Origin of the sequence: Nonomuraea jiangxiensis, assembly GCF_900099965.1 — a bacterium.
Classification (GTDB): domain Bacteria; phylum Actinomycetota; class Actinomycetes; order Streptosporangiales; family Streptosporangiaceae; genus Nonomuraea; species Nonomuraea jiangxiensis.
The window spans coordinates 1-333,123 of the sequence record NZ_FNDJ01000014.1; the positions used below are offsets into that span (position 1 = coordinate 1).

Genomic DNA, 333,123 nt, shown 5'->3' on the forward strand with positions numbered 1-333,123 from the left:
GCTCGGCCGCCGCCGCCCGTTGGCCGCCCGCGCGGCCTTCGCCCGCTGACCGCCTGCTCGGCCGCCGCCCGTTGACCGTCCGCGCAGCCCCCGCCTGCTGACCGTCCGCGCAGCATTCGCCTGGTGACCGCCCCGCTCCGCCCTCGCCCGCTGACCGTCCGCGCAGCCTTCCTCTGGTGACCGTCCGCTCCGCCGCCGGGTGGGCCGCGTCGTGGGAGGGATCATGGATCTCGGCTCTGTTAGGTTCGAGCCATGGCTGAGTTTGTGAGCGTCGAGGTGGCCGACCAGATCGCCACGATCCGTCTTGACCGTCCGAAGATGAACGCCCTCAACGGCCAGGCCCAACGGGAGATCGACGAGGCGGCCCGCCTGGTGGACGCCGACAGCCAGGTGCAGGCCGTCATCCTCTACGGCGGGGAGAAGGTCTTCGCCGCGGGTGTGGACATCAAAGAGATGGCCGACATGTCCTATGCCGACATGTCCACCCATTCCCGTACGCTCCAGGCCTGCTTCACCTCGGTCTCCCAGATCGGCAAGCCCGTCATAGCCGCCATCACCGGATACGCCCTGGGCGGCGGCTGTGAGCTGGCCCTCTGCGCCGACTTCAGGGTGGCGGGGGAGTCGGCCAAGCTGGGCCAGCCGGAGATCCTGCTCGGCCTCATCCCCGGCGCGGGCGGCAGCCAGCGCCTGCCACGCCTGATCGGCCCGGCACGGGCCAAGGACCTGATCTTCACGGGCCGCCACGTCCCCGCCGCCGAGGCACTGGCGCTGGGCCTGGTCGATCGGGTGGTCCCCGACGAGCAGGTGTACACGGCCGCCCTGGAATGGGCCGCCACGTTCGTCGGCGGCCCCGCGGTCGCTCTGCGTGCCGCCAAGCAGGCCGTGGACCAGGGCCTGGAGGTGGACCTGGACACCGGGCTGGAGATCGAGCGCCTGCAGTTCTCCGGCCTTTTCGCCACGGAGGACGCCAGGATCGGCATGCGGGCGTTCATGGACAAGGCCAGGCCCAAGTTCACCGGCGAATAGCGGTGGAAGGGCGCGGCTTGCCGGCCGGGGCCGACGGGCTGCTATTCGAAGAGTTCGTCGACGGTCAGCGCGGTGGCCGCCCGGTGCGCCCAATCGTCCAGCCGCTCCTGGTCCGTACATGACGTGATGGCCGTGAGGGCGTCGTCGGAGACGGCCACGCCCCGGGCCTTCAGCACGGTCAGTACGGCCCTGGCCTTGCCTTCCGACAGCCCGGCGGCGCGGCCGTTCGTGAAGTGCTCGCGGGCGAACGGGCTGTAGACCGGCCACGTGGCGGACGACATGATCTCCTCCATGACCTGCCTGACGTCGGCGGAGGCCAGGCAGTAGGCGTATTCGTGGTACTGGGCGCCGTGGTCCTCGTCGACCTTGGACAGCGCCGACAGGAACGTTTCGACCACCTCTCGATCCTTGCCGTGCGCCACGACTGACAGGACGGCCAGTTCCAGACAGTCGGCGGCCTCGGACGGGTCCGAGAAGATCGTGATCTGGTCGGGGCCGACGACCAGCGGGTGCAGGACGTACCCCGGCAGGCTGGTGACGATCGGCTGCGAGGCCCAGGCGGCGACCTGCGGGTCGGGGGCGAGGACGAGCAGGAGCACGGGCCGGTTCAGCCGGAGCCAGACCCCGGCGGCCCGCCGCGCCCAGTCCTGCCGCTCCTCCTCGCGCAGGGCCTGCTGCATCTCGACGATGACCCCGTGGGAGGGCTCGCACCGCCGACCGACGGAGAAGAACAGGTCGAGGTCGCGATCGAGGACGGGAATGTCCTTCAGGTCGGTGGGGGCGACCTCGACCAGCGTGTCCGCCGGGAGGTCGATCTCGAAGGCGTCGTCCAGGAGCTCGATGGCGAGGGTCGGCCGGTTCCGAAACAAGGCGTTCAAGGCGTCATGCACGGAGGTGGGCATGTCGCTGAACGTTAGCAGCCATGCACGTTCTGTGCTCGATCTTTAGGTGAACCGATCACCGCCATGCTGTCCCTCGCCACCGCGCTTGCCCGATGTATCCGGCCTTTCTGGCGCATTCCGACAAACCGGACGGGCAATGCCAACCTATTCGGGGAGGCCGTCCTTTTGGATGATGGTTTGCCACTATGGTGGCGTTTCATGATGCGCGTCCTGGTCCCCGCGCGGCTCCGGAAGGCCGTGCGTACGTGGTTCGACTCCCGCTACATCTCGATCGCTGATCACCGTCAGGACATCAGGGACGCGCTCTGGGAAGTCCAGACCCTCCGGCGCGAGATGGCGACTCTCCAGAGTGAGGTGGAGCGGCTGCGGACCGCCCGCCCGCCCGTGGCCGACAAGGCGAAAATCGATGAGGCCCGCAGGCTCGCCCAGGAGACGGCCAAGGCCCTGGACGGCGTGCTGCAGAACGAGGTACTCGTCTGGCAGGCCATCGACGACCTCCGCGCCCGCCAGGACGCCGCCGAGACCGCGGCCGCACCTGCGTCCGGCGGGGCCACGGGCACCCCGGTGTTCAGCGGGCCCGCCGGACCCTCGGGTGCCGGCCGGGGCGCGGTCGCGAGGCTCTCCTCCGACGAGGGCCTGGTACGGCGGGAAGGTCAGTAGCCGTGCGTGTGCAGTGGCGCAGTACGTCCGGAGAGACCGGTGTGGAGCTGACCTTCCGGCTCGATCCGGAGGACGAGATCACCGGAAAGGCCAGCGACGACTATCCCGTCAAGCTGGCCACGAACTCCTGCTCCATCGGCGGCGTTCCGGACGACGCCCACCCGGACCTCTTCGCTCTCGCCGCCTGGACGATCGTGGCGCCGTGGACCAGGAAGCGGATCACGTTCGACCGCGCCATATCCCCCGAACTCGCCCAGGCCATCCACGACGGCTGGGGCATCGAGGCGGGACCGGTCGGGGTGGAGTCCCGCCCGGCGGGGAGCACGCTGGCGATCTCGTACAGCGGCGGCGCGGACTCCGTGGCGGCGGCCACCATGTACCCGGAAGCCCCGTTCCTGCACTTCCGCCGCGTGGATCACCCACGCATCCCCAACCGCTGGACGCACTACCGCTCCGACGTGCTGGCCGAGCTGGCCACCAAGACCGGGCGTGAGTTGACCACCGTCACGTCGGACCTTGAGTTCACGCTGGCCGAGCCCCGCCCGGGCTACCCCGAGCACCACGCGGTGGCGGCAGGCGCGTTACTCCTCGCCGACCGGCTGAACCTCGGCGCCCTGGGCTTCGGCTATGAACTCGGTTCACGCTGGCTCGGCGGTGACCGCTACGTGGGTCACTACACGCCCGACAACCCCATGTGGGCGCCGCACGGCGCGTGGGGCACGTTATTCGCCGTGGCGGGCGTGCACATCGTGCTCCCCGTGGGCGGTGTGAGCGAGGCGGTCACCATGCGCCTGGCGCTGCAGTCCGACCTCAAGGACAAGGTGCGCTGGTGCCTGCGAGGCACCGACGGCCCCTGCCGCACCTGCGGCAAGTGCCTCTACAAGGAGCTCATCCAGGCCGCCGTCGAACGCCGCCCGCTCAACACGCCCCTCACCGCCCAGAGCAAACCCGCCCAGAAGTGGCTGGAGCAGCCGCCCTACGGCGGCCAGGAGATGGTCGAGTACGGGCTGGCGCGCATCCCCGGCATCGAGCGCACGCTGTTCGCCAAGGCACTGGACTACTTCGAGGCCACGGAGGAGTCGACGAGCTGGCTCGACCACTGCTACCCACCGGCCATCGACGAGATCCCGGCCCAGTGGCGCGACCAGGCGGCCGCGTTCATCACGGCGAACGTGGGCTTCATGACGGAGGCCGAGATACACCGGGTGGAGACATGGGGCCTCTAACCCCCGGGCCCCTTCCCGGCCCCGGCCTGTACGACTTCCAGCCCAGCCCCCGCCGTCACCAGCCCCCGCCCTTCCCAACCCACGCCCTGGTATCCCGACCGCCGACCCCCGGATCCGCCCAGCGCCCGTCGTGTCCAGCGCCCGTCCTCCCCAACCCGCGCCCTGGTGTCCCGATCGCCGGCGCCCTGGACCCGATGTCCCCGCCTCGACCGCCGGTTGCCGTCGAGTCGATGGGCCGGGGTTGGGTGGTCCGTGGTCAGAGGGCTGGAGCGTTGGTCGGGATGGTGGGGCTGGGGGCGGGTGGGGTCGGCGAGCCGCCTATGGTTGCCGTCAGCGGTGCTGGTCGGATCCCGGTCGCACGGCTTGGAAGGTCACACGCACGGCTTGGAAGGTTGCCCGGACGACCTGGGTGGTCGAACGAGCGGCTTGGAAGGATGCACGGGCCGGGCTGGAAAGACGTACAGACCGGGCTGGAGCTGGAAAGTCGTACGGGCCGGGGTGGAAGTCGTACGGCTGGAAGGTGGCGTGCGTGAGGGGTGACCGGCGGGTTCGTGTAAGGCGAGGAGGGTGAAGGCGCGTGAAGGTTTATCTGTCGGTGGACATGGAGGGCGTGACGGGGTTGACCGACCCCGAGGAGATGCATGCCGGTAAGCGCGGCTACGAGCGTGGTTGCGAGTTGATGACCGCCGACGCCAACGCCGCCGTCGACGGCGCCTTCACTGCCGGGGCGTCCAGCGTGCTGGTCAACGATGCCCACGGGTCCACCAAGAACCTCCGGATCGACCTGCTGGATCCCCGGGCCAGCCTCATCCGGGGTCCGGGCAAGGCGCAGCGGATGGCCCAGGGGCTGGACGGATCATTCCAGGCCGCCTGTTTCGTGGGCTACCACGCGCGGGCGGGCGTGCCGCACGGCGTCCTGAACCACACCTGGATGGGCAAGGAGATCCAGAACGTCTACCTCAACGGCGACCTGTGCGGCGAGACCCGGCTCGTCGCTGCGTGCGCCGGGTTCCACGGGGTGCCGGTCGTGGTGGTGACCGGGGACGAGGCCGTCGGTGAAGAGGCACGCGAGCTGCTCGGCGACGTCGAGACGGTCGCGGTGAAGAAGGGGATCGACAAGTTCTCAGCCGAGTTGCTGCCGCCCAGCGTCGCCCAGGAACGGATCCGTGAGGCCATGGTGCGCGGGCTCGGCCGGTTGAGCGACTTCACACCGTACGAGGTGGCGGCGCCGTACACGCTGGGGGTGGAGTGGAACTCCACCGCCATCGCCGCGGCCGTGGCGCTCATCCCCGGGGTGAAGTCGGTCGGGGCGCGTCACACGGAGTTCACCACGGATGACTTCACCCAGATCATGGCCCTGTTCGGCATCTTCGCCACCATCGGAGGCCAGATCGCCTGCGGCAGCGGCCCCTACGGCTGACCGGCCCCTCCGCTGACCGGCCCCTCCGCTGACCGCCGCCAGCGAGGAGCGGACGAAACGCAGCAGGACAAGCGGGTTCGCCGCAGGGCCGGGCCGGGCGAATGGGAGCAGGCAGGTCGGGGCGCTGCGGGCGAGGGTGGCGTAGTGGGGCATGGTAAGGGGCTCGTCGCACGTGGGGGCGGGTTGAGGACTGGTTGTTGGGATCGGGTGTAGGGAGCGGTTGGACGTGGAAGGCGCGGCACTGACTCGGCGGGGGCTGCTCGTCGGGATCGGGGCGGTGGGTGGCGCGGGCGCCATGTACGCCGCCATGGGCGCCCTCGGCCTGGCACCGGCCGAGCAGGACAAGGAGTTCGTGGCCCCCAGGCCCGGCGACTTCGCCCTGCGCGGCAAGGGTGCGGCCAAGGTGGTGATCCTCGGCGCCGGCGTGGCCGGCCTGACGGCCGCGTACGAGCTCGGCAAGGCCGGCTACGACTGCACGCTCCTCGAAGCCAGGAGCAAGGCGGGCGGCCGGAACCTGACGTTGCGCGGCGGAGACCGGCTGACGGAGCTGAAGGGCCCCGCGCAGGACGTGAAGTTCGGCGAGGGCCTGTACTTCAACGCCGGCCCCGGCCGGATCGCGCCCTGGATGGTGACCCTCGACTACTGCCGCGAGCTGGGCATCCCCATCGAGACGTTCATCAACAACAACGCCGCCGCCTACGTGCACACCAACGGCCGGACCGTCCGCGCGCGCACCGCCCGAGCCGACATGTACGGATCTGTCGCCGAATTACTCGCCAAGGCCACCGACATCGGCGCCCTGGACAAGGTCATCACCAAGGCCGACCAGGAGCGCCTGCTGGACTTCCTCAGAAGGTTCGGCGACCTCGGCCCCAAGCTGGACTACGTCGACTCCGACCGGCGCGGTTTCGTGAAATTTCCGGCGCTCGACACCGGCACCCCGATCCCGCCCCCCGGCACCCTCCACCAGATCCTCGCGGCCGGCACCGGCCGCTCCATCACCAACGACTTCGGCTACGACCAGGCCTCGCCCATGTTCCAGCCGGTCGGCGGCATGGACGCGATCGTCGCCAAGCTCACCGAGGCGGTCGGCCAGGACCGCATCAGAACGGGCACCAAGGTCACCAAGATCACGTCGATGGCGGACGGCGTGGAGGTCGTCTGGAACGGCGGCAGCCTCAAGGCCGACTACTGCATCGCCGCCCTCCCGCCGCACGTCCTCGCCAGGATCCCGCACAACCTCGGCGCCCAGATCACCTCCGCGCTCGCGACCCCGGTCCCGGTGGCCGCCGGCAAGATCGGCCTGGAGTACTCCAGGCGCTGGTGGGAGCTGGAGGACCGCATCTACGGCGGAGTGACCGAGACGGACCTGGACATCACCCACATCTGGTATCCCTCCCACGGCTACCACAGCGAACGCGGCCTCGTCGTCGGCTACTACAACTCCGAACGCGAGGCCGAGCTCTACGGAGCCCTCACCCCGGAAGACCGCAGGAGCAGGGCGCTCACCCAGGGCAAGAAGATCCACGGCGAGAAGTACCGCCAGAACGTCCTCTCCAGCGTCTCCATCGCCTGGGAGCGCCAGGAGCACATCCAGGGAGGCTGGGTACGCTGGCCGGACTTTGATTCGTCCTTCACTCTTCTGCAACGCCCGGCCGGAAGGGTCTACTTCGCGGGCGACTGGCTCACCCACCTGATCGCCTGGCAGGCCGGGGCCATGGAGTCGGCCCGCGCCGCGGTCACGCAGTTGCACCAGCGAGTGTTGCAATCCCCGTGACAGCGCACCTCCGGGGCGGCGTTAGGGTCCTGGGAGGAGCGATCGAGGAGATGGGATGACGTTGCACTGGGTGCCCGCGACCGAGCGGACCGACCTGCTGGCCGATCCGGTGGCGCTCGCCGTGCCGGACGTCGGCGGCGTCGAGGTGGCGGAGATCGATCCCGAGCTGGCCGACACGGCGGCGTTCTGCGAGCGCTACGGCGTCAGGCTCGACGAGTCGGCCAACTGCGTGGTCGTGGCCGCCAAGCGGGGCGGCGAGACGCGTTACGCGGCGTGCATGGTGCTCGCGACGATGCGGGTGGACGTGAACGGCGTGGTCCGCAAGCACCTCGACGCCCGCAAGGCGAGCTTCGCGCCGATGTCGGACGCGGTGGAGCTGACCGGGATGGAATACGGCGGCATCACCCCGCTGGGCCTGCCGGGCGACTGGCCGGTGCTGGTGGACACGCACGTGGCCGAGCACGCCCGCGTGGTGATCGGCAGCGGCGTACGCAGATCGAAACTCGCCGTATCAGGGGCCGCGCTCGCCGGTCTGAAGAGTGCAGAGGTGCTTTCCCTGGCCGGTTGACGGCCTGCCGGGCGCCTCGACGGAAAACTGAAGCCGATTCGAGACCGTTGGATGGGAAACCGATGAGGCGTTTCTGGACGTTGTACGAGTGGGAATGTGGCCTCATGGTTCATCTCGTGGGCGGGGATTAAGCCGGTATGGTGCTTCATGCCATGAACGATGACCGACTAGGCCCTTACCGGCTGCTCAGGCGGCTCGGTGAAGGCGGGATGGGCGTTGTCCACCTGGCCGTCGACCCGCAGGGGCGGCAGGTGGCGGTCAAGGTCCTGCGTGGAGAGGTCGCCGGTGACGAGGTCGCCAGACGGCGGCTTGCGCGCGAGGTCGAGACGATGCGCCGGGTGCGGAGCAAGTTCATCGCCGAGGTGCTCGACGCCGACGTGACAGGTCATCGTCCGTACATCGTCACCCGTTACGTCCCCGGACGCGGGCTGGACGAGATCGTCAAGTCCGACGGGCCGCTCGACCTGCCGGCGCTGATCAGGGTCGCCCACGGGGTGGCCGAGGCGCTGGCCGTGGTGCACTCCGTGGGCGTGATCCACCGCGACCTCAAGCCGGGCAACGTGCTGATCCTCGACGGCGAGCCCGTTCTGATCGACTTCGGCATCGCGCAGGCGGTCGACGCGACCAGGCTGACGCAGACGGGCATGTTCATCGGCACGCCCGGCTACCTCGCGCCCGAGATCATCGAGGGGCAGGAGGCGGGCCCCGAGGTCGACATCCACGCCTGGGCGGGCACGCTGCTGTACGCGGCCACCGGCCAGCCGCCCTTCGGCAAGGGCACGCTGGAGATGATCTTCTACAACATCACCGCGGGCAAGGCCGACATCAGCGCCGCCCCGGCGACGTTGCAGCCTCTGCTCAAGTCGGCCTTCCACCGCAATCCGAACAAGCGCCCCAAGGCGCCCGAGCTGGCCGAGCAGGCCGCCAGGCTGCTGCCCGCGTCGCCACCGGGCGGCCGGCCGGACGAGATCTCGACCGTGCCGCGCCCCGATTCGCGGCCGGCGGCGGACCACGGGGCCCCGCCGCCCTTCCGGCAGCGCATCGACCTCCCCTCGCCGCCTCCCCACCAGGCGTCGGGTGACTTCGCCTCCCCGCCTCCTCACCAGGCGTCGGGCGATTTCGCGCCCCCGGCTGCCCACCAGCAGGCGGGTGACTTCGCGACCCCGCCCGGTCACCAGCAGTCCGGTGACATCGCGGCGCGGCTGCAGCCGTCCGGGACGGCCGACAGGCCGTCCTACGAGATGTCCACGCCTCCGGTGACGCCCAAGCGGCTGCTGGAGAGCCAGGAGCAGCAGCAGGCCACGCCGCCGCCGGACCAGCCCTACGTCTCGCTCCTGCCCAACCAGGCAGACCCGTGGCCGACCCGCCGGGTCTCGCCGGAGGAGCTGCGGCAGATCCAGCGCGAGGCCGCCGCGCAGTCGCAGTCGCAGCCGTGGCAGCAGCCGCCGCCGGCCAACGACCACGGTCGCCCAGCCCCCGACGGGGACGTGCCCACCAGGCGGGTGCGTCCAGACTCGTCCGAGTTCGTCAGGCCCAACCAGGGCCCGCCGCCCAACTCGGGCCCGATGGCCGGCGCCGTCAACCCCGAGCCGCCCGACTACAGGCGCGGCCCGAGTCCGGCCCATCCGCCGCCCTACATCCCGGCGCAGCCGCAATTCCCGCCGGACCCGATGACCAAGCGGGAGCCGTACATCCCGTCCGTGCCACCGGGCAGGATGTTGCAGCGTTCGAAGGCGTACGGCGTGGCGAGCGCCATGTTGCTGGTCCTCATGATCGTGGCGGCCGTGTTCGCGCCCGTCCTGGTGGCGATCGTGGCGCTCCCGGTCGCGATCCTGCTGCGCGCGGCCGACCTGGCCCAGCCACAGCTGACGGGGCGCAGGGCGGCGGGGGCCGCGGCGCTGGACGTGGTCAGGGTGTTCGCCCAGCCGCAGGCGCTGGCCAAGTCCGTCGGCATCACGATCGCCCTCATGCTCTACGCGCTCATCCTCGGGCTGCCGGTGACGTTGCTGCTCACGGTGGCCGCGAAGATGGCCTCCGCCAACGCCCTGGCATGGGGTGCGGCGATCGCGCTGTGGACCCTGTGCGCGGGTCCCGGAGTCGAGGGTCCTGGCAAACAGATGCGCAGAACGCTCTCATCGCTCGTACCCTCAAGAACAGCGGCGATGGTGACCGCGGGAGCGCTGGCGGTGGGCGCCGTGCTCTCGTTGATCCTCGCCGCGGGCACGTTCGGGGACACGCCAAGGGGGGCTGTATGGACTCCACTGGACGTCAGCGCAGTGACGAAGCTGCTCGACGACTTGAAGGGTGGCTGATGCTGGGAAGGCGGCGATGAGCATCCAAGCACCAGAGCGCCTTGGGCCCTACCGGCTGGTCAGGAAGATCGGCGAGGGCGGCATGGGAGTCGTCCATCTGGGCATCGACGGCGAGGGCCGCGAGGTCGCCATCAAGGTCCTGCATCCGCACGTGGCCGCCGACCTCAAGGCCCGTGACCGGCTGACCCGCGAGGTCGAGACCATGCGCCGGGTGCGCAGCGCATACGTCGCGGAGGTGATCGACGCCGAGCTCGTCGGTGGCCAGCCGTACGTGGTGACCCGCTTCGCCCCCGGCCGCACCCTGGAGGACACCGTCCTGTCCGAGGGGACCCTGGAGGCGCGCCGGCTCATCAAGCTCACCCAGGGGCTCTGCCAGGCGCTGGTGGCCATCCACGCGGCCGACGTCATCCACCGCGACTTCAAGCCGTCCAACGTCATGCTGGTCGACGGCGAGCCGCTGGTCATCGACTTCGGCATCGCCCACCTGGTGAACGCGACCAGGCTCACGCAGACGGGCATGTTCGTCGGCACGCCGGGCTATCTGGCGCCGGAGATCATCCGCGACTCCGAGATCACCCAGGCGGCCGACGTGCACTCGCTGGCCTCGACGGTGTTCTTCGCCGCGACCGGGGTGCCGCCGTTCGGCACGGGAACGTTCGAAGCGATCTGCTACAACATCATGGAAGGGCGGGCGCAGCTCGACAAGGCGCCCGTGTGGATGCGGAGCTGGTTCACCCGGGCACTCGACGTCGATCCGGCGGCCCGGCCCAGCGCCCAGGAGCTGCTGCGGCTGGCCAACGCGCTCGATCCGGCGGTGACCACGTTCAACGAGACGTCCTTCGACGGGCCCACGGGCACCAAGCGGTTGGGCGACCGGACGCGGACCATGGACTCCTACGCCGACCTGCTGCCGCCGGTCGACTACCGCAGGGCCGAGCCGCCGCCGCCCCCGCCACCCGCGCCGCCGCGGCGGCGTGAGGAGGAGCGTCCGCCGCCCTACCGGGAGGAGCGCCCGCCTCCCTACGTGCCCGCGCCGGTCACGGCCAGGCGGCCGGTGCCGCGGACGGACCAGCGCGTGGCGGGCTACCCGGCGCCCCGGCAGGAGCCCAAGCCCTACCAGCCGCCGCCCGCGCAGCCCGCCGAGCGCAAACGCTATCTGTTCGGCAGCCAGGTCGTGGGCCTGCTGCTGCTGGTCACGCTGGTGGCGCTGACGGTCATGATGCCGGTCGTGGTGGGCGCGGTGGCCGTCGCGCTGGCGCTGGTGCTGCGCATCGGCGAATACCTCTTCGGCGACCTGGTCAAACGCCGTCAGGTGCGCGGCAGTAGTTCGGCCGATCCCCTGCTGGTGCTGGTCGGCACCCCGTGGGCGCTGGTCAAGTCCGTGCTCGTGACGCTCGTGCACGTGCCGCTGGCGCTGCTGTTCGGCGTGTGCGCCTGGGGCGTGCTGCACTGGGCGGGCGGGATGGACACCGACCCGGCGGCCGCCTACGCGGCGGCCGCCTTCGCCGCGGGCCTGTTCCTGCTGCCCGGCGGTGGCGCGCCGCGCCAGGCCGTCACCCGTACGCTCACCGGCGTGCTCCGCAGCCCGGGCGCCGCGCTGGTGGCGGTCGTGCTGGTGGGCACGGCGGCGTTGTTCGCGGTGCTGTTCGCGATGGGCCAGGAGCCGGTGTGGCAGCCGTGGCGCGCGCCGTCGGTGGTGATCGACGACCTGGCCACCGACGCCAGGCAGAGCACGGTGGGTCTGATCACCGGCCTGATCGACAGCCTGCTGGACGGGCTGGGGCTGGGGTTCCTGACTCCCTGGAACTGAGTGTCCCGGTGAGCTCTCGGGGGGAGAGATGAGATATGAGCGAGCGCCTCGGCCCCTATGAGCTCCTTTCCCGGCTCGGGTCCGGCGGGTTCGGTGAGGTGCACCTCGCGCTGGACGCCGAGGGGCGCACGGTCGCGGTCAAGGTGCTGCACCCGCACGTCGCGGCCGACGGCGGCGCGCTGGCCAGGCTGGCGCGCGAGGTCGAGACCATGCGCAGGGTGGGCGGGCCGCACGTCGCGGAGGTGCTGGACGCCTCGCTGGAGGGCGCCAGGCCCTACCTCGTGACCCGTTACGTCCAGGGTCGCCCGCTCAGCGCCGTGCCCGTGCCGGTGGCCGACCTGCGGCTGCTGGCCGGCGGCCTGGCCGACGCGCTGCTGGCCATGCACGAGGCCGAGGTGATCCACCGCGATCTCAAACCGGCCAACGTGATGATGACCGAGGGCGAGCCGGTGGTGATCGACTTCGGCATCGCCAGCGCGCTCGACACGCTGTCCGTGACGGCCTCGGGCGCGGTGGTGGGCACGCCCGGCTACCTGGCGCCCGAGGTGCTCGAAGGGCGGAGCGCGGGCGCGGAGGCCGACGTGTTCTCGTTCGGGGCCACGCTGGCGTACGCGGCGACCGGGCGGCAGCCGTACGGGCAGGGGCCCGCCTCCGCGATCGCCTACCGCGTCGTGCACCACCCGCCCGACCTGGAGGGCGCGCCCGAGTGGCTGGCGCCGCTCTTACGCGAGTGCCTGGCCACCGACCCCGCCGCGCGGCCGACGGCCGCGCAGATCTGTGCCCGGCTGGGCGTCGAGCCGGTCTCGCACATCCGCCACGTCGCTCCCAGGGCGTCCGGCGCCCCTGTACGCTCTCCGTCCGCCACCGACGACCTGAGCACCCGGGAGTGGCGGCCGGGCCAGGAACGCCATCGCAGGTCGGTGGAGGAGTCCAGGGCCCGGCACCGGGAGAGGGTGCGCAGGCGGTGGCTGATCGGCTCGGGCCTGTTCGTGTCGCTGCTGGCGGCCGCCGCCCGGCAGCCGCTGCCGGAGGTGGCGCTGTTCCTGCTGGCCGCCTACACGCTGGGCGTGATGTCCGACGCGGGGGTGGCGCTGTTCTCGCGCAGCCCCTTCCGGCGCGGGCGGCTGGTCGCCGACCTGATCAGCGTGGCCGGCGCGGTCGGGCTCTGTTTCGGGCTTTCGACTTTCTTCAGCACGTTCACGCTGGCGTTGTTCGCGGGTACGGCACTGGTGGTGGGCATCGTCTTCCTGCTGTCGGCCTGAGGCCGGCCATAGCGAACAGAATGAAGTTCGGTATGGTGGAGGGCGATAGTGTTTTTTTCGTACCCGCCGAGTTTCACGTAGCCTACTCACGAGTAACATAATGGGGAACGCCACGGCACACCCTCTGTCAGCGGCCCGGCGGGCACCTGGCAGTCTGAAGAGCATTGCATTCCGCGCCCACCGCGACGACGCGGTGGCGCACGCGAAACGGGAGGTCGGCCACCGGCCATGAACATCGTCGTCTGCGTGAAGCAGGTCCCCGACACGGCGACCGAGCGCAAGCTGCGGTCCGATGACAAGACGCTCGACCGCGACGCCGCCGACGGCGTGGTCAACGAGCTTGACGAATATGCCGTCGAGGAGGCGCTGAAGCTCAAGGAGGCCCACGGGGGTGAGGTGACCGTGCTCACCATGGGCCCCGGCAAGGCCGCCGAAACCATCCGCAAGGCGCTGGCCATGGGCGCCGACAAGGCCGTCCACCTCAGCGATGACGCGCTGCACGGCTCCGACGCGCTGTCGACCTCGTACGCGATGGCTCAGGTGCTCAACAAGGTCGGGTTCGACCTGGTGATCCTGGGCTCGGAGTCCACCGACGCGCGGACGGGGATGCTGGCCGCCATGCTGGCCGAGCGGCTCGGCACGCCGCAGCTCACGCTGGCCAACAAGGTCGACGTCGAGGGCACCTCGATCACGATCCAGCGCATCACCGACTACGGCTACGACAAGGTCTCGGCCTCGCTGCCGGCCGTCGTGTCCGTGGTGGAGAAGATCAACGAGCCGCGTTACCCGTCGTTCAAGGGGATCATGGCGGCCAAGAAGAAGCCGGTCGAGACGCTGGCCATCGGCGACGCCTCGATCGACGCCTCCCTGGTGGGGCTGGGCGCCGCGTGGTCCTCGGTGGTCGACTTCGCGGCGGCTCCGCCGCGGGCGGCCGGCACGATCGTCAAGGACGAGGGCGACGGCGGTACGAAGGCCGCCGACTTCCTCGCCTCCAAGAAGTTCATCTGAGAACGGGGGTTTGTACTGATATGTCGGAGATTCTCGTTCTCGTCGAGCAGGTCGAAGGCGAGGTCAAGAAGGTCACGCTGGAGCTGCTGACCCTGGCCCGCTCGCTCGGCACTCCCGCGGCCGTCTGGGCCGGGCCCGGCATCACCGCCGAGGCCAAGTCCCGGCTCGCCGAATACGGCGCCGAGAAGATCTACGTCGCCGACTCCGGTGACATCGTGGACTACGTGGTCGCGCCCAAGGCCGAGCTGCTCGCCCAGCTCGTGGCCGACAAGTCCCCGGTCGCCGTGCTCGTGGCCGCCACGGCCGAGAGCAAGGAGATCGCCGGCCGGCTGGCCGTCAAGACGGACTCCGGGGTCATCACCGACGCCGTGGGCCTCGGCGAGGGCTTCGTGGCCGACCAGTCCATCTTCGGCGGCGGCGTCAACGTGCGGTCGAAGGTGAGCAAGGGCACGCCGATCGTCGCCGTACGCCCGAACTCGACCGCCCCCGTGGCCGCCTCCGGCGCGGGAGCCGAGGAGCAGGTGTCGGTCACCCTGTCCGACGCCGCCAAGGCCGCGCGCATCGTGGAACGGGTCAAGCAGGAGAAGGGCGCCCGGCCGGAGCTGACCGAGGCCGCGATCGTGGTCTCGGGAGGCCGCGGGGTGGGCTCGGCCGAGAACTTCTCGGTCATCGAGGGCCTGGCCGACGCCCTGGGCGCGGCCGTGGGCGCCTCCCGCGCCGCCACGGACGCGGGCTGGTATCCGCACCAGTTCCAGGTGGGGCAGACGGGCAAGACCGTCTCGCCGCAGCTCTACATCGCGGCCGGGATCTCGGGGGCCATCCAGCACCGGGCCGGCATGCAGACGGCCAAGACGATCGTGGCCATCAACAAGGACCCGGAGGCGCCGATCTTCGAGCTGGCGGACTACGGGGTCGTGGGCGACCTCCACCAGGTCGTCCCCCAGCTCACCGAAGAGGTCAACAAGCGCAAGTAACGGCCACAAGGTCTTCCGCTTGGGAGGCGCTACGCGCCCAGAGCGCTTTAGCCAGCGCCTCCCAAGAGGGCTCCGACCAGCTTGGCCAGGCGGCCCGACTCGTTCGATGCGGGCCGGCGCCGGCCCGGCTTCGGCACCGTCCATCCGGTAGAGCTCCGAGAAGCCCTTGATGCCGAACAGCGGTCCGCACCACAAAGATCGAATCCAGGGCGGATTCCAACACCTCGTCGACGGCTGCCTCTCGCGATCATTCGACGCATCCCTTGCCGGCAACGACTGGGGGACCGGGGCATGACGTGGGGAGTCGGGGAAGGGTGTCCATCCAGCCTGAGCCGTGGTGGACGAGCTCCTGGTAGACAGTGCCTGGCCGCAGGCCGGTGAGTCCGGTGATGCCGGGCGGGTCGTAGGTCCACGGCTTGACGATGACGTGCTGGATCGAAAGCAGGGCACCGTCGGACTCGTTCACGATCAGCCGCCGCTCAGCCTGTCCGTCCGCCAGCACGTCCGTCCATCCGACGGCGAGCCCCCAGCGGCCTTCCGCATCCCGGACGCGGCCCACGGCGCGGGTGCCAGGCAGGTCCGCGACCATCCGGTAGAGGGCGGCGCGGGTGCGCGCCGAGATGGGCGCGTACTGCAGCAGGTCCAGGGACAGGTCCAGAAGCCAGGAGGCCTTCCTGGGCAACGAGGCTTCCGCGGGCGGTGACGGCCAGTTCGCCATGCTCCTGCTGTACGCGGGCCAGAACGACAGCAGCCGTTCCCTCAGCGCGCCCGGCTCCTGAGGCAGTGCGAGCAGCTCGTTGACCGGGAGCGTGAGCCCTTCGTCGCGGAACGGCCAGTCGCTTGACATGAACATGTACCGCGTGCGCCCGAACGGTGCCGTGTCGTTCTCGCAGTCGGTGTCGTTCCCGCAGAGTTCGGGCGCACCGGCCCGCCGCCAAGCATCCTCGTCCACCGCCGAGGCCGGCACGCTCGGCATGCCGCGCTGCGCCAGCACCAGGACCTCCGCCGGGTCACGAGGGACCCACCGGCTCGTCTGGACTCCGGTCTTGATCTGGTACGGGTGCTCGGCCGAACCGATGATCTCCTCTCCCAGGACACGGCCTTCCACATGCCAGTAGCGGCCGGAGGCGTCCGGTTGCGCCGCCGCCCGCTCAGCCACCGTGTCCAGTGGGTTGGCAGCCGGGTCGCCGAGCAGATGGCCCGTGGACACATCGCCTCCGATCAGCCGGGGTAGCGCCATCACCCCGATGACCACCGCCGTGGCCAGCGACGCGGCCACGGCCCCGACCCACCGGCCCCGCCGCTTCTCCCGGTGCGGGAGCTCGGCGATCGCGGGCTCAGCCGGCCCGCCGAGATCGGCAGGGCGAGCAGCAGCCAGGACGTCCAGTACGTTCCTCCGCTTCACCACTCCTCCTCAGGGACGAGAGCCCGCTGCCGGGGAGTCGTCATCACATCGTTCATGGCGGCCTCCAGCCGCCGCCGGGCACGGTGCAGCCGGACGAAGAAGGCCGACCGCGTACTGCCCACCACCTTGGCCGCCTGCGCCGAGGTCAGCCCGTGCCAGGCGATCAGCGTCAGGACCTCCTTGTCCGCGTCGCTCAGCGTGGCCAGCGCGCGCAGCACAGTGGCTCGCTCGGCCACCTCGTCAGCCACGTCCGGACCGGCCTCCTCGGCCCAGACACGCAGCGCCTCGTCCAACGCGGCCCGGCGGAGCTCGCCCCTGTAGAGCTCGCGCGTCACGTTGCGCGCGACGCCCAGCAGCCATGGCAGCCCGGCCTTGGCCGGCATCTCGTCCCGCCGCCGCCAGGCAACCATGAAGGTCTCGCTGACCACTTCCTCGGCGAGTTGGAGACCGCATCTGCTCACCGCGTACGCGTACACCCGAGGACGGTACGTGTCGAACATCGCGCCAAACTGTTCGTCATTCAGCACACAGGCTCTCCTTCAACGGCTCCCTCATCAGGTAATGGCCGCAAGCGGCGCGGTCTTACATCGCAGCCACAAGTCCCATGACCCCGGACACGAGCCAGCCGGTTGCCGGGGAATCCGCAGGGGACTCCCAGGCCGGTCTGCCTACAGTGCTTGTCTGATGCGGGTGGCCAGGTCCTCGGCCTGCTCCCGTGTCCACGGGATCAGGCCGTTCTCGGACATGAGCGCGTGATACTGCTGCCTCTCGTACGGGGTGCCCGGCGGCAGCGGGGCGACGTGCCAGTGCAGATGGGAGTTGCCCTGCTGGCTGCCCAGCGACAGCACGTACGTGCGCTCCGACGGCACGACCGACTCCACGGCCAGGGCGACCTTCCTGACCACGCGCATCAGGTCGAGGTAGGACTCCTCGTCCAGGTCGCGTACGACGTGCTCGACGTGCCGCCGAGGGCTGACCAGGAGGTAGCCGGGCAGGGTGGGTAGCCGGAGAGGAAGGCGAGGTGCCGGTCGTCCTCGTAGACGATCTGTTCGAGAGCGTATTCGGGGTCGCGTGCGACGATGGCGCAGATGAAGCAGGGGCGTGACTTCACCCGCGCCTCGTACGCCCGGACGTCGAAGGGCACGTTCCGTTCAAGATCCATCCCCTGATGATGTCAGCCGGTCAGGCTGCGATCTCGGCTGGTTCCGGGATCGGGAGGGGGGTGATGGCGGCCGGTTCGCGGCGGGGGAGGAGGCGGGAGGCCAGTGCGATGAGTGCGCCCAGGAGGATTCCGATGCCGAGGGCCGTGCGCAGCGAGGTGGCGTCCGACAGGAAGCCGATCACCACCGGGCCCAGCAGCAGTCCGGCGTACCCCATGGCCCCCGCCTGGGCGATCGCCGGGCCCGGAGCGTCGGTCGCGGTCCCCGCCAGCGACAGCGTCAGCGGCGAGATCGTCGCCACGCCCAGCCCGACGAAGAACATCGCCGGCAACGCCATCCCCGCCGTCGGCGCGAGCAGCACGACCGCGAAGAACCCGGCCGTGGCCACCCCGGACACGGTCAGCATGCCCCGCACCCCGAACCTGATCCGCAGCCTGTCACCGGTGAGCCTGGCGATCAGCATGCCCGCCTCGAAGACCGGGTAGCCGAGCGCGGCCAGGGCCTCGGGGGCGCCGAGCTCGTCACGCATGTAGAGGCCGTTCCAGTCGGCGACCGTGCCCTCGACCATGAAGGCGAAGAACATGATCGCGCCCAGCAGGTAGATGATCGGCGGCATGCGCCGGCGCGCCGCCGTGGCCGTCCGGGCCGCCGGGGACTCGGCCAGGTACGTACGGCCGATCAACACCATGACCGGCAGCGACACCAGGCCGACGAGCGCCACGTGGGTGGTGAACGGCAGGCCCAGCGCGATGGACAGGCTGCCCAGCCCGCCCGCGGAGATGGCGCCCACGCACCAGCCCGCGTGCATGCCGTTCATCAGCGGTCGCCCGTACGCCTGCTCGACCGTCGAGCCCTGGGCGTTCATGGCCACGTCGACCGTGCCGAAGGCCATGCCGAAGAACGCCACGGCCGCCAGCAGTGTCGGGAGGTTCGGGGCGAAGGCCACGGCCGGCAGGCCCAGTGCGGTAAGCGGGCCGCCCACCCGCAGGATCGTACGGCTCCCGGTGCGGGCCATGACGGGCCGCATGGTCTGCATCGTCACCAGCGCGCCCAGGCCCCACACCAGCAGAATCGAGCCGATCTCGGCCTCGGACAGGCCCAGCTTGTCGGTCAACGCGGGAATGCGCACAGTCATGGTGCCGACCATCAACCCGCCAAGAACAAAGGTGAGGATTGCCCCGTAGCGTGCGTTCCTCAGCTCGTTCGTCATGAGTTCATACCTCGCAAAATCTATACGTTTTGGTGACATTTGCGGCACGTTGCGGTGCGCGGATCGACGGGCCGCACGGGGGTCAGGCAGGGCGGCATGGTTCGCGGGGGTCGGGGCATGGCGGAGCCGTGCGGACGTAAAAGTAGGCGTGGCTCGCCAGGGGCAGGCTTCAAGGGCACGCGGGCGCGAACAGGCCAGGGGACGTGCGATGCGGGCCGGGGTCAGGCGGTGGAGGCGAGCAGGGCTCTCAGCCGGGCTTCCAGGGCCTGGAGGTCGTCCTCGGAGTTGAGCCCCGGGTCGTGGCTGGCCACGTCCCAGAGCCCCTCACACGCGAGCCGTGCGATCTGCGACGCCAGCGGGTCGGGCTCCTCGCTGAGCCCCTCGCGATGCCAGCGGGTCATCGCCTCCCGGAGCGGTGCGAGCAGGAAGAGGTTTCCCGACGCGCTCGTGACGACCGCCCATCGTCGCAACCTGCCCGAACGGACCGCGGCCATGGTGGCGCCGACATATCGCTCGGTGTAGGTTTCACCGGGCTGGGCGGCCACGAGCTCGTCGAAGTCCTCGATCAACCGCTCCACCATGCCCTTGATCAGGGCCTCTTTGGAGCCGTAGTGATAGAGCAGGCCACCCTTGCTGACGCCGGCCCGGTCGGCCACGGCGGCCAGGGTGAGCGCGGCCGAGCCCTGGTCGCAGAGGAGACCCTCTGCCGCGTCCAAAAGCTCATCCCTGCGCATGCCTCTACTGTACCGTCCGGACGGTACAGTCGCAAACGAGATACCCTGAGCACGTGACCAGACCGTCGGCCTATCTTGATCATGCGGCTACCACCCCCATGCTGCCCGAGGCGATCGAGGCCATGACGGAGCAGCTCAAACGCGTCGGCAACGCGTCCTCGCTGCACGCCGCCGGCCGCCAGGTGCGCCGGGTGGTGGAGGAGTCGCGCGAGACGATCGCCGACGCGCTCGGCGCCCGGCCCAGCGAGGTCGTGTTCACCTCGGGCGGCACCGAGGCCGACAACCTCGCCATCAAGGGCCTCTACTGGGCGCGCCGACCGCGGCAGCGTGTCCTGATCAGCTCGGTGGAGCACCACGCCGCGCTCGATCCGGCCCAGTGGCTGGCCGACAGCCAGGGCGCCGAGGTCGAGCTGCTGCCGGTCGACGCGGACGGCCGGGTGCACCCCGACACGCTGCGGGCCGCCATCGACCGCGATCCCGACGGCGTCGCCATGATCAGCGTCATGTGGGCCAACAACGAGGTCGGCACGATCCAGCCCGTTCCCGAGCTGGCCGCCGTCGCGCACGAGCACGGCATCCCGTTCCACACCGACGCCGTGCAGGCGGTGGGGCAGGTGCCCGTGTCGTTCGCCGCCTCGGGGGCCGACGCGCTCACGCTGACCGGCCACAAGATCGGCGGTCCGCTGGGCGTCGGCGCGTTGCTGCTGGTCAGGGGGATGACGCCGGTGTCCGTGCAGCACGGCGGGGGTCAGGAGCGCGACGTGCGCTCGGGCACGCTCGACGCGCCCGCCATCGCCGGGTTCGCCGCCGCCGTCAGCACCGCGGTGAAGGACCAGGCGAGCCTGAGCGCCCGCCTGACGGCGCTGCGCGACGAGCTCATCCAGCGCGTACGCGAGGCGGTCCCGGACGTCGTGCTCAACGGCGACCCGGTCGACCGGCTGCCCGGCAACGCCCACTTCTCCTTCCCCGGCTGCGAGGGAGACGCGCTGCTGATGCTGCTCGACGCCAAGGGCGTGGAGTGCTCGACCGGATCGGCCTGCTCGGCGGGCGTGGCACAGCCGTCGCACGTGCTGCTCGCCATGGGGGCGGAGCCGGCGGCGGCGCGGGGCTCGCTCAGGTTCTCGCTGGGCCACACCTCGACCCGCGACGACATCGACCGGCTGATCGAGGTGCTCCCGGCCGCCGTCGAGCGGGCCCGCCGGGCGGGCCTCAGCTGAGGAAGGCCACCACGTTGGACCACGCCGGGTCGGCGGCCACGTCCACCCTGGGCTCGCCCTCCTCCCAGCTCACGATCAGCTCCTTGGCGTGGATCGCGGCGTCGCCGGTCGGGTCGGCGTACATGTGGATGATGCGATGCCCCTCCGCGCTCAGGTGCGCCGCCAGCACCGCGTCGCCGTGCAGCTTGAGCAGGCGGGCGGCCAGGCGCTCCTCGAAGTCGCGCAGCGCAGCCAGCGACTCGCCGACGGGCAGGCCGTTCTCGTCGCGGTGGGTGTACGGGAGGGTGATCACGATGTGCTGGTCGAACAGCGGATGGTCGACCGGGCGCAGCGGGTGGCGGGCGGTGGCGACGAGCGCCGCCCCGCTCGCGGTCTGGCCTTCGAGCAGCACCCACTCCTCGTCGGTGTAGCCCGAGGCCAGGTCGGCGACCACCGCGGGCAGGTGCACGGCCCCCACGGCGTCGATCGGCTCGAACGTGGCCGGCGTGATCTCCCCCACCCACCTGGCCACGTCGTCCTCGCCGAGCAGCCAGTCGAGGGCCAGCAGCGTGGCCTCCATCCGGGTGTCCTCGTCCAGCTCGCCGAAGATCGGATGGTAGGCGGACACGTCCACCCGCGGCTGGTTTCGTGGCACCCGCAGGCCCAGCATCAGCTTGTCCAGCGCGAACTCGTAGCCGCCCACGTCGAGCGTGAGCTCCAGCGCCTGCGGATTGGCCTGCCGTGACGGGTGGAACTCCCACAGCAGGTCGGACGGCGGCGCGGCCTTGGCCCAGCGGTGCGCGAGCGAGCGCAACTCGGCGTCGCCCGCCGCGGTCACGACCAGCGCGTGCGCGGCGTTCCTGCCGGGGGTCACCTCCCACACCAGACCTGGGTGGATCGCGGCCACGGCCGGGGCGAGCAGCTCCTCCAGCCCCTCCGCGGCGCCCGCCGCCTGGTCGCCCGCCAGGCCCGCCGCCACCAGTGAGTCGAGCCGTGGCCTGGTCTCCTGCCACCACGTCCAGAACTCGGCGATGCCGTCGCCCTTTTCTTCCGCGTCCTTGCGCCCGAACAGTCGCATGGGGTGAATACTCCCAGACCGAGGCCATGGTCGCGCACTCCCGCGCGGACAGTACGCTGGAACGGTCATGGGACTTCGTGTGCTTGCCGCCATGTCGGGCGGCGTCGACTCCGCCGTGGCCGCAGCCAGGATCGCCGAGGCCGGCCACGACGTCACTGGTGTGCACCTGGCCTTGTCGGCCAACCCGCAATCCCACCGCACGGGGGCCAGGGGCTGCTGCACGATCGAGGACTCCCGGGACGCGCGGCGCGCGGCCGACGTGATCGGGATCCCCTTCTACATCTGGGACATGGCCGAGCGCTTCCAGCGCGACGTGGTGGCGGACTTCGTGTCCGAATACGCCGCGGGCCGCACGCCCAACCCGTGCCTGCGCTGCAACGAGAAGATCAAGTTCTCGGCGGTGCTCGACCGGGCGCTGGCCCTGGGCTTCGACGCGGTCGCCACCGGGCACCACGCCCAGCTGGCCGACGGGGTGCTGTCCAGGAGCGTCGACCCGGGCAAGGACCAGTCCTACGTGCTCGGCGTGCTCACCCGCGAGCAGCTCAGCCACGCGATCTTCCCGCTGGGCCACTCGACCAAGGCCGAGGTGCGCGAGGAGGCCGCCAGGCGCGGGCTGACCGTGGCCGACAAGCCCGACAGCCACGACATCTGCTTCATCGCCGACGGTGACACGCGGGGCTTCCTGGCCCAGCGGCTCGGGGCGGCCGAGGGGCCGATCGTCGACCAGAGCGGCGAGGTCGTCGGCAGCCACCAGGGGGCGCACGGGTTCACGGTGGGGCAGCGCAAGGGGCTGCGCATCGACCGGCCCGCCGCCGACGGCAGGCCCCGTTACGTGCTGTCGATCGAGCCGGTGTCCAACACGGTGACGGTCGGGCCGCGTTCCGCGCTGGAGGTGACCTCGATCACCTGCGGCCGGCCGGTCTGGAACGGCCCGTCCCGCTTCGACGACCTCACTGTGCAGCTGCGGGCGCACGGCGAGGTCTACGGGTGCCGGTTCGAGGAGGTCGGCGGCGGTCTGCGCATCGACCTCGACCGGCCCGCCACCGGTGTCGCGGCCGGGCAGGCGGCGGTCCTCTACTCCGGCGCCACGGTCATCGGCTCGGCGACCATCGTCTCCGCCGCCCAGGCGTAACCGGCCCGCCGACTCCGGGAGGCACCGACCAGCTCGCCGGGGGTGTCAGCCGAGGGTGACCGACTCGCCGATCTTGAGGCGGCGCAAGTCGGCGTGCTGCTTGTCCGCCTCCTGCCGCAGCCAGTTGTCCACCAGGGCCAGGCCGATGTCGCTGAGCAGGATGTCGTGCGTGGAGAACGCCCTGGCCGGGCGCACGGCACGCAGGTATTCGATCATCTCAGGCAGCTTCAGCCAGGGCCCGCTGGTCGGGACCAGGAGGGTCGGCACCTCCACGGCCGGCACCGTGAGGGCGTCGCCGGGGTAGAACACCTCGTCGTCGAGCATGAAGCCGACGTTCTGGACGACGGGCACGTCCGGGTGGGTCTTGGCGTGCGACTCCCCGAACACCCGCACCCGGAATCCGGCCGTCTCGAACGCGTCGCCCTCGCGTACCACCCGGACCTCGGCCGGCACCTCGGTGAGCTGCGCGGCGACGGCCTCGCAGGTCCAGATCTCCAACTCCGGCGAGGCGGCCCTGAGCCGGTCGACGTCCACGTGGTCGGCGTGCTCGTGGGTGATGAGCACGGCGTCGGCGCCGTCGAGGACCGGGTCCTGGGTGAACGCGCCCGGGTCGACGACCAGGACCTTGCCGTTCTTCTCCACGCGTACGCAGGCGTGGCCGTACTTGGTGAGTTCCATCCGGCAGAGCCTACGCTGGTGCCCATGTCTACGTGGGAAGCCACCGGGGTGGGATCGCATCCGGGTGAGGATCATCTTGAGGCGATCAGAGTCGTGTTCGGCGAGGTGCCCGGGCTGCCGTACCTGCCCGAGTTGCCCGCGCGGGGGGTCGGCGCCGACCTGGTCGGGCGGACCGCGGGGTTGCTCGTCGACCTGTTCGTCGAGGTGCAGCCGTCCGGGTGGCGGCTGAGTGACCGGCCGGGGCGCGACCACCAGCGGGCCGTCGATCATCTGCGGCGGGACCTCGACGGGCTGGAGGAGGTCGGGGACGGCTACTCCGGGCCGTTGAAGCTGCAGGTGTGCGGGCCGTGGACGCTGGCCGGGGCGATCGAGCTCAAATACGGGGACAAGATGCTGGCCGACGCGGGGGCCGTACGCGATCTGACGGCCTCGCTGGCGCAGGGGGTCGCCGATCACTGCGCCGAGGTGCGGCGGCGGCTGCCCGGAGTGACGGAGATCGTGCTGCAGCTCGACGAGCCGGGGCTGCCGGGGGTGCTGGCGGGGACGGTGCCGACCGCGTCCGGGTTCGGGCGGCTGGCCGCTGTGGAGGGGTGGCGGGTGGAGGAGTCGCTGCGGCTGTTCGAGGCCCCCGTCGTGCATTGCTGCGCGCCCTCGGTGCCCTTCGGCCTGCTGCGTTCGGCCGGGGTGCGCGGGATCTCGGTGGACGCGGGCCTGCTGCGGCGGCGGGACGAGGACGCGCTGGGTGAGGTGATCGAGGCGGGGATCGTGCTCTTCCTGGGAGTCGTGCCGGGGACGGACGCGCGCCTCGCCGACGTGGGGGTGGTGGCCAAGCCCGTACGGGATCTGTGGCGGCGGCTGGGGTTCGCGGCCGATCGGCTGGCCGGGCAGGCCGTGTTGACACCCGCGTGCGGGCTGGCCGGGGCCTCGCCCCGCTACGCTCGTGCGGCGCTGGCGGCCTGCAAGAAGGCGGCCCAGGTGCTCAGGGACGATCCCGAGGGCGAGGGGCGTGTTCCTGTCGGTGGTCAGCGGTAGCGTTTGCTCAGGGTGTTGAAGGAAGGGGGCCCTTCGTGAGCGAGGTCGGTGGCGTTCCTGTTGACGCGCTCAAGCGGCATGCCGAGCTGAGCGAGCTGGTCGACGAGGCGCGCTGGCGCTACTACGTGCTGGACGCGCCGACGGTCAGCGACGCCCAGTTCGACGAGTGGTTCAGGGAGCTGCTCGCGCTGGAGGAGGCGCATCCGTCGCTCCAGACGCCCGAATCGCCCACGCAAAAGGTGGGCGCGCCGACCTCGGGCGACTTCGCGAAGGTTCAGCACCTCAACCGGCTGGAGAGCCTGGACAACGCCTTCAACGCCGCCGACATGGCCGCCTGGCAGGCGCGGATCGAGCGGCTGGCCGAGCGCGACCCCGGCCCCTACCTGTGCGAGCTCAAGATCGACGGGCTGGCCGTGGCGCTGGTCTACCGCGACGGCAAGCTGGAGCGGGCCGCCACCAGGGGCGACGGGCGCACGGGTGACGACGTGACGGCCAACGTGCGCACGATCAAGGGGGTGCCGCACCGGCTCACCGGCGAGGGCGTGCCGAGCCTGGTCGAGGTGCGCGGCGAGGTCTACATCCCGGTCGAGGGCTTCAAAAAGCTCAACGAGCAGCTCGTCGAGCAGGGCAAACCGCCCTTCGCCAACCCGCGCAACTCGGCGGCGGGCACGTTGCGGCAGAAGGACGCGCGCATCACGGCGCAGCGGCCGCTGCGCATGCTGGTGCACGGCATCGGCGTGTGGGAGGGCGCTCCCGAGCCGCGGGCGCAGTCCGACGTCTACGCGCGGCTGCGGGAGTTCGGGCTGCCGGTCAGCGATCTGTTCAAGGTGCTGCCGGGGCTGACCGAGATCAACGAGTTCATCGACCACTACCGCGTGCACCGGCACGATCCCGCCTACGAGATCGACGGCGTGGTCGTGAAGGTCGACGACTTCCGCATGCAGCGCGAGCTGGGCTCCACGTCCCGGGCCCCGCGGTGGGCGATCGCCTACAAATACCCGCCGGAGGAGGTCAACACCAAGCTGCTCGACATCCAGGTGGGCATCGGGCGCACCGGGCGTGTCACTCCGTACGCAGTAATGGAGCCCATCTCGGTGGCCGGCTCGACCGTCGAGCGGGCCACCCTGCACAACGCCGCGATCGTGGTGAAGAAGGGCGTGCTCATCGGCGACACCGTGGTGCTGCGCAAGGCGGGCGACGTCATTCCGGAGATCGTCGGGCCGGTGACGGCGTTGCGTGACGGGTCCGAGCGGGAGTTCGTCATGCCCACGCACTGCCCGGAGTGCGGGACCGCGCTCGCCTACGAGCGGGAGGGCGACGCCGACCTGCGCTGCCCCAACGCGCGGGGCTGCCCGGCGCAGATCCGCGAGCGCATCTACTTCGCGGCCGGGCGGACAGCGCTCGACATCGACGGCCTCGGCTACGTCGCGGCCACCGCGCTCACCCAGCCGCTGCCGCCGCAGCAGCCGGTGGTGCGCTCGGAGGCCGACCTGTTCGACCTGACGCTGGAGCAGCTCATCCCCATCAAGTCGGTGGTCCGCGACCAGGACAGCGGCCTGCCGAAGATCGACCCCAAGACCGGCGAGCAGAAGGTCGTCACGTTCTTCTCCAATCTCAACGGCGAGCCCAGCCAGAATGCGCTGAAGCTCATCGAGGAGTTGCAGCGGGCCAAGGAGACGCCGCTGGCCAGGGTGCTCGTCGCGCTGTCGATCCGGCACGTCGGCCCGCCCACGGCGCGCGATCTGGCCGACCAGCTGCGCTCGATCGACGCCATCATGAACGCCTCCGAGGAGGAGCTGGCGCAGGTCGAGGGCATCGGCCCGCGGGTGGCCGCCACCATCAAGGAGTGGTTCGAGGTCGACTGGCACCGGGAGATCATCGACCGGTGGAAGGCCGCCGGGGTGCGGATGGAGGACGAGCCCGCACCCGACAAGGGGCCGCAGACCCTTGAGGGGCTGACGTTCGTGGTGACGGGGACGTTGGAGGGTTATACGCGGGATTCCGCGTCCGCAGCCCTGACCGGCCTGGGCGGCAAGGTTTCTGGATCGGTGTCGAAGAAGACGTCGTTCCTGGTGGCGGGGGAGAACGCGGGGTCGAAATACGACAAGGCGGTCAGCCTGGGGGTGCCGATCCTCGACGGGGCCGGGTTCGAGGTGCTCCTGAAGGAGGGACCGGAGGCGGCCGCCGAGGCGGCGGTTACTCCTGAGGCTTGACGGGTTTTCTTGGCGGCGGCCGGACCGGACCAGGGTTTGACCGGGTGGGGGCGGCGCTCCTGACCTGATCCGAATCCGGCGGTGGCGGGTCCCCGGGACGGGGGCGGCGGTGGCGCGTTTCCGGGGCGGGACCGACCGGCGGCGGCGGGGGCGGTTCGGTTACCGAGGCGTGAGATAGGACACCGGCCGGCGGGGACGGCACCTTCGGGAAGCCGGATGGGAAATTCGCGCGGAGCGGTGTTGTCGTGCCGTTGTGTTCCGGGCTGGCGGCCTCTGGATCACCCGAGGTGCGTAGGTGTGCGAGCGTGAACGGTTTGCTACCTAGGGTGGTTTTTGGGTATATGTCGGAAAGGAGAAGTGACGGAACGTACGCGCTTGGTTTCGCGAAGTGGGGTGAAGGTCGTACCCTCCCATAGTGACCTAATGGGGGTTCTGTTACCGATGACTGACCCAACCGACACCCGCGACACCGGACCACGCGTCGGCACACCGCTGTGGGCGTTCCTTGCGGGGATAACCGTGATCGGCTTCACCGCGCTGGTGGTGGCCATGCTCCGGCTGGACGCCGCCGAGTTGGTGGAGCTCGCCCGCACGTCGTTGTTCTGGGTGCTGGCGGTGCTGGTGATCCTGGGCGAGCTCAGGCCCGTGATGGTGTCCTCCGCGGCGCCCGTGGGCGGCACCTATCCGTCCACCATGTTCACCTTCGCCGTGTTGCTGCACTTCGGGTTGTCGGTCGCGGTGTTGATGCAGGCCGTCGCCGTGACCATGAACGGGGTGGTGACGCGGAAGTCGTGGCATCGGATCATGTTCAACATCGCCCAGTCGACTCTGGCGCTGACCGCGGCGGCCGTGATGCTGGGGATGTTCGGCATCGTGCCGACCCCGGCGGTGCCGTGGGTTCCGGGTGGCGGTGACCTGCTGGCCATCGGGCTGGCCGGGATCGCGTACTTCGCCACCAGGGCCACCCTCGTGTGCGGCGCGGTCGCGCTGCACGAGCGGCGTTCGATCACGCGCGTGCTGAAGGCCACGGTCGGTCCGCAGAGCCTCGTGTACGCCGGGCTGCTCGGCCTGGCGCCCCTGGTCGTCGTTGTGATGGACCATTCGCCCGGACTCGTACCGCTGTTCGTCGCCCCCCTGCTCGCCGTCTACTTCACCGCCACCCTCTCCATGCGCCGTGACCACCAGGCCATGCACGACGAGCTGACCGGCCTGCCCAACCGCAAGCTGCTCATCGTCAGCACGGAGGAGGCGCTGGCCGAGGCCCGCCAGGACGAGCGGGTCGGCCTGTTCCTGCTCGACCTCGACCGGTTCAAGGAGGTCAACGACACGATGGGGCACCCGGTGGGTGACCGGTTGCTGCAGATGGTCGCGCACCGGCTCACCCATTCCGTACGCCCCGGGGACGTCGTGGCCCGGCTGGGCGGTGACGAGTTCGCCGTGCTGCTGCCCTCGATCCGGGACACGCACGCGGCCAGGGAGGTCGCGGCCAGGTTGCGGGCGGCGCTGACCGAACCGGTACGGCTGGAGGGCATGACCTTCGACGTGGACGCGTCCGTCGGGATCGCCCTTTATCCGGATCACGCCCCCGACTTCGAGCTGCTGCTCCAGCGTGCCGACGTGGCCATGTACCTCGCCAAGGAGGCCCGTACCGGCGTGGAGCTCTACCAGCCGGACAAGGACCGCAACTCGCCCGAACGCCTCAACCTGCTCGGCGACCTGCGCCGGGCCATCGACAACCACGAGTTGCGGCTGCACTACCAGCCCAAGGTCAGCCTCGGCACCGGTGCCGTCCAGGGAATGGAGGCCCTGCTGCGCTGGCATCATCCGACGCACGGGCCGATCGCGCCGTCGGAGTTCGTCCCGCTGGCCGAGCAGTCCTACCTGATGCGGCAGCTCACCGCGTACGTGATCGAGGCCGCCCTGGAGCAGGCCGCCCACTGGTGGCACACGGGGCTGCGGGCGCAGATCTCGGTCAACATCTCCGCCCGCGACCTGCTCGACTCGGCCCTGCCGGAGCAGCTGGAGGTGGGCCTGGCCAAGTACGGGCTGCCGCCGGCGGCCATCCAGCTGGAGGTCACCGAGCGCATCCTGACCGGCGACCAGGCCTACACCCAGGAGACGATCAAGGCCCTGTCCACGCTCGGCGTGCCCCTGGCCCTGGACGACTTCGGCACCGGCTACTCCTCGCTGATCAGGCTCCAGGGCCTGGCGGTGTCGGAGGTCAAGATCGACGCCTCGTTCGTACGCCGGATCGCCGAGTCGGAGGGCGACGACCGGATCGTACGCTCGATCGTGGACCTGGTGCGCTCGCTCGGGCTGCGGTCGGTCGCGGAGGGCGTGGAGTCGGACGAGGTGGCGATGCGCCTGGCGGAGATGGGCTGCGACATGGGCCAGGGCTGGCTCTTCGGCCAGCCCATGCCGGCCACCGAAGCCACGACCTGGCTCCGCGACCACTTCGGGACGGACGCGAAGATCGAATACGAGTACCCGGCGGAAGTGGGTCGCTCAGCGTGAACAAGGCGATACCGAAGTCGAGTTCGTCGAAGTAGACTTCGACGAAGTGCACTTCGACGTAACTGGAGTCGGCTTTTTCTGCAAAACCGGAGCGGATTTTCGCCCGAGACGCCGAGTGGCGGGCCCTGGCCCAGTTCATGAAACGCAGCGAACGCAGCGGTGACCGCCCCAGGCTGGGAGTCGTCAGCGGGCGGCGTCGTCAGGGAAAGACGTTTCTGGTGGAGTCGCTCGCCCACGAAACAGGCGGGTTCTACTTCGAGGCGACGGAGGCCACGGAGACCGAGTCACTGCGCCTGTTCGCCGCAGCGCTCACCGAGCACGTCGGCCAACCTGCGCCGTTCAGCTTCGCGAACTGGGACGACGCGATCAAGCAGCTCTTCGTGATCAGCGCCGAGCGGCGCGAACTCGTGGTGATCGATGAGTTCCCCTACCTCAGCAAGGTTTCGCCGGCGCTGCCCTCCATCATCCAGCGGGAGATCGACAGGGCGGTCTTCAGGGATGCTCCGGTGTCCTTGCTGTTGTGCGGTTCCGCGATGTCTGTGATGGGCCGTTTGCTGGCGGGCAGTGCTCCCTTGCGCGGTCGGGCATCGCTGGAGATGGTGGTCCGCCCATTCGACTATCGACTCGCCGCCCAGTACTGGGGCATCACCGATCCGCGGCTGGCCGTGGAGGTCCATGCCGTCGTAGGGGGAACCCCTGCGTATCTCCCACTCGCGAACGGCGACACACCGGATGGCCCGGACGACTTCGACGACTGGGTGCGCCGAACGGTGCTTCGGCCCACTGCCCCGGTGTTCAAGGAGGCTCGTTACCTCCTGAAGGAAGAGGCAGAGGTGCATGATTCCGCGATGTATCACTCGGTGCTGGCGGCGGTGGCCGCGGGAAACTGCACGCGGGGAGGGATCGCCGGCTACGTGGGACGCAAGGCGGCCGACATAGGTCACCACCTCAACGTCCTGGAGGATTCTTGCTTCCTGCGCAGGGAGCCTGACGTCTTCCGCTCATCGCGTTCGGTCTATCGTGTCTGCGAGCCGCTGATCAACTTCTACCACGTCGTCATGCGGTCACGATGGGGGTCGCTGGAGAGTGGCAGAGCGGCGAACGTGTGGAAGGATTCCCGCGCCAGATTCCGGGACCAGGTGCTGGGGCCGCACTTCGAGGAAATGTGCCGTCAGTTCGTCCTGCTGCACGATGACTCGTACGAAGATCCCGGTGAGATCGGCGCGGGGGTGGTCGTTGACCCCGTGCGGCATGAGCAGATCCAGATCGACGTGGCGGTTTTCGCGGCCGCCATGCCCGGTGAGCGCAAGCGCGTTCTCTCGCTCGGCGAGGTGGAGTGGGGTAGGACCATGGGCCCTGGACACGTGGACCGGCTCCGAAGGGCCAAGGATCTGCTCGACGCCAAGGGCTACGACGTGAGAGACACCGTACTGGTGTGTTACAGCGGCGTTGGATTCGACGGTGCGCTGGCCGGGGAGCGTGGCGTGCGGACCGTTGGGCTGGGTGAGCTTTACGGGTGAGTGGTCTGGGGCGGGGACTGTGTTGCCAGGGTGTTAATGGTTCGGGGCTGCTGCGTCAAGGCCCCTAGGATGGCAGTGTCCAAAGATTCCATCCACGAAACGGGTTCAACGACTCATGTCCGCCATAACCCGCGACGAGGTCGCACACCTGGCCCGGTTGTCCAGGCTGGCGCTCACCAACGACGAGCTTGACCACTACGCCACCCAACTTGATGCCATCATCGAGGCGGTCGCGAAGGTGTCCGAGGTCGCCGCGGTGGACGTGCCGCCTTCGTCGCACGCGCTTCCGCTGACCAATGTCTTCCGCGCCGACGAGGTGCGACAGTGTCTGACGCCTGAGCAGGCCCTCTCCGGTGCTCCCGCCGTCGAGGACGACCGCTTCCGGGTTCCGCGCATCCTCGGGGAGGAGGCATGAGTCTGATCCGCAAGACCGCCGCCGAGCTGGGGGCGATGATCGCCGGTGGTGAGGTCTCGGCCGTCGAGGTGGCCGAGGCGCATCTCGACCGCATGGCCGAGGTGGAGCCCAAGGTCCAGGCGTTCCTGCACGTCGATCGCGAGACGACGCTCGACCAGGCGCGGGCCGTGGACGCCCGGCTCCGGGCAGGCGAGAAGCTCGGGCCGCTGGCCGGCGTGCCGGTCGCGCACAAGGACATCTTCGTCACGCGCGACATGCCGACGACGGCCGGGTCCAAGATCCTTGAGGGCTGGCGGCCGCCTTACGACGCCACCGTCACCGCGCGGCTGCGCGCGGCCGGGCTGGTCATCCTGGGCAAGACCAACCTCGACGAGTTCGCCATGGGCTCCTCGACCGAAAACTCCGCCTTCGGCGCCACGCATAACCCGTGGGACCTGACCAGGGTGCCGGGCGGGTCGTCGGGTGGTTCGAGCGCGGCGGTGGCGGCTTATGAGGCGCCGCTGTCGACGGGCACCGACACCGGCGGGTCGATCCGGCAGCCGGCCTCGGTCACCGGAATCGTAGGCATGAAGCCGACATATGGTGGTTCGTCCCGTTACGGACTGATCGCGTTCGCCAGCTCGCTCGACACGCCGGGCCCGTTCGCCCGTAACGTGCTCGACGCGGCGCTGCTGCAGGAGGCGTTCTCCGGCTACGACCCGATGGACTCCACCTCGGTCGACCAGCCCGTGCCGGCCGTGGTCGAGGCCGCCCGCAACCCCGACGTGGCCGGCATGCGGATCGGCGTCGTCAAGGAGTTCGCCGGTGAGGGCTACCAGCCGGGCGTGCTGGCCCGCTACAACGAGGCCATCCAGCTCCTGGAGTCGCTCGGGGCCAAGGTCGTCGAGATCTCGTGCCCGGCGTTCAGGACGGCGCTGCCCGCGTACTACCTGATCGCGCCGTCGGAGTGCTCGTCCAACCTGGCGCGCTTCGACGCCATGCGGTACGGCCTGCGCGTCGGCGACGACGGCACCCGCAGCGCCGAGGAGGTCATGGCGCTGACCAGGGCCGCCGGTTTCGGTCCCGAGGTCAAGCGGCGCGTCATGCTGGGCACGTACGCGCTGTCGAGCGGCTACTACGACGCCTACTACGGCCAGGCACAGAAGGTGCGCACGGTCATCTCCCGCGAGTTCGAGGCCGCCTACGAGCAGGTGGACGTGCTGGTGTCGCCGACCACGCCGACCACGGCGTTCCCGATCGGCGAGCGCGCGGACGACCCGATGGCGATGTACCTCGCCGACCTGTGCACCATCCCGTCCAACCTGGCGGGCAACGCGGCCATCTCGGTGCCCTGCGGCCTGGCCGACGAGGACAACCTGCCGGTGGGCCTGCAGATCATGGCCCCGGTGCTGGCCGACGACCGCTGCTACCGCGTCGGCGCCGCCGTCGAGAAGGCCCTGGAGGGCCGCTGGGGCGGTCCGCTGCTGGCCAAGGCGCCCGAGCTGTAGGCGGGGAAGGGGACGGCGGCGTGCTCACGCGGATCGAGATCGACGGGTTCAAGTCCTTCCTGGACTTCGGACTCGACGTGCCGCCGTTCCTCGCCCTCGTCGGGCCCAATTCGAGCGGAAAATCCAATCTGCTCGACGCGCTGGCGTACGTACGCACGGCGGTGCCGGCGCAGGCGTCTCCGCGTGGGGTGCGCGACTACCTGAGTACGGGCAGGACTTGACGTTTTCCGGCCTGATCACCGAGGGAGACACGGATGAGCCTTCCTCACTGCCGAAGCGATAGCTTGAAACGTAACGATCTGAACTAAGGACCTCACCATGACTGCCGGTACGCTCATGCCGTACGACGAAGCGCTCGATCGGTTCGAGCCGGTGCTCGGGCTGGAGACGCACGTCGAGCTGGGCACCAGGTCGAAGATGTTCTGCGGCTGCAAGACGACCTTCGGCGCCCCGCCCAACACGCAGGTCTGCCCGACCTGTCTGGCGCTGCCCGGGGCGCTGCCGGTGGCCAACGCCGCGGCCATCGAGTCGACGATCCGGATCGGGCTGGCGCTCAACTGCTCGATCGCCGAGTGGTGCCGCTTCGCCCGGAAAAACTACTTCTATCCGGACATGCCGAAGAACTACCAGATCTCGCAGTACGACGAGCCGCTCTGCTTCGACGGCTACGTCGACGTCGAGATCGAGGGCCAGACCGTGCGGATCGAGATCGAGCGGGTGCACCTGGAGGAGGACACCGGCAAGTCCACGCACGTGGGTGGCGCGACCGGGCGCATCCACGGGGCCGACTACTCGATCGTCGACTACAACCGGGCCGGCATCCCGCTGGTCGAGATCGTGACCAAGCCGATCCCGGGCACCGACCGGATGGCGCCCGAGGTCGCCAGGGCCTACGTGACCGAGCTGCGGGAGATCATGCGTTCCCTGGGCGTCTCCGACGTGCGCATGGAGGAGGGCTCGCTGCGGTGCGACGTCAACGTCTCGCTCATGCCGCGCGGCTCCGCCGAGTGGGGCACCCGTACGGAGACCAAGAACGTCAACTCGCTGCGCAGCGTCGAGCGGGCCGTGCGGAGTGAGATCGAGCGGCAGGCGGGGATCCTCGCCGAGGGCGGCAGGATCGTTCAGGAGACCCGGCACTTCCACGAGGACACCGGCACCACCACGTCCGGCAGGTCCAAGGAGGAGGCGCAGGACTACCGCTACTTCCCCGAGCCCGACCTGGTGCCGATCGCGCCCGACCCGGCGTGGGTGGCCGAGCTGAAGGCGGCCCTGCCGGAGCTGCCGTCCGTGCGGCGTAAGCGGCTGCAGGCCGAGTGGGGGCTGTCCGACCTGGACATGCAGGCCATGCACAACGCCGACGCGATCGAGCTGGTCGAGGCCACGGTCGCGGCGGGCGCGCCGGCGGCCGACGCGCGCAAGTGGTGGATGGGCGAGCTGGCGCGGCGGGCCAACGAGACCGGCACCACGCTGGCCGACCTGCCTATCACGCCCGCGCAGATCGCCAGGGTGACCGAGCTGGTGGCCTCGGGGTCGCTCAACGACAAGCTCGCCCGCGAGGTGCTCGACGGTGTGCTGGCCGGCGAGGGCACCCCCGACGAGGTGGTCGAGCGGCGTGGGCTGCAGATCGTCAACGACGAGGGCGAGCTTTCGGCCATCATCGACCAGGTGCTGGCCGACAACGCCGACGCGGCGGAGAAGGTCAAGGCCGGGAAGATCGCGGCGGCGGGCGCACTGGTGGGTGGCGTGATGCGGGCCAGCAAGGGCAAGGCCGACGCGGCCCGGGCCCGGCAGCTGATCCTGGAGAAGCTGGGAGTGAGCGACTGAGCGAGTAGCGGCCCCCGGGCGCGGCGCTTTCCCTGAGGCGCGGCGCTTCCCTGAGGCGCGGTACTTCGCTGAGGCGCGGTGCTTCGCTGGGGGGTCGCACGTCCGGGGGTCGCAGGTCCGGGGCCACGTGCGGCGCGCCACGTGCGGCGCGCCAGGTGCGGCGCGCCAGGTGCGGCGCTCCATGCTTCGGGCGCCCGGGGTGCCACGCCCCGGGCGCACTACATCAGCGGGATTGCGTCAGCGGGACTGTGCCACGCGGCTCTGCGCCACACGGGACTGCGCCACGCGGGACTGTGCCACGCGGCTCTGTGCGAGCGGGACTGCGCCAAGCGGCCTGCGGCAGCGGTTGCTGGGGCAGCGGTCCCGCCGATCCGGACATATCGGCGGGGCCGCCCCAAGAAACCATCGACTGCGATTCCCGGGATGGGCCGTGGTTACTCGGCGCGTGACGAAGCTGTAACCCGGCGCCGGGCCGCCAGTCCTCGGAAGAGGGGCGTGAGCAGGGCCAGGAACGCCAGCGCCAGCAGCGCCACCGCCACCGGGCTGCGCACCAGGACGCTCACGTCGCCCGCGCCGATGGCCAGCGCCCTGCGGAGCTGGATCTCGGCCATCGGCCCGAGGATCATGCCGATCACCGCCGGGGCGACCGGCAGGCCGAAGCGCCGCATGGCGTACCCGAGCAGGCCGAGTACGTAGAGGACGAACAGGTCGACCACGGTGCCGTTCAGGGCGTAGACCCCGAGGGCGGCGAACAGGACGATCCCGGCATACAGGTACGGACGCGGGATCCGCAGCACACGTGCCCACAGGGGCGCCAGCGGCAGGTTGAGCACCAGCAGCATCGTGTTGCCGATGAACAGCGACGCGATCATGCCCCACACCAGCGCCGGGTTGTGGTCGAAGAGCTGGGGACCGGGCTGGAGGCCGTACTGCTGGAAGGCGGCCAGCAGGATCGCGGCCGTGGCCGAGGTGGGCAGGCCCAGGGTGAGCAGCGGGACCAGGGTGCCGGCCGCCGAGGCGTTGTTGGCCGCCTCCGGCCCGGCGACGCCCTCGATGGCACCCTTGCCGAACTCCTCGCGGGCCGCGCCGCGCGCCAGCCGCTTCTCGGCCGCGTACGACAGGAAGGTGGGGATCTCGGCCCCGCCGCCGGGCAGCGCGCCGAACGGGAAGCCCAGCGCGGTGCCGCGTATCCAGGGCCACCACGAGCGGCGCCAGTCCGCGCGGCCCATCCACGCCCGCCCCACCGGCACCACCTCGGGCATGGCGTGACGCAGCCGGGAGGCCACGTAAAGAGCCTCGCCGACCGCGAACAGGCCGACCGCGACGATCACCACGTCGATGCCGTCCAGCAGTTGCGGTATGCCCAGCGTGAGCCGCGCCTGCCCGGTCTGCTGGTCGATGCCGACGAGCCCGATCACCAGGCCGAGCCCCAGGGAGGCCAGGCCGCGCACGATCGAGCGGGACAGCACCGAGGACACGGCCGTGAAGGCAAGGATCGCCAGCGCGAAGTAGTCCTCGGGGCCGAACGCGATCGCGAAGCTCACCACGGCCGGCGCGGCCACCACGAGCAGCCCGGTGGCCAGCGTCCCGGCCACGAACGACCCGATGGCGGCCGTGGCCAGCGCCTGGGCCGCCCGCCCGCGCCGGGCCATCTTGTTGCCCTCCAGCGCGGTGATCATCGAGGACGACTCGCCGGGCGTGTTGAGCAGGATGGAGGTGGTCGAGCCGCCGTACATGCCGCCGTAGTAGATGCCCGCGAACATGATGAACGCGCTGGCCGGCGGCACCGTGAAGGTGATCGGCAGCAGCAGGGCCACGGTCATGGCGGGCCCGATGCCGGGCAGCACGCCGACCAGGGTGCCGAGCGTGACGCCGACGAGCGCGTACAGCAGGTTGACCGGGGTGAGCGCGGCGCCGAAGCCGTCGAGCAGGAGCTGGAGCGAGTCCACTCAGATCACCCCCGTCAGCGGCCCGCCGGGCAGGGAGACGCCCAGGCCCTTGACGAACAGCAGGTACGTCGCCACCCCCATGACCACCGAGATCCCGGCCGCGCGCAGCTTGTGCTCGGCCCCGAGGACCACCGACAGCCCGAAGAACAGCAGGGCGGCGCCGACGATCCAGCCGAGCACGTTCAGCAGCGCCGCGAACGCCAGGAAGATCCCGCTGACCAGCCCGACGCTCCGCCAGTCCGTGGGCGCGTCCACGTCCACGTCCTCGCTCTCCTCGGGATCGGCCCGCCCGCCGCGTACGACGTCGATCACGTAACACAGGCCGACGACCACCATGGCCCCGCCGACCAGCATGGGGAAGAACCGCGGCCCGAGGCCGAGCTGGGAGGCCGCCGCCGAGACGTCCAGCGTCCCGACCACGACGAGCACTCCCAGCACCAGCACCACGACCGCCAGCCCGAGCTCGGGCCGCCACCAGCGAGACATCAGGAAACGAGCCCCATCTCGGCGATGATGGCCTTGACCCGGGTCTGCTCGGCCGCCAGGTAGTCGGCGAACGGCTGCCCGGTCTGGAACGAGTCGATCCAGCCGTTCTTGGTCACCGCGTCCTTCCACGGCTGCGAGCCGTGCATCTTGGTGACCAGGTCGGTCAGTGCCGTCTTGTCGGCGTCGGAGAGCCCGGCGGGGGCGACGAAGCCGCGCCAGTTGGCCAGCTCCACGTCCAGGCCGCCTTCCTTGAGCGTGGGAACGTCCAGGTCGGCGATGCGCTCACCGGACGTCACGCCCAGCGCGCGCAGCTTGCCCGACTTCACGTGCTCCGCGAACTCGGACACGCCCGAGATGCCCGCGCTGACCTTGTTGCCGAGCAGCTCGTTCAGCGCCTCGCCGCCGCCGGAGTGGGCGATGTAGTTGACCTGCTTGGGGTCCACGCCCGCGGCCTTGGCCATCAGCCCGGCCACGATGTGGTCGGTGCCGCCCGCCGAACCGCCCGAGATGGACACCTTCGCCGGGTCGGCCTTCCAGGCCGCCACCATGTCCGCCAGCGTCTTGAAGGGCGAGGCGGCCGGTACGACGACGATCTCGTACTCCTCGGTCAGCTTGGCGATGGGCGTCGTCTCGGTCAGCGTGACCTTCGACTTGTTCTGCTCGATGGCGCCCACCATGACCAGGCCCATGGTCATCAGCAGGTTGCCGTTGCCCTGCTCGCCCGCGAGCTGTGCGAGGCCGATCGTGCCGCCCGCGCCGGGCACGTTGTAAACCTCGACCTTGCGGCTGGGATCGGCGGCCTTGAAGGCCTGCTCCGCCACCCGCGACGTCTGGTCCCAGCCGCCACCGGGCGCGGCCGGAGCCATGATTCGCAACGTGGAACTCGCGGAGGTCGTCGAGCCGCCGCCGCAGCCGGTCAGGGCGCCGAGAGAGAGCGCCGCGAGGGCGGCCAGCACGCGCATGCGCATGGTCACTCCAAGGGGGGATTTCACCGTCATAAAACTGGGATGGTGAACCTCAGGCCCCTGCCCGTCGAGCCTTTGCGCGGTTGCCGTCATAGTGGTCGTATTGGTCGCGACCTGGCTGTGACCTGGCTTTGTTTGCATGTGGACCGTGAGAAGGCTGCGTGAGGCCTCCCTCGGGACCCAGCTGTTCGCCCTCCAGATGGTGATCGTGATCCTTGCCGTCGGGGGGACCGCGGGCGTGTGGGCCGAACACACCCGCAATCAGCTCGACGCGCTGCACCAGCAGCGGGCGCTGGCCATCGCGCAGTCGGTGGCCGCGCTCCCGGAGGTGCGCGCGGCCTTCGAGCTGGAAAGGCCCGAGACGGTGCTGCAACCGCTGGCGATGAGCGTCCAGCACGAGACCGGCGCCGACTACGTCGTGATCGCCAACACCGAGCAGAAGAGGTACGCCCATCCGAACGCCGCGCTGATCGGCCGGCAGCTGTCCACCGACGGCACCGCTGTCCTGCGCACCGGCCGGAGCTGGGTCGGCACCGAGACCGGCACGATCGGCACCACGGTCAGGGGTAAGACCCCCATCCGCGACGAATACGGCAACGTCATCGGCCTGGTCTCGGTCGGCGTGCTGGAGACCACGGTCGTCGGGCAGCTCGGCGCCGCCCTGCCGCCGCTCGTCTGGACGGCGGCGGCGGTGCTGCTGGCCGGGCTCGGGCTGGCCGCGCTGATCACCGCGCGGGTGCGCAGGCAGACGTTCGGCCTGGAGCCGAGGGAGATCGCCGCCCTGCTGGAGCAGCGCGAGGGCGTGCTGCACGGCGTCAAGGAGGGCGTGCTCGCGCTCGACCTGGCCGGCCGTGTCACCCTGGTCAACGACGCCGCACGCGAGCTGCTCGGCGACGTGCCCATCGGCCCCGGCGAGGACCTGACCCGGCTGCCGGTCTCCGACCGCATGCGCGACGTGCTCGGCGGCGCCGACCCTGGCGCGGACCGCGTGGTGCTGCACGGCGAGCGCGTGCTGGTGCTCAACCGCACCCCGGTGTCGGTACGCGGCCAGCACCGCGGCTGGGTGGTCACCCTCCGGGACCGTACGGAGCTGGTCCGCCTCGCCCGCGAGCTCGACGACACCAGCAGCGCGACCGAGGCGCTGCGGGCCCAGGCACACGAGTTCGCCAATCGCATGCACACCGTCGTGGGCCTGCTGGAGCTGGGCGAGCACGAGGCGGCCGTCGGCTACATCACCCGGAGCACGGGCGGCTCCTACGCCGCCGACCTGCGCGAACGCGTCCAGGACCCGACCCTGGCCGCCCTGCTGCTGGCCAAGTCCGCCGAGGCGGCCGAGCGCGGGGCCAGGCTCGTGCTGTCCGACGACTCGGCCGTGCCCCCGGGCCTGCTCGGCGACCCGCAGGACGCGGTCCTGGTGGTCGGCAACCTGGTCGCGAACGCCATCGACGCCCTGGACGGGGCCGAGGGCACGATCGAGGTGTCGGTCCAGGCCGACGCGGGCGGGCTGCGGGTGCGGGTCGGGGACTCGGGTCCCGGCATCGCGCCGGACCTGGTGGAAGAGGTGTTCAGGGAGGGGTTCACCACCAAGGCCGCCCAGTCGGGGCCGCGCGGGCTCGGCCTGGCGCTCACCCGGCAGGCGTGCCTGCGCAGAGGCGGCTGGGTGCGGGTGAACAACTCCGGCGGCGCGGTCTTCACGGCCCTGCTCCCGGCCAGGACGCGGCCATGAGGACGGCGGGGGAGGGGTGGTCATGAGCGACACGCGGGTGCTGGTGGTGGACGACGACTTCATGGTCGCCCGCATCCACAGTGGCTACGTGTCCCGCGTGCCCGGCTTCCGCGTCGTCTCGGTCGCCCACAACGGCGCCGACGCGCTCGCCGCCGTGGCCGAGTCGCGGCCCGACCTCGTACTGCTGGACATCTACCTGCCCGACATGTCGGGCCTGGACGTGCTCAAGGCCCTCACCGGCGTGGACGTCCTCATGATCAGCGCCGCCCGCGACGTGCCCACGGTCCGCGAGGCCATGCGCGGCGGCGCGGTCAACTACCTCATCAAGCCGTTCACCGCCGCGGCGCTGAGCGAGCGGCTCCGCCAGTACGCCGACACCCGCAGGCGGCTGACCGCCATCGGCCCCGAAGCACGCCAGGACGATGTGGATCGGCTTTTCGGCACCAAAACGATCGCATCCATGCCGAAAGGGTTGTCCACCGCCACCTGCGCGCTGGTCGCCGATACGCTGCGGGAGGCGGGCCGGGACCTGTCGGCGGCCGAGACGGCCCAGCTCACGGGCCTGTCGCGGGTGAGCGCCCGCCGCTATCTCGAATATCTCTGTGGGGCCGGGCAAGCAGAGCTGCGCCCGCGCTACGGCACGGCCGGACGACCCGAACATCGCTACCGGTGGCTAGGTTGACACATTTCCGTAGCCATTTCCCGTGACATATGCGGATGCGCGTGCCTTACTGTTGCCTGAGACTTGGCTGCGGACCGGGAGGAGATTGAGGCGTGCGAAACGCCGGACCGATCGAATCACCGACCGACCCGTTCGCCTCGGTGCCCCTGCCCACGTCGGGTGTCTCCAGAAAGCCGCGGATCGAAGGTCTCCCCCCGGGCGTCTCCCGGGACATCTTCGGACCGCAGGACAGGCAGGAGCCCCGGCCGGCCCAAGGCCCGAGTGCCCCGGGCGGTCCTTCGAACGGCGCGCTGCCCCCGGCGGCGCAGCCGGCGCAGCCATGGCCGATGACCGACAAGGAGCCGCAGGCGCCGGTGTTCGGCGCGGCGGGCCCCGCTGAGCGGGCCTCCGCCTACGAGCCCGAGCCGCCGCGGCGGCGCCGGCTCATCACGACCGTGATCTCGCTCCTGGTGATCCTGGCGGCCCTGGCCTACGTCGTGCCCGCCGTACTCATGTCGGGCTCGGTGCTGCGCGGCACCTACGTGGCCGGCGTGGACATCGGCGGCCTGACCGTGACCCAGGCGGCCGAGAAGCTGCGTTCGGAGCTCGGCGCCAAGCTGAGCAAGCCGGTCGTGGTCGACGTCGGCGGCCGGAAGGAGTCCGTCCAGGCCGACGAGGCCGGGCTGGAGCTCGACGTGGTCGGCACGATCGGGCAGGCGCCCAGCGGGTTCCCCAGCCCGCAGGAGGTGTGGCGGGGGCTGACCGGCACGACCCAGCTGCAGCCCAAGGTCACCATCGACGCCTCCCAGCTCACCAGGACCATCGAGGGCCTGGCGGAGGCCGCCGACAAGCCCGCGCACGAGGGCCGGGTGACCTTCACCGGGCTGGTGCCCAAGGCCCGCATGCCCCAGGACGGCGTGCTGCTCGACCGCGACGACGCCGTGCGCCGGGTCGGCGACGCCTTCCTGCGCGGTGGCGGCACCGTGGTCCTCACGCTCCGGCCGGCCAAGCCCGTCACCAGCCCCGAGGCGGTCGAGGAGGCGCTGGCCAAGGCCAAGCAGGCCGTGGCCGCGCCCATCACGCTGGCCCTGGGCGACAAGCAGGCACAGGTCTCCCCGGCCCTGATCGCCCAGAACCTGACCTACAACTCCGACGGCGGCGGCGGGCTCGCGCCGCAGTTCGACGCCAAGGCCGTGCTGGGCGTCCTGGAGGGAAGCCTGGTCGACGCCGCGCAGCAGCCACGCGACGCCACCTACGAGATCGTGGCCGGCCGGCCGGTGCTGGTGCCCTCCCGCACCGGGCGGGGGGTCAACGACAAGCTGCTGGCCAGGGACGCCGAGAAGGTGTTCGACGAGGGCGGGAACCGTACGATCCCGGTGCGGCTGGGCGTCGTCGCCCCGACCGTCACCACCGAGCAGGTGAGCGACCTCGGCATCAAGGAGGAGGTGGCCTCCTTCACCACGATGTTCGAGTGCTGCCTGCCGCGCGCGAAGAACATCCAGCGCATGGCCGAGGAGCTCGACGGCCACCTGGTGAAGCCGGGCGAGACGTTCTCGATCAACGAGGTCATCGGCCCGCGCACGGTCGAGGACGGCTACGTCGAGGCCGGGCAGATCGTCGGCGGCCGGATGGTGAACATCGTCGGCGGCGGCACCTCCCAGTTCGCCACCACCATGTACAACGCGGCGTTCTTCGGCGGGTACGAGGACGTCGAGCACCAGCCCATGGACTTCTACGCCCCCCGCTACCCCGCCGGGCGCGACGCCGCGCTGCTCTACCCGTCCCTTGACCTGAAGTGGCGCAACGACTCCGAGACCGGCGTGCTGATCAAGACCGCCTTCACCGACACCTCGGTCACGGTCACGCTGTGGGGCACCAAGCTCTACAAGATCGAGGCGGTGGAGTCGCAGCGGCGCGACTTCACCCCGTTCCGCAGCGAGACCAGCGACGCGGCCGGCTGCGTGCCCACGAACGGCCAGCAGGGCTTCACCATCGACGTCACCCGGGTGTTCACCCAGGACGGCAAGGTCGTCAAGAAGGACCCCAAGCTGACCACGGAATATCGGCCGCAGCCCCAGGTGACCTGCACCGCCGCCGGCTGACCGAGCGGGAGAGGGCAGCCGCCCTGGGCTACGACGACGGGGTCACGGCGATGATCCGGTCGTCGCCAGGGCGCGGCGAGCCCCGGCCGTCCTTGTTGCTGGTGCCCACCCACAGCGTTCCGGCGGGGGTCGTGGTGACCGCGCGCAGGCGGCCGTACCGGTCGGTGAAGCGGGCGACCGGCCTGCCCACCGCGCCGTCCTGGGCCAGCGGGATCTGCCACAGGCGTTGGCCGCGCAGCGCGGCCATCCACAGGGAGCCGTCCGCGTACGCCAGGCCCGAGGGGGAGGCCTCGGCGGTGGACCAGGTCAGGACCGGGTTCACGAACCGCGGGTCGTCGCCGCGGCCCTCGACCTCGGGCCAGCCGTAGTTGGCGCCCGGCTTGATGAGGTTGAGCTCGTCGTAGGTGTCGGCGCCGAACTCCGAGGCGTACAGGCGGCCGGAGGGGTCCCAGGCCAGGCCCTGGACGTTGCGGTGACCGTAGCTGTAGACGAGGGTGCCGAACGGGTTGCCGGGGGCGGGCGCGCCGTCCACGGTCATGCGCAGGATCTTGCCGCCGAGGGAGTCGCGCTGCTGGGCGAGGGGGCGGTCGCCGGTCTCGCCGGTGGTCGCGTACAGGTTGCCGTCGGGGCCGAAGGCGAGCCGGCCGCCGTTGTGGATGCTGCCCTTGGGGATGCCCTGGACGAGGAGGCGCTGGTCGGTGAGGCGGTCGCCGGCGAGCCGGTAGCGCACGATCCGGTTGTCCTGATCCGCCGTGTAGTAAAGGAAGATCTGGTCGCCCTTGACAGCCACGCCCATCAGGCCGCCCTCGCCTTCCGGCCGCACCCCCTCGATCGTGGCCAACCGGCGCACCTGGCCCGCCGGGGTCACCCGCAGCAGCCTGGCCGTGTCCCGCTCCGTGACCAGGGCGTCGCCTCCGGGCAGGAAGGCGATGCCCCACGGCACGGCCAGATCCGTCGCCACGTCCCGCGGCTCGCCGGGGGCGCCCCCCGCCGGGACGGCGGCCGTCGGGGCGACCTCGCCCGCTCCGGAACAGGCTGCGAGCGTCATTGCCAGCATGATCGTCCAGATCTTCGTCATGTGTTCCATACTTCCCCGGCAGTCGTAAGGTTCTCCGCATGAAGACCTGGGTTCCCGCTGATTCGGTGGTTGACGTTCTTTCCGGCCTTCCCGGCGTCGAATGCGTCGTCTATGACGGCAGGTCCCCGATGCCGGAGGGGATCGAGGAGGTGGAGGTCTGGATCCCGCCGCTGGTCACGGTGCCCGACGTGGCGGGGACGCTGGCCCGGATGAGCTCGTTACGGCTGGTGCAGACCGTGAGCGCGGGGGTGGAGCAGTACCTGCCGCACATCCCCCGTGGGGTGACGCTGTGCAACGCCCGCGGCGTGCACGACGCCGGGACCGCCGAGTGGGCGGTCGGGGCGATGGTGGCGGTGCTGCGGGAGTTCCCCGGGTTCGTGGACGCGCAGCGCAGGGGCGAGTGGACCTACCACCACACCGACGTGCTGGCCGACTCGACCGTTCTCATCGTCGGCTACGGCTCCATCGGCGCGGCGCTGGAGAAGCGGCTCGCCGGGTTCGAGGTGGAGATCGTCCGCGTGGCCAGGAGCCCCCGCGACGGCGTACACGGCCTGGACGAGCTGCCCGCGTTGCTGCCTGCGGCGGACGTCGTCGTGCTGCTGGTGCCCGCCACCACCGACACCGCGGGGATGGTCGACGCCGCGTTCCTGGCGCGGATGAAGGACGGAGCCGTCCTGGTGAACGCCGCCAGGGGTGGAATCGTCGACACAGAAGCACTCATCGCGGAGCTCAAAACCGGTAGGCTACGCGCCGCGCTGGACGTGACCGCGCCCGAGCCGCTGCCCGAGGGCCACCCCCTCTGGAGCGCGCCGGGTCTCCTGATCACCCCGCACGTCGCGGGCAGCACACCCGCGTCGGACCGGCGCACGTTGCGTCTGCTCCGGGCCCAGCTTGAGCGCTACCGCGCTGACGAGCCCCTGGTCAACGTCATAACCGACGCATACTGAGAGGATCCCGGAACGTGGCTGGTCCGTGACCTTCGGTGCGTACCGTGGCGTTTGCAAGGGATTCCTGACTGACTGTCAAGGAATCCTTGGCGGCAATTGGTCTGTGTGGTTATCAGATCGGTGACGACATCGGCGTTGTCACCACCCGCGCCCTCAGGACCGCACACACTGGCGAAGTGCCCCGCCGGACTTCGGCGGAGCACGGGAGCAGAGCACGAGACGGGATGGGCAACGACTGTGATCCGCTGGCGTGATCCACGGGTGCCGCTGACCGCCGCCGCGGCGGCAGGCGCGGTGGCCTTCGCTGCCGCGCTCCTCACGGGTGGTCAGGGTTTGCTCACCGGCGCGGTCGCCGGCGGCCTCGCCGCGCTGGTCGCCGCCGCCTCCCTGCTGAGCGCCTCGGTGAGGTCGGCCGCGCACCGTCCCACGGCGCTGGGCGCCCGCTGGATGGGCGGCGGAGCCGTCATCTGGGCCGCCGGCGTCGCCCTGCGCGTGTTCGCCGAGAGCTTCGTGGTCAGCTTCGCCGACCTGTTCATGCTGCTCGGCACCGTCATCACGGCCGGTGGGGCGCTGATCGTCGCCGACCGCAGGTTCCCGGCCAGGGTCGTTTTACGGCACGTCACCGACTCCTACCTCTGCGCCGCCTCGCTGTTCCTGATCGGCTGGGTGGTGACGCTGCGCCACGTCTACGCCGACACGGCCGACCCGCCCGCGTTCACGTTCGTCATGCTGCCGCCGATGATCGCGCTTCTGATGACGTGCGCCGTGATCCCGTCCGTGCTCACCAGCAGGTCGCCCTCGTGGCTGCTCGGGCTGGCCGGGGTCGGCGTGCTGGCCACCATGACCGTGGCCGGCCTGGCCGCCGCGGTGGCCAGGCTCGACGGCGTTGACCCGCAGGTGTGGAGCGTCATGCTCACGCCGGTCGCATTGCTCCTGCTCGCCGCCGTCCCGTGGGGGCCGCGCGGCGGGGAGGCGGGCGGCCGGGCCGTCGGCGACGTCGTCGCGATCATGCCGCTGGCGCTGGTCGCCGTGGCGGCCTGCACGCTGCTGGCCCACCTGACCAGCGGTGCGCAGGAGCCGCCGGTCGTCGGCGTGGTGGCGGTCGCTGTGTCGGTGGTGCTGCTCCTGTTGGTGCGCCTGTTCGTGGTGTCGGCCACCAACGTGCAGCTGCGCGGCCAGGTCAAGCGCGGCGAGCGCCAGCTCAGGGAGCTGGCCGAGAGCAGCGGCGACGTGGTGCTGCTGGTCGACTACGAGGGCGTGGTGCGCGAGATCGGCTCCGGGGTGGAGGCCACCTACGGCTACCGCCCCGAGGAGCTGGTCGGCGGGTCGATCTTCGACTATATCCACCCGGAGGACGTGCCCGGCATCCAGCTCGCGCTGCGCGCCATGGGCCTCGACGAGGAGAACACCACGCCCGGCGCGTGCCTGATCGCCTGCCGGGTCCGCGCGGCCGACGGCACCTGGCGGCCCACCGAGTCGGTCGCCACCCGTCACGTCGGCGGCGACGAGCTGATGCTGGTGACGACCAGGGACATCAGCGACGAGGAGGCGCTGCGCAACCAGGTGGCCCACCTGACCTTCCACGACGGCATCACCGGGCTGCCCAACCGCGCCTACTTCGAGGAGCGCACCCGCGAGGTGCTGACCGGGCGCACGTCCGGCCACGTCGCGGTCATCTTCCTCGACCTCGACGGGTTCACCTCGGTCAACGACTCCGTCGGCCACGCCAGCGGCGACTACCTGCTCGGGCAGGCGGGCCGGCGGCTGCGCGGCGCCGTACGCGCCGACGACACCCTGGCCCGGTGGGGCGGCGACGAGTTCGCGGTGCTCGTGGAGACCGGCGGCGACGCGCAGGTGGCGGTCGACCTGGCCGAGCGGCTGGTGCGCGCGGTCTCGCAGGAGCCGTTCCGCGTCGCCGACCGCGACGTGGCGCTGACCGCGAGCGTGGGCGTGGCCTTCACCGAGGACGACCTGCCCGCGGCCGACCTCATCCGCAACGCCGACGTCGCCATGGCGCGCTCGAAGGAGCTCGGCGGGCGGCGGGTCGAGGTGTTCGCCGCGCAGATGCACGCCGACGTGCTGCGCCGCCTGGAGCTGGCCGCTGACCTGCAGCGGGCGCTGATCGAGCAGCAGTTCGCGATCGAATACCAGCCGGTGGTCGACCTGGCCACCTCGCGGGTGACCGCCGTGGAGGCGCTGGTGCGGTGGTGGCGCGGCTCGGTGTTCGTGCCGCCGGAGCAGTTCCTCGGCCCGGCGGAGGACACCGGGCTGATCGTGCCGCTGAGCGAGTGGATCCTGCGCGAGGCGTGCCGCGAGGTGGCCGCCTGGCGGGCCTCGTCCTGGGACATCGGGCTGTCGCTCAACCTGTCGGCCCGGCAGATCACCGCGCCGCGTTTCGTCGAGACGGTGCGCGAGGCGCTGGAGGAGAGCGGGCTGCCCGCCTCCTCGCTCACGCTCGAAGTCATCGAGGAGATGCTGGTCGAGGACGCCGAGGAGACCATCAAGCGGCTGTCCGAGCTGCGCGCCCTCGGCGTGCGTCTGGCGATTGATGATTTCGGGACAGGCTACGCATCCTTGGCGTTTCTCCGGCAACTCCCGGTAGACATGATCAAAATTGACCCTTCCTTCGTGTCGGGGCTGGGCAAGGACGACACGCTGACGCTGCTCACCCGGACGATCGTGCGGCTCGGCCACGACCTCGGGCTCGTCGTGGTGGCCGAGGGCATCGAGCGCCCCGAGCAACTGGAGTTGCTGAAGCGGATGGGCTGCACCCGAGGGCAGGGGTTCCTGGTGGCCCGCCCGATGGCGGCGCGCGGGGTGGACTCGCTGATGCGGACGAGTCTCACTGTTTGAGACTTGTGTCCACGAAGTTGACACTGGGGCGTTCCGAGCGGCTATCGTGTAGGCCATGCTTCGCAGTGGAATTCTCGTAGTACTTCGCCGGCGCGCAGGCCGATAGCGAAGCACGACGACCTGCGCGCCGCCCCAGACCCGCCGCACCGGTGGGAAGGGGCCTTTTTTATGTCCTCAAGCCCTTGAAGCAGCCACGCAAGGAACGAGCCGATGACCGAACGGATGACAGGTGCACAGGCCCTGGTGCGGGCCTTGGAGCACATGGGAGTCGACACCGTGTTCGGGATCCCCGGCGGTGCCATTCTGCCGGCCTATGACCCCCTCTATGACTCGACCAAGGTCCGGCACGTACTCGTCCGGCACGAGCAGGGTGCGGGGCACGCGGCCGAGGGCTATGCGCAGGCCACCGGCCGGGTCGGGGTGTGCATGGCGACCAGTGGCCCCGGGGCCACCAACCTGGTGACGCCGATCGCGGACGCGTACATGGACTCGGTGCCGATGGTGGCCATCACCGGGCAGGTGCCGAGCGGGGCCATTGGCACCGACGCTTTCCAGGAAGCCGATATTTCCGGCATCACCATGCCGATCACCAAGCACAACTTCCTGATCACCGACCCGAGCGAGATCGCCCGTACGATCATGGAGGCGTTCCACATCGCTTCCACCGGCCGCCCCGGCCCGGTGCTCGTGGACATCTCCAAGGACGCCCTGCAGTCCGAGACCACCTTCAGCTGGCCGCCCACCATGCAGCTGCCGGGCTACCGCCCGGTCACCAAGCCGCACTCCAAGCAGATCCGTGAGGCCGCCAAGCTGATCGCCGAGTCCAGGCGTCCGGTCCTGTACGTCGGCGGCGGCGTGCACAAGGCGGGCGCCTCGGCCGAGCTGCGGCAGCTCGCCGAGCTGACCAACATCCCGGTCGTCACCACGCTGATGGCGCGGGGGACGTTCCCCGACAGCCACCCCCAGCACATGGGGATGCCCGGGATGCACGGGAGCGTCTCCGCCGTCGGGGCGCTGCAGCAGTCCGATCTGATCATCGGGCTCGGCGTCCGCTTCGACGACCGGGTGACCGGCCACCTGGCGTCGTTCGCCCCCCACGCGAAGGTCGTGCACGCCGACATCGACCCGGCCGAGATCTCCAAGAACCGGCATGCCGACGTGCCGATCGTGGGCGACTGCAAGGAGGTCATCAGCGACCTCATCGGCGTGATCCAGTCCTCCGAGGCCCGGGGCGACTACGCCGACTGGTGGTCGATCCTCAACGGGTACAAGAAGACCTATCCGCTGGGCTACGAGACGTTCGCGGACGGCTCTCTGGCCCCTCAGTACGTCATGGAGCGGCTCAGCGCCATCGCCGGCCCCGAGACGTACTACGTGGCCGGGGTCGGGCAGCACCAGATGTGGGCCTCGCAGTTCATCGGCTACGAGAACCCCGGCACGTTCATCAACTCCGGCGGCCTGGGCACGATGGGCTTCGCCGTCCCGGCCGCGATGGGCGCCAAGATGGGCCGCCCCGAGTCCGTCGTGTGGGCCATCGACGGCGACGGCTGCTTCCAGATGACCAACCAGGAGCTGGCCACCTGCGCCCTGGAGGGCGTGCCGGTCAAGATCGCGGTGATCAACAACGGCAACCTCGGCATGGTCCGCCAGTGGCAGACGCTTTTTTACGACCAGCGTTACTCCAACACCGATCTGCAGACGACCCGCCGCATCCCGGACTTCGTCAAGCTGGCCGAGGCCTACGGCTGTGTGGGCCTGCGATGCGAGCGTCCCGAGGACGTGGACGCGGTGATCAAGAAGGCCATGGAGATCAACGACGTGCCCGTCGTGGTCGACTTCGTCGTCCACCAGGACGCCATGGTCTGGCCCATGGTGGCGGCGGGCACCAGTAATGACGACATCAAGATCGCCCGTGACATGGCGCCCAAGTGGGAGAACGAGGATGACTAGGCCCGAGGCAGCTGGAGGAGCGGTCGCGAAGGCGCGTCCGCGGATCGAAAGAGGAGCGGTGAGCGACCGATGAGCCGTCACACGCTGTCCGTGCTGGTCGAGAACAAGCCCGGTGTCCTCGCGCGCGTGTCCGCGCTGTTCAGCCGGCGGGGCTTCAACATCGACTCGCTCGCCGTCGGGCCCACCGAGCACGACGACATCTCGCGGATGACGATAGTCGTCAGCGTCGAGGAGCTCCCGCTGGAGCAGGTCACCAAGCAGCTCAACAAGCTGGTGAACGTGCTGAAGATCGTCGAGCTGGACCCCGCGCAGTCGGTGCAGCGCGAGCTGATGCTGATCAAGGTCAGAGCCGACTCCGAAAGCCGCTCCCACGTGCTGGAGCTGGTCAACCTCTTCCGGGCCCGCTGCATCGACGTGGCGGCCGACGCCGTGACCATCGAGGTCACCGGCACTCCCGACAAGCTCGACGCCTTCATCAAGGTGCTTGAGCCGTTCGGGATCAAAGAACTCGTCCAGTCGGGCATGGTGGCCATCGGCCGCGGCGCCCGTTCCATCACCGATCGGTCCCTCAGGGCTTTGGACCGTACCGCTTGAAAGGTAAGAGCAAGTGACCGAGATCTACTACGACGACCAGGCCGACCTGTCGATCATCCAGGGACGTCACGTGGCCGTGCTGGGGTACGGCAGCCAGGGCCACGCCCATGCGCTCTCCCTGCGTGACTCGGGCGTGGACGTGCGCGTGGGCCTGCCCGAAGGCTCCAAGAGCCGTGAGAAGGCGGAGAACGACGGCCTTCGGGTCGTCACTCCGGGCGAGGCGGTCGAGGAGGCGAACCTCACGATGATCCTGGCGCCGGACCACGTCCAGCGCCACCTGTACGCCGAGCACGTCGCGCCCAACCTGGTCGAGGGCGACGCGCTGTTCTTCGGCCACGGCCTGAACATCCGCTACGGCCTCATCGAGGCCCCGGAGGGTGTGGACGTGTGCATGGTCGCGCCCAAGGGCCCCGGCCACCTCGTCCGCCGCCAGTTCGAGGCCGGGCGGGGCGTACCCTGCCTGGTGGCCGTCGAGAAGGACGCCTCGGGCAAGGCGCTGGACCTGGCGCTGTCGTACGCCAAGGGCATCGGCGGCACCCGGGCCGGGGCGCTGCGGACGACCTTCACCGAGGAGACGGAGACCGACCTGTTCGGCGAGCAGGCCGTGCTGTGCGGCGGCGTGTCCGAGCTCATCAAGGCCGGCTTCGAGACGCTCATCGAGGCCGGATACCAGCCGGAGGTCGCCTACTTCGAGTGCCTGCACGAGATGAAGCTGATCGTCGACCTCATGTACGAGGGCGGCATTTCGAAGATGTACTGGTCGGTGTCCGACACGGCCGAGTACGGCGGCTACACCCGCGGCCCGCGCATCATCACGGATGAGACGCGGCAGGAGATGCGCCGCATCCTGGGCGAGATCCAGGACGGGACCTTCGCCCAGCAGCTCGTCGCGGAGTTCGACGGCGGGCAGCAGGAGTTCAAGCGGCACCGCGAGGAGCTGGCCGCCAACCCGATCGAGACGACGGGTGCCAAGCTCCGCCCGATGATGAGCTGGCTCAAGGCCTGACCGCCGGGTCGCGGGTGGGGCCCCGGCCGGAGGCCCCACCCGCGACCATGCCGGTTGACGCGGCTCAGCCGCGCAGCTCGGGCGTGTGCTCCGCCAGCAGCTCCAGGAAGGCCGTCGCCAACCGGCCCTGATAGCCACGCCTGCGGCGGACCACGACCACGGGCAGGTCCGCGTGCAGGTTCTCCACCTCGATAGCCCGCAGGCTGCCGATGCGCAGCTCCTCCCTGACGCTGCTGACGGGCATGAGGGCGATGCCGAGCCCGGCCTGGACCAGCCGTTTCTGCGCCGTGAGGCTGTCCACCCTGGTGATCGGCGGGCCCGTCCGGCCCGCGGGCAGCCGGCGTTCCAGCAGGTGGCCGAAGGAGTCGGGCTGGCCGCGTTCGGGCGGGAAGCCGATCCAGCGCTCGTTCTCCAGCGCCCGTAGGTCCGGCAGGCGCGGCTCGGTGACCTCGTGCGAGGCGGGCACGACGACCAGCAGCTTCTCGGTGCCGAGCGGGACGCACTCCAACTGCGGGTCGGCGTCGGGGAAGTAGCGCAGGCCCAGGGACGCCTCGCCGCTGCGGACGAGCCCGCTCACCTCACGGCTCGTCGCGGTGCGCAACTCCACCGAAGCCTGCGGGAACCGGGCCTCGAACGTGCGCAGGACGTCCACCAGATGCGAGTCGGCCAGGGTGCCGACGATGGCCAGGCTGAGAGTCAGAGGGCTTCCCGGCTGCCGCACCTGCTCCCGTACGGCCCGCTCGCCGTCACGGACGGTCGCGAGGGCGGCCTCCGCGAAGGGCAGCAGCGTCCGGCCCGCGTCGGTGAGCGCCACCCGGCGGCCCGTCCGCTCGAACAGCGCCGCGCCCAGCGACTGCTCCAGCTCGCGGATCCGGCGGCTGATCGCGGGCTGGGACCGGTTGAGCCGCCTGGACGCCTCGGTGAACCCGCCCAGCTCGGCGATGCATACGAAAGCCTCGATCTCCTCCAGCGTCATAGGCATCAGGATTCCTGATAATTCGGATCATATCTATGCATTTGACGAATCCTTAAAGGAACGGCGACAGTGAGCGGGTAACGCCAGTCCACCGGACGGAGAGCACCATGACCGATCAGCTGGCCGCCGCCACCCGCTTCCGCGCCCTCCACGAGCGACCCGAGCCGCTCCTCCTGCCCAACCCGTGGGACGCCGGGACGGCGCGGATCCTTGCTTCGCTCGGCTTCGAGGCCCTGGCCACCACCAGCTTCGGCGTGGCCAACCAGCTCGGCCGCACCCGGGCCGACCGGCAGGACATCCTCGACAACTGCCGCGTCCTCAGTGAGGCGACCCCGCTCCCGGTCAACGCCGACCTGGAGAACGGGTACGCCGACGACCCCGCGGAGGCGGCCAAGATGGTCGCGGACGCCTGCGCGTACGGCGCGGTCGGGGCCTCGATCGAGGACGCGACGGGCGACCCCAGGAACCCCGTCTACGACTTCGGGCTCGCCGTCGAGCGTGTGCGGGCGGCCGTCGAGGTCGCCCGCGGCCTGCCCGTCCCGCTCGTGCTGACCGCCAGGGCGGAGAACCTGCTGTACGGCGTGGCCGGCCTCGACGAGGCCATCAGGCGCCTGCGGGCGTTCGAGGAGGCGGGCGCCGACGTCCTCTACGCCCCGGGCCTGCGCACCCTCGACCAGATGCGCGCGGTCGTCTCCTCCGTCGGCAAGCCGGTCAACGTGGTGATGGGCTTCGCGGACCCGGCGATCACCCTGGAGCAGCTCGCCGAGATCGGCGTGCGGCGGGTGAGCATCGGGGGCGCGCTCTCCCGGTTCGCGCTGAGCGCGTTCCTGGACGGCGCCCGGCAGATGCGCGCGGGCAGGTTCGGCTTCGTCGCGGAGATGGCCTCGGTCTCCGAACTCCACGAGGCATTCCACCCGTGACCCGGCCCCGGCGGGCCGTGAGATTCCACGGCAAGGCCAATTTTTCCATTTACTTCGTTATATCGTTCGATATAGCATCCGACCCATGATGAACGCACGTCGTACCCCGGGCGGCCTGGGTCCCACCGGGCGTTTCTTCGCCCCGGGTGAGCTGCGGCTGGCCGTCCTGGCCCTGGTCGCGGAGCGCCCCGGTCACGGCTACGAGATCATGAGCCGCCTGGCCGACCGCTTCAACGGCACCTACGAGCCGAGCGCCGGCTCCATCTACCCCACCCTGCAACTGCTGGAGGACGAGGGCCTCGTACGCGTCGAGCCCGCCGACGGCCGCAAGGTCCACCACGTCACCGACGAGGGCCGGCGGGCGGCCGAGGAGCAGGCCGAGGAGATCGAGCGGTTGTGGGGCCGGGCGGCCAGCAGGGGGGAGTGGGGGATGTTCCGCGAGCCCGAGGCCGCCGAGATCGTCGGCCCGGCGCTCCGCATGGTCAAGGCGGCCGTGAAGACCCTCGCCCACGCGCACGGCGACCCCCGCGTGGTCGAGCGCATCCAGGAGATCTTCGTCGACGCCCGCCACAGGATCGAGCAACTGGATCCGAGGAGGGGCCGATGACCGTCGCCCGCCGGCTGCTCGACCGGATGTTCCTGACCGGGGAGGTCGTCGAGGTCGAGCGGGTGACCGCCCGGATGCGGCGGGTCAGGATCGGGGGAGAGGCGCTGGCGGGCCTGAAGTGGACCCCTGGCCAGCACGTACGGCTGCTCGTCGGGGAGGGCGGGCTGCTCGGCGGGGTGCTGCGCACGTACTCGATCTGGGACTACGACCCGACCTGGGAGGCCGTCGACCTGATCGGTTACGACCACGGCGGCGACTCGCCCGGCACCTCCTGGATCAGGAAGGCCGAGCCCGGCCGGGAGGTCTCCTTCACCCGGCCGGACGGCGGCTTCGTGGTGCAAGAGGATGCCCCCTACCACCTGTTCGCCGGGGAGGAGACGGCGTCGGTGGCCTTCGGCGCCATGCTGGGCGCCCTTCCCGGGGACGCGCGGGTGTTCGGCGCGATCGAGGCCGACAGCCCCGGCGACCACCTGGACCTGCACGGGGACCTGGTCAGGGTGAGCCGGAAGGGCGCGTCCGCGGCCGGATCCGCGGCCCTGGTGAACGCGGTCAGGGAGCTGGACCTGCCTGACGAGCCGGGCGTGGCCTACCTCGCGGGCGAGGCCCGCACGATCCAGGCGGTCCGCGCCCACCTGGTCGGCGAGCGCGGCTGGCGGCGCAGGGACGTGCGGACCAAGCCCTTCTGGACTCCGGGCAGGCGCGGCCTCGACTGAGCCCTTCCTTGTCGTGATAATAATACCGGTATAGTTATCGACAAGGAGGGGCCGTGATCGAGCTCAAGACAGCCGGCGAAATCGACGCGATGCGGGCGGCGGGGCGGGTGGTGGCCGCCGTCCAGGCGGCGGTGCGCGAGCGGGCCACCGTCGGGGTCTCGTTGCGGCAACTCGACGAGGTGGCCAGGGAGGTCATGGAGGAGGCCGGGGCGGGGGCGTCGTTTCTCGGTTACCACCCGTCGTTCGGCGCCATGCCGTATCCGGGGGTGATCTGCACCTCGGTCAACGGGGTGATGCTGCACGGGCTGCCGTCACCCTACCGGTTGCGCGACGGTGACCTGCTGAGCGTGGACTGCGGGGCGTACATCGAGGGGTGGCACGCCGACGGCACGGTCAGCTTCGCCGTCGGCCAGGCCCGCGCCGAGGACCTCAAGCTGATCAGGGTCGCCGAGGAGACGCTGGCCGCGGGCATCGAGGCAGCGCTGCCCGGCGGCCGGATGGGCGACATCGGCCACGCCATGTCCACGGTGGGGCGGGGCGCGGGCTACGGCATGCAGAACGACTTCGGCGGCCACGGCATCGGGCGGGCCATGCATGAGTCGCCGTTCGTGCCCAACGAGGCCCGCCCGGGCCGGGGGCTGCGGCTGCGACCGGGGCTGGTGATCGCGATCGAGCCCAGCCTGATGGCCGGAGGCGGTGACGACTACGTCATGGCGGAGGACGGCTGGTCGGTGTGCTCGGCGGACGGGAGCAGGAGCGTTCACGTCGAGCACACGGTAGCCATAACTACGGACGGTCCGGTCATTTTGACCTTGCCGTAGGGCGGAACGTCCGTCGCGCGGTGGCCAAGTGATGGTCATCGAGGGCGTTCTTGTTCCTCAACGGGAAGCACTGGTGCGTCAAGTACGCCGATCTTGGTCACGGCTTCCCCCATCCCCTGTATTTGTGCAGGTCAAGAGCGGAAATGCGGGCGTTTGTCAAACTTGGGCGGGGGGCAGATCTCCCTCCGATAGCTACGGAGAGTAGCCGAGCGGTTATCAGAGGAGAATCACATGTACAGATCAGGGCTCGTCCTGGCCGGCCTCGTCGGTGGGATGATCATGGTCGCCGGTCCCGCGCTCGCCGCGACCCCAGGTGTCGCCGCCGTCGCAACGAACGCCAACATCCTGCCCGGGCCCGGCCACGGCAAGGACGACGGCGTCAAGTGGGACTTCGGCGAGTGGAACAACTTCGGCGAGGACAACGACATCGTTGACGTCGACATCCTGAACCAGCTCCTCAAGTCGGTCCTGAGCGGCTGATGCCAAGACGTACGAAGGGGCTTGCCCACGGGGCGAGCCCCTTCGGGGCGTTCTGGCCCCTTTCCGGCTCCTCGCCGGGTGCTTCGTGGGCGGGTGCGGGCCCGGCCGCGGTCCTGTGTGCGGGGGGAGGCGCGGCCGGGCCCGCCGGGAGGGGAGCGCATGGGCGTGCGGTGGGAAACCGGCTTGGGTGTGGCCGGCGAAGGCCCCGGCGCTCCCTGGTCCGGGGGGCAGTGCTCCGGTGACGGAGACTGCGTCGATCCCGAATTCTGGCGTCCCTGGGCCGGTTATGTACGGAAAAAGCCACCCATAGCTGGAGTTCCAGGTGGCCGAATCGTAATGTGGCCCGAACGATCGGCGGTAAACCGGGGCGGCCCCCTGGGCGTCAGAGGGCCGCGGGCGTCGTCAGATCAGCACTGGACCGGCTTGAGCCACGAGCATTCGAGGTCGCCCGTCGCGCCCGTCTCCGTGGCGCGGAGCTGTACGGCGTCGGTGGTCGCCGTGGCCCGGGAGAACTGCGCCAGCCGGACGGCGATCTTGTCCTCGATGTCCTTCGGCGAGCTCGACAGGTACTGGTTCAGCATGATGGAGAAGATCAGCGGCTCACCGTCGGCGCTCGTGACGTAGCCGGACAGGGCCGTGACCCCGGTCAGCGAGCCCGTCTTGGCGTGCACGTTGTTCGCCGCGGCCGTGCCCCGCATGCGGCTGGTCAGGGTGCCGCCGACGAAGCGGTCGGTGTTGCCCGCGATCGGCAGGGCGTCGTACCAGGTCTGGAACCAGGGCTTGCTCCGTACGGCCGACAGGAGCTGCACGATCGAGGCCGGCGAGAAGCCGTCGCGGCGCGACAGCCCGGACCCGTCACGCATGTTGATCACCTGCACCCCGTTGGCCCTGGCGAAGTCGGTGCTGACCTTGAGCCCGGCCGACCAGGTGCCCTGGCCGGCGGCCTTGCGGCCCATGGCCTTGGTGAGGATCTCGGCGTGGATGTTGTTGCTCAGCTTCATGAACGGCACCAGCAGCTCGCCCAGCGGCATCGACTCGTGCCTGGCCAGCTCCGTCGCGCCCGACCCGGCCGCGCCCGTCACGGTAGGCCCGAGCACCTTGACGCCGTGCCTGGTCAGCGCGTCGCGGAAGAGTGAGGACGCGTACGCCGTGGGGTCGTCGACGGCCACCCACTCCCGGTACGAGGTCGCCACCGTACCGGTGATCACGACGGTGCGGCTGCTGTGCTGCCGCTCGATGAGCACGTCGGTCGCCGTGCCCACGGTGGCCCGGTTGACGATCTTCAGGTAGTCGGTGGGCGGCGTGGTGGTCACCTTGACCTTGCCGTTCTCGGCCGCCACCGCGACGACCACCGAGCCGGCGTCGTAGTCCGTGTCGGGGGAGGCGGTCAGCGCCGAGATCGGCGCCGCGTAGTACGCGGTCTCGTCGTCCCAGGCCCAGTCGTTGCCGAGCCGCTGCGTGTCGAACCAGGAGTCGTCGGCCACGAGCCTGCCCGTGACGCGCTTGACGCCCGCGGCCGCCACCTCCTTGGCCAGCGCGTCGTAGTCGGCGGCCAGCATGGTCGGGTCACCGGTGCCACGCAGCACCAGGTCGCCCGCCAGCACCGAGCCGGCCCTGCGGCCGCTGCTCAGCACGGTGGTGGGGAAGCGGTAGTCGAGCCCGAGCGTCTCCACCGCGGCGGCCGAGGTGAACAGCTTGGTGTTCGAGGCCGGGATCAGGAGCTTGCCCGCGTCGGTGGCGTACAACTCCTCGCCGGTCTGGGCGCTCTTGACCACGACGCCCGCCCTGGCGATCGTGAGGCGTGAGTCGGCGAGGATCTGGTTGATGTCCTGGGTCAGGTCGGCCACGCCCGCCGATGGATCGAGCGCGACGGCCGGTAAGGAGGGGCTGGACGCCCACGCGAGGGCCGCGACGAGCGCGCCCGCGACGAGGGAGGCTGAGGTGCGCCGCATGGGGTCTCCAATGAACTTGGGGATCGCATGAGATCATGAATCAGCACCCGCGGCCCCGCAATCCGCAAATCTCCGTATTGACAGGAGTCAGGTCGGCTGGCCGTGGGTCAGCAGGAATTCGCAGTCGCCGAACGAGATCTCGTCCCCCGACTTGACCCGGGCGGGCCCCACCAGCCGCCACCCGTTGAGCCTGGTGCCGTTGAGCGACCCCAGATCGATCAGCATCCAGTGGCCGTCGCCCTCGCGCCGCAACTCGGCGTGCACCCGGGAGACCGTCAGATCCGACAGCACGAGATCGCACGCCGATCCCCGGCCCACCACGTAACGCAGCCGGTCGTCGTCCGGCAGGGCCAGCCGGGGCAATCTGGGCCGCCGCCAGGCCGCCTGCACCTTGGTGGTGAACTCCGACACCGACGCCACCGCGTCGGTCAGCCGTTGCCGGAACGTCGGCCGCCGCGGCAGGTCGGCCACCAGCTCGTCCAGCTCCTGCTGGTTGCGCGCGCGCAGCGCCTGGTCCACGCGGCCCACGAACGTGTCGTGCGAGATCCGCCCCTCCACGGCACGATCCCTGAGCTCGTCGATCGCACGGTCGCGTTCCCCGTCGGATGCCCGAAAGGGCGGGTGCGTGGAACTCATGTAGCGAGTATCGGCCTGAACCGCGTTCCGTGTCCAGAATACGCGGATCGGGTTGCCAGAGGCATACTCGGTATGCATACTCAGTATCCATGTCGATCAGACATGGACTGCTCGCGCTCCTGGATCGCGGGCCCCGGTACGGCTACCAACTCCGGGTCGAATTCGAGGCCGCGACGGGCGGGACCTGGCCGCTCAACATCGGCCAGGTCTACACCACGCTCGCCCGCCTGGAACGTGACGGCCTGGTCGAGCCCGGCGGCGCCGACGAGCAGGGCCGTGCCGTCTACGCGATCACCGGGGCCGGTCGCGAGGAGCTGGAGCGCTGGTTCGGCACCCCCGTCGCACCGGGCGACCGGCCCAGGGACGAACTCGTCATCAAGATCGCGATGGCCGTGGCCGGCGGCGCCGTCGACGTGGCCGAGGTGATCCAGGCCCAGCGCGCGGCCACCATGCGCGCCCTGCAGGAGCTCACCAGGACCAAACGCGCCGCGACAGGGGGGCTCGCGGAGCGGCTGGTGATCGACTCGTCCATCTTCAAAGCCGAGGCGGAGCAGCGCTGGCTGGACCACTGCGAGGCCGTTTCCAAGGAGAAGAGCTCATGACCGTGGTGGTGAGGCTGGCGGAGGTGACCCGCGAGCATGGCGACGTGCGCGCGCTGAAGGGGGTGAACCTGGAGGTCGCGGCGGGTGAGCTGGTCGCGGTCATGGGCCCGTCGGGCTCGGGCAAGTCGACGCTGCTCAACCTGGCCGGCGGGCTCGACCGGCCGACCTCGGGCACCGTGACGGTCGAGGGCGCGGACCTGGCGACGGTGAAGGACCTGGCCGCCTTCCGGCGTACCAGCGTCGGGTACGTCTTCCAGGACCTCAACCTGATCCCGTCCCTGACGGCCGCCGAGAACGTGATGCTGCCCAGGGAGCTGGACGGCGTGCGCCAGGGCCGGGCCCGCGCCGAGGCACTGGCCGTGCTGGAGGAGGTGGGGGCGGCCGAGGTCGCCGGCCGCTTCCCCGAGGAGCTGTCCGGCGGCCAGCGCCAGCGGGTCGCCATCGCCAGGGCGCTGGCCGGTGAGCGGCGGCTGCTGCTGGCCGACGAGCCCACCGGCGCGCTCGACACGGCCACCGGCGACGCGATCCTGCAACTGCTGCGCGCCCGCTGCGACGCGGGCGTGGCGGTGCTGCTCGTCACCCACGAGCCCCGCTACGCCGCCTGGGCCGACCGGGTGGTCTACCTGCGCGACGGCCTGATCGTGGAGTCCACCTCCGTGCGGCTGGAGAGCGCCAGATGAGCGCCTTCCTGGCCGCGCTGCGGCTCTCCCGCAGGGACGCGCTGCGCTTCAGGGGCCGCAGCGCACTGATCATGGTCATGATCGGCCTGCCCGTGCTGGTCGTCACAGCGGTGCTCACCGGCGCCGCCACCACGGACCTCACCCCGCAGGAGAAGCTGGACTCCATGCTCGGCGCGGCGGACGCGCGCCTGACCGTCTCCCGCTTCCGCCCTACGGACCAGTATTACCACGGTGAGTTCGACGTTCCACCGCCCACGTCGCGAGAGCGCGGGCCGTGGACGGAGGCCGAGGTCCACACCCTGCTCGACGGCCGCCTGCTCCGCTACCAGACCGATGTCGTGGACGCCCGCCTGGCGGACGGCTACGACCAGGTGGACGTGCTGGAGGTGGACCTGCGGGACCCGATGACGCGCGGGATGCGCCCGCTGGTGCGGGGCAGGTTCGCCGCCGCGCCGGGCGAGGTCGCGGTGTCCCCCGCACTGCTCGACCGGGGCGTGCGGCTGGGCGGCACGATCACACTGGCCGGGCGGGATCGGCCGGCGCGGGTGGTCGGCGTCGTCGAACATCCCAACCGGCCGGGCATCAAGGAGGTCGTCGGCGTACCGGGGAGCCCCCTGCCTGACGGCGGCAGCAGCAGCGGCTGGCTCGCCGACACCCCCGGCCCCGTCAAGCGGGCGGACATCCGCCGCCTGAACCAGGCGGGAATGGCCGTCAGCTCCCGCAGCGTGATCGAGAGCCCGACGCCGGCTGAGCTCGGCGAGGATCGGCTGCGGTCACCGGGCCGCGAGGACGACCTGGTCTGGCTCGGCCTCGCGATCGTGATCGTCGTCATGGAGGTCGTGCTGCTGGCGGGTCCCGCGTTCGCGGTGGGGCTGCGGCGCAGGCGCAGGGAACTGGCGGTGATCGCGGCGCAGGGCGCCTCCGGCCGGCAGCTCAGGACCATCGTGCTCGCCGACGGCCTGGTGCTCGGCGGCGCGGCGGCGCTGCTCGGGGTGGCCCTGGGCATCGCCGCGGGCCTGCTGGTGGAACCCGTCGTGGCCGCCCGGGCGGACTGGACGCAGGGCCCCGCCGAGGTGCCATGGTGGCAGGTGCTCGGCGTGGCCGCATTGGGCGTGGTCAGCGGCCTGGTCGCCGCGCTGGTGCCGGCCGTGCAGGCGGCCCGGCAGAGCCCTGCCGAGCTGCTCGCGGGCCGAGCCGCTGTGGACACCCGGCGCCGCGCGGGCCGTCCCGTGCTCGGGCTCGTGCTGGTGGCGCTCGGCCTCGGCACGACCTTCTACAGCGTGCGCCACGGGCAGCTCTCCGTGGCGGTGGCCGCCGTGCTGCTCGTACTCGGCCTGGTCGCGCTGATGCAGTGGCTGGTCCAGGCCACAGGGCGGCTCTCCTCCCGGCTGCCGCTCCCGCTGCGCCTGACCGTCCGCGACGCCTCCCGCCACCGCGTCCGTACGGCCTCCGCCGCCGCGGCCGTCATGGCCGCCACCATGGGGACGATCACCTTGGGCATCGGCCTCAGCAGCGCCCTGGCCGAGCGGGAGGCGAATCGCGCCGCGCTGGCCCCGGTGGGCACCCTGGCGATCGGCGGCAGTGACCTGGACGACGCGGAATGGGGACGACTGCGGGCGGAGATCGGCCGGTGGCTTCCCGGCGTGAGCCTGATCCCCGGGCTGGGGGTACTGGACGCGCAGGGGAGATCCGTGGACATGAACATCTTCCGGGAGCCAGAGGGCTGCGAGGGCACCCATAAGTGCGACACGCTCGTGCACAGCTTCATGTTCATGCAGCCGATCGGCGATGAGAGGCTGCTGGCCTTCCTCCAGGGCCGCCATGACCCGCGAGCCGCCGCCGCGCTGGCGGCGGGCAAGGCCGTGGCGTTCGATCCGGGGCTGGTCCGCGACGGCATGATCGAGATCGAGGCCGTCCGGAGGTTCGGCGATCCGGTGCCGCCCCAGCGGTTCAAGGTGGCGGCCGTGGTGTCCAGTGGGGCCGAACCCGCGCAGACCGGCGTGTTCCTGCCCCCTTCCGCCGTGACGGCCGCCGGGTTCCGGGTGGCCGAGCGTGTCGTCTTCGCCCCTCACACGCCGCCCTACCTGGAGCGCCTGGAGCGTGACCTTCGGGCGGTGCAGGACAGCGTTTACGTGCGCGTGGAGCAGCGCTACGACGAGACCCGGTTCACGATGCTGCTGGCCCTGCTGGGCGCGTCGATGGTCGTGGTGCTCGGCGGCACGTTCGCGGCCACCGGCCTGGCCGCCGCCGACATGCGCCAGGACCTCGACACCATGTCCGCGGTCGGCGGCCCGCCGCGGGTGCGCAGGTTCGTGGTGGCGGGCCAGGCGGCCTACATCGCCGGCCTGGGCGCCGTGGTCGGGCTGGCCGGCGGCCTGGTGAGCGGTGTGGCCCTGACCTGGCCGATGACGCGGTCGGGCTATCGGGGGCCGGGGGAGGCCCTCTACGACCCCGGGCCCACGACGATCGACCTTCCCTGGCCGTTCCTGGTCGCGGCGGTGGTGGGGTTGCCGTTGCTGGCCGCGCTGGTGGCGGGGGCGTTCACCCGGACTCGGCTCGTGCCGGCGCGCCGGGTGGCGTGAGCCGATACCTCAGGGTGATCAGCACCGAGGCGAAGATGATCAGCGCGGGAACCGTGGTCTGCCCGACGAGGACCGCGGTCACCGCGCTGTCCGGCTGCTGGACCGGCCTGCTCGGCTCGGACTCGACGAAGCCGCCCAGCGAGAGGATCACCCCGAAGATCAGCGCGCCGAACGAGCTGACCCCGCTCTCGATGGCCGTCCACAACCCGGTCAGCACGCCCGCCCTGCGCTTGCCCGTCCGCGCCGCGTCCACCGCGATCACGTCCGCGAGCATCGAGAACTGCAGCAGTTGCACCCCGGCGATGCCCACCCCCACCAGCAGGATCACGATGTGCGCGTAGAGCGGGCCGAAGACCGGGGTGGCCATCGCCAGCGCGGTCCCGCCGCCGAACAGCAGCGCGGCCAGCACCATCGCCCCCCGCTTGTCGAAGCGCTTGGACAGCCACACCCACAGGGGCATGGTCAGCAGCATCGGGCCGACCAGCGCGGCGAACAGCGTCTGCGTGGCCTTGGGCGAGCCGATGGTGTAGGCGGCGAAGAACGGCGCCGCGGCCAGCATCATGCTCACCGCCAGCTGCTGCGTGCAGGCCAGCACCGTGATCCACAGGAAGGGCCGGTTGCCCCTGATCGCGGCCAACTGCTCCCGCCAGCCGCCCCGGTCACCCTCGGACGCCCCCGTCATCGGCGCCCGGGCGGTGCCGAAGAACGCGCCGAACATCGACAGCAATAGGATCACCGCGATCGTGGCCGCCATCAGCCGGTAGCTGCCGAGCGTGCCCTCCTCGCCCTGGCCGGTCACGAGGATCGGCGCCAGCACGCCGCTGATCGCGGTGCCCGCGCCGACGAAGACCATCCGCCACTGCAGCAGCGAGGTGCGCTCGTGGTAGTCGTGCGTCATCTCGCCGGGCATCGCCTTGTACGGCACCTCGAACAGCGCGTACGCCGTCGCCGTCGCGAGGAAGCACACCCCCACGTAGAGGGCGGCGGGCACCCCGGTCAGCGGCGGCCCGGCGAACACCAGGAAGAACGCGATCGGCAACGTGCAGGCCCCCGCCAGCAACCAGGGCCGCCGCGGGCCCATCCGTGACCTGGTCCGGTCCGACCAGCGGCCGACCAGCGGGTTGATGACCAGGTCCCAGACCTTGGGCGCGGTCACCACCACCCCGGCCAGCCACGCGGGCACGGCCAGGAAGTTGGTCATGTAGTACAGCAGGAGCAGGCCGGGCACGGCGTTGACCGTGGACGTGCAGAACGACCCCACACCGTAGCCGAGGCGCACGCTCCTGGGGACCGTGGGCGGGGTCACCGCCGATGCGATCATGAACCCATTGAAACCGAGCGAGCGCTTGACTGGTAGGCCCATTCGGCGGCGCGCACGGCAGGGGTCCGGTCACCTGGGCCCCGCCGTACCCGCCGCGTGGGTCAGTCCCTCACGTCGGCGCACACCACGTGCGCGCCGATCTCGATCATCCGGCGCTCGCTGCGCGTGTCCGCCACCCGGGCCATGAGGATCGGCGCCCCGGAGGCGGCGAACTGCGGCAGCCGGGCGCGTACCAGGCGATGCAGATCGCGGACGACGTCCTCGGCGGCCGTCATGTGCACCTTGACGTGCAGCATGATCCCGGGAGCCCCGGACGCCGTACGGGCCTCGGAGATCCACACGTGGTGCACCAGCGGGAAGTCCATCAGCAGGTACGCGATCGCCTGCCGCAGCGCGGGCAGGATCGGATGCGTGCACCGCCGGTACCCGGGGTCCACCTGCTGCATGGGGCCCGACAGGTGCGGCCGGGGCGCGGGCACCCACGGCAGCGCGGGCGCATCCGTGCTCGGGGGAGCCACCTGGGCCAGCGCGGAGCCGCGGGACACGGTCGCCATGGCGCCCGTCGCGTAGGCGGCCGGCACGGCCCCCGACAGGACGGGCGTCGGACCTGAGCGCGTCGAGGTGAGGAAGCGCTGGAGGTCATCGATGGGCACGGCGGCGGCGGCGGGGCCGGCCGCGTCGATCACGATCTCCCGCACGCCGGTGACGCGCTGGATGTCCAGGATGGTGTCGGCGTCGCAGGCCGACAGGGAATGGCTGCCGCGGTGTCTGGCGTATGTAGCAGGGCCGGTGTAACCGAGGAGCACTCGGTCACCGGCTTGGGTCGTCCCTAGGACGACCGAACGATCTGGTCGCACTGCCACCAGGACTCCACCGTCGGCGAGGGCGCCCAGGAGGCGGTGAGGCGTGCCATGCCGGGCGAGCACGTCGGCAAGCGCAGGATTCCCGATGCTCATATGACGAACCATAGGTAGTCGGCCACGGCTTATCAGGCTAATGGCCAATAAATCTCCCGATCAAGACAAGATTCATGCGCATCTGGATGAGTTTGGCGGACGCTGGGTACGGACAGCGCTCGTCTCACCATGTGGTATCTCGTGAAAGCGTTCACAAGCGGTGGATAGACTCTGTGGGACCGCCGGGGGATCCGTGGACGTGTCCCCCGCAAGCCCGCAGCATGTCCCAAAGGATCCACGCCAGTGAACAAGCCCGTCGTTCTGGTCGCAGAGGAACTGTCCGAAGCCGGCCTCGCCGTACTCGGCGCTGATTTCGAGGTCCGCCACACCGACGGCGCCGACCGTTCCCAGTTGCTGCCCGCGCTCGCGGAGGCGGACGCGCTGATCGTGCGCTCCGCCACGCAGGTCGACGCCGAGGCCATCGCCGCCGCGCCCAAGCTGCGCGTCGTGGCCCGGGCCGGTGTCGGCCTCGACAACGTCGACGTCGAGGCGGCCACCAAGGCCGGTGTCATGGTCGTCAACGCGCCGACCTCCAACATCACCAGCGCCGCCGAGCAGACCGTCGCGCTGATCCTGGCCAGCGCGCGCAACACGGCCCAGGCCCACACCGCGCTCAAGGCCGGGGAGTGGAAGCGTTCCAAGTACACCGGGGTCGAGCTCGACGAGAAGGTCATCGGCATCGTCGGCTTCGGGAAGATCGGCCAGCTGGTGGCCCAGCGGCTGCTGCCGTTCGGGGTCGAGATCATCGCCTACGACCCCTACCTGCCGCCCGCCCGGGCCGCCCAGGTCGGCGTCACGCTCGTCAGCTTCGAGGAGCTGCTGAAGAAGTCCGACTTCATCACGCTGCACCCGCCGAAGACCAAGGAGACCGTCGGGCTCCTCGGCGACAAGGAGCTGCACCAGGTCAAGCCGTCGGTCCGCATCATCAACGTGGCGCGCGGCGGGATCATCGACGAGGGCGCTCTCTACGCGGCGATCAAGGAGGGACGCGTCGCGGGAGCGGGCCTGGACGTGTTCGCCAAGGAGCCGTGCACCGACAGTCCGCTGTTCGAGCTGGACCAGGTCGTCGCCACGCCGCACCTGGGCGCCTCCACGCACGAGGCCCAGGAGAAGGCCGGCACCCAGGTCGCGCGCAGCGTGAAGCTGGCGCTCGCGGGCGAGTTCGTGCCCGACGCCGTCAACGTCCAGGGCGGCGTGGTCGCCGAGGACGTCAAGCCGGGCCTCCCGCTGGCGGAGAAGCTGGGCCGGGTGTTCACCGCGCTGGCCGGCGAGGTCGCCACCAAGCTCGACATCGAGGTGCGCGGCGAGATCGCCTCCCAGGACGTGCGGGTGCTGGAGCTCGCGGCGCTCAAGGGCGTGTTCGCCGACGTGGTCGAGGAGCAGGTCACCTACGTCAACGCGCCACTGCTGGCCAAGGACCGCGGCCTGACCGTTGAGCTGGTGACCAGCTCCGAGAGCCCCGACTGGCGCAACGTCGTGACCGTGCGCGGCCTGCTCGCCGACGGCCGCCAGGTCTCGGTCTCGGGCACGCTCTCCGGCCCGCGCCAGATCACGAAGATCGTCGAGGTCAACGGCTACGAGATGGAGATCGAGCCGACGGCCCACCTGTGCTTCTTCACCTACACCGACCGTCCCGGCATCGTCGGCGTGGTCGGCCGCCTGCTCGGCGAGCACAGCATCAACATCGCCTCCATGCAGGTGGCCCGGGACGTCAAGGGCGGCAAGGCGCTCATCGCGCTGACCGTCGACTCGGCGATCCCGGCCGACGTGGTCGACCAGATCGTGTCCGAGATCGGCGCCGAGAGCGGCCGCTCGGTGGACGTGGAGGACTGAGCAGTCCCGCTCCGAAAGGGGGCCGCCGCCCGGATCGTCCCGGGGGCGGCCCCCTTGCTTGTCTCACGATGCGAGATGCTAGGACATCCAACGAGACGCTCGGGGTACTGTGGTGGGGATATGCGCCAGGTTCTCGTACTCATTACCTGCCGCGGCGGGGCCTGTTAGGGCAGGTCGACGACCCGCCGCGGTGAGCGGGGATGCGTCGGCCGGTAAGCCCCTTTTGTCCGGGGTTCGTGATCCGGATCACAAGATCGGCCCGATCGGGATCCGAATCCCCCACTGGAACGCTCGCGAAATGAGATGAGTCACATGTACGAGACGCATGCCGCGAACCGCCCCGAGGAGCACGAGGACAAGGCCGCCGAGGCCGTGCAGACCGCGCTGGATCGCAGGGACAACGGCGGCGCGCCCCAGCATTCCGGCCGCTAGGACACGAACGCGCCGGTAGGACACGACGGGGCGCGGGTGACACGACGGGAAGCGAGGGGGCGGCCCCGCGATGGTCGTGCGGGGCCGCCGTTGCTCACAGGGTCGCCGTGAGCATGGAGGGTGGCGGGTCGTGGCGTTGCTGCGTCGAACGGCGTACGCCCTTGGGGTCGGGGCGGACCGCGCCCACGAACGAGTCCCTGCGCCAGTCGGAGAGCGGTTCTTCCTTGACCACGTCGCCGGTGTGCGGCGCGTTGACCATGTAACCGGGTCTGGAGACCATCCCCACGTGTCCCAGTCCTGAGAAGAAGACCAGGTCACCGGGCTTGAGATGGTCCCAGGAGATCTTCTTGGAGAACGCGTTGTACTGCTCCGCCGCGGTCCGCGGCAGCTCGATCCCGGCGTGTTTGTACGCCTTGAGCACGAGTCCGGAGCAGTCGTACCCGCTGTCGCTGGTTCCGCCCCAGACGTAGGGGATGCCGCGCTTGCGCATGGCGAAGTTCAGGGCGACCTTCCAGGCCGGCTTGGGCTGGCTCTTCTGCTGGACGTGCTTGACCTGGGGGCCGGTCAGTGTGGTGATGCCGGGGTCCTGGGGGGCGGCTTGGGGAGTGACTTCGGGGGTGGCGGCTTGGGCCGGAGAGGCGAGTGTGAGCCCGGCGGCCGCCGCCGCCAGGCAAATGGCGATGCGAGACAGTGGTCTGTCCTTCCACGTGGCCTACCGGGTTAGCTGACGGGCTCGGGCCTGGAAGTGGCCCTACGGCTTGCGCCGATTCGCCCCAGGGGGAGGTTGGGTCCCCGGCTCCACGCAGCGGTGCGTGGATTAGGCTGGACGAACTCTAACGAAACGGTCAAAGCGTTGTAAACCACCTAAAATCGGACGTCCGAGAGTTGAGATGATGTGTTCGTCAGTCGAGACGAGCCGGTAAGGTACCGCCATGGAGTCGCGTAACATCCGCTTGGCCGTCATCCCCGGGGATGGCATCGGCACCGAGGTCGTGGCCGAAGGGCTCAAGGTCCTGGAGGCCGTCGGCACGAAGTTCGAGTCCACGCACTACGACCTGGGCGCCGCGCGCTACCACCGCACCGGTGAGACGCTGCCCGACGCGGTGCTGGAAGAGCTGCGCGGTTACGACGCGATCCTGCTCGGCGCCGTGGGTGACCCCAGCGTGCCGCCGGGCGTCCTGGAGCGCGATCTGCTGCTCCGCATCCGGTTCGAGTTCGACCACTACGTCAACCTGCGGCCGGTCAAGCTGTTCCCCGGCGTGACGACCCCGCTGGCAGACACGACGCCCGCGGACATCGACATGGTCGTCGTCCGCGAGGGCACCGAGGGCCTCTACGCGGGCACCGGCGGCGTCATGCGGCGCGGCACGCCGCACGAGATCGCCACCCAGGAGTCGCTCAACACCGCCCACGGCGTCGAGCGCGTGGTGCGTTACGCGTTCGAGAAGGCCAGGTCGCGGCCCCGCAAAAAGCTGACCCTCGTCCACAAGACCAACGTGCTCACCTACGCCGGCGACCTGTGGCAGCGCACGGTCAACCGGGTGGCGGCGGACTACCCCGAGGTCACCACCGACTACAGCCACATCGACGCGGCCTCGATGTTCTTCGTGAGCCAGCCCGAGCGGTTCGACGTGGTCGTCACCGACAACCTGTTCGGTGACATCATCACCGACCTCGGCGCGGCCGTCGCCGGCGGCATCGGCCTGGCGGCCAGCGGCAACATCAACCCCGAGGGCACCGCGCCCAGCATGTTCGAGCCGGTGCACGGCAGCGCTCCCGACATCGCCGGGCAGGGCAAGGCCGACCCGACCGCGGCCATCCTGTCGGTCGCCATGCTCCTCGACCACCTCGGGCTGCGGGCCGAGGCGGCCAGGGTCGAGCAGGCGGTCGCCGACGACCTCGTGGACCGGCTGGCAGGCGGGGCGGGCCGCGCCACCCACGAGATCGGCGACGAGATCACCGCGCGAGTATCCGGCTAGGACCGCCTAGCCCCTCACCTGCGCCTGGCGGTCCCCACAAGGGCCTCCAGGCGCTTTTTCATGTGCGGACCCAGCGAAGCACCCCATCAACCGCTTGCCATCCCATATAGCGAGACAATAGGAAGGACGCACCGCCTCAGGGCAGTGTCCTCCAGCCCCGCAGACTTCGGTAGATTGCGCAGAATCGCAGAGAGAAGGACCTCCGTCATGACCGTCGCTCAGAAGCTCAGCTTCGACGTGCAGCTATCCGACCACGCTCGCACCGCTGCCGAGCGGGCGCAGGTACTGGCGAATCCCGGTTTCGGGAGCTTCTTCACCGATCACATGATCTCCATCGACTTCACCGAGGGCCGCGGCTGGCACGACGCCCGGCTCATGCCGTACGGGCCGCTCTCCCTCGACCCGGCCACCGCGGTCTTCCACTACGCGCAGGAGCTGTTCGAGGGGCTCAAGGCCTACCGGCAGGGCGGCGGCTCGATCGTGACCTTCCGCCCGTACGCGAACGCCGCCCGCTTCAACCGCTCGGCCGTCCGGATGGCCATGCCGGAGCTGCCGGAGGAGACGTTCGTGGAGTCGCTGGACCTGCTCGTCGAGACCGACAGGGAGTGGGTGCCGACGACCGAGGGGCACAGCCTCTACCTGCGCCCCTTCATGATCGCCACGCAGGCGGGGCTCGGGGTGAACTACCCGTCGAGGACCTACCGGTACATGGTCATCGCCTCGCCCGCGGCCTCGTACTTCACGGGGGGCGTCAAGCCCGTCTCCGTCTGGCTGTCCACCGAGTACACGCGGGCCGCCCCCGGCGGCACCGGTTTCGCGAAGTGTGGCGGCAACTACGCGGCGGCGTTCGTGGCGCAGCGGCAGGCGGTGGCCAACGGCTGCGACCAGGTGGTGTGGCTGGACGCCCACGAGCACAAATACGTCGAGGAGATGGGCGGGATGAACCTGTTCTTCGTCTTCGGCGACAAGCTCGTCACCCCCGCTCTGACCGGCACCCTGCTGCCCGGCATCACCCGGGACTCCATCCTGGAGCTGGCCGGCGAGCTGGGCCTGAGGACGGAGGAGCGGCTGATCTCGGTCGACGAGTGGCAGGCCGGGTGCGAGTCAGGGGAGCTCACGGAGGTGTTCGCGTGCGGGACGGCGGCCGTGGTGACGCCGGTCGGCTCGGTGAAGGGCGCCGACCGCTCCTGGACCGTCGCCGGCGGCGAGCAGGGCCCGGTGACGACGCGGGTGCGTGAGGAGCTCGTCGGCATCCAGTACGGCGCCCGCCCCGACTCCCACAACTGGGTCCACAAGATCGTCTAGTCGGGCCAGGTGGGATCGCCCGCGCGGGCGGGTGGTCCCACCCGGACGCCTCAGTTCTTCATGATCATGGTCATGCCGTCGGCCCACGGCAGCATGAGCACGCTCACCCGCGGATCCTCGATCACCAGGTCGTTGAACTCGCGGATCTCCACGGTCGTGGTCTCCGCGTGGGCGGGGTCGGCCACCCATCCCCTGCGCAGCGTGTTGTCGGCGATGATCAGCCCGCCCGGGCGCAGGCGGTCGAGCAGCAGCTCGTAGTAGCCGGGGTAGTTGCCCTTGTCGGCGTCCAGGAAGGCCAGGTCGATCGTCTCGTCGAAGGCGGCGAGCGTCTCCAGCGCGGGCCCGAGCGTGAGCGTGATCCGGTCCTCGACGCCGGCCCGGCGCCAGTAGCGGCGGGCGATCGAGGTCCACTCCTCGCTCACGTCGAAGCAGTACAGCCGGCCGCCGGTCAGCCCGCGGGCGATGCACACCGACGAGTACCCGGTGAACGTCCCCACCTCCACGACCACCCGGGGCGCCGTGAGCCGGGTGATCATCGTGAGGAAGCTGCCCTGGTCGGGGGAGACCTGCATGCCCGCGGAGTCTCCGGTGACGTCCGCGGTCTCCTTGGCCAGCTCCTCCAGCAGGGGATCGGGCGCGGTGCTGTGAGTCCGGACATATTGCGCTACGGCGGGGTCCAGAAGATATGCCTTCATGCGGCCATTGTTTCCATTTCCGGTAGGGTCTGCGCGATCGATGACGTGGGAAGTGGGCTGATGATGAAGCGGTTGGTGGCGGTCGCGATGGCGTGCGTGGCGATCGTCGTACTCGGGGTGCTGGCGTTCTCGGAGCCGGACGCGTCGCCGGACGGGGTACGGCTGACCCGCCAGGTCGACGGCACCATGGTCCTGGCCGACCGGTCCAGCAAGGCCCCCGTACTCGACCTGTACGAGGACTTCGACTGCCCCGTCTGCAAGGACCTGCACGCCAGGGTGGACGCCACGATCCGGAAGCTGGCCACGGAGGGCAAGGTCAAGGTCGTCTTCCACGCCGTGACGATCTTCCAGGACGAGCCCATGCGCTCCAACTCCATCCGCGCCGCCGCTGCCGCCCGCTGCGTGCCGGAGGAGAACTGGCTGGCCTTCCGGGACGAGCTCTACGCCATGCAGCCCGCGCCGCACGGGGTGGCCTCCGGCTTCACCGTCGAGGACCTGGCCCGGGCCGCCAGGCAGGCGGGGGCGGACGTGGACCAGTGCGTCACCTCGCAGTCGTACGCGGAGGACCACCTGGCGCAGACGGCCAAAGTACGGCTGGAGGGCACCCCGACGGTGCTGCTCAACGGGCAGCTGATGGGCCAGGAGGCGTTCGACCCCGCGGCCCTCGAACGTGCCATCACCGGCGGCGGCGGTGTCGTGGTGTAACGACCCTCATCCCACAAGGTGAGATCGATGTGCCAGATGGTGACCACGTGTGGCAGACTGATGAGCACTATGTTCAGCGGTCTGCTCATTATCGGCAGGCGCGCCGGCTGACCAAGGGACACCGCCGGCGCGCAGACCTCTCACGTCCGTGAGGGGTCTTTTTGTTTTCCACGATTCGCAGGATCCGCACGCAGACCCGCCAGAACTCCCAGAAACCTGAAACTTCCGGAGAGACCCATGGCCGACGACCGCTTCCACGTATACGACACGACGCTGCGTGACGGCGCCCAGCAGGAGGGGCTCAACCTGACTGTCGCCGACAAGCTCGCCATCGCGCGTCACCTGGACAGCCTGGGCGTCGGCTTCATCGAAGGGGGCTGGCCGGGCGCCAACCCCAAGGACACAGAGTTCTTCAGGCAAGCCCGAACAGAGCTCGACCTGAAGCACGCGCGACTAGCCGCGTTCGGCGCGACCCGCCGGGCCGGGGTAAAGGCCGCCGACGACCCATTGGTGGCCGCGTTGCGCGAATCCGGCGCGCCGGTCGTGACCCTTGTCGCCAAGAGTCACGACCGGCACGTGGAGCTGGCCCTCCGCACGACCCTTGAGGAGAACCTCGCGATGATCCGCGACACGGTCTCCCACCTTCGTGCGGAGGGCCAGCGAGTCTTCCTCGACGCCGAGCACTTCTTCGACGGCTACAAGTCCAACCCCGCCTACGCGCTGGAGGTCGTCAGGACCGCCGCCGAGGCCGGGGCCGACGTCATCGCCCTGTGCGACACCAACGGCGGCATGCTCCCCGACGAGCTCGGGGAGGTCGTCCAGGAGGCGGTACGGAGCAGCGCCCGGGTCGGCATCCACTGCCACGACGACACCGGCTGCGCGGTGGCCAACACCCTGGCGGCCGTCCAGGCCGGCGCCACGCACGTCCAGGGCTGCGCCAACGGCTACGGCGAGCGCTCGGGCAACGCCAACCTCTTCACGGTCGTGGCCAACCTCCAGCTCAAGCGCGGCTTCGACCTCGTGCCCGCCGGCGCGCTGGCCGACATGACCCGCATCGCCCACGCCATCACCGAAGTGACGAACGTCACCCCCAACTCCCACGCCCCGTACGTCGGCACCTCCGCCTTCGCCCACAAGGCCGGCCTGCACGCCAGCGCCATCAAGGTGGACCCGAACCTCTACCAGCACATCGACCCCGCCGAGGTGGGCAACGACATGCGCATGCTCGTCTCCGACATGGCGGGCCGGGCGTCGGTGGAGCTCAAGGGCCGCGAGCTGGGCTACGAGCTGACCCCCGACCACACCAAGGCCCTGGTGAAGGAGGTCAAGAACCTGGAGTCGCAGGGCTACACCTTCGAGGCCGCCGACGCGTCCTTCGAGCTGCTGCTGCGGGACACCGTGCGGGGCGAGCGCAGGCGCCACTTCGAGGTGGAGTCCTGGCGGGTGATCGTCGAGCGTACGAAGGGCGGCGAGCTGGTCAGCGAGGCCACCGTCAAGGTGCACGCCAAGGGCGAGCGCATCGTGGCCACCGGCGAGGGCAACGGCCCCGTCAACGCCCTGGACAAGGCCGTACGGCTGGCGCTGGAGCAGCTCTACCCCGAGCTGGCCAAACTGGAGCTGGTGGACTACAAGGTCCGCATACTGGAGGGCACCCACGGCACGGACGCCGTCACCAGGGTCCTCATCACCTCCAGCGACGACCGCGCCGAGTGGTCCACGGTCGGGGTGGCGGAGAACATCATCGACGCGTCGTGGCAGGCCCTTGAGCAGGCGGTCACGTACGGCCTCCTAAGAGCCGGCCGCGAAACCCTCTGACCCCCCGCCCACCCGTTGCCTGGTTACCGGGTGGGCTGCCGGGATCCCGCCCCGACAACCTCGGCTCGCTGCGCTCGCCCCGCGCCCACCCGTTGCCTGGTTACCGGGGTGGGCTGCCGGGAGCCCGCCCCGAGCGGTCCTCGCTACCGCTCGGGCTGTCCCACGAGTGGGCTTCGCCCAGGCGAAGGGCCTGCGGCCGATCGAGCCCTTCAAGCCTTGGCCAGAGCGAGCAGCCGCAATCGCTGTATCGGAGACGCGCCCAAGAGCAGGGCCGATCCGTCGATCCTGGAGAACCAGGCAGCCGTGTGGATGGCCCACGTTTTCTGGCTTCGACGAGCCGATGTGCTCTTTCCTCCGCGAGCATTTGACAGCCGCGACGCGCGACCTCGGCCTCGTCTTCTGCAGCGATCAATTCGCCGCGCAACTCGTTCCACTGAGGCTTTTCCAACCTGATCGGGCTGATCAAGCAGGAGAGAACCGGGACGGGTTGGCATAAGAGGCTCTCGGCAGCTCGTACGCACGGGTCTGACCCCATGAAGACCCATAGGCTCCTGATTGCCAGATATGCCGGTTGGGCGGTCTTTTGACGGCTCGGATCATGTGTGGAGGGAGCTCGGTGATGATGATCAGCCAGCTCGTGATCGCCGGGCTGTTGTTCCCGAACCTGTCCGTACAGGCACGGCCCCCTCTCCTCCACGTGATGACGTGGAACGTCTGTGCGGGCACCAACGCTGGGTGCGCGCTCTTTCGCCGCTCGAACGCCGAGCTGGCCTGGCACGTGGCAGTGCTGGCGACCGAGGCGGACGTGGTCTTCCTTCAGGAGTTCTGCACGGGCGCCGACGCCGACCTGGAACACGAGCTCGAACGCCGTACCGGCCGGAATTGGAGCGTCCGGTCGGCCGGGCTGAAGTACTCGGACGGTTCCCCATACCAGTGCCTGCCCGACAGAAACGGCAGGCCGCGTGGGGTGCTGAGCGTCACCCTGGCCGTGGCCGGAGCGGACACCGGCCTCGTCGTGCACCCGCTGACCTCGCCGCCGTGGGGAGCCCGCAGGTATGCCGTCTGCACGGCCGACCGGGCGTTCTGCACCGCGCACTTCTCGTCGGGATCGAGTTACGACGACAGGCAGAAGGGCAGGCCCTACCGGCACATCCAGTTGCGCGAGCTGTTCAAGCTCGGCCGGGGTGTGATCGGCGGCGATCTCAACCTGGTGCCGCGCGACGCCGCCGCGGCCTACAAGGGCCGCGACGAATGCGACCCGCGCCGGCGCTGGACCTACGTGACCCGCAGGCGGAAGATTGATTACGTGTTCGCCGGCGAGGGCCGCGTACGGAAATGCTTCGTCGATTACGCCCGGAGCACGTGGTCTGATCACGTCCCGCTGCACGCCTGGGTGAGAGCAGGTTCAACGCCGCCTGCACCACGTTGAGCCGGCCCAGCACCAGGTTGTTCGTCATGCCCTACCAGCGAAACCCGAATTTTGCGCATCCACGCTGCCGGCCAGGGACGAATTGGGATACACCCTCACTGAGGCTCTTTCATGGGTCCACCGAGGATGAAAACAGCTCACTCAATGCTCATTGGCCGACCTTGCCCCTCTCACCCCGGACACGGGGTGCTAACGTGGGCGACATAAGCCCCGGGATTGCCTCTGCGAGCACGCAGCCCGGGGCACGGCTTTGTCTCGGGCAAGCCGCAAATAGGAGGCGGAGGCCCAAGAACTCGGCAATGCTAGCGCGATCTTGAAAGGCTCGTACTCGCCTTCACCTGATCCATCCGTCCCGACAATTGCCACCCTCGCAGCGATCAGATTCATACTTCCTGGAACACGGACAGCCGCAACGCGGGGCCTTTGTCGCTGCCTATGCGGGAAGATCCCAGGTCGGCCCTCCGGGCTCGCTCAGCCAGACCCATTGCCGATCGGGTGTGACGGTCAACCCACAGCCCGATTGATGCGGCTGGCCCGCCCCCTGCCACGCCTCGATGGACTTTTCAAGCTCATCCCACAGCCTGACCGGCCCGTGCTGTCGCACCACCCACCCCCTCCAGGGTCGGACAGTGCCTCAGCCCGCGAACCGGTGCCGGCGTCGACCAGGAACGTGGCGCCGTCGCCCCAGGAGATCTGTGCTTGCGGGATGGCGAGCTGGGCTATCCACACGGCTGTCCGGTCCTCCAGGATCGACGGATCGACCCTGCTCTTACGCGCCTCTCCGATGCCTCTCACCATCGGAGGGCGCGGAGGCGGCCAGTGGGCGCGGGCCGTCATGAAGTAGAGGCTGTCTTCGAGGAAGCGGCCACTCGCGGTGCCACCGTCGGTCAGGGTGAGGTGAGCGAACGCGACGCCACCCATCCATCCCCCCATCGGAGCCGTAATGGTGCCGCCCGCGCGGAGTTGCCGTACCCAGGCGTAGGGGATCGTACGAACTGAACAGGTCGCTATTACCCGGTCGTACTCGGCGTTCTCCGCGTACCCATACAGCCCATCGCCCTGTGGCAAGGCCGGGGCAAACCCCGCCGCAGTGATCGCCGCACGGGCACGAGAGGCGATCACCGAGTCGTACTCGACCGAGGTGACCTCGGCATTTCCGAGCCGGTGGCACATCAGCGCCGTCGAATAGCCCGTGCCGGTGCCGATCTCCAGGACCCTGTCGCCTTCGCCGATCTGGGCGGCTTCCAACATCCGTACTACCAGGCTGGGCAGGGTTGATGATGAGGTCGGGCAGCCGGTCACGGCCCCTGTCGCGGCGTCTGCCGTGATGCCGGCGACCTGGGTCACCAGCGTCGCGTCCGCGTAGACGAGGGTCAGCCAGTCATCCGTACTCATGTCGGAGCGTCGCACCGGCGTCCACAGGTCGCCGCGGGTCTTGTCGGGCACATAGACGGCATCCCCTAGAAAAAGCTCGCGGGGCACCGTTTCAAGCGCTTTGCGCCAGCTGGCGGATCCTATTTTGTCCGCCAACTCCAGGCGGTGCTTCGCGGCCATGTCGCTCACGCCCACCATTCTTTCAGGAGTGCTTCTGCGAAGGCGCAAGCTATTGCATCGGAGTTCGGCAGCCATCCCCATCGCCTATTGGGATTGCACTCGACGAATGTCGGACTTGCAGTTGTTTGTGGCGCCCACAAACAAAGCAACAGCGGGGAACCGAGGGAAGGAAAAGCCCCTGCCGCGACATCAGGGGCTTTGTGCGAAACTAGAAGTCGAATTCGCCCTTTTTGGCGCCGTCGATGAAGGCTGCCCATACGGACCCACTGACGACGAACGGGGACTGTTCGGGCGCCTCTGTGTCGCGGATGCCCACCCGCCCGCCTGACAGCGGTGCGACCTCAAGGCAGTTGCCGTTGTCGCCCGAGAACGAGGACTTCCGCCATGCGGCGGTGGCAAGTTCCTCGTTCAACTGCAGTTCCATTCTTGATCCAACCTCTCTTCAATCTTTCGGAGCGAAAGGCTCTGGGGGAGTGCCTCGGAGCGGCATGCCTGGTATCGACGGATAAGAATCTCTACTTCGGACTCTCTATCCCACACCTTCCCATTAACCGGCGAATCAACGAAGGCGGCAGCAGGTCTGCCGGCCATATGTGCGATCAGACAACCGCCCAGAAGCCCAGCGGTCACGCGAGCGCTGAATGGGAGGATTTGAATCGTGATAGGACCGTGGGCCACTTCGATGAGATGCGCCAGCTGATTGCGGGTGACGGTTTCGCTCCCAATCGGACGATACAGGATCGACTCGTCCAGCACCGCGTACAGCTGGGGAGGATACGTCCGGTGGAAGATCTCCTTCCGCGCCATACGATCGCGGACGGCTTCCTCTATCTGCTCGGGAACGATGCCAGGTTTCTGTTCCACGATGGCCCTGGCGTATTCAGGAGTCTGAAGCAGGCCGGGAACGATCGTCGGCTCCCATGTCCAGAGCTCCCGTGCGCTGGCCTCGATCTCCAGCCAAGGAACGAGGGTCTTGAAGATGGTTTCGCGCCTGCTGATGGGCAAGTGTTTGACCAACTCGTCGGGCTCCAGCCCAAGAGCCTCTCCTGCCGCCCGAGCGAACTCGGCTTTAGCCACGCGTTCTCCGCGCTCGATCATGCCCACGGCGTTGGCGTGGTAGCCCATGCGGTCGCCGAGCTGTCCTTGCGTGAGGGCCGCGGCTTCTCGCGCTTTGCGTAGCTCGTAGCCGAAGCGAGCGGCGGCGCTGGCTTCGGGATCTAGCTCTTTGGGGGCCGGCATGAGAGCCCTTCCGATCAGGTGCCATGACTGTCACACGCATCCATCACACAGGATGACCGCCTAATCCGTGTGACACAAGTACTCGCGGGATGTGCTGTGCGCTGTTGATTCCTGTCACCCTGGCAAACAACTCGGGAGACGCCGTCAGCGGATGCTACAAGCGGACCCAAGGCCGCGTGTGATGCTGACGACAGCTGGATGAAGAGGTGATCTGTGCCAATCGGAACCCTGTCAGAACGCCCGACCGTCGACATATGGAGAGGTACGGTCCTACGCCGCAGCGAGCTGGCATCGTGGAGGGCCCGACAAGTCCTCAAGGTTTGGATTGCCACAGCTCACCCGTTGTTCGGCGATGTGACGCAGGTGGCGACCGAACTGGTCAACAACAGCTTTCTTCACGTGCCCACCAGCCCACAACGGGACTGGGTCAAGATGCGCCTGGGCTTCGCTCCCGAGTTCGTGCGTCTGGAGGTCATCGACCCTGGTGTCGATGTGCCAGAAAAGCGCTTCATTCCCCGCCAAGTGGGCGAGGCCGAGACCTCTGGTAGAGGGCTCGCCATCGTGGACGCTCTTTCAACCTGTTGGGGCACTGACCGGATTGCCCACGGGCACCGTCTCGTCTGGTGCGACTTCGACATGCCGGCCGAAGTGGCCCCCGGCCGAGGGACCTGTATCTCGGCCAGGGCAGAACTCCCACAGGAAGCGCCAGATGAAGTGTGCGATTAACTCCTATCCGGGGGTGCCCCCGATCGCAACCGTGGGCGGGGCAGCGTTTCCGGCCGTTGGAACAACACGCACGTGGCTGCGGCCGGAGTCCTTAGCATTCCAAGCCAAGGACCGAGGAACGATGCGCGGGCCGGTAGGCCCTTCGCCTGGGCGAAGCCCACAAAGGAGACAGCCCGAGCGGAGCGAGGACCGCTCGGGGTGGGATCCCGGCGGCCCACCGTGTAGCCAGGCAACGGGTGGGCGCTGGGTGGGGCTCGTACCGCGGTCTAGAACAGGTCGGCTGGGAAGGTGATGCCGTCTACCGTTACCTTGCTGGCCGAGCAAGAGACCTTGGGGGAGTCGGTGTTCGGGACGATCACTGTCAGGAGGGATTTTGCGGAGGGGGAGATCACCACGTTCGTCTGCTTCTTCGACAGGTACGTGGGGGATACCCAGCCCAGTTTGCCGCCGCGTTCCACCCGCTGACCGCCGACCGGGTCGCAGGACGACAGTTGGAGCAGGGTGACCTTGAACTTGTCGTCCCCGAGCACCACCTTGCCGCCGCTCTTGGAGATCAGCTTGAGTGACGGGTCGAAGCGCCACACGTTCTGGATCTTCTTGCCGCCGGAGGCCGTGTCGAGCACCGCCATCAGGTCGTCGCCGTGGTTCACCAGCACCGATCGGGTGCGGCTCACGCCGTAGGCCTGGTCGGTCAGCTTGAACGACTGCCGGTCGTCGCCGTACTTGGTGGCCGTGAGCTTCGAGGCGGTACGCGGCTTGAAGCGGGCCCCGACCACCGTCGGGACGTTGTGCGCCTCCGGCGAGAGCGTCCAGTAGCGGTAGGCGCTCTTCTCGTAGGAGTGGAAACCGCCGTCCACGAGGATGTCGCGGCCCTTGGCGTAGTACGTCACGCCGAGATGGTCCTCGTGCCCGTGGAACTTCATCCCCGGCCCGTAACGCAGCGAGTAGTACGCCGAGTTCCGGTCGTCCCAGGCCGTGCGGCCGAACACGTAACCGGCGCGGTAGGTACGGACCTTCTGCTTCGGGGTCTTGACGTCCATCTTCGGCTCGGTCTCGGCGCTGCCGTCGCCGAGGGGCACCATGTAGCCGTTCGGCATGGTGGCGTGGGCGACGAAGTCGTTCAGGGCGTCGGTCCGCTTGGCGATCTCGGCGGGCACCTTCCGGTCGCACGCCTTCAGGTTGGCCATCGCGACCCGCAGGCGGCTGTTCACGTACACGGCGTAGCGGGGAGCCTGCTCCATGAGCGCGCCCTGCGAGTCGACGTCGAGCTTGACCGTTTCGGTCAGCCGCTTGACGGCCAGGTCCGTCCAGTTCTTGCGGCCGTACCTGCAGCCGATGCCCATGAGCGCGATGTCCTGGTCGATTCCGTGGTTGTGGCCCTTCTTGTAGAGCCGCGGGTCCGACAGGAGCTTGGCGTGCTCGGCCAGGCTCTCCTTGAGCCAGCTCTCGTTGACGTGCTTGCTCAGGCACAGCAGCGGCTGCGTGCGCAGCGAGACGGGGTGGTCCTGCCACACGTACGGCTTGGTCGTGCGGGCGCCGTGCTTGTTGTTGGCCACCCAGTCCTTGGCGATCTCGGTGGCGCGGTCCAGGTAGCGCCGCTCGCCGCTGTTCTCGTACTCGACGACCAGCGCGCCCATCCAGCGCAGCGACTGGAACACGAACTCCCAGGAGCGGTTGTCGTACGGGCTCGCACCCCAGTTGATCTTCTTGCCCAGCTTGTACGGCGGCAGCCCCACCAGCGAGATCTCGCCGTCCATGACGTCGCTCGCCGTCGGTGTGGCCGGTAACCAGTCACCCTGGCACTCCTCTGTGCGGGCCACCTTGTCGGCCTGCGCGGGGCTCACCAGCCCGCCTAGTGCGAGCATGAGAGCAAGGGGTATCGCGAGCCGGCGCACGCCAGATTCCTTCCGGGACAGAAGTTGAGGGTGCGACATGCTTTCGGACTGACGATCAACTGGTCAAGTCGAATGCATGATTCGTTAACCGGGCACCCCGGCTGGCGAACGGCCGTACCGCCGGGACATGCTGGTGAGGTGAAACTCGACGATCTCGTGATCCCGGACACACCAGCCTGCCGCGGCGCGTTGGAGGTGGCCACCCGCTACCACACGCCGTCTCTGCTCAACCACTCCGTGCGCGCCTACCTGTGGGCGTCGGTCTACGCGCGCGACAACGGCATCTCCTTCGACGCCGAGCTGCTCTACGTGGCGGCCATGCTGCACGACATCGGGCTGGCCGCCGAGTTCGACAGCCACACGGTGCCGTTCGAGGAGGCCGGCGGGCATGTGGCCTGGGCCTTCTGCGCGGGGGCCGGCTGGTCGCCCGAGCGCCGGGTACGCGCCAGCGAGGTGATCATCCGCCACATGTGGGAGGAGGTCGCGGTGGAGGAGGACCCCGAGGGCCACCTGCTGGAGCTCTCCACCGGGATGGACATCTCGGGCCGCCGTACCGAGGAGATCCCCGCGGACCTGCGCCGCGAGGTGCTGGAGCACTATCCGCGGCTGCAGATCGCCAAGGAGTTCAGTGCGTGCATCTCCGAGCAGGGGGCGCGCAAGCCGTCCAGCTATGCCGGCCGGTTCGTCCGCGGCGGCATCGTGGACCGCATCACCCGCAACCCCCTGGACGGGTGATCGATCAGGACTTGGGCCCGGCGCTCTCGGTGACCTCGAAGGACCACACCTCCGAGTCCGTCGCGGCGGGTCCCTGGCCGTGCCCGTGACCATGCCCGTGCCCGCCGCCGTGGCCCTGGGCCCGCGCGGCCTGCGCGGCCTGGGCGTGCCCGCGCTGGAACGCCTCGCCCTGCTGCCACGCCTGGAAGTCCTCCTCGCTGCGCCAGCGCGTGTAGACGAGATAGCGGTCGGTGCCCTCCACCGGCCTGAGCAGCTCGAACCACTCGAACCCGGCGGCCGACTCCACCATCCCCGCCCGGCTGGAGAAGCGCCGTTCGAGCTCCTCCCGCATGTCGGCCGGCACGGTCAGCACGTTGATCTTCACGACGGACAACACGGCCCCTCTCGTCAGCGCACCATCCGGTGCTGCGAAGGTGAGGGCTCCAGGCTAACGCGGGCCACCACCGGTACATGATCCCGCTCCAGCGCGTCGCGCAGGTGAGCCAGCGTGACCGTGGACAGGTGCCCGGTCAGCTCGGCCATCGGGGCCTTCTCGTCGGCGGCCATCCGCAGCCGTACGTGGGGGGCCGGGCCTGACACGTCGGCGTCGGCGTTCAGCACGGACGGGCCGGCGGCGGCGTCGGTGGCCACCGCGTCGGCCATGCCGCCCGCGGCCACCTCCGTGACGCCCGCCGGGCTCCTCTCGACGCGCACCACGCCGTGCGCCTGCCTGCGCCCCTGGACGAACAGCCAGCGCAGCGCCAGCAGCGCGATCACGATCGCGACCAGCGCCACCGCCCACCAGATCCACGGGCTGGCACCCGCGAAGAACCCGGCCACGTCACCGCCCGCGATCGGCGTCCCGGCCGACCAGCTTCCCGGGAACGCGCCCAGGGCGCGGGCCAGCGCGAGCCCGCCCAGGATGGTCAGCACCAGGCCGACCACCGCCAGCCCCCACCGGTTGACCCGCGCGGTCTTCCTGTTCATCTGCGCTCTCACCTGCGCTCCTTCCCGCCGACGACCACCCGGTACGGCTCCACCAGGTCCAGCCCGGCCAGCCGGTCGAGCACGGCCTGGCGTACCGCCTGGCGCACCTCCGGCTCGTCCCATCCGGAGGTGACGGGCGTGACGGTGACCGTGTGGCGGCGCATCCTGACCCGGGCCGAGCGCACGCCCGGCACTTCCTCGGCGGCGTGCGCCAGGGTCCTGGTGACGCTCCTCGGGCGCAGGCCCACGGCCAGGTCGGGGTCGCGGCTGCGGACCGGCATCATGGTCGGCCGGCCCGGCACCAGCGCGGTGGCCAGCAGGGCCAGCCCGACCAGTGCCACGATCGCCGACACGAGCGCTACCAGCGGGTTCGCCCACGGCGTGGTGGACGCCCAGGCGAGCAGGCGGTCGTACGGCACCACGAACAGCGGCCGGCCGACCAGCGTGGAGATCGTCTCGGCGGCCACCAGCAGGCCCAGGAGCGTGAGCAGCACCGCCACCACGACGGCCGGAATCCTGCGGTACGGCCGGAACATCCGCCTGACCGCCCGATCAGCGCCCCTGTCGCGCCGAGGCAGTTCCGCCCGGTAGGCACCTTCGGCCTGCTCTGTGTCGGTGGCCTGGCGCGCGCCCTCGCTCTCGGGCGCGTTCTCGCGCTCGGGAGGAACGGCGCAGACCTCCTGCCGATCCCTGTCGGCGTCCGAGTCCCGTGTTGTCATGACAGTTCGCCGCCCACGTCGATCATGGTGATGTCGAGGCGGGAGACGTACACGCCGGTCTGGGCGGTGACGCGGCGGATCACGTGCTCCCTGAGCCGCCTGCCGATGGCGCGCAGCGGCGCCGGGTAGGCGACGCCGACGGCCAGGTGGACGGTGGCGCGGTCGCCACGCACCTCCGCGCTCGACGAGCGGCCCCAGGGCACGCCCCTGACCGGCCCGCGCTGGAACGGCCCGCTCCTGAGCCGCACGTCACGCACCTCGGGCACCTCCATGGCGGCGTGACAGGCGATCTTGGCGACCACCCGGTCCGTGACCTCGGTGCGCCCGCGCCGCTCCGGCGCAGCAGGCGGGACGGGGCGCTGCGCGGGGACCGTGACGGTGCCCGCCCGCTGCTCGCCGCCGGTGGTGGTCATCGGCGCTTCCCTGGCGCGTTGGGCAGCCTCACCTCGCCGTGCGCGGCGAACAACCCGACCAGGAAGCCGACCGCGCCGAGCACCAGCACGAGCAGGAACGCGCCCAGCCCGCCGAACGCCGCGGCCAGTCCGAGAACGATGCCGGCCGCCATGCCGATCACGGGCATCCAGTGGTTGGTGTTCATGATCTCTCCATGATGTCGTCGATGCGGACGTTCACCCGGCGCTCGCCGACCAGGTCCGCCACGGCCCGCCGTACCTCGTCGGCGATCTCCGGCAGCGGACGGTCGAGCGTGGCGACGATGGCGATCTCCACCGCCCGCTCGTCCACGGACACGCCCGTGAGCCGGTCGCCCGGCAGGTACGTGGCCACCGTCCCGAACGGCCCCCCGGACAACTTGGCCACCCCAGGACAACCGCGAACGCGCTCCGCGATCACCCCGGCGCCGAGGTCCGGACCGGTGTCGGTGCCGGCGGCTGTCTCCGGGTTCGAGCCGGCGGGTGTCATCGGACCCGGGGCTCCTGCCCGGATTCCGGCTCCGACTGCCCCGTGCCCCGGTCCATGTCGGGCAGGTGCACGTCGTCCACCCTGATGTTGACCTCGGTGACCTCGAGCCCGCACATCCGCTCGACCGCCCCGATCACGTTCCGGCGTACGGCTCCGGCCAGGTCCGGGATCACGGTGCCGTACTCGGCCACCAGGTCCAGATCGACGGCGGCCTGCCGCTCGCCGACCTCCACGGACACGCCCTGCGTGACGCTGCCGCTTCCGCTGACCATGCCCCTGACGCTGCCGAGTGCCCGGGCCGCGCCTCCGCCCATGGCGTACACCCCGGACACCTCACGGGCGGCCAGTCCGGAGATCTTGGCGACGACGCCGTCTTCGATGGTGGTGGTGCCCCGGTCGGTGACCAGCGCGCTGCCGGGGCCGCCTTCCTGCGTCCTGGCCCGTGGCACGGTACCCGCCTGACCGCCCCCCGCGGCGCGGTTGGACATTGTGTCCGACACGATCCGTCACCCCCCTATGTGACTCCTCAGTAAGGGACATAACCGCTGTTAGAGGGCTAATGCACAACGAAAAGTATTTTGGGGGCATTTTTCGACAGGCGCTGACTTTACTTCCGGTGGGCGAACGGGTGGGCGGACCCCTCCGACGGCGGCGATAGCCTTGTCGGGTGCGTATTGCGAGGTTCTCCACAGGCGAAGGCGTGTCGTTCGGCGTGGTCGAAGGCGGCCCGGGGGAGGAGTTCGTCTCCGCGGTGTCCGGCCATCCCTTCGGCGAGGTGCAGTTCACCGGTGAGCGGTTTCCGCTGTCCCAGGTCAAGCTGCTGGCCCCGATGCTGCCGAGCAAGGTGGTGGCCATCGGCAGAAACTACGCCGAGCACGCGGCCGAGCTGGGCAACGAGGTGCCCGAGGAGCCGCTGATCTTCATGAAGCCGTCCACCACGGTGATCGGCCACGGTGAGAGCATCGCTTACCCCACGTCGCTGTCCGACCGCGTCGACTACGAAGGCGAGCTGGCCGTGGTGATCGGCCGCCTGTGCCGGGAGGTGCCGGTCGAGCGGGTCAAGGACGTCATCTTCGGCTACACCTGCGCCAACGACGTCACCGCCCGCGACCTGCAGCGCAAGGACGTGCAGTTCACCCGGGCCAAGGGCTTCGACACCTTCTGCCCGCTCGGGCCGTGGATCCAGACCGATCTCGACGCGAGCGATCTGGCGCTGACGACCACGGTCAACGGCGAGATCCGGCAGAGTGGACGCACCAGCCAGCTCATCAACGACATCCCCGCGCTGGTCGCCTACGTCAGCGCCGTCATGACGCTGATCCCCGGCGACGTCATCCTGACCGGCACCCCGGCGGGCGTCGGCCCGCTGGAGATCGGCGACGAGGTCAGCGTCGGCATCGAAGGCATCGGCACACTCACGAACAAGGTGGTCTCCCGTGACTGAAGTACGGGTCCGGTTCGCACCGTCCCCAACCGGCATGTTCCACGTGGGCGGCGCCCGCACGGCGCTGTTCAACTGGGCGCTGGCCGAACAGTCCGGCGGCCGTTTCGTGCTGCGCATCGAAGACACCGACGCCTCCAGAAACCGTCCCGAGTGGATCGAAGGCATCATCTCCGCGCTCGACTGGGTCGGCATCAACGGCTCCAACGAGGTGTTCGAGGGCCCCTACTTCCAGTCGGCCTACGAGCCGCAGCACCGCGAGGCGGTGGCGAAGCTGCTGGCCGACGGCCGGGCCTACTACTGCGACTGCACGCGCGAGCTGCTGGTCGCCCGCACCGGGTCCGAGCACCGCGGCTACGACGGCTTCTGCCGCGACCGGGGCCTGACCGAGGGGGCGGTCCGCTTCCGCACCCCTGACGAGGGCGTCACCGTGGTGCACGACGTCGTGCGCGGCACCGTGGAGTTCCCCAACGACGCGCAGGAGGACTTCGTCATCGCCCGCACCGACGGCTCGCCGCTCTACGTGCTGGCCAACGCGGTCGACGACATCACGCAGAACATCACGCACGTCATCCGGGGCGAGGAGCACCTCGGCAACGCGGCCAAGCAGATGCTGCTCTGGCCCGCGCTCGGCGCCACGCCGCCGATCTGGGGACACCTGCCGGTGATCGTCAACGAGCAGCGCAAGAAGTTGTCCAAGCGTCGCGACAAGGTCGCGCTGGAGAGCTACCGCGAGGAGGGCTACCTCGCCGAGGCCATGGTCAACTACCTCATGCTGCTCGGCTGGGGTCCCGGCGACGACCGCGAGATCATGCCCTGGTCGGAGATGGTGCCGCTGTTCAAGGTGGAGGACGTCAACTCCGCCAGCGCGTTCTTCGACGAGAAGAAGCTGCGCGCGTTCAACGGCGAATACATCCGGGCGCTGCCGCTGGAGACGTTCGAGGAGCGCTGCCTGCCCTACCTCGACCCCTCCTGGGACCGCGAGCTGTTCAGCAAGGTCGCGGCGCTGGCCCAGACCCGCATCGGGGTGCTGTCGGAGATCCGGCAGAACGTCGACTTCCTCTTCCTCGAAGAGCCGGCCTTCGACCAGGCGTCCTGGGACAAGGCGATGAAGAACTCCCCGGTGGAGATCATCACCGGCTACCTGGCGCGCCTGGACACGGTGAGCTGGGACCCCGAGTCGCTCAAGCAGGCACTGGAGGAGGTCGGCACGGCGCAGGGGCTCAAGCTGGGCAAGGCCCAGGCGCCGGTGCGGGTGGCGATCACCGGCCGTACGGTGGGGCTGCCGCTGTTCGAGTCGATCGAGGTGCTCGGCCGCGTCCGGACCCAGGAGCGCCTGCGCGCCGCCCTGGCCCGCCTGGAGGGCTGACCTCCCTCACGCGCCGGACGGGGACGTCCTCGTCCGGCGCCGTCAAGAAACCGATTGAGGAATCGGGCTTGCCGCGATCGTTCCTACCGTGGCCCGCATGACCTATTTGGTGACAGGGGCCACCGGCTCCGTGGGCCGGCACGTCGTCGATCATCTCCTCCGGGCCGGCCACCCGGTACGCGCCCTCACCCGCGACCCGGCACGTGCCCGGCTGCCCGCCGCGGCGCAGGTCGTCCAGGGTGACCTCACCCGCGTCGAGACCCTCGTACCCGCCCTCCGAGGCGTCACGGGCGTGCACCTGATCGACGTCGCCGACACCGGCTACGCGCCCCTGCGGAACGGCCAGGAGATCGTCGAGGCGCTCCAGGCGGCGGGCGTGCGCCGGGTGACGCTGCTGGGCGGCTGGTCGCCGGGCACGCTGGAGCCCGCTTTGTCCGCCGCCGACCTGGCCTGGACGTCCGTGCAGCCGACCGAGTTCATGGCGAACGCCCTGGCCTGGGCGGAGCAGGTGCGTACGAGGGGAGTGGTCGAGGAGGCCTTCGGGGCCACGAAGACGGCGATGGTGCACGAGGCCGACATCGGCGCCGTGATCGCCACCGTGCTCACCGAGGACGGGCACGCGGGCCACGCCTACGGCCTCACCGGCCCCGAACTCCTCGACCTCCCGGCCAAGGTCAGGATCCTGGCCGAGGCGATCGGCCGCGAGATCACGTTCGTGGAGCTGACCGTGGACCAGATGCGCGAGCGCTACCGGGCCCAGGGCGTGCCGGAGGAGATGATCGAGTTCCGGATCGAGGTGTTCGGCAACGTGCCGGCGGACGCCTACCAGATCACGCCCACGGTCGAGCAGGTCACGGGACGGCCGCCGCGCACATTCGCGCAGTGGGCCGCGGCGAACGCCGAGGCGTTCCGGCCCACTGCGCGCAGGGACTAGTCGAGGCCGCGGCGGGCGAGCAGCGGCTGGATGCTCGGCTCGCGCCCGCGGAAGTTGCGGAAGGCCGTCAGCGGGTCCAGGCTGCCACCGCGCGAGAGCAGCTCGCGGCGGAAGTGGTCGCCGTTCGCCCTGGTCAGCCCGCCGTTCTCGGTGAACCACTCCACGCTCTCCGCGTCGAGCACCTCGCTCCAGATGTAGGAGTAGTAGCCGGCGCTGTAGCCGCCGGCGAAGATGTGCGCGAAGTAGTTGGTCCGATAACGCGGCCTGACCAGCGGGAACGCGATCCCGGCGGCCTCCAGGGCGGCAGCCTCGAACGCCTCGGCGTCGGCCACCGCCTCCCCGGGCGCCAGCTTGTGCCAGGCCCAGTCGAGCAGCGTCGCCGCCAGGTATTCGACGGTCTTGAAGCCCTGGTTGAACTTCTCCGCCGCCGTCAGCTTCTCCACCAGCGCGGCCGGCATGGGCTCGCCCGTCTCGTGGTGCTTGGCGTAGTTGGCCAGCACCTCGGGCCAGGTCGCCCACATCTCGTTGACCTGCGAGGGGTACTCGACGAAGTCGCGCGGCACGCTGGTCCCGGACACGCGCGGGTAACGCACCTGCGAGAACAGGCCGTGCAGCGCGTGCCCGAACTCGTGGAAGGCCGTGTTCACCTCGTCGTACGTCAGCAGCGTCGGCCCGGAGGCGGGCTTGGTGATGTTGAGGTTGTTGATCACCACGGGCAGCTTGCCGAACAGGAAGGACTGGTCGACCAGGCTGTTCATCCAGGCGCCGCCGCGCTTGGTGGAGCGGGCGTACGGGTCGAGCAGGAACAGGCCCAGCCGGCCGTGGTCCTCGTTGAACACCTCGAACACGGTCACGTCGGGGTGGTAGCCGCCGAGGTCGGGCCGCTCGGTGAGGGTGATCCCGTACAGCTTGGTGGCCGCGAAGAAGACGCCGTCCCGGTAGACCCGGTTGAGCTCGAAGTACGGGCGCATCTCGGCGCCGTCGAAGTCGTAGCGGGCCTGGCGCACCTTCTCCGAGTAGTACGACCAGTCCCACGGCTCGATCTCGAACCCGGCCTGCTCGGCCAGCGCCTCGGCCTCCTTGCGGGCGTTGCGCACGGCCGGGCCGACGAGCTGGCCCAGCATCTCCTCGACCGCCTCGACGGTCTTGGCCGTCTGGTCGGCCACGATGTAGGCGGCGTGCGTGGGGAAGCCGAGCAGGGCCGCCCGTTCCGCCCGCAGGGCCGCCATCCTGGCCGCCAGCTCGAAGTTGCCGGGGGCGCGTCCGACGCTCAGCTCGTACAGTCTGCGGCGCACGTCGCGGTCGGTGAGCTGGGCCAGGCCGGGCTGGTTGGTGAAGTTGAGCAGCGGCAGGACGTATTCGCCGTCCTTGAGCAGCGACTCGATCCTGGCCTGGTCGAAGCCGTCGAGCTCCTTGGGGTCGGTCACCACGAGCGCCGACTCGGTCGACGCCTTGAGCAGGCTCTGGGAGAACTCCGTCGAGAGCTTCGACAGCTCCTCGTTGAGCTCGCGCAGCCGGTCCTGCTCGGACTCCGACAGGTCGGCCCCTGCCCTGATGAAGTCGTCGCGGTATTTCTCCAGCAGCCAGGACTCCTCGGCGTCGTCCGTGGCCACCTGCTTGATCCGGGCCCACAGCGCCCTGTTGAGCCGGATCGCGTCGCCGTGCCTGGTCAGCTCGGGCGAGATCTGCTTCTCGATCTCCATGACGCCGTCGGTCGAGTTGGAGGCCGCGACGCTGAAGAAGACCCTGGCCGTGCGGTCGAGGACCCGCCCCGACCGCTCCAGCGCGGCGATCGTGTTGTCGAAGGTCGCTGGTTCGGTGCTGCCCGCGATCGCGTCGACCTCGGCGAGCTGCTCGGCCATGCCGCGCTCGAACGCGGGCAGGTAGTGCTCCTCGCGGATGTCCGCGAACGGCGGCAGCTCGTAGGGCAGGCTGCTGGGAGCGAAGAAGGGGTTCTCGGCCAACGCTTGGGCTCCTCCACGTGGTGTTTTGTCCCCTTCAGCTTGGCACGACCGGCCCGGCGGTGGAGGGTGGGGAGGGCCTGTCCGGCAATCGTTTTGGTCTTACACCCGGAGCTGGGCTATTCTTTCGGACGTCGCCAAGAGCGGTTCCCCTGGGGATCACCGGCGGTGGGGTATGGTGTAATTGGCAGCACGACTGATTCTGGTTCAGTTAGTCTAGGTTCGAGTCCTGGTACCCCAGCACATTCCATTGAGCGCATGTCCCTTCATGAGGGGACGTGCGTTTTTTCATTTCGCGGCCGGCGCGGAAATTTCTGATCAGACCCTGAAGCCCCGTGCGACGTGGCGCGGTGCCCCAGAGGGCGCCCTACGCCGACGAACTCCCCTCCCGGACCCCGGGTGACAGTGGAACCGGTTTCGCCCCGTACGCGCCCGCTGGCGGCCTCGGCGGGACGATATGCGCCGACCGGAGGCTCGGAGGTCCGATGAAGGGCCGGATTCGGCGGCACAACCCCGCTCTCGCGGGCCGACAAGTGGTTTGGTTGTGGTCTCCGGGGTGCGGTAGAGTTACCTGCGTTGCCGGGAAGCCCGGCAGATCAGCTTGTGGACAGGGTCCCGTCGTCTAGTGGCCCAGGACGCCGCCCTCTCAAGGCGGTAGCGCCGGTTCGAATCCGGTCGGGACTACCACTTGTCACAAGCTGTCGAAGGTCCCGTCGTCTAGTGGCCCAGGACGCCGCCCTCTCAAGGCGGTAGCGCCGGTTCGAATCCGGTCGGGACTACGTCTACCGCACCGCCCCGGGAAATGATTCAAAGCCCGGGGCGTTTCGCATTTCACGGCCCGGTGAACGCCATTATCGGCTTTCCGCCGGTCGATCTCGCCGGTGCCGGGTGGCTGACGACTGTCACGTCGGCGGCCGGCAGTGCGCACGTAACGGCGGCCGGCCCCGTGCACCTCAGGAGCGTTCCCCTGGACGGGGCTCGGCCCCGTGTGGCGGGTGGAGCCGCCCGTACGAAGCGTAAAAGCTTGAAGTGCCCACGGACGGCGCCGCACCGAGCGCGAACGGCCCGCCACCACTAGGCGGGGACGGACTGCTGTCCAGGGGCCTTGAGAGCGGCAAGCCCCCGCCGGAAGTGGCCGGCGGGGGCTTGTGGCGACAAATCGCTGCGAAGGGCTATAGCGAGCGGGCCTTGAAGAGGGCGCGCCGGGCGGCCTTGGCCACCTGCTTGTCCGGGTGGACCTGCGAGATCAGGTCGAGCAGCTCCTCCACATGCGCGTGCGGGATCTTCCAGATCACCTCGAGCAGGCTGTTGACCATGTCAGGCCCGATGTCCCGCAGGCTGCTGACGAACTCCGACCGCCCCAGCCCCGCCGAGATCGTCCACATGTCCAGGATCAGCCAGTGCGTGTCATCCTGCGTGGGCTCCGGCGCCCCCTCGACCTCCAGCTGGCTCAGGTGCGTGGCCGCGTAGGGCCGCAGCGACGGCTGCTTGAGCGCCGCCTGCCAGGCCGGGACGGCGGCCGCGCCCAACGTGCCCACGACGCTGGCCGCCTGCACCCTGATCAGCGCGTCGCTCTCGTCCTCGGCCGCCGCCTCCAGCAGCTCCTCGGCCGCCTTGTCCGGCTCGCGCAACCGCATCCAGGCCGCGAACTCCGCGTCCGCCTCCTCCTCGGGCAGCTCGGCGCTCAGCGCCAGCAGCTCGTGGGCGCTCATCGACTCGATGGCGGGCCGGGCGTCCACCTCGATGTCGGCGTCGTCGACCAGGTGGACGACGCCTTCGGTGCCGAGCGGCGTGAGGCTGAGCGTGCCGTCCCGCAGCTCGACCATGCCGTAACCGGTCAGCCAGTCGATCGCGGGCGTCAGCGGGTCGCCCACCGCCTCCCAGGCGTCGGAGCCCAGCTCGTCGAGGTCGGCGGCGGCCTCGGCCAGCTCCTGGGCCAGCTCGTCCAGGTCGCGCGAGCCGCCCGCCAGCAGCAGCCGGACCAGCACCCCCCTGGTCAGCCCGGCCAGGGCCATGGTGAGGTCGTCGTCATCGAGCTCCGGGTCGCCGTAGTCGACCGAGTGCAGCCCGAGCATCCACGCGTCGAGCACGTCCTCGTCGTCGTCGAAGGGCCACTCCGCCGTGTCGTCCTGCACGGCCACCGTGTTGCCCTCTCCCGGCTGGAGGAACTCCAGGTCCACGGCGAGGTTCCAGATGTTCCAGAGCTGGGGGACGGCCTCCGCGATCGGCCCGTCGGTCTCCGGCTTGGGCAGACCGACGGCCGCCAGCGCCTCCGTCACCTCGGCGTCGGTGAGCAGGGTGTCCTCGCCCACCTTGCGCCCGGACCCCACCCAGACAGCCAGATCGCGGGCCATCGCGACCAGCGGGGCCTGACGGGCGGCGGCGGCCAGCTCGGTGTCGGGCCGCAGCCTGATCGTGTCGAGCTCGGCGAGCTCGTCCGCGAACGGCTCGAAGTCGCCGAGGTCGCCGGCCGTGTCATCGTCTTCGTCATCGTCGCCGTCGGCGTCTTCGAGCAGGTCCTCCATGAGGTCGACGAACTCGTCCTCGACGTCGTCGAGCTCGGCCTGCAGATCGGCGAGGGAGTCCGAGCCCTCCGCCAGCCTGCCGGTCTGCGCGAGGAACGTCAGGTACGCGTCCACGGCCGGGAGCATCCCGTCGGCGGCTGCGTCGGGATCCTCCACGACCTTGGGCATGCGGTCGAGGAGCAGGTTACGCAGGTCGGCGCGCTTCCACGTGCCGGAGTCCTGCGAGAAGGCGAGACGGTGCCACAGTGCGGCGGGTCCCACGAGCTCGGGGTCGCTGTCGGGCGCGTTCGCACGCGCCCACATGATGAACTCTTCGAGCAGGGGTCGCAGCTCAGTGGCGGCTACCTCGATGCGATCTGTCACGCACTCAGGCTAGTGCGCCAGCGAGGTTGTCGGCTCCCGAAATACATCCTTTTGCTGATCATGACGTGCGGCGCATCGCCTCCGTGATGCGTTCGGCGGCCGCCATGACGGGCACGGCGTGCAGCCGGCCGGGGGCCCGCGTCAGCCGTTCAATGGGACCGGAGACGGAAACGGCCGCTATGACCTTGCCGCCACTGCCCCTTATGGGCGCCGAAACGCTGGCCACTCCCTGCTCCCTTTCGCCGACGCTGTGGGCCCAGCCCCTGCGCCGTACGGAGGCGAGCGTGGCGGCGGTGAACTTGGCGCCGCGCAGACCGCGGTGCAGCCGGTCAGGCTCCTCCCAGGCCAGCAGAATCTGGGCCGCCGAGCCGGCCGTCATGGGCAACGCGGACCCGACGGGCACGGTGTCGCGCAATCCGCTGGCCCGCTCCGCCGCCGCCACGCAGACGCGCTCGTCACCCTGGCGGCGGTAGAGCTGGGCGCTCTCCCCGGTGAGGTCCCTGAGGTGCAGCAGCACGGGCGCCGCCACCGCGAGCAGTCGGTCCTCGCCGGCCGCGGTGGACAACTCGGAAAGCCGCGGGCCGAGCACGAACCGGCCCTGTGTGTCACGACTCACAATGCGGTGATGCTCCAAGGCGACGGCCAGCCGGTGGGCTGTGGGCCGGGCCAGACCGGTGGCCTGTACGAGCTGAGCCAGGGAAGCGGGTCCCGCTTCGAGGGCATTGAGTACAAGAACTGCCTTGTCGAGTACTCCGACTCCGCTAGAGTTGTCCATACAACGATACTGCCGTCTCGACATATGAGAAGCAAGTCGGAGGACGCCCCCGCGAGGGGAGCGCCGGTCCCTGGACCGAGGGTCGCAGGGAGCGGGGTGACGAGGGAAGAGGCCGGCTTCCGGCGACCGAGCCGCGGTGCGGCAGCATCGCAATCAAGCAGGAGGAGATCATGGGCCGCACACTGGCCGAGAAGGTCTGGGAGCAACACGTAGTCCGGCGCGCCGAGGGCGAGCCCGACCTGCTCTACATTGACCTGCACCTCATTCACGAGGTGACCAGCCCCCAGGCGTTCGACGGGCTCCGGCTCGCCGGCCGTAAGGTGCGGCGGCCCGATCTCACCATCGCCACCGAGGACCACAACGTGCCGACCGTGCTCGGCCCGATCTCCGACCCGGTGTCCAAGACCCAGGTCGAGACGTTGCGCAAGAACGCCGCGGAGTTCGGGATCAGGCTCCATCCGATGGGTGACGCCGGGCAGGGCGTGGTGCACATCATCGGGCCGCAGTTCGGGCTGACGCAGCCGGGCATGACGATCGTCTGCGGCGACTCGCACACCTCGACGCACGGCGCGTTCGGCGGGATCGCGTTCGGCATCGGCACGTCCGAGGTCGAGCACGTGCTGGCCACGCAGACGCTGCCCGCCTACCGGCCGAAGACGATGGCCATCGAGGTCTCCGGCGAGCTGCCCGACGGCGTCACCGCCAAGGACCTGATCCTGGCGATCATCCACCAGATCGGCACCGGCGGCGGCCAGGGCTACATCGTCGAATACCGCGGCGAGGCCGTACGCAAGCTCTCCATGGAGGGCCGCATGACGGTCTGCAACATGTCGATCGAGGCGGGCGCCAGGGCCGGCATGATCGCGCCGGACGAGACCACGTTCGCCTACCTCAAGGGCCGCCCGCACGCGCCCCAGGGCGAGCAGTGGGACCGGGCCGTCGAATACTGGAAGTCGCTGCGCAGCGACGACGACGCCGTGTTCGACAAGGTCGTGGAGATCGACGCCTCGGCCCTGACCCCGTACGTCACGTGGGGCACCAACCCGGGACAGGGCCTGCCGCTGGGCGAGGCCGTGCCGAGCCCCGACTCCTTCGCCGACCCGGTCGAGCGCGCCGCCGCCGAGCGGGCGCTGACCTACATGGGCCTGACCGCGGGCACGCCGCTGCGCGAGATCGAGGTCGACACGGTGTTCGTCGGGTCGTGCACCAACGGCCGCATCGAGGACCTGCGCTCGGCCGCCGAGATCCTGCGCGGCCGCCAGGTGCGGACCCGCACGCTGATCGTGCCCGGCTCGATGCTGGTCAAGCTGCAGGCCGAGCAGGAGGGGCTGCACGAGGTCTTCAAGGCCGCGGGCGCCGAGTGGCGCGAGGCCGGCTGCTCGATGTGCCTGGGCATGAACCCCGACACGCTCCAGCCGGGCGAGCGCAGCGCCTCCACCTCCAACCGCAACTTCGAGGGCCGTCAGGGCAAGGGTGGCCGCACCCACCTGGTGTCGCCGCAGGTCGCCGCCGCGACCGCCGTCACCGGCCGCCTCACCGCCCCCGCCGACCTCTGACCGCAAGGAGCACTCCGATGGAAGCCTTCACCACCCACACCGGTACGGCGGTGCCGCTGCGCCGCAGCAACGTCGACACCGACCAGATCATCCCGGCCGTCTGGCTCAAGCAGGTCAGCCGGACCGGTTTCGACCGGGGCCTGTTCGCGGCCTGGCGCGAGGACCCCACGTTCGTGCTGAACGACCCGGCCTACGAGGGCGGCTCGATCCTCGTCTCCGGCCCCGACTTCGGCACCGGCTCCTCGCGCGAGCACGCCGTCTGGGCCCTGCAGCAGTACGGGTTCCGCGCCGTGATCGCCGCCCGGTTCGGCGACATCTTCCGCAACAACTCCACCAAGATGGGGCTGCTACCGGTCGTCCTGCCGGGCGAGAAGGTCGAGGCCCTGCAGTCGGCCGTCGAGGCCGACCCCAAGCTGGAGATCACCGTCGACCTGGCCGAACGCCAGGTCCGCTGGGCCGGCGAGGCCGTCGCGTTCGAGATCGACGACTACACCCGCTGGCGGCTCATGGAGGGCCTCGACGACATCGGGCTGACCCTGCGTCACGCCGAAGAAGTGGCCGCGTACGAGAATGGTCGGCAGCCATGGCTGCCGACGACCGTCTAGAAGACGACGAACTGGCGCGGCGGTTGCGTGAGGCGCACCGCCGCGTCCGCGTGCTGCCCGCCGCGGACAAGGAGCGGGTGGCCCGCCGCTACCTCGCGATCTGCGACCTGGCGAAGCGGGATCCGGAAAGGGCGGCGGCACGTCTCGACGCCTTTCTGGCCGCCCTTGACACCGCCCCCGACACGCCACGCAATGAGGAAAACACGCTAGGTGATTGAGTTCACCCGCAATCCGGCCTACTTTCGAGCGCGTAAGGGGTTTCTACGTCGAACTCGTGAGCTGGAACCCCGAGCCGTAACTGGGGGAGCAGGACTTTCATGAACAAGCGAGAACTCGTCGAGGCCATCGCGGATCGGGTGGGCGACAGGAAGACGGCCACCGAGGCCGTGAACGCGGTCATCGACGCCATCCAGAAGGCCGTGGCCAAGGGCGACAAGGTCTCGATCACGGGCTTCGGCGCGTTCGAGATGGTGAACAAGCCCGCGCGCACGGCGAGAAATCCGTCGACCGGCGCGGAAATCAATGTCGCCGAGAGCTGGGGACCCAAGTTCCGCCCCGGCTCGGATTTCAAAGAGCTGGTCAACGAGGGCGGGAAGAAGATCGGAAAGAAGAGGTAAACCCAGCCGGACCCTGCACGCCCGGGCCGCGGCCCGGGCGTCCGCATTTCTCCACCCCTGAACACCGGCCGCCGGCTCGGCTAACGGGCTCGGCTACGGCAGCGGGAATGTCGAAAGCGTGACGTAGGTGATTTCCCCGCCGGCCATCGCGAGGTTGACCCGCTGTCCCGAGCGCAGCAGCCGGAGCGGCCCCGCGTCGAAGGCGGGAGCGCCGAACTCCAGCACCGTCCCGTCGTCGAGGAAGACCGTGCCCGAGCGAGTGCCCTCATCGAAGCTGCGTACCGTCCCCTGCACGCGAATCAGCCTAGGACGGGCACGACCGGGAGGTCCAGCCGGGGCCACACGCGTCAGGCGGGCCACAGGTCGGCGACCACCGCCGCCGTGTGCGGGCCGAGCCCGAGCGCCATGGCCGCGCGCAGGTCGTCGGGGGTGTCCACGTCCCGCCGTACGGAGTCGATCCCGGGCACGCACAACTCCTTGGCCCCGCCCGCCAGGTGCTTGGCCCGCGACTCGCCCCCGAACCTCGGCGTGAACGGCATCCCCGGCCGTACCCCGTAGAAGGTCGTCCCCACGTCCAGCGCGTCCGGCACGAACGACTGGTCGAACTCGGCCGCCGCCGCCAGGGCCAGCGCCAGCTCGGCGGGCCGCAGGGCGGGCAGGTCGGCCTGGAGCGCGCCCACCGCGTCACCGGGCGCCAGGCGGGCCGCGTGGGCGGCGCCCGTGCGCAGGGCGGTGTTCAGCCCGCGGTCGGGGTCGTGCACCACGTCGGCGCCGAGCGCGCCCAGCGGCCCCGCGGCGGCGGGGTCGGACGTCACCACGACCACCCGGGCGACCGGCGGGCAGGCCAGCGCCGCCGCCACGGTGTCGCAGGCCACGGCCACGGCCAGCCTGGTGCGGTGGGGACCCGTCGCGGCGGCCAGCCGCGTCTTCGCCGCCACCAGCGTCTTCACCGGAATGACCAGCGTCCAGCGGGTGTTCACGGACGACCAGTGGGTGTTCACGGAGTCTCCTCGAACGCGGAATCCGGGGCCTTCAACTTCGGACTGCACAGACACATAGAACCCCATTCGCGGATCGAACACCTGAACGGTTGCCGATTGATCTTGCGATAGCGTTGTGGCATGACGCAGGTCGTCGTGAGCACGGCGGGACCTTGTGGGTGACTGCGGGACTCTCCCCTGGTTAGCGAGTTGGAGGATGCCAAAGGGTTAGCATCGCGCCTCGACATCCCGCGCGGCCAACCGGGAGACTTGGGCGCATACCGTAGGAGGAGATCATGAGCCGCCCCACGCGACCATCGCGTTTCTGGGAAACCCTGGCAGTAGTGATCGTGAAACCGCTGTCCCGGCTCCTGGTGAAGCGAGACTGGCGCCGGGGGGAGCAGATCCCCCGCACCGGCGGTGTGATCATCGCGGCCAACCATCTCTCCTGGACCGACCCGGTGCTGCTGTCGCACTTCCTGTACAACAACGGGCGCTGGCCGGTGATCCTGGCCAAGTCGGGCCTGTTCAAGGTGCCTCTCCTGGGGCGGGCCGTGACCTCGCTGCTGGCCATCCCGGTCGACCGGGGCAGCAGCGAGGCCGCCAGGTCGCTGCGCATCTCGGCCCAGCGGCTCGCCGACGGCGGCGCGATCCTGTTCTACCCCGAGGGCACCTGCACCCGCGATCCCGGCCTGTGGCCCATGGTGGGCAAGACCGGCGCGGCCCGGTTGGCGCTGGAGAGCGGCGCGCCGGTCATCCCGGTGGCCCACTGGGGGGCGCAGGAGCTGCTCCCGTACGGTGAGAAGAGGCCCAGGCTGTTCCCGCGCAAGACGTTCCACGTGATCGTGGGGCCACCGGTGGACCTGTCCAAATACGCGGGCAAGCCGCTGCACGCCAGCGTCCTGCGCGACGCGACGGCCGACATCATGGCGGCCATCACCGCGCAGCTCGCCGAGCTGCGCGACGAGAAGGCCCCCGAGACTCCCTACGACCCCACCGGACGGTGATCGCATGACTAAGGTGGCGGTTTTCGGCACGGGTTCGTGGGGGACCACGTTCGCGATGCTCCTGACGGAGGCGGGCAACGAGGTCACGCTGTGGGGGCGCAGGCGGGAGCTGGTCGAGAGGATCGACCGCGACCACGTCAACCCCGACTACCTGCCCGGCGTGCCCCTTCCCGAGGCGCTGCGCGCCACGACCGATCCCGCGCGGGCGCTCGACGGGGCGGAGTTCGTGGTGCTGGCCGTGCCCTCACAGAACCTGCGGCCCAACCTGGCCGCCTGGCGGGAGCACATCCCGCCCGGCGCGGTCCTGGTCAGCCTGATGAAGGGCGTCGAGCTGGGCACGACCAAGCGCATGAGCGAGGTGATCCGCGAGGTCGCCGAGGTGCCCGACGAGCGCGTCGCCGTGGTCTCGGGCCCCAACCTGGCCAAGGAGATCGCCCACCGCCAGCCCGCCGCCACGGTCGTGGCCTGCACCGACGAGTCGGTCGCCGAACGCCTCCAGGCGATCTGCCACCTGCCGCCGTGGTTCCGCCCGTACACCAATCCCGACGTGGTCGGGGTGGAGCTGGGCGGCGCGGTGAAAAACGTGATCGCGCTGGCCGTGGGCGTCTCCGCGGGCATGGGCATGGGCGACAACGTCAGCGCCATGCTCATCACCAGGGGGCTGGCCGAGATCTCCCGGCTGGGCGCCGCGCTCGGGGCCGACCCGCACACGTTCGCGGGGCTGGCCGGGATGGGCGACCTGGTCGCCACCTGCACCTCGCCGCTGTCGCGCAACCGCACCTTCGGCGAAAACCTCGGCCGCGGCATGACCCTGGCCGAGGTCGTGGCCGCCACCAAGCAGACCGCCGAGGGCGTGAAGTCCTGCGAGTCCGTGCTGGAGCTGGCCGTCAAGCACGGCGTCGAGATGCCGATCACCGAGGTCGTCGTCGGTGTCGTGCACGACGGCATGTCTCCGACCGAGGCGGGCATGCTGCTCATGTCCCGCTCGCCGAAGCCCGAACGCTACGGCGTGTGACCTGGGATCGCCGCTCCCGGCCGGAGGCGGCGTACTGTGAGAATGACCTGATAACGGCGTGCTTGGCTCGCTGTGAGTAGGACACCACCGGTAGATTCGGACACCATGAGCAAGCCACGCGTTGCCGTCGTTTTCGGAGGTCGCAATTCTGAGCACGCCGTGTCCCTTATGGGCGCGGGCAGTGTGCTGGAGGCGATCGACAGGACCAAATACGAGGTGATCCCCATCGGGATCGCCCAGGACGGCAGGTGGGTGCTGGCCGCGTCGGACCAGCGGTACTCCATCGAGGCGGGGGAGCTCCCCGTCGTGGACACCTCGGGTGCGGAGCTGGCGCTGCCCTCGGGCGGCGGCAACTCGCTCATGGCCTACGACGCCGGCAGCATCCCCGTGGAGCTCGGCACGGTCGATGTGGTCTTCCCCGTCATGCACGGCCCCTTCGCCGAGGACGGCACGATCCAGGGCCTGCTGGAGATGGCCGGGGTGCGTTACGTCGGCTCGGGCGTGCTGGCCAGCGCGGTGGGCATGGACAAGGCCCACATGAAGACCGTCATGGCCGCCGCCGGACTGCCGACGGGCCGTTACGTCGTCATCCGTGACCGGGACTGGCGGCTGGACCGCTACCGCGTGCTCAAGGAGGCCGAGGAGCTCGGCTACCCGGTGTTCGTCAAGCCGGCCAGGGCCGGATCCTCGCAGGGCATCTCCAAGGCGCACGACCGGGCCGAACTGGAGGCGGCGGTGGAGTTCGCCCGCCGGCACGACCCCAAGGTGCTCGTCGAGGCCGCGATCGAGGGCCGCGAGATCGAGTGCGCGGTGCTGGAGTCACCCGGCGACGAGCCCGCCGCCGCGTCGCTGCCGGGAGAGGTGAAGGTCGAGGGCGGGCAGGAGTTCTTCGACTTCGAGGCGAAGTACTACCCGGACCAGATGTCGCTCACCGTGCCCGCCGACCTCCCGCATGAGACGGCCGAGGAGCTGCGGGCGATGGCCGTGCGCGCGTTCGAGGCGCTCGACTGCGAGGGGCTCGCGCGGGTCGACTTCTTCTACACCCCGGACGGCAGGGTGATCTTCAACGAGATCAACACCATGCCGGGGTTCACGTCGCTGTCGGTGGCGCCGCAACTCTGGGCCGCCTCCGGACTGCCCTACCCGGCGCTGGTCGACCGGCTCGTCCAGCTCGCGCTGTCCCGTCCGGCGGGATTGCGCTGAGCCTGGTCAGGCGGGCGGCGAGGAGATCTGCGCGATGGGCTTGGACAGGTCGGCGAGCACCTCGCCGGGCGCGTGCTCACCGCCGATCGTGACCTCCACGTACACCGTGTCGGCCGGGGTGTCGGCCACGGCCGTGAACAGCGCGGGCTTGGCGGGATCGGCGAACCACCCCACGCCGCCGATCTCCTGCAACTGGTCGGTGGGCGCCATCCGGGCGGGCCGGGGCACACCGCAGCGCAACGCTATGGCCCCCTCACCCCAGACGGCCACGTACGGCGAGGCCGGCGTGGACGTGCCCCGCGCGGCGCCGTCGAGCGTCTTGGGCAGCAAGGGAGCGAGCTTGTCGCAGGCCGTCACCGCGCCTCCCTGCGGAGTGGGCGGATCGACCCGCAGAGTGCCGCCGCAACCGGCGAGTATCAGGAGAACGAGCAGGACGACGGCGGCACGCATGCGACGACTACTACCTTCAGATGTGCACGATCGGACACGTAAGGGTACGCGTGATCCCGGTCACCGCCTGAATCTGCGCGACGACGAGCTTGCCCAGCTCATCGACGTTGTTGGCCTCCGCGCGCACGATCACGTCGTAGGGCCCCGTCACGTCTTCCGCCTGCGTGACCCCGGGGATCCCGGAGATCTCGCGAGCCACGGCGGCGGCCTTGCCGACCTCGGTCTGGATAAGGATGTAGGCCTGCACCATTACGTCCTCCCGGGCGATTGGATCACGCCGAAGGGCCACCGTACCCTGTGTGCGTCAGGAGGTGCGTCATCACAGTCGGAGATCTCGGCGAATTCGGAGTGATTAATCGTATTACCGCACGTCTGCCCCAGGGAGCGGCGGTAATGCTCGGCCCGGGTGACGACGCCGCTGTCATCGGCGTGCCCGACGGGCGTGTCGTGGTCTCAACGGATCTTCTGCTTGAGGGTAGACACTTCCGCCGGGACTGGTCCAGTGGCCATGACGTGGGACGTAAGGCCGCGGCTCAGAACCTGGCCGACGTGGCGGCCATGGGCGCCGTTCCGACGGCCCTCGTGGTCGGCCTGGGGATCCCCGCCGACCTGCCGCTGACCTGGCTCGACGCGCTGGCCGACGGGTTCGCGGAGGAGTGCGCGATCGTCGGCGCGAGCGTGGCGGGGGGCGACATCACCCGGTGTGACCTGGTCGTCATCGGCGTCACCGCCCTGGGCGACCTGGGCGGGCGGGCTCCGGTGAAACGTTCCGGGGCCAGGCCGGGGCAGGTGGTGGCGGTGGCGGGCCGGCTGGGCTACTCCGCCGCCGGGTGGGCGCTGCTGGAGGCGGGCGTGCCGCTGGGCTCCTCCGCCCTCCAGGAGGCCGTGGCCGGGCACCGGCGGCCCTGCCCGCCGTACGCGATGGGTCCCGTGGCGGCCGAGCTGGGCGCGAGCGCCATGCTGGACGTCAGCGACGGGCTGCTGCAGGACCTGGGCCACATCGCCGCGGCCAGTGGCGTACGCGTGGAGCTGGACCCGCAGGCGTTCGCGGTGGCCGAGCCGGTGGCGGCGGCGGCCAAGGAGCTCGGGACCGATCCACTGGAGTGGGTGCTCACCGGGGGTGAGGACCACGCTCTCGCGGCGGTGTTCCCTGCGGACGTGCGGCTGCCGCCGTCGTGGCAGGTCGTGGGCCGGGTGGTCGAGGGCGAGGGCGTCCTGGTGTACGGGCGCGAGATCGGGCGGACCGGCTGGGATCACTTTGGGTGATTACATGTCCCGATTTTGGTGAAATTTTCCTGTTTTGGGCTGGCACTCGCGGGATTACTGTGACAACGGCGTAGCAAAGGTGTTATGAAAGACGGCGGCCACTGTAACCGGGAGAAAGGGCAGCCATGGGCCGCCACGGCACAGGTGGATCCGACGACGGGGACGAACGGGGGAACCACAGCGCATTCTGGGGTCCTGACGACGAGGCCGGGCAGCCCGGCTGGCCTTCGCTGCCGGACCGGGCCGAAGTGACGGGCTCGTGGGCTCCCATGCCGCAGCGGCAGGACGGTCCGCCGCCCCGCGCGCCGCAGTCGGAGCCGTTCGAGGTCACCGGGGCCTTCGCGCTGCCCACCAACCCCGCCGGTGGCTTCCCCCCGGCCAACGACCCTGCGAGCGCCTTCAGGCCGTCCTCTCCGCCGGCGGACGAGGTGGGTCCGTTCGAGACGACGGGTGCTTTCGCCCGGCCGCCGGAGTGGGACCAGCCCTCCTCCACCGGGCCCGCGGACCGGCCCGGCGCCTTCCGTGACCCCGACCGGTCGTCCTTCTTCGGTGGCCCGGGGGCCGACGCGCCCGCTGAGCGGACGGCGTTCTTCGACGGCCCGGCCACCGCCGGCCCCCGAGCCGCGGACCACGCGGCCTTCTTCGGTGGCCCGCCCGCGGACGCGCCCGCTGAGCGGACGGCGTTCTTCGGCGGTCCGCCCGCCGACGGGTCGCCTGAGCAGACGGCGTTCTTCGGCGCGCCGCCCGCCGACCAGACCGCCAGGTTCGACGGCCCCTCCGGACCCAACCCCGTGTTCGATGGCCCCTCCGGCCCCAACCCGGTGTTCGGTGGCCCGCCCGAGCCGGGTGATGTCAAGGTGGCCGGTGAGCTGACCCAGGTCGACACCCCGGCCTGGGCGAATGCCGAGACGGGTTTCCTCGGCTCCGGCTGGTCCTCCGACGAGGCGCCCCCTGACCAGGACGAGCCCCGCGGCCGGCGCGGCCGGCGCAAGGGCGGACGCTCCGACGACGAGGTGCTCGCCGCCCCGTCGGGCGGCGGCAAGGGCAAGGTGGCCCTGCTGTCGGTGGCCGCCGTGGCCGTCGTGCTGGGCGGCACCGTGGTGGGCGTCAAGTTCATGAGCGCCTCAGGCGGCCCCGACGACTGCGCGGACACCAAGTGCGCCGCCGTACAGTCCACCAACCAGCCGGGCCCGCAGGTCTCCGAACCAGCGGAGGAGGAGACCGAGCCCACGGAGGAGCCGCCGGCGGAGGAGCAGACTCCGGAGGAGAGCGCCTCCACCGAGGACCAGCCGACGCCCGCGGCCACCTATGCCCGGTCGCGCCCGACCCCGACTCCCACGCCCACCAAGGTCAAGGTCAAGGCGCCGGCGGAGCCGACCGAGGATCCGTTCGACATCCCGGTCGAGGAGAGCGCGCCGGAGGAGACCCCGGCGGACACGCCCTCAAGGCTGGACGACGCCGGCGCCCCGAACTCTCCCGCCGATCCCGCCACCAACCCACCGGACGGCGGCGGCGGCTTCGAGCCCGAGCGCGGCGGTAACGGGGGCGACGGTGGCCGTGGCGGCAACGCCGGCGGTGCTTCACTGCAGATCCAGCAGAGCATCAACCAGCGGCTGACCACCTACTCGGCCACGCTGCGGGTCTCGAACGCCTCGCAGGCGACGCTGGCGAACGCCACGATCTCCGTACCGGTCAAGGGCCGGGTCATGAACGTGAACGGCGCCCAGTGGACGCAGGACGCCGACCTGCTCATCCTGGATGTGCCGAAGTCGCTGAAGGCCGGTGCCGCGATCAACGTGACGTTCACCGCCACGGGACGAGGCGAGCGGGCCGAGAACTGCGGGCTCGTCACCGGGGAGTGCGTCATAAGCTGAGTGCTTATGACGGTTGCGACCCCTCCACGCGTGCTGACCGTCGCCGGCTCCGATTCCGGCGGCGGCGCGGGCATCCAGGCTGACCTGAAGACCATGCAGGCCATGGGCGTGCACGGCATGAGCGTGATCGCCGCGGTGACGGCACAGAACTCACTGGGCGTCCAGGGTTACTGGGAGCTGCCGCCCGAGGCCGTACGGGCGCAGCTCGACTCGGTGCTCGGCGACATCGGCGCGCAGGCCGTGAAGACCGGGATGCTGGCCTCGCCGGTGCTCGTCGAGATCGTGGCGGAGGCGCTCGGCTCGTACGCCGCGCCCCTGGTCGTGGACCCGGTGGGGGTGTCGAAGCACGGCGACTCGCTGCTCGCGCCCGAGGCGGTCGAGACCCTGCGCACCCGGCTGCTGCCGGTGGCCACCGTGGTGACGCCGAACCTGTGGGAGGTGGAGCAGCTCACCTCGGTCAAGGTCGAGGACGAGAGCGGGCTGCGCGCGGCGGCGGACGCCGTCCTGGAGCTCGGGCCCACCTGGGCGCTCATCAAGGGCGGCCACCTGCCCGGACGCCCGGTGGACCTGCTCACGGACGGCACGAACGAATACCGCTTCACCGCCGAACGCCTCGACAACCGCCACACCCACGGCACCGGCTGCACGCTGGCCTCGGCCATCGCCTCCCGCCTCGCGCAGGGCGACGACGTGCCGACGGCGGTGGGCGCGGCCAAGGACTATGTGACGGGCGCCATCGCCCGCGGCTTCCCCCTGGGCGCCGGCATCGGCCCGGTGGACCACGCCTGGCGCTGGCGCTGACCGCGGCCGGGTGAGGGCACGGGTGTCTGACGGGACGTCTGGCGCCGCCGCGGTCGTATGACGGCTCGGAGCACGGCGAAAGCCCGCCGCTCGGGAGGAGTGGCGGGCTTTCGCGGAAGCTTGGAGGACTAGCGGGTGACCTTGCCCGCCTTGATGCACGAGGTGCACACGTTCAGCTTCTTCGGCGTGCCGCCGATGACCGCGCGGACCGTCTGGATGTTGGGGTTCCAACGACGGCGGGTGCGGCGGTGGGAGTGGGACACGTTGTTGCCGAAGGTCGGGCCCTTGTGGCAGACATCGCAGACGGAAGCCACGGTATCGCTCCTTAAAACAGTCGATGTAGCCCTGTCCGCTGATGCATTACGGGCGGAGGGCATGCCGGGACAACCGGCTAGCCAGTCGAGAATATCCGATCCACCCCGATGGGTGCGAACCAGAGCGCTGGACACAGGTCCGGCGCGGGATATTCTCCTGCGACAACCGTAGCGCATGCGGGAGGTCGGAGCGCGCAGATGAAGATCCTCGACCCGCCCTCGGTGCGCCGCTGGGCCCGCCTGGCCGCCGACGCGCTCGGCCGGGTCAGGTCGGAGATCGACGCGCTCAACGTCTTCCCGGTGGCCGACGGCGACACCGGCACCAACCTGCACCTGACCATGCTGGCCGCGGCCGAGGCCGTCGAGTCGCTGCCCGACGACGTGGACGGGGCCGTGGTGTGGCAGACCCTCTCGTACGGGGCCCTGGTCGGGGCCCGCGGCAACTCCGGGGTGATCGTCAGCCAGGCGTTACGCGGGCTCGCCGAGGTGCTGAAGGAGGGCCATGACCTGCGGGCCGGGCTGCTCAGGGCCGCCGCGCTGGCCAGGGAGGCGGTGGCCAGGCCGGTCGACGGCACGGTGCTGAGCGTTCTTGAGTCGGCGGCGCGGGCCGTACAGGACGTGGACGGCGACCTGTCGGAGGTGGCCCGGCAGGCGGCGGGGGAGGCGCGGGCGGCGTTGCGGCGTACCACGGACCAGCTCGACGTGCTGGCCCGCAGCGGCGTCGTGGACGCCGGCGGCGCGGGCGCGGCGATCGTGCTGGAGACGCTGGCCGCCGTGATCACCGACTCCTACGCCGACCGCTACGAGGTGCCCGCGCCGACCTCGCGGGTCGCGCCGATGGCCGAGGTGGGGGCGGGCTATGAGGTGATGTACCTGCTGGACGCCGACGACCGCGCGGTGGCGGCGCTGCGCGAGGAGCTCGACGCCATGGGCGACTCGCTCGTCGTGGTCGGCGGCGAGGGCCTGTGGAACGTGCACGTCCACGTGGCCGAGGCAGGCCCCGCCGTGGAGGCCGGGCTGCGGGCGGGCCGGCCGCACCGGATCAAGATCACGTACCTGGCCGAACGCACCCACCGCGGCAGCGCGGGCCGGGGCGTCGTGGCGGTGGCGGCGGGGGACGGGATCGCGGCGCTGTTCGAGGAGTGCGGGGCGGTCGTGGTGCGGCGCGCCCCCGGGACCCGGCCCACGCTCCCCGCCCTGCTGGCCGCGATCAGGCAGGCGGGCGAGGAGGTCGCGGTCCTGCCGAACGACGACGGCGTCCGGTCCGTGGCCGCCGCCGCCGCGCAGATCGCCCGCGAGGACGGGGTCGCGGTCAGCGTGCTGCCCACGAGGGCGACCGTGCAGGGGCTGGCGGCGCTGGCCGTGCACGATCCGCTGCGCCGCTTCGACGACGACGTGGTGGCCATGACGGACGCGGCCGGTCACACCCGCCACGGGCACCTGACGGTGGCGGACAGGGAGGCGGTCACCAGCGCGGGGGTGTGCCGCCCCGGGGACGTGCTCGGCCTGATCGACGGGGACGTCGCGGTGATCGGCGGTTCGCTCGAAAACGTGGCCACGACGGTGGTGGACCGGATGGTGGCGGGCGGCGGCGAGCTCGTGACGCTGGTGACGGGCGCCGAAGCACCGGTACGCCTGGCCGCGCACATAGAGCGGCACCTGGCACGTACGAGGCCGGACGTGGACCTGGCCGTCTACGACGGCGAGCAGGGCGGCCACCCGCTGCTGATCGGTGTGGAGTGACGTGGCAGGAACGGGATTCCTGTCGGCCTCAGGCGGTAGAACTTAATGCCGTGAGCCGTTTCGACGAGCCTCTGACGAAGGCACTCGATCCCAAGACCGCCAAGCTGCTGCAGGGCGTGCTCGACCTGGAGACGGTCGGCGACCTGCTCCGCCACTACCCGCGCCGCTACGCCGAGCGCGGTGAGCTGACCGCGCTCGACGCGCTCGAGGTCGACGAGCACGTCACCGTGGTCGGCGAGGTGACCAGGCTGATGCGCAAACCCATGCGCAACCGGGGCGGCACCTGGCTGGAGGTCGAGATCGTCGACGGCAACGGCAACAAGCTCTACCTGGCGTTCTTCGGCAAGGGCTCCCACGCGGCCGAGTCGCGGCTCAAGCCGGGGCGGCGCGGGATGTTCGCCGGGAAGGTGGGGATGTTCGGCTCGCGTGGCCATCCTCGCTGGCAGCTGGCGCATCCGGAGTTCGAGCTGTTCGAGGAGAGCGAGGCGAGCGCGGAGGAGTTCGCGGCGGCGCCGGTGCCGATCTACCCGGCGGGCAAGGACCTCACGCCGTGGGCGATCAGGCGTGCGATCGGCGTCGTGCTCGACACGCTGGGGCCGCTGGACGATCCGCTCCCGGCCGTTCTGCGGGCCCGCCACGGCCTGCAGGATCTGGGTGCCGCCCTGGAGGCCATCCACCGGCCGAAGGACTTCGCCGAGGTGGGGCGGGCGCGTAAGCGGCTGAAGTTCGACGAGGCGTTCGTGCTGCAGGCCGTGCTGCTGCAGCGCCGTCAGGCCGCCACCGCCTGGCCCGCCGTGCCCCGGCCCAGGCGCGGCGACGGGATGCTGGCCGACTTCGACACGCGGTTGCCGTTCTCGCTGACGGAGGGGCAGGCGCAGGTCGGCGAGGAGATCGCCGACGACCTGGCGCGGGAGCATCCGATGCACCGGCTGCTGCAGGGCGAGGTCGGCGCCGGCAAGACGGTGGTGGCGCTGCGGGCGATGCTCCAGGTGGTCGACGCGGGCGGGCAGGCGGCGCTGCTGGCGCCCACGGAGGTGCTGGCCCAGCAGCACCACCGCTCGATCACCGGCATGCTGGGCGACCTGGCGCAGGGCGGCATGTTCGGCGGCACGGCGGTCACGCTGCTGACCGGCTCGATGGGCGCCGCCGCCCGCCGAGCGGCCCTGCTCGACGCCGCCTCCGGCACGGCCGGGATCGTCGTCGGCACGCACGCGCTGCTGCAGGAGCACGTGCAGTTCGCCGACCTGGGGCTGGTCGTGGTGGACGAGCAGCACCGCTTCGGGGTGGAGCAACGTGACGCGCTGCGCGAGAAGGCGGGCGGCGGGCGCCCGCACGTCCTGGTCATGACCGCCACCCCGATCCCGCGCACGGTCGCCATGACGGTCTTCGGCGACCTGGAGGTCTCGACGCTGTCCCAGCTCCCCTCGGGCCGCGCCCCCATCACCACCCACGTCGTACCGGCCGCCGAGAAGCCCCACTACCTGGAGCGCACCTGGCAGCGCGTGCGGGAGGAGGTGGCCCTCGGCCGGCAGGCCTACATCGTGTGCCCCCGCATCGGCGACCTGGAGGGCGACGAGGGGGACCTGGCGGTGGTGGCGGCCTCGCCCGACGACGAGCGCCGTCCGCCGCTGGCCGTCCTTGACGTGGCCGAGCTCCTGACCGAGGGCCCCTTCCACGACCTGTGCGTCGAGATCCTGCACGGCAAGCTGCCCCCGGAGGAGAAGGACGCCGTCATGCGGTCGTTCAGCCGGGGCGAGGTGGACGTCCTGGTGGCCACCACGGTCATCGAGGTGGGCGTCGACGTCCCCAACTCCTCCGTCATGATCATCATGGACGCCGACCGCTTCGGCGTCTCCCAGCTCCACCAGCTTCGCGGCCGCGTCGGCCGTGGCGGCCTGCCCGGCCTGTGCCTGCTGGTCTCCGACTTCCCCGAGGGCACCCCGGCCCGGGCCCGCCTGGACGCGGTGGCGGCGACGCTGGACGGCTTCGAGCTGTCCCGCGTGGACCTGGAGCAACGCCGGGAGGGCGACGTCCTGGGCGCGGCGCAGTCGGGCAAGCGCTCGTCGCTGAAGCTGCTCCAGCTGCTCCGCGACGAGGACGTCATCGCCACGGCCCGCGAGGAGGCCGCGACCCTGCTCACAACGGACCCGACCCTGACGTCCCACCCGGGCCTGCGCGCAGAGATCGACCGCCTCCTGTCAGACGAACGAGCGGACTACCTGGAAAAGACCTGACCTGGGGGCCGGGGGTGGCACGACCCCACTGTCGCGTGGACGGGCTGTTGCTCGCGGGTTGCGGCGGGGGTTGCTGCTCGGCTTGCGCCGGGGGTTTTCTGCTCGGCTTGCGCCAGAGGGTTTCTGCTCGGCTTGCGGCGAGCGGGGCGTGGGCGCTGGGCACGGCGTGCGGTGAGGCACCTGCGGTGACCCTGTGGGCGTGGGCGTGCCGTAAGGGGGCGATGAGGGTGTGGGGCGGTGGCATGTGGTGAGGGGTCTACGGCGGCCATGCGGGGCGTGGGCGTGCCGTGAGGGGAGGCGCAATGGGGGTGTGGGGCGGGGTCTTGTGGTGACGGGACTTGCGGTGACGTGTGGGGTGGGCTCTTGGTGAGGGACCCGCGGTGGCCATGTGGGGCGTGCCATGAGCGGACGTGCGATGAGGGTATAGGCGGGTGGCTGTGGTCGGGGAACCTGCGGTGGCCTGTGGGGCGTGGGCGTGCGTGAGGGCGTGGGTGCCGCCGTTGGTGAGGGGGCGTGCGGTGGGGTGTGGTGAGGGGTTTGCCGGCGCCGGGACGGCGGGGTGGGGTGCGGGGGTGTTCGGCGCGAAGGACGAGTCGGTGGGTGGGCGGGCCACGGAGGGCGGTTGACGAAGCGTCGTTACGGCGGCCGACCACGTGGCGGTCAGCGGGCGTCTTCCTGGAGGCGATCTGCCACGTGCAGCGGGTGGCGGCCGGCTTGGCTCCGCCGTAACGGATGGGTTTGATGCCGTAACGGATGAGATTGATGTGATGCCCAGCCGCGGGGACGGCCTCCCCCCGAATGCCGTCCCCGGCTGGGCCCACCCTCGGGTCAGGTGCCGAGGGAACCGGCGTGCGGAAGGGCTCACGATCACGCCGGTCGGCCTTCATGTGGGTCACCTCGAAGGCCGCAGAACTCATCATGCGGGTCGTGCGCACCGATGTGAATCACCCTTGCGTACTCAAGGCTGACACTTGTCCACTCTTGACCTGCGTGAACATGCGGAACAATGGGTCACATGACGCGGATCATCGCAGGCACGGCAGGTGGCAGGCGGTTGGCGGTGCCGCCGGGGCGGGGGACGAGACCGACCAGTGACAGGGCCAGGGAAGGGATCTTCTTGACGCTCGACTCCCTGTACGGCCTGCGCGGCGCCCGCCTGCTGGACCTGTACGCCGGATCGGGCGCGATCGGCCTGGAGGCGCTGTCCAGGGGCGCCGAGACGGCCGTGCTGGTGGAGTCGGACCCCAGGGCGGTCCGCACGATCAAGGACAACGTGCGGACGCTGGCCCTCGACGGTGCCGGGGTGATCGCCGACAAGGTGGAGCGGGTGCTCGGGAAGACGCCCGACGAGCCGTACGACATCGTTTTCGCCGATCCCCCCTATGCCGTCCCGGACACCGAGGTCGAGCGCGTCCTTGAGCTGCTACGCGACAATGGCTGGCTGGTTGACGATGCTTTGGTGGCATTCGAGAGGGAAACCAGGGGAAAAGCCCTGATGTGGCCAGAAGGATACGTTGAGGAGAGGGTCCGTCGTTATGGCGAAGCGTCCGTTTGGTACGGTCGCGCCGCCGGGAACCCGTAGACCTGGGAGGCGACTTGCGCCGCGTAGTCTGCCCGGGGTCGTTCGACCCCATCACCAACGGCCACCTCGACATCATCGGCCGGTCCGCCCGGCTGTATGACGAGGTGACCGTGGCCGTCCTCATCAACGTCGAGAAAAGCAGCATGTTCACGGTGGACGAACGGATCGAGATCCTGCAGACCGTGACCAAGGAATATCCCAACGTCAAGGTGCGGAAGTTCCACGGGCTGCTGGTCGACTTCTGCCGCGAGAACGACATCCCCGCCATCGTCAAGGGCATCAGGGTGGTCAGCGACTTCGACTACGAACTGCAGATGGCACAGCTCAACTACCGCCTGTCGGGAGTGGAGACGCTGTTCATGCCGACGAACCCGGAATACTCCTTCCTGTCCTCCAGCCGGGTCAAGGAGATCGCCCGTTACGGTGGTGACGTGTCGGGGCTCGTGCCGGATCTGGTGCACGCGCGGCTCATCGAGCGGCTGAGGGACTGATCGGGCGGCTCAACGGCCGAGCACGACCTGCTATCCTTTCATTTCGGCCTTGTACGACGGCGATCATTTTCGCCATGCCTAGCGAGAGCAGGATGACTCAGCACCTCGACCCCCGCTCCCCTTGGGTGATCTCCACTCATGACCTGGGAAAGCGGCCGGGCACGATGCGGCAGATGGTTCTTACTCTTCCGGCACCGGCGGACCTCGGCGTCGACATGATCGGTGTCCCCAAGGACGCCGAAGTCGAGCTGGATCTCAGGCTCGAAGCAGTGATGGAAGGCGTGCTCGTCTCGGGCACGGCGCAGGCCCCGCTGGCCGGGGAGTGCGCGCGGTGCCTCGACCCGGTCACCTCGGACATCGAGGTCGACCTGCAGGAGCTGTTCTTCTACTCCGACGAGGACGCCTCGGACGAGGACTCGCTGCTCGACGGTGAGCTGCTCGACCTCGAGCCGACGTTCCGCGACGCGGTGGTGCTCGCACTGCCGTTGAGCCCTGTGTGCGGGGAAGACTGCGAGGGGCTCTGCACGGAGTGCGGGATCAAGCTGGCCGAGGCCGGCGACGATCACCGGCACGAGAAGGTCGACGCCCGCTGGGCGTCGTTGCAAGGTCTGATTTCCGACAAAGATAACGATCAGGAGAAGTGACGTGGCCGTCCCGAAGCGAAAGATGTCGCGGAGCAACACCCGCGCCCGTCGCTCCCAGTGGAAGACGACTGCTGTCGCCCTGGTGAGCTGCCCGCAGTGCCGTTCGCCCAAGCAGCCGCACATCGCGTGCCCCACCTGCGGCACCTACAACCGTCGTCAGGTCATCGAGCCGTCTGCCTGATCCGCCGACGGAGACCTGCGCGGTGGACTGCCGCACCACTCTTGTGCTTGGTTGAGTAGGTGGCGCAGGTTTTCGTCAGCAGTTGACGTGATGCCGACCGGGTGCCATTGTGCCTCGGTCGGCGTTACCGTCTCAGGTGCGTGCGGTGGCGGTTCGCCCGCGGCCGTGGTGGACGCCGGGGCTTAACACGGCACCCCGACGCCCACCACGTTTTCGGACATCATCCGCAGCCGGCGCGCTTTGTGAAGATGTCCGAGGAGGAAGCACGTGGGCGCAGGTCCTAAGCCGGTGGCCGTGGAGGTCGCCAGAGACGAGTTGGAGCGGGTCCTGGCGGTCGGCCTCGACCCCGACATTCTCGAGCGGGCGCTGACGCACCGCTCCTACGCGTACGAGAACGGCGGCCTGCCCACCAACGAGCGCCTGGAGTTCCTGGGCGACTCGGTGCTGGGCCTGGTGGTCACCGACACCCTCTACCGCAACCACCCCGACCTGCCCGAGGGACAGCTCGCCAAACTGCGTGCCGCGGTGGTCAACATGCGCGCGCTGGCCGACGTGGCCCGCAACCTGGGCCTGGGCCGGTTCCTGCGGCTCGGCAGGGGCGAGGAGGGCACCGGCGGGCGCGACAAGTCGTCGATCCTGGCCGACACGCTTGAGGCGCTGATCGGCGCGATCTACGTCGACAAGGGGCTGGACGAGGCGTTCCGGGTGGTGCACCTGCTGTTCGACCCGCTGATCGTGCGCTCGGCCTCGCTCGGCGCCGGGCTCGACTGGAAGACCTCCCTACAGGAGCTCACCGCTTCCGAGGCGCTCGGCGTGCCGGAATACCACGTCGAGGAGAGCGGGCCCGACCACGCCAAGTCGTTCACGGCGATCGTGCGGGTCGGCGGCGAGTCCTACGGCTCGGGCACCGGACGCAGCAAGAAGGAGGCCGAGCAGCAGGCGGCCGAGGCGGCCTGGACCCGCATCAGGGCCCGCAGGGAGCAGCGCGAGAGCCAGCCCGCGGGCTGAGGGGTCCGCGGCCGGTGGCCACCGAAGGGCCCGAGCCGTGGGTTCCGGAGGCCGTGCGAACGAGGGCAGGGCCATGGGTCCGGAGGTTGCGCCGGCAAGGGCGAATCTGCGGGCCTGGAGGTTGCGCCGGCAAGGGCGAATCTGCGGGCCTGGAGGTTGCGCCGGCAAGGGCGAATCTGCGGGTCTGGAGGTTGCGCCGGCAGGGGCGACCCCGCAGGTCTGGAGGGTGGCCCGGCAAAGGGCAGGCCGCATGGGCGGGGCTGACGGGTCGTGGTGGGCGGTGCCGTCGAGGGTGCCGAGACTGACATAGAGGGCGAGGTTGGGGTGCCTGAGCTGCCAGAAGTCGAGGTCGTCAGACGGGGCCTCGCGCAGTGGGTCGTCGGGCGGCAACTAGCCGCGGCGGAGGTGCTGCACCCCCGCGCCATCAGGCGGCACCTCCCCGGGGCCGACGAGTTCGCCGAGCGGTTGAAGGGCCGCGCGCTGCTGTCCGCCGAGCGCCGCGGCAAATACCTGTGGCTGCCCCTGTCAGGTGACGAGGAGGCGCTCATGGCCCACCTGGGCATGAGCGGCCAGCTCCTGATCGTGGAGCCGGACTCGCCGCTGGAGAAGCACCTACGGGTACGCATGCGTTTCGAGGACGGCGGCCCCGACCTGCGCTTCGTCGACCAGCGTACGTTCGGGCACGTCATGCTCTCCTCCCTGGTGGGCGGTGTGCCGGAGCCGATCTCCCACATCGCGCCGGATCCGTTCGAGGAGGCGTTCGACGAGGCCGAGTTCGCCCGCCGGCTCAAGGCCAAGCGCACCGAGATCAAGCGGGCGCTGCTCGACCAGTCGCTGATCAGCGGCGTCGGCAACATCTACGCCGACGAGGCGCTGTGGATCGCGAAGCTGCACTGGGCCCGTCCCACGTGGACGCTCACCCGCCCCAAGATCACCGAGCTGCTGACCGCCGTCCGCACGGTCATGGCCGCCGCCCTCCAGCAGGGCGGCACGTCGTTCGACAGCCTGTACGTGAACGTCAACGGCGAGAGCGGCTACTTCGACCGCTCGCTGGAGGCCTACGGGCGGCGTGACCTGCCGTGCTCCCGCTGCGGCACCCCGATCAGGCGTGAAGTGTTCATGAACCGGTCGTCCTACTCCTGCCCCAGATGCCAGCGACCACCGCGCTGACCAGTGCGAGCCCCGCCCCGACCAGCATCACCGCGGAGATCGACACCCCGTCCACGATCCGGCCCCCGGCGAACGAGCCGAGCGCTATGGAGACGTTGAACGCCCCCACGAACAGCGCCGTGCCCAGCTCGCCGCCGCCCGACCGCATGATCCACAGCTGAAGGGTCACCCCCACGCCGCCGTAGCCCAGGCCCCACACGACGAGCAGCGGCAGCGGCAGCCCGAGCATCGGCAGTGCCGCCATGGACAGGGTCATGAGCAGGGCCAGCGTGATCAGGACCGGCCTCGGGCGGCGTGCCGCCCACGCGCCCGCGGCGAAGTTGCCCGCCACGCCCGCGGCCCCGTACAGCAGGAGTGCGGTGCCGACGAAGGCGGGACCGGCGTGCGAGACCTGCTCCAGGAACGGCCGGACGTAGGTGTAGGCGGCGAAGTGGCCGGCGATGGTCAGCACGGTCAGCACCAGGACGAGCCGGAGCGGCCCGGAGAGCCACGTACGGGGCGCGCCCGGGGTACGGGTGGCGGCCGAGCCGGGAAGGGGCGGCAGCGTCGCCGCCAGCGGCGCCAGCAGGACCAGCGCCAGCACCCCCACGGCGGCCAGCGAGACGCGCCAGCCCGCGAACGACGACACGAACGTCACAGCCGGCACGCCCAGCACCGACGCCACCGACACCCCGGCCAGGATGATCGAGGTGGCCCGCCCGACGGAGCGTTCCGGCACCAGCCGCACCCCGAGCCCGGCCGCGAAGGCCCAGAAACCGCCGATGCTCACCCCGGTCAGCACTCGGGCGGCCAGCATGACGGGATAGGTCGGGGCGGTCGCGGCCACCAGGTTGGCCACCGCCAGCAGCGCGGTCAGCCCCAGCAGGACGAACCGCCGGTCGAGCCCCCGGGCCGTGATCGCCAGCACGGGCGCGGACACGGCGGCGACCAGCCCCGGCGCCGACACCATCAGCCCGGCCGTGCCGTCGGACACACCCAGGGCGCGGGCGATCGAGGTCAGCAGGCCGACGGGCGACATCTCGCTGGTCACGATGGTGAAGGTGCCGACCGCGACCGACGACACGGCGAGCCAGTTCGCCCGGGTGGGGGAGATTTCCGTCAATGTCATAGCAGCCAGCCTCGGCCGGGCCGCCGCCGGGGAACAATGACGAAGCCCGAAGGCTTGATTTAGGCAGGTTAAACGTTCGGGAGGCCGTGACCATGGAGTTCAGGGAGCTGGAGTGCTTCGTCGTGCTCAGCGAGGAGCTGCACTTCGCGCGTACGGCCGAGCGCCTCTACCTGTCGCCAGGCCGGGTGAGCCAGCTCATGCGCGCTCTGGAGACCAGGATCGGCGGCCGGCTCTTCGAGCGCACCAGCAGGCGCGTGCGCCTCACCCCGCTCGGCGAGCGGTTCCTCGCCGACCTGCGCCCCTCCTACGACGGCCTCGCGGCGGCCGTGAGCCGGGCCAGGGCGGCCGCCCGCGAGGTGACGGGGGTGATCAGGGTCGGCTTCCTGGCCACGCCCACGGACGTCGTCACGGGCAGCGTTCGGGCCTTCGAGAGCGCCAACCCGGGGTGCGTGGTGGAGCTGGTGGAGATCCCGCTGTCCGATCCCTTCGGCAAGCTGCGGGCAGGACCGGGGAGGGGCGGCGTGGACATCGCCTTCACGCTGCTGCCGCTGGACGAGCCCGACCTGGTGACGGGTGCTGAGCTCAACCGGGTCCCGTACCGGCTGGGGGTGTCGGCGCGGCATCCGCTGGCCCGCCGGGCCAGTGTCGGCGTGGAGGAGCTGGCCTCCGTGGACCTGATCGGCCTGGACGGCCCGGCGCCGCACGCCTGGCGTGAGCGGGTGGCACCGTCCGTAACCCCCTTCGGTCGTCCGATATCCAGGGCCGGTACGGTGGCCACCACCCAGGAGGGCCTGACCCAGGTGGCGCTCAACCGGGGCGGCATGCTGTTCTGCACCCCCACGGCGGCCCAGCACGCGCGCCCGGACGTCGCCTTCGTACCGGTCACCGGACTGCCGCCGTCGGTGCTCGGGCTGGCATGGGTGAAGGCGGCGGAGACGGCGGCGATCCGGGCGTTCAACGACTCGGCCGTCCGGCACGCGGCCGGGTTCCCGGCTCTGGTGGCGTGAGACGTAACGGGAGAGAAAATGCCGGAAAAATCGGAAAACACCAGGATGACGGCCTGGGTACGGGGCAGGGTCCAGGGAGTGGGGTTCCGATGGTGGACCCGGGCCAGGGCTCTGGAGCTCGGGCTGGCGGGCTGGGCGCGGAACACCGAGGACGGCCGCGTCGAGGTGGTCGCCGAGGGCTCGCGGGAGTCGTGCGTCAAGCTGCTGGAGCTGCTCAAAGGTTGCGACACGCCGGGGAGGGTCGATGGAGTAGTGGAACGGTGGAGCGAACCACGAGGTAGTTTGGGCGGGTTTGTTGAGCGGTAGCGCCTTCCATTAAACCGCCCAAATAGGGTATAGTTGTATGTCGGGAGTGCCCATCAGTAGGGCTCAGCGGTTCGTTCGACTTGACCGCCCACACTGCCGGTGCGACTCTTGTTAGGTACCACGCGCACCCCTCCCGCGGAATAGAAGTGCGCGAACCAGTCTGGTCACTCAGCGTGGAGGACCCTTTACCATGGCGAAGGCTCTACTCGGCCACGTCGGCGGTCCTGACCCTCGAATGGTCTCGGAGATGCGCCGCCTGCAGCAGCGTATCCGGGATCTGGAGGCAGAACTCATCCGACTTCAGGCCACGAATGACGCTCTTGCGGCGCAAACCCGCGACGAGGCACTAAGCCGCATGCAGGAGCGCGAGCCGGCACTCACCTGAGAGTGATCGGAGCGCAAGACCCCAGGGACGTCTCGCAGAGGGGCGTCCCTCGTTATTTGCCCGCTATTCAAAAGCTTCCTTTGCCCTGCCCGGCGTGGTCCTGACTGTACGTGCCCGCGGCGGGCAGTGCGGACCAGTAGGCTTTTCCGAAGGTCGTCGGGCAGGAAGGGGTCGCGCTTGTATTTGAAGACCCTCACCCTGCGCGGATTCAAGTCCTTCGCCTCGGCCACCGCCCTGCGTTTCGAGCCCGGCATCACCTGCGTGGTCGGCCCCAACGGCTCCGGCAAGTCCAACGTCGTCGACGCCCTCGCCTGGGTCATGGGCGAGCACAGCGCCAAGTCGCTGCGCGGCGGCAAGATGGAGGACGTCATCTTCGCCGGCACCTCCTCCAGGCCACCGCTCGGGCGCGCCGAGGTGACGCTGACCATCGACAACTCCGACGGCGCGTTGCCGATCGACTACACCGAGGTCACGATCAGCCGGCTGATGTTCCGGTCGGGGCAGAGCGAATACGCGATCAACGGCGACACTTGCCGCCTGCTCGACATCCAGGAGCTGCTGTCCGACTCGGGCATCGGCCGCGAGATGCACGTGATCGTCGGGCAGGGCCAGCTCGACGCCGTGCTGCACGCGGGGCCCGAGGACCGGCGGGCGTTCATCGAAGAGGCCGCTGGTGTTCTCAAGCATCGCAAGCGCAAGGAGAAGGCGCTTCGCAAGCTCGACGCCATGCAGGCCAACCTGACCCGGGTCCAGGATCTCGCCACCGAGCTGCGCCGCCAGCTCAAGCCGCTGGGCCGGCAGGCCGAGATCGCCCGCAAGGCCGCCGTCATCCAGGCAGACCTGCGCGACGCCAGGCTCCGGCTGCTGGCCGACGACGTGGGCATCCTGCGTACGACGCTGGAGCGCGAGGCCGCCGACGAGGCCGCGATCATGGCCAGGCGCGCCCAGGTGGAGGCCGAGCTGGCCGAGGGCCAGCAGCGCGAGAGCGCGCTGGAGGCCGCCGAGGCCGAGGCGCAGCCGCGGCTCGGCGCGGCTCAGGAGACCTACTTCCGGCTGTCGTCCCTGCGCGAGCGCATCACCGGCCTGGAGCAGCTCGCCGCCGAGCGGCACCGGCACGCGCTCGACGCCGCCGCGATCGAACGCCGCGGCCGCGACCCGGAGGACCTCGAACGCGAGGCCGCCGAGGTGCGCGAGCGGGAGGAGATGCTCAAGGCCGAGCTCGAACAGGCGCACGAGCTGCTCGAAGCGGCGATGGAGCGGCGCACCGAGGCCGAGGCCGAGCTGGGCGCCGAGGAGCGAAGGCTCGCGCTGGCCGCCAGGGCCGCCGCCGACCGCCGCGAGGGCCTGGCCAAGCTGCGCGGCCAGGTGGACTCCGTACGCAGCCGCTCCCGCGCCGCCGAGGAGGAGATCGGCCGGCTCCGGCAGGCCGTGTCCGACGCGGCCGAGCGCGAGCGGCAGGCCAGGCAGGACCTGGAGGCGGAGCGGCTGTCGGAGCCCGCCGTCGATCCCGCGCTCGCCGAGGAGCTGGCCACCGCCCAGGCCCTGGTCGAGGAGGCCAGAGCGGCCGCCGACGAGGCGCGGGCGGCGGCGGAGGAGGCCAAGTCGGCGCTGGCCGGGCCCAGGGCCGCGCTGCAGGCCGCCAAGGCGGGGATGAGCACGGCCCGCGCCGCCGACCAGGAGGCCCAGCGCTCGGTGGCCGCCCTGGTCGCCCGCCGCGACGCGCTGGAGCTGGGCCTGGCCAAGGGCGACGGCGGCGCGGCACTGCTGGAGGCCGACCTGGCCGGGGTGCTCGGCCCGCTGGCGGCCTCGATGCAGGTCACCCCGGGGGCCGAGCCGGCGGTGGCGGCGGTGCTGGGCCCCATCGCCGAGGCCATCACGGTCAAGACCCTTGACGTGGCCGTCGAGGCACTCGACCTGCTGCGTGACCGCGCCGCGGGCCAGGCCACCCTCCTGGTGGCGGTCGCGGGCGGCGCGGACGACGACCACACCGGGGCCCTGGGGGCGGGCGGCGAAGGAAAGCAGGCGTTCCCCGACGGGGTCTCCCGCGTGCGGGCGGCGGCGCCCGAGGGGAGCCGGTGGGCGGCCGACCTGGTCACCGTGCCGGAGCACCTGCGGCCCGCTCTCGACCACGTGCTGGCGGACGTCGTCGTCGTGGCCGATCTCGACGGCGCGCGGGAGCTGGTCGACCGGCACCCCGGGCTGAGGGCCGTCACCACGGACGGCGATCTGGTGGGCGCGCACGTCGCCAGCGGCGGCGCGGCGGGCGGGACCTCCGTGCTGCAGGTCAGGGCGGCGCTGGACGAGGCCGTCAGCGACCTGGAGGCCGCCGAGGCGCGCTCCGAGGAGACCGCCGCCGCCCTGGAGGAGGCAGTGAGCCAGGAGCAGGACGCGCAGGCGGCCCTGGAGGCCGCGCAGGCCCACGTCAACGAGGCGCAGACCGCCGTCACCACCGCCCAGGCCGGGGTGAGCGCCGCCCAGGGCGCGCTCGACCAGGTCAGAGGCCGCCAGCGGGAGGCCGACCAGCGCACCGCCGCGGCCGCCAAGCGCCTGGCCCAGCTCGAAGCCGCCGCCAACGCCGCCCGCGACGAGGCCGAACGCCTGACCGGCAGCGTCACCAAGGCCGAGGAGGCCCGCGCGGAGGGCCAGGAGGAGCTGGCCGAGCTGGAGATCCGGCTGGCCGAGGCCGAATACGCCCAGGAGCTGGAGTCCGAGCCGACCACCGACCTCCGCGACGACCTGGCGAGCGCCTGCGAGGCCGCCAGGCAGCGCGAGATGGACTCCCGCCTCCAGGTGCGCACCGCCGAGGAGCGCGTGAAGGGCATCGAGGGCCGCGCCGACGGCCTGCTGCGGGCAGCGGCCCGCGAGCGCCAGGAACGCGCTCAGGCGGCCGCTCAGCGCGCCAGGCGCCGCCGGCAGGCGGCGGTCGCCGAGGCCGTCAGCAAGGGCGCCAAGCAGGTGCTCAGGGCGCTCGCGACGTCCGTCCAGCTCGCCGCCAGGGAGCGTGACGAGGCCGACCTGGCCAGGGTCGCGGTGGACGCCGAGCTCAAGCAGGTACGCCTGCGCGTCCGCGAGCTCGGCCAGGAGCTGGACAAGCTGGTCAACCGGGTGCACGGGAGCGAGGTCGCCCGTACTGAGCAGCGGCTGCGGCTGGAGCAGTTGGAGCAGCGGGCGCTGGAGGAGTTCGGGGTGGAGACCGAGACCCTGATCTCCGAATACGGCCCCGACGCCCCGGTGCCCGGCGATCCGCCCACCCCCTACGTGCGCGAGGAGCAGGAGAAGCGGGCGCGGGCGGCCGAGCGCCAGATGAACCAGCTCGGCAAGGTCAACCCGCTGGCGCTGGAGGAGTTCGCGGCGCTGGAGGAGCGGCACGCGTTCCTCAACTCGCAGCTCGAAGACCTCAAGAAGACCCGGCGCGACCTGCTGACCGTGGTCAAGGAGGTGGACGACCGGGTCGAGCAGATGTTCGCCTCGGCGTACGAGGACGTGGCCCGCGAGTTCGAGCAGATCTTCACCAGGGTCTTCCCCGGCGGGGACGGGCGGCTGGTGCTCACCGAGCCCGCCGACATGCTGACCACCGGCATCGAGGTCGAGGCCAGGCCGCCGGGCAAGAAGGTCAAGCGGCTGTCGCTGCTGTCGGGCGGCGAGCGCTCGCTGACCGCGGTGGCGTTCCTGATCTCCATCTTCAAGGCGCGGCCCTCGCCGTTCTACGTGATGGACGAGGTCGAGGCCGCGCTCGACGACACGAACACGCAGCGGCTGCTGACGTTGTTCGAGGAGTTGCGGCAGAGCTCGCAGCTCATCGTGATCACCCACAACAAGCGCACGATGGAGATCGCCGACGCGCTCTACGGCGTGTCGATGCGCGGTGACGGCGTGACACAGGTGGTCAGCCAGCGTCTGCGGGAGCGCGAGTCGGCCTGACCGGCAGGGGCGCCGGGGCTCGGGTGGCCTGTGCGGTGGGGGAGGGTCGCCTGATCAGGGCGTTCCGTGGGACGCGACTCGCCTGATCGGTGTGGGCTTGGGCATGACCATGCCGGTCGATCTGGAAAACTGGCATCTTGTGGATGGTTACCTCGGCGTCATCGTGATCGTGGCCGTCGTCGCCCTGCTGGCGGCCGGCGGTCTCTTCCTGCTCTTCAGGCCGGGTCGCAAGGCGGCCCCACCGGTCAAGCCGCCCGAGCCGCCCACGCTTCCCGAGGAGAAGCGGCCCGCCGGGGCGGGCGAGGAGGGCGAGGGCGCGACCACCACGCTGCCGCCGCCCGCGGTGCCCGTCACGCCCGCCGTCGTGGCGCCGCCCGAGGTCGAGGTGCCACCGCCGTCCGCGGGCCGGATGGTGCGGCTGCGCTCGCGATTGGCGCGCTCGCAGAGCGCCTTCGGGCGCGGGCTGCTGGAGCTGCTCTCCCGTGACCGGCTCGACGACGAGGTGTGGGACGAGATCGAGGAAAACCTGATCACCGCCGACGTGGGCGTCTCGCCGACCCGCGTCATGGTCGAGGAGCTGCGCACCAAGGTCAAGGTGCTGGGCACCCGCACCCCCGAGGAGGTGCGCAAGCTGCTGCGCGAGCAGCTGCTCGCCCAGGTCAACCCCGACCTCGACCGCACGCTGCGGGTGCAGAAGCACGGCGACCGGCCCGCGGTCGTGCTCGTCGTGGGCGTCAACGGCACCGGCAAGACCACCACCACCGGCAAGCTCGCCCGCGCGCTCGTCGGCGACGGCAAGAAGGTCGTGCTCGGGGCGGCCGACACGTTCCGCGCGGCGGCCGCCGACCAGCTCCAGACCTGGGGCGAGCGGGTGGGCGCCGACGTGGTGCGCGGCCCCGAGGGCAGCGACCCGGCCTCCGTGGCGTTCGACGCGACCGCCCGGGGCATCGAGGAGAAGGTCGACGCGGTCATCGTCGACACGGCGGGCCGCCTGCACACCAAGACCGGGCTCATGGACGAGCTGGGCAAGGTCAAGCGGGTCATCGAGAAGAAGGCCACGGTCGACGAGGTGCTGCTCGTCCTCGACGCCACCACCGGCCAGAACGGCATGCGCCAGGCCCAGGTGTTCGGCGAGGTGGTCAACATCACCGGCATCGCGCTGACCAAGCTCGACGGCACCGCCAAGGGCGGCATCGTGATCTCGGTGCAGCGGGAGCTGGGCGTCCCGGTCAAGCTCGTGGGGCTGGGCGAGGGACCCGACGACCTGGCGCCGTTCGATCCCGAGGTCTTCGTGGACGCGATCCTGGGCGACTGACAGCGGCGCGACTGACAGTGACGACTGACAGTAAGGCGATTTTCGGGACATTACGGACCGTGCCAAACGCCTGGGGAAAGATCCCTTACCGGTGCAAACTTGATCGACGACCTGCCCTGTGCTGCCATGTATCGGTCATCCGAGATCGCCTGATCCCCCTCTGAGAAGCGAAGGGATGCCGATGAAGAAGATCGTTGTACATCGCCCGGGAACGGTCCGCCCCACGGCGGCGGCCGCACCGCGACACACGGCCTGATTCCTCGTGTAGGCCGGCGTCTCGCACGAGGCGTCGGCCACGGAAGGAGGGTTCCAGGCGTGAAGTCCATCGTCCTTGACGCCCACCGCCGGATCGGCGGACCCTACACGCTAGCCGCCGCCCTGCTCGGCCACCTCGTCCCCGAGGCACTGGAACGCTGGCCCGAGCTGGCCGCCGCATACGACATCGAGCTCCGCACCGCCGCCCCCGGGCTGCGGGACGTCGTGCCCGTGCGCAGGAGGTCGCTGGCCGACGAGCTGCCCAGGGCGCAGCGCATCCTGATCCCCGGCGCCCGGCGCAGCCTGCGGATCGCCAACGGGCTGGCCGAGTTCGTCCGCGAGCACCTGAGCCGCACCGCGCCGCTGGCCGTGACCGTGGCGAACCTGGCCGAGGCCGACCACACCGACGCCGAGCTGGTCGAGGTGCTGCGCAGGAGGGTCGGGCCCGGCCTGCTGGAGATCGCCGAAGGGCCGTCGGCGACCGGTGGCGGGCCGCTCGTCGCGGACTTCGACCGGTTCCGCGACGAGGGGTTCCACCACGCCATGGCGGAGTCGGGGCTGGAGGCGCTGCGCGGGCTGGCGTACGAGGCCGATCCCGAGGGGTGGCGGCTGCTCGTGCAGCGGGTCGCGGCCGCGCTGGAGGCCGTCGAGCGCGAGGACGAGGCCCGCGAGCTCTACGACAGGGCGCGGCGGGTGAGCACCGACCCCAAGCACCGCGCGACCATCGCCTACGGCACGGCCATGCTCCTCGTACGCCACCACGACCCGGCCCGGCGCGACCCCGACCAGGCCCTGGCCTGGATCAACGAGGCGATCACCATCGCCGGCCTGCTGCCCGACCCCCGCGAACGCGCCTTCCACCTGGGCTTCGACCTCAACGGCAAGGCCCTGGTCGAGCTGCGCAGAGGCCGCCCCGAGGCCGCGCTGGAGCTCGTCCAGCAGTCCCTCGACCTGGCCGAGCGCCACCTGGCCGACGAGCACCCCGTGCACCGGCTGGTGCTCCATGCCAACCGGGCCCAGCTGCTGGCCGGCGCGGGGGACACGCGGCAGGCGCTGGCCGACTACACCACCGCGATCGAGCTGGACCCCGGCTACCCGGACTACTACCTGGAACGCGGCAACCTGCTCAACCAGCTCGGCCGCGGGGACGAGGCGCTGGCCGACTACGAGAGCGTGATGCGGCTCAGCCCGCCGTTCCCCGAGGCGTACTACAACCGGGCGGAGCTGCGCTTCGCCGAGGGGGACATCGCGGGCGCGCGGGCCGACCTGGACCACACGCTGGAGCTGGACCCGGAGTTCGTGCCCGCCTACGTCAACCGCTCCGGCATCCTCGTGGCCGTCGGCGAGCACGCCGCGGCCAGGCGGGACGTGGAGCGGGGGATGCGCATCGAGCCCCGCAGTCCCTACCTGCTGTGCGTGCTGGGGCAGGTCGAGCTGGCCGACGGGCACCATCCCGAGGCGCGGGCCGCCTTCGACGCGGCCCTGGAGCTCAACCCCGACCTGGCGGTGGCCTGGGCGGCCCGGGGCGAGCTGGCGTTCGAGCGCGGTGACGACGAGGGCGCGGTGGCCGACCTGACCCGGGCGATCAAGCTGGGGGAGACGGCCGAGCTGCTGTTCAACCGGGCGGTGGTGCACCGGGAGGCGGGCCGCGCGGAGCAGGCCAGGGACGACCTGGTCAGGGCCGCGGAGCTGGCGCCGGGGGACTACGAGATCTCGGAGGCGCTGGCCGCGCTGTGAGCGTGGTGCGGCCGGCCGATCGGCACGACCAGCGGCGTGCCGGCCACCGGGTCAGGGATGACCTTGGCGTCCAGCTCGAACACCTCGCGCAGCAGCTCCTCGGTCAGCACCTCGTGCGGGGTGCCGGAGGCGATCACCCGCCCGGCGCGCATGGCCACCAGCCGGTCGGCGTAGCGGGCGGCCAGGTTGAGGTCGTGCAGCACCATGACGACCGTGCGGCCCGCCTCCTGGTGCAGGTGCCGTACGAGCTCCAGTACCTCCACCTGGTGGGCCAGGTCCAGGAACGTCGTCGGCTCGTCGAGCAGCAGCAGGTCCGTGCCCTGCGCCAGGGCCATGGAGATCCACGCCCGCTGCCGCTGCCCGCCCGACAGCTCGTCCAGCGGCCGTTCGGCCAGGTCCGCCAGGCCCGTCATGGCCAGCGCCGCGGCGACCGCGCCCTCGTCGTCCGACGACCACTGCCGGTACCAGGTCTGGTGCGGATGCCTGCCCCGGCCCACGAGGTCGGCCACGGTCAGGCCCTCGGGGGCGACGGGCGCCTGGGGGAGCACGCCGAGGATCTTGGCCACCTCACGGGTGGGGATCCGGTCGATGCGCTTGCCGTCCAGCAGCACCTCACCGCCCTGGGGCTTGAGCAGCCGGCCCAGGGCGCGCAGGAGGGTGGACTTGCCGCAGCCGTTCGGCCCGATGATGGTGGTCACCGTGCCCGCCTCGATGCCCAGGTCGAGGCCGTCGACGATGACGTTGTCCCCGTACCCGAGCTTGACGGCGGCGGCCTGCAGTCTCATTTGCGTGACCTCCAGATCAGGTGGATCAGGTAGGGGGCGCCCAGGACGGCGGTGACGATGCCGACGGGCAGTTCGATGGGGGAGAACGCGGTCCTGGCGACCAGGTCGGCGGCGGTGGTGAGCACGGCGCCGATGATCGCCGAGCACAGCAGCGGCGGGTGGGCGGAGCGGGTCAGCCGGAGCGCGATCTGGGGCGAGGCCAGCGCGACGAACGCGATCGGGCCCGCCGCGGCGGTGGCCACGGCGGACAGCAGCACTGCGGAGAGGATCATCAGGGCGCGGGCCGGGTTCACCCGCACGCCGAGGGCGGTGACCGTGTCGTCGCCGAAGCGCAGGGCGTCCAGCGAGCGGGTGCCGAGCAGGGCCAGCGGCACCAGTACGGCCAGGGCCAGCGCCGTGGGCGTCACGTGCTCCCAGCCGCGGCTGTTGAGCGAGCCGGTGATCCAGACCATGGCGCGGCCGGTGTCGGTCACGTCGCCGATGGTCAGCAGCCAGAACTTGACGTTGGTGAACACGGCGGACACGCCGATGCCGACCAGCACCAGGCGGTAGCCGTCCAGGCCGCGCCGCCAGGCCAGGCCGTACACGACGGCCGCGCCGATCAGGCCGCCGACCAGGGCCAGGGCGGGGATGCCGAGGCTGGTCAGCAGGCCGCTCGTGCCGCCGGTCACGCTGCCGCTGGCGACCACGCCGGCCACGACCGTGACCGAGGCGCCGGTGGTGACGCCGAGGATCTCGGGGCTGGCCAGGGGGTTGCGGGCGATGGACTGGATGATCGCCCCGGACAGCGCGAGCGCGGCCCCGACCAGGGCGCCGGTGAGCGCGCGGGGCAGGCGCAGCTCCATGATGACGAAGTGGGCCGGGCTGTGGACGTCGAACGCGCCGGAGACCACCTCCGCCAGCGACATCTGGATGTCACCGAGGCGCATGTTCAGGGCCATGAGCAGGGCGAGCAGGAGGAGGCCGATGAGGGCGACGGCCACGCCGCGTACGCGTACGCGCCAGGAAAGACCGCGGGTGCGCAGGGGGAGGGTGGTGGTCACAGACGTACCGGCTTCCTGCGGCGGACCAGGGCGACGAAGAAGGGGGCGCCCATGAGCGCGAGCACCACGCCGACCTCCAGCTCTCCCGGCGGGGCCACCACGCGGCCGATCACGTCGGCGAGCAGCAGCAGCCCGGCGCCGATCAGCCCCGAGTACGGCAGCAGCCACCGGTGGTCGGGACCCGACAGCGGGCGGGCCAGGTGCGGCACGATCAGCCCGATGAACGCCAGCGAGCCGCAGGCGGCCACGGCCGCGCCCGAGAGCAGGGTGACCGCGGCGACGCCGATGGTGCGGGTCCACATGATGTTCTGGCCGAGGCTGCGGGCGACGTCCTCGCCGAGGGACAGGGCGTTGAGCCCGGGAGCGTTCACCATGGCCAGCACCAGCCCGGCCAGGATGAACGGCGCCACCTGCCACACCACGTCGGCGCCCCTGGCCGAGATCGAGCCCGCCTGCCAGAAGCGGAACACGTCCATCGCCTGCTCATCCAGCAGCACGACGGCCGAGGTGAGGGCGGCCAGCAGGGCGCTCACGGCGGTGCCCGCCAGCGCGAGCGTGACCGGGGTCGGCCCGCCCCTGCCGCCCGCCATGCCGAGCGCGAACACCGCCACGCTCGCCACCAGCGCCCCGGCCAGCCCGAACCAGATGTAGACGAGCAGGTTGGAGACGCCGAGCAGGATGATCGAGGACACCATCGCGAACGCGGCACCCTGCGTGACGCCGAGCAGCCCGGGGTCGGCGAGCGGGTTACGGGTGTGGCCCTGCATGAGAGCGCCCGCCACGCCGAGCGCGATCCCGGCGAGCACTCCCAGGACGGTCCTCGGCAGGCGGAGGGAGCGGATGACGAGGTCGTTCTCGGTGCCGGTGGGGGCGGTGAGCGCGTGCCAGGCGTCCCCGAGCGGCACGGGCTTGGAGCCGATCGTCACGCTCAGGACGACCGCCACCACGACGGCGGCGAGCAGCGCTAACAGGACGGTGATCCGGCGGTGACGGATGCCGTGGAGGCGCGGCGCCAGGGTGGTCGCACTCACCCGTTTCCTCCTCACGTTTGCCGGATCACGCTGCAGTATGCCAGCTTAGGCAGGGCTAACCTTATTTAGGGTTACCTAAGTTCCGTGAAAGGGATCACATGAGGGCGTTACTCGTACTGGCCGGTTCCCTCCTGGTGGCGGGGCTCACCGCCTGCGGCTCCGCGCAGCCCGCGGCCGGACCGGCGACCGGCGCCGCCGCCTTCAGGACCGTCAAGCACGCGATGGGCACGACGGTGATCTCGTCCCAGCCGAAGCGCGTGGTGGCGCTCGACCAGAGTTTCGTGGACGCCGTGCTCACGCTGGAGACACCGGTGGTGGGCTACACGACGTACCGGTCGATCGAGACCAAGTTGCCCGACTACCTCGGGCCGGCGGTCGAGCGGTACGGCAAGGAGGCCACCTCCGTCGGCACCTTGGAGGAGCCGAGCCTGGAACGCATCATGGCGCTCAAGCCGGACCTGATCGTCTCGGCCAAGGTCCGCCACGAGGCGCTGTACGACCGGCTCTCGAAGATCGCGCCCACCGTCTTCAGTGAGACCACCGGGGCCATCTGGAAGGAGAACCTCCGGCTCATGGGCCAGGCCCTGGGCAAGGAGCAGCTCGCGGACACCAGGATCAAGGAGTTCGAGGAGCGGGCAGCCGCGATCGGTACGGAGATCAAGGAGAAGGACGGCAAGCTGCCGACGATCTCGGTCGTGCGGTTCGCGGGCGAGCCGACCACGCGGCTGTACGTCGAGAACTCGTACTCGGGCGTCGTGCTCAAGGACGTCGGCTTCCCGCGCCCCGCGGACCAGCCGACCGACCCGGCGGCCATCGCGGTGGACGTGAGCCAGGAACGTATCGCGGAACTGGACGCGGACCAGATCTTTGTCGCGACCTATCCGGACCCGTCCACCGACGGTCCCAAGGAGAAGTTCGTGAACAACCCGCTGTGGGGCCGCCTCAAGGGGGAGAAGCACGAGGTGAGCGACCTGACGTGGATGAGCGCGGTGGGCATCCAGGGGGCGCACGCGATGCTGGACGACGTGGCCGGCTTCTTCTCCGTGGACCCGGCCAGACCCGCCTCCTGACGATCGGCCGAAACGATCGGCCCGAACGATCGGCCCGAAACGATCGGCGCGGACGCCCGTGCGGGAACAAACGAGCATCGGACCGATGTTGCAGTGAACCCGCCGGGTACGTCCGCGCGTCTACCAGGTAGAGGTTTACTCCCCAGTACGAGGGCAGCGGAAAAGACATGCGGATGCATGGCGCGGCGGCGGTTCCGGCGGCGTACCCGCGTCTGTGATGGTCAGGGAACCCCGATCCTTTACGCCAATGTGTGTGACTCTCGCCACTATTACAGCAAAATTGGGTGGTTAGTGTTATGATACTGAGACTTGTCCGGCCGTGGACGTGACCATAGCCATGCACGCCGCGAGCAGTAGGACGATGCCCTCCCTTCTGGCCAAGGCGAACCGTCTAACGCGTCCCTTAGCTGGGATTTGCCATGATGGAACCGCCGTCAGGCGGCTTTGTGCCGAAACGGGGGGAAAGCGCAAGGGGGAAATGAATTGATCACTATGACCGATGAGCAGCGTCAGGACTGGTTCGAGCGCGACGTCGTGCCCGTGACGTCGCAGCTTTTCGCTTCCGCCATGCGCCTCACCCGTAACGCCGCCGACGCGGAGGACCTGGTGCAGGAGACGGTGGCGAAGGCGTATACGTCTTACCATCAGTTCCGTGAGGGCACCAACCTCAAGGCGTGGCTGCACCGGATCCTCACCAACAACTTCATTAACGACTACCGCAAGAAGCAGCGCTCGCCCAAACTGTCCACGGCGGAGGACATCGAGGACTGGCAGTTGCACGCCGCGGAGTCGCACAGCTCCACGGGCCTGCGGTCGGCCGAGACCGAGGCACTCGACCGGCTCCCCGACAACGTCGTCATGAACGCCCTGCGCTCCCTCCCCGAGGACTTCCGCGTGGCCGTCTACCTCGCCGACGTCGAGGGCTTCGCCTACAAGGAGATCGCCGAGCGGATGGGCACCCCCATCGGCACGGTCATGTCCCGCCTGCACCGCGGCCGCCGCCAACTGCGCGGCATGCTGGAGGAGTACGCCCTGGAGGAAGGCGCCGTGCGCCTGCCCGCCCAGGCCCAGCACGCGGCCTGACCGCCTCAGGACCCCATGCTGAGGTGGAGCCGGACGCGTAACACCCCGCCCTCGGCCCGCAAAGTGCACGAGTCGCCCGGCGCGGGCCTCGGGGCGCGGTTCCTGCGCCCCGAGCGCTAGAGGGGCTGCGCGACGGCTATCAACGCCACCGCTCCGAGCGCGCAGCCCACGCCGGCCACCTGGATGGCCCGCAGCCGCTCTCCCAGCACGTGCCTGGCCAGCAACAGGGTGCTCGCGGGATAGAGCGAGACCAGCACGGCGACCAGGCTGAGCAGCCCGCCCTGCTGGGCGAGCAGGAAGAGCACGTTGGCCGCCATGTCGAGCAGGCCCGCGGCCACGATGATGTGCAGGGACTTCGGTCCGGGCTTCAGCGCGCGGCGGGTGACCACGGCCAGCAGCGCCACCGTGGACACCGAGGACAGCCGGGCGCCGACCAGCGGCCACAGTCCGGCCTCGTGCGGGGCTTGGGCGAGCAGGATGAAGAAGCCGCCGAACCCGGCCCCCGCGGCCAGCGCGGCGAGCACGGAAGCGAGCGAGCCGCGCCCGTCGGCGGACCGGTCCTGACTGACCAGCAGCACCGAGCCGAGCGCCAGGGCCACCCCGACCAGCGCCCAGAACGCGGGCCGCTCGCCGGTCGCCAGCCCGAACACCACGGGCAGTGCCGCCGAGGTCACCGCGGTCGTCGGCGCCACCACCGACATGACGCCGGTGGCCAGCGCCCGGTAGAACAGCACCAGCCCCGCCGCGCCCGACAGGCCCGCGGCCAGCCCCCAGGACAGGGCGGCACCGCTGAACGTGCCCGGCAGCAGCGGCAGCAGCCCCACGATCAGGGCCAGGCCCGCGGTCTGGGAGAGCAGCACCACGGAGAACACCTGGGACCGGCGGGTGGCCAGGCCACCGAAGAAGTCGGCCGTGCCGTACACGACCGCGCAGACGGTCGCCAGGATCACCGTCACGGTTCATCCCCTCTGTAGTTCAACGTGTTGTACGGCTAGTACAACACATTAGGTACAACAGAGTGCAACCGGGTTTCACTACACTGCACTCCATGGAAGACCCTGACCTGATCAACCAGGCCATCGCGACCAACGTGCGCGCCCACCGCGCCCACCGCGGGCTGACGCTGGACGCGCTGGCCGCCCGGTCGGGCGTGAGCAGGGGCATGCTCGTGCAGGTGGAGCAGGGCCGGACCAACCCGAGCGTCTCCACGCTCACCAGGATCGCCTCCGCCCTGGGCGTGACCGTGGCCAGGCTGGTGGAGGTCTCGGACGTGCCCGTGGTCAGGGTCGTGAGCAAGGCGGACGTGGTCACGTTCCACCAGGGCGACGTGCAGGCGCGGCTGCTCGTCGGCGCGGACATGCCGCTGATCCTGGAGCTGTGGGACTGGCGGCTGGCGCCCGGCGAGCACCACGACGGCGACGCCCACCCCGCCGGCACCCGCGAGATGGTGACCGTGCTGGCCGGCGAGCTGACGCTCACGGTCTACGGCAGGGCGTACACGGTGGGCCAGGACGACGCGGCGCTCTTCACCGCCGACCGCCCCCATCGCTACGCCAACCTGGGCAGTGAGGATCTCAGGTTCGTGATGGTGGTCGCCGAGCCGCGTGAGACCCACGACCAATAACGTCGAACACCCACCTGATCACGCTGTGAAGTTTCATGATTACTCCATGTCTTGGACGGCTCTTGCCCGTTGCTGGGTACATCCCCTGGTGTACGTGCGAACGGCGGCAGGGGGTGGCGCGTGACCGAGGCCCGAGCGGCGACGGAGAAGCTCCAGGCGGAGCTTCATGGTCTGGGCGTCACCACCGCTTACGACGTCTGCGACGATGCCACCGTCTCAGTGTGGATCGGACTGGTCGTCCGTTATAGAGATGGTTTTTACCGTTGGCAGGAAGGACCGGTGAAACGTCGGCATCTGGGTACGGATCCGGTCGGATGTGCCATGCGCGTGGCGCGCCGCTACAAGGAACTCCAGGCGGATATCCCACTGTGGTGGGATGACCTGGCCAGGGAGTTGCGGGGGAAACCGGTCCAGGACTATCCGTAGGGCCCCGCATGCGGCGCTTCGGGGGGAAGCATGCGCATCTGGGCTTTGCCACCGCTGGTTCTGCTCGTCCTTACAGGTTGCGTCACCCAGCCGGTGCCACCGGACAGGCCGGTTGCGCCGTTCAAGCCGTTCGTGCTCGACCCGCGGGCGCTGGCCAGGCGGCTGGCGTCGATACAGCCGGGGTGGCCGCGCAGCCGCAAGTTCGACTGCGCGCGGGTCAAGTGCGTGGCCCTGACCTTCGACGACGGTCCCGGCCGGTACACCGGCAAGCTGCTCGACCTGCTGCGCAAGCGTGACGTCCGGGCCACCTTCTTCGTCGTCGGGCAGATGGTGGCCGAGGACCGGGGCGGGCGCATCACGCGCAGGATCGCGGACGAGGGACACGAGCTCGGCAACCACTCGTGGAGCCATCCGTCGCTGCCGGGGCTCTCGCACGAACAGCTCGAACACCAGCTCAGGCGTACCGAGAGCATCGTGCTGCGGCTGACCGGGATCCGGATGCGGATGATGCGGCCGCCGTACGGGGCCACGGACGAGAAGGTCGCCGCCGAGGCGCGGCGCGAGGGGCTGGCCCAGATCATGTGGAACGTCGACACCCTCGACTGGCGCGACCGGGTGGCCTCCGTCGTCGCCAAACGGGCCGGCAGGGCCACCCCGGGATCGATCGTCCTGCTGCACGACATCCACGCCAGCACCGTGGACGCCGTGCCGGAGATCCTCGACACGCTCGGCAAGAAGGGGTTCACGTTCGTCACGGTCTCGGAGCTGTACGGCCGGCGGCCCGAACCGGGGCGGATGTACACCGAGCGGTGACCGGCCCGGCCGCCTGTCGGTGCGGCGTGGCACCCTTGTCGGCATGAGTTTCACCGGTTTCCCCGACGAGGCCTTCCTCTTTTACGAGGGCCTGGCGGCGGACAACTCGAAGACCTACTTCACCCGGCACAAGCAGCTCTACGAGGAGGCCGTGCGCGCGCCCATGGTCGCGCTCGCCGACGAGCTGGCCCCGGGGTTCGGGGCCGCCCACCTGTTCCGGCCCTACCGGGACGTGCGCTTCGCCAAGGACAAGTCACCGTACAAGACCCACCAGGGGGCCTTCGTGGAGGTCCTCCGCGGGATCGGGCTCTACGTGGAGGTCAGCGCAGAAGGGCTCTACGCCGCGGGCGGCTGCTACTCGCAGGCCTCCGACCAGGTGGCGCGCTTCCGGGCGGCGGTGGACGAGGACCTCACGGGCAAGCCACTGGTGTCGATCGCCGAGGAGCTGGCGGCGGCGGGATACACGCTGGAGGGGGAGCGGCTCAAGACCAGGCCGCGCGGGTTCGCCGAGGACCACCCGCGCATCGCCCTGCTGCGGCACAAGTCGATCTACGGCGGGATGAGCTTCGAGCCGGCGCCGTGGGTGCACACGGCGGAGGTCCGCGATCGGGTGGCCGCGGCCTGGCGCGCGTTCGGACCGCTGGTCGAGTGGCTGCGCACGCACGTGCGGGGCAGCGAGCTCCCGCCCCGCTGACGTCCCCGTCACTCACCGGCCGCGCTTCGTTCGCCCCACCGGGCGCAGCGAGGCGCGGCCGATCGAGGTCAGGCGCGCTTGGCGCGGGCCGCGGCCCGGCCGCGGGTGGCGGCGTCGAGCACGACCTTGCGGATGCGGACGGCCTCCGGGGTGATCTCCACGCACTCGTCCTCGCGGATGAACTCCAGCGCCTGCTCCAGCGACAGCACCCGCGGCGGGATCACCTTCTCCGTCTCCTCGCTGGTGGAGGAGCGCATGTTGGTGAGCTTCTTCTCCTTGGTGATGTTCACGTCCATGTCGTCGGACCTGGAGTTCTCGCCGATGATCATGCCTTCGTAGACCTCGGTCGTCGGCGAGACGAACAGAGTGCCGCGCTCCTGGAGGTTGAGCATCGCGAACGCGGTCACCGGGCCGGACCTGTCGGCCACCAGGGAGCCGTTGTTGCGGGTGCGCAGCTCGCCGAACCACGGCTCGTAGGAGTCGAACACGTGGTGCACGAGGCCGGTGCCGCGCGTCTCGGTGAGGAACTCCGTACGGAACCCGATCAGCCCCCGCGCGGGCACCACGAACTCCATCCGGATCCAGCCGGTGCCGTGGTTGGTCATGTGCTCCATGCGGCCCTTGCGCACGGCCAGCAGCTGGGTGACCGCCCCCAGGTATTCCTCAGGGCAGTCGACCGTCAGGCGCTCGACCGGCTCGTGCACCTTGCCGTCGATGGTCTTGGTGACCACCTGCGGCTTGCCCACGGTCAGCTCGTAGCCCTCACGGCGCATCTGCTCGACCAGGATGGCCAGCGCCAGCTCACCGCGGCCCTGCACCTCCCAGGCGTCGGGCCGGTCGGTGGGCAGCACGCGCAGCGACACGTTGCCGACCAGCTCCTTCTCCAGCCGGTCCTTGACCATGCGGGCGGTGACCTTCGACCCCTTGACCTTGCCGACCAGGGGAGAGGTGTTGGTGCCAATGGTCATGGAGATCGCCGGCTCGTCGACGGTGATCAGCGGCAGCGGCCGCGGGTCGTCGGGGTCGGCCAGCGTCTCGCCGATCATGATGTCGGGGATGCCGGCGATGGCGATGATGTCGCCGGGGCCCGCCTCCTCGGCCGGCTTGCGCTCCAGGGCCTCGGTCATGAGCAGCTCGGTCACCTTGACCCGCTGGATCGTGCCGTCCGTGCGGCACCAGGCCACCTGCTGGCCCTTGCGCATGACGCCCTGGTGGATGCGGCACAGCGCGATCCTGCCCAGGTAGGAGGAGGCGTCGAGGTTGGTGACGTGAGCCTGGAGCGGGGCGTTGGGGTCGTAGGTCGGCGCCGGGATGGTCGACTTGATGATGTCGAACAGCGGCTCCAGGTCCTCCGAGTCGGGCATGCCGCCGTCCTGCGGGCGCTCGAAGGAGGCCCGGCCGGCCTTGGCCGAGGCGTAGACGATCGGGAAGTCGATCTGCTCCTCGGTGGCGTCGAGGTCCATGAAGAGCTCGTAGACCTCGTCCACGACCTCCTTGATGCGGGCGTCGGGGCGGTCGACCTTGTTGATGCACAGGATGACCGGCATCTTCGCGGACAGCGCCTTGCGCAGCACGAACCGGGTCTGCGGCAGCGGGCCCTCGGAGGCGTCGACCAGCAGCACGACGCCGTCCACCATGGACAGGCCGCGCTCGACCTCACCGCCGAAGTCGGCGTGGCCGGGCGTGTCGATGATGTTGATGGTCATGCCGCCGTGCTTGACGGCGGTGTTCTTCGCGAGAATGGTGATGCCCTTCTCGCGCTCCAGGTCATTGGAGTCCATCACGCGGTCGTCGACGTCCTGGTTTGCGCGGAACGCCCCGGACTGCCAGAGCATGGCGTCGACGAGCGTGGTCTTGCCATGGTCGACGTGCGCGATGATCGCGATGTTCCGCAGGTCGTCGCGGCTGTTCAAAGGCATGATGACGTCTCGCTCTGTGTCGGTGGGGGCGGCCGCGTGAGTCGCGACCTTATAAGTCTAGTTGATCCCTTCTGATGGCAGGAGCGGGACAAGATGGCGGCGAGCGTACGCCCGGGCGTCCTCGTCGTTACGGAGCGGGATCGCACTCTCCGGGATGAGCACGAACGACAGCGCGACGCGTACGTACAGCTCGGCCACCTCGGCGTCCCCGACGTGGGCCGCCAGATAATCCCTGGCCGCCGCCAGGTACGGGCCCGCCTCCAGGGTGAGCTGCGGCAGGATCGTCTCGGGTTCGGTCGCGAGCAGCCTGCTGAGCAGCGGGTGCGCGCGCGCCAGCCGCAACGTGATCGCGAAGCCCTCCGCGACCTGGTCCGCGGGCGTCGGCAGCGCCGCCATCGCCTGCTCGAACGCCTTGAGAAATCGCTCCAGCTCGCGCAGGATCACGGCCTGGACCAGATCCGCCTTGCGGGAGAAACGCCGGTAGACGGTGACGCGCGCCAGCCCCGCGTGCCTGGCGACGTCGTCCATGGTCAACCGGCGCAGGCCCCGCTCCAGCATCCGTGCGTGGGCGGCGTCGAGGATGCGTTCGAGGGAGTGATCCCGCATGGATCAAGCGTAGGGGTGCCCGCCCCGGCGCGGGCGGCGTTCGCCGGGGTACGTCGGGCACGGATCATGCACGCATGCAGGGGACGGAGCCGCCTGTCATGGCCACGTCAGGTGCCCCTCACAAGCCGTGGACTATGCACCTACATAGGTGGTTGCACAATTGTGCGCATGGCAAGGGTCGCCGCGATCCTTACATTGGCGGCATGACCTGGACAGAGCTGGTGATGGCCGCGGCACCGATTCAGGGCGACCAGCCGGCGGTGAGCGATGTCAGAACCGGTGAGGTGCTGTCGTACGCGCAGTTCATGAGACGAGTCACCCGTGCCGCGGCGGGGCTGCGCCGTCAGGGCCTGCGTTATGGCGAACCCGTGCTCATCGACGTCCCGCTGGGCGCGTCGCTGCCGGTCGCTGTCCACTCGGTCGCCTGGGCGGGCGGGGTCGCGGTGCTCGGCCACGCCCGATCCGCCCGGATGATGATCACCCAGCGCCACGACGAGACCTCCGCGGTGGACGTGGAGCAGGTCTACTCCTTCCAGCCCGCGCCGGGGGCCAAGTCGTTCAGCGAGTTGATCAACGACCGCAGCCTCGAGTTCGGCCCGCTGGCGGGGCCGGCGCTCACCCTCGACGGAGAGCGCGTGTTCGACCACGACGAGCTGGCGACCGACCTGCGCAGGCTGGCCGCCCGGCTGGTGATCGGCAAGGACGACATCGTGATCGACGCGGTCAGCGAGCCGTTCAGGGGCCTGCGGGTGGTCGATCTGGCGATGATGTCCGGCGCCCACGTCGTGGTGGCCCACGAGCCCAGCCTGGTGGGCTGCCGCGTGCTGGCCGCCGAGCGCCGGGCGACCATCGTGGTGGCGCCGTACGAGGTGGCCAGAAGACTGCTCGGCGATCCGATCCTGCGTGTCGTCGATGAAAGAGCGGTCGTAAGCTCGCTTGGCCTGTGAAAAGTGCGACACTGTGGGAGAGTGTGATCCATCCGCGACGCAGGGTGACCACATGCCAGAGCCCCCACGGCACAACCTTCCAGCAGAGCCCAACCGGTTCGTGGGTCGGGAGCGCGATCTAGACGACCTGCGCGGCTTGTTCGGCGAGACCCGCGTGGTGACCCTGTGCGGAGTCGGCGGCATCGGCAAGACCCGCCTGGCGCTGCGGGTGGCCGCCGGGCTGGTGACCGCCTACCCCGACGGCGTCTGGCTGGTCGAGCTGGCCAGGATCGGCCGTCCCGAGCTCATCCCGCAGGAGGTCGCCCGCGTGCTCGGCGTGCGCGAGGAGGCCAACCGCCCGCTGCTCGACACCGTGACGGCCAGGTTGCGCGGGATGCGCTGCCTGCTGCTGCTCGACAACTGCGAGCACCTGGTCGACCGGTGCGCGGAGGTGGCGGCGGCGCTGATCGCGACCTGCCCGCGGCTGAGCATCCTGGCCACCAGCAGGGAGCCCTTGCGCATCGCCAGCGAGCTGATCTGGCGGGTGCCGCCGCTCGACCTGCCCGACGCCGGGCCGCAGGCCGAGGAGGCCGAGGCCGTGCAGTTGTTCATGGACCGGGCGACCGCGGCGGGCACCAGGCTGGGCCCGGGCAGCCTGGCCGACGTGATCCGCCTGTGCCGGGCGCTCGACGGGCTGCCGCTGGCGCTGGAGCTGGCCGCGGCCCGCACCCGCCTGCTCAGCCCCGGGCAGATCGCCGATCGCATCGACGACCGGTTCTCGCTGCTCACCACCGGCGGCCGTACGGCCCCCGCCAGGCAGCGCACGCTGCTGGCGGCCGTCGAGTGGAGCTACGACCTGCTGTCGGTCAAGGAGCAGGTGCTGCTGCGCCGGTTGTCGGTGTTCGCCGGGGGGTTCGACCTGGAGCTGGCCGAGCAGGTGTGCGCCGAGCGGCCCATCTCCGCGGCGGAGATCGTCGACCTGCTCGGCGGCCTGGTGGACAAGTCCCTCGTGTCGTGCGACGAGAGCCGCAGGCGCTACTCGCTGCTGGAGACCATCAAGCGCTACGCGATCGAGCGCCTCGAACAGGCCGGTGAGCGCGAGGTGCTGCGCGAGCGCCACCTCGACGTGCTCTGCGCGTTGCAGGAGCGCCACTTCTCGGCCGAGATGGTCGAGCCGGGCCTGCCGTGGCCGCGGCGGCTGGAGGCGCTGACCATGAGCAAGCGGCTGCTGGACGACCAGCGGGTCGCGCTCGACTGGGCGGCCGAGGCCGGCAACGTGGCGCAGGGCCTGCGCCTGTGCGCGACCAGCACCTCGCTGCTGCCCATCGGCGGCAACCTGACGGAGATCGTCGCCTGGATCGAGCGGCTGCTCTCGCTGGACCTGGCCCACGTGGCCCCCGAGCAGGTGGCGCACGCCAAGGCGTACCTGGCCTACGGCCTGGAGGCCAGAGACGAGCTGAGCCGCTCGCTGGAGCTGGCCGAGCAGAGCCTGGCGGGGCTGGCGCCGGACAACGTGTTCCCGCGCTGCGTCATGCACAGCCTCACCGTCGTGGTGCTGCTGCGCATGGGCCGGGCCGACGAGGCCGTGCCGCACGCGGAGGAGGGCCTGGCGCTGGCCACCCGCTCCGGCGACGCCTGGAACCAGGCGGCCGGGCTGCTGGGGCTGTCGGCGCTGGCCCTGACCCGGGGCCGGCTGCGCGAGGCGCAGCGGCACGGCGAGGAGGCGCTGGCGCGGGCCCGCGAGCACGGTCACCGCTGGATCATGGCCAGGACCGCGGCGCAGCTCGGCGCGGTGGCCGAGGCCAGGGGCGACCTGGTGACCGCCAAGTCGCAGTACGAGATGGCCGTCCCCTGGCTGCGGGAGCTGCGCAGCGAGCTGGACCTGGCGCGCTGCCTGGCCAGGATCGGCCGGGTGGCGGCGATGTTGCACGAGTTCGGCACCGCCAGGGAGTGCCTGGGGACGAGCCTGGCACTGGGCCGGGCGACCGGGCAGCGCCAGGGGGTGGCCAGGTGCCTGGTGGGGTTGTCGGTGCTGGCCGAGTACGAAGGCGACCTGGAGGGCGCCATACTGGCCGCCGGAGCGGCGGCCACCCTGCGCGAGTCGATCGGCCAGCACTCGGCCACCACCAGGATCGAGGAGCTGCTCGCCCGCGCCCGCACCAAGCTGGGCGACGGCCGCACCACCTCGCTGTGGTCACGGGGCCTGGCGATGAGCCCCGACGACGCCGCCCGCCACGTGCTGGAAGGCGAGCGGCTGGCGCCCAGGCCCCGGATGGAGACCACGGCGCCGGCCGAGACCGTCAGGCACTCGCTGCTGACCGCCCGCGAGCTGGAGATCGCCCACCTGCTGACCCGCGGGCTGTCCAACCGGGGCATCGCCGAGGAGTTGGTGATCAGCCCGGCGACGGTCGCGCGGCACATCGCCAACATCATGGAGAAGCTCGGCTACACCTCGCGGGCGCAGATCGCGGTGTGGGCGGCCGAGCATCCGAACGTCCCCGGATAGGTACGGGCGGGCGTCCTCTTCTGCATAGGGATCTGCATATTACGCCCCATGTATGCATGTGACACCCCTCCTTACCGTGGGCCCCATGGATGAGCGGATCGTCATGGTGGATTCGGACACCGGTCTGGAGCTCACCGAGGAGCAGCTGGACGAGCGGTCTGCCGTCGCGACCGTCCAGTTGCGGCGCAGAGGAGTGCGCGCGGGAGACACCGTGCTCATCTGCCTGCCCGTGGGCCCCGACCTGCTGGTGGCGACCGACGCGGTGATCGCGGCGGGTGGTGTGGCCTGTCCGGTGCCGGCCGATCTGGACGCTGCCGCGCTGAGCGCCCGGATCATCGCCAGTCGCGCCCGGGTGATGATCTCCGACCTGCCGCAGGCGCTGGAGGCGGCGGACGAATCACGCGTAAGGATCGTCATGAGCGTGGCCGACCTGAGCGTCCTGCATTCATGTCCAGGCAGTCGCTAACTGTGCACGGAAAGTGATCCCACGGGCGGCGGAAGCGGTGGAGACTAGGCAGCGATGTGATCCTCCCACGACCCCTTGGGCTCCACATGACCGCGCACCGCCTGCACAACCTCCCGGCTGAGCCGAACCGTTTCGTCGGTCGCACGAGAGACGTGGCCGAGTTGACCGCCCTGGTGCACGAGGAACGGGTGGTCACGCTCAGCGGGGTCGGCGGCATCGGCAAGACCCGCCTGTCGCTCCGGGTGGCGGCGACGGCCGCGCCCCGGTTCGCCGACGGCGTGTGGCTGGTCCGGCTGGCCCGCGTCGCCGACCCGGCGCTGATCGTCAACGAGCTGGCCGAGGTGCTCGGCGTGCGCGCGGAGGTCCCCGGCCGGCTGCCGGACGGTTTGCGCGTGCGCCTGCGCGAGGCCAGGACGCTGGTGCTGCTGGACGGCTGCGAGCACCTGGTGGATCGCTGCGCCGAGCTGGTGGCCGGGCTCACCGCCGAGTGCCCCGAGCTGCGCTTCCTGGTCACCAGCCGGGAGCCGCTGCACATCCCCGGCGAGCTGGTCTGGCGGGTGCCGCCGCTGGAGCTGCCCGACGACCATCACCCCGACGCCGAGTCCGTGCTGCTCTTCGTCGAGCGGGCGCTCGCGGCCGGGGCGCGCGGGGTCACCGACAGCATGGACGACGTCGTACGCCTGTGCCGCGCGCTCGACGGCCTGCCGCTCGCGCTGGAGCTGGCGGCGGCCCGGACGAGCCTGCTGAGCCCCGGGCGCATCGCCGACCGCATGGGTGGCCGGTTCGGCCTGCTCACCACCGGCGACCGCCTGGCCCTCCCCAGGCGGCGCACGCTGCTGGCCACCGTCGAGTGGAGCCATGAGCTGCTGCGGCCGAAGGAGCGGGTGCTGCTGCGCCGGTTGTCGGTGTTCGCCGGGCTGTTCGACCTCGCGCTGGCCGAGCAGGTGTGCGCCGACGGCGGCATCCTGCGCCGGGCCGACCTGCTCGACCTGCTCGACGGCCTGGTGGACAAGTCGCTGGTGCTGTACCAGGGCGAGGCGGGCCGTTACCGCCTGCTGGAGACCGTCCGCCACTATGCCGCCGAGCGGCTGGCGGAGGCCGGTGAGGACGCGCGCCTGCGCGACCGGCACCTGCGGGTGGTCTGCGAGGAGATGGAGAGCTGCTACGAGGGCGGCTGGCCGGGCGTCAGGACGCCGTGGCCGGCCAGGTTCGCGCAGTTCATCCGGGGGCGTGGCCTGCTGGAGGACTGCAGGATCGCGGTCGACTGGGCGGTGGAGTCGCGGGAGCCGGTGCTGGGGCTGCGCCTGGCCCGGGCGGCGCTGGCGATCACGGCGGTCCGGGGCGACCTGGGCGAGAGCATCGGCTGGCACGAGCGGCTGCTGGCGCTCGACCTGTCCGGGGTGCCCGCCGACCTGGTCGCGGTGGCCAAGAGCGGGCTGGCGTACGGGCTGGTGCTCGGCGACGAGCCGGCCCGCGCGGAGGAGCTGATCCAGGAGGGTGTCGAGGAGCAGAAGCGGCACCCCTACACGCACTGGCTCGGCCTCTCCTACGGCGTGGCGCTCACCGTGTTCTTCCGCACCGGGCGGCACGACCGGGCCCTGCGCTACCTCGAAGAGCTGGAGGCCGCGGCCGGGGCCCACGGCGACCTGCTCAACCTGGCTACGGTGCGGATCGCCCAGCTCGACCTGGCGCTCTTCCACGGCCGGCCGCAGGTGGCGCGCCGGCGCGGAGAGGAGGCGCTGGCCCTGGCCAGGGAGGCCGGCCACCACTGGACGCTGGCCAGGGCGCTGACCCGGCTGGGGGTGGTGGCCGAGGCGGCGGGCGACCTGGAGGCGGCCATGGCCCACCACGCCTCCGCGCTGCCGCTGCTGGTCGAGATGGACGACCGGATCGAGCTGGCCCGCTGCCACGCGCGGCTCGGCAGGGTGGCGGCCGGGCTGCACCACTACGCCACGGCGGCCGGCCACGTGGCCGCCGCGCTGGAGCTGAGCCGGCGGACCGGTCGGCGCCGGGGAATCGTCCGGGCGCTCACGGCGCTGTCCGCCGTGGCCCGGGCGCGCGACGACCTCGAAGGCGCGGTGCTGGCCGTCGCGTGCGCCACGGCGCTGCGCGAGGCGATCGGCCGGTTCGGCAGCCCGGACCGGGTCCAGGAGGTGCTCTCGTTCGCCCGGAGCAAGCTCGGCGAGGGCCGGGTGGCGCTGTTGTGGGCCAGGGGCGCGGCGCAGTCGCCGGAGGAGGTGGCCCGGAGGGTGCTCGACGGCGAGCCGGCGCCCGCGAGCCCGTCGCTGCCGCCCCCGCCACGGCGGCAGGTGCCGGGGGTGTCCCGGACAGGGCTCACCGCGCGCGAATGGGAGATCGCCGCGCTGCTCGCACGCGGGAGGAGCAACCGCGCCATCGCCCTGGAGCTGGTCATCAGCTCGGCGACGGTGGCCAGGCACATCGCCAACATCATGGAGAAGCTGGGCTTCGACTCGCGGACGCAGATCGCGGGGTGGGCGGCCGAACACGGGGCGGATTCCAGTCGGACATAAGCTGATATTCATGCCTTTTGCCCCCAACTTCCCCGTGATGCTCAGGACCGACGACGGGGTCCGCCTCGCCGCCGCGCACACCCCCTCCGCGAACGCCGACATCGGGATCGTGCTGGCCCACGGCTTCACCGGGTCGTGGCGGGAGCGCCCGACGCGCCGCATCGCGCACGTGCTGAGCGGGTACGGCGGGGTCATCGCGTTCGACTTCCGCGGCCACGGCCGCTCCGGGGGCGAGACCACGGTGGGCGACCTGGAGATCCTCGACGTGGCGGCCGCCGTGCGGCACGCCCGGGTGGTGGGCTACTCCAAGGTCGCGGTGGTGGGGTTCTCCATGGGGGCGGCGGTGGCCGTACGGCATGCCGGGCTGTGCGGCGGGGTGGACGCGGTGGTGGCGGTGAGCGGCCCGGCCCGGTGGTACTACCGGGGCACCAAGCCGATGCGCCAGGTGCACTGGGCGATCGAGCGGCCGTTCGGCCGGTGGGCGGCCAGGACGGTCAAGCGCACGCGGATCACCCGCGTCCCGTGGGACCCGATCCCGATGCCGCCGCACGAGGCGGCCGCGCTGATCTCGCCGACCCCGCTGCTGATCGTGCACGGGGACGCCGACACGTTCTTCCCGCTGGAGCACGCCCGTCAGCTCCATGCCGGCGCGCGGGAGCCGAAGGAGCTCTGGATCGAGCCCGGGTACGGTCACGCCGAGGCCGCCGCCACCCCCGGACTCATCCGCAGAATCGGCAAATGGATCTCCTCGAACCTTTCGTGAGTAAGAGTCGTCTACCTAGGACGTAAAGGAAGAAACCGCCGGGAGAAAGTCGCCGGGGCAGACCGCCGTCGAGGTGGTCGGCGTGCGACATACTTCAGAAGTCAAGGCGGTTCACTTCTGGTAGTGGGGTCTGCACCTAGCGTTGCGGGGGCGCGCTGGGTGCACATTCCGCTCTGTTGGGGCCCCCGCGCGGGGGCCCCAACACGGAAGGTCAGCCGAGCCGGGCGATGGTCTTGTACTCCAGATAGCCGTTCAGCCCCTCGGGGCCGAGCTCGCGGCCGATGCCGCTGGCCTTGTAACCGCCGAAGGGCGCGCCGGTCTCCAGCATGAAGCAGTTGACGCCGTACGTGCCGGTGCGGACCTGGCGGGCCACGTCCATGCCGTGCTCGGCGTCGGCCGTCCACACCGTGCCGGCCAGGCCGTAGTCGCTGTCGTTGGCGATGCGGATCGCGTCGGCCTCGTCGGTGTAGGGGATCACGACCAGCACCGGGCCGAAGATCTCCTCGCGGGCGACGCGCATGTCGTTGCTGACACCGGCGAACACGGTGGGCGAGACGTACCAGCCGCGGTCGTAGGGCCGGTCGAGGCCGCCGACCACGACCTTGGCGCCCTCCTCCATGCCGATCTTGATGTAGCCCTCGACCCGGTCCTGCTGCCGCTTGGCCACCAGCGGGCCGATGCCGGTCGCCGGGTCGGTGGGGTCGCCGACGGGATGGGAGGAGACCATGTTCGCGACGGCCTCGACGACCTCGTCGTAGCGGTTGTGGGAGGCGAGGATGCGGGTCTGCGCCACGCACGCCTGTCCGTTGTTCATGAGGGCGGCCAGGGACAGGAAGCCCATGCTGGCGGCCAGGTCGGCGTCGTCCAGGATGATCGCGGCGGACTTGCCGCCCAGCTCCAGGCTGACCCGCTTGAGCTGCTCGCCGCAGATGGCGCCGATGCGGCGGCCGGCCGCCGTCGAGCCGGTGAAGGCCACCTTGTCCACGCCGGTGTGCGAGACCAGGTGCTCGCCGGCCTCGCGGCCCGCGGCCACGATGTTGAGCACGCCCGGCGGCAGCCCCGCCTCCATCGCCATTTCGGCCAGCAGGTACGCGTCCAGCGGCGTCTCGGGCGCCGGCTTGAGCACGATCGTGCACCCGGCCAGCAGCGCGGGCGCGACCTTGGTCATCGTGACGAACTGCGGCACGTTCCACGGCACCACGGCCGCCACCACGCCCACCGGCTCCCTGCGGACGGTGAGGGGCCCGAACAGCCCTGGCCGCTCGTCCTCCTGGGCGAAGGACCTGCCGAGTTCGGCGTAGTACTGCAGCATGCCGAGCGGCTGCGGCGCCTGCGCCAGGTTGGAGAAGGTGATGGGCGAGCCCATCTCCTCCGTGATGAGCTGGGCCATCTCGCCCTGCCGGGCGTTGTAGATCTCGGCCAGCCTGCCGATCACCTCGGCCCGCTCGGCGAACGTCATCCGCGGCCACGGCCCGTGGTCGAACGCCTGGCGGGCGGCGGCGACGGCGCGGTCCATGTCCGCGGCCGTGCCGTCGGGCACCCGGCCGACGACCTCCTCGGTGTGCGGGGAGACGACGTCGATGGTCGCCGTGCCCGCCGGGGCCACCCATTCGCCCCCGATGAACAGCGTGTCGTGCTGGCGCATGTCGTGAGCCTCCTGCTTGAGCGAATGACCGTTGATGGGCGCGACGCCCCAAGGCGACCGAACCATGTTCTGTCCGGACACGCAAGGGGGGCGCGGCGCCGCGCGCCGCGCCCCCCTTGGACGCCTAGCGAGGGTCGATGAGCAGGTGCCTCAGCGACCTCTTGAGCAGGTCGGTCCTGTCGGCGGGATCGGCGATGCCCTCCACGCCGAAGCCCAGGTAGACGGTGTCCTTGGTGACGATGCCGCCGCCTTCCTCGAAGACCTGGTCGGTACGGAACCAATTGTTGACCGAGGGGGCGGAGCCCTGGGGCGGCGCGCCGACGGTCCAGCCGCCCAGGTCCGACTCGAACGAGGTCTGCTCGGCCGTGGCGCCGTCCCGGGTGACCGTGAAGTCGTCGAGGAAGACGCCCGCGCCCTGGGTCGCCCAGTCGCTGATGTAGGAGATGGACAGCTCGACCTGCTTGCCCGCGTACGGGGTCAGGTCGATCTTCCACTGCTGCCAGCCGGCCGAGTTGCCCGAGGCCGCGTGCCACGCGCCGGACGTGCCGGTCGGCTCGCAGTTCGGGCCCTGGTAGCGCTGCGTGAACGGATGGATCGTGCGCCAGCCGCCGCTGTTCGCCGCCGCGCAGCTGTCACCGGTGTCCTGGGTGGTGTGCCCGTTGGCGTCCGGCAGCGTGGTCCAGTCGTCGCCGCCCGCCGTCCTGGCCTCGACCGTCAGGAAGTCCCAGGCGGCCTCGGTGTCGAACGACGTCCAGAACGACAGGTCGCCGCTGCTCGCGCCGGTCAGGTCGATGGTCTTGGTCAACCGCTTGTACGAGACGTCGGCGATGCCGCTGTAGACGTCCCAGGCGCCGGTGTGCGGGTCGAAGGGGCCGCCGGGGCGTACCCACTTGACCTGGGCCGAGCTCTGGAACAGCGGGAACTGCTTGGCGGGCAGGATGGCCGAGGTGGCCACGAACGAGTTGGTGTGGCCCGGCTCCAGGGTGGCGTCGAAGCCCTGGAACTGGCCGCCGTTGCCCTGCAGCGCGAACGGCTGACCCGTGTCGTGGTCGGTGCCGGCGTCGTCGAAGAACACGTACGCGCCCAGCCAGTACTGCTGGAAGTCGTTGAACACCGGGATGCACGGCGGGTCGTTCGGCACCGTGCACTCCGACTGTGCCGGCTGGTTCGGCTGGTAGTAGTACGCGCCGTTGGCGTTGGCCGCGTACGACGGGTACTTGCCGGCGTGCACCAGCTTGCCGCCCTCGTTCAGGTAGTCGCGGACCGCCAGTTCGGTGTCCACGCCGGCCTTGGAGGTGGTGCCCGCCACCTGCCCGGTGGACCTGGGGATGATGTCGTCGCCGGTCTCCCAGACCACCGCCTTGTAGTGGCTGAGCACGCCGAGCGGGTGCGGGGCCTTGCGCCCCATCTTGTCCATGTCGTACACGTCCGTGGTGTAACCGGCGGCGTTGATCGCGGTGGCGTACTCGTCGGCGTACCGGGCCTCGGTCACGCCCTGCGCCGGGCTCAGGCCGGTGACGTCCTCGGCGGCCAGGACCAGCACCTTGCCGCCGATGTCGGTGGCCACGGTGTAGGTGAAGCTCTCGCTCTTCTTGCCGATCGAGCTGAACCAGACCTTGACCTTGTCACCGGGCTTCGTGCCGGTGATCTTGCCGCGGAGCCGGTGGTAGTAGCGGTCGTAGCCCTTGCCGTAGCGCTCGCCGCCCTTCCACTCGCTCGTCGAGGCGATCTTGCTACGGCCGCCGTTGACCTGGTAGTTCAGGAAGACGGGGCCGAGCTTGCGCTTGGCGTTGACCTGGACGGCCTGGTCCCGGCCGTGGCTGACCTCGAACGGGTCGATCTCGAAGTCCGGGGTCTTGTTGCCCAGGTGGCTCACCGGCTCGACCGGGTCGACCGCGGACTTGGCCACGTCCAGGGCGAACGGCAGGTTCTTCTCGAACTCCGCCTGCACCAGGGCCTCGTCGTCGGGGAAGACGAAGCCGCAGCCGTCACAACCCTCGTTCAGCTCCGGCGTCCACGACAGCGTGCCGTACTGGGAGTGCGCCGTGTCGTTGGTGTCGCCGTTCGTGGTGTAGAGCTCGGCGCCGAGGTCCGGGTCGAAGCCGGGGATGGCCGGGTTGGCGTCGTCGCCGCTGAGCGCCTCGTAGATCGGGTTGTCGGCGGTCTCCGTGGCGATCTGCACGCCCATCGGGTAGAGCAGCAGCGGGCCGAAGGAGTGGTAGTTGAGCTGCATCTCGAACTTCACCCGGCTGAGCAGGCCGACCATGGCCTTGGTCTCCGGCTCGCTGGCCGGGCCGCTGCCGCGGTAGGTCTCGCTGCTCGGGATGCTCGACGAGCCTTCCTCGTCGTAGTGGAAGTTCGTGGGGAAGTTCCGGTTCGGGTCGACGCCGTCGCCGTTGGTGATCTGGCCGTTGCCGTCGTTGTCACGCAGGTTCTTGCGCCACAGGCGGTTGCCCTCGGTGAAGGTGAAGTCGTAGCCGTCGGGGTTGGCCACCGGCACGAACCACAGCTCGGTCTTGTTGAGCAGGTCCCGCAGCGTGCGCTTGTTCGCGACCACGTACTTCAGCAGCCGCATGTCCACCTCGGTGGCGATCCACTCGCGGGCGTGCTGCGTGGCCGAGTAGAGGGTGGCGGGCTTGAGGCCGTCCGGCAGGAGCTTGGCGCCGGTGCTGACCTTGACGGCCAGGATGTCCTGGCCGCGCAGCGACTTGCCGATCGACTGGAGCTTGACGATGTCCTTGTTGGCGTTCGCGATGGCCCTGAGCTGGTCGGCGATGCCGCCGGGCTCCGAGTAGGACTTGTAGACGGTGTAGCCGCCCGCGGCCTGCGCCTTGGCGGCCTCCAGCTGGGTCTGCCCCTGCGGGTTGCGTACGGGCTCCGGCTTGAAGCCGAGCTTCTTCAGCGCGTCGAGGTCCGTTTGCGCGGCGGTCAGCTCGACGTGTTCCTGGCCGCCCTTGTTCTGCTGCTGGACGACGTCGAAGCCCTTCTCCCTGAGAGCCTGTCCGGTGCCCGGCGTGCTGTCGAGCTCGTACAGCTCGATGCGGTCGCGGGCTGGCAGCGGGTCGACGGACGCCCGGGCCGGTAAGGCCACCAGGGACGTGCCTAAGCCGAGGATGACGGCGGTGGCGAGGGTGAGTGATCGAGACACGGTCTGCCCCTTCGCAGAGACGAGTTCAGAGGCCATCTCAGACTGTTGGAGCGATCTAGACAAGGCCCAACTTTTTAGGCCCTCCTTATTTGGGACAAATGGCTAGCAATTTCGCTAAAGGGGTGGCAGTTCGGCCGTTCGGGTGACAGAGATCAAGATCATCTTCTATAGTTTCGGTCCGGCTATGAGGGGAGGGGACGGGTGTGAGAATCTGGCGGCTCGCCGTTCTCGTCGCCGTTCTCGCCGGGCTGCTCGGGCTCGTCCGCGCGCAACCCGCCGTCGCCGACCCCAGCCCCGCCGAGCTGCGCAAGCTCACCAGAGAGGCCGCCAAGCTCAACAATCTCTACCGCGGCCAGATCCAGAGCCTTGAGGAGATGCGGGTCCAGGCCAAGAAGGCCACCGACACCTCCAGCGGCCTGGAGAAGCAGCTGAAGGCCGCGCAGGCCGAGGTGGGGCAGATCGCGCGGACCACCTACATCGTCGGCCCCGTCGGCAACCTCCAGCTTCTCACGCCGCAGGTCGACCCCTACCTGCTGCTGGGCCAGGCCGCCAACATGACCTACATGGCCACCGAGCGCACCGAGCGTGTCAAGCGCATCCAGAAGCTGATCGACGAGCACAAAGAGGCGAAGGTCAACGCCAACAAGAAGATCGAGCAGATGGCCAAGGAGATCAAGGTCATGCAGGGCAAGCGGCGCGAGATGGAGCGCCTGCTCGCCAAGTACGGGTTCCAGCAGCCCGGCGGGGCGGAGGGGCTGACCCCGCGCATGATCTCCGTACGCGCCGAGATCATGCAGAACTTCCCCATGAAATACGGCGTGGGCTGCCTGCGCCCCGGCGACCCCGGCGAACACGGCAAGGGCCGGGCCTGCGACTTCATGATGTCCCGCGGCGGCACCATGGCCTCGGGGGATGACGGCGACCGCGGCGACGCCCTGGCCGAGTGGATCATCCGGAACGGGTCCCGGCTGGGGGTCATGTACATCATCTGGAAGCAGCGCTACTACGACATCCGCTCAGGGGGCGGCTGGGATCCCATGTCGGATCGCGGCGGGGTGACGGCCAACCACTACGACCACGTTCACGTGTCCGTCTTCTGACCCCCTCCGGCCGATGAATTCGGCTCATGTTAACTGATCGTCAAGTGCCCGGTTTTACCTGCTGGTAATGCGCGAGGATGGACGCCATGACGAGTACCTTGCGCCGCCGTCCCGCGCAGCGCCGCAGCGTGGAGCGGGTGGAGCGGATGCTGGACGAGTGCGCGCTCCTGCTCGACGAGGTCGGATACGAGGCGCTGACCACGAAGGAGGTCGCGCGCCGGGCCGAGGTGCCGATCGGCACGTTCTACCAGTTCTTCCACGACAAACAGGGGCTGGTGCGGGCACTGGCCAGGCGCAACCTGGAGGCGTTCCTGCGGCGCGTCACCGACCGCATCGCCATGGCCGACCTGGAGCACTGGACGGATCTGGTCGACCTGGCCATCGACGAGTTCGTCGGGATGAAGCGCACCACGCCCGGGTTCGCGGTGGTCGACTTCGGCGAGGTGCTTCCCACGCCCGGCGGGCGTCCCGTCGAAGGCAGCAAGCAGGCCCTCGACGGGACCAACGACAACAACGCCGTGGTGGCCGAGCGGTTGCGCGGGCTGACGATCGAGCTCCTGCACGCCCCCGCGGCACCGGAGCTCGACCGGGCGCTGCTGGTAGCGGTGGAGGCCACGGACGCGGTGCTCAAACTGGCCTTCCGGGCCGACCCCGAGGGCGACCCGGTGCTCATCGCCGAGTGCAAGCAGCTCGTCCGCTGCTATCTGGCAGGCCACCTCTCCTGATCCGGAGCCGTCGGACCGGCCTCCTGGTCGGGTGGTCAGGAGGCCGCGTCCAGCCGGGCGCGCAGCTCGGCGTCCAGCTTGAGGTCCGCGGCGCCGATGGCCTCGTCGAGCTGGGCCATGGTGGAGACGCCCACGATGGGGACGATCCCGTCGGCCAGCAGCCAGGCCAGTACGACCTGGTTCGGGGTCGCGCCCAGCTCCTTGGCGACCTCGTGCAGGACGGTCAGGCGGCGGGTCGTACCCGGGTGGTCGTAGGCGCCGGGGATCGGGCGGTCGGGACGCGTGTAGGCGCCGAACATCAGCGTGTTGTACGCCCACAACGTCACGTCCGGCTCGGCGGCGAGGTAGTCGAGCGTCTCGTCCGTGACCAGCCGGTGCCCCATCTCGGGGAGCTTGGCCAGCGGCCGCGGCCGCAGGTACGTGTGGCGTAGCTGCAGATATGTGTAGGGCTTCCAGCCGCGGGCGGTGGAGATGTTCCTGGCCCGGTCCAGGCGCCAGGTCGCGATGTTGCTCGCGCCGATGTTGCGGACCTTGCCCTGCCGGACGAGCTCGTTGAACGCCCCCAGAGTCTCCTCTAACGGGACAGAACGATCTTCGATGTGCGACCAATACACATCGATGTAGTCGGTCCCCAACCTCTGCATACTTCCTTGGGCCGCCTTGGCCACGGCGGCGGCGGACAGCCCCTCGGCCGAGTCCAGCGTGGTGTCGCCGGGCACGGTGGGCCGGGCGCCGACCTTCGTACTGATGAAGACCTGGTCCCGGTTGCGGCGGGCGGCCAGCCACGCGCCGATGGCCAGCTCGCTCTCGTCGCCCGACCGGCCCTCCACCCAGAAGGGGTAGTTGTCGGCCGTGTCGATCATCGTGCCGCCGGCCTCGTGGAACCGGTCCAGGAGGGCGAAGGTGTCCCGGAGGCCGACGGTGGTGCCGAAGGGAATGGTGCCGAGTGCGATGTTCATGTGCCCGACTGTGGGAGCTGGAGTGCACTCCATGTCAACCCGTTGACCTGGAGTGCACTCCAGGTGGGATGCTGGGGCGCGTGAGTGTCTACACACCCGCGGAGGTGGTCGAGGAGACCGGCTTCAGCCTCGACACCCTGCGTTACTACGAGAAGATCGGGTTGCTGGAGCGCGTCGGCAGGAACGCGGCCGGGCAGCGCAGGTTCAGCGAGGAGGACGTCGGCTGGCTCGGCATGGTGCGCTGCCTGCGGGACACGGGCATGCCCATCGCCCAGATGCTGCGCTTCGCCGAGCTCGTACGCGCGGGTGACCACACCATCCCCGACCGCGTCAAGCTGCTGGAGGAGCACGACCGGCAGGTCCAGAAGCAGATCGAGAACCTCGCCGAGCGGCAGCGCTACATCCACCACAAGATCGCCTACTACCGCAGCTTCTGCTAGCCCCGCTTCGCGGTCCGGCGGTGTAGCGGGGGCTCGCGGAGGAGATTTCGCCGAGCTTCAGCGGCTCGTCGGCCAGTGCCCGGCGGCGGTGTGCGGGTTGCGGATGGGAGGGAGGTTTCCAGGGGAATGAGTCTGGGCGCATGGCGTAGTTGATGACACACTCACAGTGATGCCGCGACCTCCCGAATTCAGCAACCTTCCGGCCGAGCCGAACACGTTCGTGGGCCGGGAGTCCGATGTGGACGAGCTCGTCCACCTGATGCGTGTCTCGCGCGCCGTGACCCTGTGCGGCGCGGGCGGCATCGGGAAGACGCGGCTGGCCCTGCGGCTGGCCGCCAGGGTCGCACGCGATCACCCTGACGGCGTGTGCCTGATCGAGCTGGCCGATCTGGAGAAGGGCGAGCTCAGGAGACATGTCGCCGGCGTGCTGCGCATCACGGGGAAAGTGGCCGAGAAGATCGGCGGGCGGCGGGTGCTGTTGCTGCTCGACAACTGCGAGGCGGTGGTGGGCGAGTGCGCGGAGTTGTGCCGCGACCTGCTGGGCGCCTGTCCCGGGTTGACCGTGCTGGCCACCAGCCGTGAGCCGCTGCGGGTGCCGGGTGAGACGGTGTGGCGGGTGCCGCCGCTGTCGGTGGACGGGGTGGAGAGCGAGGCCGTGCGGCTGTTCGTGGCCAGGGCCGGCGCCGCCAGGCCCGGCTTCGAGCTGACCGCCGAGACGAGACCGCTGGTCGTGGAGCTGTGCCAGGCGCTCGACGGGTTGCCGCTGGCGATCGAGCTGGCCGCCGCGATGGTCCGGGTCCTGTCCGTGGGGCAGCTCGTCGAGCGGCTGGACGACCGGTTCAGGTTGCTGGCGGGCGGCGCGCGGACGGCTCCGGCCCGGCACCGCACGCTCCGGGCCGCGGTCGACTGGAGCTACCGGCTGCTCAGCCGGCAGGAACGGCTGTTGCTGCGCCGTACGGCCGCCTTCCGCTCCTCCTGGACGCTGGACCTGGCCGAAGAGGTGTGCTCGGGCCCCGGTCTGCCGGAGGAGGAGGTGCTGCCCAGGCTCTGCGACCTGGTCGACAAGTCGCTGGTCGCGGTCGACGGCGAGATCGCGGGCCAGGCGCGCTACCGGCTGCTGGAGACCGTACGCGAATACGCCCTGGAACAGCTCGCCGACTCCGGTGAGGAGGCCGAGCTGCGGCGGCGGCACCTGAAGGCGCTGGCCAGGTGGGCGATCGAGTTCCGGCGGGCACTGGCGCCGGGCGCGCGCACGTCGTGGCCGGTGCTGGAGCGGTTCGTCAACCTGTTCGACGGGCTCAAGGTCGAGCTCGGCTCGGCCTGCGACTGGGCGATCGCCATCGGGCTGCCCGAGACCGCGCTCGGCCTGCTCACCGACACGCGCTTCCTGCTGATCGGCAGCGGCCGGAAGCTCGACATGGCCGAGCGGCTCGACCGGCTGCTGGCCCTCGACGCCCCGCAGGTGCGGTCGGGCCTGCGCGGGCAGGCCACCACCCTGCGCGGCGAACTGGCCGCGGTGGCGGGGGACATGGAGCCGGCGCTGCGGTGGGCCACGGCCGGGCTGGAGTTGTGCCGCGCCGCGGACGACCCGTACGGCGAGGCCATCGCGCTCATCCTGCTGGCCCGGCTCACCGGCGATCAGGACAACCTCACTCGGGCGCTGGAGATCGCCAGGCGGTCCGGCGACCTCATCCTGGAGTCGCAGGCCCAGGGCGCCAAGGCCGGTTTCGGCCTGTACCAGGGCCGGCTGCACGAGGCGCAGCGGGCGTTCGAGAAGATGTTGTCGATCAGCGAGGAGCTCGACAACCACTACGGACAGACCCTCGGGCACATCGGCCTCGCCCAGGTGGCCAGGCGCTCGGGCGACCCCGCGACGGCCCAGCGGCACTACGAGTCGGGGCTGCGCCTGCTGCGCGGCGTGGACGCCCGGCAGCAGATCGTGAGCTGCCTGGCCGGGCTGGGCTCGGTCGCGCTGGACCGGGGCGACCTGGTGGAGGCGAGGGCGAGGCTCACCGAGGCGCTGGTGCTCAGCCGCGACGCGGGGCTGCGGTCCGGCATCGTCCGGCGGCTGGAGGCATGGGCGAGCCTGGTCACGGCCGAGGGCGACCACCGGCGCGGGGTCCTGCTGGCCGCCGCCTCGGTCACGCTGCGCGGACGCCAGCCGGACGCCCGGACCGAGGACGTCCTGCGCCCGGCGCGGACCAGGCTGGGCGAGGCCGTGGTCGGGGTGCTGTGGGCGGAGGGAACATCCATGACCGCCGACCAGGCGGTGGCCTGCGCGCTCGACGGGGCGATGCCCGATCCGCCGGCCGAACCGGTCGTCCCGATCGGCCAGGAGAGCAGGCTCACGGCCCGGGAACGGGAGATCGCCGACCTGGTCGCCAGGGGGTTGAGCAACCGGGCCATCGCCGACGAACTGGTCATCAGCCCGGCGACCGCCGCCCGGCACGTGGCCAACATCCTGGCCAAGCTGGGGTTCTCCACGCGTACACAGATCGCCACATGGGTGATCGGCAGCCGTTGAATCCCACCTCGTCTCTACACATGTCGGTGCCCGGCCGCTTACACCATCGAATGGCCATGTCAACGCATGTGCGGTCACCCCTGCGGATCTACCGTTGCTTCGTGTGATCGACCACACCGCGTGTTCGTCGCCCCACGTGCCGGGGCCGTCGCGGCCGATCGATCGGGGACGTCACGCGTCCGTACGGGGTTGGGCCTCCTCGGAGGGGTGGAGGCCCGGCTCTGGGCGCGTGACAGCGGGCTCGAGTCGCGCAGGGCTCGGGCCCGCCCACACACGGGGACGTATGAACCCCGGGAAATGTGCCCAAGCGGACGCGCACGGCAGCGGCAAAGTGGTGGCCCGGAATGCATATTGGCCTACATAGATCGGTGGATGCTGCGTTCGCCCCGCCGGTCATACGTTGTCGGGCATGAAGCCCACCGCCTCGACCACCGGCACCGTGATCCACGAGGTGTTCCGCCGGGCCTACGAGCGCGGCGACCGGCCGGCGCTCGTCGATCTGCGCGGCGGTCACGTCTACGGCTACCGCAGGCTGGTGACCGAGGTGACCAGGGCGGCCTCCGGGCTGGTGCGCCGGGGCGCCCGGCGTGACCAGGTGGTGGGGGTCCACGTCTCCACGGCGGGCGCGCAGACGCTGGCGGTGCACACCGTGCTGGCGGCGGGCGGGGTGGCGGCGCCGATCGATCCCCGGCTCGGGGCGGGGGAGGTGGCCGCGTGGTTGCGGGCGTGCGACGCCCGTACGTTGATCACCACGCCCGACCTGGCCGAGACCGCGACGCTGGCGGCGGAGGAGTCACGGGTGCGCCAGGTCGTCTCGCTGGGCGCGGCGCTCGACACGATCGACTTCCGCAGCCTGCTCACGCTGGAGCCCACCGCGCTGCCCGCGCTCGACGCCAAGCGCCAGGACGCCCTCGTGCTGGCCGACGGCCGCATGTCGCACGCCGACCTGCTGGCCCGGATGGCCGAGCTCGACCTGCCCGTACGCCTGGCCGAGTCCGACGTGGTGCTGGCCACCTGGCTCCCCGACGGCGGTTGCGAGCTGCCTGCCCTGGTCGGGCTGGGCGTGTCGAAGGGGGCGCTGGTGGTCGCCGTGGGCGGCGGTGACCTGCCCGGCACCAGCCACGACTTCAGCGTCACCGTCGTCACGAGCCCGCGGGGGACGCTGGAACGCATCCGCTGAAAGCGCGGAGCGGCGGCGGCCCCCAGCGAGCGGCCCCCAGCGAGCGGCGGACGGGGTGCGGCGACCAAGATACGGCCCCAGGCGGCGGGGTTCAGGGGGTGGGTTCAGGCCGGGCGGCGTCAGGGGTGGGTCAGGGGGTGGCCACGTGTGCGAGGGGTTCGCCGCGGACATAGCGGGCCACGTCGGCGGCCACGATCGCCGCCGCCTTCATCGCCGTCTCCTTGCTGGCGCCCGCCAGGTGCGGGGTCATCACCAGGTTCGGGGTGGTGAGCAGGCGCGAGCCGGGCGGGATGGGCTCCTCGGGGAAGACGTCCATCGCGGCGCCGAACAGGTGGCCCGAGTCCAGCGCGTCGCACAGGGCGTCGTAGTCCAGCAGCGCGCCCCGGGCGCAGTTGACGAGGACCGAGCCCCGGGGCATGGCGGCGATCTCGGCCGCGCCGATCATGCCGGCGGTCTCGGCGGTGGCGCGGGCGTGCAGGGAGACGAAACGGGCGCGTTCCAGCAGCTCGGACAGGCCCACCCCGCCGCCGGGCACGTCCGCGTACGGGTCGTGGACGAGCACGTTCGCGCCGAAGCCTTCGAGCATGCGGGCCACGCGGCGGCCGATCGCGCCGTAGCCGATCAGGCCCACCGTGCTGCCCTCCAGCTCGGGGCCGACGTTGTCGTACATGTAGTAGTCGCCCCGCCACACGCCCCCGGCCAGGTCGGCGTGCGTCTGGGGGATCCGGCGGGTGGCCGCCAGCAGCATGGCCAGGGTGTGCTCGGCGGTGGCCACCGCGTTGCGGCCCGGCGCGTACGTCACCGCCACCCCGGCCCGCGCGGCCGCCTCCAGGTTGGCGTTCACCGGCCCGCCCCGGCTCACGCAGAACAGCCGCAGGTCGGGAGAGGCATCCAGAACGCGCTTGGTCAGCGGGGCCATCTGTGTCACGCAGACCTCGACGCCCCGCAGCGCCTCGATCAGCTCGTCCTCCACGTCAGAGGCCTCGTCCACCTCGCCCACCCGGCCGAACGGCTCCACCGGCCACGGCAACGTCAGCTCGCGTACGTCCACCTCGCCGGGAACCTCGCGTCTGAGCGCGTCGATGAGCAGGCGGTTCTGGACGAAGTGATCGCCCGCGGCGAGGACTCGGATGCTCAACGAACGGCTCCAATCGGGGAGTTGAACTGCAATATCGCGACCCGCCCGGTGCCGGACCCCGGCAGGCGCAGCTCTGTCAGGGCGCAGTTGTCCAGGCGCGGGAACAACCGGCGGTATTCGCCGAGCGGGACCCCGATGAGCCGGCACAGGGCGAGCCGGATGGCGGTCGTGTGGGCGACCACCAGCACGCGCCCGCCGGGATGCGCGGCGGCGATGTCGCGCAGCGCGGCGACGAACCGGTCGGCGGCCGCGTGCGGATCCTCGCCGCCGGGCAGCGGGTGCCGCGCCGGGTCGGCCTCGAACGCCGCGCGTGCCTGCGGGAACCGCTCCGCCATCTCCGCCGAGGTCAAGCCGTCGCCCTCGCCGAAGTCCAGCTCGCGCAGCCTGGCGTCCACCTGGAGCGGCAGGCCGGCCCGCTCCGCGCCGGCGGCGGCGGTGATCCTGGCCCGGCTGAGCGTGGAGGCCCACACGCCCGCCAGGCCGGCGCCCGCCGCCCAGCCGGCGAGCCGGGCGGCCTGGTCGAGGCCGCGCGGGGTGAGGTCGATGTCGCTGATCCCGGCATAGCGGTTCTCGGCGTGCCAGACGGTCTCGCCGTGGCGGACCAGGACGAGGTCGGTCATACGGCGGTCCTCTCGCGGGCGTGTTGCGCGGCGGTCGGGTCGAGCCAGCCGCGCCGTTCCAGTTCGGCGACGAAGCGCAGGTACGGCTCGCGCAGGTCGGCCCCGGACGGGTCGACGACGGCCCGGGTTCTGATCATGCCGCCGGGGTGCCCGGCCGCGAGCACGGCCATGCCCAGGGCGGGCTCGGCGTTCTCACGCAGCGTCACGGGACGGCCCAGGACGTCGGCGCGCAGCCGGGTCCAGTACGCGCTGCGGGTGGCGCCGCCGGTCAGGATGATCTCGCCGTCCACCGGGGCGCCGAGCAGGTCGAGGTAGTCGAAGCAGAGGCGCTCGACGAAGGCCGCGCCGAGCAGGATCGCGGCGTAGCGCTCGACGTCGTCGGCGGGCTCGCCCAGGGTGAACGTCTCGGCCTCCGGGGCGGCGAAGGGGAACCGCTCACCACGGGACACCAGCGGATACGTGACAGGCAGGTCCGGGCCGGCAGGGCGGCCCCCGGCGCCGAAGCGGCTGTCGGCCTGGGCGCTGAGGGCGTCGAGGTCGCGGCCCGGCAGGTCGCGGGTCAGCGCGCCCGCCCCCGTGCTGGACGCCCCGCCCGGCAGCCACGAGCCGTCGGGCGCGCGGTGCGAGTACACCACCCCCAGCGGGTCGTGGATCAGCTCCTTCGTCACGCCCTTCAGCACCAGCGTCGTGCCCAGGACCGAGTTCCAGCTCCCGGCCAGCAGGGCGCCCGCGCCGAGCTGGGCGGCGCAGCCGTCCGTGGTGCCCGCGATCACCGGGGTGCCGGCCGGGATGCCGGTCTCCTCGGCGGCCCGCGCGTCCACCACGCCCAGCCGGGTGCCGGGCCGCACGACCGCGGGCAGGATCTCCGCGGGCACGCCGAGCGCGTCGAACACCTCCGCGGGCCAGCGCTCCTCGATCAGGTCCACGCCGGTCTTGAGCGCGTTGCTCAGGTCGGTGGCCACCTCGTGCCCGACGAGCCGCCGGTTGACGAAGTCGCTCTGATGGGCCAGCCGGGCTCCGGCGGGCGCCTCCCCGAGCAGCCACAGCAGCTTCGGCAGCGCCCAGTTGGGCTGCATGCGCCGGTAGCCGAGCCGCTCCCAGACGGGCGCGCCCACCTCGTTGACCCGGTCGGCGGAGGCCCGGCGGTCGTCGTACATGAGCGCGGGTGTCAGTGCCCGGCCGTGGGCGTCGGTGAGCAGGAGCGTTCCAGAGGTCGCGGCCACCGCCACGCCCTCGATCCGCCCGGGTGGCCCGTCGCGCAGCGCCTCCCGGGTGGCGGCGGCGAGCTCGCGCCACCACTGCTCGGGGTCCTGCTCGTGCCGGGGCCCGTCGCGGTGGCTGGTCAGCGGGCGGCTCGCGGTGCCGAGCACCCGGCCGTCCCCGGTGACGGCCAGCGCGCGCACGCTCTGCGTGCCCAGGTCGATGCCGATCCACCCGCTCATGTACGGTCCCTCATCCCGGCCAGCAGCGGCCACGTGCCCGCGCTGGTCCCGCGCAAGGTCAGGAAGTCGTCGAACAGCCTGGCATAGAAGGCGTGGCGGGCGGGGTCGGGCTCGACCGCGTCGCGCAGCCGTACGTGCTGGGCGGCGGCGGCCGGGACGGACGTCGCGGCACCGGTGGCCGCCAGCCCCACCAGGTACGCCCCCCGCGCCCCCACCTCGGCGTCGGCGGGACGGCGGACGGGCAGACCGGTGACGTCGGCGATCAGCGAGAGCCAGGGGGCACTGGCCGCGCCGCCCCCGCACACCCGCAACTCGGTTGGCGCCGCCCCCGTGGCCGCCAGGCAGTCGCGGATGACCATGGTGAGCCCTTCGAGCGCGGCCCTGGCGACGTGCTCGCGGCCGTGCTCGAACGACATGCCCAGCAACGAGCCCCTGGCCAGCGGATCGGAGAAGGGGGCCCGCTCACCGGCGGGCGACAGGTACGGCAGCAACGTCAGCCCGCCCGCCCCCGGCGGGCTCAGGACGGCCAGCTCGCCCAGCTCGGCGGGGCCGGCCAGCCCCAGCAGGCGGCACGTCCACTGCACCACCTCCGTGCCCGCGAACGTGGGGAAGGCCCGCAGATAGCCGCCGGGCAGCGCGATCGTGATGCCGGTCGGCTCGCCGTCCAGGCCGGGCGTCTCGACGATGACCTCGGTGCAGAGCGTGGTGCCGAGGATGCCGCACGCCTGCCCGGCCGTGACCGCCCCCGCGCCCAGCGCCGTCGCGGCGATGTCGTAGGGAGCCATGACGACCGGGGTCCCGGCGGCCAGGCCGAGCGTGGTGGCAGCGGCCGGGGTCAGCTCGGCGACCGGGCAGGAGCGGATGGGCGGCAGCAGCCGCTCGGCCCACTCCAGGCCGAACATGGCCGCCAGCGCCGGCGAGTACGCCCGCGCCCGCAGGTCCATGAACGGCGCCGACGCGTCGGACTCCTCGGCCACCACCTCACCGGTCATCCGCGCGTAGATCCAGCCGCCGCAGGTCAGCAGGGCGCTCGACCGGTCGAGCCGGCCGGGGTCATGCGCGCGCAGCCAGGTCAGGATGGCGTGCGGCAGCCCGGAGGCCGCCGAGGAGCCGTTCAGCCGGAACGCCGCCGTGGCCAGCCCCGCCCGCGTCCAGGCGTCCACGGTGGCGGCGGCCCTGGCGTCGTTCCACAGGATCGCGGGGCCGGTCGGCTCGCCGTGCTCGTCGACCAGCCAGCAGCCGTCGCCCTGCGCCGTGACCGCCACGAACTCGACCTCGCCCACCCGGGCGGCGACCTCGCGCACGGTGTCCGCGACCGCGTCCCAGACCGCGTCCATGTCCTGCTCGGCATGGCCCGGGGCGGGCCTGGACACCGTGGTCTCCCGCCGCGCGACGGCCGACTCTGCGCCCGACGCGTCGTACCCGACCGCCTTGATGACCGTGGTGCCCGCGTCCACGCAGATGATCGCCATCAGGCCCTGCCGTGGGAGGTCCTCGACCGGCGCGACACGGAGTCGACGATCACGGCGAGCAGCAGCACCGCCCCGGTCACCACGAACCTGATCGAGGAGTCCAGGTTCAGCAGCGTCAGGCCGCTGGAGATCGACTGGATGACGATGACCCCGAGCAGCGCGCCGAACGCTGTGCCGCGCCCGCCGAACAGGCTCGTCCCGCCGATCACGGCCGCCGCGATGGCGTTGAGGTTGACGTCGCCCCCGCCGCTGCTCTGGTTGGCCGCCGCCAGCCGGGCCGCGGCCAGGATGCCGCCGACCGCGGCGAACGTCGAGCAGAGCACGAACACGGAGGTGTAGACCGCCCTGACGTTGATGCCCGCCCGGCGCGCGGCCTCCACGTTGCCGCCGACCGCGTAGACGGACCTGCCCCACTTCGTCCGCGACAGCAGGTAGTGCATGATCAGCACCAGCGCCACGAAGAAGACGAACATCCAGCCCACGCCGCGCGTCTGGCCCAGATACCAGACCACGAACGCCAGCACCGCCAGCAGCACCACGCTCCTGACGACCAGCGTGAGCGTGCCGCGGGCCGACAACCCGGCCCGGCGCCGCTCCTCCGCGTGCAGGTAGCCGCTGACGAACCACCAGCCCGCCGCGATCACCGCGAACGCGAACGACAACCAGGACGGTACGAAGTCGAGCTGCGCGAAGTTCACCAGCCCCGAGTCGAACGGCAGGTTGATCGACCCCTTGCTGCCCAGCACGTAGAGCTGGAGCCCGAGGAAGGCCAGCAGCCCGGCCAGCGTGATCACGAAGCTGGGCACCCCGAACCGGTTGAAGAGCTGCCCGTACAGCCATCCGACGACCGCGCCCATGAGCACCGAGGCCAGGATCGCCAGCCAGACCGGCAGTCCCTCGCCCACGAACAGCACCGCGAGCACGGCCCCCGACAACCCGCTGACCGAGCCGACGGACAGGTCGATCTGCCCCACCAGCAGCACGCACACGATGCCGAGCGCGATGACGCCGACGGCGGCGGACTCCAGCGTGAGGTTCACCAGGTTCGCGCTGGACAGGAAGATCGGGTTGAGGACCTGCAGCACGGTCCAGATGACCACGAGCCCGACCACGACGGGGATCACCCCGAGGTCGCCGCCCCTGGCCCGGGCGACCACGTCGGCGAGCGCGCCCCGCAGGCCGCCGCGGTGCTGGAGCCGCTCGTCCTGGCGGTCGGCCGGCTCGCTCGTCACTGCGCTCACGACTGGGCTCCCCTCTGGTTACGACGAGACACCACGTTGTCGGTGGCGCCGGTGATGGCCGCGATGATCTCCTCGGTGGAGACCTGTCCCACGTCGAACACCCCGTTGTTGCGGCCCAGCCGCAGCACCGCGACCTTGTCGGCGACGGCCTGCACGTCCGCCATGTTGTGGCTGATCATGATGACGCCCAGGCCGTTCTCGCGCAGCCGCTCGACCAGGTTGAGCACCTCGGCCGTCTGCGCGACGCCGAGCGCGGCGGTGGGCTCGTCGAGGATGATGACCTTGGGGTCACCGAGCAGAGACCTGGCGATGGCCACCGTCTGCCTCTGACCGCCCGACAGCGCCGCGACCGGCACCCGTACGCTCGGGATCTTGGCGGAGAGCTGGCGGAGCAGCTCCCAGGAGCGGGTCTCCATGGCCACGTCGTTCAGCCGCAGCGGGCGGATCTCGTGGCCGAGGAACAGGTTCTGGATCACGTTGAGGTTCTCGCACAGCGCGAGGTCCTGGAAGACCGTGGCGATGCCGAGTTTGTGGGCGGCGGCCGGGCTGTGGATCTCGACCGTGCTCCCCTCGAACGTGATCGTGCCCGCGTCCGCCGGGTGCACGCCCGAAAGGATCTTGACCAGCGTCGACTTGCCCGCGCCGTTGTCGCCCACGACGGCCACGACCTGGCCCGCGGCCACGTCGAGCTCGATGTCGGTGAGGGCGGCCACCGCGCCGAAGGTCTTGCTGATCCCGCGCAGGGACAGGACGGTCATCGCGGCTCTCCTACTTGATGCCGAGCTCGTCGCAGCCCTGGGCGTACTCGCCCGTGCACACGTCGGCGGCCTTCATGATGCCGCTGTCGAACAGCACTTCCTTGATGTTCTCCTTGGTCACGACCGTGGGGACGAACAACTGGGAGGGCGTGTTGTACAGGGTGGTCTGGCCCGCGGGCTTCTTGCCCTGCATGAAGTCGTAGGCCACGTTCGCGGCCGCCTCGGCCACGATCTTGATCGGCTTGGAGATCGTGTTGTACTGGTCGCCCGCGATGATGCGCTGCGCGGCGGCCACCTCGGCGTCGTTGCCGGTGACCGGCGGCACCTTCACGCCCGCGGCCTTGAACGCGGCGATCGAGCCGCCGCCGGTGCCGTCGTTGGCCGCGACCACGCCCACGATCTGGTCCTTGAACTGGGTGATCTGGCCGCTGACCCAGGTCTGCGCCTTCTCCGGCTGCCAGTCGGGGGTGTCGTACTCGGCCAGCAGCTTGAAGCCGCTGGGGTCGACCGCGCTGTGGATGCCCTTCTTGATCAGCCCGGCCGCCGCGTCCGTGGGGGAGCCGTTGACCTGGAGGATCCCGCCCTCCGCCTTCTCGGCCTTCAGGTGGTCGACCAGGGACTGGGCGATCATGGAGCCGATCTTCTCGTTGTCGAACGAGATGTAGTAGTCGGCGGGCGTGGCCGGGATCGGCCGGTCGTAGGCGATGACCGGGACCTGCTGCGACTGGGCCGTCTTGACCATGGTGGCCGCGGCGGCGGAGTCGACCGGGTCGATCACGATCGCCTTGACGCCCTGGGCGAGCGCCGAGTTGGCCTGTTGCTGCTGCTTGGCGGCGTCGGAGTCGGCGTTCTGGTAGATGACCTGGCAGCTCGGGCAGAGCTGCTTCATCCTGGCCTCGAACAGCGGCTTGTCCTGCAGTTCGTACCGGGTCGAGGCGAGGTCGGGCATGAGGAAGGCGACCTTCGCGTTCTCGGCGCCGCCGCCGCTCCCGCCGGTGCTCGCGCCGGTGGAGCCGGAGCCTGAGCCGCACGCGGCCAGTATCGAGCCGGCGAGCACCGCCACGGCGGCGAACGTGGTGGTCCGCATCTGAGCTCTGTTCACGGGTTCATTCCTCACTTGCTGATCTCTGACGCTCGCTGGCCCCCGGGAGAGGGACATGCCCCTACACCTGGGCACATCCGTTGGTGCGGCTCACGTTAGCGCGCGTTCAGAATAGTTGTCCAGCAAAAGTGTTCAGACTTGGTGAGCGGCTGCCACCAGGCCCTCCGCCGTGGGGGTGTCGGTGACGAGGTGGTTGAAGTAGCCGCCGCGGGCGCCCGCGATGATCGACAGCACCTTCTCTGCGCCCACCGCGACCGCGATCGTGGCCGGGATGCGGCGCAGCTCCTCCGGCCGGGTCGCCACCAGCCGCTCGCTGCCCGGGTAGGTGACCGGCCTGCCGTCACGGTCGTAGATCCGCATGCACACGTCGCCCACGGCCTGGCGCAGGCTCTCGGCGTCGCGCGGCATGAGGGCGGGCATCATCTGCCTCATCAGCGGCGCGGAGCCGACGCCGACGATGGCGCACTTGGCCCGCGCCCACAGGTCCATGACCCTGCGCACGGACGGCTCGTGCTGCAGCGAGTAGAACAGCTCGGGCCCCGGCAGCGCGGGCGCGTAGAGGTAGGCGGGCACGCCGCCGATGCGTTCGGCCAGGATGCGGGTGGTCTCGTTGGTCTGGAACCAGGGTTGCGGCTCCTCCTGGCCGCCCACCGCGGGCGCGATCGTGACCCCGGGATACTGGCCGAGGCCCTCGCGGGCGCACTCGTAGACCGTGGTGCCGGACGAGACCAGCACGACGTCACCCGACTCCAGGCCGACCTCGGCCAGCGCGCGGGACACGCCCGGGGCCAGCCACGGGCCCAGCGCCGGGCCGCTGACCTTGGGCACGATGTGGACGCGCCGCAGGCCCAGCGCGCGTGCCACCTCGGCCGCCAGCGGGCCGTCGGTCAGCCCGGCCGGCCGGTGCACCCTGATCTCGACGATGCCCTGCTTGCGGGCCTCGGTGAGCAGTCTGCTCACGGTCGCCCTGCTGACGCCCAGCCGCTTGGCGATGTCACCCTGGGTGGCGTCCTCCAGGTAGTACTGCTGCGCCGCCGCGTACATCAGCTCGTGCGGGAACCTGGCCTGCTGTCCCTCGGGTGCGACATCGGCGGCATTCATGCGCCCACTCCTGGGTCGTGAACATATTTGCTGAACTGATGCGCAACAACTATAACCTCGTGTTGTCCGAGGAAGAGGCTAGCCGTTCGCGAGTGCGTCGCCGAGGGGGGTGCGGGCGTACAGGACGCTGCGGCCCATGCGGGTGCCCGCGATCAGGCCCGTCCTGCGCAGTGCCGCCAGGTGGCCGCCGGTGGTGCCCAGGCCCTGCCCGAGCAGGGCCGCGAGCTGGGTGGTGGTGGCCGGTTCGGCCAGCTCGGCGAGGATGCGGGCGCGGCTGCGGCCGATCAGCGCCGCCAGGTCGGCATCCGGTACGGGCGGCGCGACCGCGATCCCCCGGGCCGGGTAGATCATCGCGTACGGCCAGGCGTCGTCCAGATAGGCGGCGATGGTGGTGATGAACACCGAGGGCAGGAACAGCAGCCCCTTGCCGTCGAGCCGGTGCGTCCTGTCGACCGTCATCAGCTCGATCTCGATGGTGCCGCCGTGCCGCCAGCGCACCCGGGGACTGAGGTTCTCCAGCGCCGCCTGCCAGCCGTAGGCCGCCAGCCGCCCGGCCCGCTGCGCGACGTCCCGCTGCAGGACCGCCCGAAACCGGGGCCAGTCGCGGGACAGAATCTCCGTCCACAGCGCCTGGTACGCCTGCGCGAACCGCTCGACCACCCGCGGCCCCAGCAGCAGCTCCCTGACCCAGCGGGCCACGGGCGGGCGCCCGGCCAGCGCCCGGTCGATCTCCGCGTGCGCCTGCGCCAGCGGCGTCGCGCGCATGGTGGCCAGCTCGGCCTCGAACGGCACGTCCACCGCCGTCGGTGGCGGGGCGACGAAGTTGACGTTCGCGTCCCCCTTGTTGCCGCTGATCGCGGCGGCGGCCCGCAGCACCGGATGCTCCCGCTCCAGCCCGAAGTACGTCTCCCGCCACCGCGCCACCCACGGGCCGTTCGCCCCGGCCTCGTGGCGGCCCGCCAGCGTCCATTGGGCGTGCATGGTCTCGATCAGCGGGGAGATCGCGAACCTGCTGGCCATCACGTCCTGCGGGATCACCTCGATCGTCACGCGCACCTTTCGGTTATATCCGAAAGCATCGCCATCCGGCCGGGACGTCGGCAGCATCGGGGCCGTGAAGGGGGCGACGTTCGGCGAGGTGTTCGCCGTCAGAGAGTTCCGCGTGCTGTTCGGCGGCTTCGCGCTGCTCGTGGTCGGGGACTCGATCAAGATGCTGGCCCTGTCCGTGCTGGTGTACACCAGGACCGGGTCTCCCGGGCTCTCGGCGGCGGCGTACATGGCCGGGTGGCTGCCGTACATCGTGGGCGGGCTCTTCCTGCTCTCCCTGGCCGACCGGTTGCCCGCGCGGCGCCTGATGGTGATCGGTGAGCTGGTCAGGGCGATGGTGTGCGCGCTGCTGGCGTTCGCGGGGCTGCCGGTGTGGGCGATGCTGGCGCTGGTGCTCGTCACGGGGTTGTTCTCGCCGGTGTTCGGGGCCGCGTGGTGGGCGTTGCTGCCGGACGTGCTGCCCGGGGACGCGTTCGTCCTGGGGCGGTCGCTGCTCGGCGTCACCTCCGCGAGCGCGCAGATCGTCGGGCTGGCGGCGGGGGGCGTGTTCCTGGCGGTCACCGGGCCGTCCGGGGCGCTGGCGGTGACCGGGGGGTTGTCGCTGGTGGCGGCCGTGGTGCTGCGGTTCGGGCTGCCCGACCGGCCGGCCAGGGGCGCTTCCGGGCGGGGGGCCGTGCGAGAGACGTTGCGGGTGAACCGGCGGCTGCTGTCCGACCGGCCGGTGCGCGGGCTGTTGCTGGCGGGGTGGCTGCCGTGCATGTGCCTGGCGGGGGCGGAGGCGATGGTGGTGCCCTATCTCGGCGCACAGGGGCAGTCGGGAGTGGTGCTGGCCATGGCCGCGGCCGGGATGGCGGTCGGGGAGTTCACGGTGGGCCGGTTCGCGGCCCCCGGCCTGCGCGAGCGCCTCTCGCTGCCGCTGGCGGTGCTGCTCGGGGTGCCCTGGCTGGGCTTCGCGGCCGGGCCGGGGGTCGGGTGGGCCGCCGGGCTGGCCGCGGTGGCGGCGGCGGGGCTGTCGTACCAGCTGGGGTTGCAGCGGCGGTTCGTGGACGCGGTGCCGGAGGAGGTGCGCGGACAGGCGTTCGGGCTGCAGTCGGCCGGGCTGATGACCGGGCAGGCGGTCGGCGCGGCGCTGATCGGGGTGCTGGGCGAGTTGATCACGCCCAGGTACGCGATCGCCGTCGCGGGCGGCGCGGCGGTGCTGGTCGCGCTGGCGCTGGCCCGCCACCTGCGGGCGCCACTTCCGAGCTCGGCGGCCGGCTGACCGCCGCCGCGGCGCTCACGAGATCCCGACCGGCAGGCGCGGACAACCTGGTCAAGGCGCTGTGCGAGAGTGGTCGTCTATGTCGTTGAGATCCGCTTTGCTGCTGGCCGGGGTGGTGCTGGCCGCCCTCAACCTGCGCCCGGCCATCGCGGGTGTGTCTCCCCTCCTCGACGAGATCATGCGCGACGTCGGCCTCTCGCCCGCGGCCGGCGGCGCGATCACCACCGTCATGGTGGTCTGCCTGGGCGTCTTCGGGCCCGTCACCCCGCTGCTGGCCCGGCGCCTGGGTCTCGACCGCACGCTGTTCGCGGGCCTGCTCGTCATCGCCGCGGGCGTGGTGCTGCGCGGCCTGGGCGGCGTGCCGATGCTCTACCTCGGTTCCGCGCTGGCCGCCACCGCCATCGCCGTCATGAACGTCTCCATGCCCGCCATCGTCAAGCAGCACTTCCCCACCCGCGTCAACCTCCTGACCGGCGTCTACGTCGCCGCGGTCGTGGGTGGCGCCGCCTCCGCCTCCGCCCTCGTGATCCCGCTCGAACACGGCACCGGCTTCGGCTGGCGCGGCGTCTCCGCGCTGCTGGCCGTGCCCGCGCTGCTGGCGGCGCTGATCTGGCTCCCGCAGGCGGCGCGCAAGCAGCAGGAGGTGCAGAGCGGGCCGCGGCCGTTCGGCCAGGTGCTGCGCAGCCGGGTCACCTGGTACGTGACGGCGCTCATGGGCCTGCAGTCCCTCACCTTCTACGTCATGCTGGCCTGGCTGCCGACGATCTTCATCGAGGCCGGCCTGCCCGCCGACCAGGCCGGCTACCTGCTCAGCCTGACGAACCTGGTCCAGGTGGTCACCTCCCTGGCGGTCCCGGTGCTGGCCGGGCGGCGGCCCTCGCAGGTGCCGTACGTGGTCGGGGCGGGCGTGCTGACCGTGTTCGGGTATCTGGGCATGCTGCTGGCGCCGACGACCGTGCCGTGGTTCTGGATGATCGTGCTGGGAATCGGCCAGGGGGCGTCGTTCGCGCTGGCGCTGCTGATCATCGCGCTGCGGCCGGCCGACCCCACCGCGGTGACGGCGCTGTCGGCCGTGGCCCAGTCCGTGGGCTATGTGGTGGCCGCGCTGGGACCGCTGGCCTTCGGGTTCCTCCGGCAGGTCTCCGGCGGCTGGTCGGTGCCGCTGCTGGCCGGACTGGCGGTGGTGGTGGTCCAGCTCGGGGCTGGTTGGCTGGCCGGGCGTCCTGCTACCTTAGGTTAGGTTAGGCTAACTTTAGATTTCGGGGGATACGAGCGTGCTGACCGAGGTGCTCCAGCGGGTGGCCGACGAGCGCGACGGGGTCCTCGGGGTGGAGCCCGCCCTCGTCATCGAGCCTGACGAGAGCTGGACGCCGGTCGCCGAGCTGGTGCGGGAGCCGTACACGCGGCTGGACGAGCTGATCAGGCAGACGGCCGAGCGCTGGAAGGCGCCGTACCACGTCGGGGCGGCGCTGTTCTGGAAGACCTACGGATACTGGCACACCATGCCGATGGCGCTCGGGTGGGCGCACGACGGGCGGGTGCCGATCATGCGGCTGGCGGAGACGTACTTCAAGGTGTCGGAGGCCGGGGTGACGATCGCGGCCTCGCGCGTGCACTGGGACTCCGGCCCCGGGGCCATCCGGGAGGCGCTGGCCGAGTCGCAGCAGCCGCTGGTCACCGCCATCAACTCCATGGCGCGGGTGGGCGAGCGCACGCTGTGGGGGTCCACCGCGGAGGCGTTCGCCCACCCGCTGACACAGTTCCTGCCCGGCGACTACATGCGGCTGCTGCGGGAGATCGGCCCGCCGGTGGACGGGCTGGTCGAGCCCGCCGGCGACACCTACTTCCGCAAGACCTGCTGCCTGTGGATCGGACTGCCGGACGTGGAACCGTGCGCGAGCTGCTGCGTGCTCAGGCCACCACGGCCTCGTCCATCGGCCTGAGCTCGTCGGCATAGCTCACCGAGACGCGGCGCATGACGCCGGTGCCGTCGATCGAGTACTGGCCGAGCCGCCACAGCGGCGGCGAGTAGGCGTGGATCGAGACGCTTTTGTCCACAGCGCCGCCGAGCCGGTGGATGTGGTCGGGCCCGAACGAGAACGACTGCCCCTCCGACACGACCGTCTCCAGGTGCTCGCCGCCGATGCGCGGGTTGCACTCCTGCAGCGCGCCCCGCACCACGTGCACGGCTCCGGAGGAGATGTCGTGGTCGTGCCAGCCCGTGTCGTCGTCGGGGCGCCAGCACAGGACCCAGACGTCCACGTACGCGTCGCGGTAGAGCGAGGCGTAGTGCCGGCCGCCGTCGTCCGGGAAGTCCACCAGGTCCACCCACTCTTCGGGGCTGGCGGCCAGCTTGTTCACCAGGTCGCGCAGTTCGCGCCGATCGAGAGTGCGCTCCGGTAGCCGGGCACAGGTGCCCCCGCCCTGGATCTGGTTCGTGCTCACGTACGGAACTCCCTTCTTTTCAAAAGGCGACGGGGGTTGGTGACCCTGATGGCGTGGCCGGCGGCCGCGCCGAGTCCTGGGTCGGGGGCGGTGGCGTAGGGGGCGTCCGAGCCGTTGACGACGACGTCGATGCCCAGCTCGCGGACGACGGCGTCGATCGCCCGCGGGCCGTAGGAGGAGGTCTCCACGAAGAAGTCCGGGTCGACCAGGCCGCGTCCGCCGCCGCCGCGGGCGAGCAGGCGCTCGGAGTGCAGCGGCGCCAGCCCCGCGAGCAGGGCGAAGCAGACCCGCAGCCGCGGGTGCCTGGGCCGGACGACCGCGTGGAAGTAGTGCCAGGCGGCGTGCATCTGCTGCACGTACGGCACGAGCGCGGGCCACCACGGCGGCGTGTCCTGGAAGGCTCCAGTGATGGGCAGGGCGGGTCCCGGATGCACGAACAGCGGCAGGTCCCTGGCCGTCAGCACTTCGAGCAGGTCGTCGCCGGGCACGGCCGTGGCGGGGATCTGCAGCCCGGCGAACCCGCGGTCGAGATCACCGGCCAGGCGGTCGGGGTCGGGCGCGCTGTGGCAGGTGGCCGCCCAGGCCCCGAAGGGCGCGCCGAGGCCCAGGACACCCTCGTGGTAGGCGTCGAGCACCGGCCAGCACTCCTCCGGCGGCAGGAACTCGATGCCCAGCGGGCTCGACAGCGACACCAGCACCAGCTCCAGGCCGGTGGTGTCGCGCCGCTCGTGGTCGGCGGGATCGACCTCGTAGGGCGGCTCGCCGTCGAGGATCAGCGTCCAGCCGTCGAGGCGGGGCGGGGAGGTGCGGGCACGCAGGGCGTCGACGAACGAACGGGTCCACAGATGCTGGTGCACATCGATGCTCACGGGCTCCTCCTCCCTCTATTTCCTACTCATATTACATGTAAATCGCCTACGCTGCGATACCGCGAGGGTGAAACGCTTCAGTGATACGCTTCAGTGAACCGCTTCACCTCTCGGGTTGTCAACGCCTTGTCCGGTGCCGGACCGGTCTTCTGTCAGTGCCACGCAATAGGCTGGCGTAATGCCTCGCAAGAGAGCCACGATCCGGGAGGTGGCGCAGGCGACGGGCCTGTCACCCGCGGCCGTCTCCTACGCGCTGCGCGGTCTCCAGGTGTCGGAGGAGACGAAGGAGCGCGTGCGCGCCGCGGCGGCCGAGCTCGGCTACGAAGCCGACCCCATCGCCAGGGCGCTGGCCAGCGGCCGCACCGGCATGATCGGCCTGCTCTGCGGCTCGCTGGAGGACCTGTGGCAGCAGTCGCTGGCGGTCGGCATCAGCAGGGGCCTGCGGGAGAAGGATCGCTACGCGCTCATCCTCGACGCGGTCGGTGACCCGGCCAGGGAGCGGGTCCTGGCCCAGCAGCTCCGCGACCAGCGGGTTGACGGGCTGATCGTGCAGCCGCTCGACCCGGCGGCGGCGTTCTGGCCGGAGCTGTGCGAGTCGGTGCCGGTGGTCGCGATCGGCGACGCGCCCGCGGGCACGGCCGGCGAGGTCGTCTTCGACAACCGGCGCGGGGTGACGCTGGCCCTGGAGCACCTGCGGGAGCTGGGCCACCGCAGGCTCGCGGTCCTCACCCCCACCCGGGCCAGCACGCCCGACCGGCCCGCCGACGTGCACGTCACCGCCGAGGCCGACCGGCTGGGCCTGGACATCGAGGTCGCCACCGCGCCGCACGGGCTGGCCGGGGCCACCTCGGCGGCGCGCGACATCCTGGCGGGGAGGCAGCCGAGCGCGGTGTTCTGCTTCGCCGACTCCATCGCCTACGGGGTCTACGCGGCGGCGCAGGAGCTGGGGCTGTCGATCCCCGGGGACGTCTCGGTCATGGGCTACGACGATCACCCGATGTCGGGGCTGCTCACGCCCGGGCTCACCACGGTCGACTGGGACATCGACGGGATCGTGCGGGCGGCGGTGCGGCTCATCTCGGCCGCGGCAGACGGCGGCACCCGCCGCCGCCGCGTCGTCCAGGCGCCCACGCTCCGCGAACGCGGGTCCGTCGCCCGGTTGCCCTGACCACAACGGACAGGCGCCGGTCAGGGCCGTAGGGCGTGGCGGGATTCGTCCAGGTCGGCGGTGAGCGGGCGGTCCGGGGGCGGCGGGCCGTGGAGTGCGCGGGCGGCGGCGGTGCGCTCGCAGGCCAGCACGATCTCCAGGGGCTCCAGGCAGCGCAGGGTGTGGCGGGCGGCCTGGGTGGCGAAGCTCGCGTGGTCCTCCGTGCCGCGGGAGATCACCGCCGTGCCCGTGGTCACCGGGGCCGCCAGGTGGCGCAGCTCGGCCAGGGCGTCCTGGGCGACATATTCGAGGATCAGCACGCCCGAGGCGCCGGGGTGGTGGGCGAGGAAGGGGTGGCGGCCGGTGTAGGCCGGGTCCATGAGCGTGGCCAGGCGGGCCGTGCTGAGCTGGGCCGTCTGCGCGAGCGCCGCCCGCAGCGTGTCCAGGGCCAGCGCCACGGGGGCCGCGTGGAAGTTGCCGTTGTGCCAGGCCAGGTTGCCGGAGAAGAGCGGGTTCTCGGTCGATGCGTTGAGGTCGGTCTCCACCGTCCGGCGCGCCCGGTCCAGCGCGTCCACCGCCGCGCCGTGGACCTGGGCGAAGGCCCGGTAGCCGTACGGGTCCTGGAGCCGGTTGGACAGCTCCTGGGTGAGCAGGCCGCGCAGCCGGGCGGCCACGGCGGCCTGGCCGGGATGGGGGCGGGCCTCCTGGACGGCGGTGGCCAGCGGCTCGGCCGAGGCGTCCACGGCGGTGAACGACAGCGCGGCGACCTCCACGGCGGCCCCGAGGAGGCGGTCGAGGCGATGGCAGGCGAGCGCGGCGTCGGCGAGGGTGGCCGCGCCCGAGCTGATGAACGGCAGCGCGTCGCTCGGCGCGAGGGGGAAACGGGGATCGTCGCCGGTCGGGGGGGTCTCGTGGTGCCAGGGGAGTTCGCCGAGGAGGCACAGGGCCGTGGTGGCCAGGGCCGTGAGGTCGCCGGTGCCGAGGGCGCCGTAGGTCTGGATCGGCGGGGTGCAGCCGCTGTTGATCGCCTCGGCCAGCACCGGGAGCACGGCCGGGTTGATGCCGGAGCCGCCGGCCAGCAGCTGGTTGAGCCGGATGACGAGCATGGCCCTGGCCCGGGCGGGCTCGATCCTCGGCCCGGCGCCGCAGGCGTGGCTGCGGACCAGGTCGAGGCCGGGGTCTTCGAGCCTGATGTCCCGGTTGGCACCGACACCGGTGGTCTGGCCGTACACGGGGCCGGTCAGCCCCTGGGCGGTGGCCCACGAGGCCCGGGCCCGATCGAGGGAGGAGATCGTGACCCGGGTCCGGGAGTAGGCGACCTGGTGAACCTGCGCGCAGGTCAGGCCGGTGCCGTCGAGCTCCACGGAGGTCAGTCTTTGTCGGGGATGAACAGGCCCAGCAGCCAGCTCACCAAGCTGACGATGATCGCGCCCCAGAAGGCCGCCGGGTAGAAGTTGTCGACGTGGAAGGGGATGTCCAGCTGGCCGGAGATCCAGCTGGTCAGCAGCAGCATGGCCGCGTTGATCACGAGGAGGAACAGGCCGAGCGTCAGCACGATGATCGCACAGCCGAGTTTCTTGACGATGGGCTTCACGATCGCGTTGACGAGGCCGAAGATCAGCGCGACGACGAGCAGGACGCCCCAGTATCTGGCGGAGTTCGTGGCGGCGTTGACCTCGATGCCGTCGACCAACTGGATGGCGACCCACAAGGCCACGGCCGCCGCGATGGTACTGATGATGAATCTCACGCTGCTTGATCCTCCCACTTGAGGTCGGCGCCGCGATAGGGGCGCGGTCACAACGATGCCGTTCGGTCACCGTCCGTCGTCATCGGTTATCGTCGCCCAACGCGGGGAAGGGGCGTGCAGGGGAAGGAGCGCGATGGACGTGAACGGGCTCGAGTCGCTGCCGGCCGACGAGTTGCACGATCGGGCGGTGCGCTATGCCGTACGCCACGGGGATCTGGGGTTCCTGTGGGATCTGCTGAAGGTCATCCCGGCCGCCGAGGCCGCCAGCGGTCATGAAACGGAGACCGCCAACGACCTCAGCCGGGTCTCGGCGCTGCTCAGCGATGCCATCGCCGCGGGCGAGGGCGAGCTGGGCGAGGCACTGCGCCCGATCTACATCGAATATCTCCGTAAGCATCCCGATGCCTAGCGCCGGGGTCAGCCCGCCAGGCGGGCCCCCGCGCCGGTGTAGGCGGTGAAGCCTCGCGTGCTCGTCTCCTGTCCGTCACGGCTGATGATCATGGTCTGATAGTCCCCCGACTCCGCGAGGCCGGCGGCGAAGCGCCTGGCCAGGGCGGGGCCCATGGCATAGATCGCGGTCGCGTAGGCGTCGGCCACGCCGAGGTCGGGGCCGATCACGGTGACCGAGGCGAGCCGCTCCTCCACCCGGCCCGTACGCGGGTTGACCACGGTCGAGCCGCCCGCGGTGGCGACGCCCAGGTCGTTGGCGAAGACGACCTTGCGTACGGCGTCCGTGTGCGGGTCGCGGATCCCGATACGCCAGCGCCTGCCGGGGGCAGCCGAGCCGCGCACCCTGAGGTCGCCGCCCGCGTCGAGGCGGTGGTCTCCGGCACCGGCGTTGCACAGCGCGCGGGACAGGCGTTCGAGCGCCCAGCCCTTGATGTAGCCGGACGGGTCGATCACGCCGTTGATGCGGGTCTCGAACCAGCCGTCGGTGGCCTGGCGGAGCTCGTCGCAGCGGTGCAGCACCTCGATGAGCTCGGGGATCTGCCTGATCGTCTGGCCCCGGTTGAGCCGGCCGATCTGGCTGTCCTCCTTGACGGGACTGAAGGTGTCGTCCACCCACCTCAGCCAGGCGAACGCGTCATCAAGCAGGGGGGTCAGCTCGCGTGCCGGTAGAGCGGTGCGGATGTCCACGCTGACCGGCATGCCCATGACCATCTCGACGCGAGAGGTCCCCGGGAAGGTCATCGCGAGCCCGGGCTCGACGATTTCGGAAGTCTTCACCTTGCCTCCTTGTCCGGGAACCACAGTGACAGACGGGGCGTAATGCTGGCCTAAACCTTTTGTTCTGATTTGAAATGAATCTGTGACCTGGGGATCGCGAGGCGTGACAGGGCGCCGCCGACGTACCGCTTGAACGGGCGCGGCCCGGCCACCACCACCTCGCGTTCGGCGATGTCGGGGACCTCGCGGCTCAGGCCGGACGCGCTCAGCCGCTCCTTGGCCCGCGGGTCGTGCTCCGCGCCCACGACGAGGATGAGGCCGTAGCGGCTCTCCAGCTCACGCAGCTCGTCGGTCACGCGGTCGGTCCGGTAGACGACGGTGTCACCGGCACCGGCCAGGCGGGCGCGCAACGTGCTCGGGTCGAGGCCGGTGGCGATGAGCAGCGACGGCCTGGTCTCGTGGCGTATGCGGTGGCTCCAGACCGCCATCACGGCCGCCATCGCGTAGAGGACCAGCGGACCCGTGCGGCTGAGGTCGGTCACGTAGGCCGTGGAGCTGAACTGGTAGGCCACCAGCAGCGCGCCCGCGAGATAGCTGCCCAGCCGCAGCCGTTGCCTGGCCTCCTCGGTGCGCAGGTAGTCGGCGGCCTTGACGCAGAGCAGGCCGACCGCCACGAGCAGCGCCGCGGCGGCGTAGGCAGCCGGGCGCCACGGATGGCCGAAGCCCGGCTGGACCGCGCCGAACTCGGCCACCGCGACACCGCACCAGAAGAGGACGGGACCCTGGTTCGCATTCGCCTGAGCCATGCCACTCACGATGCTGAACGAACATGAAAGCATTCTGAGTAAGGTCTGAAACATGGCTAACGTGCGTGTTGAGCGGACAGAAGAGGGCGGATTCCGGGCCACGAACGCCCGGGGCGCCGAGGTGCGGATCGGCAGCGGCGACGAGGAAGGGGTGTTCACCCCGGTGGAGCTGCTGCTGGCCGCGGTCGGCGGGTGCAACATCGTGACCGTCGAGCCGCTGACCGCCCAGCGGGGCCACCGGCTGGTCCGGCTGGCGATGACCGTGGGGGCGGAGAAGGCGGAGTCCAACAAGCTCGGCCCCGTGACCGTGACCTACGACGTGGAGTTGCCGTCGGAGGAAGCCGACGCGGTGTACAGGGCCGTGGCGGAGCGGGTGCACGCCAAGTACTGCACGGTGAGCAGATCGTTGCAGGACGGCACAGAGGTTCGGTTGGAGCTTCCGTAGGTGGATTAAACAGATATTCGACCCCGTTATGACGCGACCGTTGCATTCGTCTCGGTAACGTTGTAGCAGGTCAGGAGCACTGCGACTGGCCTCATAGACCTTCACCGAAGCGGACGCGGAGGGGGACCGCGGTTCGCCAGTGCGGGACCGCCGGCGTTTTTTGGGGGAAAAGCGCCGGCCTGGACCGCCGCCGATCGGGCCGGGCAGCTTTGGGGGAACTGCCCGGCCCGATCTATGCCCCCCGATTTACCTGTTGAGGTCGTGCGTATTCTCCGGTTACGTGACCAAGGTTCTCATCGACTGCGATCCCGGTATCGACGACGCGCTCGCCCTTGCCCTCGTCGCCGGGTCCCCGTCCCTGGAGCTGGTGGGTCTCACCACGGTGAGCGGGAACGTCGACCTGGAGCTGACCACCGCCAACGCGCTCGCCCTGCGGGAGTTCCTTGAGCTGGGGGAGGTGCCGGTGACGCCCGGCAGCGCCGGGGCCCTGCTGCGCGGGACCGCCAGGACCGGGCACGTGCACGGGGCGAGCGGGCTGGGTGACGCGGTCCTGCCCGCCCCGGAGCGGGGGCCGTCGCCGGGGTACGCGGTGGACTTCATCGTGGAGGCGCTGCGGGCCGCCCCCGGCGAGATCACGCTGGTGGCCGTCGGGCCGCTGACGAACCTCGCCCTGGCCGTACGCAAGGAGCCGCGCGTCGTGGAGTGGGCCCGCGAGCTGGTCATCATGGGCGGCACCTACACGCGCGGGAACCGCGATCCGGCGGCCGAGTTCAACATGCTGGCCGACCCCGAGGCGGCGGCGATCGTCTTCGACGCCGGCTGGACGGTGCGCATGCTCGGTCTCGACGTGACGCTGACCGCCGTGGTGACGTCGGACGTGCTGGATCGCATGCGCCCGCTGGGCCGGCTGGCCGACCGGCTGCTGGTGCCGGCCGTGCGGTCCTACGGGGAGGTGACGGCCGCGGGCGGGCCGGCCGTCCATGACGCGTGCGCGGTCGCGTACGTGCTCGATCCGTCGTTGTTCACCTGCGTCCCGGCCGTGGTCAAGGTGGAGACGGCCGGGCTCTACACCCGCGGGATGACGGTGACGGACTTCGACCTGCGGGATCGGCGGGCGAACGCGCTCGTGGCCACCGCGCTGGACGTGCGGGGGTTCTGGAGGCTGGTGCTGGGGGCGTACGAGGGGCTGGCGGCCAGGCTCGGATGATGTGCGGGCAGGGCGCGGCGGCTGATACAGTTACATCCGTTGCGCCGCTAGCTCAGTTGGTCAGAGCAGCTGACTCTTAATCAGCGGGTCCGGGGTTCGAGTCCCTGGCGGCGCACTTTTCTTTGTCTGGGCACTTTCACCGCGGTGAGGGTGCCCAGAGTCGTTTCCGGGGCTCAGACGTAGTAGCCCTCGACGGGGACCCTGGCCTCGTCGTAGAGGGCGGGACCCTCCGTCGGAGGGTCGGCGAAGGCGCTGCCCGGCGGCTTGAGGCCGTCGAGCTGCTCACCCGACAGGGCGTAGACGACGCGGCCGAGGCCCGAGCGGGCGATGGCGCCGGCGCACATCCCGCACGGCTGGCAGCTCGTGTACATCGTGGTGGTGGCCGCGGTGGCGGGGTCGAGCTCGCGGGCCGCCCAGCGGGCCAGTTTCAGCTCCGGGTGCGCGGTGATGTCGCGGTCGGTGAGCGAGGTGTTACGCTCCTCGACCAGGATCGTGCCGTCGGAGGCGGCCAGCAGCGAGCCGAACGGCGGGTTGCCGGCGGCGCGGGCGGAGGCGGCCAGCTCGATGGCGCGCCGCAGGAGTCTCTCGTCGTCGTGCGTCACTGTCGCTCCTGGAGTCTCGGGATGGGGCGTCAGTTGTCGGAGTCTAGGGGGCATCGGCTGTCAGAGGTTCCAGGGGCGCCGGCTTCCGAGGGCGGCACGACGTGCCGGATCTCAGGAGTCCTGGAGGCGGCGGATCATCGCCTGCTTGGCCACGGCGAACTCCTCGTCGGTCAGGACGCCCGAGCGATACAGCTCGCCGAGCTCGGCCAGGCGGCGCAGAATGGCGTCGTGCGCGTCATCGGCGCCGGGCGGCGGCGCGGGCGGCAGCTCGGCCACGTGCCGCGGCATGCGGGCCAGCACGGCCGCGGCGACCAGGGCGGTCGCGCCGCCGAAGCGCTGGATGCCCCAGCACACGCAGTGCGGGTCCTTCTGCGGGGTCGGCGCGGTTCTCTCGCCCTTGATCCGGAAGCGCAGCGTTCCGTAGCCCATGCCGGACTGCGGCCGCCACTCCACGCCCGCCAGCTCGGACAGCGCGAAGTCCTGCGGCCCGGACTTCTGCTTGTCGGAGCCGGCGAACCCGTTCCACTCCAGCCTGACCCGCTCGCCGTCGAACAACGCGGTGCCGTCGCCCGCCGTGGCGGTGATGGGCACGTTCGGGCCGGGCAGCAGGAAGTCCTCGCAGGGTCCGGCGGGGGTCTGGTAGACGAGCAGCATGTCGCGGATCTCGTCGGCGAAGTATTCGGCGGTGCCCGAACGGTTTTTCGGCACCGACAGCCGGTACGGGTCAGCGGGCGGCCCCAGCGCCCCGGCCACCACGTCGGACAGAGGGTCGGCGCCCTTGCGCAGGCGCAGGCGTACGTGCCCGCCCTTGCGCCCCGGCTCGAACGCCACCCCGGCGATGGCCTCCAGCGGGACCACGACCTCACCCAGCGTCCGCCGTAACTCGTGGATGTCGTTGTCGCTGCCGGGCACGATGCGCAGGACTTCCCCGTTGAACGTCCACGAGCCGTCGGGCACGGCGATCTCGGTCATATTGTCAGCCTAGGACAGGGAGGAGCGGGATGGAGATCTTCACGAGCTGGCCGTCCTGGAAACAGGCGGAGGGCCCGTTGGGCAAGGCGCTCCCACCGACGACCGTGGAGCTGCTGCGCGAGGCGGTGGCGTTCGCCGGGCGGTGCCACGGGGTGCAGCAGCGGCCCACCGGGCGGCCCTACGTGGAGCACCTGCTGGAGGCGCTGGAGGTGGCCGTGGTCGGCGCCGGGGTGGCCGACAGGGACGTCCTGGTGGCCACCGTGCTGCACGACGTCCTGGAGGACACGTTGTGCACCGAGGCGGAGGTCGCGCGGCGGTTCGGCCCGCGGGTGGCGGCGCTGGTGCGATGGGTGACCAAGCCGCCGGGCACGATGAAGGCCGACTATCTGGCCTCGCTCGTCAAGGCGCCCTCCCAGGCCGTGCTCGTGAAGCTGGCGGACCGGGTGAGCAACGTGCAGGAGTTGCAGCGGATGCCGTGGCGGTTCCAGCGGCGCTACTACCTGGAGACGGTCGCGTACATCATGCCGTTGGCCGGGGCGCATCCGTGGTTCGCCCGCTGGTACGCGGAGTGGCGGGAGCACTGGCGGCGGGTGGAGCGCTGGCCGGGTTAGCCGCGGATCCTGGCCACCCGGTTGCGTACGCCCTCGAAGTGCGCGTGCACCGCCGCCACGGCGGCCGCCCGGTCGCAGGCGAGTACGGCGGTGTAGATGTCGCGGTGCCGCCTGGCCACGTCGCCGGGCGGCTCGTCGGGGGAGCCGAGGGCGTCGCGCAACTTGTCGTACACGTCCCAGAAGGCCCCCAGCAGCTGGCTCACCAGGGGGTTGCCGAGCGGCCGGTAGAGCAGGTCGTGGAAGAGGCGGTCGGTTTCCGGCGAGACCAGCCCCGCCTCCGCCTCGGCCTCCATCCTGGCGATGACCTCGGCGACCGAGGTCAGGTCGGCCGCCGGCTCCAGGTCGATGAGGCGCCCCACCAGCCCGCTCTCCAGGATCTCGCGGATCTCGATGAGGTTGACCAGGTGGTTCTTGCCGTTCTGCAGGGTGATGCGGCTGTGGAAGGTCAGCTCGTCCACCAGGCCCGCCAGTGACATGCGGCCTACGAACATGCCGAATCCATGCCGGATGTCCACGATGCCGACGGCCTGCAGGGCCTTGAGCGCCTCCCGGATCGAGTTCCGGCTGACGTGGAGCTCCTCCATGAGCTCCGACTCGGTGGGGAGGGGATCTCCGGCCACGAGCCCGCGCGTGACAATGAGGTTCTTGACGCCCTCTTGGGCCTCGGTGGCACGGCTCTGCCGTGCAGGTCGCGGGACGGTGGCCATGAAGAATCCCCTCTCTAATACGTAACATTCCGGAAATCTTCGGTTGACCGAGGAGTGTTTCGGCATCTAGCGTCCACCTTACGCAAAAGGACATGGGATGTCCCATGTTCTACGTCGGGCCACGATCAGCGGCCTGATTTGAAGGAGGCATCCGTGAGCTCTGACTTCAGCCGCCGCGACTTCCTGCGTTACAGCGGCGCGACGGGTGCGGCGGCGTTCATCGCGGCCACCCTTTCCGCCTGCGCCGGGGGCCCTGCCTCGACCGGGTCGGTCGGCGCGGGAACGAACAAGGATCTGATCACCGCCGTCATCGGATATGGCAACGACCAGAGCTGGGACCCGACGCAGACCGCCTCGGCCTTCGCGGTGGCCGGGATCAACCACATCTACGAGGGTCTGCTCGACACCGACCCGATCACCCGGGAGCCGTACCCGGCGCTCGCGACCGCGCTGCCCGCCGACCTGAACGCGACCACCTGGTCCTTCACCCTCAGGGACGGCGCCAAGTGGCACGACGGGCAGCCGGTGACCGCCGACGACGTGGTCTTCACCTTCCAGCGCATTCTCGACCCCGAGGCGAACGTGCTGACCGGCAACTTCTTCCGGACCTGGCTGGAGGAGGTGAAGAAGGTCGACGACCGCACGGTGGAGCTGGTCTTCAAGCTCCCCTTCCCCGACGCCGCGCCCCGGCTGACCATCGCCAAGATCATGCCACGGCACGTGTTCAGCCAGCCGGGGGCCTGGGACCAGGCCAAGGGCGGCAAGGCGGTGGGCTCGGGGCCGTACCGGCTGAAAGCGCACAACCCCAAGTCCAACACCAGCTTCGAGGCGTTCGACGGCTACAACGGGCCGCGTCCGGCCACGGTCAAGCAGATGAACTGGCTGACGATCGTGGACCCCGCCGCCCGGGTGGCCAAGATCTCCGGCGGCTCGGCCGAGGCGCAGATCGCCGACAACATCCCGTACGCCAACGTCGAACAGCTCCAGAAGCAGGGGCTGACGGTCGAGGGCGGCAAGGGCATGAACCACATGTTCCTGATGTTCAACACCGGCGCCAAGCCCTTCGACGACGTACGGGTGCGCCAGGCCCTGCACTACGCGATCGACAAACAGAAGATGATCGACGTGGCGCTCAAGGGCCACGGCACGGCCTCCAGCTCCTTCCTCAACGAGGGCCACCCCGACCACCAGCGGGCCTCGGTCGTCTACGACTACGACCCGGACAAGGCCAGGGCGCTGCTGAAGGAGGCGGGCGTCAGCGACCTGACGATCAAGCTCATGGCCGTGAACGTGAGCTGGATCGTGGACTGCCTGCCCACCATCGCCTCCTCCTGGGAGGCGGTCGGGATCAAGACGACGCTGGAGCCGCAGGACACGGCCGCGCTGTTCACCAAGATGGACCAGTTCCAGGACTACCAGGTGGTGGCGGCGGCCTCGAACCCCAACCAGTTCGGCATCGACGCCGACCTCATCCTGCACTACAACTACGTGCCCGGCGGCCTGTGGATGAAGTACGCCCACTGGGACGGCACCGAGGACGCCAAGAAGCTGTTCGCGATGATGGACGAGGCGAGCAGGGCCACCGACAAGGCACAGAAGACCGACCTGATCCACAAATATCTGGACTTCGTGGCTGAGCAGGTCATCCTCTACCCGGTGGTCCACAACGAGCTGATGACCGCCTGGGACCCGAAGAAGCTGTCCGGCGTCCGCGCCCAGCCGTACCCGGGCGTCAACCTGCTGCAGGTCAAGCGGACATGACCAGGGTCGCCAGGATGCTGCTACGGCGGCTCCTCATCCTGATCCCGCTGGTGCTCGGCGTGGTCGCGTTCGTGTTCGTGGTGATGCGCTTCTCCGGCGTCAAACCGGAGTACGCCTACTTCCAGGGCGCGAACCCGACCGCCGAGCAGATCCGCCAGTTCCAGATCGAGAACGGCCTGCTGGACCCGCTACCCGTCCGCTACGTCCGATTCGTCGCCGAGCTGGCCCAGGGCGACCTGGGCACCAGCGTGCTCACCAAGAAACCGGTGATCGAGTCGGTGATGACCGCGCTGCCGCTGACGTTGCAGCTCACGTTCCTCGGCCTGGCGGTCGCGGTGGTGCTGGCACTGGCGTTCGGCGTGACGGCTGCCCTGTTCCGGGATCGCTGGCCCGACCAGGTCATCCGCATGGTGTCGCTGATCGGCGTGGCGGCACCGGCGTTCTGGCTGGCCCTGCTGATGATCCAGTGGCTGGCCGTCGGCGAGGGGCTCTTCCCGACCGGCGGTTACATCAACCCGGCCGACTCGATGACCGGGTGGCTGCAGTCGATGACGCTGCCCGCCCTGTCGCTGTCGCTGCCGATCGCCGCCCAGCTCAGCCGCATCATCCGCACGTCGATGGTGGAGGAGCTGGATCGGGACTACGTGCGTACCGCGATCGGCAGCGGGCTGCCGCCGATCGTGGTCGTCGGCCGGAACGTGCTGCGCAACGCCCTCATCAACCCGCTGACCGTGCTGGGCCTGCGGGTCGGCTACCTGATCGGCGGCACCGTGGTCATCGAGACGATCTACGGCCTGCCCGGCATGGGGCAGCTCATGATCAACGCCGTGCGCGACGGCGACCCGGCCGTCGTCCAGGGCGTGGTGCTGACGATCGCGCTCGGCTTCCTGGTGGTCAACCTGGTCGTCGACATCCTCTACCTGCTGGTCAACCCCCGGCTCAGGAGCGCGGCATGAGACCTGGACTGACAAAGCGGCTGTCCCGCCCGGGGGTGGGTTTCCGCCGGCTGAAGCCTCTGTCGTGGGTCGCGGTCGGCGTCGTCGCCGTGGTCGTGCTGGGCGCGCTGCTGGCGCCGCTGATCGCGCCGCACTCGCCGTACTTCCAGGAGGTCGCCGGCGGCGGCCCGTCGGCCGAGCACTGGATGGGGCTCGACAGCGCCAACCGCGACATCCTGTCCAGGCTCCTGTACGGGGCCCGCTGGTCGCTGATCATCGGCCTCGGCGCGACCGGGCTCGCCCTGGTGGCCGGGGCGCTCATCGGCGCGGTCGCGGCCACCTCGCGCCGGGCCGTGGACGAGACCCTGATGCGCCTGCTCGACGTGATCATGGCCTTCCCCGGCATCGCGCTGGCCGCGGTGCTCGTGGCGGTGTTCGGCGGCAGCATCCCGGTGCTGGTCATGGCCATGGCCTTCCTCTACATGCCGTCCGTGGCCCGGGTCGTGCGGGCCAACGTCCTGGCCCAGTACGGCGAGGACTACGTCGCGGCCGAGCGGGTCATCGGCGCCCGCACGCCGCACATCCTCCTCCGGCACGTCGCGATCAACTGCGCGGCGCCGGTGCTGGTGTTCTGCACGGTCATGGTGGCCGACGCGATCGTGCTGGAGGCGTCGCTGTCGTTCATCGGCGCCGGCGTACGCCCGCCGAACCCCTCCTGGGGCAGCGTCATCGCCGACGGCAAGAACATGGTCCTGCTCGGCGGCTGGTGGGCCACGGTCTTCCCCGGCCTGCTGATCCTGGTCACCGTACTGGCCCTCAACATCCTGGCCGAAGGCATCTCCGACGCGTGGGCGGCCCCCGCCGCCCGGGCCGCCGCGCCCCGCAAGGACGACGCCTTCGAGCAGGCCAGGCCCGGCTCCGGCGAGATCGTCGAGCTGCCGGGGCTGGCCGAGGCCGCACGCCGGCTGGCCGAGCGCGCCCGCCCGCTGCCGCAGGGCCCGCCGATCCTGGCGGTGGAGCGGCTGCGGATCGGGTTCGGCGACGGGGTCGACATCGTGGACGGCATCGGCTTCGAGGTACGGCCCGGCGAGGTGCTCGGCCTGGTGGGCGAGTCCGGCTGCGGCAAGTCGCTGACCGCGCTGACCATCATGGGCCTGCAACCCCGCGACGCCCGCGTCAGCGGCCACGTACGCTTCGACCAGCGGGAGCTGATCGCGCTGCCACGCCGGGCCCGCCGCCGCCTGCTCGGCCACGAGATGGCGATGATCTACCAGGACGCCCTGTCCTCCCTGAACCCGGCCATGACCATCAAGGCCCAGCTCAAGCAGCTCACCCGCCGCGGCGGCCGGCGCAGCCCCACCGAACTGCTCGAACTCGTCGGCCTCGACGCCCGCCGCACCCTGTCGTCCTATCCGCACGAGCTGTCGGGCGGGCAGCGGCAGCGGGTGCTGATCGCGATGGCGCTCTCCCGCGAACCGAAGCTGATCGTCGCCGACGAGCCCACCACCGCGCTCGACGTGACCGTCCAGGCACAGGTCATCGAGCTGCTGCTGCGGCTGCGCGAGGAGCTCGGGTTCGCGCTGATCCTCGTCTCGCACGACCTCGCGCTGGTCGCCGACGTCACCGACCGGGTGGTCGTCATGTACGGCGGCCAGATCGTCGAGACCGGCACCACGGCCACCCTGGTCGGCGCGCCTGCCCACCACTACGCCCGCGGTCTGCTCGGCTCGGTGTTGTCGCTGGAATCGGGGGCCGAGCGGCTCACCCAGATCCCCGGCGTGGTGCCCGCGCCCGCGGACTTCCCCGCCGGATGCCGGTTCGCCGACCGGTGCCCGATGGTCACCGACGTGTGCCGGAGCGAACGGCCGGTGCTGGCGGGACCCGCCACGCACACCGTGGCCTGCCACCATCCCGCACGGGACGTGGCTCATGAAGGGAGCGGGCAGCGTGCTTGAGTTGAAGGACGTGCACGTCGTCTACAAGGCCCGCTCCGGGGGCCTGTTCTCGCGCGACCGTGTCCACGCGCTGACCGCCGCGAACCTCACGGTCGACGCCGGCGAGACGGTCGGCGTCGTGGGGGAGTCGGGGTGCGGCAAGTCCACCCTGGCCAAGGTGCTGGTGGGGCTGGAGCGGCCGACCTCGGGCACCGTCGCCTACCACGGCCGGGACCTGTGGACGCTGGGCGAGTCCGAGCGGCGGACGCTGATCGGGACGGGCGTCGGGTTGGTCTTCCAGGACCCGTCCACGGCGCTCAACCGGCGGCTGCCGGTCAGGCAGGTGCTGCGCGACCCGCTCAACGTGCACCGCCGCGGCACCCCGGCCCAGCGCGACGCCCGCGTGCGCGAGCTGCTCGACCTGGTGGGCCTGCCGGCCGGGGTCGCCGAGGCGCTGCCGGGGCAGCTCTCCGGGGGGCAGCGCCAGCGCGTGGCCGTGGCCCGGGCGCTCGCGCTCGAACCCGCCCTGCTCATCGCCGACGAGCCCACCAGCGCGCTCGACGTGTCCGTGCGGGCCCAGATCCTCAACCTGCTGCTCGACCTGAAGGAGCGGCTCGGGCTGGCGCTGGTGTTCGTCTCGCACGACATCCAGACGGTACGCAGGATGAGCGATCGGGTGGTCACCATGTACCTCGGCCGGATCGTCGAGCAGACGCCGGCGCAGGCGGTGCCGCTGGGGGCCCGGCATCCGTACACGCGGGCGCTGTTCTCGGCGACGCCCGGGCTGATCTCGCCGATCAACCCGATCCCGCTGGTGGGCACGGTGCCCTCGGCGACCAGGCCGCCCAGCGGGTGCCCGTTCCGTACGCGGTGCTGGCGGGCAGATGACCTGTGTGCGGCGGAGATGCCTGAGGCGCGAAGCGATGAGGGCCACCTCTTCCACTGCCATCACCCGGTGGCGGCGGGAGCCACCGATGTCGAGCTGATCCAGGAGCGTCCATGAGCATGCCGAACGCGGCCGGGTCCGCCGCACTCAGTGGTGTCATTCCGCCTGTTTGCACCCCTTTGACTCCCGACTACCAGGTGGACGTCGCCTCCTTCGTGCGGCTGCTGGACCACCTGCTCGACGGTGGGGTGGACGGGCTGTTCGTGCTGGGGTCGTCGTCGGAGGCGGCGTACCTGACGGACGCGCAGCGGCGGGTGGTGCTGGAGACCGTGGTGGGGCACGTGGCGGGGCAGGTGCCGGTGCTGGCCGGGGTGATCGACATGACGACGCCTCGGGTGCTGGAACACGTACGGGCCGCCGTGGCGGCGGGGGTGTCCGGGGTGGTGGCGACGGCGCCGTTCTACACGCGTACCCATCCGGCGGAGATTCGCCTGCATTTCCGGACCATCGCCGCTCAGGGGGGTCTGCCGGTCTATGCCTACGACCTGCCGGTCTCCGTGCACACCAAGCTGGGCGCGGGGCTGCTGCTGGAACTGGCCGCCGAAGGGGTGCTGGCCGGGGTGAAGGACTCCAGCGGGGACGACGGCGGCATGCGGGCGGTCATCATGGGCCGGGAGGCGCCGTTCAGCGTGCTCACCGGGTCGGAGGTGACCGTGGACTCGGCCCTGTGGATGGGCGCCGACGGTGTCGTCCCCGGGCTGGGCAACGTGGACCCGCACGGGTACGTCGAGCTGTACCGCTGCGCCTCCCGTGGTGACTGGGAGGCGGCCCGGGCGGAGCAGGAGCGCCTGGTCAGGCTGTTCGAGATCGTCAAGGTCGGTGGCACGCGCATGGGCGGCAGTTCCTCCGGCCTCGGGGCGTTCAAGGCCGCACTGCACCTACGCGGCGTCATCGACTGCCCGATCACCGCGCTCCCACAGATCCCGCTCAACCACGACGAGATCGGCCGAATCGGCAAACTCCTGGCAACCGCCGGACTCCTCTGACCACTGCCCGGTTTCCCCGATCGGGTGACTTACGCGGGGCTGGCCATCTGGGCCACGTCCTGCGCGCCGTCCTCGATCAGCTTCGACGCGAGGTCGGACAACGCCCGCCCGGCGGCCAGCTCGTCCCCGATCCCGGGCACGGGCCGGTCGTCAGGGTTGCGGCGGGCGTGGGCCACGCTCTCGTGCCGCTTGCCGTCGGGAGTGAACAACACCACTGTGGCCGTGGTGACAGCGTCCTCGTCGTCCTCGCTGATCCAGATCTGTACGTTCCACTGTTTGTACTCCATGTCCGGCCACCTCCCTACCTTCGAGCCTGCCCCCATATGGCGCAGCGGTAAAGTCGCCGTCCCCCGGAACGACCCGCTGGCGGGACTCCTCAGGGGCGCATGCAACGGGTTGCAGTGGCGCACAATTGTTTGACAATCGCCGGGCAGCAGCATGGTTGTCGTGACAAACGACAACAAGCCTGCCGTCTGGGAGATGGTGGTCGTACATCGCGTGTTCCGGCGGGAGCTGAAGCTGATGCCGGAGCTCATCCGCCGGGCCACCCCCGGCGACACCGAGCGGGCCGCGAGACTGGCCTCGTTCGTCAACGAGATCCTCGACGGGCTGCACCATCACCACGAGGCCGAGGACAAGCTGCTCTGGCCGCTGCTACTGGATCGGGTCGTGTTCGAGGTGGACCTGGTCAACGCCATGGAACGGCAGCACGAGCGGGTCGCCTCGCACATCGAGGCGTTGCGGGGGCCGCTGGGCGCCTGGGGGCGGAGCGGCGAGGGCGGTGGCCGGGTCGCCGGGGTTCTCGATCGGCTGCACGACGATCTCGTGGTCCACCTGGATCAGGAGGAGGAGCGCATCCTGCCGCTGGTCGCCGAGCACATCACCAAGGAGGAGTGGGACCGGCTCAGCGAGTACGGCCGTTCCCACCTGTCCAAGGACCGGCTGCTCTTCCAGCTCGGCGCGCTGCTGGAGGACGCCTCGCACTGGGAGCGGCAGGCGTTCCTCGACCTGCTGCCGTTGCCCGCCCGGGTGCTGTGGGCCGTGGTGGGCAAGCGGCAGTACCGCAAGGAGATCGCCAGGATCAGGGCGGTGTGAACGGCGGCCGGCCGCCGCGGGATCAGCGGCTCACGCCGTCGCCGGGGCGCTGGAGGAGGCTCAGGTCGGCTCGGCGGGGCAGGCTTTCCCAGTCGCCCTGGGAGGTCACCGCGAACGCTCCCGCGGCGCACGCCGTGCCGAGTCGCTGCGCGGGCTCCGCCCCCGCCAGCCAGTCCGCCAGCCAGCCGGCCGCGAACGCGTCCCCGGCCCCCACGGAGTCCACCTCGGTCACCGCGTACGGCTCCGCGTGCCGTACGACGCCGTCGGACAGCTCCATCGCCCCCCTCGCCCCGAACTTGACCAGCACGTGCCGCGGCCCCAGCCCCGCCAGCGCCTTGGCCAGCTCGACGCCCCCCTCGACGTCGGCGATCAGCCGGCCCTCCGCCTCGGTCGCGAAGAGCACGTCCACCGAGCCGACCGTCTCCCGCAGCCACGCCCCGGCCTCGGCGGGCGTCCACAGTGCCCGGCGGTAGTTGACGTCGAGCGAGACGAGCACCCCGGCGGCGTGGGCCACGGTGACGGCGTGCCGTACGGCCTCCCTGGCGGAGGCCGAGAGCGCGGGCGTGATCGCGGAGATGTGCAGCACCCGGGCCGAGCTGATGAGCTCGGGGTCGAGGTCGGCGGGCGACAGCCGGGAACCGGCGCTGTCCTTGCGGTAGTAGCGCACGTCGATGAGATCGGCGGTGCGCCGGCCCTTGATCATCAATCCGGTGGGCGCGCCGGGATCGGGGATGGCCCGCACGTCCACGCCCTCGCCTGCCAGGGTGGAGCGGATCAGGTCGCCGAACTCGTCGGCCCCCACCCGGCCGATCCACGTCGCGCGGTGGCCGAGCCTGGCGACGCCGATGGCGACGTTCGACTCCGCGCCGCCCAGGCCCAGGTCGAAGTCGCGGGCGAAACGCAGCGGACCCGTACGGCGCGCGGCGAACAGCGCCATGGTCTCGCCGAAGGTCACCAGCTCGGTCATCGGTTGTGCCCACCCGGCTTTCTGGAGATCCGCGTCGTCATCGGCTAGGTGAGCGACCGGCCGGAGCATTCGCGGAGATGGCGCGCCGGCATAGAAGGAGGGGGGTTGTGTTCCGGCACGGGAGCCAACATACCTGGACCGGCCGGTCGTACGGGAGGTTCAGGGCCGGGAGGGGGCGTCGTGGACGGCGATCTCGTGCGCGTCGACCGGGGCCAGGAACTCCAGCAGCCTCCGCCCCTCCTCCTCGACCTCGCCCGTCACCGGGAACGGCGTCCACCGGTGGAGGTTGAGCGTCGAGGTGCCCCCGGCCCTGGTGACCGTCCAGTCGCCGGCGGTGAAACCGTCCACCAGGATCATGCGCGGCTGCACGTTGGCGGCCTTGAAGCCCGGGAGTGCGGCCAGGCCGGGCTCGGAGATGACGCGGGAGCGGTCGGCGTGCGACAGGAACAGGTTGTCGAAGTCGTACATGAAACGGACCGGTGCCGGAACGTCCGCCGGCGGCCGTACGGCGTCCGGCAGGTCGTACAGGGTCCGGCCGGCCTCGTCCCGCACACGGACCAGGTCCAGCCTCTCCACCACCTCGGCCAGCCGGGTCAGCCCCGACCACGTCTGCACGTCCGCCACCGACGCGGGCCCGAACGCCGCGAGATAGCGCAGCACCAGCTCCTCGGGCGTCATCGGCGGCGCCTCGAAGCCCAGCCAGGACTCGGCGCTCGTGTGCGCGATCGGCCCGCTCCTGCCCCACACCCCGCGCGGTGGCACCTGTACCAGGGGCACCAGCCAGCGCACACCCACGCCGAGGGCCCGCGGGTCGTGCGCCGGCCACCGCTCCGCCAGCGCCCGGCCGAGCTCGGCGAACGTCATCGGCCGCTCCTCCACCAACGCCCGCCCGGCCGCGGCCAGCTCCTCCAGGTCCACGCCCGCCAGTTGCCGGCCGAACACGCTCAGCGTCCCGCGCTCGATGACGATCTGCAGCAGCGGCCGCATGGCCAGGCAGTCGCGGGCGGTGACCAGGTGGATGGTGGAGCGCTGCAGCACGATGCGTACGAGGTCGTGCGAGAGCAGCAGGTCGGCGGCGTCGCCGGGCTTGAAGCCCTCGATACGGTTCCACAGACCGGTGTACCAGGTGTGCGGGGTCTGCGCCTGCAGGCCGCCGAGGTGCGCCACGACCTGCGGGACGGACGCGCCGGTGCGGCGCAGCAGGTGCTGACGGTCGAGGGTGGCCCGGTTGAGCGCCCTGCGGCTGATGAGGGGGTCCATAGGCTCAAGGTAGGGGCTATTGCGGTCGATCTCTGACCGCAATGACCCGGTGAAGCGAGCGACCGACTCGGGCCTGGGGCCGTCGCGCCTGCATTGGTTATGATCAATTTGACCGACTTTGGGGGCGATGTGAGCGAAGTGCGGCCGAAGACGCTGATCGCCATGGGACGCGACGTGGCGGACCGGCTCCTGACCGGCGAAGTGCGCGACCGCCTCGTGCGCATCGCCGACGTGGACCCCGACCTGGTGGCCTCGGACTTCGCCGATCCCGCCGTGGCCGGGGCGCTGGCCGCCGCCGAGGTGCTCTACACGGGCTGGGGGTGCCCGCCCGTCACCGCCGAGGTGCTGGCCGGGGCGCCGAAGCTGCGGGCGGTCGTGCACGCGGCCGGGTCCGTCAAGAACCACGTCACCGAGGCGTGCTGGGAGCGCGGGATCCTCGTCTCGTCCGCGGCGGCGGCCAACGCCGAGCCCGTGGCCGAGTACACCCTCGCCGCGATCCTGTTCGCCAACAAGCGGGTGCTGGACATCGCCAGGCTCTACCGCGAGCAGCGGGCCGGGCTCGACCTGGAGAGCCGCTTCCCCCGGCTGGGGAACTACCGGCGCACGGTCGGCGTGGTCGGCGCCTCCAGGATCGGCCGCCGGGTGATCGAATTGCTGCGGCCGTTCGAGCTGGACGTGCTCGTCGCGGACCCGTACCTGACGGAGGACCTCGGGGTGCCGCACGTCGAGCTGGACGAGCTGTTCGAGCGGTGCGACGTGGTCAGCCTGCACGCGCCCGCGCTGCCCGAGACCAGGCACCTCGTCGACGCCGCCCGCCTGGCGCGCATGCGCGATGGCGCGACGCTGATCAACACGGCCCGCGGCGCGCTCGTCGACGAGGACGCGCTCGTCGCCGAGCTGGCGAGCGGCCGGCTGTACGCGGTGATCGACGTGACCGAACCCGAGGTGCCGCCCGCCGACTCGCCCCTCTACGACCTGCCGAACCTCCTGCTCACCCCGCACATCGCCGGCTCGCTCGGCGGCGAACTGGACCGCATCGCCCTGCTGGCGCTCGACGAGCTCGCCAGGTACGCCCAGGGCCGGCCCTTCGCGCACGGCGTCACGGCCGAGGCCCTGGCCATCAGCGCCTGAGGCGCGGGCCGCTTGATCACGTTCGGGCTCTGGGGCGGGGAGCCGGATGACGCGGTCGGTCGCTCGGCCCTACGCTGCTCTGCATGCGACGACGGGTGATCGACGACCGCTTCGAGCTGGTGGAGCGGCTCGGCGGTGGGGGTATGGGCCTGGTGTGGCGGGCCTGGGACGTGGCCCTGCACCGCGAGGTCGCGGTCAAGGAGGTGCGTCCGCCCGACCCCTCCATGGACGAGGCGGACCCGGCGGCCGCCCGCGAGCTGCGGGCCAGGGTGCTGCGCGAGGCCCGCGCGCTGGCCCGGCTGAACCATCCGCACGTGGCCACCATCCACCACATCGTGGATCCGGGCGAGCACGGTTACCCGTGGATCGTCATGGAGCTGGTCTCCGGCGGCTCGCTCCAGGACCGCCTCCAGCGCGGGCCCCTGCCGCCGTGGGAGGCGGCCCGTCTCGGGCGGGAGCTCCTGTCCGCCTTACGCGCCGCGCACGCGGTCGGCATCCAGCACCGCGACGTCAAACCCGCCAACGTGCTGCTGCGCGAGGACGGCCGGGCGGTGCTCACCGACTTCGGCATCGCGGCGGTACGCGAGTCCACGAGCCTGACGGCCACCGGATCGTTCATCGGGTCGCCCGAGTACATGGCGCCGGAGCGGATCAACGGTGTCGAGGGCGACCCGGCCTCGGACCTGTGGTCGCTCGGGATGCTGCTGTACGTGGCGGTGGAGGGGCGGCACCCGTTGCGCCGGAGCACCACGCTGGCCACCCTGGCCGCGGTGCTCAACCAGGAGGTGCCACCGCCCGAGCGCGCCGGGCCGCTCGGCCCCGCCCTGAACGCGCTGCTCAGACGGGACCCCACCGCCCGCCCCGACGCCGAAACCGTGGACCGCCTGCTCACCGGCGCCACCACGGCGCCGGCCCAGGGACCAGGCCAAGCCCCCGGCCCCGGACCCGTCCCCATGCCCCTCCCCGTCCCCGGTCTCGCCCCTGGCCAGGCCCCCGGCCCCGCTGCCAGCCCTGGCCCCGGTTCTGGCCCCGGTCCTGGCCCCGGTCCTGGCCCCGGTCCTGGTCAGGGGCCTGTTCCCGGTCAGGGGCCTGTTCCCGGCCAGGGGCACGGTCCTGGCCAGGGTCCTGTTCCCGGTCACGGCCAGGGGCACGGTCATGGGCCGGGTGGCTTCGCGCAGGCGCCCGCGGTGGGGGTGGGCGGTGCGCACACGGTGCCGCCTGGATACGGCGGTCCGGGCGGGCCGCAGCCTCCGTGGGGTTCGGGGCCCGTGTCCGGGGCGGACACCATGCACCCGCGCCGCCGCCGCGCCTCCAACGGCCCCCGGAACGCGGCCATCGCCGGGTCCGTGGCGGTCGTCGTGGTGGTGGGCGTGCTCGTATGGCAACTGCTCCCGGTCCTGTCCGGGCCTCGGGAGGAGGAGCCGCGGCAGGGCGCGTTCACCGCCGCCGCGACCCTGCGCCCCGAGTCCTCGCGGTCCGGCACCACCGCCGGCGCGACAGCCGACGACACCGACACGGGCGACGACACCACTGACGACACCGACACCAGCGCGCCGGGCAACCTGCTGACCCCGGCCGGCATGCGCTATGCGATCGCCAAGCTGAAGCCGGTCATGGGCGGCAGCAAGGTCGTCAAGCTGGTGGTCTTCCCGACGTACGCCTCCGCCGAGGCCCCGCTCAAGCGGGACCCGGAGATCTACGACCGGTACGACTACCGTGACGGCGTGGCCACCCGCGCCGGTACGGGCAGCCAGGTGACCACACCCCTCGTGGACCTGGACAAGTACAACTGGAACGCCCTGCCGGCCCTGCTCAAGAAGGCGGGAAAGGACCTGGGCGTGCCGAGGCCGACGACGCGCTACGTGATCGCGGACCCGAACTACACGTTCGTCACCCCGCATCAGGTCCTGCTCGTCTACGTGAGCGACGGCTACCGCACGGGCTACCTGGTCGCCAACCTCCAGGGCAAGGTGGTCAAGACGGTCCCGGCCTGATCAGGCGGCGACGCACCCACGGACCAAGGGCAACCGCACCAGGCAACCCGGGGGAGCACGCCAGAGTGGATGCTTTCCTGCGACCAAAAGCGGATAAATCAGGAAATTGTCCGGCAGAGCGACACGGCCGCACAGCCGGCCCTTCACTGATGTTCCTGTCGAGTAGGAAAAGTAAAGGGACCCGGCCCTTCATGAGCCTGGGATAGTGTCATATCATCGTGGTGCTACTAAGCATGGAATATGGCGCCGACCGTTGTCCTGTGGGACTCAGGTCGGCGCCTGGGTGTTGCGTGCACCTCGGGGTTGCCTGCCGAGCTAGCCGAGGTGTCGCATTTTTGTCAGCACGTCGAGTAGCAGAAGCAGTTGCTGCGTGAGCAGCAGTTGTTCTTCGACGCTCAGGCTGAGGAACATGTGCTCTCCCCTCTCAAACCCTGACGGACGGGTCGTCGGCTCAAGGTTTGTCCGGCCGACCCAAGAGGACGTCAGCCGGGTGTGGAGTGTCGCGTTCACCAGCTTGAACAAATCGTAGTGCCATTTGGTGTGCCCCGACAGATCATCTGCACCAGATTTTGGCAATAGGCGCCCGCATTGCCCCGTATTAATTGGCTTTTATGGGGACATTCCGCTTTATCGGCTTAGTGCGATATGCGCCACCCGGCCGGCTGCGGGGCGAGCTGTCAGGGCCGGCCGGCGCTCGATACTGAGGTCAGTCCCAGCGCTGGGCGTTGTGGTCGTTCAGGGAGCCCGGGGGCTGGGGGATGACGCAGAAGGGCAGCCCGGCGGGGTCCTCCATGATCCACCAGTGGTCGTTCACCAGCTGCAGGCGCCGGGCGCCGAGGGCCTCCAGGCGCGCGGTCTCCGCCTCCAGGTCGTCGGTGTGGATGTCGAGATGGACGCGCGCGTGGCCCGTCCCCAGCCGCTGGATGAGCAGGCCGAAGGCCTCACCGGCTAAATGGGCGCCGTGGTATTCCGGGTATCGCTGGAACCGGGTCAGCGTCTGACCGGTCGCCTCCTGCCAGAAGGTGAGTTCTTTGTCGTGATCGCTCTCCGGCACGTCGAGGACGACCTTCTGAAGCCTGCTGTAGTGCGTCATGTCCGCCATCTTCCCGTGGCCAGCCCCCGGCCGGGGCGTCATCGTGGCGGCCCCCGGCCCCCGGCCCTCGGCCCCCGGCCCTCGGCCCCCGGCCCTCGGCCCCCGGTCCCGGTCCCGGCCCTCGGCCGCCGGCCCCCGGCCGCCAGCCACCGGCCCTCGGTCCCGGCCCCCGGCCGTCGGCCCTTGGTCCCGGCCCCCGGCCGTCGGCCACCGGCCACCGGCCACCGGCCCCCGGCCCCCGGCCGTCGGCCACCGGCCACCGGCCACCGGCCCCCGGCCCTCGGCCACCAGCCCTCGGTCCCGCCCCCGGTCCTCGGCCGCCGGCCCTCGGCCACCGGCCCTCGGTCCCGCCCCCGGTCCTCGGCCGCCGGCCCTCGGCCACCGGCCCTCGGTCCCGCCCTCGGTCCCGCCCCCGGTCCTCGGCCACCGGTCCTCGGTCCCCGGCCCCGGTCCCCGGCCCCGGTCCCCGGCCCCGGTCCCCGGCCCCGGTCCCCGGCCCCGGTCCCCAAGCCGCCCGGCCCCCGGGCTTGGGGGCCGGGCGGCTGGGGATCGGGTGGCTCGGGCGGGTTGGGCTTGGTTGGGCGGGTGAGGGTGTGTGGTGGGGCGTTGGCGGCGTGCTCCCGGGTCAGCAGACCTTTCGGTAGCCGCTCTCCGGGATCAGGCGGGTCCACTCGGCCCTGCTCAGCGGGCCGCCCGCCTTGGCGCACACCTCGCGTACGGTCAGCGCCGGGTCGATCGGGACCTCGCGTACGCTGCCGTCCAGCGCCACCCCGCGCAAACGCCGGCTGTCCTGGCTGAAGGTCAGCCCCGCCGCCCCCAGCCCCACCCGGCCGACCTCGCGGAGCGTGCTCGCGTCCCACAGTGAGGTACGCGTGGCGCCGACCGCCAGCAGGTCGCCGCGGGGGGAGAAGCGCAGGTCGTCCACCGGAGTCAGGCCGGTCTCGATGGTGCCGAGGCGGGTACGTCTGCGCACGTCCCACACCACCACGCGGCCGTCGTCCAGGCCGTACGCCAGCTTGCCGCCGTCAGGAGAGAAAGCCACCGCGACCGGCGCGGCCGTGCCCAGCGGGCTGATGCCGCTCGAGGCGAGGTCGAGCACCTTGGCGCCGGCGGCCAGCGTCGAGCCGTCCGGGCCGAAGGCCAGCGCCAGGTCGCCCGCGCCCTCGTACAGCTTGAGGCGCCGCCCCGCGCGCACGTCCCACGTCTCCAGGGTCCGGCCGCGGGTGGTGGCCAGGGTGTCGCCCCTGGGGGAGAGCGCCACGGCGGGCACGTCGCCGCCGGCCCGGATGGCGGCCACCCGCCTGCCGCTCGGCACCTCCCACACGGTCACCGGGTCGCCGGCCACGGCCAGCAGCCGGCCGGTCGCGTCGAGGGCCGGTGCGCCGGTGGCGCCGATCCGGCCGAGCGTCCTGCGTGCGACGGTGTCGATGAGCTCGATCGCGCTGCCCACGTCCCTGGCCGCCACCTGGCCGTCGCCGGAGAACGCCACGCTCGCGCCGCCCTCGTACGGGGCGGGCAGGCCCGAGACGTCGAGGGAGATCACCGAGCCCGTGCCGCTCAGGTAGCGCAGCGAGTGCCCGTCGGCGGAGAACACCAGGCCGCCGTGCACCGGCTCCTTGAGCGGGTAGGAGCCGGACAGCCGGCGCTCGGCCACGTTCCAGACCCGCACCTCGCCCGCGCCGGGGAGGGCGAGCAGGCGGCCGTCGGGGGAGAAGACGGGCGGTCCTCCCTGCTCACGTCCCGCCGCGCCGTTCTTCCCGGAAGCGACCTGCTCGCGGCCCGCGCCGCGCTGCCCGGGGTCGGCCTGTTCACGCCCGGGGCTCCGCTGTTCGGAGTCGGCCTGTTCGCGCCCCGCGCCGCGTTGCGCGGGGTCGGCCTGTTCGCGCCCTGAGCCGCGCTGTTCGTGCTCGGCGCCGCCCTGTCTCGGGTTCAGGGCCTCCGTGCCGGGAGCCGGGGTCGGCTCGGCGAAGGCGAAGGTCTGCGACAGCTCCGTGCCGGGCGCCACCAGGGTGGCGAGAGTCTCCGGCCGACCCGCCTCCTGCGCCGTCCCGCCGTCGGCGCTCCGGCTCTCCTCCTCTGCCGCGAACCGCTCCACAGCGGCACCGGTGGGGGTGGGGGACGGCGCACCCGCGGTCCTCGGGTCGGCGGGGGTCTGGGATGGCGGAGCCGTGGCGTTCGGGTTGGCGAGGGCCCGGCGTGGCGGGTCCGTGGCGTTCGGGTCGGCGGGGGCCTGGGATGGCCGGTTCGTGGCGCTCGGGTTGGCGAGGGCCCGGCGTGGCGGGTCCGTGGCTTTCGCGTCGGCGGGGGCCCGGGGTGATGGGTTCGGGTCGGTGGAGGGGCCGGATGACGAATGCGTGGCGTTCGGGGTGGCCGAGGCTGGGGTTTCGGTGCGGCGCGGGCGGGTGGGGCCTGGCGTGTTCGCGCGGATCAGCGTGATCCCGTCGCGTCCCGCGACCGCCAGCGTGGTTCCGTCCGGGCTGAACGCCAGGGCGGGAGGTGCCGCGTCCGGGCCGGTCGGCGGGCGTACTTCGACGACCCCGGTCCTGGTCCTGGTCGCCGTGTCCCACAGCTCCACCCGGCCGTCCAGCCGGGAGAAGGCCGCCCTGCTCCCGTCCGGGGAGAGCGCCACCGCGCGGTCGGCGACGTCGAACAGCACCGCTTCGCCCCGGTAGACCCGGGTCCTGTTCCCGTTGACGATCGCGTACGTGGCCCCGGCCGGAGCCCGCCCCGTGGCCACCTCGAACGGCCGCCCGTCGGCCCCCACCGCGAACCTGCCGTCGCCGCTCAACGCCATGATCCCGGCGGGCGATGGATAAGAGACGAGCCGCCGCCCGCCGGCCACGTCCCAGACGGTGACCCCACCGTCATCCCATTTGACCAGCTCGTCCCCGCGCAGCAGGTAGCGCGCCCGCAGGTCGGCCGCCGGATCGGTGAACACTCCCAGCTCCGGCTGCACCAGCGAGGCCTGCAGCGCCGCCCGCGCCTCGAACACCGGCGACAGCCGCCACGCGGCCACGCTCAGCCGCATCGCGGTCCGCGGATCGGACGCCCGCATCGCCTCCGCCCTGGCGGCCACGGCCCTCGCCTCGGCGCTGAGGAGGCGTTCGCGCAGGTCGTTCTGGCCGTGTACGGACACGACGGACATCGTCACCGCCACCGCCAGCACCGCGCCGAGCGTAGCCAGCGACGGGACCAGCAGCTTCCTGCGCTGCTTGGCCAGGGTCACGCTGTCGTTGAGGAAGTCGCGTTCGAGCTGGTTGAGCCGTAGATGGCGGCGCTTGGTCGCGGCCCAGCCGAGTGCCGTGTCGAGTACCTCGCCGCGGAAGAGGTGGCTGCGGTCACGCCGGTGCGCCGACCAGTGCCGGGCGGCCTCGCGGATCTGCCGGTGCACGGCCAGGCCGTCGCGTTCGTCCGCGACCCAGGCGCGCAGCCGGGGCCAGGCCCGGTAGAGGGCGGCGCTGGCCGGGGCCACCCGGTCGTCGCTGACGGCCACCAGCTTTCCGACGGCGGTCTCCACCGGCGGCACGCGTACGCTGCGCCGCACCAGCAGCCCGGCGGCCATGAGCGGGGCCAGCACGTCGCCCTCGTCGTCAGGGTTGTCCCCGTCGAGCAGGCGCAGCAGCAGCCCCGGCACCTCCTCCTGCTGGCGGGGCGTCAACGCCAGGTACGCCTCCTCGGCCACCTCGCCCAGCGGCCGCGTCCCCGCGTACTCCTCGGGCGGCCGCAGCTCGGCCGCGCTCTCGACCCGCAGCTCGGCGGCCGCGGGCCGGTCAGCGGGGTCCTTGGCCAGCGCCCGCCCCACCGGCTCGCGCAGCACGTCGGGCAGCACGCTCAGGTCGGGATCGACGGTCAGCAGCCGGTGCATGACCCCGCCCAGGCTCTCCCCCCGGAACGGATCGCACCCGGTGGCCGCGAACAGCACCACCGCCCCCCAGGCGAACACGTCCGCCGCCGCCCCCGGCTCCCCGCCCGTCACCACCTCGGGACTCTGGTACGTGTACGTCCCGCCCACCGCACTCCCGGCGGGCAGCCCCAGCTCGATCACCTTGGGCCCGTCGCCGGCCAGCAACACGCTCTCCGGATTGAGCCCGCGGTGCGTCAGCCCGGCCTCGTGCAGCACGCCCAGGGCACCGGCCAGCGCGTTCGCCAGCGCGACCAGCTCGTCACCCGCGTAGGGGCCGTGCAGGTCGACCGCGCTGCGCAGGTCAGGCCCGGACACGAACTCGCTCACCACGTAAGGCACGCCCTCGTCGATCCCGACGCTCACCACGTCGGCCAGATGGCGGCAGGAGACCCGCTCGAAGCGCCGTCCTACCTCGCCCCGCGGCACCGTGACGGCGTAGCGGCGGCCCTCGTCGTCGTAGGCGTCGTAGACCACGCCGCGCCCGCCCGCGCCGAGCCTGGCGGCCAACCAGTAGCCGCCAAGCCTCTCGGGGTCACCGGGCACCAGGCGCATCGTCACTGATGCTTAGATGCACGGCACCGCCCGTTGGTTGCAGGAAGCGACGCCACAGGTCCCCCGCGCGCCTCGGGGGACCCATGCGTCATGATCATTATGCCAGGCTTCCGGATCGGACCGGCCACTCGGACCGGAGCACGGACATGAGCACCGAGTCGTGCCACTCGCCGTCCCACAGCAGGGCGTCGCGCTGCACGCCCTCCTCGACGAAGCCGAGCTTCTTGTAGACGTGCCGCGCCCGCTCGTTGAAGGCGAGGACGTCCAGGCTGATGCGGTGCAGCGGGGTCGTCGTGAAGGCGTGGTCGAGCACCAGGGCGATCGCCTCGGTGCCGTACCCCTTGTCGAACGCCCGCGAGCCGGCCAGCGCGATCCGCAGGTTGCAGGACAGATTGTCGGTGTCGAGCTGGTTGAGCACGATCTCGCCCACGCAGCCGTCGCCGGCCATGATCGCCAGGTCGAGCCGGTCGGAGTGGTCGCCCCTGGTGGAGTACCACAGACGGGTGCGGTCGCGGTCGAACGCGCCGTGCGAGCCCGTCAGCCGGCGCACCATGGGATCGGTGACCAGCTCGATCAGGTCGTCGACGTGCTCGGGACCGATCGGGCACAACGTCACGAGCTCACCCGTCAGCGTGGGCTTCTCAGCGAACATCCCCTCTGGCTATCAGTGCCGGCCGCCGGCGGGCAATCCCATTCGCTCCAGTACGGCGTCGCGTACCTGCTCGGGCCCGAGCACCCCGACGTCGCAGACCAGATCGGCCACCTCCCGGAAGTACGGGGCGCGCCGGGCCCGCATGGCCGCCGGGTCGAAGTCGGGCCGGTGGTCGCTCGACCGCATGCGCGCGGCCAGCACCTCGTCGGCCGCGTCCACCCAGACCACGAACGCCTCGCGCAGCGCCGCGCGCACCCGGGGGTCCTCGACCGTGCTGGCCGCCGCCGCTATCACCTTCGGCTCGCCGGCCAGCTCACGCAGCACGTGGTCGGCCTCGTAGCCGTGCAGGGCCGCGGCGCCCTCCCGGGCGGCGAGCTGCGCGGCGGTGCCTCCGTGCTCCTTCTGCAGGAACGGATCGCTGTCGCTGAGCGGCAGGCCGAGCGCGTCGGCGATCAACCGGCCCGCCGTCGTCTTGCCGGAGCCCATGAGCCCGATTACGACGACTGGTTTGTTTTTCGACATGTGGATAGAGGTTCCTTCGTGTCAAGGAGGTAATCATGACCATCGCCGGAGGCATCATCCTCATCATGCTCGGCGCGATCCTCACCTGGGCCGTCGAGTTCGACCTCGCCGGTCTGGACATCAACGTAGTGGGCGTCGTCCTCATGCTCGGGGGTCTGGTGGGACTCCTGTTCGGCATCTACCGGATCGCCATGGCCCGCAGGGCGGTCGGCCCGATCGACGAGCCGGTACACCGCCACGAGGTCTACGAGGACCCCGCGACCCGCAGGACCACGGTGTACGAGGAACGTCGACGCTACGACGAACCACCGCTTTAGGAGGTGAACTGGCATGCCAGCCGCTGAAGAACTGCCGTCGACCATCAGGCGTTCGCCGAAGAAGGCACAGAACACCTGGGTCAAGGCGCACGACTCGGCCGTAGAGACGTACGGTGAGGGGCGGCGCGCCCACATGACGGCGTTCGCCGCGCTCAAGCACTCCTTCGAGAAGGTCGGCGACCACTGGGAGCCGAAGTCGAAGAAGGGTCCTTCGGACAAGGGCGCGACGGACAGGTCCGGTCGGACGGCCGAGGGCGTGGACGCCAACGCCAGCAAGGAGCATCTGCAGAAGCTGGCCGCCAGGCTCGGCGTGCGCGGGCGGACGCGGATGACGAAGCAGGAGTTGGTGGGCGCCATCAAGAAGGCCAACAGGAAGGCCACGGCGAAGGCGCGGTGACCGGATCGGGCCCGGCCCTTTGCCCCGGCCGGCCGTTCTCGACGAGGGGGCCGACGAATACCGTCGGCCCCCTTCGCATGTTCCTGATGAGGCGCCGGCGAGAGGCCCTTGTCCAAGAAGCGATGAGGGGCCGGCGGAAAACCGCCGGCCCCTCAGCCGTCCCCGGACCTCACAGTGAGCGCTTGACCGCCTCGGCGATGGCGTGGCGGTCGATGCCGGCGTCGGCGAGCTGCTCCCGCGGCGTCGCCGACCCGGGCAGGTCCGTCACGGCCAGCTTCACCACCCGGGGCCCGAGCTCGCTGACCGCGTCCATCACCGCGTCGCCGAGCCCGCCCTCCAGCCGGTGGTCCTCGACCGTGACCAGGTTGCCCGTGGTGGTGGCCGCCTCGATCAGCGCCGCCGAGTCGACGGGCTTGACCGAGTACAGGTCGATCACTCCGACGGGGATCCCGTCCGCCGCCAGGTCGTCGGCCGCGGCCAGCGCCTCGTGCACGGTCACGCCGGCCGCCAGGATCGTGGCCCGGTCGTCGGGCGAGTGCCGCAGCACCCGCGAACCGCCCACCGGGAACCGCTCGCCCGGCGGGTAGATCACCGGCGTGTCCCCGCGCGTGGTCCGCAGATAGGCCACCCCGTCGACGTCCGCCATCTCCACGGTCAGCGCGGCCGCCTGGTTGCCGTCACAGGGGTAGAGCACCGTGCTCCCGTGGACGGTCCGCAGCATGGCCAGGTCCTCCAGCCCCATCTGCGACGGCCCGTCCTCCCCGATCGACACCCCCGCGTGCGAGCCGACCAGCCGGATCGACGCCCGGCTCACCGCGGCCATCCTGATGAAGTCGTGCGCCCTGGTCAGGAACGCCGCGAACGTGGCCGCGTACGGCGTCCAGCCGCGTATCCGCAGGCCGACGGCGGCGGCGACGAGTTGCTGCTCGGCGATGTACATCTCGAAGAACCGCTCGGGGAGCGCCTTCCCGAACTCCTCGGTCTTGGTCGAGTCCGCCACCTCGCCGTCCAGCGCCACGACGTCCCCCCGGGCCTGGCCGAGCGCCGCCAGCGCCGCGCCGTACGCCGTGCGGGTCGCGACTTTCTCCCCGACCTGGTACGCGGGCAGGCTCATGGGCCCGTCCTCGAACCGGCGGGGAACGTCGGCCGGCGGCTCGTGCACGGTGATCCGCAGGTCCCTGGTGCCGCCCAGCTCGTCGATCGCCTTGTCGGGATCCCGCAACGCCTTGCCATGGGCGCCCTCACGATCCTCGACCTCCGGCGCCCCCTCACCCTTGCGGGTCCTGGCCAGGATCACGGTGGGCCGCCCCCGGGGGTTGGCGGCGTCCGTCAGGGCCTGGTCGATCTGTACGGGATCGTGCCCGTCGATCTCGATCGTGTGCCAGCCGAACGCCCCGAACCTGCGCGCGTAGGCCCCGGTGTCCCAGCCGTGCCTGGTCGGCCCGCGCTGGCCGAGCCGGTTCACGTCCACGATGGCGGTCAGCCGGTCCAGCCCCTCGCAGCCGGCGTGTTCGGCGGCCTCCCAGATGGACCCCTCGGCCAGCTCGCTGTCCCCGCACAGCACCCAGACCCGGTACGGCAGCCGCGCGAGCCGCCCCGCCATGGCCACCCCCACCCCCACCGGCAGTCCCTGGCCCAGCGATCCGGTGGCCACGTCCACCCAGGGCAGCCGCGGTGTCGGGTGCCCTTCGAGCCGGCTTCCCCGCCGGCGGAACGAGAGCAACTCCTCGTCGTCGATGACCCCGCACGCCTTGTAGAGCGAGTAGAGCAGCGGGGACGCGTGCCCCTTGGAGAAGATGAGCTGGTCGTTGGCCGGGCGGTCGGGCCGGTCGAAGTCATAGCGGAGGTGGCCGGCGAACAGCACGGCCATGAGGTCGGCGGCCGACATGGAGGAGGTCGGATGGCCGGACCCGGCCGCCGCGGCCGCTCGTACGGAGTCGACCCGCAATTGGGCTGCCAGTTCGGTCAGGTAGTGGAGATCGAGTTCAGCCATCATGACCCTCCTTGAGAAATTTCGGCGCCTTCCCACCCCGCCCGCTCGGCGCCGTCCCCTCCACCCCACCGGTGGATCAGTGCCTGAGGTAACGGCGGGCGGCGAGCGCTGCTGCGGTTCCCGCCAGGGTCGTCAGCAGGATCGGGGTGCGGTGCCGGGAGAACCAGAACTGGGGGTTGCGCGGGTGCGCGCGGTTGTCGAAGGTGCCGTGGGCGCCGTAGTCGCGGGCATCGTCGGCGGGCTCCCACAGGTTCGACACGCCGCTCGGCGGCTTCTCGTCCGTCTGCTGCGCCTGCTTGCCGGTTCTGGCCAGGTAGCGGTCGACCAGGGCGGGCGCCACCCGCTGGGCCAGCAGGGTCGCCACCGTGCTGGTGCCCACCCAGTACTCCTTGCGCTCCGGGTGCTCGGCCGCGTACACGATCGCCCTGGCCGCCACCTCCGGCTGGTAGATCGGGGGGACGGGCTGGGGGTGGCGGCGGAGCTTGGACAGGACCCATTCGAACTGGGGGGTGTTGAGGGCTGGAAGTTGTACCAGGGTGATGTGGACGTCGCGGTGGTCGGCCAAGAGTTCCGTGCGGACCGACTCGGTGAAGCCCTTGATGGCGTGTTTGGCGCCGCAGTACGCCGACTGCAGCGGGATGCCGCGCTGGGACAGGGCCGAGCCCGTCTGGACGATGGTGCCGGCGTTGCGGGGGAGCATCAGGTCCAGGGCGACCTTGGTGCCCCAGACGTAGCCCAGGTACGTCACCGCCGTCGTCCGGGCGTACTCCGCGGGGTTGATGTCCGTAAATTTTGCGAAAACAGATGAAAAAGCGGTGTTAATCCAGACAGAGATCGGTCCCATCTCCGCCTCGATCCGCTCCGCCGCCTGTCGCACCTGGTCGTAGTCGGCCATGTCGGCCTCGTAGACCTTGCCGCTGCCTCCCCCGGCCCCCACGTCCACCGCGGCCGCGCCCAGGCCGGTCACCCCCCGGGCCAGCAGGGCCACCTCGGCGCCGCGGGCCCCGAGCTCGCGGGCGACCGCACGCCCGACCCCGCCGCTCGCGCCCGTCACCACCACGACCCGCCCCTTCAGTGGTGCCATCTCGAAATCAGCCTGCCTCTCCATCTCGTCGCTGCTTCTGACGTCGTACGGCCAGCACCATGTCGACCACGGTGGCGATGCCCAGCAGGATCGCGATGCCCGTCATGACCGGAGCCCGTGCGATGATGCCCAGCACCGCGAAAGCGAACAGGAACACCAGCAGGAACGACCCCACCCTCACATGCACCACGTCACGCGGGGTGGCGGGCACCATCGCGTGCCCCCTGGAGGACTTCTCCTCGTACCACTCTCCGCGCTCTTGCTTATCTCCGTTATCGGACATGTCGCCCAACTGCCCATGCGGTTTGCGCATTAACACTTGGGGTAGTGCGCCCGGCGTGCCCGACTCGCGCCCCGGAACAGGAAAACGGAGGCCCACCCTGCGCCCCAGTGACCAGGGCGAGCCGGGGATCACGCGGCGCCGGCGCGGGCGCGGGTTCGGCTACCTCGGCCCGGACGGGACCCCCGTGCGCGACCCCGCCACGCTGGCCCGGATCAAGGCGCTGGCGATTCCCCCGGCCTGGGAGGACGTCTGGATCTGCACGTCACCGCGCGGTCACCTGCAGGCCGTGGGCACTGACGCGGCCGGCCGCAGGCAGTACCGCTACCACGACCTGTGGCGCGAGCAGCAGGACCAGGCCAAGTTCGACCGGGTGCTGGAGGTGGCCGAGCGGCTGCCGAAGTTCCGGGCGGCCGTGGACGAGCAGCTCAAGGGACGCGGGCTGACCAGGGAACGGGTCCTGGCCGCCGCCGCCCGCCTGCTGGACATCGGCTTCTTCCGGATCGGCGGCGAGAGCTACGACACCTACGGGCTGGCCACGCTCAGGATGGAGCACGTCACCTGCTCCAACGGCGTCGTCACCTGCGCCTACCAGGCCAAGGGCGACCTCGCGCGGGAGGTCGAAGTGGCCGATCCCGGCGCGTGCCGGGTGATCAGGGCGCTCAAGTCGCTCGGCGCGGAGGGCGAGCTGCTGCGCTACCGGTCCCGGCATGGCTGGGCCGACCTCAGGAGCGAGGACATCAACGACTTCCTCCGCGAGACCATCGGGTACGAGGTCACGGCCAAGGACTTCCGCACCTGGCACGCCACGGTGCTGGCGGCGGTGGGCCTGGCGGTGTCCAAGCCGGTGGTGACGGAGGGGCGTACCAGGAAGAAGCGGGCGGTGACCCGGGTGATGCGGGAGGTCGCCGAATATCTCGGCAACACGCCCACCGTGGCCCGGGCGTCGTACGTCGATCCGCGCGTCGTGGAGGCGTACGACCAGGACAGGACCATCGCGGCGGCCCTGACCGAGCTGGGGGCGGAGGCCGACTACGGGCAACTGGCCACGGTGGGCACGGTGGAGAAGGCGGTCATCGACCTTATCCGTGCCGTTTGAGCGGTTCTTGACCGGGCATGCGGCGACAAAGAAGGAGGCGAGCGATGGAAGCTCCGCAGTACGTCGCAGCTCGGGTCCAGCAGGCGCTGGCCGAGGACGGACGCACGCACGAGCTCGGCATTCGCGTCGACATACGAGGTGACCAGCTGTTCCTGCGCGGTCAGGTGAGCGGCGCCCAACAACGCCTGCGGCTGGGCGAGGTGGCCCACGAGACCGCGCCCGATCTCCACGTGCACAACGAGATCAAGGTCGTCGAGGCCCACGAGCCCGGGGAGGATGAGCACCTTGACTGACCTGCGCATAGCGGCCGTAGGTGACATTCATCTGGGCGAGGATGTCCGAGGGCAGTACAGGCAGCGGCTGGCCGGCATCGAGGACCGGGCGGACGTGTTCATGCTGGCGGGAGACCTGACCCGGCACGGCACGCTGGAGGAGGGCCGGCTGGTCGCCGACGAGCTGCGCGGCCTGCCGATCCCGGTGGTCGCCGTGCTCGGCAACCACGACTACCACTCCGACCTGCAGTACGAGATCGCCGCGGAGTTGCGGGACGCCGGGGTGGTCGTGCTGGACGACGAGGGCGTCGTGATCCAGTGCGGTGACCGGAAGCTGGGCGTGGTCGGCGGGAAGGGCTTCGGCGGCGGGTTCGCCGGGAAGTGCGCGAGCGAGTTCGGCGAGCGCGAGATCAAGAACTTCGTGTCCCACACCCGCTACATCGCCGAGGCGTGGAAGGTCGCACTCAAGGAGATCGTGGCCGACGAGCGTGTGGTGCTGTCGCACTATTCCCCGATCAAGGAGACGCTGGAGGGCGAGCCGCACGAGATCTACCCGTTCCTCGGCAGCTACCTGCTGGCCGAGGCGGTCGACACGGCGGGCGCCGACCTGATCCTGCACGGGCACGCGCACAAGGGCAGCGAGAAGGGCATGACACCCGGCGGCATCAGGGTGCGCAACGTGGCGATGCCGGTGCTGGGCAAGGCCTACGCCGTCTACTGCCTAACCTGCGACCCCGGCTGTGCCTGACCCTGAGCGAGCGGCCGCGACCCTGAGCGCCCTGTGCCTCAGAGCACCCGTGCGGCCATGACGCACACGTCGTCCTCGGCGCCCTCGCTGCCCAGCCGCTTGAGCACGCAGTCGATCATCGCCTCGGGATCCTCCCCGACGCAGTGGTGGGCGGCCTGGACCAGCGCGTGCAGGCCGGTGTCCACGTCCTGCCCGCGCCGTTCGATCACCCCGTCGGTGTAGAGCAGCAGGGTGTCGCCGGTTTCGAGCGGCGTGTGGGTGGTGGCGTACTCGGTGGCGTCGAACGCTCCGAGCATCATTCCGGGTGTCCCGTTGACCAGCTCGGCCTTGCCGTTCCTGACCAGGATGGGGGCCGGATGGCCGGCGTTCGTCCAGCGGAAGGAGCGGTCCTCCGGGTCGAAGTGGCCGATGATCGCGGTGCCCGTCACGGTGATGGCCTCGTTGGAGTGCACGATGAGGTCGTTCAGCCAGGTGGTGAGCCGGCCGGAGTCCGCCCCGGTGTAGGCCAGGCCGGTCAGGCCGGAGCGCGTCTGGAGCATGATGCTGGCCGCGGTCAGCCCGTGCCCCATCGCGTCGCCGATCGCGAGCAGCACCCGGCCGTCGGGGATGGGCCCGGCCTTGAACCAGTCGCCGCCGAGCCGGCCCAGCTCCTCGGCGGGCAGGTACCGTACGCCGACGATCAGCCCTGGCAGTTGGAGGAGGCCGCGGCGGATCGGCAGGATCGTGTTCTGGAGCTGGAGGGTGACCTGGCGTTCCTCCTCGGCCCGCTCCCGCTGCCGGTGGGCCTGCTCGTGCGCCACGGCGAGGGCCCGTTCCCGGCGCCGGTGCCTGGTCACGTCCTGGACCAGGGAGCGCACCTTGACCGGCAGGCCGTCGGCGTCGAGGATCGGCTCGCTGAACATGCTGAGATGCCGGATCCCGTGCCGGTGCTGGATCCGCAGCTCGGTCTCCACCGCCTCCCGATACTCCAGCAGCGAGCGCAGCTCGTCCTCGACGACCGGCAGGTCCTCCGGCACCACCGTGGCGGGCAGTTCCTCCAGGGGCAGCGGTCCCTCGGCGCGGTCGCGGCCGAACATCTCATACATCTGGGCAGTCCACAGGGCGCGCCGCGTGGCCAGGTTCCACTCGCCCCAGCCCAGCTCGGCCAGGCGCTGGGCGCGTTCCCAGCCGGAGACGAGCAACTCCTCGTCGTCGAGCGCCCGCCAGCTCACCAGCAGCCCGTCGTCCACCCGGGCCGCGCGCACGCTCAGTGTGGCCGGCCAGAGCAGGTAGTCGTGCACCTCCACGAACTCCAGCGGTTCCCGGTGCACGGATTCGCCCGTCTCGTACACGGTGAGGTAATCGTCGAGCAGCCCCGAGCTGGCCACGCCCGGGCTGGCGACCAGGAGCCGGCGCCCGGTCAGCTCGTCCGCCGTGCGGCCGGACACGGTCCTGGCATGCCGATTGGCCGCCGCGATGAGGAAGTCCACGACGCGGCCGGCGGGGTCCCTGATGGGGGTGAGGTAGAAGGCCGAGGCGTGCACGGCCTCCAGCATGCTGTGCACCCACTCGGGCACGTCGGGCGCCTTCGCCGGCTCCTCCGACGGGCGTTCGACGCCCTTGGCCACCGAGATCAGGTCGAGCCCGCTGTGCTGGGCCCGCCTGGTGAGCTGCTCGGCGGCCTCGGCGGGCCGGATGTTCAGCTCGGCGGCCAGGCGGGCGGTGGCCTCGTCCAGGATGGCCTCGCTCCGCATGCGATGCCGGAGGCGCGCGAGCTGATCACGGACTCTCGCCGAGGCAGCGCCGGTCTCGTAGCGGCTGAGCGGCGGATATTTGCTCACACGCTCCTCATGCCCGTGAAAACGGGAATGAGGAGCTCAATTTACGATATTTCAGCAAAACTAGGGGCCGCTGGGTCGTTCTCGAGGTTCGACCCAGCGGCCGGTGGGCGGGAACCGGACGGGTTCACGCCCTTAGACATTGAAGATGCTTACCCCGCCGGGCCCGACCAGGAATCCGAGGACGATGAGCACGATCCCCCAGAGCAGGTCGCGCCGAGCCAAGATCACATAGATCCCGGCGATGACGAGGATTACCGCGATGATCCAGAGCAATGTAGCCATGAAACTGCGTCTGCCCTGGGCATCGCTTCCTTAACATGTTTTTCCCGGAAATAATGAGGAGCGATGGGCGGGGAACACCGGAGGTGGTGTTCGGGTTTATTTCCCTTGTCCGACGAGCACGGCCGTTCGGCCATCCGAGCTCGAAGCGGTCATAGCTGCGAGCCCTACCCAACTCGCGCCATGGTTACTCGCCGGACGACGTCTAGCGCACGTTCGTAGGGGTAGCCCGATCACATGAGCAGCCACGGGCACGCCGTCACCGACGCCATCCTCGACACGCTCAAGCGTGCCAGCTCCGGGCTGAAGGATGCCGGGGTGAAGTTCGCGCTGGCCGGCGGGTGCGCGGCGTACGCGCGCGGGGCGGCGCCCTCGCTGCACGACGTGGACTTCGTGCTCACCGAGCACGACGTGCCGGCCGCTTTGGAGGCGCTGCGCGGGATCGGCTTCCAGACGGCCAAGCCGCCGGAGGACTGGCTGGTCAAGGCGTACGACGAGGGGCGGCTGGTGGACCTGATCTTCCGGGTGTCCGACCTGCCGATCACCGACGAACTGCTCGACAGGGCCGAGCCGCTGAAGGCGTCGGCGGTGATCGTGCCCGTGCTGGAGGCCACCGACCTGGTCATCACGTGGTTGCTGCCGCTGTCGGAGCACGCCTGCGACTACGGCGCGCTGCTGGCCCAGGTGCGCGCGATGCGCGAGCAGGTGGACTGGCCCCGGGTGGCCGCGGTGGTCGCGCCCTCCCCGTACGCCAGGACGTTCATCACCCTGCTGGAGCGGCTGGACGTGCTGGAGGGGCCGATCGAGCCGCTGGGCGACCCGAAGTGGCCGTAGGCCCGCGGCCCCTGACATGGTGAAGGGCCGCGCCCCGGCAGGCGCGGCCCTTCACGGATGGCACGGAGTTACCCGGGGAGTCGGCCGTAGTAGTCCCCCAGCCTCGTCCGGTACTCGGGCTCCTTGAACGTGCCCGCGTCGAACTCGGGCGCTTCCTTGATCTCGGCCTTGGTGCGCGCGACGAACACGTTGCGCTCCTGAGGATCGATGCTCGTGATGACCTGTGCCGGGAGCATGACCTTCTTGCCGAAGATCCAGGGACCGGTGTCGACGATGAGATAACTCTCGCCGACGTCGTAGGTCGCCTCGTCGACGGACCCGATCTTCCCATCGGTCGCCTGGACGTCATAGCCCACGAGGTCCAAGCTCGAACCGCGGTCATAGACGTCAGGACGATAGTTCCAGAGCTCCATGGGGTGCTCTTCCTCTCTTCTTGTCGTCTTGGTCGGGCCAACTTCCGCTACCCGCACCCAACGCGGTAAACGCCTTGCAAAGCGGTTGCAGGCAGGCGACCATCAATCACCCATCAAGGGGCCAAGCGCACCCTCTCCATGAACGGGAGGGGGCGGAACCATGCCATCCAGGTCAGACCGCCTGTACGAGCTCGACGGGCTCCGGTTGCTCGCGGCGCTCTGCGTCGTGCTCTTCCACTACACGTTCTCCGGCTGGGCCGGCGGCTCCAGCCCGGTCGTCTTCGGCGCGGAGAGCGCCTGGTCGAAGTACGGCTACCTGGGCGTGGACCTGTTCTTCCTGATCAGCGGGTTCGTGGTGCTGATGAGCGCGTGGGGCAGGAGCCCGCGGGAGTTCCTCGTGTCGCGGGCCGTGCGGCTCTACCCCGCGTACTGGGTGGGCATCGCCGTCACCACCGTGGTCACCGTGACGCTGGGGCAGGGGCTGTTCCGGGTGACGCCGCCGCAGGTGCTGGCGAACCTGACGATGTTCCAGGCGGTGCCCGACATCGCGAACGTGGACGTCGTCTACTGGACGCTCTGGGCCGAGATGCGGTTCTACCTGCTGATCCTGCTGTTCACCTGGATCGGGATGACCCGGGGCAGGATCATGGCGGGGTTGTGGACGTGGCTGGGGCTGACGTTCGCGGTGGAGGCGGGGCTGCTGCCGGGCGCCGCGGACCTGGTCGTGCAGTCGGAGTTCGCGCACTACTTCATCGCCGGGATGGCGCTGTTCATGCTCTACAAGTTCGGGCTGAACCTGCAGATCGCCCTGCTGGTGCCGATCTGCCTGGGCAACGCCGTCGTCCGGGCCGCCGGGTACGCCGACGCCGTCGGGGAGCGGTACGGGGTGGCGTACTCGCCTGCCGTCGTCACCGCCGTGGTCGTGCTCGCCTTCCTGGTCATGACGCTCGTCGCGCTCCGCGTCACCCGCCGGCTCGCCAGGCCGTGGCTGGTGACGGCGGGGGCGCTGACGTACCCGCTGTATCTCCTGCACGCCCATGTGGGGTTCGTGGTGTTCAGCCGGTTGGGGGCTGTCGTGCCCAGGTATGTACTGCTGGCTGCGGTGGTCCTGGTCATGCTGGGGGCCGCGTACCTGGTGCACCGGTTCGTGGAGCGGCCGCTGGCGCCCCGGCTCAAGCGGCTGCTGTCCGGCCGCCCGGCCGCCCCGGCGCTCGGCGCGCTCGTCACGGGGCGTCGGGACGGGCTGAGCCGATTCTCCTGACCGCCTGCCCGGCAGGTCTGAGCTCCGGATACCATCCCTCTCACAGGCCCCGTCACAGGTTTTCGGCGGGACCGCGAAGGGAGGCGGGTGACTGCCGACGGCGAGCACGAGTGGGCTCCTCCGGGCGTCGATCCGGCGCGGCCGAGCGTGGCCCGCGTGCACGACGCCCTGCTCGGCGGCGTGGAGAACTTCGCCGCCGACCGATCGGTGGCCCACCGGCTGAAGGACGCGGTGCCCGCGGTGGTGGACCTCCTGTGGTGCAACCGCGCCTTCATCGGCCGGGTCGTCGACTTCCTGGTCCGCGAGGCCGGCATCAGGCAGTTCGTCGACCTGGGCGCCGGGCTGCCGACCATCGAGAACACCCACGAGGTCGCCCAGTTCGCCGATCCCGGCTGCAGGGTGGTCTACGTCGACCTCGATCCCGTGGTGGAGCCGCACGCTCGCGCCCTGCTGGGCGGCAACCCGTACGCCGAGGCCATCACCGCCGACGCCTGTGACGTGGGCGCCGTGCTCGGCCACCCGGCGCTGACCCGGCTGATCGACCTGTCGCGGCCCACCGCGATCCTGGCCGTCGGGCTGCTGCACCTGCTGCCCGACCGCGCGGACCCGTACGGGCTGGTCAGGCGGTACATGGCGGCGCTGCCCCCGGGCAGCTACCTGGCCGCCTCCAACATGTCCACCTCGGCCAACCCCAAGGCGCAGGCACTGGAGGCGATGCTGCAGGCCACCATGGGCACCGGCTACTTCCGCGACCGGGCGGCCGTCACGCGCTTCTTCGACGGCCTGGAGCTGGTCGAGCCGGGGGTGGTGCACTTCCCCGAATGGCATCCGGACGAGCGCGTCCCGGGCCCGCTCGCGCCCTGGGAGGAGCTCCTGCTGGGCGGCGTCGGGCGCAAACCCTAGAGCGGCGTCCGCGGTCCAGGTGCTTCGGACCGGCCGCCCGGCGCGGCGATATCTGGATGAAGCGGGAGAGGCGCGGCATTAGGGTGTGGGCCATGCCGCGCATGCTGATCTGCTCCCCGCCGCCCGCCCACTAGCGGGCGGCATTTCCTGAAATTTCCGGGTCTGAGCGATCCGGGGGTGGCTGCTGCCCGCACACCGGGCCCTTTTCCACCACTCCCTCCGGAGAACTCCTGTCATGACCCATGTCTCCGCCCGGCGGGGCGCCTTCTACGTGTCCGTGGCCGCGACCGCCTGGGGCACCGGCGGCGCCGCCGGTTCGCTGCTCTTCGAGACGGCCGGGCTCGGCCCCGTCGGCGTGTCCCTGTGGCGCTACCTCATCGGCGCCGCCCTCCTCCTGGCCCTCACCCGTCCCCTGCACTCCGGGCTCAGCTGGCGGGTGCTGCCGGTCGGGGCCGGGATGGCGCTGTACCAGACCGCGTACTTCGCCGCGATCGCCCACTCGGGCGTGGCCGTCGCGACCGTGGTGACGATGGGCGCCACGCCCGTCTTCACCGCCCTGGGCAGCCGCTTCCTGCTCCGCGAGCGCCTCGGCGGGATCGCCAGTGCCGCCCTGGCCGCCGCCCTGGCCGGGCTAGTGCTGCTCACGGCCGAGACCGTGCTCCAGACCGACACCTCCACCCTTGCCGGGATCGGCTTCGCCCTGGCCTCGGCCGCCGGGTACGCCGGAGTCACGCTCTTCTCCCGGCACCACCGGGACGACCCGCGGGGCACGGCGGTCGGCGGGTTCGTCGTCGGCGCGGCGTGCCTGGCCCCGTTCGCGCTGGCCGACGGGGTGGTGCCGGAGGTCAGCCTGGCCTCCGTGGGGTTGCTGCTCTATCTGGGGGCGGTGCCGACCGCGCTGGCGTACGGGCTGTTCTTCCGGGCGCTGACCGCGTTGCGGGCCACCACGGTCTCGATCATCTCCCTCGGCGAGGCGGTGGGCGCGGCGGTGCTCGGCGTCGTGCTGTTCGGCGAGCGGCTCACACCTCTTGCCTGGTCGGGGTGCGCATTGTTGCTTCTGGCCGTCACGGTTCTGGCCGTACGCGCCCAAGAGGGCTGACTCCGGCGGGAGCGGTGTGACGGCTCGGGCCGTCAAATGAGTTAAGGTCCGGTACGGCGACGCTTGCCGTGTCGTCGCTCAGCCTCCTTGAAGTCCCACAATCCGGCTCGAGGGGAGGCGCGGAGGGAACGGTGTCGGCGAAGCGCGCGTTGGAGGAACTGTGGCCTCAATAAAAGGAATGATCAGGAACCTCCTGGATCGTCCGGGCGGCGTCCCTCTGACCCCCTATCTGAAGATCGTCAAGGCCGCCGAGGGGCGGGCCGAGCGGATCGCGGGGCTCGAGGAGCTGCCGGTGCCGGCGATGGACGATCTGGCGGAGTTCTGCGCCGTGGCGCGTGAGGCCGCCGACCGGACGCTGGGGCTGCGCCCGTACGACGTGCAGTTGCTCGGCACCCTCGCCCTCCTCGACGGCAAGGTCGCCGAGATGGCCACCGGCGAGGGCAAGACGCTGTCCGGCGCCATGGCGGCGGCGGGGCACGCGCTGCAGGGCAGGCGCGTGCACGTGATCTCGGTGAACGACTACCTGGCCCGGCGCGACGCCGAGTGGATGGGGCCGTTCTACGAGGCGCTCGGCGTGAGCGTGGGCTGGATCGGCCAGAACTCCACGCCCGACGAGCGGCGCGCCGCCTACGCCAAAGACGTGACGTACGGGCCGGTCAGCGAGATCGGGTTCGACGTGCTGCGCGACCGCCTCCGGACCGACGCGGGCGCGATCATCGTGCCCCCGCCCGAGGTGGCCCTGATCGACGAGGCCGACTCCGTGCTGGTGGACGAGGCCAGGGTGCCGCTGGTCATGGCCGGCTCCACCGACCCCGGCAACGCGGTGCCGGAGATGGCGGCGCTGGTCAGGCAGCTCGTACGCGGCTACCACTACGAGATCGACGAGCAGTCCCGCAACGTCTATCTCACCCCCAAGGGCGCCGACAGCGTGGAAAACCTGCTCGGCGTCGAGCTCTACGACGAGCACGAGCCCGGCGCCCTCATCGAGCTCAACCTGGCCCTGCACGCCCACGCGCTGCTCGCCCGCGACGTCGACTACATCGTGCGCGACGGCAAGGTGCAGCTGATCAACCCCTCGCGCGGCCGGGTGGCGCTGCTGCAGCGCTGGCCGGACGGCCTGCAGGCGGCCGTGGAGGCCAAGGAGGCGCTGCCGCCGAGCGAGAAGGGCGAGATCCTCGACTCCATCACCGTCCAGGGCCTGATCCGCCGTTATCCGCGCATCTGCGGCATGACCGGTACGGCCGTGGCCGTCAGCGAGCAGCTCGGCGAGTTCTACGGCCTCAAGGTCGCCGTCATCCCGCCCAACCGGCCGTGCGTCAGGCTGGACGAGCCGGACCGCATCTACCCGACCGTGCCCGACAAGGACGCGGCGCTCGTCGAGGAGATCCAGGCGGTCCACGTCACCGGCCGGCCCATCCTCATCGGCACCCTCGACGTGGCCGAGTCGGAAAACCTCGCCAAGCTGCTCCAGCGCCGCGGCCTGGAGCCGGTGGTGCTCAACGCCAAGAATGACGCCGAAGAGGCCGCGATCATCGCCAAGGCCGGGGAGCGCGACGCCATCACGGTCTCCACCCAGATGGCCGGCCGCGGCACCGACATCCGCCTGGGGGAGGGGGTGGCCGAGCTCGGCGGCCTGTACGTGATCGGCTCCGGCCGGCACGCCAGCAGCCGCCTGGACGACCAGCTCCGCGGGCGGGCCGGCCGCCAGGGCGACCCCGGCGGCTCGGTGTTCTTCGTCAGCACGCAGGACGACCTGATCACCCAGTTCGTGCCCGACGAGCGGCCGCCCGCCGCCGACGCGGACGGCCTCGTCCGGCACCGGCGCGGCGCCTACCTCGTCGGCCACGCCCAGCGCGTGGCCGAGGGCGTCAACCTGGAGATCCACCGCAACACGTGGCGCTACACCCGGCTGCTGGAGCACCAGCGCGAGCTGATCCTGGAGTGGCGGGACAAGGTTCTGCACGGGGACGCCGCCGCCAAGGCGCTGTCGTCGGCCGACCCCGAGCGCTGGGCGACCCTGCCCGAGGAGAGCAGGGACGAGCTCGCCCGCCAGATCGTCCTGCACGCCATCGACCGCTGCTGGACCGAGCACCTGGCGTTCCTGACGGACCTGCGCGAGGGCATCCACCTGCGGGCGCTGGGCCGGATGAGCCCGATCGACGAGTTCCACCGGGAGGCGGTGGCCGAGTACAAGTCGCTGCTGGCCGAGGTCGAGCGGCGCTCGCTGGAGTCGTTCGAGGCCCCGGAGCCCGACCTGCAGCGGCCCACGGCGACCTGGACGTATCTGGTGCAGGACAACCCGTTCGGCACGGAGTGGGACCGCATCCTCAAACGTGTCACGGCGGCCGCCCGGCGCGGCTGATTCCGTTACCTGACAGAAGGTGGCAGGTACGGCTGGAACGCTGGTCGCATGACAACCAAGGCAAGACTCCTGGCCGTGTCCATCGACTGCCCGGAGCCCAAGAAACTGGCCGAGTTCTACCACGCGATCCTCGGATGGGACATCACGTACGCGGAGGACGAGTACGCCGCGGTGAGCGACGGCACGTCGAGCATCTACTTCGGCCGCGTGGCCGACCGGAAGCCGGTGGTCTGGCCAAGCCCGGACAAGCAGTTCCACCTGGACTTCCGGGTGGCGGACGTGGAGCGGGCCGTGGCTGAATACGTGGCGCTGGGCGCGACGCGGCCCGAGTTCCAGCCCGGGGTGACGGAGGAGGGCACCGGCTGGATCGTGCTACAGGACCCGGCCGGCCACCTGTTCTGCGTCTGCCCCGAAGCATCGAGCTGAACAGGGATGATACCGATTTAGATATCGGCGGGTGCTCCATAGCGGTCTTGGACAGTACGTAGGGGACTGTGCTGTCCTGGGCGCCATGTCCAGATCGCAGCCTCGCAGACGCATGTCCGGCATCCTCCGCCTGGCCGGGGCCGCCACCACCGCCGGAGTGGTGGCGGCGGCGCTCGTACTGCCGGCCGTGGGCGGCTCGGGCGCCGCGGTCGTGGCGGGAACCGATGCGCTGAACCTCCGGCCGGCCGCGCTGGAGGAGCCGCCGCTGCCGGAGAAGACCACCGTGTACGACGCCGAGGGCCACCAGATCGCCCAGTTCTACGCGCAGGACCGCAAGGTCGTGCCCCTGGCGCGCATCGCGGAGGTGATGAGGACGGCCATCGTCGCGATCGAGGACGACCGCTTCTACGAGCACGGCGCCATCGACATCGAGGGCACCGCCCGCGCCCTGGTCACGAACCTCACCTCCGGAGGCATCAGCCAGGGCGGCTCGTCGATCACGCAGCAGTACGTCAAGCAGGTCCTGCTCAACTCGGCGGACTCCGAGGAGGAGAAGAACGCGACCCTGGAGGCCAGCTACTCGCGCAAGCTGAGGGAGCTGCGCCATGCCATGGCCGTCGAGCAGAAGTACACCAAGGACGAGATCCTGGAGAAATACCTGAACATCGCCTACTTCGGGGCGGGGGCCAACGGCGTGGAGGCGGCGGCCAGGCGCTTCTTCGGCGTGTCGGCGGCCGACCTGGACCTGGCGCAGGCCGCCACCCTCGCCGGCGCCGTTCAGGACCCCAACACGACCAGCCCGGACCGCGGGAAGGAGGCACGCGAGCTGCTGCTGCGGCGGCGGAACGTGGTGCTCGACCGGATGGCGGGCCTCGGCCGGATCACCCGGGCGCAGGCCGACGCGGCCAAGGACCGCAAACTCGGCTACAAGGGCGTCAAGCAGCCCAACGGCTGCCAGGAGAGTCGCTATCCGTACTTCTGCGAGTACGTACGGCACGAACTGCTGGCCAACCTCGACTTCGGCGGCACCCGGCGGCAGCGCGAGCAGACCTTCAGCCTGGGCGGGCTCAAGATCCGCACCACGCTGGACCCCGAGGCGCAGCAGGCGGCCGAGGCGGCGATCAAGAAGCACGTCCGCGCCTCGGACCGCGCGCTGGCCGCCGAGGCGCTGGTGGAGCCCGGCACGGGGAAGATCAAGGCGATGGCGGCCAGCCGCCCGTTCGGCGGTTCCGCCCGCGACGACGAGATCTCCTACAACGCGGTGGCCGACAAGGCGCACGGCGGGCTGATCGGCTTCCAGCCGGGCTCGACGTTCAAGACGTTCACCCTGATCACCGCGCTCAAGCAGGGCATGAAGATCGACGACGGCATCACCGCCGGCGCCGGCTACACCGCGCCCGGCTACTCCACCTTCAAGAACTGTGCCGGCCGTAACGTGGGCGATCCGTCGTGGACGGTCACGAACGACGAGGGCTCGCCCGGCTTCAAGACCCTGGAAACCGGCACCTGGGGCTCGGTCAACACCTTCTTCATGGCCCTGCAGGAGCGGGTGGGGCTGTGCCAGACCGTCGAGACCGCCAAGTCGCTGGGCATCAAGCGGGCCGACGGCGCCAAGCTGCGCGAGTTCGAGACGTTCACGCTCGGCATCAACGAGAGCGACCCGGTGACCGTGGCCACCGCCTATGCCGCCATCGCGGCGCGCGGCACGTACTGCCCGCCCATGGCCATCACCTCCGTCACCGGCCGGGACGGCCAGACGACCGACTACCGGCCGCGGTGCGAACGGGCGCTGGACCCGCAGGTCGCGGACGCGACCGCGTACATCCTGTCCGGGGTGTTCACCCACGGCACCATGAGCGGGGTCGGCGGCATCGGCCGCCCGGCGGCCGGCAAGACCGGCACCACCGACGGGTACGCCAGCGCCTGGTTCGCCGGGTTCACCCCCGATCTGGCGGGGGCGGTCAGCATCGGCGACCCGCGCGGCTCCCAGCGGTACAAGCTCACCGGCGTCACCATCGGCGGCCGGTACTACGGCTCGGTCCAGGGCGCCTCAGTGCCCGGCCCCATCTGGAAGGACACGATGACGGCCGCGCTGCGGGGGGTGGCGCCGACCCGGTTCACGCCGGTGGACATGGAGCGCTTCGGCGGCTGCGCCGAGGACTGCGCCCCGTCCCGGCGCGACCCCGACCAGCCGGACCCCGGCGACGCGACCACGGAGCCACGTGCGGACGATGCCACCCAGGAGTCGCCGGCCGACGATGCCACCGACGAGCAGCCGGCGGACGAGGCAGCCGACGTAGCCGAGGAGTAGCCGGCGAAGGAGGCCCGCCCCCGAGCAGCCGCTGGACGAGGCCCGTCTACCCACGGGCAGTCGGTGGACGAGGCCCGTCTACCCACGGGCAGTCGGTGGACGAGGCCGCCCCCGAGCAGTCAGGCCGCCCACTCAGGGCAACCGGTGGACGAGGCCCGCCGTCGAGCAGCCGGTGGCGAGGCCGCCCACCCAGGGACAGCCGATGGACAAGGCGGCCTGCCGAGTAGCCGTGGACGGGGCGGCCTGGCGAGTAGTCGTGGACAAGGCGGCCTGCCGAGCAGTCGGTGGATGAGGCGGCCCAGGGACGTCCAGCCCGTAGCAAGTACGATGGGGTCCGTGAGGCGGGGTTCGCTTCGTCAGCGCGCATCAGCGCTGGTCGACGGCCGTTTCTGGTCAATCATCGGTCTAAAGTAGGATTTCACAGACCGCCATCCCCCATAAGCTGGAGCACATGCTCTTGGACGGATCCATGCCCCTGCGTGGGCGACGATGACCTGGGTCGGCCTGATTATCGCCCTGGCAGGAGCGCTTGGATACGCGCTCGGCGCAGCCCTGCAGCAATACGAGGCCGTGGCCGAGGGTGCCTCGTTCAGGCTGATCAAGCGGCGTCGCTGGTGGATCGGCGGCATCATCGGCTTCACCGGCGCCTGCCTGCATGCCGTGGCCCTGAGCTTCGCCCCGCTGGTGGCCGTCCAGCCGATCAGCGTCGCCACGCTGGTGTTCGCCGTTCCGTTGGCCGCGTTCATGTATGGCCGTAAGCCGTACAAAGCGGAAATTTTTGGTTCCATCGCCGTGGCCGTCGGCCTGCTCTGGCTCATGCTCCTGGTGCCCCGGCACAACGTGATCCCCAGGCTGAGCGACGGCGCCGCCGTGGGCTTCCTGGCCGTGATCGCGGTGATCACCCTCGTCACCCACTTCATGGCCAAGCGGGTCCACGGCCCCAACAGGGCGCTGCTGATGGCGGTGGGCGCGGGAGCGGTGACGGCGAGCGTGTCCACGTTCGTGCGCGTGGTCGGCGGGGGCATGCAGGGTGACTGGGGGCGGCTGATGCACTGGTTCACCATCGCCATCCCGGTGCTGCTGGTGTGCGCGGTGGTGCTGTTGCAACGCTCGTACGCCGTGGGTTACTTCGGCATCGCCTACGCGGGCGTCCAGGTCGTGGACCCCATCACCTCCGTCCTGGCGGGCGCGATCCTGCTGGGCGAGCCGCTGCCCACCAGCCCGTCCACCGCGATCCCCGCCCTGCTGGCCAGCGCGCTGACCATCGCCGGCACCATCACCCTCGGCCGACTGGCCCCCGACCACTCCCACCCCACCACACTCCCGCCCACCCCGGCCCGCCACCCAGTCCCAGCGACCTCAGAAGCAAACTGACGCTCCCCGGAGCCCCCGGCCCACCACGTCACCAGCCGCCCAAGGAGCAAACTAACCCCTCGTGTGCCAGTCCTGGGGGCGCCAGCGATCGGGCGGTCAGGTCGTGTGCCTGCCCTTGGGGGTGCTACCGATCGGGCGGTCAGGCTGTGTGACTCCTGGCGGTCTTACCCGGCCGAGCGGTTAGGGTGGGCGGCCTTCTCCGGTGGGTGCCAGCGCAGCAGCCCGTCCATCGAGCGCAGCATGAGGTCTGGACTGAGCCGGGTGGCCACCCGCATCGCGAGGTCGCGCAGGCCCACCGCCACCGGGTTCCGTAGCTTGGTCACCTTGCAGATGGTCATGGACTGCTTCACGATCCTCGCCGTCCGCTCCAGCCGTGCCGCGCTGTAGGCGGCCAGGGCGTCCGGGAGCCGGTCGGGAGCGTCCGCCGTACCGGGTCCGACCAGGTGAGCCAGGACGATCGCGTCCTCGATCGCCTGGCAGGCTCCCTGGCCCAGGTTCGGCGTCATCGGGTGGGCGGCGTCCCCGAGCAGCGCCACCTTGCCCTGGTGGAAGGCGGGCAGTGGCGTGTCGAAGTAGTGCACGTCGTTCCGGATGATGTGGGCGGGATCGGCGGCGCGCAGCAACGTCGGGATGGGCTCATGCCAGTCGCCGAAGCGCCGGAGCAACTCCGCCCGTTCGTCCCCGTGGACGGCTCCGGCGGGTGACACGTCGGTCGCGTATATGTAGACGAGGCCACCCGCCAGCGGATGGACGCCGAACACCTGCCCCCGCCCCCAGCTCTCCGTGCTCCGGATCGTCAGGTCACCCCTCGCCGGTACGAGCCCGCGCCAGGCCGTCACCCCCGAGTACACCGGGCCTGGATGCTCAGGGAAGAGCGCCTGCCGGGTCGCCGAGTGGATGCCATCCGCCGCCACGATCAGGTCGGCCACAACGTCCTCCGCCTGAGTAGGGGCGGGGCCTGCGCCGCGCGCCTGGGCACGGTCCGCGCCCGCGTTGCTCACCTCGGTATGGTCCCGGCCCGCGTCCCCCACGTCGGCACGGGTCGCGCCCGGGTCCCCCGTTTCGGTGCGGGCCAGGTCCGTTTGGATATGCGCCACTCCCGCCTCGGTGTCCACTGCGGACACCGTGGTGCCCAGCCGGATCCGCTGGGTCCCCAGCGCGTCGATGAGCACGTCCAGCAGCGTCGCCCGCAACGCGACCACGAACGAGTCCCCGAAGCGGGCCTCCGCGTCGTCCCCCGAGGTCCGCACCAGCCACTGTCCGCCGGGTCGGCGGATCCCCGCCTGACCGTGTAACTGGGACAGCTTGCGGATCTCCGCGCCGAGGTCGAGCGTGTCGAGTGCTTGCAGGGCGTTGGCCGCGATGGCCAGCCCCGAGCCGACGGGGTCGATTTTCGGTGCCCGTTCCAGGACGGTCACGTCCCAGCCCGCGCGCAGGAGTGCCACCCCGGCGGTGAGCCCGCCGACGCCTGCGCCGATCACTACAGCTCTGGCCATTTCCGGAGCCTCCCTCACTACGCCTGTAGTGACATCTTACTACGCCTGTAGTTGGGTGGCCCCACCGAGGTAGCATTCGTGGCCTTGGCATCCTGTCCGGCCTGGAAGGGCGGGGTTGCCGACCACACTCGACCCATCAGGAGGAGGGCATGTTGAGGCTTGCGGTTCGCAGGCTTACCCCACGGCGGGCCTTCTCGTGCGTACGCGGCATGTCCGGCTGCGGTGGGTGCGATTTGGAGCGCCGCGTTCACGTCAGCGTTTCCTGCATAACCGAACGGCCAGCACTGGAAACGCGCCTGGCTCCTACGTGCCTGGCTCGTACGCGTCTGGCTCGTACGCGCTTGGCTCGTACGCGTCTGGCTCGTACGCGCTTGGCTCGTACGCGTCTGGCTCGTACGCGCTTGGCTCGTACGCGTCTGCTGCTCGTGGAGATTTCCGACAGAACTGGCCTGCGCGCGATGCTCTGCCAGTGCCCGCTCTCGTGCGGGTGCCGGGGTGAGCTGGTGACGCGAGCTCCGGAGCGCAGTACCGACCGTCGCCTACAAGAACCGGGAGGCTTCATGCCCTGTCGTTCCGCGTTTCCTCCCCGCCCTGAAGCTCACTCCGGAGCTGAGGGGCAGGGCCTCCATGCTGCGGGCACCCGGTGACACGGTCAGAGGCCGTCGCTGACGCGGCCATCTCCCTGTTGGCCGAGCGAGGCATGCGTGGCCTCACCCACCGGGCCGTGGACGAGGCGGCGGGGCTGCCGTCCGGGTCCACGTCCAACCTGGCCCGCACCCGTGCCGCCCTGCTGGAGCTGGCGTTGGCGCGGCTGACCGAGCTGGAGATGCGGGCGCTGGCCCCGGCGTTGAGCGCCGGTCCGGGGGACCTGGCCGACCTGTCGGACCTGCCCGGCAGGATGGCGGAGGCGATCCACATCCAGCTCAGCGACCGCAGGCGCACGCTGGCCCGCTATGAGCTGGCCCTGGAGGCCACCCGGCGGCCCGAGCTGCGCCGGATCTACGACCAGGCCGGGCGCCGCTTCCGCGACCCCGCCGTCGCCCTGCTGACGGCCCTGGGCTCGGCGGACCCGGTACGGCACGCGCGGCAGTTGGTGGCGTACGGGGAGGGGCTGATGTTCGATGCCATCGCCGGGGCCGGTGCCACGCCCACCCTGGCCGAGCTCGACGACGCCATGCGGGACCTGCTGGCCGGGATGCTGCGTTGACCGAGTTCGACCACGCCATGCGCGACCTGCTGGCCGGGATGCTGCGCTGACCGAGTTCGACGACGCCATGCGGGACCTGCTGGCCGGGATGCTGCGCTGACCGAGCCGCACGTCGACGCCGTCACACGGAAGAACCGCTGACCGGTCGACTGTCGCTGCGACGCCCTCGTTGCCGTTGGCGTACGCCGGGAAGGTCCCGGCCCCGAACCACGCCTCGACGAGGTGCCGGCCGCGAACGCCGCCGGCCATGTCCCTCAACCGCAGTGATCCCGCCGGGTCAAACCGCATCCGGCCCGAACAGGCGGTCCAGGTGGTAGTCGATGATCTTGGTGGCGGCCTCGTGGCTGCGCTGCCCGCTGAGGACACTTGAGGTCAGGCCGTTGGCGAGAGCCAGCAGGCCGGCGACTTCGGTACGCGGGTCACGATCGGGGGCGATGTCCCCGGCCTGCTGCGCGGCGGTCAGCCTTGCGGTGAGGAAGTTTTCCAGTGCGTTCGGCAGGGTGAGCCCGACTGCGGCGAGCGCCGGGTCGGTGAGCGCGGCGGTGTAGTAGGCGGTCCAGGCCATGGAGTCCAAGGTGCTCTGCTCGTCGAAGGGCAGGATCGTGCCGAGGACGGCGGCGAAAACGCCTCGCGGTGTCAGCTCGCCCGCCGCGGCGGCCCGCTGCTTGACCCGGTGGTCCATGCGGGCACCCAACTCGGTGAGGCCGGACTCGAGCAGGGCCTGCTTGTTCGTGAAGTAGTACTGGACGACGCGCAGTGAGACCCCGGCCTCGGCGGCGATCTCACGCATCGACACTGCCCGCAGGCCGCGGGTGCTGGCGATGCGCAGCAGCGCTTCGGTCAACTGGCGCCGCCGCGCATCATGATCAACCTGTCGGGGCATACCCGTTCCCTACCCGTCGTTCGTGTTGTGCTTCGGCGTTGCGGTCCCGGGGCTCGCCTGGCCGGGAAAGGTGAGAATCCGCTCGGCGACCAGCTCCGGAGCTTCGACGGGCAGCGAGTGTCCCGTGCCGGGAACGATCTCCACGCGCCAGGAAGGCGCGATGTCGGCCAGCCGCGCGGCCACCGCCCGCGCGTCCAGCAGCGCGCTGCGGGCGCCCAGCAGCACCTGTACGGGCACGGACAGCTCGCGAATCTGCTCGTCGGTGTAGGCGGGCGGGATGAGCACGCGCCGGCGGAAGGACCAGCCGGCCCTCATCAGCCTCACCAGCCCATCCTCGCGCAGCACCCCGTTGCCCACTACACCGGCCATGCGGTGTCGCAACGTATGAGGAAGCATGGAGGCGATGGCGCCGGCAGCGGCCCACCGGACGAACCGCCCGGTTATCGGCGCGAACCCGCCCGGATCCACCAGCGTCAGCGCCGCGACCCGGCCGCCCCCGCCGAGTTGCTGTTCCACCGCGGCCCATACCGCGGCAAAGCCCCCGGAGGAGAAACCCGCCAGGTGTGCGCGCTCGGCTTCGACCGCGGTCAGGACGTCGGTGACCCAGCCGCCGACCTCGGCGCTGGTCGCCAGCGTCCGTCTCTGGACCGAGCGGCCGGGCTCGCCGAGCGGGTCGACGGCAAAGACCGGGCGCGTGCGCGCCAGCGGTTCGATGTAGCGGTGCCAGCTCAGCGCGTTCCCACCGGCACCGGCCAGGAGGATCACGGGGTCTCCCTCGGCGGGCCCGGCCCGGTGGATGCGCACAGTGCCGGCGCGGGTCTCCACGTCGATGGCGTCCACCGGCACCGGCCACAGCTCGCCGAGCACTCGGTCGTAGACGGCGTAGTACTTGTCGCGGGCAGAGTCGCTGGTGAAGCCCGACGGCCGGTCAGGAATGCGCATGGTGACTCCCTCTCCGGGAATGGATACAGTCGTATCCTATCAAGTGCCGACGAGTCGCGGGAGTGTGGTGCTCGTCCGAGGCGGGGTTGAGGTGGGTTCGAGGGGTGGCGGGTTCTGGGAGCGATTGGTGGTCGGTCGAGGGGTCAGCAGGCGTCGTGGTAGGGCAACTCCGGCAGGTACCGGGCCCACTCCTGCGGTGAGAGCCCGCCGTACCGCGAGCAGATGTGCGCCGCCGGGTCCGCCGGGCTCGGTCCCGGCTCCAGTTCCACGGTGAGGACGACGCCCCGCCCCGCCAGCACCCGCACCCTCCGCCCGTCGGCGGTGAACGTGGCCTGCGCCGGGCGGTCGGCGCCGGAGGCGGGCACCTGGCGGTCGGCAAGCAGGGTTCCGTCGGACAGCCGCCACACCCGTACCCGATCATGGTCCGTGCTGGTCAGGAGCCGCCCGTCGGGGCTGAAGCGCGGATAGCCGGGGGAGGGCCGCAGCCGCCGGTACTGCGTCGGCACCCCGTCGAGCCAGTACACCTGGATGCCCGTCTCCTCCGCGATGGCCACCCGCTTCCCGTCCGGCGCGAACGTCGTGTACTCCCACGGCATCCGCCCCAGCCACGGCGCCGCCGTCACCCGTCCCCGGTCCCTGACCTCCGACCTCCTGCCGTCGAACACCAGCGCCGTCCGGTCCCCTGGCCCGACCACGACGTACTCGTTCACGTACACGGCCCGCCCCGCCCGCAGGTCCCAGGCCCACCGCTCGCCCGACTGCCGCGCCGCCGCGAACAGCAGCCCGCCACCCGGGCTGAACCACGCCGACTGCTCCCCGGGGGCGCCGAGCCCGCGGCCGAAGGGCGGGCCCACGATCGGGCCGGACACGTCCCACAGGTACGAGCGGTCGACCCCGACCAGCGCCAGCGTGCGGCCGTCCGGTGACCAGGCCATCGCCCGTACCGACTGCTCGGGCCCCGCCGTCCTGGCGAGCTCGCGGCCCGTGTTCACGTCGTACAGCCGGAGCGTGCCCTCCTCCAGCGCCGCGAGCCGGCCGCCGTCGGCGCTGAGGGCGTGCAGCGAGCGCGGCCCCGCGTGCGGGTCGGCGAACACCTCCACCGCCGCGTCCGTCGCCGTCAGCGCCCGGCGTGCCTCCGGGATGGGCGCCAGCCGCCAGGCGGCCAGGCTCAGCTTGCGGGCCGTCACCGGGTCGGCCAGCCGCAGCGCCTCCGCCCGCGACGCCGCCACCTTGGCCATCGTCTGGTCGAGCCGCCCGTCGGCGGCGCCCGCCTGCCAGAGCGCGAGCAGCACCACCACCGTCAGCAGCCCCGCCATGAGCGCCCACCGCCGGCGTGACCGCCTGCGCACCCGACCGAGGCCCGCGTCCAGGAACGTCTGCTCGCCCGCGCTCAACGTCACCCGCCGCCGCCCGCTGGCCGCCCACGCCAGCGCCCGGTCCAGCGGCTCGCCCCGCCACAGCGCGGTCTCCCGCCGCCCGGCCGCCTCCCACCGCCGGGCCGCCCGCGCCAGCTCCCGGTGCACGGCCAGGCCGTCCCGCTCGCTGTCCAGCCATTCATGCAGCCGCGTCCAGGCCCGCAACAGCCCGGCATGCGTGATGGCCAGCACCCCCACCGCCATGCCTCCCACGGTCGCGCCGCCAGCGCCTCCCAAAGCCGCGCCGTCCGTGCCTCCCACGGTCGCGTCGCCCGCGCCCTCCCCGCCGTCCGGCTCTGGCTCCTGGTCCTGGCCGCCCTCGTCGTTCGCCGCCCGGTGCGTGATCAGGCCCGCCTGCTCGTACGCCGCCAGCACCCGGTCGATCGCGGCCGCCTCCTCGGCGCTCCGCCCGGCCACCAGCTCCTCCCGGGACGCGGTGGTCACGGTGTCCACGCCGTCCGAGTCCACCCCCACCAGCCGCAGGAAGACGTCCGGCACCACATCCTGTTCCCCCGGCGCCAACCCCCGGTAGACGGCCTCGGCACGCACCCCGAGCGGCGGGTCGTCGATGGGCTCGGGAGGCAGCAGCCGGCCCTGCTGCGACTGGGGCGAGTCGAGCAGGGACATCAGGAGATGGCGGGCGTTCGGGCGGCGCTCGGGATCCGGGTGGAGGGCGGCGGCCACCAGCCCGCGCAGGGGCCGGTCCAGCCGCTCGCCCCCGCCTAATCGCTGCTCCGACCCGTACGCGGCGAACACCAGCAGCCGCCCCCAGGCCAGCACGTCCTCGGCCGTCCCCGCGCCGTCACGCGCCAGCCCCAGCCCCACCAGCCGCGGCCCCTCGGCCCCCAGGACGACCTTCTCGGGGGTGAGCGCCCCGTGCACCGCGCCCGCCTCGTGCACGGCGGCCAGTGCCGTGGCCGTGGCGGCGGCCAGCCGGTAGAGGTCGTCGCCCGCGTAGGGGCCGTGCCCGTCGACGACCTGGCGCAGGGTGGGGCCCTCGATGTACTCGGTGACCAGGTAGGCGGGCTCCCCGTCCAGGCGGGCCTCGGTCAGCTTGGCGATCGACAGCGAGCGCACGTGCCCGGCCGCCTGCGCCGAGGCGGCGGCGCCGGGCGGCACCACGGCCAGGGCATGGCGGGTGCCCGACTCGTCGTAAGCCTCGCGGACGACGACCTGCCCGCCCCCGTCGAGCCGGGCGCCGAGCCAGTAGTCTCCCAGCCGATCACACATGAAGGAGCGGATGCCGCCTTTCCGCTAACTGAGCAAGCGTGCCCGGTGCTGTGGCCATTCCTCTTCGAGGATGCCGAAACAGACCGTGTCGCGCCAGGTCCCGTCGGGCCTCTTGCGATGGCGGCGCAGCGTGCCCTCGTGCAGGCCGCCGATGCGCTTGATGGCGTTCTGCGACCTCAGGTTGAGGTTGTCGGTCTTGAGCAGGACCCGGTTGTAGCCGAGGCCGAAGGCGTGGTCGAGGAGCAGGATCTTGCAGCCGGTGTTCACCGCCGTACGCCAGACCGCGCGGCCGTACCAGGTCCAGCCGATCTCGACGCTCTCGTCGAAGCCCGGCACGTCGCAGTACGTCGTCCAGCCCACGGCCCGCCCGCCCTCCTTGGGCACCACGGCCAGCGGGACGTGCCGGTCGTCGTCGATGAGGACGCCGGCGACCCGGGCCAGCTCCTCCTCGGTGCGCGGCGCCGGCACCGGCAGCCAGCGCCAGACCTCCTCGTCCCCGCCCCCGGCGGCGAACAGGTCGGGTACGTGTTCCAGGGTCAGCGGCTCCAGCCGGACGACGTCGTTCTCCAGCACCACGGGCGCGGGCAGCTTGGCGGTCATGGCCGGCAACTCTACGAGCGGGGCCGGGATCACGTTGATGGCCACTTGCCCGGCTTTACGAAAAACCACCTGTCGACACTCATACCGGCCGGTCGGTAGGCTCACTGCCATGGACTTCGCCTTTGACACCGTCACCGAGGACCTGCGCGAACGACTGCTGCGCTTCATGGATGAATGCGTCTATCCCGCCGAGTCCGCCTTCGAGGAGCAGGCGGCGTCCAGCGGCTGGGGCCCGCCGCCGCTGATGGCCGACCTCAAGGACGAGGCCAGGAAGCGCGGCCTGTGGAACCTGTTCCTGCCCGGCGAGCACGGCGCGGGCCTCACGAACCTGCAGTACGCGCCTCTGGCGGAGATCATGGGCCGGAGCCCCACCATCGCCCCGACGGCCACCAACTGCGCCGCCCCCGACACCGGCAACATGGAGGTGCTCTCCATGTTCGGCAGCCCGTGGCAGCGCGAGGAGTGGCTGACCCCGCTGCTCGACGGGGAGATCCGTTCCGCGTTCGCGATGACGGAGCCCGACGTGGCCTCCTCCGACGCCACGAACATCGCCACCGCCATCGTCCGCGACGGCGACGAATACGTCATCAACGGTCGTAAGTGGTTCATCTCCGGGGCGATGAACCCCAACTGCAAGATCCTCATCGTCATGGGCAAGACCAACCCCGACGCGCCCAAGCACCGCCAGCAGAGCATGGTCCTGGTGCCGCGTGACACGCCGGGTCTGGACATCAAGCGCGGCATGCACGTGTTCGGCTACACCGACGCCGACCACGGCGGCCACGCCGAGATCGAGTTCCGGGACGTACGCGTTCCGGTGGACAACCTGATCGGCGAGGAGGGCGGCGGCTTCGCCATCGCGCAGGCCAGGCTCGGCCCCGGCCGCATCCACCACTGCATGCGCCTGATCGGCATGGCCGAGCGCGCCGTCGAGCTCATGTGCAGGCGGGCGCTGGCCAGGACCACGTTCGGCAAGCCCGTCGCGCAGCAGGGCGTGGTCCAGGACTGGATCGCCGAGTCCCGGATCAAGATCGAGCAGCTGCGCCTGCTCGTGCTCAAGACGGCCTGGCTCATGGACACGGTGGGCAACCAGGGCGCCCACACCGAGATCCAGGCCATCAAGATCTCGACGCCGATCACCGTGGAGTGGATCCTGGACAAGGCCGTCCAGGTGCACGGCGCGGGCGGCGTCTCGCAGGACTTCCCGCTGGCCGGGCTCTGGGCCGGCGCTCGCGCGCTACGCCTGGCGGACGGACCCGACGAGGTGCACAAGCGGTCGCTGGCCTATCGCGAGCTCAAGGGGTACATGTGAACGAGCCTGAGATCAAGGAGCGGGTCGCGGCGTTCCTGGGGGAGCACGACCCGGCGGGGGATCGGCTGGAGTTCCTGCGGGCCAGGTTCGATGCCGGGCTGGCGTGGGTGTGGTTCCCCGAGGGGCTCGGCGGGCTGGGCGCGTCGCGGGAGCTGCAGCAGGTCGTGGACCGGGAGCTGGCGCACACGCCGCAGATCACCAGCGGGGTCCAGGGCATCGGGCTGGGCATGGCGGCGCCGACGATTCTGGCGTTCGGCACCGAGGAGCAGCGGCGGCGGTTCCTGCGGCCGTTGTGGACAGGGGAGGAGATCTGGTGCCAGCTCTTCAGCGAGCCGGGCGCCGGGTCCGACCTGGCCACGCTGGCCACCCGGGCCGTGAGGGACGGGGACGAGTGGGTGGTCGACGGGCAGAAGGTCTGGACGTCCGGGGCCCATCACTCCCGGTGGGGCATCCTCGTCGCCCGTACCGATCCGGACGTGCCCAAACACCGCGGGCTGACGTACTTCGTGTGTGACATGCACGCGCCCGGTGTCGAGGTGCGGCCACTGCGGCAGATCACCGGCGAGGCCGAGTTCAACGAGGTGTTCCTGACTGGGGTGCGGCTGCCCGACGACCTGCGGCTCGGCGCGGTGGGCGACGGGTGGCGGGTGGCGCAGACCACGCTCATGAACGAACGGGTCGCCATCGGCGGGGCCGCTTCCGTGCGGCGGGGCGGCGGGATGCTGGGCGCGGTGCTCGACACCTGGCGCGAGCAGCCGGAGCTGCGTACGCACGACCTGCACCAGCGGCTGCTGGCGCTCTGGGTGGAGGCCGAGGTGACCCGGCTGTCCGGGGCGCGGCTGCGCGAGCAGCTCGTCGCGGGGCACCCCGGGCCTGAGGGCTCGGGGATGAAGCTGTCCTTCGCCAGGCTGAACCAGGCACTGTCGGGGCTCGACGTCGAGATGCGGCGCGACCTCGGCTACGACGACTGGGCGTTCCGCCGTTCGGAGACCGTCGACTTCTACGGCCGCGGTCCCGGCTACCGCTACCTGCGGGCCAAGGGCAACTCGATCGAGGGCGGCACCTCCGAGATCCTGCGCAACATCATCTCCGAGCGGGTGCTCGGACTGCCCGCCGAACCCCGCGTCGACAAGGACGTGCCGTGGAAGGACCTGCCCCGATGACGCGGAGTGAACCCGACGCAGTGAGCGGAGTGGACCGTGAGGGACGAGCGGGCCGCGTAGCGAATGAGGAGCGGTGAGCGACCAATGACGCTGTTGTATTCGGAGGTTGAGGAGGAGCTGCGGGCGGCCGTGCGCGGGCTGCTGGCCGACCGGTGCCCGCCCGCCGCGGTGCTGCGCCGCATCGAGTCCGAGCCGGACGGCCGGGGCTCGGCGAGTCCCGTGTACGACCTCGACCTGTGGAAGACGCTGGCGGGCGAGATCGGGGTGGCCGGGCTGCTCATCCCGGAGGAGCACGGCGGCGCGGGCGCGTCGGCCAGCGAGGTGGCCGTCGTGCTGGAGGAGCTGGGCCGGGCGGTGGCGCCGGTGCCGTTCCTCACCAGCTCGGTGATGGCCACCCTGGCGCTGCTGCCGACCGGTGACGCCCTGCTGGGCGAGCTGGCCGAGGGGCGGAGGACGGCGGCGCTGGCCGTGTCGTTCGCGGCCTCACCGTACCGGCCGGGGCGGGGCGCCTCGGTGCGGCTCGACGGCGGGCGGTTGTCCGGGAGCGTCACCGGCGTGGCCGGGGCCGACGTGGCGGACGTGCTGCTGGTGCCGGTGGACGGGGATCTCTACGAGGTCACGGGCGGCGGTGTCGTGGTGGCGCCCTCGCTCGACCTGACCAGGCCGGTGGCCACCGTGACGTTCGAGGCGGCGCAGGCCCGCCGGGTGGGGGCGTGCGACCTGGCCGAGGTGCTGCTGAGCTCGGCCGGACTGCTGGCGTCCGAGCAGCTCGGCGTGGCCGAGTGGTGCCTCGACACGACGCTCGCCCACGTCAAGGAGCGCCACCAGTTCGCCCGCCCGATCGGCTCCTTCCAGGCCGTCAAGCACCGCCTGGCCGACCTGTGGCTGGACGTGGTCAGGGCCAGGGCGGCGGCGCGTTCGGCGGTGGCCGACGGCTCGGCCGTCTCCGTCGCGGTGGCGCAGGCATGGAACGCCGCGGTGGCGGTGCACGCCGCGGAGGAGGCCCTGCAGTTGCATGGAGGGATCGGGATGACGTGGGAGCATCCCGTACATCTGTATCTCAAGCGCGCCAAGTCCACTGAGATCGCGCTCGGTACGCCCGGCGACCACCGCGAGGCGCTGGCCTCACTCGTCGACGTCCCCGGCCCCGAGTGAGGCGAGCAGCAGGTCGGCGAAGTGCTTGCCCACCTGGGCGCCGGTCAGCGGGCCCGCCGCGTGGAACCAGGTGCCCAGGTGGTGCACCGAGCCGAAGAAGTAGTCCACGACCAGCTCGGCGGGGACCCGGTCGCTGAAGATGCCGGTGCGCTGCCCCTCGGCCACGAGCCCGCGGAAGCGCTCGTGGTAGCGGCGGCGCTCGGCGCGTACGGTCTTCTGGGTCTCCGGGGCGAGCAGGTGCATCGACCTGAAGAAGATCTTGGAGTCGTCGAGGTTCGCGGTCGTGGTCTCCACGACGTCGGCCGCGGCCCGGTGCAGGCGCTGCTTCAGGGTGCCGGGGCCGTCGGCGATCTGCGCCAGCCGCTCCGTCTGCATGCGAAGCACCCGGGCGTAGATCTCGTGCAGTAGATCGTCCTTTGAGTCGAAATAGTGGTACATGGCGCCCTTGGTGACGCCTGCTGACACCACGATTTCCTGCACTGAGGTGCCCTCGAAGCCACGTTCGGCGAAAAGCCGGGTCGCCTCGGCGAGCAGCCGCTGCCTGACCGGTTCTTCTTTCACATGCTCCCCCTTGTCACCCGCCATAGCATACCGACTGGTCGGTCGATCCTCATTTGGTGGTCTTGCAGGTACTAATTACGTCACCTTAGGCTCGCCTTGGTTGAGGAGCGGGTATCTCTTGACCGGCGAGGGATCTTCGGCGTGGCAGATCCCGGAACACACCTACTCATTTCGGGGAGTTTGCCGTGCCCGGTGGCTCTATCTACGTGAAGCAGGACGAAAAGTACACAGGGTCATCCCCGCAGTGGTGGTACGAGAAGTTCTGGCGCGAAGACGCGCAGAAGCGGCGCAGGTCACGGTACGTCAAGGCCGGAGTGGGCTTCGTGATCGGGGTCGCGGTCGCGCTCAGGTTCGGCCTCACGGGCGGTGCCGTGCTGATCGGCCTGCTGCTCGCCGGCCTCGTCGCCGGGGGTGACTGGTACTACCACTGGCGCTCCTTCCAGGCGACCGCGGTCTGGCGCGGCGCGCGCCAGGGTGAGGCGATCACCGGCAGGATGCTGCGCAGGTCGCTCGGCCGGCAGGGTTACACCGTGCTCGACGGCCGCGCCATCCGCGGTCAGGCCTCGATCGACCACCTGATCATCGGTCCCGGTGGCGTGTGGATCGTGGACAACGAGTCCTGGAGCCCCGACACCGAGATCGCGGTCTACGCCGGCCGGCTGTTCTTCGGCGAGAAATACGGCACCAAGGACGTCAAACCGCTGGTGGAGACCGCCGAGGCGTTCGCCGAGCTGCTCTCGCGCGAGACCGGGGTCCCGGTGACGATCACGCCCATGTTCGCCGTGCACTGCGGGCTGCTGCCCAGGGGTGGCGTCGTGAGCGCCGAAGGGGTCACGCTGGTCAAGCCGCGGCTGGTGGCCAAGCTGATCAAGGCGGCCGACGGCGACGTGCTCACCGGCGAGCAGATCGAGCTGCTGGCGCGCACCGCGGCCAGGGAGCTCCAGCGAGCCTGACCTTCCGATCTCAGGCCAGTGTCTCGATGAAGGCGGTGAGCTGGGCGACGTTGCGGCACTCGGACATCGGCACGACCGTGCCGTAGTCGCTCGCGACCGAGTCGCCGGTGTCCCACTGCTGCCTCGGCTCCGGATTGAGCCAGTACGCGTGCCGCGACCGCGACACCAGCGACCTGAGCACGTCCAGGGCGGGCGGCTGGTAGTTGGAGCGGGCGTCACCGAGGATCAGCAGCGAGGTCCTGGGCCCGATGGCGTCGGCGTACCGCTCGGCGAAGCGTTCCAGCGAGTGGCCGTAGTTGGTACGGCCGAAGCGCACCATGTCGGCCTCGTTCGCCAGCCTGGTCATGGCCTCGACCACGTCGGCCCCCGGGACGAAGAACCGGGTGATCTCGTCCACCGTGTCCACGAAGCCGAACGCCCGTACCTTCGTGAACTGCTCCCGCAGCGCGTACGTGAGCAGCAGCGTGAAGTGCGCGAACGACGAGACCGAGTCGCTGGTGTCGCAGAGGATGACCAGCTCGGGCTTGTGCGGCCGGGGCGGCTTGAAGTGGGTGGTCAGCGGCACGCCGCCGCTCTGCAGCGAGGCCCGCATCGTCCGGCGGAAGTCGAGCCGGCCGCGCCGGCCCTTCCTGTGCTTGATCGTCAGCCGCGCGGCCAGCCGCCTGGCCAGCGGGTACACCTCCCTGCGCAGCCTGGCCAGATCCGCCTTCGTGACGCGCAGGAAGTCGATCTGGTCGAGCGGCGGGCGTACGGCGGAGCGGGCGATGCGCTCGACGCCGGAGTCCTCGGCGATGCGGCGGCGCACGTCGGTGGTCACCGCCTCCTCGAAGCGCCGGATGCCGTCGTTGACCCGCTGGCGAACGGTCTTCTCCGCCAGGCCGCCGCGTTCCCGGCCGGCCAGCACGTTGTTCAGGATGCGGGCCATGAGCGTCTCGGGGGACAGGGCGCGCATGACGCTGTAGGAGAACCAGTTCTGCCGGCCGGGACCGGCCGGCTGGCGGCCGAAGCGCTCGACCATCGCCCGGGCGAACTCGCGCAGCTCCAGGTCGGTGCCGCCGCTCAGGAGGCCGGCGAGGTGGTCGCGGAGTTCGGGCAGCTCGGCCTGCTCGGGATCGATCCTCCGCTCCGGGCGTTCGGCGTGCATGCCGCTGGTCGCCGCCGGGAACCACAGGTCGAACAGCACGTCGAACCCCGGCCGGTACGCGGGCTTCTTCACCAGCGTCGCCGCGTAGGCCGCGCGCAACGACTCCCGCTCGCTCAGCTCGATCACCCGCAGCGCCCGCGCCGCGTCCAGCCCCTCGGCGAGCGAGACCGGCACCCCCGCCTCGCGCAACGCGTGTACGAACCCGACATGCCGATCGACCAGCGACATCCGCTCAGGCATCCGGCAGCCCCAGCTCCTTGATCACCCGCGTCTGGTCGGAGGCGTGCTTGAGCACCACGCCCAGCGTGCCCGCCACCGTGGCCTCGTCCAGCTCCTGGCGCCCGAGGGCCAGCAGCGTGTTCGCCCAGTCCACGGTCTCGGCGACCGACGGCGCCTTCTTCAGCTCCAGTGCCCGCAGCGTGGCCACTGTCCTCGCGAGCTGCTCGGCGAGGTCGGCCCGCAGGGTCGGCACCTGGGCGAGCACGATGTCGCGCTCGCGCTCGGGGGTCGGGTATTGGATGTGCAGGTAGAGGCAGCGCCGCTTGAGCGCCTCCGACAGCTCACGGGTCGCGTTGGAGGTCAGCACCACGTACGGCCGGCGCGTCGCGGCGATCGTGCCCAGCTCCGGGATCGTCACCTGGAAGTCGGACAGCAGCTCCAGCAGCAGGCCCTCGACCTCGACGTCCGCCTTGTCGGTCTCGTCGATGAGCAGCACGGTGGGGGTCGTGGCCCTGACCGCCTTGAGCAGTGGCCGCTCCAGCAGGAACTCCTCGCTGAAGATGTCGTCGTCGACGCTGGTGGCCTGGATGCGCAGGAGCTGCTTCTTGTAGTTCCACTCGTACAGCGCCCTGGCCTCGTCGAGGCCCTCGTAGCACTGCAACCTGATCAGCTCCGCGCCGGTGGCCTGGGCCACCGCCTTGGCGAGCTGCGTCTTCCCGACCCCCGCCGGACCCTCGACCAGCAGCGGCTTGCCCAGCGCGGCGGCCAGGAACACCGAGGTGGAGATGGCGTCGTCGGAGAGGTAATCCACGGCGGCGAGCCGCTCCGTCACGTCGGCGGGCGAGTCGAACATCGATGCTCCTGTCTGCTGGCCGAACTTTATTCTAGCGGCAGGAGCCCGATCGATACCGATTCGCCTCGGATGAGGATCACCGGTATATTCCTCTCTGCAAGCGCCGCTAGCTCAGTTGGTCAGAGCAGCTGACTCTTAATCAGCGGGTCCGGGGTTCGAGTCCCTGGCGGCGCACCACACAGAAACCCTAGCTCGGTGTAGTGAGCTGGGGTTTCTCGGTTTTAAGAGGCTCCGGCCGCGTTGAGGTCCTCCCGCGGTTGCTCGCCGGACGCTCGGGCCCGCTGCTGCTGCCCCGTTCATGGGCCGTGGGTTATGAGAGCTCGAGGGCCCGTGGAACCCCGCCCACCCGGCGCGACAGCCGGGCACCCACGCTGACCACAGCGAGAAAATCGACCCCCAGCCGAACCTCTCAGCCGACCAACTCAAGGTCGAGAAAGATCGAGGCTAGCGCACACCCTCGACTCCACGACCTTCATCGACTACCCCACCAAGCTTCTGCACGACGTGCCCGGGGAGATTTCCTGATTTTGGACGGGCACCCTGCCCACCGGTCCGCCGAGACGAAAGCGTTCATCAGGAGACCAAAAGGCGGTTGACGCTGTTCTTCCTGCCCCCGTATTCGCCCGAGTTTCTCCTAGTAACCGTTCATGCCGTCTCGGGCGGCCAAAGTTGCACTCGATAGAGATCGACCTGGACGATGTCGGCGGGGAAGTCGGGTTCCTCGGTGTTGGACAGGACTCTGTTCAGCACTCGAGCCGACCAGGCGCTGTCGCGCTCGCCCGTGTCGAACTCTAGGTACTCGTCCCACTCCTCCGCGAAATGCTGAGCGATGCCGATCCGGCCTGTGCGCAGTTGGAGACCGCCTTCCCACAGGCGATCCCAGGAGGGGAGCGGGACCGGCTTGGTGTCCCAGAGTTCGTAGCGAACGTGGATGGGACCGCCAGGGGCGACGGCGCTGGTGATGTCGACGCCGTTGGGACCTGCTCCGATCCTGGGGAGCGTCCATCTGCCCAGGAACTCCCCTGGCCGGGGGCTGCCTGTTGGCACGCCGTCCTCCACCTGAGTGACGAGAAAATTTGAGCCCTGGTGGATGCGCAGGCTGTCGTGAGCGCTCCTGCGAAGGACTGCCATGAGGGTCGCCTTCCTGCCGTCGGGGGAGAGACCCCGGCGCGTGTCGCGCACGCGCCGGGGCGTTCGGGGTCAGTCGGACAAGTGGATATAGAACCGGTCGCTCTGGATCACTCGGTTGTTCTGGTACCAGGCGCCGAGCACGTTTCCGTGCGCATTATTCTGCGGGGCGTTAATCGGCAGCACGGAGAAGTTGTTTTTCGGCTTGGCGTTACTGGCTCCCTGCTCTGCGCTGGCGAACGGGAACTCGTCGCACTGTTTGCCTTCTCGCTCCGCGGCGGTGAACTCGATTCTGCACGCCGCGTCGGTGATGCCCCGACTGCCGGGGATGTCGGCGCTGTATTTGACCCTACGAAGCCAATTGCCCCAGCCGTACCGCTCGCCGGGAACGGTGACGCTGAACAAGGTGGTGTAGTACCCATCCGACACGTACCTCAGATCACGCACGCCATTCAGCCCCCATCCCACACTGACCGCTCACCCTCCATGAGCAGACAGTTCGCGGAGGGCGCCGCTGCACCCGTATCCCCGGAACTCGATGATCTGCAGCCAGTCGTCGGTCGGCGCCTACGCGCTGCGCCAGTTCGTCGAGTTCCAGCCGGTCGACCCACACCGCGCTGAATTCCGTGGCGAGCGCGTAACTGTGCAACCGGTGTCACCGATACTCCGATCGTCGCATGTCGCGCCTTTCATACGGGGGCCGCCGGACTGAAGGTCCGGCGGCCAGGTTTCGCTAGTTGATCAGAAGCCAGTACGGGTCGCCGGACCGGACACGGTACCGAGGAAGAAGATGTTGAGTTCCGAACCTGCCAGCTGATTCTGCTTGGCGTTGAGCGCCTTGACAGAGAAGTTGTTGCTGCCGTTGGTCTCATGGACGTAAGCAAGCATCGGCAGGCCGGGATCCGCGCGCCGGATCTCCAGTGCGGCCCTGATGTCCTCGTCGCGGAAGACGACGGCAGCCGGACGGTAGCACCGTGAACCCCGCACCGACGAGAACGTCTCCGGGCATCGAGATGGTGTCATCGATCACGACCAGCCCACCCTGTGGCAGCAATTTGGTGAATGTCGGCAGCCCTGCCAGTTTCCGGTGCCGTCCCGCACTGCCATCGTGGTGCACCGCCACCTCTTGAAACGGACAGGAAGAGATCGACATGGCAGGAACTCCCGTCACGGTCATCGGTATGGGGCCGACGGGCCGGGCGCCGGCCGCGGCCCTAGTGAACGACCCCACGACCATCTGGAACCGCACCCCGGGCAAGGCGTACGACGTCGGGCTGCTCGGGATCAGGTGGTCGACGTTCAACGGGTTCATGCACGCCGCGGCGCCCATGGACAGTGAGAAGATCGCGGCCAGGGCGGTCAGCGCATGAACGCTGCGCGCTGGGCCGCTCTCGTCATCGAGGCGGCCGACGAAACCACCGCGATCCTGGAGAAAGGCGCCAACCAGGACTGGACGCGCAACGCCGCAGGGCTGGAATGGAGCTGCAGGACCACACTCGACCACATCGCCCTGGGCGTCGTGGGTTACGCCGGCCTGCTCATCGCCCGTCCCCCCGGCCGGTACATCACCCTCTTCGCCTCGCTCGACCCCCAGGCTCCCATCCCCGAGTGCCTGGAGGGGATCGGGATCGCGGCGAACATCCTGGCCTCCGCCGTACGGGAGGCCGACGCCGACGTACGCGCCTGGCATCCGTGGGGCCACTCGGACGGCCCCGGCTTCGCCGCTATGGGAGTCGTCGAACTGCTCGTTCACGGCATGGACATCAGCCACGCGCTCGGGCTCGACTGGCGGATGCCGGAGCACCTGTGCGCCCCGGCGCTGCGCCGCCTCTTCCCCGAGGCTCCGGAAGGCGAGGACTCAGCCGAGATCCTCCTGTGGTGCACCGGCCGCGCCGAGCTTCCCGGTCATGCCCGCAGACAACGCTGGCAGTGGAACGGGACCGTCCGCTGAGGGCGATTGCGTTGCGGCACAGCCCGGCAGGGATCACGCGGCGCCGGCACCGACTACGGGCCAGAACTCCCGGTAGCGGCCGGAGTGGAAGACGAGCGGCTCTCCCTCGGTCCGCTGGTAGCGCTCCACCGCCCCGACGAAGATGTGATGGTCGCCGCCGTCGTGGACGCGCTCCGTACGGCAGACGAAGCTGGCCAGCGTCCCGGCGAGTATCGGCAGGGGCGCGCCGAGCAACTCCACCCCGGCGAACTTGTCGGCTGAGGGCGTGGCGAAGCGCCTGGACAGGTGGTCCTGGTCGGCGGCGAGGACGTTGACGGCGAACCGCCCGGCCCGCAGGAAGAGCGGCGCGCTGGGCGCCCGGTTGGACAGGCACCAGAGCACCAGCGGCGGATCGAGTGAGACCGAGGTGAAGGAGTTGACGGTCACGCCGGCCCGCTCCCCATCGGCGGTCACCGTCGTGATCACCGCCACCCCGGTCGCGAACTGCCCGAAGGCCTCACGGAGCGATCTCATGCCGCGACCCTGTTCAGGTAGGCCTCGGCTCGGGCGGCGTCCATGAACCAGTCGGCGTAGTCGGCCGGGTCGTCGAAGCCGTTGACGAAGCGGGAGGCGATCTCCGGACGTTGTCCGGCGGCCCCCAGGAGCGCCAGGTGGTGGGGTTCGGCGGGCGCCAGCAGGGCGTTGGTCCAGTTCGTGACATGCCGGGCCTGCGTCCAGAAGAGATCGAAGGTCCGCCGCATCCAGTCCGCGTCGAACGGCTGCGCGCCCCGTTCCACGATGGCCCGCAGATAGGTGGCGGCGCACTTGGCGGCGTTGTTGCTGCCCTGCCCGGTGATCGGGTCGTTGAGCACCACGACGTCGGCCACGCCGAGCACCGGTGCGCCGGAGGGCAGAACGGCGACAGGACGGCGAACCGTGGGGGCGAAGCGGCCGGTCAGGACCGCGTTGGCGTCGGTGAGCTCGATCCCGGCGCAGCGCTCGGCCTCCCACGGGAAGAAGGCCTCCAGGATTTGGCGGCTGCGCGCCAGATGCTCGGCGGGGCCGCGCACGTCGCCCCAGCAGTCCATGGGACCGCCCGGCACGCCCTCGAACACCATGATCTCGCAGGGGCCGGTGTGTGTGAGCGCGGGGAAGACGAAGTACTCGCCCACGCCGGGGAGCAGGTTGAAGCAGACCGCCGAGTGATCGGGGCGGGGGGCGAGACCGTTGACGTAGGTGACCGCCAGCGCGCGTTGCGGAGCGGCGTACGGGGAGCGCGAGGGGTCCCGCTCGAAGAGCGAGGCGATCTGTCCCTTCCCCGCGGCGACGAGGACCAGGTCGTACCGGGCGGCGTAGCTCTCCAGGTCCTCCGGGGTGGCGTCGTGCAGGATGAGCTTGCCGCCGAGCCGTTCGAACTCGCCCATCCAGGCCGGCATCTTCAGCCGCTGGTCGACCGAGCGGGCCGGGACGTCCAGCCGCGCCGCCCAGTCGAGTAACTTGCCTCCCTCCGGACCGGGAACCGTGAGCGCGATGCCCTCGATGGGCGGGCAGTCGTCGGCCCACCAGTCCAGGCCGAGCTCACGCTCGTAAGCCTGCGCGGTGCCGAACATGGCCTGGCCGGACATCACCCGGCCGTCGCGGATGGACTCGCGGGTGCGATTGGAGACCACGGTGACGTCGTAGCCGTGCTGGAGCAGACCGATGGCCAGGTGGAGGCCGGCCTGACCGGCGCCGACGATGAGGATGTCGCGCATGGTGGGTGTGTCCCTTCGGTGTCAGGAGTGGGAGTTGCTATCGGCGCCTGACAAGAAAGGTACGGCCGGTGCGTCCGCCCGAGCCATCCGCGGAGCGCGGATCTCATCCACCTGACGCGGAACCCCTGCGCAACGTCTCCGACGGCGGTTGCCCGTACCTCTCGCGGTACTGGGCGGCGAAACGTCCCTGGTGCAGGAAGCCCCATCGGGCGGCCACCGTGGTCACCGTGGCCCTGGCAGGGTCGGCCGTCCTGAGCTCATCGTGGACCCGCGCGAGTCGTACCTGCCTGAGGTGGGTCATGGGGCTCAGCCCGAGATGCGCGCGGAAACCTTCCTGCAGAGAGCGGCTGCTGACCGCGACGGCGCCGGCGATGTCGGTAGTGGTGAGCGGGAGGTGCGCGTGCTCTTCGATGAACTCCATCGCCCGGCGCACGACCTTCGGCAGAGCGGGCGGCCTGGGTGCCGTCAGCCGTTCCAGGTAGTTGGAGGGCTGCATGGTCAGCAGCAGGGTGATCAGGGCGTTCTCCAGGTGTGCGATGGCCAGCGGATGGCCGGTCAGTCCGTCGTCGCGCTCGGCCTCCCTGACGAGCAGGTCGGCCATGTCCCGCCAGGACCGGGTCCAGCCCGTCGTCAGGTCCATGCCGAGGTCGAAGACGACCGGGTCGTCGAGTTGTTCGCCGAGCATCTGCTTCAACGCGAGCTCGATCGAGGTGCGCTCGAACTTGACCACCAACTGGGGGCAGCCGGCGGCCCAGCGCATGTCGAGGTGGCGGGTCGGCGAGGGCAGCGCGGCCAGCGACGAGGTGGAGACGATCTCCTTGTCGCCGAGGCGGATCAGGCTTCGCCCGGCGAGCGGGATCATGACCAGGAAGAACGTGTCGAGGTCGCCTGGTTCGATGTGCACGTCGGCCCCGTAGTCGAGGTAACTGACGCGGACCGAGCCGAGCTGGACGGAGTTGAACCGGGCCGACAGCAGGTCCGCGTCGCCGGCCAGGTCCAGCCGGTGCGGGCAGAACACCTTGGCGACCTCGCCCCGGACCTCGTCCAGGTCGGAGCTGGCGAAGACAGCACGATTGCTGAGGAGCACACCAAATGATCCCCGTTCTCGACCAGGTCTTCAATGTAAAAGGACGCACAAGAGTTGCGTCACGGTCGACCCGGCGATGCCGCGGAGTCTTCGGGTGGGCGCCCGCCCCGGCTGGTCAGGAAGCGGGCGCCCACATCGGATTACGGTTGTACGGCGGGGAGCTTGCCGAAGCCGACCTGGTCGGCCTCCTGGGCACCGCTACCGTTGTCCAGGGTGACGACGAGCCAGCCCTTCGCCGGCGTGGTCGCGAGCTTCGCCTGGTCGACCGTGAGCGGGATAGAGGCGGAGGCGCGCGGCGCGAGCGGCACGTACGCCCCCGTGGAGATGGCCGGGGCGAAGGCGTCGAACGCCGCCGACTCGGTCTCGTCCGTGAGCCCCTCGGGGATCAGCGAGAAACCGGTCGCCGTGTAGGTGAAGCGTGAGGCGCCCTCCGTCAGTCCCACCTCGGAGGCGAGAGCCGGCATGAGCAGAGTGCCGCCGTTCATCGGGGCCGTGGCGACCCACGCGTTCACCAGGGATCCATCGGCCTTGAAGACGAACGTGGCGAACCGCCCGTCGAAGTCGCCCGCGGTGACCAGGCCGTAGTCCGCGCCGACCAGGATGTAGTCGGGTGCTCCGTCATTGTTGGAGTCGATCGGGATGTCGTACTCGTTCGCCGAAGCGTTGGACCACTGGCCGGAGGTGTTGACCGCGAAGACCAGCGCCCGGTCGGTGTCAGCGCCTCCCAGCGCCGACCCGGGGAGTGTCTGCACCCCGACGGCGCGGATGTCCATCGAGTCCTCGGCGCCCGTGATGTCGTCGGCGTCGGTGATGCCCCAGGCGTAGACGTCCGCGGCGCCGGAGTGGGCACCGTCGTTGCGAACATCGACCGAGGTCACGAGTCCGCCGTCGCCCGCCGTGTACTTGCCCGGCTCGGACGCGTGCACCTTGGACTGGGCGTCGGGGACGAGCAGGAACGGGGCCCGCAGCGGGTAGACGCCCTCGGCGGCCTTCCGAGGCGTGGCGGTGACCGCACCCTGAATGTGGGTGACCGTACCGAAGTTGGAGGTCTCGGCGGCGGGCAGGGCGGCCACGGCCTGGGCGCTCAGCGACAGGGTGACTTGGACGGTGCGGCTGCTTCGCTGGGGCACGGTCACGCTCTTGGGCGAGACCGAGACCTTGGCGCCGTAGGACTCGCCGGTGAACGCGGCGGCGAGGTCGTAGGTGACCGGAAGTTCGCCGGTGTTGCGGATGGCGAAGTTCTCGATCCCCACGTACTTGCCGGTCATCGACTTCAGGCCGAACGACAGGCTGCTCCCGTCGTTCGTCTCACCGATCACCGTGGCGGCGACCGCCTGCCGGGTGGCCACGACGCCGGAGCCGGCGACCCTGGCGGTGTAGTTCCCGATCTTGGACGTGGCGTCGGCGGTGCTGACGATCGCGGCCTTGATCTCGCCGGGCTGCCAGCTCGGGTGGGCCTCCTTCACGAGCGCGGCCACACCGGCGACCATCGGCGAGGCCATCGAGGTGCCCGAGATCGTCGCGGCGCCGGAACCCGTGCCCACTCCGGTCGAGACGACGGCGACGCCAGGCGCGGTCACGTCCGGCTTCAGCGCGCTGCCGCCGTTGGCCGGGCCGCCGGAGGAGAACGAGGCGAGCCGGGCGTAGGCGGGGTTGGGGATGGCCAGCGCCGCCAGCGTGGTGCTCTTGCCGTCCAGCGACTGGGCGCCGGCCGCGTCACCGCCCTTGATGCCGAGGAACGGGATGGTCACCGTGTACTCCTCACCGGTGTCCGGGTCGGCGGTGATCTGCCCCTCCAGCGGCGGGTACGCGGGATCGGTGTTGATCATGGCCACCGCCGCGGCACCGGCCTGCTGGCCGAGGATGGCTCGCTTGACCCGGCCGCAGTCGCCACGCACCGTGATCACGAGCTTGCCCGCCACGCCGCCAGGGTAGGCCGCGTAGTCTGCCGGGGCGCAGCCCAGCGACACCGGGCCGGAGGGATAGCTCGTGCGGAGCACCGCGACCGGCAGGGTTCCCGAGGGCAGTGGAGCCTCGTTGGAGTTCTGCGCGACGAGCTCGGTGCCTTCCGCGGCGATCTTCACCGCTGGCAGGTTGGCACGCGCGGCGTCGAGGGCGGCCACCGAGATGGCCGTGGGGGCGACAGCGGGCGCACCGGTCAGGTAGGCGTTCTGGCCGGAGTTGCCGGCCGAGGCCACCACGGTCACGCCCGCGCGGGTCAGCGTCTGCACCGCCTGCGACGAGGGCTCGTCAACGCGGCCGAAGGGGGAGCCGAGCGACATGTTGACGACGTCGGCGCCGTCCTTCAGGGCCCGCTCCATGGCCGCGACGATGACGTCCTCGCTGGCCGAACCGCCGCAGCCGAAGACGCGGTAGGCCATCAGCGAGGCCTTGGGCGCCACGCCCGGTCCCACCTTGAAGGTGTTGGCGTGGGTGGTGGAGTCGTACGGGCCGGTGTAGGTCTTGCCGTTCGCGTCCACCCCGAAGCCGGCCGAGCTGCCGGCCACGTGGGAGCCGTGGCCGTTGCAGTCGAGCGGGTCGGGGTCGGGCTTGGGCATCGAGGTGGGATCGTTGGCGTCGTAGTCGTCACCCACGAGGTCGTAGCCGCCGACCACCTTGGTGGTGGGGAAGGTGCCAGGCTCGATCACGGTGCCGTCGTTGCCCTCGAAGTCGGCCGGGTTGCCCGGGCCGCCGAAGTTGGCGTGCGTGTAGTCGATCCCGGTGTCGATGACCGCGACCTTGATGCCTGTGCCGGTCTTGCCGAGGTCCTGCCACGCCTGCGGGGCGCCGATGTAGGGGACGGCGGCGGTGTTGTCCGGGCGGAACGTGCGTACCGGATGTACGGAGACGACCCCAGGAGCCCGCTGGATCGCCGGCAGGCTGCCGCGGGGGATGGCGGCGGCGATGCCGTTGAAGCTGTCGGTATAGGTGGTGAGGACCTTTCCGCCTTCGGCCTGCACCTTGTCCTCGACGCTCTGCTGCCGGCGGTGGAGCGTGGCACGTAAGGTCGTCCTGTTGACGGTCTTGCCGGCCTCGGCCGCATCGGCGGCGGCATCGCCGACCGGGGTGCCGCTGACCTGGATGAGGACCTTGAGCTGGCGGGTGGGATCGAGCGCGGCTGGTTTGAAACCGGTGTAGGCGAACGCGCTGTCCAGATGCTGGAAGCGGTCAGGCCGGGTGGGTTGAGCATTGGCCGTGGATGGCATTGCAGTCAGCGGAATCGCAATGCTCGCGGACGCGAGCACTGCGAGGAGCAGACGCCTCTTCACTGATCACCTCAGGTGGTACATGGGATTGAGCTGATCAAAGAGTGAACTCGCCACAATGGGATCATGTCGCACTTTCGTAACAACTAGAACACAACATCTGTAAAGGCGTGAGTCGGTACAGGGCGGATCGCAACCCACGTGTCCTGCTGAACGGCGGCCAAGCTGGATCGCCTGAGGGGTCAGGTGGCTTTGTCGTGGGCGCGTAGGGTCGCTACACCGTCGCCTTCGAGGTCGTTCCAGTAGCCGGTGCGCCCGGTCATCGCCATGATCAGCGCCACGGTGGGGCCGGTCACAAGGGCGCCGGAGCCGGTCGTGAAGGGGCCGTCGGTGGCGACGAGGCGCAGGTCGCGGATTCGGCCCTTGGCGAGGACGACCATGTCGGAGCGGCGATAGTAGTCGGCTACCCGGGTGAGCACCTCGATCGGGTAGTCGCGCCGGATGCCCAATGGCCGTCGGATGTCCTCTCCGTGCACGATCGTCTCGCCCAGCATCGCCATGACGGACAGGGGTGGCTTGGTCGTGCTGGTGACGACGCGGCGGAACCTGGCGAGCGTCTCGGCCGGGGTCGCGCCCAACTGCTCGGCCAATCGCATGGCCACCTGTTTGTCGAAGTCGAAGCGGCAGCGGATGACGCCGGTCATCCACCGTACCGGTGTGAGACTCGCCCCTGAGGTGATGTGCGCCAGCACCTCGCGGACCGTCAGCCCGGTGCACAGGGACGGCGTGGTCCACTGCTCGCTGGTCAGATCCGCCAGGTCGGCCGCCAGGGCCGCCCGCTCGGTGTGGACCAGCGACCAGACGGTTGGCTTCGGCCTGGAGTCGGTCATGATCAGCGGCTCACGAGGCCGACATGGTTGCCGTCCGGGTCGGCGAACACCGCGATCCGCCCCAGGGGCGTCGGCGCCGGTTCCATGACGCGGCTGCCGCCCAGACTTTCCGCGCGCGCCAGCGCGGCCTCCACGTCGTCGACCGGGAAGTAGACCACCATCCCGGTGTACGGGCTGCTGGGACCGGCCTGGCCGATACCGCCTGCCGGACGGCCGCCGTCACCACCGATGAACGCGTAGGTGTCGTCGATGACGTTCACCGTCCAGCCGAACAGCTCCTGATAGAAGCGCCGTGCTTGCGAAGCGTCGGGAGTGGAGATGTCGAACCATCCGGGCGTGGGACGAGATCCGGTCGACGTCATGGCAGTCCTCCTTATAAGGGCCGGTTTGACCCATCACCTGGTAGGACTGCCGCTGTAGGGCACAATCGTCGCTCATGGGGGAAAATTCTGCTGGGCTCCAGGTGGATCCGGCGGTGCAGCGCGATCAGGACGCTGACCTGGCCCGGGCTCGCGCGGGGGATGATGCCGCCTTCGCCCGCCTGGTGGGACCGCTACGCCAGGAGTTGCACGGCCACTGCTACCGCATGCTGGGTTCGAGTCACGACGCCGACGATGCCCTGCAGGATGCCCTGCTGCGTGCCTGGCGAGGGCTCGGGCGGTTCGAGGGTCGTGGCTCGTTGCGTTCGTGGCTCTACACCGTGGCCACCCGTACGTGTCTGGACCTGGCCGACTCCCGCGCCAAGCGGGCGTTGCCCGCCGACCTCGGCTCATCCAGCGAACGAGCCGTGCTTGACGCCGCCCCGCTGACCGAGGTCGCCTGGCTGGGCCCTTACCCCGATCAGGGCCTCGCCGACGGCCGGGCCGTTCCTGAGGCGCGTTACGAGCAGCGTGAGTCCGTCGAACTCGCCTTCGTCGCCGCCCTGCAGCACCTGCCGGGTAACCAGCGGGCCGCGCTGCTGCTGTTCGACGTGCTCGGGTTCTCCGCCGCCGAGATCGCCACCATGATGGGCACCTCGACCACGTCGGTGAACTCCGCTCTGGCGCGGGCCCGCAGGCTCGTGGCGGAGAAGATCCCCTCCCCGAGCCAGCAGCAGGCGCTGCGGAAGATCGGCGACGCCAAGGTTCAGCAGCTCGTGGCCGCGTTCGCGGCGGCGCTGGAACGCGGCGACATCGACGCCCTGGTGCCGTTGCTGACCGAAGACGTCACCTGGTCCATGCCGCCTCTGCCGACCTGGTACCAGGGGTTGGCGGCCGTCACCGACTTCGCCGTACAGGTCCCCCTAACGAGGTGCCCAAGCTGGCGCTCCCTTCCGACCAGCGCCAACGGCCAGCCTGCCGTAGCGTTCTACCTCGGCGGCGACGCCATCGGACCGCACGACGCCTGGTCGATCACCGTGCTCGCGTTCCGCGACACACGCATCAGCCACATCGTCTCCTTCCTCGGCCCCGAGCACTTCCCATCCTTCGCCCTGCCCGCCTCACTCCTCTGACCGCGAGAGCCGCAGGCACCGTGGGGCGCCACGGCGATTCAGGCGGGAGGCCGGGCACGTTCGTGACGGGCGTCTACCACGAGGGCGACGGCCAGGCCGGTGATGGCCAGGGCGAGGGCGGGGACGATCGCCAGGCGTGGCGTGGCGGCCACTAGCGGCGTGGCCTCGCTCACCATGCCGCCCCAGTCGGTGTCGGGCGGGGGCAGCCCGATGCCGAGGAAGCTCAGCGAGGTGACGGCGATCAGCGTTCTGGCGAAGTCGGCGGTGGCGACGGTCAGGACGGGTCCGGCGATGTGCGGTGCGATGGTACGCCGGAGCAGGTAGAGCGGGGAGGCGCCGATGGCCCGTACGGCCAGGACGTAGTCGGAGGAGGCCACCCGGCGGGTCGCCGTGTGGGCGATGAGGCCGCAGTTGACCCAGCCGAGCGGTACGAGGGCCGCCAGGACGGTGGCGTTCCCTGGCGGCAGCACGCCTGCCAGCGCGAGCGCGAGGGTGAGGCCGGGCAGCGCGAGCGCCATGGTGGCGGCCAGGCGCAGCAGCCGCTCGGGCACCCCTCCGGCCAGCCCCGCCGCCGCGCCGGACAGCGTGCCCAGGATCGTGGTGGCTGCCGTGATGGCCAGCGCGAACAGCAGGGACATGCGGCCGGCCGCGGCGGTTCTGGTGAGGAGGTCCCGGCCGAGCTGGTCGGTGCCGAGCCAGTGCTCCGGGCTCGGCGGCAGGAGCAGGCGCTCCAGGTCCGGCCGGTGCGGGTCGTACCCGGACACCATCGGGGTGAGCAGGCAGAACAGGACGACCAGGGCGAGCAGCGCGGCGCCGGCGCGACCGGTCATCGGCGGCGCATCCGCGGATCGGCGGCCGCCAGGCAGAGCTCGGTCAGGGCCAGGAGCAGCACGGCCGCGACCGCGATGACCAGCACGTACGCCTGCACGACGGGCAGGTCCCGCTGCCTGATCGCCGACACCGCGAGCTGCCCCACGCCCGGCCAGGAGAACAGCGTCTCCACCACGACCGCGCCGGCCAGCAGCTCGGCGAGCACCGTACCGGCCGCCGTGATGGCGTTCGGCGCGGCCACGCGCAGGGCGTGCACCATGATCGCGCGTCGGGACCCCATCCCCTTGGCGGTGGCGAGTTTGACGAACGGCATCCGTAAGGCCTGGACCAGGTCGGCCCGGAGCAGCCGCAGCAGCGTCGCGGCGCCCGCCAGGCCGAGGGTGAGGGCGGGCAGCACCACGGCGCCGGGGCTGTCCGCCCCGCCCGTGGGCAGCATGCGCAGTCCGACCGAGACGACGCTGATCAGCAGGATGCCCACGATGTAGGGCGGGACGCCGGCGATCGCCACCGTCACGAACGCGATGGCGCGGCTGTCGAGCGCCCGCGGCCTGAACGCGGCCCTGACGGAGGCGAGCACGGCGAGGACGACCGCGATCAGCGCCGCCGCTCCCGCCAGCCGCAGCGTCGCCGGAACCCGCGAGAAGATCTCGGCGGCGACGGGGGAGCGGTCGGTGTAGGAGCGTCCGAGGTCGCCTTGTAGCACGTCGAGCAGCCACCGCAGATACCGGGTGAACAGCGGCCGGTCGAGTCCCAGCTCGGCGCGCAGCGCCGCCACGCTGCGCGCCGTCGGCTGGATGCCGCCGCGGCGCAGGATCTCCTCGGCCGGATCGCCCGGCGCCAGCGAGGTCAGCAGGAAGACCAGCACCGACAGCGCCACCAGCACGAGCAGCAGCTCGGCGGCGCGCCGCAGGACGGTGACCGTCACCTCAGCGGGGCCAGCTTGCCCAGGTCGACCACGTACGCGACGTTCTGAGCCACCCCGCCGACCTTGCTCGTCGTCACGATGGGATTGTCCTGGTACGCGAGCGGGATCATCGGCCGGTCACCGGCGAGCAGCCGCTGGATCCGGTGGTAGAGGTCACGCCGCCGGCCTGGGTCGGTCTCGGCCGCCGCCTGGTCGACCAAGCCGTCGAACTCGGTGCTGCGGTAGCCGAGCCTGCGTTCGACGTTCCAGGAGGCGTCGGAGCGCAGGAACCGGCGGAACAGGTAGTCGGGGTCGCCGTTGGGCACGCTGTAGGCGCTGAGGAAGATGTCGTAGTCCCCGGCCTCCATCACGGACTTGGTGGCCTCGGCCACGGTCACCTTCGCGGGCAGCCCCGCCTGCTCCAAGGCCGCGCGCAGGACCTCGGCGATATCGGTGTAGGGGAACTGGCCGGTCTCGGCCGAGGAGATCAGGATGGAGACGGGGGTGGCCGGCGCGCCCGCGGCGGTGACCAACTCGCGAGCCCTGCCCGGGTCGTATCTCGCGGTCGATGAGGGGTCGGCGAGGTCGCCGAACACCGGTGACAGGAACCCCGCACCCGGGCCGGCCGTGCCGGCGAGGAGCTTGCCGGCGATGGCCTGACGATCGATCGCCAGGTCGGCCGCCTCGCGCAGGCGGGGATCGGAGAACGGTTCGCGCGAGGCGTTGAAGGTCAGGTAGTGCGTCAGCACCGAGGGGCTGCGGACGACCCGGAAGCCGCGGTCACCGGCGACGGCCGCGACCTGTCCCGGCAGCACCGCGCCCTTGTCGATCAGCCCGTCCACCTCACCGGCACGCAACGCCGCAATCCGCGCGTTGGCGTCCGGGATCACCCTGACCACGATCTTCCGGTAGGCGGGGGCGGTTCCGTAGTAGTGCGGGTTCGCGGCAAGCTCGGCCTGCTGCCCCTTGACCCAGCTCACCAGCGTGTACGGCCCCGTCCCCACAGGCTTGCCGGCGAACTCGCCCGAGGACGTGAACGCCTTGGGCGACTGGACCATGCTGTAGAAGCCCGCCAGCCTGCTCGGCAGGTCGGCCACCGGCTGGTCCAGGTCGAACGTCACCTTGCCGCCCTCGGCCCTGACGTCGCCGAGCTTGCCGTAGGCCGCCTCCATCCCGGCGTCGAGGCTGAAGAACGCCGACTGGCGGGGCGCGATCCGCAGGAACCGCTCGATGTTGGCGACCACCGACTCGGCGGTCAGCGGTGTCCCGTCGCTGAACCGTACGCCGTCGCGCAGGGTGAACGTCCAGCGCCGCCCCTGATCCGCGCTGTCCCAGCCGGTGGCCAGGGCGGGAACGGGCCGCAGTTTGTCGTCCACGGTCACCAGGGGCTCCCACACCCGTAACGTCTGATGCGTGTAGTAGGGATCCTCGGGACCGGCGACCAGGTCGCGCGGGGCCGCCAGGGTCAGCTGCCGCCCGTCCCGTCCCGGCGGCTGCGGGCCGCCGCAGCCCGCGAGGAGCACTCCCAAGAGCGCCACCAGCATGATCGCGACTCGTCTTCTCATCCCGATCTCCGATTCAAAGGGTCCTCATTCAGATGTAAACGTGTTCATCACGGGGCGGCAGGCCCAGATGCGCAGACCGGAGGGCGTCGCCGGATAGTGCGGCGGGGTCGAAGTGGCCGATCACCTCCGACGTTCACGACGGGTCCGGGGGCTCCTGATTGTTCAGGCGCTGGGGCGTGAGGCGTAGGGGAGCAGGGCCATCTCGCGGGCGTTCTTGACGGCCCTGGCGATCTGGCGCTGCTGCCGCACCGTGACGCCGGTGACCCGGCGACTGCGGATCTTGCCCCGGTCGGAGATGAACTTGCGCAGCAGGGCGGTGTCCTTGTAGTCGATGCGGTCGACGTGCAGCAGCGGGTTGGGCTTCTTGCGCGGGGCGCGGCGGGTCTTCATGTGTTCTCCTTGACGAGGATGGGGGCGAACGGGTCGTCGTAGCGGGCCCAGGCGTCCTGCCCGGCCCGTTCCTCCTCCTCGGTGAGCAGGCACGAGTCGAGGAGCGTACGGAAGCGCTCGGCGTCGAGGTCTGGGCCGGTGAAGACCAGGTGCTGGACCCGGTCGCCGCGGTCGGGGTCCCAGTCCAGGTCGGCGGCCAGGCGGCGGGCCGGGGAGACCAGGTCCCAGGCGGCCTCCGGCAGTGAGGCCAGCCACGGGCCCGCGGCCTCGACCGAGACGATGCCGGCCACGGCGTCCCAGGCCAGCAGTTCGTCGGGGCTGCTGGCCAGCCAGAAGCGACCGCGGGAGCGGACCGACTCGGTGACCAGTTCGTCGACGGCCTCGAACAGGCGGGCCGGGTGGAGTGGGCGGCGGCTGCGCCAGACGGCGGTGACGATCTCGTCGGTCCGGGTGTCGCCGGGCAGTTGGGCGGTGGTGGGGTCCACGCGCTCGGCCAGTTCGCCCGTGCACACCCCGGCGCCGGTGGCCGGCGGGAGGACGGCGACGGTGTGCACCGGGGTGAAGGGGGCGAGGTGGGTGAGCACCCGCCGCGCCAGCTCCCGGTCGTCCTCGTCACCGCCGTGCAGCACCAGGGCGGTCGGGTATTCGATCTGGCGGGTCAGGACCTCGGCCAGATAGCGCTGGTCGCCGGCGGCGGCGGGTTTGCCGACGTTGAGCAGGCGCTCGCCGCAGGTGAGGTCGTCGGGCAGAGCGGCGGCGTCGAGCGCGGTGAGCACAGCGGTCAGGCGCAGGGTCTCCTGGGCCTCGTCGCAGTCGACGGCTTCGGCCACCGATCGGGGCTCGACCGAGTCCCACAGGTCCACGATCAGCAAGGTCGCGCCGGTCGCTCGCATGACGAGCTGGGGGAGCAGGTCCTCGCGCACGGTGCAGGTGACGCAGCCGTGCGCGAGCCGCACCTCGGCCGTGTCGAGCACGCCCGTGGCGTCCCGGACGGTGCGGCGGACGTGGCCGTGGGTGACGTCGGTCAGGTCGTGGTGCAGGGCGATCGAGCCGGGATGGGTGGCGAGCAGCCGATCGACGGTGGCGGTGCGGGCCGCGGCGTGCAGGCCCGCGACGAGGGCGACCGGGGTTGGCAAGACACCTCCAGTTGTAGAAATGAAAACCGTTTTCGCTATCATGGCACACGTCCGCAAGTGGAAAGGAACCGCTTTGGCAAGGAATGAGGTGCGCCCCTTGATCAAGATGAGATCGACGGCGGGCACCGGCTACACGTACGTGACCAGGAAGAACCGCCGGAACACCCCCGACAGGCTCACCCTTCGCAAGTACGACCCGACCATCCGCCGGCACGTCCTCTTCCGGGAGGAGCGATGAGGAAGGGCCTCCACCCCTTCTCCACCGGCCGCGTCGACCAGCGCCACGGAAGGACCTGATGTCCGCGCACTGCCAGCTCACCGGGGTGAGGCCGGTCTTCGGCAACCACGTCTCCCACTCCCACCGCCGCACCCGCCGGCGCTGGGACCCCAACATCCAGCGGCGCCGCTACTGGGTGCCGAGCGAGGGCCGCCACGTCCGGCTCACGCTCAGCGCTCGCGCGATCAAGACAATCGACCAGATCGGCATCGACCGGGCGCTCGCGCGGATCCGGGCGAGAGGAGAGAAGATCTGATGGCCAAGAAGAGCAAGATCGCCGCGAACGAGCGGCGCAAGGCCGTCGTCCGGCGCCATGCCGAGCGCCGGGCCCGGCTGAAGGAGATCATCCGCACCGGCATGCCGCAGGAGCAGGCCGAAGCCGTCCGGGAGCTGGCCCGCCAGCCGCGCGACGCCAGCGCCACCCGCATCCGCAACCGCGACTCGGTCGACGGCCGGCCGCGCGGGCACCTCACCAAGTTCGGCCTGTCCCGGGTGCGCTTCCGCGAGATGGCCCACCGCGGCGAACTGCCGGGCATCAGGAAAGCGAGCTGGTAGCCATGGCCGTGCCCAAGCGCAGGACCTCGCGCAGCAACACCCGCCACCGCCGCAGCCAGTGGAAGGCCACCGTGCCCGACCTGGTCCCGATCACCCTGAACGGGCGGCGGCTGCTCGTGCCCCGCGGCCTCGTCCGCGCCTACCACCGCGGCCTGATCGCCGCCGATTGAGCCGACCCTGCCACCGACCCTGCCGTGCTCTCATGAGTGAGGTGGGGTCCGGGTCGTCCCGTTCGCGACCTGCCAGGCGAGCGTGGGGCTCGGCGGGGTCCGTAGCGGGCCGTGGTCAGTGGCCGGGAGCGGTTGTGAGCAGGTCCGGCGAGAGGTCGGCGACTCGGGCGTTGCCGCTGGTGGCCATCGTGATGTCCAGGTCGGCCAGCAGGCAGCGGATGACGTGCCGTACCCCTGCTTGTCCGGCGAGCCCCAGCCCGTACGCGTAAGGCCGGCCGAGCAGCACCGCCTTCGCCCCCAGCGCCAGGGCCTTGATCACATCCGAGCCGGAGCGGATGCCGCTGTCGAACAGCACGGTGAGCCGGTCGCCCACCGCCTCCGCCACGGCGGGCAGCGCGTCCAGCGCCCCGGCCGCGCCGTCGACCTGGCGGCCGCCGTGGTTCGAGACGACGACGCCGTCCATCCCGGCGTCGGCCGCGCGGCGCGCGTCGTCGGGATGCTGGATGCCCTTGAGCACGATGGGCCCCTGCCAGCGCTCGCGCAGGAACGGCAGGTCGTCCCAGGTGAGCGACGGATCGCCGAAGAGACGCGCCCAGATCGCGATCGCGCGGTCGCGATTGGTCTCGCCGATCGGGTCCCCGACGAGCTTCTGGAACACCGGATCGGTGAAGTAGTTGGCGACCCCGATGCCGTACAGGAACGGCAGGTACGCCTGGTCCAGGTCGCGCGGGCGCCAGCCGAGCGTATGGGTGTCCAGGGTGACGACCAGCGCCTCGTAGCCGCTGTCGTGCGCGCGCTGGACGAAGCTCGCCGCGAGGTCGCGGTCATTGGGCCAGTAGAGCTGGTACCACCGGGGTCCTTCGCCGCCGGCCTGCGCGACCTGCTCGATGGAGTGGGAGGAGGCCGTACTGAGGATCATCGGGACCTGCTCGGCCGCCGCGGCGCGAGCCACCGCGAGCTCGCCCTCGGGATGCATGATGGTCAGGACGCCGACCGGGCCGAGCAGCAGCGGCGAGCGCAGCCGCCGGCCGAACAACTCGACGGACAGATCGCGGACGGCCACGTCACGGAGCATCCGCGGCACGATCCGCCGCCGCCCGAACGCCTCCAGGTTGGCGCGCGCGGTGGACTCCGTGCCCGCGGACCCGGCGACGTAGCCGAACGCGCGCGAGTCGAGCCGTTCCTGCGCGAGCCGTTCGAGCGCGGCCATGCCGGTGGGCAGAATCGGCGTACCGCCGTCGAGCCCGTCGCGGTAGATCTCGTTCTGGTAGTCGGCGGCCACGGTCATGATCCTCCTCCTGTACGGAGCCGTTCGGGCACGGGCCCGCCGAGGCGGTGCTCCGGGCCGTGGGCGGGTTCGACGAGGGCGCCGCCGCGCCACAGGGCGGTGATCTCGGCGTCGTCGTAGCCCAGTTCGCGCAGCAACTCCTCATTGTGCTCTCCCTGGCGGGCGGGCTGCGGTGGCACGGGGGCGGGGGTCTGGCAGTCGGCGCCGAAATGCCAGGGGACGCCGGGGATGGTGATCTCGCCGCCGTCGCGGTCGGGCACGGTACGGATCGCCCCCCAGCCGGCCGCCCACTCGCCGGACGCGATCTCGTGAAGGGTGCGGACCCGCCCGGTGGCGATCTTGGCCTCGGAGAGCTGGGCGTTGAGGGAGGCCATGTCGTCGAAGGTCCAGATCCACTGCTGGACGATGGCGTGCAACTCGGTCAGGTGGCTGCGGCGGGCCTCGGGGGTGCGGAAGCGCGGGTCGTCGGCGAGGTCCGGCCGGCGCATGGCCGCCAGGTAGGACGAGAAGGACATGCTGCCCACCAGGCTCATCGGGCTGACGAACCGCTCGCCGCCCGGGCCGGTGAAGAACGGGCAGTCGGTCGCGCCCAGGATCGGGGTCTCCGCCCCCAGCTCCTCGCCCGACAGGTCGGCGTGCACCCGCTCGTTGACGGCCAGCATCACCGCGGCCATGGCCACGTCCACGTACTGTCCCTCGCCGGTACGGTCACGGTGGTGCAGCGCCGCCAGGACGGCGATCGCGGCGTGCAGCCCGGAGTAGACGTCCGCGTGCGACAGGGAGTCGGTACGCAGCCGCCCGTCCGGCCTGCCGAACTGCTCCTCGGTGATCGCCGTGAGCCCTGTCTCGGCCTGTACGGTGGGCGCGTACGCCATACGGGACCGCCACGCGCCATGCTGCCCGTAACCGCTGATCGAGACGTAGACGACGGCCGGGTTACGTGCCGCGACGCGGTCGTAGCCGAGGCCGAACGCCGCGAGCGTGCCCGGCCGGAAGTTCTCCACGACCACGTCGGCACGGTCGCACAACCGCAGAGCGACCTCCTGCGCGCCCGGCACGTTGAGATCGATGGACAGGTTGCGCTTGCCGGCGTTCTGCTGGGCGTAGTAGCCGGAGATCTCCCCCTTGCGCGGGAACGCCCGCCGCGACAGATCGCCCGCGGGAGGTTCCACCTTGATGACGTCGGCTCCCAGGTCACGCAGCGTCTGCGCGCACAGCGGCCCGGCGAGCACCCGGGAGAAGTCCACGACCTGGATCCCGTCGAGAGGCAGGGCCATGCTCAGCACCCCCTGAAGCGGGCCAGCCCGGGACCGTTACGCCGATAGGACTCCACGCCCGAGCGGAAGTCGTCCGAGCCGAAGATGGGCCTCTGCAGCTCGGCCATCGCCTCGTCGGCCGCGCGAACGCCCTGGTCGACCGCCACCGCGACCAGAGCCTTGGTCGCGGCGTGGGCCACGGTCGGGCCGGCGGCGAGTTCGCGGGCGAGGGTCATGGTGGCGGCTCGCAGCCGCTCGTCGGGTACGACGCGGTTGATCAGGCCCCAGCGTTCCAGCGTGCGGGCGTCGTAGCGGCGGCCGAGCATCGCCATCTCCTTCGCCCGTGCCGCGCCGGCCCGTTGGGCGATCCGCTGCACGGCCCCCATCAGGGGATGCAGGCCCACGGTCGCCTCCACCGAGCCCAGCTCCGCGGACTCGCTCGCCACGACCAGGTCGCAGGCGAGCGCCAGTTCGAGGCCGCCACCGACGCAGACCCCGTGCACGCCGGCCACGATGGGGACCGGCAACCTCTCGAAGGCGTCGAGCAGGTCGAGCCTCGACCGGCCGAGCGGCCCGTCGCCGCGCGTCGCGGCGGCCGACAACGCGTCCAGATCCGCCCCCGCGCAGAAGTGCCGCAGGCCGCTGGTCAGCATCACGGCCCGGGCTCCCTGCTCCCCGGCCCAGCGCAGCGCCTCGATGATCTGCTCGGAGAACGCGGCGTCGAGCAGGTTGTACGGCCGGTGCCGCAGCGTCAGGATCGCCACCGTGCCGTCCATCAGGCGCGCCACCGGTTGGTCCGTTTTGATCTGCTTGTGCGGCATCGCGTCCGCCCCCTGCCCGCCCCTGACCCGGGGCCGCGGAACGGTGCCGCCGACCAGTCGGCAGAGGCGCTCGATCTGACTTTCGAAGGGAAAGTCAATAGATACCTCGGACGCTACGCCTTATACTTTTAAGATGCAAGCCAGCAGGTGGGCCGGGGAGGATGCCCCCAGGCTCCCGGCGATCTCCACGGTCAGAGCGCGGGCGGTGGACGTTCCCATGGCGCGGCCCTTGCGCACCGCGTCGGGATCGATCTCGACGGCTCCGCTCATCCTGCTCGACGTGGTCACCGAGAGCGGCCTCGTCGGACACTCCTACCTTTTCGCATACAGCCGGCTGATGATGCCGGCCATGGTCTCGATCGTCCGGGAGCTGGCTCCGGAGCTGGCGGGAGAGTCCATCGCCCCGGGGCGGCGGATGCGGGACATGCGGCGGCGGTTCCGGTTGCTCGGCACGCAGGGGTTGCTCGGCATGGTCATCTCGGGGATCGAGATGGCGCTCTGGGATGTCCTCGGGAAACTGTTGGGCCGGCCGGTCGCCGACCTGCTCGGAGGCGAGGCCGTCGCGCTGCGGGCCTACGACAGCTACGGCATGGTCGACCTCCCGCGGGACGAGGCGGCCATCAGGGAGTCCGTCGAGTCTGGATTCCGGGCCGTCAAGATCAAGATCGGCTATCCGGACGCGGCCGATGACGTGGCGGTCGTCCGGCGGGTTCGGGAGATCGTGGGCCCCGAGATCGACCTGATGGTCGACTACAACCAGTCGCTCGATCCGCCCGAGGCGTGCAGGCGGATCGAGCGGCTACGCGAATTCGATCTCTACTGGGTCGAGGAGCCCGTCGCCGCCGAGGACCTCGCCGGCCATTCCCTCGTGCGGCGGGTGACCGGTGCGAGAATCCAGACCGGCGAGAACTGGTGGTTCCCCGAGGGGTGCCAGGCGGCGATCGCCGCGTCGGCCGGCGACTTCGCCATGCTGGACCTCATGAAGATCGGTGGTTTCACCGGTTGGATGCTCGCGGCGGGACAGGCGCACGCGGCCTCGCTGCCCGTGTCCAGTCATCTCTTCGTCGAAGCGAGCGCGCACGCCATGGCCGTGACGCCCACGGGTGACTGGGTGGAGCACTTCGACCTCGCGGGCGCGATCCTGGAGGCCCCATGCCGACCGGTCGACGGCCACATCACGGCGACCGGGCCGGGGCTCGGGATCACCTGGAACGAGGAGGCGATCGCGCGGTACGCGCTATGACGGCCCGTTATGCCTGGTTTCCCTCGGCTAAACTTGCTCAACGCAAGCCAGCGAATGGAGGTTGACGTGACCAAGGGGCCACGGCCACAGGCGCCGGTTTCCTGTCCGATCGGACGCGCCGTCGGCCTGCTGGGCGAGCGGTGGACGCTGCTGATCCTGCGTAACGCCAACCTGGGCACGACCCGCTTCGACGCCTTCCGGGCGGAGCTCGGAATCGCCGACAACATCCTGTCCAGCAGGCTCGCCCGGATGGTCGAGGCCGGGCTGCTCACACGGGTCCCCTACCGCGGCAGCGGGCGCACCCGGCACGAATACCGGCTCACCACCGCGGGGGCCGAGGTGCTTCCGGTGCTGCACGCCCTGGCCGTCTGGGGCCAGGAGCACACGGAGTCACCCGAGCCGGCCGCTCCCATGCGGGTGATCCACCAGCAGTGCGGGCAGGTGACGACTCCTGGCCGGGTGTGCGACCACTGTGGCGAGCCCGTCCGGCGCGAGGAGGAGGCGTGGGTCCGGCCCTGGCTCTCCTCCGAGCCGACCGTCCTCGCGAGCCCGGTGCGGACCGGCTCCTGACACGGGCATCCGTCACGACGCTTTCGTGATCCGTCGCTGGTGTACGCGCAGCTGGAGGGTGGCCAGGTCGAGCAGCGGAGTGCTCACGGACAGAGCCCGGGCACGGGCCACGAAGTCGCCGAACACGTGCTCCGCCTCCGTGGGCCGCCCGGCGACGACGTCGCGGTACATCGACGAGGTGAATCCGGAACCGCTCTGCGTGACCATCTCGGTGATCGCGTCGAGTTCGCCGGCCGGCACGGGATGGCCGGCCGCGGCCGACACCGCCGCCGCCTCGGCGAGGATGGCGGGGCCCAGCCCGCTGCCGCCGGGGACGGCGACGATCTCCCCGACCGAGCCGCGGGCCAAGCAGGTCAATGCGCCGACGGTGATGATGAAGGCCCATTTGTGCCACATGGCCGTGATGATGTCCGCCGCTACGGCGGTGTCGAAGCCCGCGGCGGACAGGAGCTCGTACACGTCCATCAGCCGCTCGGACGACTGCCCGGATTGCTCTCCGATGACCAGTTCCGCCATCGGGGCCAGGCGGACGATGTCCCCATCCGCGTTGACGGTCGTGGCGACCTTGACCACGCCACCCAGGACCGACGCCGCACCGAACCGTGCGTTGAGCGCGTCGAGATGCGCCATGCCGTTGAGGAAGGGCACGATCGAGGTTCCCTGGCCGACCGCCGGCGCGACGTTCTCGATGGCCTGTGCCAGCTCAGTGGCCTTCACCGACAACAGGATGACGTCGTAGGCGCCGGTGATCTCCTCTGCGGTGATCAGCCGGGGTTCGATCAGCGTCCGCTCGCCGAGACCGGTGATTCGCAGTCCTCGCTCACCCAGCACCGCGGCCCGGTGCGGGCGTACCAGAAAGGTGACGTCCCGACCGGCCTGGACGAGCCGAGCCCCGAAGAACCCCCCGGTCGCGCCGGCGCCGACGATCAGGATCCTCCCGGCGCCATCCTGGCTGGTGTCCATCACGGTGCCCTTCTCTCATCTGGCTTGCATAGGAAAAGCCTAGTTGAGCGAACGGGGGCCATGCGGAAATTCTGCGCGGGGCCTCATCGCGACGGCTGCTTCACGCCCCACAGCGTGCCGGTCGGGTCGGTGACGTAGGCGACCAGGCCTTCCCCCGGCAGTTCCTGGACCTCGTTGACGACGGAGCCGCCGTTCCTGATCACGGCCTTCAGTGACGATGCGATGTCCGCCACCTCCAGCCAGGCGATCACCGGCTGGGACTGGTGGTCGCGGCTCATGATGGCGCCGTCGATGCCCGCACCCGGGCCGGTGGCCGCCAGCAGGTAGCCGGGCAGGAACGGCGAGGCGGTCAGGTCCCAGCCGAAGCTGGAGGCGAAGAACTCGGCCGTGCCGGCGACGTCCGGCGTGGTGACCTCGAAGTGGATGATGTTTCCCATGCCGTCGAAGCTACGGTCCGGCGACCGGAACGGGCTTGGATAAATCGGTCAGCCGTCCATGGCCATCAGGCGGGCGATGCCGTCGTAGGCACTCCGGAACGTCCGGGCCGTCATGCCGGCGTAGCGGACGAACTCCCGGCTGGCGTGCGACTGGTCGTAGTAGCCGGCCGCCGCCGCCAGCATCGCCGCGCTGTCGCCGTGGACGGAGTTCAGCAGTGTGTCCGTGAACCGGCGGTGCCGCATGATCGAGATGTACTGCTTGGGCGTGAGGCCGATCCGGCGGGCGAACTCCCGGTAGAGCGTCGAGGCGGAGGCCCCGGCGAGCCCCGGCAGGTCGCCGACCTCCACGTCCCCGGGGGCGCCGTCGATGGCGTGCACCGCCCGGCGGATGAGCTCGCAGTCCCGTGGCGCCTCCGGCAGCAGGGCCGTCAGCCAGGAGTCCAGCTCCCGCGCCGGGTCCGTGCCGAGCCCGGCGCGGCTGGGGAGGATGGCGGCGAGCTCCTCGACCTGCGTCGGGTCCCTGCCGGAGGCGGGCCAGAGCTCGCGTGCTCCCCATGGGGTGAGCTGCACGCCGACGTGGTGGGAGGCATGCTCCGATTCGAGGACGAAGGGCTCCGGCGTGGCGGGCAGGAACACGTCGGCGTTGCGGGCGCGCCTTCCCCGGGTGTCGATGCGCACCCCCGCCGGACCGAGGCAGAACTGGACGGTCGCCCGGCCGTTCGGCACCAGCACCGCGCGAATCGGCCGCGCGGGGGGCGGCGACACGATGGACCAGTAGTGCTCGACCACGTCCCGCAGCGGCGCGGCCGGCGTGAAACGTCGGTACCTCATGACCTCGCGGCCTCCCCACCTCCCGCCGAGCTCAGCCTAGTGGGTTGCGCCTTTGACCTGCACTTTGGTGGAGGTTGCACCCTGTGGGTCGGACACGCTGCTCACCTCGGCAGGGCGGCCCCTCGTCCGGGATCAGGCGGGAGGACGGCTGGCGGCGACTCGGTCCAGGAAGCGGAGTTGTGTCCGTGACTCGATCGCCTTGGGGTCATATGCCTCCCGCACCCAGCGGGCGGCCTCCTCCGGCGGCATCCCGCGCAGGACGGCGAGGGCGGCCAGGGCGGTGCCGGTGCGGCCGTGGCCGCCGGCGCAGGCGACCTCGACGCGTTCACCGCGCCCGACGCGTGCCAGGAGGTCGCTCAGCTGCCCGATCGCCTCGTCGGGACGGCGCGGGGCGGAGAAGTCGGGCCAGTCGACCCGCGCGTACGGCCAGGGCGGCGTCCAGGGGCGCAACCCGACCAGGTAGCGGCCGTAGAGGGTGGGCCGGTCGAGGGGATGCCCGAGCAGATAGAGCCCGAACTCCACCGGCGGGTCCGGCGCCGGGGCGCCGCGCAGCCCGCGGGCCAGCACCGTGCCCCCGCCCGGAAGATCGAGACCACGTATGCCGGGGCGCTGCCCGGCCCTGCCATCGGTGCTCACCAGAACCTCCCTGTCTCGCCCGCTCGTCCCAGCGACCCTACGAACGTGGGGGACGGCGGTCCATGAGGTTCGCTACAGGCCGATGGCTGTGGATTTCCGCAGGGGGGAGCTGAGAGGTTCGCCCCGGTAAGTCGGTGCTCTGCCTCATGGTTCGTGATCATGGCGGGACCATAGCTTTCCGGCATGACGAACACGATGCGCAGACGGCTGATCACGGTCGTCGCGGCGCTCTCCACTGTCCTGGCCACCGGGACCTCGGCTGTCGCGGCGCACGCCTCTCGCGCCGCCGGGGCGGAAGGGCGGTCCGGCGTGGACCGGGCGGCGGTGACGAAGATGTTGAAGGGTCTGGTGGCGGAGCGGGCTTCGACGGCCGCGCTGATCCGGGTGCGCGACGGCCGGCGGGAGTGGACGGCCGTCGCGGGGACGGCGGAGCTCGCACCGGGCCGGCCGGCGAACCCCGCCGGATATTTCCGGATCGGTAGCGTCACCAAGACCTTCGTCGCCACCGTCCTGCTCCAACTGTGCGACGAGGGCCGGCTCCGGCTCGACGACCCCGTCGAACGGTATCTGCCCGGTGCCGTACCGGACGGCGCGCGCATCACGGTCCGCCGGCTGCTGAACCACACCAGCGGCCTGCACGACTACATGAGCGAACCGGGCTACTCCACCAACCGGTGGCGCGGCGCCGCCAGGTTCCGCTCCTACGACGCCGGGCGACTGCTCTCGGTGGCCTTCGCGAAGCCGCCGACGTTCCCGCCGGGGGCGGGCTGGAGCTACTCCAACACCAACTACGTCGTCGCGGGCCTGCTGATCGAGAAGCTGACCGGCCACTCGTACGAGGCCGAGATCGAGCGCAGGATCCTGCGCCCGCTCCGCCTCACCCAGACGAGCCTGCCCGGCGACCGCGCAGGACTGCCCCGCCCGCACGCCCATGGCTACCACCGGCTCCCGGAGGGACGTACCGTGGACGCCACCCGGATGAACCCCTCCCTGGACTGGGCCGCCGGCGAGATGATCTCGACGACCCGCGACCTCGAACGCTTCTTCCAGGCGCTGCTCACCGGCAGGCTGACCAGCCCGGCGGCACTGGCCGCCATGCGCACGGTGACCGCCACCGACGCCGGCTTCGACTACGGCCTGGGCCTGCAGCGGTACACGCTGCCCTGCGGCCGGGGCGTCTGGGGCCACAGCGGTGAGCTGATCGGCTACCTGACCTTCGCCTTCCGCGCCGACGACGGCCGCCAGCTGACCCTGTCCGTCAACCCGTACACGCGGAAGCCCTCCCAGGAGCAGGTCTTCGCCATCGCCACGTTGGTCTTCTGTCCCTGAGGCCGCCGCGGGCGGGGTGCGGGTCAGCGCCGGGACGGGGCCGGGCGGCGTAACCAGAGGCCGGCGGCGGCGGCGAGAGCGAGCAGGAGTCCCACCGCCACCAGGATCCGGCCGTCGGGCCCGGCCTCGCCGCCGCCGCCGGTCGCAGGCCCGCCCTCGGGGGTCTCGGTGGTGGTGGGGGACGTCGGGTCGGAGGTCGGCTCAGTGGTGGGCTCCGTGGTCGTCGGGTCCGGGTCGGTGGTTTCCGTGGAGGTGGGGTCGGTGCTGGGGGTGGTCTCCTGGCCGTTGCCGGGGACCCGCAGGGGATACTCCGTCCGGGCGCCCGTGTTCGCGACCTCGCACTCGATCGCCGGATTCTGCGGGTCGGAGCCGAAGTTGATGGCGGCCACGCGCACCGTCCCCTCGTCCGCCACGCTCGCGGTGGTCTTGAGCTCTACCGTCGTCACGGGGAGCGGGATGGGCTCTCCCGGGACGATCGTGCCGACGGAGCCGACGCCGGTGGCGGAGGTCAGCCGTTCGAAGCCGCTGATGCCGACGTAGGCGTACAGGTTGACCTCGCCCTCCAGCCCGGTGTCGGGGGCCATCAGCTCGCGGCCCTCCACGTAGGAGCCCCGCCAGCCGATGGTCATCTGCACGTTCACCTGGGCGTCCGTGGGTACCGTCAGCTGGATGTCCACCTGGACGGCCTGGGTCTCGCCCGTGGCGATCGTCTTGCACGTGTACGCCACCACCTCCGCCGTCTCGTGCACGGCCGGGGCGGCGGCGTGCGAGAAGAGCAGGGCGGCGGCTGCGATGGCCATATCGACGCGCACGAGGGAACTCCCTTGCAACGGATGGTGCACAAGAGGAGACGGGGCATAAGCACGCCGGGTTGACAGACACGCCCACATTCCGACAAATGTGTTCGGGCACTGCGGGTCGAAGCGGTAATGAGCCGGACGCATCCCCCGGGCCCTACTACGCTCCCATAGACGGGCATTCATGGGGGCGGAGGGATTCGTGACGGTCAACGGGGCAGCGGCGAGCCTAGAGGCGACGGCCGAGGTGCCTGCGTCGGGCGAGGTGGTCGGGCGGGTGCTCGGGACGCAGGCGGCCTCGCCGTTGTCGTTCTGGGTGGGGCTGGAGCCCGGCAAGGTGCTGCAGCTCGACGACGTGGTGGTGACCAGGCGGGAGGTGCCCGGCTACGGGCCGGTGCTGATGGCCGGCGTGGTGTCGACCGTGGAGGCCAGGCACGAGGGGGCCGCGTACGACTCCGACGTGTTCCTGATCGCCGACGGCGCGCTGCCCGCGGCCGTGGTCGAGGTGGCCGAGGTGCGCGTGACCAGGGTCGAGCCGGAGGTGTTCGTGCCGCCGCTGCCGGGCGCCACGGTGTACCTGGCCAGGGGCGGGGATCGCGACCAGGCGCTCTACTTCGACGTGATGGAGCGGCGGGTGCCGCTGGGGATGGGCCGCGACGGGCAGCCGCTGTACGTCAACTTCGACTTCCTGGACGGCACCCGCGGCGCGCACGTGTCCATCTCCGGCGTGTCCGGGGTGGCCACCAAGACGTCGTTCGCCACGTTCCTGCTCTACTCGATCTTCAACTCCGGGGTGCTGCGCGACGAGTCGGCCAACACCAAGGCGCTGATCTTCTCCGTCAAGGGCGAGGACCTGCTGTTCCTCGACCACGACAACCTGCGGCTGGACGAGAGCGCCCGGGGCGTCTACGGCCGGCTCGGGCTGCCCGCGCGGGCGTTCGGCAGCGTGCACGTGTTCGCGCCGCCCCGGCCCGGCGACCCCAACGGCGTGCCGCACGTGGCCGCCCGGACCCAGGGGGTGAGCGCGTTCTACTGGACGCTGGTGGAGTTCTGCGCGGAGGAGCTGCTGCGGTTCGTCTTCGCCGACGCCGATGACGAGCGGGCCGGCTACTCACTGCTCGTGGGCCAGGTCGCCGCCCGGCTGAAGGCGTGGGCCGAACCGGTGGGCGACGGCGGAGCGGTCATGGTGCGCGGCACCGCCTGCCGTACGTTCGCCGACCTGGTCGAGCTGCTGTCCGACGAGTTGCAGGACGAGGCCGGCCGCCAGGAGTGGACGGGGGCGCAGACGCCGCTCGGCACCGTCAACGCGTTCCTGCGCAGGCTGCGCAGCGCCGTGCGGGCGCTGTCCCCGATCATCCGGGGCGACCTGCCGTTCTACCGCAACCACTCCGTCAGCACCTCCGACGCGCAGGTCTCGATCGTGGACCTGCACAACCTGCCGGAGCGGGCGCAGCGGTTCGTGGTGGGTGTGGTGCTGCGCGGCGAGTTCCACCGCAAGGAGTCCTCGGGCACCGCCCGGCCGCTGCTGTTCGTGGTGCTGGACGAGCTGAACAAGTACGCGCCGCGCGAGGGCGACTCCCCGATCAAGGAGATCCTGCTGGACGTGGCCGAGCGGGGCCGCTCGCTCGGCGTGATCCTCATCGGCGCCCAGCAGACCGCCTCGGAGGTGGAGCGCCGCATCGTCTCCAACAGCGCCGTACGCGTCGCCGGCCGCCTCGACCCGGCCGAGGCCGCCCGCTCCGAGTACGGCTGGCTGCCCCCTGCCGTACGGGAACGCGCCACGATCGCCAAGCCGGGCACCATGTTCGTGGCACAGCCGGAGATCCCGGTCCCGCTGGCCGTCGCCTTCCCCTTCCCGGCCTGGGCGACGAGGCCCGCCGAGGCGGCGGCCCGGGCGGCGACAGCGACGTCCGAAGACCCGTTCAAGGGGTTGCCCGGCGTCGAAGACGACATCCCGCCGTTCTGAGTCAGGTGGTTTCGTGAAGATCCTGCACACCGCGGACTGGCACGTGGGCAAGGTGCTCAAGGGCCGTCCCCGGCTCGACGAGCACCGTGCCGTGCTGCGCGAGCTGGTCGCCGCCGCGCGTACCCACGACGTGGACGCCGTCATCGTGGCCGGCGACCTGTTCGACACCTCCGCACCCACGCCCGAGGCGCAGTCGCTGGTGCTGGGCGCGCTGATGGCGCTGCGCGGCGACGGCCGGGAGGTGGTGGTGCTGGCCGGCAACCACGACAACCCGCAGCTGTTCGAGGTCTACCGGCCGGTGCTCGGCGCGCTCGGCCTGCACGTGCTCGGCGCCTTCCGCCGCCCCGACGCGGGCGGCACGCTGGCCTTCACCGCCCGTACCGGCGAGCCGGTGCGCCTGGCCGTGCTGCCCTTCCTGTCCCACCGGTACGTCGTCCGCGCCGCCGAGGTGCTCACCGGCACCGCCGCCGAGCACAACCGCGACTACGCCACCCGCGTCGCCGAGCTGATGGGCGCGCTGACCGCCGGGTTCCACGGCGACACCGTCAACCTGGTCACCACCCACGGCACCCTGCCCGGCGGGGCGTTCGGCGGCGGCGAGCGGGAGGCCCAGTCCATCTTCTCCTACTACTTCGAGCCGACCGTCTTCCCCACCTCCACCCAGTACGCCGCCCTCGGCCACCTGCACCGCCGCCAGCAGATCCCCGGCCCCTGCCCGATCTGGTACAGCGGCTCGCCGCTCGCCGTCGACTTCGGGGAGGAGGGCAACACCCCCGGCGCGCTGCTGGTCGAGGTCTCGCCCGGCCGCCCGGCGGTGGTGCGGGAGCTGACGTTCGGCGCGGCCCGCCGGCTGCGCACCGTACGCGGCACGCTGGAGCAGCTGGAGGCTCAGATCCGCGAAGCTGGCGACGACTGGCTCAAGGTGATCGTCGAGGAACGCCCCCGGGTGGGCCTGGCGGACACGGTGCGCGACCTGCTGCCCGGCGCCGTGGACGTGCTGCTGGACGAGCGGTTCAGGCCGGTGCCGGCCGTACGTAAGGGCGGCTCGGCCGAGCGCAGTCCGCGTGAGTTGTTCCGCGAATACCTCACCGCCACCGGACGCCACGACGACCAGGTGGCCTCGCTGTTCGACCGGCTCTACGACGAGGTGACCGGCTGATGCGTCCCCTGCTGCTCAACCTCGACCACTTCGGCAGCTTCCGCGAGCCGGCGGCCGTGGACTTCTCCGACACCGAATACTTCGCCCTGGTCGGGCCGACCGGCGCGGGCAAGAGCACGATCATCGACGCCATCTGCTTCGCCCTGTACGGCACGGTGCCGCGCTGGGGCAAGGAGAACGTCATCTCCCACGCCTTGGCCCCCTCGGCCGCCGCCGGCAAGGTGGGGCTGGTGTTCGAGAGCGGCGGCCGGCGCTACGGCGTCGTCCGGTCGATGGCCCGCGACAACAAGGGCGCGGTACGGACCAAGGCCGCAAGGCTCGACGAGCTGGACCCGGAGGCGCCGCTCGCCCAGGCGTACGAGGCGGTGCTCAAATCCCTCGCCGAGGGCGAGCACGTCACCCCCGAGGTGCAGCGGCTGACCGGGCTGGAGTACAAGTTCTTCACCCAGTGCGTGGTGCTGCCGCAGGGCCGCTTCGCCGAGTTCCTGCACGCCGCGCCGCGCGAGCGGCAGGACCTGCTGGTGCAGCTCCTCGACGCCGACGTGTACGAGCGGATCAGGCAGCGGGCGGCCGGCGAGGAGGAGGCCGCCAAGAGCGCCGCCGCCTTCGCCCGGGGTCAGCTCGACCGGCTGTCGGGCGCGTCGGAGGAGGCCGAGCGGGAGGCGGCCGACCGGCTGGCGGCGCTGCGGCGGCTGGCCGGCACCATGGACACCGACCTGGATCTGCTGCGTGCCCGCGAGGCCGAGATCCGGCGCGCCGAGCAGGAGCGGGCCTCCGTGGCCGAGCGGCAGTCCGCGCTGTCGTCGCTGCGCATGCCGAGCGCGGTGCCGACGCTGGCCACCGCCCGGCGCGCCGCCGAGGAGTCGATCGGGACGCTCACGGACGAGGTGGCCGCGCTGGAGGCCGACGACCGTGCGGCGGACGAGGCGCTGGCGGCGCTGGGCGATCGCGCCGAGCCGATGTCCGCGCTGTCCGCCCTGGAGGCCCGCGAGCGGCTGACCGCCGAGGCCGGCAAGGCCCGTGCCGCCGCCTCCACGGCGGGCGCGTCGCTGGAGGGCACCAAGGCCGCCTTCGTCGCGGCCGAGCAGGCGGTGGCCGCCGCCGAGCACGAGCGCGAGCGGCTGCGCGACGCCCATGCCGCCGCGGGGCTGGCGCACCGGCTGGCCGTGGGCGAGCCCTGCCCGGTGTGCCTGCGGCCGGTCACCGAACTGCCTACGGAGCCGTCGGCCGGGTCGTCCGCCGAGCTGTCGGCCGGAAGGGCCGCCGCGTCGCGCAGGGGGCATGGCGAGCTCGCCGACCTCGGCGCCGCCGACCGGGCCCTGGCCGCCGCCCGGGACCGCGCCGCCCGCGCCCGCTCCGCGCACGCCAAGGCGGAGACGTCGGCGTCGATGCTGGCCGGGCAGGCGACCCGGCTGGAGTCCGAGCTGGCCGCGCTGCCCGCCCCGGGCGATCGGGCCAGGATCGAGGCGGCGCTGGCCGCGTTCGCCAAGGCGGACGAGCTGGCCAACCAGGCGCGTACCGCCGTGCGCGCCGCCCGCCGCCGGCTGGACCAGGCTCGGGCCGCTGCCCAGCAGGTCGAACGCCAGGCCGAGAGCGCCTGGCGCACCCTGGAGTCGACCCGCGACCGCCTCCTCGTGCTCGGCTCGCACGACGTACCCCCGCCCGCCCTCGACCGCGGCGACCTGCACCGGGCCTGGACCGAGCTGCTCGGCTGGCGGGACCAGGCCGCCAGAGCCGCAGCCGCCGCGCTGGCCGCGCGCGAGGCCGAAGTGGCCGAGGCCGCCGCCAGGCTCGCCGGCGACCGCCGCAACCTCGCCGAGCGCCTGGCCCAACACGGCGTCACCGTGCCGCGCGAGGCCACGCCCGACCAGCTCGGCGCCGCGGTCGCCGGGGCCGTGGCCCGGGCCGACGGCGCCCTCGAACGCCTCAGGGAGGACCGCAAACGCGCCGCCGAGCTGGAGCGGGTCGTCGCCGAGAAGGAGCATGAGGCCAAGGTCGCGCACGAGCTGGCGCTGCGGCTGAGGGCCAACGCCTTCGAGCGCTGGCTGTGCGCCGAGGCCCTGGAGGTCCTGGTCGCCGGCGCCTCCGACACGCTGCGCGAGCTGTCCGACGGCCAGTACGAACTCGCGCTCGCCGACCGCACCGGGGACATCGAGGTCATCGACCACGGCGAGGCCGGCATGCGACGCAGCGCCCGAACGTTGTCGGGCGGCGAGACGTTCCAGGCGGCGCTGGCCCTGGCCCTGGCGCTGTCCGGCGCCGTCGCCAGGGGCCTGGACTCGATCTTCCTGGACGAGGGCTTCGGCACCCTGGACCCGGCCACGCTGGACACCGTCGCCACCACCCTCGAACGCCTCGCCTCCGGCCGGGAACGCATGATCGGCGTCGTCACCCACGTTCCGGCGCTGGCCGAACGGGTGCCGGTACGCTTCGAGGTCAGGCGTGACGCCAAGGGCTCCCACGTACGGAAGGCAGGTCTGTGACAGGATTCACCGTCGATCCGTGGGACCCCGGTTATGCCGCCGCCCTGGCCGTCGAGGCCCTCTCCGAGCTGGGGGCGACCAGTGCCGAGCTGGTTCTCGACGTCGAGCGGCCGGCCGCCGACTGGAAGCCGGTCACGCCGGGTCCCAGTGCCGCCGCTCCCGGCACGCTGCTGGTCGCGGACGGCGTACGCAGGATCGACGCCCGGGTCTGGGTGCACGACGACGACGCGCCCATGCCCTTGCCCGGGATCGCCGCCTCCTACGCGGCCGGGATCGTCCGCTGCGGCCCGGACGGGGCCGAGCTGGCCGCGATCGACGTACACCGGACGCTGATCTCCGCCTCGCCGCTCACGCCCGAGGTGAAGACCGCGCACGCCGTCTACCGGCCGAGCCGGGCCGCGGGCTCCGCCTTCGACGAGCTGTCCCTGGCCTTGCAGCGCCAGGTCACCCAGTCGGAGGTGGACCTGGCGGTGCGGCACCGGTCGGCGAGCGACGATCTGCTGCTGGTGGACGGGCCGTTGCGGGGACGTACGCATCTGCCGCGCACGGTCGGCTACATCAAGACCCACCACACCGCCTACCTGCCCTCGCCGCAGTCCGCCGTGGTCGCGGCGCTCGGGCCGGGGCAGCGCACGCCGGTGTTCCTCATGGGTACGAGCTGGCGCCGGCACGCCTGGTACCTGCGCCTCCCGGTGCAGTCGTCGGCCCCCTGGGCGGGCATCGCGCGCTGCGAGGCCAGCGCCGACCTGGACGCGGGGGAGGTGGCGCGGCTGGCCGACGCGGTGACGCTGGCCCTGCCCGCCCTGGCCGGGGTGGACTACAAGGACCCGCGCGCACCTCAGAACCTGGTCCCGATCGGCGGCCTGGAAAAGCTGCTGCGCCACCACCTGGGGGATGCCCGGCTGCTCTACCGGTCGTTGCGCAACGCCAGCCGCTAGACGGCGAACACCTGCGCGTCGTCCGCGAACGCCTTGAACTCCATCGCGTTGCCCGCCGGGTCCAGCAGGAACATCGTCCACTGCTCACCGGGCAGGCCCTCGAAGCGCAGGTACGGCTCGATGACGAACTGGATGCCGGCGTCGCGGAACCGATCCGCCAGCTTATGAAATTCCGGAATTGTCAGGATAAGTCCGAAATGCGGCACCGGCACGTCGTGGCCGTCAACCGGGTTGTGCACTCGTTCGGAGCGGCCGGGGGCCAGGTGGGTGACGAACTGGTGGCCGTGCAGGTTCCAGTCGATCCACTTGTCGGAGCTGCGACCCTGCGCACAGCCCATGAGTTCGCCGTAGAAGCGACGGGCCGCCTCCAGGTCGTCCACGGGCACGGCCAGGTGGAACCGGGGGATGTCGGTCATTGTCTGCCTTTCCGGATCTTAAGCGACATTTACCAAGAACGAACGGTAGCTACCCTGCGGGCGTTCCACGGAATCCCTCCCCCCCAGGCGGCACGCGCGCTGTGGGGTCGAGCGGTTCAGGCCCCTTGAGAGGCGTCGCTGGTGGGAGCCGGCGCCGCTCGGCGAAACACGTCACCCGGATCCCCCCCGCGCCGACCGGTCCCAGGATTGTCGGTGGCGGCTGGCAAGGTAACCCATGGATCTTTCCGGTGCGTCGCTCTACGCGGCAAGGTGTGGGGTGTGCCAAGTGTGCACCGCGACTTGTGAGGCGGCGGGTGGAGCCCTGTGCGGATTGCCCCGCCCGACAGGGCCTCCCCCTTGGCGCGCCGCGTCGGCGAGCAGGTGTGCGGTGGGGTCCGGCGCAACGCGGACGGTGCTAGCCCGCCAACGACCGTGAAGTTCCCGAAGAGAGGTGCACTGTGCCAGGCCCCGACCGCTCGCCCATCGACGAGCCACCACCGTCCGACGCCCCGAGCCCGGGATACCGAGCGGATCGGTCCGGCGGGAGGCATGTCGGGCGTGGTGCGGGCCGGTCCCACGGCGGGCCCGTTGCCAGCATTGGCGGGCCCTTGGGGCGCTTGGGGCGCTTGGGGCCGTTGAGAGCTGTTGAGAGGCCGGTGGGGCGGTTCCGTGCTGCCGGCCGACACGCCGACCCCGAGCCCCCGCTCACCCCCACCTCCAGCCTCGGAACCGGCCCCCAGGCCCAACCGCACCCGTCCCAGACCCCGAACCGCCCCATCCGCCCCCAACCCCGGAACCGCGCCACTCGCCCCCAACCCCGGAGCCGCGTCACTCGCCGCCAGGCTCAACCGCAGCCGCCCCACGCCCGGAGCCGCGCCATCCGCCCTCAACCCCGGAACCGCGCTACTCGCCCCCAGGCTCAACCGCAGCCGCTGCCCCACGCGGGTGGACGATGAGGTCGGTTCTGTCGCCGTTGGGTGTTCGTGACTTTCGCCGCTACTACCTCGGACACACGGTCTCCGCGTTCGGGGACTCGATGACGCCCCTTGCCCTCGCCTTCGCCGTCCTGCACCTCACCGGATCGCCGGTGGACCTGGGGATCGTGGTGTTGAGCACCCGGTTGCCCGTCATCCTGCTGACCCTGCTGGGCGGCGCGATCGGGGATCGTTTCTCGCGGCGCGCCGTCATGCTGCTGGCCGACCTGGTCAGATTCGCGGCGCACGGCGTCACGGCGACACTGCTGCTCACGGGCACCGCGCAGATCTGGCTGCTGGTGGTCCTGCAACTGGTCGCGGGCGCGGGCTCGGCCTTCTTCAACCCGGCCGCCGTGGGGCTGATCACCACCCTGGCCGGAAGGGAACGCCTGCAGGCCGCCAACTCCTTGATCTCGATCTCCCGCAGCACCGCTTCGATGCTGGCCCTGGGCGCGGCCGGGGCGCTGGTGGCGCTGGTCGGGCCGGGATGGGCGATCCTGATCGACGCGCTGACGTTCCTGGTGAGCGCGATCTTCCTGCACGGGCTCCCCCGAGCCCTCGCCACCGAACGCGTGCGATCGACCGGCGGGCTGCTGGCGAGCATCCGTGGTGGACTCGGGGAGGTGGCCAGACGTCCCTGGTTGTCGGTCTGGATCCTCCATGTGGCGCTCCTGAACGCGGTCGTGATCTCTCCGATCCTGGTCCTGGGCCCGTACGTCGCGGACCGGCACCTCGGCGGGGCCCCGGCCTGGTCGGCGATCGGCATCGCGTACGCCGTCGGCGGCCTCGCCGGCGGTTTGCTCAGCGCTCGCTGGCGGCCCGCCCGCCCCATGGTCGCGGCCGTCCTGATGTGCCTTCTGTCAGCCCCGCTTCCGGCGCTGCTGGCGTTACCCGCCGCCGTCTGGCAACTGGCGCTCGCCGGCGTCGGGGCGGGTCTGCAACTGGTGGTCTACAACGTGCTGCAGACCACCGCCATCCAGCAGCACCTCCCCGAGCGCTTTGTCGCCAGGGCGACCTCGGTCACCATGCTCGGCGCGCTCGTGGCCGCACCACTTGGCATGGCGCTCGCGGGACCGGCGGCGAACGCGTTCGGCGCGGGCCCTGTGCTCGTCGTCGTCGCTGTCACGGCCGGGTTCATCACGCTTGCCACCCTGCTGGTGCCCGCGGTGTGGCGGGTCGGCTCCACCCCGGCAGGACACCAGCCCGCGGACCCCGCCAGCCCCCATACGACCGGCACGGCGAACGAGGTCCCGCCTCGCCCACTCGGAGACCGGCCCGCCCGCTGACCGGGACCCGGGACCGATCGCAGGGAGGGATTCGGCACCGCCGGTGCATGGCGGAGGGGCGCGGGGTGGTCGTTCTGTGGTGCTCAGGGGTTCCAGGTGCCGATGGTGGCCGTTGGGCAGGGGCGTCCGATCCCTGGGAGTTCACCAGGTACGCGGCCACCGCCCCGCGCACGGCGGGCTCCCAGGTCGTGGTGTCGTACCAGTGGAAGGGCGTCGGATCGCGGCGCGAGGCCGCAGGTACGTCGGCGCCGCGCCCGCGCAACAGGGACTGGGACGCCACCGCGTGGCGCCGCTGACGGTAGCTCTGCGGTGGAGCACTAGCTGCTCTCTGTTGTTCCGTACCAGCTCTCATCGAAGTCGCAGATGGTCACGCTGAAGCTCTTCCGGGTGGGCGTCGGCGAGACGATCTCGAAGACCACGTTGTACGTGCCCGAACGCTTCCACACGATGGAGGGGAGCAGGGGCCTTCGTGACGGGTCGCTCATCTTCCTGCCCTGGTTCTGGCCGTTGAGCAGCCATCGGTAGGAGAAGGAGCCGGTGGCGGAGACGTTGGCCCAGATGTTCATGTCGTTGCGCCAGCAGTCTCCGAGCCGGATCCCCTCGTAGTCGAACGACACCGACTTCACGCCGCCCGCCTTCGCGGTGCTCTTGGGGGTGGACTTCTTCGTGGGGGTGCCGGCGGTCGTGGGGGTACGGGTCGGGGTGGGCTCCTCGGTGGACGAGGCGGCGGTCTCGTCCACCGAGGGTGTCCGGGTGTGTTGCGGGCGCAGGGGTCTCGCGGTGTCCTTGGTGCCTTCGGACACGGTGGGGGAGGGGCTGCGGGCCGAGGTCGGGGCCGGGATCGTGGCGGCGGGGGCCGTACTGGTCCGGCCCGGCGGGATGGGTAACCAGAACCAGGCGGCGGCCAGGGCGCCGGTCACGGTGAGCGCCGTCCCGGCGGTGAGGAGGATGGTGGTCTGGCGGCGGGGCGTGGTGGCCCGGCGCCCGCGCCGGCCGGGGTTCGTGGGGCCGGTCCGATGGAGGGCGCCCGGCGGGTGGCCCGGCCCGGGCTGAGGAACCGGCGGGTGGCCTGGCCCGGGCTGAGGAATCGGCGGCCGGCCTGGCCCGGTCGGTGATTGGGGCATTCCGGGTGGCGGGAGCGGGTAGGCCGGGCCGGCCTGCGACGGTGCCTGCATGGGAGCCGGGGCCTGAGGGGGCATGGGCGCCCGCATGGGGGTGCCGCTGATGAGGGCGAAGAGGACGTCCTGAATGGCCGGGCGGGCCGCGGGGTCCTTGGCCAGGCAGGCGTACACGACCGAGCGCATCGGCTCGGGCAGCGGGCCCAGGTGCGGTTCGTCGTACTGGATGCGCCTGAGCACCGCGGGGAGCGAGTCGTTGCCGAACGGCGGGGTGCCGGTGGCCGCGTACACGATGACGGAGCCCCACGCGAACACGTCGGTGGGCGGGCCGACGGTCGCGCCCAGGAACTGCTCCGGTGACATGTACGCGGGCGTGCCCACGATGCTGCTGGTCCGGGTGACCGCGGTGTCCATGGCCCGGGCGATGCCGAAGTCGATCACGCGGGGACCGTCGCGGCCGAGCAGGACGTTGCCGGGCTTGAAGTCGCGGTGCACGACGCCCGCCCGGTGGATGGCGGCCAGCGCGGTGGCGGTGGCGACGGCGAGCCGCTGCAGGTCGGCCCCGGCATGGATGCCCGCCTGCGCGAGGGAGGGGCCCTCCACGTACTCGGTGACGATGTACGGGCGGGCGCCCAGCGAGGCGTCGAGCACCTGGGCGATGCAGAACGGCTCCACCCGCCGGGCCGCCGCGATCTCCTTGGCGAATCGGCCGTCCCCGGGCACGCCCTCGCGCAGCACCTTGACGGCGACCAGCGTGCCGTCGGGGGCGGTGGCCAGGTAGACCATGCCCTGGCCGCCCTCCCCGAGCTGCCGGACGATCTTGTACGGGCCGATGGCCTCTTGCGGCATCACCAGGTTTCCATCGCGCAGACGTTGACCGAGATGCTCTTGCGGGCCGTGCCGGGGGATGTGACCCGCAGGGTGACCGTGTGGGTCCCGGCGTCGAGCATGTAATTTTGGGAGGTGCTCGCGGGTGCGGTGTAGTCGTCCCTCGGCACCCACGATGTACTGCTGAAGACGGTCTTGCCGTCGATGTCCCATGCGTACTTGACCCACACCCCCGGACGGCTTGATTCCACCTTGGCCTGGAAGTGCACGGGAGGCATGTAGCAATCGGCGTCCCGGGGCTGGCCGGGGCCTGAGAACAATTCGATCGGGAGAATGCTGACCTTGGCCGACGCCGCCGGCTTCTGGGTGGTTCGGGTGGGGGTGGGGCGCTGGGTCGTGCGGTTCGGGGTGCGAGTGGGAGAGGGCGTGACCGTGGGCTTGGGGGAGCGGCTCTTCGTAGGATTCTGAGTGGGTTTTTGGGTGCGCTTGCTGGGCGGCTTCGTCTCCGAACGGGTCGCGACCGGCTGGGAGGAGGCCTGCGGGGACGGACTCGCGGAGGCGGCGGCACTGGACGACCCTGGCCGCTCCGACCAGGGAGCGAGCCAGACGACCCCGCCGACGAGCGTCGCGACCAGGACCCCCGACAGACCGACACCCACGGCGGTGGCTGTCGAGACACCACTCCGAGCCCCACTCCGCCGACGCCCACTCCGCCGCACCCCGGCCCCACCATCGGACCCGCCCAGCGGCCCACTACCGGACCCGCCCAGCGGCCCTGGTCCGCTCAGCGGCCCTGGTCCGCTCATCGGCCCTGGTCCGCTCATCGGCCCTGGTCCGCCGATCGGGCCTGGTCCGCCGATCGGGCCTGGTCCGCTCATCGGGCCTGGTCCGCCCATCGGCCGTGGTCCGCCCATCGGGCCGGGGCCGTAAGCCGCACCTGGCACCGACCCCGGCCCGGACCTTGGCATGGGGCCTGGGCCTGGCATCGCGCCCGGCACCACCCCCGGCCACCCTTGCGCATGGCCCGGACCCGGAAGCCCCTGGCCCTGGCTCTGGCCCTGGCCTTGCATGGGTGGCTGCTGCAAGTTGGGTGCCGGGTTCTGGCCGTTCAGCAACCCCAGCAGCACGTCCCGCATGGTGGGACGGGCCGCCGGGTCCTTGGCCAGGCAGGCGTACACGATCGAGCGCAGCGGATGCGGCAGATCCCCCAGTTGCGGCTCGTTGTGCAGGATGCGGTTGATGATCGCGGGCAGCGTGTCCTGACCGAACGGCGGCGTCTCGTTGGCCGCCCACACCATGACCGAAGCCCAGGCGAAGACGTCGGCCGCCGCCCCCACCGCCTGCCCGGCCAGTTGCTCGGGCGCCATGTACGCGGGCGTGCCCACGATGCTGCTGGTGTGGGTCACGGCGTCGTCCATGGCCCGGGCGATGCCGAAGTCGATGACCCGGGGGCCGCCGGGGCCGAGCAGGACGTTGGCGGGTTTGAAGTCGCGGTGCACGACGCCCGCCTGATGGATGGCGGTCAGGGCGGTGGCGGTGGCGACGGCGAGCCGTTGCAGATCGGCTCCGGTGTGGCGGCCGGCCTCCTGGAGGGATGGGCCGTCGACGTACTCGGTGACGATGTACGGCCGCTCGCCCGGCGACGCGTCGAGCACCTGCGCGATGCAGAACGGCTCCACCCGCCGCGCCGCGGCGATCTCCTTGGCGAACCTGTCGTCTAACCCCGCGCCACCAATCCGCAACACCTTGACCGCCACCCGTCGGCCGTCAGGCGCCTGACCGAGGTACACGGTCCCCTGACCGCCCGCGCCCAACCGGCCGAGCAGCCGATATACCCCTACAGCCGCTGGATCGTCCTCCCGCAGCGGTTCGACATGCGCCATGAGAGTGTGACTCCTGAGACGGGTGCGGCTGACCTTTACGTACGATAGCGACTCATATCTGGATTTGTAGTGAAGTTCCCCGCCTGTAGGGAACCTCCGATCACCACGTGGCCGACGCGGCGAACGGGGTTCGCCCGATCGGTGACGCGGGCCTTCAGGGATTCCAGGCGCCGGTGGTGGCCGTGGTGGTGACGTACTCGGTGAAGTCCCGTGGGGGGCGGCCCAGCACCTGCCGCACGCCGTCCGACAGGTGTGCGTTGTGGCCGTCACGGATCCAGCTGAACAACGTGTTCACCAGGTCTACAAACGCACGGTCCTCCCCGCGGCCAAGGAGGTGTGCCGCGTGCTCCTCGGGCGTCACCGGTACATAGCGGATGTCACGCCCGGTGGCCCGGGCGATCTCGTCGATCGCGGTGCCGAAGGTCAGCAGCCGCGGACCCGACAGCTCGTAGATCCGTCCCGCGTGGCCGTCTTCGACGAGGGTGGCCGCCGCGACCTCGGCGATGTCGTCGGCGTCGATGAACGGCTCCAGCCCCTGCCCGGTGGGCAGCCGGAGCTCGCCCGCCAGCACTTGGTCGGCCAGGAGCGGGTCCTCGCTGAAGTTCTGGGCGAACCAGGTCGCCCGCAGGATCGTCCACTCCACGCCCGATTCCTGGACCGCGCGTTCCCCGGTGAGATACTCCTCGCCGCCGGAGACCGCCCAGTCGCGGGACGACAGCAGCACCAGACGCCGCACTCCGGCGGCCCGGGCGAGCTCGCCGAACTCACGCAACTGGGCCGGTGCGTCCGACCCCTGGGAGTCCACCAGGTACGCGGCCACCGCCCCGCGCACGGCGGGCTCCCAGGTCGCGGTGTCGTACCAGTCGAAGGGCGTCGGAGCGCGGCGCGAGGCCGCACGCACGTCGGCGCCGCGCCCCCGCAGCAGGGACGTGACCCGCCGCCCGGTCTTGCCGGTCGCACCCACGACCAGGATCGGCTCTGTCGTCATCGGTACTCCTCTACGCAGGGACTCATCGGTACTCCTCCCTATAGGGACGCGGCAACGCCAATGAACAATCCGGCTGCGGCGCCCGCGACGATTGATTAGATCGACTGTGGCCGCCGGCAGCGCGCTGTATCCGGCAGGGCCCGGGCACGCCGCCGCCGACCCCGGCCCGTACGCGTTCCCGGTACGGCCGGAAACGGCGGAATGGGCGCGGCTGGAGACGCACGACGACATGCTGCGCGTCACCCAGTTACCCAAGGACCTGGCCACGTCCATGTCCACGGAAAGCCTGGTGACCACCGTGCTGGACTATCCGCTGCTGATCGACGTGCTGGCGTTCAACACCCCCCAGTTCGGGTTCGACGTGTGCGCCGCCCGATTCGGCGGGTTCGCCGAACTGCTGCGCCGCCCCGACGCCGGCCCGGTGCTGCTGGAGCGGTACGCCGGCCTGGACGTCAAGCCCGCCGACGGCCTGGCGGCCCACGCCCATGCCTTCGACCTGTGGAAGGTGGAGCTGCTGCTCGCCCAGCGGCAGGTCCTGCGCACCCTGTCAGCCCGGCAACTCGACAGCACCCTGCGCACCGCATACGAGAACCTCACCGCCAAGAAGGCCATACCGAGCACCTACGACCTCTTCGGCCTGGAACAGAGCGCGGTCCTCATCGGCCGCGGCCTCGCCCGCCGGGCGAACACCGGCTGGGGAGACTCCGTACTGCTCCGTGACGCGAAAGTCCGCACGGCGGCCGAGATCGACCGCGCGATGCGCGATGCCGAGCGATTCCTGGCCGATCCCGAAAAGCCCACCGGCCCGCGGGAAATCGCGCAACCGCTCACCGACCATCTGAGCACGATCTACACCCCGAAAGGCACACCGGTCACCGTCTGGGCGCTGGACGAATTCGACGCCCCATCGACCGACCTGCTCAATCGGCAAACGCGAGCGGCCTATCCGCTGGCCACGTTCGTCAGGAACGCGAGCCGCACCTACAACTGCCATGCCTTCGCCTGGTATTCGACCTCCCCGTTCGGGAACTACTGGATGAACGACCCGGGCGACAATTCCTACTGGCTGGACGGCAGCTATATCCAGTGGTTCTCGGGGGGTCCGCCCTATCCGGCGAATCTGCGGTGGTCGTGGCAGGGCGACGACCACTCAGGCATCGGGGACGACACTGTGGGCGCCGTCGTCGTCTCGAAATGGGGCAACTTACCGCAGATGCGGCACCCCTGGGCCTACTGCCCGTACAAGGGCTCGTTGATCTACAAGTACCTGCGCAACGTCTAGGGCGGGTACGCGGTGCCGCGGGGGAGGGAGGCGACCACGATCAGGCCGCCGCCCTCGCGGGCCCGCGCCCTGACGTCGCCCCCGTGCGCGACCGCCACCGACCGGACGATCGACAGCCCCAGCCCCGCGCTGCGGGCGGTGACCACCCGGTCGGCGGCGTGCCGGTGGAAGGGCTTGAACAACTGCGGGACCTCGTACGGTGGCACGCTCGGCCCGGTGTTGCTGACCTCCACCTCGACCTTCCCGCCGGACACGGTGCGGCTCGCCACCCGTACCCACCCGGTGCCGTCGTCCAGGTTGTACCGGATGCCGTTCTCGACCAGGTTGTGTACCAGCCGTTCGAGCAGCAGCGCGTCCCCGGTGGTGGGCGCGGGCCCGGTCACCTCGTACACGGTGATCTTGGCCTGGCGGGCGTCTGCCGCGACCTGCCGGGTCACGTGGGCGACCACGTCCGCCAGGTCCACCGGCGACCGCTCCGCGATCTCCTGCTCGGACCTGGCCAGCAGGAGCAGCCCGGAGATGAGGCGTTCGTGCCGGGCGTTGATCTCCAGCAGGCTCTCGCCCAGCTCCTTGACGTCCGGTGAGGCGGTACGGCGGTGCATGGCCAGCTCGACCAGCGCCCGGTTGAGCGTCAGCGGCGTACGCAGCTCGTGCGAGGCGTTCGCCACGAACCTGCGTTGCCCGTCGAAGGAGTGGTCGAGCCGCTCCACCATGGTGTCGAACGTGTCCGCGAGCTGCTTGACCTCGTCCTCCGGCCCGCTCAGCGCGATCCGCTCGTGCAGCCCGCGCTCGGCGGGGGCCGCGGCGATCTTGCGGGCCGTGTCGGTGACCTTGTGCAGCGGGCCGAGCATCCGGCCCGCCACCACCCACCCGAGCCCCACCGCGGCCCCGCCCACCACGACGAGAGCAAGGGTGCCCTGGGTGAGCAGCGAGGTGACGGCGGCGTCGCGCAGCACCTCGGCCTCCTGCCGCAGCAGCCGGATGGCGTCCTCGCCCTGGAGCGTGACGCCGTCCTTCACGATGAAGACCTCCTTGCGCCGGCCGGGCGCCCCCTCGAACCGGCTCTCGGACTGCTCGGTGAGCTGCTGGTTGAACAGCAGGTACGTGACCCCGAGCAAGGTCAGCCCGGCGAGCATGAAGACGGCGCCGTACACGAGGGTGAGCCGCAGCCGCAACGTCGGCCGCGGCCGCGACCTCAGCGGCAGCCGCAGTCGTAGGGGCGGCCGCAGCCCGCGGCCCGGCCGGGAAGTCATGCGATCCGGTACCCCACCCCCGGCACCGTCTCCACCACCGGCGGATCGCCGAGCTTGCGGCGCAGCTTGAGGATGGTGAGCCGGACCGCCCCGGTGAACGGGTCCGCGTGCTCGTCCCAGGCCTTCTCCAGGAGCTGCTCGGCCGAGACGACGCTCCCGCCCGCCCGCATCAGCTCGGCCAGCACCGCGAACTCCTTCTTGGACAGCGGTACGAACCGCCCGTTCCTGAACACCTCCCTGCGCGCCGGGTCGAGCGTGATCCCGGCCCGCCGCAGCACGGGCGGCACCGCCGGGCGCGAACGCCGCCCCAGCGCCAGCACGCGCGCGGCCAGCTCGGGGAACGCGAACGGCTTCGTCAGGTAGTCGTCGGCCCCCAGGGACAGCCCGGTCACCCGGTCGTCGAGCTGGGCGGCGGCGGTCAGCATCAGCACCCGCGCGTCGCGTTCGGAGGCCACCAGCTCCCGGCACACCTCGTCGCCGTGCACCCGCGGCAGGTCACGGTCGAGCACGACCACGTCGTAGTCGTTGACCGCGATCCGCTCCAGCGCCGCCGCACCGTCGTGCGCGAGATCGACCGCGTGGGTCTCGTCGCGCAGCCACTCGGCTATCGCGTCGGCGAGCAGGCGCTCGTCCTCCACCACCAGCACCCGCATGGCCCACCTTTCCTCGTCCGCTTGCAGAGCCGAGTGTGGCCCAGCGGGCATTTGGTCGGAATAAGCAGAGATGGAAACGCCGGGGAAACGCGCTGCCGTATTGCATCTCCCTCGAATGACATCCCGTTCGACGGAGGAGAAGATCCATGAGAGTACCCGTCCTCACAGCGTTCGCGGCCGCCGCACTGCTCCTGTCAGGCTGCGGCGGAGGCGGCACGGGCGGCTCGGACGTGGCGTCGGTCAGCGGCGGCGGGAGCGCGACCGCGGCCGGCAGCCAGCCGAGCGAGGACCCGCACCAGCGCAACCTCAAGTTCGCCCAGTGCATGCGCGAGAACGGCGTCGAGGTCCCCGACCCCGAGCCCGGCAAGGGCCTGCGGATGCGCTTCGACGGGAGCGTGCCCAGGGAGGCGGTCGAGAAGGCGCAGGAGGCATGCAAGCAGTACGCGCCGAGCGGCCAGCGCTCCGGCCAGGGCGACCCCAAGATGGCCGAGAACCTGCGCAAGCTCTCCCAGTGCATGCGCGACAACGGCGTGGAGGGCTACCCGGACCCCGAGGGTGGCATGATGCGCATCACCCGCGACCTCGCCGAGGATCCCGACTTCGAGTCCGCCCAGGACAAGTGCCAGCAGCTGGCCGCCGACGCCGGTATGGCAGGTTCCTGATGGACCAGGTGACCGACAGGTCCACCCTCGACGGCAGGGTGGAGGCCGACGCGACGTCCCCGCGCCGCCGGCGGCGGGGCCGGGGCAGGCTGGCCGGCGGGCTCCTGGTCGTGGTGGCCGTCACGGGCGGCGCCCTCGTGGCCGTCAACAGCGCGGGCCTGCTCGACGGGAACGCCGGCCCGTCCCCGTCGGCCGGCGTCCTGCCCCCGGCCACCACCACGGTGTCCCGGCAGACGCTGAACGACACCGTGGAGGCCGACGGAGAGCTCGGCTACGGCCCGGTGACCACGGCGGTGAGCCGCCGGGCCGGCACGATCACCTGGCTGCCCGGCAGCGGCGCGGAGATCACCCGCGGCAAGCCGCTGTACCGGGTGGACAACCAGCCGGTCCTGCTCATGTACGGCTCCACGCCCGCCTACCGCGACCTCAGGATCGGCACCGAGGGCACGGACGTCGAGAACCTGGAGCGCAACCTCCGCAAGCTCGGCTATGACGGCTTCACGGTCGACGACGAGTACACCTACGACACCGCCGAGGCCGTACAGGAGTGGCAGGAGGACCGGGGCCTGGACGAGACCGGCGTGGTCGAGCTGGGCCGGGTGGTGTTCGCCCCGGGCGAGGTGCGGGTGGAGAGCCTGGAGGCGGAGGAGGGCCAGCCGGCCGCCCCGGGGCAGCGGGTGCTCACCTATACCGGCACGTCCAAGGTCGTCACGGTGCGAATGGAGCCCGAGGACCAGCGCATGGCCAGGAAGGGGGCCAAGGTCGAGGTCACCCTGCCGGACGGCAAGAACGTGAACGGCAAGGTCACCGAGGTCGCCACGGTCATCGAGCCGGGCGAGGGCCAGAACGACGAGGCCGAGACCCGGCTGGAGGCGCTCGTCTCGATCAAGGAAGGCAAGTCCACGCGCGGGCTCGACAAGGCGGCGGTGGACGTGACGTTCACGGCCTCGCAGCGCAAGGACGTGCTCACGGTGCCGGTCGCGGCGCTGGTGGCGCTGCGGGAGGGCGGGTACGGCCTCGAAGTCATCGAAGGCGGCAAGTCCAGATATATAGGTGTAAAGACGGGGTTGTTCGCAGGAGGCCGGGTCGAGGTCAGCGGTGACGGGCTCGCCGCGGGCATGACCGTGGGGATGCCGAGATGACGTTCCCCATGATCGCTCTGACGGACGTCTCCAGGATCTACTCGGGTGGCGTCGCGGCGCTGAGGTCGGTGTCCCTGCGCATCGGGCACGGCGAGCTGGTCGCCATCGTGGGCCCGTCCGGGTCGGGGAAGTCGACGATGCTCAACCTCGTCGGCACCCTCGACCGGCCCACTTCCGGGACCATCCACATCGACGGGTACGACGTGTCACAGCTCTCCGACGGCAGGCTCTCCGCGTTGCGGGCCACCACGATCGGCTTCGTGTTCCAGTCGTTCCACCTCGCCGCGAAGATCCCGGCGCTGGACAACGTGGCCGACGGCTTGCTCTACACCGGTCTGGGCCGGCCCGAGCGCCGCCGCCGGGCCGCCGCGGCGCTGGAACGGGTGGGTCTCGGGCACCGGCTGGACCACGAGCCGCACGAGCTGTCCGGCGGCGAGCGGCAACGCGTGGCCATCGCCAGGGCCGTGGCGGGGGATCCGCCGCTGGTGCTGGCCGACGAGCCGACCGGGGCGCTGGACTCGGTGTCGGGCGCGGGCGTGATGGAGCTGCTGCACGAGCTGAACGCCGGCGGCACCACCATCGTGATCATCACTCACGACCGGGAGATCGCCGCCGGCCTGCCCAGGCAGGTCCGCATGCGGGACGGCATGATCGTCTCGGACTCCGCCGTCGAGAGCGAGCCCTGGCCCGCCGGATCGGGGGTGACGGCATGACGGGCGTGGAGCGGCCGATGCCGGTCCCGGCCAGGATGAGCCTGCGCGACGTGCTGCGGGTCGGCGCGGTCGGCCTGCGCACCAGGCCCTTGCGGGCGTTCCTGTCGGCGCTCGGCATCGCCATCGGCATCGCGGCCATGGTCGGCGTGGTCGGGCTCTCGTCCTCCTCGGGCGCCGAACTCGACCGTACGCTCTCCGCGCTCGGCACCAACCTGCTCACCGTCTCGCCCGGCACCACGCTCATGGGCGAGGAGGCCAAGATGCCGACCGACGCGGAGGCGATGATCGAGCGCATCGGCCCGGTCCAGGCCGCCTCGGCCACGGGCAAGATCGCCGATGCCAGGGTCTACCGCTCCGAGCGGATCCCGGAGGCCCAGACCGGCGGCCTGTCGGCGTACGCGGTCCGCCTCGACCTGCCCGCCACGGTGGGGGCCACCCTGCGGAGCGGCACCTGGCTGAACGCGGCCACCGAGCACTACCCCGCGGCCGTGATCGGGGCCACCGCGGCGCAGCGGCTCGGCGTCGGCGCGGCGGGGCCCGACACGCAGGTCGTGGTCGGCGGCGTGCGCTTCACGGTGGTCGGCGTCCTCGCCCCGGTGGCGCTGGCCACGGACCTGGACAGCGGAGTCCTGGTCGGCTGGCCGGTGGCGGAGGCCCAACTGGGCTTCGACGGCCATCCGACCACCCTCTACACGCGCTCGGAGGAGAGCGGGCTGGAGGCCGTACGCCAGGTCCTGGCCGCCACGGCCAACCCGGAGGCGCCGAACGAGGTGGACGTCTCCCGGCCGTCCGACGCCCTGGCCGCCAAGCAGGCGACCAGCCAGGCCTTCGCGAACCTCCTGCTCGGGGTGGGAGCGGTGGCGCTGCTGGTCGGAGGGGTCGGCGTGGCCAACACGATGGTCATCTCGGTCCTGGAACGCCGGGCGGAGATCGGCCTGCGCCGCTCCCTGGGCGCCACCCGCGGCCAGGTCCGCACCCAGTTCCTGGCGGAGTCGCTGCTGCTGTCGGCGCTGGGCGGATGCGGGGGCGTGCTGCTCGGCATGGGGGTGACGATGGGGTACGCGTACTACAGCGGCTGGCCCTCGGTGGTGCCCGCCTGGGCGACGGCGGGCGGTCTGGCGGCCACCCTGCTCATCGGCGCCGTGGCGGGCCTGTACCCGGCCATCCGCGCCTCCCGCCTGTCTCCGACCGAGGCCCTGGCCACGCCGTAGGGGGAGCGGCCGATCACGTACCGCCGGGGGCGTAGCAGTCGGTCCGGCCGGTGATCCGCACGGTGGAGCCCTCCCCGGCGGGGACGGCCAGGACGAAGGTGTGGTGGGTGTTCGCATTCCACAGCACCGCCAGCTCCCGCTCCTCGTCGCGGAGATCCGGGTCGTCGGCCACCTGCGTGTAGCCCATCGCCTGGAGCTCGGAGACCAGTACGGCCGAGGCGTCGGCCGCCTGGATCTCGGCGCTGAAGAGATGGCGCACCTGACCGGGCCGGCAGGCGCTTCGGTCCGACCGGGTCGTTCCGGGGAACGTGGCTCCGGCCAGGTTCAGGAGGGTATGGGCGTCCGCCTCGAGGTGCCTGGCCGCCTCCTCGTAGGTGGACGGCTTCTGCGCGTCCACGCAGGATGCCAGGCCCGCGAGGCCCAACAGCAGCGCGGCGAGAAAGTGATGGCGGACACGCATCAATCGGACGATAACCCGGATCGTCTGGAGGTGCCCGGCGATTCCGGAAACCGGGACCGGTGCCGGACGCGGGCGCGCACAGGGCATGAATCGCGGCTCAGGGGGTAGCGGACGGCCTTGTCGGACCAGGTGGTGTGACCAGAGCTCGTGACCTTCGAAACCCATGAACCAGCCCGTGTCACGCCCGTTGCGCAGCCGTTCGGGCTGCGGGTCTCCGGCGAGATCGACTGGAGCAACCGCCGTCTGCTGGCGGATGCCCTCGAATGGGCCCTCACCTCCGACGACCGGGACATCCGGCTCGACCTGTCCGGGCTGACCTTCATCGACGTGGCCGGATTGCGGCTCATCGTCGCGGTGGCCGCCCGATTATCGCCGCCGCGCGGGCTGATCCTGTCTTCCGCCTCGCCGCTGACGCTGCGCCTGCTCGACCTGACGGGCTGGGAACACGAGCCCGGCCTGTCGGTGATCAGAAACTGACATCGGCTCAGGAGCCGTTCCGGCCGCGCTCCGGAGCCGGTCAGGAGCCGTTCCGGGCGGCGAGGGCGTCGAGCTTGCGTTCTATGCGGTCGAGCCGGACTCGCATCTCCGCCAGGTCGCCGCGCTCGGCGGGCTCCTCCTCGGGACGCAGCCGCACCAGCACCGCGCCTCCGGGCTCCAGCCGTACCACGCTCGTGTCGGCCACGCTCGTGCCGCCTCTGAGCTGGATCGACACGTCCACGTCGGCCTGCCGCAGCCCCATCCGGCGCAACGCCGACCTGATGTAGTGCCCGTCCTGGGCCAGCACGATCGGGCCGCCCTCGACGATCTTGCCGACCATCGGCACCTCCGCCGCGAACCGCACCACGACCGCGTTGAACGCCACCAGTATGACCACCCCCGCCAGCCCGCCGACCAGCGAGTTGTCCGGGCCGATGATCGCGTTCTGCACCACGTTGCTCATCAGCAACATGACCACGAAGTCGAAGTTGTTGAGCTGGGCGATGCCGCGCTTGCCGGCGATCCGCAGCAGCACCGCCACGGTGAGGTAGACGGCCACGGTCCTGACGGCCTTGTCGGCGAGGGAGACCCCGGCGTGCAGGAGGTCCTCGCTCATCGCCGCCGGAGCTTCGAGATCAGGCCCAGCTCCTCCGCGCACCGGCCGAGTCCGAGCGCGACGGCCTCCGTCGGCCGTTCCGCCCGCCGTACCGGCATGCTCAGCGCCGCTCGCAGCCGCCGGCCGAGCCCGCGCAGCAGCGAGCCGCCCCCGATCAGCACCGCCCCCTGCCCGCTGAGGTCGGCGGCCAGCTCGGCGGGGCAGCTCTCCACGGTCTCGACCGCCGCCCGCGCGATGGACTCGACCTGCTGCCCACCGGCCTCGCGGATCCCCTGCGCGGGCAGCGCCACCCAGCGCCGCTCGCCGGTGTCCGGATCGTGCCCCTTGACCACGACCTCCTCGTACGGCGGCTGCCCCGCGCCCCGCTTGGCCGCCTCCGCCTCCCCGTCGTCGAGCACCAGCCCGTACTCGTTCTCCACCCACCGGGCGATGGCCCGGTTGACGCCCCGGCCGCCGCCCAGGACGGTGCCGGCCGCGACGACGGCCCCGCGTGAGACCACGGCGATCCTGGTGGAGTCGTAGCCGATGTCGATCACCATGCTGCCGACGCAGTCCCTGACCGGCAGGCCCGCGCCGAGCGCCGCCGCCAGCGCGTGCGGGAACAGCAGGATCCCCCTGGCGTCCGCCTCGAACGCCATGTCGCGCAGCGCCATCTGCGCGATCGGGGTCGCGTCCTCGGGCAGCGCCATGACGATGCGCGGCCTGGAGAACGGATGCCGGTGCACCTTGCGCAGGAAATGCCTGATCATGCGCCGGGCCATCTCATTGTCGGCCGGCAGGCCGCCGTTGACCGGCCAGCACGTCTCGGCCTCGGTGTCGTCGGCGCCGTCGGCCGCCTCCGTACCGAACCCGATGACCTTGCCGGTGTTGCTGTCGCGCCGGACGGCGGAGGGCTCGTCCAGCACGATGCCCTTGCGTTTGACGTAGATGCGGGTGCTGGCCGTGCCCAGGTCCATCGCCAGGTCACGACCGAGAAGGCTCATTGCGGTACCGGGGGCTGGAGCATCATGCGGGGTGTATTTCCGGAGCTCCTCCAACACAACACCAGGAACGCGACCAGTCCGCTTTACCATGCGTTCGACCCCGATCGCCTTGTACCGGTCGAGTCGCGCAGCTCGGCTTTCGCCGGGCGGAGCCGGTGGGCAAGCGGTGCGGTGTCCGCCACGCCGCGACGTAAGGCGGCGCCGGTTTCGCGTCATAAGCAGCGGCGTGCGAAGCTGTGGATGTCCCCAACACCACGGAGGTCCTCTCATGGCGGAAACACCGGAGCCGGAAAACGACGAAACTCCCGAGGACGAGATGAAGCGCAAGTTCCGTGAAGCGCTGGAGCGCAAGCGCAACCAGCAGGCCGGCTCGGGCGCGGGTGGCAGGGGCGGCGACCCATCGAAGATCCACGGGGCGCACGGTCCGGCTGCGAGTAAAAGATCGTTCAGGCGCAAGAGCGGCGGCTGAGGCCCGGTTTCCCAGGGGGTACGGCTTGTCCGTGCCCCCTTTCTCTTTACCATTCAAGGTAGATCTTCGCCGGTTTCATGGTGAAACGTTTGCGTTTGTCCGTTTCGGTGCTACTGTTTTCGCCATTACCAGCCGGTGACCCGGCCCTTACCCAAGAGGGACCGCCGACTGGCACCGAATCCCGATCCGTCGGGAACCGGGGACCCACCTCATCTGGGGTGAATCCGGCCACGCGCCGGTAGGGCATCTCCACGCCCGAACCCGTCAGCTAACCCGGTAGGTGCGATGGAGAGGACATGCCCCCAATGTACGAACCACCGGACGACGTAGTGTCGGCTGCCTTCTGAGCGGCCCCTTCCCCAGGTTCTTCCAGCGCTCCGCATAGCCACATCAGGTGGCCTGTCCGGCCATGCTCGCATGCCGAGAGCGTAAACCCCCTGTTTCCTCGCGAAGGGCTCTACTTTTCATGTCTGTTTGCACTGGCCTGCGTTCTCTCGCTCTCATCTCCGCCTCCGCCTGCTGCGCGCTGACGGTCGCCGGCACCGCGGCGCACGCCGACACCGGCGCCGACGAGAAGGCACTGCTCAAGGGTTCGACCACGGCGTCCTACTTCTGGGACGACGCCTCCGGCAGGGCCGGTGACACGGGACTTCCGGCCAGTGGCAAGCCGATGCAGAAGGGGCTGGCCGCCAGCCCGAGCTGGCCGCTCATGACCGAGGGCTACGTCATCTACAAGGGCAAGAAGCTGCCCTTCTTCGTGGGCGACCGCGGCCCCGGCGAGCCCTCCAGCCGGGGCGTCATGCTGGACCTCGACGCCAAGACCTTCGCCGACCTGACCGGCGGCACGTTCAACTCCGACACGCTCGGCGTCGACGGCAACGGCGGGATGGGCCACATCGACGTGGACTACGTCATCACCAAGTGGGGCGACGGTCCCGGCAGGAAGGGCCGCCCGGTCCCGTTCTCCACCGGCGCCTGGGCCGACTAAGAGCGCCGTCCTTTACGGGGTCCGTTCCAGAATGTCATTCTGGTTTCTGTGACCACCCGCGTAGCCGCGAACGGCATCGAAATCGCCTATGAGAGCTTCGGCTCACCGGAAGGACGCCCGCTGCTCCTCATCATGGGGCTCGGCGCCCAGCTCGTTCACTGGGACGAGGGCCTCTGCCGGCTCCTGGCGGAGCAGGGACACCACGTCGTCCGCTTCGACAACCGCGACGTGGGCCTTTCCACCCACTTCCACGACCAGGGGGTGCCCAGCTGGGGCACGCCGCCGGCGTACGTGCTGGACGACCTGGCGGACGACACCGCCGGGCTCATGGACGCCCTCGGCTGGGCCGCCGCGCACGTGGTCGGCGCCTCGATGGGCGGGATGATCGCCCAGACGCTGGCCATCCGGCACCCGGCCCGGGTGCTGACGCTGACCTCCATCATGTCCACGCCCGGCCCCGCGATCGCCCCGCCCACCGAGGCCGCCGCCGCGGTGCTCAGGGCGACCCCGCCCGCCGACCGCGAGTCCGTGCTTGCGCAGGCGGTGCGGACCTCGTCGATCATCGGGTCGCCCGGTTACGAGCTGGACCGGCAGCAGATCACGATGAAGGCCGCGCTGGCCTACGACCGGTGTTTCGACCCGGCGGGCACCGCCCGGCAACTGGCGGCGATCATGGCCTCGGGCGACCGTACCGAGCTGCTGGCCGGGGTGAGCGTACCCGCGCTGGTGCTGCACGGCGAGGACGACCCGCTGATCCCGATCGCGGGCGGGCAGGCCACGGCGGCGGCCATCCCCGGCGCGCGGCTGGTGACCTATCCGGGCATGGGGCACGATCTGCCGATGGCGCTGTGGCCCCAGATCGCGGCCGAGATCACCAAGCTGACCACCGAAGGCGCCTGATCAGCGCCCCTGACGAGCGGGTTCCTCGGGTGGCGGCGCGAGCTCGCCGGGCTTGTCGGGCTCGTCGGGCGGCGGCGGGAGCTCGCCGGGTTCCTCCGGCAGCAGGGCCCGCTCGTCCGGCTTGTGGACCAGCACGTTCTCCACGTACGACGTGACCGCCGCCGCCAGGCCCACGTCGGCGCCCGCCCGTTCGGACAGGTACCAGCGGTGGTCGAGGATCTCGTGGAAGAGCTGCGCGGGCTCCAGTTTCCCGCGCAGCTCCGCGGGGATGGCCGCCACCGTGGGCTGGAAGACCTCCGCCAGCCACCGGTGAGCCACGATGGCCTCCTCCTCGTGCCGCAGCCCCTTGGCCACCCGGAACCCGTCCAGGTCGTTGAGCAGCCGCCGCGCCTGGTTCTCCTCCACGTCGAGCCCGGTGAGCCGGAGCAGCCGCCGCTGGTGGTGCCCGGCGTCGACGACCTTGGGCCGGACGATCAGCCGCCCGGTGCCGACCTTGCGCCGCACCATCATCTCGGCCACGTCGAACCCGAGCAGGTTGAGCCGCCGGATCCGCTGCTCCACCCGGTGCCAGTCCACCTCCTCGATGATCTCGCTCTGGGTGATCTCGTCCCACAGGCGGTGGTAGCGGGTGACGATGTCCTCGGCGGTGTCCATCGGGTCGATCGACGGGTGCAGCAGCCCGCCGGCCTCCAGGTCGAGCATCTCGCCGAAGATGTTCGTGTGTGCGACGTCGATGTCGCCGAGCCGCTGGCCCTCGCTGATCATCGGGTGCATCTCGCCGGTCTCGGCGTCCACCAGGTACGCCGCGAAGGCGCCCGCGTCCCGGCGGAACAACGTGTTGGACAACGAGCAGTCGCCCCAGTAGAAGCCGTTCAGGTGCAGCCGCACCAGCAGCACGGCCAGCGCGTCGAGCAGCCGGTTGAGCGTGTCGGGCCGCAGGGTGCCCGACATGACCGCGCGGTAGGGCAGCGAATACTGCAGGTGCCGGGTGATCAGTGCCGCGTCGAGGTCGTCCTCGCGGCCGGTGACGTACGCGACGGGCGCCACGGCGGGCGCGTCGAGCCGGGCGAGGTCCCACAGCAACTGGTACTCCCGCTTGGCGTACCGCTCGCTGATCTCCTTGATCGCGTACACCTTGCCGGACAACCGCGCGAACCTCACCACGTGCCGCGAGATACCGCGCGGGAGATCGACCAAATACTGCTGCGGCCAGTCCGCCAGGGGCGTCTCCCACGGGAGCCGGATCAGGTCGGGATCGCCCAGCGCGCCAGTGATCTGAAGGGGCATTTGCTCAGGATATGGTGCATCGGTGGACGAGTTTCTCAAGTGGTACTTTTCCGACCGTCCCGTCGTCGCCAGCTCCTTGGGGGCCGACGGTTACGATCACACCCTCGGTGACTTCACGGCCGCTTCCTGGACCGCCCGTGAGCGTGAGGAGGTCCGCTGGCTCGAACGCCTGTCGGCGGCCGAGGCCGCCTCTCCGGACGACGCGATCGACAGGGATCTCGTCCTCTCCCAGCTCAGGGGGTCGATCGCGCTCGCGTCGTGGCCGCAGTGGCGCCGCGACCCGGCCGTGTACCTCTCGGCGATCTTCACCTCGATGTACACGCCGTTCCAGCACAGGCTCAAGCCGGAGCCCGAGCTGGTGACGGCCGCGATCTCCCGGCTGGCCGAGGTGCCCGGCGTGCTGGCCGCCTGCCAGGCGAACCTGGACCCCGACCTGGCCGCGCCGCTGCTGGTGAAGCGGGGCCTGAGCCAGGCCCGTACCGGACGCAACCTGCTCACCGGCACCATTCCGGGCATGGTCGAGGACGCCGAGCTGCGCACCAGGCTGGCCGCGGCGGCCGAGCCGGCCGCGAGGGCGTTCGACGAGCTGGTGACGTTCCTTGAGGGCTTCGAGTGCGGCGGCACCTGGCGGATGGGGGAGCGGCTCTACTCCACCCTGCTGCGCGAGCGCGAGATGCTCGGGTACGGCGCCGCCGAGCTGCACGAGAAGGGCCGGGCCGCCTGGGCGGAGCTGGACGCGCGCATGCGCCGGGTCGCGGTCGGGGTCAACGGCGATGAGGACTGGCGGGCGGCCATGGAGTTCCTCATGGACGACCACCCGCCGACCCTGGCCGACATGCGGGCCGAGTGCGAGGCCGAGACCCGGCGCGCCCGCGAGTTCGTCCGCGAGCGGGACCTGGTCTCGTTCCCCGACGGCGAGGAATGCCAGGTGCTGCCGTCGGCCGAGCACAACCGCCCGGTGCTGTCCGTGGCCCACTACCTGGCGCCGCCGCCCCTGAGCTCCTCGCGCACGGGGGTGTTCTTCGTCCCCTACACGCCCGACTACTTCACCCCCGAGCAGGTACGCCAGCGCCTGCGGACGAACGCGCGGGCCCAGATGCCCTCGATCGCCGTGCACGAGGTCTACCCCGGGCACCACTGGCACCTGTCGCACATGGCGGGCAACCCGCGTACCGTCCGTAAGGTCTTCAGGACCCCGTACTTCACCGAGGGCTGGGCCCTGTACGTCGAGAAGGTCCTGCACGAGCAGGGCTACTTCGACACCCCGGCCACCGAGCTGGCCCACCTGGACTTCCGGCTCTTCCGCGCCGCCAGGATCGTCGTGGACACGGCGTTGCACTGCGACGACCTGCCCATCGAGGAGGCGGAGACGTTCATGGCCACGAAGGCGTCGCTGTCGCCCGGCACGGCGCAGGGCGAGGTCAACCGTTACTGCGCCTGGCCCACCCAGGCCCCCTCCTACCTCACGGGCGCGATCGAGATCGACCGCATCCGGGAGTCGTGGCAGGGCTCGCTGAAGGACTTCCACGACCGGATCGCCGGGTCGGGTGGGCTGCCGCTGGGCCTGGCCGAGCAGGTAGCCCTCTCATAGGCGGGGGAACACCGGGGGGTTGAGCGCGCGCTCCAGCACGGCGGCCAGCTGCTCGTCGGTCAGGACGGTGGGCTGGCCGACGCCGAGGCTCCGTACGTACACCTCGCACAGCCACTCCAGCAGGCGGGTGGCCTCGAACGCCTGCTCCAGCGTCGCCCCGATGGTCACCCCGCCGTGGTTGGCCATCAGGACGGCCTGCCTGCCCTCCATCGCGGCACGCACGTTGGCGGCCAGCTCGGGCGTGCCGTAGGTCGCGTACGGCGCCACCTTGACCACCCCGCCGAGCATCAGCGCGTTGTAGTGCACCGGCGGCAGCTCCGTCATCGTGCTGGCCACCACCGTGCCGAACACCGAGTGCGTGTGCACGATCGCCTGGGCGGCGGTGGTCTCGTAGACGGCCAGGTGCATGGGGGTCTCGCTGGACGGCTGCAGCTCGCCCTCCACCAGGTGGCCTGTCACGTCCACGACCGGGCACATCTCGGGTGTCAGCCGGTCGAGCGCCGCGCCGGAGGGGGTGACCGCGACCAGGTCGCCGTCGCGCACGCTCAGGTTCCCCGAGGTGCCGATGACCAGTCCCAGCTCGACGGCGCGCCGGCCGTATTCGCACAACTGCTCGCGCGGGTTCATGCGCGTGCAATGTAGTCGGTCGTCCGAAAAGCCGTCAAAGACGGTCGACGGCCCGCAACATGAGGCGTTCGACATCGGCCCGGGCCAGGCGGCCGGGGTAGAGGAGCAGGTGCAGGCTGAGGCCGTCGACGAGGGCGAGCAGGTGCTCGGTGAGGTCGTCCAGGCCGTCGTCGGTGCGCAGCTCGCCGGCCGCGCGGGCCTGGCCCAGCAGCTCGCGTACGGCGGCGCGCAGCTCGCCCGCCTCCGTCCGCTGCACCTCGGCCAGCCGCTCCGAGGCCAGGCTCCGGCTCCAGAAGCTGACCTCCAGCCGGGTCTCGTGCGTACGCTCGCCGTCCAGCGGCAGGTTGTCCAGCAGCAGCTCGCGCAGCGCCGCCAGCCCCGACCGCCCCCCGACCTTGCCGGTCAGCCGATCCCTGATGCGCTGGTGCGACTGGCGCAGCGCCGACAGCAGGATCTCGTCCTTGTCGGCGAAATAGTGGGCCAGCACCCCGTTGGAATAGCCGGCCTCCTTGGCGATGGCACGCGTGGTGGCGGCGTCGATGCCGTCCCTGACGATCACCCGCCGGGCCGCCGACAGGAGCTCCCGCCTGCGCTCGTCGTGATCGACGATCTTCGGCATGCGCTGCCTCCCCGGATACGTTGACTTTTTATTCGGACGTCTGTCTATTTAGACCATGACCGTCGCCAATGTCGCCACCGTGGGCGTCCACATCGTCGACATCCTCGCCAGGCCCGTCGAGCACATCCCGCAGGGCCAGGACACCGTGCTGGTCGACCAGATCCGCCTGACCGCCGCCGGGGCCGCCGCCGGCACGGCGGTGGACCTGGTCAAGCTGGGCAACTCCGTGGTCACCATGGGAGCCGTCGGGGACGACGAGCTGGGCGACTTCCTGGTGGCGGTGCTGGCCAGACGGGGCGTGGACGCCTCGCGGCTGGCGCGCAGGGCGGGCGAGCAGACGGCCGCCTCGATCCTGCCGATCAGGCCGGACGGCGGGCGCCCCAGCTTCCACGTGCCCGGGGCGAACCTCGGGGTGACGTACGCGGACCTGGACGTCCCGGCGTTACGCGCGGCACGGGCGATCCACCTGGGCGGGATGGACGTCACGTTCGGCCTCGGGGACCCGGAGTTCTTCGCCCTGCTGGACTCGGTACGCGCGGCCGGGACCGTCGTCACCATGGACCTGCTCTCCGAGATGCCCGACCTGCTGGGCCTGGCGCGGGCCTTCCTGCCCCACGTGGACTACGTCCTGCCGAACGAGTCGCAGGCCCTCCTCATGACGGGCGCGCAGTCCGTCGACGACGCCGCCCGCGCCCTGCTGGCGGAGGGTCCGCGCGGTGTCCTGGTCACGCTGGGGGAGTCGGGCAGCCTGGTCGTCACCCGGGACGGCTCGGAACGGGTGTCCGCACTGAAGGTGGACGTCTCGGACACCACCGGCTGCGGCGACGCGTACTGCGCCGGGTTCGTCACCGGCCTCCTGCACGGGCAGGACGTGCTGACCGCCGCCCGCTGGGGCACGGCCGCCGCCGCCCGCGTCGCCACCGGGCTCGGCTCGGACGCCGGGCTCGTCGACCTCGAATCCACCCTCGCCCTCCTCTCCTGACGTTTTCTCAAAGGACCCCCTGATGGACCTGCAGAACGACGCCGAGCTCCGCCGGCGGGCCGCGAAAGTCGTCCCCGGCGGCATGTACGGCCACCTCAACGCCGCCCTGTTCGCCCCCGGTTTCCCGCAGTTCTTCGAGCGCGGCGAGGGTTGCCGCCAGTGGGACGTGAACGGGCGCGAGTACATCGACTTCATGTGCAGCTGGGGCCCGGTCGTCCTGGGCCACCACCACCCGCGCGTGGAGTCGGCCGCCGCCCGGCAGGCCGCCCGCGGCGACTGCCTCAACGGCCCCGGCCCGATCATGGTCGAGCTGGCCGAGCTCCTCGTGGACACCGTGCCCAGCGCCGACTGGGCGATGTTCTCCAAGAACGGCACCGACGCCACCACACAGGCCCTCATGGTCGCCCGCGCCGCCACCGGCCGGACCAAGGTCCTGATGGCGCACGGGGCCTACCACGGGGCCGACCCGTGGTGCACGCCCTCGCTCTCCGGGACGACCCCGAACGAGCGGGCCGACCTGGTCGAGTTCACCTACAACTCGCTGGAGTCCCTGGAGGCCGCGGCGGCGACCGCGGGGGAGGACGTCGCGGCGATCATCGTCACCCCGTTCAAGCACGACGCGTTCGAGGACCAGGAGCTGGTCGAGCCCGCCTTCGCCCGCGGCGCCCGGGCCCTGGCCGACCGGCTGGGGGCCGCCCTGGTGATCGACGACGTGCGCGCGGGTTTCCGGGTGGACCTGCGCGGCTCGTGGGAGCCGTACGGGGTGCGCCCCGACCTGACGGCCTGGTCGAAGGCCATGGCGAACGGCTACCCGATCGCCGCGGTGACGGGCACGGACGCGCTGCGCGGCCCCGCCCAGACCCTCTACTCGACCGGCTCGTTCTGGTTCTCGGCGGTCGCGATGGCCGCCGCCAAGGCCACGATCGAGACCCTGCGCGACACGGACGGGATCGCCGCCATGGAACGGGCCGGGACCCAGCTCAGGGAGGGCCTGTACGCGCAGGCCAAGTCCCACGGGTTCGTGGTGAACCAGACGGGTCCGGTGACGATCCCGTGGCTCAGCTTCGACGGCGACGCCGACCTGTCGGTGGCCATGTACTGGAGTGACGCCTGCCTGCGGCATGGGGTGTACCTGCACCCTTGGCACAACTGGTTCATGTCGGCGGCCCACACGGAGGAGGACGTCGCCCAGGCCCTGGAGCGCACGGACCAGGCCTTCGCCGAAACCCGCACCCGCTTCCCCTGACCGACCGGGCAATCGGTGGTAATGCTTCCGGAGTTCCGGACATGGGGTGGATGGTGGTGAAGCCCCAGGTAAGGAGACCGGATGGGAGTCGACCCCGGTAGTCGGTTCGAGGAGATCTACGGATCTTCGTACGGCCAGCTCCTCGGGTATGCGTTGCGCAGGTGTCTCGATCCGGATGACGCGGCCGACGTGGTGGCCGAGACGTTCCTGATCGCGTGGCGGCGGCTGGAGGAGGTGCCCGAGGGCGACGAGGCGCGATTGTGGCTGTTCGGCGTGGCCAGGAAGGTGCTGGCCAACCAGCGCAGGGGCGAGCGGCGGCATGAGCGCCGCACCGCCGCCCTGCGGGCGGAGCTGGCCGCCACGCCGCTCGTCGCCGACCTGCCCGGCGAGGACCTCTCGCAGCTGGGCCAGGTGTTCCGGGCGCTGCCCGAGGACGACAGGGAGTTACTCGCGCTGGTCGCCTGGGAGCGGCTGGATCCCGGCCAGATCGCCAGAGTGCTCGGCATCACCCGTAACGCGGCAAGAGTCAGGATCTATCGCGCCCGCAAGCGCTTCGCCCGGGCCCTGGCCGCGGCCGGGATCGACCATTCGCGTGCCGTCGCGCTGGAAGGGAGTGGGCTGTGAACATCGTCGATCTCGCCCGGGTGCGGGACGAGGAGCTGGTCAAGGAGCCCGTGGGCCGGCCCTCCGGTACGGGGGCGCGGGCGCTGCTGGAGTCGATCATGGCCGAGGAGCGCACGCCGGTACGCAGGCCGTCCGTCAGACGGCGCGCCTTCGGGCTCGCCGCGGTGGCGACGCTGGCCGCCGTGCTCGTCGTCGGCGTCCCGTTCGGCGGCCCCGTGACCGAGTACGCCAACGCCGCCGTATCCCTCAAGACCGGCGGGAACTACATCGAGGTCGTGATCAACGACCCCGAGGCCGACGCGGCGGCGTTCACGGAGGCGTTCCGGGCGGTCGGGCTGGACGCCGAGGTGAAGAAGGCCCCGGTGGCGCCCGAGGACGTGGGCAAGCTGGTCGGCCCCGTCCTTCCGGGGGACTTCCCCACGGGCACGGGGGTGACGATCACCCACGAGGACAACTGCGCCTCCGCCTGGTGCGGCAAGATCTCCATGCCCGTCCACTACACAGGGAAGGTCGTCTTCGGCATCGGCCGGCCCGCCGCGCCAGGCGAGCGTTATGCCACCCCCGTCAGCATGTCCCCGCCTCCGGAAAGCGATCCCCTGGGCGGTGACAAGGCGCGCGGCAAGCGGGTCTCCGAGGTCAGGACCGACATGGAGCGGCTCGGACTGAAGATCTCCTACCTGGTGATGTGGCAGCTGAAGCCCGACGGCAGCGGCGGCGGCTACAACGTCGACGCCGAGCACATCGACGGCGACTGGACCGTCGCGGACGTGCGGAAGACCGCGTCCGACGCCGTCGAGGTGATGATCCAGGCCGGTCCGGACGTGCCACCGAATTCCCTGCCGCAGGCGCCTCCGCCGCCTGCCGCCACATGGTGGCAGGACTGACCTCATGAGCGCCGCCTGGACTCCTCGGCGGCCCAGGTGAAGATGCCCTTGGCCATGAGGGACAGCTCGCCGGCCGCCCTGGTGGAGAACACCTCCGCGCGCACGCGGTGCACTCCCGCGTCGTCCGGAGCCGCCAGGGCGGCCATCTCCGCCAGCTGCCCGGCCAGCCGTTCGTCGCCGCCGGACAGGGCCCGCAGCGCCGCGTCCGCGAGTGCCGTCGCGCCGCCCGCCAGCTCGGCGACCGATCTCGCCAGGACCGCGTCTGGTGCGGGTTTCAGGTTGGCGGGATTGCCGTCGTACCAGCCGCCGTAGAGGCGCCACAGATTCCGTACGACGAACTCCGGCTCGTCGTAGCGGGCCCGCAGATAGGGGCGGTCGGACAGGTGGGCGGGCGGGCGCACGGAGTGGACGATCTCGTCGAGCCGGGCGCCCGCGTTGAGCAGCTCCAACGTCTGCGTGACGAGCGATTCCAGCCATTCGGCGGTCTCCAGCAGCGCCTGGCGGATGCGCGCCCGCCCGAAGATCGGCGCGCCGTGGCTGGGCAGCATGATCTCGGCGTCCAGGGCGGCCATCCGGTGCAGGGCGTGCACCCACTCCCGGGGATAGCGCTGGACCTTCTGCGGGTTGCCGCAGTTGGGCGTCACCCAGATGAACAGGTCGCCAGGGAGCAGCAGGCGGTGTTCGGGGACGTAGCCGATGGTCGCGTCGTCCGTCTCGCCCTTGGCGTGCAGCAGGTCGAACGTCAGGCCGCCGCGCCGCACGGTCAGACTGGAGGAGTAGGTGACGTCGGGGTAGCGGTAGCGGGTGGGCCAGCGGAGCTCGGGGCTCTGGAACTGCCGCTGGTTGATCACCGCGTTATAGCCATTCGTCAGCAAATATCGCTCAAACCGGTCAATTACGGCTTCATGCGCATAAATCGTGGCGCGTGGTCCGGCCTCCTCGAACGGGCCCGTCCCGAACACGTGATCAATGTGGCCATGCGAGTAGAACGCGGTCGTCAGCGGTGCCCTGCTCCACTTGCGTACGTCCTCGTGGAGCTGCGAGGCCGAAAGCGGACTGCTGGTATCGAACAGCAACAATTCCCCATCGGTCTCGAAAGCGATGACATTTCCGAACCCTGGCCACCACCCCAGCCCGTCGGTTATTGTCTGGACGCCCTTGCCACCTATGCCCGCGTCCACGATGCTGTCATCAGATTCTCCGCGCCACACGCGCTCGGCGTACTCGATGATCATGTCCGGCCCCCTTCTAGAATGTGATTCTAGGCAGGCATCACGGCAAGGTCACGTCTCGATCGCACCCTCTTGACGCGTGTCCGGGGCCATTCGTACGTTCGGGCAAACGTTTAGGAAACTTTCCTATTCAAGGAGCCCTCATGACCTACCCGGGCGAAATCACTCGGCGTCAGTTACTGCGCCGGATCGGCATGGCCGCGTTCGTCGCCGGCCCCGGGGCGGGCCTGCTGAGTGCCTGCGCCACCGGCGGCGCGGGAGGCGGGTCCGCCGCCCCGACCACGTCGATCGCGGCCTCGGCGGATGCGAAGAACCCCTTCGGGGTCGACGCCAGGAAGCCGCTCGAAGTGGTCATCTTCAGCGGCGGGTACAAGGACTCGTACGCCAAGGACCTGCACGAGGAGCTCTACAAGAAGGCGTTCCCCGGCGTGTCGATCAAGCACACCGGGACCCAGCAGATCGGCACCCAGCTCCGCCCCCGCATCGTCGGCGGCGACGTCCCCGACGTGCTGAACAACTCGGGCCCGGACGCGCTGGACCTGGCCGCGCTGGCCGCCGAGGGGCACCTGGCCGACCTGGCCCCGCTGTTCGACGCACCCTCGATCGACGACCCGGCCAAGAAGGTCCGCGACACCGTCACGCCCGCCGTGATCGTCAATGCCAAGATCAACGACAGGGACCTGGTGCTGAACTACACCGTGTCGCACCGCGCGCTGTGGTACAACGCCAAGCTGTTCGCCTCCAAGGGATGGACGCTGCCGAAGACGTGGGCCGAGTTCACGGCGCTGGGGGACACGGCCAAGGCCGAGGGCATCCTGCTCTTCGCCTATCCGGGGCAGAAGGGCCCGTACTACCAGCTCTGGAACGTCCTCTACACCGCCGCCAAGATCGGTGGCAACCAGGTGCTCATCGACATCGACAATCTGGTCGACAACGCCTGGAACGCCGACGGGATGCGGCAGGCGGTGGCCGCCTGGGTGGACATTCAGGCGAAATATGGCGACAAAGCGTACTTTGGGCTTGATCACACCCAGACCCAGGTCAAGCAGCTCCAGAACGAGTTGCTGTTCTATCCGGTGGGCTCCTGGATCGAGAACGAGATGGAGAAGGACAAGCCGGCCGACTTCGAATACGCCATCGCCCCCATTCCCGACGTCACCGCCGCCGACAAGATGCCCTACGGCGCCATCCAGGTCGGCGTCGGCGAGAATTTCGTGGTCGGGGCCAAGGGCAAGAATCCGCAGGGCGGGCTCGAATACCTGCGCATCATGCTGTCCAAGGAAGGCGCCCGGGGTTTCACCATGAAGACCAGGAACCTCACCGTGGTGAACGGCGCCGCCAACGGGCTCGACCTGCCCGCCGGCCTGATGAGCGCGGCCAAGGCCCAGGACGCGGCCGGCCAGAACATCATCACCGACGCGCGTTTCGAGGGCTGGTACAAGGAGCTCTTCGACTACGGAACCGAGCAGATCAACGTGGTCATGGCCGGGCGCATCACCCCGGAGCAGTTCTGTACCAACATGCAGCGGAAAGCCGACGACATCAAGCAGGACGAGGCGGTCGCCAAACAGACGCGGAGCCAGTGAGCAGATGGAGCGGCTGCGCAAGTACGGGTTCGTCGCCGGATTCCTCGTCGTCCCGCTCACGCTCTATTCGGTCTTCGTCATCAGCCCCTATGTCCAGGCGTTCCAGCTCTCGTTGACGAGCTGGAACGGATACAGCGCGATCGTGCGATACGTGGGGCTGGACAATTTCGGCCGATTGCTGGGTGACGAGGTGTTCTGGCAGGCCCTGCGCAACCACGGGCTGCTGCTGCTCGCGCTGCCGCTCACGACGCTCGTCATCGCGCTGTTCCTGTCGTTCCTGCTGAATCTCGGCGGCGGCGCGCGTGGCGCGGGCATGCGGGGAGTGTGGGGGTCGAAGTTCTACCGGGTGGTGTTCTTCTTTCCCCAGGTTCTCGCCGTGGCCGTGGTCGGCGTGCTGTTCCAGGCCATTTACCGGCCGGACGAGGACGGCGTCATCAACGGGCTGCTGGCCAAATTCGGGATCGAGCCCGTCGGCTGGCTCATCGAGCCGGGACTGGCCCTCTGGTCGGTCATGGCGGTGATGGTCTGGCAGGGGGTCGGCTTCTACGTCGTGCTGTTCTCGGCGGGCATGGCGGCCATTCCCAAGGACTATTTCGAGGCGGCCGCGATCGACGGCGCGGGCCGGGTGCGGCTGTTCTTCTCCATCACGCTGCCGCTGCTGCGGGACACCGTACAGGTGGGCTGGATCTATCTGGGCATCGCGGCCCTCGATGGCTTCGCGCTGATCCAGGTGCTGGTGGGCGACAAAGGGGAGCCCGACGGCGCCACGACCATTCTGCCGATCACCATCTACAAGAACGCCTTTTCCTTCGGGAAGGTCGGTTACGCCTCCGCGATGGGCGTGGCGCTGTTCTTCCTGACCGTGACATTCGCCGTGCTGACCTTGCGCACGACCCGGCGTGAGAGGGTTGAGCTGTAGAAATGGCCTCGCGTGACATGGGCAGGCCGCGTCCCGGCGTGCTCAGCGGGCTCTCGCACGTGGCGCTGGCCGTGTGGGCGCTGCTGATCATCCTGCCGCTGTTGTGGACGTTCCTGGCGTCGTTCAAGAGCAATTCCGAGATCTTCGGCGACCCGCTCCAGCTTCCCGGGGCGCTGCGCCTGGACTCGTGGGGCCGGGCCTGGGACGAGGCGCACATCGGCCAGTACATGCTCAACACGGTCATCGTCGTGTTCTTCGGTACGGCGGGCACGATGTTGTTCGGGTCGATGGCGGCGTACGTCCTGGGGCGTTACCGGTTCGTGGGCCACAAGCTGATCTATTACTACTTCGTGGCCGGGCTGGCGTTTCCGGTGTTCCTGGCCCTCGGGCCGCTCTTCTTCGTGGTCAAGCAACTCGGCCTGCTGAACTCCCACGTCGGGCTCATCCTGGTCTACATCGCCTATTCGCTCCCGTTCACGGTGTTCTTTCTGGCGGCATTTTTCCGGACATTGCCGGAGGCTGTCGCCGAGGCCGCCCGCATCGACGGGGCCTCGCACACCCGTACGTTCTTCCAGATCATGGTCCCGATGGCCAGGCCCGGCCTGATCAGCATCACCATCTTCAACGTCCTGGGCCAGTGGAACCAGTATCTGCTGCCCCTGGTGCTGCTGGCCGGCGCTCCGGACAAATGGGTCCTCACCCAGGGCATCGCCGGCATTTCCACCCTGGCGGGCTATCAGGCGGACTGGCCGGGACTGTTCGCGGCGCTGAGCATGACCATCCTGCCCGTCATGGTCGTCTACATCATCTTCCAGCGCCAGATCCAGTCGGGGCTCGGCTCCGGCGCGCTCAAGTAACGTGGCGCCCATGGACATCGAAGCCAAGCTCGCGACGCTGCCCGCCTGGCGGCGCGAGGGCGAGGAGATCCGGCGGACGATCGACGCGCCGGACTTCCCCACCGCCATCCGCATCGTGGACGAGATCGCCGTACAGGCCGAGGAGCTCAACCACCACCCCGACATCGACATCCGCTGGCGTACGCTGCATCTCGTGCTGACCACCCACGACCAGGGCGGCCTCACCGACCTCGACTTCACGCTGGCCGCCCGGATCGACGACATCGCGGCGAAACACGGCGCCTGAGGCGAATACCCACCGTATTCGACCGATCACTCGTTAGAGTGGGTGACCTCTCGGAGTCCGCACCGTACGGGCTCGAACCATGGGGGGTCTCATGCGCGTGCCCGCGTTCCTGCTCGTCCTGCTCACCGCCGCCGGCGCCGGAGGTTGCGCCGGCGCGCCCGCCCCGCTGCAAAACGCCCCGGGCACCAGCCCGGCCACGCCCGGCACCGAAACCACGCTGACCGGCGGCGGCGAGTTCACCTCGGCCGACACCTCGGCCATCGCCTACGACCGCAAGCTGGCCCCGAAGGGCTCTCAGGCCAGCGTCACCGCCGAGTCCACGGCGAAGGAGACGCGCACCTCCCTCGTCGTCGAGGGCCTGCGCCCCAACCGCACCTACGGCGCTCACCTGCACGCCAAGCCCTGCGGCAAGCGCCCCGACGACTCAGGACCCCACTTCCAGCACCACCCCGGCCAGATCAACCCGGCCAGCGAGGTCTGGCTCGACATCAAGACCAACGCCTCCGGCACGGGCCGCTCCACGGCCCGCAACGAATGGGCGCTCGACCCCACCAAGCTCCCGGGCTCGCTCGTGATCCACGCCAAGCCCACCGTGACCTCAGGCCCCAAGGTCGGTACGGCCGGAGACCGCGTGGCCTGCCTGACCCTCACCAGAGCCACCTGACCGGACGGGGGGAGGGCCGCGTGATCCGGCCCTCCTGTGACCGGTTCAGGCGTGCTGGGCGGGGATGGCTCCGAGCCGGCCCGCCTGATAGTCGTCGAAGGCCTTGGCCAGCTCGGCCTTGGTGTTCATGACGAACGGCCCGTAGTGCGCCACCGGCTCCCCGATGGGCTCGCCGCCGAGGACGATCACTTCGAGCGTGTCCTTGGCCGTGATGGAGATGCTCTCGCCGTCCGTGGCGAGCCCCGGGCGGTTCCCGAACCCGTCGAACACGGCGAGCTGCCCACCGTGGAACGGCCGCCGCTCGGCCCCCACCGTGCCCCGGCCGGACAGCGCGTACACGAGCGCGTTGAAGTCCTTGCGCCACGGCATGACCAGGCGCGCGCCGGGAGAGACGGTGGCGTGCAGCAGCGTGATCGGCGTCTGGGTGCTGCCGGGGCCGACGTTCCCGCCGAGGTCACCGGCGATCAGCCGGACCAGGGCGCCACCGTCGTGGCTGCTCAGGAGCACAACGTTCGATCCCCTGATGTCCTGGTATTTCGGGGCGATCATCTTCTTGGCCCCCGGCAGGTTCACCCAGAGCTGGATCCCGTGGAACAGCCCGCCCTGCTGCACCAGCCACTCCGGCGGCGCCTCCTTGTGCAGGATCCCGGCCCCGGCCGTCATCCACTGCGTGTCACCGTTGGTGATCGTCCCGCCGCCGCCGTTCGAGTCGAGGTGGTCCATCACCCCGTCGATCATGTAGGTGACCGTCTCGAAGCCCCGGTGCGGGTGCCACGGCGTGCCCTTGGGCTCGCCCGCCGCGTAGTCCACCTCACCCATCTGGTCCATCATCACGAACGGATCCAGGTATTCCGGCTTGATCGCGGCCAGCGCCCGGCGCACCGGGAACCCCTCGCCCTCGAACCCGCTGGGCGCGGTCTCAACGGCGAGCACCTTGCGTTCGGGCGTCCCGGCCACGGGGTCGGGCAGGCGCGGGAGGCTGAGCGGGTTCTCTACGGTCACGGCGGGCATGGCATGCTCCTTCCAGCGAGTCTGCCCCACTCAACCCGATTTACTTTTCAACTATTCCACCCTCCCATCGGCGGACTTTGATCAACGGGACGCGGGGATCGCTCGGACGTTCAGGACGCCAGGGTGGTTGCGAGGTCCCGGACGCGGGGTGCCAGGAATGTTGGGTGCCAGGAACGTTGGTGTGCCAAGGTCGTTGCGGTGTTCCGGACGTTGGGTGCCAAGGGTGTTGGGGTGTCCCGGACGTTGGGGTGTCCCGGACGTGGGCGTGCCAAGGTCCGCGGGCGCCCAGAACGCTGAGGTGCCATCGGGACTGGGGTGTCCCGGACACTCGGGGGCGCCGTCCGTGTTCCCGGATCAAGGACGCTCAGGTGTCGTCCATGCTCCGGTGTCCACGATGTTGGGGCGTGGTCCGTGCTGGCGCGTTCAGGATGCCGGGGGACCGTGCGTGCTCGCGCGTCCACGATGCCGGGGCGCTGTCTGTGCTCGGGTGTCCAGGACGCTGGGGCGGCGTCTGTGCTCGGGTGTCCACGATGCTGGGGCGTTGTCCGTGCTGGCGCGTTCAGGACGCCGGGGGACCGTGCGTGCTCGCACGTCCACGATGCCGGGGCGCTGTCTGTGCTCGGGTGTCCAGGACGCTGGGGCGGCGTCTGTGCTCGGGTGTCCACGATGCTGGGGCGTTGTCCGTGCTGGCGCGTTCAGGACGCCGAGGGACCGTGCGTTCTCGCACGTCCACGACGCCGGGGCGCTGTCCGGGCTCAGGCGCCACGACGCTCAGGTGCCGTTGGGGAGACCGTGTGCCTCGTGCAACTCTTGGCCGGGTCGGCCGGGTCGGGGGGGCCGGCCGGGTCGGGTGGATGCGGCGAGCCGGCGGGGCGGGGCGGTAGCGCGTGGGTCGGAGGTGGTCGCTGTCGGCCCGATGGCGGCGCGCGGTGGGCGACAGTCGCCGGAGGAGCCCCCCGGCTCAGGCCGCGAGGTTCTGGGGCGGTCGGGGGCGGCGGTAGGCGAGGCGGCGGAGCAGGATCTCCGCCGGGCCGCGGTGGCCCATGCGTCGCATGACGTCGGCGATGAGGATCGAGAGCACCCAGGTCGCCGCTGCCACCCCCGTGGCGCCCGCCAGCCCGAGCTCGTCCTGCAACCCCAGCCCGTACGGGTAGAAGACCGCGACGAAGACGATCGACTGGAAGATGTACAGGCTCATCGAGCGCTGGCCGAGCGCCTGGACAGCGGTGGTCACGCTGTTGCGCCGCCGGGCGGTCGTGAGCGCGAACAGGCCGACGATCGCCGCCATGCCGATCCCGCCGAGATATCCGGTGAGCGGTTGCGCGATCGCGGCGGTCCACAGCGCGACGCCCGACGGCTCGGCCCACGCCCCGGTCAGTATGAGGGCAGCAGGGATCGACCCGAACAGGGACAGGACGGTGGTGATCACCGCAACTCGGAGTAGGAAGCCCCGATGCCGTGCGGGCTCGTCCAGCACGCACCGCCGCGCCGCCCACATCCCGAAAAGCATCCCCGGGAAGACCGCGATCATGGCGATCATGCCGAACGGCCAGCTGACCAGCCGCTCGATGAACAGCTCCCACAGACCCCGCGTACCCGCGGCGACGCTGCCCGCCGTGAAGGTGGAGATGCCCTGCGCCATCGGGTACGCCATGGCGAAACCGATCACCGCGGTCGCCGGCACCATCGTGAGCCCAGCCGTCCAGAGGAGGGTCGAATCCTTGCACCGCAGCATGCCGACCAGCAGCACGGCGGCCAGGCCGTAGACGGCGAGGATGTCGATGGGAACCAGCAGCGCCATGTGCACGAACCCGATCGCGACCAGCCACCACCCCCGGCGGCGGAGCAGCTTGCGGGTGCCGGGCCAGTCGCTGCCGCGCTGCGTCTGCCGATGCAGGAGCTGGACCAGCGAGTAGCCGAACAGGAACGCGAACATCGGCCGGGCATGATTGCCGACGAAGAGCGTGTGGAAGAAGGTGGTGATGTCGTTGGCCACGGCCGGACCGCGGTCGATGTCGACCACGAACAGCGGCGCGTGCGCGAACGCGATGGCCAGCAACATGAAGCCGCGGGCCAGATCCGGGGCCAGGGCGCGCGCGGGGGCGCCGGGCGGGCTGGAGGATGACGTAGCTGCCTGAATGGTCGTGTCCAAGGCCGATCTCCTTGAAGGTGTCGTAGCGATGGTGGGTTGGCGGCCCGCCTTTCTCCCGATGGCGACGAAGGTCCGAGGAAGGCAGCCTGATTCGCCCCCGCGCGGCTGCGCGGCGGTATTGCCTTGCTGTGACGCTTGACCTGATTCCGCTAAGTGATCGCCAGCTTGTTCAGCGTGTCCATGTGTCCATGTAGCCGGCATGTGGCCACGTGGTCCCGCGGCCCTCTGGCCCCCTGACCCCCTGGCCCTCGGGTCCCGTGGTCTCGTGGCCCTCTGCTTCGTGGACTTCTGGTCTCGTGGTCCTGCGGCCCTCTGGCCCCTGGTCCCACAGCCCCGGTCCCGTGGTTCACGGCCGGCGGGGGTATCGCGGTCGGGCCGTGCGGGGCGGGCACCGGGGCTCGCTCGGTTCGGTGGCGGCTTTGAGGGGTGACAGCGGCTTTCAAGGGGTGATGGCGGTTTCAGGGTGAGCCCCTGTCGCAGTCGCTGGACGTTCGGGTCGGGGTGGTGGTCCTTTGTCTCGGGGCGTGTGGGGCTGGGGCCGGGGGTTGCTTGGTTCGGCGGGTCTGCGGTGAGCCCTCGGTGTGCGGGCTGGTGGGAGGTCGTTATCCGCCGCTGGTTGCGGCTCGTCGGGCGGCGTCGATGGCCTTGCGTAGCGCGGTGGTGATCGTCTCGATGGGCTCGGACAGGGTCGCGATCCGCTCCTTCTGGTGGTGTCGGTCCCGTGCGGGCGGGATCGTTTTGAGCCGGGCCGCTGAGGCAAGCGCGGCCAGGACGCGAACGTCGGATCCGAGGTGGCCGACGGGACGACCGCCACGGACCGCCCGGCCGACGCGCTCGGCCAGCCTGCGCGAGACGTACGGACGGCGCAGCGTGATCCTCTCGACCCGGAACACCAGGACGCGGTGCCGCTCCACCCGGATCGACCGGTCGGCCGCCAGCTCGTCGCGGACCAGCCGGTACGCCTGCGTACGATCCTTGCCGATCCAGTGCTGCCACGACCTGGGCGGCGAGTTGGCGATCTGCTCCCAGACGGCCGACCGCAGCGGGTCCGAGCCGGCGGGGGCGCTGACCGCCCGCACCTTCCCCGACTCGTCCGCCAGGTTGCCGCCCAGCATGAGCTCGGCCAGTGCCGCCGCGCGCAGGAGGTAGCCCAGCTCGCGGCGGTTGACCAGCTTTTCCTTGCGGAGGTCGAACGCCAGCAGGAAGGCCGCCTTCGTGAGGGACTCGCCCCGCTCAGCTCTCGTCCGTGTCTCCATCGGCTGTCTCGCCTCCTTCCATGGCCTCTTCCATGGCCGCTTCCAGGACTTCCTCCGGGGTCTTTCTCGGCCGCCCGCGCGGGCGCATCCGCCCCACGCCATCAGGCAGCCGCCCGGCGTCGGAGAGCGCCTTGCGCAGCAGGAACTCGATCTGCGAGTTGGTGCTGCGCAACTCGTCGGACGCCCACTTAGTCAGCGCGTCGTGGACCACCGGATCGAGCCGCAGGAGGATCTTCTTCCTCTCCACGGGGTTACTGGTAGAGCGTGCCGGTGTTGACCACAGGCTGGGTGTCCCGGTCACCGACGAGGACCACCAGCAGGTTGCTGACCATGGCCGCCTTGCGCTCCTCGTCCAGCTCGACCACCTCGTGCTCGGCGAGCTTCTCCAGGGCCATCTCCACCATGCCGACCGCCCCTTCGACGATCCGCTGCCTGGCCGCCACCACCGCGCCGGCCTGCTGGCGGCGCAGCATCGCGTGGGCGATCTCCGGCGCGTAGGCCAGGTGGACGATGCGGGACTCGATGATTCGCACCCCCGCCGAGGCCACCCGGGCCGCGATCTCCGTGGACAGTCGCTCGTTGATCTCGTCGGCGTTGTCGCGCAGGGACAGCCTCGGCTCGCCGTGCGAGTCGTACGGATAGCTGCCCGCGATGTGCCGCACCGCCGTCTCCGCCTGAATGGCGACGAACTCCACGAAGTCGTCGACCTCGAACAACGCCTGCGCGGTGTCCTGCACCTGCCAGACCACCACGGTCGCGATCTGGATCGGGTTGCCGTCGGCCTCGTTGACCTTCGTCACTTCCGTCTCGTGGTTGCGGATCCTGGTGGAGACGCGCCGCCGGACGGTGATCGGGTTGACCCACTGGAAACCCGGCGTACGCAGGGTGCCGACGTAGCGGCCGAGCAGCTGGACGACCCTGGCCTCGCCCGGTGCCACGGCGGTGAGGCCGAAGAACAGCACTGTGCCGATGATGATCAGCAGGCAGGCCGCGAGGAGCAGCCACAGACCGCCTTGCCCGGCCCCCGCGGCGAGCATGGCGATGGCCACGATCAGCAGCGCTATCCCGGCCAACGCCACCAGCGACGCCATCCCCAGCATCACGAAGCCGTTGGCGGCCCGCACCGGACGCTCGCTGATGCGCGGCGCGGGCATGTCCACGACGGCGCCCTCAAGCGTGACCCCGCCTGATGTGTCCCCCATTGTTGTGTCCCTTCTATCTGACCTCATCCTGCTAGCAAATTGATATCACTTTTCGGAGGAGGAGGGAAGGGGGTATTCAGGGACTCAGTTCTCTCGGTTTCCGGCCTCAGCGCGCGCCGTGCCGTGCCTCTCGGCTTGCGGCCTCAGTGGTTGCCTGTGCCGCGCCTCTCGGCTCCCAGGCCCAGTGTCAGCCCGTGCCGCCTACAACTCTCCAACGTGCCCGCGACCCGCGAAGGGAGGCGGGCAGCGGAGAACGGAATGGGGTGCGGGCGGGAGAGGGGTCGAGGCAGGCGTGGACCAGGGAGGGTGCCCGAGAAGGGACGGGTGGGTCAGTCGAAGATGGCCGGTGGGGGGACCGGGGCCAGGACGGGGTCGCCGTCCTTGATGGGGGACGCGCCGGCGATGAAGTTCGTCAGCGCCTCCCCGTGCACGCACCGCGCCTGCGTGAGCCCTCCGGCCGCGCGCCGGGTGAGCAGGTCCACCGGCAGCTCCGTACGCGAGGCCGCGACGATCAGGTTGCCGAACCGGCGGCCCCGCATGATCCCGGGCTCGGCCAGCAACGCCACGTGCCGGAACGTTCCCGTCACCGTCGCGAGCAGGCGTCTGGCGAAGGACAGCCCCTTCCCGTCCGCCATGTTGATCAACAGGGTGCCCCCGGGCCGGAGGATCCTGGCGATGTCCCCCATGTACTCCGTGGTGGCCAGCTCCACCGGCATCGTCGCGCCCGTGAACGCGTCCAGCACCACCAGATCCGCCGACGCGTCCCACACCTTGGCCGTGCCCGCCCGCCCGTCGGCCACGATGACCTTCAACCGGGGCACCGAACGCAGGTCGAGCTGCTCGCGTACCAGATTCACCAGCAGGCCGTCCGGCTCGATCACGATGTGCCGCGAGCCGGGGCGGGTGGCCGAGACGTAGCGGGGGATCGTGCAGCCGCCCCCGCCCACGTGAACGCAGCTGAGCGGTCCGTCCTCCAGAAGGTCGATCACGTCCGCCATGAGTCGGACATACTCGAACTCGAGAAATGTCGGGTCTTGTAGATCGACGTACGACTGAGGTACGCCATCCTTGGACAGCATCCAGCCGTCCTGCCTGTCCAGATCCCGGAGAAGTTCGATCTCGCCGAACGTCACCGGATACAGGCCGGGCATGGGTTCCCGCTGTCCTCGTGCCACGCTGATTCCCTCCTGGGAGAACCGTATGCGACGACGACGACTGATTGTGCTCGTTATCGCTGTTGTCGCGGTGGTTGCTGCTGGTGCTTTCGCCGTCATCGCGTCGAACCGGATCAAAGGAAGCGCTTCCCAGACAGCGGCCGCGTATTTCCAGGCATGGCGCAAGGGTGACGTGTCGGGTATGGCGCGCCTGGTGTACCAGCCTCCGGCCGACTTCGTCCTCCGTCACCACGAGCTCACGGAGGAGCTGCACGTCGAGTCCATCCAGCTCACGCCGGGGACGTTGCGGAGCACGGGGGAGGAGAGCGCGGAGGTGCCGTTCGCGGGGGTGCGGGAGCTGACCGAGTTCGGGGCGTGGCCGTTCGACGGCACGTTGCGGCTGGGCGTACGGGATCGGGCCTGGAAGGTGTTATGGGCGCCCGAGACGCTGCACCCCCTGCTCAAGGACGGCGGCACGCTGGAGCTGGACGAGATCGACGCCACGGCGGCCGACCTGCTCACCAGCGAGGGCGACAAGATCCCGAACGACAGCTACGCCGACGCCTACCTCGAAGAGCTCCAACCCGAGTTCGAGCAGGCGAGGCACGGCTGGAACCTGGTCTCGAGGGTGCCCGGTCAGCCGGCACGGCAACTGCTGACCCGCCGCCCCGAGGCGAACGTCGAGCGCACCACCCTGTCCCGTCCCGTGCAGGCGGCGGCCGCCAGGGCGCTGGACGGGACCGACGACTCGGCGATCGTCGCGATCCGGCCCAGCACCGGGGAGATCCTCGCGCTGGCCGACCGCCTGGAGAACAACTACAGCGCCGTGCGCGACCTCTTCCCGCCCGGCTCCACGTTCAAGGTGATCACGGCGGTGGCGCTGCTCAAGGCCGGGCTGGACCCGGCCGCGCAGGTCCAGTGCCCTGGCACGTACACCATCCCGTTCCACCGGGCCTTCCAGAACGACGGCGAGGTGGACCGGGGCCTCGTCAGCTTCACCGACGCCTTCGCCCATTCGTGCAACACCACATTCGTCGAACAGGCCACCACCATGCTCGGCATGGACGAGCTGCGCCAGGCGGCGGACGAATGGGGGTTCGGCCGCCCGATCGTCACCGGCATCGGCGGGGCCTGCGGCGGCATGCCGGACACGGACGACCCGAACATGTTCGCGGCGGACGCGATCGGCCAGGGCCAGGTGGTGGCCACACCGCTGTGCATGGCCGCCATCGCCGCGGCCGTCCAGAGCGGGGTCTGGCGCTCGCCACGGCTGCTGTCGAAGGAGCAGGTACGCCGCATCGACGGCGAGCCGTACGAGGACGTCCAGCTCGACGAGGGGATCGTGGCGGCGCTCCAGGACATGATGGCCGCCGTGGTCGACTACGGCACGGCCAGTGACGCGGGGCTGCCGGAGGGCGTGTCGGGCAAGACGGGCACGGCGGAGGTGCCGGACGGGGAGTCGCACGGGTGGTTCATCGGTTTCCGCGACGACCTGGCCTTCTGCGTGTTCGTCCGGCACGGCGGGTCGGGCCGGTCGTCCGCCGTCCCCGTGGCGGCCCGCTTTCTCAACGGCCTCTGAACGGGCCACCTCCCGAGGACCCCCGACGATAACCTACGGTACCGTAGGTTTCATGACGACGATCACCGTGAAGCCCAGGTTGCGAGGCTGGCTGCACACCGGAACGCTGCCCGTGACGCTGGTCGCGGGGTTCGTGCTCGTGGCGCTCGGCCCTACCCTGCAGGCCCGGCTGGCCGCCGCCGTCTACGCGATCACGTCGGCGTCGCTGTTCGGCATCTCGGCCACCTATCACCGCAGCACGCTGGGCCCGCGGCTGGCGGAGTTCCTGCGCAGGTTCGATCACGCGAACATCTACCTGATCATCGCGGGGACCTACACGCCCTTCGCCCTGCTGGCGCTGGAGGGCGCGGCCCGCATCGCGGTGCTGTCGGTGATCTGGGGCGGCGCCCTGGCCGGGGTGCTGTTCCGGGTGTTGTGGATGGGCGCGCCCAGGTGGCTCTACACCGTGCTCTACCTGGTCCTGGGCTGGACGGCGATCTTCGTCGTGCCGCAACTGCTGGAGGGCGCGGGCGTGGCCGCCGTCGTGCTGGTGGCCGTCGGCGGCGTGTTCTACTCGGCGGGCGCGATCGTGTACGGCCTGCGCCGCCCGGACCCCTCGCCCCGCTGGTTCGGCTTCCACGAGGTCTTCCATGCGTTCACCATCGTGGCGTACCTGGTCCAGTACATCGCGGTGTCGATCGTGGTGTACTCGCACGTGTGATTGATCTTGGCGCGCAGCAGTACATCTCGGTGACCACCTACCGCCGGGACGGCACGCCCGTCGCGACTCCCCTGTGGGCGGCGCAGGACGGCGACGCGGTGGTCTTCTGGACCCCCGCCGGCTCCGGGAAGATCAAGCGGATCAGGAACAACCCCGAGGTCAGCGTGGCCGGCTGCGACGTCAGAGGCAACCTCAGGACGGAGCCGGTCAGGGGCCGGGCCGAGGTGCTGGACGCGGCCGGCACCGAGCGGGTGCGGGAGCTGTTGCGCCGGAAATACGGGCTCATCGCGCGGATCACGATCTTCGGTAGCAGGCTGCGCAGGGGCCCCGAGGGGACCGTGGGAGTCCGGATCACCGGCGTCTGACGCCGCCGGGGACCCCGCAGGGGCGCGGCGACCGTCATGGCGGTGGAAACCCCGATCAACGACATTTGACCCGGCGCTGGTCTCATTCCGGGTGCGTCCGGATAGCACACCAGCATGAGGGAAATCGCCGCGACCGCTTGTCGGCGCACGTGAAGAACTTCTCCCGAGGGGTAGGTATGCCGTAAATTTTTCATATATACGGGTGTTCCTCCGTAGGAACGTACTGACTGCCCGACCGAACGTGGAGGCGCCATGGATGTACACACCCGCCTTGCCCGCCATCTGCTCGTCGACGGATACCGGCTCGTGCTCGACCTGGAGCTCAGCCGCGGCTCTTGGCTGGTCGACGCCCGCAACGGCCGCCGATACCTGGATTTCTACACGTTCTTCGCCTCAGCTCCGCTCGGTGTGAACCCGCCCTTCGACCCCGACTTCGCCCAGCTGCTCGGCCAGGTCGCGCGCAACAAGCCGGCCAACCCCGACATCTACACCGAGCACCTGGCCGACTTCGTCGACACCTTCGCCCGCGTGCTCGGCGACCCGGAGCTGCCCCATCTGTTCTTCGTCGAAGGCGGTGCCCTCGCCGTCGAGAACGCCCTCAAGACCGCCTTCGACTGGAAGAGCCGGCGCAACGAGGCCGCGGGCAGGTCACGCGACCTGGGCACCAAGGTCATGCACCTGACCAGGGCCTTCCACGGCCGCAGCGGCTACACCCTGAGCCTGACCAACACCGAGCCTGCCAAGACCGACCGCTTCCCCAAGTTCGACTGGCCGCGGATCGACGTGCCCGCGATCCACCACGGCGACGTCGAGGCGGCCGAGGAACGAACGCTGGCCCAGGCCAGGGAGGCGTTCGAGCGCCACCCGCACGACATCGCGTGCTTCATCGCCGAGCCCATCCAGGGGGAGGGCGGCGACAACCACATGCGGCCCGAGTTCCTCCAGGCCATGCAGCACCTGTGCCACGAGTACGACGCCCTGTTCGTGCTCGACGAGGTCCAGACGGGCGGCGGCACGACCGGTACGCCCTGGGCGTACCAGCAGCTGGGACTCTCCCCCGACGTAGTGGCGTTCGCCAAGAAGGTCCAGGTGGGCGGGATCATGGCGGGCCGCCGGGTCGACCTGGTGACCGACAACGTGTTCCAGGAGAGCGGGCGCATCAACTCCACGTGGGGCGGCGGCCTGGTGGACATGGTCCGCAGCCGGGGCCTGCTGGAGATCATCGAGCGCGACGGGCTGATCGAACGCGCCGCGACCCTGGGCAACATGCTGCTCGAACGCCTCACCAAGCTGGAGGCCGAGCGCCCCGAGTCGCTGTCGAACGTCCGCGGCAGGGGCCTGATGTGCGCGTTCGACCTGTCCGACCAGGCCGCCAGGGACGCCCTGGTGACCAGGCTGAGGGAGGACCAGGGGGTGCTGGTGCTGCCCTGCGGGCCCCGCTCCGTACGGCTGCGCCCGGCCCTGAACATCCCCGAACCCGACCTCGACCACGGCCTGACGGCCCTCGCGGCGGCCCTCTGAGTTACTGGGCGACGCTGGTGGCGCTGCGGCGCGGCCCGGCGTACCGCCAGAAGAAGTTGAGCAGCACGCTGGCCCGGTTGCGGCCGCCCAGCAGATAGGACACGTGGATGAAGATCCACACCAGCCAGGCGGGGAGCCCGTGCGCGGTCACCCCGTTGGGCAGTTGCAGCACGGCCTCCGCCTTGCCCACGGTGGCCATGATGCCCGGATCGTCATAGGAGAACGGTCGTACCGGCCTGCCCTGCGTGGCCGCGACGATCTGCCGGCCGACGTGCCGGCCCATCTGGATCGCCGGCTGGGCGAGCTGCGGTTGCGGGGCCGGCGGCCCGGACAGGTCGCCGGCCACGAAGATCTCCGGGTGGCCCGGCACGTTGAGCGCGTCGGTGAGCGTGATCCGGCCGCCCTTGCCCTGCGGCAGGCCCCAGTCGGAGACCTGCTTGGGCGCGGTCACGCCGAGCGCCCACACGGTCAGGTCGCTCGGCAGCCGGGTGCCGTCGCTCAGCACCACCGCGTCCGGCTCCACCGCCGCCACCGTGGACCCCAGCCGCAGCTCCACCCCTCTCTTGCGCAGCGCCGCCGCGGCCGCGTCCCGCAGCCGCGGCTTGTACGGCGCCAGAACATAATCGAACCGCTCCACCAGCGTCACGCTGGTCTGGCCCGGCTTGATCTCCGGATGCGTCAACGGCAGCGTGCGCCGGCGCAGCTCGGCCAGCGTGCCCGCCATCTCCACCCCGGTCGCTCCCGCGCCCACCACCACGACGTGCATGCTCTTGCGCCGGCCGAGCGCGGTGTCCTCCAGGTACTGCTGCATGCGCTGCCGCAGCTCGGCCGCGTCCCGGAGGGAGTAGATCGGCAGCGCGTTGTCCCGCGCCCCGTCGACCCCGAGCCAGTTGGTGGTCACCCCCGTGGCCAGCACGAGGTAGTCGTAGGTCAGGCCGCTCCCGTCCTCGAACTCCACCCGCCGCTCGTCGGGCAGCACCTTGCTCAGGGTGGCCCGGCGCGCCCGCACGTTGGGCCACCTGGCGGCGTAGGTGCGCAGCGGATAGGACACGTCCGACGTGCCCATGCCGGCCGTGGCGACCTGGTAGAGCAGGGGCTGGAAGGTCGAGTACGCGTTGCGGTCGACCAGCGTCACCAGGGCTCCGGCCCTGGCGAGCTCCTTCGTGGCGGCGAGACCCGCGAACCCCGCCCCCACGACCACGACCCGCGCTCTCTCCACCATGATCCGGTCCTTCCCCATGAACGGCTTCATGGATGTCTATGGCACCGCCCCCTGCCCTCAAACCCCATCCGGGAACCTTCCTCACCCCTGCGCATGCGCGCCCGGGAGCGGGCATGGCGGAGTGCCGCTCCGTTGTCCCCCGATGGCGGAGCGGTGCCGTGGGTCGGTGGCGGTTATTGCCGGCGGGAGAGCCAGAGGCCGATGGCGGTGACCCGGGAGTCGACGCCCAGCTTGGCGTAGATGCGGTTGACGTGGTTCTTGACGGTCTTCTCGCTGAGGAACAGTCGTTGCGCGATCTGGCCGTTGGACTGACCTGTGGCGATCAGGTCCATCACCTCGGCCTCGCGTTTGCTCAGGGACGTGAACACGCTCTCGAACGCTGCGTCGTCGACTCTCATCCGGCCTCCGGGGGCGCGCGGTCGGTCAGATTGCCGATAGCCCCCGTGCTTCCGGCGTTAGCGGTAGACAGCGAGCATAACTCGCAATGTCACGGTTTGGGGCCGTTGTCGGGAGAAAACGACGAAGGCCGACCCCGAAGGATCGGCCGTCGCGTAGTGGGGTGAGTGAAGGGACTTGAACCCTCGACATCCAGGACCACAACCTGGCGCTCTGCCAACTGAGCTACACCCACCACGGCCACCCGTGGGGTGGCACAGGAAAAGTGTAGCGGGGATCGGGAGTCTTTACGCCACTCGATTACCCGCTGACACGCTCCGCGACCGACCTGGCGGTGGCCGAATCGGGCCCCGGCTGTCCCACGAAGACGGCCTCGCGGTAGTAGCGCAGCTCCCTGATGCTCTCCGTGATATCGGCCAGAGCCCGGTGCCCGCCCTGCTTTTCGGGCGCGGCGAAGTAGACCCGGGGATACCAGCGGCGGACCAGCTCCTTGATCGACGAGACGTCGATCATCCGGTAGTGCAAATAACCATCCACCCCGGGCATGTCGCGGGCGAGGAACGTACGGTCGGTGCCGATCGAGTTGCCGCACAGCGGCGCCTTCTTCGCCTCGGCCACATGCCTGCGGATGTAGTCGAGCACGAGCGACTCGGCCTCCGCCAGCGTCACCCCGCAGGCCAGCTCCGGCAACAGCCCCGAGGCCGTGTGCATCTCGCGTACGACCTGCGACATCTGCTCCAGCGACTCCGGGGGCGGTTTGATGACCACGTCGACGCCCTCGTCCAGCTGCCTCAGCTCACTGTCGGTGATGACGCACGCCACCTCGACGAGCGCGTCGCGACCGAGGTCGAGCCCGGTCATCTCGCAGTCGATCCAAACCAGCAAGTCACTCATTCGCTCTCCTCGCCCAGCGGCTCGGAGCAATCCGCCCGCCTGTTACCCCACCAGCCTAGTGCCACCGGTTACGCGGGCTTGAGCGAGCTGAGGACCTCACCGACCACGTCGGTGCCCAGATTGTCGGGCACGGAGACGTACACGATCGCCGGGGACTCACCCGCGCCGCGATCCATGAGCACGATCGCGCCGTTCTCCTTCTTCCACTTGTAGCCCTTCTCCTCCGACACCTTGGTGAAGTCGAGCTCGAAGCGGAGCACCCACGCGTCCCGGTCGCCGATCTTCATGGCCTTGTCCTCCACCACCTTGCTCTCATGATCGAGCCGGTAGAACTTCGTGGAGAAGTCCACGAAGACGGCCTTCGCGGTGTCGCCCATTCCCGAGGCGCCGGAATAGGGATAGAGCTCGTTGAGCACCCCCGCGTAGACGTTGCCGATCCAGTCGGACTGGCCGTCGTAGTCTTCCTGCGAGACGGCCTGCACCGCGCTCGTCCACGCCTGCTGGGTCGGGTCCGGGCCGTTGACCTCCTGGCTCGCGGGCACCTTCCAGCTGTCCGGCACCTGGAACGAGATGCCGCTGCTCGCGTCGGTGATGACGCCGTCGGAGGGTTGCGGCAGCTCGATCGGGCCCTGCCGGGTCGGCGGCTCGTTGGAGGGCGGCTCGTTGGACGGGGGCTCGTTGCCGGGCGGCTGCTCCGGCTCGAACGTGTCGACCGGCGACCGCGGCGACGCGGCCTCCGTGCTGCCACGGTTGATGAAGACGACCCCGGCCACCACGATCAGCGCGACCACCACCAGCGCCGCCAGCCCGCCGAACACCCACGGCAGCGGATTGCCCTGCCTGGGCCGCGGCGGCGCGTATCCGCCCCCGCCACCCCACTGCTGGGTGGGCGGCGCGGGCTGGCCGTAGGCCGACTGGCCGTAGGTGGGCCGGCCGAACTGGAGTGTGGGGTTCGCCGGCGTCGCCGCCCAGTCAGGGCCCGGCCCGGGGTGCTGTTGCCGCTGGGGGTCGGCCTGCGGTCCCGACTGATGCTGGGGGCCCGGTTGCGGTCCCGTCGGACGCTGAGGGTCCGCCTGCGGTCCGGACTGCTGCTGGGGGTTCGGCTGCGGTTGGTAGGGAGGCAGCACGCGGGTGTCATGGAGCGGCGGCTGGGGCCCGGTGGCCGGCGGCTGCCGCCCCGGCTCCTGGGCGTGGGTGGCGTCGGTCCACTGGTTGCCGTCCCACCAGCGGAGCCGGGGCTCTCCGTAGGGGTCCGGGTACCACCCTGCGGGGGTCTGCGTGGTCATGTTCGCCAGATTAGTAAGAACTGCTTGGATATGCATGGCCGGGGAAAGCCGTCAGCACTTGTACGTGAAGGTCGCCTTGTCCGTACGCTCCGGCCCCGGCTCCAGGATGCGCAGCGTGGCCGTGGCCTTGACGTTGCTCTTTCCGGACAACTCCCAACGGAGGGGAAGCGTATAGGAAGTTTTGTCCGAAGTTGTCGGCAGTTTACCCGTAACAATCTCTTTGTCTAGGTTCTTACGCCATTCGAATCTGATCACCCCGGGTGCCCCGTTGGTCACGACCGTTGCGGTGACCAGGACGACGCTGTCGCATCCCTGGGTCTTCTTCGGCGCCACCACGTCGATCGACATGACCGCGAGATCCGGCGTGTTCCCGATCCTGAGCCAGGCCAGCACCGCCCCCGCCATGATGACCGCGAAGACCGCCGCCGACGCGACCGTACGCCGCCTGCGCGCCCGCGCGGCCCGGCCCTGCCTGGTGCCACGGCGGCGCGTGGTGACGCCCTCCTCGCGCCCGGTCCGCCAGATCCGCTCGGCCGTCGTCTCCGGCCGCCGCTCCTGCGTGCCGGCGCTCGCGATCCCCGGCCCGCTCGCGATCCCCGGCCCGAACTGCAGCGGCCCAGCCGACCGGCCGGGCGGGTGCAGCAGCGTGACGATGTCGCCCTCGTCCCTGGGCAGGACCGGGGCCTGCGGGTACGCGGGCGCCTGCGCGAACGCCGATCTGCTCCGCGCCGCCTGGGCCAGCCAGTCCCTGGTGATCAAGCCTCTGGGCAGCACCGACCGCTCGTTGACCAGCAGGTCGCGGGCGGCGGCCAGGCCCAGGGTGCCGGCGGCGACCGCGGCGCGTTCGAACAGGTTGGCGGCCCGCGGCGCGCTCTGCGCGAACGACGCGGCCAGCCCCCGGGCCAGCGACGCCCACCCGGCCGCGTCCCGCTCGCGCGGCGAGACCCGGCCGCGGATGGCGTCGGACAGGCCGCGTTCCGACAGCAGCGCGGCGCCCTCCGCGGTGATCACCACGGTCCCGGGGTGCAGGGAGCCGTGCGTGACCCCGGCGGCGTGCAGCGCCCCCAGCGTCTGGGCGGTCTCCACCAGCACGGCCGTCGCGCCGCCCGGCTCGATCGGACCGGCGGCGAGCAGCTCGGCCACGGTGGGGCTGACCGCCTGCCCGGTGAGCAGCCACACCTGGTCGCCCGCCGCGACCACGTCCGCCACGGGGATGAGCCCGGTCAGCCCGCCCAGCACGAGCCGCTGGTCGGTCATGACCGCGTGCACCACGCGGTCGCGCACCTCGGGCAGGCCGATGACCTTGGGGTCGAACAGCAGCGCGCCCGCCCTGCGGCCGTCGGGAGAGATGGCGTCGATCCAGTTGCCGAGTTCGGTCACCCAGGTGTGCTCGGTGAGCCGGAATCCGGCGATACCGTTCTGAGGGTTGCCCACCATCGCCGTTGCCCCCCGGCGCGATCTAGCGCTTCCGTCTGTGGCGTCCCGCCATGCGGCGTCTCACCGCCAGTGTGACCGGAAGCGCGCCCGACGTCACCAGTCCGAGTGCGATCAACGCCGCCGGAGCCGGGGCCGCACCGTCCCCCCGCGGCTGCTCGACCCGTGGGGTCAGTTCGCCGCGGGGCGGCTCCTGCTCGCCGCCCGTCGGCTTGGGGGTCCCCTCGCCGGGGCCCTCCGTGGGGGTCTGCGGGGGATCGGTCGGCCGGGTCGGCCGGGTGGTCGGGACGACGGTCGAGGGCTCGGGCGTGGGCGTCGCGCGGGGCGGCCGGGTGTCCCGCCACTCCTCGACCCCGCCGGAGAGCCGCTGGTCGGACGGCGTGCTCGCCGTCGGGCTCGGCGTCGCGGCGGGCCTCGTGGGCGTCCTCGTCCTGGCGGGCTGCCTGACCCTGGTCGGCGTCGGCCTGGGGCTGCGCGTCCGGGCGGGCCGGGTACTGGCCGGCCGGGTGGGCGGCGGCGCGGCGGCGTCCGTGGCCGTCGGCGACGCGCTCGGGGTCGGGGTGACCTCCTCCAGGGTGGGCGGCGGCTCCTCCGTCTCCACCGGGTTCAGGCTGGTGGGAGCGGACGTGGTCGGCGTGCTCAGGCCGGCCTGCACCTCCAGCAGCGGCTCCTTGGCGGAGGCGTTCGCGATCAACACGGCCGCGATCGTCACCGCGCCCACGGCGGTCGCGGCGACGGCGATCTTGGCGGGCAACTTGCCGAGCAGCTGGGACGGGTTCGGGAAGCGGGTCCGGGCGAGCGAGGTCACGGTCTGGCCCGGCTCGTCGAGCGCGCTCGGGAAGAGCACGGCCAGCAGGCCCGCGAGGGCGGCCAGGCGGCGGCGCCCGCGCTCCTCCCAGTCGGAGCCGTACCCCTCGGCCGCGACCGCCTCCAGCTCCGTCAGGAACGCCTCCGCCGACGGGGGCCGCCCGGCCGGGTCCTTGGCCAGGCCGCGCTCCATCAGGCCGCGCAGCGGGGCGGGCACCTCCTCCACCGGGGGCGCCGCGCTCTGGTGCTGGCGGGCCAGCGCGGCGACGTTGGCCGCGCGGAAGGGACGGGTGCCGGTCAGGCACTCGAAGAACACGATGGTGGCCGCGTAGACGTCGGTGGCAGGGCCGGCGGCCCCGCCCGACCACTGCTCGGGCGCCATGTACGGCGGCGTGCCTGCGGCGCTCGCCCCCTCGCCCGCCCTGACCGCGATGCCGAAGTCCACCAGCTTGCTGGTGCCGTCGCCCTGGATCATGACGTTCTCGGGCTTGAAGTCGCGGTGCACGATCCCGATCGCGTGCGCCGAGGCCAGACCCTGCAGCGAGCCCTTGAGCACGACCAGCGCCGCCTCAGGGCCCGTGGGACCCTCCGAGCGCAGGAGCTCGCGCAGCGAGAGCCCGTTGATCAGCTCCATGATGATCGCCGCGCCCTGCCCGGTCTCGACATAGTCGAGCAGCCGGGCGTGGTGCACGCTCTGCACGGTGGCGAGTAACCGCGCCTCGTGCCTGAACCGGGCGACGAACCCCACATCGGACCTCAGCTCCTCGCTGAGGTACTTGATCGCGACCTCGACACCGTCGTAGTCGCGCCTGGCCAGCACCACGCGCCCGGTGGCTCCCGTGCCGAGCTCGCGGATCGCGGTGTAGCCAGGGACCCCCCACTGCCCATCACCGTACATACGGACTCCTCTGGAGTTATATGGGCCCCCACCCTCATCAACCGGTCCGTAGCTTAACCAGAGGGCACCACTTTCCCGCTACTCAAATCCCGCTAAGGGACCATTGTTCACTTGATGGTGCCCGGCGACTCCGGTTTGGGAGTCCTGCTCGGCTGCTCCGGCTCCGGCTCCTCCTCTGGTTCCTCCTCCGGTTCGGGATCCTCGGGGCACTCCGCCGTGCTGCCGCTCGCGCTGTCGCCGCCGCCGGCCGCCGCCGGGGCGGTGGCCGCCGTCACGACCCACCTCGTGCCGCAGGGCAGCCGGAACGAGCCGGTCAGGCTCCGGGTATAAGACGTCTCGCCGGACAGGGTGACCGTCTCCGTACGGGCCGCGTCGCCCGCCGAGAACCGTACCGTGAGCCGTACCGGCTGGGTGCTGGCCGTGGTCACGGAGACGGCCGCGTAGAGCCCGCCCTCGCCGGGACCGGCCCGCAGGATCCTCACCTGCCGCACCGCCGGCGGGCAGGACACCGAGGCCCGCGCGGTGGACGTGCGGTTGCCCGCGCGCACCGTCACCGACAGCGTCGAGCCGCAGGGGCGGGACCTGAAGGCGTAGGTGAACGACCTGGTGTAGGAGGTCTCCCCGGACAGGGTCGCCGTGCGGGTGGCCACGGCCTCGCCGCCGACCGCGAACCGGGCCTCGACGGGGATCGCCGCGGTGCCGCTCGCGGTCACCCTGACCCGGGCGTTCGCGGTGCGGCCCGGCGCCGGGGGCAGGTCGAGGCTCACGCGCAGCCCGGTCACCCGGGTCGGGCAGGGCGGCACGGACACGGAGGCCGACCTGGCGCCGCCGGGGGCGGCCGGGACGGTGGTCACGGACAGCGTGACCGTGCTGCCGCACGGGCGTTCGCCGATGGACCAGCTGAGCGCTCGGGTGTAGGAGCGGGCGCCGGTCAGGCGCAGCCGCTGGACGTGGCCGTCCGTGCCGGGGGAGGACCAGGTCGCCGTGGCGGTGACGGCGGCGGTGCCGCTGGTGCTGAGGGTGACCGTGGCGGCGGCGTCCCCGTCGGCGTCGACCGTGAGGCCGCCCACGTTCATCCCGAGCACCGAGGTCGCCGGGTCGGCGGGTGGGTCGGTGGAGGGCTCGTCGGAGGGTTCCTTGGACGGCTCGGTGGGGGTCTCGTCCGGGTCCTCGGTGTTCGTGGGCGTCGTCTTCGGGTCGGTCTTCGGGTCCGTCTTGGGGTCGGCCTTCTTCGTGGCCTTGGGGGGCCGTACAGGGTCGTCGGAGTCCCCCGGCGGCGAGGCCGGGTCGTCCTCGGGCGGGGCCTGCGGCTCCGCCTCGGGGGAGTCCCGCGGCACGGTCGCGGGTGTCTCGTCGAGTGCGGTGGGCTCAGGCTCGGATGTGGTCGGCGGGCCCGCGGCCGGGTCGGTCACCACCTCGCTCGGCGGCACGGCCGCCGCCGCGCCGAGCGGCTCCGCGGGCGGGGGCTGCCGGTTGGTCAGCACCACCGCCACCGTGATCCCCACCGCCACGACCATGGCACCGGCCGCGGCGACCCTGGCCACGTTCGAGCGCAGGCGGCGGATCACCTTGACCCGCTCCACGCCCGAGCGCAGGCCGCGGAACACCGTCCTGGCCAGCGACGTGACCACCTCGGGCGGGGCCGGCTGGGGGCTGGGCAGCAGCAGCGCGAGCAGGCCGACGAGCACGGCCAGCCGCCGCCTGCCGCGCTCTTCCCAGTCCTCCCCGTACGCCGCCCTGGCCGTGGTCTCCAGGTCCTCGACGAACTCCAGCGCGCTCGGCGGACGCCGCTCCGGGTCCTTGGCCAGCCCGCGCCGGATCAGCTCGCGCACCGGCTCGGGCGCGTCGTGGAAGGGCACCGGGGCGTGCACGTGCTGGTAGCCCAGCACGCTCGGCTCCGTGGAACGGTAGGGCCGGTGCCCGGTCAGGCACTCGAAGAAGACCGCGGTGGCCGCGTACACGTCCGTGGCGGGCGAGGCGAGCCGCCCCTCCCACAGCTCGGGCGCCATGTAGGGAGGCGTGCCCTCCAGGTGCGCGGCCGTCGTGCCCTGGCGTACGGCGATGCCGAAGTCGACGAGCTTGCTCACCCCGTCGTCCCGGACGATCACGTTCTCCGGCTTGTAGTCCCGGTGCACCAGCCCGAGCGCGTGCGCCTTGGCCAGGCCGAGCAGCGAGCCCTTCAGCACGGTCAGGGCCGCCTCCGGCTCGGTCGCGCCGTGCTCGCGTAGCAGCGCGCGTAACGAGACGCCGTTGACCAGCTCCATCACGATGGCGGCGCCACCGGTGTCCTCCACGTACTCCCACAGCGTCGCGATGTTCGGATCGCGCAGCGTGGTCAGCAGCCGTGCCTCGGCCCGGAACCTGACCAGCGCGGCAGGATCGCGAAGCAGCGCCTCGGAGAGGTACTTGACCGCGACCCGCACGCCGGTCTCATCGTGGACGGCCAGCACCACCCGCCCGCTGGCACCGGACCCGAGTTGCTTGATTTCCGTATAACCGGGAGCGCTCCACTCCATTGCCCTCTCCCATCAGGAGCCGGCCCACCTGATGAGACGTGCGATCAAGAAGTCGGGTTTGCCAGGTGGTCCCGGATTTTATGGAACTACTCCCGATGGAGGATGTGAACAGGCGCGCCGATACCTTCTGGGAGCACCGAATCTGGTTCGGGATCGCCCCATGACGTGACCAGCGGAAGCACCCCGGCCCACACCGGCAGTTCGTAGTCCTCCGGCTCGTCCTTCGGGCCGCCGCGCCGGATCTTGACCGACGCCTCCGCCAGCGACAGCGCCAGCACGGACGTGGCGGCCAGCTCCTTGCGCGAGGGCCGCCTGACGTAGTCCCACTGGCCCGGCGCCAGCTGCTCCGCCAGGGCCCGCAGCCCCTCCATGCGCTCCTCGGGGTCCGCCACCAGCCGGAGCCGGCCGTAGATGATCGCCGAACGGTAGTTGACGGAGTGGTGGAAGATCGAGCGGGCCAGCACGATGCCGTCCAGGTGCGTGACCGTGAGGCACACCTCGGCGCCGTCCCCGGCGCGCAGCGACGTGGCGCCGGTGGAACCGTGCAGGTAGAGAGTCTCGCCGATGCGCCCGTAGCCGGTCGGCACCACCATGGGGTGACCGTTGACCAGCACGCCGAGATGACAGATCAGTCCGCTGTCGAGCACCTCGTGGAGATCGTCGCGGTCGGTGCTGCCGCGCTGCTTCTCGCGGCCAAGGGTGGTACGCGGTGTCGAGGAGAGCATGATTCGACCGTAACCGCGAAGTGGACCTATGCTGTAGGGCCACTATCCAGCCCTTCGTAGAGACCACTTACGTGCGCACCCAGATCGACCTGCCCATATCCCTGACGCGCGACTCGGTCGCGCCGCTCACCGCGCAGCTCGCGGACTGGCTGCGCCGCGCCATGCTGGACGGCACGCTGGCCCCGGGCGAGCGGCTGCCGTCCTCACGGGCGCTGGCGGCCCAGCTCGCGGTGAGCAGGACCGTGGTGACGGAGGCCTACCAGCAGCTCTACGCCGAGGGGTGGCTGGACGGGCGGCACGGCTCGGGGACGTTCGTGGCCGACATGGAGGCGCCCAGCCCGCCCGGCGAGAGCCCGCACGTCCCGGCCCCGCCGCCGCCACCCCCGGCCGAGTGGATCCACCTCACGCCGGGCCGGCCCTGGGTGCGCGACTACGACCGGGCGGCCTGGAAGCGGGCCTGGCGCCGGGCCGCCGACCTGCCGCCCGGCGACGAGCCCGACCCGTACGGCCTGCCGCACCTCAGGGAGCTGCTGGCCGACCACCTCAGGCGGGCCAGGGGCATGGCCGTCGGCCCGGAGAACATCGTGGTCACCAGGGGCACCGGCAACGGGCTCGACCTGTGCGCGCTGGCCCTGCTCGGCACCGGCGCCCGGGCCGGGGTGGAGGACCCGGGCTACCACGCGGCGCGTACGGTCTTCGCCGCCAGGGGCGCCGAGATCGTGCCGTGCCCGGTGGACGAGGACGGGGTGATCGTGGAAGGGCTGCCCCACGACCTGCGCGTGCTCTACACCACGCCCGCGCACCAGTACCCGCTGGGCGGGCGGTTGCCGATCCCGCGCAGGGAGCGGCTGCTGGCCTGGGCCAGGCGCACCGGCGCGACGATCGTGGAGGACGACTACGACGCCGAGTTCCGCTACGACGTGGCGCCGCTGCCCGCCCTCTACGGCCTCGATCCGTCACGGGTGGTGCTGCTGGGCACGCTGTCCAAGACCCTCGCGCCGGACGTGGGCGTGGGCTGGCTGGTGGGCGAGGCGGAGCTGGTGAGCAGGATCGCCGGGCTGCGCAGGGCCGTGGCCGACCGCACCTCGGGCCCCGTGCAGCAGGCCGTGGCCACCCTCCTGGAGCGCGGCGACCTTGACCGGCACCTGCGCAGGATGCGGCTGGAATACGCGCGCCGCCGGGCCGCCGTGGTGGACCTGCTCGGGCCGGTCTGCCGGCTGCGCGGCGACACCGCCGGGCTGCACATGCTCGCCGAGCTGCCCGCGGACGTGGTGCCCGGCCTGGTCGCGCGGGCCAGGGCGCGGGGGGTGCTGCTCGACTCCGTGGGGCGCCACCACCACGGCCCCGAGCGCCTGCACGGGCTGGTGATCGGATACGGCTCCGCCTCGCTCGCGGACGTCCGCCGCGGCTGCCGAATCCTGGCCGGCCTGATCCTGGACGCCCGGGTCAGGCCGCCGGGCGCCATGAGCCGGGCGGCGGCTCTGTAGGGGGCTTGAGGCGGCGCAGGACGGGCAGGGCGCGGGCGGCGTAGACCGGGTCGACCGGGAGCACGTGCCGGGCCCACCAGCGGGCGGGCTCGGGATGCGGCGAGGGCTCGGCGAAGCCGGGGGCGTAGTCGTCGTACGGCGGGTCGTACAGGTAGCCCACCGCGACCCCGTGCCGGACCAGCTCGGCCCTGGCCGCGTCCCGGTCGCGGACGAGCAGCGGCACCCGGAACAGCGGGCGGTCGAGGTCGTCGAGCACGGCGGGGGCGACCGTGGGCAGCTCGGCCAGGCTCCGCACGCCCGCCAGCCGGCGGTCGTGGTCGGCGGGCACCTCGGCCATGCGCTCGGCCTGGTACCAGTGGACCAGCCGGCCCCGTCGGCGGCGATAGGCGTGCAGGTCGGCGCGGACCCAGGGGTCGAAGGGCGGCAGCGCCGGGGCCTGCTCCAGCGCCTGCTCCAGCCGGTCGGGGTTGAGCGGGATGCGGTAGCCCTCGCGCTCCTCTTGCAGGTGGAGGGCGCGGGCCAGGGTGAGCGCGGGGCGTACGAGGTCGAGCCTGAGCGCCGCCAGGCGGGCCATCGAGGTGGCCACGCTGACCACGTCGACCCGCAGCGAGCCGCGGGTGAGCAGGGCGTCGCGGGCGCGGGTCAGGGCCCGCAGGTCGGACTCGTGCTCGACGGCCAGCACGCCGCCCGCCCCCGCGCCCGGGTGCTTGGACAGGCTGAAGACCCCCGCCTGGCCGAACGTGCCCAGCGGGCGGCCGTCGACGTTCGTCCCCATGGCGTGGGCCACGTCCTCGATGAGCACCTTCCCGGTGAAGGCGCGGACGTCGTCGGGCAGGCCGTACAGGTTGGTCGTCAGGACGGCGTCCACGCCGTCGAGGTCGGCCAGGGAGACGTCGATGTTGCCGTCACGGGCGGAGACCGGCGCGATCACCGGGCGCAGGCCGGCCGCCAGCACCAGGAAGAGGATCTCGTCGGCCGAGATCGGCGACATGAGCAACCGCTGCCCCGGCCGGCACCAGTGGCGTAGCGCCAGGTAGAGGCCGAGGCGGTTGGACGGCAGCGACAGGCAGTGCCGGCCCGTGCGCTGGGCGATGAACTTCACCCTTGTACGACGGCCCGGAGTCGTCCGAAGGTTTTGAGCGCCTTGTCAGCGGTCTTGTGGAGCAGCGGATTGGCCAGCACCGTGGCCCGGGTCTTGCGCGCCGGCACCCGCATCATCCAGTGCACGCCCGCCGCCGCGCCGAACCGTGCCACCCGGCCCTCGGCCACCTCGAACTCGCCGTTCTTGAGCTTGTCCTTGTATTCCTTCTGGCCCCGGCCCATGTCGATGATCCGGATGCCGGACTCGGCCGCCCGCTCGGTCATCGCCAGGTGCTGGATGAGGCCGGGGGAGTATTTCGCGAAACGGGTGTCGTAGGCGGGGAACCACCCGGCCAGCGTCGTGCTGGTGCGCAGCCCGAAGTGCCCGGCCACCGGCTGGTCGTCCACGTAGATCATGTCCAGCACCCCGGCGAAGGTCTCCGACCGGGTGGCCAGCAGCCGCTCCACCAGCTCCACGATCCACTGGTGCGCGAACCGGTCGGTGCGCCCGGTCCGCCGGTATTGATCGGTCTTCCAGCCGAGCAACGTGCGCAGCGGCTCAAGCTCGGTCGTCGCGTAGTCGTGACGGAACGTTCCGAGGTCGCGCTGCAGCTTGCGTGACTTGGCCAGGGTGGACTTGTACGTCTTGCCGGAGTTTTCCCTCAACCACTCGGTGTAACGCTGGTGGCCGTCCCGCAGGTCGATGATCGGCGAAGGGTGCCGCTCGTGCCGCCCCTTGAGCATCGGCTGCCCGGACACCAGATGGTCGAACTCGTAGACGGCCAGCCCGCAGCCCTTGATCAGCCGGAGCGCGTCGATCTCGACGTCCTTCGCGCACACCAGCCCCTGGGCGTCGGTCAACCCTGCGGCGACCGGCTTGCCGATGCCCAGGGGGTGTCGCTCGAAGGGGAAGAAGCCCACGATGTCGGGTCCGTCGTGAATGACGGCGACACGGACGACATCGCGCAGTTCGCCGACGGTGATGGTGAACTCAGGAGACAGAAAGGGATTGTCCAGCGTCGGGTCCGACTCCTGAAGGGCCCGCCATCGGCTCAATTCTGTTGGTCCCAGCTCACGTGGGAGGGCGAGGGTGACGTGCATGGGCTCCTACTGTTGGCATACCACTGCCCGTCCAGCATGCGTGCAGACGTATATAGCCAGGGTAAAGGATCTCGCCGGATGCCATCGTCGCAGGTCCGGAACGTTACACAACTACCAGCTAGCTTTCAGGACCGAGTGACGTTCTAATGTGTGTTCATGACCGTTCCCGGCGTGGACCAGCCCCGTCTGTACGCATGGATGGCCCGTCACGTGCCCGACGCGGGCGAGCCAGAGTCGGTCTCGCTGATCTCCGGCGGCCGGTCCAACCTGACATACCTGGTGGAGGCCGCCGAGCGCCGCCTGGTGCTGCGCCGCCCGCCGCTCGGCCACGTGCTGCCCACCGCCCACGACATGCGGCGGGAGTGGCGGGTCATCTCGGCCCTGGCCGGCACGCCCGTACCGGTGCCCGAGCCGGTGGCCTTCTGCGGGGACGAGGACGTGATCGGCGCGCCGTTCTACCTCATGGGATACGTGCCGGGCGCCGCCGTGCGGACGCGGGAGGAGCTGGGGCGGCCGACCGAGGAGCAGACGCGGCGGCTGTCGGAGCGGCTGGCCGAGGTGCTGGCCGCCATCCACGCCGTGGACTACCGCGAGGTGGGGCTGGGCGACTTCGGCCGGCCCGAGGGCTACCTGGCCAGGCAGCTCGACCGGTGGTGCCAGCAGTGGGAGCGGTCGAAGACGGCGGATCTGCCCGACTACTACCGGCTGGTGGAGCGGCTGCGGCAGCGGTTGCCCGCCCGGTCGGCGAACACGCTGGTGCACGGCGACTATCGGCTGGACAACACGCTGATCAGGCCGGCGGATCTCGCCATCCTGGCGGTGGTCGACTGGGAGATGTCCACGCTCGGGGACCCGCTGGCCGATCTGGGGCTGACGCTGACCTACTGGCACGACCGGGGGGACGAGGAGCGGGCGGGGATCCCTGTGGCGGGCGACGTGACGGTGGCGCCCGGGTTCATGAATGCCGCGGAGTTCGCGGGGCACTACCAGAAGGTGTCGGGACGGGATATTTCGGATCTGGGGTTCTATGTAGCCTTTGGCAACTTCAAGCTCGCCGTCATCGTGGAGGGTATCCACGCCAGGTTCCGTCAAGGTAAGACCGTTGGGGAGGGATTCGACCGCATCGGCTCGGCCGTGCCCACTCTGATCTCCCGTGCGCATCGCATGCTCGACCAGCCCTGAACGACGTACCGGACCCTCGCAAGGAGCGCCATGAGCACAGTTGCACTGATCACCGGAGCGGCCAGCGGCATCGGGGCCGCCGTGGCTCGGCGCCTGTCGGCGGGCGGGGCCAAGTGCGTCCTCGTCGACCTCAACGGGGAGGGCGCCGAGAGGCTGGCCAAGGAGGTGGACGGTGCGTGGCTGGCGGCCGACGTCAGCCTGGAGGAGTCCTCGCTGGAGGCGGTGGCGCTGGCCGAGCGGCGCTACGGCCGGCTCGACCTGGTGCACCTGAACGCCGGGATCGGTGGGCAGACGGACCTTGCGGACTTCGACCTTGAGCGCTATCGCAAGGTGGTCGGGGTGAACGTGGACGGCGTCGTCTTCGGCGTACGGGCCAGCCTCCCGCTGCTCGAACGCTCCGGCGGCGGCGCCATCGTGGTCACCTCGTCCCTGGCGGGGCTCGTCGGGTTCTCCGGCGACCCGATCTACACCATGACCAAGCACGCCGTCGTCGGCCTGGTCAGAGCGCTGGCCGAGCCGCTGGGCGACAAGAACATCCGGATCGGCGCCGTCTGCCCGGGCTTCACGGACACGCCGCTGGTCGCCGCGGCGCGGGAGATGTTCGTCAACGCGGGCTTCCCGCTGCTGTCGGCCGAGGACGTGGCCGCCGCCGTCGAGACCGCCTTCTACGCCGAGACCTCCGGCACGCTGCTCGTCGTGCAACCCGGGCGCCCGCCGGTGCCCTACCGTTATGCCGGGGTCCCCGGCCCGGCCGGAGGGCAGCGTCCACCCGGCGTTTCGTGACGGCAAGTTCCTTGCAAGTGCGACTATTAGCGTTATTAGGGCTGGGCCTCGCCCAGCCCTTCAGTACGTTTGCATGAGGTCGCACTCTCCCTGAGCATCCCGAGGAGCTTCCCGTGATTCCGACCGACGGCCGGCACGCGCGACGACGACCGCGGGGTCCGCTCGCCCTGGGAGCCGGCATCGTGGCGGTCCTGCTGGTGGCGGGCATCATGGTCTACGCATCGGTCCGTGCCAAGTCGCGCAGCGACTTCAAGGGCACCGACGTCGCCACCACGGTGCCCACCGAGCCCGCGCCCCAGTTGGAGCAGCCCCCCGCCCTGGAGGCCTGGCCGCGCTGGGGCATCACGCACACCCAGTTCAGTGCCGACAACGAGCCCGGGCCGGTCCAGGACGAGGCCAGGGACCTGCTGGGCCGGGTCCCGATGCTGCAGAACCAGCACATCATGGGCTGGGGGGTGGGCAATCCCGAGCCGAGCCCCGGGCAGTTCAACCTCCGCGACCTGAACCGGCGGCTGGAGTTCATGTCGTCGTCGCGGGCGACTCCGGTGATCACGCTGTGCTGCGCGCCGGACTGGATGAAGGGCGGGCAGGCCGGGCGTACCGACTGGAGCAAGAATCCCACGGTCGCCCCGAAACCCGAGCATTTCGCCGACTACGCCAAGCTGGCCGCCCGGATCGCCAAGCAGTACCCGACCGTCCGGCACTACATGGTGTGGAACGAGCTCAAGGGCTTCTGGGACCCGAGTACGAACAGGTGGGACGCCCAGGGCTACACCGACATGTACAACCAGGTCTACACGGCCCTGAAGAAGGTCAACCCGGAGATCCAGGTCGGCGGGCCGTACGTGTCGCTGGAGAGCTACGTCAACGGCAACCCCTCCGAGCTGACCGGCCCGTGGGGCACGGTGGACCAGCGGGCGCTGGAGGCGATCAAGTACTGGATCGAGCACAAGAAGGGCGCCGACTTCATCGTGATCGACAGCGCGTCCATGACGAAGGACAAGGGCAACGTGCCCGACGACTTCGGGGCGCAGGCGAAGTTCGGCGCGATCACGAAGTGGCTGCGGCAGCAGAGCGGCGACATGCCCGTGTGGTGGGCGGAGTGGTACAACGAGCCGGAGAACTCCGGCTGGTCGGAGGAGAAGCGCACGGCGGTGCAGGCGACGACCATGATGGAGTTCGCCAGGAGCGGCGTCACCACGGCGCTCTACTGGAATCCGCAGCTGAACGACGCGGGTGACTGCCCGGGCTGCCTGTGGGCCCCCAAGGTGGGCGGCGAGCTGCCGATGGCGGGGCTGCTGAGCGGGTTCACCAAGTGGTTCCCCGCGGGGGTGCGGCTGGTGGACGTGCCGTCGTCGGACGACCGCGTTCGCGTGCTCGCGCAGGACAGCCAGGTGGTCATGGTGAATACCTCGGACCGGCCCGTGACGGCGACGGTGGACGGCAGGCAGGTGTCCCTGGCGCCGTACGAGATCAAGTGGGCCGGTCGCGGGGCCTGAGCCGCCACCGCGACCGGTCTTCTAGGCGTCGCGGCGCCGTAGTGCCAGCCCTCCGGCCAGCAGCGCCGCCGCGGCCCAGGCGGCGGGCACGGCCAGGCCCGTCCACGGGTCGAGGGGCAGGTCGTCCAGGCCGGTGGTGGCCTGGACGGCGAGGCCGGCGTTCATCGGGGACAGGCGCCACAGCAGCCGTTGCCAGTCCGGGTCGGGGAGCAGCAGGACGGCGAGCGGGAAGAGGTAGAGCAGGCCGAGCACCGTGCCGGCGGCCGCCGCCGGCTCCCGCAGCACCGTGGCGAGGCCGAGGCTGATGAGGGCGATCAGGGCGAGGTAGAGGACCGAGCCGAGGGCCGCCCGCAGCGTCGGGCCGTCGGCCGGGGACGGCGGCGGGTAGCCGCGGGCGGGCAGGAGGAGGCCCGCGCCCAGCAACGACGCCGCCACCGCGACGGCGCCCCCGGCCAGTGTCAGGCCGGTCAGCAGGGTCGCCTTCGCGGCCAGGACGGTGGTGCGGCGGGGCATCGCGGCCAGGGTGAGACGGATCAGGCCGGTGCCGTACTCGCCGGAGATCATGCGCACCGCCAGCATCACGGCGAACGCCTGCCCGAGCTGGACCCCGGTGAGGCCGAGCTTGACCGTGTCCTGGGTGCAGCGGTCCCACGGGCAGGTCACCCCGGCGGTCAGCGCGACGCCCGTGACCGCGGTGAGCGTGACCAGGCCGAGCAGGAGCCGCCCGGCGCCCGGCTCGGTACGCAGTTTCGTCCACTCCGCGTGCAGCTCCCGTCTCATGCGTCCCTCCGGCGTACCGCGCGGATGGCCAGGGCCAGGGCGAGCCCGGCGTATCCGGCCGTCACCGCGAGCCCCGCCCACGGCGGCAGCGGGTAGTAGCCGGCGCCCGGCGTGTAGTGGCTCAGCACCTGCGGGTACTCCTGGACGCTCTGCTGGATCGCCAGGCCGGCCGCCGGGGTCAGGCGCAGCAGCCACCGCGACACCTCGTCGGGCACGGGGGAGAAGACCGCCAGCATGTACGGCAGCACGACCAGCGCCACGGCGGCGACCACGGCCCCGGCGGCACGCCGGAACAGGGCGCCCAGGGCCAGGGCGAACACGGCGACCAGCGCGAACACCGCCCCCACCCCGGCGATCACCCGTACCTGGGTGAGCAGCGGCGCCGGCAGGAGGACGAAGCCGTTCGCGCGCAGCAGGCTCATGCCGAGCGGTGCCGTCACGGCGGCGGCGGCCAGCCCGGCGGCGAACGTCACCGCGCCGATCACCGCCGCCTTCGCCGCCAGGGCGCGGCCCCGCCGGGGGACGGCCAGCACGGTGGTGCGGATCAGGCCCCGCCGGTACTCCGCCGCGATCGGCAGCACCGCCGCCACGACCACCACGACCAGGCCGAACGGCACCCCGCGGAGCCCGTCCTCGAAGACCGGGCCGTCCCGGGAGGGCGCGATGTCGCCGGTGCCGGTGACGGTGAACGTGCCGCCGGACCTGACGAGGCCGTTGGCGCGGTGGTAGCGCTCCCAGTCGGTCTCTCCCGGGCCGTCGCCCACCTCGGTGCCCGACCACGTGCCCTGGCGGCTGACCTGGTCGAAGACGGCGGTGGTCTGGGTGAACCGCTTCTGCCCGATGCTCCCGCCGGTCTCGCTCTGCTTGACCGTGAGGTCGCCGGGGGAGTTGGCGAACATCCCGATCTGCACCGTGTCCGGGAGGTCGAGGCGGGCCGTGCCGACCTCGGTCCAGCGGCGGCCGTCGGCGGACTCGTAGCCGGTGAGGCGGTCGCCGGAGCGGGTCAGGCGCAGCCAGCGCGGGGACCGCCGCGAGACGCCGCCGGGGCGGCCGGCCGTGTCGTGGGTGAAGTCGTACTGCATGCGCACGCCGTGGCCGCCGGTGAGCAGCACGGCCGCGTACGACGCCCCCGGCCGCGTGCCGTCCTTGACCATGATCCCGGCCTTGGCCCACGGCACCAGCCCCGGAACGATCTTGTCGTGGTCGGGCGGCGGGTAGGTGATGATCCCGGTCATGGAGGTCAGGCGGACGGTGAGGCCGCCGTCACCGGTCAGCGCCTGGTGCACGAAGGAGAAGCGGTCCTCCACCGCCCCGCCGTCCGGCCCCACCGGCGGCGTCGGGCAGGGCACCTCGATCGGGCCCACGCTGCAGGAGGAGTGGCTGCCCGCGGCGAAGAGCAGCCCGGGAACCACGGTGACCAGCGCCGCCGCGACGACGGTCAGCACCCACCCGCGTACGGTGCGGAACTTGGTCCATTCGGCGCGCAGGAGCTCAGCCATCGCCGCGCCGCCCGGTGAGCCTCAGGTAGGCCTCCTCAAGCGTCACCCGGTCGCCGGCGGCCAGCAGCGCCGCGACAGACGTGTCGGCCACCACCCGGCCGCGCTCGGCCACCACCAGGTGCCCGGCCACGTGCTGCAGCTCGCTCAGCAGGTGGCTGGACACCAGCACCGCCCGCCCTTCCGCGGCCAGCCCGGCCAGCAGCTCGCGCAGCCACCCGATGCCCTCGGGGTCCAGGCCGTTGAACGGCTCGTCCAGCATGAGCACCGCCGGGTCGCCGAGCAGCGCGGCGGCCAGGCCCAGCCGCTGCCGCATGCCCAGCGAATACCCGCCCGCCCTGCGCCGGGCCACCCCGCCGCCCAGGCCGGCCAGGTCGAGCACCTGATCCACCCGCGCCGCGCCCAGCCCCTGGGAGTGGGCCAGCCACAGCAGGTGGTCGCGGCCGGTGCGGCCCGGTTGCAGCGCCGCCGCGTCCAGCAGCGCGCCGACGTGGCGCAGCGGATGCCGCAGCGTCCGGTACGGCCGCCCGCCCACCAGCGCCCGGCCCTCGTCGGCGGCGTCCAGCCCGAGGACCACCCGCATGGTGGTCGACTTGCCGGCCCCGTTCGGCCCGACGAACGCGGTGACCCGCCCGGGTTCGACCGTGAACGACATCCCGTCCAGGGCCAGGGTCGGCCCGAAGCGTTTGCGCAGGCCGATGACTTCGATGGTTGCTCGCATGCGACGAAGTTGTACGGCCGCGCCCCTGACACGGGCCGAACGAGGGCCGTCATACCGCTGTTAGGCCCGGCACGGCATCCTGGAGACCCGCGACGAGAGAGGACCGATGAGGAAGCCGCGACGCCCGGCCCGGACCGTACGGCAGCGTTTCACCGCTCTTTACGGCGCCCTGTTCCTGCTGTCGGCGGTCGGGCTGCTGGCGGTCACCTACCTCGTGGCCAGCGGGCCGTCGAGCACCAGCAGGGCCGCGCCCATGGGGGAGCAGCCGTACCAGCCGTCCGCCCTGGCCGCCGCCCAGGAACACATCGCGCGGTTGCAGGCCGAGCTCGCCCAGGCGGAGGCGCACCAGTCGCGGCAGTTGCTGCTGGGCTCGGCGGTGGCCCTCGCCGTCATGGCGGTGGTGTCGATCGTGCTGGGGCGGTTCGTCGCGGGGCGGGTGCTGCGCCCGCTGCGGGCGATCACCGCGACCACCCGCCGCATCTCCGCCGACAACCTGCACGAGCGGCTCGCCGTGAACGGCCCCGCCGACGAGGTGAAGGACCTGGCCGACACCATCGACGGGCTGCTGGAACGCCTGGAGGGCTCGTTCGCCGCGCAACGGCGGTTCGTGGCCGACGCCTCGCACGAGCTGCGGACGCCGCTGGCCACCATGCGGGCGTCGCTGGACGTGGCCGTGGGCAAGCCGGTGCCGGTGCCGGAGCAGACCGTCTCCTTGGCCGGGCGGCTGCGTACCGAGCTCGACCAGGTCGATCGGCTGCTGGACGGCCTCCTCGTGCTGGCCAGGGCGCAGCACGGCGCGATGGTCGACCGGGAGGCGGTCTCGCTCGGCGCCGCCGTGACGGCGGCATTGGAGGCCAGGGCGGCCGGCATCGAGGCCAAGAGCCTCACCGTGCGCACCGACCTGGGGGACGTCTGGACGCGGGGCAGCCACACGCTGCTGTCGCGCATGGTCGACAACGTGATCGACAACGCGGTCCGCCACAACGGCGCGGGCGGCTGGATCCGGGTCGCCGTCACGGCCGCGGCCGGCACGGCGCTGCTGGTCGTGGAGACCGGCGGCGACGTCCTCGACCAGGAGCAGGTCGCGCTGCTGGCCCGGCCGTTCCAGCGGCTCGGCCAGGACCGCGTCCACTCCGGCGACGGGTCGGGGCTGGGGCTGGCGATCGTCGCGGCCGTGGCCGCCGCGCACGGGGGCGACCTGGACCTGAGCGCCCGGCCCGCGGGCGGCCTGCGGGTCGCCGTCACGCTGCCGGCGGCGGGAGCGCCGGAGTGAGGGTGCTGGTGGTGGAGGACGCGCGCACCCTGGCCGCCGTGCTGGCCGAGGGACTGCGCGACCAGGGCATGGCCGTGGACCTGGCCCACGACGGGCTGGAGGCGGCGGCCAAGCTCGACGTCAACGCCTACGACGTGGTCGTGCTCGACCGCGACCTGCCCGGCATCCACGGCGACACCCTCTGCCAGATGATCACCGAGCGCGACGACCGGGCCATGGTGCTGATGCTGACCGCGGCCGGCTCGCCCGGCGACCGGGTCAGCGGCCTGACGCTGGGCGCCGACGACTACCTGGCCAAGCCGTTCCACTTCCCCGAGCTGGTGCTGCGCGTCCGCTCGCTGGCCCGCCGCCGGCCCTCGGCCCGCCCGCGCACGCTGCGCGCGGCCGGCATCGAGCTGGACCCGGTACGCCGTACCGCCACCCGCGACGGCCGCCACCTGGACCTGTCGGTCAAGGAGTTCGCCCTGCTGGAGGCCCTGCTGCGGGCCAGCCCGGCCTTCCTCAGCGCCGAGGACCTGCTCGAACAGGTCTGGGACGAGCACGCCGACCCCTTCACCAACACCGTCACCGTGACCATCGGCCGGCTGCGCCGCAAGCTCGGCGACCCCCCGATCGTGATCACCACGCCGGGCGTGGGCTACCGCATCACCTGATCGCGCCGCGGCCGCGCACGACCGCCCAGCACGCCGCCAGAGCCACCGCGAACACCGGCAGCCACCCCAGGCGTGCCGCCACCCAGCCGAGCCCGTCCGGGACGGTGTGCAGCCCGGGCAGCGGCCCTCCCGCCGCCCGGCCCACGGCGCTGACGGCGATCATCGCGGTCTGGTGCCAGAGGAAGATCGTGATCGCCGACAGGTTCACCAGCGCCACCGCCGCCCAGGCCGCCGGGCGCCGCCGCAACAACCGCCGCAGCGGGTCGAGCAGCAGCACCGCGGCCCCGCACTGGGCCAGCCCGAAGGTGACGGACGCGAGGGTGGGCGGGTCGAGGTTGGAGACCGTGGCGCCCGGGACCCCGACCATGGACGCCGGATATCCGGCCCAGAGCACCAGCGCCGCCGTGGCGGTGGCCCCGCCGGCCAGCATCAGCCACCCGCTCCGCCGGCTGTGCGTCCCGGTCGCGCCCAGACAGTACGGCACCAGCCAGCCGGCCAGGACGTTGACCCAGCCGAGCCAGGCGGGGCCGTCCAGCCCGTACCGGATCAGGTCGACGAGCAGGACGACGGCGAACGGCCACTCCGGGCGCATCCGCACGACCAGCGGCGTCGCCGCCGTCAGCACCGCGAACACCAGCAGGAACCACAACGGCGACCAGACCAGTCCGGCCAGCGCGCGCACGGTCTGGACGGGGACCCCGCCCGCGATCATCGCGACCGCCGCCGTCCCCCACACCAGCAGCACGACGGCGACCGGCCTGAACAGCCGCGCCATCCGCCCGCGGAGCCACGTCCTGTAGCCGCCGGCGCCCGCGGCGGCCTGGCTTCGCGCCGCCACCATTCCGCCCACCAGGAAGAAGACCGCCAGCGTCTGGAACAGCCAGGAGAACGGGGTGAGCTGGGGCAGGTAGCGGAGCGGGCTGGTGACGCGCACGGCGTCGCCGTCCACCACCAGCGCCGTCACCAGCCAGTGCCCGAGCACCACCCCGAGGACGGCGATCGCCCGCAGCCCGTCGATGCCGCGGTCCCGGCCGGCCGGCGTGCCCGCATCGATGAGTTCGATCAGGCCACGCCCTGCGCGGGTAGCCATGGGGAGATCCTTCCGTGCCCGATGTCGTGGTTCGGGCATCGAACTTATGGATCATCCCTTGTGGTTGGCTTCCAACCTGAGAGTGCTCTTTCCGGGTAGCTCTGAGGTATTACCGGTCGCCGGTCATGAGGCGGGGGCGGTCGAACACGGTGTTGTCGATGATCACGTCCATGCGGGGCAGCGGGTCGCTCTCCGCGAGATAGAGGCGTTCGGCCACCAGGTAGCGGTCGCGGTGGATCGACTCGGCGTCGGAACCGGCCCAGTCCTGGTCGCGGACGGCGCCGCGGCGTACCGACAGCTCGGCGTCCACGTCCAGCCAGATCCGGAAGTCCCAGTACGCGTCGATCTCGGGCCGGAAGGCGAACACCCCGTCCACGATCAGCACCGAGTCCGCGGTCAGCGGCGTCGTCGTCGCCGAGTGGTCGATCTGCGTGAGGGGATCGATGCCGCACAGGGCGCAGGCCATGGCCTCAGGGGAGCGGCAGGGATCGAGCAGCAGCCGCCGGGCCGCGTCGTAGTCGTAGGCGTTGCGGTAGTAGCCCTCGCCTAATGGGAGCTACGGGGTCAGCCGATTAGGCAGACTTGGTGCCTGGTAGCCGCTGGTGAGTGAGCACTTCCCTCGCCTGGACTTTGAGTCCTAGGGTCAGATCGTGCCCTCACCAGTGGTCGGGAGTCTTGATCGCTGATGGGATGTCGTGCCCGCCGATCGCGTGGCGTGAGCACTTGTCCATTAGGTCGCCGACCGGCTCCTGCGGGCTGCTGGAACTGTTGTCGATCTTAGGGATTCGGATGCTGTTCGTCGGCGATGACTGGGCTGAGGATCACCACGATGTGGAGGTCCAGGACGAGGCGGGCACGGTCTTGAAGCGGG

Annotated in this window: 309 protein-coding genes, 6 tRNA genes, 1 pseudogene and 2 riboswitches; of the genes and pseudogenes, 171 read left to right on the plus strand and 145 right to left on the minus strand. The window is 70.9% G+C overall.

Annotation, left to right across the window (positions count from 1 at the left end; genetic code table 11):
- Window positions 1–252 precede the first annotated feature (252 nt).
- Window positions 253–1,026, plus strand: a complete 774-nt coding sequence (locus BLS95_RS28930) for an enoyl-CoA hydratase/isomerase family protein (RefSeq protein ID WP_090938130.1) — start codon at window positions 253–255, stop codon at window positions 1,024–1,026.
- A gap of 41 nt (window positions 1,027–1,067) precedes the next feature.
- Here the strand turns inward: BLS95_RS28930 and BLS95_RS28935 are convergent, their stop codons facing one another.
- Complete coding sequence (locus BLS95_RS28935) at window positions 1,068–1,928, minus strand: hypothetical protein (RefSeq protein ID WP_090938133.1); 861 nt, start codon at window positions 1,926–1,928, stop codon at window positions 1,068–1,070.
- A gap of 198 nt (window positions 1,929–2,126) precedes the next feature.
- Here BLS95_RS28935 and BLS95_RS28940 point away from each other — a divergent pair, with 198 nt between their 5' ends.
- The 10 genes from BLS95_RS28940 (at window position 2,127) to BLS95_RS28985 (ending at window position 14,945) form a co-directional block, all read left to right on the plus strand.
- Window positions 2,127–2,588, plus strand: coding sequence for a hypothetical protein (locus tag BLS95_RS28940; protein ID WP_176993434.1), 462 nt, complete (start codon window positions 2,127–2,129; stop codon window positions 2,586–2,588).
- 2 nt (window positions 2,589–2,590) lie between these two features.
- A complete protein-coding gene (locus tag BLS95_RS28945) occupies window positions 2,591–3,814 on the plus strand; it encodes a DUF6395 domain-containing protein (protein WP_245765347.1) in 1,224 nt (407 codons plus the stop codon).
- A gap of 577 nt (window positions 3,815–4,391) precedes the next feature.
- On the plus strand, window positions 4,392–5,234 hold the full coding sequence (locus BLS95_RS28950; protein ID WP_090938136.1) for a M55 family metallopeptidase: 843 nt from the start codon (window positions 4,392–4,394) through the stop codon (window positions 5,232–5,234).
- 226 nt (window positions 5,235–5,460) lie between these two features.
- Window positions 5,461–7,011 (plus strand): flavin monoamine oxidase family protein, encoded by a 1,551-nt coding sequence (locus BLS95_RS28955; RefSeq protein WP_245765348.1) that lies wholly within the window; start codon window positions 5,461–5,463, stop codon window positions 7,009–7,011.
- 55 nt (window positions 7,012–7,066) lie between these two features.
- Window positions 7,067–7,579, plus strand: a complete 513-nt coding sequence (locus tag BLS95_RS28960) for a YbaK/EbsC family protein (RefSeq protein ID WP_090938139.1) — start codon at window positions 7,067–7,069, stop codon at window positions 7,577–7,579.
- Between the two features lie 152 nt (window positions 7,580–7,731).
- Complete coding sequence (locus BLS95_RS57015) at window positions 7,732–9,891, plus strand: serine/threonine-protein kinase (RefSeq protein WP_245765349.1); 2,160 nt, start codon at window positions 7,732–7,734, stop codon at window positions 9,889–9,891.
- 16 nt (window positions 9,892–9,907) lie between these two features.
- Window positions 9,908–11,701, plus strand: coding sequence for a serine/threonine-protein kinase (locus BLS95_RS28970; RefSeq protein WP_090938142.1), 1,794 nt, complete (start codon window positions 9,908–9,910; stop codon window positions 11,699–11,701).
- Between the two features lie 35 nt (window positions 11,702–11,736).
- The gene (locus BLS95_RS28975; protein ID WP_090938143.1) at window positions 11,737–12,963 is read left to right on the plus strand and encodes a serine/threonine-protein kinase; all 1,227 of its coding nucleotides are present in this window, start codon (window positions 11,737–11,739) and stop codon (window positions 12,961–12,963) included.
- A 228-nt stretch (window positions 12,964–13,191) separates the two neighbouring features.
- Window positions 13,192–13,971, plus strand: a complete 780-nt coding sequence (locus BLS95_RS28980) for an electron transfer flavoprotein subunit beta/FixA family protein (protein ID WP_090938146.1) — start codon at window positions 13,192–13,194, stop codon at window positions 13,969–13,971.
- Between the two features lie 20 nt (window positions 13,972–13,991).
- Complete coding sequence (locus BLS95_RS28985) at window positions 13,992–14,945, plus strand: electron transfer flavoprotein subunit alpha/FixB family protein (protein WP_090938149.1); 954 nt, start codon at window positions 13,992–13,994, stop codon at window positions 14,943–14,945.
- Between the two features lie 247 nt (window positions 14,946–15,192).
- Here the strand turns inward: BLS95_RS28985 and BLS95_RS28990 are convergent, their stop codons facing one another.
- The 6 genes from BLS95_RS28990 to BLS95_RS29010 form a co-directional block, all read right to left on the minus strand.
- Window positions 15,193–16,350, minus strand: a complete 1,158-nt coding sequence (locus tag BLS95_RS28990) for a CU044_5270 family protein (protein WP_090938152.1) — start codon at window positions 16,348–16,350, stop codon at window positions 15,193–15,195.
- Complete coding sequence (locus BLS95_RS28995; RefSeq protein ID WP_245765350.1) at window positions 16,347–16,877, minus strand: RNA polymerase sigma factor; 531 nt, start codon at window positions 16,875–16,877, stop codon at window positions 16,347–16,349. Before BLS95_RS28995 ends, BLS95_RS28990 begins: the two co-directional genes overlap by 4 nt.
- 141 nt (window positions 16,878–17,018) lie before the next feature.
- The gene (locus BLS95_RS58150) at window positions 17,019–17,345 is read right to left on the minus strand and encodes an HIT family protein (protein WP_342742782.1); all 327 of its coding nucleotides are present in this window, start codon (window positions 17,343–17,345) and stop codon (window positions 17,019–17,021) included.
- Window positions 17,261–17,512, minus strand: coding sequence for an HIT family protein (locus BLS95_RS58155; RefSeq protein WP_245765351.1), 252 nt, complete (start codon window positions 17,510–17,512; stop codon window positions 17,261–17,263). Before BLS95_RS58155 ends, BLS95_RS58150 begins: the two co-directional genes overlap by 85 nt.
- Window positions 17,513–17,532: 20 nt before the next feature.
- Window positions 17,533–18,759: an MFS transporter gene (locus BLS95_RS29005; protein ID WP_342742777.1), complete on the minus strand. Its 1,227-nt coding sequence runs from the start codon at window positions 18,757–18,759 to the stop codon at window positions 17,533–17,535.
- Between the two features lie 182 nt (window positions 18,760–18,941).
- A complete protein-coding gene (locus BLS95_RS29010; protein ID WP_090938162.1) occupies window positions 18,942–19,454 on the minus strand; it encodes a TetR/AcrR family transcriptional regulator in 513 nt (170 codons plus the stop codon).
- A 53-nt stretch (window positions 19,455–19,507) separates the two neighbouring features.
- Here BLS95_RS29010 and BLS95_RS29015 point away from each other — a divergent pair, with 53 nt between their 5' ends.
- On the plus strand, window positions 19,508–20,671 hold the full coding sequence (locus tag BLS95_RS29015; protein ID WP_281250047.1) for a cysteine desulfurase family protein: 1,164 nt from the start codon (window positions 19,508–19,510) through the stop codon (window positions 20,669–20,671).
- On the opposite strand, the gene BLS95_RS29020 is transcribed toward BLS95_RS29015, so the two are convergent.
- The gene (locus BLS95_RS29020; protein ID WP_090938167.1) at window positions 20,664–21,728 is read right to left on the minus strand and encodes a DUF695 domain-containing protein; all 1,065 of its coding nucleotides are present in this window, start codon (window positions 21,726–21,728) and stop codon (window positions 20,664–20,666) included. The genes BLS95_RS29015 and BLS95_RS29020 overlap by 8 nt on opposite strands.
- Window positions 21,729–21,795: 67 nt before the next feature.
- Here BLS95_RS29020 and mnmA point away from each other — a divergent pair, with 67 nt between their 5' ends.
- On the plus strand, window positions 21,796–22,860 hold the full coding sequence (mnmA, locus tag BLS95_RS29025) for a tRNA 2-thiouridine(34) synthase MnmA (RefSeq protein ID WP_090938170.1): 1,065 nt from the start codon (window positions 21,796–21,798) through the stop codon (window positions 22,858–22,860).
- A 45-nt stretch (window positions 22,861–22,905) separates the two neighbouring features.
- Here the strand turns inward: mnmA and BLS95_RS29030 are convergent, their stop codons facing one another.
- On the minus strand, window positions 22,906–23,538 hold the full coding sequence (locus BLS95_RS29030; RefSeq protein ID WP_090938171.1) for an MBL fold metallo-hydrolase: 633 nt from the start codon (window positions 23,536–23,538) through the stop codon (window positions 22,906–22,908).
- 24 nt (window positions 23,539–23,562) lie between these two features.
- Here BLS95_RS29030 and BLS95_RS29035 point away from each other — a divergent pair, with 24 nt between their 5' ends.
- From BLS95_RS29035 to gatB, 8 genes are all read left to right on the plus strand, one after another.
- Window positions 23,563–24,570, plus strand: a complete 1,008-nt coding sequence (locus BLS95_RS29035; protein ID WP_090938174.1) for a methionine synthase — start codon at window positions 23,563–23,565, stop codon at window positions 24,568–24,570.
- A gap of 35 nt (window positions 24,571–24,605) precedes the next feature.
- The gene (gene ligA / locus BLS95_RS29040) at window positions 24,606–26,783 is read left to right on the plus strand and encodes an NAD-dependent DNA ligase LigA (protein WP_090938177.1); all 2,178 of its coding nucleotides are present in this window, start codon (window positions 24,606–24,608) and stop codon (window positions 26,781–26,783) included.
- Between the two features lie 441 nt (window positions 26,784–27,224).
- Window positions 27,225–29,297, plus strand: coding sequence for a putative bifunctional diguanylate cyclase/phosphodiesterase (locus BLS95_RS29045; RefSeq protein ID WP_090938980.1), 2,073 nt, complete (start codon window positions 27,225–27,227; stop codon window positions 29,295–29,297).
- A 137-nt stretch (window positions 29,298–29,434) separates the two neighbouring features.
- Complete coding sequence (locus tag BLS95_RS29050; RefSeq protein WP_218136032.1) at window positions 29,435–30,817, plus strand: AAA family ATPase; 1,383 nt, start codon at window positions 29,435–29,437, stop codon at window positions 30,815–30,817.
- 115 nt (window positions 30,818–30,932) lie between these two features.
- Window positions 30,933–31,232 (plus strand): Asp-tRNA(Asn)/Glu-tRNA(Gln) amidotransferase subunit GatC, encoded by a 300-nt coding sequence (gatC, locus tag BLS95_RS29055; RefSeq protein ID WP_090938184.1) that lies wholly within the window; start codon window positions 30,933–30,935, stop codon window positions 31,230–31,232.
- Window positions 31,229–32,719 carry an Asp-tRNA(Asn)/Glu-tRNA(Gln) amidotransferase subunit GatA gene (gene gatA, locus BLS95_RS29060; protein WP_090938188.1) on the plus strand — a complete coding sequence of 497 codons (1,491 nt, stop codon included), beginning with the start codon at window positions 31,229–31,231 and terminating at the stop codon, window positions 32,717–32,719. Before gatC ends, gatA begins: the two co-directional genes overlap by 4 nt.
- 20 nt (window positions 32,720–32,739) lie before the next feature.
- Entirely contained in the window at window positions 32,740–32,940 is a 201-nt protein-coding gene (locus BLS95_RS57020; protein ID WP_090938191.1) for an AAA family ATPase, read from the plus strand.
- Between the two features lie 97 nt (window positions 32,941–33,037).
- Complete coding sequence (gatB, locus tag BLS95_RS29070; RefSeq protein WP_090938194.1) at window positions 33,038–34,543, plus strand: Asp-tRNA(Asn)/Glu-tRNA(Gln) amidotransferase subunit GatB; 1,506 nt, start codon at window positions 33,038–33,040, stop codon at window positions 34,541–34,543.
- A 434-nt stretch (window positions 34,544–34,977) separates the two neighbouring features.
- Here the strand turns inward: gatB and BLS95_RS29075 are convergent, their stop codons facing one another.
- From BLS95_RS29075 to BLS95_RS29085, 3 genes are read right to left on the minus strand one after another with little or no spacing between them, the layout of a single operon-like run.
- Window positions 34,978–36,492: a tripartite tricarboxylate transporter permease gene (locus tag BLS95_RS29075; RefSeq protein ID WP_090938197.1), complete on the minus strand. Its 1,515-nt coding sequence runs from the start codon at window positions 36,490–36,492 to the stop codon at window positions 34,978–34,980.
- A complete protein-coding gene (locus tag BLS95_RS29080) occupies window positions 36,493–36,978 on the minus strand; it encodes a tripartite tricarboxylate transporter TctB family protein (protein WP_090938200.1) in 486 nt (161 codons plus the stop codon).
- Window positions 36,978–37,946, minus strand: coding sequence for a tripartite tricarboxylate transporter substrate binding protein (locus BLS95_RS29085; protein WP_176993435.1), 969 nt, complete (start codon window positions 37,944–37,946; stop codon window positions 36,978–36,980). The genes BLS95_RS29080 and BLS95_RS29085 overlap by 1 nt, the downstream gene beginning before the upstream one ends.
- Before the next feature lie 136 nt (window positions 37,947–38,082).
- On the opposite strand from BLS95_RS29085, the gene BLS95_RS29090 reads away from it, so the two are divergent.
- The 3 genes from BLS95_RS29090 (at window position 38,083) to BLS95_RS29100 (ending at window position 42,432) form a co-directional block, all read left to right on the plus strand.
- Window positions 38,083–39,669, plus strand: a complete 1,587-nt coding sequence (locus tag BLS95_RS29090) for an ATP-binding protein (RefSeq protein ID WP_090938203.1) — start codon at window positions 38,083–38,085, stop codon at window positions 39,667–39,669.
- A 22-nt stretch (window positions 39,670–39,691) separates the two neighbouring features.
- On the plus strand, window positions 39,692–40,351 hold the full coding sequence (locus BLS95_RS29095) for a response regulator (RefSeq protein ID WP_090938986.1): 660 nt from the start codon (window positions 39,692–39,694) through the stop codon (window positions 40,349–40,351).
- Window positions 40,352–40,677: 326 nt separating this feature from the next.
- Window positions 40,678–42,432 (plus strand): VanW family protein, encoded by a 1,755-nt coding sequence (locus BLS95_RS29100; protein ID WP_143043907.1) that lies wholly within the window; start codon window positions 40,678–40,680, stop codon window positions 42,430–42,432.
- A gap of 28 nt (window positions 42,433–42,460) precedes the next feature.
- On the opposite strand, the gene BLS95_RS29105 is transcribed toward BLS95_RS29100, so the two are convergent.
- A complete protein-coding gene (locus tag BLS95_RS29105) occupies window positions 42,461–43,510 on the minus strand; it encodes a PQQ-dependent sugar dehydrogenase (RefSeq protein ID WP_090938208.1) in 1,050 nt (349 codons plus the stop codon).
- A gap of 38 nt (window positions 43,511–43,548) precedes the next feature.
- Here BLS95_RS29105 and BLS95_RS29110 point away from each other — a divergent pair, with 38 nt between their 5' ends.
- The 5 genes and pseudogenes from BLS95_RS29110 (at window position 43,549) to ilvC (ending at window position 50,860) form a co-directional block, all read left to right on the plus strand.
- Window positions 43,549–44,457: a 2-hydroxyacid dehydrogenase gene (locus BLS95_RS29110; RefSeq protein ID WP_090938211.1), complete on the plus strand. Its 909-nt coding sequence runs from the start codon at window positions 43,549–43,551 to the stop codon at window positions 44,455–44,457.
- A 237-nt stretch (window positions 44,458–44,694) separates the two neighbouring features.
- The gene (locus tag BLS95_RS29115; protein WP_245765353.1) at window positions 44,695–47,310 is read left to right on the plus strand and encodes a putative bifunctional diguanylate cyclase/phosphodiesterase; all 2,616 of its coding nucleotides are present in this window, start codon (window positions 44,695–44,697) and stop codon (window positions 47,308–47,310) included.
- Between the two features lie 207 nt (window positions 47,311–47,517).
- Window positions 47,518–49,260 (plus strand): annotated as a pseudogene (locus BLS95_RS29120) (acetolactate synthase large subunit); the annotation flags it as partial.
- 69 nt (window positions 49,261–49,329) lie between these two features.
- Window positions 49,330–49,854 carry an acetolactate synthase small subunit gene (ilvN, locus tag BLS95_RS29125; RefSeq protein WP_090938216.1) on the plus strand — a complete coding sequence of 175 codons (525 nt, stop codon included), beginning with the start codon at window positions 49,330–49,332 and terminating at the stop codon, window positions 49,852–49,854.
- Between the two features lie 22 nt (window positions 49,855–49,876).
- Window positions 49,877–50,860 (plus strand): ketol-acid reductoisomerase, encoded by a 984-nt coding sequence (gene ilvC / locus BLS95_RS29130; RefSeq protein ID WP_090938991.1) that lies wholly within the window; start codon window positions 49,877–49,879, stop codon window positions 50,858–50,860.
- 64 nt (window positions 50,861–50,924) lie between these two features.
- Here ilvC and BLS95_RS29135 read toward each other — a convergent pair whose 3' ends face one another.
- Window positions 50,925–51,842 carry a LysR family transcriptional regulator gene (locus BLS95_RS29135; protein WP_090938219.1) on the minus strand — a complete coding sequence of 306 codons (918 nt, stop codon included), beginning with the start codon at window positions 51,840–51,842 and terminating at the stop codon, window positions 50,925–50,927.
- Window positions 51,843–51,943: 101 nt separating this feature from the next.
- Between BLS95_RS29135 and BLS95_RS29140 the strand changes: the two genes are divergently transcribed.
- From BLS95_RS29140 to BLS95_RS29160, 5 genes are all read left to right on the plus strand, one after another.
- A complete protein-coding gene (locus BLS95_RS29140) occupies window positions 51,944–52,756 on the plus strand; it encodes an isocitrate lyase/PEP mutase family protein (RefSeq protein WP_090938222.1) in 813 nt (270 codons plus the stop codon).
- Between the two features lie 85 nt (window positions 52,757–52,841).
- Window positions 52,842–53,363: a PadR family transcriptional regulator gene (locus BLS95_RS29145; RefSeq protein ID WP_090938225.1), complete on the plus strand. Its 522-nt coding sequence runs from the start codon at window positions 52,842–52,844 to the stop codon at window positions 53,361–53,363.
- On the plus strand, window positions 53,360–54,076 hold the full coding sequence (locus tag BLS95_RS29150; RefSeq protein WP_090938228.1) for a siderophore-interacting protein: 717 nt from the start codon (window positions 53,360–53,362) through the stop codon (window positions 54,074–54,076). Before BLS95_RS29145 ends, BLS95_RS29150 begins: the two co-directional genes overlap by 4 nt.
- A 53-nt stretch (window positions 54,077–54,129) precedes the next feature.
- Window positions 54,130–54,897 (plus strand): type I methionyl aminopeptidase, encoded by a 768-nt coding sequence (gene map, locus BLS95_RS29155; RefSeq protein ID WP_090938241.1) that lies wholly within the window; start codon window positions 54,130–54,132, stop codon window positions 54,895–54,897.
- A 231-nt stretch (window positions 54,898–55,128) separates the two neighbouring features.
- Window positions 55,129–55,377: a hypothetical protein gene (locus BLS95_RS29160; RefSeq protein ID WP_090938268.1), complete on the plus strand. Its 249-nt coding sequence runs from the start codon at window positions 55,129–55,131 to the stop codon at window positions 55,375–55,377.
- Between the two features lie 407 nt (window positions 55,378–55,784).
- Here the strand turns inward: BLS95_RS29160 and dacB are convergent, their stop codons facing one another.
- Entirely contained in the window at window positions 55,785–57,329 is a 1,545-nt protein-coding gene (dacB, locus tag BLS95_RS29165; protein WP_090938271.1) for a D-alanyl-D-alanine carboxypeptidase/D-alanyl-D-alanine endopeptidase, read from the minus strand.
- A gap of 87 nt (window positions 57,330–57,416) precedes the next feature.
- Window positions 57,417–57,965, minus strand: a complete 549-nt coding sequence (locus tag BLS95_RS29170) for an FHA domain-containing protein (RefSeq protein ID WP_090938274.1) — start codon at window positions 57,963–57,965, stop codon at window positions 57,417–57,419.
- An 89-nt stretch (window positions 57,966–58,054) separates the two neighbouring features.
- On the opposite strand from BLS95_RS29170, the gene BLS95_RS29175 reads away from it, so the two are divergent.
- Genes BLS95_RS29175 through BLS95_RS29185 form a run of 3 tightly spaced genes read left to right on the plus strand, consistent with a single transcriptional unit; the run spans window position 58,055 to window position 61,829 of the window.
- Window positions 58,055–58,567, plus strand: a complete 513-nt coding sequence (locus BLS95_RS29175) for a PadR family transcriptional regulator (RefSeq protein WP_090938277.1) — start codon at window positions 58,055–58,057, stop codon at window positions 58,565–58,567.
- Window positions 58,564–59,247 (plus strand): ABC transporter ATP-binding protein, encoded by a 684-nt coding sequence (locus tag BLS95_RS29180; RefSeq protein WP_090938279.1) that lies wholly within the window; start codon window positions 58,564–58,566, stop codon window positions 59,245–59,247. The genes BLS95_RS29175 and BLS95_RS29180 overlap by 4 nt, the downstream gene beginning before the upstream one ends.
- The gene (locus tag BLS95_RS29185) at window positions 59,244–61,829 is read left to right on the plus strand and encodes an FtsX-like permease family protein (RefSeq protein WP_090938281.1); all 2,586 of its coding nucleotides are present in this window, start codon (window positions 59,244–59,246) and stop codon (window positions 61,827–61,829) included. Before BLS95_RS29180 ends, BLS95_RS29185 begins: the two co-directional genes overlap by 4 nt.
- On the opposite strand, the gene BLS95_RS29190 is transcribed toward BLS95_RS29185, so the two are convergent.
- Together BLS95_RS29190 and BLS95_RS29195 are read right to left on the minus strand one after the other, a co-directional pair.
- On the minus strand, window positions 61,789–63,150 hold the full coding sequence (locus BLS95_RS29190) for an MFS transporter (protein ID WP_090938284.1): 1,362 nt from the start codon (window positions 63,148–63,150) through the stop codon (window positions 61,789–61,791). The genes BLS95_RS29185 and BLS95_RS29190 overlap by 41 nt on opposite strands.
- 101 nt (window positions 63,151–63,251) lie before the next feature.
- Window positions 63,252–64,106, minus strand: coding sequence for a hypothetical protein (locus BLS95_RS29195; RefSeq protein WP_090938287.1), 855 nt, complete (start codon window positions 64,104–64,106; stop codon window positions 63,252–63,254).
- 243 nt (window positions 64,107–64,349) lie between these two features.
- Between BLS95_RS29195 and serA the strand changes: the two genes are divergently transcribed.
- Window positions 64,350–65,939, plus strand: a complete 1,590-nt coding sequence (gene serA / locus BLS95_RS29200) for a phosphoglycerate dehydrogenase (RefSeq protein WP_090938290.1) — start codon at window positions 64,350–64,352, stop codon at window positions 65,937–65,939.
- Window positions 65,940–66,465: 526 nt separating this feature from the next.
- Here the strand turns inward: serA and BLS95_RS29205 are convergent.
- On the minus strand, window positions 66,466–66,861 hold the full coding sequence (locus BLS95_RS29205) for a C40 family peptidase (RefSeq protein ID WP_090938293.1): 396 nt from the start codon (window positions 66,859–66,861) through the stop codon (window positions 66,466–66,468).
- Window positions 66,862–67,065: 204 nt separating this feature from the next.
- Window positions 67,066–67,205: riboswitch (cyclic di-AMP (ydaO/yuaA leader) on the minus strand.
- A gap of 98 nt (window positions 67,206–67,303) precedes the next feature.
- On the opposite strand from BLS95_RS29205, the gene BLS95_RS29215 reads away from it, so the two are divergent.
- Both BLS95_RS29215 and BLS95_RS29220 read left to right on the plus strand, forming a co-directional pair.
- Window positions 67,304–68,350 (plus strand): 3-isopropylmalate dehydrogenase, encoded by a 1,047-nt coding sequence (locus BLS95_RS29215; protein ID WP_090938299.1) that lies wholly within the window; start codon window positions 67,304–67,306, stop codon window positions 68,348–68,350.
- 207 nt (window positions 68,351–68,557) lie between these two features.
- Window positions 68,558–69,655 carry a branched-chain amino acid aminotransferase gene (locus BLS95_RS29220; protein ID WP_090938302.1) on the plus strand — a complete coding sequence of 366 codons (1,098 nt, stop codon included), beginning with the start codon at window positions 68,558–68,560 and terminating at the stop codon, window positions 69,653–69,655.
- A gap of 50 nt (window positions 69,656–69,705) precedes the next feature.
- Here the strand turns inward: BLS95_RS29220 and BLS95_RS29225 are convergent, their stop codons facing one another.
- Window positions 69,706–70,350: an O-methyltransferase gene (locus BLS95_RS29225; protein ID WP_090938305.1), complete on the minus strand. Its 645-nt coding sequence runs from the start codon at window positions 70,348–70,350 to the stop codon at window positions 69,706–69,708.
- A gap of 60 nt (window positions 70,351–70,410) precedes the next feature.
- Here BLS95_RS29225 and BLS95_RS29230 point away from each other — a divergent pair, with 60 nt between their 5' ends.
- The 3 genes from BLS95_RS29230 to BLS95_RS29240 all read left to right on the plus strand — a co-directional run bounded on the left by BLS95_RS29230 (window position 70,411) and on the right by BLS95_RS29240 (window position 74,299).
- On the plus strand, window positions 70,411–71,055 hold the full coding sequence (locus BLS95_RS29230; RefSeq protein WP_090938309.1) for a DsbA family protein: 645 nt from the start codon (window positions 70,411–70,413) through the stop codon (window positions 71,053–71,055).
- A gap of 237 nt (window positions 71,056–71,292) precedes the next feature.
- Window positions 71,293–72,870, plus strand: coding sequence for a citramalate synthase (gene cimA, locus BLS95_RS29235; protein ID WP_090938312.1), 1,578 nt, complete (start codon window positions 71,293–71,295; stop codon window positions 72,868–72,870).
- A 619-nt stretch (window positions 72,871–73,489) separates the two neighbouring features.
- On the plus strand, window positions 73,490–74,299 hold the full coding sequence (locus tag BLS95_RS29240) for an endonuclease/exonuclease/phosphatase family protein (protein ID WP_090938315.1): 810 nt from the start codon (window positions 73,490–73,492) through the stop codon (window positions 74,297–74,299).
- Window positions 74,300–74,803: 504 nt separating this feature from the next.
- On the opposite strand, the gene BLS95_RS29245 is transcribed toward BLS95_RS29240, so the two are convergent.
- The 3 genes from BLS95_RS29245 to BLS95_RS29255 form a co-directional block, all read right to left on the minus strand.
- Window positions 74,804–75,853, minus strand: coding sequence for a methyltransferase domain-containing protein (locus tag BLS95_RS29245; protein ID WP_245765379.1), 1,050 nt, complete (start codon window positions 75,851–75,853; stop codon window positions 74,804–74,806).
- 208 nt (window positions 75,854–76,061) lie between these two features.
- Window positions 76,062–76,277 (minus strand): DUF397 domain-containing protein, encoded by a 216-nt coding sequence (locus BLS95_RS29250; protein WP_090938318.1) that lies wholly within the window; start codon window positions 76,275–76,277, stop codon window positions 76,062–76,064.
- The gene (locus BLS95_RS29255; protein WP_090938320.1) at window positions 76,262–77,092 is read right to left on the minus strand and encodes a helix-turn-helix domain-containing protein; all 831 of its coding nucleotides are present in this window, start codon (window positions 77,090–77,092) and stop codon (window positions 76,262–76,264) included. The genes BLS95_RS29250 and BLS95_RS29255 overlap by 16 nt, the downstream gene beginning before the upstream one ends.
- A gap of 363 nt (window positions 77,093–77,455) precedes the next feature.
- Between BLS95_RS29255 and BLS95_RS29260 the strand changes: the two genes are divergently transcribed.
- Window positions 77,456–77,818, plus strand: coding sequence for an ATP-binding protein (locus BLS95_RS29260; RefSeq protein ID WP_143043908.1), 363 nt, complete (start codon window positions 77,456–77,458; stop codon window positions 77,816–77,818).
- Between the two features lie 266 nt (window positions 77,819–78,084).
- On the opposite strand, the gene BLS95_RS29265 is transcribed toward BLS95_RS29260, so the two are convergent.
- On the minus strand, window positions 78,085–79,683 hold the full coding sequence (locus tag BLS95_RS29265) for a heparinase II/III family protein (protein WP_090938324.1): 1,599 nt from the start codon (window positions 79,681–79,683) through the stop codon (window positions 78,085–78,087).
- 168 nt (window positions 79,684–79,851) lie between these two features.
- On the opposite strand from BLS95_RS29265, the gene BLS95_RS29270 reads away from it, so the two are divergent.
- Window positions 79,852–80,448 (plus strand): HD domain-containing protein, encoded by a 597-nt coding sequence (locus BLS95_RS29270; protein ID WP_090938327.1) that lies wholly within the window; start codon window positions 79,852–79,854, stop codon window positions 80,446–80,448.
- Window positions 80,449–80,452: 4 nt separating this feature from the next.
- On the opposite strand, the gene BLS95_RS29275 is transcribed toward BLS95_RS29270, so the two are convergent.
- From BLS95_RS29275 to BLS95_RS29305, 7 genes are read right to left on the minus strand one after another with little or no spacing between them, the layout of a single operon-like run.
- Window positions 80,453–80,821 (minus strand): antibiotic biosynthesis monooxygenase family protein, encoded by a 369-nt coding sequence (locus tag BLS95_RS29275; protein ID WP_090938994.1) that lies wholly within the window; start codon window positions 80,819–80,821, stop codon window positions 80,453–80,455.
- 14 nt (window positions 80,822–80,835) lie between these two features.
- Window positions 80,836–81,426: an Asp23/Gls24 family envelope stress response protein gene (locus BLS95_RS29280; protein WP_143043909.1), complete on the minus strand. Its 591-nt coding sequence runs from the start codon at window positions 81,424–81,426 to the stop codon at window positions 80,836–80,838.
- Window positions 81,423–82,133, minus strand: coding sequence for a DUF6286 domain-containing protein (locus BLS95_RS29285; protein WP_090938333.1), 711 nt, complete (start codon window positions 82,131–82,133; stop codon window positions 81,423–81,425). Before BLS95_RS29285 ends, BLS95_RS29280 begins: the two co-directional genes overlap by 4 nt.
- Window positions 82,130–82,546 (minus strand): Asp23/Gls24 family envelope stress response protein, encoded by a 417-nt coding sequence (locus BLS95_RS29290; RefSeq protein ID WP_090938336.1) that lies wholly within the window; start codon window positions 82,544–82,546, stop codon window positions 82,130–82,132. Before BLS95_RS29290 ends, BLS95_RS29285 begins: the two co-directional genes overlap by 4 nt.
- Complete coding sequence (locus BLS95_RS29295) at window positions 82,543–82,731, minus strand: DUF2273 domain-containing protein (RefSeq protein WP_090938339.1); 189 nt, start codon at window positions 82,729–82,731, stop codon at window positions 82,543–82,545. The genes BLS95_RS29290 and BLS95_RS29295 overlap by 4 nt, the downstream gene beginning before the upstream one ends.
- On the minus strand, window positions 82,728–83,054 hold the full coding sequence (locus BLS95_RS29300; protein WP_090938342.1) for an Asp23/Gls24 family envelope stress response protein: 327 nt from the start codon (window positions 83,052–83,054) through the stop codon (window positions 82,728–82,730). Before BLS95_RS29300 ends, BLS95_RS29295 begins: the two co-directional genes overlap by 4 nt.
- On the minus strand, window positions 83,051–83,542 hold the full coding sequence (locus BLS95_RS29305) for an Asp23/Gls24 family envelope stress response protein (protein WP_090938346.1): 492 nt from the start codon (window positions 83,540–83,542) through the stop codon (window positions 83,051–83,053). Before BLS95_RS29305 ends, BLS95_RS29300 begins: the two co-directional genes overlap by 4 nt.
- Window positions 83,543–83,721: 179 nt before the next feature.
- Between BLS95_RS29305 and BLS95_RS29310 the strand changes: the two genes are divergently transcribed.
- The 3 genes from BLS95_RS29310 (at window position 83,722) to BLS95_RS29320 (ending at window position 86,798) form a co-directional block, all read left to right on the plus strand.
- On the plus strand, window positions 83,722–84,498 hold the full coding sequence (locus BLS95_RS29310; RefSeq protein WP_090938349.1) for a fumarylacetoacetate hydrolase family protein: 777 nt from the start codon (window positions 83,722–83,724) through the stop codon (window positions 84,496–84,498).
- Window positions 84,499–84,532: 34 nt separating this feature from the next.
- Entirely contained in the window at window positions 84,533–85,864 is a 1,332-nt protein-coding gene (gene gltX / locus BLS95_RS29315) for a glutamate--tRNA ligase (protein ID WP_245765380.1), read from the plus strand.
- Between the two features lie 97 nt (window positions 85,865–85,961).
- On the plus strand, window positions 85,962–86,798 hold the full coding sequence (locus BLS95_RS29320; protein WP_090938355.1) for an NAD(P)H-binding protein: 837 nt from the start codon (window positions 85,962–85,964) through the stop codon (window positions 86,796–86,798).
- Here BLS95_RS29320 and BLS95_RS29325 read toward each other — a convergent pair.
- Window positions 86,795–88,762: a M3 family metallopeptidase gene (locus BLS95_RS29325; RefSeq protein ID WP_090938358.1), complete on the minus strand. Its 1,968-nt coding sequence runs from the start codon at window positions 88,760–88,762 to the stop codon at window positions 86,795–86,797. The two genes, BLS95_RS29320 and BLS95_RS29325, sit on opposite strands and share 4 nt — an antisense overlap.
- Window positions 88,763–88,928: 166 nt before the next feature.
- Between BLS95_RS29325 and BLS95_RS29330 the strand changes: the two genes are divergently transcribed.
- The 3 genes from BLS95_RS29330 (at window position 88,929) to BLS95_RS29340 (ending at window position 89,538) form a co-directional block, all read left to right on the plus strand.
- Window positions 88,929–89,000, plus strand: a tRNA-Gln gene (locus BLS95_RS29330).
- A 370-nt stretch (window positions 89,001–89,370) separates the two neighbouring features.
- Window positions 89,371–89,446 (plus strand) — tRNA-Glu (locus BLS95_RS29335).
- A gap of 19 nt (window positions 89,447–89,465) precedes the next feature.
- Window positions 89,466–89,538 (plus strand) — tRNA-Glu (locus BLS95_RS29340).
- 393 nt (window positions 89,539–89,931) lie between these two features.
- Here BLS95_RS29340 and BLS95_RS29345 read toward each other — a convergent pair.
- On the minus strand, window positions 89,932–91,647 hold the full coding sequence (locus BLS95_RS29345) for a hypothetical protein (protein ID WP_090938363.1): 1,716 nt from the start codon (window positions 91,645–91,647) through the stop codon (window positions 89,932–89,934).
- A gap of 58 nt (window positions 91,648–91,705) precedes the next feature.
- Entirely contained in the window at window positions 91,706–92,422 is a 717-nt protein-coding gene (locus BLS95_RS29350) for an IclR family transcriptional regulator (RefSeq protein WP_090938366.1), read from the minus strand.
- Window positions 92,423–92,592: 170 nt separating this feature from the next.
- On the opposite strand from BLS95_RS29350, the gene leuC reads away from it, so the two are divergent.
- The 4 genes from leuC to BLS95_RS29370 all read left to right on the plus strand — a co-directional run bounded on the left by leuC (window position 92,593) and on the right by BLS95_RS29370 (window position 95,200).
- Window positions 92,593–93,978, plus strand: coding sequence for a 3-isopropylmalate dehydratase large subunit (gene leuC / locus BLS95_RS29355; RefSeq protein WP_090938369.1), 1,386 nt, complete (start codon window positions 92,593–92,595; stop codon window positions 93,976–93,978).
- A gap of 17 nt (window positions 93,979–93,995) precedes the next feature.
- Window positions 93,996–94,583, plus strand: coding sequence for a 3-isopropylmalate dehydratase small subunit (gene leuD, locus BLS95_RS29360; RefSeq protein WP_090938372.1), 588 nt, complete (start codon window positions 93,996–93,998; stop codon window positions 94,581–94,583).
- Entirely contained in the window at window positions 94,562–94,801 is a 240-nt protein-coding gene (locus tag BLS95_RS29365; RefSeq protein ID WP_090938375.1) for an SCO5555 family protein, read from the plus strand. The genes leuD and BLS95_RS29365 overlap by 22 nt, the downstream gene beginning before the upstream one ends.
- 99 nt (window positions 94,802–94,900) lie before the next feature.
- Window positions 94,901–95,200 (plus strand): HU family DNA-binding protein, encoded by a 300-nt coding sequence (locus BLS95_RS29370; RefSeq protein WP_090938378.1) that lies wholly within the window; start codon window positions 94,901–94,903, stop codon window positions 95,198–95,200.
- Between the two features lie 93 nt (window positions 95,201–95,293).
- Here the strand turns inward: BLS95_RS29370 and BLS95_RS29375 are convergent, their stop codons facing one another.
- Together BLS95_RS29375 and cofC are read right to left on the minus strand one after the other, a co-directional pair.
- Window positions 95,294–95,494, minus strand: coding sequence for a hypothetical protein (locus BLS95_RS29375; RefSeq protein ID WP_090938381.1), 201 nt, complete (start codon window positions 95,492–95,494; stop codon window positions 95,294–95,296).
- Between the two features lie 53 nt (window positions 95,495–95,547).
- Complete coding sequence (cofC, locus tag BLS95_RS29380; RefSeq protein WP_245765355.1) at window positions 95,548–96,201, minus strand: 2-phospho-L-lactate guanylyltransferase; 654 nt, start codon at window positions 96,199–96,201, stop codon at window positions 95,548–95,550.
- Window positions 96,202–96,476: 275 nt separating this feature from the next.
- Between cofC and BLS95_RS29385 the strand changes: the two genes are divergently transcribed.
- The 3 genes from BLS95_RS29385 (at window position 96,477) to BLS95_RS29395 (ending at window position 99,405) form a co-directional block, all read left to right on the plus strand.
- On the plus strand, window positions 96,477–97,187 hold the full coding sequence (locus tag BLS95_RS29385) for a lysophospholipid acyltransferase family protein (protein ID WP_090938387.1): 711 nt from the start codon (window positions 96,477–96,479) through the stop codon (window positions 97,185–97,187).
- Between the two features lie 4 nt (window positions 97,188–97,191).
- On the plus strand, window positions 97,192–98,202 hold the full coding sequence (locus BLS95_RS29390; RefSeq protein WP_090938389.1) for an NAD(P)H-dependent glycerol-3-phosphate dehydrogenase: 1,011 nt from the start codon (window positions 97,192–97,194) through the stop codon (window positions 98,200–98,202).
- A 105-nt stretch (window positions 98,203–98,307) separates the two neighbouring features.
- Window positions 98,308–99,405, plus strand: a complete 1,098-nt coding sequence (locus BLS95_RS29395) for a D-alanine--D-alanine ligase family protein (RefSeq protein ID WP_090938395.1) — start codon at window positions 98,308–98,310, stop codon at window positions 99,403–99,405.
- A 6-nt stretch (window positions 99,406–99,411) separates the two neighbouring features.
- Here the strand turns inward: BLS95_RS29395 and BLS95_RS29400 are convergent, their stop codons facing one another.
- Together BLS95_RS29400 and BLS95_RS29405 are read right to left on the minus strand one after the other, a co-directional pair.
- A complete protein-coding gene (locus BLS95_RS29400) occupies window positions 99,412–99,855 on the minus strand; it encodes a DUF3515 family protein (protein WP_090938398.1) in 444 nt (147 codons plus the stop codon).
- A 16-nt stretch (window positions 99,856–99,871) separates the two neighbouring features.
- Window positions 99,872–100,105, minus strand: a complete 234-nt coding sequence (locus BLS95_RS29405; protein WP_090938401.1) for an Lrp/AsnC family transcriptional regulator — start codon at window positions 100,103–100,105, stop codon at window positions 99,872–99,874.
- A 47-nt stretch (window positions 100,106–100,152) separates the two neighbouring features.
- On the opposite strand from BLS95_RS29405, the gene BLS95_RS29410 reads away from it, so the two are divergent.
- From BLS95_RS29410 to thiD, 3 genes are all read left to right on the plus strand, one after another.
- The gene (locus BLS95_RS29410; protein ID WP_218136034.1) at window positions 100,153–101,121 is read left to right on the plus strand and encodes a thiamine-phosphate kinase; all 969 of its coding nucleotides are present in this window, start codon (window positions 100,153–100,155) and stop codon (window positions 101,119–101,121) included.
- A 269-nt stretch (window positions 101,122–101,390) separates the two neighbouring features.
- Entirely contained in the window at window positions 101,391–102,995 is a 1,605-nt protein-coding gene (locus BLS95_RS29415) for a hypothetical protein (RefSeq protein ID WP_143043910.1), read from the plus strand.
- 6 nt (window positions 102,996–103,001) lie between these two features.
- Window positions 103,002–103,796, plus strand: a complete 795-nt coding sequence (gene thiD / locus BLS95_RS29420; protein ID WP_090938407.1) for a bifunctional hydroxymethylpyrimidine kinase/phosphomethylpyrimidine kinase — start codon at window positions 103,002–103,004, stop codon at window positions 103,794–103,796.
- A gap of 128 nt (window positions 103,797–103,924) precedes the next feature.
- Here the strand turns inward: thiD and rpmB (BLS95_RS29425) are convergent, their stop codons facing one another.
- Window positions 103,925–104,110, minus strand: coding sequence for a 50S ribosomal protein L28 (gene rpmB, locus BLS95_RS29425; RefSeq protein WP_090938409.1), 186 nt, complete (start codon window positions 104,108–104,110; stop codon window positions 103,925–103,927).
- Window positions 104,111–104,308: 198 nt separating this feature from the next.
- Here rpmB (BLS95_RS29425) and BLS95_RS29430 point away from each other — a divergent pair, with 198 nt between their 5' ends.
- The 8 genes from BLS95_RS29430 (at window position 104,309) to mutM (ending at window position 113,163) form a co-directional block, all read left to right on the plus strand.
- Window positions 104,309–105,853, plus strand: coding sequence for a DAK2 domain-containing protein (locus BLS95_RS29430; protein ID WP_090938413.1), 1,545 nt, complete (start codon window positions 104,309–104,311; stop codon window positions 105,851–105,853).
- Window positions 105,854–105,903: 50 nt separating this feature from the next.
- Window positions 105,904–108,087 carry an ATP-dependent DNA helicase RecG gene (gene recG, locus BLS95_RS29435; protein WP_090938415.1) on the plus strand — a complete coding sequence of 728 codons (2,184 nt, stop codon included), beginning with the start codon at window positions 105,904–105,906 and terminating at the stop codon, window positions 108,085–108,087.
- 1,015 nt (window positions 108,088–109,102) lie between these two features.
- Complete coding sequence (gene rsmD, locus BLS95_RS29440) at window positions 109,103–109,669, plus strand: 16S rRNA (guanine(966)-N(2))-methyltransferase RsmD (RefSeq protein ID WP_090939000.1); 567 nt, start codon at window positions 109,103–109,105, stop codon at window positions 109,667–109,669.
- Window positions 109,670–109,683: 14 nt separating this feature from the next.
- Window positions 109,684–110,160: a pantetheine-phosphate adenylyltransferase gene (gene coaD / locus BLS95_RS29445; protein ID WP_090938418.1), complete on the plus strand. Its 477-nt coding sequence runs from the start codon at window positions 109,684–109,686 to the stop codon at window positions 110,158–110,160.
- A 74-nt stretch (window positions 110,161–110,234) separates the two neighbouring features.
- Window positions 110,235–110,804: a YceD family protein gene (locus tag BLS95_RS29450; RefSeq protein WP_425434755.1), complete on the plus strand. Its 570-nt coding sequence runs from the start codon at window positions 110,235–110,237 to the stop codon at window positions 110,802–110,804.
- A 1-nt stretch (window position 110,805) separates the two neighbouring features.
- A complete protein-coding gene (gene rpmF / locus BLS95_RS29455) occupies window positions 110,806–110,985 on the plus strand; it encodes a 50S ribosomal protein L32 (protein WP_033409409.1) in 180 nt (59 codons plus the stop codon).
- Between the two features lie 288 nt (window positions 110,986–111,273).
- Window positions 111,274–111,993 carry a ribonuclease III gene (gene rnc, locus BLS95_RS29460; RefSeq protein WP_090938421.1) on the plus strand — a complete coding sequence of 240 codons (720 nt, stop codon included), beginning with the start codon at window positions 111,274–111,276 and terminating at the stop codon, window positions 111,991–111,993.
- A 324-nt stretch (window positions 111,994–112,317) separates the two neighbouring features.
- The gene (gene mutM / locus BLS95_RS29465; protein ID WP_090938424.1) at window positions 112,318–113,163 is read left to right on the plus strand and encodes a bifunctional DNA-formamidopyrimidine glycosylase/DNA-(apurinic or apyrimidinic site) lyase; all 846 of its coding nucleotides are present in this window, start codon (window positions 112,318–112,320) and stop codon (window positions 113,161–113,163) included.
- Here the strand turns inward: mutM and BLS95_RS29470 are convergent.
- Window positions 113,111–114,271, minus strand: a complete 1,161-nt coding sequence (locus BLS95_RS29470; protein ID WP_090938427.1) for an MFS transporter — start codon at window positions 114,269–114,271, stop codon at window positions 113,111–113,113. The genes mutM and BLS95_RS29470 overlap by 53 nt on opposite strands.
- 92 nt (window positions 114,272–114,363) lie before the next feature.
- On the opposite strand from BLS95_RS29470, the gene BLS95_RS29475 reads away from it, so the two are divergent.
- From BLS95_RS29475 to BLS95_RS29500, 6 genes are all read left to right on the plus strand, one after another.
- On the plus strand, window positions 114,364–115,278 hold the full coding sequence (locus tag BLS95_RS29475) for a LysR family transcriptional regulator (RefSeq protein ID WP_090939006.1): 915 nt from the start codon (window positions 114,364–114,366) through the stop codon (window positions 115,276–115,278).
- An 18-nt stretch (window positions 115,279–115,296) separates the two neighbouring features.
- Complete coding sequence (locus tag BLS95_RS29480) at window positions 115,297–115,584, plus strand: acylphosphatase (RefSeq protein ID WP_090938430.1); 288 nt, start codon at window positions 115,297–115,299, stop codon at window positions 115,582–115,584.
- 190 nt (window positions 115,585–115,774) lie between these two features.
- Complete coding sequence (locus BLS95_RS29485; protein WP_090938435.1) at window positions 115,775–115,969, plus strand: hypothetical protein; 195 nt, start codon at window positions 115,775–115,777, stop codon at window positions 115,967–115,969.
- A 177-nt stretch (window positions 115,970–116,146) separates the two neighbouring features.
- Window positions 116,147–119,890, plus strand: coding sequence for a chromosome segregation protein SMC (gene smc, locus BLS95_RS29490; RefSeq protein ID WP_090938438.1), 3,744 nt, complete (start codon window positions 116,147–116,149; stop codon window positions 119,888–119,890).
- Window positions 119,891–119,993: 103 nt separating this feature from the next.
- On the plus strand, window positions 119,994–121,205 hold the full coding sequence (gene ftsY, locus BLS95_RS29495; RefSeq protein WP_425434756.1) for a signal recognition particle-docking protein FtsY: 1,212 nt from the start codon (window positions 119,994–119,996) through the stop codon (window positions 121,203–121,205).
- 315 nt (window positions 121,206–121,520) lie between these two features.
- A complete protein-coding gene (locus BLS95_RS29500; RefSeq protein ID WP_090938441.1) occupies window positions 121,521–123,197 on the plus strand; it encodes a tetratricopeptide repeat protein in 1,677 nt (558 codons plus the stop codon).
- Here the strand turns inward: BLS95_RS29500 and BLS95_RS29505 are convergent.
- From BLS95_RS29505 to BLS95_RS29515, 3 genes are read right to left on the minus strand one after another with little or no spacing between them, the layout of a single operon-like run.
- Window positions 123,164–123,982, minus strand: coding sequence for an ABC transporter ATP-binding protein (locus BLS95_RS29505; RefSeq protein ID WP_090938444.1), 819 nt, complete (start codon window positions 123,980–123,982; stop codon window positions 123,164–123,166). The genes BLS95_RS29500 and BLS95_RS29505 overlap by 34 nt on opposite strands.
- Complete coding sequence (locus BLS95_RS29510; RefSeq protein WP_245765357.1) at window positions 123,979–125,025, minus strand: FecCD family ABC transporter permease; 1,047 nt, start codon at window positions 125,023–125,025, stop codon at window positions 123,979–123,981. Before BLS95_RS29510 ends, BLS95_RS29505 begins: the two co-directional genes overlap by 4 nt.
- Window positions 125,022–126,056, minus strand: a complete 1,035-nt coding sequence (locus BLS95_RS29515) for a FecCD family ABC transporter permease (protein ID WP_245765358.1) — start codon at window positions 126,054–126,056, stop codon at window positions 125,022–125,024. The genes BLS95_RS29510 and BLS95_RS29515 overlap by 4 nt, the downstream gene beginning before the upstream one ends.
- A 98-nt stretch (window positions 126,057–126,154) precedes the next feature.
- Between BLS95_RS29515 and BLS95_RS29520 the strand changes: the two genes are divergently transcribed.
- Both BLS95_RS29520 and BLS95_RS29525 read left to right on the plus strand, forming a co-directional pair.
- Entirely contained in the window at window positions 126,155–127,126 is a 972-nt protein-coding gene (locus BLS95_RS29520) for an ABC transporter substrate-binding protein (protein WP_090938447.1), read from the plus strand.
- 492 nt (window positions 127,127–127,618) lie between these two features.
- Entirely contained in the window at window positions 127,619–128,209 is a 591-nt protein-coding gene (locus BLS95_RS29525) for a sigma-70 family RNA polymerase sigma factor (protein ID WP_090938450.1), read from the plus strand.
- A 116-nt stretch (window positions 128,210–128,325) separates the two neighbouring features.
- Here BLS95_RS29525 and BLS95_RS29530 read toward each other — a convergent pair whose 3' ends face one another.
- On the minus strand, window positions 128,326–129,165 hold the full coding sequence (locus BLS95_RS29530; RefSeq protein ID WP_090938452.1) for a DMT family transporter: 840 nt from the start codon (window positions 129,163–129,165) through the stop codon (window positions 128,326–128,328).
- Window positions 129,166–129,257: 92 nt separating this feature from the next.
- Here BLS95_RS29530 and BLS95_RS29535 point away from each other — a divergent pair, with 92 nt between their 5' ends.
- From BLS95_RS29535 to BLS95_RS29550, 4 genes are all read left to right on the plus strand, one after another.
- Entirely contained in the window at window positions 129,258–129,833 is a 576-nt protein-coding gene (locus BLS95_RS29535) for a helix-turn-helix domain-containing protein (protein ID WP_090938455.1), read from the plus strand.
- Between the two features lie 120 nt (window positions 129,834–129,953).
- Window positions 129,954–130,259, plus strand: a complete 306-nt coding sequence (locus BLS95_RS29540; RefSeq protein WP_090938458.1) for a hypothetical protein — start codon at window positions 129,954–129,956, stop codon at window positions 130,257–130,259.
- Between the two features lie 30 nt (window positions 130,260–130,289).
- Window positions 130,290–131,072 (plus strand): polysaccharide deacetylase family protein, encoded by a 783-nt coding sequence (locus BLS95_RS29545; RefSeq protein WP_245765359.1) that lies wholly within the window; start codon window positions 130,290–130,292, stop codon window positions 131,070–131,072.
- Window positions 131,073–131,115: 43 nt separating this feature from the next.
- Entirely contained in the window at window positions 131,116–131,766 is a 651-nt protein-coding gene (locus BLS95_RS29550; protein ID WP_090938461.1) for a DUF2461 domain-containing protein, read from the plus strand.
- A gap of 68 nt (window positions 131,767–131,834) precedes the next feature.
- Here the strand turns inward: BLS95_RS29550 and typA are convergent, their stop codons facing one another.
- Window positions 131,835–133,685 (minus strand): translational GTPase TypA, encoded by a 1,851-nt coding sequence (typA, locus tag BLS95_RS29555; protein ID WP_090938464.1) that lies wholly within the window; start codon window positions 133,683–133,685, stop codon window positions 131,835–131,837.
- Window positions 133,686–133,742: 57 nt separating this feature from the next.
- Entirely contained in the window at window positions 133,743–134,291 is a 549-nt protein-coding gene (locus BLS95_RS29560; RefSeq protein ID WP_090938468.1) for a TetR/AcrR family transcriptional regulator, read from the minus strand.
- Between the two features lie 203 nt (window positions 134,292–134,494).
- Between BLS95_RS29560 and BLS95_RS29565 the strand changes: the two genes are divergently transcribed.
- The 5 genes from BLS95_RS29565 to BLS95_RS29585 all read left to right on the plus strand — a co-directional run bounded on the left by BLS95_RS29565 (window position 134,495) and on the right by BLS95_RS29585 (window position 141,483).
- Entirely contained in the window at window positions 134,495–135,238 is a 744-nt protein-coding gene (locus BLS95_RS29565; protein ID WP_090938470.1) for an AMP-binding protein, read from the plus strand.
- 52 nt (window positions 135,239–135,290) lie between these two features.
- Complete coding sequence (locus tag BLS95_RS29570) at window positions 135,291–137,723, plus strand: ATP-binding protein (protein ID WP_090938473.1); 2,433 nt, start codon at window positions 135,291–135,293, stop codon at window positions 137,721–137,723.
- Window positions 137,724–137,808: 85 nt separating this feature from the next.
- On the plus strand, window positions 137,809–138,189 hold the full coding sequence (locus tag BLS95_RS29575; RefSeq protein ID WP_176993437.1) for an AMP-binding protein: 381 nt from the start codon (window positions 137,809–137,811) through the stop codon (window positions 138,187–138,189).
- 152 nt (window positions 138,190–138,341) lie between these two features.
- Window positions 138,342–140,720 carry a LuxR C-terminal-related transcriptional regulator gene (locus BLS95_RS29580; RefSeq protein WP_143043912.1) on the plus strand — a complete coding sequence of 793 codons (2,379 nt, stop codon included), beginning with the start codon at window positions 138,342–138,344 and terminating at the stop codon, window positions 140,718–140,720.
- A 10-nt stretch (window positions 140,721–140,730) separates the two neighbouring features.
- Entirely contained in the window at window positions 140,731–141,483 is a 753-nt protein-coding gene (locus BLS95_RS29585; RefSeq protein WP_245765360.1) for an alpha/beta hydrolase, read from the plus strand.
- Window positions 141,484–141,694: 211 nt separating this feature from the next.
- Here BLS95_RS29585 and BLS95_RS29590 read toward each other — a convergent pair whose 3' ends face one another.
- Window positions 141,695–143,128 carry an aldehyde dehydrogenase gene (locus BLS95_RS29590; RefSeq protein ID WP_090938486.1) on the minus strand — a complete coding sequence of 478 codons (1,434 nt, stop codon included), beginning with the start codon at window positions 143,126–143,128 and terminating at the stop codon, window positions 141,695–141,697.
- Window positions 143,129–143,252: 124 nt separating this feature from the next.
- Window positions 143,253–146,276 carry a M14 family metallopeptidase gene (locus BLS95_RS29595; RefSeq protein WP_245765361.1) on the minus strand — a complete coding sequence of 1,008 codons (3,024 nt, stop codon included), beginning with the start codon at window positions 146,274–146,276 and terminating at the stop codon, window positions 143,253–143,255.
- Window positions 146,277–146,479: 203 nt separating this feature from the next.
- Between BLS95_RS29595 and BLS95_RS29600 the strand changes: the two genes are divergently transcribed.
- Both BLS95_RS29600 and BLS95_RS29605 read left to right on the plus strand, forming a co-directional pair.
- Complete coding sequence (locus BLS95_RS29600) at window positions 146,480–147,376, plus strand: coiled-coil domain-containing protein (protein ID WP_090938489.1); 897 nt, start codon at window positions 146,480–146,482, stop codon at window positions 147,374–147,376.
- Window positions 147,377–147,462: 86 nt separating this feature from the next.
- A complete protein-coding gene (locus BLS95_RS29605; protein ID WP_090938492.1) occupies window positions 147,463–148,101 on the plus strand; it encodes a TetR/AcrR family transcriptional regulator in 639 nt (212 codons plus the stop codon).
- 35 nt (window positions 148,102–148,136) lie between these two features.
- Here BLS95_RS29605 and BLS95_RS29610 read toward each other — a convergent pair whose 3' ends face one another.
- Window positions 148,137–149,060, minus strand: a complete 924-nt coding sequence (locus BLS95_RS29610; RefSeq protein WP_090938495.1) for an aldo/keto reductase — start codon at window positions 149,058–149,060, stop codon at window positions 148,137–148,139.
- 80 nt (window positions 149,061–149,140) lie between these two features.
- Between BLS95_RS29610 and BLS95_RS29615 the strand changes: the two genes are divergently transcribed.
- From BLS95_RS29615 to BLS95_RS29625, 3 genes are all read left to right on the plus strand, one after another.
- The gene (locus tag BLS95_RS29615; RefSeq protein ID WP_245765362.1) at window positions 149,141–149,500 is read left to right on the plus strand and encodes a MerR family transcriptional regulator; all 360 of its coding nucleotides are present in this window, start codon (window positions 149,141–149,143) and stop codon (window positions 149,498–149,500) included.
- Between the two features lie 169 nt (window positions 149,501–149,669).
- A complete protein-coding gene (locus tag BLS95_RS29620) occupies window positions 149,670–152,024 on the plus strand; it encodes an ATP-binding protein (protein ID WP_090938501.1) in 2,355 nt (784 codons plus the stop codon).
- Between the two features lie 409 nt (window positions 152,025–152,433).
- The gene (locus BLS95_RS29625; RefSeq protein ID WP_090938504.1) at window positions 152,434–153,204 is read left to right on the plus strand and encodes an AMP-binding protein; all 771 of its coding nucleotides are present in this window, start codon (window positions 152,434–152,436) and stop codon (window positions 153,202–153,204) included.
- A 130-nt stretch (window positions 153,205–153,334) separates the two neighbouring features.
- Here the strand turns inward: BLS95_RS29625 and BLS95_RS29630 are convergent, their stop codons facing one another.
- The 9 genes from BLS95_RS29630 to BLS95_RS29670 form a co-directional block, all read right to left on the minus strand.
- On the minus strand, window positions 153,335–154,342 hold the full coding sequence (locus tag BLS95_RS29630; RefSeq protein ID WP_090938506.1) for a 2-hydroxyacid dehydrogenase: 1,008 nt from the start codon (window positions 154,340–154,342) through the stop codon (window positions 153,335–153,337).
- Entirely contained in the window at window positions 154,339–154,962 is a 624-nt protein-coding gene (locus BLS95_RS29635) for a histidine phosphatase family protein (RefSeq protein WP_090938509.1), read from the minus strand. Before BLS95_RS29635 ends, BLS95_RS29630 begins: the two co-directional genes overlap by 4 nt.
- Window positions 154,959–156,404: an FGGY-family carbohydrate kinase gene (locus BLS95_RS29640; protein ID WP_090938513.1), complete on the minus strand. Its 1,446-nt coding sequence runs from the start codon at window positions 156,402–156,404 to the stop codon at window positions 154,959–154,961. The genes BLS95_RS29635 and BLS95_RS29640 overlap by 4 nt, the downstream gene beginning before the upstream one ends.
- On the minus strand, window positions 156,401–157,876 hold the full coding sequence (locus BLS95_RS29645) for an FGGY-family carbohydrate kinase (RefSeq protein WP_090938516.1): 1,476 nt from the start codon (window positions 157,874–157,876) through the stop codon (window positions 156,401–156,403). The genes BLS95_RS29640 and BLS95_RS29645 overlap by 4 nt, the downstream gene beginning before the upstream one ends.
- Window positions 157,876–159,117 (minus strand): sugar ABC transporter permease, encoded by a 1,242-nt coding sequence (locus BLS95_RS29650; RefSeq protein WP_218136036.1) that lies wholly within the window; start codon window positions 159,115–159,117, stop codon window positions 157,876–157,878. The genes BLS95_RS29645 and BLS95_RS29650 overlap by 1 nt, the downstream gene beginning before the upstream one ends.
- Window positions 159,114–159,875 (minus strand): ATP-binding cassette domain-containing protein, encoded by a 762-nt coding sequence (locus BLS95_RS29655; RefSeq protein ID WP_090938519.1) that lies wholly within the window; start codon window positions 159,873–159,875, stop codon window positions 159,114–159,116. Before BLS95_RS29655 ends, BLS95_RS29650 begins: the two co-directional genes overlap by 4 nt.
- Before the next feature lie 10 nt (window positions 159,876–159,885).
- Complete coding sequence (locus tag BLS95_RS29660) at window positions 159,886–160,977, minus strand: ABC transporter substrate-binding protein (protein ID WP_218136037.1); 1,092 nt, start codon at window positions 160,975–160,977, stop codon at window positions 159,886–159,888.
- Window positions 160,978–161,109: 132 nt separating this feature from the next.
- Window positions 161,110–162,078 (minus strand): sugar-binding transcriptional regulator, encoded by a 969-nt coding sequence (locus tag BLS95_RS29665; protein WP_090938525.1) that lies wholly within the window; start codon window positions 162,076–162,078, stop codon window positions 161,110–161,112.
- Between the two features lie 78 nt (window positions 162,079–162,156).
- The gene (locus BLS95_RS29670) at window positions 162,157–163,128 is read right to left on the minus strand and encodes an ArsR/SmtB family transcription factor (protein WP_090938528.1); all 972 of its coding nucleotides are present in this window, start codon (window positions 163,126–163,128) and stop codon (window positions 162,157–162,159) included.
- 64 nt (window positions 163,129–163,192) lie between these two features.
- On the opposite strand from BLS95_RS29670, the gene BLS95_RS29675 reads away from it, so the two are divergent.
- The 3 genes from BLS95_RS29675 (at window position 163,193) to BLS95_RS29685 (ending at window position 166,329) form a co-directional block, all read left to right on the plus strand.
- On the plus strand, window positions 163,193–164,386 hold the full coding sequence (locus BLS95_RS29675) for an MFS transporter (RefSeq protein WP_245765363.1): 1,194 nt from the start codon (window positions 163,193–163,195) through the stop codon (window positions 164,384–164,386).
- A gap of 79 nt (window positions 164,387–164,465) precedes the next feature.
- Window positions 164,466–165,626 (plus strand): CynX/NimT family MFS transporter, encoded by a 1,161-nt coding sequence (locus tag BLS95_RS29680; protein WP_090938534.1) that lies wholly within the window; start codon window positions 164,466–164,468, stop codon window positions 165,624–165,626.
- 34 nt (window positions 165,627–165,660) lie between these two features.
- Window positions 165,661–166,329, plus strand: coding sequence for a hypothetical protein (locus BLS95_RS29685; RefSeq protein ID WP_090938536.1), 669 nt, complete (start codon window positions 165,661–165,663; stop codon window positions 166,327–166,329).
- On the opposite strand, the gene BLS95_RS29690 is transcribed toward BLS95_RS29685, so the two are convergent.
- The gene (locus BLS95_RS29690; RefSeq protein WP_090938539.1) at window positions 166,298–166,831 is read right to left on the minus strand and encodes a cysteine dioxygenase; all 534 of its coding nucleotides are present in this window, start codon (window positions 166,829–166,831) and stop codon (window positions 166,298–166,300) included. The genes BLS95_RS29685 and BLS95_RS29690 overlap by 32 nt on opposite strands.
- The gene (locus BLS95_RS29695; RefSeq protein WP_090938542.1) at window positions 166,828–167,700 is read right to left on the minus strand and encodes an amidohydrolase family protein; all 873 of its coding nucleotides are present in this window, start codon (window positions 167,698–167,700) and stop codon (window positions 166,828–166,830) included. Before BLS95_RS29695 ends, BLS95_RS29690 begins: the two co-directional genes overlap by 4 nt.
- A gap of 178 nt (window positions 167,701–167,878) precedes the next feature.
- On the opposite strand from BLS95_RS29695, the gene BLS95_RS29700 reads away from it, so the two are divergent.
- Complete coding sequence (locus tag BLS95_RS29700) at window positions 167,879–168,868, plus strand: LacI family DNA-binding transcriptional regulator (protein WP_090938545.1); 990 nt, start codon at window positions 167,879–167,881, stop codon at window positions 168,866–168,868.
- 20 nt (window positions 168,869–168,888) lie between these two features.
- Here BLS95_RS29700 and BLS95_RS29705 read toward each other — a convergent pair whose 3' ends face one another.
- Window positions 168,889–170,211 carry an aromatic amino acid ammonia-lyase gene (locus tag BLS95_RS29705; protein WP_176993438.1) on the minus strand — a complete coding sequence of 441 codons (1,323 nt, stop codon included), beginning with the start codon at window positions 170,209–170,211 and terminating at the stop codon, window positions 168,889–168,891.
- Between the two features lie 5 nt (window positions 170,212–170,216).
- On the minus strand, window positions 170,217–170,597 hold the full coding sequence (locus BLS95_RS55910; protein WP_090938548.1) for a phage holin family protein: 381 nt from the start codon (window positions 170,595–170,597) through the stop codon (window positions 170,217–170,219).
- Window positions 170,598–170,730: 133 nt separating this feature from the next.
- On the opposite strand from BLS95_RS55910, the gene BLS95_RS29715 reads away from it, so the two are divergent.
- Window positions 170,731–171,006, plus strand: a complete 276-nt coding sequence (locus BLS95_RS29715; RefSeq protein ID WP_090938551.1) for a hypothetical protein — start codon at window positions 170,731–170,733, stop codon at window positions 171,004–171,006.
- 8 nt (window positions 171,007–171,014) lie between these two features.
- On the opposite strand, the gene BLS95_RS29720 is transcribed toward BLS95_RS29715, so the two are convergent.
- Together BLS95_RS29720 and BLS95_RS29725 are read right to left on the minus strand one after the other, a co-directional pair.
- Window positions 171,015–171,824, minus strand: coding sequence for an FAD:protein FMN transferase (locus tag BLS95_RS29720; protein WP_090938554.1), 810 nt, complete (start codon window positions 171,822–171,824; stop codon window positions 171,015–171,017).
- Window positions 171,825–171,874: 50 nt separating this feature from the next.
- A complete protein-coding gene (locus BLS95_RS29725) occupies window positions 171,875–172,570 on the minus strand; it encodes a ferric reductase-like transmembrane domain-containing protein (RefSeq protein WP_090938557.1) in 696 nt (231 codons plus the stop codon).
- Window positions 172,571–172,622: 52 nt separating this feature from the next.
- Between BLS95_RS29725 and BLS95_RS29730 the strand changes: the two genes are divergently transcribed.
- The 3 genes from BLS95_RS29730 to BLS95_RS29740 all read left to right on the plus strand — a co-directional run bounded on the left by BLS95_RS29730 (window position 172,623) and on the right by BLS95_RS29740 (window position 174,337).
- Complete coding sequence (locus BLS95_RS29730) at window positions 172,623–173,015, plus strand: OsmC family protein (protein ID WP_090938560.1); 393 nt, start codon at window positions 172,623–172,625, stop codon at window positions 173,013–173,015.
- 280 nt (window positions 173,016–173,295) lie between these two features.
- Window positions 173,296–174,222 (plus strand): nucleoside hydrolase, encoded by a 927-nt coding sequence (locus BLS95_RS29735; RefSeq protein WP_090938563.1) that lies wholly within the window; start codon window positions 173,296–173,298, stop codon window positions 174,220–174,222.
- A gap of 41 nt (window positions 174,223–174,263) precedes the next feature.
- Window positions 174,264–174,337: transfer RNA gene (locus BLS95_RS29740), tRNA-Lys, on the plus strand.
- A 58-nt stretch (window positions 174,338–174,395) separates the two neighbouring features.
- Here the strand turns inward: BLS95_RS29740 and BLS95_RS29745 are convergent.
- Together BLS95_RS29745 and BLS95_RS29750 are read right to left on the minus strand one after the other, a co-directional pair.
- Window positions 174,396–174,824: a nucleoside deaminase gene (locus BLS95_RS29745; RefSeq protein WP_090938566.1), complete on the minus strand. Its 429-nt coding sequence runs from the start codon at window positions 174,822–174,824 to the stop codon at window positions 174,396–174,398.
- Window positions 174,825–174,935: 111 nt separating this feature from the next.
- A complete protein-coding gene (locus BLS95_RS29750) occupies window positions 174,936–175,796 on the minus strand; it encodes a DUF4429 domain-containing protein (protein WP_090938568.1) in 861 nt (286 codons plus the stop codon).
- Window positions 175,797–175,825: 29 nt separating this feature from the next.
- On the opposite strand from BLS95_RS29750, the gene BLS95_RS29755 reads away from it, so the two are divergent.
- On the plus strand, window positions 175,826–176,407 hold the full coding sequence (locus BLS95_RS29755) for an HD domain-containing protein (protein WP_090938570.1): 582 nt from the start codon (window positions 175,826–175,828) through the stop codon (window positions 176,405–176,407).
- Here the strand turns inward: BLS95_RS29755 and BLS95_RS29760 are convergent.
- Window positions 176,404–177,114, minus strand: coding sequence for a FadR/GntR family transcriptional regulator (locus BLS95_RS29760; protein ID WP_090938573.1), 711 nt, complete (start codon window positions 177,112–177,114; stop codon window positions 176,404–176,406). The genes BLS95_RS29755 and BLS95_RS29760 overlap by 4 nt on opposite strands.
- A 153-nt stretch (window positions 177,115–177,267) precedes the next feature.
- Between BLS95_RS29760 and BLS95_RS29765 the strand changes: the two genes are divergently transcribed.
- The 5 genes from BLS95_RS29765 to BLS95_RS29785 are packed head-to-tail and all read left to right on the plus strand — an operon-like array spanning window position 177,268 to window position 183,676.
- Window positions 177,268–178,875 carry an ABC transporter substrate-binding protein gene (locus BLS95_RS29765; protein WP_218136039.1) on the plus strand — a complete coding sequence of 536 codons (1,608 nt, stop codon included), beginning with the start codon at window positions 177,268–177,270 and terminating at the stop codon, window positions 178,873–178,875.
- Window positions 178,872–179,831: an ABC transporter permease gene (locus BLS95_RS29770; protein WP_090938580.1), complete on the plus strand. Its 960-nt coding sequence runs from the start codon at window positions 178,872–178,874 to the stop codon at window positions 179,829–179,831. The genes BLS95_RS29765 and BLS95_RS29770 overlap by 4 nt, the downstream gene beginning before the upstream one ends.
- The gene (locus BLS95_RS29775) at window positions 179,828–181,765 is read left to right on the plus strand and encodes a dipeptide/oligopeptide/nickel ABC transporter permease/ATP-binding protein (protein WP_090938582.1); all 1,938 of its coding nucleotides are present in this window, start codon (window positions 179,828–179,830) and stop codon (window positions 181,763–181,765) included. Before BLS95_RS29770 ends, BLS95_RS29775 begins: the two co-directional genes overlap by 4 nt.
- A complete protein-coding gene (locus BLS95_RS29780) occupies window positions 181,758–182,747 on the plus strand; it encodes an ABC transporter ATP-binding protein (RefSeq protein WP_245765364.1) in 990 nt (329 codons plus the stop codon). Before BLS95_RS29775 ends, BLS95_RS29780 begins: the two co-directional genes overlap by 8 nt.
- The gene (locus tag BLS95_RS29785; RefSeq protein WP_090938587.1) at window positions 182,744–183,676 is read left to right on the plus strand and encodes a dihydrodipicolinate synthase family protein; all 933 of its coding nucleotides are present in this window, start codon (window positions 182,744–182,746) and stop codon (window positions 183,674–183,676) included. Before BLS95_RS29780 ends, BLS95_RS29785 begins: the two co-directional genes overlap by 4 nt.
- 29 nt (window positions 183,677–183,705) lie before the next feature.
- Here the strand turns inward: BLS95_RS29785 and BLS95_RS29790 are convergent, their stop codons facing one another.
- Window positions 183,706–183,963, minus strand: coding sequence for a DUF1876 domain-containing protein (locus BLS95_RS29790; RefSeq protein ID WP_090938590.1), 258 nt, complete (start codon window positions 183,961–183,963; stop codon window positions 183,706–183,708).
- 160 nt (window positions 183,964–184,123) lie between these two features.
- On the opposite strand from BLS95_RS29790, the gene BLS95_RS29795 reads away from it, so the two are divergent.
- Window positions 184,124–184,771, plus strand: coding sequence for a hemerythrin domain-containing protein (locus BLS95_RS29795; protein WP_176993439.1), 648 nt, complete (start codon window positions 184,124–184,126; stop codon window positions 184,769–184,771).
- A 22-nt stretch (window positions 184,772–184,793) separates the two neighbouring features.
- On the opposite strand, the gene BLS95_RS29800 is transcribed toward BLS95_RS29795, so the two are convergent.
- Complete coding sequence (locus BLS95_RS29800) at window positions 184,794–185,738, minus strand: sugar kinase (RefSeq protein ID WP_090938596.1); 945 nt, start codon at window positions 185,736–185,738, stop codon at window positions 184,794–184,796.
- Window positions 185,739–185,897: 159 nt separating this feature from the next.
- The gene (locus tag BLS95_RS29805) at window positions 185,898–186,998 is read right to left on the minus strand and encodes a winged helix DNA-binding domain-containing protein (protein ID WP_090938600.1); all 1,101 of its coding nucleotides are present in this window, start codon (window positions 186,996–186,998) and stop codon (window positions 185,898–185,900) included.
- A gap of 129 nt (window positions 186,999–187,127) precedes the next feature.
- Between BLS95_RS29805 and BLS95_RS29810 the strand changes: the two genes are divergently transcribed.
- Together BLS95_RS29810 and BLS95_RS59160 are read left to right on the plus strand one after the other, a co-directional pair.
- Window positions 187,128–188,129 carry a hydroxyacid dehydrogenase gene (locus tag BLS95_RS29810; protein WP_245765365.1) on the plus strand — a complete coding sequence of 334 codons (1,002 nt, stop codon included), beginning with the start codon at window positions 187,128–187,130 and terminating at the stop codon, window positions 188,127–188,129.
- Between the two features lie 83 nt (window positions 188,130–188,212).
- Window positions 188,213–190,123 (plus strand): serine/threonine-protein kinase, encoded by a 1,911-nt coding sequence (locus BLS95_RS59160; RefSeq protein ID WP_176993440.1) that lies wholly within the window; start codon window positions 188,213–188,215, stop codon window positions 190,121–190,123.
- A 706-nt stretch (window positions 190,124–190,829) separates the two neighbouring features.
- Here BLS95_RS59160 and BLS95_RS29820 read toward each other — a convergent pair.
- From BLS95_RS29820 to BLS95_RS29835, 4 genes are all read right to left on the minus strand, one after another.
- Window positions 190,830–191,216 carry a VOC family protein gene (locus BLS95_RS29820; protein ID WP_090939031.1) on the minus strand — a complete coding sequence of 129 codons (387 nt, stop codon included), beginning with the start codon at window positions 191,214–191,216 and terminating at the stop codon, window positions 190,830–190,832.
- 625 nt (window positions 191,217–191,841) lie between these two features.
- Window positions 191,842–195,672, minus strand: a complete 3,831-nt coding sequence (locus BLS95_RS29825; protein WP_090938609.1) for a WD40 repeat domain-containing serine/threonine protein kinase — start codon at window positions 195,670–195,672, stop codon at window positions 191,842–191,844.
- Between the two features lie 97 nt (window positions 195,673–195,769).
- The gene (locus BLS95_RS29830; protein ID WP_090938612.1) at window positions 195,770–196,324 is read right to left on the minus strand and encodes a GNAT family N-acetyltransferase; all 555 of its coding nucleotides are present in this window, start codon (window positions 196,322–196,324) and stop codon (window positions 195,770–195,772) included.
- A gap of 12 nt (window positions 196,325–196,336) precedes the next feature.
- Window positions 196,337–196,810, minus strand: coding sequence for a shikimate kinase (locus BLS95_RS29835; protein ID WP_090938615.1), 474 nt, complete (start codon window positions 196,808–196,810; stop codon window positions 196,337–196,339).
- A 71-nt stretch (window positions 196,811–196,881) separates the two neighbouring features.
- Here BLS95_RS29835 and BLS95_RS29840 point away from each other — a divergent pair, with 71 nt between their 5' ends.
- Window positions 196,882–197,163 carry a DUF6458 family protein gene (locus BLS95_RS29840; RefSeq protein ID WP_090938619.1) on the plus strand — a complete coding sequence of 94 codons (282 nt, stop codon included), beginning with the start codon at window positions 196,882–196,884 and terminating at the stop codon, window positions 197,161–197,163.
- A gap of 13 nt (window positions 197,164–197,176) precedes the next feature.
- Window positions 197,177–197,560, plus strand: a complete 384-nt coding sequence (locus tag BLS95_RS29845; protein WP_090938621.1) for a ChaB family protein — start codon at window positions 197,177–197,179, stop codon at window positions 197,558–197,560.
- A gap of 169 nt (window positions 197,561–197,729) precedes the next feature.
- Here the strand turns inward: BLS95_RS29845 and BLS95_RS29850 are convergent, their stop codons facing one another.
- The 3 genes from BLS95_RS29850 to BLS95_RS29860 all read right to left on the minus strand — a co-directional run bounded on the left by BLS95_RS29850 (window position 197,730) and on the right by BLS95_RS29860 (window position 200,920).
- Window positions 197,730–199,556, minus strand: a complete 1,827-nt coding sequence (locus tag BLS95_RS29850; RefSeq protein WP_245765366.1) for a transketolase — start codon at window positions 199,554–199,556, stop codon at window positions 197,730–197,732.
- Window positions 199,557–199,629: 73 nt separating this feature from the next.
- Entirely contained in the window at window positions 199,630–200,637 is a 1,008-nt protein-coding gene (locus tag BLS95_RS29855) for an SDR family oxidoreductase (protein WP_176993448.1), read from the minus strand.
- 7 nt (window positions 200,638–200,644) lie between these two features.
- On the minus strand, window positions 200,645–200,920 hold the full coding sequence (locus BLS95_RS29860) for a hypothetical protein (RefSeq protein ID WP_143043915.1): 276 nt from the start codon (window positions 200,918–200,920) through the stop codon (window positions 200,645–200,647).
- 55 nt (window positions 200,921–200,975) lie between these two features.
- Here BLS95_RS29860 and BLS95_RS29865 point away from each other — a divergent pair, with 55 nt between their 5' ends.
- The 3 genes from BLS95_RS29865 to BLS95_RS29875 are packed head-to-tail and all read left to right on the plus strand — an operon-like array spanning window position 200,976 to window position 203,036.
- The gene (locus tag BLS95_RS29865; protein ID WP_245765367.1) at window positions 200,976–202,016 is read left to right on the plus strand and encodes a DNA topoisomerase IB; all 1,041 of its coding nucleotides are present in this window, start codon (window positions 200,976–200,978) and stop codon (window positions 202,014–202,016) included.
- A gap of 44 nt (window positions 202,017–202,060) precedes the next feature.
- A complete protein-coding gene (locus tag BLS95_RS29870) occupies window positions 202,061–202,309 on the plus strand; it encodes a BON domain-containing protein (RefSeq protein WP_090938633.1) in 249 nt (82 codons plus the stop codon).
- The gene (locus BLS95_RS29875) at window positions 202,293–203,036 is read left to right on the plus strand and encodes a metallophosphoesterase family protein (RefSeq protein ID WP_090938636.1); all 744 of its coding nucleotides are present in this window, start codon (window positions 202,293–202,295) and stop codon (window positions 203,034–203,036) included. The genes BLS95_RS29870 and BLS95_RS29875 overlap by 17 nt, the downstream gene beginning before the upstream one ends.
- Before the next feature lie 38 nt (window positions 203,037–203,074).
- Here the strand turns inward: BLS95_RS29875 and BLS95_RS29880 are convergent, their stop codons facing one another.
- The gene (locus tag BLS95_RS29880) at window positions 203,075–204,856 is read right to left on the minus strand and encodes a PP2C family protein-serine/threonine phosphatase (RefSeq protein WP_090938639.1); all 1,782 of its coding nucleotides are present in this window, start codon (window positions 204,854–204,856) and stop codon (window positions 203,075–203,077) included.
- Window positions 204,857–204,988: 132 nt separating this feature from the next.
- Window positions 204,989–205,138: a GPGG-motif small membrane protein gene (locus tag BLS95_RS55915; RefSeq protein WP_020543887.1), complete on the minus strand. Its 150-nt coding sequence runs from the start codon at window positions 205,136–205,138 to the stop codon at window positions 204,989–204,991.
- Window positions 205,139–205,372: 234 nt separating this feature from the next.
- Between BLS95_RS55915 and BLS95_RS29885 the strand changes: the two genes are divergently transcribed.
- Window positions 205,373–205,969, plus strand: a complete 597-nt coding sequence (locus BLS95_RS29885) for a nucleotidyltransferase (RefSeq protein ID WP_090938641.1) — start codon at window positions 205,373–205,375, stop codon at window positions 205,967–205,969.
- Between the two features lie 68 nt (window positions 205,970–206,037).
- Here BLS95_RS29885 and BLS95_RS29890 read toward each other — a convergent pair whose 3' ends face one another.
- Window positions 206,038–206,382 carry a PRC-barrel domain-containing protein gene (locus tag BLS95_RS29890; RefSeq protein WP_090938643.1) on the minus strand — a complete coding sequence of 115 codons (345 nt, stop codon included), beginning with the start codon at window positions 206,380–206,382 and terminating at the stop codon, window positions 206,038–206,040.
- 160 nt (window positions 206,383–206,542) lie between these two features.
- Between BLS95_RS29890 and BLS95_RS29895 the strand changes: the two genes are divergently transcribed.
- The 7 genes from BLS95_RS29895 to BLS95_RS29925 all read left to right on the plus strand — a co-directional run bounded on the left by BLS95_RS29895 (window position 206,543) and on the right by BLS95_RS29925 (window position 216,118).
- The gene (locus tag BLS95_RS29895; RefSeq protein ID WP_090938646.1) at window positions 206,543–207,643 is read left to right on the plus strand and encodes an acyltransferase family protein; all 1,101 of its coding nucleotides are present in this window, start codon (window positions 206,543–206,545) and stop codon (window positions 207,641–207,643) included.
- A gap of 87 nt (window positions 207,644–207,730) precedes the next feature.
- Window positions 207,731–208,546 (plus strand): SAM-dependent methyltransferase, encoded by an 816-nt coding sequence (locus BLS95_RS29900; RefSeq protein WP_090938648.1) that lies wholly within the window; start codon window positions 207,731–207,733, stop codon window positions 208,544–208,546.
- Between the two features lie 235 nt (window positions 208,547–208,781).
- The gene (locus BLS95_RS29905) at window positions 208,782–209,645 is read left to right on the plus strand and encodes a DMT family transporter (protein WP_090938651.1); all 864 of its coding nucleotides are present in this window, start codon (window positions 208,782–208,784) and stop codon (window positions 209,643–209,645) included.
- A 178-nt stretch (window positions 209,646–209,823) separates the two neighbouring features.
- Window positions 209,824–212,007, plus strand: coding sequence for an accessory Sec system translocase SecA2 (secA2, locus tag BLS95_RS29910; protein ID WP_090938653.1), 2,184 nt, complete (start codon window positions 209,824–209,826; stop codon window positions 212,005–212,007).
- A gap of 48 nt (window positions 212,008–212,055) precedes the next feature.
- Window positions 212,056–212,433 (plus strand): VOC family protein, encoded by a 378-nt coding sequence (locus tag BLS95_RS29915; RefSeq protein WP_090938656.1) that lies wholly within the window; start codon window positions 212,056–212,058, stop codon window positions 212,431–212,433.
- Window positions 212,434–212,545: 112 nt separating this feature from the next.
- Entirely contained in the window at window positions 212,546–214,744 is a 2,199-nt protein-coding gene (locus BLS95_RS29920) for a transglycosylase domain-containing protein (protein WP_090938659.1), read from the plus strand.
- A gap of 489 nt (window positions 214,745–215,233) precedes the next feature.
- A complete protein-coding gene (locus tag BLS95_RS29925; RefSeq protein WP_245765368.1) occupies window positions 215,234–216,118 on the plus strand; it encodes a DMT family protein in 885 nt (294 codons plus the stop codon).
- Between the two features lie 164 nt (window positions 216,119–216,282).
- On the opposite strand, the gene BLS95_RS29930 is transcribed toward BLS95_RS29925, so the two are convergent.
- Complete coding sequence (locus BLS95_RS29930; RefSeq protein WP_090938662.1) at window positions 216,283–217,614, minus strand: FAD-dependent monooxygenase; 1,332 nt, start codon at window positions 217,612–217,614, stop codon at window positions 216,283–216,285.
- Window positions 217,615–218,314: 700 nt separating this feature from the next.
- Here BLS95_RS29930 and BLS95_RS29935 point away from each other — a divergent pair.
- Window positions 218,315–218,821, plus strand: coding sequence for a TetR/AcrR family transcriptional regulator (locus BLS95_RS29935; RefSeq protein ID WP_176993441.1), 507 nt, complete (start codon window positions 218,315–218,317; stop codon window positions 218,819–218,821).
- Between the two features lie 277 nt (window positions 218,822–219,098).
- Here BLS95_RS29935 and BLS95_RS29940 read toward each other — a convergent pair whose 3' ends face one another.
- The 4 genes from BLS95_RS29940 to BLS95_RS29955 form a co-directional block, all read right to left on the minus strand.
- Window positions 219,099–219,704, minus strand: a complete 606-nt coding sequence (locus tag BLS95_RS29940) for a TetR/AcrR family transcriptional regulator (protein WP_090938668.1) — start codon at window positions 219,702–219,704, stop codon at window positions 219,099–219,101.
- 9 nt (window positions 219,705–219,713) lie between these two features.
- On the minus strand, window positions 219,714–220,646 hold the full coding sequence (locus BLS95_RS29945; RefSeq protein ID WP_090938671.1) for an alpha/beta fold hydrolase: 933 nt from the start codon (window positions 220,644–220,646) through the stop codon (window positions 219,714–219,716).
- 143 nt (window positions 220,647–220,789) lie between these two features.
- Window positions 220,790–223,291 (minus strand): nSTAND1 domain-containing NTPase, encoded by a 2,502-nt coding sequence (locus BLS95_RS29950; protein WP_090938674.1) that lies wholly within the window; start codon window positions 223,289–223,291, stop codon window positions 220,790–220,792.
- 24 nt (window positions 223,292–223,315) lie between these two features.
- A complete protein-coding gene (locus tag BLS95_RS29955) occupies window positions 223,316–223,891 on the minus strand; it encodes a GNAT family N-acetyltransferase (RefSeq protein ID WP_090939037.1) in 576 nt (191 codons plus the stop codon).
- Window positions 223,892–224,000: 109 nt separating this feature from the next.
- Here BLS95_RS29955 and BLS95_RS29960 point away from each other — a divergent pair, with 109 nt between their 5' ends.
- From BLS95_RS29960 to BLS95_RS29970, 3 genes are all read left to right on the plus strand, one after another.
- Window positions 224,001–225,203, plus strand: a complete 1,203-nt coding sequence (locus tag BLS95_RS29960; RefSeq protein ID WP_090938677.1) for an acyl-CoA dehydrogenase family protein — start codon at window positions 224,001–224,003, stop codon at window positions 225,201–225,203.
- Window positions 225,200–226,366, plus strand: a complete 1,167-nt coding sequence (locus tag BLS95_RS29965) for an acyl-CoA dehydrogenase family protein (RefSeq protein ID WP_090938679.1) — start codon at window positions 225,200–225,202, stop codon at window positions 226,364–226,366. Before BLS95_RS29960 ends, BLS95_RS29965 begins: the two co-directional genes overlap by 4 nt.
- 84 nt (window positions 226,367–226,450) lie before the next feature.
- Complete coding sequence (locus BLS95_RS29970; protein WP_090938682.1) at window positions 226,451–227,521, plus strand: acyl-CoA dehydrogenase family protein; 1,071 nt, start codon at window positions 226,451–226,453, stop codon at window positions 227,519–227,521.
- Here the strand turns inward: BLS95_RS29970 and BLS95_RS29975 are convergent.
- On the minus strand, window positions 227,492–228,106 hold the full coding sequence (locus tag BLS95_RS29975) for a TetR/AcrR family transcriptional regulator (protein ID WP_090938685.1): 615 nt from the start codon (window positions 228,104–228,106) through the stop codon (window positions 227,492–227,494). The two genes, BLS95_RS29970 and BLS95_RS29975, sit on opposite strands and share 30 nt — an antisense overlap.
- A 161-nt stretch (window positions 228,107–228,267) precedes the next feature.
- On the opposite strand from BLS95_RS29975, the gene BLS95_RS29980 reads away from it, so the two are divergent.
- On the plus strand, window positions 228,268–229,035 hold the full coding sequence (locus tag BLS95_RS29980) for a nuclease-related domain-containing protein (RefSeq protein ID WP_090938688.1): 768 nt from the start codon (window positions 228,268–228,270) through the stop codon (window positions 229,033–229,035).
- Between the two features lie 10 nt (window positions 229,036–229,045).
- Here the strand turns inward: BLS95_RS29980 and BLS95_RS29985 are convergent, their stop codons facing one another.
- Window positions 229,046–230,419: a vWA domain-containing protein gene (locus BLS95_RS29985; protein ID WP_218136041.1), complete on the minus strand. Its 1,374-nt coding sequence runs from the start codon at window positions 230,417–230,419 to the stop codon at window positions 229,046–229,048.
- Window positions 230,412–231,251, minus strand: a complete 840-nt coding sequence (locus tag BLS95_RS29990; RefSeq protein WP_090938697.1) for an AAA family ATPase — start codon at window positions 231,249–231,251, stop codon at window positions 230,412–230,414. Before BLS95_RS29990 ends, BLS95_RS29985 begins: the two co-directional genes overlap by 8 nt.
- A 100-nt stretch (window positions 231,252–231,351) precedes the next feature.
- On the opposite strand from BLS95_RS29990, the gene BLS95_RS29995 reads away from it, so the two are divergent.
- Window positions 231,352–231,428: transfer RNA gene (locus tag BLS95_RS29995), tRNA-Lys, on the plus strand.
- Between the two features lie 468 nt (window positions 231,429–231,896).
- On the opposite strand, the gene BLS95_RS30000 is transcribed toward BLS95_RS29995, so the two are convergent.
- The 3 genes from BLS95_RS30000 to BLS95_RS30010 form a co-directional block, all read right to left on the minus strand.
- Entirely contained in the window at window positions 231,897–232,382 is a 486-nt protein-coding gene (locus tag BLS95_RS30000) for a hypothetical protein (RefSeq protein ID WP_090938700.1), read from the minus strand.
- 69 nt (window positions 232,383–232,451) lie between these two features.
- Window positions 232,452–232,826: a NucA/NucB deoxyribonuclease domain-containing protein gene (locus tag BLS95_RS30005; protein WP_176993442.1), complete on the minus strand. Its 375-nt coding sequence runs from the start codon at window positions 232,824–232,826 to the stop codon at window positions 232,452–232,454.
- Between the two features lie 294 nt (window positions 232,827–233,120).
- Window positions 233,121–233,366 (minus strand): hypothetical protein, encoded by a 246-nt coding sequence (locus BLS95_RS30010; protein ID WP_090938706.1) that lies wholly within the window; start codon window positions 233,364–233,366, stop codon window positions 233,121–233,123.
- Between the two features lie 164 nt (window positions 233,367–233,530).
- On the opposite strand from BLS95_RS30010, the gene BLS95_RS30015 reads away from it, so the two are divergent.
- Together BLS95_RS30015 and BLS95_RS30020 are read left to right on the plus strand one after the other, a co-directional pair.
- Window positions 233,531–233,749: an imine reductase family protein gene (locus tag BLS95_RS30015; RefSeq protein WP_143043916.1), complete on the plus strand. Its 219-nt coding sequence runs from the start codon at window positions 233,531–233,533 to the stop codon at window positions 233,747–233,749.
- Entirely contained in the window at window positions 233,746–234,330 is a 585-nt protein-coding gene (locus BLS95_RS30020) for a maleylpyruvate isomerase N-terminal domain-containing protein (RefSeq protein ID WP_090938712.1), read from the plus strand. Before BLS95_RS30015 ends, BLS95_RS30020 begins: the two co-directional genes overlap by 4 nt.
- Before the next feature lie 33 nt (window positions 234,331–234,363).
- On the opposite strand, the gene BLS95_RS30025 is transcribed toward BLS95_RS30020, so the two are convergent.
- From BLS95_RS30025 to BLS95_RS30050, 6 genes are all read right to left on the minus strand, one after another.
- Window positions 234,364–234,843, minus strand: coding sequence for a flavin reductase family protein (locus BLS95_RS30025; protein WP_090938715.1), 480 nt, complete (start codon window positions 234,841–234,843; stop codon window positions 234,364–234,366).
- Window positions 234,840–236,063 (minus strand): styrene monooxygenase/indole monooxygenase family protein, encoded by a 1,224-nt coding sequence (locus BLS95_RS30030; protein WP_090938718.1) that lies wholly within the window; start codon window positions 236,061–236,063, stop codon window positions 234,840–234,842. Before BLS95_RS30030 ends, BLS95_RS30025 begins: the two co-directional genes overlap by 4 nt.
- 103 nt (window positions 236,064–236,166) lie before the next feature.
- Window positions 236,167–237,150: an AraC family transcriptional regulator gene (locus tag BLS95_RS30035; RefSeq protein ID WP_090938721.1), complete on the minus strand. Its 984-nt coding sequence runs from the start codon at window positions 237,148–237,150 to the stop codon at window positions 236,167–236,169.
- A gap of 140 nt (window positions 237,151–237,290) precedes the next feature.
- On the minus strand, window positions 237,291–240,356 hold the full coding sequence (locus BLS95_RS30040) for a S8 family serine peptidase (protein WP_090938724.1): 3,066 nt from the start codon (window positions 240,354–240,356) through the stop codon (window positions 237,291–237,293).
- Between the two features lie 242 nt (window positions 240,357–240,598).
- Window positions 240,599–241,246 (minus strand): maleylpyruvate isomerase family mycothiol-dependent enzyme, encoded by a 648-nt coding sequence (locus BLS95_RS30045; RefSeq protein WP_090938727.1) that lies wholly within the window; start codon window positions 241,244–241,246, stop codon window positions 240,599–240,601.
- 2 nt (window positions 241,247–241,248) lie between these two features.
- Complete coding sequence (locus BLS95_RS30050; protein WP_090938729.1) at window positions 241,249–241,608, minus strand: VOC family protein; 360 nt, start codon at window positions 241,606–241,608, stop codon at window positions 241,249–241,251.
- A 74-nt stretch (window positions 241,609–241,682) separates the two neighbouring features.
- On the opposite strand from BLS95_RS30050, the gene BLS95_RS30055 reads away from it, so the two are divergent.
- Window positions 241,683–242,738, plus strand: coding sequence for a sigma-70 family RNA polymerase sigma factor (locus BLS95_RS30055; RefSeq protein ID WP_090938732.1), 1,056 nt, complete (start codon window positions 241,683–241,685; stop codon window positions 242,736–242,738).
- A 38-nt stretch (window positions 242,739–242,776) separates the two neighbouring features.
- Here BLS95_RS30055 and BLS95_RS30060 read toward each other — a convergent pair whose 3' ends face one another.
- The 5 genes from BLS95_RS30060 to BLS95_RS30080 all read right to left on the minus strand — a co-directional run bounded on the left by BLS95_RS30060 (window position 242,777) and on the right by BLS95_RS30080 (window position 247,564).
- Window positions 242,777–243,568 (minus strand): ABC transporter permease, encoded by a 792-nt coding sequence (locus BLS95_RS30060; protein WP_090938735.1) that lies wholly within the window; start codon window positions 243,566–243,568, stop codon window positions 242,777–242,779.
- On the minus strand, window positions 243,565–244,494 hold the full coding sequence (locus BLS95_RS30065) for an ABC transporter permease (protein ID WP_090938738.1): 930 nt from the start codon (window positions 244,492–244,494) through the stop codon (window positions 243,565–243,567). Before BLS95_RS30065 ends, BLS95_RS30060 begins: the two co-directional genes overlap by 4 nt.
- Entirely contained in the window at window positions 244,491–246,038 is a 1,548-nt protein-coding gene (locus BLS95_RS30070) for an ABC transporter substrate-binding protein (protein ID WP_090938741.1), read from the minus strand. Before BLS95_RS30070 ends, BLS95_RS30065 begins: the two co-directional genes overlap by 4 nt.
- 162 nt (window positions 246,039–246,200) lie before the next feature.
- Window positions 246,201–246,428, minus strand: coding sequence for a 30S ribosomal protein S18 (rpsR, locus tag BLS95_RS30075; protein ID WP_090938744.1), 228 nt, complete (start codon window positions 246,426–246,428; stop codon window positions 246,201–246,203).
- Window positions 246,425–247,564, minus strand: a complete 1,140-nt coding sequence (locus BLS95_RS30080) for a CobW family GTP-binding protein (protein ID WP_245765370.1) — start codon at window positions 247,562–247,564, stop codon at window positions 246,425–246,427. Before BLS95_RS30080 ends, rpsR begins: the two co-directional genes overlap by 4 nt.
- A gap of 73 nt (window positions 247,565–247,637) precedes the next feature.
- On the opposite strand from BLS95_RS30080, the gene rpmG reads away from it, so the two are divergent.
- Genes rpmG through rpmF (BLS95_RS30100) form a run of 4 tightly spaced genes read left to right on the plus strand, consistent with a single transcriptional unit; the run spans window position 247,638 to window position 248,566 of the window.
- Window positions 247,638–247,802 (plus strand): 50S ribosomal protein L33, encoded by a 165-nt coding sequence (rpmG, locus tag BLS95_RS30085; RefSeq protein WP_090938749.1) that lies wholly within the window; start codon window positions 247,638–247,640, stop codon window positions 247,800–247,802.
- 58 nt (window positions 247,803–247,860) lie between these two features.
- A complete protein-coding gene (gene rpmB / locus BLS95_RS30090) occupies window positions 247,861–248,097 on the plus strand; it encodes a 50S ribosomal protein L28 (protein WP_090938753.1) in 237 nt (78 codons plus the stop codon).
- Window positions 248,097–248,396 carry a 30S ribosomal protein S14 gene (gene rpsN, locus BLS95_RS30095; RefSeq protein ID WP_090938757.1) on the plus strand — a complete coding sequence of 100 codons (300 nt, stop codon included), beginning with the start codon at window positions 248,097–248,099 and terminating at the stop codon, window positions 248,394–248,396. The genes rpmB (BLS95_RS30090) and rpsN overlap by 1 nt, the downstream gene beginning before the upstream one ends.
- A gap of 2 nt (window positions 248,397–248,398) precedes the next feature.
- On the plus strand, window positions 248,399–248,566 hold the full coding sequence (gene rpmF, locus BLS95_RS30100) for a 50S ribosomal protein L32 (RefSeq protein WP_090938760.1): 168 nt from the start codon (window positions 248,399–248,401) through the stop codon (window positions 248,564–248,566).
- Between the two features lie 115 nt (window positions 248,567–248,681).
- Here rpmF (BLS95_RS30100) and BLS95_RS30105 read toward each other — a convergent pair whose 3' ends face one another.
- Genes BLS95_RS30105 through BLS95_RS30115 form a run of 3 tightly spaced genes read right to left on the minus strand, consistent with a single transcriptional unit; the run spans window position 248,682 to window position 251,931 of the window.
- Window positions 248,682–249,854, minus strand: coding sequence for a lactate 2-monooxygenase (locus BLS95_RS30105; RefSeq protein ID WP_090938763.1), 1,173 nt, complete (start codon window positions 249,852–249,854; stop codon window positions 248,682–248,684).
- Entirely contained in the window at window positions 249,851–251,131 is a 1,281-nt protein-coding gene (locus BLS95_RS30110; protein WP_090938766.1) for a CaiB/BaiF CoA transferase family protein, read from the minus strand. The genes BLS95_RS30105 and BLS95_RS30110 overlap by 4 nt, the downstream gene beginning before the upstream one ends.
- Window positions 251,132–251,133: 2 nt before the next feature.
- Window positions 251,134–251,931, minus strand: a complete 798-nt coding sequence (locus BLS95_RS30115; protein WP_090938769.1) for an enoyl-CoA hydratase/isomerase family protein — start codon at window positions 251,929–251,931, stop codon at window positions 251,134–251,136.
- Window positions 251,932–252,064: 133 nt separating this feature from the next.
- Between BLS95_RS30115 and BLS95_RS30120 the strand changes: the two genes are divergently transcribed.
- Together BLS95_RS30120 and BLS95_RS30125 are read left to right on the plus strand one after the other, a co-directional pair.
- Window positions 252,065–253,174 carry an enolase C-terminal domain-like protein gene (locus BLS95_RS30120; protein ID WP_090938773.1) on the plus strand — a complete coding sequence of 370 codons (1,110 nt, stop codon included), beginning with the start codon at window positions 252,065–252,067 and terminating at the stop codon, window positions 253,172–253,174.
- Window positions 253,175–253,240: 66 nt separating this feature from the next.
- The gene (locus BLS95_RS30125) at window positions 253,241–253,744 is read left to right on the plus strand and encodes a winged helix-turn-helix transcriptional regulator (RefSeq protein WP_218136042.1); all 504 of its coding nucleotides are present in this window, start codon (window positions 253,241–253,243) and stop codon (window positions 253,742–253,744) included.
- A gap of 12 nt (window positions 253,745–253,756) precedes the next feature.
- Here BLS95_RS30125 and BLS95_RS30130 read toward each other — a convergent pair whose 3' ends face one another.
- The 4 genes from BLS95_RS30130 to BLS95_RS30145 all read right to left on the minus strand — a co-directional run bounded on the left by BLS95_RS30130 (window position 253,757) and on the right by BLS95_RS30145 (window position 256,611).
- Window positions 253,757–254,707 carry a 2-dehydropantoate 2-reductase gene (locus BLS95_RS30130; protein WP_090938779.1) on the minus strand — a complete coding sequence of 317 codons (951 nt, stop codon included), beginning with the start codon at window positions 254,705–254,707 and terminating at the stop codon, window positions 253,757–253,759.
- An 83-nt stretch (window positions 254,708–254,790) separates the two neighbouring features.
- Window positions 254,791–255,144 (minus strand): VOC family protein, encoded by a 354-nt coding sequence (locus BLS95_RS30135; protein ID WP_090938781.1) that lies wholly within the window; start codon window positions 255,142–255,144, stop codon window positions 254,791–254,793.
- A 48-nt stretch (window positions 255,145–255,192) separates the two neighbouring features.
- Window positions 255,193–255,975, minus strand: coding sequence for an AraC family transcriptional regulator (locus BLS95_RS30140; protein WP_090938784.1), 783 nt, complete (start codon window positions 255,973–255,975; stop codon window positions 255,193–255,195).
- A gap of 132 nt (window positions 255,976–256,107) precedes the next feature.
- A complete protein-coding gene (locus tag BLS95_RS30145) occupies window positions 256,108–256,611 on the minus strand; it encodes a protein-tyrosine phosphatase family protein (protein ID WP_090938787.1) in 504 nt (167 codons plus the stop codon).
- A gap of 183 nt (window positions 256,612–256,794) precedes the next feature.
- On the opposite strand from BLS95_RS30145, the gene BLS95_RS30150 reads away from it, so the two are divergent.
- A complete protein-coding gene (locus BLS95_RS30150) occupies window positions 256,795–257,940 on the plus strand; it encodes a serine hydrolase domain-containing protein (protein WP_245765371.1) in 1,146 nt (381 codons plus the stop codon).
- A 23-nt stretch (window positions 257,941–257,963) separates the two neighbouring features.
- On the opposite strand, the gene BLS95_RS30155 is transcribed toward BLS95_RS30150, so the two are convergent.
- Entirely contained in the window at window positions 257,964–258,752 is a 789-nt protein-coding gene (locus tag BLS95_RS30155) for a hypothetical protein (RefSeq protein ID WP_143043917.1), read from the minus strand.
- A 187-nt stretch (window positions 258,753–258,939) separates the two neighbouring features.
- Between BLS95_RS30155 and BLS95_RS30160 the strand changes: the two genes are divergently transcribed.
- From BLS95_RS30160 to BLS95_RS30175, 4 genes are read left to right on the plus strand one after another with little or no spacing between them, the layout of a single operon-like run.
- Complete coding sequence (locus BLS95_RS30160) at window positions 258,940–260,703, plus strand: ATP-binding protein (protein ID WP_090938793.1); 1,764 nt, start codon at window positions 258,940–258,942, stop codon at window positions 260,701–260,703.
- A gap of 13 nt (window positions 260,704–260,716) precedes the next feature.
- Window positions 260,717–261,862, plus strand: a complete 1,146-nt coding sequence (locus tag BLS95_RS30165) for an exonuclease SbcCD subunit D (RefSeq protein WP_090938796.1) — start codon at window positions 260,717–260,719, stop codon at window positions 261,860–261,862.
- On the plus strand, window positions 261,862–264,345 hold the full coding sequence (locus BLS95_RS30170; protein ID WP_090938799.1) for an AAA family ATPase: 2,484 nt from the start codon (window positions 261,862–261,864) through the stop codon (window positions 264,343–264,345). The genes BLS95_RS30165 and BLS95_RS30170 overlap by 1 nt, the downstream gene beginning before the upstream one ends.
- Window positions 264,342–265,283: a hypothetical protein gene (locus BLS95_RS30175; protein ID WP_090938801.1), complete on the plus strand. Its 942-nt coding sequence runs from the start codon at window positions 264,342–264,344 to the stop codon at window positions 265,281–265,283. The genes BLS95_RS30170 and BLS95_RS30175 overlap by 4 nt, the downstream gene beginning before the upstream one ends.
- On the opposite strand, the gene BLS95_RS30180 is transcribed toward BLS95_RS30175, so the two are convergent.
- Window positions 265,280–265,699 carry a VOC family protein gene (locus BLS95_RS30180; RefSeq protein ID WP_090938804.1) on the minus strand — a complete coding sequence of 140 codons (420 nt, stop codon included), beginning with the start codon at window positions 265,697–265,699 and terminating at the stop codon, window positions 265,280–265,282. The genes BLS95_RS30175 and BLS95_RS30180 overlap by 4 nt on opposite strands.
- A gap of 952 nt (window positions 265,700–266,651) precedes the next feature.
- On the opposite strand from BLS95_RS30180, the gene BLS95_RS30185 reads away from it, so the two are divergent.
- Window positions 266,652–267,959, plus strand: a complete 1,308-nt coding sequence (locus BLS95_RS30185; RefSeq protein WP_090938806.1) for an MFS transporter — start codon at window positions 266,652–266,654, stop codon at window positions 267,957–267,959.
- Window positions 267,960–268,276: 317 nt separating this feature from the next.
- Here BLS95_RS30185 and BLS95_RS30190 read toward each other — a convergent pair whose 3' ends face one another.
- The 3 genes from BLS95_RS30190 to BLS95_RS30200 all read right to left on the minus strand — a co-directional run bounded on the left by BLS95_RS30190 (window position 268,277) and on the right by BLS95_RS30200 (window position 272,776).
- Window positions 268,277–269,926 carry a serine/threonine protein kinase gene (locus BLS95_RS30190; protein WP_245765381.1) on the minus strand — a complete coding sequence of 550 codons (1,650 nt, stop codon included), beginning with the start codon at window positions 269,924–269,926 and terminating at the stop codon, window positions 268,277–268,279.
- A complete protein-coding gene (locus BLS95_RS58160) occupies window positions 269,926–271,788 on the minus strand; it encodes a protein kinase domain-containing protein (protein WP_245765372.1) in 1,863 nt (620 codons plus the stop codon). The genes BLS95_RS30190 and BLS95_RS58160 overlap by 1 nt, the downstream gene beginning before the upstream one ends.
- 154 nt (window positions 271,789–271,942) lie before the next feature.
- Window positions 271,943–272,776, minus strand: coding sequence for an NAD(P)H-binding protein (locus tag BLS95_RS30200; protein ID WP_090938812.1), 834 nt, complete (start codon window positions 272,774–272,776; stop codon window positions 271,943–271,945).
- 106 nt (window positions 272,777–272,882) lie between these two features.
- On the opposite strand from BLS95_RS30200, the gene BLS95_RS30205 reads away from it, so the two are divergent.
- Entirely contained in the window at window positions 272,883–274,058 is a 1,176-nt protein-coding gene (locus BLS95_RS30205) for a hypothetical protein (RefSeq protein ID WP_090938815.1), read from the plus strand.
- Here BLS95_RS30205 and BLS95_RS30210 read toward each other — a convergent pair.
- Together BLS95_RS30210 and BLS95_RS30215 are read right to left on the minus strand one after the other, a co-directional pair.
- Window positions 274,055–275,311, minus strand: a complete 1,257-nt coding sequence (locus BLS95_RS30210; RefSeq protein WP_090938818.1) for a sensor histidine kinase — start codon at window positions 275,309–275,311, stop codon at window positions 274,055–274,057. The genes BLS95_RS30205 and BLS95_RS30210 overlap by 4 nt on opposite strands.
- The gene (locus BLS95_RS30215) at window positions 275,308–275,964 is read right to left on the minus strand and encodes a response regulator transcription factor (RefSeq protein ID WP_090938821.1); all 657 of its coding nucleotides are present in this window, start codon (window positions 275,962–275,964) and stop codon (window positions 275,308–275,310) included. Before BLS95_RS30215 ends, BLS95_RS30210 begins: the two co-directional genes overlap by 4 nt.
- Before the next feature lie 146 nt (window positions 275,965–276,110).
- On the opposite strand from BLS95_RS30215, the gene BLS95_RS30220 reads away from it, so the two are divergent.
- The 4 genes from BLS95_RS30220 to BLS95_RS30235 are packed head-to-tail and all read left to right on the plus strand — an operon-like array spanning window position 276,111 to window position 279,692.
- Window positions 276,111–276,626: a hypothetical protein gene (locus BLS95_RS30220; RefSeq protein ID WP_090938824.1), complete on the plus strand. Its 516-nt coding sequence runs from the start codon at window positions 276,111–276,113 to the stop codon at window positions 276,624–276,626.
- On the plus strand, window positions 276,626–277,768 hold the full coding sequence (locus tag BLS95_RS30225) for an efflux RND transporter periplasmic adaptor subunit (protein ID WP_090938827.1): 1,143 nt from the start codon (window positions 276,626–276,628) through the stop codon (window positions 277,766–277,768). The genes BLS95_RS30220 and BLS95_RS30225 overlap by 1 nt, the downstream gene beginning before the upstream one ends.
- A complete protein-coding gene (locus BLS95_RS30230) occupies window positions 277,765–278,481 on the plus strand; it encodes an ABC transporter ATP-binding protein (RefSeq protein WP_281250048.1) in 717 nt (238 codons plus the stop codon). Before BLS95_RS30225 ends, BLS95_RS30230 begins: the two co-directional genes overlap by 4 nt.
- Window positions 278,478–279,692 carry an ABC transporter permease gene (locus BLS95_RS30235; RefSeq protein ID WP_245765373.1) on the plus strand — a complete coding sequence of 405 codons (1,215 nt, stop codon included), beginning with the start codon at window positions 278,478–278,480 and terminating at the stop codon, window positions 279,690–279,692. The genes BLS95_RS30230 and BLS95_RS30235 overlap by 4 nt, the downstream gene beginning before the upstream one ends.
- A gap of 13 nt (window positions 279,693–279,705) precedes the next feature.
- Here the strand turns inward: BLS95_RS30235 and BLS95_RS30240 are convergent, their stop codons facing one another.
- Complete coding sequence (locus BLS95_RS30240) at window positions 279,706–280,152, minus strand: hypothetical protein (protein ID WP_090938830.1); 447 nt, start codon at window positions 280,150–280,152, stop codon at window positions 279,706–279,708.
- 147 nt (window positions 280,153–280,299) lie between these two features.
- Between BLS95_RS30240 and BLS95_RS30245 the strand changes: the two genes are divergently transcribed.
- The gene (locus BLS95_RS30245) at window positions 280,300–280,629 is read left to right on the plus strand and encodes an STAS domain-containing protein (RefSeq protein ID WP_090938834.1); all 330 of its coding nucleotides are present in this window, start codon (window positions 280,300–280,302) and stop codon (window positions 280,627–280,629) included.
- Window positions 280,630–280,669: 40 nt separating this feature from the next.
- Here BLS95_RS30245 and BLS95_RS30250 read toward each other — a convergent pair whose 3' ends face one another.
- Together BLS95_RS30250 and BLS95_RS30255 are read right to left on the minus strand one after the other, a co-directional pair.
- Entirely contained in the window at window positions 280,670–281,245 is a 576-nt protein-coding gene (locus tag BLS95_RS30250; RefSeq protein ID WP_090938837.1) for a DUF421 domain-containing protein, read from the minus strand.
- Window positions 281,242–282,228, minus strand: coding sequence for a rod shape-determining protein (locus BLS95_RS30255; protein WP_176993444.1), 987 nt, complete (start codon window positions 282,226–282,228; stop codon window positions 281,242–281,244). The genes BLS95_RS30250 and BLS95_RS30255 overlap by 4 nt, the downstream gene beginning before the upstream one ends.
- A 268-nt stretch (window positions 282,229–282,496) precedes the next feature.
- Here BLS95_RS30255 and BLS95_RS30260 point away from each other — a divergent pair, with 268 nt between their 5' ends.
- From BLS95_RS30260 to BLS95_RS30270, 3 genes are all read left to right on the plus strand, one after another.
- Window positions 282,497–282,697, plus strand: coding sequence for a DUF5302 domain-containing protein (locus BLS95_RS30260; RefSeq protein ID WP_090938845.1), 201 nt, complete (start codon window positions 282,497–282,499; stop codon window positions 282,695–282,697).
- Window positions 282,698–282,859: 162 nt separating this feature from the next.
- Window positions 282,860–282,995, plus strand: a riboswitch (cyclic di-AMP (ydaO/yuaA leader).
- A 168-nt stretch (window positions 282,996–283,163) separates the two neighbouring features.
- The gene (locus BLS95_RS30265) at window positions 283,164–283,685 is read left to right on the plus strand and encodes a hypothetical protein (protein ID WP_090938848.1); all 522 of its coding nucleotides are present in this window, start codon (window positions 283,164–283,166) and stop codon (window positions 283,683–283,685) included.
- A gap of 48 nt (window positions 283,686–283,733) precedes the next feature.
- On the plus strand, window positions 283,734–284,585 hold the full coding sequence (locus BLS95_RS30270) for an alpha/beta fold hydrolase (RefSeq protein WP_218136044.1): 852 nt from the start codon (window positions 283,734–283,736) through the stop codon (window positions 284,583–284,585).
- Here BLS95_RS30270 and BLS95_RS30275 read toward each other — a convergent pair whose 3' ends face one another.
- Window positions 284,586–285,872 carry a DUF4032 domain-containing protein gene (locus BLS95_RS30275; protein ID WP_090938852.1) on the minus strand — a complete coding sequence of 429 codons (1,287 nt, stop codon included), beginning with the start codon at window positions 285,870–285,872 and terminating at the stop codon, window positions 284,586–284,588. It abuts the gene before it with no gap.
- Window positions 285,873–285,894: 22 nt separating this feature from the next.
- On the opposite strand from BLS95_RS30275, the gene BLS95_RS30280 reads away from it, so the two are divergent.
- Window positions 285,895–287,463, plus strand: a complete 1,569-nt coding sequence (locus BLS95_RS30280) for a DUF885 domain-containing protein (RefSeq protein WP_245765374.1) — start codon at window positions 285,895–285,897, stop codon at window positions 287,461–287,463.
- Here BLS95_RS30280 and BLS95_RS30285 read toward each other — a convergent pair.
- A complete protein-coding gene (locus BLS95_RS30285) occupies window positions 287,458–288,090 on the minus strand; it encodes a class II aldolase/adducin family protein (RefSeq protein ID WP_090938858.1) in 633 nt (210 codons plus the stop codon). The two genes, BLS95_RS30280 and BLS95_RS30285, sit on opposite strands and share 6 nt — an antisense overlap.
- 34 nt (window positions 288,091–288,124) lie before the next feature.
- On the minus strand, window positions 288,125–288,709 hold the full coding sequence (locus tag BLS95_RS30290) for a TetR/AcrR family transcriptional regulator (RefSeq protein ID WP_090938861.1): 585 nt from the start codon (window positions 288,707–288,709) through the stop codon (window positions 288,125–288,127).
- 55 nt (window positions 288,710–288,764) lie between these two features.
- Between BLS95_RS30290 and BLS95_RS30295 the strand changes: the two genes are divergently transcribed.
- The 4 genes from BLS95_RS30295 to BLS95_RS30310 all read left to right on the plus strand — a co-directional run bounded on the left by BLS95_RS30295 (window position 288,765) and on the right by BLS95_RS30310 (window position 292,445).
- A complete protein-coding gene (locus BLS95_RS30295; protein ID WP_090938864.1) occupies window positions 288,765–289,691 on the plus strand; it encodes a carbohydrate kinase family protein in 927 nt (308 codons plus the stop codon).
- Between the two features lie 22 nt (window positions 289,692–289,713).
- Complete coding sequence (locus tag BLS95_RS30300; protein WP_090938867.1) at window positions 289,714–290,937, plus strand: aminotransferase class III-fold pyridoxal phosphate-dependent enzyme; 1,224 nt, start codon at window positions 289,714–289,716, stop codon at window positions 290,935–290,937.
- A gap of 81 nt (window positions 290,938–291,018) precedes the next feature.
- Window positions 291,019–291,561 (plus strand): RNA polymerase sigma factor, encoded by a 543-nt coding sequence (locus BLS95_RS30305; RefSeq protein WP_090938870.1) that lies wholly within the window; start codon window positions 291,019–291,021, stop codon window positions 291,559–291,561.
- Window positions 291,558–292,445 carry a hypothetical protein gene (locus BLS95_RS30310; protein WP_090938873.1) on the plus strand — a complete coding sequence of 296 codons (888 nt, stop codon included), beginning with the start codon at window positions 291,558–291,560 and terminating at the stop codon, window positions 292,443–292,445. The genes BLS95_RS30305 and BLS95_RS30310 overlap by 4 nt, the downstream gene beginning before the upstream one ends.
- A 2-nt stretch (window positions 292,446–292,447) precedes the next feature.
- Here BLS95_RS30310 and BLS95_RS30315 read toward each other — a convergent pair whose 3' ends face one another.
- The gene (locus BLS95_RS30315) at window positions 292,448–293,680 is read right to left on the minus strand and encodes an alkyl sulfatase dimerization domain-containing protein (RefSeq protein WP_090938876.1); all 1,233 of its coding nucleotides are present in this window, start codon (window positions 293,678–293,680) and stop codon (window positions 292,448–292,450) included.
- A 140-nt stretch (window positions 293,681–293,820) separates the two neighbouring features.
- Between BLS95_RS30315 and ngcE the strand changes: the two genes are divergently transcribed.
- The 5 genes from ngcE (at window position 293,821) to BLS95_RS30340 (ending at window position 297,989) form a co-directional block, all read left to right on the plus strand.
- The gene (gene ngcE, locus BLS95_RS30320) at window positions 293,821–295,263 is read left to right on the plus strand and encodes an N-acetylglucosamine/diacetylchitobiose ABC transporter substrate-binding protein (RefSeq protein WP_090938880.1); all 1,443 of its coding nucleotides are present in this window, start codon (window positions 293,821–293,823) and stop codon (window positions 295,261–295,263) included.
- A 4-nt stretch (window positions 295,264–295,267) separates the two neighbouring features.
- Window positions 295,268–296,182 carry a carbohydrate ABC transporter permease gene (locus BLS95_RS30325; protein WP_090938883.1) on the plus strand — a complete coding sequence of 305 codons (915 nt, stop codon included), beginning with the start codon at window positions 295,268–295,270 and terminating at the stop codon, window positions 296,180–296,182.
- A 2-nt stretch (window positions 296,183–296,184) separates the two neighbouring features.
- On the plus strand, window positions 296,185–297,039 hold the full coding sequence (locus BLS95_RS30330) for a carbohydrate ABC transporter permease (protein WP_090938886.1): 855 nt from the start codon (window positions 296,185–296,187) through the stop codon (window positions 297,037–297,039).
- 10 nt (window positions 297,040–297,049) lie between these two features.
- On the plus strand, window positions 297,050–297,325 hold the full coding sequence (locus BLS95_RS30335; RefSeq protein WP_090939052.1) for a 4a-hydroxytetrahydrobiopterin dehydratase: 276 nt from the start codon (window positions 297,050–297,052) through the stop codon (window positions 297,323–297,325).
- Between the two features lie 91 nt (window positions 297,326–297,416).
- On the plus strand, window positions 297,417–297,989 hold the full coding sequence (locus BLS95_RS30340) for a superoxide dismutase family protein (RefSeq protein WP_176993445.1): 573 nt from the start codon (window positions 297,417–297,419) through the stop codon (window positions 297,987–297,989).
- A gap of 45 nt (window positions 297,990–298,034) precedes the next feature.
- On the opposite strand, the gene BLS95_RS30345 is transcribed toward BLS95_RS30340, so the two are convergent.
- The 6 genes from BLS95_RS30345 to BLS95_RS30370 form a co-directional block, all read right to left on the minus strand.
- A complete protein-coding gene (locus tag BLS95_RS30345) occupies window positions 298,035–299,000 on the minus strand; it encodes a pirin family protein (RefSeq protein ID WP_090938892.1) in 966 nt (321 codons plus the stop codon).
- Between the two features lie 961 nt (window positions 299,001–299,961).
- Window positions 299,962–301,152 carry a DUF418 domain-containing protein gene (locus tag BLS95_RS30350; protein ID WP_245765375.1) on the minus strand — a complete coding sequence of 397 codons (1,191 nt, stop codon included), beginning with the start codon at window positions 301,150–301,152 and terminating at the stop codon, window positions 299,962–299,964.
- A 602-nt stretch (window positions 301,153–301,754) separates the two neighbouring features.
- Window positions 301,755–302,408, minus strand: coding sequence for a GOLPH3/VPS74 family protein (locus BLS95_RS30355; protein ID WP_176993446.1), 654 nt, complete (start codon window positions 302,406–302,408; stop codon window positions 301,755–301,757).
- Complete coding sequence (locus BLS95_RS30360; protein WP_090938901.1) at window positions 302,386–302,655, minus strand: type II toxin-antitoxin system antitoxin; 270 nt, start codon at window positions 302,653–302,655, stop codon at window positions 302,386–302,388. The genes BLS95_RS30355 and BLS95_RS30360 overlap by 23 nt, the downstream gene beginning before the upstream one ends.
- A 4-nt stretch (window positions 302,656–302,659) precedes the next feature.
- Window positions 302,660–303,610: an SPFH domain-containing protein gene (locus BLS95_RS30365; protein ID WP_090938904.1), complete on the minus strand. Its 951-nt coding sequence runs from the start codon at window positions 303,608–303,610 to the stop codon at window positions 302,660–302,662.
- Between the two features lie 329 nt (window positions 303,611–303,939).
- Entirely contained in the window at window positions 303,940–304,785 is an 846-nt protein-coding gene (locus BLS95_RS30370; protein ID WP_342742781.1) for a spermidine synthase, read from the minus strand.
- Between the two features lie 25 nt (window positions 304,786–304,810).
- Between BLS95_RS30370 and BLS95_RS30375 the strand changes: the two genes are divergently transcribed.
- The 4 genes from BLS95_RS30375 (at window position 304,811) to lat (ending at window position 308,929) form a co-directional block, all read left to right on the plus strand.
- Window positions 304,811–306,343, plus strand: a complete 1,533-nt coding sequence (locus BLS95_RS30375; protein ID WP_176993447.1) for a penicillin-binding transpeptidase domain-containing protein — start codon at window positions 304,811–304,813, stop codon at window positions 306,341–306,343.
- 52 nt (window positions 306,344–306,395) lie between these two features.
- Complete coding sequence (gene trhA, locus BLS95_RS30380; RefSeq protein ID WP_090938915.1) at window positions 306,396–307,043, plus strand: PAQR family membrane homeostasis protein TrhA; 648 nt, start codon at window positions 306,396–306,398, stop codon at window positions 307,041–307,043.
- A complete protein-coding gene (locus tag BLS95_RS30385) occupies window positions 307,040–307,408 on the plus strand; it encodes a PPOX class F420-dependent oxidoreductase (protein ID WP_090938919.1) in 369 nt (122 codons plus the stop codon). Before trhA ends, BLS95_RS30385 begins: the two co-directional genes overlap by 4 nt.
- 252 nt (window positions 307,409–307,660) lie before the next feature.
- Window positions 307,661–308,929 (plus strand): L-lysine 6-transaminase, encoded by a 1,269-nt coding sequence (lat, locus tag BLS95_RS30390; protein WP_090938922.1) that lies wholly within the window; start codon window positions 307,661–307,663, stop codon window positions 308,927–308,929.
- A gap of 1 nt (window position 308,930) precedes the next feature.
- Here lat and BLS95_RS30395 read toward each other — a convergent pair whose 3' ends face one another.
- The 9 genes from BLS95_RS30395 to BLS95_RS30435 form a co-directional block, all read right to left on the minus strand.
- Complete coding sequence (locus tag BLS95_RS30395) at window positions 308,931–310,181, minus strand: NAD(P)/FAD-dependent oxidoreductase (RefSeq protein ID WP_090938925.1); 1,251 nt, start codon at window positions 310,179–310,181, stop codon at window positions 308,931–308,933.
- A 143-nt stretch (window positions 310,182–310,324) separates the two neighbouring features.
- A complete protein-coding gene (locus BLS95_RS30400) occupies window positions 310,325–310,549 on the minus strand; it encodes a helix-turn-helix domain-containing protein (RefSeq protein WP_090938928.1) in 225 nt (74 codons plus the stop codon).
- A 157-nt stretch (window positions 310,550–310,706) separates the two neighbouring features.
- A tRNA-His gene (locus tag BLS95_RS30405) sits at window positions 310,707–310,782 on the minus strand.
- A 65-nt stretch (window positions 310,783–310,847) separates the two neighbouring features.
- Window positions 310,848–311,441, minus strand: a complete 594-nt coding sequence (gene orn, locus BLS95_RS30410) for an oligoribonuclease (protein WP_090938931.1) — start codon at window positions 311,439–311,441, stop codon at window positions 310,848–310,850.
- A gap of 68 nt (window positions 311,442–311,509) precedes the next feature.
- Complete coding sequence (locus BLS95_RS57030; RefSeq protein WP_090938934.1) at window positions 311,510–312,727, minus strand: DUF2510 domain-containing protein; 1,218 nt, start codon at window positions 312,725–312,727, stop codon at window positions 311,510–311,512.
- A 51-nt stretch (window positions 312,728–312,778) separates the two neighbouring features.
- On the minus strand, window positions 312,779–314,164 hold the full coding sequence (locus tag BLS95_RS30420; protein ID WP_090938938.1) for a protein kinase family protein: 1,386 nt from the start codon (window positions 314,162–314,164) through the stop codon (window positions 312,779–312,781).
- 22 nt (window positions 314,165–314,186) lie between these two features.
- Complete coding sequence (locus BLS95_RS30425; protein ID WP_090938943.1) at window positions 314,187–315,866, minus strand: serine/threonine-protein kinase; 1,680 nt, start codon at window positions 315,864–315,866, stop codon at window positions 314,187–314,189.
- Between the two features lie 107 nt (window positions 315,867–315,973).
- The gene (locus BLS95_RS58165) at window positions 315,974–318,382 is read right to left on the minus strand and encodes a serine/threonine-protein kinase (protein WP_090938946.1); all 2,409 of its coding nucleotides are present in this window, start codon (window positions 318,380–318,382) and stop codon (window positions 315,974–315,976) included.
- 86 nt (window positions 318,383–318,468) lie between these two features.
- Window positions 318,469–319,107 (minus strand): pyridoxamine 5'-phosphate oxidase family protein, encoded by a 639-nt coding sequence (locus tag BLS95_RS30435; RefSeq protein ID WP_090938948.1) that lies wholly within the window; start codon window positions 319,105–319,107, stop codon window positions 318,469–318,471.
- Window positions 319,108–319,178: 71 nt separating this feature from the next.
- Here BLS95_RS30435 and pdxR point away from each other — a divergent pair, with 71 nt between their 5' ends.
- Window positions 319,179–320,594, plus strand: a complete 1,416-nt coding sequence (gene pdxR, locus BLS95_RS30440) for a MocR-like pyridoxine biosynthesis transcription factor PdxR (protein ID WP_090938951.1) — start codon at window positions 319,179–319,181, stop codon at window positions 320,592–320,594.
- Here the strand turns inward: pdxR and BLS95_RS30445 are convergent.
- Entirely contained in the window at window positions 320,554–321,696 is a 1,143-nt protein-coding gene (locus BLS95_RS30445) for a DegT/DnrJ/EryC1/StrS family aminotransferase (protein ID WP_218136045.1), read from the minus strand. The genes pdxR and BLS95_RS30445 overlap by 41 nt on opposite strands.
- A complete protein-coding gene (locus BLS95_RS30450; protein ID WP_245765377.1) occupies window positions 321,693–322,775 on the minus strand; it encodes a GNAT family N-acetyltransferase in 1,083 nt (360 codons plus the stop codon). Before BLS95_RS30450 ends, BLS95_RS30445 begins: the two co-directional genes overlap by 4 nt.
- A gap of 156 nt (window positions 322,776–322,931) precedes the next feature.
- On the opposite strand from BLS95_RS30450, the gene BLS95_RS30455 reads away from it, so the two are divergent.
- The 3 genes from BLS95_RS30455 (at window position 322,932) to BLS95_RS30465 (ending at window position 326,239) form a co-directional block, all read left to right on the plus strand.
- The gene (locus BLS95_RS30455; protein ID WP_090939059.1) at window positions 322,932–323,957 is read left to right on the plus strand and encodes a phosphotransferase family protein; all 1,026 of its coding nucleotides are present in this window, start codon (window positions 322,932–322,934) and stop codon (window positions 323,955–323,957) included.
- A 30-nt stretch (window positions 323,958–323,987) separates the two neighbouring features.
- Complete coding sequence (locus tag BLS95_RS30460; RefSeq protein WP_090938956.1) at window positions 323,988–324,740, plus strand: SDR family oxidoreductase; 753 nt, start codon at window positions 323,988–323,990, stop codon at window positions 324,738–324,740.
- Window positions 324,741–324,853: 113 nt separating this feature from the next.
- Entirely contained in the window at window positions 324,854–326,239 is a 1,386-nt protein-coding gene (locus BLS95_RS30465; RefSeq protein ID WP_090938958.1) for a GH39 family glycosyl hydrolase, read from the plus strand.
- Window positions 326,240–326,260: 21 nt separating this feature from the next.
- Here BLS95_RS30465 and BLS95_RS30470 read toward each other — a convergent pair whose 3' ends face one another.
- Genes BLS95_RS30470 through BLS95_RS30480 form a run of 3 tightly spaced genes read right to left on the minus strand, consistent with a single transcriptional unit; the run spans window position 326,261 to window position 329,236 of the window.
- A complete protein-coding gene (locus tag BLS95_RS30470; protein WP_090938961.1) occupies window positions 326,261–327,019 on the minus strand; it encodes an ABC transporter permease subunit in 759 nt (252 codons plus the stop codon).
- On the minus strand, window positions 327,016–328,518 hold the full coding sequence (locus BLS95_RS30475; protein WP_090938963.1) for a DUF1349 domain-containing protein: 1,503 nt from the start codon (window positions 328,516–328,518) through the stop codon (window positions 327,016–327,018). The genes BLS95_RS30470 and BLS95_RS30475 overlap by 4 nt, the downstream gene beginning before the upstream one ends.
- Window positions 328,511–329,236, minus strand: a complete 726-nt coding sequence (locus BLS95_RS30480; RefSeq protein ID WP_090938966.1) for an ABC transporter ATP-binding protein — start codon at window positions 329,234–329,236, stop codon at window positions 328,511–328,513. Before BLS95_RS30480 ends, BLS95_RS30475 begins: the two co-directional genes overlap by 8 nt.
- A gap of 106 nt (window positions 329,237–329,342) precedes the next feature.
- Here BLS95_RS30480 and BLS95_RS30485 point away from each other — a divergent pair, with 106 nt between their 5' ends.
- The gene (locus BLS95_RS30485) at window positions 329,343–330,509 is read left to right on the plus strand and encodes a sensor histidine kinase (RefSeq protein ID WP_090938968.1); all 1,167 of its coding nucleotides are present in this window, start codon (window positions 329,343–329,345) and stop codon (window positions 330,507–330,509) included.
- Window positions 330,506–331,162, plus strand: coding sequence for a response regulator transcription factor (locus tag BLS95_RS30490; protein ID WP_218136046.1), 657 nt, complete (start codon window positions 330,506–330,508; stop codon window positions 331,160–331,162). Before BLS95_RS30485 ends, BLS95_RS30490 begins: the two co-directional genes overlap by 4 nt.
- Here BLS95_RS30490 and BLS95_RS30495 read toward each other — a convergent pair.
- A complete protein-coding gene (locus tag BLS95_RS30495) occupies window positions 331,155–332,252 on the minus strand; it encodes an acyltransferase family protein (protein ID WP_090938971.1) in 1,098 nt (365 codons plus the stop codon). The genes BLS95_RS30490 and BLS95_RS30495 overlap by 8 nt on opposite strands.
- Window positions 332,253–332,361: 109 nt before the next feature.
- Complete coding sequence (locus BLS95_RS30500) at window positions 332,362–332,718, minus strand: nucleoside/nucleotide kinase family protein (protein ID WP_218136047.1); 357 nt, start codon at window positions 332,716–332,718, stop codon at window positions 332,362–332,364.
- Between the last annotated feature and the right edge of the window lie 405 nt (window positions 332,719–333,123).

What these genes read in the sequence shown, in the direction of transcription:
- BLS95_RS29045 (WP_090938980.1), top strand. Translation starts at nt 27,225, where the DNA reads ATGACTGACCCAACCGACACCCGCGACACCGGACCACGCGTCGGCACA.
- BLS95_RS29305 (WP_090938346.1), bottom strand. Translation starts at nt 83,542, where the DNA reads ATGTCCAACCGCGCCGCGGGGGGCGGTCAGGCGGGTACCGTGCCACGG.
- BLS95_RS29240 (WP_090938315.1), top strand. Translation starts at nt 73,490, where the DNA reads ATGATGATCAGCCAGCTCGTGATCGCCGGGCTGTTGTTCCCGAACCTG.
- BLS95_RS29405 (WP_090938401.1), bottom strand. Translation starts at nt 100,105, where the DNA reads ATGGTGCAGGCCTACATCCTTATCCAGACCGAGGTCGGCAAGGCCGCC.
- BLS95_RS29565 (WP_090938470.1), top strand. Translation starts at nt 134,495, where the DNA reads ATGACCTGGACAGAGCTGGTGATGGCCGCGGCACCGATTCAGGGCGAC.
- BLS95_RS29970 (WP_090938682.1), top strand. Translation starts at nt 226,451, where the DNA reads ATGACGCTGTTGTATTCGGAGGTTGAGGAGGAGCTGCGGGCGGCCGTG.
- BLS95_RS30190 (WP_245765381.1), bottom strand. Translation starts at nt 269,926, where the DNA reads ATGCCGCAAGAGGCCATCGGCCCGTACAAGATCGTCCGGCAGCTCGGG.
- BLS95_RS29560 (WP_090938468.1), bottom strand. Translation starts at nt 134,291, where the DNA reads ATGCGGGATCACTCCCTCGAACGCATCCTCGACGCCGCCCACGCACGG.
- BLS95_RS29485 (WP_090938435.1), top strand. Translation starts at nt 115,775, where the DNA reads ATGGCGAAGGCTCTACTCGGCCACGTCGGCGGTCCTGACCCTCGAATG.
- BLS95_RS29895 (WP_090938646.1), top strand. Translation starts at nt 206,543, where the DNA reads ATGCCATCCAGGTCAGACCGCCTGTACGAGCTCGACGGGCTCCGGTTG.
- BLS95_RS29975 (WP_090938685.1), bottom strand. Translation starts at nt 228,106, where the DNA reads ATGGCGGGTGACAAGGGGGAGCATGTGAAAGAAGAACCGGTCAGGCAG.
- BLS95_RS29940 (WP_090938668.1), bottom strand. Translation starts at nt 219,704, where the DNA reads ATGCCCCGACAGGTTGATCATGATGCGCGGCGGCGCCAGTTGACCGAA.
- BLS95_RS29265 (WP_090938324.1), bottom strand. Translation starts at nt 79,683, where the DNA reads ATGCTCGCACTAGGCGGGCTGGTGAGCCCCGCGCAGGCCGACAAGGTG.
- BLS95_RS29415 (WP_143043910.1), top strand. Translation starts at nt 101,391, where the DNA reads ATGCCGCAGCGGCAGGACGGTCCGCCGCCCCGCGCGCCGCAGTCGGAG.
- BLS95_RS29535 (WP_090938455.1), top strand. Translation starts at nt 129,258, where the DNA reads ATGGAAGACCCTGACCTGATCAACCAGGCCATCGCGACCAACGTGCGC.
- BLS95_RS58155 (WP_245765351.1), bottom strand. Translation starts at nt 17,512, where the DNA reads ATGGATCTTGAACGGAACGTGCCCTTCGACGTCCGGGCGTACGAGGCG.
- BLS95_RS30265 (WP_090938848.1), top strand. Translation starts at nt 283,164, where the DNA reads ATGTCTGTTTGCACTGGCCTGCGTTCTCTCGCTCTCATCTCCGCCTCC.
- BLS95_RS29010 (WP_090938162.1), bottom strand. Translation starts at nt 19,454, where the DNA reads ATGCGCAGGGATGAGCTTTTGGACGCGGCAGAGGGTCTCCTCTGCGAC.
- BLS95_RS29770 (WP_090938580.1), top strand. Translation starts at nt 178,872, where the DNA reads ATGACCAGGGTCGCCAGGATGCTGCTACGGCGGCTCCTCATCCTGATC.
- dacB (WP_090938271.1), bottom strand. Translation starts at nt 57,329, where the DNA reads ATGCGGCGCACCTCAGCCTCCCTCGTCGCGGGCGCGCTCGTCGCGGCC.
- BLS95_RS29285 (WP_090938333.1), bottom strand. Translation starts at nt 82,133, where the DNA reads ATGACAACACGGGACTCGGACGCCGACAGGGATCGGCAGGAGGTCTGC.
- BLS95_RS29840 (WP_090938619.1), top strand. Translation starts at nt 196,882, where the DNA reads ATGACCATCGCCGGAGGCATCATCCTCATCATGCTCGGCGCGATCCTC.
- BLS95_RS29480 (WP_090938430.1), top strand. Translation starts at nt 115,297, where the DNA reads ATGCCGGAAAAATCGGAAAACACCAGGATGACGGCCTGGGTACGGGGC.
- BLS95_RS30345 (WP_090938892.1), bottom strand. Translation starts at nt 299,000, where the DNA reads ATGCCCGCCGTGACCGTAGAGAACCCGCTCAGCCTCCCGCGCCTGCCC.
- BLS95_RS29805 (WP_090938600.1), bottom strand. Translation starts at nt 186,998, where the DNA reads ATGGACCCCCTCATCAGCCGCAGGGCGCTCAACCGGGCCACCCTCGAC.
- BLS95_RS30170 (WP_090938799.1), top strand. Translation starts at nt 261,862, where the DNA reads ATGCGTCCCCTGCTGCTCAACCTCGACCACTTCGGCAGCTTCCGCGAG.
- BLS95_RS30285 (WP_090938858.1), bottom strand. Translation starts at nt 288,090, where the DNA reads ATGAACCCGCGCGAGCAGTTGTGCGAATACGGCCGGCGCGCCGTCGAG.
- BLS95_RS30200 (WP_090938812.1), bottom strand. Translation starts at nt 272,776, where the DNA reads ATGACGACAGAGCCGATCCTGGTCGTGGGTGCGACCGGCAAGACCGGG.
- rpsN (WP_090938757.1), top strand. Translation starts at nt 248,097, where the DNA reads ATGGCCAAGAAGAGCAAGATCGCCGCGAACGAGCGGCGCAAGGCCGTC.
- BLS95_RS30485 (WP_090938968.1), top strand. Translation starts at nt 329,343, where the DNA reads ATGAGGAAGCCGCGACGCCCGGCCCGGACCGTACGGCAGCGTTTCACC.
- BLS95_RS29225 (WP_090938305.1), bottom strand. Translation starts at nt 70,350, where the DNA reads ATGAAGGCATATCTTCTGGACCCCGCCGTAGCGCAATATGTCCGGACT.
- BLS95_RS29635 (WP_090938509.1), bottom strand. Translation starts at nt 154,962, where the DNA reads ATGACCGACCTCGTCCTGGTCCGCCACGGCGAGACCGTCTGGCACGCC.
- BLS95_RS30325 (WP_090938883.1), top strand. Translation starts at nt 295,268, where the DNA reads ATGGAGCGGCTGCGCAAGTACGGGTTCGTCGCCGGATTCCTCGTCGTC.
- BLS95_RS29850 (WP_245765366.1), bottom strand. Translation starts at nt 199,556, where the DNA reads ATGATGGCTGAACTCGATCTCCACTACCTGACCGAACTGGCAGCCCAA.
- BLS95_RS30015 (WP_143043916.1), top strand. Translation starts at nt 233,531, where the DNA reads ATGGCAGGAACTCCCGTCACGGTCATCGGTATGGGGCCGACGGGCCGG.
- BLS95_RS29855 (WP_176993448.1), bottom strand. Translation starts at nt 200,637, where the DNA reads ATGGCACCACTGAAGGGGCGGGTCGTGGTGGTGACGGGCGCGAGCGGC.
- BLS95_RS30235 (WP_245765373.1), top strand. Translation starts at nt 278,478, where the DNA reads ATGACGGGCGTGGAGCGGCCGATGCCGGTCCCGGCCAGGATGAGCCTG.
- gatA (WP_090938188.1), top strand. Translation starts at nt 31,229, where the DNA reads ATGAGTCTGATCCGCAAGACCGCCGCCGAGCTGGGGGCGATGATCGCC.
- BLS95_RS29430 (WP_090938413.1), top strand. Translation starts at nt 104,309, where the DNA reads ATGAAGATCCTCGACCCGCCCTCGGTGCGCCGCTGGGCCCGCCTGGCC.
- BLS95_RS29930 (WP_090938662.1), bottom strand. Translation starts at nt 217,614, where the DNA reads ATGGCCAGAGCTGTAGTGATCGGCGCAGGCGTCGGCGGGCTCACCGCC.
- BLS95_RS30425 (WP_090938943.1), bottom strand. Translation starts at nt 315,866, where the DNA reads ATGTACGGTGATGGGCAGTGGGGGGTCCCTGGCTACACCGCGATCCGC.
- BLS95_RS29400 (WP_090938398.1), bottom strand. Translation starts at nt 99,855, where the DNA reads ATGCGTGCCGCCGTCGTCCTGCTCGTTCTCCTGATACTCGCCGGTTGC.
- thiD (WP_090938407.1), top strand. Translation starts at nt 103,002, where the DNA reads ATGACGGTTGCGACCCCTCCACGCGTGCTGACCGTCGCCGGCTCCGAT.
- BLS95_RS30215 (WP_090938821.1), bottom strand. Translation starts at nt 275,964, where the DNA reads ATGCGGGTGCTGGTGGTGGAGGACGAGCGCCTGCTCGCCGACGCGATA.
- BLS95_RS29220 (WP_090938302.1), top strand. Translation starts at nt 68,558, where the DNA reads ATGACCGTCGCTCAGAAGCTCAGCTTCGACGTGCAGCTATCCGACCAC.
- BLS95_RS30435 (WP_090938948.1), bottom strand. Translation starts at nt 319,107, where the DNA reads ATGCTCTCCTCGACACCGCGTACCACCCTTGGCCGCGAGAAGCAGCGC.
- BLS95_RS30030 (WP_090938718.1), bottom strand. Translation starts at nt 236,063, where the DNA reads ATGCGCGACATCCTCATCGTCGGCGCCGGTCAGGCCGGCCTCCACCTG.
- BLS95_RS29955 (WP_090939037.1), bottom strand. Translation starts at nt 223,891, where the DNA reads ATGACCGCCAAGCTGCCCGCGCCCGTGGTGCTGGAGAACGACGTCGTC.
- BLS95_RS29365 (WP_090938375.1), top strand. Translation starts at nt 94,562, where the DNA reads ATGGCTGCCGACGACCGTCTAGAAGACGACGAACTGGCGCGGCGGTTG.
- lat (WP_090938922.1), top strand. Translation starts at nt 307,661, where the DNA reads ATGGATGTACACACCCGCCTTGCCCGCCATCTGCTCGTCGACGGATAC.
- BLS95_RS29750 (WP_090938568.1), bottom strand. Translation starts at nt 175,796, where the DNA reads ATGACCGAGATCGCCGTGCCCGACGGCTCGTGGACGTTCAACGGGGAA.
- BLS95_RS29050 (WP_218136032.1), top strand. Translation starts at nt 29,435, where the DNA reads ATGAAACGCAGCGAACGCAGCGGTGACCGCCCCAGGCTGGGAGTCGTC.
- BLS95_RS30340 (WP_176993445.1), top strand. Translation starts at nt 297,417, where the DNA reads ATGCGCGTGCCCGCGTTCCTGCTCGTCCTGCTCACCGCCGCCGGCGCC.
- BLS95_RS30500 (WP_218136047.1), bottom strand. Translation starts at nt 332,718, where the DNA reads ATGGCCTGCGCCCTGTGCGGCATCGATCCCCTCACGCAGATCGACCAC.
- BLS95_RS28985 (WP_090938149.1), top strand. Translation starts at nt 13,992, where the DNA reads ATGTCGGAGATTCTCGTTCTCGTCGAGCAGGTCGAAGGCGAGGTCAAG.
- BLS95_RS29370 (WP_090938378.1), top strand. Translation starts at nt 94,901, where the DNA reads ATGAACAAGCGAGAACTCGTCGAGGCCATCGCGGATCGGGTGGGCGAC.
- BLS95_RS30240 (WP_090938830.1), bottom strand. Translation starts at nt 280,152, where the DNA reads ATGCGTGTCCGCCATCACTTTCTCGCCGCGCTGCTGTTGGGCCTCGCG.
- rsmD (WP_090939000.1), top strand. Translation starts at nt 109,103, where the DNA reads ATGACGCGGATCATCGCAGGCACGGCAGGTGGCAGGCGGTTGGCGGTG.
- BLS95_RS30470 (WP_090938961.1), bottom strand. Translation starts at nt 327,019, where the DNA reads ATGAGACGGGAGCTGCACGCGGAGTGGACGAAACTGCGTACCGAGCCG.
- BLS95_RS29790 (WP_090938590.1), bottom strand. Translation starts at nt 183,963, where the DNA reads ATGGAGTACAAACAGTGGAACGTACAGATCTGGATCAGCGAGGACGAC.
- BLS95_RS30130 (WP_090938779.1), bottom strand. Translation starts at nt 254,707, where the DNA reads ATGGACACCAGCCAGGATGGCGCCGGGAGGATCCTGATCGTCGGCGCC.
- BLS95_RS29140 (WP_090938222.1), top strand. Translation starts at nt 51,944, where the DNA reads ATGACCGATCAGCTGGCCGCCGCCACCCGCTTCCGCGCCCTCCACGAG.
- BLS95_RS30290 (WP_090938861.1), bottom strand. Translation starts at nt 288,709, where the DNA reads ATGCCGAAGATCGTCGATCACGACGAGCGCAGGCGGGAGCTCCTGTCG.
- BLS95_RS30060 (WP_090938735.1), bottom strand. Translation starts at nt 243,568, where the DNA reads ATGACCGGTCGCGCCGGCGCCGCGCTGCTCGCCCTGGTCGTCCTGTTC.
- BLS95_RS29470 (WP_090938427.1), bottom strand. Translation starts at nt 114,271, where the DNA reads ATGACATTGACGGAAATCTCCCCCACCCGGGCGAACTGGCTCGCCGTG.
- BLS95_RS29525 (WP_090938450.1), top strand. Translation starts at nt 127,619, where the DNA reads ATGACCGATGAGCAGCGTCAGGACTGGTTCGAGCGCGACGTCGTGCCC.
- BLS95_RS29520 (WP_090938447.1), top strand. Translation starts at nt 126,155, where the DNA reads ATGAGGGCGTTACTCGTACTGGCCGGTTCCCTCCTGGTGGCGGGGCTC.
- ilvN (WP_090938216.1), top strand. Translation starts at nt 49,330, where the DNA reads ATGAGCCGTCACACGCTGTCCGTGCTGGTCGAGAACAAGCCCGGTGTC.
- BLS95_RS28960 (WP_090938139.1), top strand. Translation starts at nt 7,067, where the DNA reads ATGACGTTGCACTGGGTGCCCGCGACCGAGCGGACCGACCTGCTGGCC.
- BLS95_RS29110 (WP_090938211.1), top strand. Translation starts at nt 43,549, where the DNA reads ATGAAGACCTGGGTTCCCGCTGATTCGGTGGTTGACGTTCTTTCCGGC.
- BLS95_RS29020 (WP_090938167.1), bottom strand. Translation starts at nt 21,728, where the DNA reads ATGCGACTGTTCGGGCGCAAGGACGCGGAAGAAAAGGGCGACGGCATC.
- BLS95_RS29245 (WP_245765379.1), bottom strand. Translation starts at nt 75,853, where the DNA reads ATGGCCGCGAAGCACCGCCTGGAGTTGGCGGACAAAATAGGATCCGCC.
- gltX (WP_245765380.1), top strand. Translation starts at nt 84,533, where the DNA reads ATGTTCCACGTGGGCGGCGCCCGCACGGCGCTGTTCAACTGGGCGCTG.
- BLS95_RS28975 (WP_090938143.1), top strand. Translation starts at nt 11,737, where the DNA reads ATGAGCGAGCGCCTCGGCCCCTATGAGCTCCTTTCCCGGCTCGGGTCC.
- secA2 (WP_090938653.1), top strand. Translation starts at nt 209,824, where the DNA reads ATGATCAGGAACCTCCTGGATCGTCCGGGCGGCGTCCCTCTGACCCCC.
- BLS95_RS30420 (WP_090938938.1), bottom strand. Translation starts at nt 314,164, where the DNA reads ATGGTGGGCAACCCTCAGAACGGTATCGCCGGATTCCGGCTCACCGAG.
- BLS95_RS30210 (WP_090938818.1), bottom strand. Translation starts at nt 275,311, where the DNA reads ATGACTTCCCGGCCGGGCCGCGGGCTGCGGCCGCCCCTACGACTGCGG.
- BLS95_RS29950 (WP_090938674.1), bottom strand. Translation starts at nt 223,291, where the DNA reads ATGTGTGATCGGCTGGGAGACTACTGGCTCGGCGCCCGGCTCGACGGG.
- BLS95_RS30045 (WP_090938727.1), bottom strand. Translation starts at nt 241,246, where the DNA reads ATGACCGACTCCAGGCCGAAGCCAACCGTCTGGTCGCTGGTCCACACC.
- BLS95_RS30025 (WP_090938715.1), bottom strand. Translation starts at nt 234,843, where the DNA reads ATGAGATCGCTCCGTGAGGCCTTCGGGCAGTTCGCGACCGGGGTGGCG.
- BLS95_RS30230 (WP_281250048.1), top strand. Translation starts at nt 277,765, where the DNA reads ATGACGTTCCCCATGATCGCTCTGACGGACGTCTCCAGGATCTACTCG.
- BLS95_RS30250 (WP_090938837.1), bottom strand. Translation starts at nt 281,245, where the DNA reads ATGAGCGAGGACCTCCTGCACGCCGGGGTCTCCCTCGCCGACAAGGCC.
- BLS95_RS29095 (WP_090938986.1), top strand. Translation starts at nt 39,692, where the DNA reads ATGAGCGACACGCGGGTGCTGGTGGTGGACGACGACTTCATGGTCGCC.
- BLS95_RS29775 (WP_090938582.1), top strand. Translation starts at nt 179,828, where the DNA reads ATGAGACCTGGACTGACAAAGCGGCTGTCCCGCCCGGGGGTGGGTTTC.
- leuC (WP_090938369.1), top strand. Translation starts at nt 92,593, where the DNA reads ATGGGCCGCACACTGGCCGAGAAGGTCTGGGAGCAACACGTAGTCCGG.
- BLS95_RS29845 (WP_090938621.1), top strand. Translation starts at nt 197,177, where the DNA reads ATGCCAGCCGCTGAAGAACTGCCGTCGACCATCAGGCGTTCGCCGAAG.
- BLS95_RS30400 (WP_090938928.1), bottom strand. Translation starts at nt 310,549, where the DNA reads ATGAGAGTCGACGACGCAGCGTTCGAGAGCGTGTTCACGTCCCTGAGC.
- BLS95_RS30180 (WP_090938804.1), bottom strand. Translation starts at nt 265,699, where the DNA reads ATGACCGACATCCCCCGGTTCCACCTGGCCGTGCCCGTGGACGACCTG.
- BLS95_RS29875 (WP_090938636.1), top strand. Translation starts at nt 202,293, where the DNA reads ATGAGCACCTTGACTGACCTGCGCATAGCGGCCGTAGGTGACATTCAT.
- leuD (WP_090938372.1), top strand. Translation starts at nt 93,996, where the DNA reads ATGGAAGCCTTCACCACCCACACCGGTACGGCGGTGCCGCTGCGCCGC.
- BLS95_RS30055 (WP_090938732.1), top strand. Translation starts at nt 241,683, where the DNA reads ATGGGGGAAAATTCTGCTGGGCTCCAGGTGGATCCGGCGGTGCAGCGC.
- BLS95_RS29760 (WP_090938573.1), bottom strand. Translation starts at nt 177,114, where the DNA reads ATGGCCACCGTCCCGCGACCTGCACGGCAGAGCCGTGCCACCGAGGCC.
- BLS95_RS29625 (WP_090938504.1), top strand. Translation starts at nt 152,434, where the DNA reads ATGAAGCCCACCGCCTCGACCACCGGCACCGTGATCCACGAGGTGTTC.
- BLS95_RS28930 (WP_090938130.1), top strand. Translation starts at nt 253, where the DNA reads ATGGCTGAGTTTGTGAGCGTCGAGGTGGCCGACCAGATCGCCACGATC.
- BLS95_RS29350 (WP_090938366.1), bottom strand. Translation starts at nt 92,422, where the DNA reads ATGGACAACTCTAGCGGAGTCGGAGTACTCGACAAGGCAGTTCTTGTA.
- BLS95_RS30225 (WP_090938827.1), top strand. Translation starts at nt 276,626, where the DNA reads ATGGACCAGGTGACCGACAGGTCCACCCTCGACGGCAGGGTGGAGGCC.
- BLS95_RS30070 (WP_090938741.1), bottom strand. Translation starts at nt 246,038, where the DNA reads ATGAGAAGACGAGTCGCGATCATGCTGGTGGCGCTCTTGGGAGTGCTC.
- BLS95_RS30295 (WP_090938864.1), top strand. Translation starts at nt 288,765, where the DNA reads ATGACCGTCGCCAATGTCGCCACCGTGGGCGTCCACATCGTCGACATC.
- BLS95_RS29990 (WP_090938697.1), bottom strand. Translation starts at nt 231,251, where the DNA reads ATGTTCGACTCGCCCGCCGACGTGACGGAGCGGCTCGCCGCCGTGGAT.
- typA (WP_090938464.1), bottom strand. Translation starts at nt 133,685, where the DNA reads ATGCCTTTGAACAGCCGCGACGACCTGCGGAACATCGCGATCATCGCG.
- BLS95_RS29925 (WP_245765368.1), top strand. Translation starts at nt 215,234, where the DNA reads ATGACCTGGGTCGGCCTGATTATCGCCCTGGCAGGAGCGCTTGGATAC.
- BLS95_RS30315 (WP_090938876.1), bottom strand. Translation starts at nt 293,680, where the DNA reads ATGATCATCGAGTACGCCGAGCGCGTGTGGCGCGGAGAATCTGATGAC.
- BLS95_RS29620 (WP_090938501.1), top strand. Translation starts at nt 149,670, where the DNA reads ATGCCGCGACCTCCCGAATTCAGCAACCTTCCGGCCGAGCCGAACACG.
- BLS95_RS30120 (WP_090938773.1), top strand. Translation starts at nt 252,065, where the DNA reads ATGCAAGCCAGCAGGTGGGCCGGGGAGGATGCCCCCAGGCTCCCGGCG.
- BLS95_RS29100 (WP_143043907.1), top strand. Translation starts at nt 40,678, where the DNA reads ATGACCGACAAGGAGCCGCAGGCGCCGGTGTTCGGCGCGGCGGGCCCC.
- BLS95_RS30275 (WP_090938852.1), bottom strand. Translation starts at nt 285,872, where the DNA reads ATGCCCCTTCAGATCACTGGCGCGCTGGGCGATCCCGACCTGATCCGG.
- BLS95_RS29825 (WP_090938609.1), bottom strand. Translation starts at nt 195,672, where the DNA reads ATGCGCCTGGTGCCCGGTGACCCCGAGAGGCTTGGCGGCTACTGGTTG.
- BLS95_RS30355 (WP_176993446.1), bottom strand. Translation starts at nt 302,408, where the DNA reads ATGGAGACACGGACGAGAGCTGAGCGGGGCGAGTCCCTCACGAAGGCG.
- BLS95_RS29905 (WP_090938651.1), top strand. Translation starts at nt 208,782, where the DNA reads ATGACCCATGTCTCCGCCCGGCGGGGCGCCTTCTACGTGTCCGTGGCC.
- gatC (WP_090938184.1), top strand. Translation starts at nt 30,933, where the DNA reads ATGTCCGCCATAACCCGCGACGAGGTCGCACACCTGGCCCGGTTGTCC.
- BLS95_RS30330 (WP_090938886.1), top strand. Translation starts at nt 296,185, where the DNA reads ATGGCCTCGCGTGACATGGGCAGGCCGCGTCCCGGCGTGCTCAGCGGG.
- BLS95_RS29300 (WP_090938342.1), bottom strand. Translation starts at nt 83,054, where the DNA reads ATGACACCCGCCGGCTCGAACCCGGAGACAGCCGCCGGCACCGACACC.
- BLS95_RS29590 (WP_090938486.1), bottom strand. Translation starts at nt 143,128, where the DNA reads ATGCGCCAGCACGACACGCTGTTCATCGGGGGCGAATGGGTGGCCCCG.
- BLS95_RS30150 (WP_245765371.1), top strand. Translation starts at nt 256,795, where the DNA reads ATGACGAACACGATGCGCAGACGGCTGATCACGGTCGTCGCGGCGCTC.
- BLS95_RS29985 (WP_218136041.1), bottom strand. Translation starts at nt 230,419, where the DNA reads ATGCCTGAGCGGATGTCGCTGGTCGATCGGCATGTCGGGTTCGTACAC.
- BLS95_RS28980 (WP_090938146.1), top strand. Translation starts at nt 13,192, where the DNA reads ATGAACATCGTCGTCTGCGTGAAGCAGGTCCCCGACACGGCGACCGAG.
- BLS95_RS29295 (WP_090938339.1), bottom strand. Translation starts at nt 82,731, where the DNA reads ATGAACACCAACCACTGGATGCCCGTGATCGGCATGGCGGCCGGCATC.
- BLS95_RS29105 (WP_090938208.1), bottom strand. Translation starts at nt 43,510, where the DNA reads ATGACGAAGATCTGGACGATCATGCTGGCAATGACGCTCGCAGCCTGT.
- BLS95_RS30115 (WP_090938769.1), bottom strand. Translation starts at nt 251,931, where the DNA reads ATGCCGCACAAGCAGATCAAAACGGACCAACCGGTGGCGCGCCTGATG.
- rpmB (WP_090938753.1), top strand. Translation starts at nt 247,861, where the DNA reads ATGTCCGCGCACTGCCAGCTCACCGGGGTGAGGCCGGTCTTCGGCAAC.
- rpmF (WP_090938760.1), top strand. Translation starts at nt 248,399, where the DNA reads ATGGCCGTGCCCAAGCGCAGGACCTCGCGCAGCAACACCCGCCACCGC.
- BLS95_RS29475 (WP_090939006.1), top strand. Translation starts at nt 114,364, where the DNA reads ATGGAGTTCAGGGAGCTGGAGTGCTTCGTCGTGCTCAGCGAGGAGCTG.
- BLS95_RS29450 (WP_425434755.1), top strand. Translation starts at nt 110,235, where the DNA reads ATGCCTAGCGAGAGCAGGATGACTCAGCACCTCGACCCCCGCTCCCCT.
- BLS95_RS30185 (WP_090938806.1), top strand. Translation starts at nt 266,652, where the DNA reads ATGAGGTCGGTTCTGTCGCCGTTGGGTGTTCGTGACTTTCGCCGCTAC.
- ftsY (WP_425434756.1), top strand. Translation starts at nt 119,994, where the DNA reads ATGACCATGCCGGTCGATCTGGAAAACTGGCATCTTGTGGATGGTTAC.
- BLS95_RS30395 (WP_090938925.1), bottom strand. Translation starts at nt 310,181, where the DNA reads ATGAAGCCGTTCATGGGGAAGGACCGGATCATGGTGGAGAGAGCGCGG.
- rpsR (WP_090938744.1), bottom strand. Translation starts at nt 246,428, where the DNA reads ATGAAGACCCGCCGCGCCCCGCGCAAGAAGCCCAACCCGCTGCTGCAC.
- BLS95_RS30450 (WP_245765377.1), bottom strand. Translation starts at nt 322,775, where the DNA reads ATGCACGTCACCCTCGCCCTCCCACGTGAGCTGGGACCAACAGAATTG.
- BLS95_RS30455 (WP_090939059.1), top strand. Translation starts at nt 322,932, where the DNA reads ATGACCGTTCCCGGCGTGGACCAGCCCCGTCTGTACGCATGGATGGCC.
- BLS95_RS29730 (WP_090938560.1), top strand. Translation starts at nt 172,623, where the DNA reads ATGGCTAACGTGCGTGTTGAGCGGACAGAAGAGGGCGGATTCCGGGCC.
- BLS95_RS30105 (WP_090938763.1), bottom strand. Translation starts at nt 249,854, where the DNA reads ATGACCGTGGCCGCCGACTACCAGAACGAGATCTACCGCGACGGGCTC.
- BLS95_RS30135 (WP_090938781.1), bottom strand. Translation starts at nt 255,144, where the DNA reads ATGGGAAACATCATCCACTTCGAGGTCACCACGCCGGACGTCGCCGGC.
- BLS95_RS29575 (WP_176993437.1), top strand. Translation starts at nt 137,809, where the DNA reads ATGGATGAGCGGATCGTCATGGTGGATTCGGACACCGGTCTGGAGCTC.
- BLS95_RS29230 (WP_090938309.1), top strand. Translation starts at nt 70,411, where the DNA reads ATGATGAAGCGGTTGGTGGCGGTCGCGATGGCGTGCGTGGCGATCGTC.
- BLS95_RS29960 (WP_090938677.1), top strand. Translation starts at nt 224,001, where the DNA reads ATGGACTTCGCCTTTGACACCGTCACCGAGGACCTGCGCGAACGACTG.
- BLS95_RS29005 (WP_342742777.1), bottom strand. Translation starts at nt 18,759, where the DNA reads ATGTCACCAAAACGTATAGATTTTGCGAGGTATGAACTCATGACGAAC.
- BLS95_RS30000 (WP_090938700.1), bottom strand. Translation starts at nt 232,382, where the DNA reads ATGGCAGTCCTTCGCAGGAGCGCTCACGACAGCCTGCGCATCCACCAG.
- BLS95_RS29890 (WP_090938643.1), bottom strand. Translation starts at nt 206,382, where the DNA reads ATGGAGCTCTGGAACTATCGTCCTGACGTCTATGACCGCGGTTCGAGC.
- BLS95_RS29545 (WP_245765359.1), top strand. Translation starts at nt 130,290, where the DNA reads ATGCGCATCTGGGCTTTGCCACCGCTGGTTCTGCTCGTCCTTACAGGT.
- BLS95_RS29135 (WP_090938219.1), bottom strand. Translation starts at nt 51,842, where the DNA reads ATGCCTATGACGCTGGAGGAGATCGAGGCTTTCGTATGCATCGCCGAG.
- BLS95_RS29090 (WP_090938203.1), top strand. Translation starts at nt 38,083, where the DNA reads ATGTGGACCGTGAGAAGGCTGCGTGAGGCCTCCCTCGGGACCCAGCTG.
- BLS95_RS29820 (WP_090939031.1), bottom strand. Translation starts at nt 191,216, where the DNA reads ATGACGCACTACAGCAGGCTTCAGAAGGTCGTCCTCGACGTGCCGGAG.
- BLS95_RS29320 (WP_090938355.1), top strand. Translation starts at nt 85,962, where the DNA reads ATGACCTATTTGGTGACAGGGGCCACCGGCTCCGTGGGCCGGCACGTC.
- BLS95_RS30475 (WP_090938963.1), bottom strand. Translation starts at nt 328,518, where the DNA reads ATGGCTGAGCTCCTGCGCGCCGAATGGACCAAGTTCCGCACCGTACGC.
- BLS95_RS29645 (WP_090938516.1), bottom strand. Translation starts at nt 157,876, where the DNA reads ATGGCGATCATCTGCGTGGACGCGGGCACCACGGTCATCAAGGCGGTC.
- BLS95_RS29715 (WP_090938551.1), top strand. Translation starts at nt 170,731, where the DNA reads ATGGACGTGAACGGGCTCGAGTCGCTGCCGGCCGACGAGTTGCACGAT.
- BLS95_RS30020 (WP_090938712.1), top strand. Translation starts at nt 233,746, where the DNA reads ATGAACGCTGCGCGCTGGGCCGCTCTCGTCATCGAGGCGGCCGACGAA.
- BLS95_RS57030 (WP_090938934.1), bottom strand. Translation starts at nt 312,727, where the DNA reads ATGACCACGCAGACCCCCGCAGGGTGGTACCCGGACCCCTACGGAGAG.
- BLS95_RS30375 (WP_176993447.1), top strand. Translation starts at nt 304,811, where the DNA reads ATGCGACGACGACGACTGATTGTGCTCGTTATCGCTGTTGTCGCGGTG.
- BLS95_RS57015 (WP_245765349.1), top strand. Translation starts at nt 7,732, where the DNA reads ATGAACGATGACCGACTAGGCCCTTACCGGCTGCTCAGGCGGCTCGGT.
- BLS95_RS29585 (WP_245765360.1), top strand. Translation starts at nt 140,731, where the DNA reads ATGCCTTTTGCCCCCAACTTCCCCGTGATGCTCAGGACCGACGACGGG.
- BLS95_RS30220 (WP_090938824.1), top strand. Translation starts at nt 276,111, where the DNA reads ATGAGAGTACCCGTCCTCACAGCGTTCGCGGCCGCCGCACTGCTCCTG.
- BLS95_RS29640 (WP_090938513.1), bottom strand. Translation starts at nt 156,404, where the DNA reads ATGAGCGGGTGGATCGGCATCGACCTGGGCACGCAGAGCGTGCGCGCG.
- BLS95_RS29700 (WP_090938545.1), top strand. Translation starts at nt 167,879, where the DNA reads ATGCCTCGCAAGAGAGCCACGATCCGGGAGGTGGCGCAGGCGACGGGC.
- BLS95_RS29395 (WP_090938395.1), top strand. Translation starts at nt 98,308, where the DNA reads ATGAGCAAGCCACGCGTTGCCGTCGTTTTCGGAGGTCGCAATTCTGAG.
- BLS95_RS28940 (WP_176993434.1), top strand. Translation starts at nt 2,127, where the DNA reads ATGATGCGCGTCCTGGTCCCCGCGCGGCTCCGGAAGGCCGTGCGTACG.
- BLS95_RS29610 (WP_090938495.1), bottom strand. Translation starts at nt 149,060, where the DNA reads ATGAACATCGCACTCGGCACCATTCCCTTCGGCACCACCGTCGGCCTC.
- BLS95_RS29190 (WP_090938284.1), bottom strand. Translation starts at nt 63,150, where the DNA reads ATGATCGCATCGGCGGTGACCCCGCCCACGGTCCCCAGGAGCGTGCGC.
- BLS95_RS29390 (WP_090938389.1), top strand. Translation starts at nt 97,192, where the DNA reads ATGACTAAGGTGGCGGTTTTCGGCACGGGTTCGTGGGGGACCACGTTC.
- BLS95_RS28935 (WP_090938133.1), bottom strand. Translation starts at nt 1,928, where the DNA reads ATGCCCACCTCCGTGCATGACGCCTTGAACGCCTTGTTTCGGAACCGG.
- ngcE (WP_090938880.1), top strand. Translation starts at nt 293,821, where the DNA reads ATGACCTACCCGGGCGAAATCACTCGGCGTCAGTTACTGCGCCGGATC.
- BLS95_RS29835 (WP_090938615.1), bottom strand. Translation starts at nt 196,810, where the DNA reads ATGGGCTCCGGCAAGACGACGGCGGGCCGGTTGATCGCCGACGCGCTC.
- BLS95_RS29915 (WP_090938656.1), top strand. Translation starts at nt 212,056, where the DNA reads ATGACAACCAAGGCAAGACTCCTGGCCGTGTCCATCGACTGCCCGGAG.
- BLS95_RS29170 (WP_090938274.1), bottom strand. Translation starts at nt 57,965, where the DNA reads ATGAGTTCCACGCACCCGCCCTTTCGGGCATCCGACGGGGAACGCGAC.
- BLS95_RS29505 (WP_090938444.1), bottom strand. Translation starts at nt 123,982, where the DNA reads ATGAGACTGCAGGCCGCCGCCGTCAAGCTCGGGTACGGGGACAACGTC.
- BLS95_RS29385 (WP_090938387.1), top strand. Translation starts at nt 96,477, where the DNA reads ATGAGCCGCCCCACGCGACCATCGCGTTTCTGGGAAACCCTGGCAGTA.
- BLS95_RS30300 (WP_090938867.1), top strand. Translation starts at nt 289,714, where the DNA reads ATGGACCTGCAGAACGACGCCGAGCTCCGCCGGCGGGCCGCGAAAGTC.
- trhA (WP_090938915.1), top strand. Translation starts at nt 306,396, where the DNA reads ATGACGACGATCACCGTGAAGCCCAGGTTGCGAGGCTGGCTGCACACC.
- BLS95_RS29255 (WP_090938320.1), bottom strand. Translation starts at nt 77,092, where the DNA reads ATGCCGGCCCCCAAAGAGCTAGATCCCGAAGCCAGCGCCGCCGCTCGC.
- BLS95_RS30260 (WP_090938845.1), top strand. Translation starts at nt 282,497, where the DNA reads ATGGCGGAAACACCGGAGCCGGAAAACGACGAAACTCCCGAGGACGAG.
- BLS95_RS30460 (WP_090938956.1), top strand. Translation starts at nt 323,988, where the DNA reads ATGAGCACAGTTGCACTGATCACCGGAGCGGCCAGCGGCATCGGGGCC.
- BLS95_RS30140 (WP_090938784.1), bottom strand. Translation starts at nt 255,975, where the DNA reads ATGAGGTACCGACGTTTCACGCCGGCCGCGCCGCTGCGGGACGTGGTC.
- cimA (WP_090938312.1), top strand. Translation starts at nt 71,293, where the DNA reads ATGGCCGACGACCGCTTCCACGTATACGACACGACGCTGCGTGACGGC.
- BLS95_RS29665 (WP_090938525.1), bottom strand. Translation starts at nt 162,078, where the DNA reads ATGAATGCCGCCGATGTCGCACCCGAGGGACAGCAGGCCAGGTTCCCG.
- BLS95_RS30365 (WP_090938904.1), bottom strand. Translation starts at nt 303,610, where the DNA reads ATGGGGGACACATCAGGCGGGGTCACGCTTGAGGGCGCCGTCGTGGAC.
- BLS95_RS30335 (WP_090939052.1), top strand. Translation starts at nt 297,050, where the DNA reads ATGGACATCGAAGCCAAGCTCGCGACGCTGCCCGCCTGGCGGCGCGAG.
- BLS95_RS29290 (WP_090938336.1), bottom strand. Translation starts at nt 82,546, where the DNA reads ATGACCACCACCGGCGGCGAGCAGCGGGCGGGCACCGTCACGGTCCCC.
- BLS95_RS58165 (WP_090938946.1), bottom strand. Translation starts at nt 318,382, where the DNA reads ATGGAGTGGAGCGCTCCCGGTTATACGGAAATCAAGCAACTCGGGTCC.
- BLS95_RS29605 (WP_090938492.1), top strand. Translation starts at nt 147,463, where the DNA reads ATGACGAGTACCTTGCGCCGCCGTCCCGCGCAGCGCCGCAGCGTGGAG.
- BLS95_RS30255 (WP_176993444.1), bottom strand. Translation starts at nt 282,228, where the DNA reads ATGAGCCTTCTCGGTCGTGACCTGGCGATGGACCTGGGCACGGCCAGC.
- BLS95_RS29830 (WP_090938612.1), bottom strand. Translation starts at nt 196,324, where the DNA reads ATGTTCGCTGAGAAGCCCACGCTGACGGGTGAGCTCGTGACGTTGTGC.
- BLS95_RS29655 (WP_090938519.1), bottom strand. Translation starts at nt 159,875, where the DNA reads ATGACCGTCCTGTCCCTGCGCGGGATCAGCAAGACCTTCGGCGCGGTG.
- BLS95_RS29945 (WP_090938671.1), bottom strand. Translation starts at nt 220,646, where the DNA reads ATGCGCATTCCTGACCGGCCGTCGGGCTTCACCAGCGACTCTGCCCGC.
- BLS95_RS59160 (WP_176993440.1), top strand. Translation starts at nt 188,213, where the DNA reads ATGCGACGACGGGTGATCGACGACCGCTTCGAGCTGGTGGAGCGGCTC.
- BLS95_RS29185 (WP_090938281.1), top strand. Translation starts at nt 59,244, where the DNA reads ATGAGCGCCTTCCTGGCCGCGCTGCGGCTCTCCCGCAGGGACGCGCTG.
- BLS95_RS29870 (WP_090938633.1), top strand. Translation starts at nt 202,061, where the DNA reads ATGGAAGCTCCGCAGTACGTCGCAGCTCGGGTCCAGCAGGCGCTGGCC.
- BLS95_RS28970 (WP_090938142.1), top strand. Translation starts at nt 9,908, where the DNA reads ATGAGCATCCAAGCACCAGAGCGCCTTGGGCCCTACCGGCTGGTCAGG.
- BLS95_RS29570 (WP_090938473.1), top strand. Translation starts at nt 135,291, where the DNA reads ATGCCAGAGCCCCCACGGCACAACCTTCCAGCAGAGCCCAACCGGTTC.
- BLS95_RS29145 (WP_090938225.1), top strand. Translation starts at nt 52,842, where the DNA reads ATGATGAACGCACGTCGTACCCCGGGCGGCCTGGGTCCCACCGGGCGT.
- BLS95_RS29205 (WP_090938293.1), bottom strand. Translation starts at nt 66,861, where the DNA reads ATGCGCAAGCGCGGCATCCCCTACGTCTGGGGCGGAACCAGCGACAGC.
- BLS95_RS29250 (WP_090938318.1), bottom strand. Translation starts at nt 76,277, where the DNA reads ATGGAACTGCAGTTGAACGAGGAACTTGCCACCGCCGCATGGCGGAAG.
- BLS95_RS29215 (WP_090938299.1), top strand. Translation starts at nt 67,304, where the DNA reads ATGGAGTCGCGTAACATCCGCTTGGCCGTCATCCCCGGGGATGGCATC.
- BLS95_RS29725 (WP_090938557.1), bottom strand. Translation starts at nt 172,570, where the DNA reads ATGGCTCAGGCGAATGCGAACCAGGGTCCCGTCCTCTTCTGGTGCGGT.
- BLS95_RS29085 (WP_176993435.1), bottom strand. Translation starts at nt 37,946, where the DNA reads ATGCGCATGCGCGTGCTGGCCGCCCTCGCGGCGCTCTCTCTCGGCGCC.
- BLS95_RS29150 (WP_090938228.1), top strand. Translation starts at nt 53,360, where the DNA reads ATGACCGTCGCCCGCCGGCTGCTCGACCGGATGTTCCTGACCGGGGAG.
- BLS95_RS29195 (WP_090938287.1), bottom strand. Translation starts at nt 64,106, where the DNA reads ATGAGCATCGGGAATCCTGCGCTTGCCGACGTGCTCGCCCGGCATGGC.
- BLS95_RS29030 (WP_090938171.1), bottom strand. Translation starts at nt 23,538, where the DNA reads ATGGAACTCACCAAGTACGGCCACGCCTGCGTACGCGTGGAGAAGAAC.
- BLS95_RS29920 (WP_090938659.1), top strand. Translation starts at nt 212,546, where the DNA reads ATGTCCGGCATCCTCCGCCTGGCCGGGGCCGCCACCACCGCCGGAGTG.
- BLS95_RS29755 (WP_090938570.1), top strand. Translation starts at nt 175,826, where the DNA reads ATGGAGATCTTCACGAGCTGGCCGTCCTGGAAACAGGCGGAGGGCCCG.
- BLS95_RS55915 (WP_020543887.1), bottom strand. Translation starts at nt 205,138, where the DNA reads ATGGCTACATTGCTCTGGATCATCGCGGTAATCCTCGTCATCGCCGGG.
- BLS95_RS30040 (WP_090938724.1), bottom strand. Translation starts at nt 240,356, where the DNA reads ATGCCATCCACGGCCAATGCTCAACCCACCCGGCCTGACCGCTTCCAG.
- BLS95_RS29785 (WP_090938587.1), top strand. Translation starts at nt 182,744, where the DNA reads ATGAGCATGCCGAACGCGGCCGGGTCCGCCGCACTCAGTGGTGTCATT.
- BLS95_RS29860 (WP_143043915.1), bottom strand. Translation starts at nt 200,920, where the DNA reads ATGTCCGATAACGGAGATAAGCAAGAGCGCGGAGAGTGGTACGAGGAG.
- BLS95_RS30305 (WP_090938870.1), top strand. Translation starts at nt 291,019, where the DNA reads ATGGGAGTCGACCCCGGTAGTCGGTTCGAGGAGATCTACGGATCTTCG.
- BLS95_RS29035 (WP_090938174.1), top strand. Translation starts at nt 23,563, where the DNA reads ATGTCTACGTGGGAAGCCACCGGGGTGGGATCGCATCCGGGTGAGGAT.
- BLS95_RS29160 (WP_090938268.1), top strand. Translation starts at nt 55,129, where the DNA reads ATGTACAGATCAGGGCTCGTCCTGGCCGGCCTCGTCGGTGGGATGATC.
- BLS95_RS29080 (WP_090938200.1), bottom strand. Translation starts at nt 36,978, where the DNA reads ATGTCTCGCTGGTGGCGGCCCGAGCTCGGGCTGGCGGTCGTGGTGCTG.
- BLS95_RS29800 (WP_090938596.1), bottom strand. Translation starts at nt 185,738, where the DNA reads ATGACCGAGCTGGTGACCTTCGGCGAGACCATGGCGCTGTTCGCCGCG.
- BLS95_RS29550 (WP_090938461.1), top strand. Translation starts at nt 131,116, where the DNA reads ATGAGTTTCACCGGTTTCCCCGACGAGGCCTTCCTCTTTTACGAGGGC.
- BLS95_RS30110 (WP_090938766.1), bottom strand. Translation starts at nt 251,131, where the DNA reads ATGGCCCTGCCTCTCGACGGGATCCAGGTCGTGGACTTCTCCCGGGTG.
- BLS95_RS29180 (WP_090938279.1), top strand. Translation starts at nt 58,564, where the DNA reads ATGACCGTGGTGGTGAGGCTGGCGGAGGTGACCCGCGAGCATGGCGAC.
- BLS95_RS30050 (WP_090938729.1), bottom strand. Translation starts at nt 241,608, where the DNA reads ATGACGTCGACCGGATCTCGTCCCACGCCCGGATGGTTCGACATCTCC.
- orn (WP_090938931.1), bottom strand. Translation starts at nt 311,441, where the DNA reads ATGAGTGACTTGCTGGTTTGGATCGACTGCGAGATGACCGGGCTCGAC.
- BLS95_RS30480 (WP_090938966.1), bottom strand. Translation starts at nt 329,236, where the DNA reads ATGCGAGCAACCATCGAAGTCATCGGCCTGCGCAAACGCTTCGGGCCG.
- gatB (WP_090938194.1), top strand. Translation starts at nt 33,038, where the DNA reads ATGACTGCCGGTACGCTCATGCCGTACGACGAAGCGCTCGATCGGTTC.
- mnmA (WP_090938170.1), top strand. Translation starts at nt 21,796, where the DNA reads ATGGGACTTCGTGTGCTTGCCGCCATGTCGGGCGGCGTCGACTCCGCC.
- BLS95_RS58160 (WP_245765372.1), bottom strand. Translation starts at nt 271,788, where the DNA reads ATGGCGCATGTCGAACCGCTGCGGGAGGACGATCCAGCGGCTGTAGGG.
- BLS95_RS30495 (WP_090938971.1), bottom strand. Translation starts at nt 332,252, where the DNA reads ATGGCTACCCGCGCAGGGCGTGGCCTGATCGAACTCATCGATGCGGGC.
- BLS95_RS29885 (WP_090938641.1), top strand. Translation starts at nt 205,373, where the DNA reads ATGAGCAGCCACGGGCACGCCGTCACCGACGCCATCCTCGACACGCTC.
- BLS95_RS29935 (WP_176993441.1), top strand. Translation starts at nt 218,315, where the DNA reads ATGCGTGGCCTCACCCACCGGGCCGTGGACGAGGCGGCGGGGCTGCCG.
- BLS95_RS29175 (WP_090938277.1), top strand. Translation starts at nt 58,055, where the DNA reads ATGTCGATCAGACATGGACTGCTCGCGCTCCTGGATCGCGGGCCCCGG.
- BLS95_RS29680 (WP_090938534.1), top strand. Translation starts at nt 164,466, where the DNA reads ATGTCGTTGAGATCCGCTTTGCTGCTGGCCGGGGTGGTGCTGGCCGCC.